The 456,518-nt window shown below is 70.7% G+C and carries 418 protein-coding genes, 9 tRNA genes, 1 other RNA gene, 2 pseudogenes and 1 riboswitch (2 of these 431 running past the window's edge); of the genes and pseudogenes, 225 read left to right on the top strand and 205 right to left on the bottom strand.

Annotated elements, in window-relative coordinates; translation table 11 throughout:
• The 3 genes from GGQ54_RS09715 to GGQ54_RS09705 all read right to left on the bottom strand — a co-directional run.
• Positions 1-557, bottom strand: the 5' portion of a protein-coding gene (locus GGQ54_RS09715) for a zinc metalloprotease (RefSeq protein WP_179445201.1). It extends 256 nt beyond the left edge of the window; only the first 557 of its 813 coding nucleotides appear in the window; it begins with the start codon at positions 555-557; the stop codon falls past the left edge of the window.
• Between the two features lie 213 nt (positions 558-770).
• The gene (locus GGQ54_RS09710; RefSeq protein ID WP_343045920.1) at positions 771-1,454 is read right to left on the bottom strand and encodes a potassium channel family protein; all 684 of its coding nucleotides are present in this window, start codon (positions 1,452-1,454) and stop codon (positions 771-773) included.
• A gap of 8 nt (positions 1,455-1,462) precedes the next feature.
• Positions 1,463-2,785: a TrkH family potassium uptake protein gene (locus GGQ54_RS09705; RefSeq protein WP_179445200.1), complete on the bottom strand. Its 1,323-nt coding sequence runs from the start codon at positions 2,783-2,785 to the stop codon at positions 1,463-1,465.
• Positions 2,786-2,929: 144 nt separating this feature from the next.
• Between GGQ54_RS09705 and acs the strand changes: the two genes are divergently transcribed.
• Positions 2,930-4,897: an acetate--CoA ligase gene (acs, locus tag GGQ54_RS09700; RefSeq protein ID WP_179445199.1), complete on the top strand. Its 1,968-nt coding sequence runs from the start codon at positions 2,930-2,932 to the stop codon at positions 4,895-4,897.
• 79 nt (positions 4,898-4,976) lie between these two features.
• On the opposite strand, the gene GGQ54_RS09695 is transcribed toward acs, so the two are convergent.
• Positions 4,977-5,912 carry a hypothetical protein gene (locus tag GGQ54_RS09695; protein WP_179445198.1) on the bottom strand — a complete coding sequence of 312 codons (936 nt, stop codon included), beginning with the start codon at positions 5,910-5,912 and terminating at the stop codon, positions 4,977-4,979.
• A gap of 319 nt (positions 5,913-6,231) precedes the next feature.
• On the opposite strand from GGQ54_RS09695, the gene nhaA reads away from it, so the two are divergent.
• Both nhaA and GGQ54_RS09685 read left to right on the top strand, forming a co-directional pair.
• Positions 6,232-7,452: a Na+/H+ antiporter NhaA gene (nhaA, locus tag GGQ54_RS09690; RefSeq protein ID WP_179445197.1), complete on the top strand. Its 1,221-nt coding sequence runs from the start codon at positions 6,232-6,234 to the stop codon at positions 7,450-7,452.
• 100 nt (positions 7,453-7,552) lie between these two features.
• Positions 7,553-8,104, top strand: a complete 552-nt coding sequence (locus tag GGQ54_RS09685; RefSeq protein ID WP_179445196.1) for a phage holin family protein — start codon at positions 7,553-7,555, stop codon at positions 8,102-8,104.
• Here the strand turns inward: GGQ54_RS09685 and GGQ54_RS09680 are convergent.
• The 5 genes from GGQ54_RS09680 to nth all read right to left on the bottom strand — a co-directional run bounded on the left by GGQ54_RS09680 (position 8,095) and on the right by nth (position 12,512).
• Entirely contained in the window at positions 8,095-8,706 is a 612-nt protein-coding gene (locus tag GGQ54_RS09680) for an HdeD family acid-resistance protein (RefSeq protein WP_179445195.1), read from the bottom strand. The genes GGQ54_RS09685 and GGQ54_RS09680 overlap by 10 nt on opposite strands.
• A 48-nt stretch (positions 8,707-8,754) precedes the next feature.
• Positions 8,755-10,482, bottom strand: a complete 1,728-nt coding sequence (locus GGQ54_RS09675) for a glycerol-3-phosphate dehydrogenase/oxidase (RefSeq protein ID WP_179445194.1) — start codon at positions 10,480-10,482, stop codon at positions 8,755-8,757.
• A 106-nt stretch (positions 10,483-10,588) separates the two neighbouring features.
• Positions 10,589-11,230 carry an NUDIX hydrolase gene (locus tag GGQ54_RS09670; protein ID WP_179445193.1) on the bottom strand — a complete coding sequence of 214 codons (642 nt, stop codon included), beginning with the start codon at positions 11,228-11,230 and terminating at the stop codon, positions 10,589-10,591.
• Positions 11,230-11,862, bottom strand: coding sequence for a TlpA family protein disulfide reductase (locus tag GGQ54_RS09665; RefSeq protein WP_179445192.1), 633 nt, complete (start codon positions 11,860-11,862; stop codon positions 11,230-11,232). The genes GGQ54_RS09670 and GGQ54_RS09665 overlap by 1 nt, the downstream gene beginning before the upstream one ends.
• Positions 11,859-12,512: an endonuclease III gene (gene nth / locus GGQ54_RS09660; RefSeq protein ID WP_218844106.1), complete on the bottom strand. Its 654-nt coding sequence runs from the start codon at positions 12,510-12,512 to the stop codon at positions 11,859-11,861. Before nth ends, GGQ54_RS09665 begins: the two co-directional genes overlap by 4 nt.
• 190 nt (positions 12,513-12,702) lie before the next feature.
• Between nth and GGQ54_RS09655 the strand changes: the two genes are divergently transcribed.
• Positions 12,703-13,380, top strand: coding sequence for a Crp/Fnr family transcriptional regulator (locus GGQ54_RS09655; protein ID WP_343045919.1), 678 nt, complete (start codon positions 12,703-12,705; stop codon positions 13,378-13,380).
• 91 nt (positions 13,381-13,471) lie between these two features.
• Positions 13,472-14,329 (top strand): endonuclease/exonuclease/phosphatase family protein, encoded by an 858-nt coding sequence (locus GGQ54_RS09650; RefSeq protein WP_179445190.1) that lies wholly within the window; start codon positions 13,472-13,474, stop codon positions 14,327-14,329.
• Here the strand turns inward: GGQ54_RS09650 and GGQ54_RS09645 are convergent.
• From GGQ54_RS09645 to sp36, 4 genes are read right to left on the bottom strand one after another with little or no spacing between them, the layout of a single operon-like run.
• Entirely contained in the window at positions 14,322-15,086 is a 765-nt protein-coding gene (locus GGQ54_RS09645; protein WP_179445189.1) for an MBL fold metallo-hydrolase, read from the bottom strand. The genes GGQ54_RS09650 and GGQ54_RS09645 overlap by 8 nt on opposite strands.
• A complete protein-coding gene (locus GGQ54_RS09640) occupies positions 15,083-15,748 on the bottom strand; it encodes an NUDIX hydrolase (protein WP_179445188.1) in 666 nt (221 codons plus the stop codon). The genes GGQ54_RS09645 and GGQ54_RS09640 overlap by 4 nt, the downstream gene beginning before the upstream one ends.
• A 12-nt stretch (positions 15,749-15,760) precedes the next feature.
• Positions 15,761-16,222, bottom strand: coding sequence for a RidA family protein (locus GGQ54_RS09635; RefSeq protein WP_179445187.1), 462 nt, complete (start codon positions 16,220-16,222; stop codon positions 15,761-15,763).
• A gap of 12 nt (positions 16,223-16,234) precedes the next feature.
• The gene (gene sp36 / locus GGQ54_RS09630) at positions 16,235-16,390 is read right to left on the bottom strand and encodes a Sp36 family protein (protein ID WP_179445186.1); all 156 of its coding nucleotides are present in this window, start codon (positions 16,388-16,390) and stop codon (positions 16,235-16,237) included.
• Positions 16,391-16,434: 44 nt separating this feature from the next.
• Between sp36 and bagA the strand changes: the two genes are divergently transcribed.
• From bagA to GGQ54_RS09610, 4 genes are read left to right on the top strand one after another with little or no spacing between them, the layout of a single operon-like run.
• Positions 16,435-17,403 (top strand): ATPase BagA, encoded by a 969-nt coding sequence (gene bagA, locus GGQ54_RS09625; RefSeq protein ID WP_179445185.1) that lies wholly within the window; start codon positions 16,435-16,437, stop codon positions 17,401-17,403.
• A complete protein-coding gene (locus GGQ54_RS09620) occupies positions 17,400-18,527 on the top strand; it encodes an ArsA family ATPase (protein WP_179445184.1) in 1,128 nt (375 codons plus the stop codon). Before bagA ends, GGQ54_RS09620 begins: the two co-directional genes overlap by 4 nt.
• 34 nt (positions 18,528-18,561) lie before the next feature.
• The gene (locus GGQ54_RS09615) at positions 18,562-19,068 is read left to right on the top strand and encodes a helix-turn-helix domain-containing protein (protein ID WP_179445183.1); all 507 of its coding nucleotides are present in this window, start codon (positions 18,562-18,564) and stop codon (positions 19,066-19,068) included.
• 3 nt (positions 19,069-19,071) lie between these two features.
• Positions 19,072-19,632, top strand: coding sequence for a VapC50 family PIN domain-containing toxin (locus GGQ54_RS09610; protein ID WP_179445182.1), 561 nt, complete (start codon positions 19,072-19,074; stop codon positions 19,630-19,632).
• 25 nt (positions 19,633-19,657) lie between these two features.
• On the opposite strand, the gene GGQ54_RS09605 is transcribed toward GGQ54_RS09610, so the two are convergent.
• Positions 19,658-19,918: a WhiB family transcriptional regulator gene (locus tag GGQ54_RS09605; protein WP_179445181.1), complete on the bottom strand. Its 261-nt coding sequence runs from the start codon at positions 19,916-19,918 to the stop codon at positions 19,658-19,660.
• Positions 19,919-20,110: 192 nt separating this feature from the next.
• Between GGQ54_RS09605 and GGQ54_RS09600 the strand changes: the two genes are divergently transcribed.
• The 6 genes from GGQ54_RS09600 to GGQ54_RS09575 all read left to right on the top strand — a co-directional run bounded on the left by GGQ54_RS09600 (position 20,111) and on the right by GGQ54_RS09575 (position 26,090).
• Positions 20,111-22,558, top strand: coding sequence for a transglycosylase domain-containing protein (locus GGQ54_RS09600; RefSeq protein WP_179445180.1), 2,448 nt, complete (start codon positions 20,111-20,113; stop codon positions 22,556-22,558).
• Positions 22,551-23,477 carry a metallophosphoesterase gene (locus tag GGQ54_RS09595; RefSeq protein WP_343045918.1) on the top strand — a complete coding sequence of 309 codons (927 nt, stop codon included), beginning with the start codon at positions 22,551-22,553 and terminating at the stop codon, positions 23,475-23,477. Before GGQ54_RS09600 ends, GGQ54_RS09595 begins: the two co-directional genes overlap by 8 nt.
• A gap of 75 nt (positions 23,478-23,552) precedes the next feature.
• Positions 23,553-23,626, top strand: a tRNA-Pro gene (locus GGQ54_RS09590).
• Positions 23,627-23,754: 128 nt separating this feature from the next.
• Positions 23,755-24,585: a glycerophosphodiester phosphodiesterase family protein gene (locus GGQ54_RS09585; protein WP_179445179.1), complete on the top strand. Its 831-nt coding sequence runs from the start codon at positions 23,755-23,757 to the stop codon at positions 24,583-24,585.
• Positions 24,586-24,645: 60 nt separating this feature from the next.
• Entirely contained in the window at positions 24,646-25,461 is an 816-nt protein-coding gene (locus GGQ54_RS09580) for a CoA transferase subunit A (RefSeq protein WP_179445178.1), read from the top strand.
• Complete coding sequence (locus GGQ54_RS09575) at positions 25,461-26,090, top strand: CoA transferase subunit B (protein ID WP_179445177.1); 630 nt, start codon at positions 25,461-25,463, stop codon at positions 26,088-26,090. The genes GGQ54_RS09580 and GGQ54_RS09575 overlap by 1 nt, the downstream gene beginning before the upstream one ends.
• Positions 26,091-26,166: 76 nt before the next feature.
• On the opposite strand, the gene GGQ54_RS09570 is transcribed toward GGQ54_RS09575, so the two are convergent.
• Positions 26,167-26,511, bottom strand: coding sequence for a hypothetical protein (locus GGQ54_RS09570; protein ID WP_179445176.1), 345 nt, complete (start codon positions 26,509-26,511; stop codon positions 26,167-26,169).
• A gap of 25 nt (positions 26,512-26,536) precedes the next feature.
• Positions 26,537-27,805 carry an aspartate kinase gene (locus GGQ54_RS09565; RefSeq protein WP_179445175.1) on the bottom strand — a complete coding sequence of 423 codons (1,269 nt, stop codon included), beginning with the start codon at positions 27,803-27,805 and terminating at the stop codon, positions 26,537-26,539.
• An 86-nt stretch (positions 27,806-27,891) separates the two neighbouring features.
• Here GGQ54_RS09565 and GGQ54_RS09560 point away from each other — a divergent pair, with 86 nt between their 5' ends.
• Together GGQ54_RS09560 and GGQ54_RS09555 are read left to right on the top strand one after the other, a co-directional pair.
• Positions 27,892-28,368 carry a DUF1707 SHOCT-like domain-containing protein gene (locus tag GGQ54_RS09560; RefSeq protein ID WP_179445174.1) on the top strand — a complete coding sequence of 159 codons (477 nt, stop codon included), beginning with the start codon at positions 27,892-27,894 and terminating at the stop codon, positions 28,366-28,368.
• Complete coding sequence (locus GGQ54_RS09555; protein WP_179445173.1) at positions 28,346-29,029, top strand: DUF998 domain-containing protein; 684 nt, start codon at positions 28,346-28,348, stop codon at positions 29,027-29,029. Before GGQ54_RS09560 ends, GGQ54_RS09555 begins: the two co-directional genes overlap by 23 nt.
• Here the strand turns inward: GGQ54_RS09555 and GGQ54_RS09550 are convergent.
• On the bottom strand, positions 29,026-29,760 hold the full coding sequence (locus GGQ54_RS09550) for an IclR family transcriptional regulator (RefSeq protein WP_281370104.1): 735 nt from the start codon (positions 29,758-29,760) through the stop codon (positions 29,026-29,028). The genes GGQ54_RS09555 and GGQ54_RS09550 overlap by 4 nt on opposite strands.
• Before the next feature lie 174 nt (positions 29,761-29,934).
• Here GGQ54_RS09550 and GGQ54_RS09545 point away from each other — a divergent pair, with 174 nt between their 5' ends.
• Together GGQ54_RS09545 and GGQ54_RS09540 are read left to right on the top strand one after the other, a co-directional pair.
• The gene (locus tag GGQ54_RS09545) at positions 29,935-30,855 is read left to right on the top strand and encodes an MBL fold metallo-hydrolase (protein ID WP_179445171.1); all 921 of its coding nucleotides are present in this window, start codon (positions 29,935-29,937) and stop codon (positions 30,853-30,855) included.
• Between the two features lie 87 nt (positions 30,856-30,942).
• The gene (locus GGQ54_RS09540; protein WP_179445170.1) at positions 30,943-31,947 is read left to right on the top strand and encodes a Gfo/Idh/MocA family protein; all 1,005 of its coding nucleotides are present in this window, start codon (positions 30,943-30,945) and stop codon (positions 31,945-31,947) included.
• Between the two features lie 780 nt (positions 31,948-32,727).
• On the opposite strand, the gene ileS is transcribed toward GGQ54_RS09540, so the two are convergent.
• Both ileS and GGQ54_RS09530 read right to left on the bottom strand, forming a co-directional pair.
• The gene (ileS, locus tag GGQ54_RS09535; RefSeq protein ID WP_179445169.1) at positions 32,728-35,880 is read right to left on the bottom strand and encodes an isoleucine--tRNA ligase; all 3,153 of its coding nucleotides are present in this window, start codon (positions 35,878-35,880) and stop codon (positions 32,728-32,730) included.
• Between the two features lie 248 nt (positions 35,881-36,128).
• Positions 36,129-37,535, bottom strand: coding sequence for an MFS transporter (locus tag GGQ54_RS09530; protein WP_179445168.1), 1,407 nt, complete (start codon positions 37,533-37,535; stop codon positions 36,129-36,131).
• 143 nt (positions 37,536-37,678) lie between these two features.
• Between GGQ54_RS09530 and GGQ54_RS09525 the strand changes: the two genes are divergently transcribed.
• Positions 37,679-38,578 carry a helix-turn-helix transcriptional regulator gene (locus GGQ54_RS09525; RefSeq protein ID WP_179445167.1) on the top strand — a complete coding sequence of 300 codons (900 nt, stop codon included), beginning with the start codon at positions 37,679-37,681 and terminating at the stop codon, positions 38,576-38,578.
• On the opposite strand, the gene GGQ54_RS09520 is transcribed toward GGQ54_RS09525, so the two are convergent.
• From GGQ54_RS09520 to GGQ54_RS09490, 7 genes are all read right to left on the bottom strand, one after another.
• Positions 38,518-39,498 (bottom strand): bile acid:sodium symporter family protein, encoded by a 981-nt coding sequence (locus GGQ54_RS09520; protein WP_179445166.1) that lies wholly within the window; start codon positions 39,496-39,498, stop codon positions 38,518-38,520. The two genes, GGQ54_RS09525 and GGQ54_RS09520, sit on opposite strands and share 61 nt — an antisense overlap.
• A 64-nt stretch (positions 39,499-39,562) precedes the next feature.
• Positions 39,563-40,162, bottom strand: coding sequence for a recombination mediator RecR (gene recR, locus GGQ54_RS09515; RefSeq protein WP_179445165.1), 600 nt, complete (start codon positions 40,160-40,162; stop codon positions 39,563-39,565).
• Between the two features lie 85 nt (positions 40,163-40,247).
• Positions 40,248-40,625, bottom strand: coding sequence for a YbaB/EbfC family nucleoid-associated protein (locus tag GGQ54_RS09510; protein ID WP_179445164.1), 378 nt, complete (start codon positions 40,623-40,625; stop codon positions 40,248-40,250).
• 107 nt (positions 40,626-40,732) lie between these two features.
• Positions 40,733-42,766 (bottom strand): DNA polymerase III subunit gamma and tau, encoded by a 2,034-nt coding sequence (locus tag GGQ54_RS09505; protein ID WP_425487417.1) that lies wholly within the window; start codon positions 42,764-42,766, stop codon positions 40,733-40,735.
• Positions 42,767-43,085: 319 nt separating this feature from the next.
• Positions 43,086-44,579, bottom strand: coding sequence for a metallophosphoesterase family protein (locus tag GGQ54_RS09500; RefSeq protein ID WP_179445162.1), 1,494 nt, complete (start codon positions 44,577-44,579; stop codon positions 43,086-43,088).
• 123 nt (positions 44,580-44,702) lie between these two features.
• An RNA gene (gene ffs, locus GGQ54_RS09495) (signal recognition particle sRNA small type) lies at positions 44,703-44,798 on the bottom strand.
• Between the two features lie 8 nt (positions 44,799-44,806).
• Positions 44,807-46,057, bottom strand: a complete 1,251-nt coding sequence (locus GGQ54_RS09490) for a DUF418 domain-containing protein (protein WP_179445161.1) — start codon at positions 46,055-46,057, stop codon at positions 44,807-44,809.
• A 141-nt stretch (positions 46,058-46,198) separates the two neighbouring features.
• Between GGQ54_RS09490 and GGQ54_RS09485 the strand changes: the two genes are divergently transcribed.
• Positions 46,199-46,286: transfer RNA gene (locus GGQ54_RS09485), tRNA-Ser, on the top strand.
• A 54-nt stretch (positions 46,287-46,340) separates the two neighbouring features.
• Here GGQ54_RS09485 and metE read toward each other — a convergent pair.
• On the bottom strand, positions 46,341-48,626 hold the full coding sequence (metE, locus tag GGQ54_RS09480) for a 5-methyltetrahydropteroyltriglutamate--homocysteine S-methyltransferase (protein ID WP_179445160.1): 2,286 nt from the start codon (positions 48,624-48,626) through the stop codon (positions 46,341-46,343).
• A 152-nt stretch (positions 48,627-48,778) separates the two neighbouring features.
• Positions 48,779-48,919, bottom strand: a riboswitch (cobalamin riboswitch).
• Positions 48,920-49,263: 344 nt separating this feature from the next.
• On the opposite strand from metE, the gene GGQ54_RS09475 reads away from it, so the two are divergent.
• A complete protein-coding gene (locus GGQ54_RS09475; RefSeq protein WP_179445159.1) occupies positions 49,264-49,416 on the top strand; it encodes a hypothetical protein in 153 nt (50 codons plus the stop codon).
• A gap of 220 nt (positions 49,417-49,636) precedes the next feature.
• Here the strand turns inward: GGQ54_RS09475 and GGQ54_RS09470 are convergent, their stop codons facing one another.
• Both GGQ54_RS09470 and GGQ54_RS09465 read right to left on the bottom strand, forming a co-directional pair.
• Positions 49,637-50,512, bottom strand: coding sequence for a siderophore-interacting protein (locus GGQ54_RS09470; RefSeq protein WP_179445158.1), 876 nt, complete (start codon positions 50,510-50,512; stop codon positions 49,637-49,639).
• Between the two features lie 71 nt (positions 50,513-50,583).
• A complete protein-coding gene (locus GGQ54_RS09465) occupies positions 50,584-52,191 on the bottom strand; it encodes a helicase HerA-like domain-containing protein (protein WP_218843810.1) in 1,608 nt (535 codons plus the stop codon).
• Positions 52,192-52,330: 139 nt separating this feature from the next.
• On the opposite strand from GGQ54_RS09465, the gene GGQ54_RS09460 reads away from it, so the two are divergent.
• Together GGQ54_RS09460 and GGQ54_RS09455 are read left to right on the top strand one after the other, a co-directional pair.
• A complete protein-coding gene (locus GGQ54_RS09460; protein WP_133755753.1) occupies positions 52,331-52,624 on the top strand; it encodes a type II toxin-antitoxin system VapB family antitoxin in 294 nt (97 codons plus the stop codon).
• 2 nt (positions 52,625-52,626) lie between these two features.
• Positions 52,627-53,181, top strand: a complete 555-nt coding sequence (locus GGQ54_RS09455; protein WP_179445156.1) for a LytR C-terminal domain-containing protein — start codon at positions 52,627-52,629, stop codon at positions 53,179-53,181.
• Positions 53,182-53,190: 9 nt separating this feature from the next.
• Here the strand turns inward: GGQ54_RS09455 and GGQ54_RS09450 are convergent, their stop codons facing one another.
• Positions 53,191-54,720, bottom strand: coding sequence for a potassium/proton antiporter (locus GGQ54_RS09450; protein WP_179446532.1), 1,530 nt, complete (start codon positions 54,718-54,720; stop codon positions 53,191-53,193).
• 128 nt (positions 54,721-54,848) lie between these two features.
• Here GGQ54_RS09450 and GGQ54_RS09445 point away from each other — a divergent pair.
• The 3 genes from GGQ54_RS09445 to GGQ54_RS17025 all read left to right on the top strand — a co-directional run bounded on the left by GGQ54_RS09445 (position 54,849) and on the right by GGQ54_RS17025 (position 56,407).
• Positions 54,849-54,936, top strand: a tRNA-Ser gene (locus GGQ54_RS09445).
• A gap of 324 nt (positions 54,937-55,260) precedes the next feature.
• Positions 55,261-55,806, top strand: coding sequence for a CHAP domain-containing protein (locus GGQ54_RS09440; RefSeq protein ID WP_179445155.1), 546 nt, complete (start codon positions 55,261-55,263; stop codon positions 55,804-55,806).
• A gap of 61 nt (positions 55,807-55,867) precedes the next feature.
• Positions 55,868-56,407 carry a hypothetical protein gene (locus GGQ54_RS17025; protein WP_179445154.1) on the top strand — a complete coding sequence of 180 codons (540 nt, stop codon included), beginning with the start codon at positions 55,868-55,870 and terminating at the stop codon, positions 56,405-56,407.
• Positions 56,408-56,461: 54 nt separating this feature from the next.
• On the opposite strand, the gene GGQ54_RS09430 is transcribed toward GGQ54_RS17025, so the two are convergent.
• From GGQ54_RS09430 to GGQ54_RS09405, 6 genes are all read right to left on the bottom strand, one after another.
• The gene (locus GGQ54_RS09430; protein ID WP_343045917.1) at positions 56,462-57,487 is read right to left on the bottom strand and encodes a sulfate/molybdate ABC transporter ATP-binding protein; all 1,026 of its coding nucleotides are present in this window, start codon (positions 57,485-57,487) and stop codon (positions 56,462-56,464) included.
• Between the two features lie 44 nt (positions 57,488-57,531).
• Positions 57,532-58,308: an ABC transporter permease gene (locus tag GGQ54_RS09425; RefSeq protein WP_343045916.1), complete on the bottom strand. Its 777-nt coding sequence runs from the start codon at positions 58,306-58,308 to the stop codon at positions 57,532-57,534.
• A gap of 56 nt (positions 58,309-58,364) precedes the next feature.
• On the bottom strand, positions 58,365-59,147 hold the full coding sequence (gene modA / locus GGQ54_RS09420) for a molybdate ABC transporter substrate-binding protein (RefSeq protein ID WP_179445152.1): 783 nt from the start codon (positions 59,145-59,147) through the stop codon (positions 58,365-58,367).
• Positions 59,144-59,548 (bottom strand): TOBE domain-containing protein, encoded by a 405-nt coding sequence (locus tag GGQ54_RS09415; RefSeq protein ID WP_179445151.1) that lies wholly within the window; start codon positions 59,546-59,548, stop codon positions 59,144-59,146. Before GGQ54_RS09415 ends, modA begins: the two co-directional genes overlap by 4 nt.
• A 62-nt stretch (positions 59,549-59,610) precedes the next feature.
• On the bottom strand, positions 59,611-60,042 hold the full coding sequence (gene tadA, locus GGQ54_RS09410; RefSeq protein WP_179446530.1) for a tRNA adenosine(34) deaminase TadA: 432 nt from the start codon (positions 60,040-60,042) through the stop codon (positions 59,611-59,613).
• Positions 60,043-60,072: 30 nt separating this feature from the next.
• Complete coding sequence (locus tag GGQ54_RS09405; RefSeq protein WP_179445150.1) at positions 60,073-60,708, bottom strand: tRNA adenosine deaminase-associated protein; 636 nt, start codon at positions 60,706-60,708, stop codon at positions 60,073-60,075.
• Positions 60,709-60,817: 109 nt separating this feature from the next.
• On the opposite strand from GGQ54_RS09405, the gene upp reads away from it, so the two are divergent.
• The 8 genes from upp to GGQ54_RS09365 all read left to right on the top strand — a co-directional run bounded on the left by upp (position 60,818) and on the right by GGQ54_RS09365 (position 68,112).
• On the top strand, positions 60,818-61,459 hold the full coding sequence (gene upp, locus GGQ54_RS09400) for a uracil phosphoribosyltransferase (protein ID WP_179445149.1): 642 nt from the start codon (positions 60,818-60,820) through the stop codon (positions 61,457-61,459).
• 81 nt (positions 61,460-61,540) lie between these two features.
• Positions 61,541-62,386: an SIS domain-containing protein gene (locus GGQ54_RS09395; protein ID WP_179445148.1), complete on the top strand. Its 846-nt coding sequence runs from the start codon at positions 61,541-61,543 to the stop codon at positions 62,384-62,386.
• Positions 62,383-63,264, top strand: coding sequence for an ABC transporter permease subunit (locus GGQ54_RS09390; RefSeq protein ID WP_179445147.1), 882 nt, complete (start codon positions 62,383-62,385; stop codon positions 63,262-63,264). Before GGQ54_RS09395 ends, GGQ54_RS09390 begins: the two co-directional genes overlap by 4 nt.
• Positions 63,261-64,073, top strand: coding sequence for a carbohydrate ABC transporter permease (locus tag GGQ54_RS09385; protein WP_179445146.1), 813 nt, complete (start codon positions 63,261-63,263; stop codon positions 64,071-64,073). The genes GGQ54_RS09390 and GGQ54_RS09385 overlap by 4 nt, the downstream gene beginning before the upstream one ends.
• A gap of 92 nt (positions 64,074-64,165) precedes the next feature.
• Complete coding sequence (locus tag GGQ54_RS09380) at positions 64,166-65,443, top strand: extracellular solute-binding protein (RefSeq protein WP_179445145.1); 1,278 nt, start codon at positions 64,166-64,168, stop codon at positions 65,441-65,443.
• Between the two features lie 2 nt (positions 65,444-65,445).
• A complete protein-coding gene (locus GGQ54_RS09375; protein WP_179445144.1) occupies positions 65,446-66,471 on the top strand; it encodes an ABC transporter ATP-binding protein in 1,026 nt (341 codons plus the stop codon).
• Positions 66,461-67,306, top strand: a complete 846-nt coding sequence (locus GGQ54_RS09370) for a Cof-type HAD-IIB family hydrolase (RefSeq protein WP_179445143.1) — start codon at positions 66,461-66,463, stop codon at positions 67,304-67,306. Before GGQ54_RS09375 ends, GGQ54_RS09370 begins: the two co-directional genes overlap by 11 nt.
• Positions 67,303-68,112, top strand: coding sequence for a metallophosphoesterase (locus GGQ54_RS09365; RefSeq protein ID WP_179445142.1), 810 nt, complete (start codon positions 67,303-67,305; stop codon positions 68,110-68,112). The genes GGQ54_RS09370 and GGQ54_RS09365 overlap by 4 nt, the downstream gene beginning before the upstream one ends.
• 57 nt (positions 68,113-68,169) lie before the next feature.
• On the opposite strand, the gene GGQ54_RS09360 is transcribed toward GGQ54_RS09365, so the two are convergent.
• Complete coding sequence (locus GGQ54_RS09360; RefSeq protein ID WP_179445141.1) at positions 68,170-69,081, bottom strand: 1,4-dihydroxy-2-naphthoyl-CoA synthase; 912 nt, start codon at positions 69,079-69,081, stop codon at positions 68,170-68,172.
• Between the two features lie 56 nt (positions 69,082-69,137).
• Between GGQ54_RS09360 and GGQ54_RS09355 the strand changes: the two genes are divergently transcribed.
• Entirely contained in the window at positions 69,138-70,457 is a 1,320-nt protein-coding gene (locus GGQ54_RS09355) for a DNA polymerase IV (protein ID WP_179445140.1), read from the top strand.
• Between the two features lie 76 nt (positions 70,458-70,533).
• The gene (locus GGQ54_RS09350; protein ID WP_179445139.1) at positions 70,534-71,574 is read left to right on the top strand and encodes an ABC transporter substrate-binding protein; all 1,041 of its coding nucleotides are present in this window, start codon (positions 70,534-70,536) and stop codon (positions 71,572-71,574) included.
• 19 nt (positions 71,575-71,593) lie between these two features.
• On the opposite strand, the gene GGQ54_RS09345 is transcribed toward GGQ54_RS09350, so the two are convergent.
• Together GGQ54_RS09345 and GGQ54_RS09340 are read right to left on the bottom strand one after the other, a co-directional pair.
• Complete coding sequence (locus GGQ54_RS09345; RefSeq protein ID WP_179445138.1) at positions 71,594-73,342, bottom strand: BCCT family transporter; 1,749 nt, start codon at positions 73,340-73,342, stop codon at positions 71,594-71,596.
• A 164-nt stretch (positions 73,343-73,506) separates the two neighbouring features.
• Positions 73,507-73,579 (bottom strand) — tRNA-Arg (locus tag GGQ54_RS09340).
• 364 nt (positions 73,580-73,943) lie between these two features.
• Between GGQ54_RS09340 and GGQ54_RS09335 the strand changes: the two genes are divergently transcribed.
• The 4 genes from GGQ54_RS09335 (at position 73,944) to GGQ54_RS09320 (ending at position 79,033) form a co-directional block, all read left to right on the top strand.
• The gene (locus GGQ54_RS09335) at positions 73,944-75,785 is read left to right on the top strand and encodes a phosphoenolpyruvate carboxykinase (GTP) (protein ID WP_179445137.1); all 1,842 of its coding nucleotides are present in this window, start codon (positions 73,944-73,946) and stop codon (positions 75,783-75,785) included.
• A gap of 110 nt (positions 75,786-75,895) precedes the next feature.
• Positions 75,896-75,986: transfer RNA gene (locus GGQ54_RS09330), tRNA-Ser, on the top strand.
• Positions 75,987-76,092: 106 nt separating this feature from the next.
• Complete coding sequence (locus tag GGQ54_RS09325) at positions 76,093-77,274, top strand: cutinase family protein (protein WP_179445136.1); 1,182 nt, start codon at positions 76,093-76,095, stop codon at positions 77,272-77,274.
• Between the two features lie 118 nt (positions 77,275-77,392).
• Complete coding sequence (locus GGQ54_RS09320) at positions 77,393-79,033, top strand: LCP family glycopolymer transferase (RefSeq protein WP_179445135.1); 1,641 nt, start codon at positions 77,393-77,395, stop codon at positions 79,031-79,033.
• Between the two features lie 7 nt (positions 79,034-79,040).
• Here GGQ54_RS09320 and GGQ54_RS09315 read toward each other — a convergent pair whose 3' ends face one another.
• On the bottom strand, positions 79,041-79,535 hold the full coding sequence (locus tag GGQ54_RS09315; RefSeq protein WP_179445134.1) for a hypothetical protein: 495 nt from the start codon (positions 79,533-79,535) through the stop codon (positions 79,041-79,043).
• 24 nt (positions 79,536-79,559) lie between these two features.
• Positions 79,560-79,646 (bottom strand) — tRNA-Ser (locus tag GGQ54_RS09310).
• Between the two features lie 56 nt (positions 79,647-79,702).
• Here GGQ54_RS09310 and GGQ54_RS09305 point away from each other — a divergent pair.
• From GGQ54_RS09305 to GGQ54_RS09295, 3 genes are all read left to right on the top strand, one after another.
• On the top strand, positions 79,703-80,674 hold the full coding sequence (locus tag GGQ54_RS09305) for an NAD(P)H-quinone oxidoreductase (RefSeq protein WP_179445133.1): 972 nt from the start codon (positions 79,703-79,705) through the stop codon (positions 80,672-80,674).
• A gap of 46 nt (positions 80,675-80,720) precedes the next feature.
• Complete coding sequence (locus GGQ54_RS09300; protein WP_179445132.1) at positions 80,721-81,332, top strand: bacterial proteasome activator family protein; 612 nt, start codon at positions 80,721-80,723, stop codon at positions 81,330-81,332.
• Between the two features lie 200 nt (positions 81,333-81,532).
• Positions 81,533-82,117: a WhiB family transcriptional regulator gene (locus GGQ54_RS09295; protein ID WP_179445131.1), complete on the top strand. Its 585-nt coding sequence runs from the start codon at positions 81,533-81,535 to the stop codon at positions 82,115-82,117.
• A 9-nt stretch (positions 82,118-82,126) separates the two neighbouring features.
• Here GGQ54_RS09295 and GGQ54_RS09290 read toward each other — a convergent pair whose 3' ends face one another.
• Complete coding sequence (locus GGQ54_RS09290; protein ID WP_179446529.1) at positions 82,127-82,891, bottom strand: HAD family hydrolase; 765 nt, start codon at positions 82,889-82,891, stop codon at positions 82,127-82,129.
• A gap of 41 nt (positions 82,892-82,932) precedes the next feature.
• Positions 82,933-84,207 (bottom strand): serine--tRNA ligase, encoded by a 1,275-nt coding sequence (gene serS / locus GGQ54_RS09285; protein WP_179445130.1) that lies wholly within the window; start codon positions 84,205-84,207, stop codon positions 82,933-82,935.
• A gap of 45 nt (positions 84,208-84,252) precedes the next feature.
• On the opposite strand from serS, the gene GGQ54_RS09280 reads away from it, so the two are divergent.
• Positions 84,253-85,869, top strand: a complete 1,617-nt coding sequence (locus GGQ54_RS09280) for a bifunctional phosphatase PAP2/diacylglycerol kinase family protein (RefSeq protein WP_179445129.1) — start codon at positions 84,253-84,255, stop codon at positions 85,867-85,869.
• Here GGQ54_RS09280 and pheA read toward each other — a convergent pair whose 3' ends face one another.
• Genes pheA through mptB form a run of 3 tightly spaced genes read right to left on the bottom strand, consistent with a single transcriptional unit; the run spans position 85,870 to position 89,498 of the window.
• Positions 85,870-86,775 (bottom strand): prephenate dehydratase, encoded by a 906-nt coding sequence (pheA, locus tag GGQ54_RS09275; RefSeq protein ID WP_343045915.1) that lies wholly within the window; start codon positions 86,773-86,775, stop codon positions 85,870-85,872.
• A gap of 53 nt (positions 86,776-86,828) precedes the next feature.
• The gene (locus GGQ54_RS16680; RefSeq protein ID WP_218843804.1) at positions 86,829-87,764 is read right to left on the bottom strand and encodes a DUF2510 domain-containing protein; all 936 of its coding nucleotides are present in this window, start codon (positions 87,762-87,764) and stop codon (positions 86,829-86,831) included.
• Positions 87,765-87,767: 3 nt separating this feature from the next.
• Positions 87,768-89,498 carry a polyprenol phosphomannose-dependent alpha 1,6 mannosyltransferase MptB gene (mptB, locus tag GGQ54_RS09265; RefSeq protein ID WP_179445128.1) on the bottom strand — a complete coding sequence of 577 codons (1,731 nt, stop codon included), beginning with the start codon at positions 89,496-89,498 and terminating at the stop codon, positions 87,768-87,770.
• Between the two features lie 177 nt (positions 89,499-89,675).
• Between mptB and GGQ54_RS09260 the strand changes: the two genes are divergently transcribed.
• Positions 89,676-90,953: an arginine deiminase gene (locus GGQ54_RS09260; protein WP_179445127.1), complete on the top strand. Its 1,278-nt coding sequence runs from the start codon at positions 89,676-89,678 to the stop codon at positions 90,951-90,953.
• Between the two features lie 133 nt (positions 90,954-91,086).
• Here GGQ54_RS09260 and GGQ54_RS09255 read toward each other — a convergent pair whose 3' ends face one another.
• Positions 91,087-92,436, bottom strand: coding sequence for a purine-cytosine permease family protein (locus GGQ54_RS09255; protein ID WP_179445126.1), 1,350 nt, complete (start codon positions 92,434-92,436; stop codon positions 91,087-91,089).
• A gap of 220 nt (positions 92,437-92,656) precedes the next feature.
• Between GGQ54_RS09255 and GGQ54_RS09250 the strand changes: the two genes are divergently transcribed.
• Positions 92,657-93,376: a DUF6882 domain-containing protein gene (locus GGQ54_RS09250; RefSeq protein WP_179445125.1), complete on the top strand. Its 720-nt coding sequence runs from the start codon at positions 92,657-92,659 to the stop codon at positions 93,374-93,376.
• A gap of 6 nt (positions 93,377-93,382) precedes the next feature.
• On the opposite strand, the gene GGQ54_RS09245 is transcribed toward GGQ54_RS09250, so the two are convergent.
• From GGQ54_RS09245 to aat, 3 genes are all read right to left on the bottom strand, one after another.
• Positions 93,383-93,700 carry a rhodanese-like domain-containing protein gene (locus GGQ54_RS09245; RefSeq protein ID WP_179445124.1) on the bottom strand — a complete coding sequence of 106 codons (318 nt, stop codon included), beginning with the start codon at positions 93,698-93,700 and terminating at the stop codon, positions 93,383-93,385.
• A 112-nt stretch (positions 93,701-93,812) separates the two neighbouring features.
• Complete coding sequence (locus GGQ54_RS09240; RefSeq protein WP_179445123.1) at positions 93,813-94,676, bottom strand: Fpg/Nei family DNA glycosylase; 864 nt, start codon at positions 94,674-94,676, stop codon at positions 93,813-93,815.
• A 59-nt stretch (positions 94,677-94,735) separates the two neighbouring features.
• Complete coding sequence (gene aat, locus GGQ54_RS09235; RefSeq protein WP_343045914.1) at positions 94,736-95,404, bottom strand: leucyl/phenylalanyl-tRNA--protein transferase; 669 nt, start codon at positions 95,402-95,404, stop codon at positions 94,736-94,738.
• Positions 95,405-95,534: 130 nt separating this feature from the next.
• Here aat and GGQ54_RS09230 point away from each other — a divergent pair, with 130 nt between their 5' ends.
• The 4 genes from GGQ54_RS09230 to efeB all read left to right on the top strand — a co-directional run bounded on the left by GGQ54_RS09230 (position 95,535) and on the right by efeB (position 99,576).
• Positions 95,535-96,206: an EcsC family protein gene (locus tag GGQ54_RS09230; protein ID WP_179445121.1), complete on the top strand. Its 672-nt coding sequence runs from the start codon at positions 95,535-95,537 to the stop codon at positions 96,204-96,206.
• A gap of 71 nt (positions 96,207-96,277) precedes the next feature.
• Positions 96,278-97,120, top strand: coding sequence for an iron uptake transporter permease EfeU (gene efeU, locus GGQ54_RS09225; RefSeq protein WP_179445120.1), 843 nt, complete (start codon positions 96,278-96,280; stop codon positions 97,118-97,120).
• On the top strand, positions 97,117-98,289 hold the full coding sequence (gene efeO / locus GGQ54_RS09220) for an iron uptake system protein EfeO (RefSeq protein ID WP_179445119.1): 1,173 nt from the start codon (positions 97,117-97,119) through the stop codon (positions 98,287-98,289). Before efeU ends, efeO begins: the two co-directional genes overlap by 4 nt.
• Positions 98,290-98,331: 42 nt before the next feature.
• Positions 98,332-99,576, top strand: a complete 1,245-nt coding sequence (efeB, locus tag GGQ54_RS09215; protein WP_179445118.1) for an iron uptake transporter deferrochelatase/peroxidase subunit — start codon at positions 98,332-98,334, stop codon at positions 99,574-99,576.
• 8 nt (positions 99,577-99,584) lie between these two features.
• Here efeB and GGQ54_RS09210 read toward each other — a convergent pair whose 3' ends face one another.
• Positions 99,585-100,256, bottom strand: a complete 672-nt coding sequence (locus GGQ54_RS09210) for a GntR family transcriptional regulator (RefSeq protein ID WP_343045913.1) — start codon at positions 100,254-100,256, stop codon at positions 99,585-99,587.
• 133 nt (positions 100,257-100,389) lie between these two features.
• Here GGQ54_RS09210 and GGQ54_RS09205 point away from each other — a divergent pair, with 133 nt between their 5' ends.
• From GGQ54_RS09205 to GGQ54_RS09180, 6 genes are all read left to right on the top strand, one after another.
• A complete protein-coding gene (locus GGQ54_RS09205) occupies positions 100,390-101,637 on the top strand; it encodes an NRAMP family divalent metal transporter (protein WP_179445116.1) in 1,248 nt (415 codons plus the stop codon).
• On the top strand, positions 101,634-102,452 hold the full coding sequence (locus GGQ54_RS09200) for a putative hydro-lyase (RefSeq protein ID WP_343045912.1): 819 nt from the start codon (positions 101,634-101,636) through the stop codon (positions 102,450-102,452). The genes GGQ54_RS09205 and GGQ54_RS09200 overlap by 4 nt, the downstream gene beginning before the upstream one ends.
• The gene (locus GGQ54_RS09195; RefSeq protein WP_179445115.1) at positions 102,449-103,213 is read left to right on the top strand and encodes a LamB/YcsF family protein; all 765 of its coding nucleotides are present in this window, start codon (positions 102,449-102,451) and stop codon (positions 103,211-103,213) included. Before GGQ54_RS09200 ends, GGQ54_RS09195 begins: the two co-directional genes overlap by 4 nt.
• Complete coding sequence (locus tag GGQ54_RS17020; RefSeq protein ID WP_179445114.1) at positions 103,210-104,781, top strand: 5-oxoprolinase subunit B/C family protein; 1,572 nt, start codon at positions 103,210-103,212, stop codon at positions 104,779-104,781. Before GGQ54_RS09195 ends, GGQ54_RS17020 begins: the two co-directional genes overlap by 4 nt.
• A 4-nt stretch (positions 104,782-104,785) precedes the next feature.
• Entirely contained in the window at positions 104,786-106,018 is a 1,233-nt protein-coding gene (locus tag GGQ54_RS09185) for a biotin carboxylase N-terminal domain-containing protein (protein ID WP_179445113.1), read from the top strand.
• Between the two features lie 214 nt (positions 106,019-106,232).
• Positions 106,233-107,756, top strand: a complete 1,524-nt coding sequence (locus GGQ54_RS09180; RefSeq protein WP_179445112.1) for an Ig-like domain-containing protein — start codon at positions 106,233-106,235, stop codon at positions 107,754-107,756.
• A gap of 217 nt (positions 107,757-107,973) precedes the next feature.
• Here the strand turns inward: GGQ54_RS09180 and GGQ54_RS09175 are convergent, their stop codons facing one another.
• A complete protein-coding gene (locus tag GGQ54_RS09175; RefSeq protein ID WP_179445111.1) occupies positions 107,974-109,092 on the bottom strand; it encodes a GDSL-type esterase/lipase family protein in 1,119 nt (372 codons plus the stop codon).
• A 310-nt stretch (positions 109,093-109,402) separates the two neighbouring features.
• On the opposite strand from GGQ54_RS09175, the gene GGQ54_RS09170 reads away from it, so the two are divergent.
• The 5 genes from GGQ54_RS09170 (at position 109,403) to GGQ54_RS09150 (ending at position 113,679) form a co-directional block, all read left to right on the top strand.
• Positions 109,403-110,209, top strand: a complete 807-nt coding sequence (locus tag GGQ54_RS09170) for a TerC family protein (RefSeq protein ID WP_179445110.1) — start codon at positions 109,403-109,405, stop codon at positions 110,207-110,209.
• A 22-nt stretch (positions 110,210-110,231) separates the two neighbouring features.
• Complete coding sequence (locus GGQ54_RS09165) at positions 110,232-110,753, top strand: YbhB/YbcL family Raf kinase inhibitor-like protein (RefSeq protein ID WP_179445109.1); 522 nt, start codon at positions 110,232-110,234, stop codon at positions 110,751-110,753.
• On the top strand, positions 110,750-111,418 hold the full coding sequence (gene tenA, locus GGQ54_RS09160; RefSeq protein ID WP_179445108.1) for a thiaminase II: 669 nt from the start codon (positions 110,750-110,752) through the stop codon (positions 111,416-111,418). Before GGQ54_RS09165 ends, tenA begins: the two co-directional genes overlap by 4 nt.
• A 54-nt stretch (positions 111,419-111,472) precedes the next feature.
• A complete protein-coding gene (locus GGQ54_RS09155; protein ID WP_246292591.1) occupies positions 111,473-112,879 on the top strand; it encodes an LssY C-terminal domain-containing protein in 1,407 nt (468 codons plus the stop codon).
• Positions 112,880-112,986: 107 nt separating this feature from the next.
• Entirely contained in the window at positions 112,987-113,679 is a 693-nt protein-coding gene (locus GGQ54_RS09150) for an alpha/beta hydrolase (RefSeq protein WP_179445107.1), read from the top strand.
• On the opposite strand, the gene GGQ54_RS09145 is transcribed toward GGQ54_RS09150, so the two are convergent.
• The 10 genes from GGQ54_RS09145 to GGQ54_RS09100 form a co-directional block, all read right to left on the bottom strand.
• Complete coding sequence (locus GGQ54_RS09145) at positions 113,676-114,428, bottom strand: triose-phosphate isomerase (protein ID WP_218843802.1); 753 nt, start codon at positions 114,426-114,428, stop codon at positions 113,676-113,678. The two genes, GGQ54_RS09150 and GGQ54_RS09145, sit on opposite strands and share 4 nt — an antisense overlap.
• Before the next feature lie 7 nt (positions 114,429-114,435).
• Complete coding sequence (locus tag GGQ54_RS09140) at positions 114,436-114,882, bottom strand: ribose-5-phosphate isomerase (protein WP_179445106.1); 447 nt, start codon at positions 114,880-114,882, stop codon at positions 114,436-114,438.
• Entirely contained in the window at positions 114,879-116,612 is a 1,734-nt protein-coding gene (locus GGQ54_RS09135; RefSeq protein ID WP_179445105.1) for a dihydroxyacetone kinase family protein, read from the bottom strand. Before GGQ54_RS09135 ends, GGQ54_RS09140 begins: the two co-directional genes overlap by 4 nt.
• Positions 116,609-118,132, bottom strand: coding sequence for a tripartite tricarboxylate transporter permease (locus GGQ54_RS09130; RefSeq protein WP_179445104.1), 1,524 nt, complete (start codon positions 118,130-118,132; stop codon positions 116,609-116,611). Before GGQ54_RS09130 ends, GGQ54_RS09135 begins: the two co-directional genes overlap by 4 nt.
• Position 118,133: 1 nt before the next feature.
• Positions 118,134-118,628 (bottom strand): tripartite tricarboxylate transporter TctB family protein, encoded by a 495-nt coding sequence (locus GGQ54_RS09125; RefSeq protein ID WP_179445103.1) that lies wholly within the window; start codon positions 118,626-118,628, stop codon positions 118,134-118,136.
• Entirely contained in the window at positions 118,625-119,596 is a 972-nt protein-coding gene (locus GGQ54_RS09120) for a tripartite tricarboxylate transporter substrate binding protein (protein WP_179445102.1), read from the bottom strand. Before GGQ54_RS09120 ends, GGQ54_RS09125 begins: the two co-directional genes overlap by 4 nt.
• Before the next feature lie 34 nt (positions 119,597-119,630).
• Positions 119,631-120,635: a 4-hydroxythreonine-4-phosphate dehydrogenase PdxA gene (locus tag GGQ54_RS09115; RefSeq protein ID WP_179445101.1), complete on the bottom strand. Its 1,005-nt coding sequence runs from the start codon at positions 120,633-120,635 to the stop codon at positions 119,631-119,633.
• Positions 120,632-121,600, bottom strand: a complete 969-nt coding sequence (locus GGQ54_RS09110; RefSeq protein ID WP_218843801.1) for a TIM barrel protein — start codon at positions 121,598-121,600, stop codon at positions 120,632-120,634. Before GGQ54_RS09110 ends, GGQ54_RS09115 begins: the two co-directional genes overlap by 4 nt.
• Before the next feature lie 59 nt (positions 121,601-121,659).
• Positions 121,660-122,328 carry a GntR family transcriptional regulator gene (locus GGQ54_RS09105; protein ID WP_179445100.1) on the bottom strand — a complete coding sequence of 223 codons (669 nt, stop codon included), beginning with the start codon at positions 122,326-122,328 and terminating at the stop codon, positions 121,660-121,662.
• 74 nt (positions 122,329-122,402) lie between these two features.
• Positions 122,403-122,636: an SHOCT domain-containing protein gene (locus GGQ54_RS09100; protein ID WP_218843800.1), complete on the bottom strand. Its 234-nt coding sequence runs from the start codon at positions 122,634-122,636 to the stop codon at positions 122,403-122,405.
• Between the two features lie 211 nt (positions 122,637-122,847).
• Between GGQ54_RS09100 and GGQ54_RS17625 the strand changes: the two genes are divergently transcribed.
• Positions 122,848-124,107, top strand: coding sequence for a histidine kinase (locus GGQ54_RS17625; RefSeq protein ID WP_179445098.1), 1,260 nt, complete (start codon positions 122,848-122,850; stop codon positions 124,105-124,107).
• Complete coding sequence (locus GGQ54_RS09090) at positions 124,104-124,757, top strand: response regulator (RefSeq protein ID WP_179445097.1); 654 nt, start codon at positions 124,104-124,106, stop codon at positions 124,755-124,757. The genes GGQ54_RS17625 and GGQ54_RS09090 overlap by 4 nt, the downstream gene beginning before the upstream one ends.
• A gap of 3 nt (positions 124,758-124,760) precedes the next feature.
• On the opposite strand, the gene lhgO is transcribed toward GGQ54_RS09090, so the two are convergent.
• Genes lhgO through GGQ54_RS09075 form a run of 3 tightly spaced genes read right to left on the bottom strand, consistent with a single transcriptional unit; the run spans position 124,761 to position 128,294 of the window.
• Complete coding sequence (lhgO, locus tag GGQ54_RS09085; protein WP_179445096.1) at positions 124,761-125,951, bottom strand: L-2-hydroxyglutarate oxidase; 1,191 nt, start codon at positions 125,949-125,951, stop codon at positions 124,761-124,763.
• A 23-nt stretch (positions 125,952-125,974) separates the two neighbouring features.
• On the bottom strand, positions 125,975-126,916 hold the full coding sequence (locus GGQ54_RS09080) for an acetamidase/formamidase family protein (protein ID WP_179445095.1): 942 nt from the start codon (positions 126,914-126,916) through the stop codon (positions 125,975-125,977).
• The gene (locus tag GGQ54_RS09075; RefSeq protein WP_179445094.1) at positions 126,909-128,294 is read right to left on the bottom strand and encodes an APC family permease; all 1,386 of its coding nucleotides are present in this window, start codon (positions 128,292-128,294) and stop codon (positions 126,909-126,911) included. Before GGQ54_RS09075 ends, GGQ54_RS09080 begins: the two co-directional genes overlap by 8 nt.
• A gap of 97 nt (positions 128,295-128,391) precedes the next feature.
• Here GGQ54_RS09075 and GGQ54_RS09070 point away from each other — a divergent pair, with 97 nt between their 5' ends.
• Positions 128,392-129,114, top strand: a complete 723-nt coding sequence (locus tag GGQ54_RS09070) for a FadR/GntR family transcriptional regulator (protein WP_246293254.1) — start codon at positions 128,392-128,394, stop codon at positions 129,112-129,114.
• Positions 129,115-129,147: 33 nt separating this feature from the next.
• Complete coding sequence (locus GGQ54_RS09065) at positions 129,148-130,065, top strand: hypothetical protein (protein WP_179445092.1); 918 nt, start codon at positions 129,148-129,150, stop codon at positions 130,063-130,065.
• Positions 130,066-130,149: 84 nt separating this feature from the next.
• On the opposite strand, the gene GGQ54_RS09060 is transcribed toward GGQ54_RS09065, so the two are convergent.
• Complete coding sequence (locus tag GGQ54_RS09060; RefSeq protein WP_179445091.1) at positions 130,150-130,692, bottom strand: hypothetical protein; 543 nt, start codon at positions 130,690-130,692, stop codon at positions 130,150-130,152.
• 532 nt (positions 130,693-131,224) lie between these two features.
• Between GGQ54_RS09060 and GGQ54_RS17750 the strand changes: the two genes are divergently transcribed.
• Positions 131,225-131,875, top strand: a complete 651-nt coding sequence (locus GGQ54_RS17750; RefSeq protein ID WP_179445090.1) for a sce7726 family protein — start codon at positions 131,225-131,227, stop codon at positions 131,873-131,875.
• On the opposite strand, the gene GGQ54_RS09050 is transcribed toward GGQ54_RS17750, so the two are convergent.
• Complete coding sequence (locus GGQ54_RS09050) at positions 131,757-132,791, bottom strand: beta family protein (protein WP_179445089.1); 1,035 nt, start codon at positions 132,789-132,791, stop codon at positions 131,757-131,759. The two genes, GGQ54_RS17750 and GGQ54_RS09050, sit on opposite strands and share 119 nt — an antisense overlap.
• 301 nt (positions 132,792-133,092) lie before the next feature.
• Here GGQ54_RS09050 and GGQ54_RS09045 point away from each other — a divergent pair, with 301 nt between their 5' ends.
• Positions 133,093-133,326, top strand: coding sequence for a hypothetical protein (locus GGQ54_RS09045; RefSeq protein WP_179445088.1), 234 nt, complete (start codon positions 133,093-133,095; stop codon positions 133,324-133,326).
• Between the two features lie 49 nt (positions 133,327-133,375).
• Here GGQ54_RS09045 and GGQ54_RS09040 read toward each other — a convergent pair.
• From GGQ54_RS09040 to GGQ54_RS09020, 5 genes are all read right to left on the bottom strand, one after another.
• Positions 133,376-133,458, bottom strand: a tRNA-Leu gene (locus tag GGQ54_RS09040).
• A gap of 69 nt (positions 133,459-133,527) precedes the next feature.
• Positions 133,528-134,985 (bottom strand): L-fucose/L-arabinose isomerase family protein, encoded by a 1,458-nt coding sequence (locus GGQ54_RS09035; RefSeq protein WP_179445087.1) that lies wholly within the window; start codon positions 134,983-134,985, stop codon positions 133,528-133,530.
• Entirely contained in the window at positions 134,982-136,292 is a 1,311-nt protein-coding gene (locus GGQ54_RS09030; protein ID WP_179445086.1) for an MFS transporter, read from the bottom strand. Before GGQ54_RS09030 ends, GGQ54_RS09035 begins: the two co-directional genes overlap by 4 nt.
• Before the next feature lie 49 nt (positions 136,293-136,341).
• Complete coding sequence (locus tag GGQ54_RS09025; protein ID WP_179445085.1) at positions 136,342-136,704, bottom strand: L-rhamnose mutarotase; 363 nt, start codon at positions 136,702-136,704, stop codon at positions 136,342-136,344.
• A 98-nt stretch (positions 136,705-136,802) separates the two neighbouring features.
• Positions 136,803-137,810: a LacI family DNA-binding transcriptional regulator gene (locus GGQ54_RS09020; RefSeq protein WP_179445084.1), complete on the bottom strand. Its 1,008-nt coding sequence runs from the start codon at positions 137,808-137,810 to the stop codon at positions 136,803-136,805.
• 98 nt (positions 137,811-137,908) lie between these two features.
• On the opposite strand from GGQ54_RS09020, the gene rhaI reads away from it, so the two are divergent.
• The 14 genes from rhaI to GGQ54_RS08950 all read left to right on the top strand — a co-directional run bounded on the left by rhaI (position 137,909) and on the right by GGQ54_RS08950 (position 153,894).
• Positions 137,909-139,099 carry an L-rhamnose isomerase gene (gene rhaI / locus GGQ54_RS09015; RefSeq protein WP_179445083.1) on the top strand — a complete coding sequence of 397 codons (1,191 nt, stop codon included), beginning with the start codon at positions 137,909-137,911 and terminating at the stop codon, positions 139,097-139,099.
• 59 nt (positions 139,100-139,158) lie between these two features.
• Entirely contained in the window at positions 139,159-141,195 is a 2,037-nt protein-coding gene (locus GGQ54_RS09010) for a bifunctional aldolase/short-chain dehydrogenase (protein WP_179445082.1), read from the top strand.
• Between the two features lie 12 nt (positions 141,196-141,207).
• Positions 141,208-142,617, top strand: a complete 1,410-nt coding sequence (locus GGQ54_RS09005; RefSeq protein ID WP_343045911.1) for a rhamnulokinase — start codon at positions 141,208-141,210, stop codon at positions 142,615-142,617.
• Positions 142,618-142,687: 70 nt separating this feature from the next.
• Positions 142,688-143,920 carry a DUF480 domain-containing protein gene (locus GGQ54_RS09000; protein WP_343045910.1) on the top strand — a complete coding sequence of 411 codons (1,233 nt, stop codon included), beginning with the start codon at positions 142,688-142,690 and terminating at the stop codon, positions 143,918-143,920.
• Between the two features lie 158 nt (positions 143,921-144,078).
• Entirely contained in the window at positions 144,079-144,804 is a 726-nt protein-coding gene (locus GGQ54_RS08995; RefSeq protein WP_179445081.1) for an FHA domain-containing protein, read from the top strand.
• Entirely contained in the window at positions 144,805-145,278 is a 474-nt protein-coding gene (locus GGQ54_RS08990; RefSeq protein WP_179445080.1) for an FHA domain-containing protein FhaB/FipA, read from the top strand. It abuts the gene before it with no gap.
• On the top strand, positions 145,278-146,837 hold the full coding sequence (locus GGQ54_RS08985; protein WP_179445079.1) for a PP2C family protein-serine/threonine phosphatase: 1,560 nt from the start codon (positions 145,278-145,280) through the stop codon (positions 146,835-146,837). The genes GGQ54_RS08990 and GGQ54_RS08985 overlap by 1 nt, the downstream gene beginning before the upstream one ends.
• Positions 146,834-148,231, top strand: a complete 1,398-nt coding sequence (locus GGQ54_RS08980) for an FtsW/RodA/SpoVE family cell cycle protein (protein WP_179445078.1) — start codon at positions 146,834-146,836, stop codon at positions 148,229-148,231. The genes GGQ54_RS08985 and GGQ54_RS08980 overlap by 4 nt, the downstream gene beginning before the upstream one ends.
• Positions 148,228-149,670 carry a peptidoglycan D,D-transpeptidase FtsI family protein gene (locus GGQ54_RS08975; protein ID WP_179445077.1) on the top strand — a complete coding sequence of 481 codons (1,443 nt, stop codon included), beginning with the start codon at positions 148,228-148,230 and terminating at the stop codon, positions 149,668-149,670. The genes GGQ54_RS08980 and GGQ54_RS08975 overlap by 4 nt, the downstream gene beginning before the upstream one ends.
• Before the next feature lie 73 nt (positions 149,671-149,743).
• Complete coding sequence (gene pknB, locus GGQ54_RS08970; RefSeq protein WP_179445076.1) at positions 149,744-151,606, top strand: Stk1 family PASTA domain-containing Ser/Thr kinase; 1,863 nt, start codon at positions 149,744-149,746, stop codon at positions 151,604-151,606.
• 322 nt (positions 151,607-151,928) lie between these two features.
• A complete protein-coding gene (locus tag GGQ54_RS08965; RefSeq protein ID WP_179445075.1) occupies positions 151,929-152,699 on the top strand; it encodes a CPBP family glutamic-type intramembrane protease in 771 nt (256 codons plus the stop codon).
• Positions 152,700-152,718: 19 nt separating this feature from the next.
• Positions 152,719-153,084: a hypothetical protein gene (locus GGQ54_RS08960; RefSeq protein ID WP_179445074.1), complete on the top strand. Its 366-nt coding sequence runs from the start codon at positions 152,719-152,721 to the stop codon at positions 153,082-153,084.
• 9 nt (positions 153,085-153,093) lie between these two features.
• On the top strand, positions 153,094-153,297 hold the full coding sequence (locus tag GGQ54_RS08955) for a helix-turn-helix transcriptional regulator (RefSeq protein WP_179445073.1): 204 nt from the start codon (positions 153,094-153,096) through the stop codon (positions 153,295-153,297).
• Between the two features lie 162 nt (positions 153,298-153,459).
• A complete protein-coding gene (locus GGQ54_RS08950) occupies positions 153,460-153,894 on the top strand; it encodes a VOC family protein (protein WP_179445072.1) in 435 nt (144 codons plus the stop codon).
• Positions 153,895-153,911: 17 nt separating this feature from the next.
• Here the strand turns inward: GGQ54_RS08950 and GGQ54_RS08945 are convergent, their stop codons facing one another.
• Entirely contained in the window at positions 153,912-154,544 is a 633-nt protein-coding gene (locus GGQ54_RS08945; RefSeq protein WP_179445071.1) for an aminodeoxychorismate/anthranilate synthase component II, read from the bottom strand.
• 28 nt (positions 154,545-154,572) lie between these two features.
• Positions 154,573-155,325 (bottom strand): DUF881 domain-containing protein, encoded by a 753-nt coding sequence (locus GGQ54_RS08940; RefSeq protein ID WP_343045909.1) that lies wholly within the window; start codon positions 155,323-155,325, stop codon positions 154,573-154,575.
• A gap of 115 nt (positions 155,326-155,440) precedes the next feature.
• Here GGQ54_RS08940 and GGQ54_RS08935 point away from each other — a divergent pair, with 115 nt between their 5' ends.
• Positions 155,441-155,728 carry a cell division protein CrgA gene (locus tag GGQ54_RS08935; protein ID WP_179445070.1) on the top strand — a complete coding sequence of 96 codons (288 nt, stop codon included), beginning with the start codon at positions 155,441-155,443 and terminating at the stop codon, positions 155,726-155,728.
• Between the two features lie 32 nt (positions 155,729-155,760).
• Here the strand turns inward: GGQ54_RS08935 and GGQ54_RS08930 are convergent, their stop codons facing one another.
• Together GGQ54_RS08930 and lysS are read right to left on the bottom strand one after the other, a co-directional pair.
• The gene (locus GGQ54_RS08930; protein ID WP_218843799.1) at positions 155,761-156,606 is read right to left on the bottom strand and encodes an HAD-IIA family hydrolase; all 846 of its coding nucleotides are present in this window, start codon (positions 156,604-156,606) and stop codon (positions 155,761-155,763) included.
• 89 nt (positions 156,607-156,695) lie between these two features.
• The gene (gene lysS / locus GGQ54_RS08925; RefSeq protein ID WP_343046016.1) at positions 156,696-158,192 is read right to left on the bottom strand and encodes a lysine--tRNA ligase; all 1,497 of its coding nucleotides are present in this window, start codon (positions 158,190-158,192) and stop codon (positions 156,696-156,698) included.
• A gap of 102 nt (positions 158,193-158,294) precedes the next feature.
• On the opposite strand from lysS, the gene GGQ54_RS08920 reads away from it, so the two are divergent.
• On the top strand, positions 158,295-159,089 hold the full coding sequence (locus GGQ54_RS08920; RefSeq protein WP_179445068.1) for a YbjQ family protein: 795 nt from the start codon (positions 158,295-158,297) through the stop codon (positions 159,087-159,089).
• On the opposite strand, the gene GGQ54_RS08915 is transcribed toward GGQ54_RS08920, so the two are convergent.
• Positions 159,077-159,754 carry an HAD family hydrolase gene (locus GGQ54_RS08915; protein ID WP_343045908.1) on the bottom strand — a complete coding sequence of 226 codons (678 nt, stop codon included), beginning with the start codon at positions 159,752-159,754 and terminating at the stop codon, positions 159,077-159,079. The two genes, GGQ54_RS08920 and GGQ54_RS08915, sit on opposite strands and share 13 nt — an antisense overlap.
• 267 nt (positions 159,755-160,021) lie before the next feature.
• Between GGQ54_RS08915 and GGQ54_RS08910 the strand changes: the two genes are divergently transcribed.
• Complete coding sequence (locus GGQ54_RS08910) at positions 160,022-162,331, top strand: LuxR C-terminal-related transcriptional regulator (RefSeq protein ID WP_179445067.1); 2,310 nt, start codon at positions 160,022-160,024, stop codon at positions 162,329-162,331.
• Between the two features lie 16 nt (positions 162,332-162,347).
• Here the strand turns inward: GGQ54_RS08910 and GGQ54_RS08905 are convergent, their stop codons facing one another.
• Together GGQ54_RS08905 and GGQ54_RS08900 are read right to left on the bottom strand one after the other, a co-directional pair.
• Positions 162,348-163,064, bottom strand: a complete 717-nt coding sequence (locus GGQ54_RS08905; RefSeq protein ID WP_179445066.1) for a pyrimidine reductase family protein — start codon at positions 163,062-163,064, stop codon at positions 162,348-162,350.
• A 62-nt stretch (positions 163,065-163,126) separates the two neighbouring features.
• Positions 163,127-164,368 (bottom strand): septal ring lytic transglycosylase RlpA family protein, encoded by a 1,242-nt coding sequence (locus tag GGQ54_RS08900; protein ID WP_179445065.1) that lies wholly within the window; start codon positions 164,366-164,368, stop codon positions 163,127-163,129.
• Positions 164,369-165,077: 709 nt separating this feature from the next.
• Here GGQ54_RS08900 and dnaB point away from each other — a divergent pair.
• From dnaB to GGQ54_RS08885, 3 genes are all read left to right on the top strand, one after another.
• Positions 165,078-166,436 (top strand): replicative DNA helicase, encoded by a 1,359-nt coding sequence (gene dnaB / locus GGQ54_RS08895; protein WP_179445064.1) that lies wholly within the window; start codon positions 165,078-165,080, stop codon positions 166,434-166,436.
• A gap of 103 nt (positions 166,437-166,539) precedes the next feature.
• The gene (locus GGQ54_RS08890) at positions 166,540-167,076 is read left to right on the top strand and encodes a GNAT family N-acetyltransferase (protein ID WP_218843798.1); all 537 of its coding nucleotides are present in this window, start codon (positions 166,540-166,542) and stop codon (positions 167,074-167,076) included.
• A 167-nt stretch (positions 167,077-167,243) separates the two neighbouring features.
• Positions 167,244-167,912, top strand: a complete 669-nt coding sequence (locus GGQ54_RS08885; RefSeq protein WP_179445063.1) for a 4a-hydroxytetrahydrobiopterin dehydratase — start codon at positions 167,244-167,246, stop codon at positions 167,910-167,912.
• 7 nt (positions 167,913-167,919) lie between these two features.
• Here GGQ54_RS08885 and GGQ54_RS08880 read toward each other — a convergent pair whose 3' ends face one another.
• On the bottom strand, positions 167,920-168,504 hold the full coding sequence (locus GGQ54_RS08880) for a hypothetical protein (protein WP_179445062.1): 585 nt from the start codon (positions 168,502-168,504) through the stop codon (positions 167,920-167,922).
• Between the two features lie 8 nt (positions 168,505-168,512).
• Positions 168,513-168,842: a nuclear transport factor 2 family protein gene (locus GGQ54_RS08875; protein WP_179445061.1), complete on the bottom strand. Its 330-nt coding sequence runs from the start codon at positions 168,840-168,842 to the stop codon at positions 168,513-168,515.
• Between the two features lie 90 nt (positions 168,843-168,932).
• Between GGQ54_RS08875 and GGQ54_RS08870 the strand changes: the two genes are divergently transcribed.
• Positions 168,933-169,292, top strand: a complete 360-nt coding sequence (locus tag GGQ54_RS08870) for a TraR/DksA family transcriptional regulator (protein WP_179445060.1) — start codon at positions 168,933-168,935, stop codon at positions 169,290-169,292.
• 3 nt (positions 169,293-169,295) lie between these two features.
• On the opposite strand, the gene GGQ54_RS08865 is transcribed toward GGQ54_RS08870, so the two are convergent.
• The 3 genes from GGQ54_RS08865 to GGQ54_RS08855 form a co-directional block, all read right to left on the bottom strand.
• Entirely contained in the window at positions 169,296-169,892 is a 597-nt protein-coding gene (locus GGQ54_RS08865) for an AAA family ATPase (RefSeq protein ID WP_179445059.1), read from the bottom strand.
• Positions 169,893-169,978: 86 nt separating this feature from the next.
• Positions 169,979-171,127: an SPFH domain-containing protein gene (locus GGQ54_RS08860; RefSeq protein ID WP_343045907.1), complete on the bottom strand. Its 1,149-nt coding sequence runs from the start codon at positions 171,125-171,127 to the stop codon at positions 169,979-169,981.
• Positions 171,128-171,188: 61 nt separating this feature from the next.
• Positions 171,189-171,599, bottom strand: a complete 411-nt coding sequence (locus GGQ54_RS08855) for a hypothetical protein (protein ID WP_343045906.1) — start codon at positions 171,597-171,599, stop codon at positions 171,189-171,191.
• 66 nt (positions 171,600-171,665) lie between these two features.
• Between GGQ54_RS08855 and GGQ54_RS08850 the strand changes: the two genes are divergently transcribed.
• Both GGQ54_RS08850 and GGQ54_RS08845 read left to right on the top strand, forming a co-directional pair.
• Complete coding sequence (locus GGQ54_RS08850; RefSeq protein WP_218843796.1) at positions 171,666-172,202, top strand: GNAT family N-acetyltransferase; 537 nt, start codon at positions 171,666-171,668, stop codon at positions 172,200-172,202.
• Between the two features lie 52 nt (positions 172,203-172,254).
• Complete coding sequence (locus GGQ54_RS08845; protein ID WP_179445058.1) at positions 172,255-173,187, top strand: DUF5996 family protein; 933 nt, start codon at positions 172,255-172,257, stop codon at positions 173,185-173,187.
• Position 173,188: 1 nt separating this feature from the next.
• On the opposite strand, the gene GGQ54_RS08840 is transcribed toward GGQ54_RS08845, so the two are convergent.
• Positions 173,189-173,515, bottom strand: a complete 327-nt coding sequence (locus tag GGQ54_RS08840) for a putative quinol monooxygenase (protein WP_179445057.1) — start codon at positions 173,513-173,515, stop codon at positions 173,189-173,191.
• 150 nt (positions 173,516-173,665) lie between these two features.
• On the opposite strand from GGQ54_RS08840, the gene GGQ54_RS08835 reads away from it, so the two are divergent.
• Both GGQ54_RS08835 and GGQ54_RS08830 read left to right on the top strand, forming a co-directional pair.
• Positions 173,666-174,715 carry an alpha/beta hydrolase gene (locus GGQ54_RS08835; RefSeq protein WP_179445056.1) on the top strand — a complete coding sequence of 350 codons (1,050 nt, stop codon included), beginning with the start codon at positions 173,666-173,668 and terminating at the stop codon, positions 174,713-174,715.
• Entirely contained in the window at positions 174,712-175,365 is a 654-nt protein-coding gene (locus GGQ54_RS08830) for an SDR family oxidoreductase (RefSeq protein ID WP_179445055.1), read from the top strand. Before GGQ54_RS08835 ends, GGQ54_RS08830 begins: the two co-directional genes overlap by 4 nt.
• Position 175,366: 1 nt before the next feature.
• On the opposite strand, the gene GGQ54_RS08825 is transcribed toward GGQ54_RS08830, so the two are convergent.
• The 3 genes from GGQ54_RS08825 to GGQ54_RS08815 all read right to left on the bottom strand — a co-directional run bounded on the left by GGQ54_RS08825 (position 175,367) and on the right by GGQ54_RS08815 (position 176,374).
• Positions 175,367-175,675: a metal-sensitive transcriptional regulator gene (locus GGQ54_RS08825; RefSeq protein WP_218843795.1), complete on the bottom strand. Its 309-nt coding sequence runs from the start codon at positions 175,673-175,675 to the stop codon at positions 175,367-175,369.
• Between the two features lie 205 nt (positions 175,676-175,880).
• Positions 175,881-176,084 (bottom strand): heavy-metal-associated domain-containing protein, encoded by a 204-nt coding sequence (locus GGQ54_RS17385; RefSeq protein WP_343045905.1) that lies wholly within the window; start codon positions 176,082-176,084, stop codon positions 175,881-175,883.
• On the bottom strand, positions 176,081-176,374 hold the full coding sequence (locus tag GGQ54_RS08815; RefSeq protein WP_179445054.1) for a metal-sensitive transcriptional regulator: 294 nt from the start codon (positions 176,372-176,374) through the stop codon (positions 176,081-176,083). Before GGQ54_RS08815 ends, GGQ54_RS17385 begins: the two co-directional genes overlap by 4 nt.
• A 111-nt stretch (positions 176,375-176,485) precedes the next feature.
• On the opposite strand from GGQ54_RS08815, the gene GGQ54_RS08810 reads away from it, so the two are divergent.
• A complete protein-coding gene (locus GGQ54_RS08810; RefSeq protein WP_179445053.1) occupies positions 176,486-177,895 on the top strand; it encodes an MFS transporter in 1,410 nt (469 codons plus the stop codon).
• Here the strand turns inward: GGQ54_RS08810 and GGQ54_RS08805 are convergent, their stop codons facing one another.
• Positions 177,896-178,783, bottom strand: a complete 888-nt coding sequence (locus GGQ54_RS08805) for an SCO6745 family protein (protein WP_179445052.1) — start codon at positions 178,781-178,783, stop codon at positions 177,896-177,898.
• A gap of 71 nt (positions 178,784-178,854) precedes the next feature.
• Positions 178,855-179,256, bottom strand: a complete 402-nt coding sequence (locus GGQ54_RS08800; protein ID WP_179445051.1) for a phage holin family protein — start codon at positions 179,254-179,256, stop codon at positions 178,855-178,857.
• A gap of 34 nt (positions 179,257-179,290) precedes the next feature.
• Here GGQ54_RS08800 and GGQ54_RS08795 point away from each other — a divergent pair, with 34 nt between their 5' ends.
• Positions 179,291-180,097 carry a helix-hairpin-helix domain-containing protein gene (locus tag GGQ54_RS08795; protein ID WP_179445050.1) on the top strand — a complete coding sequence of 269 codons (807 nt, stop codon included), beginning with the start codon at positions 179,291-179,293 and terminating at the stop codon, positions 180,095-180,097.
• Between the two features lie 94 nt (positions 180,098-180,191).
• On the opposite strand, the gene GGQ54_RS08790 is transcribed toward GGQ54_RS08795, so the two are convergent.
• Positions 180,192-180,677, bottom strand: a complete 486-nt coding sequence (locus tag GGQ54_RS08790) for a GNAT family N-acetyltransferase (protein ID WP_343045904.1) — start codon at positions 180,675-180,677, stop codon at positions 180,192-180,194.
• 78 nt (positions 180,678-180,755) lie between these two features.
• Here GGQ54_RS08790 and GGQ54_RS08785 point away from each other — a divergent pair, with 78 nt between their 5' ends.
• The 9 genes from GGQ54_RS08785 to GGQ54_RS08745 all read left to right on the top strand — a co-directional run bounded on the left by GGQ54_RS08785 (position 180,756) and on the right by GGQ54_RS08745 (position 189,129).
• Positions 180,756-181,328, top strand: coding sequence for a dienelactone hydrolase family protein (locus tag GGQ54_RS08785; protein WP_179445048.1), 573 nt, complete (start codon positions 180,756-180,758; stop codon positions 181,326-181,328).
• Between the two features lie 3 nt (positions 181,329-181,331).
• Positions 181,332-182,828, top strand: a complete 1,497-nt coding sequence (locus GGQ54_RS08780) for a glutamate-cysteine ligase family protein (RefSeq protein WP_179445047.1) — start codon at positions 181,332-181,334, stop codon at positions 182,826-182,828.
• Positions 182,828-183,187, top strand: coding sequence for a universal stress protein (locus tag GGQ54_RS08775; protein WP_179445046.1), 360 nt, complete (start codon positions 182,828-182,830; stop codon positions 183,185-183,187). The genes GGQ54_RS08780 and GGQ54_RS08775 overlap by 1 nt, the downstream gene beginning before the upstream one ends.
• 184 nt (positions 183,188-183,371) lie before the next feature.
• Positions 183,372-184,889 carry an RNA polymerase sigma factor gene (locus GGQ54_RS08770; protein ID WP_179445045.1) on the top strand — a complete coding sequence of 506 codons (1,518 nt, stop codon included), beginning with the start codon at positions 183,372-183,374 and terminating at the stop codon, positions 184,887-184,889.
• A gap of 97 nt (positions 184,890-184,986) precedes the next feature.
• Complete coding sequence (locus GGQ54_RS08765; RefSeq protein ID WP_179445044.1) at positions 184,987-185,409, top strand: helix-turn-helix domain-containing protein; 423 nt, start codon at positions 184,987-184,989, stop codon at positions 185,407-185,409.
• Positions 185,410-185,445: 36 nt separating this feature from the next.
• Positions 185,446-186,030: a PIN domain-containing protein gene (locus tag GGQ54_RS08760; RefSeq protein WP_179445043.1), complete on the top strand. Its 585-nt coding sequence runs from the start codon at positions 185,446-185,448 to the stop codon at positions 186,028-186,030.
• Between the two features lie 16 nt (positions 186,031-186,046).
• Complete coding sequence (locus GGQ54_RS08755; RefSeq protein WP_218843792.1) at positions 186,047-186,679, top strand: IMPACT family protein; 633 nt, start codon at positions 186,047-186,049, stop codon at positions 186,677-186,679.
• Between the two features lie 25 nt (positions 186,680-186,704).
• A complete protein-coding gene (locus GGQ54_RS08750; RefSeq protein WP_179445042.1) occupies positions 186,705-188,129 on the top strand; it encodes a serine hydrolase domain-containing protein in 1,425 nt (474 codons plus the stop codon).
• Positions 188,130-188,139: 10 nt separating this feature from the next.
• On the top strand, positions 188,140-189,129 hold the full coding sequence (locus GGQ54_RS08745) for a DUF4185 domain-containing protein (protein ID WP_179445041.1): 990 nt from the start codon (positions 188,140-188,142) through the stop codon (positions 189,127-189,129).
• Here GGQ54_RS08745 and GGQ54_RS08740 read toward each other — a convergent pair.
• Both GGQ54_RS08740 and GGQ54_RS08735 read right to left on the bottom strand, forming a co-directional pair.
• On the bottom strand, positions 189,093-189,959 hold the full coding sequence (locus tag GGQ54_RS08740) for an LLM class oxidoreductase (RefSeq protein ID WP_179445040.1): 867 nt from the start codon (positions 189,957-189,959) through the stop codon (positions 189,093-189,095). The two genes, GGQ54_RS08745 and GGQ54_RS08740, sit on opposite strands and share 37 nt — an antisense overlap.
• Positions 189,960-190,012: 53 nt before the next feature.
• On the bottom strand, positions 190,013-191,689 hold the full coding sequence (locus GGQ54_RS08735; protein ID WP_179445039.1) for an ATP-binding cassette domain-containing protein: 1,677 nt from the start codon (positions 191,687-191,689) through the stop codon (positions 190,013-190,015).
• Positions 191,690-191,828: 139 nt separating this feature from the next.
• Here GGQ54_RS08735 and GGQ54_RS08730 point away from each other — a divergent pair, with 139 nt between their 5' ends.
• Positions 191,829-192,416, top strand: a complete 588-nt coding sequence (locus GGQ54_RS08730) for an NADPH-dependent FMN reductase (protein ID WP_179445038.1) — start codon at positions 191,829-191,831, stop codon at positions 192,414-192,416.
• Between the two features lie 92 nt (positions 192,417-192,508).
• On the opposite strand, the gene GGQ54_RS08725 is transcribed toward GGQ54_RS08730, so the two are convergent.
• Positions 192,509-192,706: a DUF7455 domain-containing protein gene (locus tag GGQ54_RS08725; protein WP_179445037.1), complete on the bottom strand. Its 198-nt coding sequence runs from the start codon at positions 192,704-192,706 to the stop codon at positions 192,509-192,511.
• A gap of 223 nt (positions 192,707-192,929) precedes the next feature.
• On the opposite strand from GGQ54_RS08725, the gene GGQ54_RS08720 reads away from it, so the two are divergent.
• Complete coding sequence (locus GGQ54_RS08720) at positions 192,930-195,071, top strand: DNA gyrase/topoisomerase IV subunit B (protein WP_425487399.1); 2,142 nt, start codon at positions 192,930-192,932, stop codon at positions 195,069-195,071.
• 15 nt (positions 195,072-195,086) lie between these two features.
• Here GGQ54_RS08720 and GGQ54_RS08715 read toward each other — a convergent pair whose 3' ends face one another.
• Entirely contained in the window at positions 195,087-195,794 is a 708-nt protein-coding gene (locus tag GGQ54_RS08715) for a VIT1/CCC1 transporter family protein (RefSeq protein ID WP_179445036.1), read from the bottom strand.
• A gap of 131 nt (positions 195,795-195,925) precedes the next feature.
• Between GGQ54_RS08715 and GGQ54_RS08710 the strand changes: the two genes are divergently transcribed.
• The gene (locus GGQ54_RS08710) at positions 195,926-196,648 is read left to right on the top strand and encodes an MIP/aquaporin family protein (RefSeq protein ID WP_179445035.1); all 723 of its coding nucleotides are present in this window, start codon (positions 195,926-195,928) and stop codon (positions 196,646-196,648) included.
• Between the two features lie 39 nt (positions 196,649-196,687).
• Positions 196,688-198,202: a glycerol kinase GlpK gene (gene glpK / locus GGQ54_RS08705; RefSeq protein ID WP_179445034.1), complete on the top strand. Its 1,515-nt coding sequence runs from the start codon at positions 196,688-196,690 to the stop codon at positions 198,200-198,202.
• A gap of 242 nt (positions 198,203-198,444) precedes the next feature.
• Here glpK and GGQ54_RS08700 read toward each other — a convergent pair whose 3' ends face one another.
• Together GGQ54_RS08700 and GGQ54_RS08695 are read right to left on the bottom strand one after the other, a co-directional pair.
• Positions 198,445-199,503, bottom strand: a complete 1,059-nt coding sequence (locus tag GGQ54_RS08700; protein ID WP_218843790.1) for an agmatine deiminase family protein — start codon at positions 199,501-199,503, stop codon at positions 198,445-198,447.
• Positions 199,504-199,516: 13 nt separating this feature from the next.
• Positions 199,517-200,122 (bottom strand): LysE/ArgO family amino acid transporter, encoded by a 606-nt coding sequence (locus GGQ54_RS08695; protein WP_343045902.1) that lies wholly within the window; start codon positions 200,120-200,122, stop codon positions 199,517-199,519.
• A gap of 86 nt (positions 200,123-200,208) precedes the next feature.
• Between GGQ54_RS08695 and GGQ54_RS08690 the strand changes: the two genes are divergently transcribed.
• The 3 genes from GGQ54_RS08690 (at position 200,209) to GGQ54_RS08680 (ending at position 202,488) form a co-directional block, all read left to right on the top strand.
• Positions 200,209-201,105 carry a LysR family transcriptional regulator ArgP gene (locus tag GGQ54_RS08690; protein ID WP_179445033.1) on the top strand — a complete coding sequence of 299 codons (897 nt, stop codon included), beginning with the start codon at positions 200,209-200,211 and terminating at the stop codon, positions 201,103-201,105.
• A gap of 61 nt (positions 201,106-201,166) precedes the next feature.
• Positions 201,167-201,577 (top strand): ArsR/SmtB family transcription factor, encoded by a 411-nt coding sequence (locus GGQ54_RS08685; protein WP_179445032.1) that lies wholly within the window; start codon positions 201,167-201,169, stop codon positions 201,575-201,577.
• On the top strand, positions 201,577-202,488 hold the full coding sequence (locus GGQ54_RS08680) for a cation diffusion facilitator family transporter (RefSeq protein ID WP_179445031.1): 912 nt from the start codon (positions 201,577-201,579) through the stop codon (positions 202,486-202,488). Before GGQ54_RS08685 ends, GGQ54_RS08680 begins: the two co-directional genes overlap by 1 nt.
• A 16-nt stretch (positions 202,489-202,504) precedes the next feature.
• Here the strand turns inward: GGQ54_RS08680 and GGQ54_RS08675 are convergent, their stop codons facing one another.
• Complete coding sequence (locus GGQ54_RS08675) at positions 202,505-203,308, bottom strand: crotonase/enoyl-CoA hydratase family protein (RefSeq protein ID WP_179445030.1); 804 nt, start codon at positions 203,306-203,308, stop codon at positions 202,505-202,507.
• A gap of 44 nt (positions 203,309-203,352) precedes the next feature.
• On the opposite strand from GGQ54_RS08675, the gene GGQ54_RS08670 reads away from it, so the two are divergent.
• Entirely contained in the window at positions 203,353-203,991 is a 639-nt protein-coding gene (locus tag GGQ54_RS08670) for a class I SAM-dependent methyltransferase (protein WP_179445029.1), read from the top strand.
• Positions 203,992-203,997: 6 nt separating this feature from the next.
• On the opposite strand, the gene GGQ54_RS08665 is transcribed toward GGQ54_RS08670, so the two are convergent.
• Entirely contained in the window at positions 203,998-206,226 is a 2,229-nt protein-coding gene (locus GGQ54_RS08665) for an outer membrane protein assembly factor BamB family protein (protein ID WP_179445028.1), read from the bottom strand.
• A 256-nt stretch (positions 206,227-206,482) separates the two neighbouring features.
• Here GGQ54_RS08665 and GGQ54_RS08660 point away from each other — a divergent pair, with 256 nt between their 5' ends.
• The gene (locus GGQ54_RS08660; RefSeq protein WP_179445027.1) at positions 206,483-207,517 is read left to right on the top strand and encodes a Gfo/Idh/MocA family protein; all 1,035 of its coding nucleotides are present in this window, start codon (positions 206,483-206,485) and stop codon (positions 207,515-207,517) included.
• The gene (locus GGQ54_RS08655; protein ID WP_179445026.1) at positions 207,514-208,518 is read left to right on the top strand and encodes a Gfo/Idh/MocA family protein; all 1,005 of its coding nucleotides are present in this window, start codon (positions 207,514-207,516) and stop codon (positions 208,516-208,518) included. Before GGQ54_RS08660 ends, GGQ54_RS08655 begins: the two co-directional genes overlap by 4 nt.
• Positions 208,519-208,574: 56 nt before the next feature.
• On the opposite strand, the gene GGQ54_RS08650 is transcribed toward GGQ54_RS08655, so the two are convergent.
• The 3 genes from GGQ54_RS08650 to GGQ54_RS08640 form a co-directional block, all read right to left on the bottom strand.
• Entirely contained in the window at positions 208,575-209,441 is an 867-nt protein-coding gene (locus GGQ54_RS08650) for an ABC transporter permease subunit (RefSeq protein WP_218843789.1), read from the bottom strand.
• The gene (locus tag GGQ54_RS08645; protein ID WP_218843788.1) at positions 209,438-210,316 is read right to left on the bottom strand and encodes a carbohydrate ABC transporter permease; all 879 of its coding nucleotides are present in this window, start codon (positions 210,314-210,316) and stop codon (positions 209,438-209,440) included. The genes GGQ54_RS08650 and GGQ54_RS08645 overlap by 4 nt, the downstream gene beginning before the upstream one ends.
• A gap of 83 nt (positions 210,317-210,399) precedes the next feature.
• Complete coding sequence (locus GGQ54_RS08640; RefSeq protein ID WP_179445024.1) at positions 210,400-211,770, bottom strand: ABC transporter substrate-binding protein; 1,371 nt, start codon at positions 211,768-211,770, stop codon at positions 210,400-210,402.
• A gap of 164 nt (positions 211,771-211,934) precedes the next feature.
• On the opposite strand from GGQ54_RS08640, the gene GGQ54_RS08635 reads away from it, so the two are divergent.
• Positions 211,935-212,951 (top strand): Lrp/AsnC family transcriptional regulator, encoded by a 1,017-nt coding sequence (locus GGQ54_RS08635; protein ID WP_179445023.1) that lies wholly within the window; start codon positions 211,935-211,937, stop codon positions 212,949-212,951.
• Positions 212,952-213,006: 55 nt separating this feature from the next.
• Here GGQ54_RS08635 and GGQ54_RS08630 read toward each other — a convergent pair whose 3' ends face one another.
• The 5 genes from GGQ54_RS08630 to GGQ54_RS08610 form a co-directional block, all read right to left on the bottom strand.
• The gene (locus tag GGQ54_RS08630) at positions 213,007-214,038 is read right to left on the bottom strand and encodes a glucosidase family protein (RefSeq protein ID WP_179445022.1); all 1,032 of its coding nucleotides are present in this window, start codon (positions 214,036-214,038) and stop codon (positions 213,007-213,009) included.
• Positions 214,035-214,736 (bottom strand): methyltransferase domain-containing protein, encoded by a 702-nt coding sequence (locus GGQ54_RS08625; protein WP_179445021.1) that lies wholly within the window; start codon positions 214,734-214,736, stop codon positions 214,035-214,037. Before GGQ54_RS08625 ends, GGQ54_RS08630 begins: the two co-directional genes overlap by 4 nt.
• Positions 214,737-215,999, bottom strand: coding sequence for a glycosyltransferase family 4 protein (locus tag GGQ54_RS08620; RefSeq protein ID WP_343045901.1), 1,263 nt, complete (start codon positions 215,997-215,999; stop codon positions 214,737-214,739).
• Between the two features lie 61 nt (positions 216,000-216,060).
• Positions 216,061-217,050 (bottom strand): hypothetical protein, encoded by a 990-nt coding sequence (locus GGQ54_RS08615; protein ID WP_179445020.1) that lies wholly within the window; start codon positions 217,048-217,050, stop codon positions 216,061-216,063.
• Between the two features lie 139 nt (positions 217,051-217,189).
• Positions 217,190-217,723: a TetR/AcrR family transcriptional regulator gene (locus tag GGQ54_RS08610; protein ID WP_179445019.1), complete on the bottom strand. Its 534-nt coding sequence runs from the start codon at positions 217,721-217,723 to the stop codon at positions 217,190-217,192.
• Between the two features lie 70 nt (positions 217,724-217,793).
• On the opposite strand from GGQ54_RS08610, the gene GGQ54_RS08605 reads away from it, so the two are divergent.
• On the top strand, positions 217,794-218,792 hold the full coding sequence (locus GGQ54_RS08605; protein WP_179445018.1) for an FAD-dependent monooxygenase: 999 nt from the start codon (positions 217,794-217,796) through the stop codon (positions 218,790-218,792).
• Here the strand turns inward: GGQ54_RS08605 and GGQ54_RS08600 are convergent, their stop codons facing one another.
• The gene (locus tag GGQ54_RS08600) at positions 218,793-220,322 is read right to left on the bottom strand and encodes an ATP-dependent DNA ligase (protein WP_179445017.1); all 1,530 of its coding nucleotides are present in this window, start codon (positions 220,320-220,322) and stop codon (positions 218,793-218,795) included.
• A gap of 125 nt (positions 220,323-220,447) precedes the next feature.
• Between GGQ54_RS08600 and GGQ54_RS08595 the strand changes: the two genes are divergently transcribed.
• From GGQ54_RS08595 to GGQ54_RS08585, 3 genes are read left to right on the top strand one after another with little or no spacing between them, the layout of a single operon-like run.
• Positions 220,448-221,599 (top strand): acyl-CoA dehydrogenase family protein, encoded by a 1,152-nt coding sequence (locus GGQ54_RS08595; RefSeq protein ID WP_179445016.1) that lies wholly within the window; start codon positions 220,448-220,450, stop codon positions 221,597-221,599.
• A gap of 19 nt (positions 221,600-221,618) precedes the next feature.
• A complete protein-coding gene (locus GGQ54_RS08590; protein WP_179445015.1) occupies positions 221,619-222,209 on the top strand; it encodes a flavin reductase family protein in 591 nt (196 codons plus the stop codon).
• Between the two features lie 31 nt (positions 222,210-222,240).
• Complete coding sequence (locus GGQ54_RS08585; protein ID WP_179445014.1) at positions 222,241-224,082, top strand: Na+/H+ antiporter; 1,842 nt, start codon at positions 222,241-222,243, stop codon at positions 224,080-224,082.
• A gap of 21 nt (positions 224,083-224,103) precedes the next feature.
• On the opposite strand, the gene GGQ54_RS08580 is transcribed toward GGQ54_RS08585, so the two are convergent.
• The 4 genes from GGQ54_RS08580 to GGQ54_RS08565 form a co-directional block, all read right to left on the bottom strand.
• Complete coding sequence (locus GGQ54_RS08580) at positions 224,104-225,471, bottom strand: hypothetical protein (protein WP_179445013.1); 1,368 nt, start codon at positions 225,469-225,471, stop codon at positions 224,104-224,106.
• Positions 225,472-225,477: 6 nt separating this feature from the next.
• Entirely contained in the window at positions 225,478-226,203 is a 726-nt protein-coding gene (locus GGQ54_RS08575) for an ATP-binding cassette domain-containing protein (protein WP_179445012.1), read from the bottom strand.
• 467 nt (positions 226,204-226,670) lie between these two features.
• On the bottom strand, positions 226,671-227,351 hold the full coding sequence (locus GGQ54_RS08570) for a 4a-hydroxytetrahydrobiopterin dehydratase (protein WP_179445011.1): 681 nt from the start codon (positions 227,349-227,351) through the stop codon (positions 226,671-226,673).
• Between the two features lie 48 nt (positions 227,352-227,399).
• Complete coding sequence (locus tag GGQ54_RS08565; RefSeq protein ID WP_343045900.1) at positions 227,400-228,155, bottom strand: SIR2 family NAD-dependent protein deacylase; 756 nt, start codon at positions 228,153-228,155, stop codon at positions 227,400-227,402.
• 130 nt (positions 228,156-228,285) lie between these two features.
• Between GGQ54_RS08565 and GGQ54_RS08560 the strand changes: the two genes are divergently transcribed.
• The 4 genes from GGQ54_RS08560 to GGQ54_RS08545 are packed head-to-tail and all read left to right on the top strand — an operon-like array spanning position 228,286 to position 233,361.
• The gene (locus GGQ54_RS08560; RefSeq protein WP_179445010.1) at positions 228,286-229,338 is read left to right on the top strand and encodes an extracellular solute-binding protein; all 1,053 of its coding nucleotides are present in this window, start codon (positions 228,286-228,288) and stop codon (positions 229,336-229,338) included.
• A 10-nt stretch (positions 229,339-229,348) separates the two neighbouring features.
• Positions 229,349-230,869 (top strand): ABC transporter permease, encoded by a 1,521-nt coding sequence (locus GGQ54_RS08555; RefSeq protein WP_179445009.1) that lies wholly within the window; start codon positions 229,349-229,351, stop codon positions 230,867-230,869.
• Positions 230,866-231,897: an ATP-binding cassette domain-containing protein gene (locus GGQ54_RS08550; RefSeq protein ID WP_179445008.1), complete on the top strand. Its 1,032-nt coding sequence runs from the start codon at positions 230,866-230,868 to the stop codon at positions 231,895-231,897. Before GGQ54_RS08555 ends, GGQ54_RS08550 begins: the two co-directional genes overlap by 4 nt.
• Before the next feature lie 45 nt (positions 231,898-231,942).
• On the top strand, positions 231,943-233,361 hold the full coding sequence (locus GGQ54_RS08545) for a protealysin inhibitor emfourin (protein WP_179445007.1): 1,419 nt from the start codon (positions 231,943-231,945) through the stop codon (positions 233,359-233,361).
• Here the strand turns inward: GGQ54_RS08545 and GGQ54_RS08540 are convergent, their stop codons facing one another.
• The gene (locus tag GGQ54_RS08540; protein ID WP_179445006.1) at positions 233,362-234,645 is read right to left on the bottom strand and encodes a cation:proton antiporter; all 1,284 of its coding nucleotides are present in this window, start codon (positions 234,643-234,645) and stop codon (positions 233,362-233,364) included. It abuts the gene before it with no gap.
• A gap of 109 nt (positions 234,646-234,754) precedes the next feature.
• On the opposite strand from GGQ54_RS08540, the gene GGQ54_RS08535 reads away from it, so the two are divergent.
• Complete coding sequence (locus tag GGQ54_RS08535; protein ID WP_179445005.1) at positions 234,755-235,405, top strand: hypothetical protein; 651 nt, start codon at positions 234,755-234,757, stop codon at positions 235,403-235,405.
• Between the two features lie 7 nt (positions 235,406-235,412).
• On the opposite strand, the gene dinB is transcribed toward GGQ54_RS08535, so the two are convergent.
• Complete coding sequence (dinB, locus tag GGQ54_RS08530; RefSeq protein WP_179445004.1) at positions 235,413-236,633, bottom strand: DNA polymerase IV; 1,221 nt, start codon at positions 236,631-236,633, stop codon at positions 235,413-235,415.
• 56 nt (positions 236,634-236,689) lie between these two features.
• Complete coding sequence (locus tag GGQ54_RS08525) at positions 236,690-237,403, bottom strand: transporter substrate-binding domain-containing protein (protein WP_179445003.1); 714 nt, start codon at positions 237,401-237,403, stop codon at positions 236,690-236,692.
• A 98-nt stretch (positions 237,404-237,501) separates the two neighbouring features.
• Here GGQ54_RS08525 and GGQ54_RS08520 point away from each other — a divergent pair, with 98 nt between their 5' ends.
• Positions 237,502-238,263 carry an IclR family transcriptional regulator gene (locus GGQ54_RS08520; RefSeq protein WP_179445002.1) on the top strand — a complete coding sequence of 254 codons (762 nt, stop codon included), beginning with the start codon at positions 237,502-237,504 and terminating at the stop codon, positions 238,261-238,263.
• Between the two features lie 58 nt (positions 238,264-238,321).
• Here GGQ54_RS08520 and GGQ54_RS08515 read toward each other — a convergent pair whose 3' ends face one another.
• A complete protein-coding gene (locus GGQ54_RS08515) occupies positions 238,322-239,128 on the bottom strand; it encodes a hypothetical protein (RefSeq protein WP_179445001.1) in 807 nt (268 codons plus the stop codon).
• A gap of 144 nt (positions 239,129-239,272) precedes the next feature.
• Between GGQ54_RS08515 and hutH the strand changes: the two genes are divergently transcribed.
• The 10 genes from hutH to GGQ54_RS08465 all read left to right on the top strand — a co-directional run bounded on the left by hutH (position 239,273) and on the right by GGQ54_RS08465 (position 252,044).
• On the top strand, positions 239,273-240,814 hold the full coding sequence (hutH, locus tag GGQ54_RS08510) for a histidine ammonia-lyase (RefSeq protein ID WP_179445000.1): 1,542 nt from the start codon (positions 239,273-239,275) through the stop codon (positions 240,812-240,814).
• A 78-nt stretch (positions 240,815-240,892) separates the two neighbouring features.
• Positions 240,893-243,652, top strand: a complete 2,760-nt coding sequence (locus GGQ54_RS08505) for a reprolysin-like metallopeptidase (protein ID WP_179444999.1) — start codon at positions 240,893-240,895, stop codon at positions 243,650-243,652.
• A gap of 65 nt (positions 243,653-243,717) precedes the next feature.
• Complete coding sequence (locus GGQ54_RS08500) at positions 243,718-244,077, top strand: ArsR/SmtB family transcription factor (protein ID WP_343045899.1); 360 nt, start codon at positions 243,718-243,720, stop codon at positions 244,075-244,077.
• A complete protein-coding gene (locus GGQ54_RS08495; protein ID WP_179444998.1) occupies positions 244,077-244,559 on the top strand; it encodes an SRPBCC family protein in 483 nt (160 codons plus the stop codon). Before GGQ54_RS08500 ends, GGQ54_RS08495 begins: the two co-directional genes overlap by 1 nt.
• Positions 244,560-244,655: 96 nt before the next feature.
• Positions 244,656-246,311: a urocanate hydratase gene (gene hutU, locus GGQ54_RS08490; protein WP_179444997.1), complete on the top strand. Its 1,656-nt coding sequence runs from the start codon at positions 244,656-244,658 to the stop codon at positions 246,309-246,311.
• Positions 246,312-246,313: 2 nt separating this feature from the next.
• Positions 246,314-247,738: a cytosine permease gene (locus GGQ54_RS08485; RefSeq protein ID WP_179444996.1), complete on the top strand. Its 1,425-nt coding sequence runs from the start codon at positions 246,314-246,316 to the stop codon at positions 247,736-247,738.
• A complete protein-coding gene (locus GGQ54_RS08480) occupies positions 247,735-248,937 on the top strand; it encodes an allantoate amidohydrolase (protein WP_179444995.1) in 1,203 nt (400 codons plus the stop codon). The genes GGQ54_RS08485 and GGQ54_RS08480 overlap by 4 nt, the downstream gene beginning before the upstream one ends.
• On the top strand, positions 248,934-250,106 hold the full coding sequence (locus GGQ54_RS08475) for a formimidoylglutamate deiminase (protein WP_179444994.1): 1,173 nt from the start codon (positions 248,934-248,936) through the stop codon (positions 250,104-250,106). The genes GGQ54_RS08480 and GGQ54_RS08475 overlap by 4 nt, the downstream gene beginning before the upstream one ends.
• Positions 250,103-251,236, top strand: coding sequence for an imidazolonepropionase (hutI, locus tag GGQ54_RS08470; protein WP_179444993.1), 1,134 nt, complete (start codon positions 250,103-250,105; stop codon positions 251,234-251,236). Before GGQ54_RS08475 ends, hutI begins: the two co-directional genes overlap by 4 nt.
• A 40-nt stretch (positions 251,237-251,276) precedes the next feature.
• Positions 251,277-252,044 carry an SDR family oxidoreductase gene (locus GGQ54_RS08465; RefSeq protein WP_179444992.1) on the top strand — a complete coding sequence of 256 codons (768 nt, stop codon included), beginning with the start codon at positions 251,277-251,279 and terminating at the stop codon, positions 252,042-252,044.
• 22 nt (positions 252,045-252,066) lie between these two features.
• On the opposite strand, the gene GGQ54_RS17620 is transcribed toward GGQ54_RS08465, so the two are convergent.
• From GGQ54_RS17620 to GGQ54_RS08440, 5 genes are all read right to left on the bottom strand, one after another.
• A complete protein-coding gene (locus tag GGQ54_RS17620; RefSeq protein WP_179444991.1) occupies positions 252,067-253,173 on the bottom strand; it encodes an alpha/beta hydrolase fold domain-containing protein in 1,107 nt (368 codons plus the stop codon).
• 10 nt (positions 253,174-253,183) lie between these two features.
• Positions 253,184-253,957 carry a 3-oxoacyl-ACP reductase FabG gene (fabG, locus tag GGQ54_RS08455; protein WP_179444990.1) on the bottom strand — a complete coding sequence of 258 codons (774 nt, stop codon included), beginning with the start codon at positions 253,955-253,957 and terminating at the stop codon, positions 253,184-253,186.
• 122 nt (positions 253,958-254,079) lie between these two features.
• Positions 254,080-255,645, bottom strand: a complete 1,566-nt coding sequence (locus GGQ54_RS08450) for a M20/M25/M40 family metallo-hydrolase (protein ID WP_179444989.1) — start codon at positions 255,643-255,645, stop codon at positions 254,080-254,082.
• Positions 255,646-255,729: 84 nt separating this feature from the next.
• Entirely contained in the window at positions 255,730-256,596 is an 867-nt protein-coding gene (locus tag GGQ54_RS08445) for a M56 family metallopeptidase (RefSeq protein ID WP_179444988.1), read from the bottom strand.
• 7 nt (positions 256,597-256,603) lie between these two features.
• Positions 256,604-257,005, bottom strand: a complete 402-nt coding sequence (locus GGQ54_RS08440; protein WP_343045898.1) for a BlaI/MecI/CopY family transcriptional regulator — start codon at positions 257,003-257,005, stop codon at positions 256,604-256,606.
• Between the two features lie 104 nt (positions 257,006-257,109).
• Between GGQ54_RS08440 and GGQ54_RS08435 the strand changes: the two genes are divergently transcribed.
• The 4 genes from GGQ54_RS08435 to GGQ54_RS08420 are packed head-to-tail and all read left to right on the top strand — an operon-like array spanning position 257,110 to position 263,243.
• Entirely contained in the window at positions 257,110-258,561 is a 1,452-nt protein-coding gene (locus GGQ54_RS08435; RefSeq protein ID WP_179444987.1) for a cytochrome ubiquinol oxidase subunit I, read from the top strand.
• Between the two features lie 12 nt (positions 258,562-258,573).
• Positions 258,574-259,605 carry a cytochrome d ubiquinol oxidase subunit II gene (gene cydB, locus GGQ54_RS08430; protein WP_179444986.1) on the top strand — a complete coding sequence of 344 codons (1,032 nt, stop codon included), beginning with the start codon at positions 258,574-258,576 and terminating at the stop codon, positions 259,603-259,605.
• Between the two features lie 10 nt (positions 259,606-259,615).
• Positions 259,616-262,987: a thiol reductant ABC exporter subunit CydD gene (cydD, locus tag GGQ54_RS08425; protein ID WP_179444985.1), complete on the top strand. Its 3,372-nt coding sequence runs from the start codon at positions 259,616-259,618 to the stop codon at positions 262,985-262,987.
• The gene (locus tag GGQ54_RS08420; protein ID WP_179444984.1) at positions 262,965-263,243 is read left to right on the top strand and encodes an HU family DNA-binding protein; all 279 of its coding nucleotides are present in this window, start codon (positions 262,965-262,967) and stop codon (positions 263,241-263,243) included. The genes cydD and GGQ54_RS08420 overlap by 23 nt, the downstream gene beginning before the upstream one ends.
• 194 nt (positions 263,244-263,437) lie before the next feature.
• Here GGQ54_RS08420 and GGQ54_RS08415 read toward each other — a convergent pair whose 3' ends face one another.
• The 4 genes from GGQ54_RS08415 to GGQ54_RS08400 form a co-directional block, all read right to left on the bottom strand.
• Positions 263,438-265,261, bottom strand: coding sequence for a hypothetical protein (locus tag GGQ54_RS08415; RefSeq protein WP_179444983.1), 1,824 nt, complete (start codon positions 265,259-265,261; stop codon positions 263,438-263,440).
• Positions 265,258-266,994 (bottom strand): outer membrane protein assembly factor BamB family protein, encoded by a 1,737-nt coding sequence (locus GGQ54_RS08410; protein WP_246293224.1) that lies wholly within the window; start codon positions 266,992-266,994, stop codon positions 265,258-265,260. Before GGQ54_RS08410 ends, GGQ54_RS08415 begins: the two co-directional genes overlap by 4 nt.
• Positions 266,995-267,014: 20 nt before the next feature.
• Positions 267,015-268,784, bottom strand: a complete 1,770-nt coding sequence (locus tag GGQ54_RS08405) for a hypothetical protein (RefSeq protein WP_179444981.1) — start codon at positions 268,782-268,784, stop codon at positions 267,015-267,017.
• A gap of 119 nt (positions 268,785-268,903) precedes the next feature.
• Positions 268,904-269,551: a pyridoxamine 5'-phosphate oxidase family protein gene (locus GGQ54_RS08400; protein ID WP_246293222.1), complete on the bottom strand. Its 648-nt coding sequence runs from the start codon at positions 269,549-269,551 to the stop codon at positions 268,904-268,906.
• Between the two features lie 100 nt (positions 269,552-269,651).
• Here GGQ54_RS08400 and GGQ54_RS08395 point away from each other — a divergent pair, with 100 nt between their 5' ends.
• Together GGQ54_RS08395 and GGQ54_RS08390 are read left to right on the top strand one after the other, a co-directional pair.
• Entirely contained in the window at positions 269,652-271,148 is a 1,497-nt protein-coding gene (locus GGQ54_RS08395) for a mannitol dehydrogenase family protein (protein WP_179444980.1), read from the top strand.
• A 353-nt stretch (positions 271,149-271,501) separates the two neighbouring features.
• The gene (locus GGQ54_RS08390) at positions 271,502-273,715 is read left to right on the top strand and encodes a transketolase C-terminal domain-containing protein (RefSeq protein ID WP_179444979.1); all 2,214 of its coding nucleotides are present in this window, start codon (positions 271,502-271,504) and stop codon (positions 273,713-273,715) included.
• On the opposite strand, the gene GGQ54_RS08385 is transcribed toward GGQ54_RS08390, so the two are convergent.
• Both GGQ54_RS08385 and GGQ54_RS08380 read right to left on the bottom strand, forming a co-directional pair.
• Positions 273,636-275,171 (bottom strand): MFS transporter, encoded by a 1,536-nt coding sequence (locus tag GGQ54_RS08385; protein WP_179444978.1) that lies wholly within the window; start codon positions 275,169-275,171, stop codon positions 273,636-273,638. The genes GGQ54_RS08390 and GGQ54_RS08385 overlap by 80 nt on opposite strands.
• Complete coding sequence (locus GGQ54_RS08380; RefSeq protein ID WP_179444977.1) at positions 275,168-275,932, bottom strand: alpha/beta fold hydrolase; 765 nt, start codon at positions 275,930-275,932, stop codon at positions 275,168-275,170. Before GGQ54_RS08380 ends, GGQ54_RS08385 begins: the two co-directional genes overlap by 4 nt.
• An 84-nt stretch (positions 275,933-276,016) precedes the next feature.
• Here GGQ54_RS08380 and GGQ54_RS08375 point away from each other — a divergent pair, with 84 nt between their 5' ends.
• Complete coding sequence (locus tag GGQ54_RS08375) at positions 276,017-276,946, top strand: LysR family transcriptional regulator (protein ID WP_179444976.1); 930 nt, start codon at positions 276,017-276,019, stop codon at positions 276,944-276,946.
• Positions 276,947-276,979: 33 nt separating this feature from the next.
• Positions 276,980-277,369 (top strand): PPOX class F420-dependent oxidoreductase, encoded by a 390-nt coding sequence (locus tag GGQ54_RS08370; protein WP_179444975.1) that lies wholly within the window; start codon positions 276,980-276,982, stop codon positions 277,367-277,369.
• On the opposite strand, the gene GGQ54_RS08365 is transcribed toward GGQ54_RS08370, so the two are convergent.
• A complete protein-coding gene (locus GGQ54_RS08365) occupies positions 277,332-278,135 on the bottom strand; it encodes an alpha/beta fold hydrolase (RefSeq protein ID WP_218843780.1) in 804 nt (267 codons plus the stop codon). The two genes, GGQ54_RS08370 and GGQ54_RS08365, sit on opposite strands and share 38 nt — an antisense overlap.
• Before the next feature lie 114 nt (positions 278,136-278,249).
• Positions 278,250-279,029, bottom strand: coding sequence for an SDR family NAD(P)-dependent oxidoreductase (locus tag GGQ54_RS08360; RefSeq protein WP_179444973.1), 780 nt, complete (start codon positions 279,027-279,029; stop codon positions 278,250-278,252).
• A gap of 95 nt (positions 279,030-279,124) precedes the next feature.
• Between GGQ54_RS08360 and GGQ54_RS08355 the strand changes: the two genes are divergently transcribed.
• Positions 279,125-280,969 (top strand): DEAD/DEAH box helicase, encoded by a 1,845-nt coding sequence (locus GGQ54_RS08355; RefSeq protein ID WP_179444972.1) that lies wholly within the window; start codon positions 279,125-279,127, stop codon positions 280,967-280,969.
• Between the two features lie 441 nt (positions 280,970-281,410).
• Here GGQ54_RS08355 and katG read toward each other — a convergent pair whose 3' ends face one another.
• Together katG and GGQ54_RS08345 are read right to left on the bottom strand one after the other, a co-directional pair.
• Positions 281,411-283,651, bottom strand: coding sequence for a catalase/peroxidase HPI (katG, locus tag GGQ54_RS08350; RefSeq protein ID WP_179444971.1), 2,241 nt, complete (start codon positions 283,649-283,651; stop codon positions 281,411-281,413).
• Positions 283,652-283,722: 71 nt separating this feature from the next.
• Positions 283,723-284,142, bottom strand: coding sequence for a transcriptional repressor (locus tag GGQ54_RS08345; RefSeq protein ID WP_179444970.1), 420 nt, complete (start codon positions 284,140-284,142; stop codon positions 283,723-283,725).
• A gap of 180 nt (positions 284,143-284,322) precedes the next feature.
• Here GGQ54_RS08345 and xylB point away from each other — a divergent pair, with 180 nt between their 5' ends.
• Complete coding sequence (xylB, locus tag GGQ54_RS08340; protein ID WP_179444969.1) at positions 284,323-285,744, top strand: xylulokinase; 1,422 nt, start codon at positions 284,323-284,325, stop codon at positions 285,742-285,744.
• A gap of 13 nt (positions 285,745-285,757) precedes the next feature.
• Here the strand turns inward: xylB and GGQ54_RS08335 are convergent, their stop codons facing one another.
• From GGQ54_RS08335 to GGQ54_RS08300, 8 genes are all read right to left on the bottom strand, one after another.
• Entirely contained in the window at positions 285,758-288,562 is a 2,805-nt protein-coding gene (locus GGQ54_RS08335) for a LysM peptidoglycan-binding domain-containing protein (RefSeq protein WP_179444968.1), read from the bottom strand.
• Positions 288,563-288,599: 37 nt separating this feature from the next.
• Complete coding sequence (locus GGQ54_RS08330; protein ID WP_179444967.1) at positions 288,600-288,788, bottom strand: hypothetical protein; 189 nt, start codon at positions 288,786-288,788, stop codon at positions 288,600-288,602.
• 97 nt (positions 288,789-288,885) lie between these two features.
• Positions 288,886-289,785 carry a hypothetical protein gene (locus tag GGQ54_RS08325; protein ID WP_179444966.1) on the bottom strand — a complete coding sequence of 300 codons (900 nt, stop codon included), beginning with the start codon at positions 289,783-289,785 and terminating at the stop codon, positions 288,886-288,888.
• On the bottom strand, positions 289,782-290,678 hold the full coding sequence (locus tag GGQ54_RS08320) for a type II secretion system F family protein (RefSeq protein ID WP_179444965.1): 897 nt from the start codon (positions 290,676-290,678) through the stop codon (positions 289,782-289,784). The genes GGQ54_RS08325 and GGQ54_RS08320 overlap by 4 nt, the downstream gene beginning before the upstream one ends.
• Positions 290,675-292,087, bottom strand: a complete 1,413-nt coding sequence (locus GGQ54_RS08315) for a TadA family conjugal transfer-associated ATPase (protein WP_179444964.1) — start codon at positions 292,085-292,087, stop codon at positions 290,675-290,677. Before GGQ54_RS08315 ends, GGQ54_RS08320 begins: the two co-directional genes overlap by 4 nt.
• Positions 292,084-292,860: a hypothetical protein gene (locus GGQ54_RS08310; protein WP_179444963.1), complete on the bottom strand. Its 777-nt coding sequence runs from the start codon at positions 292,858-292,860 to the stop codon at positions 292,084-292,086. The genes GGQ54_RS08315 and GGQ54_RS08310 overlap by 4 nt, the downstream gene beginning before the upstream one ends.
• Positions 292,860-293,555, bottom strand: coding sequence for an SAF domain-containing protein (locus GGQ54_RS08305; protein WP_179444962.1), 696 nt, complete (start codon positions 293,553-293,555; stop codon positions 292,860-292,862). Before GGQ54_RS08305 ends, GGQ54_RS08310 begins: the two co-directional genes overlap by 1 nt.
• 191 nt (positions 293,556-293,746) lie before the next feature.
• Positions 293,747-294,583 carry a helix-turn-helix domain-containing protein gene (locus GGQ54_RS08300; protein ID WP_179444961.1) on the bottom strand — a complete coding sequence of 279 codons (837 nt, stop codon included), beginning with the start codon at positions 294,581-294,583 and terminating at the stop codon, positions 293,747-293,749.
• A gap of 143 nt (positions 294,584-294,726) precedes the next feature.
• On the opposite strand from GGQ54_RS08300, the gene GGQ54_RS08295 reads away from it, so the two are divergent.
• The 3 genes from GGQ54_RS08295 (at position 294,727) to GGQ54_RS08285 (ending at position 298,395) form a co-directional block, all read left to right on the top strand.
• Positions 294,727-295,722, top strand: coding sequence for a peptidoglycan-binding protein (locus tag GGQ54_RS08295; protein WP_179444960.1), 996 nt, complete (start codon positions 294,727-294,729; stop codon positions 295,720-295,722).
• 84 nt (positions 295,723-295,806) lie between these two features.
• Complete coding sequence (locus GGQ54_RS17375; protein WP_179444959.1) at positions 295,807-296,766, top strand: peptidoglycan-binding domain-containing protein; 960 nt, start codon at positions 295,807-295,809, stop codon at positions 296,764-296,766.
• 279 nt (positions 296,767-297,045) lie between these two features.
• On the top strand, positions 297,046-298,395 hold the full coding sequence (locus GGQ54_RS08285; protein WP_179444958.1) for an MFS transporter: 1,350 nt from the start codon (positions 297,046-297,048) through the stop codon (positions 298,393-298,395).
• Between the two features lie 21 nt (positions 298,396-298,416).
• Here GGQ54_RS08285 and GGQ54_RS08280 read toward each other — a convergent pair whose 3' ends face one another.
• Positions 298,417-299,259 (bottom strand): alpha/beta hydrolase family protein, encoded by an 843-nt coding sequence (locus tag GGQ54_RS08280; RefSeq protein ID WP_179444957.1) that lies wholly within the window; start codon positions 299,257-299,259, stop codon positions 298,417-298,419.
• Between the two features lie 63 nt (positions 299,260-299,322).
• Between GGQ54_RS08280 and GGQ54_RS08275 the strand changes: the two genes are divergently transcribed.
• Positions 299,323-299,910: a TetR/AcrR family transcriptional regulator gene (locus GGQ54_RS08275; protein WP_179444956.1), complete on the top strand. Its 588-nt coding sequence runs from the start codon at positions 299,323-299,325 to the stop codon at positions 299,908-299,910.
• Between the two features lie 27 nt (positions 299,911-299,937).
• On the opposite strand, the gene GGQ54_RS08270 is transcribed toward GGQ54_RS08275, so the two are convergent.
• The gene (locus GGQ54_RS08270) at positions 299,938-300,483 is read right to left on the bottom strand and encodes a YdeI/OmpD-associated family protein (RefSeq protein WP_179444955.1); all 546 of its coding nucleotides are present in this window, start codon (positions 300,481-300,483) and stop codon (positions 299,938-299,940) included.
• 143 nt (positions 300,484-300,626) lie between these two features.
• On the opposite strand from GGQ54_RS08270, the gene GGQ54_RS08265 reads away from it, so the two are divergent.
• On the top strand, positions 300,627-302,453 hold the full coding sequence (locus tag GGQ54_RS08265; RefSeq protein WP_179444954.1) for a calcineurin-like phosphoesterase C-terminal domain-containing protein: 1,827 nt from the start codon (positions 300,627-300,629) through the stop codon (positions 302,451-302,453).
• Between the two features lie 397 nt (positions 302,454-302,850).
• On the opposite strand, the gene GGQ54_RS08260 is transcribed toward GGQ54_RS08265, so the two are convergent.
• On the bottom strand, positions 302,851-304,155 hold the full coding sequence (locus GGQ54_RS08260; RefSeq protein WP_179444953.1) for an MFS transporter: 1,305 nt from the start codon (positions 304,153-304,155) through the stop codon (positions 302,851-302,853).
• A 323-nt stretch (positions 304,156-304,478) separates the two neighbouring features.
• Between GGQ54_RS08260 and GGQ54_RS08255 the strand changes: the two genes are divergently transcribed.
• Positions 304,479-305,708: a M20 metallopeptidase family protein gene (locus GGQ54_RS08255; protein WP_179444952.1), complete on the top strand. Its 1,230-nt coding sequence runs from the start codon at positions 304,479-304,481 to the stop codon at positions 305,706-305,708.
• A gap of 35 nt (positions 305,709-305,743) precedes the next feature.
• Here GGQ54_RS08255 and GGQ54_RS08250 read toward each other — a convergent pair.
• The 4 genes from GGQ54_RS08250 to gyrA form a co-directional block, all read right to left on the bottom strand.
• Positions 305,744-305,820, bottom strand: a tRNA-Ile gene (locus tag GGQ54_RS08250).
• A gap of 145 nt (positions 305,821-305,965) precedes the next feature.
• Positions 305,966-306,688: a GAF domain-containing protein gene (locus GGQ54_RS08245; RefSeq protein ID WP_179444951.1), complete on the bottom strand. Its 723-nt coding sequence runs from the start codon at positions 306,686-306,688 to the stop codon at positions 305,966-305,968.
• A gap of 34 nt (positions 306,689-306,722) precedes the next feature.
• Positions 306,723-307,691 carry a DUF3566 domain-containing protein gene (locus GGQ54_RS17370; RefSeq protein ID WP_179444950.1) on the bottom strand — a complete coding sequence of 323 codons (969 nt, stop codon included), beginning with the start codon at positions 307,689-307,691 and terminating at the stop codon, positions 306,723-306,725.
• The gene (gene gyrA / locus GGQ54_RS08235; RefSeq protein ID WP_179444949.1) at positions 307,688-310,426 is read right to left on the bottom strand and encodes a DNA gyrase subunit A; all 2,739 of its coding nucleotides are present in this window, start codon (positions 310,424-310,426) and stop codon (positions 307,688-307,690) included. The genes GGQ54_RS17370 and gyrA overlap by 4 nt, the downstream gene beginning before the upstream one ends.
• Positions 310,427-310,671: 245 nt before the next feature.
• Here gyrA and GGQ54_RS08230 point away from each other — a divergent pair, with 245 nt between their 5' ends.
• The 12 genes from GGQ54_RS08230 to GGQ54_RS08175 all read left to right on the top strand — a co-directional run bounded on the left by GGQ54_RS08230 (position 310,672) and on the right by GGQ54_RS08175 (position 323,997).
• On the top strand, positions 310,672-313,317 hold the full coding sequence (locus tag GGQ54_RS08230; RefSeq protein WP_179444948.1) for a glycoside hydrolase domain-containing protein: 2,646 nt from the start codon (positions 310,672-310,674) through the stop codon (positions 313,315-313,317).
• Positions 313,314-314,459, top strand: coding sequence for an enolase C-terminal domain-like protein (locus GGQ54_RS08225; RefSeq protein ID WP_179444947.1), 1,146 nt, complete (start codon positions 313,314-313,316; stop codon positions 314,457-314,459). The genes GGQ54_RS08230 and GGQ54_RS08225 overlap by 4 nt, the downstream gene beginning before the upstream one ends.
• 72 nt (positions 314,460-314,531) lie before the next feature.
• Positions 314,532-315,344 (top strand): IclR family transcriptional regulator, encoded by an 813-nt coding sequence (locus GGQ54_RS08220; RefSeq protein ID WP_179444946.1) that lies wholly within the window; start codon positions 314,532-314,534, stop codon positions 315,342-315,344.
• A gap of 79 nt (positions 315,345-315,423) precedes the next feature.
• Complete coding sequence (locus GGQ54_RS08215; RefSeq protein WP_179444945.1) at positions 315,424-316,449, top strand: Gfo/Idh/MocA family protein; 1,026 nt, start codon at positions 315,424-315,426, stop codon at positions 316,447-316,449.
• Positions 316,446-317,189, top strand: a complete 744-nt coding sequence (locus GGQ54_RS08210) for a creatininase family protein (protein ID WP_179444944.1) — start codon at positions 316,446-316,448, stop codon at positions 317,187-317,189. Before GGQ54_RS08215 ends, GGQ54_RS08210 begins: the two co-directional genes overlap by 4 nt.
• Positions 317,186-317,950, top strand: coding sequence for an amidohydrolase family protein (locus tag GGQ54_RS08205; RefSeq protein ID WP_179444943.1), 765 nt, complete (start codon positions 317,186-317,188; stop codon positions 317,948-317,950). The genes GGQ54_RS08210 and GGQ54_RS08205 overlap by 4 nt, the downstream gene beginning before the upstream one ends.
• Complete coding sequence (locus tag GGQ54_RS08200) at positions 317,947-318,834, top strand: amidohydrolase family protein (protein ID WP_179444942.1); 888 nt, start codon at positions 317,947-317,949, stop codon at positions 318,832-318,834. Before GGQ54_RS08205 ends, GGQ54_RS08200 begins: the two co-directional genes overlap by 4 nt.
• Positions 318,831-319,574, top strand: coding sequence for an amidohydrolase family protein (locus tag GGQ54_RS08195; RefSeq protein ID WP_179444941.1), 744 nt, complete (start codon positions 318,831-318,833; stop codon positions 319,572-319,574). Before GGQ54_RS08200 ends, GGQ54_RS08195 begins: the two co-directional genes overlap by 4 nt.
• Before the next feature lie 79 nt (positions 319,575-319,653).
• Positions 319,654-320,643: a dihydrodipicolinate synthase family protein gene (locus GGQ54_RS08190; RefSeq protein WP_218843779.1), complete on the top strand. Its 990-nt coding sequence runs from the start codon at positions 319,654-319,656 to the stop codon at positions 320,641-320,643.
• Between the two features lie 150 nt (positions 320,644-320,793).
• Entirely contained in the window at positions 320,794-322,143 is a 1,350-nt protein-coding gene (locus tag GGQ54_RS08185; RefSeq protein ID WP_179444940.1) for an ABC transporter substrate-binding protein, read from the top strand.
• A gap of 86 nt (positions 322,144-322,229) precedes the next feature.
• Positions 322,230-323,081, top strand: a complete 852-nt coding sequence (locus GGQ54_RS08180) for an ABC transporter permease subunit (protein WP_179444939.1) — start codon at positions 322,230-322,232, stop codon at positions 323,079-323,081.
• A complete protein-coding gene (locus GGQ54_RS08175; protein WP_179444938.1) occupies positions 323,071-323,997 on the top strand; it encodes a carbohydrate ABC transporter permease in 927 nt (308 codons plus the stop codon). The genes GGQ54_RS08180 and GGQ54_RS08175 overlap by 11 nt, the downstream gene beginning before the upstream one ends.
• Before the next feature lie 24 nt (positions 323,998-324,021).
• Here the strand turns inward: GGQ54_RS08175 and GGQ54_RS08170 are convergent, their stop codons facing one another.
• Genes GGQ54_RS08170 through GGQ54_RS08160 form a run of 3 tightly spaced genes read right to left on the bottom strand, consistent with a single transcriptional unit; the run spans position 324,022 to position 327,705 of the window.
• Positions 324,022-324,963, bottom strand: a complete 942-nt coding sequence (locus tag GGQ54_RS08170; protein WP_179444937.1) for a sugar kinase — start codon at positions 324,961-324,963, stop codon at positions 324,022-324,024.
• The gene (locus GGQ54_RS08165) at positions 324,960-325,808 is read right to left on the bottom strand and encodes a bifunctional 4-hydroxy-2-oxoglutarate aldolase/2-dehydro-3-deoxy-phosphogluconate aldolase (RefSeq protein ID WP_218843777.1); all 849 of its coding nucleotides are present in this window, start codon (positions 325,806-325,808) and stop codon (positions 324,960-324,962) included. The genes GGQ54_RS08170 and GGQ54_RS08165 overlap by 4 nt, the downstream gene beginning before the upstream one ends.
• A gap of 10 nt (positions 325,809-325,818) precedes the next feature.
• On the bottom strand, positions 325,819-327,705 hold the full coding sequence (locus GGQ54_RS08160; RefSeq protein WP_246293197.1) for a DNA topoisomerase subunit B: 1,887 nt from the start codon (positions 327,703-327,705) through the stop codon (positions 325,819-325,821).
• A 531-nt stretch (positions 327,706-328,236) separates the two neighbouring features.
• Here GGQ54_RS08160 and GGQ54_RS08155 point away from each other — a divergent pair.
• Positions 328,237-328,884: a hypothetical protein gene (locus GGQ54_RS08155; RefSeq protein WP_179444936.1), complete on the top strand. Its 648-nt coding sequence runs from the start codon at positions 328,237-328,239 to the stop codon at positions 328,882-328,884.
• 7 nt (positions 328,885-328,891) lie between these two features.
• On the opposite strand, the gene GGQ54_RS08150 is transcribed toward GGQ54_RS08155, so the two are convergent.
• The 8 genes from GGQ54_RS08150 to dnaA form a co-directional block, all read right to left on the bottom strand.
• Positions 328,892-329,422, bottom strand: a complete 531-nt coding sequence (locus tag GGQ54_RS08150) for a hypothetical protein (protein ID WP_179444935.1) — start codon at positions 329,420-329,422, stop codon at positions 328,892-328,894.
• Positions 329,419-330,072, bottom strand: coding sequence for a hypothetical protein (locus GGQ54_RS08145; RefSeq protein ID WP_179444934.1), 654 nt, complete (start codon positions 330,070-330,072; stop codon positions 329,419-329,421). The genes GGQ54_RS08150 and GGQ54_RS08145 overlap by 4 nt, the downstream gene beginning before the upstream one ends.
• Positions 330,069-331,439, bottom strand: a complete 1,371-nt coding sequence (locus GGQ54_RS08140; RefSeq protein ID WP_179444933.1) for a hypothetical protein — start codon at positions 331,437-331,439, stop codon at positions 330,069-330,071. The genes GGQ54_RS08145 and GGQ54_RS08140 overlap by 4 nt, the downstream gene beginning before the upstream one ends.
• Before the next feature lie 40 nt (positions 331,440-331,479).
• Positions 331,480-332,031 (bottom strand): DciA family protein, encoded by a 552-nt coding sequence (locus GGQ54_RS08135; protein ID WP_343045897.1) that lies wholly within the window; start codon positions 332,029-332,031, stop codon positions 331,480-331,482.
• Positions 332,028-333,182 (bottom strand): DNA replication/repair protein RecF, encoded by a 1,155-nt coding sequence (recF, locus tag GGQ54_RS08130; protein WP_179446498.1) that lies wholly within the window; start codon positions 333,180-333,182, stop codon positions 332,028-332,030. Before recF ends, GGQ54_RS08135 begins: the two co-directional genes overlap by 4 nt.
• Positions 333,183-333,195: 13 nt before the next feature.
• Entirely contained in the window at positions 333,196-334,137 is a 942-nt protein-coding gene (gene gnd, locus GGQ54_RS08125) for a phosphogluconate dehydrogenase (NAD(+)-dependent, decarboxylating) (RefSeq protein WP_179444932.1), read from the bottom strand.
• A gap of 70 nt (positions 334,138-334,207) precedes the next feature.
• The gene (gene dnaN, locus GGQ54_RS08120; protein ID WP_179444931.1) at positions 334,208-335,371 is read right to left on the bottom strand and encodes a DNA polymerase III subunit beta; all 1,164 of its coding nucleotides are present in this window, start codon (positions 335,369-335,371) and stop codon (positions 334,208-334,210) included.
• A 686-nt stretch (positions 335,372-336,057) separates the two neighbouring features.
• Positions 336,058-337,506, bottom strand: a complete 1,449-nt coding sequence (gene dnaA / locus GGQ54_RS08115; protein WP_179444930.1) for a chromosomal replication initiator protein DnaA — start codon at positions 337,504-337,506, stop codon at positions 336,058-336,060.
• Between the two features lie 390 nt (positions 337,507-337,896).
• Here dnaA and rpmH point away from each other — a divergent pair, with 390 nt between their 5' ends.
• The 8 genes from rpmH to GGQ54_RS08075 all read left to right on the top strand — a co-directional run bounded on the left by rpmH (position 337,897) and on the right by GGQ54_RS08075 (position 343,165).
• On the top strand, positions 337,897-338,034 hold the full coding sequence (gene rpmH / locus GGQ54_RS08110; protein WP_179444929.1) for a 50S ribosomal protein L34: 138 nt from the start codon (positions 337,897-337,899) through the stop codon (positions 338,032-338,034).
• 17 nt (positions 338,035-338,051) lie between these two features.
• Positions 338,052-338,393, top strand: coding sequence for a ribonuclease P protein component (rnpA, locus tag GGQ54_RS08105; protein ID WP_179444928.1), 342 nt, complete (start codon positions 338,052-338,054; stop codon positions 338,391-338,393).
• Complete coding sequence (yidD, locus tag GGQ54_RS08100; protein ID WP_179444927.1) at positions 338,390-338,695, top strand: membrane protein insertion efficiency factor YidD; 306 nt, start codon at positions 338,390-338,392, stop codon at positions 338,693-338,695. Before rnpA ends, yidD begins: the two co-directional genes overlap by 4 nt.
• A gap of 3 nt (positions 338,696-338,698) precedes the next feature.
• Positions 338,699-339,757: a membrane protein insertase YidC gene (yidC, locus tag GGQ54_RS08095; protein ID WP_179444926.1), complete on the top strand. Its 1,059-nt coding sequence runs from the start codon at positions 338,699-338,701 to the stop codon at positions 339,755-339,757.
• Between the two features lie 77 nt (positions 339,758-339,834).
• Positions 339,835-340,467: a Jag family protein gene (locus tag GGQ54_RS08090; RefSeq protein ID WP_179444925.1), complete on the top strand. Its 633-nt coding sequence runs from the start codon at positions 339,835-339,837 to the stop codon at positions 340,465-340,467.
• A complete protein-coding gene (gene rsmG, locus GGQ54_RS08085; RefSeq protein ID WP_179444924.1) occupies positions 340,464-341,087 on the top strand; it encodes a 16S rRNA (guanine(527)-N(7))-methyltransferase RsmG in 624 nt (207 codons plus the stop codon). Before GGQ54_RS08090 ends, rsmG begins: the two co-directional genes overlap by 4 nt.
• Before the next feature lie 246 nt (positions 341,088-341,333).
• Entirely contained in the window at positions 341,334-342,242 is a 909-nt protein-coding gene (locus GGQ54_RS08080; RefSeq protein WP_179446497.1) for a ParA family protein, read from the top strand.
• The gene (locus GGQ54_RS08075) at positions 342,239-343,165 is read left to right on the top strand and encodes a ParB/RepB/Spo0J family partition protein (RefSeq protein WP_179444923.1); all 927 of its coding nucleotides are present in this window, start codon (positions 342,239-342,241) and stop codon (positions 343,163-343,165) included. The genes GGQ54_RS08080 and GGQ54_RS08075 overlap by 4 nt, the downstream gene beginning before the upstream one ends.
• A gap of 145 nt (positions 343,166-343,310) precedes the next feature.
• Here the strand turns inward: GGQ54_RS08075 and GGQ54_RS08070 are convergent.
• The 4 genes and pseudogenes from GGQ54_RS08070 to GGQ54_RS08055 form a co-directional block, all read right to left on the bottom strand.
• Positions 343,311-343,661: pseudogene (locus GGQ54_RS08070) on the bottom strand (DUF3817 domain-containing protein); the annotation flags it as partial.
• A gap of 47 nt (positions 343,662-343,708) precedes the next feature.
• Positions 343,709-344,452, bottom strand: a complete 744-nt coding sequence (locus GGQ54_RS08065) for an SURF1 family protein (RefSeq protein WP_179444922.1) — start codon at positions 344,450-344,452, stop codon at positions 343,709-343,711.
• A gap of 2 nt (positions 344,453-344,454) precedes the next feature.
• Positions 344,455-345,402: a D-alanine--D-alanine ligase gene (locus GGQ54_RS08060; protein ID WP_179444921.1), complete on the bottom strand. Its 948-nt coding sequence runs from the start codon at positions 345,400-345,402 to the stop codon at positions 344,455-344,457.
• A gap of 8 nt (positions 345,403-345,410) precedes the next feature.
• On the bottom strand, positions 345,411-346,775 hold the full coding sequence (locus GGQ54_RS08055; protein WP_179444920.1) for an aminotransferase-like domain-containing protein: 1,365 nt from the start codon (positions 346,773-346,775) through the stop codon (positions 345,411-345,413).
• 56 nt (positions 346,776-346,831) lie between these two features.
• On the opposite strand from GGQ54_RS08055, the gene GGQ54_RS08050 reads away from it, so the two are divergent.
• The gene (locus GGQ54_RS08050) at positions 346,832-347,389 is read left to right on the top strand and encodes a hypothetical protein (protein ID WP_179444919.1); all 558 of its coding nucleotides are present in this window, start codon (positions 346,832-346,834) and stop codon (positions 347,387-347,389) included.
• Positions 347,390-347,444: 55 nt separating this feature from the next.
• Here GGQ54_RS08050 and GGQ54_RS08045 read toward each other — a convergent pair whose 3' ends face one another.
• From GGQ54_RS08045 to GGQ54_RS08030, 4 genes are all read right to left on the bottom strand, one after another.
• Entirely contained in the window at positions 347,445-349,865 is a 2,421-nt protein-coding gene (locus GGQ54_RS08045) for a PRC-barrel domain-containing protein (RefSeq protein ID WP_179444918.1), read from the bottom strand.
• Between the two features lie 174 nt (positions 349,866-350,039).
• Entirely contained in the window at positions 350,040-350,705 is a 666-nt protein-coding gene (locus GGQ54_RS08040; RefSeq protein ID WP_179444917.1) for a response regulator, read from the bottom strand.
• A 31-nt stretch (positions 350,706-350,736) separates the two neighbouring features.
• Positions 350,737-352,107, bottom strand: a complete 1,371-nt coding sequence (locus GGQ54_RS08035) for a sensor histidine kinase (RefSeq protein ID WP_179444916.1) — start codon at positions 352,105-352,107, stop codon at positions 350,737-350,739.
• A gap of 96 nt (positions 352,108-352,203) precedes the next feature.
• Positions 352,204-352,812 (bottom strand): hypothetical protein, encoded by a 609-nt coding sequence (locus tag GGQ54_RS08030; RefSeq protein WP_179444915.1) that lies wholly within the window; start codon positions 352,810-352,812, stop codon positions 352,204-352,206.
• A 141-nt stretch (positions 352,813-352,953) separates the two neighbouring features.
• On the opposite strand from GGQ54_RS08030, the gene GGQ54_RS08025 reads away from it, so the two are divergent.
• The 6 genes from GGQ54_RS08025 to GGQ54_RS08000 all read left to right on the top strand — a co-directional run bounded on the left by GGQ54_RS08025 (position 352,954) and on the right by GGQ54_RS08000 (position 358,966).
• Complete coding sequence (locus GGQ54_RS08025) at positions 352,954-353,583, top strand: TetR family transcriptional regulator (protein ID WP_179444914.1); 630 nt, start codon at positions 352,954-352,956, stop codon at positions 353,581-353,583.
• Positions 353,580-354,251, top strand: coding sequence for a hypothetical protein (locus tag GGQ54_RS08020; protein WP_179444913.1), 672 nt, complete (start codon positions 353,580-353,582; stop codon positions 354,249-354,251). The genes GGQ54_RS08025 and GGQ54_RS08020 overlap by 4 nt, the downstream gene beginning before the upstream one ends.
• Positions 354,251-356,563 (top strand): YhgE/Pip domain-containing protein, encoded by a 2,313-nt coding sequence (locus GGQ54_RS08015; RefSeq protein ID WP_179444912.1) that lies wholly within the window; start codon positions 354,251-354,253, stop codon positions 356,561-356,563. Before GGQ54_RS08020 ends, GGQ54_RS08015 begins: the two co-directional genes overlap by 1 nt.
• A 199-nt stretch (positions 356,564-356,762) precedes the next feature.
• Positions 356,763-357,812 carry a thioredoxin-disulfide reductase gene (trxB, locus tag GGQ54_RS08010; protein ID WP_179444911.1) on the top strand — a complete coding sequence of 350 codons (1,050 nt, stop codon included), beginning with the start codon at positions 356,763-356,765 and terminating at the stop codon, positions 357,810-357,812.
• Between the two features lie 98 nt (positions 357,813-357,910).
• Positions 357,911-358,237 (top strand): thioredoxin, encoded by a 327-nt coding sequence (trxA, locus tag GGQ54_RS08005; RefSeq protein ID WP_179444910.1) that lies wholly within the window; start codon positions 357,911-357,913, stop codon positions 358,235-358,237.
• 9 nt (positions 358,238-358,246) lie between these two features.
• Positions 358,247-358,966 (top strand): trimeric intracellular cation channel family protein, encoded by a 720-nt coding sequence (locus GGQ54_RS08000; protein ID WP_179444909.1) that lies wholly within the window; start codon positions 358,247-358,249, stop codon positions 358,964-358,966.
• 3 nt (positions 358,967-358,969) lie between these two features.
• Here the strand turns inward: GGQ54_RS08000 and GGQ54_RS07995 are convergent, their stop codons facing one another.
• Positions 358,970-359,548 (bottom strand): DUF4352 domain-containing protein, encoded by a 579-nt coding sequence (locus GGQ54_RS07995; protein WP_179444908.1) that lies wholly within the window; start codon positions 359,546-359,548, stop codon positions 358,970-358,972.
• A gap of 112 nt (positions 359,549-359,660) precedes the next feature.
• Here GGQ54_RS07995 and GGQ54_RS16670 point away from each other — a divergent pair, with 112 nt between their 5' ends.
• On the top strand, positions 359,661-359,789 hold the full coding sequence (locus GGQ54_RS16670) for a DLW-39 family protein (RefSeq protein ID WP_218843775.1): 129 nt from the start codon (positions 359,661-359,663) through the stop codon (positions 359,787-359,789).
• An 11-nt stretch (positions 359,790-359,800) separates the two neighbouring features.
• On the opposite strand, the gene GGQ54_RS07990 is transcribed toward GGQ54_RS16670, so the two are convergent.
• Positions 359,801-360,460 carry an HAD family hydrolase gene (locus GGQ54_RS07990; RefSeq protein ID WP_179444907.1) on the bottom strand — a complete coding sequence of 220 codons (660 nt, stop codon included), beginning with the start codon at positions 360,458-360,460 and terminating at the stop codon, positions 359,801-359,803.
• 67 nt (positions 360,461-360,527) lie between these two features.
• Between GGQ54_RS07990 and GGQ54_RS07985 the strand changes: the two genes are divergently transcribed.
• On the top strand, positions 360,528-361,511 hold the full coding sequence (locus tag GGQ54_RS07985; RefSeq protein WP_179444906.1) for a TIGR03557 family F420-dependent LLM class oxidoreductase: 984 nt from the start codon (positions 360,528-360,530) through the stop codon (positions 361,509-361,511).
• A 48-nt stretch (positions 361,512-361,559) separates the two neighbouring features.
• Complete coding sequence (locus GGQ54_RS07980) at positions 361,560-361,967, top strand: metalloregulator ArsR/SmtB family transcription factor (RefSeq protein WP_179444905.1); 408 nt, start codon at positions 361,560-361,562, stop codon at positions 361,965-361,967.
• 319 nt (positions 361,968-362,286) lie between these two features.
• Here the strand turns inward: GGQ54_RS07980 and GGQ54_RS07975 are convergent, their stop codons facing one another.
• Positions 362,287-363,333, bottom strand: coding sequence for an FAD-dependent oxidoreductase (locus GGQ54_RS07975; protein WP_179444904.1), 1,047 nt, complete (start codon positions 363,331-363,333; stop codon positions 362,287-362,289).
• A 19-nt stretch (positions 363,334-363,352) separates the two neighbouring features.
• Positions 363,353-364,381 (bottom strand): YdcF family protein, encoded by a 1,029-nt coding sequence (locus tag GGQ54_RS07970; RefSeq protein ID WP_179444903.1) that lies wholly within the window; start codon positions 364,379-364,381, stop codon positions 363,353-363,355.
• A 61-nt stretch (positions 364,382-364,442) separates the two neighbouring features.
• Here GGQ54_RS07970 and GGQ54_RS07965 point away from each other — a divergent pair, with 61 nt between their 5' ends.
• The 4 genes from GGQ54_RS07965 to GGQ54_RS07950 all read left to right on the top strand — a co-directional run bounded on the left by GGQ54_RS07965 (position 364,443) and on the right by GGQ54_RS07950 (position 368,344).
• Positions 364,443-364,994 carry a hypothetical protein gene (locus tag GGQ54_RS07965; protein ID WP_179444902.1) on the top strand — a complete coding sequence of 184 codons (552 nt, stop codon included), beginning with the start codon at positions 364,443-364,445 and terminating at the stop codon, positions 364,992-364,994.
• 3 nt (positions 364,995-364,997) lie between these two features.
• Positions 364,998-366,440 carry a dihydrolipoyl dehydrogenase family protein gene (locus GGQ54_RS07960; protein WP_179444901.1) on the top strand — a complete coding sequence of 481 codons (1,443 nt, stop codon included), beginning with the start codon at positions 364,998-365,000 and terminating at the stop codon, positions 366,438-366,440.
• A 120-nt stretch (positions 366,441-366,560) separates the two neighbouring features.
• Positions 366,561-367,172 carry an RNA polymerase sigma factor gene (locus GGQ54_RS07955; protein WP_343045895.1) on the top strand — a complete coding sequence of 204 codons (612 nt, stop codon included), beginning with the start codon at positions 366,561-366,563 and terminating at the stop codon, positions 367,170-367,172.
• Positions 367,169-368,344, top strand: coding sequence for a DUF4352 domain-containing protein (locus GGQ54_RS07950; RefSeq protein WP_179444900.1), 1,176 nt, complete (start codon positions 367,169-367,171; stop codon positions 368,342-368,344). Before GGQ54_RS07955 ends, GGQ54_RS07950 begins: the two co-directional genes overlap by 4 nt.
• Before the next feature lie 182 nt (positions 368,345-368,526).
• Here GGQ54_RS07950 and GGQ54_RS07945 read toward each other — a convergent pair whose 3' ends face one another.
• From GGQ54_RS07945 to GGQ54_RS17365, 5 genes are all read right to left on the bottom strand, one after another.
• Positions 368,527-368,832, bottom strand: coding sequence for a hypothetical protein (locus GGQ54_RS07945; protein ID WP_179444899.1), 306 nt, complete (start codon positions 368,830-368,832; stop codon positions 368,527-368,529).
• 188 nt (positions 368,833-369,020) lie between these two features.
• Entirely contained in the window at positions 369,021-369,518 is a 498-nt protein-coding gene (locus tag GGQ54_RS07940; protein ID WP_179444898.1) for a hypothetical protein, read from the bottom strand.
• On the bottom strand, positions 369,515-370,126 hold the full coding sequence (gene sigM / locus GGQ54_RS07935; protein WP_343045894.1) for an RNA polymerase sigma factor SigM: 612 nt from the start codon (positions 370,124-370,126) through the stop codon (positions 369,515-369,517). Before sigM ends, GGQ54_RS07940 begins: the two co-directional genes overlap by 4 nt.
• Positions 370,123-373,767 carry a murein biosynthesis integral membrane protein MurJ gene (gene murJ / locus GGQ54_RS07930; RefSeq protein WP_179444897.1) on the bottom strand — a complete coding sequence of 1,215 codons (3,645 nt, stop codon included), beginning with the start codon at positions 373,765-373,767 and terminating at the stop codon, positions 370,123-370,125. The genes sigM and murJ overlap by 4 nt, the downstream gene beginning before the upstream one ends.
• Positions 373,764-375,878 carry a DUF6049 family protein gene (locus GGQ54_RS17365; protein ID WP_179444896.1) on the bottom strand — a complete coding sequence of 705 codons (2,115 nt, stop codon included), beginning with the start codon at positions 375,876-375,878 and terminating at the stop codon, positions 373,764-373,766. The genes murJ and GGQ54_RS17365 overlap by 4 nt, the downstream gene beginning before the upstream one ends.
• 281 nt (positions 375,879-376,159) lie before the next feature.
• Between GGQ54_RS17365 and GGQ54_RS07920 the strand changes: the two genes are divergently transcribed.
• Together GGQ54_RS07920 and GGQ54_RS07915 are read left to right on the top strand one after the other, a co-directional pair.
• A complete protein-coding gene (locus tag GGQ54_RS07920; protein ID WP_179444895.1) occupies positions 376,160-377,626 on the top strand; it encodes a CCA tRNA nucleotidyltransferase in 1,467 nt (488 codons plus the stop codon).
• Between the two features lie 66 nt (positions 377,627-377,692).
• Positions 377,693-377,765, top strand: a tRNA-Ala gene (locus tag GGQ54_RS07915).
• Positions 377,766-377,930: 165 nt separating this feature from the next.
• Here the strand turns inward: GGQ54_RS07915 and GGQ54_RS07910 are convergent.
• Positions 377,931-379,490, bottom strand: a complete 1,560-nt coding sequence (locus GGQ54_RS07910) for an MFS transporter (protein WP_343045893.1) — start codon at positions 379,488-379,490, stop codon at positions 377,931-377,933.
• The gene (locus tag GGQ54_RS07905; protein ID WP_179444894.1) at positions 379,487-380,323 is read right to left on the bottom strand and encodes an NAD(P)H-binding protein; all 837 of its coding nucleotides are present in this window, start codon (positions 380,321-380,323) and stop codon (positions 379,487-379,489) included. The genes GGQ54_RS07910 and GGQ54_RS07905 overlap by 4 nt, the downstream gene beginning before the upstream one ends.
• Positions 380,324-380,383: 60 nt before the next feature.
• On the opposite strand from GGQ54_RS07905, the gene GGQ54_RS17615 reads away from it, so the two are divergent.
• Positions 380,384-381,370, top strand: a complete 987-nt coding sequence (locus tag GGQ54_RS17615) for a cupin domain-containing protein (protein WP_218843773.1) — start codon at positions 380,384-380,386, stop codon at positions 381,368-381,370.
• Positions 381,371-381,488: 118 nt separating this feature from the next.
• Here GGQ54_RS17615 and GGQ54_RS07895 read toward each other — a convergent pair whose 3' ends face one another.
• Positions 381,489-382,928, bottom strand: coding sequence for an MFS transporter (locus GGQ54_RS07895; RefSeq protein ID WP_179444893.1), 1,440 nt, complete (start codon positions 382,926-382,928; stop codon positions 381,489-381,491).
• 137 nt (positions 382,929-383,065) lie between these two features.
• Here GGQ54_RS07895 and GGQ54_RS07890 point away from each other — a divergent pair, with 137 nt between their 5' ends.
• Positions 383,066-383,698: a TetR family transcriptional regulator gene (locus GGQ54_RS07890; protein ID WP_179444892.1), complete on the top strand. Its 633-nt coding sequence runs from the start codon at positions 383,066-383,068 to the stop codon at positions 383,696-383,698.
• Positions 383,699-383,808: 110 nt separating this feature from the next.
• Here the strand turns inward: GGQ54_RS07890 and GGQ54_RS07885 are convergent, their stop codons facing one another.
• On the bottom strand, positions 383,809-385,083 hold the full coding sequence (locus GGQ54_RS07885) for an NADH:flavin oxidoreductase/NADH oxidase family protein (RefSeq protein WP_179444891.1): 1,275 nt from the start codon (positions 385,081-385,083) through the stop codon (positions 383,809-383,811).
• A gap of 65 nt (positions 385,084-385,148) precedes the next feature.
• Between GGQ54_RS07885 and GGQ54_RS17610 the strand changes: the two genes are divergently transcribed.
• Both GGQ54_RS17610 and GGQ54_RS07875 read left to right on the top strand, forming a co-directional pair.
• Complete coding sequence (locus GGQ54_RS17610) at positions 385,149-385,727, top strand: WHG domain-containing protein (protein WP_179444890.1); 579 nt, start codon at positions 385,149-385,151, stop codon at positions 385,725-385,727.
• A 106-nt stretch (positions 385,728-385,833) separates the two neighbouring features.
• Entirely contained in the window at positions 385,834-386,796 is a 963-nt protein-coding gene (locus GGQ54_RS07875) for an alpha/beta hydrolase (protein ID WP_179444889.1), read from the top strand.
• A 140-nt stretch (positions 386,797-386,936) separates the two neighbouring features.
• On the opposite strand, the gene GGQ54_RS07870 is transcribed toward GGQ54_RS07875, so the two are convergent.
• Entirely contained in the window at positions 386,937-387,551 is a 615-nt protein-coding gene (locus tag GGQ54_RS07870) for a TetR/AcrR family transcriptional regulator (RefSeq protein ID WP_179444888.1), read from the bottom strand.
• A gap of 81 nt (positions 387,552-387,632) precedes the next feature.
• Here GGQ54_RS07870 and GGQ54_RS07865 point away from each other — a divergent pair, with 81 nt between their 5' ends.
• Positions 387,633-388,403, top strand: a complete 771-nt coding sequence (locus tag GGQ54_RS07865; RefSeq protein WP_179444887.1) for an alpha/beta fold hydrolase — start codon at positions 387,633-387,635, stop codon at positions 388,401-388,403.
• On the opposite strand, the gene arr is transcribed toward GGQ54_RS07865, so the two are convergent.
• Genes arr through GGQ54_RS07850 form a run of 3 tightly spaced genes read right to left on the bottom strand, consistent with a single transcriptional unit; the run spans position 388,394 to position 390,161 of the window.
• Positions 388,394-388,822 (bottom strand): NAD(+)--rifampin ADP-ribosyltransferase, encoded by a 429-nt coding sequence (gene arr / locus GGQ54_RS07860; RefSeq protein WP_179444886.1) that lies wholly within the window; start codon positions 388,820-388,822, stop codon positions 388,394-388,396. The genes GGQ54_RS07865 and arr overlap by 10 nt on opposite strands.
• A gap of 15 nt (positions 388,823-388,837) precedes the next feature.
• Positions 388,838-389,143, bottom strand: a complete 306-nt coding sequence (locus tag GGQ54_RS07855) for a GNAT family N-acetyltransferase (RefSeq protein ID WP_179444885.1) — start codon at positions 389,141-389,143, stop codon at positions 388,838-388,840.
• Positions 389,136-390,161: a pirin family protein gene (locus GGQ54_RS07850; protein WP_179444884.1), complete on the bottom strand. Its 1,026-nt coding sequence runs from the start codon at positions 390,159-390,161 to the stop codon at positions 389,136-389,138. Before GGQ54_RS07850 ends, GGQ54_RS07855 begins: the two co-directional genes overlap by 8 nt.
• Positions 390,162-390,260: 99 nt before the next feature.
• On the opposite strand from GGQ54_RS07850, the gene GGQ54_RS07845 reads away from it, so the two are divergent.
• Both GGQ54_RS07845 and GGQ54_RS07840 read left to right on the top strand, forming a co-directional pair.
• A complete protein-coding gene (locus tag GGQ54_RS07845; protein ID WP_179444883.1) occupies positions 390,261-390,917 on the top strand; it encodes a TetR/AcrR family transcriptional regulator in 657 nt (218 codons plus the stop codon).
• Positions 390,914-392,149 carry a Cmx/CmrA family chloramphenicol efflux MFS transporter gene (locus GGQ54_RS07840; protein WP_179444882.1) on the top strand — a complete coding sequence of 412 codons (1,236 nt, stop codon included), beginning with the start codon at positions 390,914-390,916 and terminating at the stop codon, positions 392,147-392,149. The genes GGQ54_RS07845 and GGQ54_RS07840 overlap by 4 nt, the downstream gene beginning before the upstream one ends.
• Here GGQ54_RS07840 and GGQ54_RS07835 read toward each other — a convergent pair.
• Genes GGQ54_RS07835 through GGQ54_RS07820 form a run of 4 tightly spaced genes read right to left on the bottom strand, consistent with a single transcriptional unit; the run spans position 392,109 to position 396,319 of the window.
• Positions 392,109-392,987 carry a polysaccharide deacetylase family protein gene (locus tag GGQ54_RS07835; RefSeq protein ID WP_179444881.1) on the bottom strand — a complete coding sequence of 293 codons (879 nt, stop codon included), beginning with the start codon at positions 392,985-392,987 and terminating at the stop codon, positions 392,109-392,111. The genes GGQ54_RS07840 and GGQ54_RS07835 overlap by 41 nt on opposite strands.
• Positions 392,984-394,372 (bottom strand): MFS transporter, encoded by a 1,389-nt coding sequence (locus GGQ54_RS07830; RefSeq protein ID WP_218843771.1) that lies wholly within the window; start codon positions 394,370-394,372, stop codon positions 392,984-392,986. Before GGQ54_RS07830 ends, GGQ54_RS07835 begins: the two co-directional genes overlap by 4 nt.
• Entirely contained in the window at positions 394,369-395,673 is a 1,305-nt protein-coding gene (locus GGQ54_RS07825) for an amidase family protein (RefSeq protein ID WP_179444880.1), read from the bottom strand. Before GGQ54_RS07825 ends, GGQ54_RS07830 begins: the two co-directional genes overlap by 4 nt.
• 37 nt (positions 395,674-395,710) lie before the next feature.
• Positions 395,711-396,319, bottom strand: a complete 609-nt coding sequence (locus GGQ54_RS07820; RefSeq protein WP_179444879.1) for a DUF1989 domain-containing protein — start codon at positions 396,317-396,319, stop codon at positions 395,711-395,713.
• A 104-nt stretch (positions 396,320-396,423) separates the two neighbouring features.
• Between GGQ54_RS07820 and GGQ54_RS07815 the strand changes: the two genes are divergently transcribed.
• Both GGQ54_RS07815 and GGQ54_RS07810 read left to right on the top strand, forming a co-directional pair.
• A complete protein-coding gene (locus GGQ54_RS07815; RefSeq protein WP_179444878.1) occupies positions 396,424-397,455 on the top strand; it encodes a substrate-binding domain-containing protein in 1,032 nt (343 codons plus the stop codon).
• Between the two features lie 54 nt (positions 397,456-397,509).
• Positions 397,510-398,523 (top strand): aldo/keto reductase family protein, encoded by a 1,014-nt coding sequence (locus GGQ54_RS07810; RefSeq protein ID WP_179444877.1) that lies wholly within the window; start codon positions 397,510-397,512, stop codon positions 398,521-398,523.
• Here GGQ54_RS07810 and GGQ54_RS07805 read toward each other — a convergent pair.
• Positions 398,520-399,278 (bottom strand): helix-turn-helix domain-containing protein, encoded by a 759-nt coding sequence (locus tag GGQ54_RS07805; protein ID WP_179444876.1) that lies wholly within the window; start codon positions 399,276-399,278, stop codon positions 398,520-398,522. The two genes, GGQ54_RS07810 and GGQ54_RS07805, sit on opposite strands and share 4 nt — an antisense overlap.
• Before the next feature lie 114 nt (positions 399,279-399,392).
• On the opposite strand from GGQ54_RS07805, the gene GGQ54_RS07800 reads away from it, so the two are divergent.
• The 4 genes from GGQ54_RS07800 to GGQ54_RS07785 all read left to right on the top strand — a co-directional run bounded on the left by GGQ54_RS07800 (position 399,393) and on the right by GGQ54_RS07785 (position 405,891).
• Positions 399,393-400,406: an ABC transporter substrate-binding protein gene (locus tag GGQ54_RS07800; RefSeq protein ID WP_218843769.1), complete on the top strand. Its 1,014-nt coding sequence runs from the start codon at positions 399,393-399,395 to the stop codon at positions 400,404-400,406.
• A 79-nt stretch (positions 400,407-400,485) separates the two neighbouring features.
• Positions 400,486-400,905, top strand: coding sequence for a DUF5318 family protein (locus GGQ54_RS07795; RefSeq protein WP_179444875.1), 420 nt, complete (start codon positions 400,486-400,488; stop codon positions 400,903-400,905).
• Positions 400,898-403,345 carry a transglycosylase domain-containing protein gene (locus tag GGQ54_RS07790; protein WP_179444874.1) on the top strand — a complete coding sequence of 816 codons (2,448 nt, stop codon included), beginning with the start codon at positions 400,898-400,900 and terminating at the stop codon, positions 403,343-403,345. Before GGQ54_RS07795 ends, GGQ54_RS07790 begins: the two co-directional genes overlap by 8 nt.
• Complete coding sequence (locus GGQ54_RS07785; RefSeq protein WP_179444873.1) at positions 403,342-405,891, top strand: glycosyltransferase 87 family protein; 2,550 nt, start codon at positions 403,342-403,344, stop codon at positions 405,889-405,891. Before GGQ54_RS07790 ends, GGQ54_RS07785 begins: the two co-directional genes overlap by 4 nt.
• Positions 405,892-406,003: 112 nt before the next feature.
• On the opposite strand, the gene GGQ54_RS07780 is transcribed toward GGQ54_RS07785, so the two are convergent.
• Together GGQ54_RS07780 and GGQ54_RS07775 are read right to left on the bottom strand one after the other, a co-directional pair.
• The gene (locus tag GGQ54_RS07780; protein WP_246292587.1) at positions 406,004-407,248 is read right to left on the bottom strand and encodes an alpha-hydroxy acid oxidase; all 1,245 of its coding nucleotides are present in this window, start codon (positions 407,246-407,248) and stop codon (positions 406,004-406,006) included.
• A 58-nt stretch (positions 407,249-407,306) separates the two neighbouring features.
• A complete protein-coding gene (locus GGQ54_RS07775) occupies positions 407,307-407,933 on the bottom strand; it encodes a TetR/AcrR family transcriptional regulator (RefSeq protein WP_179444872.1) in 627 nt (208 codons plus the stop codon).
• 124 nt (positions 407,934-408,057) lie between these two features.
• On the opposite strand from GGQ54_RS07775, the gene GGQ54_RS07770 reads away from it, so the two are divergent.
• From GGQ54_RS07770 to GGQ54_RS07745, 6 genes are all read left to right on the top strand, one after another.
• Complete coding sequence (locus GGQ54_RS07770) at positions 408,058-410,874, top strand: MMPL family transporter (protein WP_179444871.1); 2,817 nt, start codon at positions 408,058-408,060, stop codon at positions 410,872-410,874.
• Entirely contained in the window at positions 410,871-413,939 is a 3,069-nt protein-coding gene (locus GGQ54_RS07765; protein ID WP_179444870.1) for a YhgE/Pip domain-containing protein, read from the top strand. The genes GGQ54_RS07770 and GGQ54_RS07765 overlap by 4 nt, the downstream gene beginning before the upstream one ends.
• Positions 413,940-414,015: 76 nt before the next feature.
• Positions 414,016-414,492, top strand: a complete 477-nt coding sequence (locus GGQ54_RS07760; protein ID WP_179444869.1) for an anthrone oxygenase family protein — start codon at positions 414,016-414,018, stop codon at positions 414,490-414,492.
• A gap of 10 nt (positions 414,493-414,502) precedes the next feature.
• Positions 414,503-415,315: a tyrosine-protein phosphatase gene (locus GGQ54_RS07755; RefSeq protein ID WP_179444868.1), complete on the top strand. Its 813-nt coding sequence runs from the start codon at positions 414,503-414,505 to the stop codon at positions 415,313-415,315.
• 82 nt (positions 415,316-415,397) lie between these two features.
• Positions 415,398-415,880 carry a MarR family winged helix-turn-helix transcriptional regulator gene (locus tag GGQ54_RS07750; protein ID WP_179444867.1) on the top strand — a complete coding sequence of 161 codons (483 nt, stop codon included), beginning with the start codon at positions 415,398-415,400 and terminating at the stop codon, positions 415,878-415,880.
• Positions 415,877-417,589, top strand: a complete 1,713-nt coding sequence (locus tag GGQ54_RS07745) for an MDR family MFS transporter (protein ID WP_179444866.1) — start codon at positions 415,877-415,879, stop codon at positions 417,587-417,589. Before GGQ54_RS07750 ends, GGQ54_RS07745 begins: the two co-directional genes overlap by 4 nt.
• Here GGQ54_RS07745 and GGQ54_RS07740 read toward each other — a convergent pair.
• The gene (locus GGQ54_RS07740; RefSeq protein ID WP_179444865.1) at positions 417,471-418,190 is read right to left on the bottom strand and encodes an AAA family ATPase; all 720 of its coding nucleotides are present in this window, start codon (positions 418,188-418,190) and stop codon (positions 417,471-417,473) included. The genes GGQ54_RS07745 and GGQ54_RS07740 overlap by 119 nt on opposite strands.
• Before the next feature lie 4 nt (positions 418,191-418,194).
• On the bottom strand, positions 418,195-419,205 hold the full coding sequence (locus GGQ54_RS07735) for an alanine racemase (protein WP_343045892.1): 1,011 nt from the start codon (positions 419,203-419,205) through the stop codon (positions 418,195-418,197).
• Between the two features lie 193 nt (positions 419,206-419,398).
• On the opposite strand from GGQ54_RS07735, the gene GGQ54_RS07730 reads away from it, so the two are divergent.
• Positions 419,399-420,637 carry an MFS transporter gene (locus tag GGQ54_RS07730; protein ID WP_179444864.1) on the top strand — a complete coding sequence of 413 codons (1,239 nt, stop codon included), beginning with the start codon at positions 419,399-419,401 and terminating at the stop codon, positions 420,635-420,637.
• Positions 420,638-420,718: 81 nt separating this feature from the next.
• A complete protein-coding gene (locus GGQ54_RS07725; RefSeq protein ID WP_179444863.1) occupies positions 420,719-421,312 on the top strand; it encodes a TetR/AcrR family transcriptional regulator in 594 nt (197 codons plus the stop codon).
• A gap of 19 nt (positions 421,313-421,331) precedes the next feature.
• Here the strand turns inward: GGQ54_RS07725 and GGQ54_RS07720 are convergent, their stop codons facing one another.
• Together GGQ54_RS07720 and GGQ54_RS07715 are read right to left on the bottom strand one after the other, a co-directional pair.
• Complete coding sequence (locus GGQ54_RS07720) at positions 421,332-421,886, bottom strand: pyridoxamine 5'-phosphate oxidase family protein (protein ID WP_179444862.1); 555 nt, start codon at positions 421,884-421,886, stop codon at positions 421,332-421,334.
• Entirely contained in the window at positions 421,883-423,067 is a 1,185-nt protein-coding gene (locus tag GGQ54_RS07715; protein WP_179444861.1) for an MFS transporter, read from the bottom strand. Before GGQ54_RS07715 ends, GGQ54_RS07720 begins: the two co-directional genes overlap by 4 nt.
• An 80-nt stretch (positions 423,068-423,147) precedes the next feature.
• Here GGQ54_RS07715 and GGQ54_RS07710 point away from each other — a divergent pair, with 80 nt between their 5' ends.
• Complete coding sequence (locus GGQ54_RS07710) at positions 423,148-423,717, top strand: TetR/AcrR family transcriptional regulator (protein ID WP_179444860.1); 570 nt, start codon at positions 423,148-423,150, stop codon at positions 423,715-423,717.
• 39 nt (positions 423,718-423,756) lie between these two features.
• On the opposite strand, the pseudogene GGQ54_RS07705 reads toward GGQ54_RS07710, so the two are convergent.
• Positions 423,757-424,436: pseudogene (locus GGQ54_RS07705) on the bottom strand (lipid II:glycine glycyltransferase FemX).
• A gap of 118 nt (positions 424,437-424,554) precedes the next feature.
• The gene (locus GGQ54_RS07700) at positions 424,555-425,310 is read right to left on the bottom strand and encodes a GntR family transcriptional regulator (protein ID WP_179444859.1); all 756 of its coding nucleotides are present in this window, start codon (positions 425,308-425,310) and stop codon (positions 424,555-424,557) included.
• Positions 425,311-425,478: 168 nt separating this feature from the next.
• Between GGQ54_RS07700 and GGQ54_RS07695 the strand changes: the two genes are divergently transcribed.
• Genes GGQ54_RS07695 through GGQ54_RS07660 form a run of 8 tightly spaced genes read left to right on the top strand, consistent with a single transcriptional unit; the run spans position 425,479 to position 433,939 of the window.
• Complete coding sequence (locus GGQ54_RS07695) at positions 425,479-426,267, top strand: inositol monophosphatase family protein (RefSeq protein ID WP_179444858.1); 789 nt, start codon at positions 425,479-425,481, stop codon at positions 426,265-426,267.
• Between the two features lie 10 nt (positions 426,268-426,277).
• Positions 426,278-426,547 (top strand): hypothetical protein, encoded by a 270-nt coding sequence (locus tag GGQ54_RS07690; RefSeq protein ID WP_179444857.1) that lies wholly within the window; start codon positions 426,278-426,280, stop codon positions 426,545-426,547.
• The gene (locus GGQ54_RS07685) at positions 426,544-428,088 is read left to right on the top strand and encodes a sodium:solute symporter family protein (protein WP_179444856.1); all 1,545 of its coding nucleotides are present in this window, start codon (positions 426,544-426,546) and stop codon (positions 428,086-428,088) included. Before GGQ54_RS07690 ends, GGQ54_RS07685 begins: the two co-directional genes overlap by 4 nt.
• The gene (locus tag GGQ54_RS07680) at positions 428,085-429,335 is read left to right on the top strand and encodes a hydantoinase/carbamoylase family amidase (RefSeq protein WP_179444855.1); all 1,251 of its coding nucleotides are present in this window, start codon (positions 428,085-428,087) and stop codon (positions 429,333-429,335) included. Before GGQ54_RS07685 ends, GGQ54_RS07680 begins: the two co-directional genes overlap by 4 nt.
• Positions 429,332-430,720, top strand: a complete 1,389-nt coding sequence (locus tag GGQ54_RS07675) for an amidase (RefSeq protein WP_179444854.1) — start codon at positions 429,332-429,334, stop codon at positions 430,718-430,720. Before GGQ54_RS07680 ends, GGQ54_RS07675 begins: the two co-directional genes overlap by 4 nt.
• Positions 430,721-430,722: 2 nt before the next feature.
• Positions 430,723-431,676 carry a phosphotransferase family protein gene (locus GGQ54_RS07670; RefSeq protein WP_179444853.1) on the top strand — a complete coding sequence of 318 codons (954 nt, stop codon included), beginning with the start codon at positions 430,723-430,725 and terminating at the stop codon, positions 431,674-431,676.
• Positions 431,677-431,693: 17 nt separating this feature from the next.
• Positions 431,694-432,632 (top strand): choline/ethanolamine kinase family protein, encoded by a 939-nt coding sequence (locus GGQ54_RS07665; protein WP_218843759.1) that lies wholly within the window; start codon positions 431,694-431,696, stop codon positions 432,630-432,632.
• Positions 432,614-433,939, top strand: coding sequence for an aminotransferase class III-fold pyridoxal phosphate-dependent enzyme (locus tag GGQ54_RS07660; protein WP_218843757.1), 1,326 nt, complete (start codon positions 432,614-432,616; stop codon positions 433,937-433,939). The genes GGQ54_RS07665 and GGQ54_RS07660 overlap by 19 nt, the downstream gene beginning before the upstream one ends.
• 12 nt (positions 433,940-433,951) lie before the next feature.
• Here the strand turns inward: GGQ54_RS07660 and GGQ54_RS07655 are convergent, their stop codons facing one another.
• Complete coding sequence (locus tag GGQ54_RS07655; protein WP_179444851.1) at positions 433,952-435,100, bottom strand: lipid II:glycine glycyltransferase FemX; 1,149 nt, start codon at positions 435,098-435,100, stop codon at positions 433,952-433,954.
• 55 nt (positions 435,101-435,155) lie between these two features.
• Here GGQ54_RS07655 and GGQ54_RS07650 point away from each other — a divergent pair, with 55 nt between their 5' ends.
• Positions 435,156-436,379, top strand: coding sequence for a glycosyltransferase (locus tag GGQ54_RS07650; RefSeq protein WP_179444850.1), 1,224 nt, complete (start codon positions 435,156-435,158; stop codon positions 436,377-436,379).
• Positions 436,380-436,397: 18 nt separating this feature from the next.
• Here the strand turns inward: GGQ54_RS07650 and GGQ54_RS07645 are convergent, their stop codons facing one another.
• Complete coding sequence (locus tag GGQ54_RS07645) at positions 436,398-436,718, bottom strand: hypothetical protein (RefSeq protein ID WP_179444849.1); 321 nt, start codon at positions 436,716-436,718, stop codon at positions 436,398-436,400.
• 128 nt (positions 436,719-436,846) lie between these two features.
• Between GGQ54_RS07645 and GGQ54_RS07640 the strand changes: the two genes are divergently transcribed.
• The gene (locus GGQ54_RS07640) at positions 436,847-437,392 is read left to right on the top strand and encodes a mismatch-specific DNA-glycosylase (protein WP_343045891.1); all 546 of its coding nucleotides are present in this window, start codon (positions 436,847-436,849) and stop codon (positions 437,390-437,392) included.
• Here the strand turns inward: GGQ54_RS07640 and GGQ54_RS07635 are convergent.
• Entirely contained in the window at positions 437,376-438,449 is a 1,074-nt protein-coding gene (locus tag GGQ54_RS07635; protein WP_179444848.1) for an SLC13 family permease, read from the bottom strand. The genes GGQ54_RS07640 and GGQ54_RS07635 overlap by 17 nt on opposite strands.
• Positions 438,450-438,458: 9 nt before the next feature.
• The gene (locus tag GGQ54_RS07630) at positions 438,459-439,364 is read right to left on the bottom strand and encodes a LysR substrate-binding domain-containing protein (RefSeq protein WP_179444847.1); all 906 of its coding nucleotides are present in this window, start codon (positions 439,362-439,364) and stop codon (positions 438,459-438,461) included.
• A gap of 85 nt (positions 439,365-439,449) precedes the next feature.
• Between GGQ54_RS07630 and GGQ54_RS07625 the strand changes: the two genes are divergently transcribed.
• Positions 439,450-440,553: a TDT family transporter gene (locus GGQ54_RS07625; protein WP_218843755.1), complete on the top strand. Its 1,104-nt coding sequence runs from the start codon at positions 439,450-439,452 to the stop codon at positions 440,551-440,553.
• 16 nt (positions 440,554-440,569) lie between these two features.
• Here the strand turns inward: GGQ54_RS07625 and GGQ54_RS07620 are convergent, their stop codons facing one another.
• From GGQ54_RS07620 to GGQ54_RS07595, 6 genes are all read right to left on the bottom strand, one after another.
• A complete protein-coding gene (locus tag GGQ54_RS07620) occupies positions 440,570-441,865 on the bottom strand; it encodes an aminotransferase class III-fold pyridoxal phosphate-dependent enzyme (RefSeq protein WP_179444846.1) in 1,296 nt (431 codons plus the stop codon).
• A 94-nt stretch (positions 441,866-441,959) separates the two neighbouring features.
• Positions 441,960-443,441 carry a serine hydrolase domain-containing protein gene (locus tag GGQ54_RS07615; protein ID WP_179444845.1) on the bottom strand — a complete coding sequence of 494 codons (1,482 nt, stop codon included), beginning with the start codon at positions 443,439-443,441 and terminating at the stop codon, positions 441,960-441,962.
• A gap of 11 nt (positions 443,442-443,452) precedes the next feature.
• Positions 443,453-445,075: a thiamine pyrophosphate-dependent enzyme gene (locus GGQ54_RS07610; RefSeq protein ID WP_179444844.1), complete on the bottom strand. Its 1,623-nt coding sequence runs from the start codon at positions 445,073-445,075 to the stop codon at positions 443,453-443,455.
• A complete protein-coding gene (locus GGQ54_RS07605; protein WP_179444843.1) occupies positions 445,072-448,077 on the bottom strand; it encodes a S41 family peptidase in 3,006 nt (1,001 codons plus the stop codon). The genes GGQ54_RS07610 and GGQ54_RS07605 overlap by 4 nt, the downstream gene beginning before the upstream one ends.
• A complete protein-coding gene (locus GGQ54_RS07600; protein ID WP_218843753.1) occupies positions 448,074-448,820 on the bottom strand; it encodes an ATP-binding cassette domain-containing protein in 747 nt (248 codons plus the stop codon). The genes GGQ54_RS07605 and GGQ54_RS07600 overlap by 4 nt, the downstream gene beginning before the upstream one ends.
• 7 nt (positions 448,821-448,827) lie before the next feature.
• Positions 448,828-450,402 (bottom strand): ABC transporter substrate-binding protein, encoded by a 1,575-nt coding sequence (locus GGQ54_RS07595; protein WP_179444842.1) that lies wholly within the window; start codon positions 450,400-450,402, stop codon positions 448,828-448,830.
• Between the two features lie 177 nt (positions 450,403-450,579).
• On the opposite strand from GGQ54_RS07595, the gene GGQ54_RS07590 reads away from it, so the two are divergent.
• The 4 genes in view from GGQ54_RS07590 to GGQ54_RS07575 are tightly spaced (each overlapping or abutting the next) and all read left to right on the top strand, a layout consistent with a single transcriptional unit that may run on beyond the window.
• The gene (locus tag GGQ54_RS07590) at positions 450,580-452,577 is read left to right on the top strand and encodes a S9 family peptidase (protein WP_179444841.1); all 1,998 of its coding nucleotides are present in this window, start codon (positions 450,580-450,582) and stop codon (positions 452,575-452,577) included.
• Positions 452,574-453,980 (top strand): aminotransferase class V-fold PLP-dependent enzyme, encoded by a 1,407-nt coding sequence (locus GGQ54_RS07585; protein ID WP_179444840.1) that lies wholly within the window; start codon positions 452,574-452,576, stop codon positions 453,978-453,980. The genes GGQ54_RS07590 and GGQ54_RS07585 overlap by 4 nt, the downstream gene beginning before the upstream one ends.
• Complete coding sequence (locus tag GGQ54_RS07580) at positions 453,977-454,996, top strand: ABC transporter permease (RefSeq protein WP_179444839.1); 1,020 nt, start codon at positions 453,977-453,979, stop codon at positions 454,994-454,996. Before GGQ54_RS07585 ends, GGQ54_RS07580 begins: the two co-directional genes overlap by 4 nt.
• A protein-coding gene (locus GGQ54_RS07575) for a dipeptide/oligopeptide/nickel ABC transporter permease/ATP-binding protein (RefSeq protein WP_179444838.1) crosses the window boundary here: on the top strand, positions 454,993-456,518 show its 5' portion. Its footprint extends 370 nt past the window's final position; 1,526 of the gene's 1,896 nt are visible here — the first part of the coding sequence; its start codon is at positions 454,993-454,995; the stop codon falls past the right edge of the window. Before GGQ54_RS07580 ends, GGQ54_RS07575 begins: the two co-directional genes overlap by 4 nt.

Below are 456,518 nucleotides of genomic sequence, written 5' to 3'. Positions count from 1 at the left end.
ACCAGCACGTTGCGCTGCGACTTCGGCGAGCTGGGGAAGAACGCCCGGGCCAGGTACTGGTTGGTCTGCACCGGCTCGATCGAGAACACCACGTTGGAGTTCGCGGTGGTGCAGTTGCCGTCCTGGGATGAGACGTAGCGGAAGTCGATCGCGGAGGAGGCGTTCTCCCACATCGCTGCGCCGGCTGCGGCGGCGGCGACTGCCTTCGACTTGTTGGTCCCGAAGCGGTCGCTGACGCAGTAGGTCAGGTTGCCGACCTGCGTGCTGCTCCACTTGTCGTCCACGCCGTTGACGGTGTTGATCACCAGGTCACCCGGCTCGCCACCCTCGCCCTCGGCGACCATCCGGTCGTAGTAGCGCTTCAGCTCGCCGAGGTTGCGGATGGACTCGTCGCCGTTCACGACATAAGCGCCGTCGACGTCCTGGTAGGTGCTCGCCCGGAACTCGCGGAACGTGGGGACATCGGTGTCCTCGGCCTGCGCGATCGGAGCGGCGAGCGCCAGCGAACTGGCGACGGCGGCCGCACCGACGAACACTGCCTTCATCCTGCCCTTCATGTTTCCTCCTGATGGGGGGTTCAGTTGGCTGGGCGTCAGTCAACAACGGATCATCCCCGCGGTCAGAAGATCAACTAGGACGATTCCTGCCAGTCAGGTTCCTGCAACGCCGGTATTGATCGATTTGTACGCCGAGCCGGGCGCGGGCGTACCGATCACTGCGCAGAATGCAGCGATCGGCGCGCACTGATCATCGCCGGCGGGCGGGCGCACTCAGCGCAGCAGGGCGAAGTTCTTCACGTCGGCGGCCATCCCGGCCACCAGGATGTCGTCACCGCGACGGATGATCGTGTCCGGCACGGCGTACTCGATGTCGCCGTGCGCGGGCTTCACCGCGATCACCGTCACGTGATAGCGGGTCCGCGGCGCCGACTCGGCCAGCGGCCGATCCCAGGTGAACTCCGGGGCGGCGGTGCGTGCGATCGCCATCCCGTCGTCGAACTCCATCCAGTCCTTCATCGTGCCGGCGATGGTGAAGGCGACCCGCTGGCCGGTGTCGCGCTCGGGATAGACGACGTGATTGGCACCGACCCGTTCCAGGATCTGGCCGTGCTTGCGGGTCAGCGCCTTGGCCCAGATCTGGGGTACGCCCGCCTCGGACACCGTCAGCGTCGTGATCACGCTCGCCTCGATGTCGGCGCCGATGCCCACGACCACCTGCTCGAAGTCGGCCAGCCCGAGCTGCTTCAGCGCCTGCTCGTCGGTGGCGTCGACCTGCGCGGTGTAGGTGAGTTCGTCGGCCCAGCGCTCGACCAGCTCGGCGTCCTCGTCGACCGCCATCACCTCGACTCCCTGGCGGACCAACTCACCGGCCACCGCGGAGCCGAACCGACCGAGACCGATCACCAGCACCGCACCCGGCGCCACCTTCTTCCTGCCACCCCACACTGCACTCACCTCGCGCCTCAGCCGACGATGGGACGTTCCTCGGGCACACGGTAGTACCGGTGCCGGTCGTTCAGCGCGATCGCCGAACCGACCGTGATGGTGCCGACCCGACCGATGAACATCAGCACCATCAAGGTGATCTTCCCGATCGGATCGAGACTCGGCGTGATACCGGTGGACAGGCCGACCGTGGCGAACGCGGAGATCGACTCGAACGCGACGGCCTGCAACGGATGGTCCCCGTTGTTGAGGATGATCAGGGTGCCGAGCACCACCGCCGCGACGCCGAGCAGGGCCACGGTCAGGGCCTGGCGCTGGGTGGCAGGCCCGATCCGCCGGTGGCCGATCACCGTCTCCTGTTCACCGCGCAGCTCCGACCAGATCACGAAGGCCAGCAGGAAGAAGGTGGTGATCTTGATCCCGCCGGCGGTGCCGGCGCTGCCCCCGCCGATGAACATCAACACGTACTGGATCGCGTAGGTCTCCTGGTCCAGCGCCCCGTAGTCGACGCTGTTGAATCCGGCGGTACGCGGCATCACGCCGCCACTGATCGAGCCGATGATCTTGCCCGCCGTGGACAACGGCCCGAGCGTCCCCGGATTGCTCCACTCGAACCAGGCGAAGCTGGCGATCCCGGCCGCCAGCAGCAGCAGCGTACCGCCGACGGTGATGCGCACATGGATGGACCAGTGGCGGACCGGAATCCGCCGGCCCAGCTCGAACAACACCGGAAAGCCGATCCCACCGAGAATCACCGAGGCGCACAGCGGCAACGTGATCCAACCGTCGTCGACGAAGCCCATCAGATTGTCCGAGTACGGCGCGAAGCCTGCGTTGTTGAACGACGAGATCGCCAGGTAGATCCCCTGCCACAACGCCGATCCCCAGTCGTCGGTGTAGGCGATCCGGAAGCGGAGCGTCAGGATGATCGCCACCACGGCCTCGATGCCGAACATGATCGCCGCGATCCGGATCGGCACCTTGCGCACGTCGGCGATGTCGTTGGTGTGCGACTCGGTGCGCGTGATCAACGTCGTCTGCAGGTTCAGCCGGCCGATCACGAACAGGCTGAGCAGCGTGGCCAGGGTCATGATCCCGAAACCGCCGACCTGGATCAGCGCCAAGATCACGACCTGGCCGAAGGTGCTCCAGTGCAGTTCGTTGTCCAGCACCGTCAGGCCGGTCACGCAGACCGCGGAGACGGCGGTGAATGCCGCATCCAGCAGCGAGGTGTCCCGGCCCCGGGAGGAGACGGGCAGGGCGAGCAGCAGCGTACCGATCGCGATCACCACCGCGAACGCCGCGGGGACCACCCGAGTGGGGTGTACGGCGCGCCGCATGAGGTCTCCTCTCCCGAGCCGTCGGACAGCATAGGACGCAACGAGGGGCAACCCGCGCCGGCGACGCCGCGATGACTAGGCTGGCGAGTAGCCGACGCGGCCGCGCTGGTGCGCGCCGCCCGAGAATCGTCGAAGGAGACTGCGGTGAACGCTGAGGCCGGCAACGACGCACTGGACAACCTGCTCACCGAGGAGCGGACCTTCCCGCCGCCGCCGGAACTGGTCGCGCAGGCCAATGTCACCGAGGACACCTATGCGCAGGCGGCGGCCGACGACGAGGCGTTCTGGGCCGAACAGGCCAAGCGGCTCTCCTGGGCCAAGGAGCCCACCGAGGTGGTCGACTGGTCGAACGCTCCGTTCGCGAAGTGGTACGCCGACGGCGAGCTGAATGCGGCGTACAACTGCGTCGACCGACATGTCGAGGCCGGCAACGGCGACCGGGTGGCGTTCCACTTCGAGGGCGAGCCGGGCGACCAGCGCGACATCACCTACGCGCAGTTGAAGGACGAAGTGTCGCAGGCGGCGAATGCCCTGATCGAGCTCGGGGTGCAGGCCGGGGATCGGGTGGCGATCTACCTGCCGATGATCCCCGAGGCCGTGGTGGCGATGCTGGCCTGTGCCCGGATCGGCGCACCGCACACCGTGGTCTTCGGCGGCTTCTCCGCCGACGCGCTCGCCGCCCGGATCAACGACTGCGGCTGCGAGGTCGTGATCACCGCCGACGGTGGCTACCGGCGCGGCAAGCCGGCCGCGTTGAAGCCCGCGGTGGACAAGGCGCTCGAGTCCACCCCCGGCGTGCGGTCGGTGATCGTGATCAGGCGTACCGGCGAGGAAACGCCGATGACCGAGGGACGCGATGTCTGGTGGGACGACATCGTCGGCAGGCAGTCCACCGAGCACACCCCGCAGGCGTTCCCGGCCGAGCACCCGCTCTATGTGATGTACACGTCGGGCTCGACCGGCAAGCCGAAAGGCATCCTGCACACCACGGGCGGCTACCTGGTCGGGACGGCGTACACGCACTGGGCAACGTTCGATCTCAAGCCGGAATCGGATGTGTTCTGGACCGCGGCCGACATCGGCTGGGTGACCGGGCACAGCTATCTGGTCTACGGCCCGCTCGCCAACGGGGCGACCTCGGTGATGTATGAAGGCACGCCGGACACCCCGCACCAGGGCCGGTGGTGGGAGATCATCGACAAGTACGGCGTGACGATCTTGTACTGCGCGCCGACCGCGATCCGGACGTTCATGAAGTGGGGACACGAGATCCCCGAGAAGTACGACCTGTCCTCGCTGCGGGTGCTCGGCTCGGTCGGCGAGCCGATCAACCCCGAGGCCTATGTCTGGTACCGGCACTACATCGGCGGTGACCGTACGCCCGTCGCCGACACCTGGTGGCAGACCGAGACCGGGATGCACATGATCTCCCCGATGCCCGGGGTGGCCGATGGCAAGCCGGGCGCGGCGATGCGGGCGGTGCCGGGAATCAGCGTCGAGGTGGTGAACGACGAGGGCCAGCCGGTGGGCAACGGCAAGGGCGGCTATCTCGTGGTGACCAAGCCTTGGCCTGCGATGCTGCGGACGCTGTGGAACGAGGACGAGCGCTACGTCGAGACGTATTGGTCGCGGTTCCCCGGGATGTACTTCGCCGGCGACGGCGCCAAGCGTGACGACGACGGCGACATCTGGCTGCTCGGGCGGGTCGACGACGTGATGAACGTGTCCGGGCACCGGATGTCGACCACGGAGATCGAGTCCGCCCTGGTGTCGCACCCGAAGGTGGCCGAGGCGGCCGTGGTGGGCGCGACCGACGAGACCACCGGGCAGGCGATCGTGGCCTTCGTGATCCTGCGGGGCGAGGCCGGCGACGGCGGCCCCGAGATCGTCCAGGAGCTGCGCAACCACGTCGCCCAGGAAATCGGCGCGATCGCCAAGCCACGCTCGATCATGGTCGTCGCCGAGCTGCCGAAGACCCGCTCGGGCAAGATCATGAGGCGCCTTCTCCGCGATGTCGCCGAGAACCGCGAGATGGGCGACGTCACCACCCTGCAGGACTCCTCGGTGATGGACCAGATCAAGGGCGGGATGTCGGCCTCCTCGGAGGACTGACTCGTCTCTGCATGCCGAACTTGCAGTTGCATGTCGGGCCCGACATGCAACTGCAAGTTCGGCATGCATCTGGAGGGGATCACCCTTGCGGGCGGTTGCGCAGCCGGGCCGCCCGGAAGTCATCGAGGTGCACTCCACAGAACTCCAGCTCGGTCAGGTCGGCCCAGATCCAGCGCAGGATCTCCCACCCGGCCCGGATCAGTCTGCGTTCTCGTTCCTTCTCGAGCGCAATCGCGGTGGCCGCATCGGGCCCACCCGGCAGCGAGCCATATTTCGTCATGCCGTCGAACTCCCCCAGGATGCCCAGGTCGGGCCAGGCAAAGTCGGCGCGCCCGAGCAGTGAGCCCCGCACCCACACCTCGTACTGCAGTTGGGGCGGCGGAAAGCCCGCGACCTCCATCAGCCAGCGAACGACTGACTCGCCGGGGCTCTCGGCACCGGCCTGACCGAACTCAACCACCCGTCGCGCCCGGCCGATGCCGGGCCGGGGACCGTCGTCTGCGCAGATCCGCTCGAGCTCGGCGCGCTCCAGGCCAGCGCGCAGCGCCGCATCCACGAGCGCCACGCCCTGCTCCGGGAGGACTTGCCGAGCGAGATCAACCACGGTTCGGGCAAGCGATGTCGTCCGGTGTCCGCCGATCTCCACGATGTCGCGCGGGTCGACATCTGCCATGTGGACCCTCAGGTGACGAGACGATTGACCGCCGCCGCGGGCCCGCGGACGCGACACGGTGACCTTTGTCAGGTCTGTACCGGTACGCCGTTGCCCCGGCAGCACCGTGATCAACGGAAGCCCGTGCAGCACGGCGGCGGACTCGTGACTGACCACGGCCGGCGCACGGAGCTGCGGCAGGGTCCCCTCGATCAGTTGCCTGTGCCGAGACGTCCAGTCGGTCGCCAGTTCTTCGGCATAAGCGCCCCGGCGAACCGATGACAGTGCACCCCCGCGCTTCATCATCGCCAGGTCCCGGTGGGTGACGCCGGCGAGGAGCAGCTTTCGTGTCAACTGGATCACCCACCGATCCCAGCAAGGAACCGGGCGAGGATCACCACCCGAGCCGACATCTGTGGACAACTTCGGGATGCTCCAGACACCTGGCGCGCCGACATCCTCTTCAGCTCGTCACCCGTCTGCATGCCGAACTTGCAGTTGCATGTCGGGCACGACATGCAACTGCAAGTTCGGCACGCATCGGGAGGGGGCTACCGCAAGATGCGAACGGCGATCCCTCGCCCCCTTGATAGGGTCGACGCTGGTGTGCCGGGAAGTCTGGTCGGCGTTGGGTGCGCGATGTCCGCGCGCGCAGCTCCGAAGTTCTTGAGCCGAGGTGAACATGACCGACAAGCCGCGCCGACCGATTGTGCTGTTTCGCTCCAGCGACAATGAGGACACCAGGGCCGTATCCGACATCCTGCGCCACGAGACCACGGGCGGCGCGCTGATGCTCGCTGCCACGGTCGTGGCGCTGATCTGGGCCAACTTCGGCACGGAGATCTACGAGGGCCTGCGCAGCACCTACCTCGGCCCGATGGACATCGCGCACTGGGCCTCCTCGGGCCTGCTGACGATCTTCTTCTTCGTCGCCGGGCTGGAGCTGAAGCGCGAGCTCACCTCCGGGTCGCTGGCCAAACCCGCCCAGGCGCTGGTGCCGATCGTTGCCGCGGTCTGCGGCATGATCGTCCCCGCGCTGATCTACCTGGCGATCAACTCCACGGCCCCCGGGGGCGACCCGCGCGGCTGGGCCATCCCGATGGCGACCGACATCGCCTTCGCGATGGCCATCCTGGCCGCGGTGGGCTCGCGTCTGCCGAACAGCCTGCGCGCCTTCTTGCTGACCCTGGCCATCGTCGACGACCTCGGTGCGATCATCGTGATCGCCGTCGTCTTCACCAGCGACCTGAACCTGCTCTGGCTGGCCGGCGCCGGGGTCTGCCTGCTGCTCTGGTGGCTGCTGCAGCGCAAGCACATCACGGGCTGGTACCTCTACGTGCCGCTCGCGATCATCACCTGGTACTGCATGTACGCCTCGGGCGTGCACGCCACGATCGCCGGGGTCGCGCTCGGCATGCTCTCGCGCTCCACGCCCGACGACCCGCACGATCCGGTCGATCGCTGGCAGCACTTCTGGCACCCGATCAGCGCGGGCTTCGCCGTGCCGATCTTCGCGCTGTTCTCGGCGGGTGTGTTGCTGCCGCCGGAGCTGCTCGCCGACATGGTGACCCGGCCGATGGCACTGGGCATTGCCGCCGGCCTGATCGTCGGCAAGGTGATCGGCGTCTTCGGCGGGGCGTACCTGACCACCCGATTAACCAATGCGTCCCTGGCGCCGGATCTGCGCTGGTCGGAGGTGCTCGCTGCCTCCGTGCTCGCCGGCGTCGGATTCACGGTGGCGATCTTCATCAGTGAGCTGACCTTTGCCGGCGAACCCGTGCTCGTGGACGAGGCGAAGGCATCGGTGCTGTTCGCGTCGGCGACGGCCGCCGTGGTGGCGGCTGTCTTCCTGCGGATCCTCGTCCGGCGCCGCGCCAGGGACGGCGAACTCACCGACGATTGAGGCATTCCGCGTACCCTCCGGGCCGTGCTGGTACGCCATCGCGACGACGGGCACTAGGCTCGGTATGCAACGCACGCCATGCCAACCGGAGGAGCAGTCGATGAGTGATCCCGACACCACGCGCACCGATGCGCCCGGCGCCTGGGCCGATGCGGACGGGCCGGATGCCGCCACCCTCGGCCGCCCGCGCGGGATCGGCGCGCTGGTCACCAATATCGTCACCCTGATCCGGACGCTGCTGAACGATGTCCTCGCGCTCGGCCAGGCGGAGATGAAGCCGGCGGCCAAGCACGCGGGCGTCGCCGCCGGGCTGTTCGGGGCCGCGGCGTTCTTCGCGCTGAATGCGCTCACCCTGCTCTTCGTGGCGGGAGCCTTCGCCATCGCCCGACTGTTCGGCGCGCGGTTCCTGGTGATCGCTGCGGGTTTCGCGATCATGGGCGTCCTGCTGCTGGTGATCGCCGGCATCCTCGGCGCGGCCGGCTACTTCGGTCAGGTGAAGAAGATCAAGGGGCCGGAGAAGACCGTGGCCGCCATGACGCGGGCCACCGAGTCGGTCCAGCAGGCGATCTCGCGCGGCGTGGCGAACGCCAGGACCCACGAGCTCGCCGCAAAGAACTTCAGTGACGACCCGGAGACCTACGGCTACCGCTGATCCGAGGTGACGGGCCGCCCGCCGTCGACCTTGCCGAGCTGGACGGCGCGGATGATCCCGACGATGCCCCCGGCGACCAGGAAGATGCCGCTCACCCAGATCAGCGTGACGGCGCCCTCCAGCGGGAACATCAGCAAGCTGACGCCGCCCGCGATCGAGATGATCCCGTAGAAGATCGACCATCCGGTCGCGGGGGTGCGCCGGGCCTCGACCAGGCTGACGATGCCCTCGATGATCCAGCCGACCGCGACCAGCGTGATCGCGAACAGCGTGTAGACCACCTCGGTGGCCGACAGGTTTCGCAGACCGATCGCACCGCAGATGATCAACAAGATGCCGATCAGGACGAAGAACACACGCATCCAACCGCTGATCGGCCCGCCGATCACCCCGACGGCGAGCCGGGCGATGCCGAGCACGATGAAGAAAATGCTCAGGACCACCGTGAGCACCGTTGCGGCGACCTGCAACGTCTTGTCCGGCCAGATCAACAACACAATGCCCAGCACCAGTCCGATCACGGAACTGATCAGGAAGAAGCTACGCACCCGGCGCGCGACCTCGGCGCCGATGTCTGCGAGTCCGAACGTTTCCTGTGACATCCCGACCTCCATGCTCGATTGATCAACAACCGGCCCCTGGAGGTGATGCTACTCCGGCACGGCGAGCGGCACCAGATCCGGCGCATTCTCCCGGACCCGTGCGGCGTCGGCGTCATCTGTGGTCCGCTGGGCCGCCAGGGTCGCCTGTGCCGATGCCGTGTAGTTGGCGATCTCCGCGGCGACCCGGTCGGCATCCCAGCCCAGTCGCGGCGCGACCAGCCCGGCGATCTCGGGCAGGGCGCCGACGCCCCGGTCGGGGGTTTCGTAGTCCAGGCGTACCCGGTGGGTGAGGATGTCCTCCAGGTGCAGGGCCCCCTCGTGGGTGACCGCGAAGACCACCTCCGCGCCGAGGTAGGCAGGCGCCGACCGCAGCGGTCGGGCCAGTGACGGATCCTCCTTGATCAACTCGATCAGCTCGACCACCTCGTCGCCGTAGCGGTCCAGCAGGTGTTCCTGGCGGCCGGCGCTCCAACCGAACGGGCGGCTCAGATGCGGCATCCGGCGGGTCACCGAGGTGAGGTCGATGGCCCCGAGCAGCGGTGTCTTGTCGGTGACCGACGGCAGCCGCTCGGCCTCCTCCTCGCCCAGCGCGAAGTCGACCACGTCCTGCGCCATCTTGCGGTAGGTCGTCAGCTTCCCACCGGCGATGGCGACCAGGCCCGGCGCGAGCTCGGCGACGGTGTGCTCGCGCGACACCTTCGTCGAGGAACGCTCATGATCAACGGGCTGCAGCAGCGGGCGCAGACCGGCGTAGGTGCCGATGATGTCGTCGCGGGTCAGATCGGAGTCGAGCACCGCATTGGCGTGTTCCAGCACATAGTCGATGTCCTCGCTGGTCGGCACCGGATGCAGTCGCTCCTGCGCCCACGGCGTGTCGGTGGTGCCGATGATCCAGTAACGCTGCCAGGGAATGATGAACAGCACCGACTTCTCGGTACGCAGGAACAGCCCGGTGCTGCCGTTGATCCGCGACCGGTCGAAGATCAGGTGGATTCCCTTGGAGGCAAGGACCTTCAGCGTCTGGGGCACATCCGACATCGCCTCGGAGTCCTCGGTCCACACGCCGGTCGCGTTGATCACCCGCCGGGCGGGGATCCGCAGCGCCTCGCCGGATTCCAGGTCGACCGCATCGACGCCGATCACGCGCCCGTCGGAGTCCTTGATCATGCCCGTCGCCTGCACCCGGCTGGCGGCCAGCGCGCCGTGATGGGCAGCGGTACGGACCAGGTCGATCACCAGCCGCGCATCGTCCACCCGGGCGTCGAAGAACCCGATCGCCCCGACGATCTGATCATCTTTGATGTCGGGGAACACGCGCAGCGCATCGGTCTTCGAGTAGTGCTTCTGCACCGGAACGGTGACGCCCTGGTTGGTCAGGATGGACAACGTGTCGTACAGCCCGACGCCGACCGCGCTGTAGGACCGTTCGATCACCGGCGTCTTCAGCGGCCACAGGAACGGCTGCGCCTTGACCAGGTGCGGCGCGATCGTCTCCAGCAGCAATCCCCGCTCGCGCAGCGCCTCCGCCACGAGCGCGAAGTCGAGGTTGTACAGATAGCGCAGCCCACCGTGCACTAGCTTGCTCGACCGCGAGGAGGTGCCCGATGCCCAGTCCTGCATCTCGATGATGCCGGTCCGCAGCCCGCGCGTCGCCGCATCGAGCGCCGTGCCGGCACCGGTCACCCCGCCGCCGATCACCAGGACATCGAGCGGTTCGGCGGCGCGCAGCTCCTGCAGGGCCGCGGTCCGGCTCCGCCCGTCCAGTCGGGTCGTCATCGTGCTCCTTGTCCAGCGCCGCTCCGGGTCCAGCGCCGCTCCGGCGTACCGCTCCGGCGTACCGCTCCATCCCTATCACCCCGCGGCGACGGCTGGGAAACTCCGGTCAGCCGCGCGCGCCGGGCACCGGCAGCTCGCGCGCCACCTCCCATGGGCGCGCCCAGCCGCCCAGGGCGAGCAGCCCGTCCAGAATCGCGGCGGTCAGGCCCCAGACGAACAGCTCCTGGCCGTCGGAGTCGAAGACGAAGGCGGGCCCGCGGAAACCGCGCGGGTGGACGGCGGTGCAGCGGGTCGCCGGATCGGTGAGCACGGATACCGGTACGCGGTGCACGCTCGCCACCTCGGCCGGATCCGCGGCCCGCAGCGGGTGCGGCGCCGCCCACCGCCCGACGATCGTCGTCACGTCGAAGCCACTGACGGCCACGTGCACCGCGGGCAACTCGCCGATCACCTCGACGGTCTCGGGCCGCAGCGCGACCTCCTCGCGGGACTCGCGCAGCGCGGTGGCGACCGGGCCGGCATCGCCTGCCTCCGCCGCACCGCCGGGGAAGGCGACCTGACCGGCATGGCTGCGCATCGTGGCGGCACGCTCGGCAAGCACGATCAGCGGATCCGGATCGTCGGTGAACAGGGCGAGCACCGCCGCCGCGCGACCGTCCACCGCCGGGTGTCGGCGCAGCCGGGCCAGCGCCTCGCCGGGCGTCGCGGCGCCGAGCCCGGCGGCCAGCCGCCCGAGGGGGTCCGGCATCAGCGCACCCCGAGATACTCGGCGCTCAGGGCCCGCAACTCGTCCAGCGAGGCGAACGCGCCGAGCTTGCGGTGGACCACCCGGCCATCGCCGGTGACGAAGAGCGTCTGTGGGATCGCCTGCCCGAGATCGCCACGCAGCGCGCCACGGCGGTCGGCGAGCTGCGGCCAGGTCCACTGGCTCGCCCGGGCGAAACGGATCGCGCCCGCCGGATCAGGATCGTCGACATCGATACCGATGAGCTGGACCTCGTCCCCGGCCACGGTGGCGAACGCCGCGAGGTGCGGCGCCTCCTCGCGGCACGGGCCGCACCAGGTCGCCCACAGGTTGACGATCATCGGCTTGCCGCGCAGGGCGGACAGGCGCACCTCCCCCGTCCCGTCGATGCACGGCAAGGTGACATCGGGCAGCCCGTCGGGACGGGCGCTGGCCCCGGGATCGGTCGTCGGGCATTCCGCGATCCCGGCGTCGCGGCGCGCCGCGACCAGATCAACGGGTGCGGGGGCCGGTGCGGTCGCCTCGCCGGTCGGGGCGCCCGGCGGCTCGGAGCGCGCGATGGCGATCGCGACGCCGGCGATCACCACCAGCACGAGCACCGGCCCGAGCGCCAGCAGCAGGACCCGGCGGCTCATCCGCGCGGCTCCCGGACCAGCTTCGCCGCGACCGCCGGGTCGGTCGGCCCCTCACCGTAGGAGGGACACAGCCCGGCCAGCGGACAGGCACCGCAGGCCGGGCGGCGGGCGTGGCAGCGGCGCCGACCGTGCCAGATCACGTTGTGGGAGAGCTGGGTCCAGTCCTTGCGCGGGAACAGTGCGCCGACCTCGGCCTCGACCCGATCGGGATCGGTCGCCGAGGTCCAGCCGAACCGCCGGACCAGCCGCGCGAAGTGGGTGTCGACGGTGATCCCGGGCACGCCGAAGGCATTGCCGAGCACCACATTGGCGGTCTTGCGCCCGACGCCGGGCAGGGTGACGAGGGCGTCGAGCGTACCGGGCACCTCGCCGCCGAAGTCGTCGACGAGCGCGCGGCTCATCCGGATCAGCGCCGAGGTCTTGTTGCGGAAGAATCCGGTCGGCTTGACCAGCTCCTCCAGCTCGGCCGGGTCCGCGGTCGCCATCGCCGCGGCATCCGGGAAGCGGGCGAAGACCGTCGGGGTGACCAGGTTGACCCGCTTGTCGGTCGACTGCGCCGACAAGATCGTGGCCACCAGCAACTCGAACGCATTGCCGAAGTCGAGCTCGGCATGCGCGTCGGGATACAGGTCGCCCAGGATCCGGTTCATCTTCCGCGCGCGGCGGACCAGCGCCACGTCGGGCCTCGGCGCGGCGGCACGGTCGATGGTCGGCACGTCGGCCACCCTAGCCCCGCGCACCGACACCCACCTCGCTCTCTCCCGGCGTACCGCCTCCAACGGGTACGCTGGCGCTGCCCGGGCGGCAGGCGTCCCGGGCCAACGATCAAGGAGGACGTCGGTGGAGCCGGAGGTCTTGCGGCAGGCGCCCTTGTTCAAGGGGCTCGATGACGAGGCCGTGGACGCGCTGGCGGCCGCCATGACGACGGTCCGGCTGGCCCGCGGGGAGGTGCTCTTCCACGAGGGCGTGCCGGGCGACCAGCTCTATGTATTGGTCTCGGGCAAGCTCAAGCTCGGCCGGCAGGGCAGCAGCGGCCGGGAGAATCTGCTGGCCGTGCTGGCGCCCGGACAGATGTTCGGCGAGCTGTCGGCATTCGATCCCGGTCCCCGGTCCACCACCGCGAGCGCGGTGGTGGACTCGGAGGTACGCGTCCTCGAGCATGACGAGCTGATCACCTGGCTGACCGGGCGCCCCGAGGTGTCGCGCGCCCTGCTCGGCCAGCTCGCCGCCCGGTTGCGCCGCGCGAACGATGTCGTCTCCGATCTCGTCTTCTCCGATGTTCCCGGCCGCGTCGCCAAGCAGCTACTGGACCTCGCCGACCGGTTCGGCGAGGAGCGCGACACCGAGATCGTCGTGCACCACGGCCTGACCCAGGAGGAGCTGGCCCAGCTCGTCGGCGCCTCCCGCGAGACCGTCAACAAGGCCCTGGCGGACTTCGCCGCGCGGGGCTGGTTGCGGCTCGAGCCCCGCTCGGTGGTCATCCTGGACCGCGAGCGTCTGCACGGCCGCGTCCGCTGAACCGGTCGAACAGGGTTCACCCGCAGGCACCGCGTTCGTAACCTCGGCCCGAAAGGCTGGCGCCCCACCCGCCGTCGCGAGGAGCCCCGTCATGTCAGCAGCCCCGGACCTCCGCGGCATCGGCCGGATCGTCATCGGCCTGATGCTCGCACTGTTCACCACCGCCGGCATCGCCCCCACCTCCGCGATCGCCGCCCCGCCGGCGCGCGAGCTGCGGGTGATGAGCTACAACATGCACGCCGGGATCGGCGACGACGGCCGGCTCGACCTGGAGCGGACGGCGCGGGTGATCGAGACCTCGGGCGCGGACGTGATCGGCCTGCAGGAGGTCGACCGGCACTGGAGCGCCCGCTCCGACTACGTCGACCAGGCGCAATGGCTGGCGCGCCGGCTCGGCCTGCACTACGCCTACGGCGCCAATCTCGATCGGGATCCCGAACCGGGCCGCACCGAGCGTCGCCAGTACGGCACCGCGGTGCTCAGCCGCTACCCGATCCAGTCGGCGACCAATCACGCGCTCACCTCGATCCCGTATCCGGAGCGGCCGACCGAGCAGCGCGGCCTGCTGGCCACGCGGATCAACGTGCGCGGCGTGAAGATCGACTTCTACAACACCCACCTTGATCACCAACGCTCGGAGCAGCGAGCCTCCCAGGTCAGGGAGATCCTCGAGCTGACCGCCGGTACGCAGCGTCCGGCCATCCTGGTCGGCGACCTGAACGCCGTCCCCGAGGCGCCGGAGATCCGGATGCTGACCGACGACGCGTTCCGCGATGTCTTCGCGGGAACCGATGCGTTCACCTACCCCGCCGATGCCCCGAACCGGCGCATCGACTATGTGCTGACCCGCGGCCCGCGCTCCTTCACCGACTCCACGGTGATCGACACCCCGGCGTCGGACCACCTGCCGGTGGTCACCACGATCACCGATCTGCGCAAGATCAACTGATCTCGCGCAGGTACGCCAACTGCGCCCGCACCGACGACAGCGCCGCCTCGCGGACGGCCGGGTCGGTGTCGGCGTAGACGGTGTCGACGACCTGCTCGGCCGTCTCCGCACCGCCGGCGAGCGCGGTGCGTACCTGGTCGAGCCGCTGTTCGCGGTGTCGCCGGTAATGATCAAGCACGCCGGCGGGTTCGTCCACGACCGGCCCGTGCCCGGGCAGCAGCGACCGGATCGCATGATCATCGACGGCGGCGCGCATCCGGGCGAGCGAGGCGAGGTAGGCGCCAAGGTCACCGTCCGGGTGCATGATCACGGTCGTGCCGCGGCCGAGCACCATGTCGCCGGTGAGCAGCACCGGCTCCTCGCCCGCGACCAGGAAGCCGACCGAGTCCGAGGTGTGGCCCGGGATGTGCAGCACGGTGACGGCGAGGCCGCTGGCGGCGAGCCGCTGCCCGTCGGCGAGCCTCTCCCAGCGGTCCAGGACCACCCCCAACCGGTCCGGATCCCACCAGGAGCGGACCAGCGCGCCCGTCAGGTCGGCGAACTCCGGCACCGCATCCAGATGATCATGGTGATGGTGGGTCAGCCAGATCTCGGCGATCCCGCCGGGGGCGGCCGAGGCGATCGCGTCCAGATGCGCGTCGTCGTCGGGGCCCGGATCGACCACCACCCGCGGTCCGGCGGGATCGCCGAGCAGCCAGGTGTTCGTGCCGTCGAGCGTCATCGGCCCCGGATTCGGAGCGAGCACGCGATCGATCATCGCAACTCCTCGTCATGATCATCCGGTGTCGGGTACGCCAACAGCCACCCGTCGCCGTCGCGGACCACCTCCGGGCGTACCGGCTCCACCACGCGCGTGCGGGCGGCCGCCAGCAGGGATGCCAGGTCGTGATGATCGGCCAGCTCCAGCAGCGACGCCCGGGTCGGCGGCATCAGCGCCAGCTCGCCGGCGTCGGCGCGGGCCAGCGCATCGGCGGGTCGGCACCAGAATGCCGCGTCGGCCTCCCCCGACACGTCCTCGGCCCGGGCGCCCGGCGGCAGCACCGCCAGATAGAACCAGGTGTCATAGCGACGCGGCTCGGTACGCGGGGTGATCCAACGCGCCCACGGGAACAGGTCGCCCGGCGCCACCTCCACTGTCGTCTCCTCGGCCAGCTCGCGGACCGCGCAGGCGCGCAGCGGGTCCGGCCCGGCGACATCGGCCGGCTCTTGCCGGCCGCCGGGGAAGACGGCCATGCCGGCCGCGAAGGCCATCCGGGCGTGCCGACGCATCAACCACACCTCCAGCCCGTCAGCCTCCCCGGGCCGCACCAGCAAGACGCTGGCCGACGGGTCGGCGCGCGCGGCGGGATCCGGCAGCACCGGTTCTGCCGGCAGCCGCGTTCGCCGCAGCCGGCTCAACACATCACGCGAGGACGCCATCGCCAGCACCGCTCAGGCGAGCAGTCCGATCATCTCGACCTCGACCGGCGCATCCAGCGGGAGCACGGTGACGCCGACGGCGCTGCGGGCGTGCCGACCCTGCTCGCCGAACACCTCGCCGACCAGTTCGCTCGCACCGTTGCCCACCTTTGCCTGGTCGCCGAAGGACGGGTCGCTGGCCACGAAGACCGTGAGCTTGAAGATCCGGGCGACATTGTCGATCCCGCCGGCGGCCTCGGCGAGAGCCGCCAGGGCGTTGAGCGCGCAGATCCGGGCCAGCCGTTGACCCTGCTCGACGCCGATCCCGGCGCCGAGCTTCCCGGTCGCGGCGAGCGCTCCGTCGACCATCGGCACCTGACCGGAGGTGTAGAGCTGATTGCCCACCACCACGGCGGGCGTGTAGGCGGCAATCGGGGCGACCACCGGCGGCAGCTCGATGCCCAGCTCGGCGAGGCGTTGCGCGGGCGTACCCATGATGTTCCGCCCTCAGCCGAGCGGCCGCTTGAAGTAGGCGACCAGGTTCTCGGGATTGGGGCCGGGCACGACCTGCACCAGTTCCCAGCCGTCGGCACCCCAGTTGTCCAGAATCTGCTTGGTGGCGTGCACCAGGACGGGCACGGTTGCGTACTCCCACTTGGTCATGGCGTCACCCTAGACCCCGCGCGCGCCCGGTAGCGTTGTGGCCCATGAGCCTCCCGCCGCTGCTCGCGCCCGCGTTGCACGTGATCAGCGGCAAGGGCGGGACCGGCAAGACGACCGTCGCGGCGGGGCTGGCCTGCGCGCTGGCGGCGGGCGGTCGGCGGGTGCTGGTGTGTGAGGTGGAGGGCCGCCAGGGGCTGGCCGAGGCGTTCGGCGTACCGCCGTTGAAGGCGAGCGAGGAACCGCGGCTGGCGCTGTTGCCGGACGGCGGCGAGGTGTTCGGGCTGAACGTGGATGCCGAGGACGCGCTGGCGGAGTACCTGGCGACGTTCTACCGGCTCGGGATCGCCGCGCGGGCGATGGATCGGTTCGGGCTGTTCGACTTCGCCACCTCGATCGCGCCGGGACTGCGGGACGTGTTGCTGACCGGCAAGGTCTACGAGGCGGTACGCCGTCGCGCGCGCGGGCGCCCGAACAGCTACGACGCCGTCGTGCTGGACGCACCGCCGACGGGCCGGATCGGGTCCTTCCTCAATGTGCACTCGGCGATCTCCGGGCTGGCCAAGGTCGGCCCGATCCGCAACCAGGCCGACTCGATCGTGTCGTTGATGCGCTCCCCGGCGACGGTGGTGCATCTGGTGACGCTGCTGGAGGACATGCCGGTGACGGAGACGATCGAGGCGGTCGATGATCTTGCCCCGACCGGGATCCGGGTCGGGTCGGTGATCGGCAACCGGATCCGGGCCACTCCGATGAGCGACGATGATCTTGCCGCGGCGGCCGCCGGAACGCTCGATCTGGCCGTGCCCGGGCTGAGCGAAGCGCAGGACACGGCACTGCGGGCCGAGTTCGCCGAGGACGCCGGGTTGATCATTGACGAGCGGGAGCGCTACGAGCGGCTGCTCTCCCTCGGCCTGCCGTTGGTCACCGTGCCGACGATTCCGGGTGGCATCGACCGCGGCGCGGTGATCACCATCGCCGACCGGCTGCGCGAGAAGCTGGGAGCAGCGGCATGAACCCTCCCGATCGGCTCGACCTGGACGCGGTGATCGCCGACCGCGGCATCGAGGTGCTGATCTGTTGCGGCTCCGGCGGCGTCGGCAAGACGACGACCTCGGCTGCGCTCGCATTGCGGGCCGCCGAGCGGGGCCGCCGGGTGGTCTGCCTGACCATCGACCCGGCGCGCCGGCTGGCGCAGTCGTTGGGGCTCGGCGAGCTGGACAACACCCCGCGCCCGGTGACCGGGATCGACACGAGCGCGGGCGGTTCGCTGGACGCGATGATGCTCGACATGAAGCGCACCTTCGACGAGGTGGTGCTCGCCCACTCCACGCCGGAGAAGGCCCAACAGATCCTGGCGAATCCGTTCTACGAGGCGCTGTCGACGAGCTTCTCGGGTACGCAGGAGTACATGGCCATGGAGAAGCTCGGCCAGTTGCATGCCGAGGCCCGCTCCGGCGGTCGCTGGGACCTGATCGTCGTCGACACGCCACCGGCACGTTCCGCCCTGGACTTCCTCGACGCGCCGGAACACCTGAGCCGGCTGCTCGACGGGCGGATCCTGAAGCTGCTGCTGGCGCCGGCCAAGGGCCCGTTCCGGCTGATGGGCGTCGGGATGAGCATGGTCACGAACGCGCTGTCCAAGATCCTCGGCGCGCAGGTGTTGGCCGACGTGCAGACCTTCGTGGCGGCCTTCGAGACGCTGTTCGGCGGGTTCGGCGAGCGCGCCCGGCGTACCCGCGCGGCCCTGGCCGGGCCGCAGACGTCGTTCCTGGTGGTGGCCAGCCCGACCCGCGACGCGCTGCGCGAGGCGACCTATTTCGTCGAACGTCTGCGCGAGGAACGGATGCCACTCGCCGGGGTGGTGATCAATCGAGTGCACTCCTCCGAACTCGATCTGTCGGCCGGGCGGGCCGAGGCGATCGCCGAGGATCTCGATCCGGCGACCCACCAGGCGCAGATCCATGCGCTGCGCCGGCACGCCGCCCGGATGACCGAGATCGACACCGAGCGCCGCCTGCTGGACCGGTTCCGGGCCGTCGCCGCCGGCGTACCGATGGCCTATGTGCCCGACCAGGGCAGCGACGTGACCAGCACCGACGACCTGCGCGCGATCCGCTTCGCCGAATGGGCCGGTTGACCCTGATTTCGATTTTTTCGATTGCACTCGGTGCATGGGCACTCCTACCCCACGACGCTCCACAACCGTCCGCGGCCCCAAGACCTATGTCCCCTCCCCCGAGTCGGAATCCGCCATCGAGAAGTTCGCCGCACAACTCGAGGCGCTGACCGAGGCCAGTGCCGATCGGCCCGCGCTGATCGGCCCCCACAATGAGCTGATTCCGCTGCCCCCGGAAGCCTTCGAGGTGCTGGCGCAGGTCTATGAGGCAATGAAGCGCGGTCTCGCCATCCATGTGGCGCCCCTGAACGCCCAGCTCACCACCCAGGAGGCGGCCAACTACCTCGGCATCTCACGCCCCACCCTGGTGAAGCTCCTCGAGTCGGGAGCCATCCCGTTCATCAAGCCCGGTCGCCATCGATACGTGCGCATCGACGACTTGATCGAGTACGCCGAGCAGTTGCGCACCAGACGATCCGAGAACCTGGACCAGATGGCACGAGACGCAGAGGACGATGACCTCTACGAGCTGCTCGACGGCCCCCCACCCAAGATGCGGTGAGTTGTGCGTTTGCCTGTCTTCCTCGACACGAACGTCATCGACCCGGTCTCGCTTGCCGACACCCTCATGAGGTTGGCGGAAGTCGACGTGATCCGACCACACTGGTCGGCCGATGTCATGGCCGAGTTGGTTCGAAACCTGGGCAAGCGCCTGCCCCGGGAGAATGCAGCCAAGCGCGCACTCGCGATGGAGGCCGCCTTCCCCGAAGCAATGGTCACCGGCTACGAAAGCTTGGTCGATGGGATGACCAACGACCCCAAGGACAGGCATGTTCTGGCCGCTGCAGTCCACTCCGACTGCCAGGTGATCGTCACCTTCAACACCGGCGACTTTCCTGACGACTCCCTCGCGCCCCACGACCTTGTCGCGGTTCACCCAGATGCGTTCCTGCTGGATCAACTGGAGCTCTATCCGCAACTCGTCCGCCGGTCGCTGCAGCGACAGTCCGCGGCTACCGCGCGGCCGCGCCTGACGCTGCTGGAACTGATTGAGCACTTCGAACGGATCGGACTGCGCGGGTTTGCCACCGAGCTGCGCCGCAGCTGGCCCGATCTGACAGGTTGAGAGCAGTCGACCGCTGGCCGGCAGGTCAATCCCCCGCGAGCATCGCCTTCCAGGATTCGACATCGGTACGCGAGCGCAGCAGATGCCGGCGCTCCCGCTCGGTCATCCCGCCCCAGATTCCCCATTCGATCCGGTTGTCCAGGGCCTCGGCGAGGCACTCCCGGCGGACGTCACAACCGGCACAGACCTGGCGCGCGTCGCGTTGCCTGGCGCCCTCGACGAACAGGGCGTCCTTCGACCCGGCACACTTGGCCTGCAGGGTCCACTCGGCGACAAGCTGGGCCATTGGCTCCCCCTTGCGGTTCGGCAGCACACTTCATTGGGTTCCGCCCCCATCGCCGGGCCCTGGGTGAGGGCCAGACTCTAGGACGCTGGCGACCAACTTAGCGGTTCGTTCACGAACCTGTAACCTCCGACTTCTGCGGTACGTGACCCGCGAGAAGTTCGGATTGCCCGGGCCGTCGCGTACCCTGTCGCCATGCCCAACAGCTCCGAGCGCGGCGCGACGCTGCTGTACTCCTTGGCCATGTTCGGTGTCGTCAGCGTGATCTGCGGCATCCTCGTCGCTGGCCTGATGGTGCCCTATGCCGCGCTGGCGACCGCCGGCGCGAAGGCCGGCGCCTCCACCGTGGAGGACCTGCCGGAGGATCTGGTGATCCCGCCGCAGTCCCAGCGGACCTCGGTCTACATGGCCGACGGCAAGCTGTTGACCAACTTCTACGAGGACTACCGGATCTACAAGCCGCTCGACGACATCTCGCCGACGATGGTCTCGGCGCAGCTCGCGATCGAGGATCACCGCTTCTACGAGCACGGACCGCTCGACCTGACCGGTACGCTGCGCGCCCTGGTCACCAATGTCGGCGGCGGCGACACCCAGGGCGGCTCGTCGATCACCCAGCAGTACGTGAAGATGGCGCAGATCGACATCGCCAAGCGCAACAACGACCAGGCCGGGATCGCTCGGGCGCAGGAGAGCACGATCCAGCGCAAGATCCAGGAGTTGCGCTACGCGATCGCGCTGGAGAAGCAGCTCAGCAAGGACGACATCATCGAGCGATACCTGAACATCGCGATGTACGGTCCGTCGGTCTACGGCGTCGAGGCCGCCGCGCAGGTCTACTTCGACAAGTCGGCGAAGGATCTCGATCTGGCCGAGTCGGCCTTCCTGGCCGGCCTGGTGCAGAACCCGACCCGGACCGACCCGGCGGACAACCCCGACGCCGCCCTGGAGCGCCGCAATGTGGTGCTGAACCGGATGGCCGAGCTGCAGCTCGTCACCCGCGACGAGGCGGCGAAGGCCAAGGAAGAGAAGTTCGACCCGAAGAAGATCGAGCGGCCGACCAACAACTGCGCCAACTCGCGCTATCCCTTCCTCTGCGACTACGTCAAGAAGACGATCACCACCAACCCGATGTACGGCGAGACCCCGGAGGATCGGGAGAACCTGCTGCTGCGCGGCGGGCTGGAGATCCAGACCGAGATCGACCCCAAGGCCCAGGACGCCGCGGAGAAGGCCGTCGCCGACATGATCTCCCCGAAGGACCCGGCCCTGGGCGTGATGAGCCAGATCCAGCCCGGCACCGGCCTGATCATCGCGATGGCCCAGAGCCGCCCGGAGATGGGCAACAAACCCGGCCAGACGTTCTACAACTACGCCGTGTCGCGCGAGATGGGCGGCGCCGAGGGCTACCAGATGGGCTCCACCTTCAAGGCCTTCACCGCCGCCGCGGCGATCGAGAAGGGCATCCCGCTCTCGCAGACATACGCGTCACCTTCCGGAATGGAGTTCAAGGGACGCACAATGCAAACCTGCAACGGACCGGTGAAGTCCAATCAGTACGACCCGAAGAACTCGACCCGCAGCGGCACCTTCAACATGCGCCAGGCGACGGCGTACTCGGTGAACACCTACTTCGTCCAGTTGCAGCTCGCCGCAGGCAACTGCCGAGTGGCGCAGATGGCCGACAAGGCGGGCCTGCAGCTCTCCCAGGGCGGCACGCTCGTTGATCCTGGGCCGACCGCCAACGAGAAGGATCCGATGGGCTACGACAACTACACGTCGTTGACCCTGGGTATCGCCGATGTCACACCGCTGTCCGTCGCGGAGGCGTACGCGACCTTCGCCGCGCGCGGCAAGCACTGCAAGCCGATCATCATCAAGGCGATGAAGGACTCCAACGGCAAGGACGTCAAGGTGCCGAGCGCCGACTGCAAGCAGGTCATGGACCAGGGAGTCGCCGACGCCACGACCGAGCTGCTGCGCGGCGTGATGAACGGCACCGGCGCGCCGGCCAGGATCCCCGGGGGCTACCCGCAGGCGGGCAAGACGGGCACCATCGACTCCAACAGCGCGGTGTGGTTCGCGGGCTACACCCCGGAGGTCGCCGGTGCGGCGATGATCGCCGTCGACAAGACGAACGACTACTGGGACAACCGCCGTAAGAGCCTCAAGGGGATGCGCCTGCCGGAGAGCGGCACCTACCTCGCCGGTTCGGGCGGTGGCGACGCCGGCCGCGGCATCTACGCACCGGCGATGGAGAAGGCGCTCGAGGGCAAGCCGCGTACCGGATTCAAGCAGGCGTCGTCGAAGTTCACCCAGGGCAAGAATGTCGACGTCCCGTCCACCAGCGGGATGAGCGCCTCGCAGGCGCGGGAGACCCTGGAGGGCGCAGGCTTCAACGTGGCGCGGCAGAGCGTGTACTCCAGCCAGCCGTCCGGCAGCTACCTCGGGACCTCGGCCAATGGCAGCGCGAAGGCGGGCCAGACGATCTACCTGATGTATTCGAAGGGGCCGCGGCCGAAACCCGCCCCGGCCCCGGCGCCGAAGAAGGAGCCGGAGAAGAAGGACGACAAGAAGCCGGAGAAGAAGGACGAGAAGCCCGCGGACAAGCCGCAGACCCCGAGCGATTCGGGCGGTGGCTGAGCTGCCCCGCGCCCGGAGCAACGTCCTGACCACCGCCGGCCTCGTTCTCGGGGCCGGCGGTGCCTGTCTTGCCTACGGCGCATTCATCGAGTCCCGGGCGTTCCGGCTGCGCGAGGCGACCGCCCGGTGCCTGCCGCCCGGCTCGCCGTCATTGCGGCTGCTGCACGTGTCCGACCTGCACCTTGCGGCGGGCCAGCGGCACAAGATCGACTGGGTCGCCGGGCTCGCCGAGCTGGATCCGGATCTGGTGATCAACACCGGCGACAACCTGTCGGGCCCGTTCCCAGAACGCGTGCTCGAGGCGTACGCCGGGCTGTTGGGCCGGCCGGGCGCGTTCGTGTTCGGTTCCAACGACTACCTCGCCCCGGTCGCCAAGAATCCGCTGCGCTATCTCGGCGGCTCCAGCGCCACCCACCCGCAGAAGCCGGTCTCGCCCGAACGGCACCTCCCCTGGCGCCCGATGCGCGACGCCTTCCGGGACGCGGGCTGGGTCGACCTGACCAATGCCCGCGGTGAGCTGGAGGTGAAGGGGGTACGCCTCGCGCTCCGCGGCGTCGACGATCCGCACATCGAGCTCGATGACTACGCGGCGGTGGCGGGTCCGGCGGACCCCGCCGCCCTGAGCATCGGCCTCGCGCACGCGCCCTATCGCCGGATCCTCGACGAGATGGCGCGCGACCACGTCGACCTGATCCTCAGCGGGCACACGCACGGGGGCCAGGTCTGCGTACCCGGTTTCGGCGCCGTCATCACCAATTGCGACATCGACCGGGCCCGGGTGAAGGGCCTGTCGACCCACTCGGCCGATGGCTGGACCTCGCTCCTGCACGTCTCCGCGGGCCTCGGCATGTCGCCATTCGCGCCCTACCGGTTCGCCTGCCCGCCCGAGGCCACCCTGCTCACCCTGCTGCCCCGCTGACCCTGCTGCCCCACCGAACGATTGGCTGACCGCGCCGCGGGTGGGCTACACTCTCCCGGTGCCCGCTTGGGCACACGGGGTGTGGCGCAGCTTGGTAGCGTGCTTCGTTCGGGACGAAGAGGTCGCAGGTTCAAATCCTGTCACCCCGACTTTTTGATCATGATCGGCACCTGCTCGGCGCCGGACCCTCAGCACCCGTTCGCGTGTTGTTAACCGTTTGTTGACCGCCCATCCCTAGCTTCGGGACTGTCCACCGACCCCGAGAGCTGGGATCACCGTGACCGCAACCGGTTCCACTCCTGCCCACCCCTGGACCTCAACCACCACCCGCGTCATCGCGCACCGCGGCGCCTCCGCCGACGCCCCCGAGAACACCCTTGCCGCGGTCGAGCGCGCCATCGACGACGGCTCCGCCGTGGTCGAATGCGATGTGCAACGCACCGCCGACGGCGAGCTCGTGGTCCTGCACGATGCGACGCTCGCCCGCACCACCGACGCCGGCTCGGTCTTCCCTCGCCGCAAACCGTGGAACGTGGCCGATCTCACGCTTGATCAGGTACGCCGACTCGACGCCGGCGCCTGGTTCGGCGCCGAGTTCGCCGGGCAGCGCGTACCCACCCTGCGGGAGTGGATCGACGCGATCGGCACCCGCGCCGGAATGTTGATCGAGGTCAAGCATCCCGACCGCAAGCCCGGCATCGAGAACGATCTTGCCGAGACCCTGCGGGCCAGCCAGTGGGCCCGCCGCGCGCTGCACGACGGCCGCCTCGTGGTCCAGTCCTTCGATCATGACTGGCTGCGCCACGCCTACGCGCCCCTCGGCGACGGCGTACCGCTCGGCGCGCTCTGCCTCGCCCGCCCCAGCTCACGTCAGGTGCGCGCGATCTCCGAGTGGGCCGACCAGCTCAACCCCCGGCTCGGTGCCACCGACCGGGCGCTGGTCGACGCCGCCCACGAGTGCGGCTTGTCGATCAACGTCTGGACGGTGAACGGCACCACCGACATGCGCCGTCTGATCGACGCCCGCGTCGACGGCATCATCACCAACAAGCCCGCCAAGCTGGCCGCGCTGGCGCGCAAACACGGCGGGCTCACGGTGGGCGCCTGACCCGGCAACCGGACCACCGCGTCCCGGCGGCTAGGATCACCGGGGACGTAGGAGGAGTGCATGGACAAGGTGGTCTCGTCCGCGGCGGAGGCCGTCGCAGACATCGGGGACAAGGCATCGCTGGCGGTCGGTGGGTTCGGACTCAGCGGCGTGCCGGAGGTATTGATCCAGGCGCTGCACGACGCCGGCGTCACCGATCTTGAAGTGATGTCGAACAACTGCGGCGTCGACCAGCTCGGACTCGGCCGGCTGCTGATGGACAAGCGCGTCGCGCGGGTGGTCGCCTCCTATGTCGGCGAGAACAAGGAGTTCGCGCGGCAGTACCTCTCCGGTGAGCTCGAGCTCGAGCTCACCCCGCAGGGCACCCTGGCCGAGCGGCTGCGGGCCGGCGGTTCCGGGATTCCCGCGTTCTACACCGCGACCGGAACGGGTACGCAGGTGGCCGAGGGCGGGCTGCCGTGGCGCTACGACGCCGAGGGGAACGTGATCAAGGCGTCGCCGCCGAAGGAGACGCGTACCTTCACCAATGCCGACGGCAACGAACAGGAGTTCGTGCTCGAAACTGCTCTCACGCCGGACTTCGGCCTGGTCCGGGCATGGAAGGGCGACCGGCACGGGAACCTGATCTATCGGGAGTCCTCGCGCAACTTCAATCCGCTCGCCGCGATGGCCGGGCGGGTCACCATCGCCGAGGTCGAGGAGTTGGTCGAGCCCGGTGATCTTGATCCCGACTCGATCCATACCCCGGGCGTCTTTGTCCAGCGCGTGGTCGCGCTGACCCCGGAACAGGCCGCGGACAAGCCGATCGAGAAGAGGACGGTACGCCCGCGCGGCGGCGACCCCGGCGACAAGATCGAGAAGGAGGGCGACGTCTGATGCCGTGGACACGCGAGGAGATGGCCGCCCGGGCGGCCCGGGAGCTGACCGACGGATCCTATGTGAACCTCGGCATCGGGCTGCCGACGCTGGTGCCGAACTATGTCGATGACGAGACCGAGCTGGTGCTGCAGTCCGAGAACGGGCTGCTCGGCGTCGGGGCGTACCCCTATGAAGGCGAGGAGGACCCCGACCTGATCAACGCCGGCAAGGAGACCGTCACCCTGCGCCGGGGCGCGTCGACCTTCGACTCGGCGACCTCGTTCGGGATGATCCGCGGCGGCAAGATCGATGCGGCGATCCTCGGGGCGATGCAGGTGTCCAAGGATGGCGACATCGCCAACTGGATGATCCCCGGCAAGATGGTCAAGGGGATGGGCGGCGCGATGGATCTCGTGCACGGCGCCAAGCGGGTGATCGTGCTGATGGAACACGTCGCGAAGGACGGATCGTTCAAGATCGTCAACGAGTGCTCGCTGCCCTATACCGGCAGGGGCGTCGTGCAGCGGATCATCACCGACCTCGGGGTGATCGACGTCACGGAGGCCGGGCTGAAGCTGGTCGAGCTGGCCCCAGGTGTGACCGCCGACGAGATTCGCGCCAAGACCGAACCCGAGCTGGCCGACTGACGCGGCGCGGCTCCAACCGACGGCAGCGCGAGGGACCTGTCACCTCCATCCGCGAGCCGAACCGGCAGCCGCGGGATCAGCGCGCGCGGGCGGGCGGCGGGCCCGCCGGGATCTGCTGCGGTGCCCGTACGCAGACGGCGGCGATCAGCAGGGCCACCCCGACCACGCCGGTCACCACCCCGGGCAGCGCCAGCAGCGACACGACCGGGCTCGCCAGGGGCAGATCCAGCGTCGTGACCACATACGGCAGCAGGTACGCATATGCCGTGCCCAGGACAGTGGAAACCAGTAGCGAGGCGCAGCCGATCAGACCAAGGCTGCGGCGCGGGCCCGTCGCCCGGGTACCGATCAGCACCAGCCCCACGACCAGCACGATGACCTCGGGCAGCCGGAACAACACGGCCGACAGAACATTCGTCACCCGCGCAGGCTAGGCCGCGCGCGGGTCACCGCCCGGTGCCGGCGTAGACCGTGGCCTCCTGGTCGCTGTCCAGCCCGAAGGCGGTGTGCGCGGCACGTACCGCCTGATCGACCTCGGCCTCGTCGACCACCACCGAGATCCGGATCTCCGAGGTGGAGATCATTCCGATGTTGACGCCCGCCTCGGCGAGCGCGGTGAAGAACTTCGCGGTCACCCCCGGATGCGAGCGCATCCCGACGCCGACCACGGAAACCTTGCCGATCTGGTCGTCGTAGAGCACGTTCTCGAAGCCCACATCGTCCTTGATCGCGTTCAGGGCATCGACGCCCTTCTTCCCGTCCGCGGTCGGCAGGGTGAAGGAGATGTCGGTCCGGGAGGTGTTCACCTCCGAGACGTTCTGCACGATCATGTCGATATTGATCTCGGCCTCGGCGACCGCCGAGAAGATCTTCGACGCCTCGCCGATCCGGTCGGGTACGCCGACGATGGTGATCTTCGCCTCGTTCCGGTCGTGGGCAATGCCGGAGATGATCGCCTGTTCCACGGGATTGGTCCCTTCGTCGGGTTCGGTCACCCAGGTGCCGTCGAGATTGTTGAAGGAGGAGCGGACGTGCACGGGCACGTTCTCGCGTCGGGCGTACTCCACACAGCGCAGATGCAGGATCTTCGCGCCGCAGGCGGCCATCTCGAGCATTTCCTCGTAGCTGATCCTCGGGATCCGCCGGGCGGCCGGCGCGATGCGCGGATCGGCGGTGAAGACCCCGTCGACATCGGTGTAGATCTCGCAGACGTCCGCACCGAGCGCGGCCGCCAGCGCGACGGCGGTGGTGTCGGAACCGCCGCGGCCGATCGTGGTCACGTCCTTGGTGTCCTGGCTGACCCCCTGGAAGCCGGCGACGATCACGATGTCGCCCTCGCCCACCGCGGACTCGATCCGCCCCGGCGTGATCTTCAGGATCCGCGCGTTGCCGTGCACGCCCGTGGTGATCACCCCGGCCTGGGAGCCGGTGAACGACCGCGCCCGCAGGCCCTGGTCGTGGATCGCCATCGCCAGCAGCGCCGCGCTCATCCGCTCGCCGGCGGTGAGCAACATGTCCAGCTCGCGCTCCGGCGGCTGCGGGGAGACCTCATTGGCCAGGTCGAGCAGTTCGTCGGTGGTGTCGCCCATCGCCGAGATCACCACCACGACGTCGTTGCCCGCCTGTTTGGTGGCAACCACCCGCTTCGCGACGCGCTTGATGCTTGCCGCGTCGGCCACGGATGAGCCGCCGAACTTCTGTACCACGCGGGCCACGGGTGTCCCTTCTCCTCGTCTGGTCCGGGGCTACTGTAGTTGGCGCGCGGACGCGAGAGGGTGCGCGCCCGAGAACGGAGATGGCAATGACGGACCCGGCGCGGCTCCCGGCGAAGCGGATCGGAGACTCCGAGCGCGACGAGGCGGTCCGGTTGCTCACCGAACACATGTCGGCGGGGCGGATCGATTCGGCCGAGTTCGACGATCGGATGTCCCGGGCTCTGTCGGCCAGGACGATGGGCGATCTGGATCCGCTGTTCGCCGATCTGCCCGGTGCCCGCCCCGACCAACAGGTCGTCCCCTCCGCGCCGGCCCAGCCGCCGGTGCCCGCTCCGCGCGACGACACCCTCAAGCGGGTCGGCCAGGTCATCGTCGCGCTGCTCTGGCCAGCCGCGATCATCGCGATGATCGCGTTCGGCGTCTGGTGGCCGATCCTGATCCCGATCTTTGGCAGCGGCGCGATCGCGGCCGCGTTCGGACTGAACCATGGCGACCGCCGGCCCCGAGACCGCGAGCGGGACCGGCGAGGGGAGCTGCCCGGTGGCGACCGCGATCAGCACTGACCGCACCCGGCGCGGCGGCCGACTCCGCGTCGTCGGCCTGACCGCGCTGACGATCACGATCCAGTACTTCGTCATCGAGGCCATCGTCGCCGGAGCATGGATCGATCCGGCGTACAGCTACGTCAACAACTACATCTCCGATCTCGGCGCCCCCCGGTGTGCGACATTCGCCGACCGTGCGGTGTGCTCGCCGTTGCACGCGCTGATGAACGCGTCGTTCCTGTTCCAGGCCGTGCTGGTCGCGGTCGCGGTGGCCACGCTGGGTCCCCGGCTGCGGAGCCGCGGGCGTTGGCTGGTGATCATCCTCGGGTCGATCACGGCAATCGGGATGGCGATGGTCGGGATCTTCCCGGGATCGGTCGTCGAGGACCTCGGAAGCGATCCCCTCCTGCACGGGACCGGGGCGATGCTGGCCATCCTGGGCGGCAATCTGACCGTGCTGTGCGTGGGCATCGTCGCCCGCCGCGGGCCGCTGCTGGCGGCCGGTTCCTTCGTGGCCGCCGCGGTGGGCCTGTTCGCGGTGCTGGCCCAGACCGTCTTCGGCACCGATCTTGGCCTCGGTCGCGGCGGGGTCGAACGGCTGATGGTGAATCCCTGGCTCGTCTGGGCCATCGTCGTCGGCGTACTCGGACTGGTACGCCGTCGCCGGCCTCACGCCTAGCGCGCCCCCCGGGCCCGCGGGTTATGCAGTGCCCGCGCGATGGTGATGGCCGCCGCCCTGGCCGCCATGTCGAATCGGGGCAGGCTGATGCGGCCGGCCACGCCGGAGATGGAAACCGCCGCGATCACGTCGTCGGCATCGAAGATCGGCACGGCGACGGCAGCGACCGTGTTGAACGATTCCCGCCGGTCGAACGCGACACCGCGCTTGCGAATCTCCGCCAGCTCCGTCCGGAGTGCATCCGGCTCGGTGATGGTGGCCGGGGTCAATCGGCGCAACGGCTCACCGAGCGTGCGCTCGACAATCTCGGCGGGCGAGAAGGCCAGGATCGCCTTCCCCGAGCAACTCGAGTGCGCGGGCCAGCGCGTCCCGCTGCGCTGCGGCAGCCGGGGTGCGTCCCGCCCGCAATAGGTGTCCAGATAGACGACCTCCGGACCGTCCAGCACGGCAAGCCCGACGTTGAGGTTGGTGGCCCGGCTCAGGTCGGTCAGGGTCGGCCTCGCCGCGTCACGAAGCGTCCGCGCGCGCGGCGCCGCCTGCCCGAGTTCGAACACGAAGGTGCCCAACTGCAAGCCGTTCGCCGTTCGCTCGACCAGCCCCAGACGCACCAGCTCAGCGACCAACCGGTGCACCGTGGTCTTCGGCAGTTCGGTGCGTCGGGTGAGCTCCTCGACGGTCATCCGTGTTGCCGGCTGGAGGAAGGCTCGCAGGATCTGCACCGAACGACCCATCACCGAGACCTCGCTCGTGTTCCGATGAGTGGGACTCATCCATTGATGATCAAGTCCGTCTCCTGCATTGTCAATGGCACAACGAAGAACTGAAGGAGGAGGATTGCCGGGCTACGTCGGCGGTCAGGAGGACCTGTTGATCGACATCACGCTGGACATCGCGGGGGCCGGGCGATGATGTGGCCGGTCGGGAGTGCCCGAATCCACCGCGTCACCGAGACCGCCCACTGGCCGTTTCCGCCCGAGGAGGCCTTTCCCGACTGGACCGCCGAACACGCAGCACAGGCGGCTCGCCGGTTCCCCGAGGCGTACGACGCGACGACGGGTGAGCTTGTGCTGTCGATCCACACCCATGTGATCGAACTCGGCAATCTCCGAATCGTGGTCGATGCCGGCAATGGGGATCACAAGCCGAGACCGGTGCTGGCGGCCCATCACGGGTTTGCGGCGGGACAGCCCGACCGCCTCCGCGCCAGCGGCTTCCCACCCGACAGCATCGACGTGGTCGCCACGACGCACCTGCATCCCGATCATTGCGGCGGCAACACCGTGCTGCGCGACGGAGGGTGGATTCCGACCTTCGGCAACGCGCAGTACCTGATCGTCCGCGCCGATCAGCACTGGCTGGACCGGCTCGGCGAGCCCGGGGCCGGCACCGTCGAGTCGGACCTGGCGCGGATGCGCGAAGACAGCGTGCGGCCGTTGGCGCGGCAGATCCAGGTGGTCGACGCACCCCACCCGATCGCGGACCACGATGGCACCCGGGTACGCCTGGAACCGGCGCCGGGCCACTCGCCCGGACACTGCGTGGTGACCGTCGAGGCAGCCGACGGGTCGGGTGCGCTGATCGGCGGCGATCTCCTCCATCACCCGTTGCAGCTTGATCATCCGGAGCTGGTACATGTGGGAGACGGCGACCCGGAAGCCGCCGCGGCAAGCCGCCGGGCCTGGCTCGGCCTGGCTGCCGAGCGGCGCTGGCCGGTGCTCACCGCCCACTTCCCCGAGGGAGCTCCGCAATTGATCACCGAGACCGCGGACGGCCTCGCCTGGGTCGAGCGCGCGAGCCAAGACGCGGGGCCGAGCCGGCAGCCATGACCGGGGCCACGCTGATCACCTTGTCGCCGTGGATGCGACAGCGGCGCGGCGAGCGGGTGGGGACTCCATCGGGCTAGGCTCGCCGGCATGAGCACCCCCGACATCGTCCGCTGGGGCATCGCCGGTCCCGGCAACATCGCCAACTCGCTCGCCGCCGACTTCCCGCACACCCCGCATGCCGAGCTGGTCGCGGTCGCATCCCGGTCGGCGGAGCGAGCCCGCAGGTTCGCCGACGAACACGGCACTGCCCGGGCGTACGGCAGCTATCGCGAGCTGATCGACGACCCGGACGTCGACGTGATCTATGTCGCGACCCCGCATCCGCAGCATCTGGCGATCGCCGAGGCGGCGCTGCGGGCCGGCAAGGGCGTACTGGTCGAGAAGTCCTTCACGGCAACCCTGGCCGGTACGCAGCGGCTGGTCGAGGTTGCGCGCGAGACCGGACGGTTCGCGATGGAGGCGATGTGGACCCGGTTCCAGCCGGCCATCGCCAAGGCTCGCGAGCTGGTCGCCGACGGTGCGATCGGGCGACTCGGCGGCGTGCAGGCCGACCTGTGCATCGGCCGGTCGTTCGAGGCGGGCAACCGCCTGTTCGAGCCCGAGACGGGCGGCGGGGCCCTGCTCGACCTCGGCGTCTATCCCGTGTCATTCGCCCAGCACTTTCTCGGCGATCCGGACCGGGTCGAGGCGATGGGAGCCCGCTACGACAACGGCGCGGACAGCTCCGCGACGGTCCAATTGGGGTACGCCGACGGCCGCCTCGCGTCCTTGTACTGCTCCATCGAGAACGCCGGCCCCGGCCGGGCGATGCTGCTCGGCAGCGACGGCTGGATCGAGGTGCCGCCGCGGTTCCATCACCCCGACCGGGTGATCTTGCACCGCAAGGGCGCCGAGCCGGAGGAGTTCGTCGCGCCGCGCACCGGCGCCGGGTATGCCCACGAGCTGATCGAGGTCACCGAGGCGGTGCGCGCCGGGCGTACCGAATCCGAGCTGATGCCGCTGTCCGACACCGTCGCCGTGATGGCGATCCTTCAGCAGGCCGCCGACCAGATCGGTCTCGAGTTCGCCGAGGCCACCGAGATCCCGACCTGATCCGAGGTGGTTCGCCCTGCGCGCCCCCACCCAACACCTACTGGCCAGCCAACCAACACTTGCTCGCCCACCCCACAGCTACTGGCGCACCACCCAACACTTGCTCGCTCACCCCCCACAGCTACTGGCGCACCACCCAACACCTACTCGCTCACCCAACAGCTATAGGTGTTGGGTCACCGCGCAGGTGTTGGGTGAGCGGCGAGGGAGGCACCGCCGCAGAGCCGGCGTGGGGCGTGCACGGCTCCCGGAGACCCTGGCCCGAAGGACCCGGTACGCCGTCGATGCGGCGCCGAGTCGAGGCGCCGCCGCACCTGCGTGACTCTCGGCGACGCCGGTGTCGTACTTCGCCGCGTCACCACGCGATCCGTCGGCGTGGCGGGGACTGCGAGAGTCAGGACGGTGCGCCACCCGGGGCCGACAGCGCCTGCCACGCCAACCCCGCCCAACGGTCGCACCCGCTGCTCGCCGTGGCGCCTCACCCCGTGACCCGTGCCTGGCCCTGCCCGCCCGCGCCCACCCAACACCTACTCGCCAGCCACCCAACACCTACCCACCAGCCACCCAACACCTACCAACCAGCCACCCAACACCTACTCGCTCACCCAACAGCTATAGGTGTTGGGGCACCGAGCAGGTGTTGGGTGAGCGGTGGCCCAGCTATAGGTGTTGGGGCACCGAGCAGGTGTTGGGTGAGCGAGCAGGTGCTGGGTGAGCGGCAAGGGAGGCACGGCAGCAGAGGCCCGGGCCGGGCGCGGTTCCCCGGAGAGCCGGGCCCGATCAGGCCTTGGCGATGCCGACCGCGAGCCCGAGGTCGGCGTCGCGGACCGCGGCGGCGCCCGGATCGGCCTCGGTCATCTCGACCGCCAGCACCTCGTCGGCGATCAAGGCGGCGTGCTCGCGTACCGCCTCGGCCAGCTCGGCGTCCTGCGTCGACCAGGTCAGCGCGATCCGGTCGGAGACATCCAGGCCGGCGTTCTTGCGCGACTCCTGGACGAACCGGACCACATCGCGCGCCCGGCCCGCCCGGATCAGCTCCGGGGTCAGCGCTAGGTCGAGCGCGATCGTCTCGCCCTGCTCGTTGACCACCGACCAGCCCTCGCGCGGCCGCTCGGCGATGATCACCTCGTCCGGCCCGACCTCGACGCTCTCCCCACCGAAGTCGATCACCGCCTTGCCGCCGGCCGCCAGCGCATCGGCCAGCGCCGCCGCGTCGGCGGCCGCGATCGCCGCGGCGACCTGCGGGGTCTGCTTGCCGAACCGCTTGCCCAGCGCCCGGAAATTGCCCTTGGCCTCGTGATCGACAAGATCGCCGGCGCCCGAGAACGGCTCGACGGTGCCGAGATTGAGTTCCGCGGCAATCTCGGCGCGCAGCTCGTCGGTCAGGGTGGCGTACGCCCGGCTGGGCACCAGCGCGCGGCGCAGCGGCTGCCTGATCTTGACCTGCGCATCCGCGCGCGCGGCCCGGCCCAGCTCGACCAGCCGCCGGGTGAGATCCATCGCCGAGTCGAGATCGTCGTCGACCAGCCCGGCATCGAGCAGCGGCCAGTCGGCCAGATGCACCGACTCCGGGCCGTCCGGATCCGAGGCCCGGAAGAGGTCCTGCCACACCCGCTCGGTGATGAACGGCACCAGCGGCGCCATCAACCGGGTCAGCACGTGCAGCGTGTCGTGCAGCGTCTGCAGCGCGGCGGGATTGCCCTCCCAGAACCGACGCCGGGAGCGCCGCACGTACCAGTTCGACAGCTCGTCGACGAACTGCGTCAGCAACTGCCCGATCCGCTGGGTGTCGAAGCTCTCGTACGCCGCGGTCACCTCGCGCACCAACACGTTGGTCGCCGAACGCAGCCAGCGGTCGAGCACGTGATCACTGTCGCCGGAACCCACCTCCGCCGGAGACCAGCCCGCAGCTCGGGCGTACAGGGCCTGGAAGGCGACGGTGTTCCAGTAGGTCAGCAACACCTTGCGGACGGTCTCGGTGATCGTCTTGTCGCCCACCCGCCGCGCCAACCACGGCGACCCGGCGGCCGCCATGAACCAGCGCACCGCGTCTGCACCGTGCCGGTCCATCAGCGGGATCGGCTCCAGGATGTTGCCGAGATGCTTCGACATCTTCCGCCCGTCCTCGGCCAGGATGTGGCCCAGGCACACCACGTTGCGGTAGCTGTTGCGGTCGAAGACCAGCGTGCCGACCGCCATCAGCGTGTAGAACCAGCCGCGGGTCTGGTCGATCGCCTCGGAGATGAAGTCGGCCGGGTAGTGGCCGTCGAACTCCTGCTCCGAACCCTCCGCATGCGGGAATCCCCACTGGGCAAAGGGCATCGAGCCGGAGTCGAACCAGGCATCGATCACTTCCGGTACGCGGCGATAGGTGCCCTCCTCGCCCGGCCGGGTGAAGGTGATGTCGTCCACGAACGGCCGGTGCGGATCCAGCTCGTCAAGATCACGACCGGCCAGCTCGCCCAACTCGGCCAGCGACCCGACGGCGATGATCTTCGTCGGATCGGCGTCATTGCGCCAGATCGGCAGCGGCGTACCCCAGTAACGCCGCCGCGACAGGGCCCAGTCGACATTGCCGCGCAGCCAGTCGCCGTAGCGGCCCCACTTGACGTTCTCCGGGTGCCAGTTGGTCGCCTCGTTCTCCCGGAGCAACTCATCCTTGATCTTGGTCGTCCGGATGTACCACGACGGCAGCGCGTAGTACATCAGCGCGCTGTGGCAGCGCCAGCAGTGCGGGTAGGAGTGCTCGTACTCCAGATGCCGGAACAGCAACCCACGCGAGCCGAGGTCGTCCATCAACGGCTGGTTGGCCTGCCGGAAGTAGGTCCCGCCGACCAGCGGGATACCGTCCAGGAAGCGGCCGCGCTCGTCGATCGGGTTGATCAACTCGACGCCGTTGCGGCGTACCGACTCCATGTCGTCGGCGCCGAAGACGGTGGCCTGGTGCACCAGTCCGGTGCCGTCGTCGGTGGTGACGTAGTCCTCGGTGACGACGAAGTGACCCTTGCCGGTCCACTCGACGATGTCGAACGGGCGCTGGTAGTCCCAACCGACCATCTCCGCCCCCGTGAACGTCGGTCCGGCACTCCACCCCTCCCCCAACGCCTGCCCCAGCAGGGATTCCGCGACCACGACCGGCTTCTCACCGTCCTTGCTCGCGACGGTGTAGGTGACGTCGTCCTTGACCGCGACCAGCGCATTCGACGGCAGCGTCCACGGGGTGGTGGTCCAGATCAGCAGGTCGGCCTCCCCGGCATACGGGCCGGAGGTCAGCGGCAGCCGGACATAGACCGACGGGTCGATGATCGTCTCGTAGCCCTGCGCCAGCTCATGATCACTGAGCCCGGTACCGCAGCGCGGACAGTAGGGCGTCACCCGGAAGTCCTCGGTGAGCAGCCCGGCCTCGAAGATCTGCTTCAGCGCCCACCACACCGACTGCACATAGGACGGGTCCATCGTCCAGTACGCGTCGTCCATGTTGACCCAGTAGCCCATCCGCTCGGTGAGCTCGGCGAAGGCGTCGACGTGGCGCTGGACCGATGCCCGGCAGCGCTCGTTGAACGCCTCGACCCCGAAGGCCTCGATGTCGGGCTTGCCGTTCAGGCCGAGCTCGCGCTCCACGGCCAGCTCGACGGGCAGCCCGTGGCAGTCCCAGCCGGCCTTGCGATCGACCCGGAATCCCTGCATGGTCCGGAATCGCGGGAACACGTCCTTGAAGACCCGCGCCTCGATGTGGTGCGTACCCGGCATCCCGTTCGCCGTCGGCGGCCCCTCGTAGAACGTCCAGTGCTCGCCGTCGCGGGTACGCTCCAGCGACTTCGCGAACGTGTCCTGGGAATCCCACAGCTCCAAGATCTCGTGCTCCATCGCCGGGAGGTCGATCTGGGCGGGCACGGCGGCATAGCTACGGGAGGGCTGCGCGGCGGCGGTCATCGGGTGGTCCTCGGTCGTCAACCTGGTGAAGGGACGACGCCGGGACGTGTGTCCGGGCCGCGGTACCACCCTTCTTGACGGCGTACGCCGCCCTCTTGCTTCGTGCCGCGGCCGGGTCTAGTTGGCTCGCCCCCGGATCGGGGCGGCGGTTCTTCCGGCAGCTCCGGGGTGATGGCCCCATCCGCGCCGTGCGACGCAGGCGAGTCTAGACGATCACGCAAGCCCGGGCGCGCCGGCAGGCGCCGGGCTCAGGCCGGCGCGACCCGACGCAGGGAGCGAACGATCCCGAGCACCACCAGCGCGCTCACCACGTTGACGGCCAGACAGCCGGCCATCGCCTGCGCCGGGGTGAGACCGGCGGTCTGCAATCCGGTCAGGAGGGCACCGTAGACCGCCACCCCGAGGCCCAGGGCAGCCTGCTGCGCGGTCGCGAAGAGCCCGCCGGTCAGGCCCGCCACCGCCAGCGGTACGCCATCCATCACCGTCGCCACCAGCGGGCCGTACTGCCAGGCCTGCGCCAGGCCGAGCAGCACCAGGAGCGGCTGCAGCAGCCACGGGCTCGGCTCGGCCGCGGAGCCACCGATCAGAACGATCAGGGCCAGCAGCGCGACGATCTGGGCGATGGTGCCGACGATCATCACGTTCGGGTTGCTGCCGAGCCAGATCCGGACCCGCCCGACGACCAGCGAGCCCACCACGAAGGCCAGCGCGAACGGCACCAGCGAGAGGCCGGACCGCATCGGGCTGGCATGCCACTGCCCCTGGCTGATCAGCGCGTACTCGTACATGAACGCCGAGAACGCCCCGAAGAACAGCAATGCGATGACCAGTCCGCGGGCGACGGCGGGTTCGGCGAGCACGCTCGGCGGCACCAGCGGTACGCCGCCTCGTCGCTCGAGCCGGCGTTCCAGGCGCCAGAACATCGCTCCGAGGGGAAGCACGGCGATCAGCGCAATGATCATCCAGATCGGCCAGCCGGCGGTCGGGCCGAGGCTCACCGGGACCAGGAAGCAGGCGATCAGCAGACCCAGGGCGATCGTGCCGGGGTGATCATTGGCGGCCGCCTGCGGCGAGCGCGAGCTCGGCAGCGTGATCGCGCCGAACAGCGCGATCGCCCCGAGCAGCCCGAGGACCCAGAGCAGTGGGCGCCAGCTCGTGCCGAACAGGTTCGCCTGCAGCAAGGCCCCGCCGAGCACCTGGCCGGCGGCGGTACCGAGGCCGCCGGCGCCGGCATAGGCCGACACCAGCCGCACCCGCGCGACGCCGTTGGTCGACACCTGGATGATGCTGAGCAGTTGCGGCAGGTACAGGGCGACCGTCGCGCCGAGCAGGATGCGCAGCCCGATCAACGTCCACGGCCCGGGGGCGAGGCCCGCCAGGATCGCCACCAGCAGTGTCGCGGCGTACCCGATGATCACCAGCCGGCGCCGCCCGTAGCGGTCGCCGAGTCGCCCCGCCGGGATCACGAAGACCGCGAGCGCCGTGGCGTACCCGCCCATGATCAGTTTCAGTTGACCGGGATCGGCGCCCAGCTCCGCGGCCAGTTGGGGGAGGGCGACGTTCATCGAGCTGAACACATAGGTCGAGGAGAAGATGCCGATCAGGATCGCCGCGATCCCCCACGGGCGCAGCCCGTCGCCGCTACTGATCCTCACCCGCCGATTGTCCACCCGCTCCGTCACACCCTGTTCGGTCATGTATTCGAGCATCCTCCCGGCGGTATCCAGTTACCAGACGGCGTTCATCCTGGTATTGAGACCACCAGACTCGACCCCGCGCCGGAAGGCAGGATGGGCCCATGCCCACGCTGACGCGCCATCACGAGCTCGGATCGTTCCTGCGCAGCCGCCGCGAACGGCTGCAGCCGACCGATGTGAAGCTACCGGCGGGTGGGCGGCGGCGCACGCCGGGGCTGCGCCGGGAGGAGGTCGCGCAGCTCGCCGGGGTGGGCGTGACCTGGTACACGTGGCTGGAGCAGGGGCGCGACATCAATCCCTCGGCTCAGGTGCTCGGCGCGATCGCGCAGTCGCTGCTGCTGAATCCGGACGAGACCCGGCATCTGTTCACCCTGGCCGGGATTCCGGCCCCGCCGGCCTCGCAGTTGTCCGAGACCATCACCGCCGAGCATCTCGCGCTGCTGGACCAGTTGCTGCCGTTTCCCGCGTGCTTCCAGACCGCGCGCTTCGACGTGCTCGCCTACAACCGCAGCTACCGGTTCCTGATCGGCGACTTCGCCGCGTCGGGCGAGTCGAACTGCCTCGTGCACTGTTTCCTGGATCCCGAATGGGCGGCCGCCTACGGTGCAGAGATTCACCAGGTACGCCGCCGCGTCGCGAGCCGACTGCGCTCCAGCCAGGCCAAGCACCTGGAGGACCCGCTCTGGCAGGAACTGATCGGCCGGCTCGGCCGGGAGTCCGCCGAGTTCCGCGAGCTGTGGTCGTTGCGCGATGTGATGCGCAACGGACCGCACACCAAGACCATCGATCACCCGCGGGCGGGCGTGCTGCGGCTGAAGTTCGGTGGGATGTGGCTCGACGGCGCGCCCGGCGTCCGGTTCACCCCGATGACGCCGGCCGACGGGCCGAGCGCGACGGCGCTGGCCCGCTTCGACGAGTGGTACGCCGAGGAGCCGCGGGTCTACGTGCCCGCCGCGGACTTCGCCGGCTCCGGATCCCCGGTCGGCCGCCGCGACCAGTAGGCGGCGAGCGCCGAGCCGGACAGGTTGTGCCAGACGGAGAAGATCGCGCCGGGCAGGGCCGCGATCGGGTTGAAGTGCTGCGCGGCCAGGGTGACGGCGAGGCCGGAGTTCTGCAGGCCCACCTCGATCGCGACGGTACGCCGGGCCGCCACATCCAGGCCGGTGATCTTGGCCGCGCCGTAGCCCAGCAGGTAGCCGAGCAGGTTGTGCACGATCACCGCGATCAGCACCACGCCGGCCACGGTGAGGATCCGCGACGCCGAGCCGGCGACGATGATCAGCACCGCGGTCGCGATGCCGAGCACCGAGATCAGCGGCAGGATCGGGGCGATCGCGTCGACCACCCCCGGTAGCAGCCGGCGCAGCACCAGGCCGAGCAGCACCGGCACGAGCACGACCTGGACGATCGAGATCAGCAGCGCGGGCGCATTGACCGGGAGATAGCTGCCGCCGAGCAGCAGCACCAGCAGCGGGGTCAGGATCGGGGCGAGCAGCGTGGAGAACGTGGTCATCGCGACCGACAGCGCGACATCGCCCTTGGCGAGGTAGGTGATCACGTTGGACGCCGTTCCGCCCGGGCAGCAGCCGACCAGGATGACGCCGATCGCCAGCATCGGATCGAGCCGCAGCACCACCGTGATCAACCAGGCGACGCCGGGCATGATCACATACTGGGCGACCACCCCGACGGCGAGCGCCCAGGGGCGCTTGGCGACGATGGCGAAATCGGAGCCGCGCAAGGTCATGCCCATGCCGAGCATGATCAGCGCGAGCAGCCACGGGATGGCCGGCGACCAGCCGGAGAAGGTGGCCGGCGAGGCCAGGCCGATGCCGGCGGCGATCAGCACGATCACCGGGGTCAGCGTGGCCGACCAGCGGCCGATCGTCTTCAGGGTCGAGGTCTCACCACGTCGTGCCATCAGTCCTCCCAGGGCGTCCCGGGTGACTCTAGTGGGAATTTCCCGACCGGCGGGCGGCTACCGATCAGACCTCGACGTAGCGGCGGCCCTCGAAGGCCCGCCCGAGGGTGACCTCGTCGGCGTACTCCAGATCGCCGCCCACGGGAAGCCCGCTGGCCAGTCGGGCGACCTGCACGCCCATCGGCAGCAGCAGCCGGCTGAGATAGCTGGCGGTGGCCTCGCCCTCGAGATTCGGGTCGGTGGCGAGGATGACCTCGGTGACGGTGCCGTCGGCGAGGCGCTGGCAGAGCTCGCGGACGTGCAGGTCGCCGGGGCCGATGCCGTCGATCGGCGAGATCGCGCCGCCGAGCACGTGGTAGGTGCCGCGGAACTCCCGGGTCCGCTCGATCGCGACGACGTCCTTGGACTCCTCGACCACGCAGATCACCGTGCGGTCGCGCTTCGGATCACGGCAGACCCGGCAACGCTCGCCCTCGGCGACGTTGAAGCAGACCTCGCAGTAGCGGACGCTGCTGCGCACCTTGTTCAGGGTGTCGGCCAGCCGGGCGATGTCGTCGGGGTCGGCGGCGAGGATATGGAAGGCGATCCGCTGGGCGCTCTTCGGCCCGACGCCGGGCAGCCGCCCGAGCTCGTCGATCAGGTCCTGAACGGGTCCCTCGTACAACGCAGTGCCTCCCTTCGCCGCCGGCTCAGCCTAGCCGCGGCGACCAACACTGCCGGTACGCCGCGCGCGACCCGGACTGGCGGGCTCAGCCGGGCAGGCCGGGCAGGCCGCCACCGAACGGCCCGCCGCCGGCTGGTCCGCCGCCGGCGGGGCCCCCGCCGAGACCGCCGGCCACCGGGCCGAGCTTCTCCTCGGCAAGCTGCTGGGTCTTGGCCTGCGCGTCGCGATAGGCGGCGATGATCAGGTCGCCGAGCGACTCGGTGTCCTCGGGATCGGCGGCCTCGGGCTTGATGTCGATCGCGGTCATCTCTCCGGTGCCGGTCAGGGTGACGGTGACGAGATCGCCACCCGCGGACCCGGTGACCTCGGCGCTCGCCAGCTCCTCCTGCGCCTGCGCGAGCTGTTGTTGCATCGCCTGGGCCTGGGCCAGCAGGCCCTGCATGTCTGCGCCTTCTCCGAACATCTCAGTCCTCTCGGATCGGGAACCTTGTCGGCGTCCCCGGGTGTGCGTACCGGGCCAGCGTAGCCAGCGCCCGGCGCGTTCTCGCGGGAACGCATCGGGTACGCCGGTCAGCGCTCGACGGGCTCCTCCGCGATCAGCTCGGCGCCGAGGTGCTTGGACAACAGCTCGCTGTGCGAGGCGCCCGCGTCCTCGACCGGATCGGATTCGCCCGGCTCGGGCTCCTCCTCGGGCTGGTCGGCCGACGCTACGCCGCCCGCGCGGGTGGGGCGGATCCGCTCCCGGGCCGCGGCGGAGCGATCGCTGGTCGGCGGGGCGGCTCGCCAGGGGTCGTCGTCGGGCGGCGGGGGCTCGCCCTGGGGCGGCGGGCCCTGCCAACCGCCGCCGGGCGGGGCGCTGGACTCGCGGGCGGAGGGTTGCCGCGGGGGCGGGGCCTGGTCGGCCGACGGCGCCGGCCGCTCGGGCGGGGCCGGCCGCGATGCGGGGCGCGACGCGCCGCCCTTGGCCGGGGCCGCGGACGAGTCGACCATGGTGGTGATCCGCAGGTCGACGCCGAGCGCGGCGACCAGCGCCTCCCGGAGCACGTCCTCGCCGCGGCCGCGCCCGAAGCTCTCCCGGGCGCCGGCATTCGGCATCGCCAGGGTCAGGGTGCCGTCCAGCACCTCCGCCACCTGCGCGTTCTGGCTGACCAGGATCCAGGTGAACCGATGCAGGCGCTTGACCTCTTCGAGCACGTCCGGCCACAACCGGCGTACCTCCGCCGTGTTCAGCGCGCCCGGCTGTGCCGGTGGTGTCTCTTCGGCCGGGGGCGGCTCGGGGGTCTTCGCCGCGGGCGGTGCCGGGGTCTCGGCCGGGGGCTCCGCCGCGCGCGGCGCCGGGGCCTCGGCCGGGGGCGGTGACGCCTCGTTGACCCGGCCGGCGTCCTCGGTCGGCGGGGTCTCGACGGAGCCGGGCTCGGGCGCGCCGGCCGGACGGGCATTCTCGGCACCCGACGGCGCCGCGGTCTGCGGCTCGCTCCTGCGTCCCGCGTCCATCCCGATCCGGCGCTCCAGGCGGTCCAGGCGGGCATGCAGGCCGCGGTCGTCGACATCGGCCCCGGGGAGCAGGATCCGCGAGCACATCAGCTCCAGGTGCAGGCGCGGCGCGGTCGTCCCACGCATGTCGGTCAGTCCGCGGGCGATCACCTCGGCACCGCGGGTCAGCTCTCCCGGCCCGAGGGCGGCGGCCTGGGACCGCAGCCGCTCGGCCTGGTCGCCGGCGACATCGATCAGCCCGCTGGCCACCGCGTCGGGCACCTGCGCCACCACCAGCAGGTCGCGCAGCCGGCGGAGCAGGTCCTCGGCGAACCGGCGCGGGTCCTGGCCGACCTCGATGATCTTGTCCACCCCGGCGAAGACCGCCCCGCCGTCGCCGGCGGCGAAGGCGTCGACGATCTCGTCCAGGAGCGAATCCGGCGTGTACCCGAGCAGCGCGGTCGCCTGGGCGTACGAGACTCCGGAATCCTCCGCGCCGCCCAGAAGTTGATCAAGAACCGAGAGCGAGTCGCGCACGGATCCGGCGCCCGCGCGCACCACCAGCGGCAACACGGTGCTGTCGACGGCGATTCCCTCGGCCTCGCACAGCCTCGCCAGATAGGCGCTCAGCGTCTTGGGCGGCACCAGCCGGAACGGATAGTGATGGGTACGCGAACGGATCGTCCCGATCACCTTGTCCGGCTCGGTCGTGGCGAAGATGAACTTGACGTGCGGCGGCGGCTCCTCGACCAGCTTCAGCAAGGCATTGAAACCCGCCGTGGTGACCATGTGGGCCTCGTCGACGATGTAGATCTTGTAGCGGCTCTGCACCGGCGCGAAGAACGCCCGCTCGCGCAGGTCGCGGGCGTCGTCGACGCCGCCGTGGCTCGCCGCGTCGATCTCGATCACATCGATCGAGCCCGGCCCGCCGCGGGCCAGGTCCCGGCACGATCGACACACCCCGCACGGCTCCGGCGCGGGGCCCTTCTCGCAGTTCAGGGCGCGGGCGAGAATCCGGGCCGAGGTGGTCTTGCCGCAGCCGCGCGGCCCGGAGAACAGGTAGGCGTGGTTGACCCGGTTGTTGGCCAGCGCGCGCTGCAGCGGTGCGGTGACATGGTCCTGACCGATCACCTCGGCGAAGGTGTCCGGGCGATACCGCCGGTAGAGCGCGAGCGGCGCATCCGGCGGCGGTTCGCTCGCCTGCTGACCGGCGGCCGCCGGAGCGGGTGCCGCGGGCGCATCGCCCCAGAGCGCCTCCTCCTGCTCGAAGGGCGCCTGCTCGAAGGGCGCCTGTTCGAAGGACGCGGGCGGATCCTCGCCGAAACGGCCCTCGTCGAACTCGTCCTCGCTCACCCGGCAACCCTAGTCGGCGCCACCGACACCGACCACCGATCCGCCCGACCGGCCGGACCGGACGGGGGTACGCCGAGACGCACCCCCACCCGGCGCCTCAGCGCACCCGCAGCCGCGCCGTGCCGGTCGTGGCGGCACTGGCCTTGTCGCCGCCGTAGGCGACCTCGATCCCCAGCTCACCGCTGGCATCGTCGGGCACGGTGATCTCGAGATCCGCGCGGCCCTTGGCCAGGTCGATCCGAGTCTGCGGAACGCCGTCCACGAACACCACGACCCAGCCGGTCGCGTTGTTGCCGGCTCCGGTGATCAGGGAGCGCACGGTCACCTTGTCCCCCGGGCGGGCCTCGGGCCGGGCCAGCCGCACCTGGACGCCGACCTTGCCCGAACCGATCTCCTCGGGCAGCAGGAATGCCGGCATCGGCTGGTCGTTGGCGGTCAGGTCGATGCCGAACTCGCTCGCGAAGCGCACCTCGGACGTCCAGGAGGTGTCCCCGTCGTCCTCGGTGATGTCGAAGACGCGGCCGCCGCGCAGGCGGTTCCGGTCGGAGCCGGACAGGCCGTAGGTGCCGAAGCCGGTGCCCGGCGAGTAGCCGAGGCGTACCCCGTAGTAGTTGCCGAGGTAGCTGTTGACGTGATCATGGCCGACGAAGACGCCGTCCACGTCGCCGCGCTCCAGGATGGCGCTGAACAGGCCGGAGTTGAACGGGCCCGGGCACTCGTCCTCGTTGCGCTCGCCGACGATGCCGTGCCGCGACTTGCCGCGCGCGGCGGCGCCGGATCCGCGGGTGTCCACGCCGCCCCACCACATGAAGCGGTGCTCCCAGAGCGCGATGTGCTGGAAGAGCAGGCCGCGGAGCTTGCGGCCGAGCTCTTGCTCCACCCGCGTGGACTCGTCGCGGTACCAGGCCACCTGATCCATCCGGACCCAGTCCCAGGTCGGGTAGCCGGTGAAGTCCTGCCCGGCGATCCGACCCGGCGCGTAGCGGCCGGAATCGATCAACCAGATGCCGTACGCCGGTGCACCACCCTGACCGGATTCGATGATCAGATGCGTGTTCGAGGTACCGGTGAGGCCGTCGATGTTCGGGCCGTTCAGGTTGTAGTCATAGCTGCGGTAGAAGTCGAGCATCTCCGCCTCGTCGACACCGGATGCGCTGAAGGAGTCCTCGTCGTGGTTACCGAAGGTGACGGCCCAGGGAATCCGCCGGGACTCCATCGGCAGCACGACATTGTTCAAGGCCTGCTTGACCTGGTAGAGCGAGCGCGGGCCGCCGGTGATCACATCACCGTTGATCACCACGAAGTCGGGATGCTCATCGTCGATGATGCGCTCCATCGTCTGCACGGTGCGCTTGTCGGTCAGATGATCATCCTGGGTGTCGTTGAACTGGATGATCTTGAACTTGCCACCGGAGAACTGGAGCTTCTTGCCGGCACGAGTGGTCGAGGGACCGAGATCGACCGGTGCGGCCTCGGCCGGCGTGGCGCCGGCGATGGCGGCCGCGCCGAGGGCGCCGAGACCACCGGCGACGAGCAGGCCGCGGCGGCCGACGGTGAGCGGGGAACCGGGCGGGAGAATGTCATCGGACATGGGGGGCCTCCTTGGCAGGTGGGACGACGGCTGAAGCCATCGAACCTTTGACAGGGAAACTCCCGGCGACGACGGGGTTACATCCGCGCGGCCCCGGTCAGGCCGCGGCGGGAGGTCGGAAAAATAAGGGGCCCCCCGCGCACCCGACAGAGCTCACTGACCCTTGCTGCCTTCCGGCCCTGGGGGATTGGGCGAGGTGACGCCACACGGGGGACCTTCGGAGCAGTCTAGGCGCTCGGTGCGCCGGCTTCCACTCGGCGCCGCGGCCGATAGACGAGCCGCCGGAGCCCGACTTCGGCCGGGCCGCGCAGCCCGGCTCGCTCCGTCAGGTACGCCAGCCCCAGCGTGACCAGCCAGCCGGCGATGGCGACGAACGCCATCGACCAACTGGAGAGGCGCGCGCCGAGGCCGAGACCCCAGGCCGAGAGCAGCGGTGCGAACATGATCGACTGGGCGAGGTAGCCGCTGAGTGAGCGTCGGCCGAGCGCCACCATTGCCACGACGGGAGCGCCTGCGGGCCGGCGGCGCCGGGCGATCGCGTGGGCGGCCAGCCCGAACGCCGCGGCGTACCCGATTCCGGCGAAGACGCCCGTGTAGAACTGCGGCACGAAGTATGCCCAGCCATGCGCCACGCTCGGACCGCCGAGGTGCTCGGCCGCCGTCGCGGCGCCGCCGAGCCAGCCGACGCCGACCCCGATCACGGCGACCCGGCGCAGCAGCGGCAGGTGCCGCCCGGGCTCGTCCAGGATCCGGTGCCGGGAGGCGAGGATCCCGCACAGGAACGCGGTCGGGATCGACAACAACAAGAAGGCCATCATCGGGAGGGTGAACACATAGCCCGTGATCCGAGCGAGCGCCGAGCTGAGATAGTCCGGGTCGCTGATCCCGATCCGCGCCTCGGCCATCGGATTGCCCGGGGGCCCGGCCCCGGCCGGGGCGAATGCCCCACTGAGCAGCGACAGCACACTCATGATCGCGCCGAAGACGAACAAGATGATCAACCAGACCTTGATCGTGGCGTCCTTGCGCCCGAAGAACAGCGGCACCAGGACCAGGCCGACGAGGCCGTAGACGCCGATGATGTCGCCCGCCCAGAGCAGGAAGGCGTGCGCCGCGCCGATGACGATCATCCAGAGGTGGCGGACGCGCAGCAGGCGGCGGGCCTGCTTCGGCGGCGTGCCGGAGGCGGTCTGCCGGGCGTAGAGCTGGCCGATGCCGTAGGCGAACAGGAACGCGAACATCGGGTACGCCCGGCCGTCGGTCGTCGTGATGATCACCGCCTGGACGATCGAGTCCGCGACACTGCCCGGTGTCGGATGCATCTGGACAGCGCCCGGCCGCGTCGCGTACAGGAACCAGGGCGTGTTCGCCAGCGCGATCAGCAGCAGCATGGCCCCGCGCGCCAGGTCCGGCGCGAGCGCGCGCTCGGCGACGGGCGTCGAACGGGCGGGCCCCGCGGCGGTGGGCGGTCGGGACATCGGCTCTCTCCTGGGGCGGCGATCGGCTGGCTCTCTGCGATCCTGCCGTGCCGCGGGCTCATCGGCATCCGGGAAGGCCCGGGCTCGGCCGCCCCGCCTCGGGTTCGCGTCGGCCGGGCCGCCTCGGCTATCCTGCCCGGCGGAGGATTCGCCTAGTGGCCTATGGCGCTCGCTTGGAAAGCGGGTTGGGTTAACGCCCTCAGGGGTTCGAATCCCCTATCCTCCGCCAGACGCGGCCGATCCGCTCCCGCGGGGCCGCGGCCAACGCCTCGCGATGCCCCGGTCACCGCGCCCGGACCTCCCGGGCCGCCGCGACCAGATTCGTCAGCGCGCGGCGTACCTCCGCCTCGCCACGGGTCTTCAGCCCGCAATCCGGGTTCACCCACAACCGCTCGGCGGGCAGGACGTCCAACGCGCGGTGCAGCAGCGTGGTCATCTCGGTCGTCTCCGGTACGCGGGGCGAGTGGATGTCGTAGACGCCCGGCCCGACCGCCCGCCCGAAGCCCGAACCGGCCAGATCCCCGAGCACCTCCATGCCCGAGCGCGCCGCCTCGACGGAGGTCACGTCGGCATCGAGGCCGTCGATCGCCTCGATCACCTCGCCGAACTCCGAGTAACACAGATGGGTGTGGATCTGGGTCGCGTCGGCCACCCCGGAGGTCGCCAGCCGGAACGCCCCGACCGCCCAGTCGAGGTAGGCCGGCTGCTCGGACCGGCGCAGCGGCAACAGCTCGCGCAGTGCCGGCTCGTCGACCTGGATGATCACCGTGCCGGCGGCCTCCAGGTCCGCGCACTCCTCGCGGATCGCCACCGCGACCTGGTCGGCGACCTCGGCGAGGAGTTGATCATCGCGGACGAACGACCAGGCAAGGATCGTCACCGGGCCCGTCAGCATGCCCTTGACGGGCCGGTCGGTGAGCGACTGGGCGTACCCGATCCACTCCACCGTCATCGGTGCCGGCCGCGACACGTCGCCCCACAGGATCGGCGGTCGCACGCAACGGCTGCCGTAGGACTGCACCCAGCCGTTCGCCGTGATGGCGAAGCCGTCGAGCAGCTCGCCGAAGTACTGCACCATGTCGTTGCGCTCCGGTTCGCCGTGCACCAGCACGTCGAGCCCGAGCCCGGACTGCAGCTCGATCACCTCGGCGATGTGCCCGCGCATCACCCGGGCATAGGCGTCGTGATCGAGCCGCCCGGCGCGGTACTCGGCCCGCGCGCGCCGGATCTGCGGCGTCTGCGGGAAGGACCCGATCGTCGTGGTGGGCAGCGCGGGAAGGTCGAGCCGTTCGGCCTGGACGCGCGCGCGTTCGGCGGCATCGCTGCGTCCGGTGCGGCCCGCGCGGGCGGCGGCGACGCGCTCGCGCACCTCCGGGCGCCGGACCCGCGGATCGGCCGACCGGCGCTCCGCAGCGCGCCGGGCTTCGGCCAACCGGGGCGCGACCGCGTGCGGGCCGTCGGCCAGCGCCCGCGCGAGGGTTCCGACCTCGTCGATCTTCTCGGCGCCGAAGGCGAGCCACTCCCGCACGGCGGGGTCGAGCGCGTCCTCACCGTCGAGGCCGTAGGGCACGTGCAGCAGCGAACAGGAGGTGGAGACGGCGAGCGAGCCGGATCGTGCCGCCAGCTCGTGCAGCGTGGCGATGGCGGCATCCAGGTCCGTGCGCCAGACATTGCGGCCGTCGATCACGCCCGCCGCCACGGTCAACCCGGACAGATCGACACCATCGGGTACGCCGCCCGCGACCAGGTCCAGCCCGACCCCGTCGATGCCGCTCGCGGCAAGCGGCCCGAGCGCGGGACCGGGGTCGCCGAAATAGCTCTGGACCATGATCGCGGGACGGTCGGCAACGGCCGCGAGCCGGCGGTACGCGGCCGTGATCTCGTCGATCCTTCCCGCGCTCAGATCGGTCGCGAGGACCGGTTCGTCGAACTGCACCCAGGACGCGCCGGCGGCGGCCAGCTTGGGCAACAGCTCGGCATGGAGGTCGACCAGCTCTGCCAGGCGCGTCCACGGGTCGGCCGATCCCGGGGCGGGCTTGGCCAGCGACAGGAAGGTCGCCGGACCGATGATCACGGGACGCAGCGACACGCCGGACCGGTCCCCGGCGACGGTGCGCGCGAGTGCCAGATCGTCCAGCACCGCCTCGGGATGCAGCGCGAAATCGGTGTCGTCGGCGATCTCGGGCACCAGGTAGTGGTAGTTGGTGTCGAACCACTTGGTCATCTCCAGCGGCGCCAGCCGGTCAGTGCCCCGGGCGGCGGCGAAGTAGCGATCGCGATCATCATCGATCGCGGCGTACCGTCGCGGCAACGCCCCCAGCAGCGCCGCGGTGTCGAGCATCTGGTCGTAGTAGGAGAACGTGTTCGTGGGCAGCGCATCCACTCCGCCGTCCAGCAACCCGCGCCAGGCGGCGCGGCGCAGATCGCGGGAAACTCCGGCGAGCAGGTCGGCGTCGGCCTTGCCCGCCCAGTAGGCCTCCAGCGCCCGCTTCAGTTCGCGGCGCGGCCCGATCCGGGGCAGCCCGGCGACGGTCGCGCGAAAGGCGCCAATCTTGTGGTTGTCGGTCATCGATGTCTCCGGTCGTCGCTGTCATGCCGCCTCGTCGCGGGCGCACGCCAGCGGCGGCCGGCGCACGTCTCGGCAACGGCCGTTCTGGTCGGCGCACGCCCGGTCCACGAGGCGGTCGGCCGCCGGGTCGCTCGGGACCCGGCACGGCTGGCAGGTCTTCGGACTCACGGGCGTCCCTGCCATGGGCAGGATTCCTACTGGCCGTCGCTTCCCGGGCTCGCACCCAGTGCCGATGACGGCGGTCGTTCCCATTCACCGCTGCGGGACAGTCCCGGATTCCCACCGGGTTCCCTCTCGCGCCCGGACGGCTCGCACCGCCCGCGCACTGTCCCCGGCCGGCGCGCCGCCCGGAGAAACCAGTCGCACCTCGATGACAACACACCGATCGTCCGGGGTGCGGCATGATCACTCCGCGGACACCGAATAATCGATTGCCGCACCGGCTCCGACTGCGTAGCGTGATCGTCAGTCACCAACGGAAGGGAGGAAGACGATGATCAACAATACGACCGCCGGCGTCGCCGCCGTCTTCGCCTGTTCCGGGTCCTTGCGCTGACCTTCCCGTCGCGCCGCCCGGAACGATCACCCGGGCCCACGGGCCCAGCCGCCCGAAACGTCAACGCAGCAAGGACCTCTCATGCGACATCTCGATCCCCTGTCCCCCTATGCGGCGCTGAGCATCAGCGCCCAGCACGCCCTGGCCAAGAGCCAGTCCCAGCTCAGCCGCGAGGCGGCCCGTAGCTACGAGCGCCGCTCGGCACTGCGTCAGCGCCGCCGCCGCACCCGCTGAGCCGGTACGCCCGCGCGGCACGTCGGACACGACGCGTCGCGCGGGCGTACCCAGGTGATCATTCCGTCGTCGGCACCGTCCGCGGCTCCATGATCAGCCTGGCAAGCGCCTCACCCTGATCGATGCGAACACCGTCGCGCTGGACCTCAGCCCGAATCAGATCGATCCCGCGCCGATGATCAAGGTCATCATCGACGGTCCGCTGCGCGACTCCTGATCATCAACCGACCGCGACGACGCCGTCCTTCCAGTAGCCCATGAAGGACAACTGCTTGCGCGGCAGACCAAGTTCGTTGACGAGGCTGCGGCGCAGGCCCGTCACCCAGCCGGCCTCGCCGGCCAGCCAGGCGTACCGGTCCTCGTCGGCCGACGCCTCTTCCCAGATCAGCAGCCCGTCGCGCTCGCGGTCGGTCTCCTCGACACCCTCGCCCGGCACGCCGGAGGTACGCTGCCGCGCCCACTCGAGCACATGCGGGGTGGCGTCGTCGCCGACCCGCTCGCCGGTTCGGGCGACCCAGCGCACCTCGACGCCGTCCGGCGCCTCGACCGGCTGCGCGTCGTCGGCATGGGGCACCTCGATCACGGCCAGGCCGGTCGCCTCGGCCGGCAGCACCGACAAGATATTGCAGATCGCCGGCGCGGCGGTCTCGTCGCCGACGAGCAGCAGCTCACGCGCCCGCCCGGGCTGCCAGGCGACGCCCGAAGCGTCGTGGCCGGGCACCCGGGCGTCCGGCCCAACCAGTAACACCTGCTGACCCGGCGCGGCGGTCAGCGCGAAGCGCGACGCCGGCCCCGCGTCGCCGTGACAGGCGAAGTCGATGTCCACCTCGCCCGCCTCCGGGCGGACATCGCGCAGCGTGTAGGTGCGCATCGGTGGCCGACGCTCGTCCGGGAGCTCGCGCCACGCGGCGTACCAGTCGTCGGCGCCGGCCAGCGTCTCCGGATCGGTGCTGAAGATCAACTTCACTCGCTGGTCGAGCAGGGTGGCGCCGCAGAAAGCGAGCTCGGGGCCCGCCAGGGTCACCCGGACGAAGCTCGGGCTGATCCGCTGCGCGCGCAGCACCTCGGTGCGGAAGATCCGGTACGGCTTCGACATGGGCCTGCTTTCTCGCTGCGGGTGGGGCCGCAAGCGAGGTTAGGTGAGCCTAAGCAAAATGTCGAGTCGGGTCAGCGCCTCCGCGCATTACCGAAGATGCTGCGGAAGATCTCCCGCGCGGCGGTACGCCCGATCTGGCGGACCATCGTGTTCTTCGACAGCTGCTCCAACAGCCCCGGCTCCGCCTTCGTGTGGCGCTCGCGCGGCGGCTCCGGCGGCGCGTCCGGGCCGGGCGCCGGTGCCGGAGCAGCGGGCGGGGCCGCGGCCTGCGCGCCCGCGGTCAGCCGCGCGGCCAGCTTCTCCCGGGCGGACTCGCGATCGACGGCCTGGCCGTACTTCGCGAACTGCGGCGAACCCTGCACCGCGGCGCTCACGTCCTGCGCCGGCGCCGGCGCCATCAGCGACCGCGGCGCCAGCATCCGGGTCCACGCCACCGGGGTCGGCGCGCCGTCGGGGTCCATCACGGTGACCACGGCCTCGCCGATGCCGAGCGTCTGCAGCACCTCACCGAGGTCGTAGGAACTGGTCGGGAAGGTCGCGACCGTCTGCTTCAGCGCCTTCGCGTCGTTCGGCGTGTGCGCGCGCAACTGGTGCTGGACGCGCGAGCCGAGCTGGGCCAGCACGTCCTCGGGCACGTCCTTCGGCGTCTGGGTGACGAAGAACACGCCGACCCCCTTGGAGCGGATCAGGCGTACCGTCTGGCCGATCGCCTCCAGGAACGCCTTCGACGCATCCTTGAACAACAGGTGCGCCTCGTCGAAGAAGAACACCAGCTTCGGCTTGTCGGCGTCCCCGACCTCCGGCAGCGTCGCGAACAGGTCGGCCAGCAGCCACATCAGGAAGGTCGAGAACAGCGCGGGCCGGTTCTGCACATTCGGCAGCTCCAGCAGCGAGATCACGCCCAAGCCGTCGGGCCCGACCCGCAGCAGGTCCTCGGTGTCGAACTCCGGCTCGCCGAAGAACTCGTCGCCGCCCTGATCGGCGAGATTGGTCAGGCTGCGCAAGATCACGCCGACCGTGGCCTTGGACAGGCCACCGATGGAGCCGAGCTCGTCCTTGCCCTCGTCGCTGGTCAGGAAGGTCAGCACGGCCTGCAGGTCGGACAGGTCGAGCAGCGCGAGGCCGGCCCGGTCGGCATAGGAGAAGACCAGCCCCAGCGAGGACTCCTGGACCTCGTTCAGATCGAGCACCTTCGACAACAGCACGGGCCCGAAGCTGGAGACGGTGGCGCGCAACGGCGTGCCCGTGCCGTCCGTGCCGAGCGCATAGAACTCGACCGGGAAACCCGTCGGCTGCCAGTCCTGGCCGATCTTCGCGGCGCGCGCGGTCAGCTTGTCCGAGGGCTGACCCGGCGCCGAGATGCCCGACAGGTCGCCCTTGATGTCGGCCGCGAATACCGGTACGCCGGCCTCGGACAACTGCTCGGCGAGCACCTGAAGGGTCTTCGTCTTGCCGGTACCCGTGGCTCCGGCGACCAGCCCGTGCCGGTTCATCATGGCCAGCGGGATGCGTACCCGGGCGGCCGGGACCGGCTCGTCGGCCTCGACGAGCACGCCGAGGTCGATCGCGGGTTCGTCGAAGGTATAGCCCTCGGTGATCTGGGTGATGCGTTCGGCATCACCGGAGCGCTCCGGCGCCTTCTCGGTGGCCTCGGGTTGCTGGGCGGCAGGCTCGGTCATGGCCATAGGTTGGCACACTCCCCCGGCGGCCCAGCAGGCAATCTCCCCAGCAATCTCTTGGCAAAGCATCAGGCAATGGACGCCAAATCGTGACCTGGACCGCGCGGGACCGCTGGAGGCGTTGGCTACAGTGTCGGGCGTGATCTTCAAGCGCGTGGGCGACGGCAGGCCGTATCCGGACCACGGCTATGTCCAGAAGCAGTGGGCAGCGATCCCGCCGCATCAGGTACGCCTTGATCAGTTGGTCACCACCAAGCGCAATCTTGATCTCGAGGCACTGCTCGAGGAGGACTCGACGTTCTACGGCGACCTGTTCGCCCATGTCGTGTTCTGGCAGGGAGACCTCTACCTCGAAGACGGGCTGCACCGGGCGCTGCGGGCGGCCCTGCAGCAGCGCCAGACCATGCATGCGCGCGTCCTGGAGCTCAAGTAGCGGTGGACGAACCGACCTCGGACACCGCAATACGCGTACTGCGGGGCCTGAAGACCCCGCTGACGCTGCTCGCGCTGCTGGCGCTGCTGTTCGTCGGGTTCCGCGTCGGCTATGACTGGCTGACCGCGCCGCCGCCGCCGCCGGAGGTCGAGCCGTGCGAACCGCAGCCGGTGACCGACGGTCAGTTGAAGGCCGAGCAGGTCACGGTGCGGGTGTTCAACGCGGGCGGGCGTCGCGGCCTGGCCGCCGAGGTGACCAAGGCACTGCAGGACAAGGGCTTCGTCGTGGCCAGCACCTCGAACTACGAGGGCGACGACGCCGGCCGGCCGGCCGGGACGATGATCGTCGGCGCCGCGCCCGAGAATCCCGAGGTGCGGCTGGTGGCCGGATTCTTCCGCGATGCCGAGATCGTCGGCGACGGCCGGGCGGATCGCTCGGTCGAGATCCGGGTCGGCGAGAAGTACCCGGGATTCGTCGACGACGCCGCCAATCGGATCGACTACGCCGAGCCGCAGATCTGCCTGCCCCAGCTCATCCAGCCCGGCACCGCCAACTGAGGCGCACCGTCACGGCGTACCGTCTCCGCGGAGGGTACGCCGGGCGGCCCGCCGCCATCCGGCCAGCCGGCCGTGCCGGCTGACCAGCCGGAGCCGATTCTCCACCGCGCCCCGCAGGGCGGCCGGGCTGACGATCAGCAGCGTGTCTCCGGCCCGGATCACCTCGGCGGCGCCGGGAGCGAACATCGCGTCGCCGCGGATCACCAGCGAGATGGCCACATTGCGCGGCAGCCGCAGCTCGCCGACCTCCACTCCCGCGAGGCGCGAGTCGGGCGCGACCCGGAGTTGCAGCAGGTCGGCGGAGATCTCGTCCAGGCTGGAGACCTCGAGGTCCACCTCGTCGGGCTCGGTGTCGGCGAGGCCGAGCCGCCGGGCGAGCCAGGGCAGGGTCGGCGCCTGCAACAGGGTGAAGATGATCACGAAGACGAAGACCACGTCGAACAGCAACAGCGCATTGGGCACGCCCTCGACCAGCGGCACGGTGGCCAGGATGATCGGGACCGCGCCGCGCAGGCCGGCCCAGGACAAGAAGATGTCCTCGCGCCAACCGAGCCGGAACCAGATCGTGCAGACGAGGACGGACAGCGGGCGGGCCAGGAAGGTCAGCGCGGCGCCGGCGACCAGCGCGATCATGATCACGTGCGGGGTGATCCGAGCCGGACTGGCCAACAGCCCGAGCATCACGAACAGGCCGATCTGGGCGATCCAGCCGACCCCTTCCACGAACGAGCGAGTGGCCGTCCGGAAGGGCAGCCGCGCATTGCCGATCAGCACCGCCGCGGCGTACACGGCCGCGAAGCCGGAGGTGTGCAGCACCGAGGCGACGCCGAAGGCGAGGCAGGGCAGAGCGAGGGTGGCGATCGACTGCAGCCCCGAGGAAGGCAGGTTCACCCAGCGCAGCAGGCGTATCCCCAGCCAGCCGACCAGGCCCCCGCAGGCGACGCCGACGACCAGCTCGAAGACGCCGAGCGCGATGGTGCCGAGCACGCCGCCCGAGCTCTCGAGGGTGGCGCTGCCCGCGGCGATCAACGAGACCATGCTGACCACGAGCACGGTCGGCGCGTCGTTCAAGCCCGACTCGGCCTCGAGCACGGATCGCAGGCGTTGGGGCAGCGGGAGCCGACGCAGCACCGAGAAGACCGCCGCCGAGTCGGTCGGCGAACAGACGGCCCCGAGCAGCACCGCGATCCACCAGTCCAGGCCGAGGGCGAAGTGGGTGATCACGGCAACCACGGCGATGGAGACGACGATGCCCACGGTGGCGAGCAGCGCACCAATCCCGATGGCGCCACGGATCTCGGTCCACCGGGTGGTCAGACCGCCCTCGGCCAGGATCAGCACCAACGCGGTGAAGCCGATCACATTGGCGAGCTCGAAGTTGTCGAATCGGACACCGAGTCCGGAGTCGCCGATCGCGGCGCCGATCGCCAGGAAGATCAACAGCGACGGGAGGCCGAACCGCGAGCCGAACCGGGTGGCGAGGATGGCCACCACGACGACCAAGGACCCGGCGAGCACCGCAATCGACAGCTCGACCATCGCGCTCACCTCCCCACCTGGGCCACAGTCTCTCGCATCACCCCTGGGGCCCGCGGCCGATCCGCGCCGCTGCGCGCGGTGTGGTCGCGATTGGAAATCGCGGGTGAACTGCCGGTATCCTGACCGGCGGTGACGTGTCTGAGCGGCCGAAAGAGCTCGCCTCGAAAGCGAGTGTAGGGAGACCTACCGTGGGTTCAAATCCCACCGTCACCGCCAGCCGGGCCCCGCGATCGCGGGGCCCGTTTGCATGTCGGCCGCGCGAGCGCGCCGGGCGCCATGATCAACTGCGGCGGAGATGATCGCTCCATCTCACGATGTGGAACGTTTCGTAATCAGATCGAGATACGCGCTGATGCCGCCGGGACGCCGCCTGCCCATGATCATCATCGGCGATCTCGGCGATGCGACCGGTCGGGCCATTGCACCCGGGCCGCGAACTCCGATTACGTGGTGGGTGGATCGACCGGCAACCGCCGCCGATCCGAAACGGAACAGACAAAGAGCCATATCAGAGTCCGAATTCAAGGAGTGAACCACCCCATGTTCCGGAAACTGACCATCGCGGCGATACCGCTGACCGCGGTCGGGCTGATGGCAGGCGCGCCGGGCGCTGCACCGGCGGATGCCGCACCCACCGATCCCGAGCGGCAAAAGATCGTCGAGACCGCAGAAAGTCAGGTCGGCACCGTCGCCGGCCCCGGTGCGGACAAGTACTTCTACGGCGAGTGGGACTACCTCAACACCAGCGATGACGCGTGGTGCGCGGGCTTCACCTCCTGGGTCACCCAGGACCAGCTCGGTCTCCAGCCGCACAACGAGGTCGGGGTCGAGGCCTATGTCGACCTGGCCGAGGCCAACAACGGCCTGTCCCTGACCACCGAACCGAAGACCGGGGATTTCATCGTCTACGACTGGGACAAGAACGGCGTCTGGGACCACATCGGAATCGTGAAGTCCATCGGCGACGGCACGGTGACGACCATCGAGGGCAACACCTCCGGGCCCAAGGCCGACTCGCAGGTCGCGGAAAAGCAGCGCGACACGTCGGGCACCGACTTCACGCTCCAATACATCACCATCAATTGAGCACGACCCCCTTTCGACAATTTCAACAATCCGGAAACACAGAAACACAAGGAGAACTGAAATGACCACGCGTACCCACACCCCCGCCGTCCGCGGTCTTGCCGGCCTGGCCGTCGCCGCCGGCGCCACCTTCGGCCTGCTCGGTCCGCTCGCGGGCACCGCCGTCGCGGCCCCGAACGAGGGCACCCACGTGTCGGCGACCGACACCGCGTCCTGCGAGGTCCCGGCGAACGCCGATCCCGAGGTCCTGACGATCATCGAGCGCGAGCTCGACGAGCGCGATGCGTCGGCCAAGGTGCGCCTGTCGGCCTACGAGGCCGCCTGGGTCGAGTCCCACGCCAACAACCTCAACTGTGGCGACAGCGACTCGCTCGGCGTCTTCCAGCAGCGCCCGTCCGCCGGCTGGGGTACGCCCGAGCAGGTGACGAATGTCGAGTACGCCACCAATGCCTACCTCGACCAGGCGATCCCGAACGACGCGAACAACCCGGGCTACACCGCGGGCCAGCTTGCCCAGTCGGTCCAGCGCTCGGCGTACCCGGATCGCTATGACGAGGCCGAGGCCAAGGCCAAGGAGCTGCAGGCCCAAGCCCAGGGCTGACCGGCACCGCAACCAGACGCGAGGGCCCCGCGATCGCGCGGGGCCCTCGTCGTGTCATGCCGCGTAGATCTCGACCTCGCTGGCCTTGACCGACAACACGACCGGCCGGCCGGGCGCGAGCCCGAGCTCGGCCACGGCCGCCGCGGTCACGTCGGCGGCGAACCGATCGGTGTGTACGCGGATCCTCTCGCCCAGCGGCTCCAACTCCGTGATCATCGCCTCGAAGGCGTTGCGGGTGCTCACCCCAACGGGCCGATCCGTCGAGACCACCACCGCGCTGGGCGAGAACACCGCCACGGCCGCACCCGTGCCGAGGCGCTCCTCGTCGATCACGTGCCCGATGATCACCGTGTCGTCCGGAGCGCGCAGATGATCACCCGCGCGGACACCGGACAGCAGATTCAGGCCGGCGAACCGCGCCCCGAACCGGCTGCGCGGTCGCGCCAGCACCTCCGCGGTCGGGCCGGACTCCGCGATCCGCCCGCTCTCCAACACCAGCACCCGGTCGGCGAGCAGCAACGCGTCGAGCACGTCGTGGGTGACGATCACGACGGTACGCTCGGCCAGCACTCGCCGCAGCAACTGCCGAATCCCGACGGCGATGTCGACGTCCAGCGCGGACAGCGGCTCGTCCAACAGCAGTACCCGCGGCTCGGCCGCCAGGGCGCGCGCGATCGCCACCCGCTGCGCCTGCCCGCCGGACAGTTCCCCCGGTCGACGACCGGCGAACTCGACCGCGTCGACCTCGGACAGCCAGTGTCGCGCGCGGGCGGCGGCCTCGGTTCGCCCCGCGCCCGCACTGCGCGGCCCGAAGGCGACATTCTCGGCCACCGTGAGATGCGGGAACAGCAGCGCTGCCTGGGCGAGCAGGCCGACCTCGCGGCGATGGGGCGGCAGCCAGAGGCCCGTGTCGAGATCGAAGATCGCCCGGTCGCCGATCATGCCGCGGCCGTGATCGGGCCGCAGCCACCCCGCGATCACCGACAACAGCGTCGACTTGCCCGCCCCGTTCGGACCGAGCACGGCCAGACACTCGCCCGCGGCCACCTCGAGCTCGAGATCGAACCCGCGATCGGCCACTCCCGCGCGAAGCCGAAGGCCGGGCGGCGACGGCGTACCCGCACTCACCGACCCGCACCCCGGTCGTCCTGCCAGCCGCGGACCAGCCAGATCACGGCGACGGCCAGCACCACCAGCAGCAGTGACAGGGCCACCGCCGCGTCGGGGTCGGTCTCGCGTTGCAGGTAGATCTCCAGCGGCAGGGTCCGCGTCACCCCCTGCAGGCTGCCGGCGAAGGTGATCGTGGCCCCGAACTCGCCGAGCGAGCGCGCGAACGCCAGGATCGCCGCCGAGACCAGGCCGGGCAGCACCAGCGGCAGCGTGATCCGCCACAGCGTGGCGCTCGGCCCGGCGCCGAGCGACATCGCGACCCGCTCGTAGCGCTCACCGGAGCTGCGCAGCGTACCCTCCAGACTGACCACCAGATAGGGCATCGAGACGAACGCCTGGGCCAGCACCACGGCGGTGCTGGTGAAGGAGATGTTGATCCCGGCGATCTGCAGGTACGCCCCGAGCAGCCCGAGCCGGCCGTAGGTGTAGAGCAGGGCGATGCCGCCGACGACCGGCGGCAGGACGAGCGGCAGCAGCACCAGCGATCGCAGCAGGGACTGTCCGGGGAAGCTCGTTCGGGCGAGTACCACGGCGAGCGGTACGCCGAGCAGCACGCAGATGATCATGCTCGCCGCCGATGTCTGCACGCTCAGCAGCAGCGCGGCCCGTGATGATTCGCTGGTGATCAGGGCGGGGAACCGCGCCCAGTCGACCTTGATCAGCATCGCCGCCAGCGGCAGCAACACGAAGCCGGCGCCGATCGCGGCCGGAGCCAGCAGCCAGCGCGGCACCCGGACCGCGTCGCCCCGGGACCGCCTCGACGCGCGCCGCCTCGCCACCGCCTCCGTCACGGCCGTGCGAAACCGGCGTCGGCCAGCACCCGCTGGCCGTCGGGGCCGGTGACGTGGGCAATGAACGCGTCGGCCAGGTCCGGCTGGCCGCTCGTGCCGACCCGGGCGATCGGATACACGTTCACGGCGGCGGAGGACTCGGGGAACTCCACACCGGCGACCCGGTCGGACGCCGCGCTGACATCGGTGCGGTAGACCAGCCCGGCGTCGGCCTCGCCGCTGGCGACCTTGTTCAGCACATCGGTGACCGATTGCTCCTCACTGACCGGTGCGATGTCGATGCCGGCGGCCTCCTCGACCGTGACCGACGCAGCGCCACACGGCACCTGCGGCGCGCAGAGCACGGTCACGATCTCCCGATCGGCCAGATCGGCCAATCCCTTGACCTGCAAGGGATTGCCGGGTGCGACCGCGATCTGGAGCGTGTTGCTCGCGAAGTCGACCGGCTCGGCGGCCGTGAGATCGGCGTCGGTCAGCTTGGTCATGTTCGCGGTGTTGGCGGAGGCGAACACATCCGCCGGCGCGCCCTGCTGGATCTGCTGGACCAGGTTGGCCGAACCGTCGAAGTTCAGCGCGACGGTGGTGCCGGGATTGGCCTGCTCGAAGTCGTCGGCGATCGTGGTGAAGGTGGTCTTCAACGAGGCGGCCGCGAACACGGTGAGGGTACGCCCGCCAGCCCCGTCGGTCGTGGGCTGCCCGGTGTTGCCGCCGCAGGCGGCCAGCGATGCGACCACCCCGGCGACCAGCAGCGCCACCCCGCGTCGCGTCGCGATGATCATGACTTCTCCTCCGGCACCTCGATGACGACATTGGTCGACTTGATGCTCGCCGTGGCGACCACACCGGGTTCGAGCCCGAGCTCGTCCGCGGCCTCGCTGCTCATCAGGGAGACCACCCGGTAGGGCCCGCACTGCAGCTCGACCTGGGCCATCACGGTGTCGCGGGTGACCTTGGTGACCAGGCCGACGAAGCGGTTGCGCGCCGAACTGGTCAGCCCGACCGGTTCGGGTACGCCGGGCGCCCGCTCCCCTGCGAACCGGGCCAGCTCGCGACCGTCGATCACCTTGCGGCCGGCGCCGTCGGCGCCGGCCGACAGCGCGCCGGAGGCGACCCAGCGGCGTACCGTGTCGTCGCTGACGGCCAGCAGGCGCGCGACATCGGCGATCCGCAGTTGCGTCATGCCGAGCATGATTGCACACGATATGCGGGCCTGCGCCTCCGCTCGCGCCCGCATCCGCGGCGTCAGCGCCGCCCGGCGAAGAACGCGGTGAGCAGGGCGTCGGATTCTTGGGCCCGTACGCCGCCGATCACCTCGGGCCGGTGATTCAGCCGCGGGTCGCGTACCACGTCGAACAGCGACGCGACCGCACCCGCCTTCGGGTCATAGGCGCCGAAAACCAGCCGCGCCACCCGGGACAGCACGGACGCACCCGCACACATCGTGCACGGCTCCAGCGTGACCACGAGCGTGCAGCCGGACAGCCGCCACTCCCCGAGCCGCGCCGCGGCCCGGCGCAGCGCGAGCACCTCGGCATGCGCGGTCGGGTCACCGGTCAGCTCCCGCTCGTTCCCGGCCTCGGCGATCAGCTCGCCGCCGGCGTCCAGCACGACCGCGCCGACCGGAATGTCACCATGATCGGCCGCGGCCCGCGCCCGGTCCAGCGCCTGCGCCATCGCGGCATCCCAGCGCGACGCCATCGATGATCAGGCGAACTCGGCGTCGACCACCCGGCGCACCTCGCGCCCGACGCCGAGCTTGTCGGCGATGTCGAGAACGACCTCGTCGGAGTCTGCGTCGTCGTCCAGTTCGGCGACGAAGCCCTCGAGATCGAGTTCGCTGATTCCCACATCGGCAAGCAGGCCAAGATCACCGAGCGGCTCGGCCTCGTCCTCGTCGATGTCGGACTCGCCCAGGTAGTCGGCGACGTCGCGCGCGATCGGCCATTCCGTCGCGGACGCGGCGTCGGAGACGAGCGTCTGCACCATGCGACCCCGGACCCGGACGATCACGAAGACCTCGCCCACCAGCGAGACGAATCCGATCGCGCCGGCATCGCCCGGCAGCCGGCGGAGCTGGACGATCAGCTCCTCCAGATCGTTGGCCAGCTCCTTCGGCAGCGCGCGGGCGACCGCGACGCCGTCCTCCCGATAGACCGCGAGGACGAGATCGATCTCGTCGTCCTCGGCATCCTCGGGCTCGTCGTCCAGTTCGTCGTCTTCGTCCTCGTCGAAGTCGGAGTCCTCGGCCGCGGCATCGGCCTCGCGGCGCGACGGCGTACCGGACCCACCGGCACGGCCCAGATCGAACGACTCGTAGTCGTCGACGTCGTAATCGCTCATCTCCGCCTCCCGTTCACCGCCCCATGGTGACAGATCGTGACCGCCAGCGGCACCGGCAAATGCGGCAGGTTCGCTCGGACCTCTCCGGCCGTGTGCCAAAGTGCCACCTGTGGAACTCCGCGTCGTCGACCACCCGCTGGTGGCACACAAGCTGACCCTGCTCCGCGACCGCGACACCGACTCGCCGACCTTTCGCCGGCTGACCGAGGAGCTGGTCACCCTGCTGGCCTACGAGGCCACCCGCGAGGTACGCGTCGAGCCGTCCACCGTGCCGACACCGGTGGCGGCCGCTCCCGGGGTACGCCTGCGCGAGCCCCGGCCGATGGTGGTGCCGATCCTGCGCGCCGGGCTCGGGATGCTGGAGGGCATGTCGCGGCTGATGCCGACCGCCGAGGTCGGCTTCGTCGGGATGGTCCGCAACGAGGAGACGCTGCAGCCGGTGACCTATGCCGAGCGGCTGCCGACCGATCTCTCCGGGCGCCAGTGCTATGTGCTCGACCCGATGCTCGCCACCGGCGGTTCGCTCGCCACCGCGGTGCGGTTCCTGGTTGATCGCGGGGCCGACCACATCACCTGCATCTGCCTGCTTGCCGCCCCCGAGGGGATCGACCGGATGCGCGAACTGCTGGCCGAGCTGGAGGTGCCCACGACGCTCGTGGTGGCGGCGGTGGACGAGCGGCTCAACGAACAGGGCTTCATCGTGCCCGGCCTGGGCGATGCCGGCGACCGTCTCTACGGTGTCGCCGACTAGTTCATGTCATGAGAATACATAACATGAATCGTTCATGTTATGGCCATACATGAGTCGCCCGGGGCCCCTAGCGTTCCTCTCGTGACGAAACAGCCCACCGCCATCGCCCGCATCCAGGCGGCGCTCGGCTCGTTGGTGGCGAGCGAGCGGCGCGTTGCCGAGATCGTCCTGGCCGACCCCCGCGCAGTCATCGGCTCCACGGCGGCACAGCTCGCCGCCCGGGCCGACACCTCCGCGACCACCGTCATCCGCTTCGCCCGCAGTGTCGGCTTCGCCGGCTACCAGCAGCTCGCCATCGCGCTGGCCATCACCGAACCGACCCTGGAATCCGCAACGCCGCTCGAGTCGGCCGACACCCCGATCGAGACCCTGCGCAAGATCGCGACGATCGGCTCCCAGTCGCTGCGGAAGACGGCCGAGTCCGTCGACCCCGCCGCGCTGTCCGCCGCGGTCTCCGCGATCGCCGAGGCGCGCCACGTCCTCGCCATCGGGGCGGCGCTCAGTGCGCCGGTCGCCCTGGACGTCGCCTACCGCCTGAACCACCTCGGCATCTCCGCAGACGCGCCGGCCGACAGCCAGATCCAGCGGATCCGGGCGGCGCGGCTCGGGCCGGCCGATGTCTGCCTGGTCTTCCTGCACGGCGGGACCTACCAGCCGGTCATCGACCTGCTGCACGACGCGGCGGCGACCGGCGCCACCATCGTCGGCGTCACCTCGTTCGTGCGTACGCCGCTCGCCGAGCTCGCCGATCATGCGCTCGTTGTCGGCGCCGGCGTCGTCGGGGCCGGGGTCGAGGCCTGGGCGTCGCGGTTGTCCTTCCTGGCGGTGGCCGACGCGCTGGTGCTCTCGGTGATCAACATGAACCCGGGACAACATCGCGCGTCGCTGGCCCGCATCCAGGAACTCGTCGAAGGCGGTGGGCTGTGAGCGACGCCCGCAATCGAGTGGTGCCGATGCTGCTCATCGGCCCGGCGGCGCTCGGCATCATCGTGTTCGTGATCGCCCCGCTGATCATCGTGTTGGCGCTCAGCCTGTTCCGGGTGAACCTGATCGGCGGCACGATGACCTTCGCCGGGCTGGACAACTTCGTCACGGAGCTCCAGCACCCGGAGTTCGTCACCAGCATCCGCAACACGGTCACCTACGGCCTGCTCACCGTCCTGCCCTCCCTCGCGCTCGGCCTGATCGTCGCGCTGGCGATCAACGGCCTCACCCGCGGGCAGGGCTTCTGGCGCAGCGTCTACTTCCTCCCGGCGGCGACCACGCTCGTCGCGATGAGCGCGGTCTGGCGCTGGATGTTCCGGCCCGACACCGGGGTCGTCGACACCGTCCTCGGCCCGCTGTTCGGCCTTCGCGACTGGCTCGGCGACCCGAATCTGGCGATGGGCGCGATCGCGATCGTCGGCATCTGGCACCAGTTCGGGCTGATCACCGTCCTCTACCTCGCAGCCCTCGGCACGGTCCCGGGCGATCAGTACGACAGCGCCGCCATCGACGGCGCGCGCGACTGGAGCCGGTTCTGGCACGTGACCTGGCCGGCACTCGGCCCGACCACGGTGTTCGCCTTCGCGGTCACGGCCAGCTCGGCGCTGCAGGCCTACGACGTGATCGCGGCGATGACCGCGGGCGGCCCGCTGAACTCCACCACCACCCTGACCTATGCCATCTGGTCACGCGGCGTGCACTTCTTCGACATCGGCCGGGCCGCGGTCCTGTCGCTCGCGCTGCTGGCCCTGTCGATCCTGGTCACCGCCGTCCAACGCACGGGGTACGCCCGCCGCCTGGAAGCCGGGGCCGTCCGATGAAGATCATTCCGCAACTCGCCCGTCATGGCCTGCTCGCCCTCGGCGCGGTCTATGTCCTGGGACCGATCGCGCTGATGCTGCTCAGCGCGTTCACCCCGACCGACGACATCCTGGCCGGCCGCTATCTGGCCAACCTCACCCTCGGCAACTTCGTCGAGGTCGCCGAGCGGGTCCCACTGGCCCTGTACTACCGCAACTCGATCATCGTCTGCCTCGGCACATTCCTGCTGCAGGTGGTGGTCTGTGTCCCGGCGGCCTATGCCCTCGCCCGGCTGCGCTTCGCCGGCCGGACGGTCGGGGTCTGGCTGCTCGGCCTGCTCATCCTGTTGCCTTTCCAGGTGATCGCGATCCCGATCTACCTGGTCTTCCGCAATGTCGGCCTGATCGACACCCTGCCCGCGTTGATCCTGCCCTTCGTCGGCAACGCCTTCGCGATCTTCCTGCTCCGCCAGTACTTCGTCTCGCTGCCGCAGTCGATGTTCGACGCCGCCAGGATCGACGGGGCCGGTACGCTCGCCGTGCTGCTGGAGATCGTCGTGCCATCGAGCCGCCCCGCGATCACCTCGCTCGGGGTGTTCACCATCACCGCCGCCTGGAACGCCTACTTCTGGCCATCCTTCGTTCTCACCGACCAGTCCTCGGCGACCATCCCGTTCGGCGTGATCAGCTTCGTCAACTCCGATGCCGTGACCGACTACGGCCCCCAGATGGCGATGGCCACCCTGTCCGTACTTCCGCTGCTCGCGGCGTTCCTGATCGCCCAGCGTCAGTTCATCCGCGGCCTTGCCCTCAAGGGCCAGACCGGCTGACCAGCCCCGACGACCACTCACCCCACTCGCTCGGCCAGCGCCGTTCGAGCTCCTCGCCCTGCCCCCGAACGCTCAGCACAAGGAAGATCATCATGAATCGTTCCGTCCGTATCCCTGCCCTCGCCCTGCTCGCCTCCTCGACCATCGCGGCTCTGGTGCTGACCAGTTGCGCCTCCCCCGACAGCACGGCCTCGACGACCGACAGCCCGGTGATCATCGTCTCCGGCCAGTCGGCCCAGAACGGTGAGCTGCTGCAGCAGCTCTTCGACGACTACAACGCCGCGAACGCCGCGGCGCCCGTCACCTTGCAGATGTCGGCCGACACCGATGTCGACACCGCACAGAAGGCCCTGGTCAGCCTCGCCTCCGGCAAGGGCCCAGACGCCGTCCGGGTCACCAATGCCACCTACCAGACCATGATCGACGCGGGCGCCGCGCAGCCCGCCGATGCCTGCCTCACCGAGTCCGGCGCCGAGCTCGACCGCCGCGTCCTCGACGGCATCGCGGTCGACGGCACCAGCTACCAGGTGCCGTGGTACGTCACGCCGAATGCCCTGTTCTACAACGACGACCTCTTCGTCAAGGCCGGCCTCGATCCGGACAAGCCGCCGACGACGATGAGCGAGTTCCACGAGGCCGCCAAGGCGATCGCGGCCACCGGCGCCGCCGGCGGCACGGCGTACTTCGGCAACGACTACAACTTCCAGGGCTATGTCGCCTCGCTCGGCGGCCGGGTGTATGACCCGCAGACCAAGGCGCTCGGGATCGACAGCCCCGGCGGCACGGCGGCCTTTGACCTGTTCGCCACCATGGCGGGCGACGGCAGCAGCCCCGTCTACTCCAACTTCTTCGCCGAGGCCAACGAGGCCTTCGCGGCCGGCAAGCTGGGCATGATCATCACCTCGGCCTCGGGCTACCCGGCGCTGAAGGCCAGCGGCAAGGTCTCGATCCGGCTCGCCCCGGTGCCGACGATGGACGGGGGCAAGCAGGTCGCGGTCAGCTCCACCAACGGCTTCGTGATCACCACCAAGGATCCCGCGCGTCAGCGGGCAGTCTGCGACGCGCTGCAGACGCTGCTCAGCCCCGAGGCCGTGACCAGGACGGTAGCTGCCACGGCCACCATCCCGTTGCTGCCGTCGGTCGCCGACGACCCCGCGTACCTCGCGGATGTCTACGAGAAGAACCCCGACTGGGTCGCGGTGCGCGAGCAGCAGACCACCCCCTGGGTGTCGCTGCCGGGCGGCGCGCACGCCGAGTACAGCAAGGCCTACGTGGACAGCCAGCTCCGCGTGCTGCGTCGGGAGACCCCCGCCGCAGAGGCCGTCACTTCGTTGCAGGCGGCCACGGCCGACCTGCTCGCGGCGCAGTGATCATGAGCGCCGCGCTGACCGTGCAATCGGTGACGAAGACCTTTCGTCCCGGCGAGCCCCGCATCCTCGATGACATCACGCTGACCGCCGACGCGGGCCGGATCACCACCATCCTCGGCGAGTCCGGCTGCGGCAAGACCACCTTGCTGCGCATCGTCGCCGGCCTGGAGGAGCCCAGCTCCGGCCGGCTGCTGATCGCCGATCGCGATGTCACCCGGCTGGCCCCGGTCGACCGGGATGTCGCGATGGTCTTCCAGACCTTCGGGCTCTATCCGGCCAAGACCGTGGCGAAGAACATCGAGTTCCCGCTGAAGATGGCCAAGGTGGCCCCCGCGGAGCGGCGTACCCGCGCCGCCGAGGTCGCCGCGATCATGCACATCGAGCACCTGATGAACCGCCTGCCCGCCGAGCTGTCTGGTGGGCAGCGGCAGCGGGTCGGCATCTGTCGGGCGCTGGTACGCCGGCCGCGGCTGCTCCTGATGGACGAGCCGCTGTCCGCGCTGGATCCCAAGCTGCGCAACGAGCTGCGTACCGAGATCGTCGCCCTGCAGCGCGCCATCGGCTCGACCATCCTCTACGTCACCCACGACCAGACCGAGGCGATGACCATGTCCGACACGGTCGTGGTGATGCGGGGCGGGCGGATCGAGCAGGCGGGACCGCCGGACAAGGTGTTCGCACGGCCGGCGAGCACCTATGTGGCCGAGTTCCTCGGCAACATGAACCTCAACCCGGCACCGGATGTCGAGCGTGCTGGCGGGTACGCCGAAACGGTCGGCATCCGACCCGAGCACTTCGGGCTGGCCGGCACCCGCCCGGCCGCCGAGGACGACTTCGTCGTCAGCGGCCGGCTCGAGCGCTGCGAGCTGCTCGGCGCCGATCGGATTCTGCACGTGCGGGCCGGGGAGATCCTCTGGCGCGCACGGGTCGATGCCGACGCGCCGATCGGCGACGAGATCACCCTGGTCGCGTCGCGCGACCAGGTCCACACCTTCGACACCGAAACCGGAGCCCGACGTGCCACCTGAAGCCCTCTCCCCCCGCCGCCCCCGCCTGCTGGTCACCGACCTGGACGGCACGCTGCTCACCTCGCGGCGTACCGTCACCGACACGACCGTGGCCGGCCTGGCCGCGGCCCGGGACGCGGGGCTGACGCTCGCCGTCGCCTCGGCCCGACCCCTCCGCCTGATCGAGGCCGTGCTCGGTCCGGAGGTGATCAAGCTCTTCACCGCGCTGATCGTGTCGAACGGCGCGGCGGTGCTCGACGCCGCCACCGGGACGCTGCTCGCCGAGCAGGCGCTGTCCCCCGAGCACACCAGGACGGCGATCGAACGGCTGCGCGCGCAGTGGCCCGGAGCCGGGTTCGGCTGGGAGTCGGGCACCGAGTTCGGCTGCGACGCGGCCTTCCTCGAGCTGACCCGGACCGAGCCGATCCTGCGCGACGCCCACCCCGACCGCGTCACGCCGGAGCCCGCCGGCACGGCAAACCAGCTCGTGATGTCCGTGGCCGGGATCAAGCCGGCCGAGCTGCTGGCCCCGGCCGCCGCCGTGCTCGGCGGGGCCTACGACGTGACCGACTCCCTCGGTGGCGTCACCGAGGTCGCGCCGGCCGGGGTCAGCAAGGCGACCGCGGCGGCGCTGTGGGCCAAGTCGATCGGCCTGGGGCTCGCCGATGTCGTGGCCTTCGGCGACGAGCACAACGATCTACCGCTGCTCACCGCCGCCGGGCTCGGGGTGGCGATGGGCAATGCGGCCGATCACGTCAAGGCCGCGGCCCGCAGCGTCACCGCCGGCAACGACGAGGACGGAGTGGCCCGGTTCCTGACCGAGCACCTGCTGCCGACCCTTCGAGGGGCACAGTGAGCACGACGATCCTGCAGGTTTCCGATCCCCACCTCGGCGCCTCCGGTGGCCCGGAGCGCGCCGAGCTGGGACGCCGGCACTGGGCCGCCTTCGCCGAGCGGGTCAGCGCCGACCCGCCCGCGCTGGTGGTGGTCAGCGGCGACATCGTCGTCGACGATCCCGACGACGAGGCCGACCAAGCCGAGGCAGCCACGGCGGTGGCGAGCCTGGGCGTACCCACGCTGGTCCTGCCGGGCAACCACGATGTCGGTGATCATCAGCTGCGGCGGGGCCTGCCCGCCGATTGGCACGGCAAGCTCGTGACCGCCGAGCGGGTCGCCGCGTGGGAGGCGCGCTGGGGGCCGTCGTTCCGGAGCCTGCAGCTCGGCTCGTGGACGATCATCGGGATCAACGCCCAGGTGCTGGGCAGCGGCACCCCGCGCGAGGCCGAGCAGTGGGACTGGCTGGAGCGGACGGCGCTGGCCGCGGGCGACCCGCGCCCGAAGCTGGTGTTCCTGCACGAGTCGCTCGGGCCCCGGCCGGAGGACACCGGGAACGACTCCTGGCTGAGCGTGCCGACGGCGCCCGGGCACCGGCTCGCCGCGCTGATCCGGGACGCCAACGTTGCCCTCGTCGCGGCCGGGCACACGCACAAGTATCTGGCGTGGTCCGGCGACGGGATCGCGCAGGTCACGGCGCCGAGCCTCGCCGGGCCGATCCTGGTCCGCCCGGACATGACCGCCGCGTCGGGCGATCCGGACGCGGGGTGGCTGGACCACACGCTCCACGACGACGGCACGGTGCGGTCCGTCCGGCGCCTGGTCTGAACACCCCGGGCCCGGCAGACCGTGGTCCGGCGCGCCGGACGATCTCAACGCGTCGGATCAGTAGTACCAGGGGAATGTCGACCAGTCGGGGTCGCGCTTCTCCAGGAACGCGTCGCGGCCCTCGACGGCCTCGTCGGTCATGTACGCCAACCGCGTCGTCTCCCCGGCGAACACCTGCTGGCCGATCAGCCCGTCATCGATGGCGTTGAACGCGAACTTCAGCATCCGCTGGGCGGTCGGGCTCTTGCCACAGATCTTGCGCGCCCAGTCCAGCCCGGTCGCCTCGAGTTGATCATGGTCCACGACCGCGTTCACCATGCCCATCCGGTGCGCGGCGTCGGCATCGTAGACATCGCCGAGGAAGAAGATCTCCCGGGCGAACTTCTGCCCTACCTGCCGGGCGAGGTACGCCGACCCGAACCCCGCATCGAAGGAGCCGACGTCGGCATCGGTCTGCTTGAAGCGCGCGTGTTCCCGGCTGGCCAGGGTGAGATCGCACACCACGTGCAGGCTGTGCCCGCCGCCGGCGGCCCAACCGTTGACCAGCGCGATCACGGGCTTCGGCATGAACCTGATCAACCGCTGCACCTCCAGGATGTGCAACCGCCCGAGCCGACCGGCGTCGACCGTGTCCGCGGTCTGGCCGTCGGCGTACTGGTATCCCGACCGACCGCGGATCCGTTGATCACCGCCGCTGCAGAACGCCCAGCCCTGGTCCCGCGGCGACGGACCGTTGCCGGTGAGCAGCACGCAGCCGACATCGGAGCTCATCCGAGCATGATCAAGTGCGCGGTAGAGCTCGTCCACGGTGTGCGGGCGGAACGCGTTGCGCACCTCCGGACGATCGAATGCGATCCGCACGACCGGGACGTCGACCGCCCGGTGGTAGGTGATGTCGGTGAAGTCGAATCCCTCGACCTTCCGCCACGCCGCTTCGTCGAGATTCTGCCGTCCCTGCGCATCGTTCACCCGCGCCACGCTACCGCCGCCCGACCGTGGCGGCGGCGAGGGTGCAGGATGGGAACATGCGTTCGGAGGCCTCGATCATGCACCTTGATCTTGATGCCTTCTTCGCCTCGGTCGAGCAGCGCGACAAGCCGTCGCTGCGCGGCAAGCCGGTGATCGTCGGCGGGCTGGGCCGGCGCGGCGTGGTGTCGACGGCGTCGTATGAGGCCCGGGTCTTCGGCGTGCACTCGGCAATGCCGATGCACGAGGCCCGCCGGCTCGCGCCCCATGCGGCATTCCTGTCGGGCCGCTTCGGCAAGTACCGCGCGACCAGCGCGATCGTGATGGGCATCCTGCGCGAGATCTCACCACTGGTCGAGCCGCTGTCGCTGGACGAGGCCTTCGTCGATCTCGCCGCCGGCGCCGACCCGCCGGAGTTCGCCCCGCCGGCGCTGACGAGATTCGGCATCGAGCTCAAACAGCGGGTCCGCGAGGCCACGGGCGGCATCGTCGCCTCGCTCGGGATCGGCAGCTCCAAGTTCATCGCCAAGCTCGCCACCGAGCTCGGCAAGCCCGACGGGTGCCATCTGGTCGAGCCCGGAACCGAGGTCGAGACCATCGCGCCGCTCGCCGTCGGCGTGATTCCCGGCGTCGGCCCGGTGACCCGCGACAAGCTGGCGCGCCTGGGCGTACGCACGGTCGCCGATCTCCAGCAGCGCTCCCTTGCCGAGCTGAACCGTGAGCTCGGCCAGGCCCACGGCACCGGCCTGCACCACCTCGCCTTCGCCCGCGACGATCGCGCGGTCGATCCCGAACGCGAGTCGAAGTCGATCTCGGTCGAGGACACCTTCGAGACCGACATCGCCGACCGGGCCGAGCTGCGCCGGATCGCCGAGCGGCATGCCCGGCTGGTCGCCCGCCGAGTGGGCGAGCAGGGGTTGTTCGCCCGCACGGTGGCGATCAAGGTACGCCGCCCCGACTTCTCCACCGTGACCCGCGCGCGTACCCTCCGGGGCGCGACCGACCGTGCGGAGGTGATCATCGGCCAGGCGCACGCGCTGCTCGACGGGCTCGATCTGGCCGACGGCGTGCGGCTGCTCGGGGTGGGCGTCAGTGGATTCTCCGAGTCCGCGCAGGAGGAGCTTTTCGACCTCGGTACGCCGACCGCGGGCGCCGAGCCGGAGGCGACGCAGCAGACCGACTGGGCCGACCCGGAACCGCGCCGCGCGCCGAGCCTGCGCCCGGGTGCCGACGTCCGGCACCGTGAGCACGGCGACGGCTGGGTCTGGGGAGCGGGGCTGGGGCGGGTCACCGTCCGGTTCGAAACCGCGCTGACCGGCCCCGGCCCGGTGCGTACCTTCGCCGAGGACGACCCCGATCTCGAATTGCTTCCGGATTGATCTAGGTTAGGCTCTCCTTCATCGCTCGCGTCGCCCGTGTTGCGACCCCACCGAACGTTCTCTACGAGGAGCCTGCATGCCGACCACCCGCCGCACCTTCCTGACCGGACTGTCCGTGCTCGCCGCCGCACCGGCGCTCGCGGCCTGCTCGACCGGCGGGGCCCCGGCGGACCAACAGCCCGCGGCCGGTCCCGCGGGCGCGGGCTTCCCGGTCACGATCGAGCACAAGTTCGGCTCGACGACGATCGAGCGGGAGCCGCAGCGGGTGGTGCTGGTCGGGCTGACCGACCAGGACACCATGCTCGCCCTGGGCAAGGCGCCGGTCGCGGTGACCGACTGGTACGCAGACGACACCCCGGGGCGGATCTACCCGTGGGCGCTGGACAAGCTGGGCGACGCGCCCCTGCCGGAGGTGCTGAGCGGCGAGGAGATCGAGTTCGAGCGGATCGCCTCGCTCGCCCCGGATCTGATCCTCGGCCAGTACGCCGGCGTCCAGCAGGCCGACTACGAGAAGCTCTCGGCGCTCGCACCGACGGTGGTGCAGCCCGGAAACGTCCCCGACTACGGCGCCCCCTGGGACGTCGCGGCGATCACCATCGGCCGCGCGATCGGCAAGGAGGCGGCGGCGCGCGAGCTGGTGGACGGCGTCAAGCGGCAGCTCGCCGAGGCGGCCGCGGCGAACGGGTTCGCCGGCAGGTCCGGGGCCGTCTTGTCGGCCTGGGAGGGCATGTATGTCTACGGCCCCGACGACCCCCGCTCCCAGATGTTGCGGGAGCTCGGCTTCGCGTTCCCCGAGAAGCTGCTGCAGGGCAAGTCCGATCGGTTCGGCTGGGCGCTGAGCCCGGAGCGGACCACGGACCTGAACGGCGTGGACCTTGCGATCTGGACCGCGACGCCGGACCAGGTGGCACAGCAGACGGGCGGTGTGTGGGCCAAAACCGACACCGCCAAGCAGGGCCGCGGGATCTTCATCGAGCCGAAGCCGGCCGACTACGACATCGCGTTCAGCTTCGTCACCCCGCTGAGCATCCCGTACGTGCTGCAGCGCCTCACCCCGCAACTGGTCGCGGCGATCGACGGCGACCCGGCGACGAAGATCCCGCCGCCGGGCGCCTGATCTCCCGACCGTCTGCCGGTCAGCCGTTCCGCGGCACGGCGCGCGACCCGGTCCGGGTCGGTGCGGGATCGGCGTCATCCTCGGCGAGCGCCTCGGCAACCTCAAGCGTCACCTCGCGGCGGAAGACGTTCTCCTCGATCCGGCGACGCTGGGCAAGATCACGACTGAGCGCCTTCCACAAGCTGATGCAGATGCCGATCATCACCACCGAGAACGGCGCGGCCGCGATGATCGTCATCGCCTGCAGCGAGGATAGCCCCAGGCCCTCGGTACCGGCGCGGTAGCCGGCCCACAGCAGCACCAGCGCGATCGCGCCCTCCATGGCCGCCCAGAACACCCGCGACCAGACCGGCGGGTTCTCGTCGCCGCCATGGCTGATCATGTCCACCACGAACGATCCGGAGTCGGAGCTGGTGACGAAGAAGATCATCACCAGCAAGATCGCGAGGCCGCTGAGCAGCGCGCCGCCGGGCAGTCGGGACAGCATGTCGAACAGCGCGGTGTTGGTGGAGACCGCGCCGTCGATGATCAGCCCGCCGCCGCCGGCGACCTCCTGCCAGAGCGCGGTGCCGCCGATCACCGAGAACCACAGCGCGGTCATCAGGGTCGGCACGAGCAGCACGCCGACCACGAACTGGCGGACGGTACGCCCCCGCGAGATGCGCGCGATGAACACGCCGACGAACGGCGCCCAGGCCATCCACCAGCCCCAGTAGTAGGTGGTCCAACCGCCGAGCCACTCCTCGCCGTTCGTGCCCTGGTAGGGCAGCGTGGCGAAGGACAGCCCGATGAACTGCTGGATGTAGAGCCCGATCGTCTGCACCATCTCGCGCAGCACGAACAGCGTCGGGCCGACGGCCAGCACGACGAGCACGAGCGCCGCGGCCAGGACCATGTTGATGTTGGACAGCCACTTGATGCCCTTGTCCAGCCCGGACAGCACCGACAGCGTCGCGAGCGCGGTGATCCCGACAACCAGCACGAGCTGCACGATCTCGCTGTCGGGCAGCAGGCCGATGTGGGCGAGGCCAGCGGCGATCTGCGCCACGCCGAGACCCAGCGAGCTGGCGACGCCGAACAGCGTGCCGACGATGGCGGCGACGTCGATCACGTGGCCCCAGAATCCCTTCACCACCCGGGTACCGAGCAGCGGCTCGAGCGCCCAGCGGATCGAGACCGGACGGCCGCGCCGGTGCACGGCGTACGCGACACCGAGGCCGACCACCGCATAGATGGCCCACGCATGCACACCCCAGTGCAGGAAGGTCTGGGTGAGCGCCTGCTGCGCCAGGGCCCCCGGCGCCGCCCCGGCCAGGTCGGGTCGCGGGGAGGCGAGGTGATTCAACGGTTCGGCCGCGCCCCAGAAGACCAGGCCGATGCCCATCCCGGCAGCGAACAGCATGGCGATCCAACTGAGCGTGCCGTACGCCGGCTCCTCGTCGTCCTTGCCGAGCTTGATCCGGCCGAGCGGGGACACCGCCACCACGACGGAGAAGATCACGAAGCAGGTGACGATCAACACGTAGTACCAGCCGATGCCATTGGTGACATAGCTGTTCAGGTTGGTGATCCACTCGCTGAACGGACCGCCGCCGACCGCGGCGATGATCACGAACAGTCCGATGATCACCGCCGCCGGGATGAAGACCGGCCAGTACGGCCGGTTGCCCTTCGGGACGACCTCTTCGCGGATCCGGTCGCCGCTCGGGCCCGCCGGCGTACCGGTCTCGGTCGGTGCTGTTTCTTCGGAGTCTGTTCGGATGCTCATCTCATCGCTCTCTGCTGGTTCGCGCGGCTGTCGCGCTGCGTATCGCTCGGGGTACATACAGACCTTTGCGACTGATCAGTCAGATGGCAACTCGGCGCGCGCGCCCAGGATGCCGCCCCGGAAACGCAACGAACCCCGGGCCGGGTGGGCTCGGGGTTCTGCTGCGCGCTCGGAGGGACTCGAACCCCCAACCTTCTGATCCGTAGTCAGATGCTCTATCCATTAAGCTACGAGCGCAGGATCGGTCGACGACCGGGAAGACACTGTACCGGCGCGCCCGCGGCCCGCCAAATCAGGCGGACGATCCGAGCAGCCCCGATTCCCTCACTGGTTCGTACCAGTTGACGCACGATGCGCCCGCACCCAGGCCCGCGCATCGAAGTGCTCCAGACATCCGATTTTCCGCGTAACTGCGGGAGTGACGTGGGCCACGTGACGATCTTCACAGCAGAAATGTGGTCTGAAATGTGTAATACCAGTGAGTGTGGTGGGCTACCCTCAATGCCACTTGTCCACTGGTACACACACAAGGTTGCCGACGGACCACCCCCGACATCGTTCACCCACCCCAATGACGGGCCGAAGCCCTGGAGGAGCCGATATGACAGCGACCGCCGACCCGCTGACGGAAGCCGCGCCGACCACCCCCGCGCCGACCACTCACAAGGGCCTGCTGGCCTGGGTGCGCGAGGTGGCCGAGCTGACCAAGCCGGACGCCGTGGTGTGGTGCGACGGCAGCGCGGAGGAGTTTGCCCGCCTGACCGCCCAGATGGTCGAGGCCGGCACGCTGGTACGCCTGTCCGAGGAGACCCGCCCGAACTCCTTCTACGCCCGCACCGACCCCGACGATGTCGCCCGGGTCGAGGATCGGACCTTCATCTGCTCGGCCCGCGAGGAGGATGCCGGCCCGACCAACAACTGGCGCGAACCCGCCGAGATGAAGGCCGAGCTGACCGAGTTGTTCGACGGCTCGATGCGCGGACGCACCATGTACGTCGTCCCGTTCTGCATGGGCCCGCTGGACGCCGAGGACCCGAAGTTCGGCGTCGAGATCACCGACTCCCCCTACGTCGTGTTGTCCATGGGCGTGATGACACGGATGGGCGCCGGCCCGCTGGCCGCGCTGACCGAGGGCGGCACCGAGCGCGACTTCGTGCCCTGCCTGCACTCCGTCGGCGCCCCGCTCGAGCCCGGCCAGGAAGACGTCGAGTGGCCGTGCAACACCACCAAGTACATCGTCCACTTCCCCGAGGAGCGCGCGATCTGGAGCTACGGATCGGGCTACGGCGGGAACTCGCTGCTGGGCAAGAAGTGCTACTCGCTGCGGATCGCCTCGGCGATGGCCCGCGACGAGGGCTGGATGGCCGAGCACATGTTGATCATCAAGCTGACCAACCCCGAGGGCAAGGTCTTCCACATCGCCGGCGCCTTCCCGAGCGCCACCGGCAAGACCAATCTCGCGATGCTGGAGCCGAGCCTGCCGGGCTGGAAGGTGGAGACGCTGGGCGATGACATCGCCTGGATGCGCTTCGGTGCCGACGGTCGCCTGTATGCCACCAACCCCGAGTTCGGCTTCTTCGGCGTCGCGCCCGGCACCGGCTGGAAGACCAACCCGAATGCCATGCGCACCCTGGAGAAGGGCAACACGATCTTCACCAATGTCGCGCTGACCGATCACGGCGACATCTGGTGGGAGGGAATGACCGAGCACCGGCCGGACCACCTGACCGACTGGCGGGGCAATTCCTGGACCCCGGAGTCCGAGACGCCGGCCGCCCACCCGAACAGCCGGTTCTGCACTCCGATCGAGCAGACCCCGACGCTGGCGCCGGAGTACAACACCCCCGACGGCGTACCGATCGACGCGATCCTGTTCGGCGGCCGCCGCGCCAGCACCGTGCCGCTGGTCGCCCAGGCCCGCGACTGGACGCACGGCGTGTTCATGGGCGCCACCTGCTCGTCGGAGACGACCGCCGCGGCCACCGGCAAGGTCGGCGTGGTCCGCCGCGACCCGATGGCGATGCTGCCGTTCATGGGCTACCACGCCGCCGACTACCTGAACCACTGGCTGACCATCGGCGAGCAGCACGACGACGCCAAGCTGCCCGCGATCTTCTACGTCAACTGGTTCCGCAAGGACGACAACGGCAAGTTCATCTGGCCGGGCTTCGGCGAGAACTCCCGCGTGCTGAAGTGGATCACCGAGCGCCTGGAGGGCAAGGCCGACGCGATCGACACCCCCGCCGGCGCGGTGCCCACCCCGGACGGCCTCGACGTCGAGGGCCTGTCGGTCGGCGAGGAACAGGTCGCGGCGGCGACCAAGGTCGATGTCGAGGAATGGAAGGCCGAGCTGCCCCTGATCGAGGAGTGGTTCGACTTCCTCGAGCGCGTCCCGGCGCCGATCCGCGGCGAGCTGGACAAGCTGCGCAGCCAGCTCTCCTGAGCACGCATCGCCGACGCGGCCCGGGTCGTTCCCCCACGGAATGACCCGGGCCGCGTTTTGGCGAGCCGCCGCCGGAATCGGTAGGGTTCGCTTGACGCGGTACGCGCGTTGGAGGCGTCGCCTAGTCCGGTCTATGGCGCCCGCCTGCTAAGCGGGTTGAGGGCTTCAACCCTCTCGCGGGTTCAAATCCCGCCGCCTCCGCGCAGACCCGCCCCGGGCCGACCGGGGCGGGTTTTCGTCTTCCGGGCCCCGATGCCCGGGTCCACCGCGGCTCCCGGTGCCCGGCACCGATATATCGTCGGGGCACGTGATCATCCGGCCGGCCCGCCGCCTCCTCGCCTCGCTGGCGCTCGCGCTCTGCACGCTGCCCGTGCTCGCCTCCCCGGCGCGCGCCACGATGACCTGGTCCGGGCCGCCGATCGCCGCCAGCACCGCCACCGCCCAGGCCTGCGCCGACCTGCTCTTCGTCGGGGTACGCGGGTCGGCGGAGCCGGCGCCCTACGGACCGACCGTGACTGCCGTCCGCGACGAGCTGGCCCGGCGTACCTCCGATGCCCCGGGCGATGCCTCGCTGCTGGTCCGCGAGGTCTTCCTCGACTATCCCGCGGTCTCCCCGGAGACCCTCGGCGCGACCGGCGCCGACCGGCTGCTGTTCGATCCCGAGATGCCCCCGACGCAGTTCTTCGACTCGGTGCGCGCGGGCCGCGGCGACCTGATCGACCTGCTCGCCGACTCCGGCCGGCGCTGCCCGGGCGAGCGCTGGGTGATCGCCGGATTCTCCCAGGGCGCGCAGGTGGTGACCGAGGCGCTCGCCGATCGTGCGGTACGCGAGGACGCCGACGACCGCCTGTTGGGCGCCGTCTTGCTCGGCAACCCGGCCAACGGCCCCGCCTCCCAGGGCACGAACCTGGCCGGCGACGCACGCCCGGACGCGATGGGGCTGTCAACGAGCCTGCACTACATCCGGGCACGGATCGCCGGTGCGCGCCAACCCGACGACGCAGGCGGTCTCGGCGGCGCCCTGCGGGCGGTGGTCGAGTTGTCCGAGGGCCCGCTCGACGCGGCCCTGGCCGAGCGAGTGCTGCGCAGCCGAGGGCTGGCGATCGACCCGGTGATCGCCGGGCGGATCACCCAGGTCTGCCGGGCGGGCGACCTGATCTGCGACTCCGGCCCGGGCCTCGGCCGGATCGTCTTCGCCCAGGCGCCGCTGCAGGACGAGGTGGACCGGGCCCAGCCGATCCACCTCGGCTATGCCGAGCTGCTGGAGCCCGCGGTCCGGCCGACGGTCGACGCCGTCCGCGGCTGGGCGCCGAGCGTGCACCGGGCCGTTCCGTTCTGGCAGCGGCCGGAGGCGCCGCTCGCCGGCGCGATCCTGCTCGCCCTGGTCGGGACCGGCGCCGTCGTGCTGGTCCGGCGCCGGACCGACCGGGCCCGGCCGGGGAGCGATCCGCAGGCGGACCCGACCACCGGCTCCGGCGATCGGATGTGACCAGCGCCTCAGCCGGGGTGCTACCACGGGCCGATCTCTGCGCCCCGGCGGCCGCATATCATGACCGAGGCCCTTGGCGAGCCGCCACGCCGACGCACCCGACCACGAACAGGACGAGATGACCAACGCGAGCACCCCGCGACCCCAGCGCGCGCGCCCGGTCGGTCAGCGCGGGCGTCGGTTCGGTTTCGGGCAGAGCACGTTCTGGACCGTTGTCGGCAGCCTGCTGCCCGGTTCGGGACTGATCGCCGGTCGCCGTCACCGCAGGCTGGGCATCGCCCTGCTCGCCCTGTTCGCCATCGGGATCGCCTCGCTGCTGATCTGGGCCGCCGTCGATCGCCGCAGCCTGCTGCAGCTCGCGGTCCGGCCGGCGCCGTTGATCATCGCGGCGATCGGTCTGCCGCTGGTGGCCCTGGTCTGGGTCGCGGTGATCGTGCGTACCCATCTCGACACCCGGCCCGCGGTGTTGACCACGCTCCAGCGGGTGATCAGTTCGGTACTCGTCGGCGGGCTGGCCTTCGCCGTGGCGGCGCCGCTGGCGGTCGCCGGCCGCTATTCCTACGACCAGTTCGGTCTGGTCAGCCAGGTCTTCCGCACGACCGACGATTCCCAGTCCGGGACGCGGCCGGATCTCGGTGGCGACAATCCCTTCCAGGACAAGCCCCGGGTCAATGTGTTGTTGATCGGCGCCGACGATGCCTACGGCGGCGACAAGGGCAACATCCGCACCGACACGATGATGCTCGCCAGCATCGACACCCGCACGGGCGACACGGTCCTGGTCAGCATCCCGCGGCAGACGATGCACATCCCGTTCCCGGCCGATTCCCCACTCGCGCGGTACTACCCCGACGGCTACACCAGCAGCTACGACGAGGCCGAGGGGATGGCCAACGCGATCTACTACAACGTGCCACAGGAGGTGCCGGCCGACATCCTGGGCAAGACCGATGATCTTGGTGCCGATGTCCTCAAGCTCGGCATCGGCGAGGCGACCGGCCTTCCGGTCGACTACTACGTGATGGTCAACTTCCGGGGCTATCGCAAGCTGATCGATTCGCTCGGCGGGATCACGGTCAACATCAACCGGCACGTCCCGATCGGCGGCAACACCGACCGCGGCATCCCGCCGGAGGACCAGCTCAATCCCGGTCCCAACCAGCATCTGGACGGTTTCCAGGCGCTCTGGTTCGCCCGCGGCCGTTACGGTCAGGACGACTACCAGCGCAACATCCGGCAGCGCTGCTCGGTGAATGCGATCATCCAGCAGGCGAATCCGATCAACGTCCTGCAGCGCTACGAGGCGATCGCGAGCGCATCGGCGAGCATGGTCGAGACCGACATCCCCCAGGAGATGCTGCCCGCGATGGTCGACCTGTCGCTGCGGGTGAAGGACGCGAAGGTACGCAGCCTCGCCGCCTTCGACGGCGACGACTCCCTGAGCACCGCCGATCCCGACTTCGATGCGCTGCGCCAGCGCGTCCAGGAGTCGATCAAGGAAACCGAGCAGGCCGCGCCCAAGAAGCAGGAGCCGGCCCCGCCCGGCGGCGAGCCCGCGCCGCCCGGCGGAGGCGGCACCACCGAACCGCAGCCCGAGGAGTCCGAGGAGCCGTCGACCGCGCCGTCCACGGACGGCGGCGACGGAGGCGGGCAGCCCAGCGCGGCGCCCAAGGAGCGCAGCCAGGATCTCGCCTCGAGCTGCGAGTTCGACCCGAAGGCGGCCGCGGAGTCGCAGCCCTACTACACGACCGGCCGCTGAGGCGCGCTCAGGCCAGCGGGCGATAGCCGCGGTCGGCGTCCAGGCGCTCCTTCAGGTCGGCGAGCATCGCGCGGGCCCGGGGGTCGCTGGTCGGCGCCGGTGACAACACATGCCGATCCGGCTCGCCGAGCAGGCCGATCCGGTGCCCGCCCGCGGACATCGTGACCTGCCGCGTCCGGTCCCAGCGGCCCGCCACCGTCCCGCCCGGTCCGGTGATCCGGTAACCGTCGGCATCGAAGGCGAAACTCGCGCGGGACCGGCGTACCAGGATCAGCGCGGCGAGCGCCAGGACGATGCCGAACGCCAGCACGACACCGCCGAGGGCGACCACCCCGATCGGCCATCCCCCCGAACTGCCGGCGACCAGCAGCACGGCGCCGAGCACGGCACAGCCCGCGGCGATGGCATAGGCCCGGGTCGGCGGCGGCGAGGTGAGCACATGCTCGGTCGGCGGACGGCGCTCACCGGAATCGGCGGGCGGGCGCTGCGGCGCATCGGTCACGGGCTGGCTCCTGGTCGGGGGCGGCGGCGAGGGTGGGATTCGAACCCACGGAACGGTCTCCCGCTCGGCCGCTTTCAAGGCGGCTGCACTAGTCCACTATGCGACCTCGCCCGGCCCCGGGATTCCCCGAGGGCGCCATCATCCTAGCGGGGCCTAGGCTGGCGGACATGTACGCGGTGACGCAGTCCGAGCCCGGTCCCCCGTCGGTTCTCACCTGGTCGCAGGTGCCGACACCCGAGCCCACCGGTGACGAGGTGTTGATCAAGATCCGCTCGGCCGGGGTGAACCGCGCCGACCTGCTGCAGCGTCAGGGCGCCTATCCGCCGCCGCCCGGCGCGCCGGACATCCTCGGCCTGGAATGCGCCGGTGAGATCGCCGCGCTCGGCCCGGACGCCGACGAGTGGGAGGTCGGCGACCCGTGTGTCGCGCTGCTCGCCGGCGGCGGGTACGCCGAGTACGTCGCCGTCCCGCAGGGCCAGGTGGTGGCCCCGCCCGAGGGCGTCGACCCGGTCAGCGCCGGTGGTCTGATCGAGGTGGCCGCGACCGTGCTGTCGATGACCGAGCTCGCCGGGCTGGACAGCGGCGACGTCTTCCTCGTGCACGGCGGTGCGGGTGGCATCGGCTCGTTCGCGATCCAGTACGGCCGCGCGGTCGGCACCGAGGTGATCACCACGGCCGGCAATGCCGACAAACTCGCGTACTGCCGCGAGCTCGGCGCCACTCACGCGCTGGACTATCACGACGACTGGGTCGCCGGGGTGGCCGAGGCCACCGGAGGCGACGGCGCCGACGTGATCCTGGACGTGATCGGCGCGAAGTACCTGTCGGCCAATCTCGAGGCGATGGCCCACGACGGGCGGATCGCGATCATCGGGCTGCAGGGCGGGTCGAAGGCCGAGCTGGACCTGAATGCCCTGCTCCGCAAGCGCGGAGCGGTGATCGCGGCCTCGTTGCGTTCGCGGCCGGTGGACCAGAAGTCCGCGATCTGCGCCGCGGTCGCCGACGACGTCTGGCCGCTGTATGCCGACGGCGCCATCCGCGTACCCAACGAGACCCGGATCCCCATGCCGGAGGCCGCCCGCGCGCACGAACTGCTCGAGTCGGGGGCGAATACCGGCAAGATCGTTCTCACCGTGTGAACCGGCGCCCGGCCGGCCCGATCCGACATCGTCGTATGGTGGCGTCATGACCCAGCAGCCGGATCCGCAGCAGCCCCAGGCCGACCAGCAGCCCGCCGGTGGCGCCGCCGGCGAGGGCCAACCGCAGGTCATCGCCGGTGCGACCGGCGACGGTCGCGGCTTCATCGTCGGCCCGCAGGGGATGGCCGTGGAGCGGGCTCCCGGGACCGAGGGCGAGGAGCCGTCGGTGACCGATCAGGTCGAGGAGCCCGCGAAGGTGATGCGGATCGGCAACATGATCCGCGCGCTGCTGGAGGAGGTACGCTCCACGCCGCTCGACGACCCGAGCCGGGAGCGGCTGCGCGAGGTCTACGGCGCCAGCATCGACGAGCTCAAGTCGGGGCTGTCGGAGGATCTGGCCGCCGAGCTGGAGCGGATCACCGAGCCCTTCACCGCCGACGAGACGCCGTCCAACGACGAGCTGCGGATCGCCAAGGCCCAGCTCGTCGGTTGGCTGGAGGGACTGTTCCAGGGCATCCAGACCGCGTTGGTCGCCCAGCAGATGGCGGCCCGGGCGCAATTGGAGCAGATGCGCCGGACCCTGCCGGGCGGACCGCAGCCCGGCCAGCCGCAGGCGCCGCAGCGGCCGGCCGGCGGCACCGACGGCATGTATCTCTGAGGTAGCACGGCCGGGCGCGCTCCGGCTCGGCAAATTCTCAACAAATCTTCTGCCGCTGTGCTGGCGGCTGATCGGTCCGTTCGGCTAGGTTCCCGGCAGGTCGGCGCCCCCCAGGCCGATTCCGGTGGTTCGGGAACCGTTCCCCGTAGCCGTCGCGTCGCATGCCATGACCGCATGGAATCACGTTGGGGGGAAACCTCGTGAACACGTTTCGTACCGCACCGATCGCCGATCCGGACGACCCCGGCCAGGGCCGCCACCCGCAGGGTTGCGCCTCGCGCCCGGAGCTCTTCCAGCACCCGCTCGTGGAGGAGCCGCCGACCAGCAGCGCTCCGCAGTCGGTACGCCGCGAGTACTCGGTGCTGGTGAACGAGGCCCGCGCCGTCTGCGCCGCCTGCCCGCTCCGCCGGGACTGCCTCTATGACGCCGTCGTCAAGCACGATGTGGCGGGCTTCGTCGCCGGCACCACCGAGATGGAGCGACGGATGATCCGCCGCCAGTTGGACGTCACCGTCGAGGCCGAGGATCTGGACACGATGGCGGGCGTCTTCCGCAGCGGCCGCCGGATCGACCACGACGAGGTGGTACGCCTGCGCCAGGCCAATCCGCACGAATCGCTGGAGATGCTGGCGCGTCGACTCGACTGCTCGCTGTCGACCGTGAAGCGCCACCTGCGCCGCCATCGGCGCGGCCAGGACCTGAAGCCGAAGCAGACCGTCCCGACCCGCGGTGAGGTGCTGCAGGCGGCGAGCACGCCGCGGCATGCCGGCATCGGCGCCGCCTGAACCGCCGGATCAGAACCAGCGGCCCAGCGCCGCGGGGGTGCCGCCGTCGGCGAATCCTCCGGTGACGGCGTCGGCAGCGGTCCGGACCTCTTCGGGGGCCTCGGCCATCGCGACCCCTCGGCCGGCCCACTCGAGCATCTCGATGTCGTTGCGGCCGTCGCCGAGGGCGAGCACATCGGCGGGATCGACGCCGAGCCGGTGGCAGACGTCGGTGAGACCGCTGGCCTTGTCCACCCCCTCGGGGGCGATGTCCAGCCACGCGCTGTACCCGATGAAATAGGACACCCCGTGCAGGCCGAGCCGCTCGGCCAGCGCGATGAACTGTTGATCATCGGCGTAGGGGTCGCGGATGATCACCCGGGTCACCGGCTCGCCGCGCAGTTCGGCGATGCTCGCCGGGATCATCTCGCCGTGCAGGTCCCCGTCGGGGAAGTCCGCGCTCACCCGGTAGCCGCGGCCGATCACCTCGGCGGCGATCAGCGCGCCGGGCGCGAGTTCGGAGACCTTGTCGATCACCCGCGCCGGATCGAAGGTGACCTGCCGGATGATCTCGGCCGGCGGATAGGAGACCACGACCGCGCCGTTGGAGCAGACGGCGTACCCGTCCGGCAGACCCAGCGCGTCGAAGATCGGCTGTGTGCTGTGCCAGCTACGCCCGGTGGCCAGCACGACCGGCACGCCCGCGTCGACCACCCGACGGACGGCGGCGTGGACGTCCGGCGGCAGCACACCCTCGTGATCGACGAGTGTTCCGTCGATGTCCAGCGCCACCAGCTTCGGGCGCCACGCCGCATCCTCGGCCCGCGACTGCACCATCACCGGACGGGGGTCAACAGGTCGCGGCCGCCGAGATAGGGGCGCAGTGCCGCGGGCACCCGGACGGAACCATCGGCCTGCTGGTGATTCTCGAGCAGGGCGATGATCACCCGCGGCACGGCGACCAGGGTGCCGTTCAGCGTCGCGACGGGCGCGATGCCGTCGGCGAACCGGCCGCGGATGCCCAGCCGGCGGGCCTGGAAGTCGGTGCAGTTCGAGGTCGAGGTGATCTCCCGGTAGCGGTCCTGGCTGGGCAGCCAGGCGTAGCAGTCGAACTTGCGCGCCGCGCTCAGACCAAGATCACCGCCGGCCAGCTCGAGCGTCTGGTAGGGCAGCTCGAGCAGCTCGATGAACTCCTTCTCATACCCCAGCAGCCGCCGATGCTCGGCATCGGCGTCGGCCGGGTCGGTGTGCACGAACATCTCGACCTTGTCGAACCAGTGCACCCGGAAGATTCCCCTGGTGTCCTTGCCGTAGGAGCCGGCCTCGCGCCGGAAGCTCGGGCTGTAGCCCGCGTAGCGGCGCGGCAGCGTCTCCGGGTCGAGGATCTCCTCGGAGTGATAGGCCGCCAGCGGCACCTCGGCGGTGCCGACCAGATAGAGGTCGTCGCGCTCCAGGTGGTAGACGTCGTCGGCCGCCTGACCGAGGAAGCCCGTGCCCTCCATCGCCGCGGGCTTGACCAGCGCGGGCGGCAGGATCGGCGTGAAGCCCCACTCCAGGGCCTTGTTCATGGCCAGATTGATCAACGCCAGTTCGAGCTGGGCGCCGACGCCGGTGAGGAAGTAGAACCGCGATCCCGAGACCTTCGACCCGCGCTCGATGTCGATCGCACCCAGCAACTCGCCCAGCTCCAGGTGGTCGCGCGGCTCGAAGCCTTCGGCGGCGAAGTCGCGCGGCGTACCCACCGACTCCAGGACGACATAGTCGTCCTCACCGCCCTCGGGCACCCCGTCGGCGACGATATTGCCCACGCCCGCGAGCAGCGCGTCGAAGCGGGCCGAGGCGGCCTCGCTGTCGGCCTGGCGCTGTTTGACCTCGGCGGCAAGTTCCCTGGTCCGGTCGAGCAATTGCTGCTTGCGCTCGCCGTCGGCGCGGGCAACCTCCTTGCCGAGCGACTTCTGCTCGGCCCGCAGCTCCTCGAAGGCCGCGATCGCCGACCGTCGGGCCGCGTCCGCGGCAAGCAGCTCGTCGACCACCTCGACAGAGGAGCCCCGCCGCCGCTGCGACTCGCGGACGGCCTCGGGGTCGGTGCGGAGCAGTCTGGGATCGATCACGGCGAACAGCCTAGCCGCCGGGTCGCGTGCCAGAATCGACTTGTCATGGCTACCCCCGACCGCCCGAGGCGGCGTCCCCTCGGCCGCCCCTCGATGTATGCGATCTGCTTCTCCGGGATCGCCGTGGCGCTGTTGGTCGCCTGGACCGCGCTGGTCGCCCTCGGCGGATTCGTCGCGACGCTCGACCAGGCCACGCTGGCTCCGGTGCCGGACCCGGCCAACCCTGCAGTACAGGTGGCGGCCGCGCTCGGGGTGGTCTTCTGGCCCGGCGGGTTCATCGCGCTGCTGCTCGGGCTGGCGTGGTGGGCACAGCGCAGACGACTGCGCAATGTCGCCATCGCCCTGGCGGTCGCCGCGCTGCCGGGCTCGGCCCTGGCCTGGCTGATGAAGCTGGTCGGCTCGCGCCCGCGGCCGGACGAGCACCTGCCACAGATCACCGAGATCGGACCCGCCTACCCGTCCGAACACATCGCCACCCTGACCACGGTGGCGATCATGGTCGCCGTTACCGCCGTGGTCACCCGGCAGCGCCGGTCGGTGGTCCGCGCCTGGCAGATCGCCGGTGTCGCTGCGGTGCTGATCATGGCCGCCAGCCGCTGGCTGGTCCGGGCCAACTGGGTCTCCGACCTGGTCGGCGGCCTGCTGCTCGGTGCGACCGTCGCGGCCTTCTCGCTGATGATCGCCGGGGTACGCGTGCTGCCCCGCGCCGGGTTGGCCGCGCTCGCCCAACCCCGCCAGCACGTGACCAGCCCAGCGCACCCACACCGGCGCTGCGCGGTGATCGTCAACCCGAGCAAGATCGCCGACGAGGCGACCTTCCGCCGCCATGTCAGCTACGAGTTGCAGCGCCACGACTTCCAGCGCACGCTGTGGCTGGAGACCAGCGTCGATGATCCGGGGCACGGGATGGCCAAGATCGCCGTCGGCAAGGAGGTCGATCTGGTCGTCGTCGCCGGCGGGGACGGCACCGTCCGTTCGGTCTGCCAGGGGCTGGCCGACAGCGGCATCCCGTTGGGAATCGTCCCGGCGGGCACCGGCAATCTGTTGGCGCGCAATCTCGGCATCCCGCTCGACGAGCGCGCCGCCATCGATGTCGCCTTCGACGGGCGCAACCGGGTGATCGATCTGGTGCAGGTCCGCCCGGATGATCAACCCGAGAGCCTGTCGTTCTCGGTGATGGCGGGGATGGGTTTCGACGCGTTGATCTTCGACCAGACGGCCGACGAGCTGAAGCGGGCGGTCGGCTCCGCGGCGTACTTCGTGACGGCCGCCCGCGCCGCCGGCAACGAACCGTTCCAGGCCAAGGTGTCGATCGACGACCACCTGGCGCTGCGCCGCCGGATCAGCCTGGTGGTGATCGGCAATGTCGGTGAGCTGCAGGGCGGCATCCGGCTGTTCCCCGAGGCCGTCCCGGACGACGGGCTGCTGGAGGTGCTGGTCGCCTCACCGCGCAGCCTGGGCGACTGGGCCCGGCTGGCCACGAAGCTGGTCGTGCGCAGCGGAGGCGAGGACGCCCAGTTGACCCGCCTGCGGGGCCGCTCGGTCGAGGTGATCACCGAAGAGCCCGAGCCGTACCAGCTCGACGGCGACACCATCGGGCACTGCCGCCGGCTCTCGGCGCGGACCCGGCCGGGCGCGTTGACGGTTCGCGTACCGGGCTGATCAGTCGAGCGAGTCCAGCCACTCCCGGGCCGCGGCGTAGTCGCCGTCGGCGGAGCCGCGCGGCACGTCGGGGGTACGCCCGTCCGCGCGCGGGTAGGAGCCGAGGAAGACGACCCGCTGGCAGACCCGGTGCAGGCCCATCATCGCCTCGCCCAGGCGGGCGTCGCGGATATGACCCTCGGCGTCGATCGAGAAGCAGTAGTCACCCAGGGTCCGCTTGGTCGGCCTCGACTCCAGCCGGGTCAGGCTGACGCCGCGGGAAGCGAACTGCTCCAAGATGTCCAGCAGCGCGCCCGGATGGTTCTCGAACATGTAGGCGACCAGCGTCGTCTTGTCCGCGCCGGTCGGCTCGGGCAGCGCGCCGGCCGGCGCGACCCGCACGAACCGGGTGACCGCATCGGGGTTGTCGGCGATGTCGCCGGCCAGCGCGACCAGCCCGTGCCGTTCGCCGGCGATCGGCGCACAGATCGCCGCGTCGAAGACCGAGTCGGGGTCGGCGACCTCGGCGGCCGCCGCGGCGGTCGAGCCGCCCTCGGTGACCACCGCCTCCGGCAGGTTGGCCACCAGCCAGTCGCGGCACTGCGCGTAGGCATGGGGATGGGTGAGCACCCGGCGTACCGCCGACAACTCGGTGCCCGGCCGGGCGTAGATACCGAACCGGACCGGCAGGACGACCTCGCCGACGATGACCAGGCCGTTGTCGCGGGCAAGGTTGTCCAGCGTGGCGGTGACGCCGCCCTCGACCGAGTTCTCGATCGGCACCAGCGCGCTGTCGACCCTGTTCTCGCGGACGGCCGCGATGGTTTCGGCGACGGTCGCGAAGGGCTGCGGGTCGCTGATGTCCCGGATGGTCAGCAATGCCTGGTGGGTGAAGGTCCCCTCGGGACCGAGATAGCCGATCGCCACCGCGACAGGCTAGCCGGGCCGCGCGGGCGCGCCCGCCGGGTATCGCGGGCCGATCAGCGGGTGCTGGCCAGCGACTCGTCGAGCGCGGTGCGGATCTCGAGGAATCCCGGGTCCTCGGTCAGGTCGGTACGCACGATGGTGGTGGCCGTCCAGACGATCCGGGTGCCGTCCGGCCACACCTCGGCCTGCACGATCTGGGCCGTCTCGAACTCGCCCTCGATCCCGGCGAACCGCATCACCGCGCGCTGTTCGACCAGGGTGCTGCCCGCCCGCTGGCCCGGCCGGACGACGGGCTCGGCGGTGCTCACCACGCGTTCGGCGGCATCGACGGTCCGCTGGTGCCGGGCGGCAGCGACCGCGCGTCCGAGCTCCTCGCCGTCGTCGCCGGGAACCGACGGATCGACCAGGCCGACCTGGAAGCTGCCGCCGTACTTGTCCGCCGAGTCCGACGAGGTGATCCCGGACGCGCCGGACGCGATCAGCGGCGGGATCGGCCGGGCCTTGGTCGAGTCGCCCTCGCTGTTGAACGGGAATGACGGCAGCGACGCGCCCCAGATCCCGTGGATGGAGATCTCGCTGTAGTCGGCGACGACCTCGGGCGCGTCGATGCGGGGTACGCCGAGATCCGCCGGGGCCACGGCCGCCGGCGGCTGGTTCAGCACCGCCTGCACCCCGCGTACCGTCAGCACGGCGAGGCCGATCACCAGTGCCGCGAGAACCGCCCCGCCGACGATCAGCGCGCGCCGGGCGCGAGGCCCGAGCAGCGGGTCCGGCCGCACGGTCCGCCGGGCGGGCCCCGGTGGCGGGGATTCCGGTTCGGTGGTGAGCCAGTCGGTCCACTCCGCACCGTCCCACCAGCGGTAGGTGCCGGTGAGCCCGCGGGGGTCGTGGTACCAGCCGACATTCCCGCCGTCACGGGCAGGAGACGCGGGAGTTCCGGGACCGGTCGGGTCGGCGGCGCGGGCCGGCTGGCGATACGGCGTCGACATCGATCACTCCCCCGTTCGGGTCTTCGTGGCGACGCTAGCCGCTGCGCCGGGAATCTCGCCAGCAGCTGCCGTGAGCTCGCCCGCGCCTGCCGTGCCGGCCGGCGGCGCAGGATCGGTGCGGGTGCTGATCAGGCTGCCCGCCCGGCGGCAGGCGTAGTACCACCAGATGACGATCGCCGACACCACGCCGAGCATCGCGGTGGTCGTGCCGACCTGCCGGACGCGGGCGACGACCTCCTCCAGCAGCGCGCTCTGCCCGACCACCCGCCCGGGATTGAACGCCAGGTTCAGCACGAGCCCGCGGGCGAGCATGATCACGTCCAGCCGACTGGCGCCGTAGAGCGCGATCGGCACCCACGCCGCGAGGTCGTACCAGGGCAGCGAGTAGGGCGCGGTGCACAGCCAGGCGACGGTGAGCACCACGGCGGTGCGTACCGCATCGCTCAAAGGATCGCGCCGCGGGTCGAGCTCACCGGAGAGCCCGAACAGGCGCCGGCGCGGCAGCACCCGGGACAGCATCCAGGCGAGCGTGATCATCCCCAGCCAGCCGAGCAGCGAGACCAGGTCGTAGCTGGTCTCGCCCGCGACGAAGGTGACCAGCAGCTTCTGCACCGGCGCGAGCCAGCTCACCTCGGACAGATAGCCGCTGTTGCGGGCGGCCTGGCCGAGCGCCTCCGGCTCGAGGACGAAATAGGCGATCGAGGACGGGATGCCGGCGCCGATGATCGCCCGCAGCATCGCGGGCAGATCACGTCGGTACGCCCAGACCATCGCGATCCCGTAGAGGCCCAGCGTCGCCTTGACCGAACAGCCGATGCCGATCAGCACGCCGGCCACGAACGGCCGCCGCCGCAGGAACCAGAACGCGGCGACGCCGAAGGAGATGGCGATCGCCTCGTTGTGCGCGCTCACCACCACCGCCCAGATCATCACCGGGTTGAGGATCGTCAGCCAGATCACCCGGGCCTGCAGGCGCCGGTCGCCGCGGGCCAGCCCGACCGCGAGCGTGCAGGCGATCACCATGAAGATCATGCAGACGAGCTGCAACCAGAACACCACGTCGTGCACCGTCTCGCCGCCCAGCCGGTTGGCGCCGATCTGGATCCAGTTCAGGATCGGGCCGTAGACGCTCGGGGTGTCCTGCCAGGGCCGCTCGGTGTAGACGAGGATCGGGTCGTACTGGGTGCGGAACAGCCCGGCCGGCGTGACGGCGTACGGGCTCATCCCGAGCACCGCGATCCGGCCGTAGGCCGCATACATCAACACATCCGCCGAGGTCAGCGGCGGGACGCCGATCGTGATCAGACACAGGGCGACGCCGAGGCCGAAGCAGCGGCGCAGCCGCGGCAGCCAGCCGCGCGCCAGCGCCCGCAGGCCGATCCACATCCCGGCGCCGCCGATCGCGATGGACGCCCACAGCGCGCCGGTGACGAGCCACTCGTTGCGCCACGGCGCGGGGGCAGCGATGTGCCAGGGCGGCAACAGGCTGCCGTTGCGCGGACCGAGGTCGAGCGTCACCACCGAGGGGCCGAGGAAGCCGACACACAGATAGATCGCCGGTGCGAGCAGCAGCGCGGCCAGCGCGATCCGGGGGCTGGTCGTCCACGATGCGGCGCCGCCGCGATCGGCGCGATCCGGGCTGGTCGGGGCGCTGAACCAGTCCAACAGCGCGAGGGGCCGAGGGACCGGGCGCGGTGCTGCCGGGCTCGGCGCCGGTGGGCGTGGGTGGACCACGGCACCTCCTCTCGGCATCTCTCGGCGGCGGGCATCGCGCGGCACCGACGGGTCGGCAAATCGGGGCAAGATTAGTCGACCCCGGCGCGGGCCGGACGCGATGCGGATCGTTCGAACGGCGCCGGGCTGTCGGTCGCCGTCGGTGCCGGGTCGGGCGCGGCGCACTATGGTCGGCACATGGCTGAAGCTTCCACCTCCGACGGCGTTGCGGCACCCGGCGAAGCGGCGGGCCCGGGCGAACAGGGTCCGGGCCAGCAGGGTCTGGGCCGGCAGGGTTTGGGCGTACGCACCGAGACCGGGAAGCTGCGCACGGTGTTGCTGCACCGACCGGGCGACGAGCTGCGGCGGCTGACCCCGCGCAACAACGACCAACTGCTGTTCGACGCGATCCCGTGGGTGGACCGGGCGCAGGCCGAGCACGACGCCTTCGCGCAGGTGCTGCGGGACCGCGGGGTCGAGGTGTTGTACCTGGCGAACCTGCTGGCCGAAACGCTCGGCGACGAGCTGGCCCGGTCCCGGGCGATCGACCTGACGCTGAACGATCTTCGACTGGGTGATCAACTGCGTACCCTGCTGCGCACTCACCTGGCCGAGCAGCACCCGGACGACCTGACGCATCTGCTGACCACGGGCCTGCGCAATGACGAGTTCCCGACGCGGACGCTGGTCACCTCGCTGATGGCGCCCGATGACTTCCTGATCGACCCGCTGCCGAACCTGTTGTTCACCCGCGACTCGTCGGTGTGGATCGGCGACAACCCCGCGGTCACCTCGCTGGCCATGCCGGCCCGGTCGCGCGAGACCCAGCTCACCGAGTTGATCTATGACCATCATCCGCGGTTCGTGGGCAACGAGACCTTGTACGGCTGGGATCGCGAGCATGTGGAGGGCGGCGATGTGTTGGCGCTGGCCGACGGCGTGCTGGCGATCGGGATCGGCGAGCGGACCACACCGGCGGGTGCGGAGCGGTTGGCCCGGACGGTGCTCGGCGCCGGGCTGGCGCACACCGTGGTCGCCGTGCCGATCGACCAGCAGCGGGCAACCATGCACCTGGACACCGTCTGCACGATGGTCGACGTGGACGCCGTGGTGATGTATCCGAATGTTGCCGACCGGCTGGCGGCGTTCAAGGTCACCCGCGACGGCGACGATCTGGTGATCGGTGAGCGCCGGCCGTTCCTGGAGGTGGCGGCCGATGCGATGGGGATCGATCAGGTGCGGGTGATCGACACCGGCCTGGACCCGGTGACCGCCGAGCGGGAACAGTGGGACGACGGCAACAACACCCTGGCCCTGGAGCCGCGCGTCGCCGTGGCGTACGAGCGCAATACCGAAACCAATGCCCGGCTGGAGAAGTCTGGCATCGAGGTCGTCGCCATTGCCGGCTCCGAGCTCGGTTCCGGTCGCGGCGGACCCCGGTGCATGTCCTGCCCGATCGAGCGCGAACCCGTCTGACGGGGCGGGCTGGGCAAGCGCGGGTCAGGTTCCACTCGGCGCCGTCCCGCACCGCGCGCGCCGCGCCAGCACGGGGCGAGGCCCCGACCCCGCGGGTCGGGTGGAACATCCCACGCCGACCGGAGAAGTGCGGTTACCTGCGCGCCAGCGCCCGGGACAGGGAGCCGAGGATCACCATCGCCCCGATACTGACGACGATGGCGCCCACCGAGGAGCCGAGCCAGCTCGGCGCGGTGAAGCCGATGGCGTCCCGCACGCTCGTCCACAGTGCCGACCAGCCGGGCACGTCGCCCGGGTAGATCAACTGGTACGCCACGAAGCCGCACGCCCAGGCCAGCACCGGCGCCAACCGGAACGGCGCCCGGTCGGAGACGTCCCAGCGCTGCCGACTGATCCAGAAGAAGTCCGCGGCCGCCACCGAGAACAGCGGCACGAAGACCGAGCCGATCAGATAGAGGAACGACTGGTACTGCCCGAAGTCGAGCAGTGCGGCCAGCAGCATCGCCAACAGCCCGACACCGACGGCGACGACGCGCCGGTCCGCCCGGCCGACCAGGTTCTGCACCGACATGGTGGTCGAGTAGATGTTGGCGAAGGCCTCGTCGACCTCGTCGATCATCAAGATTGCCAACGCGATCCCGCCCGCCGGCAGGGCCACCAGCGCGCCGATCAACCGGTCGCCGTCGGCCGCACCCGGCAGGTGCACCACCGCAAACACCCCGAGCGTGTAGTAGCCGATCGCCGCCAGCCCGTAGCCGATGCCCGCCCCACCGGCGGCGGCCAGCCTAGTCCTGGAGTGCCGCGCATAGTCGGCGGCGAGCGGGGCGAACGAGACGACGCCCGCGACGGCAAGATCGACACCGGGCCAGAATCCGGAGGCGGCACTGGCATCGATCGGTGTCGCCGGCTGCATCAGCACCTGCACGAACAGATAGACCGAACAGGCCAGCACCAACCAGATCATGATCTTGCGCAGCAACCGCACGGTGCCGAGCGGGCGGATCGCCATCAGCGTCGCCAGCACACCGCCGATGATCACGAACGGCAACCGCCACTGCGGCCCGAGGATGTAGGCCGCGGTGGTGGCGATCACGATGATCTCCATCGTGGCCCAGCCGATGTTCTGGAAGATGTTCAGGGCCGTGGGCACGGTGGAGGCGCGGCGACCGAGCAGGCCACGCAGCGAGACCATCGACGGGGCGCCCGTGACGGCGCCGAAACAGGCAGATCCCGCGAGCAGCAGTCCCCCGATCAGGCAGCCGACGATGATCGCGCCGACGGCGCCCCACAGCGACCCGACGGTCATCGCGACCAGGGCGCCGGTGAGCGGACCGAAGAGCGACACCCCGAGGTTGCCCCACATCGCGAGCTGGCTCCACAGGCCGAGCGGGCGAGGTGGTTCGGTGGTGAGGACGAGCGGGGCCTCCGCGGCCCGCGTGACGGGAGAACTGGTGGCAGAACCACCTTGGGCAAGCTTCGACATGATGTCCTTCCTGCGCCGGCATTATCCGATCAGGTTCATCCGGTCGGCGGACCGGGCGGTGATCATCTCCCGCCACTCCGCCCTCTCAGCCCGCCACATCGGCGCGAGCTCCCGGGGTTTGGGGTGGACGCTACTACGCGGCGAGCCGCGTTCCAACCTGTCCGCCCGTCGAGCCGCTAGCCTGTTGGGCGAGCGGTGGTTCCGCAGAGAGGGGATCGCGATGGCCGGGCTGACCTTGGATCAGATCGTCAATGACGGCGCGCTGTGGGGGCTGCTGGCCCAACACAGCCTGAGCACCGAGATCGCCGGACGGCTCGGCGACCGTCGGGAGCACGACGTTGATCTTGCCGCCCCGAAGCTGACCATCAGCGGTGACGGCGCCAGCATCGAGGCGGTCCCGCACCTGATCGCCTCCGTCGCGCCCGGGCCGCGCACGGTCCGGTGGGCCTGGGCGCTGCCCGAGCTCGCCGAGCTGCCCGCGGCGGCGCTCGCCCGGCGCCTGCGCGACTTCGGCCAGAGCCAGGGGGTCGAGCCGCTGACCAGGGCCGAGGTGGGCTTCGACGAGTTCTCGCCGAGCCCGGAGGGATCGGACGAGACGGATTCCGTCGCCGGGCAGGTCGCCATGATCGCCAGTCAGGTGATCGGCGAGGTGCCGTGGTTCATCGCCCAGGCGGGCGAGACGAAGGTGGTGACGCTGCTGCAGGGCGGCCCTGCGCTGCCGCGGCCGGAGATCGGCGACCTGATGGCGGCGCTCCCGGAGGGGCTGATGGCCGGTCAGATCACCGACGCGCCGCGCGCGATCCGCAGCCTGTTGAACCGCATCCCCGCCTGGCGGGGCGAGTGGGGTCCGGCGGGGGTACGCATCTCCGACGGCCGCGGCAATGTTGACGTGCACCTCGACGGGGACGGCCAGGTGACCGAGATCGAGGCCAATTCCTGAGCCGGCTCAGCCGGCGCCGACAACGGGCCGGCCCTGCTCGACCCAGCCGGTGATCCCACCCTCGAGATTGATCACGTCGCGGCCCGCGGATCGCAGGTACGCCGTGGCGCGCGCCGACCGGCCGCCGCCCTTGCACATCGCGACCACCCGGTCGCCGACCTCGTCGGCGCGCTCGACCAACTGATCGAGCGGGATGTGCGTGGCGCCGTCGACGTGGGCCTCGTCCCACTCCTCCTGGGTACGCACATCGAGCAACTGGTAGCCCTCGTCGATCAGCCGCTGCGCGCCGGCCGGGTCGGTGCCGGGGATCTCGGTGTGGTTCATCGGGGGTCCTTTCGATTCCATGATCGGTGAGTAAGGGATCGGTGAGTAAGGGATCGGTGAGTAAGGGATCGGTGTGTACGGGATCGGACGATCATGATCGGGTCGACCATGATCACTTCAGCAGACGTGACATCCGCCGATCGGCCAGGGGTTTGCCGCCGGTCTGACAGGTCGGGCAGTACTGCAGCGAGGAGTCGGCGAAGCTCACCTCGGCGATCGTGTCACCGCAGGTCGCACACGCCTGCCCGGTACGCCCGTGCACCCGCATGCCCGACTTCTTCTCGCCCTTCAGGTCCTTGGCGGCGAGGCCGGCCGACCGGCGTACCGCCTCGGCGAGCTCGCCACGCAGGGCGGCGTACAGCCGATCGTGCTCGTCGTCGGTGAGCGCGCTCGCCGCCTTGAACGGCGACAGCCTCGCCGCGTGCAGGATCTCGTCGGAATAGGCATTGCCGACGCCGGCGAGCTGGCGCTGGTCGCGCAGCACGCCCTTGAGCTGGGCGCGGCCGGCCGCGTCGAGAATCTCGCGCAGGCGATCGGGCCCGAAGTCGTCGGCCAGCGGATCGGGGCCGAGCGTGGCGATCCCGGGCACCTGTTGCGGGTCGGTCACCACGTGGATGGCGAGCTTGCGCTGGGTACCGGCCTCGGTCAGGTCGAAGCCGGAGTCGTCGTCGAGCCGGACCCGCGCGGCCAGCGGCCCCTTGCCCGGCTTGGGCGGCGCGGCAGGCAGCTCGTCGGACCAGCGCAGCCAGCCCGCGCGGGCGAGGTGGAAGATCAGGTGTACGCCCTGGGCGTCGAGGTCGAGCCATTTGCCGTGCCGGCTGACCCCGGAGATCGCCAGACCCTGCAGCGCCGCCGGCGGCGGATCGTAGGTCTTCAGCGCCGAGAATGCGGCGAGGTCGAGGCGCGCGATCGAACGGCCGGCGGTCTTCTCGGCCAGGAAGCCGCGCAGCGACTCCACCTCGGGCAGCTCCGGCATGTCACACCTCCCAGTGCGGGCCCCATGCTAGTCGGCGCGATCCCCGGCCGGGGTCGCTGTCAGGGCCAGGCGGGGGCCGGCAGTTCGAGGGCGACGGCCAGCCGCTGCAGATACTCCGCCCGGGGGATCTCGATCACCCCGAGGCTGCCCAGGTGATCGGTACGCCATTGCACGTCGAGCAGCCGGGGCCGGCCGTCGCCGCCGAGGATCCCGACCAGCGCCAGCAGCGCCGCCTTCGATGCGTCCCGGCCGTGCTCGGGGTCGTGGAACATCGACTCGCCGGCGAACAGGCCGCCGAGCCCGACGCCGTACAGCCCCCCGACCAGCCGGCCGCCCGGCCCCCAGGCCTCGACCGAGTGCGCCAGCCCGCGCCGGAACAGGGCGCGGTAGGTCCGCCGGATGTCGTCGTCGATCCAGCCCCCCTCGCGGCGCTCGTCGGCGCAGCCGTCCAGCACCTGCTCGAAGGCGGTGTCGGTGGTGATGGCGTACCGCTTCGCGCTCTTGCGCAAGGAGCGGGTGACCCGCATCCCGTCCAGCGGCAGGATGCCGCGGCGGACGGGCGAGTACCAGGCGATCAACGGCTCGCCGTCGCGCGGACCCACCCCGCCGAGCGGCATCGGAAAGGCGCCCGTGGCATAGCCCTCCACGACCAGCGACTCGTCGAGGCCGGTGGAGAAGGAGACGAGATCCTGGTCGGGCCAGGAGCTCGGGTGCAGAAAGACGCCCACCAGACCATTGTGCGTACCCGCTCCGACACGCCCGGACCTCAGGGTCCGCCCCGGGTCGCGCGCCGGCCGGGTGTGCCGTCGCCGCGCGTAAGCTGACCACCGAACCCCTCGCGCAGAGCCAGGAGGAGACATGGCATCAGTGGGCCGCACGCTCGCGCAGAACCTGACCGCCGAGCGGACCACCGAGGTCGCCGGAGGCGCGCTGCGGCGCGTCCTCGAACTGGCGATCGACGGCATCGGCGTGCTCCCGGGGGCGCGCACCGCCGCCGGCCGCCACCTCGAGCGGGTCGGCCAGGTCGAGGGCGCGATCGACGGGGTGATCTCCCAGCACGTCGCGCTCGCCGGCGCCCAGGGGTTCGCCACCAACGTCGGCGGCATGCTGACCCTGCCGATCTCCATCCCGACCAATCTCACCGGCCTTGCCGTGCTGCAGACGCGAATGGTTGCCGGGGTCGCGCACCTGCGCGGGTACGACTTGGAGAAGGGACAGGTACGCACGGCGCTGCTGATGTGTCTGCTCGGTGCCGACAGCCTGGAGCGGGCCGAGGAGTCGATCCCTCGGCGCCCGATGATCGTTGCGACCGCCCCGGTCTTCGACCCGCGCCTCGATCGCAAGATCGCCACGCTCGTCGTCGGCCACCTGAGCACCCGGGTGACGGGCAAGCAGGCGGCGCTGATGTTCACCAAGCGGGTGCCGGTGCTCGGCGGCGGGGTCGGTGCCGCGGTCGACGGCTGGGAGACGCGCGCCACCGGTCTGTTCGCCAAGCAGGAGCTGGTCGCCCGCCGCGCGATCCCGAGCTGACGCGCTGGCCAACTCGACAGCGGCGCGGATTCCGGTTTAGGTTAGGTTGTCCTTAACCTAGAAAGCGGTTCATGCTCGCCAACTACCTGATCGGTCTGCGCGAGGGCCTGGAGGCCTGCCTGATCGTCAGCATCCTGATCGCCTACCTGGTCAAGACCGGCCGGCGCGAACTGCTGTCCCGGATCTGGCTCGGCGTGGGCATCGCCGTCGTCATCTCGCTCGCCTTCGGCGCCGTACTGACCTTTGGCCCGCGCGGCCTGACCTTCGAGGCCCAGGAGGCCATCGGCGGCGCCCTGTCGATCATCGCGGTCGGCTTCGTCACCTGGATGATCTTGTGGATGGCTACCGCTGCCAAGTCGCTCGGGCGGGTGCTGCGCGAGAAGGTCGACCGGTCCGGCGGCGGCTGGTCGCTCGTGGTGATCGCGATGTTGGCGGTCGGTCGCGAGGGGCTGGAGACCGCGTTGATCCTGTGGGCGGCGACCCAGGGCGCCACCGGCGGCAGCGGCGCGATCCCGCTGCTCGGCGCCGTGCTCGGCATCGCCACCGCAATCGTGCTCGGCTTCTTGTTCTACTCAGGCGCCCTGCGAATCGACCTCGGCAAGTTCTTCGCGATCACCGGGGCGTTCCTGATCATCGTCGCCGCGGGCGTGCTGGCCTACGGGGTGCACGATCTGCAGGAGGCAGGCATCCTGCCCGGCCTGCACTCGCTGGCCTTCGACGTCAGCGCGATCATCCCGCCGGCATCGTGGTACGGCACGCTGCTGAAGGGCATCTTCAACTTCTCTCCCGCCACGACCTGGCTGGAGTTCGCCGCCTGGTGGGCCTATCTGCTCATCGTCGGTTTCCTGTTCCTGCGCGCGCTTCGGCGTACCTCCGCCGCGGCCGCGCCCGTCCCTACCGGAGAACCTGCATGATCAAGTCCCACCGCTGCGCGGGAGCTGCCTGCCTCGTCGCGGCTCTCGCCGTCGCGCTCGCCGGCTGCACCGACAACACCTCCGGCGCCGCGCCGGGCGATCCGCGCGCGCTGACCGTGCAGTCCACCGACGACGCCTGCACGGTCTCCGGCGGCGGCGCACCGGCCGGCACCCTGACCTTCTCGGTGACCAACGGCGGCAGCCAGGTGACCGAGTTCTACCTGCTCGGATCCGACGGGTTGCGGATCCTCGGCGAGGTGGAGAACATCGGGCCCGGCCTGTCCCGTGACCTGGTCGTCAACGCGCCGGCCGGCGACTACTTCACCGCCTGCAAGCCGGGCATGATCGGCGACGGCATCCGCAACCCGTTCTCGGTCGCGCCGTCCGATGATCAACCGGCAGTCTCGGCCGATGATCAGCAGCTCGCCGAGCAGGCCGACCAGCAGTACGGCTCCTACGTCAAGGACCAGACCGAGCAGCTTCTCGCACAGACCCGCGCCTTCGCCGAGGCCTACACCGCGGGCTCCGACGACGAGGCCCGCCGGCTCTACCCCCGCGCCCGGATGCACTGGGAGCGGATCGAGCCGGTCGCGGAGTCCTTCGGCGATCTCGACCCGAAGATGGACGCGCGCGAGGCCGACCTGCAGCCCGGCGAGGAGTGGACCGGCTGGCACGTGATGGAGAAGGATCTGTGGCCGCAGCGGGCCGAGAACTACACCGCGCTGACCACGCAGGAGCGCAAGCGGTACGCCGACGACCTGGTCGCCAACACCGAGGACCTCTACAACCGCACCCGCGACCTGACCTTCAGCACCGACCAGATCGGCAACGGTGCGACCGGGCTGATGGAGGAGGTGGCCTCGGGCAAGGTCACCGGCGAGGAGGAGTACTGGTCGCGCACCGACCTGTGGGACTTCCAGGGCAATCTCGAGGGCGCGCGGGTCGCCTGGCAGGGGCTGCGGCCGATCCTGCAGAAGAAGGATCCCGATCTGGACGCCACCTTGGAAGAAGAGTTCGCCGCCACCCAGGCCGAGCTGGACTCCCACCGCAGCGGGGACGGCTGGAAGAGCTACGACGAGCTCACCGAGGACGACATCAAGGCCCTCTCCGACCGGGTCAATGCGCTCGGCGAGCCGCTCTCCCGGCTGACCGCGGCCGTCTTGTCCTGACCCCGGGGACGACATGACATCGAGCACGACGGGCGCACCGGCATGACCCTGTCGCGGCGCGGCCTGATCGGCGCCGCCGGGGGCGCTGCGGCCGTGGGCGCCGCCGGCCTGGCGGGCGGCCTGGCGCTCGGTCGCACCGCCGAGCCGCCGCCCGACCCGCTTGCCCGGACGTATCCGTTCCACGGCGCGCACCAGGCGGGCATCGCCACGCCCGCCCAGGATCGACTGCACTTCGCCGCCTTCGACGTGCTGACCGACGACCGGGCCAAGCTGGCGCGGCTGCTGCGCGCCTGGACCACCGCGGCCGCCCGGCTCACCCAGGGCCTGGCAGCCGGCGAACAGGGCCCGACCGGTGGTTCCTACCAGGCCCCGCCGGATGACACCGGCGAGGCCATCGGCCTGCCCCCGTCGGGCCTGACGCTGACCTTCGGCGTCGGACCGGCGCTGTTCGACCGGTTCGGCCTGGGACAGCGGCGACCGGAGGCGCTGACGCCGCTGCCCGCGTTTCCCGGCGACGCCCTCGATCCCGATCGCTCCGACGGCGATCTGTGCGTCCAGGCCTGCGCGGACGACCCGCAGGTCGCCGTGCACGCGATCCGCAATCTCGCCCGGATCGGCATGGGCACGGTGTCGGTACGCTGGAGCCAGCTCGGCTTCGGGCGTACCTCCTCCACGTCGACGGCGCAGCCGACCCCGCGGAACATGTTCGGCTTCAAGGACGGCACCGCCAACCTGAAGGCAGAGGAGCCCGACCTGCTCGACCGGCACGTCTGGGTGCCCGCCGGCCGCGATCCCCGGGAGGACTGGCTGGTCGGCGGCAGCTACCTCGTGGCGCGCCGGATCAACATGACGATCGAGACCTGGGACCGGACCTCGCTCGCCGAACAGGAGCGGGTGATCGGCCGCAGCAAGGCCGAAGGGGCACCGCTCAGCGGCGGCGACGAATTCGCGGCGCCGGACTTCGCGGCCGCGGGTCGCGGCGGGCTCCCGCTTATCGATCCGCGAAGCCATGTCGCGCTCGCCCACCCCGATGCCAATGACGGCGTGCAGTTGCTGCGCCGCGGCTACAACTTCGTGGACGGCAGCACGCGGCTCGGCCGACTCGATGCCGGGCTGTTCTTCCTCGCCTTCGTGACCGACCCGCGGACCCACTTCATCCCGATGCAGACCCGGCTGGCGAGCCGGGATGCACTACAGGAGTACCTGCGCCACACCGGCTCGGGCCTGTGGGCCGTGCTGCCCGGGGTCAACGAGGGCGGCTGGCTCGGCGAGACCCTGCTCGCCTGACCGGCCGATCAGCCTCGGGCGTAGGCCGCGACCAATGTCCGCTCGGAGCGGGTGAAGTAGGCATCGAGGGCATCGGCCGCCTCGGCCATCCGCCCCTCGGCGAGCAGCGCGGCAATCGATGCATTGGCGTCCACGAAGGGCGCGTGCAGGTACTCGGCATCGGCAATCGTGCGAAACGCCAGCCGCAGCTCAGCGGCCAGGCGCGCGAACCACTGGTCGAGCCGCTCGCTGTCGGCCAGGGCGACCAGGCCCGCGTGGAAGGCCATGTTCATCGACCCGACCTGGCGCCAGCGGCCCGCGCGGCGATGCTCCTGCGCGGCGGCGACCGCCTCGCGGACGGCGCCGAGCGCGGGGTGCCGGGGCACGGCATGGCGTACCGCCTGTTCCTCGATCATCCGCCGCACTCGGTAGATGTCGAGCAGCGAGGCGAGGCTCGGCACCCGGACGAAGACGCCGCGATGGTTGTGCCGCTCCAGCAGGCCGTCGTGGATTCCGATCCGGTACGCCTCCCGCAGCGAGTTGCGCGAGACCCCCAGGCTCTGGGCGAGCGCCGCCTCGTGCAACTGCTGGCCCGGCGCAAGCGCACCATCGATGATCATCGAACGCAGCTCGGCGGCGGTGCGCTCGGCCAGATCGAGTCGCGCACCGGGCACCCGGCTCGGCGCGTCATTGGTCCGCACCGACTCATCGTAGGGGCGGCCGCGGCCGGATCCGGCCAATTTCCTCAACGATCTGGTCATTTTGTTCAACAACTTCTAGGGTGACGCCCATTCGTCGGCGCGTTGCGCCGCCCAGGCCCGAGGAGCGTGCGCGATGGCAGCCACTGGTGAGGAATCCACCGCCGAACAGGCGAAGTCCTTCGCATCGGCCCGCCGGATCTCGCTGATCGGGGCGATCTTCATGATGGCCACCAGCGCCATCGGGCCCGGCTTCATCACCCAGACGGCCACCTTCACCGCCCAGCTCGGCGCAGCGTTCGCCTTCGGCATCTTGTTGTCGATCCTGATCGACTTCGCGATCCAGTTGAACGTCTGGCGAATGGTCACCGTGTCCGGGATGTTCGCACCGCAACTGGCGAACCGGGCGATCCCCGGGTCGGGGTACCTGCTCGCCGTGTTGATCATCATCGGCGGCCTGGCCTTCAACATCGGCAACATCGCCGGCGCAGGCCTGGGCCTGAAGGTGCTGTTCGGGCTCGACCCCAAGATCGGCGGTGCGATCAGCGCCGCCATCGCGATCGCGATCTTCCTCTCCCGGCGCGCGTTGGCCGCGGTCGATCGGGTGCTGATCGTGCTCGGGCTGGTGATGATCGCGCTGACGGTCTATGTCGCCGTGGTCTCGGGCCCACCCGTCGCCGACGCCCTGCGCCAGACGGTGCTGCCGGACACGCTCAACTTCGCCGCGATCACCACCATCGTCGGCGGCACCGTCGGCGGCTACATCACCTACTCCGGCGCGCACAAGCTGCTCGACTCCGGCACCACCGGCCCCGAGCACGTCAAGGAGGTGAACCGGGCGGCCGTCAACGGCATCCTGGTCACCGGCGTGATGCGCTACGTGCTCTTCCTGGCCATCCTCGGCGTGGTGGCCAGCGGCGTCGTGCTCGACACCTCGGGCAATCCCGGCGCACAGGCCTTCCAGGCCGCCGCCGGCGAGGTCGGTTTCAAGGTCTTCGGCGTGGTGTTCTGGGCGGCGGCAATCTCGTCGGTGATCGGCGCCGCGTACACCTCGAGCTCGTTCTTCTCCGCATTCAGCGACCGGCTCACCCAGCGCACCCGCAGCTTCATCACGATCGGCTTCATCGCGGTCTCGCTGGTGCTGTTCCTGCTCTGGGGCGCGGCCCCCGCGGCGATCCTCGTCTTCGTCGGCGGATTCAACGGCCTGGTGCTGCCGATCGGCCTGACCATCTTCATGATCATCGGCTGGTTCCGGCCCGGCCTGCTCGGCGACTACCGCTATCCCCGGTGGCTGCTGGTCGTCGGCACCGCAGCCACGGCCCTGAGCTACTACATGGGCGCGGTGTCGATCGGCCCGATCTTCGCCATGGTGTCGGGATCGTGATCATTCCCGACGCCGACAGCACTCCGGCCCGCGCCCGGTCGGCGTACCGCGCCGGCCTGGTCGCACCGACCGCCGGCATCGCCCGCGGGTACGCCCAGGCCAACCTGATCGCCCTGCCCGCGGACCAGGCCGATGACTTCCGCGCCTTCGCCCGGGCCAATCCCCGGCCGTGCCCGCTGCTCGACGAGACCGCGCCCGGGGCCGTGACCAGCGCCCTGGCGGGTGATGATCTCGACCTGCGCACCGACCTGCCCGGCTATCGGATCTGGCGTGACGGCGAGCTGGTGGCCGAGGTGGGCGACGCCAGCGCGGCGTGGTCGGAACGCGATGATCTTGTCGCTTTCCTGATCGGCTGCTCGTTCACCTTCGAGTTCGCGCTGCTGGCGGCCGGCGTACCCGTCCGACACATCACCGCGGGCCGGAGCGTGCCGATGTATGCGACGACCGTGCCCTGCACACCGGCCGGCCGGTTCCACGGCCCGCTGGTGGTTTCGCTGCGCGGCATCCCGGCCGATCGGGTCGATGACGCGATCGCGATCAGCGGCCGCTATCCGGCGGTGCACGGCGCCCCGATGCATGTCGGCGACCCGGGGGCGCTCGGCATCGCCGACCTGGATCATCCCGATTTCGGCGATGCCCCGATCCTCGAGCCCGGGGACGTTCCGGTGTTCTGGGGCTGCGGGGTGACGCCGCAGGCGGCGGTGCTGGCCAGCCGCCCGGCGTTCGCGATCACCCACTCCCCCGGTCACATGTTGATCACCGACACCCCCGACTCCGCCTATCTCGAACCGCCCCTGCAGCAGGAGGTCCGATGACCGCGATCGATCTGAACAGCGACATCGGCGAGGGCTTCGGCCGATGGAACCTCGGCGACGACGAGGCCGTCCTCGGCATCGTCTCCAGCGCCAACATCGCCTGCGGCTTCCATGCCGGCGACCCGCGCGTGATGGCGAGGACCTGCCGGATCGCCGTCGACAACGACGTCGCGATCGGCGCACATGTCGCCTATCGCGATCTGGCGGGTTTCGGCCGCCGCGCAATGGATGTGGCGAGCGAGGACCTGGTCCCGGAGATCATCTACCAGATCGGTGCGCTGTCCGCGCTGGCCGGCGCGGCGGGCGGGCGGGTGAGCTATGTGAAACCGCACGGCGCGCTCTACAACACCATCGCGGTCGACGAGCGACAGGCGCGCGACGTGGTCGCGGCGATCCGCGAGGCCGACGACTCGCTGGTGCTGCTCGGGCTGGCCGGCAGCGTCGTGCTGCGGATCGCCGAGGAGGCGGGACTGACGACGGCGAGCGAGGCCTTCGCCGACCGTGCGTACCACGCCGACGGCACGCTGGTCTCGCGCCGCGAGCCCGACGCGGTGTTGCACGATCCGGCGGAGGTGGCCGAGCGGATGGCGCGGCTGGTCGCGGCGGGCGAGTTGATCTCCGTGGAGGGTACGCCGGTGCGGCTGCGCGCCGATTCGATCTGCGTGCACGGCGACAGCGCGGGCGCGGTCGAGATGGCCCGCGCGGTCCGCGATCGACTGCTCACGGACGATATCTCGGTGCGGCCGTTCGTCGGCCGATGAGCGAGCGGCGCCACCTGTCCGCCGGGGACCGGGCCGTACTGGTCGAGCTGGTCGACCTCGAACACACCCTCGGGCTGCTCGCGAGCCTCCGGCAACGCCAGCGCGTCGATCCCATCCCGGGGCTGGGCGAGCCGCTGCCCGCGGCCCGGACCATCATGATCGATTTCTGTCCCGAGGTGATCACTCGCGCCGAGTTGATCACCGAGCTGGCCGCACTGTCGGATGAGCCGCGGCCGGCCGGCGACGGACCGCCGATCGAGATCGATGTCGTCTACGACGGCGAGGATCTCGACGAGGTCGCCGGGCTGCTCGGCCTGACCCGTGACGACTTGATCGCCCGGCACACCGGCGGCGAATGGGTGGCGGCCTTCGCCGGTTTCGCGCCGGGATTCGCCTACCTGGCCGGCGGAGACCCGATCTTCGACGTCCCCCGCCGGTCCTCGCCGCGGACCCGCATCCCCGCCGGCTCGGTCGGACTCGCCGGCCGTTTCTCCGGCGTCTACCCGCGGGAGAGCCCGGGCGGCTGGCAATTGATCGGGCGTACCGCGGCCACCATGTGGGAGGCCGACCGCGACCCGCCGGCGCTGCTCGCACCCGGCACCCGGGTCCGCTTCCGGGCGGTCGCGCAGCTCGCGACGACAGCCCCGGCTCCGGACCCGGCCGCCGAACCCGATCATGACCGGGGCCTCGAGGTGATCATCCCCGGGTTGCAGAGCACGCTGCAGGATGCGGGACGGCCGGGCAACCTGGCGATGGGCGTCGCCGTTTCCGGCGCGTTGGACATCCGGGCGATGCGACTGGCGAACGGACTGGTCGGGAACGTCCCCGACGAGGCGATCCTGGAGATTCCCTACGGCGCGTTGACGTTGCGGGCGCGCGGTCGCTGCGTCGTCGCCGTCACCGGGGCCCGCGTCGGTGTGATCATCACCCGGTCGGGCGGCGAACAGGTCGTCGTCGATGATCAACGCCCATTGGCGCTGGACGACGGCGACGAGCTGGCGCTGGGCGTTCCGGCCGGCGGTGTCCGGGCAATGCTCGCCGCGCGCGGCGGATTCGCCGTCGATGCCGTGCTGGGCAGCCGTTCCACCGACACCCTGGGCGGGATCGGCCCGCCTCCGCTGCGCGCCGGGCAGGTACTGGGGCTGCGAGACATCGTGCCCCCGGCCCGCGCGGTCGGCGACCCGGTGCCGTGGCCGGACGAGCCCTCGGGATCGCTCGAGGTGCCGATCATGCTCGGCCCGCGCGACGACTGGTTCGACGCCGATTCCGTGCAGCGGCTGGTCACCGAGCCGTGGCTGGTGACCGAGCGCTCCGACCGAGTCGGGCTCCGGCTCGGCGGCGGACGCCCGCTCGTGCGTACCGAGCAACGCGAGCTGCCGAGCGAGGGCGTGGCCACCGGATCGCTGCAGGTGCCCCCGTCGGGCGAGCCGATCCTGTTCCTCGCCGACCACCCGATCACCGGCGGATACCCGGTGATCGCGGTCGTCGACTCCACCGCGCTGGGCGCGCTCGGCCAGGCGCCACCGGGGACCGAGCTGCGGTTCCGGCTGACCGACCGGGAAGGATGATCGGGTGCGACGAGTCCTGATCGCCGACCGGGGCCCGATCGCGGCCCGGATCGCTCGCGCCTGCGCCGACTCCGGTCTCACCTCGATCGCGGTGTACGCCGATGCCGACTTCGACGCCCGGCACGTCCGGCTCGCCGACGAGGCGTACGCCGTGCCGGGCGCGACCCCCGCCCGGAGCTACCTGTCCGGGGACGGGATCATCGCCGCGGCACGTGCCGCACGCGCCGACGCCGTGCATCCGGGGTCGGGCGGCCTGGCCGACAGCGCGGACTTCGCCCGCGCCGTGCGGGCCGCGGGGTTCACCTGGCTCGGCCGCCCCCCGGAGTTCGTCGACCGCGCACCGACGCCCGGCCGCGGATCGCCGCGGTCGCGCCGGATCGAGGTGCCCGTGCTCGCCGACCCCTACGGCACGGTCGTCGCGCTCGGCACCCGGGACGCTTCGGTGCAGCGCCGCGGCGGGTCGCTGATCGACGAGGCGCCGGCGCCCGCGCTCGGCGCGGAGCTGGAGCGCGAGCTGCGGGCCGCCGCCGTAGCGGCGTACACCGCCCGCGGCCCGGTCGGCCGGGGCCTGAGCGGCCCGGGTTTGATCAACGGGGCGAGCGTCGCGTTCCGGCTGGACGCGGACGGTACGCCGTCCCTGCTCGACGTCAGCTTCCGGCTGACGCCGGCGCACGCCGCGACCGAGGAAACCACGGGCATCGATCTGGTCGTGGCCGGATTGCGGGTGGGCTCCGGAGCGCGGCTCGACCCCGCACTGGCCGAGCAGCGACCGCGCGGGCACGCCATCACCTTCCGGATCAGCGCCGAGGACCCGGGACGAGGGTTCCTCCCCGCTGCCGGCGTCGTCCGGGGGGTGGCGCCGCCCGGCGGGCCCGGCGTCCGGCTCGACTCCGGGATCGAGGCCGGGTCGGCCGTCCCCGGGTTCGACCCGCTGCTCGCCACGCTGACCGTCTGGGGCCCGGATCGACCGGCCGCACTGGCCCGGGCCCGGCGCGCGCTCGGCGAGTTCGACGTGGCCGGCGTACCCACCGTGTTGTCGTTCCATCGCGCCGTGCTCGACCAGCCCGCCTTCGCCGAATCCGAGCGGTATCGGGTGCACGAGAGCTGGCTGGAGACCGAGTTCGCGGCGCCACTGCCCGACTTCCCGGCCGGGCGCGAGCCCGACGCCGACATCGGGCGTACCCCGATCCTGATCGACGGGCGGCCCGGAACTCTCGGGTTGCCGGGCCCACGGTGAATGCATGCGACGCGGCCGCCGGAGCCGGGCTGCTGCGCCGACGCCGCGGGTGACAGGCGACGCGGGCGGTCACTTTTTCCCCAGATGCGTTCGCGCAGCGCCACTGACTTGTGTATGGTGCCGAGGGTCTGCACGCCCCGCGCTTTGACGCCGGGTGTGGGATCACAATCGAGAAACTCGATATCGGGGGATATTGATGAAGACACGGTCTTCCGTGCGCGCTGTTTTGGCCGCACTCACCACAGCTCTGCTCGCGCTGGGCGCGCTCGTCCTGACGAGCCCCGGCACCGCCAAGGCCGACGAGATCTCCGGCGCCATCACGCAGGTGACGACCGAGCGGACCAGCGGGTTCGACGGGCCACTTCGCCAGTGGGAGAACTTCGACGTTCGAGCCAACTGGGCGGTGGACAGCACGGCCAAGGCCGGGGACACCTTCCGCTTGACGATCCCCGAGGGCGGCCCGGAGATCCAACTCTTCGCCAAGGATTTCCCGCTGAAGACGGCGGACGGGCAAACGGTCGGCAATTGCGCCGCGACCCCGAAGGAGATCGTCTGCACCCTGACCGATTTCGTCGAGAGCCACGACAATGTCGAGGGCACCTTGTGGTTCACCGCGCGGGCGACCAAGGCCTACGACGGTTCGGAGACGGTGTGGACGTCCGGTGATCACGAGGTCACCATCCAACTGCCGGGCAGCGGCGGTGTGATCGGCGAGCCCTGGCCGCGACCGACCGAGCCGCAGAAGGCCGGCTGGCAGGTCCTGGAGAACGGTGACCTCGTCGAGTACCGGATCGCCGTGCCCGCCAGCTACATCCAGGCCGGGACCCGGGTGACCGACCAGTATGACTCGCGGCTCAAGTTCCTGCCCGACGAGTTCAACGTCGCGGAGTTCCCCGAAGGCGCCTGGAACGAGAGCGGTCCCGACTGGGAGGCCGGTGGTCGTAGCCTCGAGCCCAACGTCGACTACGTCCTCACCGAGGGCCCCGACAACAGCTTCACGGTGACCTTCGCCAACGCCGGACTGGCCGGTGCGACCTACCTGATCCAGTACCGGATGGACTCGACCGGCGTCCCGGTCGGCACCGAGTTCAGCAACACCGCCGGCATCGATGACGTCGAGGTCACCACGCGGGTACGCAAGGTCGACGCCGGCGGCGACGGCTCCGGCGACCTCCCGCCGACGCCGACCCCGTCGGAGACCCCGACCCCGACCCCGTCGGAGACCCCCACCCCGACCCCGTCGGAGACCCCCACCCCGACCCCGTCGGAGACCCCCACCCCGACCCCGTCGGAGACGCCGACCCCGACCCCGTCGGAGACGCCTACCCCCACCCCGTCGGAGACCCCCACCCCCACGCCGTCGGAGACCCCCACCCCGACCCCGTCGGAGACGCCGACCCCGACCCCGTCGGAGACCCCCACCCCCACGCCGTCGGAGACCCCCACCCCGACCCCGTCGGAGACCCCCACCCCGACCCCGTCGGAGACCCCGTGCGTCCCGCCGACCGGCCCGAGTGGGTCGCCGAGCCAGGGTCCCGGCCCGTCGGAATCGCCCTGTGTGCCGCAGCCTCCGGCGCCGAGCGACACGCCCGACACGCCGACCGGTCCTGACACGCCGAGCAGCCCGAACACGCCGCTGGCTGACACCGGTGGCCAGGTCGGCCCGCTGGCCGTCGGCGCCGCGGCGCTGGCCGCGCTCGCCGGAGCCGGTCTGCTGACCCGGCGTCGCCGGGGCTGACCCGCAACGACAAAGGCCCCCGCACCCACCTCGGGTGCGGGGGCTTTTGCGCGTCAGGTTCCACTCAGGTCACCGCCTCCGCGGCCGAACCGCGGCGCCGCGGGGTCAGCTGCCCGATGCGCCCGATCGAGTGGCACACCAGTCGCGCGCTGCCCCGGCTTCCTCGCCCGCCCGGCATTCCGTGCCCGAGTTGCGTGCGCCTCACCGAGCCCGGCCGCTAGGTCGCGTGCCGCTCCCGCTCCAGGTTCACCGGCACCGGATCGGGCCGCTTCGGCTCGCGCCCCTGCCGATACTGCGGGCCGCGGATCCCCGAGACCACCCAGGGGCCGAGGTGCCGCATCGTCCAGTGCAGATGATCACCGATCCGGGGCCGGGGATGCGCGGCCAGTCGCAGGTCCAGGTCCGTCGCCCAGTCCCGGTCGCTGCCCGGCAGCCCGACCAGCCAGGCGAGCGCCGCACCGACCAGCGTGTGGCCGAGGGTGTTGATGTGCAACCGGTCCTCGCCCCACAGGCGGGGATCCGATGCCATCGCGACATACTCGAAGTCGATCATGGAGACGTCGTGCAACAAGGCGGCCTCCCGGACGATCCGGTTCAGCGCCAGCAACCGCTCGCGGACCACGGTGGCGAGCGGGTTGGCACGGGCCAGGTCCGGATTGGTGAAGGTCAGCACGCGGATGCCGGCGGCCCGGGAGCGCGCGAACATGTCGTTCAGGTCGTCGGCGATGGCGCCGAAATCGGGTCGCAGGCCGATCACATCGTTGATCCCGCCCACGATCGTCATCACATCGGGGCGCAGCGCAAGTGCCGCGTCGAACTGCCGTGCCCGGATGTCGGCCAGCCGCAGCCCGCTGACGGCGAGATTGGCGTACTCCAGTCCGGGCGAACCGTTGCTCGCCAGGTGGGCGGCGAACCGGTCCGCCCAGCCGCGCCAACCGCCCGTGCCGTCGCCATCGACGAGACCCTCCGTGCTGGAGTCCCCGATCGCGACATAGCGGCGAAACCTCGGGGCATCGGGCCCCGGCAGTTCGACCGTCGGGTCGACCAGGAGCGCGATCTCGTTGCCGTCCGGATCGGCCACCCCCTCGCCGATCAGGTGGCCGCCGAGCCGCAGCACATGATCCGCGCCCCGCTCGACGGACGGTACGCGAAGAGCCAGGCGCGAGGAGGCTCCGGGGCCGGACTCGAAGGCCAGCCGCTGACCGCCGGGTGCCAGCACCATCGCGCGATCGGCAGCGGGCTCGGCGATCCGTCCGCCCAGCAGCCGCGCCCAGAAGAAGGCCAGCGGCAGCGGGCCCGGGCTGCGTACCACCACGTGGTCCAGCACACCCGACATGCGCTCATTCTGCCCGCCCGAGCCGCCGCCCGGCACGCGGGTCAGCGCCGGTCGATGCTCGCGATGCCGGGCACGACGGCCATCAGCGCGATGATCGCGACTCCGAGAATGCTGCCGGCGGTGATCAGTAGGTTCATCATGTGCCAACCGTGCCGCGCAGACCCCGGGCGGACCATCCGCTCGGGGTCTGCGGGCACCCCGACCACGGGCCCGCCGACCGCCGCCGGCAACCCGACCCCGGGCGCAGCGGCGTACCCGCGATATCCCCCTGTCGCTTGGGCCTGGACCCGATTTCGGGCAGGATTCGCCTGTGGAATTCACCCCCGACCTGATCGTCGTGTTCCTGACGCTGTTCGTCCTCGAACTCGTCCTCGGCATCGACAACGTCATCTTCATCTCGATCCTGGCCGGCCGACTTCCGGCCGAGCAGCGCACCCGCGCCCGGATCATCGGGCTCGCGCTGGCGATGGTGCTGCGGATCATCCTGCTGTTCTTCGCGGCCTGGATCGTCAGCCTGACCCAACCGCTGTTCTCGATCGGCACCTGGGAGGCGTTGCAGTTCAGCGGCCGAGACCTGATCCTGATAGCCGGCGGCGCATTCCTGATCTACAAGGCCGTCACCGAGATCCACCACAAGCTCGAGGGCCACGACGGCGAGCGCGATGCCGGCAAGGGCAAGACGTCGTCCTTCGGCGCCGTGCTGGTGCAGATCGTGCTGGTCGACATGGTCTTCTCCCTGGATTCGGTGATCACGGCCGTCGGCATGACCAACAACCTGCCGGTGATGATCGCCGCGGTCGTGTTGTCGATCGGCCTGATGATGATCTTCTCCGGCCCGATCAGCGCCTTCGTCAACAAGCACCCGACGGTGAAGATGCTGGCGCTCACCTTCCTCGTGCTGATCGGCGCCACCCTGCTCGCCGAGGGCTTCAACGTCCATGTCGAGAAGGCAATGATCTACGGCCCGATCGCCTTCGCCATCGCCGTGGAGGTGCTCAACCTGATCTACCGGTCCCGGCAGGAGAAGCGCCGCAACCAGCAGCCCGAGCCGGTCCGCCTGCACACGCAGTACGTCGAGGACACCGGCGTACCCGGAACCGACGTCAAGGAGCGCTGACCCGGTCGTTATCGTCGGGGTCATGAATCTCGAACGACCGACCGCACCGGATCCCTACGAGCTGCTGCCGCAGGTCCCCGCCTTCGAGGTGACCAGCTCGACCTTCGCCGACGGCGACACCCTCGCCGCCGAGCAGACCGCCGCGGGCGGCAGTGTTGCGCCGCAACTGGCCTGGTCCGGCGCGCCCGAGGGAACGGCGTCGTATGTGGTCAGTTGCTTCGACCCCGATGCCCCGACCCCGAGCGGGTTCTGGCACTGGACCGTGGTCGGCGTACCCGCAACCGTCACCGAACTGCCCGAGGGCGGGGCGCTGCCGGACGGGGCCTTCGCGGTACGCAATGACGCCGGCAGCGACAGTTTCGCCGGCGCCGCCCCGCCGCCCGGCGACCGGCCCCACCGCTACATCTTCGCGGTCAACGCGCTGGACACCGACGACCTCGGCGTCGATGCCTCGGCGTCGCCGGCGGTGGTGCACTTCAAGATGCTCGGACACGTCCTCGGCCGGGGTACGCTCACCGGGCGCTACGCCACCCCCGCGCAGTGAGCTCGGCCGAGCCGCTGAGCGCGCGGCTGTGGCGCGCGGGCGAACACGCCTACGCGCGGATCCTGCAGCATCCGTTCCTCATCGGGCTGGCCGACGGCAGCCTGCCCCGCGAACAGTTCGCCCACTACATCGTGCAGGATGCCCACTATCTGCGGGCCTACTCGCGCGCGCTGTCGACGCTGTCCGCCCGGGCTCCCACCGAGGATGCGGTGCGGATGTTCGCGCTGCACTCGGCCGAGGCGATCGACGTCGAGCGGGCCCTGCACGAGAGCCTGCTCGGTGACCTCGGGCTGACCCCCGCCGATCTCGACCGGATCGGCCCCGGCCCGACCACCACGGCGTACATGTCCTACCTACTCGCGACCACCGCGAGCGGATCGTTCGCCGAGGGCGTGGCCGCCGTCCTGCCGTGTTACTGGATCTATCGCGAGGTCGGCCGGGTGCTGGTCCGCGACGGCAGCCCCGACGAGCTGTATGCGCGCTGGATCGCGACCTACGGCGGGGACGAGTTCGACGCCGTCGTGGACCAGGCGCTCGCGCTCACCGACACCCTGCAGGTCAGCCCTGCAGAGTTCGCTGCCTGCGAGCGGCACTTCGCGATGGCCGCGCGCTATGAGTGGATGTTCTGGGACGCCGCGTGGCAACGCCTCCAGTGGCCGTTCTGAGCTGAGCCGGCTCGCGCGGTGGTCGGTCCGGGGCCGATCGGCCATGATGGGACGATGGTGATCGGAGAGCCGGCCCCGCAGCAGGCGCAGCGCCAGCCGCACCCGCCGCTGCCGAAGGCACCTCCGCACAAGGAACTGCCGGTCTACCAGCACCCGCCGACCAAGGTCACCTCCGACCAGGTACGCCCGCGCTACTTCTCCACGATGCTGGACATCGGCTTCTTCGTCCTCGCCGGCATCGCCTCGCTGTATCTGGCCTGGATCCTGGCGGCCGACGGGTTGAATGTCGACCGCCTGTGGTACTGGATCCCGTTCTGGGGCGTGCTCGCCTACCTCGCGCTGCCGCGGCTGCACCGGGTGCTGACCTGGATCTATGTGCCGGACTACTTCATCGGGCGGACCCGGACCAGCGACGGCCTGCTCGGCGACCCGGTCAATCTCGGCTTCCTCGGCCGTGAGAAACAGTTGCACCAGGTGATGGAGGACTCCGGCTGGACGCTGGCGCAGCCGATCACCGCGCGTACCGCATGGAAGATGATCGTCTCGTCGTTGTTCAAGCGGTCCTATCCGCAGGCCCCGGTCAGCCCGCTGTTCCTGTTCGGCCACCAGCAGGATTTCGCCTATCAGCAAGAGGTCGACGGGAATCCGCACAAGCGCCACCATGTGCGGTTCTGGAAGACACCGGAAGGCTGGCTGCTGCCCGGTGGGCATCGGGCCGACTGGTTGGCCGCCGGCACCTATGACCGGTCGGTCGGCCTCTCCCTGTTCACGTTGCAGGTCACCCACAAGATCGACGCGAACATCGACATCGAACGCAACTACATCGTGTCCACGATCGAGCACCATCATCCGGAGGTGCCGGTCGGCATCATCGAGGACTTCTCCACGGGCTATCACAGCCGCAACGGCGGCGGCGACGTGATCCAGACCGACGGCGACCTGCCGATCGTCGACGTGTCCGTCGTGCCGACCTCCGGATCGCAGCCGGTGCCGAAGAAGCCGCGGCGCCCGTCCTCGCTGATCCTCGGCTGCGTCCTGATCCTGCTGATGAGCATCTTCCCGACCGCCACGACGGTGCTCAACCTGCTGCGGCCGGACCTGTTCGCCGACGTCCCCGAACTGGGCGAATCGGAGGCCGGCGTCGCTCGCGCGGTGTCGATCGGCTTCGTCGTCCTGGTCGTGGCCCTGCTCACCGTGCTGGCGATTGCCACCGCGGCCGGGGTGGTGTGGACCCGCACGATCACGCTGTTGCTGCTCAGCGGGTTGATCATCGCGATCGCCTTCGCCGGGCCGGCGATGGGCTTCGGCCAGCCCGGCCGGTCGTTGAGCTTCGGTGACCTCAGCACGCTGTCGTTCGCGATCCTCGCGCTGCTGGCATTGTCGTCGACCTCGGTCCGCAATTTCGTCGAGGCCAAGCGACAGTTGCGTCGCGAGAACCGCAAGCGTCCCGCGCCGGAGTGACCGGCGGCCAGGACTGGGGATCCCCCCAGTGCGGGGCCGGGTTCGGCGCAGTAGCGTGATTGCGCGTCGCGGGTCCGCGGCGCCCGTTCGAGGGAAGGAACCCGACCATGGCGAAACCGACCGTGATCCTGGTACACGGCTTCTGGGGTGGCGCGGCCCACTGGGCCGGCGTGATCACCGAGCTGGACAAGCGTGGCTACGACTCGATCAAGGCGGTGGAGAATCCACTCACGTCGCTGGCCGACGACGCGGAGCGTACCCGCAAGATGATCAAGCAGGTGGACGGCCCGGTGCTGCTCGTCGGACACTCCTACGGCGGCGCAGTGATCACCGAGGCCGGCAATGAGGACAATGTCGTCGGGCTGGTCTATGTGGCGGCCTTCGCGCCGGATGCCGGCGAGAGCCCGGGCGCGATCAGCGAGCAGGCACCGCCGGAGGCCTTCCCCAATCTTGAGCCGGATTCCGACGGCTACCTGTGGGTGAAGGCCGACAAGTTCGGGGAGAGCTTTGCCCAGGACCTGCCCGCCGACCAGCAGCTCGTGATGGCCGTGACGCAGAAGGCGCCGTTGGCCTCGACCTTCGGCGACCCGATCACCGATCCGGCCTGGAAGTACAAGCCGAGCTGGTACCAGGTCTCGACCGCCGACCGCATGATCAACCCGGACAACGAACGCCGGATGGCCGAGCGGATGGGCCCGCGGAAGACGATCGAGCTGGACGCCAGCCACGCCTCCCTCGCCTCCCACCCGAGCGAGATCGCCGACCTGATCGACGAGGCGGTCGCCGACCTCGATCGCTAGGCCCGGCCGGCGATCTCGACAAGCCGTTCGAAGTCCTCGGCACGCGCCGCGCCTCGACCGACGAACAGTCCGTCGCAGCCGGGTACGCCGAGGAGTTCTGCGGCATTGTCGACGTCGACCGAGCCTCCGTAGAGCACGCCGGCGATCGCCTCGCCGACCGGCCACCGGCGTGCCACGGCATCGAACACGTCGACCAGCTCGCCCGGTTCCGGCCTCCGGCCCTCGGCACCGATGGCCCACACCGGCTCATAGGCGATCACCGCCTCGGCCGGTGTGGGCGCATCGGCGAGGGCCGCGGCGATCTGGTCGATGACGAAATCGGTCGACCGGCCCGCCGCGCGCACCTCGGCGGGCTCGCCCACGCAGATCACCGGGATCAGGCCGTGCCGCTGCGCACTCGTCACCTTCAACGCCACCGTGTGATCGGTCTCGCCGAACCATGCCCGGCGCTCGGCGTGGCCGATCTCGACCATCGACACGCCCGCCTCGACAAGCATGGGCATCGCGACCTCACCGGTCCACGGACCGGCATCGGCCCAGTGCCCGTTCTGGGCGCCGAGGCGTACCGCGGTACCGGTCCCCAGGGCGTCGCGAACCAGGTCGAGCATCGTGAAGCCCGGCATCACGAAGGGGACCACCCCGACCGGCGGCTCGACCGGGCCGACCCGGCGGGCCCAAGCCTCGGCCTCCGCGCGGGACTTGGTCATCTTCCACGAGGTGCCGACCCAGCGGCGCGTGGGTCCGGACACGGGCCGCTCAGTCCTCCAGCTTCTTGATCGCCTCGACCTTCGGCGCCGAACGCGACGTCGGGTCGAAGGTGTAGCCGAGCCACTCCTTGGCCAGACGCCGGGCCAGTTCGAGGCCGATCACGCGCTCGCCCATGGCGAGCACCTGCGCGTCATTGGACAGCACTGATCGCTCCACGGAGAAGGAGTCATGTGCGGTCGCTGCCCGGATGCCCTTGATCTTGTTCGCGGCGATGGCCATCCCCAGACCGGTTCCGCAGACCAGGATGGCGCGGTCGGCCTCGCCATCGCTGATCATGGTCGCGGCCTGCGCGGCGACGCCCGGGTAGTCCTCGGCCCGGCCATCCTGCGGCCCGAGCACGACGACCTCGTCCACCCGATCATCCGCGCGCAGGTCCTCGGCCAGCCGGTCGCGGTAGCGTACGCCGGCATCGTCGGCTCCGATGATGATCTTCACTGTTGCTCCTCGCTGTCGTCGCTGCTGGTCGGCTCGCCCGGCAGGTGCGGCGCCAGTGTCGCCACCACCAGGGCGAAGGAGACGGCGCCGGGGTCGGGGGTGCCGACCGAGCGTTCGCCGTGGGTACGCGATCGCCCGCGCCGGGCGACCAGATCGGAGGTGGCGGCTGCCGCGTCCCGGGCCGCGTCCGCGGCGGCGTTCCAGCGCCCGCGTGGCGTACCCGTGGCTGCGGCGAAGGCCTCGGCGAAGGGGACCACGGCGTCGAGCATGGTCTTGTCGCCGGGTCGCGCACCACCGATCCGCCCGAGCGCGTCGGCCGCGGCCGCGACCGCGGCGTCGAGCGCCCCGGGATCCGCGCCGGCCTCGTCGTCGAGCCGCGCCGCGGCGGCGCCGAGCATCGCGCCCCAGAGCGCGCCCGACGTCCCGCCGGCCTCCCTGGCCCAGCCGGCGGCAGCGAGCCGCGCCAGCGTTTGCGCGCCGGCCCCGGCGTCCGCGGCGTCCTCGGCGGCCGTGAGGGCGGCCCGGACGCCGCGCCGCATCCCGATGCCGTGGTCCCCGTCGCCCGCGACGGCGTCGAGCTCGCCCAGCCGGGATTCGGCGTCGGCGAGCGCGCGCTCGGCGTCGCGCAGCGCGTCCAGCAGCCGCGCGGCCAGGGCCCGCGACTCCTGCCCGCCGCGCTCGATGGCGGGGCGGGTCGGGACCGGACGGGCGGAGGGCCCGTGGTCGGGATGGGATTCGCCGGAACGGGTGAACGCGGCACTGGTGCAGGGGGCGAACCAACCGGCCTCGAGCTCGTCGTCCAGCCAGAGCACGGTGATCGAGAACCCGCTCATGTCGAGGGAGGTGCACTGCTCACCCACCACCAGGTCGCGCACGGTGAGGCCGGCCGCGGCCAGCGGCGAGCCGAGCGCGCGCGCCGCGACGAACAGTTCCTCGTGCGTCGTGGCACCGAGCCCGTTGACCATGATCACCACGCGGCCGTCGGCGTCGGCGGGCCGCTCGGCGGCGAGTCGGTCCCACATCAGCGCGACCAGCTCGTCGGCGCTCGGCGTGGGCAGCTCCTCCAACCCGGGTTCGCCGTGGATGCCGAGCCCGAGCGCGACCGTGCCGTCGGCAACGGTGAAGAGCGGTTCGGCGGCGCCCGGCAGGGTGCACCCGGAGAAGGCGGCACCGATCGTGAAGGTACGCGCATTCGCCGCGCGGGCGGCAGCGGCGACGCCATCGAGATCGGCACCGGCTGCCGCCGCCGCAGCGGCGATCTTGATCACGGCCAGGTCGCCCGCGATCCCGCGGCGGCGTGCCTCCTCCGCGGGTGGCGCCGAGGCGATGTCGTCGGTGACGGCGACGATCGCCGTGTCGCTGCCCTCCGCGCGCAGCAGCTCGCCGGCCAGGCCGAAGTTCAACACATCGCCGGCGTAGTTGCCGAAGCAGAGCAGGGCGCCGGCGCCGGAGTCGGCGGCACGGACCACGTCGGCGACCTCTTCGGCAGACGGTGAGGCGAAGATGTTGCCGCAGACCGCACCGTGGGCCAGGCCGGGGCCGACCCACCCGGCGAAGGCCGGATAGTGGCCGCTGCCGCCGCCGGTGATCACGGCGACCTGGCCGGGCGGCGTGGCACCACAGCGGACCACGCCGCCCGGCACCGGGCGCACCAGGTGCGGGTGCGCGTCGGCGAAGCCGGCAACGGCCTGCGCGGCGAAGTCCGCCGGATCGTTCAGCAGTTGACTCACGGTTGTCCCACCTTGTCGCGTTCGGGGTCCTCGGCCGGTGCCCGGGTGCCGCGCCGCGGCAGCAGGTGCCGCAGCGCCGGCAGCAGCGCGAGCAGTGCCGCGACGACGAGGACCCCCGTCGCGATCGGCGAGCCCAGCACGATCCCGAAGTTACCCTGCCCGAGCGCCGAGGTCTGCACCATCGCGCGCTCCAGCAACGGCCCGAGCACCAGGCCCAGCACGAGCGGCGCGATGGGCAGGTCGAGCTCCTTCATCACCAGGCCGATCAGGCCGAAGACCAGCACGATCCAGACGCTGAAGATGTTGTTGCTGATCGAGTAGGCGCCGACGAGCGAGGTGATCAGGATGATGGGATACAGGTAGCGGTAGGGAATCCGCAGCATCTGGGCGAAGACCGGCGCGAGCGGCAGGTTCAGCACCAACAGGACCAGGTTGCCGATGAAGAACGACACCAGCAGGCCCCAAACCAGATCGGGCTGCTGCTCGAAGAGCAGCGGTCCCGGCTGCAGACCGTAGATGGTGAAGGCGCCCAACAGCACCGCGGTCGTGGCGCCGCCGGGGATGCCGAGCGCCAGCGTCGGGATGAAGTTCGCATTCGCGGCGGCATTGTTCGCCGACTCGGGGGCCGCGACGCCCTGGATCGCCCCCTTGCCGAACTGCCGGCGATTCGGGTTGATCTTGGACTCCAACCCGTAGGCCATGAAGGAGGCGAGAGTGGATCCGGCGCCGGGCAGCGTACCGAGCGCGAAGCCGATTCCCGTTCCGCGCGCGATGGCCGGGCCCGAGGAGAGCAGGTCCTTGCGGGAGATCATCATGTCGCGGAAGCGCGCGCGGATCGGTTCGGCCGCGCCGATCCGCAGTTGCCGGAGCACCTCGCCGACGGCGAAGAGGCCGATCATCACCTCCACGAACGGGATGCCGCCGAGCAGATCGACCGAGCCGAAGGTGAAGCGGGCGGTACTGAATCCGGAGGCGACGCCCACCGTGGAGATCAGCACGCCGAGGATCGCCATCGCCGCGCCGCGCAGGAACGCTCCGCCCTGGAAGGTCACGACGATCACCAGACCGAGCAGCATGATCGCGAGATTCTCAACGGGCCCGAAGTTCAGCGCGGCCTTGGCCAGCGCCGGCGCGACGGTGAGCAGGGCGAGCAGCGAGACGATGGCGGCGAAGAAGCTGCCGATCGCGGCGATCGCCAGTGCCGGGCCGGCGCGGCCCTGGCGGGCCATCTGGTACCCGTCGATCGTCGTCACCACACTGGATGCCTCGCCCGGGGTGGAGATCAACACCGAGGTGATCGTGCCGCCGTACTGGGCACCGTAGTAGATGCCGGCGAGCATGATCAGTGCGGTCACCGGGTCGAGCGCGAAGGTGAGCGGCAACAACACGGCGACGCCGGTCGAGGAGCCGAGTCCCGGCAGCAGGCCGATCACGGTGCCCAACAAGACACCGATCACGCACCAGAGCAGATTCTGCGGCGTCAGTGCCGTCGACAGGCCCAACATCAGATTGTCGAGCATCTCAGCTCCCCCACAAGATTCCGGTCGGGAACGGCACCCCGAGGAACTTCTCGAAGACCGCCCAGACGGCGGCCATCACCACGACGGCGACCAGCGCTGCCTGCCACCAGCGACGCCGCTCGACGAGCAGCAGCACCGCGAAGATGAACAGCGTGAAGGCGATCATGAAACCGATGAAGTAGCCGACGATCACCGTGCCGAAGAGCAGTCCGACGACCGCGGCGAGCTGGCGGTTGCGTCGGGCTTGGCTGCGCCCTTCGGAGTCGATGTCGGGTACGCCGTCGCCGGCCGCGGCGCCGGCGCGGCTCGTGACGACGAAGTCGGCGACGGCGAGCACGGCCACCAGGGCGCCGGCGAGCGCTGGCAGCAGGCCGGGACCCACGCGCCCCTCGTCGTCGGTCAGGCCGTAACCGAGCCCGGCGATCACTGCGTACCCGCCGATGATCACCAGCAGTGCGGTCACCGCGCCGCGGGCGCGGTGCTGGATCGCGTTCATCGGGCCAACACCTCGCTCAGCGTGGCGTTGGAATCGTCGAGGAAGGCGCGGAAGTCGTCGCCATAGGAGACATTCGGCTGCATCAGGTTCTCGTCGATGTAGGCCCGGTAGCCCGGGGTCTGTTCGTACTTGCGTGCCGCGTCGATCCAGTAGGTGCGGGCCTCCTCGGAGATGCCGCCCGGCGCGATCACGCTGCGGAACTGGGCGAATGCCACGTCGATGCCCTGCTCCTTCGCGGTCGGCACGTCCTTCAGCCGGTCGTCGGTGTAGCGCTCCTCCGAGGTCGCGCAGAGCGCCTTCAGGTCACCGGACTCGAGTTGTCCGATCACCTCGCTGGGGCTGAGATTGGCGATCTGGATCTGGCCGCCGAGCAGCGCCGCGATCAGCTCGCCGCCGGACTCGAACGGCACCCGGTCGAACGTGACACCCTGGTCCTGTTCGATCAGCCGGAAGATCACCTCGTCGTGGCTGGTCGCGCCCGAGACACCGGCGAACATGTCCCGCTGGCGTACCGCATCGATCACGTCCGGACAGGTCTGGTACGGCGCATCGGCGGGGACGACGAGAAGGGTGTAGTCATCGCCGAGCTTCATGATCGGTGTGAACTTGGTGTAGTCGAACTGCACGTCCTGGGTCAGCGGCAGCGCCAGCAGCGCGGTCTCCGCGGGTAGCAGGACGTTGCCGTTGCCGCGCTTGCCGAGGAAATAGGAGTATCCGACCGCGCCGGAGCCGCCCTCGCGATTCTCGACGGTGATCGTCGAGCCGGTGATCTCCTCCAGTCCGGAGGCGATCGCGCGGCCGGACGCGTCGCTGCCGCCGCCCGCGCCGAAGGGGACGAGCATGGTCACCGGTCCACCGGGTATGAAGCGGCCGGTGGCGCCGCCGGCGCTGCCGCTGCAGGCGGCCAGCGCGATGGTCGTCAGCGCTGCCGCGGCCGCGACCGCCAGACGTCGTGCGATGGTGGACATCGTTGTCTCCCTGAGGCTTCTGCGGAGGTGTGGGTCAGGTGCGGGCGGCGGCGCGGGGGCGGCTGGCAACCGCGCGGGCGACCTCGAGGGCCCGCAGGTAGGCGCCGGGGTTCGCCTCGCCGCGACCAACGATGTTGAACGCCGTGCCGTGCGCGGGGGTGCAGACCGGGACGCTGAGCCCGCCGGCCATGGTCACACCGCGGTCGAAGCCGGTCAGCTTCATCGCGATCTGGCCCTGATCGTGATACATGGTCAGGACCCCGTCGAACTCGCGGTGCTGCAGGGCCCGGATGAAGATGGTGTCGCTCGGGATGGGCCCTTCGACGCGGATTCCGGCCTCTCGCAGCGCGGCGACGGCGGGCGCGATCAGGTCGCCCTCCTCGCTGCCGTAGTTGCCGTTGTCGCCGGCGTGCGGGTTCAGGGCGCACACGCCGATCCGCGGGTCCGCGGTGCCGTCCGCGACCAGGACGTCACGCAGCAGCGTGGCCCGCTCGATGATCAACTGCTCGGTGATCGCGGCGGCCACCTTCGAGAGCGGGATGTGCGAGGTGACCCGGGCGGTGGTCAGCTCGGGCAGGATGTTCAGCTCGGTCGCGCGCGTGCCGTCGTCGAGAACGGTCTCGAACCAGTCCATCTCGTCGCGGCCGGGCATCTCGGCCAGGTGCAGCGAGGTCTTGTTCAGCGGCGCGAAGACCACGGCATCCGCGAGACCCTCCCGGACGAGCTCGAAGGCACGACGGAAGTTGGCGAGCACCCACTCGCCACCCTCCCGGCTCGCCTGCGCCCGGGGAAACCCCTGCTCGGGACGGGACGCGCCGTTGTCGATGAGCAGTGGGACCCCGGGCTGCGGTGAACGCGACCACGGGAACTCGACCCCGGCGTCGGCCTGGGCCTGGGCAAGCTCGGCCTCGTCGGAGACCAGCAGATGGTCGGCGGCGCCCCGGACCCGCTCGTCGGCGAGCGCCTTGGCGACCAGTTCGGGGCCGACGCCGGCGGGGTCGCCGAGGATCAGCGCGATGCGCGGCTTGGTGGTGGTCATGCGTCCTCCCGGGTCGTGGGCAACGTGGCGATCAGGGATGCCAGGTATTCGCGATTGGCGGCCGCGACGCCGAGGCTGTCGCCGCCGTAGTGTTCGCAGGCGATCGGCCCTCGGTAGCCGGCCGCGTCGGCCATCGCGATCACGTCGCGGTAGTTGATCAGGCCGTCGCGCAGGGTGCTGGGCATCGAGGTGGCCCACGAGCCGTCACCGGCCTCGTCGCGCTGGTAGTTCTTGGCGTGCCAGTAGACGGCGTGCGGCAGGGTACGCCGGTAGGCCTCCCGCCAGTCCTCCACCGGCCGGTGCAGCCGGATCAGGTTGCCGACATCGGGATTCAGGCCGATCCCGTCGTGGTCCAGATCCTCGATCAGGCGTACCGCGTCCTCGGCGGTGCCGAGCAGGGTGTCCTCGTACAGCTCGAGCGCGAGTTTCATCCCCAGCTCGACGCAGTGATCGGCCAGCTCGCGCAGCCGCCGCACGGCGAGCGCCCGGGTCTGCGGGTCGGTCGGGTCCACCGGTCCCGGAGCGGTCCAGAACCACAGGGCGCGCTGCTGCGCGGGGGTCAGCGGGCGGTGCAGGCCGGTGGAGTAGATCGGCACCCCGAGCGCGGCCGCCGCGTCGATCGCGCGGTGGTGGTAGGCGAGATTGTCGGCCGAGCTCTCGGGATCGATGACGCTGCGACGCTGGATGTGCACCGCGCAGGCGTCGAGATGAGCCTCCTTGACCGCTTGGCCGAGCGCCGTGACCGCAGCGGGGTCGAGGTCGCCGATCGGCAACCAGATGTCGCCGAGTTCGAGGTGGTCGAAGCCGAGACCGCGGACCTTGGCCAGCTCGGCGAGCCAGAAGTCGGGGCCCGCATCGGCGACCGGGCGGCCGTGCCCGTCGACGGTCGCGAGCCCGAGCGAGCAGGCGGCCAGTGGCCACGGTGGCGTCTTCGGCATCGCGTTGGTCCCTTCGTCGGAATACACCGAGCATATTTCCTATAGGATCTGTGATTGTCAAGAGGCCGTGATCCCGATCCGCCGACTCAGTCGCTCTCCCGCCGCGCCCGCCGGCGTACCCCTTCCATGTGTGCACGCATCGCGTCGGCGGCGCCATCGCCACCGGCCTCGAATGCCGCCAGGATCGCGGCGTGCTCGGCAAGCGCCTCGGCGAGGTCGTAGTGCTCGGTGATGATCGTCTGCCGCATCCGGTGTACGTGGGCACCCAGATCGTCGGCCATCTGGGAGAGGAACCGGTTGGCCGCATGATCGAGAATCACCCGGTGGAATGCCCAATCGGCCTCGAAGATCTTGCGATGACCGGAATGATCATCCGCGACCGGTTCGGCGAGCAGCGCCGCGTGCTGCTCGTGGACCTCGCGCAGGGCTGGGGCGAGATCGACGGCTCCGCGCGCGGCCCGCTCAGCCGCGGCCACCTCCAGCAGCTCGCGCATCTCCAGCAGTTCGTCCATCTGGGCGCGGGTCAGTTGCTCCGCGACGCGATAGCCCTTCAGCGCGACGCGCTCGACGAGCCCCGTCCGCTCCAGCAGCACGAGGGCCTCGCGGACCGGTGTCTGCGAGACGTCGAGGTCTCGCGCCAGGCCGTCGATGCTCAGTCGCATACCGGGCGCCAACCGGGTCTCCAGCAGCATCGTCAGCAGACGCTCGTGCACCGCATCGCGCAATCCGCGCCGCTCGATCCCCGGCTCAGCCATGCCCGGAACGATAGCGAGCCGACCGGGCTGACGCCGGGTCCATGATCGAAACACCGACCCGGCGCCGTGCTCGGTCAGCGATTCGCGCCGCCCCGGCGACGGCCGTCGTCGGCGCCAGGATTCCAGTTGAGCACGCTGGCGCGCTCCAGGAACTCGTCGGACGAGATGTCGCCGCGGGCGAACCGCTCGGCGAGGATGGTGCGGGCATCGGCCTCCGGGCGGGCGGCCCAGGGCGGCGCCCCGAGCTTGCCGTTGCGGGCCAGGAAGAAGATCACCAGCGCGGCGGCGATCAGCAGCAGACAGAACATGAGTCCTCCAACGATGGGAAAGATGGGCGGGCCGGGAAAGTGACCCAGGCCGTCGAAACCGTGCGGTGTGTGTCGCATGCCAGAAGCGTCGCGCGGCGCGGGCGAGGAATCGTCAGCCCGGCGACGACACCTGCGCTACGTCCGGTGACGTAGCCGCGGCTACGCCCCTGCTCCGACGCGCGGCCCGGCGTGGCGAAATAGGCTCGGCGACGTGCAGAGCGACCCAGCGGCCATGCCCGCCCCGGCCGGCCCGCGCGAGAACCGGGCCGTCCTCGTCGATGTCGCGCTCGCGCTGGTCATCGGCTGGATCCTCGGCGCCGCCGCCCAGGTCGCCCACTGGTCCGGACAGCTCGCGCCCGGGCGGCGCCACGGGCCGGGTCCCACAGGCAACGAGGCTGGCCACGACTGGCCGCGCTGGGCCGAGGGCATGGGTCAACCGCCGCCCGGGGTGCCCTGGCCCGCGTTGATCGCTGCGGTGGTGATCCTGCTGGCCGTGGCGCTGCGCCGGGCGTACCCGCGTGCCGCGTTCGCCGGTGCGCTGGTCGGCGCGATCGGCTATGTCGCCGCCGGCGCCCCGTTCCCGGTGACCTTGATCCCGCTGGCGCTGTGCGGGTACGCCGTCGCGGGGCGCGAGCCGTTGCTGCGTTGGCTGCCGATCGGGGTGCTGGTGCTGCCGCTGGCGGTCGCCGGCTGGTGGCAGGAGGCGGCGGTCGGGCTCACCGAGCCCGGTCCGTACGGGGTGTTGTTGATCACCGCCGCCGTGCTCGCCAGCGCGACGATGCTGGCGCTGCTCCGGCGAGCGCGACGCGATGCGCACGACCGCGAGCGCCGCGAGGAGCTTCGCCAGGCGGCCCTCGGCGAGCGGCTGCGAGTCGCCCGCGAGGTGCACGACATCGTCGGGCACAGCCTGTCGGTGATCTCGCTGCAGGCGGGCGTCGCGCTGCGAGTGCTGGAGCGCCGGCCCGACGAGGCGGCCGCGGCGCTGCGCGCCATCCGCGGATCCAGCACCAGCGCGCTGACCGAGCTCCGGCAGACGATCGCCGCCTTCCGCGACGACCCCGGCCGTGGGCCGACCGCGCCGCCGCCCGGCCTGGACCGGGTGGACGAGCTGGCCGCCGCGCTGCGGGCCGCCGGCCGCGAGGTGACCGTCGAGCGGTGGCCGGACCCACTCGGTCCGCTGCCTGCCAGCATCGAACTGGCCGCCTTCCGGATCGTGCAGGAGTCGCTGACCAATGTGGTCCGGCACACCGACCGGGCCGGGGCGGCGGTGCTGCTGCGGCGTACCGGCGACGAACTGCTTGTCGAGGTGGCCGATGACGGGCCGCCGTTGGCCGCCGAACCGACGCCGGGCGGCGGCCTGCACGGGATGCGCGAGCGCGCCGAGGGCGCCGGCGGGACGTTCGCGGCGCGCCGCGGCGAGCGCGGCGGCTGGGTGGTCTCCGCGCGGCTGCCGATCGGGGAGGCCCCATGATCCAGATCGTGGTGGTCGATGATCAGCCGCTGATCCGGATGGGCCTGCGGGTACTGATCGACAGCGAGGACGACCTGGCACTCGCCGGCGAGGCCGGGGACGGCCGCGCGGCACTGGAAGTCGTCCGCCGGGTACGCCCGGATGTGATCTTGATGGACATCCGGATGCCCGGGATGGACGGTCTCGCCGCGCTCCGCGAGATCACGGCCGACCCCGCGCTGGCCACCACCCGGGTGATCATCCTGACCACCTTCGAGCTGGACGAGTACGTCTTCGCCGCCCTGCAGGCCGGGGCCGCGGGATTCTGCATCAAGGACGACGATCCCGAGGAACTGCTGCGCGCGGTACGCACGGTCGCCGCGGGCGAGTCGCTGCTCTCGCCGTCGGTGACCCGCCGGGTGATCGCCACCTTCGCGGGCCGGCCGAGCGCGCCGGTCGCGCGGAGTCCTCAGCTCGCCGAACTGACCGATCGCGAGCGGGAGGTGCTCGGACTGATCGGCGAGGGCTGCAACAACGACGAGATCGCCGAACGGCTCGTGATCAGCAAGGCGACGGCCCGCACGCATGTCAGCCGGGCCATGATCAAGCTCGGCGCGCGCGACCGGGCCCAGATGGTGATCATTGCCTACCAGGCGGGGCTGGTCGGCTAGAGCTCACGCCCGCCCGGCGACCAGTCCAGCGAGGTGCCGGCCGATCTGCACGCTCGCGGTGGCCGCGGGCGAGGGGGCATTGACGACGTGGGTGATCCGGGGGCGGGAGATGATCACGAAGTCATCGCTCGGCGTACCGTCGCGCAGCACGAGCTGTGCCCGGACCCCGGCCGGGCTGCGAACGAGGTCCCCCGGCGCGACCTCGGGCAGCATTCGGCGTACCCCGGCCAGGAACGCGGGCGGGACCAGCGAGCGGGTGGTCTCGGCGATGCCGTAGCGCAGGTGCCGGCGGGCGAGCCGCCAGAACCCGGGGAAGCGCAACGTGTCGGCGAGCTCGCGCGGCGCCAGATCACGCCGGCGATAGCCCTCGCGGGCCAGGGCGAGCACGGCGTTCGGACCGACGTGGACGTGTCCGTCGAAGCCGCGAGTCAGGTGGATGCCGAGGAACGGCAGGTCCGGATCGGGCACCGGATAGACGAGGCCGTTGACGAGTTCTGGCCGGCGCAGCGTCCAGTACTCGCCCCGGAACGGCACGATCCGCAGCCGGCGGCGCTCGTCGTCGGGCAGCAGGCGGTCGCTGTACAGGCCGGAGCAGTTGATCACGTGATCGACGGCGATCTCGCCGCGGGTGGTCTGCAGCATCACGCCGCGGTCGGTCTCCAGCAGGCCGGTGACGGTTTCACCGAGGCGCAGGGTCGCGCCGCGAGCGGTCAGTTCGGCGGCGAAGGCGCGGGCCAGGCCGGCGAAGTCGGCGACGCCGGTGGAGTCGACCAGCAGTGCACCGACGCAGACCAGGTGGGGTTCTCGCTCCCGGGCCTCGCCCGGGGTGATCTCGCGGACGGGTACGCCGTTGGCTCGCCCGCGTTCGGCCAATGCGCGCATCCTGGGCAGCTCGTCCGGGCGGGTGGCGACGACGAGCTTGCCGGTACGCCGGGCGGTCACCCCGAGCTCGGCGCAGAGCTCGGGCAGTGTCTGCGCGGCCTCGGTCGCGAAGCGGGCCTTCAGACTGCCGGGCCGGTAGTACAGGCCGCTGTGGATGACCCCGGAGTTGTGGCCGGTCTGGTGCCGGGCCCAGCCGTCCTCCTTCTCCACGAGCACCACGCGATGGCCGCGGTCGGCGAGGGCCCGGGCGGTGCTCAGGCCGACGATGCCGCCGCCGATGATGCCGATCCTCGACGATTCCGGTTGCGCCACGGGGGCAAGAATAGGGCCCGGAATCAGCGGGGCAGGTGCCGCTTCGCGATGCGGGCCAGGGTGACGGCGCCGACCGCGCGCAACGGGTGCAGCGGATCCGGGTCGGCGGACCCGGTCGGACCCCCGAGCTCGGTGTGGGCGAGCGCGCTCATGATCACGTAGGCGTCGTTCCGGTCGAGCCCGTGCTCGGTGGTCAGCACGTCGAACAGCGACTCATAGGCCATCGTGATCGAGTCCTGGACCGGATCGCCCAGGCCAACGCAGACGATCTCGTCGCCGGTGTCCACCCGGGCCGCGCGGAGCGGAGCAAGACCGGCCCCGTCCTTGATCAGGTCGATCGTCACGCTCGCCCGGCCGGCGGCCTCGATGGCGATGAAGGACGACTCGCCCCTGCTCATCACCGCGTGCAGGTCGCCGATCGACAGCAGCGCGCCCGGCACCTGCACCGGCAGGTAGACCGTCGAGCCCGGGCGGGCGTCGGTGAGGTCCATGTTGCCCCCGGACGGGTAGCTCGGCATCACCGTCGACATCTCGCCATCGGCCGGCGCCACGCCGATGCAGCCGATCATCGGCGCGAACTCACAGGCCACCGCGTCGGTCAGTTGGACCCGGCCGTCGACGAGCGGCACCCGGCGTACCATCCACTCCTCGCCCATCGGGCCGGCCAGGGCGCCCACCCCCGGGATGTAGATCGACCAGCCGTATTCACCGAAGGTGATCTCCTCGATCTTCACGGCCAGCACGTCGCCGGGCTCGGCACCGGTCACGAACACGGGGCCGGTCACCGGATTCAGCGGCGCGTCGACCGCGGCGAGGTCGCGACGCTCCTCCATCTGGGCATATGCCGCATCATCGGTCTCGAAGGTGACGGTCTCGCCGGTCCCGGGCGCCACGGTCAGCACCGGTTCGCGGTCGGCGCGGAAGCCGGGGTAGGAACGGTCGCGGGTGATCAACAGGTCAGGCACTGGAGTCCTCCGTGGTTGCGGCGTGCTCGGGCAGGATCGAGGTTCCGTTGCGACGGTAGTAGAACATCACGACGACGCCGATCGCGAGCCAGACCAGGCCGCCGATCTTGGCCATCGGATCGGCGTTGATCAACACGAACCCGATGATGCAGAAGCCGACGATCGGCACCAACCAGTGCAACACGACGTTGCGCGAGTGCTTCCGCACGCCGTAGTAGGCGATCACCGAGACGTGCAGCAGCAAGAAGGCGGTCAGCGCGCCGAAGTTGACCAGCGCGGAGATCAGGTCGATCTGGCCGACGAAGAACAACCCGGCCACCAGGGTGATCCCGGCGATCAGGAAAATCGCTCGTTGGGGCACCTTGGTACGCGGGTTCACCTTGGCCAGGCCGGAGGGGAGCTGGCCGTCGCGGGCCATCGAGAACAGCAGTCGCGAGGTCGCGCTCTGGGCGGCGATGCAGTTGGCGATGCCGACCGCGAGCGCGTTCATGGCCAGGAAGGCGATCTCCCAGCCGGGGCTGGAGATGGACCCGACGATGCCGAAGAACGCGTTGTTGGTCTCGTCCTCGCTGAACTGGGTACGCCCGGGCACCAGGAGCGCCGCCAGCCAGGTCTGGGTGACGAAGAAGGTCGCGACGAGGATCAGGCCGCTGATCATGGCGATGCCGGCGGAGCGGCGCCCGCCCTTGGCCTCCTCGGAGAGGGTGGCGATCCCGTCGAAGCCGAGGAAACTGAGGACGGCGATGGACAGTGCGGCGGCGGCGAGCGCCGGGCTGAACTCGGCCGGGTTGAACAGCGGGGTGGTGGTGAAGCTGGCCCCGTTGACGCCGCGAGAGATGGCGGCGACGGCCATCACGACGAAGATCACCACGAAGATCAGTTCGGCGGCGAGGAAGATCCGGTTCACCACGGCGGTGAACGAGATGCCGAGATAGTTGATCACGGTGTTGATGCCCAGGAAGACGACGATCCACAGCGGCTTGGGCACTGCCGGGAAGATGCCCGACATCGACTCGGCGGCGAAGACGTAGAGCAGGGTCGGCACCAGCAGGTAGTCGAGCAGGATCGTCCAGCCGGCCAGGAATCCCAGCCGTGGGTCGAGGCCGCGACCGACATAGGAGTAGACGGAGCCGGCGATCGGGAAGGCCCGAGACATCTGGGCGTACGAGATCGCGGTGAAGATCATCGCCGCCAGGCCGATCAGATAGACCAGCGGGACCATGCCCCTGGACTCGTTGAAGACGACACCGAAGATGGCCCACGGCGCGATCGGCACCATGAAGACGAGGCCGTAGACGATCAGGTCCGTGGTCGACAGCGTGCGGTTCAGTTCCTGTCGATAGCCGAACTCGGCCAGTTCGGAGCCGTTCCTGCTCATCCCGCCTCCATCGCAAATGGTCTGCCAGGTAGTCCTATTCCGCGTAAAGGTAGGCCATCTGGGCCATTTTGAGAAGGGAGACTAGAGTCACCGCGTGATGGAGCTCGGGAAGCCGGCCGTGTCGGGCGAGATCGCGCGCCGGTTGATCACGGCGATCAGCGTGGGCGCCTACTCGCCGGGCGAGCGGTTGCCGGCCGAGCGGGAGTTCGCCCAGCGGCTGGGGATCGCCCGGGACACCCTGCGCCAGGCGTTGCACGAGGTGGCGGCGCTCGGGCTGGTCGAGGTACGCCGGGGGCGCGCTGGCGGCACCTATGTGACGATGCTCGACTGGGCCACGATCGCACCCGAGGTCGCCAAGCACACCCTGGAGAACGAGTTGCCGGCGATGCGGCAACTGTTCGACTTCCGTTGCCTGATCGAGGGCACCATCGCCCGGGCCGCGGCGCAGCGGCGCACGGCCCGCGACCTGACCAAGATCAATCGGCTGTTGGCGGAGTTCCGCGCGTCGGATTCGATGATCACCGCGCGCACCCTGGACCGCCGACTGCACGGCGCGATCGCCGCCGCGGCGCGCAATGAGCACCTGACCGACCTGAGCGCCCGACTGACGGCGCGCGTGACCCTGGGGTTCGGCGCGGAACCCTACGAGCAGGGGTTCTTCGACCGGGCGCTGGGCGATCACGTGCGGCTGGTGGAACTGATCAGCGCCGGCGACGCCGATGCTGCCGATCGCTGCGCGACCGAGCACTTCCGGATCACGCTGGAGACCATGCAGGCCGCGTTGCGCCGGGCGGTTCGCGCGTCGAGCACCGGCTCGTGAGGTGGCCGTCGCCGGCCGTGGGAGTCTGGGCGGGTGGCGTACCGGTATCAGAACCTGACGTCGGCGATCGCCGACCGGTCCTCGCCCCTGCGCCAGTATCTGGACGCGGAGTTCCCGCATGTGGCGCCGGTGCAACGGGCGTACCGGGAATCCTCGGGTCCGCTGCTGGTGGACGGTACGCCGGGCGTCGACCCCGCAACGCTCGGCGCGGCGTTCGACCTGCGGCTGCGCTTCGTGCTGGCGCCCGAGCAGGTGCCGGTCCAGGCGATGCAGGCCTTCCAGCGCAGCGCCGCGGCCATCGAGGTGATCGGCGAGGTGGCCGACGCGGCCGCTGCCGCCGCGCGCTCGGGCGATGAGGAGCTGCTGAGCCGCGCGACCTGGGCGCTGGCGCTGTGCGTGGAGGTCTACCGTTCGGGGCTGCGGCGCGGGTCGGTGCTGGAGCGGGTGATCGCGGGCGGCCGGTTCACCCCGGAGGTCCTGCTGGGGCTGGCGCCGCCGGGAGCGCTGCGGCAGCAGGCGAGGCTGGGCGAGATCGCCGCACGGGAGCTGCTGCCCCGGCTGTCCGGGCGGGTGACGGTTGGCCCGACGTTCGACGGGTCGGCGTACTGCCCCGCCGATGCCGACCTGATCAGCGGCGACCTGCTGCTCGAGATCAAGACGCGGCTCGGCGTACCGGACCGCAGGAGCGGGCAGCGCCACGACCGGCTGAGCGCGGCGGACCTGTACCAACTGCTGGGCTACGCGCTGTTCGATCACTCCGATGCCTACGCGATCCGGCGGCTCGGGCTCTACTCCGCGCGCTACGGGCACCTGGCCGAGTGGGGGCTCGGCGCGCTGGCGAACGAGTTGGCCGGGCGACCGGTGGACCTCGCCGCCGAGCGGGCCCGGGTCTGGGAAATGCTGGGGTCCCCGCAGGGCGGCGCATCGGAGCCTCGCGGCCGTGGCGCCTGATGTTCCACTCGGGAGGGCCCGTTCCGCGGCCGACGGCGCAATCGCGCGGCGGCGGACCGGCCGGTCCGCGCCGAGTGGAACATCTCAGGCGCCGCCGGGATGCCCGGGGAGCCCCGCCCCGGCCCGCAGCAGGACGCCCCGCCCGTCGCGACGCCACTGCCGCTCGCTCGCGTCGGTGTAGGTCATCTCGGACACCTGCCAGGTGGGCTTCTTCATGATCGGGCGGATGAGCCAGTCCTGTCGCAACTGCTCGATGTCATCGGGAAATCCCCAGTGATAGCGGTCGGCTTCGCGGCGCTCCACGTAGAAGGTGCCCGGAGGCAGGATCGTCAGGCGCAACCGCGGTTCGGGCTGTCCGTCCTGACGCGTGGCGAAAATCTCCACCGAGTAGACCGGGGCATCGGACAGGTTGACGATGACCATCCCGCGGCCGACCACCTCCCCGGAGGCGGGATCCACCGCAACGGCCACCCAGCCGAAGACACGGGTGGCCTGCGCGCGCTCGGCCTGCTCCCTGGCCTTGTCATCCCGGGCCTGCTCGATCCGGTAGACACCGCGCGCCGTCAACGCCGCCCAGAAGGCCGCGCCGAGCGCGAACACGGACGTCACCGCGGTCAGCCACTCCATCAATCGCCCCAATCGATTCCGATTCGAGCCCCTGCGTCAGGATGCCAGAGCGGCCGGAGACAGAACGCAAAAACTCCCGACCGGATCGTTCCCGGTCGGGTGTGACCACCTCATTGAGCCCCCGTTGCTGCTGACCATTGTTGGCAAACTTGTCGGTGCAGGTGACCCTGTATGCGCACCATTACGCAAGCGCACTTCGAGTGACACCCAGCGGATCAGCCGCAAGACAAGGCGAGCGACTGACGCTCAAGATGTACCGCCTCACAAGCACCTCCTGATCAAGCAGTACCTCGTGAGCGTGCTAGCGTCGCGACGCTAACGCGGCAGGTTGGGATCAGTGACCCTGACCGCGTGGTCCACGCCCGGGCTAGAGTTCCGGTCGACCCAAACGGCTTTTGACAGCATCAGCTCTCGCCCGTGTTGCGCCTTCCGCGGCCAAAGGATGTCCACCCGAGCCGCCAGTGAGACAGCCAACATCCCTAGATCAACGCTCCGACTCCTGGCGGCGAGCAAGATGTCCTAGAGTCCCCCCATGCACGATCAGGACTTGCGCGTCGCGATGCACGCCCATCTACGGGCCCTCCATGCGGGCGAGAAGGACACTCTGATCCTTAACGAGTTTTCCGTCGATGGGCTAGATCGGATAGATTTAGCAGCCATAAATGACCACCTAACCGGTTACGAACTCAAGAGCGCACGCGACTCACTAGTGCGACTAGAGCGCCAAGTGTGGTCCTACGGTCGCGTCATGGATTACATCACTATTGTGACCACTAGCGGCCACATGCGCCGGGCCCTTGAGATCGTTCCGAGCTGGTGGGGAATAATATCAGCCGCGCCGAGTCGCGACGAGATCTGTTTGAACCGGGCCAGGAAGGCTCGCAGGAACCCACATGTCAATACCACCTCACTCGCAGGACTTTTGTGGCGAGACGAGGCGCTTCAGGTGCTAACTCGCCACGGCATTGACTCGGGAGTTCGCACGAAATCCCGCGCAGAAATCTGTCAACGCCTGGCTACCGAAATGACCCTCGCACAACTGCGTCAAGAGGTGACAACGAAAATCAGGGCGCGCCGCGGGTGGCGAGAGAGTCCAGAACCACTGCAAAGTGGTGCGACATTGCCATCCTCAGGTACGACGCCGCGTTTCCTGGCCCGGCGGCTCGTGAAGCAACATCACTAAGATACCGGTCGCCACTGCTAAACGAAGCACCGCGATAGTAGGTGGCCGCGACTACATCCGTAGCGAGCTGCACGTACTGAGGACTAGGGTCGCGACGTGTGGCCGCTCGATGGATGGCCCACTCCGTGTCCAGCGTGTAGCGAATATTAGGCACGGGCGACCATGAGACGTCTGAGTACTGCGGCACACCTACCCCATAATCCGCGAAGGCGAGCTCCCTAGCCATCCATCGCGCTCGCAGGTGACCAAACGCCGCCGCATCAGTTCTCGGAATCAAGCCAACCGTACTGGTGTGGATGATATCTCCGACCACCGCGGGGAACCCCGAAAATGCTACCACCACAGAGCGCCAGTCCCCGATCTCTGGGACCGCCGACAACGCCGTATAAACGGCAGTTGAGCACACTGCCACGCCACCCTCCACGAGCCCCGCGTCCACGACCAAATCACAGTCCTGCACCGATTGCCCACACAGTGAGAGCACTTCACCAATTCTACTGGTTAACGCGAATGAGTCTTCTTCGAGGATTTCCTCACAATCAAGCCGGAGAACGATCCCGCGACGATCCTGAGCGACAACTGAATGTATCGCAGAATACGTTTCGATGTTCTCTTCCACGGTGACAACTGGAACAGCGCTTACAGCGCGAGCTCGAAGGTTCCCGAATAGGGCCTCCACGTCACTCGCCCATTCGATGGGTGCACGCTCTCCGCGGGCCAGCGGGTGCACCCACACCACGCCGTTCTGGTGACTCCATGCACGCGCAAGCTGATTCCACTTGCTCGTATCGATCACCTCAACGAGAGGTACGAAATGGGTCGGCGAGGTCTCTCTGATGGCTTGCATCTCTCCTTGCTTGCACTTCAACACTGCCACATAGTCGTTGTGCTGGAGCGGTGTGTTCTCAGCGACCATGTGTGCATGCTACGTCTTGCACAGGTCTTTAACTAGTAGGCTTCAACACCACAACTTCGAGACTTCAAGCGATCCGCTCCAAGCTCCTCATCTGGGGCTTTACTCTCCACGGGCATCAGTGCGCCCATGTGGGTCGGAATGCACTCCGTCCGGGTCCGCGAAGTCCTCCCGGGACAGGCCCTTGGCAAGCTCTCGACCGGACCTACCACCGAGACGGAGAGGTGCGCTGCTTGGGGCACTTCCATCGGAAAGCGGGCAAGACTGCCCCGCGATCCGATCCAAGGGCCCATAGAACGTCCTCATGATGAAGACCGCGTGGAACTGCCTGAAGTCCCATCACGCGGAGTTGAAGAGAAGCAGCACCCGAGTCCTCGGCACCACCCGGACCGGCATCCTGCTCGCGTTCATCGTCGCCGCCGCCGGCAGGGGCTTTCTCGTGCCCGAAAACGGTCACACGGAGAGCCTGAAGACCCGTTCCGCGCCACTGCTGCTAGACCGAGCAACAACGCGAAACTCCCGGCCAGAGCGAACCTGACCGGGAGTTTCGTGAACCTGACGGGCGTCCAATCGTGAACTACCCTTTGTGCGCGAGAGAGGATTTGAACCTCCACGCCCTTTCGGACACTGCCACCTGAAGACAGCGCGTCTGCCGTTCCGCCACTCGCGCGTGCTCATCCCTGAGCGAGGACACACGTTAGCAGACCGCGCGCGCCTCCCCAATTCTCGCCGGGGATCCTCACACGCCGCGGTAGGCGCAGCCAAGCAGTTCGGCGGCCGCGCGCAGCGTTGCCGCGTGGTGCCCGGTGGTCAGCACCCAGTGGTGTCCGGTGCCCGTGGCCGACCAGTCGTCGACCCACTCACCCGGGTCGCGGCCGAAGTGGACCCGCGAGGTGGTGTTGCCGATCCGCATCAGCGGCCCGGGAACCACCTCGCCCTGCGCCGCGATGAAGGTCAGCGAGCCGTCGCGCTCCTGGCCGAGGGAGAAGGTGGTCACGGGCCCCGCCGTCACGTCGAACTCGACCGAGACCCCGTAGCCGCGTTTGCCGTGGTAGACGCCGAGCCCGCGCAGCAGCGGCTGCCGCGAGGCGACCCGCAGGTGGGCGGGACCGTCGTGGCCCATCTCGACGACATCGTCGTCGAAGTTCAGCGCCTGCAGCTCGGTGAAGGAGCCACCGGCGCCGAGAGCCTCCGCGATCAGCATGGCGACGCTGGTCCGCAGTTCGTACTCCCCCGCTGCCGGTACGCCACGCGCGGTGAGCAGCGATGCACCAAGAATCATCCCCGCCCCGAGCCGCTCGTGCAGCTCGCCGGCCAGGCCGCGGTGGTAGTAGGCCAGCGAGTCCAGCGAGAAGTCGTCGACCAGCCGGTCGAGCCCCAGCGAGACACGCGCCGCCCAGTCCAGATCGCCCGGGTCGACCGAGCCGTCCAGCTCGAAGATCGACGAGGCCGCGGCAACCCGCTCGGCGGCGGCCGCGTCGTCGACCTCCGCGACCCGTTCGCGCAGGTCGTCGAACTCCAGCACCTCGACATGGCTGCCGAAGGTCGCCGGCAGCCGGGTCAGATCGGTCGACACGTCGAGCATCCCCGGATACAGGTGCCCCATCAGTCCGTGCCGGGCCCGGCGCAGCGCGGCACGCGCCTTCGCTGCCCGCAGCCAGGCGTCGATCCGGGCCCACGCCCGATCCGACCCGAGGTGGCCGGTGACCGAGCGGAAGTCGATGCCGGCCCGCCGGAAGACGCTCGCCACCTCGGGCACCGAGCACTGACCGCAGTAGGCCAGCCACTCCCCCGTGCCGAACCGCGCATGATCCATCCGCGGCCCGGGCTGCAGGTCGATGATCAACACCGGCGCGCCCGCCTGCTGCGCGATCGGCAGGACCATGTCGCTGGTCAGGTAGGTGGCGAGGTTGATCACCACCAGGTCGCAGTCCGCGGCCCGCAGGCGCGCGGCGGCCGCCCGGCCCTCGGTCGCGTCGGAGATGAATCCCGCGTCCACGACGCGGGCATCGGCCTCGGTGAACCGGCGGACGATCTCGGTCTGGGCACGCTGCAGCTCGGGCAGCAACTCCGGGAACTGCGGCCAGTAGGCCCCGAGCCCGCCGCCGACGATGCCGATCACCGGCTGCGGGAAGTCGCGGCGGCGTACCAGCGGATCGCCCGATTCCGGCACGTCGAGCCGCTCGGTGGCCGTCATCGGGCCGCACCCGCGGTGTTGCCCCGAGCCTCGAGATTCTCCCCGTACCGTTCGAGCTCGATCTGCTCCAGGCTCTTGCCTCGCGTGTCCGGCGCGAACAGCACACCGATCAGCAGCGCCACGACGAGTAGCGCGATCATGATCACGCCGACGAACGGTACGCCGCGGGTGGCGAGCAGCGTCGGGAACCAGTAGCTCAACAGGCCGACCACGATGCGGGCCAGGCAGAACAGCACGCCCTGCGCGCTGGCCCGGTAGCGGGTGGCGAACAGCTCGGCCGTCCACAGGCCGTAGAACGCCTGCGCGCCGATACCCGCGGAGACGCCCCAGAGCACGGCGAAGGCGATCAGCATCGGGCCGGTGACGTGGGCGAAGACGAGGATCAACCAGGCCGCAACACCGAGTGCCGCGCCGATGCCGTAGAGCAGGCGGCGGCTCATCCGGTCGGCGAGCAGCATGAAGCCGAAGTAGGTCGCGGCGACGGTGCAGCCCCACAGCAGCACCTGCAACAGATTCTGGGTGGTGGGGCTCTCCACTCCCGCGGTCTCGTAGACCCGAGGCATGAAGATTCCCATCTGGCCCGCCACCGCGCCCCAGATGGCGTACACGCCGAACAGGAAGATCAACGCGGTGATGTTCTGTTTGCGGCTGAGCAGCGCCTTCAGGCCGGCGAGCGGCGACATGGACACGCCGGGCCGGCGGCTCTCGGACCAGATCCGCGATTCCGCAAGCCCGCGGCGCACCCACCAGGTGATGAACGCGACCACGAACAGGTGCGCGAAGATCAACCGGCTGCCGAACAGGCCCAGCGGAACCAGCACGGTCGCGATGGCGAAGACCAGGAACGGTCCGAGCGACCAGGCGAGCTGGGCCATCCCGACATGACGAGCGCGCTGCTCGGCCGGCGCTTCCTCGGCGATGTAGGTCCACGCGACCGGTACGCCGGCGCCGACCGCGATGCCGGTCAGCAGCACGCCGACGATCAGCATCCATGGCGCAACCGCGAAGATCACGAAGGCCGTGCCGATCATGTAGAGCACAAGATCGTAGGTGTAGATGAACTTGCGTCCGAACCGATCGCCGAGCGGCCCGCCGATCAGCGCGCCGATCGCCGAACCGAACGCGTTCGCGCTGATCGCCGCGATGAATCCCACCGCGAGGTTGTCGAAGCCGAAGTACTCCTGCCAGAAGGTCAGGCTGGTCGCCAACGCGATGATCGAACCGGCCTCGATGTAGTTCGACATCGCGACCGCGATCGTCGCGCGCCAGCCGCGCAGCCTGGCCTTCGCAGGTTGGTTTGTGCTCATCTCGACACGTCCTTGTGTTTCGACCAGAGGTTCTGGTGTTGGGGCTGATTCAGGCGAGGTGGAAGTAGATCGGCAAGAACTCGGGACCGGTGCCCGGCACGAAGTACCTACCCATCGACTCCTGCCATCGGGCATTGATCTGCGAGCCGGCCATCGCCGCGACCGCGGCCTCGGCGTCGTCGGCCTCGAAGTAGCCGACGACGAGACCGTCGGCCTCGCGGATGAACAACGAGTAGTTGCGCCAGCCGGCCGCGCTGAGCGCCGCGAGCATCTCCGGCCAGACCCGTTGGTGCTCGGCGACGTAGTCCTCGATGGCCTCCGGGCGGATCCGCAACAGCAGGCAGGCCCGCCCCCGAGCGGTCTCCGACGAGACGGCTGTCCGCGCGTTCGCCACGGTCCAGGACCGCGTCATCGCAGCCTCCCTCCCTCGGATGCGCCGACGCTAACGGAAATATTGAGTCGTTTCAATAGGTGGTCCGGAGGCGCCGTCCGCGGCGATGGTGAGACCCCTCAGCCGGGCGGTGCGGCCGAGGCGCGCACCACGAGCTCGGGGGTGAACAGGATCTGCCGGGGACGCCCGCGCTCCAGCAACAGGCCGGCCGCCTCGGCTCCCATCCGGTAGGTCGGCTGGCGTACCGAGGTGAGCGGCACGGCGAGCTCGCCGGCGAAGGCGACGTCGTCGTAGCCGACCACCGAGAGGTCCGCGGGAACGGACACCGCCCGCTCGCGGGCGGCTCGCATCACGCCCAACGCGAGCAGGTCGTTGACACAGAACACGGCGGTCAGCTCGGGATGATCATCGAACAACTGGAGCATCGCGCCGTAGCCGTTGGCGGCATCCATCGCGGCCACCTCGATCTCGACCAGGTCGGCATCCGGGTCGCCGCCGGCCGCCGCGATCGCCTCCCGCGCGCCGTCGTGGCGATCGCGGCACTGCTTGATGTCGAGCGAGCCGTTGAGGAAGCCGATCCGTCGATGCCCGAGACCCAGCAGGTGATCCAGCGCAATACGCCCGCCCGCGACGTCGTCGGAGGCGACCGCGTCCAGGCCCAGACCGGACGGTCGATGATCAAGGAGGACAACCCGCGTCCCCTGGTCGAGCAGGATGCCCAGATTGTCGCCCGTGCCGCGCGACGGCGTGACCAGTACGCCCCGCAGGCGCTGCTGCGCGAACTGCTCCAGGACCCGGCGCTCGCGATCGGGATCGGCATCGGAGGAGCTCAGCGCCATCGTCAGTCCGGCCTCGATCAACCGGTCCTCCACGCCCCGAGCCATCTCGGTGAAGAAGGGGTTCGCGATGTCCAGCACGAGCATGCCGGCCGTCCTCGACGCTCCCTCGCGCAGTTGTCGGGCCGACGCATTCGGCACGAAACCGAGCTCGACGATCGCCTCGTGCACCCGCTCCCGCGTTCCGGCGGAGACGATCTCGGGCCGGTTGAGCACATTGGAGACCGTGCCGACCGAGACGCCGGCAACGCGCGCCACGTCACCGATACGTGCCTTCGTCGCGTCGCCCATCACCCTCCGCTCCGGATCTTGCGGGGCCCAATCAAATCTGATTGAATCGTTTCATACCAAGTGGGTCACGCCCCACCGAGGACGACGAAGGAGCCGTCATGGCATACGCCGCCCCGGAGCTCGCCGACCTGGACCGCGCCGCGCGGGCCGCGCTGGACGCCCAGACCATCGAGCTGCCCTCGTGGGCGTTCGGCAATTCCGGTACGCGGTTCAAGGTCTTCACCAGCCCCGGCACGCCGCGCGACCCGTTCGAGAAGATCGCCGACGCCGGCCAGGTGCACGCCCACACCGGGATCGCGCCGCGGGTCTCCCTGCACATCCCGTGGGACCTGGTCGACGACTTCGGCGCGCTCGCCGCGCACGCGACCGAGCACGGCGTCGCGATCGGTGCGATCAACTCCAATGTCTTCCAGGACGATGACTACAAGCTGGGTTCGCTGTGCAATCCGTCGGCCCGGGTACGCCGCAAGGCCGTCGATCACCACCTGCGCTGCATCGAGGTGATGCGGGCCACCGGCTCGACCGACCTGAAGATCTGGCTCGCCGACGGGCTCAACTACCCGGGCCAGGATGATCTTCGTCAGCGCCAGGACCGGCTCGCCGAGGGCCTCGCCGAGATCTATGCCGGGCTGGACGACGGGATGCGGCTGATCCTTGAGTACAAATTCTTCGAGCCGGCCTTCTATGCCACCGACATTCCGGACTGGGGCACCGCCCTGCTGCACTGCAGTGCGCTCGGCGAGCGCGCGAAGGTCGTGCTCGACACCGGCCACCACGCCCCCGGCACCAATATCGAGTTCATCGTCGCCCAGTTGCTGCGGGTCGACCGCCTCGGCGCCTTCGACTTCAACTCCCGCTTCTACGCCGACGACGACCTGATGGCCGGAGCCGCCGACCCGTTCCAGTTGTTCCGGATCATGCACGAGCTCGCCCGCGCCGGGGCCCTGGCGCCGGGCTCGATGATCAACTTCATGCTCGACGAGTGCCACAACATCGAGGACAAGATCCCCGGGCAGATCCGGTCCGTGCTGAACGTGCAGGAAGCCACGGCGAAGGCGCTGCTGGTCGACGCCGCCGCGCTCGCCGCCGCACAGCGCGACGGCGACGTGCTGGGCGCCAATGCCGTGCTGATGGACGCCTACAACGCCGACGTGCGGGGACTGCTCGCCGACTGGCGCACCGACCGCGGGCTGCCCGCCGACCCGATGCGGGCCTTCGCCGAGTCCGGCCACCTCGCCAAGATCGCGGCCGAACGCACCGGCGGCACCCAGGCCGGCTGGGGCGCCTGAGCGCCCGGCGTACCGACCGATTCCTCCCACCGAACCGATCCGGAAGGACCCACCCGACCATGACCAACCAGGCCGTCACCGACCTGCTCGCGCGCTCCAACCGGCTCGGCTCCGACCCGCGCAACACCAACTATGCCGGCGGGAACGCGTCGGCCAAGGGCACCGAGACCGATCCCGCCACCGGCGCCGATGTCGAACTGATGTGGGTGAAGGGCTCCGGCGGCGACCTGGGTACGCTCACCGAGCCCGGCCTGGCGGTGCTGCGCCTGGACCGGCTCCGGGCCCTGACCGGCGTCTACCCCGGCGTCGAGCGCGAGGACGAGATGGTCGCCGCCTTCGACTACTGCCTGCACGGCAGGGGCGGCGCGGCGCCGTCGATCGACACGGCCATGCACGGGCTGGTGGACGCGGCCCATGTCGATCACCTGCACCCCGATGCCGGCATCGCGATCGCCACGGCCGCCGACGGTGAGCGGCTGACCGCCGAGATCTTCGGCGACAAGGTGGCGTGGGTGCCGTGGCGGCGGCCGGGATTCCAACTGGGGCTGGACATCGCCAAGATCAAGTCCGAGAATCCCCAGGCGGTCGGCGTGATCCTCGGCGGCCACGGGATCACCGCCTGGGGAGACACCTCCGCCGAGGCCGAGGCGAACTCCCTGTGGATCATCCGCACCGCCCAGGCCTATCTCGACGAGAACGGCTCCGATCAGCCCTTCGGCGCCCCCCGCGACGGGTTCGGCGCCCTGCCCGAGGATCGCCGCCGGGCCAAGGCCGCGGCCCTGGCTCCCCACCTGCGCGCGGTCGCGTCCGCCGATCGGCGGATGGTTGGCCACTTCACCGACAGCCCCGAGGTGTTGGACTTCCTCGCCGGGGAGAAGCTCGGGGCGCTGGCCGAGCTCGGCACCTCCTGCCCCGACCATTTCCTGCGGACCAAGATCAAACCGCTCGTCCTCGACCTGCCCGCCGATGCGCCGATCGAGGAATGCGTGGCGCGCCTGGCCGAGCTGCACGAGGCGTACCGGGCCGACTATCGCGCCTACTACGAGCGGCACGCGACGGCGGACTCCCCGGCCATGCGCGGCGCCGATCCGGCGATCATCCTCGTCCCCGGCGTCGGCATGTTCTCCTACGGCAAGGACAAGCAGACCGCGCGGGTGGCCGGCGAGTTCTATGTCAACGCGATCAACGTGATGCGCGGCGCCGAGTCGGTCTCGACCTACGCGCCGATCGACGAGGCGGAGAAGTTCCGGATCGAGTACTGGGCACTGGAGGAGGCCAAGCTCGCGCGGATGCCGAAGCCGCGCAGCCATGCCGGCCGGATCGCCCTGGTGACCGGAGCCGCGTCCGGGATCGGCAAGGCGATCGCCGCCCGGCTCGCCGCCGAGGGCGCATGTGTCGTGATCGCCGACCTCGATCCCGCGCAGGCGCGCGAGGCCGCTGCCGAGCTGGGCGGCCCCGACACCGCCGTCGGCGTGGCCGCCGACGTGGCCGACGCCGAGGCCGTCCGCGCCGCGGTCAACACCGCACTGCTCGCTTTCGGTGGGCTCGACCTGGTGATCAACAACGCCGGCCTGTCGATCTCCAAGCCGCTGCTGGAGACCACCGAGTCCGACTGGGACATCCAGCACGAGGTGATGGCCAAGGGCGCCTTCCTGGTCTCCCAGGCCGCGGCCCGGGCCATGATCGAACAGCGCCTCGGCGGCGACCTCGTCTACATCTCGTCGAAGAACTCGGTCTTCGCCGGCCCGAACAACATCGCCTACAGCGCCGTCAAGGCCGACCAGGCCCATCAGGTACGCCTGCTCGCCGCCGAACTCGGCGAGCACGGCATCCGCGTCAACGGGATCAACCCCGACGGCGTCGTCCGCGGTTCGGGCATCTTCGCCGGGGGGTGGGGCGCCCAGCGCGCGGCCGTCTACGGCGTACCCGAGGACGAGCTCGGCGCGTTCTATGCCCAGCGCACGTTGCTCAAGCGAGAGGTGTTGCCCGAGCACGTGGCCAATGCCGCGGCCGCGCTCACCTCCGACGAGTTCAGCCACACCACGGGCCTGCACGTGCCGGTCGACGCCGGCGTCGCCGCGGCCTTCCTGCGCTGATCGGAGCCTGTGGTGATCAATCCCCGGGTCTTCGGCGCGATCGACATCGGGGCCTCCGGCGGCCGCGTGATGGCGGGGATCGTCGACGCCCGGCGGGTCGAGCTCGTCGCGGTGCACCGCTTCGCCAACGGGGCGGTACGCCGCGACGGCCACCTGCGCTGGGAGCTCGGCCGCCTGCTCACCGAGGTCGAGCGCGGACTGGCCGCGCTGGCCCGCGACTTCCCGCAGACCGAGTCGATCGGGATCGACACCTGGGCCGTCGACTACGGGCTGCTGGACGCGGCGGGCCGGCCGCTGGCCGATCCGATCGCCTATCGCGACGAGCGCACGGCGACCGCCGTGCCGCGCGTCGACGCCGCCGTGGACCGGGCCCGCCAGTACGCGATCAACGGGCTGCAGCACCTGCCGTTCACCACCCTCTACCAGCTCGACGCCGAACGCGACGGGCCGCTGTGGGACCGCGCCGCACACATCGTCCTGCTGCCCGATCTGATCGCCCACCACCTGACCGGGGCGCTGTCCACGGAGGCCACGAACGCCTCCACCACCGGCCTGGTCGACGTGCGCACCGGCGACTGGTCGGGCGAACTGCTCGCCGCGCTCGGGATCGATCCGGGATTGCTGCCGGCGATCGAGCAGCCCGGCACGGTGCGCGGGCGGTTGCGCCCGGAGCTGGCCCGCCGACTGGGTCTGGACGCCGCGGTGACCACCGTCGGCTCCCACGACACGGCCTCGGCCGTCGTGGGCGTACCCGCCGCGGATCGCGACATCGCCTTCGTGTCGTCCGGTACCTGGTCGCTGGTGGGTGTCGAGTTGGACGCGCCGGTGCTGGACGAGGCCAGCCGCGCTGCCAACTTCACCAACGAGCGCGGCGTGGACGATCGGATCCGCTACCTGCGCAATGTCGGCGGGCTGTGGCTGCTGCAGGAATGCCTGCGCGCCTGGGGCGTGTCGGGTACGCCGGCCGCGCTGCTCGCCGAGGCCGGGGCGCTGCCCACGGGCGGCGGGGTGATCGACGTCGACGACGCGGAGTTCATCGCGCCGGGCGAGATGCCCGAGCGGATCGCCGCGGCGCTGCGACGCGACGGTTGGCCCGAGCCCCGCACGCGGGCCGAGACGGTGCGGGTGATCCTCGACTCCCTCGCCGGGGCCTATGCCCGGACCATCGAGCAGGCCTCGGCGCTGTCCGGGCGTCGCGTCGCGACCGTGCACGTGGTCGGCGGGGGCGCCCAGAACGAGGCGCTGTGCCGGCTCACCGCCGCGGCGACCGGCCGGGAGGTGGTGGCGGGCCCGACCGAGGCGACCGCGCTCGGCAATGTGCTCGTCCAGGCCCGCGCCCACGGCGCCGCGCCGGCGACCCTGGAGGAGATGCGCGCGGGCCTGGCGGCCGGCCAGCAGCTGCGCCGCTACGCGCCCGCCTGAGCCATCATCCCAATCCCGACTGGGCCACTATCCCGACTGGCCCACGATGATGGTGGGCCACAATGATCCGGTGACCGAACTGCCCCAGCTCGACGCGGCGGAGCAGCGCATCCTCGGCAGTCTGTTGGAGAAGGAGCTCACGGTCCCGGGCTCCTACCCGCTGACGCTGAACGCCGTGCGTACCGCCGCCAACCAGACCTCCAGCCGCGAACCCGTCACCGATTACGACGAGCGCACCGTCAACGAGACCCTGAAGCGGCTGCGCGATGCCGACCTCGTCACCACCACCTGGGCCGGCGCCGGCCAGCGGGCGGTGAAGTTCGCCCAGACCATCGCCCACCGTGCGGGCTGGACTCCGGCCCAGCGGGCGCTGCTGACCGTGCTGTTGCTCCGCGGCCCGCAGCCGGCCGGCGCGCTGAAGACCCGCACCGAGCGCCTGTACGCCTTCGACGACCGCGCCGCCGTCGAGACCGAGCTCGCCGCGATGGCCGCCGCCGAGCAGCCGCTGGTACGCCAACTGCCACGCCAGGCCGGGCAGCACGACCCCCGCTGGATCCACCTGCTCGGGCCGGTCGAGCACGCCGACGGCGCCGCCCCGGCCGAGCCCGCGGCCGACCTGGACAGCGTGCTCGCCGCCGGCGGGCCGGCCCGCGACGACCGGGTCCGGGCCGCCTACGGCACGGTCGCCCGTTCCTATGCCGACAACTTCGACGACGAGCTCGCCGACGGCGAGCAGAGCCTGCCGTTCGAGCGTTGGCTGCTGGACCGGATCGCGGCCCTGGCCGGCGACGCGCCGATCGCCGACGCCGGCTGCGGGCCGGGCCACGTCACGGCGTACCTGAATCGCCGCGGCGCGCACGCGACCGGCATCGACCTGACCGAGGAGATGGTCGAACAGGCCCGGGAGCGCCACCCCGAGGGCGACTATGCCGTCGGTGACCTGCGCCAACTGCTCCGCCCAACCGGCGCGGACGGCTGGGGCGCGGTGCTCGCCTGGTACTCCCTGATCCACCTCGCCGGCTCCGAGCTCGCGCCCGCGATCGCCGCGCTGGCCCGCCCGCTGCGGCCGGGCGGCTGGCTGCTGATCGCCCTGCACGCGGGCGCGGAGGTGATCGGCCTCGACCGCTGGTTCGGCCACGCCATCGACCTGGACTTCGTCCTGCACCCGCCCGATTCCGTCCGCGCCGCGGCCGAGGCGGCCGGCCTGACCGACATCGAGTGGTACCTGCGCGGCCCGCAGGCCGGCGAGACGACCACGCGCTACTACCTGCTCGGCCGCCGGGCGCCCGAACCCGGCGCCTGATCCGCCGCGCGGGTAGCGGCAACTGTGCCGTTCACTGCGGCCCCATTAGTATCGACGCCGGTGGGTACGCTCGTCGGGTGTCCGCGCGTCGCGCCGGTCGGCCCTAACGCGGCCGACCCGGGGGTTTTCCGCAGCCATCGAGAAGGAGAGGAGGAGAGATGAGCGTGTTCGACCGCTTCGAGAAGCGGATCGAGGGAGCGGTCAACGGCGTCTTCGCGCGCGCCTTCAAGGGCGACGTGCAGCCCGTCGAGATCGCCGCCCGCCTGCAGAAGGAACTCGACTCGAAGGCCCAGATCCTCTCCCGCCACCGCCGGCTCGTGCCCAACGAGTTCGTCATCGAACTGTCCCAGCACGACTACGACCGGCTCACCCCCTACGGCAAGAAGCTGACCGCGGAGATCATCCCGGAGTTGCGCGGCCACGCCGGCAACATGGGCTATGAGTTCAACGGCCCGATCATGTTGCACTTCGATCTCGACGAGGACCTGCCGACGGGCCGGTTCAACGTCTCCTCCGAGGCGGTGGCCGAGGTGGACGGCAGTGCCGGTGTCGCGGCCGAGCCGGTGACCACCGGCAGTCTGCGCCGCACCCGGCTGGTGCTCGAGGTGAACGGCATGCGGCACCCGCTGAACCCGCCCGGCTTCACGATCGGCCGCGGCTCGGATGCCGACCTGCGGATCAACGACCCGGGCATCTCGCGCCGCCATGCGCGGGTCCAGGTCGGCGGCTCCGGGCTGGACCTGACCTACACGATCACCGACCTCGGTTCGACCAACGGCATCAGCGTGAACGGCGAACGGGTGCGCTCCGCGGAGCTACGCGACGGCACCCGGATCGAGATCGGCAACACCCGGATGCTCGTTCACGCGCCCTCGGGGCAGTAGATGGGTTCGGCGATCGCCGTCACCGTGATCAAGGTGGCCTTCCTCGCGCTGCTGTGGATCTTCATCCTGATCTGCGCATCGATCATCCGGACCGACATCTTCGGCCGCAAGGTCGCCACGGCTGACCTGCCGCACGCCGACCTCGACGAGCCCCGCCGCGGCCGGCGCCGCCAGCGCGGTGCACCGCGCCGGGTGGTGATCAGCAACGGCCCGCAGGCGGGCATCGAGGCCGACCTCGCGGGCGGCGTGGTGCGCATCGGCCGCAGCTCGGACTGCCAACTGATCCTCGACGACGACTACGTCTCGACCCGGCACGGCCAGGTGACGGTACGCCCGGACGGCATCATCGTCGCCGAGGACCTCGGCTCCACCAATGGCACCTATGTCAACGGGCAGCGGATCACCCAGCCGACGCAGCTCACCCCCGCCGACACCTTGCGGATCGGGCGTACCCAACTGAAGCTGGACAGCTGATGAAGCTCAGTTTCATCGCGCACTCCGAGACGGGCCCGGTCCGCAAGAACAACCAGGACTCGGGGTACGCCTCACCGCGGCTGCTGGTGGTGGCCGACGGGATGGGCGGCGCGGCGGCGGGTGATCTTGCCTCCGCGGTCGCCATCGACCAGTTCCGCCGGGTGGACGAGCGTGCCGCCGCCGATCGTGATCACACCCTGCGCGGCGAGGACATGTTGGCGCTGCTGGCGGGCGCGATCACCCGCGCCAACGACAAGATCGCCGATCTGGTCGCCGACGACCCCGAGCTCGAAGGGATGGGCACGACCGTCTCGGCGTACCTCTTCGACGGCGACCGGCTGGCGCTCGCCCACATCGGCGACTCCCGCGCCTATCTGATGCGCGACGGCGAGCTGCGGCGTACCACTCATGATCATTCCTGGGTGCAGTCGCTGATCGACGAGGGCAAGATCACCGAGGAGGAGGCGGCCACCCATCCGCACCGGAATCTGTTACTGAAGGTGCTGAACGGCCAGGCCGCGACCGAGCCCGACCTGGAGTTGGTCGACATCGAGCCCGGGGACCGGTTGCTGATCTGCTCCGACGGACTGTCCGGGCTGACCGATGACGAGTCGATCACCCGCGCGATGCGCCGGCCGGAGCTGACCGACGCGCTGGACGAGCTGATCGACCTCGCCCACGCCGGCGGCGGCATCGACAACATCACCATCGTGCTCGCCGACGTCCAGGGCGATGATGAGCGGCCAGCGGCGACCGGCACCGGCGAGGCCGCGGTAGCGCCGCTGGGCGAGCCCGTGACCAATGACGACGGCACCGAGGACACCCTGGTCCGCACGCCCCCCGCCGCGGGCGCCGGCTCCGACGCGCCCGCCGAGGCGCTCGAACCGATCGTGCTCGGCGCGGCGACCGAGCGCGCGATCCCGGCCGTCCGGCACCGCACGGCGGCCGAGCGCGCGGCTGCCGAGTCCGACGAACAGTTGCTGGTCGAGTCCGAGCGCGACGACGAACACGAGCGCTATGCACCGACCAGCCCCCCGCGGCGGCGCTGGCTGCGGATCGCCCTCGGCGTGCTCGCCGCGGTCGTCCTGCTCGGCATCGGCGCGCTGGCCGGCAACGCCTGGATCGGTACGCAGTACTACGTCGGGGTGGCCGGCGAGAACGTCGCCATCTACCGCGGCCTGCCCGATGACGTGGCCGGCGTACCGCTGTCCCAGGTCTCGGAGGTGACCGAGACCCGGGTCAGTGACCTGCCCCGCTACTTCCGCGACCGGGTCGCGGAGAACATCCGCGCGAGCGACCTGCCCGGTGCCCGGAACACGGTCGCGGAGCTGCGCGCGGCCGCCGAACTGTGCATCGCCCAGCGCAACACCGAACCACCGCTCGATCCGCAACCGACCCCGACCGCGCCGCCCGGCCCGACGCCCGGGACCGGCGAGTCGGTGGCGCCGGGCGCATCGCCGAGCGCCGGCACGACGCCGGCCCCCCGGGACACGGGCAGCGCCAACCCGAGTCCGACCACCACCAGCCCGACCCCGGGCGTCACGCAGGAATGCGGATGAGCGCCGCGACCGCCGAGGCGGGCACCACCGTCGTCTACCACAAGCGCCGCAATGTCGAACTCGCGATGCTGCTGCTGGCCTGCGGGATCGGCATCGCCGGCTACTGGATCACCTCGGTGAACCTGCTCGAGGAGGCACCGCCGAACCTGCCGGTGGTCGCCGGCATCTGGGTCGGGCTGGCGCTCGCCGCCCATGCCGTGATCCGCTGGCGGCTGCCCTATGCCGACCCGCTGATCCTGCCCTGTGTCGTCGCGCTGAACGGGCTCGGACTGGTGATGATCCACCGCCTGGACCTCGCCACCCGGTTCAGCGACCGGCCGACCGATGACGCCACCACCCAACTGATGTGGAGCGTGCTCGCCGTCGCGGTGTTGATCTTCGGCGTGATCGTGGTTCGCGACTATCGGCCGCTGCAGCGGTTCACCTATACCCTCGGCCTGGCCAGCATCGTGTTGTTGCTGTTGCCGATGCTTCCCGGCATCGGCCGGGAGATCAACGGGGCCCGGATCTGGATCGGGGTCGGGCCGTTCTCCTTCCAGCCCTCGGAGATCGCCAAGATCGCGCTGTCGATCGCCTTCGCCGGCTATCTGGTCGAGAAGCGCGATGTGCTCGCCCTGGCCGGCGCCCGGGTGCTCGGCATCGACCTGCCCCGGCCGCGCGACCTCGGCCCGATCATGATCGTCTGGGGCGTCGCGATGGCGATCTTGGTCTTCCAGCGCGATCTCGGCACCTCGCTGCTGTTCTTCGGGCTGTTCGTGATGATGCTCTACGTCGCCACCGAACGGCCGGGCTGGCCGATCCTCGGCACCTTGCTGTTCGTGGGCGGCGCGATCGGCGGCTACTTCGCGTTCAGCCACGTGCGGGTGCGGGTGCAGGCCTGGCTCGACCCGTTCGCCAACTTCGATCGCAACTTCCAGATCATCCAGGGCCAGTTCGGGATGGCGTGGGGCGGGCTGTCGGGCACCGGTCTCGGCGAGGGGCAGCCCTGGCGTACCCCGCTGGCGAAGTCGGACTTCATCTCCGCCAGCATCGGCGAGGAGCTGGGTACCGCCGGCCTGATGGCCGTGATCATGATCTACGCGCTGCTGGTGGCGCGCGGTTTGCGTACCGCCCTCGCCTCCCGGGATCCGTTCGGCAAGCTGTTGGCCGCCGGCCTTTCCTTCGTGCTGGCGCTGCAGGTGTTCGCGATCATCGGCGGGGTGACGCGGCTGTTGCCGCTGACCGGTCTGACCACGCCGTTCATGTCGCAGGGCGGCTCCTCGCTGCTCGCCAACTGGACCGTCGCCGGCCTGCTGCTGATCATCTCCAACCAGGTACGCCGTCCCGTCGTGGCCCGTCCGGCGATCCCCGACGAGGAGCGCACCCAGGTCGTGTCCGGTGGTGGTGAGCGATGAACCGCCCGATCCGCCGCGTCTCCGTCGTCGCGATGATCATGTTCGCGCTGCTGCTGGCCAATGCCACCTACACCGTGCTGGTCCGCGAGGGCACGCTGAATGCCGACCCGGCGAATCGGCGGGCCCGCGACTCCGAGTTCGGCCAGGACCGCGGACCGATCCTCGCCGTCGGCCCGACCGAGCTGGCGATCACCGAGCCGGTCGACGACCAGTACGGCTACCAGCGGGTCTATCCCGACGATCCCGAGATCTACGCGCCGGTCACCGGCTACTACTCCTACGACCATGCCCGCACCGCCCTGGAGAACTCCTACAACACCGAGCTGGCCGGCACCGACGACTCGCTGTTCATCCGTCGGCTGATGGACACCATCACCGGGCAGAAGCCGACCGGCGCCACCGTGGAGACCACGATCAACCCGGCCGCCCAGCGGGCCGCGTGGGAGGGCTTGGACGGCCGCAAGGGCGCCGTCGTGGCGATGAATCCGCAGACCGGGGAGGTGCTGGCGATGGTTTCCTCGCCGAGTTATGACCCGAACGAGATCGCCAGTCATGACATCGCCGACGCCAACGCGGCCTGGACCCGGCTGAACGACGATCCCGACCGTCCGCTGGCCAATCGCGGGGCCCGGGAGATCTACCCGCCCGGCTCGACATTCAAGCTGGTCACCGCGGCCGCCGCCCTGGAGGACGGGATGAACCCCGACACGCAGGTCGACTCCCCCGACAAGCTGACGCTGCCGCAGACCAACACCCAGCTCGGCAACGACACCAACTGCGGCGGCACCAGGATCACCATCGACCAGGCGCTGCGGGTCTCGTGCAATACCGCGTTCGCCAATCTCGGGCTGCAGCTCGGCGACGACAAGCTGCGCGACCAGGCCAGCCGGTTCGGCTTCGGCTCCCGGCCGCTGCCCGAGCTGGCGGCGGCGGCGAGCCGCTACCCCGACGACCCGAATGCGCCGCAGACCGCGCTCAGCGCGATCGGGCAGGGCGATGTGGCGGCCAGCCCGCTGCAGATGACGATGGTCACCGCCGGCATCGCGAACGGCGGCAAGGTGATGGACCCCTATCTGGTCAGCACCGTCCGCGGTGAGGACCTGTCGGTGATCAGTCAGAAGCGGCCGAGCGTGCGGTCCACCGCGATGAGCGAGGACAATGCCCGGGCCCTGCGCGAGATGATGGTCAATGTCGTGGAGGACGGCACGGGCTCCAATGCGCAGATCAGCGGGATCGGCGTGGGCGGCAAGACCGGTACGGCGCAGACCACGCCGGAGCGGCCGCCGTATGCCTGGTTCACCGCCTTCGCACCCGCCGACAACCCGACCGTTGCCGTGACGGTCTTCATCGAGGAGGCCGACATCCCGCGCAATGACATCGCCGGCGGACGCCTGGCGGCGCCGATCGCGAAGGACGTGATGGAGGCGGTACTGCGATGACCTCGAAGCTTTCCCGGGCGATGGGCCCATCCCCGGCGATGTCCCCCGGCTGTGCGGACTCAGTGGAGTGAACATGGACGAGACGAACAATTTCGACGAGCAACCGACCCGCCCGATCGGCGGCACGGGCCCGGACGATGCGACGACCCCGCGCCGGGCCGCCGCCTCCGGCCCGCTGCTCGGGGGTCGCTACGAGGTCGGCGGGTTGCTCGGTCGCGGAGGCATGGCGGAGGTACGCCAGGCCTACGACACCCGCCTCGGCCGGCCGGTGGCGGTGAAGCAGTTGCGCAGCGATCTCGCCACGGACCCGACCTTCCAGGCGCGGTTCCGGCGCGAGGCGCAGTCGGCGGCCGGGCTCAACCACCCCAACATCGTGTCGGTCTACGACACCGGGGAGGAGCTGAACGCCGACGGCGTCGCCGTGCCCTACATCGTGATGGAGCTGGTCGAGGGACAGACCCTGCGCGACATCCTGCGCGACGACCGCAAGATCTTGCCCGAGCGCGCGCTGGAGATCACCCAGGGCGTGCTGGATGCCTTGGCGTACTCCCACAAGAACGGGATCGTGCACCGCGACATCAAGCCGGCCAATGTGATGCTGACGCCGACCGGCCAGGTCAAGGTGATGGACTTCGGCATCGCGCGGGCGGTCGCCGACACCTCGGCGACGATGACGCAGACCGCGGCGGTGATCGGCACGGCGCAGTACCTGTCGCCGGAGCAGGCGCGCGGCGAGACCGTCGACAACCGCTCCGACATCTACTCGGCCGGCTGCGTGCTGTACGAGTTGTTGACCGGGCGGCCGCCGTTCATCGGTGACTCGCCGGTCTCCGTGGCGTACCAGCACGTGCGGGAGCAGCCGGTGCCGCCGAGCCAGTTCGATCCGCTGGTGACCCCCGATGTGGACACGATCACGCTGAAGGCGCTGTCGAAGGACCCGGCGGACCGCTACCAGGACGCGCGGGAGATGCGCGACGACATCAGCCGGGTGCTGGCCGGGGAGGGTGCGACGGCGGTGCTGCCGGCGCCGAGCCCGGCCCCCGACGCCGACGCGACCCGACTGAACCCGGCGGTTGTCGAGACCGAGACCGTGGAGGACGAGGAGGAGCCGAAGAAGTCGCGCCGGGTGCCGATCATCATCGGCATCCTCGCCGCCCTGGTCCTGGCCGGGCTGGTCGCTGGCTATTTCCTGCTGCGGCCGGCGCCGGCTCCGGCCCAGGTCGCAGTGCCCGCGCTGAACGACTTCACCCCGCAGGCCGCGGAGGCCCAACTGCGCAATGTCGGCCTGAACTCGCGGATCGAGACCGAACGCGGCGCCGATGACAACACCGTCGGCCGGGTGATCGGCCAGGATCCGCCCGAGGGCACGATGGTGAACCCGGGCAGCACCGTCACGCTGACCGTGAACGAGGGCCCGGAGAAGGCCGAGATCCCTGCCGGCCTGGTCGGCTCCAGCCGCGACGAGGCCCGCAAGGCGCTGGAGGACGCCGGTTTCAGCAACATCAGCGAGGAGGCCGACGACTCCAGCGATGCCCCGGAGAACGAGGTGCTCAGCGTCTCCCCGGCCTCCGGCCAGTCGGTACCGGTCTCGGACTCGGTCACGCTGCGCTACTCCAGCGGCTCGGTCGAGATCCCGAACTGGGTGGGCAGCACGCGCGAGCGGGTCGAGGCCGATGCCCGCGATCTCGACCTGCGGATCGACTGGCAGACGGAGACGACGAGTGATCAGCCCCCGGGCCTGGTCACCCGCAGCGACCCCGGGGCGGGCAAGTCCGCCAAGCGCGGGGACACCGTCACCGTCTGGCGGGCCGAGGCGCCGCAGCCGACCCAGCCGACCGACCAGGCCCCGGACCCCTCGCCCAGCGAGTCCGACGAACCGAGCGAGCCGGAACCGACCGGTTCCGCCGGCCCGCCCACCTCCGAGCCGACCGAGTAGTCGGAGCGAATAGCCGGCAGGGGATAGGCCGGGGAAAGGTGCGTCGGGAGGGGTACGCCGGAAGCGGATTCCCGTCCGGTGCCCTGACCTACCCCCAATCGCCCTGACCCACCCCCAACCGCGAACCCAACCGGCACCCGCGAGCGGAGCAACGCCCGCGGCTGCCGGTTCACCTCGCGGCTGCCTCGAGGAACCCTGATCCGCGAACCCAATCGGCACCCGCGAACCGAGTAACCTTCGCGGCTGCCGGTTCACCTCGCGGCTGTGCGTCCGGTTGTCAAAGTTGCTTGACACTAGGACAAGGACGCTTTACGTTAGCCGTATGTCAAGCAGCCTTTCCATCGGTCCTCGCACCACCGCCCGGCACGCCGGCCCCCTCTCGGCGCTGGACCACTTGCCCCTGTGGCCGCTCGGTCTGATTGCCGCGCTGCTGTTCATGCGTACGGCACTCTTCCTGCTCCTCGACGTCGGCCTGTTCGCGGCACTGCCGCAGGCCTGGCCGGGCAGCCAGATCTACCTGAACGCGCTGTTGATCATTCCGGACCTGGTGACCATCGGCGCGGTGGCGTACCTGCTGCACCGGCGCGGCGGGTCGATCCGCGAGGTACTCGGCCGGTTCCGGCCAGCCGATCTGGGTTGGGGCCTGCTGCTCGGGCTGATCATGTTGGCGGGCTTCCTCGCGGCAACCTTCGCCGGCAACCTGATCGTCTACGGCGGAGCACCGCCCGCACCGACCGGCGGGCTGCCCCAGGTCCCGCTGTGGGTCGGAATCGGCGCCATGATCGCGCCGCTGACCATCGCCACCGCCGAGCGCCTGACCTATGGAATCGGCCAGGACCAGCTCACGCGTCGATTCGGTACGCCGGCCGCGCTGATCGTCGTGGCGGCCTTCTTCGCCCTGCAGCATGCTCCGCTCGTGCTGGGCGGCGGCGCGGACGCGGTCGCGTCGAAGTTGATCGCCACCTTCGGCGCCGGCCTGCTGTTCGGGGGACTGCTGTTGTGGCGGCGCCGGTTGTGGCCGTTGATCATCGCGCACTGGTTGCTGGACATCCTCGGCCTGGGTCTGCCGACGCTGGCGTTGGCGCTGTCCTGAGCCGGTAGCCTCGGCGATCATGACACGGCGCTACGTTCGGCATCTGATCCTGGGCCTGCTGGCCTATGCCGTCCTGTTGGCAACGGCGATGGCGCTGCTCGGCCAGACCTCCGGCGTCCTGCGCTGGGTCGTGATGCTGCTCCCGCTGCCGGCGCTGGTCGCCGTCGCCTGGGCCGTCATCCGTTGGATCCGCGAGGCCGACGAACTCCAGGGCCGGATCGCGGTGGAGGGGATGGCGATCGGGTTCGCGATCGGATCGCTGGCCACCTTCGGCTACGGGTTGTTGCAGATCGCCGGAGCCCCGCAGGTCTCGTGGCTTCTCGTCTGGCCGGTCTATGCCGCTGGCTGGCTGATCGGTCGGTTCGTCGCTGGCCGGCGCTACTAGGCCGCCACGATGGAGAATGCGATCAAGGACCTGCGGGCCGAACGCGGCTGGACCCAGGCCGATCTGGCCGCCGCGCTCGGCGTCTCGCGGCAGACGGTCAACTCCCTGGAGAAGGGCCGCTATGACCCCAGCCTGCCGCTCGCTTTCGCCATCAGCCGCGTCTTCGCCCGACCCATCGAGCAGATATTCACCGATCCCGGCGCCGCCGGTTGAGCCGACCCGGCTCCCGGCGCCGCCCAATCCGCGAACCCAACCGGCACCCGCGAACCAAGTAACGCCCGCGGCTGCCGATTCAGCTCGCGGGTGCCGGTTCGGCTCGCGGCTGGAGGGGGACGCGGCACCCGCATGTCGGCACCGGGTGCGAAGCTGACGGGCATGGAGCAATACATCACCGTGATCACCCTCGCGGTCGAGGATCGCGCGGCGATGCGCCGATTCTTCGTCGACGGGCTCGGCTGGGCGGCGGCCCTGGACGTGGAGGATGTCCTCTTCCTGCGCGTCGGGCCGTCGCTCGTGCTGTCGCTGTGGGACCGGGAGTCCTTCGTCGCCGAGGTCGGCGAACCCGCCCGCGGCCTCGCGCCGATCACGCTCGCCCACAATGTCGGCAGCGACGCCGAGGTGGATACCGTGCTCGACCGCGCCCGGGCCGCCGGTGCCCTGACGGTGCAGCCCGGACAGCGCCGGGACTGGGGCGGCTACTCGGGCTATTTCGTCGATCCGGCGGGCTATCACTGGGAGGTCGCCCATGCCCCGGGCGGCGGCGTGCTCGGCGAGGCGCTGGCCGCCGGCCAGGCCTTCGCGCAGGGCTGATCGCCGTCGGCCGCGGTTCAGCCGGCTGCGATCAGCGGCCGCAGATCGCGGGCCCGCTCGGGCGCGCCGGGGTCGCCGCAGGCCGCCAGCCAGTTGGCGAGCACCTGGTAGCCGCCCTCGGTGAGCACCGACTCGGGGTGGTACTGCACGGCCTCGACGGGCAACTCGCGGTGGCGGATCGCCATGATCACGCCGGAGTCGGTACGCGCGCTGACCTCCAGCACCGGCGGCAGGGTCGGCGGCAGCAGCGCCAACGAGTGATAACGCGTCACCGTCAGACCCTGCGGCAGCCCGGCGAACACCCCGCGTCCGTCGTGATTGATCACCGACGTCTTGCCGTGCAGCAGCTCGGGCGCCCGGTCGACGGTGCCGCCGTGGGCCACCGCGATCGCCTGCAGGCCGAGGCAGACCCCGAAGATCGGCAGCCGGTCACCCCAGCCCTTGATCAACTCGATGGACGCGCCGGCCCGCTCGGGCGTACCGGGCCCGGGCGAGAGCAGGATCCCGTCGAACTCCGCCGCGAGGTCACCGGCCAACCGCTCGTCGTCATTGCGCCAGACCGTGGCCCGGGCGCCGAGCTGGCCGAGGTACTGGACGAGGTTGTAGACGAACGAGTCGTAGTTGTCCACGACGAGGATGCGGGCGGGCATGGGCCAATCCTGCCACTGCGTCCGTCGGTCAGCGCGGCTGGCGGGCATAGGCGAGGTCGGCCGAGCCCTCGTGGCCGGGCATCCGGACCTGGCCGTCGGTGCGCTCGGCGTAGCCCAGTTGGTACGCATCCACGTACTGCCGATAGATCCGGATCGCGTCGCTGTCGGCCAGCGCCGCCCGCAGGCGCTCGGGATCGCCGATGGCGGTGATCACATACGGCGGCGCATAGGGCCGTCCGTGCAGGACCACGGTATTGCCGACGCATTTGATCCCGGTGGTGGAGATGACGCGTACTCCCTGGATGGTCATCGCCTCAGCGCCGCCGGACCACAGCGCGTTCGCGACCGCCTGGATGTCTTGTTGGTGGACGACCAGCGCGTCGTCGGAGACCCCGGGCGGCTTGAGCTCGCGCGGAGCATCGGTCAGCGTGACCGTCACCGCGGGGCCCTCGACCGGCGTCATCGCCGCCGCCAACTCCAGCGCGGCCAGCCGCTCGCCGCGCGCGGGATCCTCCCCGCTGCGGGCGGCGAGCTGGTCGACCTCCGCGCGGGTGGCGGCGACCCGGCTGCGCAGCTCGTCGTTGCGCGCCGACTGCTCGGTGATCAGGCCGATCAGGTCGGTCTGCCGGTCGGGCCGCAGATCCGTGCCCCGGGCATTCACCGCCGATACCGAGATCATCAGCCCGCAGACCGCGAAGACCACCGCCGTGACGGCCACCGCGCGCCGGGAGCGCGGAACGGCCGGGTCCGGGCCCGGGCCGCTCCAGTCCTGCGCTGCCACGGCGGCCTCCTGTTTCCTCGGCGTGGGCTCCCCGCGTGCGGGCCGGCGTCGATCGCTCGCGGTGTGACCGCGAAGCAGTGTTCAACTACGCTACAGCGCAGCACAAGGAGGAGCGTTGCCCGAACCCAAGGTACGCAAGGCCGCGGCGGAGAAGAAGAAGGTCGCGGAGAACAAGAAGACGGTCGCCGCGCGCAAGGACCGGCAGGCCAAGGCGCCCGGCGCCGGCCGACGGTGGGTGCCGCCCACCTTCATCGCCACCGGCCTGCTCGGTGTGGCGTGGATCGTGGTGTTCAACCTGGCGCGGGACTACATCCCGTTCATGCGGGACCTGGGCAACTGGAACTACCTGATCGGGATCGGCCTGATGGCGGTCTCCTTGGGCATCGCCACGCAGTGGAAGTGAATCGCCGCGCAGCGGAAGTGAGCTGACCCCGCTCAGTTCGCGTCCAGCTCGCCCGGATCGGGCGCCATCAACTGCTCGATCAGCGGCACCACCTCGGCGATCGAGTCGACCACCCGGGTGGGCTGGTAGGGGTAGCGCTCGATCTGGTCCCGGCGGGTGGATCCGGTGAGCACCAGGATGCTGCGCAGCCCCGCCTCGATTCCGGACAGGATGTCGGTGTCCATCCGGTCCCCGATCATCACCGTGCTCTCCGAATGGGCATCGATCGTGTTCATTGCCGAACGCATCATCAGCGGATTGGGTTTGCCGACGTAATAGGGTTCCACACCCGTCGCGCGGGTGATCAGCGCCGCGACCGACCCCGTCGCGGGCAGCGGTCCGTCCTTGCTCGGCCCGGTCGCGTCGGGATTGGTGGCGATGAACCGGGCGCCCGCGTCGACCAGCCGGATCGCGTGGGTGATGGTGTTGAACGAATAGGTACGCGTCTCGCCCAGCACCACATAGTCGGGGTCACGCTCGGCGAGGACGAAGCCCGCCTCGTGCAGCGCGGAGGTGAGGCCGAACTCGCCGATCACATAGACCGAGCCGCGGGTCGCGCTGCCCCGATCGGCCGCGGACCGCGACTGCTCGGCCAGGAACTGGGCGGTGGCCAGCGCCGAGGTCCAGATCCGGTCCTCGGGCAGGTCGATCCCGGAGGCGTGCAACCGTGCGCGCAGGTCGCGCGGGGAATAGATCGAGTTGTTGGTCAGCACCATGTACTCGCGCTCGCAGCGCTGCAGCTCGCCGATGAACTCGGCCGCGCCGGGGATGGCGTGCTGCTCGTGCACCAGCACCCCGTCCATGTCGGTCAGCCAGCATCGCACCCATCGGTCGTCCATCGGCCCTCCCGGGTTCACGGATCTGGCGGGCGCGCGGCCCGCGGCACCACGCTACCCCCGGGACCGTGGCCGGAACCACGCCCGGCTGCCTACTGCTGGGGCTTGAGCAGCGGGAAGAGGATCGTCTCGCGGATCCCGACGCCGGTGAACAGCATCACCAGCCGGTCGATGCCGACGCCCACCCCGCCCATCGGCGGGGCGCCGAACTCCAGCGCGGCGAGGAAGTCCTCGTCGAGCTGCATGGCTTCGGGGTCGCCGGCGGCCGCGGCCAGCGACTGCTCGGTCAGCCGCTGGCGCTGGATCACCGGGTCGATCAGCTCGGAGAAGCCGCCCGCGCGTTCGGTGCCGCCGATGATCAGGTCCCACGCCTCGATCAGGCGGTCGTCGGTGCGGTGCGGCCGGGCCAGCGGCTGCGCGGACGGCGGATAGTCGTGCACGAAGGTCGGCTGCACCAGATCGGGCTCGACCAGCTCGCCGAACAGTTCCACCACCAGCTTCTCCGCGCCCCATGCCGGATCCACCTCGACGTCATGATCATCGGCGATCCGGCGCAGCTCCTCGGCCGTGGTGTCGGGGGTGATCTCCACCCCGACCCGCTCCGACAGCCCGGGGTAGACGCCCAGCCAGCGCCACTCCCCGTCAAGATCGATCACGCCGTCGGCGGTCTCGATCTGTCGCCGGCCGACCACATCGGCGGCGTCGAGAATGATCTTCTTCGTGAGTTCGGCGATGCTCGTCTGATCACCCCAGGCCTGATAGGCCTCGAGCATCGTGAACTCCGGCGCGTGAGTGGAATCGACGCCCTCGTTGCGGAAGATCCGGCCGATCTCATAGACCCGGTCCGCCCCGCCGACCATCGCCCGCTTGAGATAGAGCTCCAGCGCGATCCGCAAGGTCATCGGCACGTCGAAGGCGTTCAGATGGGTACGGAAGGGCCGGGCGGCCGCGCCGCCGTGGATCGCCTGCAATACGGGCGTTTCGATCTCCAGGAAGCGCTCGGCATGCAGCGTCTCCCGGACGCTGCGGGTGATCGCCGCCCGGGTCTGCAACAGCTCGCGCGCGGTATCGCGTACCGCAAGATCAACATAACGCTGCCGGACCCGCGTCTCCTCGGAGAGCTCCTTGTGCAGCACCGGCATCGGTCGCAGCGCCTTCGACGCCATCTGCCAACTGCGCGCCATCACCGACAACTCGCCGCGCCGGGAACTGATCACCCGGCCCGTCACCGCGACATGATCACCGAGATCGACCAGGCTCTTCCAGGCGTCGAGGCTCTCCTGCCCGACCTCGGCCAGCGACAACATCACCTGCAGCCGCTCGGCCGGATGCTCGGCGTCGAAACCGTCCTGCAGCGTGCCGAAGCACAGCTTGCCGGTATTGCGGATGAACACCACCCGTCCGGCGACGGTCACCTCGTCGTCGGTCTCCTCCCCGGCGGCCAGGTGGCCCCACTTCTGGCGTACCTCTCGCAGGGCGTGGGTACGCGAGATGTCGACCGGATAGGCCTCGGCACCGTCGGCCAGCAGCCGCTCGCGCTTGTCCGCCCGGACCCGGAGCTGCTCGGGGAGATCGGTCTCGGCCGCCACGGGTTCTGCCGCGGACGGGGGACGGGCATCACTCACCCGACCAACCCTAGCGGCCGGGCCGCCCGCCGCCCGCCGCAGCGGGCCGCGCCCTACGCTGAGCCCATGAGCTACGGCCAGAACCCCTACGGGCACAACCCCCCGGGCCAGCAGCCCGGCCCCAACCAGCCGGGCCCCCATCCGTATGGGCAGCCGCCCTACGGGCAGCAGCCCTACGGCCAGCCGCCGGCCCAGGACCCCTATGGACGACCCGGCGGCTTCGGCCCCGGCCCGAACCAGGGCGGCCCGAACCAGGGCGGCCCGGGTCAGGGCGGCCCGGGTCAGGGCGGGTTCGGTCCTGGCCCGGGGGGCCCGCCGCCGGGTTACGGCCAGCCGCCGGCCGCTCCGCGCGGACCGCACCAGCCGCCTGCCGAGCAGCGCGGGACCTCGGAACTGCCGATCGCCAGCCATGCCGTACCCGTGCACACCCTCGACGACGAGCCGTTGCTCTTCGTCACCGAGGCCCTCGGCGAGGTGATCGGCGTCGCGCTACGCCCGACCGGCGGCGACCCGACCGCCCATGCGCGGGCCCGCCAGCAGGCTGTCTCGGCGATGGCCACGATGGCGCAGGCCGCGGGCGCCGACGGCGTGATCGGGCTCCGCTTCGACACCGGGCCGGACGAGGTCGTGGCGTACGGCACCGCGGTACGCACCGAGGTCGACGAGGCCGAGGACGACGGCAGCGCGGCGCCCTCGGTGGTTGCCCGCGAGCCGGAGCCGAACCCGGCGAACTCCGATGACGACACCTCGCCGAGCGCGGCGGACTCGCTCGGCGCCGGCTCGGGCAGCCCGACCTCCTTCGGCGGCGGGTACGCCCGCCCGGACCGGCCCGGCGACCAGGGCTCGCCCTACTCGGGCTGATCCACGGCCGCCAGCGCGACCCGGCCCCCGTCGCGGGGCTGCCAGCGCACCGCGCCGAGATCCGGCACGATCGCATCGGCGGAGAGCTCGTCGCGCGCGGTGGTGGTGATCACGGCAAGGGTGGTGCAGCCGGCGGCGCGGGCGGCGACCAGGCCCTGCGGGGCGTCCTCGACGACGAGGCAGTCGCCGGGATCGACGCCGAGGCGCCGCGCGGCCAGCAGGAAGGGGTCGGGCGCGGGCTTGCCGCGCTCGACATCGTCGGCGGTGACCAGCACGTCGGGCGGGGCGAGCTCACTGGCCGCCAGCCGGGCGGCCGCCAGGGGCGCGGTGCTGGAGGTGGCGATCGCATGCGGTACGCCCGCCAGCTCCGCCATCGCCCGCACGGCGCCCGGCAGCGGGACCACGCCTTCCACATCGGCCAGTTCCAGGGCCGCGATGCGCGCGACGGCCTCGGCCACCCGGTCGGCCGGAAGCACCTTCGCGGCGATCGCGGCCGCCGGTACGCCGTGATTGCCGTCGAGCTGTTCGCGGGTGACCCCGAACTCGGTGGCCCACGTCGTCCACGAGCGGTTCACCGCGGGAGTCGAGTCGATCAGCGTACCGTCCATGTCGAAGATCACGGCGGCAAAGTCGCGGCCGCCGAACAACGCATCCCCACTGCTCACGGGGCAAGCGTGCCAGACCGGTGGGGGGACGCGCGCGGCCCGGTGAACCGCCGCAATGACTGCGGCGGAGGACCGGGCCGCGATGCGATCGCTCCCCCCCGTAATTCACGGAGCAATCAGACCTCAGACTCGCAGAAACGTCGCGGGGAAGGCAGCGTCGCGGGGTGACAAAATCCACGCCGTTGGGTGATTCTCACCGGTAGCTGGCCCGACTCCGGCCTAAGGTGCTGGGAAGCCGGCACAGCACGGTCCAGCAGAGGAGCCGCATTGACGCAGACTTCGGCACGTACCCGCCTGAACGAGACACTCGACGCGGCCGGTTCGCGACAGTTGATCATGGTCATTGCTCCGGCCGCCTTCGGCAAGACCGCCATGATCGAGGGATGGTTGGCAGCCCGTCCCGAGGTCGCGGAGCGGGTCGTGCGGTGGGAGCGCGGCGCCGAACTGCGGGCCGGCGCAGCGGCAGTCGGCAACGGCGACCGCCCGCCGCCGCTGGTCGTCGCCGATGGCACGATCGGCCCGGACCCCGACGAGATCGCCGGCCTGATCGCGGCGGTCGCGGACGGCGGCGGGCAGCTGCTGATTGCCTTGCGCGGGCGCCCGCAGCTCGATCTCGGCACGCTGGTGGTGCGCAACGACGCGATCGAGATCGGCGCCGGGGAGCTGGCGCTGACCCTGGCCGAGGCGGGCGAGCTGCTGCGCGGACCGAACCCGGAGATCGCCGACGAGGCGGTTGCGGGGCTGTGGGCGCACACCTTCGGCTGGCCGGGGCTGCTCGGCATCGTCCGCGGCCACCGGCACTGGGACTCCCGCAGCCAGTTGCACGCGCTGTTCGACGACTTCGTGCACAGCGAGGTGCTGGCCGGACTGCCCGCCGACGTGGACCGGACGCTGACCGCGGTGTGCACGCTGGACGAGGTGTCGCCGGATGTGGCCCGTGCCTTCACCGAGGATCCGGCGGCGTTCGCGATCTTGTCGACGCTGCCGCGGCACGGCGTACCGATCACCATCGAGGCCTCCGGCGCCCTGCGCGTCGCGCCGGTCGTGCTGGCCGCACTGCGGCGACGCCTGGCGGCCGAGGAACCGGAGCGGCTGGCCGAGCTGCAGCGGCGCTCCGCGCGCCGGCTGGCCAAGTTGCGCCGCCCGGAGGCGGCAGTCGGGATGGCGATCGACGCCGGCGAGCACGAGTTGGCGGCCGATCTGATGCGCTCGGCATCGGTCCGCCAGTTGTACCGGCTGGGCGCGGAGCACTCGCCGATGCTGGAACGCCTCGAGGGCTCCGGGGTGATGTCGGCCGGTGAGGCCACGCTGCTCCGCTCGCTGGTGCTCGCGCGGCGGCGGCCGGTCGACCCGGACGCGCTGCGCCGCACCATCGAGCGGCACGGCGTCGATGCCGCGTGGGAGCCGCTGCTCGTGGCGCTGCGCTGGCTGCTGCTGCGCCGCACCGGCTACGGCGACGACGGGTCGACGGTCGAGTTGGAGGACCAGACGACGCGGCTGTTGCGCGAGGAGGGGATACGCCCGGAGCACCTGGCCTTCCTGCAACTGGAGTACGGCGCGTTCCTGACCGCGGTCGGCCGGCTGCGGGCGGCGCGCGGCATGCTGCGGCTGGCGGTGACCACGGCGCGGCTGGAGTCGCTGCCGTGGGCGGTGGTGCGGGCGACGGCGTCGCTGGCCTGGGTGGACGCGGTGCGGTTCGGCAGCAATGCCGCCCGGGTGACGGCCGAGCGGGCCGAACAGGCGGCCGGCGCGGATCCGGTGTTGCGCGAGCTGCTGGCACCGGCCCACGGGGCGCGCGCGCTGCTGGCGATCGACCGCCTGGACGCCACGGAGGCGCGGCACTGGCTGGCTCGGGCCGAGCGCCTCGAGCTGCGCGAGGATCCCGCCAACCGTGCACACATCGCGGGCTGGGTCGAGATGATCGACGGACGACTGGATACGGCGCTGACGCTGATCGACGAGGCCCGCACTGCCGGGCTGGGGCGCGCGACCGCCTATCAGCGCGCCCGGCTGGCGATGACCGCGTTGCTGGCCGCGGCCGGTGCGGGCGATCTGGACCGCGCCGATCGCGAGCTGGAGACGCTGCGCGAGCTCGACCCGGAGCCGGAGGCCATGTCGGTGGACGGACTGGCGGCCGGGCTGTTGATGTTGCGGGGCGAGGTCGAGCAGGCGCACGCGATCTTCCTGCGGGCCGCGGAGATCGCTGCGCCGGCGAAGGACAAGCTGGCGCTGTGGCTGCTCTCGGCGCTGGTGCAGTCGGCCGACGCGATGCAGGACTACCGATTGGCGGTGGACACCTTCGACCGGGCCCAACAGCTCGCCGAGCAGCTCGGGCTGGAGGCCGCGCCCGGCCGGCATCGCGCGGTCACCAGCTTCACCCACCGGATCCGGCTGACGCCCGCCGAGACCCACGTACTGGCCAATCTGGCCGACGGCGAGACGCTGACCCGCGCCGCGGAGCGGTTGTTCATCTCCCCGAACACCCTGAAGACGCATCTGAAGCGGATCTATCGCAAGCTGGACGTCACCGGTCGCGATGAGGCGGTACGCCGGGCCCGGCTGATGCGGTTGATCTGAGTCCGGGCGTACCGGCTCAGCGGGCGCGCTGCCAGCGGGCGAAGAGCTGATCGTCGGCGAGCAGCAGCCTGGCCAACTCGAAGCGCCGGTCCGAGACGGGTACGCCGGACGTCAGGCGGGCCCCGTCGCCGGCCACGATCTGTGGTGTGGTGGTGACGCAGACCTCGTCGACCAGATCGGCGGCGAGCAGCCGGCCGAGCGTGCTGGGGCCGCCCTCGCTGAGGATCTGCCGCAGGCCCAGCTCCCGCAGGCCGCGGACGGCGTCGGCGAGATCGAGCTCGCCGTCGCCGGCGACCAGGATGTCGGCGCTGTCCCGGATGGCCGTCGGCACGGCCGCGCCACCGGGGATGATCAGGATCGGCCTGGTGGCGGCGTCGGTGAAGATCGGCGAGCCGGGATCCAGGCGCGCGGTCCGGGTGATGATCGCCAGCGGCGGCTCGGCCGGCCGGCCCGCCGCGGTTCGCAACTCGGCGAGCCGGGGTGGCAGGGTCAGCGGCCCGTAGCCCTCCACGCGTACCGTCTGCGCCCCGACCAGGACGACATCGGCGAGCGCCCGCAGGGCGGTCAGCACGGCCTGGTCGGCGTCGCCGGTCAGGCCGCCGACCCGGCCGTCAATCTGGGCGGCGCCGTCGATGCTGGTCACCATGTTGGACCGCAGCCAGTCCCGCCCGGCGGGCAGGGCGTAGGCATCGAGGGGGCCGAGATCGGCCGGTTCGGGGTACAACTGGCGCATGGTCCGGACCCTAGAGGGACCGGTCCGAGCGCCCGCGCCGGGGTCGGGCCGCGCCGGTCAGCTCAGAGCTTGTCCCACTTGACCGTGATCACGCCCGCGCTGGTGCCGCCGATCGCCTCCATGGCGGCCTTCGACAGGTCGAGGCAGCGGCCCGAGACGTAGGGGCCACGGTCGTTGATCCGGACCACGACCGTCTTGCCGTTGCTCGGATTGGTGACCTTGATCCGGGTGCCGAGCGGCAGGGTCTTGTGCGCGGCCGTCATCGCGTTCGGGTTGAACCGCTCGCCGGACGCGGTCGGCTGGGGCTCCCAGTAGTAGGAGGCCTTGCAGGAGTTGCCGCTGGCCGGGCTCTGGGAGGTATCGGCCTCTTCCGAGTCACCCGAGCCGCCCGAACCCGAGCCACCCGAACCCGAGCCGCCGGAGCCGCCGGAGCCCGAACCGCCCGAACCGGAGCCGCCCGAACTCGAGGAGTCGGAATCGGAGTCGCCGGTGCCGACGAGAACGATCTTGTTCACCGGCTCCTTCTCCGTCTTCGCCTTGCCCTTCGGCTTCTTCTCCACGCTCTTGCCGTTGACGAACTTCTCGCGGATCGTCTCGACCCGGACGCCCTTCTTGCCCTCGGTCTTGACCTTCGTCTCGCCCTCGTCCAGCTCGCTGGTCCGGCGACGCTCGGTCTCGAAGTCGATGTCGGACTTCTTCTCCGACTCCTTGTACTCGACGACGTTGACGGTGATGCCCTTGGCGTCGAGATCGTCCAGCTTGGCGTCCTTGGCGGGCAGGATCTCGTCGTCGCCGTCGAACTTGATCTTGGCCTCGGTGAGCGCGTCGGAGACGGTGAGGCCGGTGGTGACGACCGTGGTGGCGGGCTTGCCGCCGACCGAGACCGGGACGTCGCGGGCCGGGGCGATGTCCAGGCTCAGGCCCTGGCGGCCGATCGGGGTGGAGCGCGACGCGCTGACCCGCGACTCCTCGCGGTAGCGCAGGGCGTCGAGCAGGTCACCGACGGTGAGCGCGGTGGTCGGCACGACCTTCTGGTCGCCGCCGGCGATGTTCAGCGTGACATTGCGGGAGTAGCGGACGACGATCTGGGTGCCGCTGGTGACGGGCGTCTGGGGCGCCGGCGCGACCTCGTCGCGGGCGCCGTAGCTGATGCCGCGCTCGGCCAGGACATCGGCGACGGTCGCGTCGTGGGTGGTCAGCGTCGTCGGTACGCCGTCGACGGTCAGGTCGACGGTCTTGGCCGTCGCCGTCCACGCGCCGAAGACGCCGCCGCTCGCCGCGAGCACGCCTGCCGCGATGGACATCGGAACGATCTTGCGCATCTTTCTCCACCAGAGGTCTTGCCGAGCCGGAATGTTGCCGTGGGTGCCGGTCCGCGTGCGGCGGGCCGGGCGGCCGCCCGACCATGGGCGACCTCAGCATCGTAACGGCCGCCCCGGACGATTCCAAACGAAACCTGAGAATCCTGAGGGCCGCCCCGCGGCAGGTAGGCAGGTGCCCACTCGGGACAAGTCGGTACGCCGACCGATCGACCGGCCCAGGGGCCGGCGACGGCCGCTCCCCGCGCGGCTTCGTCGACATCCACAAGCGTTGGGGAAAACCTTGCGCAACGCCCCACATCCCACGTCGACGGCGCGCCTGTCAAGCCGGCGACCGCGGGCCTCGCCCAGCCTCAGAAAAACTTCTTCCCACACCTCGGGGAGGAGCGTTTGCGCAGGTCAGGGGGCATTTCGGGTCGTCGTGGCGAGGGTTGTCCCCAGGTTCATGAACAGGCGGTGCACAGCGCGCCGGAGTGTCTCCACACCAAATCCGGCGTTGTCCACAGGGGCTGTGGACAACGCGCTTTGCCGGGGAGCCCCGCGGCCCTACCGTTGGCCGGGCGTCGCCTCGCGTGCCGGCGGCCGCCGCGCCTCGCGGCGAGTTGCGCCGGCCCCTGTCGGAGGCGGCGTTTAGCGTACGAACCAGGCGGACGGGAAGGCGTCGGCGGGAGCCGACGGGAGGGGAGGTCGTGGCGTGAGCGTTGCCGAGGTCCGATCGATCGATGCACCGCCACCGCCACCCGACCGCACCCCGCCGCAGGATCTGGCCGCCGAGCAGAGCGTTCTCGGCGCGATGATGCTGTCCAAGGATGCGATCGCCGACGTGGTCGAGATCGTCAGGGGCACGGACTTCTACCGGCCGGCGCACGAGTTCGTCTACGAGGCGATCCTCGACCTGTACGGGCGGGGTGAGCCGGCGGATGCGATCACCGTCGCCGCCGAGCTGACCAAGCGCGGCACGCTCGGCAAGATCGGCGGCCACCCCTACCTGCACGACCTGGTCGCCGCCGTCTCGATCGCGGCGAATGCCGGCTACTACGCCCAGATCGTGCGGGACAAGGCGATCCTGCGCCGGCTGATCGAGGCGTCGATGAAGATCGCCCAGATGGGGTACGCCGGTGCGGGCGACGTCGCCGACCTGGTCGACGAGGCCCAGGCGACCGTCTACGCGGTGGCCGACGGGAAGACGAGTGAGGACTACGAGCCGCTCAGCGCGCTGATGGAGTCCACCCTCGACGAGATCGAGTCGATCGCCAACCGAACCGGCGAGATGGCCGGCGTACCCACCGGTTTCATCGAGCTCGACGAGCTGACCAACGGGCTGCACCCAGGGCAGATGGTGATCCTGGCCGCCAGGCCCGCCGTCGGGAAGTCGACCCTGGGGCTTGACTTCGCCCGCGCGTGCTCGATCAAGAACGGGCTGACGTCGGCGATCTTCAGCCTGGAGATGAGCAAGACCGAGATCACGATGCGCCTGCTCAGCGCCGAGGCCCAGATCCCGCTCAATCACATCCGCAAGGGCACGATGAGCAATGACGACTGGGACCGGATGGCGGCCAAGATGAGCGAGGTGTCGGGGGCGCCGCTGTTCATCGACGACTCGCCGAATCTGACCATGATGGAGATCCGGGCCAAGGCGCGCCGGCTGAAGCAGCGCCACGACCTGAAGTTGATCATCATCGACTACATGCAGTTGATGACCTCGGGCAAGAAGGTCGAGTCCCGCCAGTTGGAGGTCTCGGAGTTCTCCCGCCAGATCAAGCTGCTGGCCAAGGAGCTCGAGGTCCCCGTGGTCGCGATGTCCCAGCTCAACCGTGGCCCGGAGCAGCGTACCGACAAGAAGCCGATGCTTTCCGATCTTCGCGAATCCGGTTCGCTCGAGCAGGATGCCGACATGGTGATCCTGCTCCATCGCGACGACATCTACGACAAGGAGTCCCCCCGCCTCGGCGAGGCGGACTTCATCGTCGCCAAGCACCGCAACGGCCCGACCAAGACCGTCGTCACCGCCTTCCAGGGGCATTACTCCCGGTTCGTGGACATGCAGCACTGAGCCGGGCGAGCTGCCCGGTCGCGTCGGCCCGAGCGGCGGACTCGTGGAATGTGGAATACTGTGAGCAGAGTCTCGGCCCGCGACAGCGGCCGAGACTCTTGTCATGACACACCAATGGCAAGGACAGCATCCCCTGATCGTCCGTCCGGCCCGCGAGGGCGATCGAGTCCCGCTGGAGCGACTGTGGCTGATCTTTCGGCACGAGATGTCCCGGTGGACCGGAGCGCTGCCCGATCCTGACGGCTCCTACCGTTCCGAACGACTTCTGCTGTCCCTGAGCTCTCCGTCATGGGCGGCGTGGCTGCTCACGGCCGGCGATCACCCGATCGGGTTCTGCCTGACCCGCGCCATGGACACGCCGGTACGTATCGTGACCAGCTTCTTCGTCGTCATCCCGGCGCGCCGAGCCGGTGCCGGAACCGCCCTCCTGCGCGGCGTGGTCACCGCGGATCCGGGAACCTGGTCGGTTGCCTACCAGGATGCCAACGCGGCCGCGGCGAGATTCTGGACCAAGGTTGCGTCGGCCTACGATCCACACCACTCGCTGGAGCGCAGGCGAGTGCCCGGAAAACCTGACCTGCCGCCCGACTGCTGGGTGACCTTCCGCGTACCGCCGGATCAGCGCGGCGCCGATCAGTGATCGCGACCCCTGGATCCGCACTTTCCCGGCCGGGAGCACTCGGTCCCGATTCCAGAACCGCTTGGCGGCGGGATTCTGCGGTAAGGACGCAGAGCTCCCAGCCAGAAAGGTGCGGGAGATCGACCGGACACCCGGGCACGGTCGGTGCCGGGTGACACAGTGGGACCATGACCGACCCGAAGCAGCGACTCTCCCACGACGACGTGCTGGCTGCGGACCTGCCGGACTGGCGCCAGGTGCTCAACGTGTTGCGCGCCCGGTTCCGGACCGGCGATTTCGCGACCGGCCTGGCGCTGGTGGACCGGATCGGCGCGGCGGCCGAGGCGGCCGATCATCACCCGGACATCTCGCTGACCTATCCCGAGGTGATCGTCACGCTGGTCAGCCACGATGTCGGCGCGATCACCTCCCGCGACATCGACCTGGCTCGCACGATCAGCGGCTTTGCCGCCGAGGCGGGGATCGAGGCAGACACCAGCGGCCTGAGCCAGTTCGAGCCCGGCCTGGACACCGCCGACGGCGAGCGGTTGGCGCCGTTCTACGCAGCGCTGTTGCGGGGCGAGGTACGCGACGGCGAGCCGTTCGACCCGAGCGGGCAGTCGCCGGCGATCTGGTTCCAGCCGGCCGACGCCGGCGGGCCCGAGCTGCCCGACCACGATCACGAACAGCGCTGGCATCTCGACGTCTGGGTCCCGCACGACGACGGCGAGCGGCGCCTGCAGGCGGTGCTGGACGCGGGCGGGACGCTGGTCAGCGACGCGGCCGCCCCCGCGTACTGGGTGGTCGCCGACGCCGACGGCAACCGCTCCTGCATCTGTACGCCGCTGCAGCGCTGAGCCGCAGTCACCCGAAGAAGGCGAGCGAACGCAGCACAGCAGGGTCGCCACGGGCCACCACGGAGTCGATGACATCGTGGCGCCGCCCGAACAGCGCGCGAAACAGTTCGTAGTCGCTCACCGCGGCCAACTCGGCGCCGTCACCGAACGACCCCGACTCACCGACCACCGTGCACTGAAGTCGCCCCGCCCGCTCGAGAAAGGTCAGCGCCGAGATCAACGTCGGCGCCCACAGGGCGGCACCGAGGGCCGGCCGGCCCCATACCTCGAAGACATCCGCAAGGTGCACGGCCACATCCCATTCCGGGGACGGTCCGGCCGGCGCCGAGGGCACCGCGTGGGTGACGTCTCGCCACCGCTGGACGAGCTGAGCCACGGAGGCATCCTGCAAGGCCTCGACGGCTTCATTGGCCTCATCCGCACTCGGCGGTCCCGTCACGCCTGAGATCGCGCGCTCCGCGTTGTCGACCAGGTGCGAGAGCACGTCGCGGGTGGTCCACAACGGAGTCCACGGCACCACCAGGCCCAGCTCCTGGGCACCTGTGGCCGCGAAAGCGCGTTGCCCGGCCGTCGCGAGTTCAACGTAGGACAATTCGCGTCCTAGCCTTCGCGGATCGTCATCGAGACGATCTTGTCGCCGTCGGTCACGAACGCGAAGCTCGACAGGCCGTTGGCGTGGCTGCTGCGCCAGTCGGCGATCACGGTGACGGTGTCACCGTCGACATCGACGCGCTGCGGGGTCATCGTGCCGCGGGCGCCGATGAACTCCACATCACTCCAGCCCCGGATCGCCTCGCGCCCGGCGAATGTCCGCCCCCAGTCGTCGACGTAGCCGGTCTCGGTGAACGCGTCGAGGAACGCATCCGGGTCGTGGCGGTTGACCACCTCGACGAACGAGGCGACGGGCTCCGGAATCCTGATCTCGGTCATGGGCGTCCTCCCGGCCGATCGGCGCTGTGACCACCATCCTGACAGTGTCGACGCTCACCGGTCGGACGCGGCCCGGACTAGGCTGAACAGATGCCGGCGACGACCTTCGACGACGAGATCCGCGCCGCGCTGGCCGAGCGGCGAGCCGCGCTACGGGCACTGCTGGAATCGCACGCCGACGAGACCGAGCGGATCCGCTCCGACCGCGACGCCGAGTATGACGACGAGCACGATCTCGAGGGCTCCACCCTGTCCGCCGGCTGGCAGCTTCTGGACGGCCTGCAGCGCAAGGAACTCCGCGAGATCGCGGAGGTCGATGCCGCGCTGGCCCGGCTCGCCGACGGCAGCTACGGGATCTGCGCCGGTTGCGGCGAGCCCATCCCCCGCGACCGGCTGCGCGCCCGCCCGGCGGCGACCCGCTGTGTCGCCTGCGCCTCGCGTACCCGCTGAGAATCAGGCTGCGAGCGCCGGGACGACCGGCCCCGCACCGGCACCGGTCAACCCGAACTCGCCCAGCAGCGCGCGCACCGCCCCGCGACGATCCGCCACGCGCACCGCCCGCCACGGCTCATCGGCCAGGACCCCCGCGACCGCGCCGACCCGCAGCCCGGACCAGGTCGCCCAGTGTCGATCGAATGCGCCCGCCCGGACCATCCGCTGCCGCGCCACCTGGCCCGCCAGCGCGTCGGAGCGCGCCACGTCGATGAACACCACCGACGGTGTCCAGCCCCGCCACCGGGCGATCCGCAGCAGCAACCGCCGGGTCCATCCGCGCGTACCCGGATCGTGCACGACGAGCCGCGCGCGGGGTCCGATCAGCACCCGGGCCAGCACCGCCAGGTGGTGCAACAGATGCACCAGCGGCCGGTAGTAGCGGTACGCCAGGCCGTGCCGGAGCCCGGCCGCCAACCGGGCGCGGGTCTGCTCGCTGTCGAGGATCCGCAGATCACCGCGCCGCGCGGCGAGCGCCCGCAACGCGGTCGACTTCCCGGCACCGGGTACGCCGCCGAGGAGCACCAGGTCGGCCGGAGCCCGGCTGGAAGGGATCATCCTCCAAGAATGCGCGTGCGCCGGTGAGGACCCAAGGCCGAGCCCGCGCCAACCGCCCCGACAGGTCAGTTGCGCACGCACCCGGGTCAGGACTCGTCGTCGCGCCCGCGGCGGCCGGTGAACCGCTCGGCGAGGCCGCGGGCCCGGTCGAAGAGCTGCTGTTGCTCCTCGCTCAGCGCCGGCTGGGCGTGCCGCGGGGCGTCCGGGAGCTGGGGGCGCGGGGCGGGCCGCGGTGGCGGCGGGGGCGCGGGCCGCCCGACGGCGGTACTACCACCCTCGGGCCCCTCGTCCGGGCGGCGTCCCTCGCGTACCGCATCCTCGAAGGCCGGCTCCGCGCCCTTGGACTGCAGCAGCGCGTTGCGGATCTCCTCGAACATGCCGCCGACCGCACCCGGATTGGACGGAAGGTAGAGCACATTCGACCGGCCGTTGCGGGCGACGTCCTGCATGGTGTCGAAGTACTGCGTCATCAACAACAACTGCTCCGCGGTCGCCTCGATGCCGACGCGGCGCAGCATCTCGTACTGCTCGGCGATGCCCTCGGCGATCGCCTTGCGCTGCGCGGCGACACCGACGCCCTGCAGCCGCTTGGCCTCCGCCTCGGCCTCGGCCTGGGTGACCCGCTTGATCTTGTCCGCCTCCGCCAGCGACTGCGCCGCGACCCGGTCGCGCTGCGCCGCGTTGATCGAGTTCATCGAGTCGCGCACCCGCTGATCGGGCGAGATGTCGGTGACCAGGGTGTTGGCGATCTCGAAGCCGTACTCGCGCATCTGCGCCGACAGGGTCCGCTCGACCGATGTCGCGATGTCGTCCTTGGACTCGAAGGCCTGATCGAGATTCAGCCCGGACAGCGCCGAGCGGACGACATCGAAGACATAGGACCGGATCTGCGCGGTCGGATCGGACAGCCGGTAGTACGCATCGCGCACGTTCGACTCGGGGATGACGTACTGCACCGCGACCGGCACCGTGACGAACACATTGTCCTTGGTCTTGGACTCGATGTTGACCTCGAGCTGTTGCACCCGCAGCGAGATCGGCTTGGTGGTCGACTCGATGAAGGGGACCTTGAAGTTCAGGCCCGGCCGGGCGACCCGGACGAACTTGCCGAACCGTTCGACGATCACGTTCTCCTGGGTGCGCACGGTGAAGAATGCCGTTGCCCGGAGCAAGATCAACGCCACCAGCACGATGATGATGATCAGCCCGACACCGGACAGTGCAAATGGATCCACGGCCACCTCCTCGCGCCTGCGGACCGGCCCGGCCCGCACGCCCCAGTCTGCCCGATGGCGCTCAGCGGTCGCGGGCGGGCGGTGGTTCGGCGTACCGGTCCAGCGCCCGCTGCAGGAATCCCGTCAGATCGCCGGTCTGGCCGTCGCGGGCACCGGCCGAGACGACCAGCGGCGGGTCGGTCGGCAGCAGGCGTACCCCGCGCAGCCGCTCGCGCCACCCGCCCGGCACGGTCAGCACGTAGAACTGTCCGCCGGCGCCGATGGCCAGCGATTTGTCGGTCTTCAGGTACCAGCCACGCGCGTCGGTACGCACCCGCGTACCGTCCAGCAGCCGGGCCCGCAGGGGCTCCGGCGCAATCGTGGCGGCGCGCAGTCGCGCCACGAAGGTGTCGATCAACTGCTGCGCGCGCTCGGCCTCCCGCGCCCGCGCGGCCGCGGCCAGCCGGGCACGGGACTCTGCGTCGCTGCTCACCCGGCCGACGATAGGGCGGCCGAGAGTCCGCGGGCGAGTGTCGGCCCGGCATGCGAGGCTGGGCCGGTGGCGACCGAACTGCACACGGCCCGGCTGCGGCTGCGGCTGCACCGGCTGAGCGACACCGACGCGCTGCTCGCCTACTACGGCGAGCCGGGGGTCGCTCGCTACCTGCTCGAGGGCCCCTGGACCGTGCGCACCGCGCCGAAGAAGGTGGCCCAGCGGGTCGAACGCACCGGGTTCGCCGACGACGGGACGGCACTGGCGCTGGTCGCCGAGGCCGACGGCACGGTGGTCGGCGACATCGCGCTCTGGCTGACCGACGACACCCGGCGCAAGGCGGAGATCGGCTGGGCGTTCAACCCACGATTCGCCGGCCGCGGGTACGCCACGGAGGCGGCCCGGGCCGTGCTCGACCACGCCTTCGACGACCTCGGCCTGCTCCGGGTGGTGGCCCAGATGGACGCGCGCAACGCCGCGTCGGCGCGGCTGTGCGAGCGGCTCGGGATGACCCGCGAGGCGCATCTGCGCCACGACTGGTTCGCCAAGGGCGAGTGGACCGACACGTTCGTCTACGGGCTGCTCGCCACCGACCGGGGCTAGTCGGACCGCCGGGCGCGTGCAAGGCTGGGCCACGGCACGCGAGGAGGCACCGATGAGCCCGACATCCTGGCCCGCACTGCGGGTGGACGACTGGACCGACACCCGCGAGACGCTGCACATGTGGCTACAGATCATCGGCAAGGTGCAGATGGTCTCCACCCCGTTGATCAACCACTGGTGGAATGTCACCTTCGAGGTGTCGGCGCGCGGGCTGCGGACCCGGATCGCGCGCGGGCCCGGCCAGGACTTCGACACCGAGTTCGACTTCGTGGACCACCAGTTGATCATCCGGGACACCAGCGGTGGGCAGCGTTCGATCAAGCTCGAGCCGAAGTCGGTGGCACAGTTCTTCGCCGAGGTGCAGCAGGCGATGGGCGACCTCGGCATCGGCTGCGACATCGACCCGCGCCCGAACGAAGTGAGCCCGGCGATCCCGTTCGCCCAGGACACCGAGCACCACAGCTACGACGCACAGGCGGTCAACCTGTGGTGGCGGCAACTGCTCGCCGCGGACCGGGTGTTCAGCCTGTGGCGGGCCGGGTTCGCCGGCAAGGACAGCCCGGTGCAGGTGTTCTGGGGCTCGATGGATCTGTCCTGCACGCGCTACTCCGGGCGTACCGCACCGCCGCACACCTCGCCCGGCCCGCCGAACTGCCCGCCGTGGGTGATGGCGGAGGCCGAGTCGCGGGAGAATGCGGCCGCCGGTTTCTGGCCGGGCGGGTCGGCGGAGGGCTCCTTCTATGCCTACTCCTATCCGACGCCGGACGGGTACGCCGAGGCCGCGGTGGCGCCCGGCTACTTCGATGATCAACTCGGGGAGTGGATCCTGCCCTATGACGAGGTACGCCGCAGCGCCGACCCCGACGCCGCGCTGCTCGCCTTCCTGAACACCAGCTATCAGGCCGAAGCGACGCTGGCCAAGTGGGATCGCAAGCTGCTCGACGTCAACCCGTTCCGGCTGGACAACAAGATCCTCGGCAGCTGAGTCAGTCGCGGACGGCCAGCTCGCCGAGCTCGGACCAGTCCGTGCCGTCGACCTCGGCGTTGATGATCTTGGGCGTCGCGGCGAGGTAGCGCGGCAGGTCCTCGGTGGCCCGCCTGAAGTGTTCGGAATTGACGTGCGCGGCGCCGGCTTCGCCGTCCCGGAACGCCTCGACCAGCACATAGGAGTGCGGATCGTCGACCTCGCGCGACCAGAAGAACCACAGACAGCCATCCTCGGCGCGGGTGGCCTCGGTGAAGGCGCGCGACAGGTCGGGCCAGTCGTCGGCGTACTTGGGCTGCACGGGGAATCGTGCGGTGATGAAGATCATCTCGGGAACTCCTTCGGTCGACTCGGGTCAGGACGCCAGGCTCGGTGATCAAGTGTTCGCAGTGTAGGCGCTGACCGCCCGATCCGGGCGCGCGTCGGGGCGGATACCGTGGGAACGCACCGACCGCACACCCGTCCCGGAGGTCATCGGATGAAGCCCACCGCCCTGCTCGCGCTCGGCCTCGCGGCCGGGGCGATCGGCCGTTACGCCAGCCGCCGTCGCCGCGAGATCGACGCCGTCGACCCCGAGCTGCGCGGGCCCGGCCTGTGGCCGCCGCTCGCCGTCGGCGACCGCGCCACTTTGACCCTGCTGCGGAACCTGCCGCTGCCCCGCCCGGCCGGACCGGACCTCGGCGTTCGCCGCGACCGTCGGACGGCCCCGCGATCCGACGGCGGGTCGCCGATCGAGCTGGTGGCCTTCGAGCCGGCCGAACGGGACCGCCGGTCCCCCGCGGTGCTGTGGCTGCACGGCGGCGGCACGATCATGGGTACGCCGGAGCAGTCGGCGCCGATCTGTGAGCGGATCGCCGCCGAGGTCGGGGCGCTGGTCGTCGCGCCCGACTATCGGCTCGCACCGGACCACCCGTTCCCCGCTGGGCTCGACGACTGCTTCGCGACGCTGCAGTGGCTGCACACCAATGCCGACTCCCTTGGCATCGATCCGGACCGGATCGCGGTCGGCGGACAAAGCGCCGGGGGTGGGTTGGCGGCCGCGCTGGCCCAGCGCGCCCACGATGCCGGCGGGCCCCCGATCGCCTACCAGGCCCTGATCTACCCGATGATCGACGATCGCACCGTGCTGGTCGATGATCACTCCGGGCGCGGCAATTTCGTCTGGACCCCGACCTCGAACGCCTACGCCTGGACCAGCTATCTGGGCCGGCCACCGCGAGCCGACGAGGCCCCGGAGTATGCCGCGGCGGCCCGGCGTACCGATCTGACGGGGCTGCCGCCAGCCTGGATCGGCGTCGGGGACCTGGACCTGTTCTTCGACGAGGACGTCGACTATGCCCGCCGCCTCCAGGACGCCGGCGTGCCGGTGGAGTTGATCATCGAGGCCGGGATGTACCACGGCGCCGATGACTTCGTGCCCAACGCGCCCACCATGATCGACTTCCGGCAGAGCATGATCGCCGGGCTGCGCACCGCACTGACCGGACGGATCGAGACCGACCCAGGATCGACAGGAGATGCGCGATGACGAATGTGATGATCATCGGCGGCCACGGCAAGGTCGCCCTACTGGCGGCGCCGCTGCTGGTCGAGGCCGGCTACCGGGTCACCGCGGTGATTCGCAATCCCGACCAGGCCGAGGCGGTGGCGGCGACCGGCGCGGCGCCCGAGGTCGCCGACATCGAGACGCTGGACACCGCAGGACTGACCACGCTGCTGGACGGCCAGGATGCGGTCGTCTGGTCCGCGGGCGCGGGTGGCGGTGACCCGAAGCGCACCATCGCGATCGACCAGGATGCCGCGGAGCGGTCGATGGACGCGGCGGAGGCGGCGGGCGCGCTGCGTTATGTGATGGTGTCCTATTTCGGCTCGGGAATCGACGACATTCCGGCCGACAATCCGTTCAGCTTCTATGCCGAGGCCAAGGCCCGCGCCGACGATCACCTGCGGGCCAGCGGGCTGGACTGGACGGTGCTCGGGCCGAGCCGGCTGACCACCCAGGAGCCGACCGGCCGGATCGAGCTCGGGGACGCGGCGGGCGAGGTCTCGCGCGGCAATGTGGCCCGGGTGATCGTCGCCGCGCTGGGCGATCGGGGGACCATCCGGCGTACCATCCGGTTCAACGACGGCGACGTCCCGATCGCCGAGGCGCTGGCGGGGCTGCCCGAGGAGTCCTGAGTCAGGAGCGGACCAGCCGGGCGATGGCGTCGGAGGCCTCGCGCACCTTGGCCTCGGCCGCCTCGTCACCCTCCTTGGCTGCGTCTACCACGCAGTGCCGAAGATGGTCGTCGAGCAGTCCGAGGGAGACCGCCTGCAGCGCCTTCGTCATGGCGCTGACCTGGGTCAGGATGTCGATGCAGTACTCGTCGTTCTCCACCATCCGCTGCAGGCCACGCGCCTGCCCCTCGATCCGGCGCAGCCGCTTCAGGTAGGCATCCTTGTCGCCGATGTAGCCGTGGCCCTGCTCGCTCATGCCCTGCTCGTTCATGACCGTCATGATACCCCCGCGGGGTAATCGGCCCCCGCCAGCTGTTCGCCGCCCCGACCCCCTCCGCCGACGCTGACCCAACACCTGTTCGCTCACCCAACGCCTATAGCTGTTGGGTGAGCGAACAGGTGTTGGGTCAGCATCCCGGGGAGGTGGCGAGAAGGGCGCCCGCTGCCCCGCAGGATCTCAGCGGGTACGCCGCGGCTCAGGCGAGGCGATATCCGCCCGCCTCGTCGACGGCCTCGCGTACCGCATCGACGTCCAGCTCGGCATCGGAGGTGACGAGCAGTCGCCCGGTCTCCAGCTCGACGTCGACGCCGGTCACACCCGGCAGCTCGGTGACCTCGTCGGTGACGGCGCGCACGCAGTGCTCGCAGGTCATCCCGCTCACGGTGTACTCGGTGATCACGAGCGCACCAACCTGGCGATGGCGTCGGCGGCCTCGCGTACCTTCGCGTCCGCCGCCTCGTCGCTCTCGCGGGCGGCATTCACCACGCAGTGACCCATGTGCTCCTCCAACAGGCCCAACGAGACCGCCTGCAGGGCCTTCGTCACGGCGCTGACCTGGGTCAGGATGTCGATGCAGTACTGCTCCTCGTCGACCATCCGATGCAGGCCGCGGACCTGCCCCTCGATCCGGCGCAACCGCTTGAGGTAGTCGTCCTTGTCGCCGATGTAGCCGTGCTGATGCGTGCCCATGCGTCCTCCGTACTGTCTGGGACAAGCATGCAGCACGGGGCAAGCTGCTCGCGAACCGTCGCGGCCGGGCGAGCCGGTGACGGACCACGCCACCCGTGCGATGCTGTGGCGATGAGCCAGCTGTCGGCGAGCGTCTCCCTCAAGTCCTCGACCGGGCGCTGGGTGCTCGCCGCCGCCACGCTGGGCTCGGGGATGGCGTTGCTGGACAGCACGGTCGTCAATGTCGCCCTGCGCCGGATCGGTGAGGACCTCGGCGCCAGTCTGTCGGACCTGCAGTGGATCTCGAACGGCTACCTGCTCAGCCTCGCCTCCCTGATCCTGCTCGGCGGATCCCTCGGCGACCACTTCGGTCGGCGGCGGATCTTCGTGATCGGGGTCGCGGGCTTCGCCATCGCCTCGCTGGCCTGTGGGCTCGCCCCGACCCCTGCTGTGTTGATCATCGCCCGGATCGCCCAGGGCGTCGCCGCGGCGCTGCTCACCCCGGGCAGCCTGGCCATGATCCAGGGCGCCTTCGCGCAGCGCGACCGCGCCCGGGCGATCGGCACCTGGTCGGGCCTGGGCAGCGTCGCCACCGCGATCGGCCCGTTTCTCGGCGGTTGGCTGGTGCAGTACGCGAGCTGGCGCTGGGTGTTCCTGATCAATCTGCCGATCGCGGCGATCACGCTGTACGCCGCCCGGCACGTGCCGGAGACCCGGGACCCCGAGGCGGTCAAGGGCTTCGACATCCCGGGCGCGATCCTCGGCAGCCTGGGGCTGGCGGGCATCACCTACGCGCTGATCGAGTGGACCGCACTGCCCTCGATCGCGGTGCCCGCGCTGATCATCGGTCTACTCGCCGGGCTCGCGTTCGTGATCAACGAGCGCCGCTCGCGAAACCCGATGATGCCCACCGGCTTGTTCGCCTCGCGCCAGTTCTCCGCCGCCAACGCGATGACGCTGCTCACCTATGCCGCGCTCGGCGCGGTGATGTTCTTCCTGGTCCTGCAACTCCAGGTGGTGTCGGGATTCGACGCGCTGGCGGCCGGACTGTCCACCCTGCCGGTGACGATCATGATGATCCTGCTGGCCGGCCGGGGCGGGGCGCTGGCCGCGAAGATCGGCCCGCGGCTGCCGATGACGATCGGACCCCTGCTCTGCGCGGTGGGTACGCTGCTGCTGGCCCGGGTCGGCCCGCAGGTCAACTACTGGCTCGACGTCGCGGCGCCGCTGACCATCTTCGGCCTCGGGCTGGCCACCCTGGTCGCCCCGCTGACGGCCACCGTCCTGGCCGCCGCGCCGGATCACCATGCCGGCATCGCCTCGGGGATCAACAATGCCGTCGCGCGCGCCGGCTCGCTGCTGGCGGTAGCCGCGCTGCCGCTGATGGTCGGTCTGTCCGGCGGCGACTACGCCGACCCGGTGGTCTTCGACCGCGGCTACCGCGCGGCGATGCTGTGGAGCGCCGCCCTGCTGGCCGCCGGCGGGGTGGTGTCGTGGTTCACCATCCGCAACCCGGAGCAGCCGACTGCGCGGACCGACTGATCAGGATCCGCCGCGCGCCGCCACCCAGGGCAGGAAGCCCGAGGCAAGCACGGCCTTGGTGAAGGGCCGGAGCCGCTCCAGCAACTCGCGGGCCTCCGCCTCGCGCCACGGGTACGCCGCGGCGTCGTCGGTGGCCGCCTCCAGCTCGTCGATCAGCTCCACCCCGGCCTCGCTGAGCCGGCCGCCCGCGGGTTCGATCAGGCCACGCTCGACCAGCGCCGCGACGGCATCTTGCCAATCGCTCTCCGACCAGTCGCGCAGCTTCAGCGCCTGCTCGCGCGGCGGGCCGCCGACATGGCCCTTCGGCGGGTCGGGATGCTCCGCGAGATGCAGGGCGATCGCCTCGACGCGCCCCAGCCCGGCATGGTTCAGCACCGCGATGTGTCCGTCGCCTCGCCACTCCCGCAGGATCGTCAGCTCCTGCCACAGGTCGACATGATCGATCCCGGTCGCCGGCGCCTCCGCCCAGGCCGCACCGAGCGGCCGGCCGCCGAGCGGCAGCGTGGCGTTCAGGTCGCTGATCGCGTCGACCAGCGCGGGCAGGTCCGGGGAGTCGACGAGCTCGCCGAATGCCGTGCGCAGCGCGCGATCCAGCATCTCGGTGCGGGCCCCGGCCAGAGTCTCCAGACCCACCTTGAGCACCCGCGGCCAGACCCGGTCCACCATCACCGGGTTGAAGCTGTGGAAGGCGGCCGCGACCACGGCCGGCGCCGCCTCGCCCATCGGCTGGGCGCGAACCCCGAAGTACCACGCACGCGGATCGGCCTGGACGCCCTCCGAGGCGGCCTGGGCCTCGGGATTGAAATAGGCGACCACGTGCAGCGGTTCGATCCGGGTGTACGCCGTGCGCGCCGCCGCTCGCGCCTCGTCCGGGTACCGTCGCGCCATGATGCCTCCCTGCGTCTGGTCCGATCAGGCTAGCGGGGGCCGCGGCTTGCGGCGTACCCGGCTTCGTGCGATCAGCGCGCGGTCTCGCGCTTGCGCAACGGACCCGTGATCAGCCCGATCAGCGCCGCCGCGATACCCATCACGATCGCCCCGCCGACGCCCCACCAGAACCCGTCGACGCGCAGCCCGAAGCCGAGCTGGTCGGAGATCACCGACACCAGCCAGAACAGGAATCCGTTCACCAGCAGGCCGAACAGGCCGAGCGTGATCACATAGAACAGGAACGTCACGAACTTGATCACCGGCGCGATGATCCCGTTGACCAGCCCGAAGATCAACGCGACGGCGAGATAGGTCAGGACGGCCGGGAGGGTCCCGGAGGCGTAGGGAATCAGCGCGACCCCCGGCAGCAGTGCCACCGTGACCCACAGCGCGAGGGCACTGGTGACGGTGCCGATTACGAAGTTCCGCATCCACCCATGATGCCCGCCGCGCTAACTTGCGACCATGATGATCCGGCCGGACACGCTCGCCGCCATCCGCGACGGCCGCGTGGATCTTGCCTTCCGGCGCTGGGACCGACCGCGGGTGAAGGCCGGGACGCGGCTGCGGACCGCCGTCGGCCTGGTCGAGGTGGTGGCGGTGGACCGCGTTCCCGCCTCCCGGATCACCGCCGCGGAGGCTCGCCGCGCGGGAGCGGGCTCCCTGGTCGAGCTGCGCGCGCAGCTCGACCACCATCCCGAGCGCCCGGTCTGGCGGATCGAGCTGCGCCACGCCGGGCCGGACCCGCGCGAGGCCCTGCGCTCCACCGTGCCCGACGCGGCCGAGATCGCGACGATCATCGCCCGGCTGGACCGGCTGGATGCCGCCTCCCCGATCGGGCCCTGGACCCGGGCGACGCTGGCGATCATCGATGCCCGGCCGACCGTCCGCGCGCCCGACCTGGCCGCCGACCTCGGCCGGGAGACCGCCGATTTCAAGATCGATGTCCGCAAGCTGAAGGAGCTCGGGCTGACCGAGTCGCTCGACATCGGCTATCGACTGTCACCGCGCGGGATCGCGGTCGTCGACCACGAGGCCGGCGGACCGCGGGCAGATCGGGCGGCGCCGCCGGAGGGTACGCCGATGCCGCGGATCGGCGCCCCGGCCACCCGCGCGCTGCGCCAGCAGGGCATCTGGACCCTCGATGCCGTCCGCGGCTGGACCGAACGCGACCTGCTCGCCCTGCACGGCGTCGGCCCGAAGGCCATCCGGATCCTCGCCGCCGCCCTCGCCGAGCGCGACTGGGCCTTCGGCGACCGCCCCCGCTCCTGACCCGCTCCCGAAACGTGTCGTCAGTTATCGCCGCCCGCCGGGGCCGGCGGGCGGCGATAACTGACGACACGCTTGGGGAGCGGCGGGTGCATGATCACAGCGCCCGCTGGCACCAGTACACGTCGTGCCAGGCGTCGAACTTCCACCCGATCCGGCGAAACACCCCGACGGGCTCGAACCCGAGGGCGGCGTGCAGGCCCTCGCTGGCGGGGTTCGGCAGGGTGATCCCGGCGACGGTCATCGCGTACCCGCGCTCGCGGAGCACCGCGAACAGCGCCTCGTACAGCGCCCGGCCCGCGCCGGTGCGCCGCAGCCCGGGCGCGAGGTAGACGCTCACCTCGCACGACCAGTCATAGGCCGCGCGGGCCTTGTGCGGGCCGGCGTAGGCGTACCCGACGACGCGATCGTCGCGTTCGGCCACCAGCCAGGCGTGCGCCGCCTCGATCCGGGCCGCCATCTGGTCGCTGGTCGGCACCTCGTACTCGAACGTGATCACCGTGTCGGTGACGTAATGCGCATAGATCTCGCGGCAGGCCGCCGCATCGGCCGCGGTCGCCTCGCGGATGGACACAGGACTCACGGCGATCACGCTAGTCCTCGGGTGATCGACGGCGCGTACCGCGCACGTAACGACATGTCGGCGTGCCAAGCTGAGCGCATGAGCACCGTGCTGCTGTTGCACTCTGCGCTGGGGCTGCGTCCCGCCGTCGGCGACTTCGCGGACGCGCTCCGCGGAGCCGGTCACGAGGTGATCACCCCCGATTTCTACGACGGCCAGGTCTTCGACGACACCGCGGGCGGGATCGGCTACCGCGACCAGGTGGGCGGGCGCGAGCTCTTCGAGCGGGTACGCCCGACGCTGGCAGATCTGCCGCCCGACACCGTCCTCGCCGGTTTCTCCCTGGGCGCCGCCTTCGCCCAGCGGCTGGCCGCCGAGCGGCCCGGGGCCGCGGCGGTGATCTTGTTGCACTACGCCGCCGCGCCGCGCGGGCGATGGCCCGGACAGCCCGTCCAGGTGCACCGGTACGCCGATGACAGTTGGATCGCACCAGCGGACGTGGCAGCCCTCGGTCGAGCGGTCACCGACTCCGGCGCCTCGTTCGCCGATCATGTGCTGCCGGGCTCCGGCCACCTGTTCACCGACCCGGCCACGCCGGACGGCGACGCCGCGGCCACCGCGCGCACGATCGAGAGAATCACCACCCTGCTGGCCAGTGATGGGGGAGGATGAGACATGGGTTCGGAGGTCGAAGGGGCCGACTACACCGACGAGGACCGCGCCCGGTTCACCGAACGGGTCGAGGACTGTCTCGGGGTGCTGGACGAGATGCTCGCCACCGACACCTTCGAGCACGCCCATCCGCGCGCCGGGATGGAGGTCGAGATCTATCTCGTCGGCGCCGACGGCCGGCCGTCGATGTCGAATGTCGACGTGCTCGCGGCGATCGACGACAAGGCCTTCGTCTCCGAGCTGTGCCGGTTCAACATCGAACTCAATCTGACCCCGCGCCACCTCGGGCCGGGCGGCATCCTGACCTTCGAGCATGTCGTCCGGTCGTCGCTGAACGATGCGGCGGCGCGGGCCGAGCCGCTCGATGTCGGGCTGGCCGCGATCGGCGTACTGCCCACGGCGACCCCCGCCGACGTGACCAGCGAGACGCTGACGCCCAATCCGCGCTACGCCATGCTCGACACCTACATGCGGTGGCTGCGCGGCGCGCCGTTCGAGATCGTGATCGACGGGCCGGAGCCGCTGCGGGTGAGCAGCGACTCGATCGCCCCGGAGGCGCTGTGCACGTCGATGCAGATCCATCTGCAGGTCTCCCCGGCCGACTTTCCCGGCTACTGGAACGCCAGCCAGGCGATCGCCGGCGTGCAACTCGCGCTGGGTGCGAACTCGCCCTACGTCTTCGGACATCGCTGGTACGCCGAGTCGCGGATCCCGCTGTTCGGGCAGGCGACCGACACCCGGACGCCGGACGAGCGCGCCGCCGACGTCACCCCGCGGGTGTTCTTCGGCGACGACTGGATCGGGTCGCCGATGGACCTGTTCCGGGCGAACATGCGCTACTCGCCGCTGCTGCCGGAGGTCTCCGCGCAGGATCCGCGGGCCGCCCGCGCCGCCGGCGAGGTGCCGGATCTGGCGGAACTGACGCTGCACAACGGCACCATCTACCGCTGGAACCGGCCCGTCTACGACCACACCCCGCCCGGCCCGCATCTGCGGATCGAGAACCGGGTCCTGCCGGCCGGCCCGACCGCGGTCGACATGATGGCCAATGTCGCGCTCTATGCCGGGCTGACCCGCGAGCTGGCCGAGCGGGCCGCGGAACTGTGGCCGGACGAGCCGTTCGACTGGGCGCGCCGCAACTTCGAGGCGGGGGTACGCGACGGCATTGACGCCACCCTGAGCTGGCCGGGGGTGGGCGAACGGCCGGCGCGCGAGCTGGTTCCGGAGGTGCTGTTGCCGCGCGCGGCCGCGGGGCTGGCGGCCTATGGCGTGGATGCGGAGAACATCGCGCACTACCTCGGGGTGATCGAGGGCAGGTGCGCGACCGGGCAGAACGGCGCGGCATGGCAGACTGCCGAGGTAGCTGCCCGCGAGGACGCTGGCATGAGTCGCGACGAGGCGCTGGCAGGCATGGTCCGTGCGTACCTCCTGCGGATGCATCGCAACCAGCCCGTGCACACCTGGCCGGTATTCCCGGCGAGTGAGGAGGAACCGGTCTGATGTCGGTGGTAGTGGGATATTCGACGAAACCCGAGGGACAGGCCGCGCTGACGGCCGCCATCGCGGAGGCACGGCTGCGCTCCACATCGGTGCTCGTCGTCCCGAACACCGACGCCGACGACCCGGGCGCGCATGCCGCCGAGTTCGAGGTGGCCGGAGTGGCGTGGGAGACCCGGCCGTCCTCGCCCGAGGGCGCCATCGCGGAGAACCTGATGGAGATCGCCGATGCCGAGGGCGCCGAGCTGATCGTGATCGGCCTGCGCCGCCGCTCCCCCACGGGCAAGCTGTTGCTGGGCATGCACGCCCAGCGGGTGCTGCTCGATGCCGGCGTACCCGTGCTCGCGGTGAAGGGCGACTGACCTCCGGGCGCCCGGGGACCTGATTGTCGACATGGAGGAGCCAGACCTCCGACCCCTGGCTTCTCGTTTGGGTAGTCGCTCCGCGCGTGCCAGAATGGCGCAGCGGAGCACCATTGACTTCCGGCTGGTGGTGTGCGCCCGAAAATCGAACAGCACGAGTCGAGCATTTTTCGAGAGGTTCTCTGTGACACCCGCCCCCAGCGAACAGCCCACCAGCGACGCGACCCCGGTCGCGGCCGCGGCGGCCCGGTCAGCCAAGGTCTCGGCTCCCGCGTCGGGATCGCGTACCGCCAAGAAGACAGGCACCGCGGCGAAGTCCGGGACCACGCGCAAGACCGCGGCGGCGAAGTCGGGCGAGTCCGGGTCGGCGTCGAAGAAGACGACCGCGGCGAAGCCTGCCGCCAAGTCGGCCCAGGCCAAGGGCGCCCCGGCGAAGAAGGCGCCGGCGAAGAAGGCGGCCGCCAAGAAGGCCCCGGCCAAGAAGGCGAGCACCAAGAAGGCCCCGGCGAAGAAGGCCGCCGGCGAGGCGGAATCCAACGGGACGAGCCCCGCGACGACCAAGGGCGATCTGGTGAACAAGATCGGTACGCCGGACGTGCAGGTCGAGATCGACGGCGACGAGGTGGTGCTGCGGGTCGGCAAGAAGGCCGGCCTGGACGATGTCGACGATGCGAGCTTCGACCAGGCCAAGGAGGCCAAGGACGAGAAGGAGCTCACCGAGGACCAGGGCTTCAGCCTCTCCGATGCCGACGATGCCGACGAGCCCGAGCAGCAGGTGATGGTCGCGGGCGCCACCGCCGACCCGGTCAAGGACTACCTGAAGCAGATCGGCAAGGTCGCGCTGCTGAACGCCGAGCAGGAGGTCGAGCTCGCCAAGCGGATCGAGGCCGGCCTGTTCGCCGACGAGCGGCTCGCCGACGACTCCAAGAAGGTCAAGGCGAACGACGTCGAGGAGTACTCCTGGATCGCCGACGACGGCCGCCGCGCGAAGAACCACCTGCTGGAGGCCAACCTGCGCCTGGTGGTCTCGCTGGCCAAGCGCTACACCGGCCGCGGGATGTTGTTCCTGGACCTGATCCAGGAGGGGAATCTGGGTCTGATCCGGGCCGTGGAGAAGTTCGACTACACCAAGGGCTACAAGTTCTCCACGTATGCGACCTGGTGGATCAAGCAGGCGATCACCCGCGCGATGGCCGACCAGGCGCGCACCATCCGCATCCCGGTGCACATGGTCGAGGTGATCAACAAGCTGGCCCGCGTGCAGCGGCAGATGCTGCAGGACCTCGGCCGCGAGCCCACCCCGGACGAGCTGGCCGAGCAGTTGGACATGACGGCGGAGAAGGTCGTCGAGGTGCAGAAGTACGGCCGCGAGCCGATCTCGCTGCACACCCCGCTGGGCGAGGACGGCGACTCGGAGTTCGGCGACCTGATCGAGGACTCCGAGGCGGTCGTGCCGGCCGACGCCGTCAGCTTCACGCTGCTGCAGGAGCAGTTGCACGATGTCTTGGACACGCTGAGCGAGCGCGAGGCGGGCGTGGTCTCGATGCGCTTCGGCCTGACCGACGGCCAGCCGAAGACGCTCGACGAGATCGGCAAGGTCTACGGCGTGACCCGCGAGCGGATCCGCCAGATCGAGTCCAAGACCATGAGCAAGCTGCGGCACCCGTCGCGCTCGCAGGTGCTCCGGGACTACCTCGACTGAGCCGTCTGGTCACTTGTGGTCACTTGTAGGTGACAGGGCGAGCAGTTACAGTTGATCATCGCGAGATCCTGGAAGCGAGCCTGACAAGGACCCGGACATGACCACCACCAGCCGTCAATCGCTGCTCGCGACCTTCGAAGATCGGGCACAGGCAGACCAGTTCGCTGCCTGGATTGAGCAGCACCGGCAGCCGAACAGGTCGGTCTCGGGCGACCTGGACCTCGGGCCCGAGCTCGCCAATCTGCTCCTGCGCGCGCTGCGCACCGTCGCCGACGGTGGGAGCGTCGTGTTGAGTTCGTTCCCGGAACTCCTGTCGACCACGGTGGCCGCCGACGTCATTGGCGTGTCCCGGAGCACCGTCATGCGGATGGTTCGCGATGGCGAGCTGCCGCACGTGAAGGTCGGCTCGCACACCCGGTTGCGCACCGATGACGTCTTCGCCGCTCGCGATCGCCGCCTGCAGCGCAAGCGCGAAGCGCTGCAGGAACTGATCGAGCTGGAGGACTCACTCGGGCTGTGACCGCGGGCGGAAGGCAACGCTCGATAAGGTCGTGACATGGCTGTCACGCGGACCCTGCCGGACGCCAACGTGCTCCACGGCAGAGTCCTCCGTGACTGGCTGTTCCTGCTGAATGACGAGACGGGCGGGCGAGCGTTTCGCCTGTGCTACACCGTGGACATCCTCGCCGAGACGATCAAGGGCATCCGCAGGGCGCGCCCTGACCTCACCGGCGACCAGATCACCGGCATCCACGACAAGATCGTTACCTTGATGGACGAGCGCATTGATCAGTACCCAGCCGGGACAGACGCTCCCGTGAAGGATCCATTCGACCGGCACGTCCACGCGGCCGCCGTCGCCGGTGCCATCGACGCCGTCATCACCAGCGACACAGGATTCCTGGGCCTGCCCGAAAGCGAGAAGGACGCACTGCGGTATGAGATCTATTCTCCGGACGAGTTCTTCCTGCTTGTCGATGACTCCATGCCAGCGCATGTGATGGCGGTGACCGGCCGTCAGCTCGCGCACTTCAGGTCGTCGGGCGACTCTTCAACGCTCTCGGCAAAGCTGCGGGCTGCGGGATGCCCTGGCTTTGCACAACGCGTTCAGCGCCATTGCATCGACCTCGCCTCGCACTGACAGACACACCTCGCCCATGATGCCCACCAGCTATTCGATCATCGGCGCCGACGCCTCGGCGGAGCTGATCGAACGGAAGTCCCGTTTCCTGGCGACGGTACGCCGGGTCGGGGAGGAGGATGCGGCCCGCCGGGTGATCGAGGAGTGCCGGCGTACCCACCGCGATGCCGGGCACCACTGCTCGGCGTTCGCGCTCGGGGTGCAGGCAGAGATCACGCGCAGCTCCGACGACGGCGAACCCGCGGGCACCGCCGGAATGCCCATCCTGGAGGCGATCCGGGCCCGCGGGCTGAGCGACGTCGTGGTCGTGGTGAGCCGCTGGTTCGGCGGGATCAAGCTCGGCACGGGCGGCCTGGCGCGGGCCTACGGCGAGGCGGCCGCCGCCGGCCTGGCCGCGGCGGGTGGTCGCGAACGCGAACTCGTCCGGCACGCCGAGGCGAGCGTCGCCCTCGACCGGATCGGCCGGCTGGACAACGACCTGCGGACCCGCGCCCCCACGCTCGGGCTGACCGTGGACGGGGTCGACTACGGCGAGCGGGCGCGAATCGCGCTCAGCGTGCCCGCCGCCCACTGGTCACGCGCGCAGGCGCTGTTCGCCGAGCTGGGACTCGACCCCGCGATCACCGGGGAGGGCTGGCGCGACCGCTGAGGCGCGCGATGGCAATCTGGGCGCCATGTCCGATCCTGCTCGGCCCGATGCCGACCTGCTCGCCACCGTCTCCGATCATGCTGACCGATGGTTCGCCGGCGGCTCCGCCCCGGGTTTTGCCTGGGGGTTGTTCCGCGACGGCAAGCTGATCGGCACCGGGATGCTCGGGCACGCGGGCGCCGACGGCGCTCCGCCGACCGAGCACACCGCGTTCCGGATCGCCTCGATCACCAAGTCCTTCACCGCCGCCACCGCGCTCGCCCTGCGCGATCGCGGCCAGCTCGACCTCGACGCCCCGGTCACCGACCTGCTCGACTGGCTGGTCGGCCTCGACGTGCCCGACGGCGCCGCACCACCGACCGTCCGGATGCTGCTGTCGATGTCGGGCGGCCTGACCAAGGACGATCCGTGGGCCGACCGGTTGGAGGCGCTCGGCGACGACGAGTTCCGGGCCATGATCAACAGCGGCGTCCGGTTCGGCGCCTGGCCGGGGACGCGCTATGCGTACTCCAATCTCGGCTACGCCCTGGTCGGGCAGGCCATCGAGGCCGCGGCCGGCCGGCCGTTCCCTGCCGTGGCGCGCGAACTGATCATCGACCCGCTGGGGCTGGACCGAACCGGTTTCGACGTGCGGATGGGCGATCCGATCGCGACCGGGTACGCCCGGACCGGGCGGCAGTGGGAGCCGCAGCCGCACACCGCGCCCGGCGCGTTCTCCCCGATCGGCGGCCTGTTCTCCACCGTTGTCGATCTTGCCGCCTGGGCGGGCTGGCTGACCGCCGCCTGGCGCCCGGACCGGTTCGACGACGACGCGCCGCTGTCGGCCGCCACCCGCCGGGAGATGCAACAGATCGTCCGGGCGTACCCGCCGGAGCCCTACGAGGAACACCTGTGGGGAAAGGGATACGGCTACGGGCTGGTGATCGAGGAGTCCGGGCGCGGGCGGACGGTGTCCCACTCGGGCGGCTACCCCGGCTTCGGTTCGCACCTGCGCTGGGACCCGGCCTCGGGGCTCGGCATCGTCGGCTTCGGCAATGCCAGGTACGCCAGCCCGGCGCGGTTCTGCGCCGAGGCCCTGGCGGCCGTGGTTCCGGACGCGCCGGAGGTCGTCCCCTGGCCGGAGACGCTGGCGGCGGCCGACCGCGTGATCGCGGCGATCGGGGCGGGCGATCTCGGCGCGCTGGCCGTCGAACGCGACGCGCTGTCGCCGAATCTGGTCCAGGACGGCACCCTCGCCGAGCGGCAGGCCGAGCTCGTCTCGGCGATCGACTTCCTCGGAGGCCTGCTCGGCGGCGAACCGGTCGGCGCGGCCTCCGACGACCCGTCGAAGCGGTCCTGGGACCTGCCCGCCGGACGCGGAGTGCTGCGCTGCTCCGTGAGCATGAACCCACGGTCGCCGGCCCAGTTGCAGCAGTTGGTGATCAAGCCTGTGCTGCGCGCCGACCTATAGGCTGCGGCGCGTGCAGATCGTCGAGACGACCCGGCTGTCGCGCGTGACCGGGGTGGGCGAGCCCAACGACACCGCCACCCGATTCGGGATCCACGGCACCGACCTGGGCTTCATCTGGGATGCCGGGCCCGGCGCCGGCGGCGACCCGCGGGTGTTCGTGATGTTCGGCGACACCTACGGTGAGGGCTGGGCCGGGCCGGGCGCGGGACCGGCAACAGCGCAGTGGCGCAAGAACACGCTCGCCGTCTCGACCGATCGTGATCTTGGTTCGGGGCTGCGGTTGGACGCCGCCGTGAGCTGGCCCGAACGCGGGATCGCCGCCCAGGTGATCAGATCCCTGCCCCGCTGGGTCGAGCACACCGTCATTCCGTGCTCGGGGATCACGGTGGGCGGGGTGCACTACGTGCACTGGATGTCGATCCTCAGGTGGCTCGGGCCCGGTCGTTGGCGTACCAGCCATGCGGGGATCGCCGTCTCGGTCGACGACGGGCTGAGCTGGCGCAAGCTCGCGCGCTGGTGGAACCCGACCGGTCGCGAGCGCTTCCAGGTCGGCTGCTTCGCCCGCGACGACGAGTGGATCTACCTCTACGGCACGACCAACGGACGGTTCGGCCCGGCCTTCGTGGCCCGGACCCGGCCGGCTGACATCGGCCAGCGGCGGGCGTACCGCTATTTCGACGGGCGGACCTGGGTACGCGGTGCGCACCGCGCGGCGCCGGTACTGCCGGGTAATGTCGGCGAGCTGTCGGTGGCCCGGCATGATCAACACGGCTGGCTCGCGATGCACCTGGACGAGCGACGGGCGGCGATCCTGGTGCGCCGCGCGCCGGAACCGACCGGGCCCTGGACCGACGGCGAGCCGGTCGCGGACGCCGCGGCGTACCCGGGGCTGTACGGGGGTTTCATCCATCCGTGGTGCCTGGCCGGCGGACCGCTGTACTGGACGATGTCGCAGTGGGACGACTACGACGTGTTCTGGATGCGGACCGAGCTGGGCTGATCGGTGTCGTCCAGTGCCTCGGCGATCGCGGCGAGGGCGTCGCGGCCGAGGGAGGCGTCCAACACGATCTGATCGGCGCCGGCGGCCCTGAGCTCGGTGACGCGGGCCGCAATGTCGTCCGCGCCGCCCCAGGCGATCACCGCGTCGATCAGCTCGTCGCCGAGCCCGTCGATCGCGGCCTGCGACAGGCCCGCCCGACGCAGGCTGGCGGCGTACCCGGGCAGGCGCGCGAGGAAGCCGACCGTCGCGTCGATCTGCTCGCGGGTCCGCGCGCGATCGGGCGCGAGTGCCGCGACCTGGTGGACGATCAGCAACGCGTCCGACCCGAGCACGGTGCGCGTCGCGGCGACCTGGCCGGGCGTGACCAGGAGCTGGAGCGCGCCGGCCGTCGCGCGGGCGGCGAGCGCGAGCTTGCGCGGGCCGAGGGCGGCGAGCATCGTCCGCTCCCGCGGTACGCCCGGAATCAGCTCGCCGAGGTAGCGCTCGGTGGCGGCGAGCCCGAAGCCGGCGTCGCCCGTGCCGATGATCAACCGGTCGGGGTATGCCTCGTCCAGCACCCGGAATCGGCGTACCAGCTCATCGGCGGGGTGCACGCTCATGGGCGCGACCGCCGTGCCGACGCCGATCTCGTGGGTGGCGGCGAGCACCCGCTGGACGGGATCGAGCGTCGCCAGGGCCCCGCCGGCGAGCCAGATGGTGGAGTAGCCGAGCCCGGGGAGCTCGGCCAGCCAGGCGGGAGGGTCGGCCGCATCTGGCCCGGACAGGCTGACGCCGAGGCAGCCACTGGGCCACAGTTCTGTCGAGGAGTGGCCGATCACCTGTGCGTGCATGTCGTCGACGCTAGGCGCTCAACCGCGCTTGAGCTCAAGGCCCAACACGGGCCTCATCGAGCGCGACGCACGCGCTCGGAGGTCCAGACCGGTTCCGCCGACTCGCGGACCTCCCCGTCGCCACCGAAGACCAGGAAGCGGTCGAAATCGCGGGCGAACCAGCGGTCGTGGGTGACCGCCAGCACCGTCCCGTCGAAGCCGGCCAGCCCCTCCTCCAGCGCCTCTGCCGATTCCACGTCGAGATTGTCGGTCGGCTCGTCGAGCAACAGCAGCGTGGCGCCGGACAGCTCAAGCAACAAGATCTGGAACCGCGCCTGCTGCCCGCCGGACAGTGACTCGAACGGCTGCTCCGCACTGCCGGCGAGCTCGTAGCGATCGAGTTTGCGGGAGGCCTCCTCCCGCGGCAGGCCCGTGCGGTGATCATCACCGCGGTGCAAGATCTCCAGCAGGGTACGCCCGATCAGCTCCGGATGATCATGGGTCTGGACGAACCAGCCGGGCCGGACGCGGGCGCCGAGCCGGGCGCGGCCGGTGTGGCCTACCGGTTCGATGATCAACTCGCCGACCGGCCGGTGTTCGGTGTCCGGATCGGAGCCGCCGGCCGCCAGCAGCCGCAGGAAGTGCGACTTGCCCGAGCCGTTGGATCCCAACACGGCCACGCGTTCGCCGTACCAGACCTCGAGGTCGAACGGGCGCATCAGGCCGGTCAGTTCGAGATCTTCGATGATCACCGCCCGCTTGGCGGTACGCCCGCCGCGCAGCCGCATCCGGACCTGCTGCTCGCGCGGGATGGCCTGCGGCGGCCCGGCGTCGACGAATCGCTTCAGCCGGGTCTGCGCCGCGCGGTAGCGCGAGGCCATGTCGGCGTTGTAGGCGGCCTTGTTCTTGTACATCAACATCAGCTCGCGCAGCTTGTGATGTTCCTCGTCCCAGCGCCGGCGCAGCTCCTCCAGCCGCGCGAACCGCTCGCGGCGCGCCGCGTGATAGGTGCCGAAGCCGGCCGGATGGACCCAGGCCGTGTTGCCCGCGGCACCGAGCTCCAGGGTGACCACCCGGGTGGCGGTCCGCGCCATCAGCTCGCGGTCGTGGCTGACGAAGAGCACCGTCTTCGGCGACTCGGTCAGCCGACCCTCCAGCCATTCCTTGGCCGGCACGTCGAGGTAGTTGTCGGGCTCGTCCAGGATCAGCACCTCGTCGGGTCCACGCAGCAGTGCCTCCAGGACCAGCCGCTTCTGCTCCCCGCCCGACAGCGTGGTCAGCTCGCGCCAGCGGACCCGGTCGAAACCGACCCCGAGCGCGGCGGTGCAGCAGGCGTCCCAGACGACCTCCAGCTCGTAGCCGCCCGCGTCGGCGTACTCCGCCAGTGCCGCGGCGTACCGCAACTGGGTGGGTTCGTCGTCGGCCTCCATCAGCGCGAGTTCGAGCCGGTCCACGTCGGCGGCGGCCGCGCGTACCCGCGGCGGTGCGACCGACAACAGCAGTTCGCGCACGTCGTCGGAGCCCTTGCCCACGGCCTGGCGCATGATGCCGAGCCCGCCCGAACGCGAGATCGTGCCCCGGTGCGGGTCCAGCTCGCCGGCGATCATTCGCAGCAGGGTGGACTTGCCGGCGCCGTTCGCACCCACGAGCGCGACCTTGGCTCCCTCGCCGACACGGAAGCTCACGTCGTCCAGCAGCCGCCGGCCGTCCGGCAGGTCATGGCCGATCCCGGACAGGTCCACGTGTCCCACGTCGGCCGATCCTGCCAAGCCCCGCGCGTTCTCGCGAACCGTTATCGGGGCCGGCCGGGCCGGCGTACGCCATCGGCCAAACTCGGGAAATACCTCCGGGGGGTTATGCGTTGCAGAGGGCGATCGCGAAGGAGATCCCATGACACAGAACACGGAGAACCGGCCGCACATCGTGTTGGTGGTCGGCAGCACCCGCCCGGTCCGGGTCGGCGACCAGCTCGCCGCGCAGATCGCGCCCGTGCTGGCCGAGACGACCGGCCTGGAGGTACGCACGGTCGACCTGACCGACCTGGCACTGCCGCTGCTCGACGAGCCGGTGATGGCCGCCGCTACCGACGACTACGCCAACGCCCACACCCGCGAGTGGAGCCGGATCGTGCGCGACGCCGCGGCGATCGTCTTCCTGACCCCGCAGTACAACTTCGGCTACCCCGGCGGGCTGAAGAACGCCATCGACTACCTGTACGCCGAATGGCAGGGCAAGCCCGCACTGATCATCAGCTACGGCGGCCGCGGCGGCGGTGCCGGGGCTGCGCAACTGCGCGCGGTGCTCGAGTTCATCGGCCTGCGGCTGACCGACGACGATGTGGCGATCACGCTCGCCCGCGACGCCTACGGCCCGGACGGGCGGCTGGTCGACCCGGCCACCGCCCTCGGCGACACCGCCGAGATCGCCGACGCCGGACGTGCGCTCGGGGCCCTGGTCTCGGCGCCCGCCGTCGGCTGACCCCGCCGTCGGTTGACCAGGCGTACCGACATGACGAGGGCCGGCACCCCGATCGGGGTGCCGGCCCTCGCCGTAGGTCTGTGAGACTGCTCTCAGGCGTGCAGCCGCGCGGTCTCGTCCTGGATCTTGAGCGCTACCTGCTTGAGCTTGGCCTCGTGGGCCTTGTTGTGGTGTGCGCAGAACAGCAGCTCGGCGCCACCCTCCAGGGTGACGCGGACATATGCCTGAGCGCCGCAACGGTCGCAGCGGTCAGCAGCGGTCAGGGCGTCGTCGACGATCGTGTTGCTCACTTGTGGCCCTCCTTCACTCTCGCCAGTCCAACGCCCTCGCGACCGGCGCTATTCCGGTCGGCGCCCATGCCTGGCTGTCGTGATTCGAGGGTACTCGGCGTTGCGGGCAATTCCACCGACATCCACGAGCCGGTGTGTGGCGTATCTCACGTCCGACGTCGGGCGCGGTGCGCCCACCGCGTGGGTACGCCGTCGCGGCGGCCCCCGCGGGTAGCCTCGGCGGGTGCCCAGCAAGCCCGCATCGAAGAAGCCCTCCGCCCGCACCTCCGCGGCGGCGCGCCCGCGCAGCGCCGCGACCAAGCAGGTCGACGGCGGCCGCGACTACGAGGCCCGTCACCTGCTGGTGCTGGAGGGTCTGGAGGCGGTGCGCAAGCGCCCGGCGATGTACATCGGTTCGACCGACACGCGCGGCCTGATGCACTGCCTGTGGGAGATCATCGACAACGCCGTGGACGAGGCGCTGATGGGCTTCGGCGACAAGATCACGGTTTCGCTGAACGCGAACGGCTCCCTCACGGTCGCCGACACCGCGCGCGGCATGCCGGTCGACATCGAGCCGCGCACCGGCCTGTCCGGCGTCGAGGTGATCTTCACCAAGCTGCATGCCGGCGGCAAGTTCGGCAGCGGCTCCTACAACGCCGCGGGCGGCCTGCACGGCGTCGGCGCCTCGGTGGTGAATGCGCTGTCGGTGCGCCTCGACGTCGAGGTGGACCGCAATTCCGCGACCTGGGGGATGTCGTTCTCCCGGGGTACGCCGGGCACCTTCGCCGGCGACGGGCCGGACGCGAAGTTCACCCCCGGCGGGGGGCTGAGCAAGCTCCGGCGCGCCAAGAAGGGGCTCACCGGGTCCCGGATCACCTGGTGGCCGGACCCGCTGATCTTCGGCGCGGAGATGAAGTTGGCGCCGGAGGAGTTGGTCAACCGCGCGCGGCAGACCAGTTTCCTGGTGCCGGGCCTGCAGCTCGACATCACCGACGCGCGGGGGCACGAGCCGGTTGCCGAGTCCTTCCGGCACGACGGCGGGATCTCGGAGTTCTGCGAGTTCCTGGCCCCGGACCAGGGCGTGACCGAGGTGCTGCGGCTGCGCGGGGAGGACACCTTCACCGAGACGGTGCCGATGCTGGACGACGCCACCGGCGCCATGGTCCCGACCGACGTCGAGCGCGACGTGGAGATCGACATCGCGCTGCGCTGGGGGACCGGCTACGACACGGTCACCCGTTCGTTCGTCAACATCATCGCCACCCCCAAGGGCGGCACCCACGTCGCCGGCTACGAGCGCGCACTGACCAAGATCATCGCCAAGACGCTGGACGGCACCCGCCTGCTGAAGAACGGCGAGGAGATCACCAAGGACGACGCGCTGGAGGGGTTGACCTCGGTGGTCACCGTGCGGCTCGCGGAGCCGCAGTTCGAGGGGCAGACCAAGGAGGTGCTCGGTACGCCGGCCGTCTCGCGGCTGGTGGCCAAGGTGGTCGAGGCCGAGCTCGGATCCTTCCTGACCTCGACCAGGGCCGCGGACAAGCAGCAGTCGCGGACGGTGCTCGAGAAGGTCACCGCCGCCATGCGGACCCGGGTGGCCGCCCGCGCGCAGAAGGAGGCGCAGCGCCGCAAGACCGCGCTCGAGTCGTCGTCCCTGCCGTCCAAGCTGCGCGACTGCCGCTCCTCCGACGTGGACCGGACCGAGCTGTTCATCGTCGAGGGCGAGTCCGCGATGGGCACCGCCCAGGCCGCGCGGCGCAGCGAGTTCCAGGCGCTGTTCCCGATCAAGGGCAAGATCCTGAACACCCAGCGCGCCTCGATCGGCGAGATGCTCAAGAACGCCGAGTGCGCGCAACTGATCCAGGTGGTGGGGGCCGGCTCCGGGCGTACCTTCGATCTTGACGCCGCCCGCTACGGCAAGATCATCTTCATGGCCGACGCCGACGCCGACGGCGCGCACATCCGGTGCCTGCTGGCCACGCTGTTCTTCCGCTACATGCGACCGCTGCTGGACGCCGGGCGGGTCTACACCGCCGTGCCTCCGCTGCACCGCTTCGAGCTGAAGAACCCGCGCAAGGGCCAGGAGAAGTACCTCTACACGTTCACCGAGCACGAGTACCAGCGCAAGCTCGCCGAGCTGACCAAGAAGGGGGTCCGGTTCGACGATCCGCAGCGCTACAAGGGCCTCGGCGAGATGAATGCCGACCAGCTCGCCGAGACCACGATGGATCCGCGGCAGCGGACGCTGCGCCGGATCACCGTCGACGACGGCGCCGCGGCCGAGACCACCTTCGAGATGCTGATGGGCAACGAGGTCGGGCCGCGCAAGGAGTTCCTGGTCGACGGGGCATACCAATTGGATGCGGAGCGGATCGACGCCTGATCATTCCCGGCCGTCTCAGATCGCGTGGCCGATCAGCGTGCCGACGCCGTAGCTGATCGCCATCGCCAGGCAGCCACCGCCGATATTGCGCGCGATCGCGCGGGCCCGCGGCGCCCGGCCGAGCCGGGCGCTGATCCAGCCGGTGAGCAGCAGCGCCAGCACGACCGAACCGACCGTGACCGCGATCCGCCAGCTCGGCGGCGGCAGCAAGATCGCCAGCAGCGGCAGCAGCGCGCCGACGGTGAAGCTGATCAAGGACGCGAAGGCCGCCTGCCAGGGGCGCGCCAGCTCGTCGGGATCGATCCCGAGCTCGGCCTCGGCGTGCGCGCCGAGCGCATCGTGTGCGGTGAGTTGCACCGCGACCTCCCGCGCCAGCTTCTCGCTCAGCCCCTTGTCCCGGTAGATCGCGGCCAGCTCGTCGAGCTCCGCCTCCGGCAGCTCGGCCAGCTCGCGGCGCTCCTTGCGCAACAGGGCCCGTTCGCTGTCGCGCTGCGTGCTGACCGACACGTACTCGCCGACCGCCATGCTCAACGCGCCGGCCACCAACCCCGCCCCGCCCGCGATGGCGATCGGCGCGGTATCGGTCGTCGCGCCCGCGGCGGCCATCACGATGCCCGCCACCGACACGATCCCGTCGTTGGCGCCGAGCACCCCGGCCCGTAGCCAGTTCAGCCGCGACGACCAGCCCGAGACGTGCGGCTCGCCCGGATGGGTGGTACTCATCCCACCAGCCTGCCCACACTGGCGTGTCGTTCGCCACGGCGGGCAGGCTTGCCTATGCGATCGCCCCGATCGCCTGCCGTGGCGGCCGAGCCGCGCTAACGTCGGGGCGTCCCCATCGATGAGGAGCAACGATGACCCCCCAGATATTCGTCGCCGAGACCTTCGGCACGGCGATCTTGTTGATCTTCGGCTGCGGCGTGGTCGCCAATGCCATCCTCGCGAAGTCCAAGGGCAACGGCGGCGGCTGGCTGATGATCTCGTGGGGCTGGGCGCTCGGCGTCTTCTGCGGTGTCTTCGTCGCCGCGAAGTCCGGTGCCCACCTGAACCCGGCCGTCACCCTCGGCCTGCTGCTCAAGGGTGACGACTTCGCCGACGGCGTACCGGCCTCGGTCGGCACGGCATTCGCCTACTTCGCCGCCCAGATGCTCGGTGCGATCATCGGGGCCGTCGTCGTCTGGTTGGCGTACCGGATGCATTTCGACGCCGAGGAGGACCCGGCCAATGTGCTCGGCGTCTTCTCCACCGGGCCACAGTTGCGCAGTCCGCTGTGGAACCTGATCACCGAGATCATCGCGACCTTCGTGCTGGTCTTCGTGATCATGAGTTTGGCCGGTACGCCGAACGAGCTCGGCCCGCTGCCGGTCGCGTTGCTGGTGCTCGGCATCGGCATCGCCATCGGCGGACCGACCGGGTACGCCATCAATCCCGCCCGCGACCTCGGGCCGCGGATCGCCCACGCGCTGCTCCCGATCAAGCACAAGGGCTCCAGCGACTGGGGGTACGCCTGGATCCCGGTCGTCGGACCGCTGATCGGCGGTGCGCTCGCCGGGGTGGCCGCCGCGGCGCTCTTCTGACAGCCTGAACCCGAACCCACCGCACAAGGAGGTGCCACCATGGCCGACTACGTGATTGCCATCGATCAGGGCACGACCAGCAGCCGCGCCATCGTCTTCGACTCCGCGGGCTCGATCGTCTCGTCCGGCCAGAAGGAGCACGAGCAGATCCTGCCCCGCGCCGGCTGGGTGGAACACGACCCGAACGAGATCTGGGCCAATACCCGTGAGGTGATCGGGCAGGCATTGTCCCGGGCCAATCTGACCCGGCACGACATCGCCGCCGTCGGGATCACCAACCAGCGCGAGACCGCGGTGGTCTGGGACAAGAACACCGGTGAGCCGGTCTACAACGCGATCGTCTGGCAGGACACCCGGACCCAGAAGATCGTCGACGAGCTGGCCGCCGACGGCGGCGTCGAACGGTTCAAGGACACCGTCGGCCTACCGCTGGCCACCTATTTCTCCGGGACCAAGATCAAGTGGATCCTGGACAATGTCGACGGCGCGCGGGAGAAGGCCGAGGCCGGCGATCTGCTCTTCGGCACCACCGACTCCTGGTTGGTCTGGAATCTCACCGGCGGCACCGACGGCGGCGTGCACATCACCGACGTCACCAACGCGTCGCGGACGATGTTCATGGACCTGAAGACGCTCGCCTGGGATGACGACATCCTGGCCGCCTTCGGCGTACCGAAATCCATGCTGCCGGAGATCAAGTCCTCCTCCGAGGTCTACGGAACCGTCGCCGCGTCCCAACTGCTCCGCGAGACGCCGGTTGCCGGCATTCTCGGCGATCAACAGGCGGCGACCTTCGGCCAGGTCGCGTTCGAGCGCGGCGATGCGAAGAACACCTACGGCACCGGCAACTTCCTGATCGTCAACACCGGCACCGAGATCGTCCGCTCCGAGAACGGCCTGCTGACCACGGTCTGCTACCGGATCGGCGATGCCGACCCGGTCTATGCGCTGGAGGGATCGATCGCCGTCACCGGTTCGGCGATCCAGTGGCTGCGTGATCAACTCGGGATCATCTCCGCCGCACCCGAGGTCGAGCAGCTCGCCGAGTCGGTCGAGGACAACGGCGGGGTCTACTTCGTGCCGGCGTTCTCGGGCCTGTTCGCGCCGTACTGGCGTGGCGATGCCCGGGGTGCGATCGTCGGCCTGACCCGGTTCGCCAACAAGGGCCACATCGCCCGTGCGGCGCTGGAGGCAACGGCGTTCCAGACCGCCGAGGTGCTGGACGCCGCCGACAGCGATGCCGGGGTCCGGATGACCGAACTGAAGGTCGACGGCGGGATGACCGCGAACGACGCGCTGATGCAGTTCCAGGCCGACATCCTCGGCATCCCGGTGATCCGGCCGAAGGTGATCGAGACCACCGCACTCGGTGCCGCGTACGCCGCCGGGCTGGCGGTGGGCTTCTGGTCCTCCACCGAGGAGCTGGTGAAGAACTGGCAGGAGGACAAGCGCTGGGAGCCGCAGCTCGACCCGGCCGAGCGCGACCGGCTGCTGCGACAGTGGAAGAAGGCCGTCACCAAGACCTTCGACTGGGTGGACGACGACGTGCGCTGAGCCCGCGCCCCCCTGGCCACACGCAGCCCGCCTCTCCATCCATTCCTCTCCCCGGCAGCTCCATCCACCCCCGCTCCACTCACCCCTCTCCTCATTCACCACCCCGACTCCACCCACCCCTCTCCCCGAATTGTTTCCGTAGTTATGCCCGCCATTCGAGCCGAATGGCGGGCATAACTACGGAAACAATTCGGGGGTGGGGCGGGGGCGGGGGCGGGGGCGAGGATCTTCGGCGGCGCGGCTCACGGCGCCGGCTGTTGCTGGGTGGCGCAGTGGATGCCCCCGCCACCGGCGGCGATGCCGTCGATCGCCACCGGCACGATCTCGCGCTCGGGGAAGAGCTGGCGCAGCTTCGTCGCCGCCGCCGTGTCTGCGCGGCGATCGCCGAACTCGGGCATGATCACCGCCCCGTTGCAGACGTAGTAGTTCACATAGCCCGCGGCGAAATCGTCGGTCAGGAAGTCCTCGCGAATCGCCCACGGCGCCGTCAGCGTCACGACCTCCAGCGGGCCGCCGTCGGCATCGGTCGCCTCGTTCAGCAGCGCCAGGTGCTCGCGGGTGACTTCATGATCGAACGACTGCGGATCCTCGTCCAACGCCGCCACCACCACGCCGGGTCGGACGAAGCGGGCATAGAAGTCGGTGTGCCCGTCGGTGATGTCGCGGCCGGCGACACCGGGCAGCCAGATCACCTTGCGGATGCCGAGCAGCCGGGCCAACTCGGCCTCGACGTCTTGTTGGGACCAGCCGGGGTTGCGGTTGTCGTTGAGCACGCAACTGCGCGTGATGATTGCCGTCCCCTTGCCATCGACCTCCAGCGCGCCGCCCTCCAGGACCAGCTCGGTGCCCAGCGCGGTGGCGCCGGCCTGCGCGATCACGGCCGCGGCAACCGTGGCATCGGCCGCGTGATCCTGCTTGCCACCCCAGCCGTTGAAGTTGAAGTCGACACCGGCGAGGCCGTCGCCACGCACGAAGACGGGGCCGGTGTCGCGTACCCAGAGATCGTCGATCTCATGTTCGACGATCCGCACCGTCGGGGCCAGCAGCTCGCGTGCCTCCGCGACGTCGCTCGGCCGGACCAGGACGCTGACCTCCTCGAACTCGGCGATGGTTCCGGCGAGATCGGCGAGGTTCTCCCAAACCTCATCGATCAGGTCGTCGCCCCAGATCGTCTCGGTCGCGCCGAGCGCCAGCCAGGTACGCGTGTGCGGCTCGCCCTCGTCGGGCATGGTCCACGCCATCTCGCCCCCCATCGCCCGCATGCGCCGCGGGTCGGCGTCGGCGTACCCATCGTCAGCCACGTACCGGTGAACGTCAACCGCCCAGCAGGAGCTTGATCGCGATGCCGATCATGATCGCGCCGATGACCACGTCCAGCACCCGCCAGGCGGCCGGGGTCGCCAGCAGCGGTCGCAGCGCTCGGGCACCGAAGCCGAGGGCGGTGAACCACCCGATGCTCGCGACGACGGCACCGCCGGCGAACCACCAGCGACCGGGATCGCCCTGCTGGCTGGCGATCGAACCGAGCAGCAGCACGGTGTCCAGATAGACGTGCGGGTTCAGCCAGGTCAGGGCCATCACCTTGGCCGCCGCCGACCAGGCGCTGCCCGCGGTCTCCTCGGCGGCCACCAGCCTCCCCGGGCGCAACGCACGGCGTATCGCCAACGCGCCGTAGCCGATCAGGAACGCCGCCCCGGCCCAGCGGATCACCGTCAGCAGCGCCGGCTGCGCGGTGACCAACGCGCCGAGGCCGGCGACGCCCGCGGTGATCAACACCGCATCGGAGGCGGCACAGATCGCCACCACCAACCCGACGTGGGAACGGGCGAGTCCTTGCCGCAGCACGAAAGCGTTCTGCGCGCCGATCGCGATGATCAGCGTCAGCCCGGTCAACAGGCCCGTCAGCATGGGGATGATCACGGGCCGACCCTAGGCGCCCCACCCGCTGAAGGCCATCGCGTAATTCTGCATTACCTGTAGCAAAGCTTCATCTAGGCTGGACACCCATGAGCGACACCCGAGGCTGGGATCGCGCCCAACTGGAGGCGCTGGCGGCCGCGGTCGACCACGAGACCTTCGACGCGGCGGCCCGCGCCCTGCACATCACCCCGTCGGCCTTCAGCCAGCGCATCCGGGCGCTGGAGCGCAGCGTCGGACAGCTCGTGCTGCGGCGTACCAAGCCGTGCCGAACCACCCCCGCCGGTGCGGAACTGCTCCGCCTGGCGCGCCAGCTCGCGCTGCTGGAGGACGAGACGGCGGCGCGGCTCGACGGGCCGGGCACCGTCACCACCCAGCTCCCGCTCGCGATCAATGCCGACTCCGTCGGCTCGTGGTTCGCCCCGGTACTGGCCGAGATCGGCACCTGGCCGGGCGTCGCACTGCGCCTCCGGATCGAGGACCAGGATCATTCCGCGGACCTGCTGCGCTCCGGCGAGACACTGGCCGCCGTCACCTCCGATCCGCAACCGGTCCAGGGCTGTTCGATCGAACCGCTCGGCGCGATGCGATATCTGCCCGTGGCGACCCCGGAGCTGATCGAACGCACCGGAGCGGTGACCTCGCGCGGAACGATCTGGTCGCGGCTACCGCTGATCCGGTTCAACGCCAAGGACGACCTCCAACACGGGCTGCTGCGCCGGCTCGGTGCCGAACCGGGTACGCCGGTCCACCTCGTCCCCAGCTCCGCCGACTTCGCCGTCGCGGTCCGCGCGGGACTGGGCTGGGGTCTGGTACCCGAGCACCAGTTGGGCGGCGACCTGAAATCCGGGCGCCTGTTGCGGCTCGGCCGCCGCCACGTCGACATCGCCCTGCACTGGCAGCGCTGGCGGCTGGCCTCGGACCTGCTGGACCGGCTCACCACGGCGGTACGCTCCGCCGCCCGCGCGCATCTGCGTACCCCCTGAATCGCGGCCGTGGGGGACGGCGGGATTGCCACCGGACGCCGGACCGTGTAAACATCTGCACATGCGATCAGATGTCGAGATTACGACGGTCGGCGGCTGTGCGACCGATCATGTCGACCCCGAGAAGGTCGCGATGGTGCGATCCGCTGCGCTGGGCGAGCCGGAGCTGGCCGCCACGGCGACGCTGTTCAAGCTGCTCGGCGACCCCACCCGGACCCGACTGCTCTACGCGCTGCTCGAGGCCGGCGAGCTCTGCGTCTGCGATCTCGCCGCGGCGACGGGCGTCCAGGAGGCGACCGCCTCCCACGCGCTGCGGTTGCTCCGCATGTCGGGGGTTGTCACCGCCCGACGCGAGGGCCGGCTCGTCTTCTACCGGCTGGCCGACGCCCACGTGCGAATGCTGCTCGATCTGACCCGCGAACACGTCTCCCACGCGGGCTCCGCGACCGATTCCAAGAAGGAGACCGCCTGATGGGTTCCGGACACTCCCACGCCCCCGCCGGGCACGCCGGCGGCCGCAATCGCTGGCGGCTCCAGCTCTCGTTCGGCCTGGTCCTGACGTTCTTCGTGGTGGAGCTGGTCTTCGGCATCATCTCCAACTCGCTGGCCCTGATCTCCGATGCCGGACACATGGCCGCGGATGTGGTGGCGCTGGGTGCCGCGCTCGTCGCCACGAAGCTCGCGAGCACCCGCGACGAGACGGGCAAGCGGACCTACGGGTGGTACCGCGCCGAGATCTTCGCCTCCGGCCTCGCCGTGTTGTTGATGTTGATCGTCTCCATCTCCATCGGCTACGGGGCCGTCGACCGGATCGGCAAGCCCGAGGTCGAGGTCAACACGATGATCATGTTCGTCGTGGGTGGCATCGGTCTGCTGATCAACATCATCGCCCTGTTGTTGCTGCGCGGTGGATCGAAGGAATCCCTGAACGTCAAGGGCGCCTACCTCGAGGTGATGGCCGACACGCTCGGCTCGGTCGGCGTGATCGTCGCCGGTGTGTTGGTCCAGGCGACGGGTCAGGCGCTGTGGGACACCTTGATCGGTCTCGCCATCGCGATCTTCGTCGCCGTGCGGGCGATCATGCTCGGCCGTGAGGTGCTGCACGTCCTCTCGCAGGGTACGCCGGACGGCATCGATGTCGGCGAGGTGACGACGGCTCTGGAATCCTGCCCCGGCGTGCAGAGCGTGCACGACCTGCACCTGTGGACCCTGACCTCGGGAATGAACGTCGCCACCGCCCACCTGGTCACCGACGACGGTGCCGACGCGCACAGCGTGCTCGATGCGGCACGCGAGGTGATGCGGACCAGGTTCGCGATCGAGCACGCAACTCTGCAGGTCGAGCCCGCCAACCACCAGGGGTGCGACGAGCTGGCCTGGTAGGCCGTCTGTTCGGTCCTCAGCGGCGGGGACGAAACACCGGACGCTCGCCGGCCAGCCCGGCCTTGCGGGCAATGGCGAAGTTGGCACCGAACAGCAGCGGGAGCTGGGCGGCGCGTTCGAGTGCGAAGGTACGCCGGTCGCTGCCCGGCCAGGCCCGGTCGAACAACCGCTTGATCGTCGCGATGGCATCCGGGGAACGTCCGGCGATCGAGGCCAGCAACTCCGTCGCAATCCCCTCGGGATCGTCGGCCAGCTCGGTGACCAGCCCGAGCTCGCGGGCCGCGGCGCCGTCGATCACCTCCGCGGTCATCGCCAGCCGCTTGGCGACGTCGATCCCGACGAGCTGGGCGAGGGTACGCACGCCGGTCATGTCCGGCACCAGCCCCCACTTCGCCTCCATCACCGACCAGCGCGCATCCGGCGTACCGATCCGGATGTCGGCCGCGAGCGCAAGCTGCAGCCCGCCGCCCAGGCAGTTGCCGTGAACCGCGGCGACGACCGGCACCGGGATCCGCCGCCACGCCCAGCAGGCCTCCTGGAACGTGTTCGTGCCGCGCCACGGGTTCGGCACGAACCTCGGCAGGAAATCGCGAGACGCGAACGAGACCCCCTTGAAGTCCAGCCCCGCGCAGAAGCTCGGGCCGGCCCCGGACAGGAGCACGCCGCGCAGCTCGCGATCGCGGCGCAGCCGGTGCGCGGTGGCGATCAGGCCGGCGAGCATCGCGTCGTTCAGCCCGTTGTGCTTGTCCGGGCGGTTCAGGCGTACCCGCGCGATCGCGTCGTCGCCGAGCTCGCAGATCACGGCCGCTTCGTCGCTCATGGACCCGAAGTCAATCACGGGCCGGGGAGCGGGAGAATGCCGCCATGACCCTGCCCGACCCGCTGCGCGCCGTGATCGACCGCACCGACGGCTTCATGCCGACCGACGAGGGCGAGGCGCTGCACGCGGCGGCGCTCGCCGGGCTGGGTGACGGCGTGTTGATCGAGATCGGCAGCTACTGCGGCCGCTCGACGCTGTTCCTGGCCGCGGCGGCGATGATCACCGGCGGCCGGGTGGTGACGATTGATCATCATCGCGGCTCCGAGGAGCACCAGCCGGGCTGGGCGTACCACGACCCCGGCCTGGTCGACCCGGCCACCGGAAGCATCGACACCCTCCCCCGGCTGCGGGACACCCTGAACCGGGCAGCCGTGGCCGTGCCCGGGATCGATGAGCACGTGACGATCATGGTCGGTCGTTCGGAGGAGATCGCGCGCTGGTGGCGTACGCCCGTGCGCGCCGTGTTCATCGACGGCAGTCATACGTTGGAGGCGGCCCGGCGCGATCTCGACGGCTGGGCGCCGTGGATCGAGGCCGGCGGGTTGTTGATCATCCACGACGTGTTCCCGGACCCGGCCGACGGCGGCCGGCCGCCGTACGAGATCTATCGTCAGGCGCTGGAGTCGGGCGCCTTCACCGAGATCGGCGCCCGGGGCTCGTTGCGCGTGCTCCGCCGGGGATGAATGCCGCTAATCGAGCCGAGTCAGGAGTACCCGTCCGTCGAGATGGGCGCTGATCAGCATCGAGTCGATCAGCGTCGGTGAGGAGATCACCGGCGAGGCGGAAAGCTGGCGCACCTTCCGGTACTCCCCGGTGGCCAGATCGAGCACGGCGAGATCACCCATGGTGCCGATCACATAGGCCGTCTCGCCGTCGATCACCGGCGCCGCATCCAGCGAGCGGGAGACCATCCGGTCGGTGGTCCACCGCAGATTGCCGGTAGCCGCCTCGACCCGGCTGGCCGCACCCCACTCGTCAATCAGCAACAGGTCCCCGCCGGCCAGCGGCCTGACCGCCGAATACAGGTAGGACTGCTCGATCGCCCAGACCTGTTCGCCACTCGCCCGGTCCAGCGCGTACCCGCCGGAGACCGTCGCCACGAAGACCGCGCGATCGTCGATCACCGTCGCCTGGGTCGTCCATGGACCGTAGATCAGCCTCCGGTAGGCGTCCGGACGATCGGCCAGCAGCACCTCCCAGACCGGCGAGCCGTCCTCGATCCTGACCGCCCGCGCCTTGCCGTCGCCGGTGCCGAGGAAGATCAGTTCGTCATCGGCGGCGACCCGGCCGGCGCTGATGCCGGGCTGCGGACGGGACCAGATCACCTCGCCGGAGGCGTCCAGCAACACCAGCTCGGCGCCGACCATCACCGCGACCCGTTCCCGCCCGGACGCTTTGAAGATCGCCGGGTCGGCCATCACCGGCCCTCCCAGGCCCGTGCGCCAGAGCTGCTTCCCGCTGTCTGCTTCCAGACCGATCAGATAGCCGTCAGCCGATCCCGCCACCAGCAGAGATTCATCCTCGCTGACCGCCAGGTTCGTCAGCACCGGCCCGGTATCGGCCTCCCAGGCGCGCGTCAGCCGCCGGCCGACCTGCAGCGCGGTCACGCCGTTGACCGCGCCCGGAACCACCACTCGGTTTCCGACCCGAACCGTGCCACCGGTGATGATCGCGCCGAGCGCGACATCGTCGACGGGTCGGTACGCGTCGGAATCGATGCGGAACGTCTCGATCACCCGCCAGCGCGAGTCGCCGTCGACGAACTCGACATTCACCCGGTGCTCACCCGGCGGCAGGCCGGAGATGTCCAGGCTCCCCTCGATGCTGCGGCCGCGGCGGGTGAGCTGGGTCCACTTCTCCGCGATCGATCCGGCGTAGAGCTGTTGCTGGTAGATCCCGCACCGGGCCGTCAGACCTTCGGACGGCTGGCTCGTCACGGCGGTGATCAGCAGCTCGTCCCCGCGTACCCGCACCCGCAGACGATCGGGTTGCCGACGGCGTTGCCGTTCGCGATGGCCGCGATGATCATCGAGCTGCAGGGCGACCACCTCGGTGATACGGCGGTCCTCGGGGCGTTCCGGGTTGTCGATGCCGACGTGTTCCACCAGCAACCGCGACGGTCGCCGGGCCTCGCCGACGACTGTCAGCCGGTAGTACTGGGCGGCGTTCTTGACGGCCGCTCCCTCCAACTGGGTGAGGCCGTTGAACAGGTCGATCAGTTGTCGGTGGGTGTGCCCGGCGAGCACGAGTTGCACATTGCGGCCCTCGATCGTTCGCAGCAGGTCATCGGTATTGACAACGTAGTAGTGGCCCTCGGCCATCGGATAGTGCGTGACCAACACCGTGGGGGTCTTCGCCGACTTGTTCTGCAGCTTGCGCCGCAGCCAGGCGAGGTCCTGTTCGGTGTAGTAGCCAACCTCTTGTTGCCAGATTGTCGGATCCAGCAACAAGAACTGGATTCCCGCCAGGTGCACCTCCACATTGCGTTGATCAAGGTATCGCTCGTACAGCTCCGCGGCCGTCACGTCCCAGCGGATCTCGTGGTTGCCCGGCACATGCCAGACGATGTCTCGCAGCGATCCCGGCACCAGGTCGAGATAGGCCTGGTACTCCGCCGCGCTCCCGTACTCCGTCACGTCACCCCCGTGCAGCACCAGGTCCGGCCGATCGGCCTCGATCGCAGCGAACACGGCCCGCAGGTTGGTCAGATGCCGGGCATTCTCCGGATCGACGTGGGTATCGGTCAGGAACGCGACGGTACGCCGAGACTCCGGCGTGCCTGGCTGAGCCGCGGCGCGCGGGGACCGCGTCGACGCGGCGGCCGCGCCCACCAGCACCGCCGCGCCGCCACGCAGCGCGGCGCGGCGGGAGAGGGCGCTCCGGTCGGAAAGATCGATGCCGGGTTCGGTGTCGCTCACGGCCCTGATTCTTCAGCGGCCACGCAGCGCGCGGCAACCCTTCGTGCACGAGTGCCCGATACGTTCGCCGCTTCCGATCAACGAATCTCCGCATCATGCTTGTACTTCTCATCAGGTGCAGTTCTGAAACAACTTTCATTCAGTCGCGCCCGACTTCGGACCTGCCTCCTGCAGGCCGCTCGAAGTCCGATCTCGGCAGGCATCGCGGCTGCTAGCGTCCGGCGCGAGCACAGCACGCAGCCAGGGAAGGGCGGCAATGGGAGAACGGGCCGACAGCGCATTGATCACCGTCGGCATCATCGGCGCCGGCGGGATCGCCAATGCGCATCTACCGGCATGGCGCGACCTCGGTGTCCGCGTACTGGTGTACTCCGTCGACGAGGGCGCCGCCGGGCTGATCGAGCGGCATGGCGCCGGTGAGGCCGTGACCAGCCTGGCGGAGCTGTTGGAGCGCGCCGACATCGTCGACATCTGCAGCCCGACCTACACCCATCGCGATCTGGTGTTGCAGGCCGTCGCGGCCCGCCGCCCGGTGATCTGTGAGAAGCCGCTCGGATTGGATCCGGAACAGGCGCGAGAGATCATGTCCGCCTGCGCCGCAGCCGGTGTCTCGCTGTTCCCGGCCCAGGTCGTCCGCTTCTTCCCCGAATACCGGGCGCTGCAGCAGCAGGTGGCCGCCGGCATCGTCGGTACGCCGGCCGTGCTGCGGTTCACCCGGATCGCCGAGCGCCCGAAGCGCGAGTGGTTCCATCAACCGGCGCTCGCCGGCGGCATCATCCTCGACCAGATGATCCATGACCTGGACATGGCCCGCTGGCTGGCCGGTGAGGTGACCGAGGTCTTCGCCCGTTCCGTCACCCGCGCGGCCGACACGGGCGAGGTGACCGCCGCCCAGGTGGTGATGCAACACGCATCAGGGGCGATCAGCAGCGCCTTCGGCGCCTGGGCGAGCGCCGGCACCAGCTTTCGAACCGCCTTCTCCCTGGCCGGCACCGCGGGCTATCTGCGCCACGATTCTGCCGACAACCGACCGGTACGCGTGGACGCCCCGGCGCCGGGTCAACCCCGCGGCGGCCTGCTCCCGCGCAACCTCGGCCGGAGCCCGTTCCATGATCAGCTCGGCGAGTTCTTGTCCGCGATCCGCGACGGCGCCCCCACCCGGGTATCGGCGTTCGACGGGGTGCAAGCGGTCGCGATCGCCACCGCCGCGTCGGAATCGGCACGGGCCGGGCGTCCGGTCCGGCTCGGCGACGCATGGACCAGCACGCAGCCCGAGGAGCGCAGCGCATGAGGATCGGCATCCACTCCCTCGCCCACACCCACGGGTACAGCTATCTGCGGGTCCTGGCCGAGCGTCCCGGGGTGGAGGTCGGGCTGGTGGACACGCCGCCCCTCGAGGGGTCACCACGCGGCCCGGAGGCTGCCGCCGCCTACGGCGCCCGGTACTTCGACGATCTCGATCAACTGCTGTCCTGGCATCCCGACGGAGTGATCGTCTGCACCGAGACGAGCCGGCACCGCGAGGCGACCGAGAAGATCGCCGGCGCCGGTATCCACGTGCTCTGCGAGAAACCGCTGGCGACCTCGCTGACGGATGCCGATGCCATGATCGAGGCCTGCGCCGCGGCCGGGGTGCACCTGATGACGGCCTATCCGGTGCGCTTCTCCCGACCGCTCGCCGCCCTGCAGGCCACGCTGGAGTCCGGGCAGCTCGGGGAACTGGTCAGTTATGCCGGCACGAACAACGGCAAGCTCCCCTCCGAACGGGCCTGGTTCTCCGAGCCGGCCGAATCCGGCGGCGGCGCGATCATGGACCATACGGTGCACATCGCCGACCTGCTGACGGTCCTGCTGCCTGATACCGAGGCGACCTCGGTGCTGGCGGCGGCCAATACCATGATCAACTCCGATCGCGCGCGAGCCGAGACCGGCGGCCTGGTCTCGATCGCGTATGCCAACGGCGTGATCGGCACGATCGATTGCAGTTGGTCGCGCCCGGACAGCGACCTGGTCTGGGGCGGCCTCACCCTGCAGGTGCTCGGCACCGGCGGTCTGGCCGACATGGACGCCTTCGACTCCCAACAGATCTCCGGATTCTCCGGTGAACAGGGAAGGCCGCTGCGGCGCGACTACGGCGAGGATGCGAACGCCGCGATGCTCACGGCCTTCCTCGACGGCATCCGCACCGGGGTCGCGCCGCAGCCCGACGGGCGTAGCGGTCGGCGCAGCATGGCGATCGCCCTGGCCGCCTACGAGTCGCTGGCCACCGGCAGCCCGGTCCGGCCCGGTTGAGCCCCGCAGCACGCCTCGGCCGCGCCCACCGGTCGCCCCGTCCCGCGAGTCCGCGGTCACTTCTCGGCCCCGGAGGTGAGCCCGTCGATCAGGAATCGCTGGACGACCGAGAACAGGATGATCACCGGCACCGTCACGGTGATCGATCCGGCCAGCAGGACGGTCACGGGCACGTCGAAATCGCTCAACTGCGCGATACCGAGCGGTGCGGTCCACTGCTCCCGGCGCTGGACCAGGAAGAGCAGGGCGTAGAAGTACTCGTTCCAGGCGATCATGAACGTATAGATTGCCGTCGAGACGACACCGGGGATCGCCACCGGCAAGATGATGTTCCACAGCATCCTGGGCAGCGAGGCGCCGTCGACCGTGGCCGCCTCCTCGATGCTGATCGGCAAGGCGATGAAGTAGTTGCGCATCATGTAGAGCGCGACCGGCACGGTGCTTGCCACATAGACCAGGAACAACCCGGCCAGCGAACCGGTGAGCCCGACCCGGGCGAGCAGCACGAACAGCGGTACGGACAAGACGATCCCGGGAAACAGATAGACCGCGAGGATGATCGCGTTCACCACGCCTCGACCGGCATAGCGCAGGCGGGCGGCAGCATAGGCGCCGAGCACCGATACCAGGATCGACAATACGACCGTGCACAGCGCCACCACCAGGGAGTTCAGGACGAAGCGCCCCAGCCCGAATCCGCCGGCCGACTCGTTCAGCATCGCGGTGGCATAGGCGGACAGATCGATCTCGTCCGGGCCGGGGATCAGCCGCAGCGGCTCCCGGATCACCGACGACGCCGGTCGCAGGGTGAGCAGTACGCCGTAGAGCACGGGGCCCAGCGAGGCGACCAGCGCGGCGGCGATGATCACGCCCCGGAGGACCCGCAGCGGGAGCGGGCTACGCAACGAGGAGCGAGAGCTCACATGGCCTCCTTGCGGCGTCCGATGATCACGTACGCGGCCAGCAGCACGGTCAGCACGGCCGACATCAGCAGGCCGTAGGCGGCGGCACTGCCGATATCGGCGCGAGTGATCAGCTCGGTGTAGACCTTCAGCGCCATCACCTGGGTGCCCCCCGCCCCCTCGGTCAGCAGATAGACCTCGTTGAAGCTCTGGAAGGTCCAGATGAATCGCAGCAGGCAGAGCAGCAGGATGACCCCCCGTAGCTGCGGCAGGACGATCTGCGTCAATGTCTGCCAGCGGGAGGCGCCGTCGAGCGCCGCCGCCTCCTCCAGCTCGGCGGGCACGCTCTGCAGCCGGGCGGTGATGAACAGGAAGGACAGCGGCGCGGAGCTCCAGATCTCGAAAACCACCACGACCAGCAGCGACAGCGGGATCGGAATCCCCCACGCCTCCACCGTGGTGGTGTTCAGGAAGGCCACCGGGGCCGACCAGCCGAGGAACTCCCGGCCGATCGCGTTGACGATGCCGTACTGGGGATTCAGCATCGTCTGCCAGATCGTCACCGCCGCGATGATCGGCAGGACATAGGGCACCAGCAGCAGCGCCCGCACGACACCCCGTCCGGGGAACGGCCTGCGCAGGCACAGCGCCAGCACCAGCCCGCAGCCAACCGATCCGATCATGGTCAATGTGGCATAGAGCAGGGTGGTGCCGAGCGCATTCCAGAAGGTCGGGTTGCCGAAAGCGCGCTCGAAGTTCGCCAGCGACCACTCGATCGGCTCGGTGCCGATCCGGGGGATGTCGACCAGCCGGATCTCGGAGAAGGCGAAGACGAAGACCAGCACCAGGGGCAGGATCGAGGCGAAGGTGATCACCAGCAGGGTCGGGAGGGTCAACAGTTGCCCCTGTCGGCTCTCCCGCCGCGCCAACTGTCCCCGCCGCGGCCGGGTCAGGACACGTTCCGTCACAGCCCTGCCCGTCACAACCCTGCCTGGACTCCCTCGACGGCGCTCTTCATGGCTGCGGTGACCTCGGCCGCCGGCCGGCCGCTGTACAACTGCTCGATCTCCGCGGCCAGTACCCCTTGGTTGAATACCACTCCGGCGAGCTCGGCATCGGGCGTACCCATGCCCCACTGGTAGACCGAGTTGATGCCGGTGGACATGCTGTCGACGAACTCCTCGCCGTACAGGTCGCCCGCGCTCGCCTTGGCGCCGGCACCGATCCCGAGTCTGCCCCAGGCGTCGAGATACTCGGTCGGGTTTTCCTGAGTGCCATTGCGCAGCGGGATCCGCCCCTCGGTGGCGACTGCGAGCGTGTCCACATAGCCGGTGCTCATGACGTACTCGACATAGCGCTGGGCGGCCTCGGCGTTGGCACCCTGCGGAATGTTGTACCCAAGCACGGTGCCGTACTGCCGCGGGTTGTCCGGGTTGAGTACGGTCAGGAACTCGCTCTGCTTGGCCAGGAAGGCCGGGTCGTCGGCGCACTGCTCACAGGTCGGCGGGTTGGCATCATCCAGCCCGGCGAGCTCGTCCAACAGGTGGGTGGAGAACAAGAGCATGCCCGCATCGCCGTTCAGGTACGCCGCCCGGGCGCTGCTGACATCGAAGTCACCGGAGGTCGAGGAGTTCCGCAGGGTCATGAACTGCTCGGCTGCGGCGGTGCACTCCGGGGAGTCGATGGTCACCGTGCCGTCGGTCACCAGCTCACAGCCGGCGGTCTGGAAGAGCGACTGGATTCCTTCGGTGGCCGAAGCGGTGCCGGCCTGAGTGCCGAAGGCCAGCCCGGTGATGCCCAGCTTCTCCTTGATCGTCGTCGCGGCGGCGGCCAGTTCCGCCAGGCTGGTGGGTGGCTCGACCCCTGCCTTCTCCAGCAGATCCTTCCGGTACGCGATGACATGGGTCCACCCGTCGCTCGGCACTGCGGCGGCCTGGCTCTCCGGGGTGAGCGCCTGCAGCGCGCGCTCGTTGAAGGTGCCCGGCCCGAGCGCCTCCACCGTGGCCGCTGCCGCATCTGTGTCGAGCAGGCCCTGGGCGTTCCAGGCGCTGGTCTGGGTCGCCGATGCGAGGATCACATCGGGCACGTCGCCGGAGGCGGCACCCGTGACCAGAGCCTGGTCCTGGTCGGCAGCGGCCATCGGCACCACGTCGACCTTGATGCCGGACTCCTGCTCGAAGGCGGCGGCGATCGCCTGCTGGGCAGCCAGCCGCTCGGGTGATGTCTGGGGCGTCCAGAAGGTGACGGAGTCAGACTCCCCGGCGTCACCGCCGGCGCCGGAGCAGGCGGCAAGGACCAGCACGGACGCGGCCGCGACGGCCACCGCCGAGCGATGCAGGAAACGGGACATGTGCAGCCTCCTCGGATCGCGGGGAGCGTGCAACACGGGTGCGTCGGCGCACGCTCGGTTCCTGTCCGCAACGTATCCCAGCTGTACCATTCGGTCGCAACACCCGCTCCTTTTGCAATGAACGATGATCCAAGACTGAGGAAGTGAATCAAATGACGCCTCAGATGGATGCGGTTGACCGGAGAGTCATCGGCGGGCTGCTTGCCCATCCGCGGGCGACCAATGCGCAGCTCGCCGACGCGGCCCATACCTCTCCGGCGACCGTCTCCCGCCGGGTCAGCCGGCTCGTCGCCGACGGCACCGTGTGGGTCACCGGCGTCGTCGACAGCCGCGCCACGAACCGGTCGCGGTCGCTGTTCGTGCGGCTGCGCTGTACGCCCGGCAATGTCTTGTCCACGGTCGAGCGGTTGGCATCGTGGCCCGAGTGCGGTTCGGTCAAGCTGGTGACCGGCAGCGTCGACGCGGTCGCCGAGATCAGCTACACCAGCCAGGACCATCTGCTCGACCTCACCCTCGAGCAACTGCCCGCCCTGAACGGAGTGCAGGCGATCTGGAGCAATCAGGTGATCCGTCGCTACTCCACCCCGCATCGGTGGATGCCGCCGCTGCTCCCCGACGCCGCCGTGGCAGCGCTGCGCGCACTGCGTATCGACCGCTGGCTGGAGTCCTCCCCGCCCGATCGCGCGGATCTGCCCCCGGTCGCGGCCCTGGTCGCCGGTGCCATGCAGGACGACGCCCGGCAGTCCTGGCGCATGATCGCCCGGCGCTGCGGCATCAGCGCCGTGACCGCTCGGCATCACGTGGAGCAGATGATGGCGAGCGGCACCCTGCGTACCCGAACCGTCGTCGAACCGGAGGCCATCGGCCTGGCCGTGAACGCCTTCGTCTGGCTGAACGTGAACCCGACCCAGCTCGGCAAGGCCGGGGCGCTCCTCGCCGAGCATCCCGCGGTCTTGATGATCGCGGCGACCACCGGCGACCGGAACCTGTGCGGCGAGATCGCGGTGGCCTCGGAGTCCGAGCTCTACACCTTCATCTCCCGGACGATCGGCGGCCTTCCGGGACTGCAACATGCCGATGTCGCGATCGCCCTGCGATCGCTGAAGCGGGCGGGCCGTGCCGTCCCGCCCGGACCGCGCGCGCCACAGCCGAACGGACAACCGGCGCGGACAAGCACCTGAACCCGGGGCAGGGTCGGCGACGGCTGCCTGGCCGACTACGGCGACAACACGATCGTCAGCGAGCCGGGCGGTGCACCCGATGCCCCGCGGTCGCCACGGTGATCGCGTCCGCGGCGAGCAGCATCGCGGCGGCCGTCCAGGATGACAACTCCTCCGGCCAGCGCAGCCCGTCGCTGAAGACCAGCCCGGTCCAGTAATTGCCGTCCGCCTCGCGCAGGTGCTGCATGTCCGCCAGCAGCCGTTCCGCGCCGTCGCGATCCCCCAGCCCCGCCAGACAGATCGCCAGCTCACAGGTCTCCGCGCCGGTCACCCAGGGCCGGTCGGCAACACATCGGATGCCGAGCCCCGGCACCACGAACTCCTCCCAGCGGCCCGACAGCCGGGCCCGGGCCGCCTCGCCCGTGATCGCGCCGCCGAGCACCGGGTAGTACCAGTCCATCGACCACCGACGGCGGTCGGCGAACCGCTCGGGGTGCCGGCCGAGATCATCGGCGATCCGGGCCCGCAGCTCTACCCAGTCCGGACGCCGCTCCCCGACGGCCTCGGCCAGCGCCAGCGCCGCGGTCAGCGAGTGGTGCACGCTGGCGCTGCCGGAGACCAGCGCCTCGTCGAACCGATTCCCGCGTGCGTCCTCGGCCCAGGCGATCATGCCGTCGGTGGTACGCATCCCGCACACCTTGTCCACGGCGGCCCGCACGATCGGCCACAGCTCGGCCAGAAAACGATCATCGCCGGTGACCAGCCACTGGTGCCAGACCCCGACGGCCAGGTAGCTGATGAAGTTGGCATCGGTGCCGTCGTCGGCGACCGTCTCGTCGGCGTTGATCTTGATCGGCCAGCTCCCGTCCGGGCGCTGGGTCGCGGCACTCCACCGGTACGCCCGTTCGGCCTCGTCGACGAATCCCGCGACGGCCAGCCCCATCGCGGCCTCGACATGGTCCCAGGGGTCGATGTGCCCGCCGGTGAACCACGGGATGGCTCCGCTCGGGTGCTGCATCGCCGCGATCCCCGCGCCGGTGGCGCGTACCTCCGCGGCCGACAGCACTCCGGGCAGCACCGGCACCGCGCGGGAGGTGATCGCGGTCATGGTCGGGTCAGGTAGAGGTTGATCGACTTGCCGAGCACCGGGTCGAGCAGCCGCTCGGCGGCCCGCGTCGGCCAGGGGGCCTTCATCAGGTCCCAGACCAGCATCGCGTGCCAGGCCCGGGCCAGCGGATGATCTTCGCCGAGCCCGGCGCGCAACCACCAGTACGGCGCATGCAGGGCATGCGCCCCGCCGTGGCCGTCCAGCCGCAGCCCGGCGGCGGTCAACTTCGTGATCAGCTCGGTCTCGGTGTAGATCCGCACGTGTCCGCCCGGCACGGTGTGGTACTCGGTCGACAGGGCCCAGCAGATCCGCTCCGGCCAGGCCCGCGGCACCGACACGGCGACCCGCCCGCCCGGACGGGTGACCCGCACCGCCTCCCGGATCACCGCAAGATCACCGGGCACGTGCTCAAGGATCTCGGACAAGATCACCAGGTCGAAGTGGCCGTCCGGCCACGGCAGGTGCGCGGCATCGCCGGTGACCACCTCCGCGGTCGCACCGGCGGGCACCTGCCCTTCGAGTTCCATCGCCACGAACAGCTCCTTGACCTGGGCAAGATCATCGACGGCCTGGTCGAAGGCGATCACCTCGGCACCGCGCCGGTAGAGCTCGAAGGAGTGCCGGCCGAGGCCGGCGCCGATGTCGATCGCCCGGGTGCCGGGGCCCACGCCGAGCCGGTCGAAGTCGAATGTGAGCACCTATGCTCCCTTCCGGTATGCGGCCCCGGACTCCTCGATGGCCCGGGTGTAGACCTGCGCGGTGGCGCGCGCGGCGGCGACCCAGCCGTAGCGCTGCAGCACCCGCTCGCGCCCGCGGCGCGCCAGCGCCTCGCGCAGTTGCGCGTCGTCGAGCACCTTGGCGAGCGCCAGCCGCAACTCACCCGCGTCGCCGGGCGGCACCAGCATCGCCGCCTGGCCGACCACCTCGGGGATGGCGCCGGCGCGGGTCGCCACCAGCGGCGTACCGCTGGCCATCGCCTCCACCGCCGGTAGCGAGAATCCCTCGTAGAGCGACGGCACGCACGCCACCTGCGCGGTCCCGATCGCCTCGGCCAGCTCCTCCTCCGACAGCCCCGAACGGATCCGCACCGCCCCGGCGAGCCCGAGCCGGCGCACCTGCCGCTCGGCGCTGCCGCCCGGCGGGGTGATCAACTCCAGCTCAACCTCGCGATCGGCGCGCAGCGCGGCCAACGCCTCCAGCAGAACCGGTACGCCCTTGAGCGGCATGTCGGCGCTCGCGATGCAGACGATCCGACCGGGCACGCGCTCGCGGCCGGGCGCGAACAGCGCGGTGTCCACGCCGAGCGGCACCGTGGTGATCTGCTTGGGCGAGACGCCGAAGTCGGCAACGATGTCGGCGGCAGAGCTCGCGGACACGGTGATCAGGTGCGGGAGCCGCCGGGCGACCCGGCGCTGCATCCGCAGGAAGCCGTACCAGCGGCGCACCGTGATCCGCCGCCAGCCCCGCGCCCGCGCGAGATCGAGTCGGCGGTCGCGGCTGATCGGGTGGTGGATGGTGGCGACCAGCGGCCAGCCCTGTCGACGCAGCGCGAGCAGGCCGCTGCCGAGCGACTGGTTGTCGTGGATCACGTCGAAGTCGCCGTGCCGCTCGGCGAGCAGCCGCGCCACGCGTACCGAGAAGGTCCACGGCTCGGGGAACCCGGCGCTGCACATCAGCGCGAACTCCGCCACATCGACCGCGTCCCGGAACTCCGCGAGCCTGGGCACCCGGAACGGATCCGGCTCGCGGTAGAGGTCGAGGCTCGGCACCCGCGTCAGGCGGACGCGCGGATCAAGCTCGGGATAGGGCGGCCCGGAGAAGACCTCGACGCGGTGCCCGATGTCGACCAGGCCACGGCTGAGCTGGCGTACGTAGGTGCCCTGCCCGCCGGAATGCGGCTTCGAGCGGTACGACAGCAACGCCACCCGCATCCGCACCACCTCGCCTTCGCCCGCCAGCACCCCCGTCGAACACCTTTGAGTCAATCATGATGGCTGGCCTATGTGACCGGCGGGTAACGAGTCACGAGCCGGTTGACCCCGGCTCGGGTTCGGCGCCGCTGCGGGCGCCCGAGCCGGTGCCCGCATTCGACCCCGAATCCGTGCCCCCGTCGCCCGATCCCGAACCGTTGCCCGAGCCCGAGTTCGACCCGGAGTCCGCGTCGGAGTTCGAGCCGGAGTTCGAGCCGGACCCGCCGGATCCACCGGACCCGCCCGGCTCGCTCGTCGGCCGGCTCCCGGGATCGGCACTCGGGGTGGAGCCGTCGGCGTCCGGGGTGGGCCGCACGCTGGGTTCGGCGCTGGCGCGCGGTTCGGGGGTACGCCCGGTCGGCTCGCGCTCGGAGCCGGACCCGGGGCGTTCGGTGGGCCCGTCGGCCGGTTCGGTGCCGCCGCCGTTCGGCCGGTCGCCGCGTTGCAGCGCGGTGACGGTGGTGCCGCTGCCCCGCGGGTCGGACAGCGGGTGTCCGAGGACCGCCTCGACGCCGGTAATCACGGCCATCGCCACGACCGCGATCAGCCCGGCGGCGCCGACGACGATGCCCCACCGGATCCGGCGCCGGCGACCCGGTGGCTCGGTTGGTTCCCTTGGGCCGGTTGGGCCGGTTGGCTCGGTTGCGTAGGGCGCGGCTTCCGCATCCGCCCCGACCGCCGCAACCGGCTCGGTGGGCGGGTCCTCGGTCCGGGCGGCGGCCTCGGTCCGGGGGGCGGTACGCGGAAGCACCCGCGTCGCCTCCGGATCCGCCACCTGGGGCGTACCCCCGCGTCCGCGGCCGCGCAGCGCGGCGAGCTTCTCGGCGTTCAACCTCAACGAATTGCTGTAGAGGGTCCCGCCCACGGTGGCAATGACGCTGCCGAGCGCGGCGCCGACGACCGTGCCGGCCACGCCGAGCCGGGAGGCCGCGACTGCGGAGGTGATCGCCGCGAGCGCGCTGCCGATGACCTGGAGGAAGGACAGGTCGCCGACGAGCCTGCGGGAGGTGGAGCGGGGTGCTTCGGATTCTTCGGTGGACATGCGCCTGCCAGGGTCGAGTTGGGTGACGGAGTCTTCGACGGTAGGTCGCCGGGCGCCCCGACCAAACCCCGCTGGCGCGATCAGGACCACGGTCCGACCCACGCGCCCCGGCGCACGACCGTGGGCGGGAACTGCCCGATCAGCCCGGCACGATGCGCTCGATGCTCGGCCGCGGATCGAAGCCGGCACGGGGGAAGCACAGTTGGTGCAGGAGCAGGCCGTCGAGCTGATCGAGGATCGTGGCCAGCGCGTCGGCGGCCAGCCCGGCCGCGGCGAGCTCGCTGCCCGCCCAGGCCTCGATCCCGCTCCGCGACTGCTCCAGCGCGCCCCGCAGCGTCGGGTTGTCGGCCGCCGCGAGGAACAGGGCATAGCGCGCGGCCGTGAGGTTCCGCTCGGCGGTCAGCGCGCGATCCAGCCAGGCGGCCAGCGCGTCGATCAGGTCGGCGCGTCCGGTGAGCCGGCCGGGCACGACGGCGCGCCACAGCTCGCGGTCGCGCTCGGCGACCCGGCTCGCCACGGCCCCCAGCAGCGCATCCCGGGTGCGGAAGAGGTTCGACGTCGAGCCCTCCGGCAGGCCGGCCGTGCGATCCACCACCCGGTGGGTCAGCCCGCGCATGCCGGACCGGCCGAGCACATCGATCGCGGTGTCGACGACCAGCTCTCGTCGCGCCATGGCACGAAGCTACCGACCGCCTCCGACACGGCGATTGCGCGACCCGGCACTACATTTGTAGTATTGCCTCATGCGGACGGCGGCGATCATCGGCGGCGGGATCGGCGGCCTCGTGCTGGCGGGGCTGTTGCGGCGTGCGGGCGGGTGGGACGTGACGGTGCACGAGCGTGCCTCCGCACTGCCGGCCAGCGGCACCACCCTCGGCATCTGGCCGGACGCGATGGCGGTGCTCGACCGACTCGGGATCGGCGAGCGGCTGCGCGCGGCGGCGACGCTGCAGTCCCGCGGTCGCCTCTGCCGACCGGACGGGTCGACCATCGCGCGAGTCGACCGCGAACCCGGGGCCTGGTTGATCAACCGGCCCGAGCTGCTGGCGGCCGTCGCCGACGCGAGCGGCAAGATCAACTTCGGCTCACCGATCGACGACCCGGGATCGGCGGCCGGCGCCGATCTGGTGGTCGGCGCCGACGGCGTACACAGCCCGACCCGGGCGGCCCTGACCGACGCCGGCGTACGACGCCCGGGGATCACCATCTGGCGCGGGGTGGCGCGCACGCCGTGCACCGAGCTGATCGAGACCTGGGCGCCCGGCGCGCTGTTCGGGATGACGCCGCGACCCGGCGGGTCGACCAACTGGTACGCCACGATCGCCACGCCGCCGGCCGACGCGCCCGCCGAGCTGCCACGCCTCTTCCGCGACTGGCACCCGCCGGTGCGCGCGGTGATCGACGCGATCGCCGACGACACCGTCCTGCGGCACGAGGCCCTGCTGGCGCCGCCGCTGCGCCGGTACGCATCCGGGCGGATCGCCCTGATCGGCGATGCCGCACACGCGATGGCCCCCAATCTCGGCCGGGGCGCGTGCGAGACGATCCTCGACGCGGGCGCGCTCGCCGACCACCTGGCCGGCCTGCCCGTCCCCGAGGCCCTCGCCGCCTACGACCGCGACCGCCGCCGCGCCGCGACCGGGGTCCAGCGCGCGTCGTCGGTGATGGCCCGGCTGGCCATGGCTCGGCGCGCGCTGCCCGCGCGCGACCTGCTGGCCCGCGCCGCGGTGCGGGTCGGCTGATCAGCCCGCGCCGAGCGCGCGTACCTGCTCGATGGTGTCCGCCTCGTCGGCGCGCTTGTCGTCGCGGTAGCGCAGCACGCGGGCGAAGCGCAGCGCAACGCCGCCGGGATAGCGGGTCGAGCGCTGCACCCCGTCGAAGGCGATCTCGACGACCTGCTCGGGGCGGAGCTTGATCACCCAGTCGTCGTCGCCGACCGGCCCGTCGGCCAGCTCGGTGAACCGCCGGGTCTGCCAGGCGAGCATCTCGTCGGTCATTCCCTTGAAGGTCTTGCCCAACATCACGAACTCGCCGGTCCCGGGGTCACGCGCGCCGAGATGGATGTTCGACAGCATCCCGCGCCGACGACCGCTCCCCCGCTCGACGGCCAGCACGACAAGATCGAGAGTGTGTCGCGGCTTGACCTTGATCCAGCCGGATCCGCGGCGCCCGGCGCTGTAGGGGGCCGCCAGGTCCTTGATCACCACGCCTTCGTGCCCGTCGGCGATCACGGCATCGAAGAAGGCCCGGGCGGCGTCGGCATCGGGGCGATCGAGGCGCCGGATCCGGTACTCCTGCGGCACCAGTTGGTCGAGCCGGCGCTGGCGTACCTCCAGCGGCTGGTCGATCAGCGCCTCGCCGTCGATCGCCAGCACGTCGAAGATCGCCGGCACCAGCCGGTGCCCCGCTCCGGCCGGCACCTCTTGGGTGGCGGTCCTGGCGGCGGTCTCCTGGAACGGCCGCGGGCGCCCTCGATCGTCGCTGGCCAGCACCTCGGCATCGATGATCAACTCCTCGGCCGGCAGCGCGGCGATCACCTCCGCCACATCGCCCAGCCGCTCGGTCACCTCGTCCAGGCTGCGGGTGAACAGCCGCACCCGGTCACCGGACTTGTGCGCCTGGATGCGGATCCCGTCGAGCTTGGTGTCCACCGCGACCGGGCCGGAGAGCTTGGCGAAGGCGGCGGCGACATCGGGTGCGGAGCCGGCGAGCATCGGGCGTACCGGCCGACCGACCTCGAGCGTGAACGCGCGCACCGCCTCGGCGCCCCCGGCCATCGCCGCCTCGGCGACCGGTGCGGTCGCGCCGCTCAGCATCACGGCCCGCCGCAGGTCGGCCAACGGTACGCCGGACGCGGCGGCGACGGCATCGACGATGGCGGCATCCAGCGCGCCCTGGCGCAGCTCGCCCGAGACCAGCCCGCGGAGCAGCCGCTGCTCGGGCGCGGTCGCCGCGCCGAACAGCTCCGCCAACGCGAACGCCCGCGCCCCCTGGGAGCCCGGGCCGGACAGCGCGGCGATCCGCTCGAACGCCGCATCGACCCCCGCCAGCGTCAATGTCGGTCGCTCGGCAGGCCCGGGCAGTTTGCCGAGCGAGGCCCACCCGACGCCCGTCCGCCGCTGCCGCAGCTCGCCGGCCAGGTAGCTGGTCAGCACGGGCAGGTCCGCGGGCTCGGCACGCCGGAGCAGGTCGGCGAGCAGATCGCGCTTGGCATTGCGTGAGCGGGTGGCGGCGAGCGCCGCCGAGGTCTCGGCGACCTCGTTCAGCAGCATGGCGGCATTCTGCCGCGCGCCGCCGACATCCGCCGCGTGCCGAGCCGCCCGCGCCGACCCCACCCGCTCCCCACCCGGCCGCCTTGGCAGGATGGGCCGTCCGAGCACCGGCAAGGAGGCTGGCGATGGGGCGTCCCAGGGCGATCTTCGACACCGAGCACGAGGACTTCCGCAAGATCGTGGCCGAGTTCGTCGCGCGCGAGATCGCGCCGCACGCCGAGCAGTGGGATGCCGACGGCATCGTCTCCCGCGAGGTCTGGCGCGCCGCCGGGCAACAGGGACTGCTGGGCTGGTTCGTCGCCGAGGAGTACGGCGGCGGCGGGGTGGGGGACGATTTTCGCTACAACGCCGTGCTGACCGAGGAACTCACCCGCCTTGGCGGCTCCGGCGTCGCGCTGTCCCTGCACAACGACGTGATCGGGCCCTACCTGGTGCGACTGGCCGACGACGAGCAGAAGCAACGCTGGCTGCCCGGCTTCTGCAGCGGCGAGTTGATCACCGCGATCGCGATGACCGAGCCGGGCGCCGGCTCGGACCTGAACGGCATCGCCACCCGCGCCGAGGACCGGGGCGATCACTGGCTGCTGAACGGGCAGAAGACCTTCATCAGCAACGGCATCCTGTCCGATCTGATCATCGTCGTCGCCCGTACCGATCCCGATGCCGGGCACAAGGGCATCTCGCTGCTGGTCGTCGAGCGCGGCATGTCGGGCTTCGAGCGCGGACGCAATCTGGCCAAGATGGGCCAGCACGCCCAGGACACCGCCGAGCTGTTCTTCACCGACGTCGTGGTGCCGAAAGAGAATCTGCTGGGTACGCCGAACCGCGGCTTCGCGCACCTGATGGAAAACCTGCCGTCGGAGCGCCTCGCGATCGCCGTGGCGGCGGCATCCGCCGCCGAGAAGGCGTTCGCGCTGGCGCTGGAACACGCACGGACCCGGCAGGCCTTCGGCCGGCCGATCGGCGCGTTCCAGCACAACCGGTTCGTGCTGGCGGAGCTGGCGACCGAGGTCGACGTGATGCGTACCTATGTCGATCACTGCATCGCCCGGATGGTCGAGGGAACGCTCGACGCGGTCGGGGCAGCGAAGGCGAAGTGGTGGACGACCGAGCTGACCCAGAAGATCATCAACGCGGCGGTGCAGTTGCACGGCGGCTACGGCTACATGAGCGAGTACGAGATCTCCCGGATGTACACCGACACCCGCGTGCACACGATCTACGGCGGAACCACCGAGATCATGAAGGAGATCATCGGCCGCTCGCTCGGCATCTGAGGGCCTACGATTGGCGACCATGACGACTCTCGACCCGGCCGACCTGGGCCCGTCGCGGACGTACAAGCTGCTCAGCGCGCTCGTCGTGCCACGGCCGATCGCCTGGCTGGGCACGATGTCTGCGGACGGCGTACCGAATCTTGCGCCGTTCAGCTTCTTCAATGTCGTCTCCAACGATCCGCCGACGGTGATGGTCAGCATCACCAACCGGCCGGACGGCCGCGACAAGGACTCCCTGACCAATCTCGATCATGATCCGGGGGCGACGATCAGTCTCGTCTCCTATCCGCAGTTCGAGCAGATGTGGCATTCCAGCCTGACGCACGAGCCGGAGGTCGACGAGTACGCCGCGGCCGGCCTGCCGACCGAGCCCGGCGATCGGGTGGCGGCGCTGCGGGTGGCCGATGCGCCGGCGGCGCTGGAGGTCACGCGTACCCGTCGGATCGAGGTCGGTGCCTACACGCTGAACCTGCTCCGGGTGCTCGCGCTGCACGTTCGCGACGACCTGATCGACGAGCGCCTGCACGTCGACCTGGCGGGGCTGGACGCGGTCGGCCGCCTGTCGACCCGGTTCATCCGCGTCGACGACATCTTCGAACCGCCGAACTGAGACCAGCCGATACCTGAGCGATCATTGCCGGGTGGAGAACCTGCCCTACCTGATCGCCGTGGTGGTCGCGGTGCTCGTCACGGCCCGGCTGGCGCGGGCGATCGCGCTGCCCGCGCCGCTGCTGCTGGTGGCGGTCGGCGTGATCGCCTCCTACGTCCCGTTCGTCCCGCAGGAGCCGCTGGACGCCGAGCTCGTCCTGGTCGGGCTCCTGCCGCCGCTGTTGTATGCCGCCGCCCGGCAGTCCTCGCTGATCGAGCTGAAGAACGAGCGCTGGAAGATCGCCTTCCTCTCGGTCGGGATGACCCTGTTCACCACCATCGGCATCGGCCTGCTCGCCTGGTGGTTGCTGCCGATCCCGCTGCCGGCGGGGCTGGCCCTCGGCGCGATCGTCGCACCGCCCGATGCCGTCGCCGCCTCGGCGATCGGCCGCCGGATCGGCCTGCCGCGCCGCGTCGTCACCTGGTTGGAGGGCGAGTCGCTGTTCAACGATGCGACCGCGCTGGTCGCCCTGCGGACCGCCATCGTCGCCCTCAGCGCCACCGTCAGCCCGGGCGAGGTCGCCCTCGACTTCGTGATCGCCGCGGGCGGCGGGATCGCGATCGGCGTGATCTTGGCGATCGTGATCAACCGGGTGCTGCGTGTGGTCCGCGACCCGGTCTCGACCACGGCGATCACGCTGATCACCCCCTATCTGGCCTATCTGCCCGCGGAGGCGGTCGAGGCCTCGGGTGTGGTCGCGGTCGTGGTCACCGGTGTGATCGTCGCGCACCAGGCGCCCCGGGTGCAGAGCGCCGCCGCGCGGACCAGCACGCGGGTGAACTGGGCCACGATCCAGTTCCTGCTGGAGAATGCGGTCTTCCTGCTGATCGGCCTGCAGGCGCGTTGGATCATCGACGCTGTGATCGTGTCGCCGACCTCGACGGTCGGCGCCATCGAGTTCGCGCTGATCGCATTGGTCGCGGTGTTCGTGCTCCGGCCGATCTGGAACCTGATCGGCTGGCCGTTGCTCACCCGCGGCGAACGCATCCCGATGTCCTATCTGGTGATCACTTCGTGGGCGGGGATGCGGGGCGTGGTCACCCTGGCCGCCGCGCTCACGCTGCCCGCCGACACCCCGCTGCGCGAGGTGTTGATCTTGACTGCGATGGTCGTCACCGCGGGCACGCTCGGCCTGCAGAGCCTGACCCTGCCCGCGCTCGCCCGCCGGCTGGGGGTACGCGGTCCCGACCCGCGGGAGGATGCCCTGCAGGAGGCGATCCTCACCCAGCACGCCACCGACCGGGGCATCGCCGCCCTCGATGCCACCGATGACATCGACGACGAGATCCGCCAGAACCTGCGCAACCTGGCCGAGCGCCGCTCGCACATCGCCTGGGAGCAGTTGGCCGATCCGGACGGCGAGTACGAGACGCCGAGTGAGGCGTACCGCCGCGTCCGGATGAAGATGCTCGACGCCGAACGCGAGGAACTGCTCCGGCTGCGGACGACCGACGGCACCGACCAGGAGGCCGTGAAGAATGTGCTCGCCGGGCTCGACCTCGAAGAGACCGCCCTCGAGGTGGCGCAGGTACGCCATGCCCGCCGCTCGCGCGAGCTGGAGACCGAGCCGCCGGGCGGGGACTGCGCCGAGTTGCGCGCCGCTCCGCACACCGTCGCGCCCGATCATCCCGAGACCTGCCCGGACTGCGAACGCGACGGCACCAATCCCGTCCAGCTCCGGATCTGCCTGGCCTGCGGTCACGTCGGCTGCTGCGATTCCTCCGTCGGGCGGCACGCGACCCGGCACTTCGAGGAGACCGGGCACCCCGTGATGCGCAGCTTCGAGCCGGGAGAGTCCTGGCGCTGGTGCTACCGACACCGGATCACCGGGTGAGGCGCCCGGGTCGCCGTCCGGTCACGGCAACAGGTCGCCCGCGGCCGCGCCCAGGATGAGGCCCGCGAGGATGCTGCAGACACCGCAGACGATGACCCCGAACAACGACGCCGTCGGTGCCGACGGGCCGATGCGCCGAGCGACCATGGACAGTGCCGCAAACAGTGCCTGGATCACGAGGCTGCCGACGATCAGCGCCACGACGGCGGCGCCCGTGCCACCCGTCATGAGCAGCACCGCGAGTCCCACGACAGTCACGGGCAAGCACCAGACCAGCCGAGCCCCGGCCAGTAGGAGAACCCACTCCCGGTAGGAGAGCCCGAGCCGCCGATACTCCTCGAACGGGCTCAAGAACGCGGACAACCGATGCCCCGGGCCGGACGTCAGGATGCCGGCGACGACGATGCCGGTGGTGCCCTGCCAGACATATCTCGCCTGCAACACGACACCGCCGAGCCAGGCGGCCAGACCCACGGGAAGCATCCACGGCATCACTTCGGTCAGCATCCCGACCCTCCGCCGGAGGCCGCGGGCAACACTGCCGGTGATCGCCAGCGCGGGACGATCCGAGAACGCCACCAGGTTGCGGCGAGGCCCCGACCGCAGGGAATCCGCCCGTCGCGGAAGCTGCGAGCGTTCGACCGCACCTGCGCCGGCGATGATGGCCGCCGACACCACCAACCAGCCAATGGTCACCCACCAGTCCGGTGAACTGCCGGCCTCGGCCGTGTAGAACCAGCCGATGGGCGGGATCGACAGGTGATCCACCAGCGCCTCGATGCCAGCGAAGTACAAACCGAGCGCAACGGCCGATACCAACCCGACCACCGCCAGATGCACCGTCAAGCCGGGCATTCCTGGTGTGCGCCGCGCATGCGCCACGACCCGCTCGGCACCCGTCAGCAGTACCGACACCATCGGCAGCACGGCTGACGCAAACGCCAGGATTGCGAGCACCGGAAAGCCCACGGTCCGAGTGCCCAGATAGTAGGCGACGAGAAGGGCGAGGGCCGCCGCACCCGCAACCGTCGGGGGGACCAGAATCATGCCGATCCCGATCCTGCGCGCGGCCCGTCTCCCGATGGGCACCGATGCAAGATCACCGATCACACCGCGGGCGAACCCGGCGCCGAGCACGACGGACACCAGATACGAATACGACACGCCGATCCCGACCACCGTAGCGAGCAGGTAGCCGATCCCGGGCTCGAAGGCGCGCGCCACAGCTCCCGCTTCCGCGATGCGAAGCACAGCAATCCCGGCGAACAAGCCGGAGGCACACAAGGCCGCCCCGAGAAGGACGGCGAACAGCCCGGTGCCCACGCCAAGTTTGTCGCGCAGCCGTCGACCGGCCACGAGCAGGAGGCTTCGGATGACCAACGTGTACACGAGCGCCTAACCGCTTGGGTCGGCGAGGAAGACGCGTTCGAGTGCGGCTCGGACCTCCTCCGGTGGTCCGCCGTCCAGCCGCCGCACGACCTGCCCGTTCCGGAGCGCAACGACCGCATCAGCCATCGCCGCGACCGATCCCAGATCATGACTGGCCAGCACCGTCACCGTGCCTGGCCGGCGCGCGTGATCGCGTAGCACGGCAGCCAGCGTGGTCGACGCAACGAAGTCGAGGCCGTTTTGCGGTTCATCGATGAACAGCAGGCTCGGCTCGCACATCAGCGCCCCGATGAGTTGCACCTTGCGTCGCGAGCCAAAGCTCAGATACTGACACGGCCTGTTGATTTCCACCGCCCCGAAGCTGTCCAACAAAGCGTAGGCACGCGCCATCCATTCGCCGAGCCTGCCGCGGGTGCCGCGATGCAGGCGTACCGCGGCGACAAGATGCCAATAGTCGGCTGCCGTGAGGCCGTCAAATACCTTGGGCCAGGTGTCGCTGACGTATGCCACACCGTCCCAGTCCCGGACCGCTCCCCTACCGATTTCGCGCCCGTCCCAGAAGACGCGTCCGGTATGGGGAACCGCGCCGGTACAACATCCGATCAGGGTCGACTTCCCGGCGCCATTCGGGCCGACAATACACGTGATCGGCCGATCAAGATTGAGGTCGACCGGCCCGAGAGAGAAGTCGCCCCGCACCGAATTGACCTCGTGAAGCGCGAGCCCGTTCACTCAATGTCCATCGACGGGAAAGTGGGACAATACACCAATATGCGCTCCAGCCGCGCTCGCGAACAATGCTCACGGAAAAGTGGCCGTTGGCCGACAACGTTGCCGTCCGCATGGGTGCATGTCAACAGGTCGTCACCCTTTGTCGTCGTGGGGGGCCGACCGTCCGGTTTCGCTTTTCGTCGACCGACCACTTCGGGGAGGCCGGGCCCTCGTGACGCACGGCCTCGCGCCGGAAGAGCCCGGCGCTGGCGTCACCGACACCGGATCACAGGGTGAGACAGCTTGGCGTCCATCCGGCGAAACACTTGCTAGCGACCCCATTCGGGGCAACACTTGGTGCCGGGAGTAGGAACCAGCCTTGCTGGGGGGCGGGCTGGCGCAAATCCCGGAGCAGGCGGGAGACGTGTCAGACGTCTCCCGCCTTCTCTTTCCCCACCCGCGATCCCCTTGCCTGACAGTGATTGCGCTCAGCGCGCGAGCGGGCCGTCCTGCGCCAGCGGCGGCAATCCCTCGGTCTGGCCGCAGATCCGGGCCTGATTGCCGACCGGATCGGCCACCAGCCACCAATTCGGCGCGTACTCGTCGCTGACCAGAGATCCGCGCGCCTCCAGTGTGGCCCGGACAAGATCACCCGGTGCGTCACCTGCATCGACGGTGACATTCACCCGGAAGCGGCCCTGGCCATCGTCCCCCGTGATCTTGACGACCTCGTGATCATCGCCGATCACCAGTTCCTCCCCGGCCGGCGGGTTCGGACCGCGCAGCACGGCGAGCCAGAACGGCACGGCCGCCGGCGGCACCGCCTCCCCCGCCCGGAAGCTCAGCGATCCGCCCTCGCGGCTGACGCCCTGCTCGGCCGCGAGCCCGGAGATCGTTGCGGCCAGGGCGGTATCGCGCTCGGTCACCGCGCCCTGATCATGGCTGTGCAGGGCGAAGTCGATCCGGCCGTAGCCGAGGGTCACATCGGGATGGTGGTCGGCGGCATCCGCCGCGTCGGCGACGGCGTCGAGCAGGCGTACCGCCGTGCGGAAGTCCCCCGTGTCGTAGCGCGCCTTCAGCACACCCCCGGCATAGGTCCAATCGGCAAGGCCGAGCCGCTCCAGCTCGCTCGGGTCGAAGGCGGCGGCATCCGCGGAGTTCGAGGTCATGGACCCGACGCTAGGACCGCCCCGCCGCGACGCGCCAGTGCCCGGGGATCAGTCGAGCGCGGCGACGAGAGCGGGCAGCCCCGTACCCGCGGTGGTACGCCAGGCGAAGTCGGCGTAGGGGCTGAAGGCCGACTCCGCGGGGTTCACCTCGATGGTGGGTACGCCGGCCGCGAGCGCCTGCAGCGGCAGCCCGGCCGCCGGGTGGACGAGTCCCGAGCTGCCCACCACGAGCACCAGGTCGGCCTCGGTCGCCGCCTGCTCCGCGCGGGCGAGGTCGCGCTGCGGCAACAGCTCGCCGAACCAGACGATGCCCGGGCGTACCGGCCCGGCGCACGCTCCGCAGACCGGCGGCTCCAACCGCTCGACCTGTTCGTCGGGGATCTCGACCGCCCCGGTGTAGCGGCGGTCGCAGTCGAAGCAGCGCAGCTCGAACAGGCTGCCGTGCAGATGGGCGAGCACCTCGCTACCCGCCCGCTCGTGCAGGTCGTCGACGTTCTGGGTGGCGATCCGCACCTGCACGCCGTCGCGGCGGCCCCACTCGGCCAGCGCGCGGTGCCCGGCATTCGGCTGCACCTGCTGCATCAGCCGGCGGCGCCAGGCGTACCAGGCCCAGACCAGCTCCGGATCGGTCTCGAAGGCCTCCGGCGTGGCCAGCGTCATCGGGTCGTACCGGGCCCACAGCCCGGTCTGCGCGTCGCGGAAGGTGGGCACGCCGCTCTCCGCGCTCATCCCCGCACCGGTCAGCACCGTGACGCGACGCGCCTCGCGGGCCAGCCGGACGATCTCGGAGGGTGGCTCGCTCACGCGAGCACGGTATGTCGATCCCACCCAGCGCCGCCAACCGCACCGGTCGCGCGGCCCGGTTCGGCAACGACGAGCACCAGCAGCTAAGGTTCGCCTAATCTTACTTTCTGACCAAGAACGGGAGAACAACATGCGTCGATCCATGGGCGCGCTCGCCACACTCGCCCTTCCGCTGGCCCTGCTGCTCGGTGCCTGCGGACAGGGCCAGGCCGGCTCCGCGCCGGATACGGCCGGGACGAGCACCACTGAGCCGGGCACGGTGACGCTGTACAGCGGCCGCGACGAGAAGCTCGTCGGCCCGATCATCGACCGCTTCCGTGCCGAGACCGGCGTGAACGTCGAGGTCCGCTACGGCAACTCGGCCGAGATGGCGGCCCAGCTCGCCGAGGAGGGCGAGGCGACCCCGGCGGACGTCTTCTACTCCCAAGAGGTCGGGGCCGTCGGTGCTCTCGCCCGCCGCGACCTGATGGGCCAACTGCCGCAGGCGACCATCGACCGGGTCGCGCCGCAGTTCCGCCCGGCCGCCGACCGCGCCTGGGTCGGCGTGACGGCCCGCTCGCGGGTGCTCGTCTACAACGAGGGCGCACTGGGCGACGCCCCGGCCCCGACCGGGATGGAGGGGCTGACCGATCCCGCGTACCGCGATCTCGTCGGGCTCGTGCCCGGCAATGCCGGATTCCAGGCCGCGATGACCGGCTTTCGGGTCTCTCGCGGCGAGCCCGCCGCGGAGCAATGGCTGCGCGACATGAAGACGAACGGGGTCAACACCGGCTATGAGTCCAACGGCGACCTGTTGGAGGCCGTCGGTCGCGGCGACCAGGCGATCGGGCTGATCAATCATTACTACTGGGCGCGGCAGGAGCCGGCCGAGCGCGACCGGACGAAGATCGTCTTCCCGACCAGCGACGACCCGGGTGGCCTCGTCAACGCGACCGCGGCCGGGGTGACCAAGAAGGGCGAGACCAACCCCGCAGCCGTGCAACTGATCGACTACCTGCTCTCGGAGACCGGCCAGCAGGCATTCGTGGACGAGACCTGGGAGTACCCGGTGGTGCCCGGCATCGAGGGTCCCGCCGACATCCCGCCGCTCGCCGAGCTCGGCGGCCCGAAGATCGACCTGACCGACCTGGACTCCCTGGAGCAGACGCAGGCGATGCTGACCCGCGAGGGCTACCTCTCGTGACCGGCGCCCCATGAGCCGCGTCGGGCGGCCGCCGCTCGGCCTGGCCGCGGCGGCCGTCCTCGCCATCGCACTGGCGGTGCTGCCCCTGGCCTATCTGGTGCTCCGGGCGCTCGACGGCGGGGCTGCCGGGGCTGCCTCGCTGATCCTGCGATGGCGGACCGTTGAGCTGTTGGCCGTCTCGATCGGTCTTGCCGTCGCCGTGACCGCGAGCTGTCTCGTGATCGGGACCGGACTCGCGTGGCTGGTCACCCGCACCGACCTTCCGGGCCGCAGGTTCTGGCAGGTTGCGTGCGGACTGCCGCTGGCGTTGCCATCCTATGTGGCCGCGTGGAGCTGGATCGCCGTGAATCCGGCGCTGGCCGGGTTCGCCGGCTCATGGCTGGTGTTGACCTCCATCTCCTATCCGTATGTCTATCTGCCCGCGATGGCGGCGCTGCGGCGTACCGATCCGGACGCCGAGGCCGTCGCCCGAACTCTCGGCCTCGGTCAGGCGGCGACCTGGGCGCGGATCGTGATGCCGCAGCTACGGCCCGCGCTGGCGGGCGGGGCCCTGCTGGTCGGGCTGTACGCACTGAGCGACTTCGGTGCGGTCGCGACGATGCGGCTGGAGGTGCTGACGACGAGCATCTTCCGCTCCTACCGATCGCTGTTCGACATCACCCCCGCGGCCGTGCTGGGTTGCCTGCTGGCCGGATTGGCGTTGCTGGTGGTGGTGATCGAGCAGCTCACCCGACGCGGCCGCGCGCGCCTGGCGGCGCGGGTGCCGCGGCGGCAACCGATCGTGCCGCTCGGTCCCTGGCGGTGGGTCGCGCCGCTCGCCCCCGCGGGGGTGCTGGCGGTGGCGCTGATCGTGCCGGGGATCGGCATGGCGGAGTGGCTGGGCCGCGGGGCCGTGGCATTCGAGATCCAGCGGACCGCGGTGGCGCTCGGTTCGACCGTGGTGGTCGCCGCGCTCGGCGCAGCCTGTGTGGTGGCGATCGCGTTCCCGCTCGCGGTGCTGGCCGTACGCTGGCCCGGTCGGCTCGCCCGGGCCGCCGAGCTGGCGGCCTACGCCGGCCACGCGCTGCCCGGCGTGGTCGTCGGGTTGGCCGTCGTGTTCTTCGGGATCAGGTTCGCGCGTCCCGTCTACCAGGAGCTGCCCCTGTTGATCATGGCGTACGTGATCTTGTTCTTGTCGCTGGCGCTGGGCGTGACACAGGCGGCGGTCGCGCAGGCGCCGCCGGCGCTCGAGGATGTCGCGCGCACCCTCGGCCACAGCCCCCGGCGGGCTCGGTTGTCGATCACCGGCCGCCTCGCGGCACCCGGGCTGGCGATGGCCGGCGCGCTGGTCTTCCTGACGGTGATGAAGGAACTGCCCGCGACGCTGTTCCTGCGCCCGACCGGCATGGAGACGCTGGCCACCGAGCTCTGGGGCAGGATCAGCGCTGCCTCGTACGCGGCTGCCGCCCCCTATGCGATCGCCGTGGTGCTGGTCGCGGCGGTGCCGACGGCGGTGCTGGCGTTGTTCGGCGAACGGCGGGAGCGGGCGTGAGCGACTTGGAGGTGCGCGGCGCCGCGCGCCGATTCGGCGATGTGCCGGCACTGGACGGTGTCGATCTTGAGGTGCCGTCGGGTCGGCTGCTGGCGGTCCTCGGCCCGTCCGGCTGCGGGAAGACCACGCTGCTGCGGGCGATCGCCGGGATCGCGCGGCCCGACGCGGGCACGATCGTCCTCGGCGGGCAGACCTTGGACGGACCGCGGGTGCACCTGCCGCCCGAGCGACGCGGGGTCGGCCTGGTGCCGCAGGAGGGCGCACTGTTCCCGCACCTGACCGTGGCGGGCAATGTGGGCTTCGGCCTGCGGCGCCTGGCCCGGCCCGAGCGCGCCGAGCGGGTCTCCGCGATGCTGGAGCTGGTCGGCCTCGGGGGCCTCGACGCGCGCGGTGTGGACGAGCTGTCCGGCGGCCAGCAACAGCGGGTGGCGCTGGCCCGGGCGCTCGCGCCGCAGCCGGGCGTCGTCTTGCTGGACGAACCGTTCAGCGCGCTGGATGCCGCGCTGCGCGCGGAGCTGCGGGCCGAGGTGGCCGCCCTGCTGCGGCGAATCGGCGCGACCGCGCTCCTGGTCACCCACGATCAGACCGAGGCGCTGATGATGGCCGACGCGGTTGCGGTGATGCGCGACGGGCGGATCGTCCAGCACGGGCCCCCGCGGGAGGTCTATGCGCGCCCGGTCGACCCCTGGGTCGCGCGCTTCGTCGGCGAGGCGGTGCTGCTCGACGGGGAGCTCGACGGGTCGCTGGTGCGCACCGCGGCCGGGCCCGTGCCGGTCGCCGCGCCGGCCCGGCCAGCGGGCCCGCGGGTGCTCGCGTTCGTGCGGCCGGAGCAGGTGGTGCCCGATCCCGAGGGGGCGGCCGCCCGTGTGCTCGGGCTGCGCTACGCCGGCCCGGACGGCCTGGTGCGGCTCGAGCTCGGCGACGGCACCGCCATCAGCGCGCGCTGGCCCGCGCATGCGTTGCCGACGCCCGGGGAATCGGTCCGGATTCGGCTCGTCGGGGAGGCCATGGCGTACCCGGCGGATTGATCGCCCGGACGTCTGCTTGTCGGCACCCAGGAGCACACTGGAGCCATGAGCATCCCGATGCTGTTGCCGCCCTATCTCCTCGAGGCGATCGCCGAGCGCGGGCCCGAGCCCGCCGCCGAGCGCGCCCGCGCCACGCTGCGCCGCGACGCCGAGATCCGTAGCGCCCGCTCGACGACGTCCCCGGCGCCGCCGACACCCGCTCCGGGCGCCACCCCCGGCCAACCCAACCGGACGATCTTCTCGGCCAACAACACCGAGCAGTTGCCGGGCGACGAGGCCCGCGCCGAGGGCGCGCCGGCCACCGGCGATCCCGCGGTCGATGAGGCCTACGACGGCCTCGGCGCCACCTGGCAACTGTTCTTCGACGCCTACTCCCGCGACTCCCTCGACGGGCGCGGGATGCCGATGCTCGGCACCGTGCACTACGGCACCGACTACGCCAACGCCTTCTGGGACGGCAAACAGATGGTCTTCGGCGACGGGGACGGCGAGCTGTTCAACCGGTTCACCGCGAGCCTGGACGTGATCGGTCACGAGCTCAGCCACGGGGTCATCGAGTTCACCGCCGGCCTGCGCTATGCCGACCAGTCCGGCGCGCTCAACGAATCCGTCGCCGATGTCTTCGGCGCCCTGGTCAAGCAGCACCAACTCGGCCAGACCGCGGACCAGGCGGACTGGCTGATCGGTGCCGAGCTGTTCACCGACAAGGTGCGCGGGGTCGCGCTGCGTTCCATGATCGAACCCGGCAGCGCCTACGACGACCCGGTGCTCGGCAAGGATCCCCAGCCCGGCCACATGGACGGTTTCGTCACCACCACCGACGACAACGGCGGCGTACACATCAATTCCGGCATCCCGAACAAGGCCTTCCAGCTCGCCGCGACCGCCCTCGGCGGCAATGCGTGGGAGCGCGCCGGCGCGATCTGGTACGCCGCCCTGACCGGCGACCAGATCAGCGCCGACTGCGACTTCGCGACCTTCGCCCGACTCACCAGCCAGGCCGCGGCGGCGATCGGCGAGACCGAGGCCGAGGCGGTACGCCGGGCCTGGGCCGAGGTCGGCCTACCGGTCGACGAGGCGCCGGACGCCGAGCAGCGGCCCGCCCCCGCACCGGCGAGTGAACCAGCACCGTCGAGTGAACCAGCACCGTCGAGTGAACCTGGGGCGCCGGACGACCGAATCGGCGATGACGCCGAGCTCTACCTCGGCCGCTCGGGCGGCTTCACCGGGATGAGCCGGTCGCGGGAGTTCCGGCTGGGCGAGCTGTCGCCGCCCGATGCCGACTCCTGGCGACAGTTGCTCGGCGGCCCCGAGCTGACCACGTGGAGCCGCTCCGACGCGCCGGAGCCGGATCGCTACACCTACCGGGTCGCGTGTCGCACGGTGCCGCTCGATGTCCAGCTCCCCGAGCCCGAGCTGCCCGATCAGGTTCGCGAGCTGTTCCACCGCACCCTCGACGGCTGATCAGGCCGCCGCGGCCCGGATCCGTTCCAGGCGGCGCATCACCGGGGTCGCGAAGATCCCGTGCACCAGCACCGACACGATGATGGTGAAGGCCATGGTCGACCAGAGCTCGCGGAGCTCGGGGAAGACCGCCTGACCCTCGGCATAGGCCAGGTAGTAGACCGAGCCGACCCCGCGTACCCCGAACAGGGCGATCGCCCACCGCTCGGCCACACCGATCGGCTCCGACCGGTGCCCCACCCGCAGCGCGACCCAGCCGGCCAGCGGCCGGACGACGAAGACCAGCGCGAGCCCGACCAGCACACCCGGCCAGGTCAGCGCCGCCAGCAGCCCGTTGGTCAGTGCGATCCCGAGCAGCAACAGCACCATCAGCGTGAGGATCTGTTCCAGGCGTTCGATCATCGAATGCATCGTCTCGTGGTACTCGTGGCCGCGTTCCTGGGAGCGCAGGGTCATCGCCGCCGCGAACACGGCCAGGAATCCGTAGCCCTGGGCGACCTCCGCGAGGCCGTAGACCGCCAGCAGCGCGCCCAGTGCCAGCAACGGTTCACCCCGGCGGGCCACGGCCAGCGACTCGCGAGCGGACCGGAACGCGATCTTGCCCAGCAACCAGCCGCCGACCACACCGATGATCACGCCGATGGCGATCTTCGCGATCACATACCAACCGACCCACTTCAGACCCCACTCCGCGACCGGACCCGCCGTGGCCAGCAGGATCGCCGCATAGACGAAGGGAAAGGCCAGCCCGTCGTTCAGGCCCGCCTCCGAGGTCAGCGCGAACCGCACCTGATCGGATTCCTCGATCTCGTCATGATCATCGGTGACCGATGGTCCCTCGACCTGGACATCGGAGGCCAGCACCGGATCGGTCGGGGCCAGGGCCGCCCCGAGCAGCAGCGCGGCCGCCGGGGCCAGGCCCATCACCCACCAACCGAGCAGGGCGACGCCGGCGATGCTCAGCGGCATCGCGATCAGCAGCAACCGCCAGGTCAGCGACCAGCCCCGCCAGCTCCGCGGGCGGAGCAGGCTGAGCGGGCGATCCAGCGCCAACCCGACGCCCATCAGGGCGACGATCACGGTCAGCTCGGCCAGGTGCTCGGTGAAGGCCTGCTGGCTGACCGGGTCCAGGCCGTACTTGTCGAACGGCAACAGCCCGATCACCGCGCCCACACCGACGAGGACGATGGGCGCCGAGACGGCACAACGCGACAGCGCGATCGGCAGGACGACCGCGAGCAGCAGGGCGAGACCCAACACCAGATAGATGAGATCGGCCGACATAGTCGATCTATCTACCCGAGCCGGGGCCGGTCAGACAAACCGGCCGGTGGTGCCGTCAGCCCCGTCGTGCGGCCCCACCCCTGACCGGCGCCCGTGCGATCATCGGCGGATGGACCTGCCGACGGCGTTGATCATCGGCGGCGCGCTCCTGCTCTCGGCCGCGCTGTTGATCGGGATCGGCCTGCTGCACCGAAGAATCATCCGGCAGCGGGAGCGGGACGGGCACTCCGGGCCCGAATCCGCCGCCCTGCTGAGGCGGCTCGGGCTGGCCGGCCTGGTGCGGAACGCCTCGGGGATCACCACCTGGTCCCAAGCCGGGCGAAATCTGACCGCGGCCCGCACCGACGGTCGCGGCTGGGCGACCAGCCGGGGCGGTGGGAACATCCGCATCGAGACCCGGCTCACCATCAGCGGGCTCTCCTACAGCCTGGTCGCCGTCCAACTGCCCGCCGCCCTGCCGACGATCAACATCGTCAAGGGCGGCCGGATCGAGCGTTCCGATCTCGATGTCGAGTCGGCGCGGTTCAACTCGGCCCGCGACGTGATGGCCGACGACGACCAGCTCGCGCATGCCGTGCTCTCACCCAACGTGATCGCCCTCCTGCAGGACCTGCCGAAGGACCTGACCGTCCAGGTCATCGGTGATCACCTGATCAGCTTCCGTCGTGGACGTCCCGATCCCGCGGAGGTACGCGATCGCGCCGCCACGCTGATCGCCATCGCCGAGGCCATCCCGGACTTCGTCTTCCGGCGCGGCTGAGGGTCGATCAGTCCGGCAGCAGCGGCACCTCGGCGCCCGCATCGCGGCCGACCAGCACACCGCGCGTCACCGCGCCCCGGCCCCAGCGCCGCCGGACCTCGTCCAGCGCCGCATCCAGCTCCGTGTCGTGCAGCGGATCCAGCGGCAGGGTCGGCTGCAGGCTGCCGGGCTGATCGAGATTGGCCAGCGTGATCCCGATCAGTGTGCAGCCGCGCTCGATGATCAACGGCAAGGCGTCGCGCAGCAGCCGTCGCGCCGCGGTCATGATCAGCTCGGTCTGCGACGTGGCACCGGGCAGGGTGTGCGAACGGGTGACCCGGGAGTAGTCGTCGAAGCGCAGCCGCAGCACCACCGTCCGGGCCTGCCGGCCGGCGCCACGCAACCGCTTGCCGAGCCCGTCGACGATCCCGAGCACCGCGGCGTCCAGCTCGGCGGCGCTGTGCGCGCCGCGGCCGATGGCGCGCTGGGAGCCCATCGAGCGGCGGCGTACCCCGGTGCGGACGCGCCGCGGATCGCGCGCGTGCGCCAGCGCGTGCAGATGCCGCGCCGCGCCCGGCCCGACGATCCCGGCCAGTCGGCGCTCGGACTCGGCTGCGAGCTGGCCGACGGTGACGATCTGCTCCCGAGCCAGCTTCTCCGCGGTGGCCTCGCCGACACCCCACAGCCGCCGCACCGGCAGCGGATGCAGGAACGCCAGCTCCTCGCCCGCGGGCACCTCCAGCAGGCCGTCGGGCTTGCCGACCGCGCTCGCCACCTTCGCCAGGAACTTCGTCGTCGCGATGCCGACGGTGATCGGCAGCCCGACGCGCTCGCGCACCTGCGCGCGCAGCCGCGCCGCGATCGAGGCCGGCGAGCCGCGGATCCGGCGCAGGCCCGCCACGTCGAGGAATGCCTCGTCGATCGAGATCGGCTCCACCAGCGGCGTGGTGTCGTCGAACACCGCGAACACCGCCCGGCTCGCCTCGGTGTAGGCCGCGAACCGGGGCGGCACGACGATCGCCTCCGGGCACAGCCGACGCGCCCTGGCGCCGCCCATCGCCGTGCGCACGCCGCGGGCCTTCGCCTGATAGCTCGCCGCGAGCACCACCCCGCCGCCGACGATCACCGGCCGGCCGCGCAGCCGCGGGTCGTCGCGCTGCTCGACCGAGGCGTAGAACGCGTCGAGGTCGGCGTGCAGGATGCTCGCCGCCGCCCGCCCGGCGCCGCCCGGCGCCCCCGCCTCGCTCACGCCACCAGCATCACAGCGCACACCGACAGTTCGGCCGCCTGCCGGTGCGTGCGGCCTCAGTCGGCGGGCGGCGCGACGGTCGCGACCTGCCCGGCGCGGGCGAGCGCATCGGCGACCAGCCCGGACGCCTTGGCCCGCTCGACGAATCCGCGAAGGTACGCCGCGGCTGCCGGCGCGAGCCCTCGCGGGCCCGCGACCGCCTGCCGGATCTGCATGAACGCCGGCTCCACCACCCGCAGCCCGTGCGCGCGGGCGTACTCGGTCACCGGCTGCCGGATGCCGGCGAGCACGTCCGCGCGCCCGTCGGCCAGCACCTGCGGGCCGTCGGCGCCGCGGACCACCTCGGCGGCCGCCAGCGTTCGCGTCAGGTAGAGGTCGTAGGCCGAGCCCTCCTTCACCGCGATCCGTACGCCGGCGCGGTCGACCTCGTCGGCGGCCGCGAGCTCACTGCCCTCGGGCACCGCGTACACGCCCTCGATCAACAGGTAGGGGGCGGTGAAGATCACCTGTTCGGCGCGGGCGGGCTCGTCGGCGAGGAAGGCGATGTCCACCTCGCCCGCGACCAGCGCGTCGAATGCCTTGCGCGCCCCGTCGACCGTGCTCAGCCGCAGGTCGACACCAAGATCATCGGCCAACGCTCGCGCAAGCTCCGTCGTCACCCCGCTCGGCGCATCGGGCGTACCACCGGCGAGCACCGGATTGCCCAGGTTGATCACGGCGCGCAGGGAACCGGTCGGTGCCAGCGCAGCGCCGGGCGAGGTCTCGTCCATGCCCGTGATCATCCCAGAGGAGTCACCTGGACCAACGGGGTCTCGACAAGCGCGACCAAGCTCGACCGACGGATGGCGCGGCCTGACACACTGGGCGGATGCAACAGCGGGCACCTGCGGCCGGGCACGCGCTCGGGGTGTTGAGCCTGCTGGCGCGTCAGCCCGAACCGCTGCCCGCCACCAGGATCGCGGCCGAGCTGGGCCTGCCGCGGTCCAGCACCTACCACCTGCTCGGCGTACTGGTCGATCACGGCTACGTCGTGCACCTGCCCGAGGAGCGCCGCTACGGCCTCGGGGTGGCTGCGCACGAGCTGGGTTCGGCGTACGCCCGGCAGGCGCCGCTGCAGCGGCTCGCCCGCCCGCTGCTGAACCGGCTGGTTGACCGGAGCGGGCACAACGGGCACTTCGCGGCGCTGCACGGCGGCGACGTCGTCTATCTGATCGAGGAGCGGGCGCCGGGGCGCCCGTCGCTGGTCACCGATGTGGGCGTACGCCTGCCCGCGCACCTGACGGCCAGCGGGATGGCGCTGCTCGCCGCGCTCGGGCCGCGCCAGATCCGCGCGCTCTACCCCTCTGCGGCCGCGTTCACCCACCGGCTCGAGGCCGGCCCGCGGACGCCGACGCAGCTTCGGCACGCGCTGATCGACGTGCGCGGCGCCGGGTACGCCTGCGAGCGCGGCTCGGTCACCGCCGGCCTGTCGTCGGTCGCGGTCGCGGCGCTCGACCACACCGGCCACCCGGTCGGAGCGTTCGCGCTGACCTATCCCGATCCGGGTACGCCCTCCGACGAGGTCGCGGAGTTGATCATCGGGGTACGCGATGCCGCCGCCCGGTTGGGTCGCCGGCTGCACCGCGGGTGAGCTTTCGAGACGTGGTCTCGACCGCGCTCGGCCTGGCGCCTCGCCGGCTCGACCGGCGCTACTTGCAGGCGGGCGCCTTCTCGTAGCCCGCGATCGCGTCGTCGAAGGCGTTGATGTTCGGCGGGGCCGCGCCCCACGCCTTGCGCCAGATCTCCGCGGCATCGGGATTGTGTTCGTGCCGCGAGCGGGCCATGTCGGCCTGGTGGCGGCGCCAGTCCTTCATCGCCGCCTCGGCGCGCTGCATCGGCCGCGCCTGGGCGTCGAGGCGCTGTTGGCACTGGTCCATCCGCTTGGTCTCCGCGGCCGACGCGTCGGCGGACCCGCCGCAGTCGCCGTCGGTGCCGGAGAGCTCCTTCTTCGCATCGTCGTAGCGCCGCAGGTCGTCCGGACCGGCCTCACGGGTGCGCTTGAAGATCGCGTCCATCTGATCGGTGTCGATCTTGTCCGAGTTGACGTCGGTCTGCGCCTGCACGTGCTCCGACCAGTGGCCCACACCGGTGCGCGCCTCGCTGATCACCCGATCGCCCGCCGCCACCCGCGCGACACACGCGCTCAACTGGTCGGCGCTGGGGGCGGAGACCGACGGAGACGACGCGCTGGTCGGCTCCGGGCTGGCCGGCCCCAAGCTGGGTGGCTCCTGGCCGGGAGGCGCGGGCTCGTGCGACGCCGGGTCGTGCTGTTCCGGCGTGCTGGCCGCGACGGGCGCGCCGGGCGCGGCGCCGATCCCCATTTGCCGGGCCGCCAGGCCGACCCCGAAGCCGGCGAGGATCGCCAGCGCGACGGCGCCGACGATCAGGACGGCACGGCGGCCTCCGCTTCTGGGCGGTACCGGCGGTCCGGGCATGGCCCGGCGCGCTTCACTCATGTTCTGTCTCCCCCGAGCAGCAACGGCACTGTGCCTTCGGCGCAGCTTATCCGGACTCGGCGTCAGGGCAACTGTCTCGAATCCGAGACGGCAACGCTGCCGGCCGCGCAGGGACGGCGTTTCGGGTCGACTGCAATGGCAGGCATGAGCGAGATCATGATCGGCATCGGCCCGCTGAGCGCCGCCGAGGTGGTCGCGGTTGCCCGCGACGGGGCGCGCGTACGGCTGACCGAGGAGGCAGTGGACGCGATCGCCGAGACGCGGAGCGTGATCGCCGGGCTCGCCGAGGACCCGGTGCCCCACTACGGGGTGTCCACCGGGTTCGGGGCGCTGGCGACCCGGCACATCCCGGTCGAATCGCGAGCCCAGTTGCAACGCTCGCTGATCCGTTCCCACGCCGCCGGCACCGGCCCCGAGGTCGAGGCCGAGGTGGTCCGCGCGCTGATGCTGCTGCGGTTGTCGACGCTGGCCACGGGCCGGACCGGGGTACGCCCGGCCACCGCGCAGGCCTATGCGGCGCTCCTGAACGCACAGATCACCCCGGTGGTCCGCGAGTACGGCTCGCTGGGCTGTTCGGGTGATCTTGCCCCGCTCGCCCACTGCGCGCTGGCGATCATGGGCGAGGGTGAGGTACGCGTGGCCGGTGGCGAGATCGTCGACGCGGCGACGACCTTGTCCGAACACGGCATCGTGCCGGTGGAGCTGGTCGAGAAGGAGGGGCTGGCGCTGATCAACGGCACCGACGGGATGCTGGGCATGTTGATCATGGGGCTGGCCGACCTGCGGCGGTTGTCGATCACCGCCGACATCACTGCGGCGATGAGCGTGGAGGGGCTGCTCGGCAGCGACGCCGTGTTCGCGGCAGACCTGCAGGCGCTGCGCCCGCAGCCCGGCCAGGCAGCGTCGGCAGCCAACCTGCGTGCACTGCTGGCCGGCTCGCCGATCCGGGAATCGCATCGCGATCCGGCCGCCTGCACCCGCGTACAGGATGCCTATTCATTGCGCTGCTCGCCCCAGGTGGCGGGCGCGGTCCGCGACACCATCGAACATGCGGCCGCCGTCGCCGGCCGGGAACTGGCCGCGGCGGTGGACAATCCCGTGGTCACCCCGGACGGCCGGGTGGAGTCCAACGGCAATTTCCACGGCGCGCCGATCGCCTATGTCCTCGACTTCCTGGCCATCGCCGTCGCCGACCTGGCGAGCATCAGCGAGCGGCGTACCGACCGCTTCCTCGATCGGGCGCGCAACAACGGGCTGCCGCCGTTCCTGGCCGACGATCCGGGCGTGGACTCGGGCCTGATGATCGCCCAGTACGGGCAGGCGGGCATCGTGGCGGAGCTGAAACGGCTGGCGGTGCCGGCGTCGGTCGACTCGATCCCGAGCAGCGCGATGCAGGAGGATCACGTGTCGATGGGCTGGTCGGCGGCCCGCAAGCTGCGCCGGGCGATCGACGGGCTCACCCGGGTGCTGGCGATCGAGCTGCTGACCGCGGCGCGGGGCATCGAGCTGCGCGCGCCGTTGCGACCGGGGCCGGCGACCGCCGCGGTGATCGCCGCGCTGCGCGAGGGCGTACCGGGCCCCGGGCCCGACCGCTTCCTCTCCCCCGAGATCGAGCGGGCCGTCGCGTTCGTCGGTTCCGGCGACGCGGTCCGCGCCGCCGAGGCGGTGACCGGGCCGCTCGCCTGAGACCGACCGCTCGGCGCGGAACCCGGGAGGCGGGTGCCGGACTCGTCGGGACCGATCGGCCCGAGGAGATGAGACGCGATGACGCACGTGCCTGCCCGTTCCCACCTGTCGGCCCTGCGCCGCGGCGCGCTGTGCGCGGCCCTGTTCTTCGGGGCGCTGGCGCTGCTGCTCGCCGGGCTACCCGTGCGATCGAGTGCCGCGCCCGCCGACGCCGATCGGCTCTGGCAGCCGGCGCCCGCCACACAGCGGCGGGCCGACCCGGCATGGCGCCTGGACCTGCCGGCGATGCGGGCCGACCTGGCCGCCGGCGAGGTGACCGTGCCGCGTCCCGACGGGACGCTCGTGGCGTTCCGGGTGGCCCCCAGCCAGGTCCTGGAGCGGCCCGATCCGCGCATCGCGACCTATGCCGGGCGTGCCGTCGACGATCCGCGCGTGCGGATCAGGATCTCCGAGACGGTGCTCGGGTTCAGCGCGTATGTGAACTCGGGGGGACAGTTCTGGTACGTCAACCCGGCGCCCGGCTCTGCCGGCGAGCCCGCGGCGGCGTACCGCAGCGCGACGGGTGCGGCACCCGAGATTCCCGAGGCCGGCCGGGCGGTCACCGCGGAGCGGATGCTGCGGGACCCGGCGCCGGCCGACCCCACCCGATACAACGGCAAGCCGGTCGGCCTGCGCGTGTTCCGGCTCGCGCTGCTGTCCGACCCGCTCTACGCGCGCTCTGTCGGCGACGACGGCGACGGCAGCCGCGTCCTCGCGGCCAAGGCGAAGCTGATCAACCAGGCCAACGATGTCTTCGAGACCGAGCGGGCCACCACCTTCCGGTTGATCGCGGAAACCGACAAGCTGAATCTGGCGACGGATGCCGAGGCCACCGGCCCGGACTCCTGCGGGCCGCGTAATCCGTGCTTCGACGCAGCAGAGCTGGAAACCTGCACCGAGGACACGATCGACCGGGTGAAGATCGCCGCGGCGTACCGGCTGCGCGATCCGGCGAGCTTCGACCTCGGCCACCTGCTGCTCGGCGGCGCCGGCAACGGGATGGCATCGGTCGGCGGGGCCGGCTCGGCGACCGATCGGACCGCGGGGTGCACCGGTGCGGACCCGGCGGACGACAGCCCCGCGACCGAGGTGTTCGAACACGAGGTCGGTCATCAGCTCGGAGCCAATCACAGCTTTGCCAGCACGGACGAGGCCTGCGTGGGCGAGGGAGTCTGGTCGAGCGCCCTCGAACCCGGCGGCGGGATGTCGCTGATGAGCTATCCCAATGTCTGCAATGCCGACGCCGTGCAGTCGACGCGCGACCCCTACTACGGCCACGGCAGCCGGGACGAGATGAATGCGGTGATCGACCCGCCGTTCTCCCGAGAGCCTGCGTCGGAGACCCAGTTCGTGTACCTGCCGGCCGGGACGACCGATCGGCCACTGCGGATCCGGATCGGCGATGCGGTCACCGAGCCGATCAGCGACTACGGCGCCGACGCCATCGCGGAGGCGATCGCCGCCGTGGTCGGCGAGTCGGTCGGCATCGGTGGGCTCGACGGCGCGGAGGCGCCGGACCAGCGCGGTTTCGCGCTCTACGGCCCCGGTGGGACCGACCTGCCCGAACTGATCATCGAGGACGCGCCGGATGCGCTCACCCTGACGATCAACGATGGCGGTGACTGGTCACCGGGATCGGTGACAGACACCGACAACACCGCGCCCGAGGTCAGCGGGCAGCAGACCGTGACCATTCCGGTGCGTACCCCCTTCCGGCTGACGGCCACCGGCAGCGATGCCGATGGCGATGCGCTCAGCTACCTGTGGGAGCAGAGCAACCCGGGCCAGGGCACGCTGGTCGCCAACGAACGGACCGACGGCCCGCTGTTCTCGATCTTCGGCACGGAGGAGGATGCGCTCACCTGGCCGTACTATTCCGGGCGCAATCGGCCGGCCGATCAGCCGACCAGGACCGTTCCCGATCTTGCCCAGGTGCTCGCCCAGAACACCAACGCCGAGACCGGCCGGTGCCCCGAGCCGGCCGCTGGTGAGCTGCCGACGGTCGAGCAGGTCGCCTGCTTCGCCGAGTTCCTCCCGACGGCGGACTACGCCGAGGACCTGCGCTTCCGGGTCACCGCGCGTGACGATGTGATGCCGGCCGGCGGGGTCGCGATGGCCGAGTCGACCGTGCGGCTGGCGCGCGACGCCGGACCCTTCCTGGTCACCTCGCAACAAGGCGGCACGGTCGGCGCGGGCGAGGCCGGAACGATCACCTGGCAGGTCAACGGCACCGACCGGCCCGAGCTTGCCGAGCGCGTCCGGATCAGCCTGTCCACCGACGGCGGCGCCACCTTCGACCGCGTACTGGCCGACTCGGTGCCGAACTCCGGCCGGGCGGAGATCGTCTGGCCCGCGGTCGACACGGATCGGGCCCGGATCATGATCAGCGCCGTCGACAACATCTTCTTCGACGTCAACGACGCCGCGTTCACGATCAATCCCGGGCCCGGGACGCCGACGCCTACCGTCACGGACTCGGCTACGCCGACCGTCACGGACTCGCCGACGCCGCCCCCGGGCACGTCGTCCCCGACCGCGACGCCGGTCCCCACGGGTACGCCGACCTCCGGCAGCACCCCCTCCGAGACCACCACCGGGTCTCCGACGCCCGGCGACTCCGGCCCGGGGACACCCGGCCCGGGCTCTCCGCGGCCGGGGACCCCGTCGGCCGCGGTGCCTCCGCCGCCGGCTCGCCCGGGCTCGCCACTTGCCGACACCGGTGCGCCGGGGATGGTTCCGGGCGCCGCGGCGGCGGCCGCGCTGCTGCTGGCGTATCTCCTGCTCCGGCGTCGCCCCTGAGGGCGCCCGTCGGGCTCGCCAGTGCCTCTTGACAACATACAACTGATCAGTTGTATATTCGTTCTGTGACCGAGGATGAGGACCGGGCGGATGCCTGGTTCCATGCGCTCGCCGACCGGACCCGACGCGACATCCTGCGCCGGGTGCTGGCCGGGGAGCACTCCGTCTCGGCGCTCGCGGCGCGCTACGACATGAGCTTCGCCGCGGTACAGAAGCACGTCGCCGTGCTGGAACGCGCCGGGTTGATCACCAAGCGCCGCCAGGGCCGAGAGGCCCTGGCCAGCGGCGATGTCGCGGCGGTGCGGTCCGTCGGCGCGATGCTCAGCGACCTGGAATCGCTGTGGCGCGGCCGGATCTCCCGGATCGATGAACTGATCACCACCGATACCGAACCAACCGAGAAGCCCGAACCGAAGGAACGATGATGCCTGTCACCAATGTCACCCCCGATCTTGATCAACTCACGCTGACGATCGACGCGGAGTTCGCCGCGCCGGTCGAGCGGATCTGGCAGGTGTACGCCGATCCGCGCCAGCTCGAGAAGGTGTGGGGCCCGCCGGGCTACCCCGCCACCGTGGTCGATCACGACTTCACCGCGGGCGGCCGGGTCACCTACTTCATGACCGGCCCCGAGGGCGAGAAGTTCGCCGGCTACTGGGACATCACCGGTGTCGACGAGCCGAACGGCTTCACCTTCGACGACGGTTTCGCCGATGCCGACTTCAACCCCAATCCCGACCTGCCCGTCTCGAAGAACGGGTTCACCTTCACCGCGGGCGGGGCGGGCACGAAGGCGCGCTATGTCAGCACCTACGCCAGCGCCGAGGCGCTGCAGCAGGTGCTCGACATGGGCGTGGTCGAGGGTTCGACTGCCGCGATCAACCAGATCGACGACCTGGTCGCCTGAGGCGGTCTCGGATACGAGACATCGGTCGCGGCGAGCAGGCTGCGCAGACGGCCGGGCGGGGCGTGAAATGGGGGCACCCGACGAAAGGATGCCGCCATGGAGGGGGCCCGCCCGGTCCGCGCAGCCCGCGGTACGACGCTGACCGCCCGCACCTGGGCCACCGAGGCCCCACTGCGGATGCTGCAGAACAATCTCGACCCCGAGGTCGCCGAGCGGCCCGATGATCTTGTGGTCTACGGCGGCACCGGCCGCGCGGCGCGCGACTGGCGCTCCTTCGACGCGATGGTCCGCACGCTGACCACGCTCGCTCCCGACGAGACGATGCTGGTCCAGTCGGGGCGGCCGGTCGGCGTGATGCGTACCCATGAATGGGCTCCGCGGGTGCTGATCGCCAACTCCAACCTCGTTCCCGACTGGGCCAACTGGCCGGAGTTCCGCCGGCTGGAACAGCTCGGCCTGACCATGTACGGCCAGATGACGGCCGGCTCGTGGATCTACATCGGCACCCAGGGCATCGTCCAGGGCACCTACGAGACCTTCGCGGCGGTCGCCGAGAAGCGGTTCGGGGGTACGCTCGCCGGCACCCTCACCCTGACCGGTGGCTGCGGCGGGATGGGCGGGGCCCAGCCGTTGGCGGTGACCCTGAACGAGGGCGCCTGCCTGATCGTCGATGTCGACCGCTCCCGGCTGCAGCGGCGGGTCGATCACCGCTATCTGGACGAGATCGCCGATGATCTCGACTCCGCGATCGACAAGGCGCTGGCCGCGAAGACCGAGCGGCGCGGCTGGTCCGTCGGCGTGGTCGGCAATGCCGCGGAGGTCTTCCCGGAGTTGTTGCGGCGCGGGGTGGAGATCGACATCGTCACCGACCAGACCTCCGCACACGACCCGCTGTCCTATCTGCCGGAGGGGATCGAGCTCGACGACTGGGCCGACTACGCCGACAAGAAGCCCGAGGAGTTCACCGACCGGGCGCGGGAATCGATGGCCCGCCACGTCGAGGCGATGGTCGGCTTCGCCGACCGCGGGGCCGAGGTCTTCGACTACGGCAACTCGATCCGCGACGAGGCGCGCCAGGGCGGCTACGGGCGTGCGTTCGAGTTCCCCGGGTTCGTGCCGGCCTACATCCGGCCGCTGTTCTGCGAGGGCAAGGGCCCCTTCCGCTGGGCGGCGCTGTCCGGCGACCCGGCCGACATCGCCGCGACCGACCGCGCAGTGTTGGAGCTGTTTCCCGACAACGACCGGCTGCACAAATGGATCCGTGGCGCGCAGGAGCGGATCGCCTTCCAGGGATTGCCGGCCCGGATCTGCTGGCTGGGCTACGGCGAGCGCGACCGGGCGGGGCTGCGCTTCAACGAGTTGGTCGCCTCGGGCGAGATCAGCGCGCCGGTCGTGATCGGGCGTGATCATCTCGACTGCGGATCGGTCGCCAGCCCCTACCGCGAGACCGAGTCGATGGCCGACGGGTCCGACGCCATCGCCGACTGGCCGCTGCTCAATGCCATGATCAATACCGCCTCCGGCGCGTCCTGGGTGTCGCTGCACCACGGCGGCGGGGTCGGCATCGGCCGGTCCATCCACGCCGGCCAGGTATCGCTCGCGGACGGCACCGAGCTGGCCGCGGAGAAGCTCGCCCGGGTGCTCAGCAACGATCCCGGGATGGGAGTGATCCGACACGTGGACGCCGGCTACCCGGCCGCCCGCGAAGTTGCCCACCAGCGCGGCGTCCGTGTCCCCATGAACGAGGAGTAGCAGTGAGCGATCAGGCAAGCACGGCGATCGTCGAGCGGCGCAGCATCGACGTCGTGCCGGATTCGGAGCGGCACGGCCACCCGTTCAGCCAGTTCACGCTGTGGTGCGGGGCGAACCTGCAGATCACCGCGATCGTCGACGGCGCGCTCGCGGTGGTGTTCGGCGCCGACCCCGCCTGGGCGATCGCCGGCCTGCTGGTCGGCAACCTGCTCGGCGGCGCGGTGATGGCCCTGCACTCAGCGCAGGGGCCGCGGCTCGGGCTGCCGCAGATGATCAGCTCCCGCGCGCAGTTCGGGGTGATCGGGGCGATCGTGCCGCTGGTCCTGGTGGTGATCATGTACCTGGGCTTTGCCGCCACCGGCACGGTGCTCACCGGCCAGGCGATCAACCTGATCATCGGGGTGTCGCAGCCCTGGATCGGCATCGTGATCTTCGGCGCGCTGACCGCGGTCGCGGCCATCGTCGGCTACCGCTGGATCCACCGCCTGGGTCGTGTCGCCACCGTGCTCGGCCTGCTCGGGCTGGCCTGGCTGGCGTACCAACTGCTCGGCACCCACAACGCAGCGGCCTACCTCGGCACCAAGCCGTTCGAGTGGTCGACGTTCCTGCTCGCCGTCGCGCTCGGCGCGGGCTGGCAGCTCACCTTCGGGCCCTATGTGGCCGACTACTCGCGCTACCTGCCCCGCGACACCTCGCCGCGGTCCACCTTCTGGTTCACCCTGGGCGGTTCGGTGATCGGCTCGATGATCTCGATGACCCTCGGCGCGTTGATCGCCGCGATCCCGGCCGCGGCCGGCGGCTCGGCGTTCACCAAGAACCAGGTCGGCTTCGTCGGCGAGATCGCCGGCGGCGGGCTGATCGCGCTGGCCATCTACCTGGTGATCGTCGTCGGCAAGCTGACCGTGAACACGCTGAACGCCTACGGCGGCGCGATGACGATGCTGACGACGGTCTCCGCGGTACGCCGTGAGGCCCGCATCTCGCCGGTGGCGCGCGCGGGCTACATCGTCGGCTTCATCGCCGTCTCGGTGATCATCGCGATCGGCGCGAGCAGCGACTTCATCAACCTGTTCAAGAACTTCGTGCTGGTGTTGTTGATGGTGTTCACGCCGTGGAGCGCGATCAACCTCGTCGACTACTACCTGGTCTCGCGCGAGCGGGTCGACATCCCGGCGCTGTACGACCCCGCCGGGCGGTACGGCGCGGTGAACTGGCCTGCGCTCGGTTGCTATCTGCTCGGCATCGTCGTGCAGATCCCGTTCCTGTCCCAGGCGCTCTACACCGGGCCGGTGGCCACGGCCCTCGGCGGCGCGGACATCTCCTGGATCGTCGGCCTGGTGATCACCGGCCTCGTCTACTGGCCGATCGCGCGCGCACAGCGCCGCTGGCCGGATGAGCTGATCCGGCCGGCCGAGGCGGAGCGATGAGCGATCCGGTCGCGGCATTCGATGCCGCCTGGGCCGACCTCGCGCCGATCGGGCGGGCCGGCACCGGCGGCTACCGGCGCTATGCGTGGACGCGGGAGGACCACACCCTGCGTGAATGGTTCGCCGGCGAGGCCGCGCGCCACGGGCTCGACCTCACCGAGGACCGCGCCGGGAACCAGTGGGCGTGGTGGGGCGACGCGACCCGCGGCGGCGCGCTGGCGATCGGCTCGCACCTGGACTCGGTGCCGGACGGTGGTGCGTTCGACGGCCCGCTCGGCGTGGTCAGCTCGCTCGCCGCCGTCGATGCGCTGCGCGCGGCCGGTCACACCCCGGACCGGCCCATCGCGGTGATCAACTTCGCCGACGAGGAGGGCGCCCGGTTCGGCATCGCCTGCGCGGGCTCGCGGATCCTCACCGGCCAGCTCGACGCCGACCGCGCACGGGGTCTGCGCGATGGCGACGGGATCACCCTTGCCGAGGCCTGGCGCACCGCGGGGCGCAACCCGGACGCGCTCGGCGCCGATCCCGACCTGCTCGGCCTGGTCGACCGGTTCGTCGAGTTGCACGTCGAACAGGGCAAGGGCCTGGTCGAGCACGGCGTACCGATCGGGATCGGCAGCGACATCTGGCCACACGGCCGATGGCGGCTCGAGTTCGTGGGCGAGGCGAATCACGCCGGCACCACCGCCCTCGCCGACCGGCACGACGCGATGCTCGGGTACGCCGAGACCGTGCTCGACGCCCGGCGAGTGGCGGCCGGGCACGGCGTGGTCGCGACCATGGGCAAGGTCCGGGTCGAGCCCAACGGCGTGAACGCCATCCCGTCCCGGGTCACCGGCTGGCTCGATGTCCGCGGCGCCGACGAGGCGGCGGTGACCGCCTGCGTCGCCGCGATCGCGGAGGCTGCCGCGCGCCGGGAGGCCACGCTCACCCGCGAGTCGTGGACGCCGACCACCCGGTTCGACACCGCGCTGACCGGCAAACTGGCCGACCTGCTCGACGCGCCGGTGCTCGGCACGGGCGCGGGGCACGACGCCGGGATCCTCGCCGCGCACGGGATCCCGACGTCGATGATCTTCGTTCGCAACCCGACCGGCGTCTCCCACTCGCCGGCCGAGCACGCCGAACGCGACGACTGCCTGGCCGGCGTCGAGGCGCTCGCCCGGGCCGTCGGCGCCCTGACCGGCGGCCCGCGATGATCACGTTCCCCGGTTTCGCCAATGCCCACAGCCACGCCTTCCACCGAGCCCTGCGGGGGCGTACCCATGACGCCGGCGGGACCTTCTGGAGCTGGCGGAAGCTGATGTACGCCGTCGCGGACCGGCTCGACCCGGACCGCTACTTCGCCCTGGCGCGCGCGACCTTCGCCGAGCTGGTGCTGGCCGGCTGGACGGGCGTCGGCGAGTTCCACTACCTCCATCACCGCCCGGGCGGGCGTCGCTATGCCGATCCGAATGCCATGGGTGCGGCGCTCGCGGCGGCGGCCGGCGAGGCGGGAATCCGGCTCACGCTGCTCGACACCTGCTATCTGGCCGGCGGCCTGGACTCGCACGGACACCTCGCGCTCGATGATCATCAGATGCGCTTCTCCGACGGCTCGGTCGATGCCTGGCTGGAGCGCGCGCTGGATCGGCCGGACTGGGGTGATCATGTCCGGCTGGGGGTGGCGATCCATTCGGTACGCGCGGTGCCCGAGGCCGCGCTGATCCGGATCGCCGAGACCCTGGCCGGCCGCGAGCTGCCAATCCATCTGCATCTGTCCGAACAGCCCGCGGAGAATGCCGCCTGCGTGGCGCGCTACGGGCGTACCCCCACCCGATTGCTCGCCGACTGCGGGCTGCTCGACTCGCGGCTGACCGCGGTACACGCCACCCACCTGACCGATGACGACATCGCGCTGCTCGGGCGGGCCGGCGCGACCGCCGCATTCTGCCCGACCACCGAACGCGATCTCGCCGACGGCATCGGGCCGGCCCGGCGGCTGGCCGACGCCGGCGCGGCGCTGGCGGTCGGTTCCGACCAGCACGCGATCGTCGACCCGTTCGAGGAGGTACGCGCGGTCGAGCTCGACGAGCGGCTGGCGTCGGGCCGGCGCGGCAACTTCTCCCCCGAAGCGCTGATCACCATCGGCACCACGAACGGCTGGCGCGCCCTGGGCTGGGATCCGGGAACAGTCGACGACCGGGTGATCATCGACGATGCCAGCCCGCGCACCGCCGGATCGGAGCCCGAACAGATGATCATGTCGGCGTCGGCGGCGGACGTGCGCGAGGTGGTCTGCCTCGGCGAGACGATCGTCGGGAACGGCGAGCACCGGCTCGGCGATATCGGCAAGCTGCTGCACGACGCGATCGGAGACCTACGATGAGCGCAACCCTGATCACGGGCATCACCGAGTTGATCACCAATGACCAGCCCGCGCCGGCCGACCCGGCGCTGATCGTCTCCGAGGGGATCGTGGCCTGGATCGGCCCGGCGGCCGACGCCCCGCCCGCCGATTCCAGGATCGACGCCGACGGGACGGTGCTTCCGGCCTTCGTGGATTCGCACAGCCATCTGGTCTTCGACGGCGACCGCTCCGCGGAGTTCGCCGCGCGGATGACGGGGAGACGCTATGACGGCGGCGGTATCGCGACGACGGTCGAGGCGACCCGCTCGGCCGATGACGACCGCCTGCGCGAGCTCGTCGCCGCCCGTGTCGCCGAGCTGCGGGCGCAGGGCACCGGGGTGATCGAGATCAAGTCCGGCTATGGCCTGAACACTCCCGACGAGGTCCGCGCGCTACGGATCGCCGCGGAGTTCACCACCGAGACGACGTTCCTCGGCGCGCACGTCGTCCCCGCGGAGTACGCCGGTGACCGCGCGGGCTATCTGGATCTGGTGCGCGGGCCGATGCTCGAGCGCGCCGCTCCCCATGCCCGCTGGATCGACGTGTTCTGCGAGCCGAACAGCCCGCACGCCTTCGACGGCGAGGAGTCCCGCGCGATCCTGACGGCCGGCCGGGACGCGGGGCTGGAGCTGCGCGTGCACGGCAACCAGCTCGGCCCGGGGCCCGGTGTCCGCCTCGCCGTCGAGCTGGGCGCCGCCAGCGTCGATCACTGCACCTTCCTCGACGACGCCGATGTCGATGCCCTGGCGGGATCGAGCACGGTCGCGACGCTGCTGCCGGGGGTGGAGTTCTCCACCCGCTCGCCCTATCCGGACGCGCGGCGCCTGCTGGATGCCGGGGTCACGATCGCCCTGGCGACCGACTGCAATCCGGGCACCTGCTATTCGACCTCGATGCCGTTCATGATCGCGATGGCGGTACGCGAGATGGGCCTCACGCCGACCGAGGCCCTGTGGGCCGCGACCCGCGGCGGCGCGCTCGCCCTGCGTCGTGACGACCTCGGCCGGATCCGGGTCGGCGACCCCGCGTACCTGACCGTGCTGGACGCGCCGAACCACCTGCACCTGGCCTATCGGCCCGGGGTGCCCCTGGCTCGACCTCTGCTCTGAGTTCCGACAGCCGGGCGACACCGCCTGCCACACTTTGTTCGTGGAACTGAACCAACGCGTGATCGTGGTGACGGGCGGCAATGCCGGGATCGGGGCCGGCATCGTCCGGGCCTGCGCGCGGCAGGGCGCGCGGATCGTGATCGGGGACAACCTGCTCGACGACACCACCGAGGGGCTGCTGGCCGAGGTCGACGAGCTCGGTGGCGAGGCCGTCGCCGTGCGCTGCGATGTCAGCCGTCGCGACGACCAGGAGAACCTGCTGGCCACCGCGATCGAGACCTGGCACCGACTCGACGGGTGGGTCTCCAATGCGGGCATCGCCGGACCCGGCACGTTGCTCGAGATGACCGACGATGATCTTGATCGCGTTCTTGCGGTGAATCTGCGCGGACCGGTGATCGGTGCCCAGCTCGCGGCTCGCCGATTCATCGAGCAGGGCGGCGGAGGCGTGATCATCACCACCTCGTCGGTGCACGAGGACTGGCCGATGCCGGACAACACCCCCTATTGCATCGCCAAGGGTGGCGTGCGCATGCTGACGCGCAATGCCGCACTCGAACTCGGTCCGCACGGCATCCGGATGATCAACGTCGCACCCGGCGCGATCCGGACTCGGCTGAACGAGCCGTGGCTGGCCGATCCCGGCAATGTCGAGCGTGCGAACGCGACCATTCCGCTCGGTCGCGTCGGCGAGCCCGACGAGATCGGCGAGCTGGTCGCGTTCCTGCTCAGCGATCGCGCGAGCTATCTGACCGCGACCACGGTCACCGCCGACGCCGGGCTGTCCCAGTACAACCACGAGGCGTGACGCTGTCGCCGCCGACGCGGCCTCACAAGGTGTTGAGCCAGCGCGCCAGGTCGGTGTGCAGGCGGCGGGACTCTGCGGGAGTGGACAGGGTGTGACTGCGGACATAGCTGCCCGCCAGCACCGGCACGCCCGCGCCGGCCAGCTCGGCGGCATAGGCCTCGCCGCCGACGACGGCCTCGTCGTACTCGCCGGTCGCGATCATGGTCGGCGGCGCGACCCGCGCCAGTCGCGGATCGATCAGGACCGGCGAGGCCAGCGGGGAGATGCCGACGAGTTCGCGCGCCTGCTCGGGGGTCGGCAACCCGAAGACTCCCTGCAACTGGTCCCATCGGGCCTCCCGCGCGGCGTCGTCGGCATTGTTGGCAGGGCCGAGGGTGGCGAGGTCCAGCGATGGCACGATCAGTGCCTGGCCGTCCACCCGACGCCCCTGATGGGCGGCCATCAGGGTGGCGACGGCGACCGTGTGGGCGCCGGAGGAGATGCCCAGCAGCGCGACGCGCGGGCCGAGATCGTCGCGCCCGGCCACCCGGTCGAGGGCCGCCAACACGTCGAACACCGGCAGCGGATAGGGATGTTCCGGCGCCAGTCGGACGTCGATGTCGAGGACCGCCCAGCCCGCGCCGGCGGCGATCGCCCGCGCCTGCTCCGCGCCGAGTCGTTCGCGCGCCCGGCCGTCGCCCATCCACCAGCCCCCGCCGTGCACCATGATCAGCGCGCCGTGCGGCTCCGCGGGCCGGAACAGCGTGGCGGCGATCGTGTCGCGTACCGCATCGGGATGGGGCACCACCGGATCGATGGGTGCCGCGACCGCGGCGGCCAACCCGTCGTCGGGCCAGCGAGCGTCGGTGGGTACGCCGAACTCCTCGCTCTCGACGATCACCTCGCCGCCGCCACCCGGATACAGCGGTCCACCGTGATCACCGGGCAGCCCGGCCAGCCGCGGGCCTAGTTGCTCCGCGGCACGCACGGCCGCGGCATTGGCCATCGCCCGCGCCCGGCGTACCTCTGCCAGCCAACGGGTACGCGGCCCCGGTGCCGCGGGCGCGGCAAGACGGGGCCGCTCCACCGTGGGCAGCCCGGCGTCGCCGGCGATGCCGACCGCCGCCAGGAATGCGGCCTGATCATCCACCGGGGTCGGTTCAGGCCTTCGGGCCGCCCGCGACGTAGACGACCTGGCCGCTGACGAAGCCGGCCTCGTCGCTGGCGAAGAAGGAGGCGAGGGCGGCGATGTCCTCGGGCTTGCCCGTGCGCTGCACCGGGATGCCCTTGGCCGCGGCGGCGACGTACTCGTCGTACGGTACGCCGACGCGCTCCGCCGTCTGCCTGGTCATATCGGTCTCGATCAGGCCCGGGGCAATGGCATTCGCGGTCACCCCGAACTTGCCCAGCTCGAAGGCCAGAGTCTTGGTGAAGCCCTGCATACCCGCCTTGGCGGCCGCATAGTTGACCTGACCGCGGTTGCCCAGCGCCGAGGTCGACGACAGGTTGATCACCCGGCCGAACTTGTTGTCCACCATGTACTTCTGCGCCGCCCGCGTGGTCAGGAACGCTCCGCGCAGGTGCACATTCATCACCGTGTCCCAGTCGTCGACGGACATCTTGAAGATCAGATTGTCGCGAAGCAGACCAGCGTTGTTGACCACGATCACGGGCGGCCCGAGCTCTTCTGCGACCTTGGTCACCGCGTCGCCGACCTGCTGCTCGTCGGACACGTCGACGCCCAGAGCGAGCGCCTTCCCGCCGGCGGCCTCGATCTCGGCGACGGTCTGCGCTGCGGCCTCGGTCTCCAGATCGAAGATCGCTACGGCGTTTCCGTCGGCGGCCAGGCGCTTGGCCACGCCTGCGCCGATGCCACGGGCGCCGCCGGTGACGATGGCGACCTTGGGATGTTGTGCTGATGCGTCATTGCTCATGTCCCCGGAGCATATAGCGAACGCTCAGTCTTCGGCGGCGAGCGTTCCATGGTCCGAAATGATCACGGAACCAGCGCCTGCTCGGGCTCGATGCGGCGCGGACGCGACGACCTTCGGGCTGATCAGGTACGCCGGCGCAGCAGCATCGCCCCGGCCAGCAGCGCGGCCACGCCGAGCGCGGCGGCGCCCAGGGCGGGGCCGCCGGTGGAGGCGAGGGGTACGCCGGGCGGGCGCGGGCGCGGCGCCGGAGCGGCCGTGGTTTGGCTCGGCACGGCGGTCGGGCTGGCGGTCGCGGTCGGCTCCGCCGAGGCCGTCGGAGCGGTCGTGTCGTCGCCGCCCGGCGGGGAACTCGGGCTGGTCGGGCTGCTCGGCGCGGTGCTCGACGGCGAACCGGTCGGCGACGGCGCCGGCACCGACTCTACCTCGAGGTCCAGCTCGATCGGGGCAAGCGGGTCCTGGGCGATGGTGACCGTGGTGGCTCCGGCCGGGGCGTCGTCGGGGACCGTCGCCCGCGCATCGAGGGCCCCATCCTCGCCGGCACGGACCGTGGCCACCTGCTGATCGCCGATCGTGATCTCGATCGGCTCGCCCGGCACGAAGCCGCTGCCGCTGATGGTGATCTCGGCGCCGGGCCGGGCCGCGCTCGGGTCGAGCTTCGCCGCCGGTGGCGCGACCCCGTTGATCGGCTCGCTGGACAGCCCGAGCGATGCGGCGGCGTAGGCCATCACGCCGGCATTGATTCCCACGCCTTCCAGGCTGACGTTGGCGAGGTCGTCACCGGCGCTGTGATAGTTCGGGTCGGGGAACTCGCCGGCGGTCCCGCCGAACTTCGCCGCCTCCTCCTCCGTCTTCGGGGCCTCCCTGCCGCCGGTGTAGAGGCCGCCGATGGGCACGCCCGCGTCGTGGAAGGCGTTGTAGTCGGTGCAGCACATCTCGCTCGGCTGCCACGGCTGGCCGATGGCGTCGAAATAGCCCGACTGGACGTCCATCGCCTGTGCCGATCCGTCGGCCAGGGGCTTGTCGTTGTAGGTCTCGGCCTTGCCGTTCTCGACGCCGATCAGGTAGTTCGGCGAGCCGATCATGTCGTAGTTGTAGTAGACGACGAGTTGATCGACCTCGTCCTCGGAAAGCTCGCCGACATAGTGGCGCGAGCCCTCCAGGCCGGTTTCCTCGGCGCCCCAGAAGGCGAATCGGACCTGGTTGTTCAGCGCGCCGAAGTCGGCCAGCTCGGTCGCCACCTGCAGCAGGGCCGCCGTGCCCGAGGCGTTGTCGTTCATCCCGGCGCCTGCCTCGACGCCGTCCCAGTGGGCGCCGAGCATGATCACATTGTCGGTACGCCCGGTCGGCGTCTCGGCGATCAGGTTCACCGACTCGTGTCCGGCGCGGGTGGTAAAGGTCTGGCGTTGCACGTCGTAGCCGGCCTCGGCCAGCCTGGTCGCGAGGTACTCCACGGTGGCGTCGCCGCCCGGCGTACCGTCCGCGCGATTGCCGCCGTTCTCGTCGGCGATCCTCTGCAGTGCGGCGAGATCGGCCGCGATCGCGTCGCGGTCGAGGTTCTCGGCGAAGGCCATCGGGTCCGGCGGCGCGGCGGCGGCACGGGGGGTCGCGGTGAGCGCCCCGGCCAGGCCGAGCAGCAGGATGGCGAGGGCTGCGGCCAGCCGGTGCCGCCCGGGTGTCGTTGCGTGCATCACGGATACTCCTGAGGACCGTTCGCGGTGCCCGCAGCCTAGAGCCTGGCACGCGCCCTGTCTGCCCTTTCTCCGCCGCCCGGTTCAGGATCCGATCGCGAGGATCACCGCGGGCAGCGCGACCAGCCCGGCGGCCAGGGCGTAGACGCCGGCCGCGAGCACCGGGTGGGCGTGATCGTGTCGGAGCCGGCGTACCCGCCGCAGCACCTGGCCACCGGCGCCGAGCGCGTGCCGGGGCACCGGCGAGCCCGCCATGCTGACCAGGGCCCGCGCCAGGCTCTCCGGGCCGACCCGGCGGCGGGCGGCGTCGTCGGCGAGCATCTCGACGAGCTCGCGGCACTCGGTGAGCGCGATGTCGCTGCGTACCGCATGCGGGAACGCCCGGTGCAGCGCGGTGAAGAAGTCCAGCACCACATCGTGCCGCGCGCGCAGGTGGGCCCGCTCGTGGGCGAGCACCGCGGCCACCTCGTCCGGCGCCAGGGTGTCCAGGGTGCCCTGGCTGAGCACGACGCGGGCATCGCGCAGGCCGGGCAGGCAGTACGCCATCGGCGCGGCCTCGGCGAGCACCCGCAGGCCGCGCTCGCGCGATGCCCGGGCCACGATGTCGACCGCGGCGCGGTGGCGGGCCCGCCGGTGACCGGTCTCCCGGGCCACCGCGACCACCGACCACACCAACCGCACCACCACGCTGCCGGCGAACAGTGCCGCCAGCGCCATCGCCGCGACCCAGACCCGCTCGGCCGGCCGGTGCTGCCACAGGTCCAGCCCGACCCGCACGCCGGCGCCGACGGCGGCGACCAGCGCCGCGACGGTGCCCGCCTGCCACAACACGATCGCCGCGCGGGGTACGCGATCCAGAAAGGCCCAGTGGCGGACCCAGGCGGGCCCCGGCAGGACCAGGATCAGCGCCAACACCGCGAGCAACGGCCCGACCAGGATCTCGGGTCGCATGCCGGGCTCAGCGCTTGGTTCGTGGTTTGTCGCCGGCGGCCTCGACCGCGGCCAGCGCCTCGCGCAGCAGCGCGGCCTCCTCGGGCGTGACCCGGTCGGCGAAGGCGACCAGTGCGGCGCTGCGCTCGCCCGCGTCCACCCCGAGCGCGGTGTCCATGATCTCGGCGGCCAGGGCGTCGCGGCCCTGGGCCGGCTGGTAGCGCCAGGCGCGGCCGTCGCGCTCGCGTACCACCAGTTCCTTCTTGGCCAGCCGATCCAGCACGGTCATCACGGTCGTGTAGGCGATCTCGCGGCGCTCGGCGAGGGCGGTGTAGACATCGCGGACGGTCTGCGAGCCGCCGGCGCCCCACAGGTGATCCATGATCACGCGCTCGAGATCGCCGAGTCGCGCCTGCCGCCGCTTGCTCACCTGTCCGCCTGCCTGCTCATCACCGTGCAGCCTAACCGAATTCCTACTATCGGCCCTAGTACTACCACCTGGACTAGTACGACGCTCCGTAGTATGTTGCCGGCATGGACGCCGTATCCCTGGCGAGGTGGCAGTTTGCGATCACGACCGTCTACCACTTCTTCTTCGTTCCGCTGACGATCGGACTGAGCGGCCTGGTGGCCGTCATGCAGACGATCTGGCTGCGCACCGACAACGACCGGTGGCTGCAGTTGACCAAGTTCTTCGGCCGGCTGATGTTGATCAACTTCGCGATGGGCGTGGTCACCGGCATCGTCCAGGAGTTCCAGTTCGGGATGAACTGGAGCGAGTACTCCCGCTTCGTCGGCGACATCTTCGGCGCGCCGCTCGCGCTCGAGGGTCTGGTCGCCTTCTTCATGGAGTCGACCTTCCTCGGCCTGTGGATCTTCGGCTGGGACCGGCTGCCGCGCAAGGTGCACCTGGCCTGCATCTGGCTGGTGGCGATCGGCACCATCGCCTCGGCGTACTTCATCCTCGCCGCGAACTCGTTCATGCAGAACCCGGTCGGCTTCACCTACAACGCCGAACGCGGCCGCGCCGAACTGACCGACATCGGCGCCGTGCTGACCAATGAGGTCACCCTGGTCACCTTCCCGCACCAGATCTTCGCCTGCTACATGGTGGCCGGCGCCTTCGTCGCGGCGGTGGCCGGCTACTGGGTTCTGCGCCGCTCCCGCGAGCTGCGGGCCTCCGGGAATGATCAGGAACCGCCCGACCGCACCCTGCGTACCTTCGTCAACGCGTTGCGGCTCGGCGCGGCCACCTTGTTGATCTCCGGCATCGGCGTGCTGATCAGCGGCGACTTCCAGGCCAAGGTGATGACCCACGTCCAGCCGATGAAGATGGCGGCGGCCGAGGCGCTCTACAACACCGCGCAGCCGGCATCGTTCTCGATCTTCACGATCGGCTCGCTCGACGGCAGCCAGGAGCTGTGGTCGCTGCGCGTGCCCTACCTGCTGAGCTTCCTGTCCACCGGCTCGTTCACCGCGCCGGTGGAGGGGATCAACCAGTTGCAGGCCGCCTACGAGGCCACCTGGGGCCCGGGCACCTACTCGCCGAACATCCCGCTCGCCTACTGGAGCTTCCGGCTGATGATCGGCCTCGGGCTGGCGGCCATGGTGATCGGCGCGGCGATGTTGTGGTTCACCCGCAAGGGCGATGTGCCGCGCTGGCTGCTGCGGCTGCCCCGGTTCGGCACGCTGGTGCTGGTCGTCCTGCCGCTGCTGCCACTGTTCGCCAACTCGTTCGGCTGGATCTTCACCGAGACCGGCCGACAACCGTGGCTGGTCTTCGGGCTGATGCCGACCGCGACCGGGGTCTCGCCGTCGACCACGGTGATCGACGTTGCCATCTCGTTGACCGCGTTCACGTTGATCTACGGGATTCTCGCGGTGATCGAGGTACGCCTGATGCTGCGCTACATCGGCAAGGGACTGCAGGAGGAGCAGCAGCCCGAGATCGCCGACGACGACCAGCCGCTCTCCTTCGCCTACTGACCGGGGATCGCCATGGAACTCAATGTCATCTGGTTCGGCATCATCGCCACCTTGTGGATCGGCTATCTCGTCCTGGAGGGCTTCGACTTCGGGGTCGGGATGCTGCTCGCCAAACTGGCCCGCAACCGGACCGAGCGGCGGGTGATGATCAACACCATCGGACCGGTCTGGGACGGTAACGAGGTCTGGCTGCTGGTTGCCGGAGGGGCGACCTTCGCGGCCTTCCCCGACTGGTACGCCACGATGTTCAGCGGCTTCTACCTGCCGCTGCTGGTGATCCTGCTCGCGCTGATCATCCGCGGCGTCGCCTTCGAGTACCGGCACAAGCGCGATGACCCGCGCTGGCAGGCGAACTGGGAACGCTGCATCATCATCGGCTCCTTCGTGCCCAGCGTGTTGTGGGGCGTGGCCTTCGCCAACCTGCTGCAGGGCGTACCGATCGATGCGGAGAAGAACTTCGTCGGCTCGCTGGCCTCGCTCATCTCGCCCTACACCCTGCTCGGCGGGCTGTTGACCTGCGGGGTGTTCCTCACCCACGGAGCGATCTTCACCGCACTGAAGACGCTGGGTGATCTTCGCCTGCGGGCTCGCCGGTACGCCGTGCGGATCGGGCTGGCGACGGCGGTCGTCGCCGTTGCCTTCATCGCCTGGACCGCGCTGGCGTACTCCCACACCATGCTGACCTGGGTCTTCGGCGGCGTGACGGCGATCGCCTTCCTGGCAGGGCTGGCCGCGATCGCGGCGGGCCGCGAGGGCTGGGCTTTCCTCGGCACCGCGGTCGCGATCCTCGCCTTCACCTGCATGGTCTTCGCGACGCTCTTCCCGAATGTGATGGTCTCCTCGCTGAACCCCGCCTGGAACCTCACCATCGCGAACTCGTCGTCGACGCCGTACACGCTGCAGATCATGACCATCGCCGCGGTGATCTTCACCCCGATCGTGATCGGCTACCAGGCCTGGACCTATTGGGTCTTCCGGCGGCGCCTCGGCACCCAGCACATGCCCGAGGCGGCGGTAGGCTCCGACGAGCCCGCTGCCAACTGAGGAGGGCCCGATGGCCAAAGGCCCGGTTGACCCGCGCCTGCTCCGGCGCAGCCGACCCACTCGCCGGTTCGTCGGTGCGCTGATCGTCCTCGGGTTGGCCCAGGCCGTGGTCCTGATCGGTCAGGCCTGGCTGCTGGCGGTCTCTGTCTCCGGGATGGTCGCCGGCCGGCCGTGGCCCGAGTTCGTCCCCCAGCTCGCCGGCGTCGCCGCGGGCTTCGCGGTGCGGGCCGCCCTGTCGGCCGGGCAGCAGTGGGCGGGTCAGCGGGCCGCGGCCGCGGTGAAGTCGCGGCTGCGGGCCGATCTGCTCCGGGCCCGGCTGGACCGGCCGTTCGCCGCCGACACCTCCGGCGGCCGGCTGGTCACCCTGGTCACCGAAGGGGTCGAGGCGCTCGACGGGTGGTACTCGGGATATCTGCCGCAGCTCGTCCTGGCCGCGATCGTGCCCCTCACCCTGCTGGTGGCGATCGCCACCGCCGACCCGACCTCGGCGGTGATCATCGCCGTCACACTGCCGCTGATCCCGATCTTCATGGTGCTGATCGGGCTCGCGACCAGGGACCGGATGGATGCGCGCTGGCGCTCGAATGCCCGGCTCGGCCATCACTTCGCCGACCTGCTCGCCGGGCTGCCGACCCTGCAGGTCTTCGGCCGCGCGCGCAGCCAGTTGGCCGGGCTGCGCCGGGTCGAGGAGCGCCACCGCGGCGCCACCCTGCAGGTGCTGCGGGTCGCGTTCTTGTCGGCGCTGGTGCTGGAGGTGCTGGCGACGTTGTCCGTGGCGTTGGTGGCGGTCAGCATCGGGCTGCGGGTGGTGACCGGGGAGTTCACCTTGTTGCTCGGCCTGTTCGCGCTGGTGCTGGCACCGGAGGTGTATCTGCCGCTGCGCCAGGTCGGCGCCCGCTACCACGATGCGGCCGACGGGATGGCCGCCGCGGAGGATGCCTTCGCGCTGATCGACGCTGAGTCGCGTGCGCCCGGCGGCACCCGGGTCGATCTGCGCGAGGCGGCGATCGAGTTCGACGAGGCGGCGCTCGCCCCGGCCGCCGGGGCGCCGGCGGCCCAGCGCGAGCTGTCCTTCGTGATCGGCCCGGGCGAGGTGGTGGCGGTGGCCGGTCCGAGCGGGGCGGGCAAGACCACGCTGCTGCGGGCCCTGCTCGGCCACGGGAATGTGGTCGCCGGCCGGGTCCTGATCGGCGGCGTACCCATTGCCGATCTTGATCGCGAACACCTGCTCGGCCAGGTCGCCTGGGTGGAACAAGATCCTCGACTGCTGCCCGGGACGATCGCCGAGAATGTGGCGCTCGGGGCGCCGGGCGCGCCACCCGGGCGGGTGATCGCGGCGCTGCGGCGCGCGGGCGCAGACGCTCTGGCGCCCGAACGAGAGCTCGGGGTCGACGGCGGGGGCCTGTCCGCCGGGGAGGTACGCCGGATCGCGCTCGCCCGGGCCCTGCTCCGGATCGAGTGCGGCGGCGCCCAGGTCCTGCTGCTCGACGAGCCCACCGCCGGGCTGGACCGGGCAACCGAGGCCCGGGTGGTCCGCGGCCTGGCCGATCTTGGTGTCACGGTGATCGTGATCAGCCACCGCACCGCCGCCCTGGACCTCGCCGGGCAGGTGATCTCGCTCCCGCCGAGCCCGGTCGCCACGACGCCACCGGTCGAGGACCCGGCCGGCGAGGCGAGCCCGCGGGACGATGATGCGCGGGCGGGCGAGCCGAGGACCGCTCCCGTCACATCCGGTGGCGACGGGCTGGTCTCCCGGCTCTGGATCCGAGGCGGCTGGCGCCGGCGGGCGCTGTGGTCCGGGACGCTGCTGCTCGGGGCCGCGGCGGCCGGCTGCGCCGTCGCGCTGCTCGGCACCTCCGGTTGGCTGCTGGCCAAGGCCTCCGAACAGCCGCCCGTCCTGCACCTGATGGTGGCCGTGGTGGCGGTGCGCTTCTTCGGCCTCGGCCGCGGGGTGTTTCGCTATGCGGAACGCTTGGCCGGTCACGATCTCGGATTGCGAGACCAGTCGGCGTTGCGCCTGCGTACCTTCGCCGCCCTCGCCGACTCCCCCGCGGCCGCCCGCCGACACGGCGAGCTCGTCGACCGCCTGGTCGGCGACGTCGCGGCCGCCCAGGACCTCGTGCTGCGCGCCCGGCTGCCCCTGCTCGCCCACGCGGTGGTGAGCGTCGCCGTGGTCGCCTTCCTGGCCCGCTGGTCGCTGCCTGTTGCCGCGCTGTTCGCGGGGTACGCCGTCCTCGCCGGCTGGATCTGGCCCCGGGTCGGCGCCCTGATCTCCACCCGCGCCGACCGCCGGCTCGGGACGCTGCGCGGCGCGCTGGCCGAACAGGCCTTCCTGATCCATCGGCACGCTCCGCTGCTGCACACGCACGGGGCCGGTGCCCGTCAGCTCGCCCGGCTGGCCGATGCCGACGCGGCCCTGGTCGCCGGCGAGCGGCGGGCGGCCACCGCACGCGCGCTCGCCGCGGCGGGACAGTTGCTCGTCCTCGCGGCGGCCTGGCCGTTGATGATCATCGCCGCGCAACAGGCCGCTGCCAGCGGCGCCTGGACAACGATCATGATCGCCACGGTCGCGCTCCTCCCGCTGGCGCTGCACGAGTTGTACGCCCAGCACACGGCCGCCATGCAGGCCGGAATCCGTTCCACAGCGGCGATCGCGCGGGTTGAGCAGACGATCGAGCAGGCCGCCGAGCTGCCCTACCCGCCGCCACCGGAGCCGCTGGGAGAGCCGGGAATCGCCGCCGATCAGCTCGTCCTGCAGCGCGGATCGCTGCCGCCGGTCGATCTTCGCGTGCGGCCCGGGGACCGGATGGTGATCGCCGGTCCCTCCGGCGTCGGCAAGTCCACCCTGTTGGCCACGCTGCTGGGCCAGTTGCCCGTCGGGTCGGGCCGGATCGCCACCGGCGGGCTGGTCGGCTGCCTGGGCCAGGATGCGCACATCTTCGACACCACCGTCGCCGAGAACGTCCGGCTGGGCGACCCCGGAGCCGACGAGGTCGCCGTGCACGCCGCTCTGGTCGCCGCCGGGCTGCCCGGACTGCCTCCGGACCGCCGGGTGGGCGAGCACGGGAGTTCGGTGTCCGGCGGCGAGGGGCGACGGCTGGCGCTCGCCCGGGTGCTCGCGCAGCGCCCGGACGTGTTGCTGCTGGACGAGCCCACCGAGCACCTGGACAGCCCGACCGCGCGTGCCCTGCTCGCCGACATCGACGCCGCCCTGCCGGACGCCGCGATTCTCGTCGTCAGTCATCAGCCCGACCTGATCCGCGACACGTGGGGGCCCCGTACGCGCGTCGCCGACGTGACAGGCGGCCCGGTGGGGATAAAGTGTCAGCCGACCGACTTCCAATCAGCAAAGGAATCTCATGACCAAGAAGGAACTCGTTGACGCGATCGCCAAGGAAGCGGACCTGACCCAGGCCGACGCCGACAAAGCCCTGGGGGCCGTCGTGTCCGCCATCTCGGGCGCGCTGGCCAAGGGTGACAAGGTTGCCGTGCCGGGCTTCGGTACCTTCGAGGTCCGCGAGCGCTCCGCGCGCTCCGGTCGCAACCCGCAGACCGGCGAGACCATCCAGATCGCCGCCTCCAAGGCTCCGGCGTTCAAGCCGGCCACCCAGCTTAAGAGCGCCGTCTCCGGCAAGTGATCTTGCGCTGATCAAGTATCCGGCGCGCCCGTCACCGATCCGGTGGCGGGCGCGTCTGTGCTCCCGGGCGCCCCTCATCCACCCGCGGCCCGTCCCGCACTCGCGATGATCAACGCCGCGCCCGCCGACTCAGCCCGCGGATGAGAACCCCACCCACCAAACGCGAACCCAACCGGCACCCGCGAACGTGACAGTCAGCGATTGATCACCGAGACGTCGGTCATGCGTTCGGCCTCCGGGTCGACCTCGCGGCCGCCGGCAAGGGTGATCAACAACCCGGCCACCACGGCGACGGCCGCCACACTGCCGACGAGCTGGCTGCCGGCGCCGGTGAACACCTCCAGGTCGATCGCCGATTCGGAGTACCGGCTGATCGCGATCATCAGCAGCGCGAGGCTCGCGAACAGCGCGTTCGCGGCGAACAACAGCACCCGTGCGGCGCGAGGGAAACCGGGTGAGTCGACGTGGGTGAAGTCAGCATCGGTCAGCACGCGCCACAACAGACCGAACAGCACCGCGGCGATGCCGCTGGCCCCGAGCAGCCAGGCCACCGGATCGGCGATCTGGTCGCGATAGGGCAGCACCAGACAGAACGCAAGACCCGCCAGCAGCCCGAACCGCCGGGTCGGCCCGAGCTGCCGGCGGACCGCCCAGCTCAGCGCGGCGAGCACCAGGATCAGCACACAGCCGGCCAGCAACACCGGCTCCAGCAGGGGCAGATCCAGCCACGCGCCGAGCATCAGCAACGACCAGCCGACCAGCCCCACCCAGACGAGCGCCGAAACCAGGTTGCCCCGCCGGGCGTACCAGATCGCCAGCACCGCTGCCGGCAGCGCGAGGAACGCCCGGATCGGCTCCATCTCCAGACCCGAGATCCGGTCGCCCAGCGCGTTCAGCGGATCGCCCAGGCCGGTGCCCGACACACCGTTCAACGAGATACCCAGCGCCAGCAGTACGGTCTTGACCAGGACGGGCAGGGTGACCACCGTCCCGACCGGGAGGGCCAGCACCGCGGCGCTCCCGAGGATCCGCAGCGGAGTGGGGTCGAGACCGCGACCGGGTGCCCGCCGGACGAAAAGCACCACCAGCGCGGTCAGGGCGATCAGCGCGGCGAGCACCGCGAGATTGCCGGGCAGCACACCCGGCAACGCGGCCGGCGGGTACCGATTGACGAACGACGCCACACACGCCGCGACCAAGGCCGCGAAGATCAGCCACCACAGCACGGGAACCCGTCGACGCTGCGAACCGAACCGCGCGCGGGCCAGGTGGCCGGCACCGATCCGACCGGTCTCCCCGCGCAACTCCGAGACCGACCAGATTGCGGCACTGCCGACCAGCTCGACGAAGGCGCTGCCGGCCGCGAAGGCCGCCGGGATGGCCAGCGGGATCAACCCCAGCAACACCACGGTGGTCACCGAACCCGTGACATCGGAGCCGAGCGCGCTGCCAGCGATGGAGATCAGCGCCACCGGCAGGGTGAAGACCAACACCACGATCGCCAGGATCAGCACGAACTCCAACCAGTGGAAGCTCTCTCGCCAGCGGACCAGGATGATCAACAACAAGAAGAGCAACGGGACCAGGATGACCAGCCGCAGCGAACCGAGCACCGCCATGAACCCGCCCGCGGGGAGCAGGGCAATCGCGGTGGCCACGAACAGCCCGGGGATCCGGACGGCGGGATGGACGTGCAAAAGCCCGGTCAGCAGCAGGGCGAGACACAGCGTCAGGATCATGATCACTACGGGTCCGGCGACCCGCGGATAGGTCATCAGGTCACCGGCCAGCACCAGCTCGGTCGACGAACGCATCGGCCCCGAGACCAAGATCATCGCAATGGCGATCAGATAGCAGACAGCCGTACCGATCATGATCGCGCGAAGGCCGGGCGGCCAGCCGCTGGGCCTGGGGCTGCCCCGGCGTACCGGAACCACGAAGACCTCACGGACGAAGCCGCGCACCCCGCCGGCCAGCCGACCGGTGCGGGTGTCGGGATTGATCAGCCGGCCGCTCACGGCGCCAGTTCCTTGGCAGCGCGCTGGATGATCAGATACGGGCTGGGCCCCGCGATCAGGGTCGGCGCCGCCAGCTCGGGCCAGGCGACCAGCTCGCTGCCGTCGGCGATCAGCCTGGTTCCCCCTGGCGCACCGACGAGGACCCGGCCGTCGGCATCCATTGCCAGCGCGGACGCGGCGGACACCGGCGCCCGCCAGCGCTCGGCGCCGTCGGACGCCGCGACCGCGGTCACCAGCTCGTCCCCGGCGACCACCACGATGCCGGCTGCCGCCGCACCGGCTCGCGGGTAGCCCGGCAGCGACCAGACCTCGTTGCCGGTGATCGGATCCAATGCCGAGACGCCGGCCCGGTTGGCGACCAGCACCCGATCGCCCGCCCCGATCAGCCAGAACGGGTTGTCATCGCCGAGTTCGATGCGCCAGCGCGGCGTACCGTCGGCCAGCGCGAAACCCTCCATCCGATCCTCGGCGGCGACCGCGACCACGCCGTCGGCGACCGCCATCCGCACCGCGTCCGGGGTCTCGGTGCGCCACAGCTCCCGGCCGGTGGCCCGGTCGAGCGCGCTGGTCGACCCGTCGAGCGTGGTCACGACGATCGCGCTGCCGACTTGCTGCGGCGCGTCCGCGGGCAGATCCGGGAGCTCGGCCACCCACAACGGGCGGCCGAAGCCGTCGACCGCCCACAGCCGGCGCTGCAGGGTGGCCGCAACCGCGAACCCGCCCGCCGGCACCAGAGACACCACCTGCCCGATGCCCAGCCAGCCCGCCGTGGACCAGCCCTCGCCGCTGCGGCGGCGGACCGTCAGGCCCGGCGTGTCGACGGTGGCCACGGCCACGGCTTCGGGACCGATCGGGGCCAGCTCGTCCACGGTGCCCTCGATCACGTCGCGCGGGCGGTTCAGCCGGGGCCAGACCTCCGGACCGGGCAGCGAAGGCATCGACAGGTCGGGACGCGGCGCGGCGCGCAGCGGGCCGCCGCCGGCATCGAGTTCCACCCGGCCGCGGCCGGCGCACCAGCCCTCGGTCACGATCGGCCATGGCATCGCGCCGGTCAGCAGGTCGCCGGTCGTGCGTACCCGCAGGCAGCCCTGCCCGAGTTCGGGCGCCGGTTCGGCGATGCGTTCCAGGCGGTACGCCCCGATCGGGCGCTCGCCGCTGTAGACATCGCCGGCCGTCACCCAGGCCGAACCCGCGACCACATCCGCGGGCAGTTCGAGCACCCCGGGTTCGAACCGGAAGCTACCGTCGCCGGCGACGTCGGGGCCGCGCGATCGGCGCAGCGCGCCGAGGCGCAGACCGTCGTCGGTGGTCCGTGCCATCAGCCGCAGGCCGAGCGTCCGGTCCGGCTCGCCCGGCACCTGCTCGTCGATGCTCGTGGTGACCGTCCAGGAGACCATCGACTCGAAACCCGTCGTGTCCTTGAACTCCGGCGGCCCCAGGGCGCCCGGCGCCGAGCTGGTGCGTACCTGCGTCTGCACGCTCACCGGATGCGGGCCGCCGGCGAGCCAGGTCAGCGACTCCCCCTCGGGCAGGTACGCCTCGGCGTCGCCGCCCGTGTTGAGCACCGGGAGGCGGATGATCGACGTCGCCGAGATGGCGGCCGCGACCACCAGCGACAACACCACCAGCACCGCCCCGGCGCGCGAGCGGCGCCGCGCCGGCGGGCCGACCGGCGGCGCGAACGGCGGTGGAGGTGGCAGCGCCGGCCCGGGTCGCGCACCCCCACTCGTCATCACGCGGACACCCTAAGAGGTCAGGGGCCGCAGAATGCGGCGCGCGCGGTCGCGGGATCGCCCGGGATGGACAGGGTGGTCAGCGCGGGCGCGAGCGCGACATTGCGCCAGAAGCGCGGCCACGTCAGGGATTCGGTGACCGCATCGGAGAGTTCTCCCAGCTCGCCACACCCCAGGGCGGCCGAGGCCTCGGCCGCGGCCGCGGCGAGCCCGGGATCGGCGACGGCGACGGTGTCCAGATCTGCGTAGCGGGCCAGCCGCCAGACCTCCGGCGCCTCCTGGGTGTGGCCCGGCCGGGCCATCCCGCCCTCGCGGCCGACGTCCACCCGGGCCGTGATCGGGTCGGCCAGCGAGAGCCGGTCGACCACCAGCGCGCCGGGCGCGGTGCCGGCCTCGTAGCCGATGATCCCGATCGCTGCGTGAGCGATCACGGTGTCGCCGGGCCGGGCGGCGGGCCACGTCGGTGCGTCCGGATCTGTGGGGTCCGGCTTGTAGTAGGAGATCCCCGCGGCATGATCACGGCGTACCGCCGCCCCGGGCAGCCCGGCATAGGTCCAGTCGGCGGACGTGACGGGGCCGGGTACGCCGTTGATCATGGACCAGAAGGAACGCTCGTCGGCCAGCCCCTGGCGATCGAATGCGCCCCCGTAGTCGACCCGGAGCGCGGGCACCGCGACCAGCGCCCAGCCGGTGATCACCGCAACCGCGGCAGCGGCGGGGGTACGCAGCGACGCCACCCGCAGCACCGCCAGCGGTGCCAGCATCGCGAACAACCCGGGCAGCAGCATCCGGCCGTGCATGAAGTCGCCGCCCACCCGGACCACGTAGAGCGTGTGCAGCGCCCCGGCCAGGAACGGCGCCGCGGCGACCGCGCGCGCGCCCCGCCCGCGCGGGAGCAGCCGGCCGGCCAGCAGCGCCGCGGCCAGCGCCAGCAGCGGCACGGGCAGCCAGTAGGTGGCGTACAGATCGGACAGGTAGTGGAATCCGGCGGACCAGTCGCTGCCGCTAGCATCCTTGGCGATCGCGGTGTTCGGGACCAGCGCGGCGAAATAGCCGGCGCGGAACACCTCATAGACCAGCGGGAGCGCCAGGGCGGCGACGGCGGCGGCGAGGACCCCGCGCACGTTGCGGCGGCTGGTCAGCACCAGCGCGATCGCGAAGGCGAGCGAGAAGAGCGCGAAGTCCGGGCGGACCAATGGCCCGAGACCGATCACGACCGGTACGCCGAGCGGGCGCCAGGCGGGCAGGTCCGACACTGTCGCCGGGTCCGTCGGGAGTCGGCGGGCCAGCAGCCAGCAACAGGCACCGATCCAGCAGAAGCCGAGCCCGGTCTCCAGGCCCGAGCTGGCGAAGTCCCACATCGGCGGCAATGCCGCAAGCACCAGGGTGCCCGCGGGGAGCGCGATGCCGCCGACGGGCCGGGTCAGCCGGAGCCCGGCGAGGGTGACCAGCACGAACCCGGCCACGGTCAGCGCGACCCCGAGCCAGACGGCGCTGATCCCCACCTCGAGTCCGCCGGTGAGCGCACGACCGGCGACCATCAACCACAGCCACAGCGTGGAGGTGGTGACCTCGACCCGCTCGCCGGCGTTGTAGACCGGACCGTTGCCCGCGAGGATCTGCTCGACCACCCGGGCGTTGATGTAGCCGTCGTCGGACATCCAGCGCCGGTGGGCGCCGGCGATGGCGATCAGGACGATGGGTACGCCGAGCGCGACGAGAGACAGCCGGGGCGCCAGCGACCCGGCGGTGCCCGCCGGTTCGGGCGCCGTTGCCGTCTGCGTCACCACGGCTGGTGAGCGTACTCCCGCGAGGCTCCCCGTGGGTCCCAATCGTGTCGTCGGTTATCGCCCCGTGGGAGGGCTCCCACGGGGCGATAACCGACGACACGATTGGGAGGGCGAGGGTCTCAGGAGCGGGCGCCGCGCAGGCCCTGGACCGAGGCGGGCGCCTCGACACCGGGGGCCAGATCGGTCTCCGGAACGGGATCGCCCCAGACCTCCGCCAGCGGGACGACGCCGCGCCAGGCGCTCGGATCGCGCCCGGCGGGGCCCGCACCGGCATCGCGTACCTTGACGATCCACCGACCATCGCGGATCGGCAGCCGCAGGGTGAGGGTCGCCGCGCGGTCCTTGCGGGTCATGTCGACCACCTCGGCGGGCCGGCCCGGCACCAGCCGCTCGGACAGGGCGATCAGCGCGTCCCACTCCTCGTCCTCGCCGACCACCTCGAGATTTCCGCGGACCACCGCCGAGCGGTAGTTGGCCGAGTGGTCGAAGAGGTGATCGGCGAGCACCACCCCGTCGATCCGGGCGACGGTGAACGCCGCGGGCGCACCGGCGCCGACGTGGCGCAGCGCGCCGGCGCCGGTCGAACCGTGCAGCAGGATGTGGTCGCCGTGCCGGGCGTACAGCATCGGCACCGCCCAGGGCTCCCCGTCGACGACCGTGGCCAGCGTGCCGACCAGCATCGCGTCGAGCACGGCATCCAGCTCGGCGCGGTCGGTGCGGCCCCGGTCGGGCTTGCGGTGCAGGGTGGTCAGGTGGTCGGTGGTCATCGTCACCCGGCCAGCGAACGCCATTGCGGCCTCTCGCACAAGGCCAGAATGTTCCGTAGCCACTGACCAGTTTCGGAGCGCACGGGCGTACCGTGTGCTGGTGGCATCTGACAACGGCGGCGCGGCCGCCCTATCGTTGACCGACGACGCGCTCGACCGGCTGCCGGCCGAGGTCGGGCGCCCCCGCTACGACCGCTCGGAGGTGCGCGCCGGGATCGCGCACTTCGGGGTGGGGAACTTCCACCGCTCGCACCAGGCGATGTATCTGGACCGGCTGCTGAACGACGGCGAGGCGGCGGACTGGGGCATCTGTGGGGTCGGGCTGATGCCGCGCGACGCCCAGATGCGCGACGCGCTGCGCGCGACGGACGGACTGTTCACGCTGGTGCTCAAGCATCCGGACGGTACGCGGGAGGCGCGGGTGATCGGATCGGTCATCGACTATCTCTATGCCCCCGACGATCCCGAGGCGGTGCTGGAGAAGCTCGCCTCGCCGCAGATCAGGATCGTCTCGCTGACGGTGACCGAGGGCGGCTACAACTTCGACCCGGTGACCGGAGAGTTCGATCTTGACAATCCGGCGGTCGCGGCCGATCTGCGCGGGGACGCGCCGCCCGCGACCACCTTCGGCTTGATCATCGAGGGATTGCGGCGACGGCGCGAACGCGGGATCGAGCCATTCACGATCATGAGCTGCGACAACATCCAGGGCAACGGGGACATGGCGCGGCGTTCGTTCGCGGCCTATGCCCGGGCAGCCGATTCCGAGCTGGCCGACTGGCTGGAGGCAAATGTCGCCTTCCCGAACTCGATGGTCGACCGGATCACGCCGGTGACCACCGACGACGACCGCGCCGAGGTGCGCGAGCGGTGGGGGATCGAGGATCCGTGGCCGGTGGTGGCCGAACCGTTCACCCAGTGGGTGCTGGAAGATCATTTCCCGGCCGGCCGGCCGCCGCTGCAGGACGCTGGCGTACAGGTCGTCGACGAGGTCGAGCCGTATGAGCTGATGAAGCTGCGGCTGTTGAACGCCAGCCACCAGGGGATCGCGTACTTCGGCTGGCTGCTCGGGTATCGGCTCGTGCACGATGCTGCGCGCGATCCGTTGCTGGCCCGGTTCCTGCGGCGCTACATGGACGACGAGGCGACGCCGACGCTGCGTCCGGTGCCGGGTGTTGATCTTGGCGAGTACAAGGACACGCTGCTGGAGCGGTTCGGCAATCCGGAGGTACGCGACACTGTCGCCCGGCTGGCCGCCGACTCGTCCAACCGGATCCCGAAGTGGCTGGTGCCGGTGATCAACGAGCAGCTCGCCGCCGGCCGCCCGGTGGCGCTGTCCGCGGCGATCGTGGCGTCCTGGGCGCGCTATGCCGAGGGCGTCGATGAGTCCGGTGAGCCGATCGAGGTCGTCGACCAGTTCGCCGAGGAGCTGGTGCCGCTGGCCCGCTCCCAGGCAGACGACCCGCTCGCCTTCGTGAAGAACCGGTCGCTGTTCGGCGATCTCGCCGAGCGGCCCGAGTTCACCGAGCCCTATCTGTGGGCACTGCGGTCCCTGCACGAGCGAGGCGCGCGGGCCACCCTGGAGGACCTGGTCTGAGGCTCTCCCTCGCGGGCGCCGACCGACCCCGCGCCTGCCGCCCGACCTCGCGCCAGCCGCCCGACCCCGCGCCACGGCGTACGCCCCCGCGAGCCCGGGCGCATGCCGAACTTGCAGTTGCCTGCGGTGCCCGCCACGCATGCGCAAGTTGGGCATGCCCCGGGAGCGGGAGCGGGGCCGCGGCTCGGCGTACGCCTCGCCCGCGCGAACCCAACCGGCAGCCGCGAGCCCGGGCGCATGCCGAACTTGCAGTTGCCTGCGGTGCCCGCCACGCATGCGCAAGTTCGGCATGCCGGGAGCGGGAGCGGGGCCGCGGCTCGACCGGCGGCGGGCTCCCGGGCATGATCGGGGCCATGGCGATCAACGACGATGCCGCGCCGCACGAGATCCTTGACCGGCACGTGCGGGACGCGCTGCGCCGGCTCGACGACGCCGCGCCTCGCCCGGCCGACGGTGCCCCCGCGCTGACACCCGACGCGCTCAAACCCGACGCGCTCAAACCGGACGCGATCTTCGACGCGATGGCGGGCAGCCGCCTGCTGGACATCTGGGCCCGCCGGCTGCGGGCGCGCGGGCAGGGCTACTACACGATCGGCTCCGCCGGGCACGAGTCGAATACCGCGGTCGCGGCGGCGCTGCGTACCGACGATCCGGCGCTGCTGCACTACCGCTCCGGCGGATTCTTCCTGGCCCGACAGCTCCAGGCCGGGCGCAGCATCGACGACGGCCTGCTGGCCGTCCTGCGGAGCATGTTCGGCGCCACGACCGACCCGGCGTCCGGCGGGCGGCACAAGGTGTTCGGCGACCCGGAGCTGGCGATCATCCCGCAGACCTCCACCATCGCCTCGCACCTGCCGCGCGCGGTCGGCGTCGGCTTCGCCATCGCCCGCGGGCACCGGATCGGCGCGGACGTGCGCTGGCCCGCGGACGCCATCGCGGTCGCCAGTTTCGGCGACGCCAGCCTGAACCATTCCACCGCCGCGGGCGCGCTGAACGCCGCCGCGCACACCGCCTGGCAGGGCGTCGCGCTGCCGCTGCTGTTCGTCTGCGAGGACAACGGGCTCGGCATCTCCGTGCCGACCCCGGCCGGGTGGGTCGCCGCGGCGCTGCCCCGCCCCGGCCTCGCCCACTTCAGCGCCGACGGCGACGACCCGGACGCGCTCGCCCGCACCGCCGCGGAGGCCGTCGCGCACGTACGCGCCACCCGCCGGCCCGCCACACTGCACCTGCGCTGCGTACGGTTCCTCGGGCACGCGGGCACCGATCTGGAGTCCGGCTACCGCGCGGCGGCCGAGATCGCGGCCGAACTGGTACGCGACCCGCTGCTCGCGCACGCGGCCGCCCACGGCATCGACGGAGCCGCCGACCGCTACGCCGAGCTGTCCGATCGGATCGCCGAGCTCGCCGGGCAGGTCGCCACCGAGCCGACGCTGCGCAGCGCCGCCCAGGTGATGGCGCCGCTCGGCGCCGCCTCCCCCGCCCGCCGCGCGGCCCCCGCCCCCACGCCCCCGGCGACCGGGCGCACGCTCGCCCAGGCGATCAACGCCGCGCTCGACTCCGAGCTCGCCGCCCGCCCGGAGATGTTGATCTTCGGCGAGGACGTCGGACGCAAGGGCGGCGTGTACGGGGTGACCAAGGGCCTGCAGGAGCGGCACGGGCGGCGCCGCGTCTTCGACACGCTGCTCGACGAACAGTCGATCCTCGGCCTCGGGCTCGGCCTCGGGGTCAGCGGGCTGCTCGGCGTGCCGGAGATCCAGTACCTCGCGTACCTGCACAATGCCGAAGATCAACTCCGCGGCGAGGCCGCCAGCCTGCGCTTCTTCTCCAACGACGGCTACCGCAATCCGATGGTGGTGCGGATCGCCGGACTGGCCTACCAGAAGGGATTCGGCGGGCACTTCCACAACGACAACGCGCTCGCCGTCCTGCGCGACATCCCAGGTCTGCTCGTCGGCGTACCCGCCCGGCCGGAGGACGCGGCGCCGATGCTCGCCGCCCTGCTCGACGCCGCGGCCCGCGACGGCCGGGTCGGCGTCCTCGTGGAGCCGATCGCGCTCTACCACGAGAAGGACCTCCACCAGCCCGGCGATCGGGGTTGGCTCGGCACCGACCATGATCAACCGGCGCCGATCGGTGCCGCGCGCCGGCACGGCGACGGCACCGACCTGACCATCGTCACGTTCGGCAACGGGCTGCGGATGAGCCTGCGCGCCGCGCACACCCTCGCCGCCGAGGGGATCGGCGCGCAGGTGCTCGACCTGCGCTGGCTGAGCCCGCTGCCGACCGCCGACCTGCTCGCGGCGGCGCGCGCGACCGGCCGGGTGCTGATCGCCGACGAGACCCGCGCGTCCGGCGGCGTCGGCGAGGGGGTGGCAGAGGCGCTGCGCGCCGGGGGGTACGCCGGGGCGCTGGCCCGGGTGGCCAGCCGGGACAGCTATGTGCCGCTCGGCGCCGCCGCCAACCTGGTGCTGCTCGGCGAGGACGACATCACGACCGCGGCGCGTACGCTGCTGGCTCCGCGCTCGCCCGGCGGCGGCTGCCTCGCCCCGCCCCCGGCGACCGCCTGAGACCGCCGGCGTCACGCTCGGGGCGCAGCTGGCGCCGGATCACGAACGCGCCGGCCGCGCAGAGCGCCGCGATCGCCACCAGAGCGACCTGCCAACCCGCCGAGTACGCCGCGATCCCGGCCGCACCGGCAGCGGGCCGGCCCGACAACAGCGCGGCGGCCGCGGGGGCGCCCACGCGGGTCGAGGTCACCGTGTGCACGACGGCGGTGACGACCACCACCGCGATCGCCTCCGTGCCCACCCGGACGGTGTTGAACATGCCCGCCGCCATCCCCTCCCGCCCGGCGGGCGCGACCGCCAGCGCGGCGCCGTCCAGCACGGCCAGCGAGAGCCCGAACCCGGCGCCGATGATCACCATCGGGGGGCCGGCGATCAGCATCGGCCCGTCGGGGCCGACCGCCGCGAGAAGTACGCAGCCGAGCGCGATCACCAGCATCGACCCGGGCAGCAGCCAACGCAGCGAGAGCCGGTGCGCCACCCGACCGATCAGCATCGGCACCACCAGCGTGGGCGCGGTGAGCGCGAGCAGCATCAGCCCGGTCCCCAGCGCGGACGCGCCGTGCGCGACGCTGAGGAAGACGCCGAGGGTGAACACCAGCGAGACGAACCCGAAGGCCGCCAGCGTCACCGCCAGGCAGACCGCGCCGAACTGGCGTACCCGCAACAGCGCGAGCTCGATCAACGGCTGGTCGGCCCGGCGCTCCGCGGCGAGGAAGGCGATCGCGGCAAGCACGCTGACCCCGAACGCCGCGGCCGTCGGCCAGCTCACCCAGCCGGCCTCCGGGCCGAGCGAGACCGCGATCATGAACGCCGCCAGCGCAACGGTCCAGGTCAGCGCGCCGGCAAGATCGAACCGCTCGGGGCGCGACACGGCGAGATCGCGGGGCAACACGCGCCGAGCGAGCAGCAGGGAGGGCACGGCGACCGCGGCGTACACCAGGTACAGCCCGCGCCAACTGCCGACCGCGGTGATCGCCAGCCCGGACAGCGTCGGGCCGAACGCCAGGCCGAGGCCCAGGCTCGTGCCGAGGATCGCGAACACGGTCGCGCGCTGGGCGCCGCGGTAGCTGCTCGACAACAGGGCCGAGCCGCCGGTGGTGATCGCCGCGGCCCCGATCCCGGACACGGCGCGGCCGAGGACGACCGCCCAGATCGCCGGCGCCGCGGCGATCAGCAGGTTGCCCGCGACGAAGATCAACAGGCCGATCGCCAGCATCCGGCGTCGACCCCAGCGGTCGGCCAGCGCGCCCGCGACGGCGAGCGCGCTGGCGAAGGCCAGCATGAAGGCGTTGATCACCCAGTTGGTGACGGCGGCCGGCGCGTCCAGGTCGGTGGCCAGGGCCGGGATGGACACCGTGGCCCCGGGCGCGCCGACGGGCACCAGGAGGACGGTCGCGCAGAGCAGCACCGCGGGCCCCCACGGCCGGCGCTCGGACTCCGCGCCCGGCGTACTCACCGGGCCTCTTCGAGGAACGCGGTGACGGCCGCCGCGAACTCGGCGGGATCCTCCGCGGGCGCCCCGTGGCCGGCGTCCAGCCCGGCCTGCGTCGCGCCGGTGATCCCGGAGACGAGGGCGCGCTGGCTGGCGCAGTCGATCAGCCGATCGTGCCGCGAGGTCAGGACCAGCGTCGGCGCGCTGATCTCGGCCAGCCGGTCGGTCAGGTCGACGCGCTGGTCGAGCTCTATCTGGCGGATCGTCGGCGCGACCCGGAAGCCGGGCCGGAGCAGCTCGAGCAGCTCCTTGGTGGTCGACTCGTTCGCCGCGGCCCAGAACCGCGGCCCGAATGCCATCAGCGGCAGGTAGCCGAGAAACAGATCCACCTCGGTACGCAGCAGCCGGATCCAGTGATCGAACTCGGCGAACTGGCGGGCATCGGTACGCACCCAGCCCGCGTGCAGCACCAGGCGCCGGACGCGTCCCGGCGCGGCCGCGGCCAGTTCGGCGGCGACCACCGCGCCGAGGGAGTGCCCGACGACGTCGAACTCGGTCAGCCCGGCGGCGTCGGCGGCGGCCAGGGCCTGCGCGGCGATCCCGGCGACGCTCAGCTCGCCGGGGTCCTCGTCGGAGCCGGCGCCGGCCAGATCGGGCGCGACGACGGTCCGGGTGTCGGACCACTGCGGCAGCATCGGTTCCCAGATCGCGGAGTCTCCGGCCGTGCCGTGCACCAGGAGCAGGCCGGGGCCCGCCGGGGGAGGAGTGGGGAGTGCGTCGTTCATGGCTCGATCGTGGCCGCGCACCGCCCGCGCGATCGAGTGTCATATCGTGCACGCTGCGTTCGCGATCGCCGAACGCCGGGCGCCGTGGGGCCCGCAGCAACCGGCGAGACGGGGGTAGCGGTGGAGCTGCGCCAGTTGCGCTATTTCCTCGAGGTCGCGCGTGAGCTGCACTTCGGGCGGGCGGCCGAAGCGCTGCGCGTTGCGCCCTCGGCCGTCAGCCAGCAGGTGGCGCGGTTGGAACGCGAGCTGGGTACGCCGCTGCTCGACCGCTCGCATCGCGCGGTGCGGCTGACCGAGGCGGGGCAGCGGTTCGCCCCGCGGGCCCGGGCCGTCCTCGACGCGGCGAACGCCGCCGCGGACAGCGTGCGTGTGCCGTCGCGTGTGGTGCGGCTCGGCACCAGCGCCGGCCTCGGCACGCGCATCGCCGCCCTGGCAGAGCGCGCCCAGCTGGCCGAGCCGCCGATTCGGCTGGAGCTGAGCTACGCCCCGGCGGACGACCGGCTGGCCGCGGTCGGTGCGGGCCGGCTCGACGCCGCGGTGGTACGCGGGGACAGCCGGGCGAGCGCCGAGCTCGACTTCACCGAGGTGTGGACCGACGAGCTGGTGATCGCGCTGCCCTCGGCGCACCCGCTGGCCGCGGAGGCGGCGATCCCGCTCGGTGCGCTGGCGGGCGTACCGCTGCGAATCGTGCCCCGCGATCGCAATCCCGACCTGCACGACACCGTGTACGCCGCCGCCGCGGAGTCGGGTTTCGTCCCGACGATCGCCGGCGAGTTCGGCGACGCGCTGCACGAGGGATTCGCCGCGCTCGCCATCGGGCCGCCGAGCTGGACCGTGTTCTACGCCGGGCACGCGCAGACCCTGGCGATCCCCGGAGTCAGCTTCGTGCCGGCCACGGTGGGGCCCGACGGCCGCGGCCTGTTCCTGCGGGCGTTCGTGGTCACCGATGCCCGGCGACCGCTGTCGCCGGTGCTCGCCGAGTTCCTCGACCTGTGCCGGCGTGCCGGGGCTTGACCTCAACCCCGGATGAGCGGCCACGCTGGCCGCATGACGGCATTCACCGAGCCCGAGCGCGGCTATCTCGCGCGCCAACCGATCGGCCGGTTGGCGACCCTGCAACCGTCGGGCACCCTGCAGAACAGCCCGGTCGGCTACCGGCTGAACGACGACGACTCGATCGACATCTTCGGCCGCGACATGGCCAACAGCCGCAAGTACAAGAACATCGTGAGCCACGACCGGGTCGCGTTCGTGGTCGACGACCTCGCGTCGACGGACCCGTGGCGACCGCGCAGCGTGGAGATCCGCGGCCGGGCCGAGCAGATCACCGGGAAGGCCGGCGCCTACTTCGACGGCGCCGGCATCCGGATCCGGCCGGAGTGGGTGTTCTCGATCGGGCTCAATCCGCGCCAGGGCGGCCCGCGACGAGTCGGGTGATCAACTCGGCGGTACGCTCCGGCGCCTCCGCGGGCGGCAGGTGCCCAACGCCGGGCAGCGTGACGAGCGTGCCGCGGCGTACCCGCTCGGCGATCAGTGTCAGCTGCTCCGCGCCGACCGCGGCATCCGCCTCACCCGCCACGGCGAGCACCGGCACGTCGATCTCGCTCAGCCGATCCCGAACGTCGAACCCGCCCAGCGCCTCGCAGACGGCCGCATAGGACTCGTCGTCGACGTCGCGCAGCGCGGTCAGCAGCGCGTCCGCCACACCCGGTTCACGATCCGCGAAGCCGGGCCCGAACCAGCGCTGGGCCGATCCCTCGACCATCGACGCCGTACCCGACGCGCGCACCTGGGCCGCCCGGTCCGCCCAGCCCGCCGGGTCGCCGACCCTGGCCCCGGTGGCGATCGCGGCAAGCCCGGCCAGCCGGCCGGTGATCGCGAGCTGCAGGCCGACGCAGCCGCCGACGGAGTCGCCGGCGTACCAGTACGGCGCGCCCGGATCGCCGCGGACCTCGCGCGCCCGAGCGGCGAGCGCCTCGACCCCGTCGGCGAGATCTGCCATCGAGAACCCGGTCGCCGGCCTCGACGTGCCGTGGCCCGGCAGGTCCCAGGCCACCACGTCGAACCGCTCGGCGAGCACCCGCGCGGCGGGCTCCCACAAGGTGGCCGCGCTCGTGCCGAGGGACGGCCCGAGGACGAGCAGCGGCCGGCCGCGCGCGCCGGTCACGGCGTACTCCACGCCGGACAGTTCCGGAATCGCCACGGCTCGGTCTCCCTTCGCTGGATGCATCCGAACCCTAGGCCGGACCGCCGCCGCCGACCACCCGGCGGGCGATTGATTCGGGATTCATCCGAAGCGGCCACCGGCTCGTCCGGCTCAGTAGACCGTGTACCCGCCGTCGACCACGATGATCGAACCGGTCATGAACGACGACGCGTCGCTGGCCATCCAGACGACGGTCGGGCCCAGCTCGGCGGGCTCGGCGGCACGCTGCATCGGGGCGTCATCGATCCAGCGCGGCTTGAACCTGGGGTCGTCCACCGGGGCCATCTCGGTACGCACATAGCCCGGCGCGAGCGCGTTCACCCGGATGCCGAGCGGCGCCCACTCGGCGGCGAGCGAGCGGGTGAGCTGGTGCACGGCCGCCTTGGAGGCGTTGTAGCCCGCCTGCCACTGCGGCCGGTTGACGATGATCGAGGAGATCGAGCCGATGTTGACCATCACCCCGCCGGTGCGGCCGTCGCTTCGCTGCGCCATCGCCCGGCCGAAGACCTGACTTGCCTTCCACAGGCCCGACAGGTTGATGTCGATCACCTGGTCCCATTCGGCGTCGGTGACCTCGAATGCTTCCTTGTGGATGCAGGTGCCGGCATTGTTGACCAGGACGTCGGGTACGCCGAGCTCCTCGGTGATCGACTCGGCCGCGGCCACCAGCGCGTCGCGGTCGGTGACATCGGCGGCCGCCACGCTCGTGCGCACCCCGAGGTCGGCGAGCTCGGCAACCACCGGCTCGGCGGCCGCCGGATCGCGTACCAGGAGGCCGACATCCGCCCCGGCCTCGGCGAGCGAACGCGCCAGCGCCCGCCCGATCCCCTTGTTGGCGCCGGTCACCACGGCGACCCTGCCCTGCAACGAGAACGCGTCCAGCACGCCCATCTCGGCCCTCCTTCGTCCACGGCGATGATCTTGCCCGGTCGTCACGCTACTCGAAGCGGCAAGGCATCCGCGCCATCGTGCACTACCGTGGGGCGGTGAACACCGAGCAACAACCCGCCACGTTCGCCGATCTCGGGCTCGGCACGGGCGTGCTCAAGTCGCTCTCCGACGTCGGCTACGAGACCCCGTCGGCCATCCAGGAGCGGACCATCCCCGAGCTGCTGGCCGGCCACGACGTGGTCGGGCTGGCCCAGACCGGCACCGGCAAGACCGCCGCATTCGCGCTGCCGATCCTCGACCGGATCGACCCCAAGGACAAATCGGTGCAGGCCCTGGTGCTCGCGCCGACCCGCGAGCTGGCGCTGCAGGTCTGCGAGGCGTTCGAACGGTACGCCGCGCACACCCGCGGGGTGCACGTGCTCCCGGTCTACGGCGGGCAGGGCTACGGGGTGCAGCTCTCCGCGCTGCGCCGCGGCGTACACGTCGTGGTGGGCACGCCGGGCCGCATCATGGATCACCTGGAGCGCGGCACTCTTGATCTTGGTCAGTTGAAGTACCTGGTGCTCGACGAGGCCGACGAGATGTTGAACATGGGCTTCGCCGAGGACGTCGAGACGATCCTCGCCGACACCCCCGACGACAAGCAGGTTGCGCTGTTCTCCGCGACCATGCCGCGCTCGATCCGCCGGCTGGCGGACAAGTATCTGAGCGATCCCGTCGAGATCGCGATCGAGGCGAAGACGCGTACCGCCGACAACATCGAGCAGCGCTACCTGATCCTGAGCTATCCGCAGAAGCTGGAGGCGATCACCCGGCTGCTCGAGGTGGAGAACTTCGACGGCATGATCATCTTCGTCCGGACGAAGAATGCGACCGAGGAGCTGGCCGAGCGGCTGCGCGCGCGGGGATTCTCCGCGGAGGCGATCAACGGCGATGTCGCCCAGGCGCAGCGCGAGCGAACCGTCAACCGCTTCAAGCGCGGCGATCTGGACATCCTGGTGGCGACCGATGTCGCCGCGCGCGGGCTCGACGTGGAGCGCGTCAGCCACGTGATCAACTTCGACATCCCGACCGACACCGAGTCCTATGTGCACCGGATCGGGCGGACCGGGCGCGCGGGCCGCAGCGGGGTGGCGATCTCATTCGTCACGCCGCGAGAGCGCTACCTGCTGCGCCAGATCGAGAAGGCCACCCGGCAGCCGCTGGCCGAGATGAAGCTGCCCAGCGTGGACGAGGTGAACACGACCCGGCTGGCCCGGTTCGACGATCGGATCACCGCTGCGCTGGAGGCGCCACAGGTGGAGCAGTTCCGCGACATCGTCTCGCACTATGTGCGCCATCACGACGTGCCGGAGGTCGATGTGGCCGCCGCGCTCGCCGTGGCGATGCAGGGCGACACCCCGCTGCTGCTGGAACCGGGTGATGAGATCAAGCCGGCGCCGGAGCGCGGGGCGAAGGCGGGCAAGCGCGGTGGGCGTACCGATCGCGAACCGCAGGGCGGGCCGCGCGCGACTTACCGGATCGCGGTCGGCAAGCGGCACAAGGTGGAGCCGCGCCAGATCGTCGGCGCGATCGCCAACGAGGGCGGGCTGAGCCATCGCGACTTCGGCAAGATCATCATCCGACCCGACCACTCGCTGGTCGAGCTGCCCGCCGAGCTGCCCCGCGAGGCCTGGGACAAGCTCGCGCGTACCCGGATCTCGGGGAGACTGATCGACATGGAGCTCGACCGGGGGCGCCCCGACGGCGGCGGGCGGCCGGACGGTGGCGAGCGCCGCGGCGGGCGCCCGGACGGTGGCGAGCGCCGCGGCGGGCGCCCGGACGGTGGCGAGCGCCGCGGCGGGCGCCCGGCCGGGCGGGAGCGTACCGATCGGCGCCCGGATCGCGCCGGCGCCAAGTCCGGCCCGAAGAAGCCCCGGCACAAGAAGGACCGGGGCTGACGGCGACGCCCGCTCTCGCCGCGTACCGGCTCCGCCGATAGCGACCACTCGCCCGGCTTCTGGCGGGCAATGGCGCCGAACCCCGACCGATACCCGAGCGAGTGGTCGCTTTCGGCGGGAGGGCTAGCCGGAGCACCGAACCCCGACCAAAACCCGGGCGAGCGGTCGATATCGGCGCAAGTCCCGGGCAGAGGCCGACCACAACCCGGGCAAGTGGTCGCTTTCGGCGGGAGGGCTAGCCGGAGCACCGAACCTCGACCACAACCCGGGCGAACGGTCGATATCGGCACAAGGCCCGGGCAGAGGCCGACCACAACCCGGGCGAGTGGTCGCTTTCGGCGCAAGGCCCGGGCAGAGGCCAATCACCCATACGCGAGCCGAACCGGCAGCCGCGAACGGAGTAACGCTCGCGGCTGCCGATTCGCCTCGCGTACCCCCCGATCAGCGCTTCACGTCGTAGCGATCGAGCTCCATCACCTTCACCCAGGCGGCGACGAAGTCGTTGGCGAACTTCTCCGCGGCGTCGTCACTGGCATAGACCTCGGCCACGGCGCGCAGCTCGGCGTTCGCGCTGAACACCAGGTCGGCCCGGCTGCCGACCCACTCCTGACCGGCCGCGCCGCGAGCCACGTAGTTGTCCGTGCCGTCCTGGCGCTGCCAGGTGGTCGCGATGTCGAGCAGGTTGACGAAGAAGTCGTTCGTCAGTTGCCCGGGGCGATCGGTCAGCACGCCGACGGTCGAGTCCCCGGCATTGGCGCCCAACACCCGTAGCCCGCCGACCAACACGGTCATCTCGGGCGCGCTCAGCGTCAACAGGTTGGCCCGGTCGATCAGCAGGTGTTCGGCCGGCAGCCGGTTCTCGGCCCGCTCGTAGTTGCGGAAACCGTCCGCCTTCGGCTCCAGCGGCTCGAACGACTCGGCGTCGGTCTGCTCCTCCGTCGCATCGGTACGCCCGGGCGTGAACGGCACCTCGACGCTCACCCCGGCGGCCTTGGCCGCCTCCTCGACGCCGACGCCGCCCGCGAAGACGATCAGGTCGGCGAGCGAGATCGCCTTGCCGTCGGTGCGCGAGGCGTTGAACTCCTCGCGTACCCTCTCCAGCCCCGCGAACGTGCCCGCCAGCTCGGCCGGGTCGTTGACCTCCCAGTCCTTCTGAGGCGCGAGGCGCACCCGGGCCCCGTTGGCGCCGCCGCGCTTGTCGCCGCCGCGGAAGGTCGACGCCGAGGCCCATGCTGCCTTGATCAACTGCTGCCCGGTCAGGCCCGCGTCGAGCACCCGCTGGCGCAGGTCGGCAAGATCAACCCGATCGACGAGGGCATGATCGACTTCGGGTACGCGGTCCTGCCAGATCAGCGCCTCGCCCGGCACCTCCGAGCCCAGGTAGCGCTGGATCGGTCCCATGTCACGGTGCGTCAGCTTGAACCAGGCACGCGCGAACGCGTCGGCGAACTCGGCCGGGTTCTCGTGGAACCGGCGCGAGATCTTCTCGTAACTCGGGTCGAACCGCAGCGCGAGGTCGGTGGTCAGCATCGTCGGCGTGCGGACCAGCTCGCCGCTCTCGGGATCGGGCACGGTGTTCGCGCCGGCGCCCCCCTTGGGCTGCCACTGGTGCGCGCCCGCGGGGCTGGCGGTCAGCTCCCACTCGAAGCCGAACAGGTTGTCGAAGAACAGGTTCGTCCACTTCGTCGGCTGCTGGGTCCAGGTCACCTCCAGGCCGCTGGTGATCGCGTCGCGGCCCTTGCCGGTGCCGTAGCTGTTGATCCAGCCGAGCCCGTTGGCCTCCATCGGCGCGGCCTCTGGCTCCGGGCCGACGTGGCCATCGGGCGCGGCCGCGCCGTGGGTCTTGCCGAAGGTGTGCCCGCCGGCGATCAACGCGACGGTCTCCTCGTCGTTCATCGCCATCCGGCCGAAGGTCTCGCGGATGTCGACGGCCGCCGCGACCGGATCGGGGTTGCCGTTCGGGCCCTCGGGGTTCACATAGATCAGGCCCATCTGCACCGCGGCCAGCGGATTGTCAAGATCACGTTCGCCGGTGTAGCGCTCGTCGCCCAGCCAGGTCGTCTCCGGGCCCCAGTAGACATCGTCGTCGGGCTCCCAGGCGTCGACGCGGCCCCCGGCGTACCCGAACGTCTCGAAGCCCATCGACTCCAGCGCAACGTTGCCGGCCAAGATCAACAGATCGGCCCAGGACAGCGCCTTGCCGTACTTCTTCTTCACCGGCCACAGCAGCCGGCGCGCCTTGTCCAGGTTGCCGTTGTCGGGCCAACTGTTCAGCGGCGCGAACCGCTGCTGGCCGGTGCCCGCCCCGCCGCGGCCGTCCGCGATCCGGTAGGTCCCGGCGCTGTGCCACGCCATCCTGATCATCAGCGGCCCGTAGTGACCGAAGTCGGCCGGCCACCAGTCCTGCGAGGTGGTCAGCACCTGCTCGATCTCGCGCTTCACCTCACCAAGATCAAGAGCCTCGAACGCCGTCGCATAGTCGAAGTCGTCAGCCAGCGGATTCGCCACGTCGGGGTTCTTGGCGAGGATCTTCAGGTTCAGCCGGTTGGGCCACCATTGCTGGTTGGCATCTCCGCTGGTCGGGTTGATCAGGTCATGCATCACCGGGCAGCCGCCGTTGCCGGCGTCTGCGTCGTTCATCTCCTCGATGGTGGTCGTCTCGTCGGTCTCGTCAACGGTCATCGTCGGTCCTTTCCTGCGACCGACGGGAGTCGTCGGCCAAACCTTGGGTGGGGGTTCGCCGATGCGGCGGCTCAGGCCTCACCGGCGCAATCGGCGCAGCGGCCCCAGTAGACGACCTCGGCCTCGTCGATCTCGAACCCGTGGGCGTCGGAGGCGGTCAGGCACGGCGCCTCGCCGACGGCGCAGTCCACATCGGCGATCGCGCCGCAGATCCGGCAGATCAGGTGGTGATGGTTGTCGCCGACGCGCAGCTCGTAGCGGGCGGCCGAGCCGGCGGGCTCGATCCGGCGCACGATCCCGGTCATGGCAAAGGTGTTCAGGCAGTCGAAGACCGCTTGGCGGGAGACCGCGGGAAGCTCCTCGCGTACCGCTCCGACGATCACGCCGCTGTCGGCATGCGGTCGGCGGCTGACGGCCTCCAGCACGGCCATCCGCGGCTTGGTCACGCGCAACCCGGCCGAGCGCAGCGTCGCTTCGAACTCGGATGGCACGTCCCAACCCTGCCGGGTTTTCTGGACGCGGTCAAGAAACTGCGGCGGCGGGCTCGATCTCCCACTCCGGCCCCGTCGCGGCGGGTCATCGATGACACCGTGGCGGCGCTGGCACCCCCGGCGCGTCCTCCAGTACTGTCTCGTCACGTTGACTGCGGCAGCGACGAAGGAGCGGTGGCCATGGCGGACCGGGTGCTCGGGGTGGACTCATCGACGCAGTCGACCAAGGCCCTGCTCTTCGATGCCGCCGACGGCACCCTGCTGGAGCAGCGGCAGGCGCCGCATCCGGACGGCACGGAGGTCGATCCCCGCGCCTGGGACGAGGCATTCGCCACCGCGGCCGCCCCGCTGCTGGCCGGGGCGCGGGCGGCGGCCGTCGGTGGTCAACAGCACGGGATGATCTGCCTTGATCAACGCGGCGAGGTGGTGCGCCCGGCGCTGCTCTGGAACGACGTCCGTTCCGCACCCCAGGCCGTTGAATTGATCAAGGAGCTGGGCGGGCCGGCGGAGTGCGCCCGGCGTACCGGCAGCGTGCTGGTGCAGAGCATCACCTCCACCAAGCTGCGCTGGTTGCGGGACAACGAGCCGGAGGCGGCCGAGCAAACGGCGGCCGTGCTGCTGCCGCACGACTACCTGACCTGGCGGCTGCAGTCCGATCCGGAGAAGTTGATCACGGATCGTTCGGACGCCTCGGGCACCGGGTACTTCTCGCCCGCCCTGAACGGCTGGGATCCCGAGCTCGCGACCATGGCGCTCGGGCACGAGCCGCGGTTGCCGGAGATCCTGGCGCCGAATGCGGTCGCCGGACAGACCCGCGACGGGATCCTGCTGGGCGCCGGGGCGGGCGACAACGCCGCGGCCGCGCTGGGGCTGGGGCTGCGGCCGGGCCAGGTGCTGATCTCGCTCGGCACCTCGGGCGTGGCGACGACGGTGGCCGAGCGGCCGGTGGCCGACGAGTCGGGCATGGTCGCCGGGTTCGCCGACGCGACCGGCCGCTGGTTGCCGATCGCGGTCACGCTGAACTGTGCCCGGATCCTGCAGCTCGCGGCCCGGCTGCTCGATGTTGATCATGCGGGACTGTCGAGCCTCGCGCTCGCCGCACCGCCCGGCGCCAACGGGCTGACGCTGCTGCCCTATCTGGACGGCGAGCGCACACCGAACCGCCCCGACGCGCACGGCACCCTGCAGGGGCTGACCTCGGCCTCGTCGCGTGAGGACCTGGCGCGCGCCGCGATCGAGGCGATGCTCTGCTCGGTCGCCGATGCGGTGGCCGCGCTGGACGCGGCGACGGGATCGAGCACCCGGGAGGTGCTGATGGTCGGCGGGGCGACCCGCTCCCCGGCGGTGCGCGAGCTGGCTCCGGCGATCCTGCAACTCGCGGTGTCACTGCCCGAGGACGGCGAGTACGTCGCGCGCGGCGCGGCCCGCCAGGCCGCCTGGGCGCTCGCCGGCACCGACGCGCCGCCGGATTGGCCGCAACCGTCCGTGCAGACCTTCACCGCCGAGCCGACGCCCGAGGTGCTGGCGGCGTACCGCACCCTGCGCGACCGCACCGAGGACTGGGGTACGCGCGGGACGGACCGGCAGGCGCGGGCCGAGTAGCCGCGACCGCCGGTCAGGCGCGCCGGCGCGGCCGCCCCTCGAGCACCCGCTGGATCACGGCGACCGTGTCGTCGGACAGGTCGACGCCCAGCGCGCGGGCGTGCCGGGTCATCCGCAGCGCCAGCCGCTCGGCGTCCAGCGCGTTGCCGGTGTCGTGCTCGATCTGCAGCCGCAGGCAGAGCAGCCGCTCGTCCTCCTCGGCGGCCAGCAGTCCACGCTCGCACGCCCAGCGCGCGGTGGCATGGTCGCCGCCGGCCAGCGCGCGTTCGGCCAGCACGTGGGCCGCGTCCCTGATCATGGAACACATGTCGGTACGCAGCTCCTCGGCCCAGGTCCACTGACCGGGGGCCGCATCGGCCAGCGGCGCACCGCGGACCAGCTCCAGCGCCGCGCGCAGGGCGCCGTCGGCGGCCCGGTTGACGCCGATCACCAGCAACGCCTGCAGGCGCAGCCAGTCCGAGGTGACATCCGGATGCAGCTCGATGCGCCCGGAATACGCCTCCGGCAGGTACGCCAGCCCGTCCGCGTCGTGCCCGAGCCACAGCCGCAGCCGGCTCATGTTGGAGCGCCGCGTCCCCTCGGCGACCAGCAGGCCCGCGGCCATCTCCTGCCCGGTCGCGCCCGGATGCTCCAGCAACCAGGCCGCGTACTCGACGCACTGGCGGCCCGCCCGGCTCGGCGGTACGCCGGTCGTCCCCGTGAGTCGCACCGGCCCGAGCAGGCCGACCACCGGGGCGGCGGGAGACGAGGAATGCGCGGGCGGGTCGTTCACGGCAGACGCCTCCTGGCTCGGCGTGGAGCTGGCGGAATGATCTTGAGCCCGATCGCCCGGCGGACGAAGCCAGGTGATCCGGGCGCCCGCCGACTCGGTGTCGTGGCGGTCGGGTGCTGTGGTGTGGCGGTCGGGTGCTGCGGTGTCGTCGGCCCACCACCAGGCACGGTCGGCGGCGGGATCCCGACTCGCCGCCAGCAGCGCGGTGACGCCGGCGCGGACCGAGCGGTCGATGAGCTGCGGTGCGAAGTCGGTGCCGAACCAGTCCGCCGGTCGACCGCCGACATCGACCAGCGGTTCGTCGGGCTCGCCCAGGCAGACGGCACTGACGCCCAGCCCTCGCGCGTCGGCGAGCAGCTCTCGCAACTCACCGAGGCCGCGGGCTCCCAGCGGCCGGGCGAAGAGCAGCACGACCGGCTGCCAGGCATCGGCCCGGTCGGGGTCGGCGCGCTGGGCGATCCCGCCGCCGGCCGCCCGGCGTTCCATGATCAACCGGCGCAGCCAGGGCGTGACCTCGGCCAGGTCGGACGCGGCCGCCGCATGCGGCTCCCCCAGCGCGGTGACGAAATCGGTGTCGCCGCCGATCATGATCACTCGCGCCTGCTCCGACCAGGGCGCGCAGGTCAGTTCGAGCATCAGGGCCGCGCGGAAGTCCTCGGCCACCTCGGCGCCCGAGGCGTCACGGCGGGCCGCGCCCAGGTTCAGCAGCGGCCGGGACTCCAGGTCGACCATGAGCATCGATCCATCGGAAACCCAGCCGATGCAGGCCAGCGCCGGCCACCGGGTGGGCTGCCGGGGGGCGGGGCTGGGCTCGTGCCCGGCGGGGCACTGCCAAGCCGACCCGTCGGCCAGCCAGCCCGGCGGCGGGGGGCCCGGCGGCGCGTCGAAGATCATCGTGATCGCACCCGCCCGATCCTCCGCGGCGGCGGGGCCGGCCACCAGCACGCGGTCCAGGCGCACTCGGGAGCCGGTCCCGAGGGTGGCGGTGGCCTCCCGCACCGCGGCGTCGACCCGGCGCAGCAGGTTCGGCCGCTGCCGCTGACCGAGGGCCGCCTCCACCCGCCGCGCGGCTGCGCCGGGGTCGGGCAGCCGACGACCCGGTGCCCGCTCGGCGAGCTGGCGGGCCCGGCGCAGCGCCACCGTGCCCACCACGCCCGCCGCCAACAGCGCGGAGGCACCCACCGCGACGCCTGCCGCCGGAGCGCCGGCCCGGGCCAGCTCCGGCGCCGGAACCCCGGCCAGGGCCGCCTCCGCCGCCGGCTCGCCGACCGGGGTCGGCCGCCCGGCGGGCTCCGCCGCTCGCCGGGACGCGGGCCCGGCACCGGGATCGCTGATCGGCCGGCGCGGTTGGGCCGCGGGTTCGCTCCGCTCCCCCGACGCCCCGCGGCGATCGGCGTCTTCCTGTTGGCCGCGATCCGCGGGTCGGCCGTCGTTCCCGTCCGCCTCGGCGGTCACGCCCGGCAGCACCAGCCGCCAGCCGATCTCCAGCTCGTCGGGGTCGTCGATCAGGTCGGCATTGGCGTCGCGGATCCGCTGCCACGCCATCCCGTCGCGGTAGTAGCGCTCCGCGAGATCCCACAAGGTGTCTCCGCGCTGCACGCGATGGGTCGCCCAGCGCGACGTCTGCGGGGCCGCGCGCTCGTCGCGGTCGGCGGCCTGTCCGGCCTCGCCGGCGGGTGCCGCGGGAGCGGCCGGCGCCGCCGGCGGGGGTGCGGCCTGGGCGGGATGATTGGACCCGATCAGGGCCGCGACGCTGAGCACCAGGCCCGCGACCCACCGCTGCGGCCCCGCCACCCCCGGCAGCCGGATGCGCAATCCGGCCACGGCATTGACGATCTCGACGAGCACCAGCGCGGCGATCACCAGCCAGGCCGCCCACGCACCCGCGGTCAGGGCGCCCAACAGCAGGCTGCCGTCGTCGGGACGGAGCAGGTCTCGCCAACCGAGCTGGGGCCAGCGCCCGATCCGGACCAACAGGGCCGGTACGCCGGCCAGCAGCGCGCCCAGCAGCAGCGCCGAGCCCAGGCCGCGCAGCGCCCGCATCATGGTCGATCCTCCGGTGCGGAGGTCCGAGACCCCTGCGCTACTTGGGCATCCGGCCGTTCACGTAGGCATAGACCGCGGTGATCACCAGGGTGGCGATGGTGACGGCGCCGGCCAGCAGGATGGCATTCTCCGTGGACTGGGAGAGCCCGCGCTCGTCTCGCCGGGGCGCCGGGGTGGTGCAGAGCACCAGCATCAGCGTCAGCAACTGCCTGGTCTTGTCGATCATGTCGGTTCCCTTCGTCGTTCGTGCGGTGGATGGTCCGGTGATGGGCGTTGCGGCGATCGGCCGGTCGGTGCAGGAGTCGGGCGGGAGCAGGCATCGTTCACGCCAACCCGACGAGCCGCATCAGCGGCGGGGTGAGGAAGATCAGGCCGAAGATCATCGCGGGCAGCACCATGTAGACCGTCATCCGCTCCGACACCTCGTGTGCCGCGATCCGGGACACGGTGAGATGGGCATCGCGCAGCTCGCGTACCCGCGCACGCAGCGTCTCGGTCAAGGCCGCACCGGACTCGTCGAGCTGCATGACGTCGGCGATGTCGCCCAGCTCGGGCAGGTTCAGCCGGTTCGCGAGGCGGCGCAACTCGTCCCACGGTGCCTGCTGCTGCAACCGTGCCCGGCTCAGCGCCGTCCGGACGCGGTCGAACAACGGTGCGTCGGACACCGCCGCCGCCGTCGTCACCGCCTGGGTCGCCGACAGATTGGCCATCCGCTCCAGGACGACCAGATCGAAGAAGGTGAACAGGGCCTCACCGGCACCCGCCCGGGCGACCGCCGCCCCACGCCGCAGCAGCAGATCCGGTACGAACCAGCCGACCACCGCGCCGACGATGCCGGCGGCCACCGGCACCGGAGCGGCCCAGCCCAGCATCGAGCCCAGCAACGCGCCGACGATCACCGGCGTGACCAGACCCAGGCCCGCCATGATCAGCTTGTCTGCCCCGTACTCGGCGATCGTCTTGCCCTGCAGCTCCAGCATCCTGCGCTGGCCCTCGCCGAGCGGCAGCCAGCCACGGCGGTGCAACCAGCCACCCAGCCGCGCGGAGCGGCTCTCCGCCTCGGCCGAGGCCGGTGCCTCCGCGCGGGCGAGCGGGGCATCGTCCAGCCGGGCGAGGACATCACCGAGCCTCGGCTGGGCCGGGACCAGGCCGCGCAGCAACAGCCAGCCACCCGCTGCGACCACGGCGCCGCAGAGCACGATCAGGCCCAGGGTCGTCGTCACGGTGCGCTCACCGCCTCGCGGTCGGACCCGCGCCGGACCAGGATCCGGTCGCGCCGCGGCGGATTGGTCAGCCGGCGCAACATCACCATCGAGCCGAGATAGGCGGCCACCAGTCCGGCGAAGATCAACTGGCCGATCTGGGTGGCATAGGGGGCGAGGAAGTCGCGCCCGAACAACAGCGACGCGCCCAACACGATCAGCGTGATCATGGTCACCTGGCGCACCACCACGCGGGGCTTCGCGCGCTCGGCCTCGATCTCGCGGCGGGCCCGCAGCCGGTCCTGGATGCTGTCCGAGAGCGCCTTCAGGGTGGCGGTCGCGCCCGTCCCGCCCCGCCGGGTCGCCAGCATCAGGGCGGCGACGACGGAATCGGCGTCCGGACTGTCCAGATCGTCGGCCATCGCCCGCAGCGCGGCCTCCGGCGCCCAACGGTCGTCGAGCCGGCCGATCAGCCGCTCCACCTCCGGCGCGATCGCCTCGGGCACCTGACGGCGACCGGCGCGGACAGCATCGACCACCGATTTGCCCGTCGGGATCAGCGTGGCCAAGGTCCGGACCCAGCGATCGAGGGCCTCCATCATGATGATGTCGCGCTGCGCCGGCGTACCCAACAGGTACGGCACCACCAACACCACCAGCGGGACCAGCGGCACCGCGAGCACCCAGCCCGTGATCGCGAAGACCACCAGCCCGAGCAGCAGGCCCGCGCCCAGCAGCCGATCGCGGCGCCGGCCCGCGGCCCCGGGCGGTCGTCGGGTGGCCCGGGCCCAGCGCTGCTCGAGGCTCAGCCGCTGGGCCGGGGGTGCGATGTGGGTACGCCGCAGACCGGCGATCACCGCCACCAGTCCGGCGGCCACCAACGCGCCGCAGACGCCGACCAGCACCGCGCTCATGCCGGGCCTCCGCCCCGGTAGGGCGCCAGCTCGGCGAGCAGTGACGGGTCCGGGCTGAAGCCGGCCCCGTCGGCACCGGTCCCGCGGGCCAGCCAGGTCAGGTGGGTCGCGGGCCGGTCGCCGTCGATGGCGCCGGTGACCTGTCGGATCTCGGAGATGAACCGGTGCCGGGCGCCGCCGCGCCAGGTGTCGTCGATCAACTGGACGTGGATCAGCAAGGACACGTTGTGGGCGATCTGGCGGTACGCCTCGTCGATCCCGACGACGCCGCCCTGGGCGACCCGCGAGGCGAGCCGGTCCATGGTCGAGGCCGCCGAGTGGGAGTGGGTCGTGCTCAATGTCCCGGCGCCCGCCGTCATCGCCTCGAACATCGCGCCGGCCTCGGCCCCGCGTACCTCGCCCACGACGATCCGCGACAGGTTCTGCCGCAGCGCCTCCGGCATCAGGTCCGCGACCGTGACCTCGCCCAGCCGGCGACCGTCGAGCTGTTCGCCGATCCCCACCCGGGCCTGCAGGGCGACGACATTGTGCCGCTCCGGCCGCAGATGGGTGAGCAACTCGTAGTCCGTCTCCAGCGTGCCGAAGCGTTCGGTCGGCGGGATCGCGTTGATCAACGCCCGCAGCAGGGTCGTCTTGCCGGCGCCCTGATCACCGCTGATCACCATCGACTTGCGGGCCAGCACCGCCAGCCGCAGGAACTCCGCGACCTGTGGCGTCATCATCCCGCCGGCCGCCAGCTCCTCCAGCGTGACCTCGGTCAGCGTGTGCTGGCGGATCGTGATCGACGGCCGGTACGCCAGGCCGAAGCCGATGGCGTGCAACCGGAAGCGATCACCCAGGGCCAGGGTCATCGTCGGGTGGGCGTCGTCGAAGGGCCGGCTCGGGGTGGCCTGTTCGCCGAGGAAGCGGATCGCCTCGACCAGCTCGGCATCGCTGTCGGCCACGGGCGGCAGCGCCTCGCGCCGCCCGTCGCCGTACTGCACCATCACCGAATCGGCGCCGTTCAGCTCGATGTTCTCCGCGCCCGGGATCTCGAACAGCGGCTGCAGCCGGCCGTAGCCGAAGATCGCATCGCTCAGCGCCGCGACATAGGCATCCTCCTCGGCCGCGCTCCACAGCTCCTCGCCGAGATAACTGCGCTGCTCGGCATGATCGCGGACCACCGCGCGGATCACCGACGCGCCGAGCTGGCGCCGATCGTCCTCGGTCAACGCCCGGTCGGCGCCGGCGTCGGCGACCCTGGTCCGGTCGGTGATCTCCTGTGCGGCACGCCGACGCAGCTCGACGACCAGCGCCCAGTCGATCCGGCCGGGCGGGCGCGGAACCCGATCCCGCGCGAACACCGTCTCCACCCCGGGCACCGTGGTCGGCGTGCGGAAGAGGGCGACGGAATCCAGCGGGCGGTTCATCTGGCCACCGCCGAGGGGTAGGCCCGCGCGCCGCCCGGATCGCGGTCGGCGAGCTGCTCGGCCAGCACCCGCAGCGATCGGGCGTACCGGCCGTGGGCGAAGCGGCGCGGCACCGGACCGCCCTCGGACAGCACGGCCGCGCCCGCCGCGTCATCGACGACGCTGCCGAGCACGGGCACCGCGAACTGTGCCGCGATCTCGCCCGAGGTGTAGGGCTGTCCCTCGCCGATCAGCACCAGCCCGACCCGGGCATGGGCGGCGAGCTGGTTGATCATGCTCAGGTGCAACCGCAGCGCGGCCAGCGCGCGCAGGGTGGTCCGGGTCAGGACCAGCACGGTCGCCGCGAGGCCTAGCAGGTCACGCGGCGGCCCCTCGTGGCCGAACCGGCCGGCATCCATGATCACCTGACTGCCGCCGGCGTCGATGTCGCGCAGCGCCTGGCCGACCCCCGGCAGCGCCCCCGCCAGGGCATGCTGCGAACCGGGCCGGCTGAAGCCCGGCAGGAAGACGCGCTGCGGACTGGTCTCGGTGGTCAGCGGGAGACAGTGCGCCAGCAGGTCCGCCGGTTGCGGCTGCCGCTGGGCGCCGGCGAGCGCGGCGATCCCGCGACCGGCGCCGTCGGATCCCTGCAGATAGCCCGCGAGCACCGCCTGACTCGGATGCGGATCGACATCGACGAGAACCGTGTCGCCGGGCCACAGCAGCGCGAGGCCGAGCGCGCTGGTCGTCACACCGGGCGAGCCGGCGGCCGCGGTCAGCAACACGATGCCCATCAGCCGGCCTCGTGGACCAACGCGATCCGGTCGGCGGCGGCCAGTTCGGTGACCAGCCGCGCGTCACCGGTCGGTACGCTCACATCGACCAGCCAGGCCGACTGGTCCGGCGCCAGCTCGGGCGAGGCGGCGATGGTCGCCGCCACGGGCCCGATCCCGGCGAGCTTGTCGTCGTTCTCGCCGCTGGTCGGCTGCACCGGGACCAGGGAGACGGGCTCGCCCGGGGGCAGCGGGCTGGTCGGCAGGCGCCCGGCCGGTAGCCGCAACCCGACCCGGGAGAAGCCCTCCGGCAGCGGGTCCGCGCCGACGGCGCCGGCCGGCAGGACCGAGCCCGCGGCCAGGTCGATCCGTGCGGTCTGGCCGATCAGGGATTCCAGCTCTGCCGCGGGCACGGTGGCCAGCCCCGGCGCCGCGCCGATGCCGACGGTGCCGAGATCGGCCGCCTCGATCACCTCGCCCCGCGCCACCGCCCGGGTGACCATGATCACCGGCGTCTGGTCGATCGACTGCAGGTGGATCGCGGCGCCGGCGAGGCCGCCGAGACAGACGGCCAGCACGCCAGCCGCGATCAGCTTGGGCCGGCGCCGGGGCCGCAGCGGGGGTTGCGCCGGGCGTACCTGGAACGGATCCGCGAACGATTGCTCGGCAGGCGCGCTGGCCCGCGCCGGCGTCCGGCTGCGTTCGTCGACCGTCATGGCTCCCTCTCGGCTGTGCACCACGAGAGCCAGTCAACAGATCGGCGCATGCCGATTGGAAGCGATTCCCCCGGTTGTCCACAGCCTTCTTCCGAAGGTCGTGAGTCACGGACGCTAGCCGAGCCGCCGACGCCGTCGGGACCACGGAACTGGCAGGTTGCGGTCATGGCCGCATCTGCTTGCCGGGGCGCTCAGCGGCAGAAGCGCAGCGGGGGCGGCGGGGCGCCCGGCGGGCCCCAGCTCCGGTCCAGATCGAGATAGAGGTCGTTGATCCACACGCCGTTGCTGAGCAGGGCCCAGACGGTGCGCGTCTGACCCATCTTGTCGTCGGTGATCGGCTCGCCGTTCGGCAGCAGGCAGACCACGAACACGGTTTCGTCGTTGAAGAACGACGCCAGATGGTCGGACTCTCGGGTGGGCAGCGCGCGCCCGACCACGCCGCGGTCCTGGGTGTTCGCGATCCGGGCCGGCACCAGCTCCGGGCTGGCCGCATCGACGCCGCCGCGCCCGAAGCGCTGGCCCAGCCAGAACGCCGCGCCGGCGATCAGCAGCGCCCCGAGCAGGGCGACCGCCACCAGCAGCATCGGCCGGCCCCTCGGCCCGGCCGATCGCGCGGGCGCCGGCGGCTCGGGCGAGCCGGGCGTCGCCGGCGACGCGCCCGGGGCGACTGCGAGCCCGGCTGCGGGTTCGTCGTCCGGCGCCGCCGCCTCGGGCGCCGGCATCTCAACATGTGAGAGGACCGGGCCTCCGTTCGCGGCGGCCGTGGCCGGTGCCGCGGCCGCGCTGCCGGGCGAGCCCGCCTGACTGCTCGCCTCGTCGCGCAACCGGTGCACCTCCGACCTGGCCTGCGGCGGCACCTCGGCCGCCTCCAGCAGGTCGTCGACCTGTTCCGCGCTCGGGACCCGCGTACCCGAGAGCCAGTCGTGCACGGTCGAGCGGCCCCACCCGGATTCCTTCGCCAGGCGACGCACGCTGTGCCCGCGCACAGCGCCCTTCAACCGCTTCGCAAACACCTCGGCCGGTTGCACGCGGACACCCTAGCCGGACGCGTCCGGTCCGCGCCGGACGGGTGTCCGGACGTTCCGGCAGTTCCCGGACGCGGCCCGCCGCCGCTGGAGTGGAGCCATCGGCCGGTACGCAACACCCCGGCACCACCCACCAGGAGAACCCGATGAACGCCTTCCGCAAGGCCGCCGCGGCAGCCGTCCCACTGCTCGCCGCTCCCCTGCTCGCCCTGGGCGCCCAGGCCGCCCACGCCGCGCCCGTCGACGACTCGACCAGCGACAGCGGCCAGACCCAGCGGGCCAGCGCGCCGACCCCGTCGGTCAGCGCCCGGTCCGACGCATCCAACATCACCGCCCTGCAGTACCTGCTCAGCGCGTGGGGCGTACCCACCGACGCCGACGGCTCCTACGGCCCGAAGACCACCGAGTCCGTGACGACCTACCAGAAGAAGAAGGGCCTGCAGGTCGACGGCTCCGCCGGGCCGGAGACGATGAAGTCGCTGACCTCGACCACCGGCTTCCCCAACTCGCCCAACAAGAACACCACCAAGGCCGTGCAGACGCTGCTGTCCAAGGTCGGCTACTCCCTCGACATCGACGGATCGTTCGGCCCGACCACCGAGAAGTACGTCAAGGCCTTCCAGTCCAAGGTCGGCGTCAGCCAGACCGGCAAGGTCGACGCCACCACCTGGGCGTACCTGTTCGGCGCGAAGGCCGCCGTCGGCGACTGGAAGAAGTGCTCGGACTCGATCAGCGGCGGCATCGGCAAGGAGCGGACCGGCGTCGCCAAGGGCAACTTCCGCGTCGCCTCCTGCCTGGTGCCGAGCGTCAACGCGATGGTCGACGCCGCGGCCCGCGACGGCGTGACGCTGTCCAGCAACAGCTCCTGGCGCAGCCGCGACGAGCAGATCGCACTGCGCAAGAAGCACTGCGGAACGAGCGAGTACGCCATCTACCAGATGCCGGCGTCGAGCTGCTCGCCGAACACCGCCAAGCCGGGCACCTCGATCCACGAGTACGGCCTCGCGATCGATGTGAAGAACAGCGGCTGGGGCAGCGCCGCGCACAAGTGGCTGCGCGCCAACGGCCAGAAGTACGGGTTCAAGTGGACCGTCTCCTCCGAGCCGTGGCACTTCGACACCAAGCAGCCCGCCGTCGGCTGATCCCGGCGTACCCGACTCCCCACCGAAGAACCGACCCGACCCCCGAAGAACCGACCCAAGAGAACCGACCGAAGGAGAACGATCATGAAGAACACGAGCATCCGTCCGGTACGCGGACTCGCGGGCCTCGCCCTGGCCGCGGGCGCCACCGCGGGGCTGCTGGCGCCGCTGACCGGCACCGCGTACGCCGCACCGGCCCCCGCGGCCCCGCTGCCCGCCGAGGTGAGCTGCGCGGTGCCCGCCAAGGCCGACGACAATGTGTTGATCAAGGTGGAGCAGGCACTGAACGCCAAGAAGGCCTCCGCCAAGGTGCGGCTGGCCACCTACGAGACGGCGTGGGTCGAGTCGCACGCCAACAACCTGAACTGCGGCGACCGGGACTCCCTCGGCGTCTTCCAGCAGCGCCCGTCGCAGGGCTGGGGCACCGCCGAGCAGATCCGCGACGTCACCTATGCGACAAACAAGTTCCTCGAGCAGGCGATTCCGAAGGCGGCCAGCAACCCGAGCTGGTCCGCGGGCCGGATCGCCCAGGCCGTGCAGCGCTCGGCCTTCCCGGATCGCTACGACGAGGCGGAGTCGAAGGCGCGCGAGCTCGAGCAGCGGGCCAAGAGCCTGGTCGACGGCGACACGCCCGTCAGCTATGACTGGAAGCAGATCGCCTACGGTGAGAAGTCCACCCGGGTCAAGGTTGCGCAGTACTCGCTGCAGCAGGCCGGGATCAAGGTCGATGTCGACGGCTCCTACGGTCCCGCCACCAAGGCCGCGGTGAAGACCTTTCAGTCCCGCAACGGCCTGACCGACGACGGGATCGTCGGGCCGGCGACCTGGGCCAAGTTGGTCCCGACGCTGAAGCCGGGCGCCAAGGGCGCCGCCGTGAAGGCGCTGCAGACCGAGCTGAACGCGCACGGTTACTCCGTCGATGTGGACGGCAGCTTCGGCCCGGCCACGCAGAAGGCCGTCGAGACCTTCCGGGCCAACTACAAGCTGTCGGCCGGCTCCACCGTCGACGCCAGCGTGTGGAAGATCCTGATCCACTTCCACTGATTCCCTGCCCGAACCGAAACCGGCCCCGTCGCATCGTGCGACGGGGCCGGTTCATGTCTGTGGGGGCCCGGAAATCGAGCCCGCGTCAAGGTGAGGGTTCCCGGATGGACCTCGGGGGGGAGCCCATCCGGGAACGCGGGAACACTATCGCGATCTGCCCCACGTGCAACAGCGGTCCGTGTCGTGTCGTTTCGAATAGTGTCCAATTCGTTGCGCCGGACCGGGCCCCCGAACCGGCGGTGTGGTCGGCCCCCGCGGCGGCGCCCGTACGCTTGCCCGGTGGACTTCCCCCGCGCGCTGCGCCGGCTGTGGCGGCACCCGCTGTTCCGGCGGCTGCTGGCGCTGCGGATCGCCACCCAGGCCAGCGACGCCGCGCTCCAGGTGGGCCTCGCGACCTATGTGCTGTTCTCGCCGAACAATCAGCCCGATGCCGGCTCGATCGCGGCGGTGCTGGCGGTCACCTTGTTGCCCTTCTCGCTGGTGGGTCCGTTCGTCTCGGGTGCGCTCGACACCTGGAACCGGCGGCAGGTCTTCGTGATCACCGATCTCATCCGCGTCCTGCTCGCGGCCGGCCTGTGCGCGCTGGTGCTGCTCGGCGGGCGCACGCCGGCCGCGCTGACCGGGTTCTTCGTGCTGGCGCTGCTGGCGCTCAGCATCAACCGGTTCATGATGGCCGGGATGTCGGCGGCACTGACCCACACGGTCGATCGGGACGAGTACCTACTGGCGAGCTCGGTGATGCCGGTCGTCGGCCCGGTGGGCGCGGCGATCGGCGCGGGCACCGCGGGCGCCATCCGGCTGGTCGGTGGGGCGTCGATGCCAGCCTGGCAGGCCGACGCGCTGATCTTCGCCGCGGGCACCGGAGGTTTCGTGATCAGCGTGGTGCTGGCGCTGCGGATTCCCCGCGACGCGCTGGGGCCCGATCATCGGACGGTACGCCGGGGCAGCGGCTCGTGGGCCGGACGCGCCCGGCTGGTGCTGGTCGGCCTCGGCGATGCCGTGCGGCACCTGCGGGAGCGCTCGCCGGCCGGGCTTGGCCTGGTGATGATCTTCGCCCAGCGGTTGGCGTACGGCATGATCACCGTGAGCGTGATCTTGCTCTACCGCAACTGGTTCCACCGCGTCGACGAGGTCGGTCCGGCACTGGCCGGGCTCGGCGTCTGGGTCGGAGCGACCGGTGCCGGATTCCTGCTGGCTGCGGCGGTCACGCCGGTGCTGGCGCGCCGGATCGGGCTGCGGAACACCATCTCGTTCATGTTGATCAGCTCCGCCGTGCTGCAGCTCGCGCCGGGTTCGATCATCACCGAGCCGACGCTGGTGGTGGCGGCGTTCGGGCTGGGGCTGGCCGCGCAGGCGCTGAAGATCGGTGTGGACACCTTGGTCCAGGCCCATGTCGAGGACGAGTACAAGGGGCGCGTCTTCGTGCTCTACGACATGGTCTTCAATGTGGCCTTCGTCGGATCGGCGGTGCTGACGATGCTGCTGTTCCCGGCGGATGGGCACACGATCGCGGGGTTCGTCGCACTGGCGGGGATCTTTGTGGTGATCGCGGTGGCGTTCGCCCTGGCGGCGAACCGGATCGGGCGGGCCCGGTTCGAGGAGGGTACGCCCAGCGACGCACCCGCCTGACCGGGCCCGCGGGTCCAAGGATCAGCGAAGGCGCGCCGCCAGCCAGGGCTCGACCTCGGTCTCGACCGCCCGCGCCGCGTCGGTCTGCGGCGCGGCCTCCAGCCCCGGCTCATCGGCCAGCGCGTGCGCGACGCCGGGGAGCTCGACCACCTGCGCGTCGGCACCCGCGGCTGTCAGCGCCTCTCCGAGCGCATGGGCCGGGGCGACGAAGCCGTCGGGCTGGTCGGCGCCGCCCACCGCGATCATTACAGCCGGCACCGCGGCCGCCAGTTCTCCCGCCCGGGCGACGAAGTCCAGGCGGTCCGCCACGGCCTCCGAGGCCGGCGACCAGGCGTACTCCACCCCGAACTCCGCGCTCATCGCCGCAACGACCGGGCGCAACTGTGCCGCGGGCGAGACCAGGACCAGCGCTCGCAGGTCGATGTCCAGCCCGGGCGCCGTCTCGGCGGTCGCGAGCTGCGCCACGGTCGAACCCATCGACCCGCCGAGCAGCGCGACCGGCGGCGCGCCCAGGCGGAGCTGGTCGACCAGCTCCGGCCAGGCGGCTGCCAGGTCGGCGCTGCCCTGCTGGGCGATCGGCCCCTGCAGGTTGAGCACCGCGTCCTCGAAGCCCTTCGCCATCAGCGCCTCCGGTCCGCCCTCGGGCATCCGCGCACCGGTCATCGGAAGCTCCAGGTGGATCCGCCAGGCGTCGAGCCCGGCCAGCGGCAGCGCTGCGGCCATCGCGGCCGGCGAGCGCGGCGGATCCATCAGGTGCCAGGTGATCACCACCGGCGCATCCGCCCGGCGCGTTGCCGGCGGGAGCGCCAGGTACGGTACGCCCCCCGCCACGCCCTCGATGATCTGTGGTCCCGTTGCGGCCATGGATTCGCCCCTCTCGATGAGCTGTACGTTGTCCAGTATAACTGGATGGCGTACAATAAGTCCATGATCACCGAGACGAGTTCTCGCGGACCCGGCGAACGTGCCGGGCTGACCCGCGCCGCCGTGATCGGCACGGCCTCGCGATTGCTCACCGAGCGCGGCGGGCCGGGCGTGTCGATGCGGGCGGTGGCCCGCGAGCTCGGCGTCGCGCCCAATGCGCTCTACAGCCACGTGCGGGACAAGGACGATCTGCTCGACGCCGTGCTGGACGCGTCGCTGGCGGGCATCCGGCCGCCGCGGAAGTTGGCCGACCCGCGTGCCGGGCTGACGACGATCATGAAGCAGAGTTTCGGCACGCTCCTGCGGCACCCCGAGCTGGTGCCGATCTTCCTTGCCCGGCAGGGATCGCGGGGACCGAACGCCGTGCGCCTGGGTGTCGCCATGGACGCCCTGCTGGCACGGGCGGGCGTCGCCGATCCCGATCAGGCCCGGCTCGCGCTGATCACCCACGCGATCGGCACCGCGGCCCTGGTCCGGACCGATGCCGATGCGCCACTGTCGATCGCACGGGTACGCCGCCTCTTCGAGACGAGCCTCGGCTGGTTGCTGGACGGCATCCTGGGCCATGGGTCGGGAACCGTGCGCGACTGACCCGGGCCACGAACGCGCGCCGCCCGGTCAGGGGCCGATCAGCCGCCCGCTCCGCGAAACCTCGGGATCGGTGCACGCCGCGAGGTTGAAGCAGCACGGCCGCCGGTGCTCGCCGTCGAGTTTGGCGACGGTCTTCTCGATCCTGCTCGCTCGGGTCTTCGCGCTGGCGGTGGCGTTGACCCAGCGCACCCACTCCCAGCGCGCCATCGAGGTGATGTCGCGCCACTTCTCCGCGACCTTGGGCGATGCCGCCGACAGCGCCTCGGCGAGATCGCCGGGCACGTCCGGTTCCGGCCAGTCGCGGGTCGGGACGAGCTCGAACGTTGCCCGGTCCCCCGGGCCCACCCCGGCGCGCCGCTGCAACTCGGCCGGGATCCGCAGCCAGTGCCCGCGCTCGCCATCGGGCTCGACGACCGTGCGGAACTCCTGGTCGCCGAGCGTGCCGGCCACACTCACCTGTCCTCGCGAGGGCAGCTCGGCGCTCGCGTCGGCCGGTAGCCGCGCGAGGGTCTGCGTACCCACGCTCTCCAGCGGCGCGTCGAAGCGCACCACCGTTTGCTGTGCCGACGTCATGGCTCGGTTATACCGCGTTCTCCCCCGGGTGACCATGGCCGACGGTTGCCCTCCGGACTTCGTCTCGCTGTCACCTCGACTTCACGCACCGGTCCTAGTGTCGAAAACGGTAATCACCCGCAGTAACAACTACGAGGAGAACCATGCCCCCCAACCCGAACCCGTCGCCGCTGCGCGCCCGAACAGCGCTTGCCGGCACCGCGCTCGCGGCGCTGGCGCTGTCCCCCGCGCTCGGCGTACCCTCCGCTGCCGACGCGGCACCCGCACCCACCGCACCCGCCGATCCGGCCGTGGTCGAGCCGGACACCTACGTCGGCGAGGTCGAGGTGGTACGCGGCGGCGCGGCGAACCCGCGCACGATCAAGGGCACCGTCTTCGACGACACCAACCTCGACTCCCGGCACAACGCGAACGAGCCCGGAATCGCCGGAGTGACCGTCTCCAACGGCCGCGAGGTCGTCACCACCGATCGCAACGGCCGCTACTCGCTGCCGGTGTTCGACAACATGACCGTCTTCGTCACCCAGCCCGCCGGCTGGCAGGTGCCGGTGGACGAGTTCCAGTTCGCGCAGTTCTCCTACAACCACCTGCCCGAGGGCTCGCCCCCGCTGAAGTACGGCGGCATCGCCCCCACCGGCCCGGTCCCGAAGGCGCTGAACTTCCCGCTGGCCAAGTCCGACGCGACCGCGCTGTCGGAGCAGAGCTGCCCGATCGCGTCCGACACGCAGGTCTACAACATGCTCCAGGTGGGTTACGCCCGCGACGGCGCTGTCGCCGATCTGGCGCAGCGCCGCGACTACGGCGGCTGCGGGATCTTGATGCTGGGCGACAATGTCGGTGACGACCTGTCGCTGTATCCGGCGCTGAAGGACATCTACCGCGAGTCCAACGGCCCGATCCGCGCCGCGATGGGCAATCACGACATGGACTACGACGCCCCCGACCCGTCGCATCGCGTGGACACGTTCCGCGAGAAGATCGGCCCGGCGTACTTCTCCTACGACGTCGGGCAGACCCACTTCGTCGTGCTGGACAGCATCGAGTTCCCGCTGACCCCCGGCAGCCGCAAGTACGCCGAGAAGGTCGACCAGCGCCAGCTCGACTGGCTCGCCAAGGATCTGGCCAAGGTGCCCGCCGATCGCAAGGTGGTGCTGGCCACGCACGCGCCGCTGGTCGATCACCGGCAGGTCGTGCTGGACAACGCCAAGGAGGTCTATGACGTCCTCGGCGACCGCGAGGTCACCGTGATCGGCGGCCACACCCACACGCTGGAGAGCCTGCTGCCGGGCGATCGCCGCGCCGAGTGGGCAGAGGCCGGGATCGAGGAATTGCCGCAGCACCAGTTGATCGCCGGCGCGGTGTCGGGCGATTGGTACTCGGGCGGCCTCGACGAACAGGGCCTGCCCTATGCGTTCATGGTCGACGGCGCGCGCCCCGGGGTGATGACGCTCGACATCGACGGCACCGAGCTGCGGGAGCGCTACACCGTGCGCGGTGAGGCAGACGACCTGCAGCTCGCGCTCGGCGTGAACTCGCCGCGCTGGCGGGAGTGGGCCGAGCAGACCAAGGCGTGGCGCGACGGCGGCAAGAAGGGCGACGCGCCCAACCTCGGCGACCCGCGAGCGGTGCCGGCCGATCAGCTCGACGAGACCTGGCTGACCGCCGACTTCTACGCCGGATCGACCGCGGCGAAGGTCGAGGTGTCGGTCGACGGTGGCGACGCCGTGGCGGCGAAGCACACCCAGCCGGGGAAGGGCGAGGCGCTGAACCAGGGCTGGGAGTACTCCGATCCGTTCGCCGCGACCCGCAACCTCCTCACCTCGGGCAGCATCACCCAGGCCAGCGGCCATCTGTGGCGGCTGCCGCTGAGCAGCGACCTCGAGCCGGGTACGCACAGCGCGAAGGTGGTTGCCACCGACGCCTACGGTCGCCAGTTCACCGACACCATCCGGTTCACCGTGCAGGACTGATCAACGGTTGCCGATCATCCTGCGAGTGGCAATCCGGTTGATGATCATCGGTGCGTGAATCATCCGAGCAGGGGCCCGGTCCGACGTCGTTCGGGCCGGGCCCTTCCGCATCGGCGTACCCGCCACCGGCGCCGCGTACCCCCGCATCCGCGAACCCAACCGGCACCCGCGAGCCCAACCGGCATCCGCGAACCCAACCGGCACCGGCGAGCCCAACCGGCACCCACGAGCGATACTCAGCCCGCACCTGCCGATTCAGCCCGCGGATCCAGGTACGCCCGCCCATCCGCGAACCCAACCGGCACCCGCGAGCCCAACCGGCACCCGCGAACCCAACCGGCACCCGCGAGCGATACTCGGCCCGCACCTGCCGGTTCGGTTCGCGGCTGCGGGTTGCTCAGGCGTCGATCCGGGCCCGGCGTACCTGCTTGGCGGTGATCAACAGGCCGATCGCCGAGAGCACGCCGCCGAGGGCGATGTAGACCGAGATCCCCGCGCTGGCCCCGTCGAACGCGGCCAGCAGTGCGGTCGCGAGCGACGGCGACAGGCCACCGCCGAGCACGGCGCCGAGGTTGTAGGAGAGGGCGACCCCGGAGTAGCGGTACTCCGGCCGGAACAGGCTGACGTAGTAGGCCGCCATCGGCCCGAAGACGAAGCTCAGGCCGACGTAGCCGATGATCACCGCCAGATAGAGCAGTCCCAGATTGCGGGTGTCGATCAACCAGAAGTACGGGAATGCCCACGCAACCTGGAAGATCGCGCCGATCAGCATCACCCGGACCAGCCCGAAACGATCGGCGAGCGCGCCGGCCACGAACACGGTGATCATCATCCCGACCGAGCCCCACAGACCGCTCATCAAGATGTCGGTACGCCCCATGCCGAGCTGCTGCGTGCCATAGGCGACGGTGAAGGAGTTGATGATGAAGATGAACAGGTTGAAGCCGAGGTTGACCAGGATGCCGCCGAGCACCAGCGGCAGGGCGGTGGCGAAGACGCCGGCGATCGGCACCCGGCGCACCCGCGATTCGGCCGCCAGCTTGCGGAACACCGGGCTTTCGGCGACCCCGAGCCGCACGTAGATGCCCACCGCGATCAGCACCGCCGAGGCCAGGAACGGGACCCGCCAGCCCCAGTCCAGGAAGGCCGGCCCGGTGGCTGCGGAGACGATCTGGAATGCGCCGATCCCGAGGATGGACCCGATGGGCGAGCCGGCGGTGACGAACGCTCCGTAGAAGGCCCGGCGGCCGCCCGGGGCGTGCTCGGTGACCATCAGGAATGCCCCGCCCTGTTCGCCGCCCATGAAGAATCCCTGCAGGATCCGCAGCGCGACGAGCAGGATCGGGGCGAGTACGCCGACGCTGGCATAGGTCGGCAGCAGCCCCATCGCCACCGTGCAGGCGCCGGTGGCGACGAGCGAGACCACCAGCATCGTCCGGCGGGAGAAGCGGTCGCCGAAGTGGCCGAAGGCCAGGGCACCGAGCGGGCGGGAGGCGAATCCGGCGCCGAAGACCAGGAAGGACTGCAGCGTACCGATCAGTGGTTCGGACTCGGGGAAGAACAGCCGCGGGAAGACCAGCCCGGCGGCCAGGCCGAAGATCAGGAAGTCATACAGCTCGATGCTGGTGCCGAAGGCGCTGGCGGCCGCCACCCGCCGCATCTGCCGCGGCGGCGTCGGCGCAGCGGTGGTGTCGTGGGTCATGATCTCTCCTGGCGGTGGGCCTGCGCGGCCATCGCGCGGGCGCCGGGTCATTGTCGCGCCTGCGCCGCTCTCGGGGCGCCGAATATCGCATCGCGGCGCGTCGACCCAGCCCGAGCCGCACCAATCTGGCGCTCGACAACGGTCGGCCGATCGCTGGTCGCGCCACCACGGCCTGCGCCTGCCGTGCCATGCGCGCGCGAGTCAGATCGGTGCGGTTCGCCAGCGGGCCCGGCAGGCACACGCAGCCTCGGCAGGTACCTGAGCGAGCGTCCGAACGGCGGGCCTGCGCAGCGGCGGGAGCTCGGCACGGCAGGATCGGGGGCATGACCCTGGGTGAGGACTGGCGGCAGCGGATCCGCGAGGAGCTGCCGGCGGCGATCGAGCTGCGCCATCGGGTGCACGCCGATCCGCGGCTCAGCGGCGACGAGGCGGATACGACCGAGCTGGTGACCGAGGCGCTGCTGGCGCCTGCGGGCGACGACGCGGGCCCCGGCGATCCGGGGGTCGTGACCGCGACCACCGGCCGGCTGCTGCGGATCCCGACGGCGGGTACGCCGAGAGGTGCCCCGGTCGTGTTGCGCAGCGAGCTCGACGCGCTGCCGATCGACGAGCGCACGGGCGCGCCCTATGCGGCGACCAACGGCGCGATGCACGCGTGCGGCCACGATGTGCACCTGGCGGCGACGGTCGCGGTGGCGCGAGCCGCGCGGACCCTGCCCCTCCCGCTGCCCCTGCAGGTGCTGCTGCAGCCGCGGGAGGAGTCGCTGCGCTCCGGCGCACGCGATGTGTTGGATGAGGGGTTCGGGTCGGACTTCGGCGCGATCATCGGCGCGCACGTGCAACCGCGACTGCCGGCCGGCCGGTACGGGGTAGCACCGGGCGCGGTGAACGCCGGTGTCGGCGACTTCGAGGTGCTGATCGAGGGCCGCGGCGGGCACAGCGCGTACCCGCACACCGTGGCCGATCCGGTCCTGGCCCTGGCCGCGGTGATCACCGCCAGCCAGCAGATCAGCGCCCGCCGGATCGACCCGACCTCCGGCAGCGTGTTGATGATCACGATGGTGGAGGCGGGCAGCGCGCCGAATGTGGTGCCGGAGACCGCGCGCGCGATGGGTACCTATCGGTTCATGAGCGAGGAGGACCGGCTGCAGATCGAGAAGGCGCTGACCGAGATCGTCGGCGCATCGGCGGCAGCCCACGGTACGCGGGGCACCGTGCGCTATCTGGATGCCGAGCCGACCTTGATCAACGACCCGCGGCTGGCATCGGGCGCGGCGGCCCTGCTGGCCTCGGCAGGCCGCGATGTCGATCGCCGCTGGCGGTCCTTCGGCTCGGACGACTTCGCCTATTTCGGCCGGGAGGTCCCGTCGTTGATGATCTTCGTCGGCACCGGCGAGGCCGGCGGCGGCCTGCACGATGCGAGGTTCCTGCCGCCAGACTCCGTGATCATCGATGTCGCCGACGCTCTGGTGGCAGGCTATCTGGCGGCCGTGAACAACGGAGCGGGCCCGGGTGATCCCCCGGGTCGAGACCTGATGGGCGGCCCGAGTTGATCGCCCCCGCCGGGTGAGTCCTTCCTGGGGCGTCGTGGTGGGCCTAACTGGACTTGAACCAGTGACCTCTGCCTTATCAGGGCAGCGCTCTAACCGTCTGAGCTATAGGCCCGCGCGCCGCAAAAGGCTAGCCCATCGCGCCGGGCCGGCCAAATCGTCGCGCAGTCGCCCGGGGGCAGCAGAGTCGGTCCGGCTGCACTGTTGAACCGGACCGACCTGGTCTCACGATAGCTGCCGCGAGGGCAACTCGCTGCCGGTCAGGCGCCGGGCAGGCCCCGGCGCTCGATCACATAGCTCGCGACGGCGGCGAGCTTGATGTTCGCCCGTTGCGAGTACGCCCGGATCAGCTCGAACGCCCGGCCCGGATCGACATCGAACTGCGCCATCACGATCCCCTGCGCCACCCCGACGCGGTGCTGGGCCGCGATGGCACGGTTGAGATTCTCCTCGCGGCGGGCATTCAGGACCGCAACCGACGCATGCAGGGCGAAGACCGCGGCCAGGTCGGCCAGGTCATCGGAGAACACGCTCGGCAACGGCGAGAAGAGGTTGAGCGACCCGATCGGTTCGCCGCCGGGCGCCAGCAGCGGCGCCGAGAGTGCCGAGCGCCAACCCAGCTCGACCATCCGCCGCGACCAGCTCGCCCAGCGAGGCTCGTCGCAGAGATCCGCGCTGATCCGGAACTCCGGTTCGAGCGCGGAGTCGATGCAGGGCCCCTCGTTCAGCTCGTTCTGCAGATGCTCGGCGCGCTCCGCGGACTCGTCGGTCGCCCAGGCCGTGACCAGCCGCCCGCGCTCGTGCAGGAAGATCCCGCCACCGTCGCCGCCCAGGGTGCGCTGCGCGGCCGCCGTCACGGCCTCCAGCGTGGTGCCCAGATCGGGCTGTTGGCTGAGGTCGACCGCCAGCTCGGCGAACTCTTCCGCACGGCCGCCCTCGTCGTCGAGGAGCTCCCTGGCGCGGGTAGTGATGTCATCACTCACCGGTTGAGCGTACCCCCGAACTGATCGCGCGTCCTCAGTCCTCGGCGAGAGTGACCTCCAGACCGCCGAGGACGGTCGCGGAGATGTTGTAGAGGAAGGAGAACAGCGTCGCCAGGGCGGTGAAGATCACCACATTCAGCGCCGAGATCACGGCGGCCGCGCCGAGCACCCGCCGGAAGTCGAGAACCTGCTTGATGTCGAACTGGTTCGGATCGTTCGGCGACGACACGACCTGGCTCACCGAGGTGTTGATCGCATCGAACAGGCCCGACGTCTCCAATACGCCGTAGACCGCCGCGGTCGCCACGACCAGCATGATGCCGGCGGCGATCGAGAACAGGAACGCGGTCTTCATCACCGACCACGGGTCGAGCCGGGCGAGCCGCAGGCGTGCCTTGCGGGTACGCCGCGCCGCGCCGAACTGCGACGCGCTCGTCACGCTGCTCGCGGTGCCGGCGCTGCCCGAGCGCGGACGGGCCGGGGCCGAGGAGGCCGAAGCCGCCGTGCGCTGGCTCGGCAGCCGGGTGGTCTGGTCGGTGGCGGGCTGTCGGGTCGCCGGAGCGAGCGCCCCGTTGCCGCGCGCCTGCTGCGGCGAGGCGGTCCCGTTGCGTCCCGCGGTGCCGCTCGGCGGCACCGCCGCGGCGGCGCGACCAGTGGCGACGGGGCCGCCGTTGCCGCCGGCCGGACGAGCCGATCCGGACGTATCGTTGCCGGCCTTGTCGTTCCCGGCGTTCTTGGCCGCGTTGCCAGCCGCGCCCTGGGTGGGCTTGCTCGGCGGCCGCCAACTCTGCGTCGTCCGACCCTGCGGCTTGCGCTCGGCGGTGGTCGTCGTGCCGGTGCCCGCCCGGCCGTTCTGACCCGGCGCCGTCCCGTCATTGCGCGGAGGCTGTCCGTCGGCGCGCGTGGGCGAGTCCGAGCGTCCCATGATCCGGTCGGCGCGGCTGACCGCCTCCGCCGAGCCGGAACCGGCGCGCCCGCCGCTCGTCTGATTGCCGTTGGTCACTGCTCAGTCTCCTCCGCTGCTGCGGTGTCATCGGGCGAATCGCTAGCGACACTACCCGTCCCCGAACCACCATCATGCGTCACGGCGCCGGATTCCGTCGATTCGCCCGCGGTCTGACCAGCATTGTCCCCCGCGACACCCTCGTCGGACCCGTCGGCGGCAGGCGTGTCGGCCACCCCGGCCTCCTGGGCCTCCGCGGTCTGCTCGGGGTTGACGGCGATCCGGGCGACGCGGTCGTCGCCGCGTACCCCAACGAACTTCACGCCCATCGTGTCGCGGCCCTTGACCGGCACCTCGGCCACCGCCGAGCGGGTGATCTGTCCGCTGTTCTTGATCGCCATCACCTCGTCCGCATCGCGGACCACGAGACCGCCGACGAGCTCGCCGCGGTTCTCGTTCAGCTTCATCGCCTTGATCCCCAAGCCGCCGCGACCTTGCTGGCGGTACGCCGAGACGGGCGTGCGCTTGGCGTACCCGGAATCGGTGACGGTGAACACGAAGCGATCATCCTCGGGGGTGTCGGCATCGATCACCGACATCGACAACAGCTCGTCGCCGTCGCGGAACTTCATCCCGGTGACACCGGACGTCACCCGTCCCATCGGCCGGAGCTGATCGGCCGCGGCGGCGAAGCGGATCGCCTGGCCCTTCTTCGAGATCAGCAACACGTCGTCGTCGTCGCTGACCAGCCCGGCGCCGATCAGCTCGTCGCCCTCGTCGCGGAAGTTGAGCGCGATCAGGCCGGCCTGGCGCGGCGAGTCGTACGCCTCCAGCGGGGTCTTCTTGACCAGGCCGTTGCGGGTGGCGAGCAGCAGGTACTGCGCGTCGTCGTAGCCGCGCAGCGTCAGCACCTGCGTGATGTGCTCGTTCGGCAGGAAGGACAACAGGCCGGCGACATGGCCGCCGCGCGCGTCGCGGGAGGCCTCGGGCAGTTGCCACACCTTCGCCCGGTAAACCCGGCCCAGGTTGGTGAAGAACAGCACCCACTGGTGATTCGACGTGGCGAACAGATGCGCCACCTCGTCGTCGGCCTTCAGCGTGGCCCCGCGCACGCCCTTGCCGCCGCGCTTCTGCACGCGGTACGCATCGGTCGCGGTGCGCTTGGCGTACCCGCCGTGCGTGATCGTGACGATCACGTCGGAGTCGGGGATGAAGTCCTCCTCCGACATGTCTCCGCTGGCGGCGATGATCTTGGTACGCCGCTCGTCGCCGTACTTGTCGACGATCTCGCGCAGCTCGTTGCCGACGATCTCGCGCTGCCGCTCCTCCGAGGCGAGGATGGCCCGGAAGTCGGCGATCCGCTCCTCGATCTCGGCGAGCGTGTCGACGATCTTCTGTCGCTCCAGCGCGGCCAGGCGGCGCAACTGCATGTCGAGGATGGCGGTGGCCTGGATCTCGTCGATCTCCAGCAGCGCCATCAGCCCGGTGCGTGCCTCATCGGTGTTCGGGCTGCGTCGGATCAGCGCGATCACCTCGTCGAGCGCGTCGAGCGCCTTGACCAGACCGCGGTAGACGTGCGCCTGCTCCTCGGCCTTGCGCAGCCGGTAGCGGGTGCGGCGCTGGATGACGTCGATCTGGTGGGCGACCCACAGGCTGATGAACTGGTCGAGCCGCAGCACCCGGGGCACGTCGTCGACGAGCGCCAACATGTTGCAGCCGAAGGTGTCCTGCAGCGCGGTGTGCTTGTAGAGGTTGTTCATCACCACCCGCGGCTGCGCGTCCCGCTTGAGCACGAAGACGAGGCGGGTGCCGGTACGCGCGGAGGTGTCGTCGCGGATGTCGGCCAGGCCGGTGAGCTTGCCCGAGTTGACCAGCTCGGCGATCTTGAGCATCAGATTGTCGGGATTGGTCATGTAGGGCAGTTCGGTGGCGACGATCTGCTGGCGCCCCTTGCTGTCCTCCTCGATGTCCATCACCGCGCGCATGATCACCGAACCGCGGCCGGTGCGGTACGCCTGCTCGATGCCCGAGCGCCCGACGATGGTGGCGCCGCCGGGGAAGTCCGGGCCCTTGACCCGCTCCATCGCCGCCTCGAGCAGCTCCTCGGGCTCGGCGTCGGGGTGATCCAGGCTCCACTGCACCGCCTCGGCGACCTCGCGCAGGTTGTGCGTCGGGATGTTCGTCGCCATGCCGACCGCGATGCCGGTCGAGCCGTTGACCAGCAGGTTCGGGAAGCGGGCCGGCAGGACGACCGGCTCGGTGTCCTTGTTGTCGTAGTTCGGCTTGAAGTCGACGGTGTCCTCGTCGATGTCGCGGACCATCTCCATCGCCAGCGGCGCCATCTTGCACTCGGTGTAGCGCATCGCGGCGGCCTTGTCGTTGCCGGGCGAGCCGAAGTTGCCCTGACCACTGACCAGCGGGGCGCGCATGGCCCAGTGCTGCGCGAGGCGTACCAACGTGTCGTAGATCGCCGAGTCACCGTGCGGGTGGTACAGACCCATCACCTCGCCGACGACGCGGGAGCACTTGTTCCAGCCGCGGTCCGGCCGGTAGCCGCCGTCGTACATCGCATAGATCACCCGGCGGTGCACCGGCTTGAGGCCGTCCTTCACGTCGGGCAGCGCGCGGCTGACGATGACGCTCATCGCGTAGTCGAGGTAGGAGCGCTGCACCTCGACCTGGAGGTCGATCTGATCGGTCCGCTGGGTCAGATTGCCCGTCGAGATCTCGTCGTTCGTCGCCTCGTCGGGGGTCTCGTTGCCGGGGTCGTCCGGGCCCATCGGGGTGTCCGTCATGCTCGATGATCCTCGTTTCTCCCGGGCGCCTCAGCGGCGCTCCGGGGGCGGGTACGCAATCCGGTCCATGATATCGCCTGAGCCCGCCAAACCGCGGATCTGCGAGGTCGGACACCCGCCGTGATCTGGCTCGCGCCGCCAGGGGCCCGTCCGGGGTCAGCAGGTCTTGATCGATCGAACTCGCTACCGCTATGGTCAGTCCATTCGATAATACAAAGGTATTTTCGATATTTCAAAGGATCATCATGCGCATACGCCGCCTTGCCGCAGCAACAATCCTCGCCACGATCCTGATCACCGGCACCGCGCCGCACGCGAACGCGGCGGGATCGCTCAGCTGGTGGATCGCAGACTCATCGGTGAACGTCTTCTACAGCGAGCCGGCGCGCTCGCAGAAGGCGTCGCTCGTCATGGCGCGCAACGAATACGAGTCGTTCCAGGTCGTCCTCAAGTCCGACGCGGCCAATACGATCACCTCGGTGACCAGTTCCGCGCTGACCGCGGGCACCAACCAGATCGCGGCAAGCAACGTCCGGACGAACTACGTCGAATACGTTCAACTGGAGAGCAACAGCAACACCGCGGTCGGGGATGGTTCGGAATGGCGCTATCCGACGATGGCGTCCAACGCGCCGGGATGGTTCCCCGAAACGCTGTCCAACGACGCCTCGATCGGCCTCCAGGCGAACACCCCGCGGCCGATCTGGGTCACCGTCTATGCGCCGGCAGCCGCCGAACCCGGCCAGTACCGCGGCAAGTTGACCGTCAACACGACCGCGGGGGCGCTCACGATCCCCTACTCGGTCGAGGTCGGCGCAGCTACGCTGCCGAACCCGGGGAAGAGTGCCTACACCACCCTGATCCATCAACAGATCGTCGGTGCCTGGTACAACACGACGACCGCCACCAACCACGCCAGCGATCCGATCACCGCGTTCTATGGCTACGAGCGCTGGACACCGCAATGGTGGACGATCGTGGGGAAGATGGCCGACGCGATGAAGGAGACGCGGGTCAACGGCATCTTCATCAACAGTCCCGCGCTGCTGCTCGACGGCGGTACCACGCTCGACCCGGCGACCGGCAAGTACACCTTCAACTGGAGCAGGTTCGACCAGTACGTGCAGTACTACCTGGACCGCGACATGGTGAAGGTGCTCGAGGGTGTTGCCATCGGCCATCCCGACCCGACCCAGAACGCCGGCGTCAACTACCTCACCTATGTGCTGCAGCGCGACGGTGCCGGACGTTTGACCACCGGGCTGTCCCCCGTCGACTCCGCGACTAGTCGCAATTGGATCGACCAGTACCTGCCCGCCCTGTTCGACCACCTGCGACAGAAGGGGTGGTACAAGCTGTGGTACCAGCAGGTCGCGGACGAGCCGGACACCGCCAACAGCCAGCAGCAGTACGCGTACTTCATGAGCAAGCTTCGCGCCGTCGCGCCCGACGTCCCGGCCGGTGACGCGAGCTGGAGTCTCGGTGCGCACAGCTATGCCGTCTCCCAGGGTGCGAACGTCGTGGTTCCGACGGTCGACAACTACGAGGCCAACCGGTCGTCCTACGACGCGATGCGGTCCAAGGGGGTCAGGACCTGGGTGTACAACATGTGCTGCTCGGGCACCCACGGCTATTACGCGATGAACCGGTTCGTGGACAGCAAGGTCTACGAGGGTCGCGTCCTGCCGTGGGCAAGCTTCAAGTACGGCGTGACCGGATATCTGCACTGGGCGTGGAACTTCTGGACCCCCGGCATCGGCAGCACCAAGTCCTTCGACACCATGACCGACCCGCAGTACGGCGTGGGTGGGACGGCGAACGCCTTCAAGGGAGACCAATACATCGTCCATCCGGACACGAAGAACACTTCGATCAAAGCGACAATCCGCTCCCAGTCGCAACGCGACGGCGCCGAGGACTACGAACTGCTGGCACTCGCCGCCAAGGTCGATCCGGCTGCGGTGAAGGCACTGATCGACCGCGTCGCGCCGTCCTACAACCCCGCCGACCGGCCCTACGACATCGGCAACCTCCGTGCCGCCCGCGACGAGCTGGTCCGGCTGGCATCCGGCACCGCGCTGCCCGGGACGGCATCCCTGAACGGCGACACGATGGCAGAACTGGTGCAGGTCGCGGCCGACGGGACGACGCGCGCCTGGCTGAACGGGTCACCGACCGTCGAGAGCTCCTACACGGGAAGTCCGCTGCAGATCGCTACGGGGGTCACCGACCCGCGTCGACTGCGCTTCGCCGATCTCGACGGCGACGGTCGAACCGAGCGGATCATGATCAACTCCGACGGTACGATCGACGCCTGGTGGAACGCCTCGGCGACCGTGACCAAATCATTCGTCGGTACGCCGACACGCATCGCCAGCGGCTTTGCCGACCCGGCACGGGTTCGGTTCGCCGATCTCGACGGCGACGGCCGAGCGGAGTTGATCAACGTCGAAACCTCGGGAACCATCCGGGCGTGGTGGAATGCCACGGACACGGTCGCCGGCTCCTTCGTGCACGGCCCGCTGGAGGTCGGCTGGGGTTTCAACGACCCGGGCCGCGTGCAGTTCGCCGACCTGAACGGTGACAAACTCGCCGACCTGATCAACGTGAACAGCAACGGCACGATCAGCGGCTGGCGCAATCAGACCGCGACGGTGGCCAACTCCTTCAAGGATCCGAGCACCGTGATCGCGTCCGGCTTCACTGACCCGACCAGGGTTCGGTTCGCCCAGCTCGACCATGATCAGCGCGCGGAGCTGATCAACATCGATTCATCGGGAAACATCCGTGCCTGGTGGAACGCCTCGTCGACGTTTGCCTACATCTATCCCTATGATCCTCAGGTGATCGCCTCCGGCTTCTCTGATCCCGGTCGGGTCCTGTTCGGGTGAGCAGGACCCTGCGTACCGATCGGATCCGGGCGATCCACACAGCCCGGGTCAGCCCCACGGTGCGCCCGGAGTTGCTCGTCTCGGGAGCTCGCGGTAGCCACGACCGCTCGGACTTCCTGCTGGTACGCATCGTCACCACCGCGGGGATCGAAGGCATCGGCGAGGTGAGCGGCACGCTGTTGTGGAGCGGAGAGGATTCGGCCACCGCTGAGCACGTCATCGGCCGCGCCTTGGTTCCGGCACTGATCGGACAACCGCTGGTGCCGGTGGCCGCGCTCGAGGCGCGGATGGATCGCGCCCTGGCCGGCAATCCGTTCACCAAGGCGGGTGTGTCCATTGCACTCTGGGACGCCTACGCCAAGGCGCTCGACGTGCCGCTTGCGGTGGCACTCGGCGGGCCGATGCGTACCGAGGTGGCGATCAAGTGTTCACTGAGCGGCAATGGTGGACGGCTGCGTGCCGGACTCGCCCGAGCGCAGGAGTCCGGTTTTCGCGCGTTCAAGATCAAGATCGGACTCGATGTCGATTCCGACGTCGAGCGGATGGCCGAGCTGCGGGCCCTGGTCGGCCCCGACACAATGATCGGCCTGGATGCCAACGGGGGTTACAGTCGGGCCGACGCCCGCCGGGCCGGAGAGCGCCTGCTCGAGTTCGGTCCCGCATTCTTTGAGCAACCGGTGGCTCCGGCCGACCTGGTCGGCATGCGGGACCTGCGCGGGCTCGGCATCCCCGTCGTTGGTGACGAGACCGTGTTCGGCTCCGAAGACCTGATGGCCGCCATCCGCGCGGACGCGCTCGACGTGGTCAGCCTCTACGTCGGTAAGAGCGGCGGGCCGGGCCGGGCCGTCACCATGGGTCGCATCGCGCACGCCGCGGGTGTCGACATCGTGATCGGGTCCAATGGCGAACTCGGGGTCGGTGCGGCCGCGCAGCTCCACGTGGCCTGTGCCCTGGAGGCGCTCGGCGCCATCCCTTCGGACATCATTGGCGCGGCCTACTACGACAGCGACGTCGTGCGGATCGGGATCGACACGGACGGCGTCCGGGCCAGGCTCGGCGACGCCCCCGGGCTGGGAGTCGTACTCGATGATCACCTGTCTGCGCGGCTGCGAGACGGGTCCAGCGAACAGGGAGTCCGGTAGATGGCCTCACCGGCGGGGGGTCCCGCAGAACTGGGCCGGTTCCCGACGGGTCCTACGAACTATTCTTTCGCCATGTCGGTTGCCGATTCCCCCTCCCCTTCAGCGGCTCGTACCCTCAATATCCTCGAGGCGCTCGTGCACGCTGGCGACGGCCTGACACTGACCGCGCTGGCCAAGGCGGCCGATGTCCCGATCGCGACCTGTGCCTCAATCGCGTACACGCTGGAGATGCGCGGATACGCCGCGCGCAAGGTCGTCGGACGCAGTCACTTCTGGCGGGCGACCCTCGGGCTGTACGGACTCGCCACCCGCCTCGTTCGCGATGTCGACCTGGCATCGGTTGCGCAGGCCGAGTTGCAGCAGCTGGCCGACGAACTCGAGATGCCCGTGCACATCGGAGTGCTCAGTGGCGCCTCCGTGGTCTACATCGCCAAGGCGGCGCCGAAGGGCTTCATCCAGTTCGACACCTACCCGGGAAAGATGGCGCCATACAACCTGACGGCGCTCGGCAAGGCGATCGCCGCGCACCTGGACACCGAACGCCTTGAGCCGCTGTTGGCACAGCTGCGCCAGGGCGACGGGCCCGGCGCGCTGCCGCCGAAGCGGGAAGCCTTCCTCCGCCAGTTGAGCGAGGTACGCGACCTCGGGTACGCCGTGGAGCGTGAGGAGGAGCAGGCGGGCATTTCCTGCGTTGCCGTTCCGTTCTTCGACGCCGAGGGCTCGGCGGCGGGATCTGTGGGCGTCACCGGCTTCGAGAGCTCCCTCACCGGCGATCCCTTCGAGCGCGCAGTGGCGGGCCTGCGCGTGATCGCCCGCATCGTCTCCGACCAGCTCGGGCACCACTCGTCGCATCCCGGGCAGCCGGGCAAGGTCTCGGTCGGATGACCTTGCGCGGCCTTTCGCGCCGACGCTAACATCACCTTCAATACTGAGGAAACCAATTCGAAATAGCGAAAGTTAATCCATGGTTGGGATCGCCCTCGTCGGGCTGGGCCAGATCGCGCGGGCGGCACACCTGCCCGCCGTCGCACGCAATCCCGCCGTCGAGTTGGTCGCCGTGGTGGAGCCCGAGCCGACGGTGAGCGCCGCCGTTGCCGCGGAGCAATCCGCTGCACGTCCCGATGGTCGGCCGGTCGAGGCGTACCGGAGCCTCGACGAAGCGCTCGCCCGCGACGATGTGGCCGGCGTGGTCCTCGCGACGCCTCCGTGGGTTACGCCGGCACTGGTGGTGGCGGCCGCTCGGTCGGGCCGTTTCGTACTTGCCGAGAAGCCGGTTGCCACATCCGTGGCCGAAGCGGCCGCGTACGACGAGCTGACGCCGTCCGAGGTTCGGCGCGTCCAGATCGGACTGACCTATCGGCATGATCCGGCCATGCAGCGGTTGCGCGAGGTGATCACGAGCGGACTCCTCGGTGACCGGCTGCTGGTCCGCGCACACATCTACGACGAGGAGCGGACGCGAGACCGAGCGCACACGGCCCTCATCGAGCGCACCCTCCGGCACGGCAGCCCCGCGGTGCACGAGGGGTCCCACGTCTTCGACTGGCTGAGTTATCTCCTTGACGCCGACCCGATCCTCCACGATGCCTGGTCACATCCCACCCGTGACGGTCTGGGCGCACCCAATCTCATCGGCGGTCGACTCGACTACGGCGGCGTCCCCGCACTGGTCGAATTCGGATGGCTGACCGATGCGCTGCCGGCCACCTCCCTGACAGTGATCGGGGATCACGGGCTGGCCAGCCTGGACGGTGCCACCTTCGCCCTGACCGTCACCACCGCCGCCGGCTCCGAGCAGTACGCCCCGACAGGAGATCGCGTCGCCCGCTGCTTCGACCGTCAGCTCGCGCGGTTCGTCGAACTCGCCACCGGCGTCACCGACCAGCCGCAGCCGGGGCTGGCCGAGGGCCGCCGCGCGCTGACGATCAGCCATCAACTGGCGTTGCTCGCCGAGCGATCCGTGCTCACACCCGCGGTGGAACAGCCGTGAGCGTCGTGGAGTGGGCCGCCTGCGACCGCGCGACCCTGGCGGACCTGCTGCCCAACGCGCTTGTGATCGTCCCGCTGGGAGCTGTGGAACAGCACGGCATTCACCTGCCCACCGGAACCGACTTCATGATCACCCGCGCGCTCGCCCGGGCCGCCGCGGATCACGCCGCCGAGTCCGGTGGGAGCTTCGTGATCGCTCCTCCGCTCTGCATCGGCGCATCCGATCATCACCTCCCGTTCGGCGGAACCCTCTCGGTGCGCGCGGAAACCCTGTTGACGGTGATCACCGATCTGCTTGCCTCGATCGCCGGGGCAGGCGCCACACGGGTGCTTCTGCTCAACGGGCACGGGGGGAACTCAGGGATCTGCCAGGCCGCGGCCGGCGCGGCGGCCGCCCGCAGCGAGCTGAGTGTCACTCACATCGATTACTGGCGCGCCCTCGACCGGTCCGGCGAACCGGGCGATCCCCCGGTGCCCGGTCACGCCGGCGCGTTCGAAACCTCGATCATGCTTGAGCTGCGACCGGACCTGGTACGCCGGGCGCCGCATCGCCCGGACCCGCCCGCAGCCACCACCCCGATCGTCGCCGGCCCGGGGATGGAGACTCACAGCCGCGCGGCCTGGGCCGAGATCGACGGATACAGCGACCATCCCGACCGCGCCAGTCGGGCGGCCGGCGCGACCTACTGGCGGGAGCTGATCACCGCATTGTCGACCCGGTTCGGTGTCCTGGCGCCATGATCGACTTCCACACGCACACCCCGATCTGGCGTGGCACGTCCTGGCTCGGCGGAACGACCTTCAGCGCCGATGACTTCATCGATTTCATGGATACCTGCGGCATCGATCGTGCAGTCGTGCTCAGCCATGACGGCCTGTTCGACTCAACCCCCGAGGCCAACGACGATCTGGCCCGATTCGTTGCTCAGTATCCTGACCGGCTGATCGGCTTCGGCACCTACAGCCCACGCAAGCCGTCCGCGGCCGCGGAGATCGAGCGGACGTTTACCGAGTTGGGCCTTCGCGGGGTGAAGCTACACCCGTGGCTACAGGGATTCAGCGTCCACGAAGTCGCGCTGGACCCGATCCTGGAGGTTGTCGCCACGCACAACGGTCTGGTGCTCTGCCACGACGGGACGCCGCCCTACGCGACGCCGACCCAGATCGCCACCTTGGCGAGGCGGCACCCGAACGTGCCGATCATCCTGGGTCACGGCGGCCTCCACGACCTCTGGCGCGAGGCATTGGTCTGCACCCAGGACACCGAGAACCTCTACCTGTGCATCTGCGGCACACCGCCCTACGCAGCCAAGACGATCTTGGATCGGGCGCCGGCGCACAAGGTGCTGTTCGGCACGGATGCCGGCCTGTCGGACAAGGCAAGCCAGGACTTCGCCGTGGCACGGATCCGAGAGATCGATGAGTGGGGTGTCACACCCGAGCAACGGCAGGCAATGCTCGTGGACAATCCGCGCCGTCTGCTGGAGAAGAGCACCCGATGATCGTCGACGTCCACACCCACACCCCGACCCACGAGCGCGAGGTCCCGAACGCGGAGCTCCGAAGCTACGACGCCTGGCGTACCGATCGCGCGGTGATCACCTCCAACAGCTGGGCCGACTTCGATGCCGCCGCCGATGCCGCCGATGTCGCGATCGTGTTCAACATCGCGGTCGACGATCCGGTGTCCTCGACCGGCCTGGACTACCCGCCGGAGAGGACGAACGTCGCGACGGCCGAGTACGTCGCAGCGCGACCCGACAAGCGGATCGGCTTCATGTCGGTGAATCCCATGGCGCCCGACGTCTGGGAACAGGTGGAGGAGGCGCGCTCGCTCGGTTTGCTCGGAGTCAAGCTCGGCGCCAACTACCAGGAGTTCGACCCGCTCGGGGACGCGGCGATGCAGTTCTACCGGTACTGCGAACGGGAGGGGCTGCCGATCCTGTTCCACCAGGGCGCGTCCCCGATCCGGCACGCTCCGCTGCGCTACACGTTCCCACTGGTGACCGACGAGATCGCGATCGCCTGCCCGGAGCTGCGCATCGTGATGGCGCACATGGGACACCCCTGGGCGCGCGAGACAGTCGTGACGATCCGCAAGCACCCGCACGTGTACGCCGACGTCTCCTCGATCTACCTGCGCCCGTGGGTGTGTTATGAGTCGTTGCTGTATGCCGTCGAGTGGGGCGCGGCGGGAAAGCTGCTGCTCGGCTCGGACTTCCCCATCGCCACCACGGCCGAAGCCATCGCCGGACTGCGCGCGGTGAACGACATCGTCGAGGGGTCACGATTGCCGCGGATCCCGGCCGAGGTGATCGAGAAGATCATCCACGCCGAAGCCCTCGAAGCGCTCGCGCTGCCCGATCCACGGGCGGCGCGGTCATGATCATCGACGCGCACGTCCGCATCGGAGCGCAGCGCGACTGCGCGCTGGCAGTCGATGATCTGCTGGCGACGATGGATCGAAACGGCATCGACCGAGCCTTGATTGCGCCGAGCGAGGGTGACATCGCCTACCACAACCGCGCCGGCAACGCTGCCACAACCACCGCCGCGGAGCGCTCGGGCGGGCGGCTGCTGGCGTACGCCGTGGCGAATCCTTGGCGCCGCGCGGACGCCCTGACCGAGTTGGGTTGGGCACGTGATCATGGCGCCCGCGCGCTCGCCATCGATTCCAGCTTGCAGGGCTTCGACCTGCTGGACGGGTTGGTCGATCCCCTCATCGACTTCGCCGACGCACACGACTGGCCGGTCTACGTTCGCACCGGTACGCCGCCCGGACATCTGCCGCTGCCCGCGGCTGCCCTGGCGCGTCGACACCCGGGAGTTGCGTTCGTGATGGGCCGCAGCGGCGCGACCGACTTCTGGATCGACGCAGCCCCGGCGCTGCGCCTCGCGCCGAACCTCTACGGTGACACCTGTTACGCACCTTGGGACACCGTCCTCAGCGAATTCGAGCGTGACCCGCAGATCGGCTCATCGCGCCTTGTGTTCTCCTCCGACCTGCCGTACGCCACCACCGTCGGCGAACTACGGCGCGTCGTCGACTGGCCGCTTGCCAAACCCGCGCGAGCTCGCGTACTCGGCGGGACCATCGCAGCACTGCTCGGTCTCGGATCCGGATGAGGAGCAGCCGGTCGCGGATCTCGGTCCGACCTCGCGCGACACCGAAACCAGCCTCCACGTGGCCAAAAGGGGATCAACCATGACGATGACGAGACTTCGACCGGGGGCCAACGACCCACTCGAGGGACTCGCCGCCGCCCGGGCCATTCGCGGGGTGTCGCCCGTGCTCGAGGTGCCGTTCACCGAGTCCGGCGATGTCGATCTGGCCGGTTTTCGCCGCGTGGTGCGCTACGTCCTCGGCACCGGCGTCGCCAGCGTGATGTTCCCGGGCTTCGCCGGCGAGTTCTACAAGCTTTCCGAGACCGAGCGCGCATGCCTGATGGAGGTGCTCGTGTCCGAGGCCCGCGCCTTCCCGGACACGGTGGTGATCGCGGCTGTGCAGGATCACGCGACACGACTGGCCGCCGAGCGGGCGGCGTGGTCGGTGTCGGTCGGCGCGAAGGCAATCAATCTGCTCCCGCCGCACTTGCTCAAACCGCCCGCGCCCATGATCGAGGCGCACATCCGGGCGGTGCTGGCCGAGGTGCCGACCACGCCCGTGGTGCTCCAGTACGCCCCGAACGAGACCGGCACCGCGCTCGACGTGTCCCGGCTTGCTGCCATCGCTCGCGATCACCCGAATCTCACGCTGGTCAAGGTCGAGTCGAGCCCGCCAGGGCCGTTCATCACCGAGCTCTCCAGGCTCGACCCTCCGATCCCCGCCGTCGAGGGCTATGCGGGCGTGCAACTGCCCGACGCCATTCGCCGGGGTGCGGTGGGCACCCAGCCCGGCTGCTCGTTCACCGAGATCTACCAGGAGATCTGGCGCTTGTACGAGGCCGGTCGTTTCGATGACGCCGATCGGCTGCACGCCCGCCTGTTGCCGTTCACCTCCTACTGGATGCTCGACACCGAGCTGATCATCGCCGCGGAGAAGTTGATCTCGGTCCGTCGCGGGCTCTTCCGCAGCGACCACTGCCGCGCCCCGCGCCGCGACCTCGACGACCACGAGCGCGACGCAGTGGACCGGTTCCTGATCGAGTTCGCCGAGTTCCTGCCGTACCTGGGACCGATCGAGGACGAGGAGTGAGGACCCGCGTAGACCCCTTGTCAGCGGCTGACCTGTCCCTTACGATTTACGAAATCGTAGTTATATTTTCGATATATTGAATCGCGTCGAATCTTCTCGGGTGAATAGGGCGTCGTCCAGCGGGGTACGCGGGCTACCGAAGGGGCACACATGAAACTCAAGCGCATCAGGTTCAGCCTGCCGCTGGCCATGGCCGGCGTCTTGCTCGCGGCTTGTTCGAGTGGGCCTGTCGGCGGTCCCCCGGCGTCAGAAGGCCCGGATCCCAACACGTGGCGCGACAACATCTCCGGCTCGATCGAGGTCGGCGTGATCCCTGCCGAGGGAACCCCGGGACTGGCCTACCTCGAGAAGCTTGCGCGTGAGATCGAAGCCGACTATCCGGGCACCAAGATCACGCTGACCTTTGCCAACTCCGAGGCCCGCCCGGCGCTGGAACAACGCTGGCGTTCCGGCGACGGTCCCGATGTCGATTACGGCATGTTCGACGGCACCGTCCCGAGCCAGCGAGTGTGGGCCAATGACGGCTTCCTGCTCGACCTCAAGCCCTACCTGGACGCGCCGGACCCGACAACCGGCAAGACCTGGGGTGAGTCATTCACCCCGGCGGCCTCGGGGTTCATGGTCAATCCCGACAACGGCGGCGTGTACGGCGTACCCAGTGAGTTGTCGACCCAGGTGCTGTTCTACAACAAGAAGATCTTCGCAGAGAGCGGGATCAAGCCGCCCACCACGTGGGACGAGCTGATGAAGGCATCGGCCGACCTCAAGGCGGCCGGTGTGGACCCGATCGCCATTACGGGTCTCTATCAGCCCTACATGGGGATGTGGTCCGACAACCTGTGGTTGCGCGAGGTCGGATGGACCACCGCCAACGATGTGCTGGTGAACGGCAAGGGCAGGATCACCGATGACCCCGGATTCCTCCGCGGGCTGCAGAAGGTTCAGGACCTTCGCGATGGCGGGTACCTGATGTCGGGCTTCCAGGGAACCGACTTCACCGCCGCACAGGCGCAGTTCTTCCAGGGCAAGACCGGGATGATCCTGATGGGTAGCTGGCTGGTCAGTGAGATGAAGGACGTGATCCCCGATGACTTCGAGATCGGCGTACTCCCCTTCCCTGAGGTTGCCGGCGGAGCCGGCGACCAGAAGGCGATCATGGCGGCACCGCAACAGATGTCGATCAATGCCAAGAGCGAGAACATCCCGCTCGCCCTGGAGTGGGTGCGCCGGGTGACCAGCCCGGAAGTGCAGGCAGAGCGGGCCGAGAAGTTCGGTGAGCTCTCCGGTGTTGTCGGAGTCCCCAGCCCTTCCGGCGTGACCGGCATCGATACGGTGATGGCCGATGCATCGGCCCTGGTGCCACGAGAGTTCGCGATGAAGGACACCGAGGCCTATGACGTGGTCTACGCGGAGGTGACACGGCTGATGTTCGGCGAGCAGGATGCCACGCAGACGCTCGCTCGTCTGGACGAGCAGCTACGGAAGATACACAAGAACTGATCGACAGTCGGCGCTCCCGCGCCATGCCGAGGTCGCCAACGTCAGGAGGGCGGAGAGCGATGTTTGCGAGATCGCAACGACGAATCGTGATCCCTTTCCTGCTGCCGGCGTCGCTGCTGCTGACGGTCTTCTTCCTGTATCCCTTGGCGCGCACCGTCGAGCTCTCGACTCAGGAGTTCTCCCGCACCGGACGTGCTTCCTTTGTCGGCATGGCCCAGTACGCCGACGTGATCGGCGATGAACGCTTCCTGCAATCGCTCGGCCACGCCGTGCTGTTGGCGATGGTCGGCGGTCTCATGCTCTTCCCGCCGGCCATCGCCATCGCCTGGGCGTTCAATCAGCGCCTGCACGGCGAGCGCGTCTTTCGCTTCCTGATCTTCGCGCCCGTGGTGCTCTCTGTCGCCGTGGTCGCGCTCATGTGGAAGTTCATCTTTCATCCGACGCTCGGACTGATCAATCCGGCGTTCGCCTCCATCGGCTTCGGTGACCTGATTCCGATCCTGTTGGGCGATCCCCGCACCGCTCTTCCCGCGATCGCCCTGGTTGCAGTTTGGCACGGGATCGGCATCTGGATCCTACTGATCTCCGCCGGGTTCTCGCGGATGCCCGCCGATGTCCTCGAGGCCGGGCGTCTGGACGGCGCCGGCGAGTGGAAGCTCTTCACCCGGATCATGCTGCCGATGATGAGCGACTTGTTCCGGACCTTGATCATCTTGTGGGTGGTGCAATCCCTGCAGGCATTTGCGTTCGTCTACATCATGACCGACGGAGGGCCATACTTCTCCTCCGACATTCCTGCGACTGTGATGTACCGGACCGCCTTCGACACCGGGGACTTCGGCTCCGCTGCGGCGATGGGGGTGATTGTCGTGGTGTTGCTGATGGCTGCGGCACTGGTTCTCAACAAGCTCTTGAAGCGAGACAGCATTGAGTACTGAGACGATCGCCAGGCCCACCGACTCGGGCCCCAAACGTCCACCGATCCGTCGGCGACACCGGCGTCCGGCGGTCTCGGACCGCGCCAGGTTTCGCCCCTTCCATCTGTTCTTCTACCTGCTGATGGGGGCGGGTGCATTCTCGGCGGTTGCGGCCTTCGCCTGGGTAATCAACGTTTCGTTGAAGACGAACGTCGAGTTCATCACGAGCCCTCCGTTCTCGCTCACCCGATCGTGGGAGTTCGAGAACTACCGCCAAGCCTGGAACGCCGGGGGCGTGGCCATGTTCTTCGGAAACAGCGTCCTCGTCGCGGTGACAGCCACCGTGCTCGGGGTGTTTTTCTCCGTCCTTGCGGCCTATCCGCTGGCGCGGGTTCGGTTCCCCGGCAGTGGCATCGTGTTGAGCGTGTTCATCCTGGGCCTGATGGTCCCTTGGATGGTGACCTTCATCCCGCTGTACCTGACGCTTCGCGACATCGGATTGCTGGACACCCAGCTCGGTCTGATCTTGGTGTACGCGACTTACAACCTGCCGTTCAACATCTTCGTCATGGTGGGCTTCATGCGTACCTTGCCGGTCCAGCTCGAGGAGGCCGCAGCGATCGACGGAGCCGGCCCGGCGCGCACCTTCTTCGGGATCATCCTCCCGCTACTCGGCCCCGGCGTGGCGTCGATCACGATCATCAGCTTCCTGAACAACTGGAACGAATTCTTCTATGCACTCGTGCTGATCCGGACGAAGGAGAACATGACGCTGCCGGTAGGCCTGTGGCAGCTCAGCCAGGCCGCGACCTACAGCAGCAACTGGGTCACGTTGTTCGCCGCGATAATGATCACGGTCGTCCCCGTGCTGGTGGTGTTCGCGCTCCTGCAGCGGCGGATCGCCGAGGGTCTGACGGCCGGGGCCATCAAGGGTTGAGCGTCGGGTCGGGACGGTCCGACCTCAACGTATGACACCCTCCTCGTCGAGCCGGCCCAGATCGGTACGCAACGGCAGGCCTTCCCAATCGCCGATGCTGGCAACCGCGAACGCGCCCAACAGCGCACCGCGCTGCATGCATTCGACCAGCGGCAAGCCATCCAGTGTTCCCGACAGAAACCCGGCCACGAAGGCGTCGCCGGCACCGACCGGATCGATCGCGGACACGGCCACGGCGTCGACCTGGACCTCACCGGCGCGGGTGTAGGCCGCTGCGCCGTGCGACCCGCGCTTGACGATGACCGCGGTCGCGTGCCCAAGCAGGGTGTCGATCCCGGTACGCGGGTCGGTGCTCGGCACGTCGACTGCGAGCCCGAGTTCATCATCGGAGGCGATGATCAGATCGGCCCGCGCCGCGAGGGGCGCGATGGTTGCGCGGGCCTCAGCGCGAGACCACAGCCGGGATCGGTAGTTGACGTCCAGGCAAACCTGGACACCCTGCTCGCTCGCACGATCGATCGCGGCCCGCACGGCAGCCAGCGCGCTCGGCGACAGCGCCGGCGTGATCCCGGTCAGATGCAGGATGCGGGGCGGATCGGCCATCGCTGCCTCGACGTCGGCGAGGTCGAGCGCCGAGCCGGCAGAAGCCCGGCGGTGATAGTCGACGGTGATCGCCGTCGGCGGCCGAGCGGTGAAGACGATCATTCCGGTCGGCGACGCGATCGTGCGGCTCGAGGTCTGCACGCCCTCCCCGCGCAAGGTTCGGGTGATCAGTCGGCCAAACGCGTCGTCGCCGACGACTCCGGCCCACCGAACCGCGTGGCCAAGGCGGGCAAGGCCGATCGCGACGTTCGACTCGGCGCCCGCGATGGACAGCGAGACCGGCGTAGCGACGCGCAGATCGCCACTTGCCCGGAGGCTGGCGAGCGTCTCGCCAATGGTCACCACTTCGGGCGCGCCAGTCATCGCCGCTCCGACCCACGCGCCCACGCATCGGTGATCTCGCGCGCCCTGGACCGGATGTCGTGCCACTCGCCGGCGTGGACGGACCGCTCGTCAACCAGCCAGGAGCCCACCCCGACCCCCGCGCAGCCGAGCTCTGCGTATCGCTCCGCCAGTCGCGCATCGACACCACCGGTCGGCACCAGCGCGATGTCGTCGAGTGGCGCGACGACCGCCGACACATAGGCGGGGCCGCCAACCGTCTCGACCGGGAACACCTTGATCCAGTCCGCACCGAGGCTCGCAGCCGCGTCGATCTCGGTCGGGGTCAGTGCCCCGCAGGTCACCGGAAGGCCGCGCTCGCGAGCCGCGGCGATCACAGCCGGGACCGTCGTCGGCGTGACGATGAAGCGCGCTCCGGCATCGGCTGCCGAGTGGACATCCCCCGGCGTCCGAACCGTGCCGGCGCCGACCAGCACGTCGTCGCGAGCGCTCCAGCGGCGGATGGTGGAGAGACTCTCGGGAGTCGGCAAGGTCACCTCGACGATTCGGACGCCTCCCGCGACGAGGCCTTCGATCAGTTCCTCGGGCGGGGCGATGTGCCGTAGTCGGATGATCGCGATCACCCCCGGGCTCACAGGCACTACCGGTCTGCGGCCTGCGGTCATGGACCAACCTTTCGCCCGAGTGTCTGAATCCCATATATCGGAAATGGTTTCATCATCTAGGCAGATTCTGTCACGGCCGTTGCGGGCGCCGCCATAGTTCGGAGCCGCCAGGTGCGGGGAGACCGCTCGACAACGTTGATCATGTCCGAGCATCGCCGACGTCGCCGAGCGGTCAGGGCCGCCGGCACGATCGTGCGACAATCGCAAACCCTCAGATGTCGAGGAAGCGAACATCCTTCGCGTTGCGCTGGATGAACATCCGCCGCGGCTCGACCTCTTCGCCCATCAGGATCGAGAAGATCTCGTCGGCCCGGGCGGCGTCGTCGAGGGTGACCTGGAGCAGCATCCGCTTCTCGGGATCCATCGTGGTCTCCCACAGGTCGTCGGCGTCCATCTCGCCGAGGCCCTTGTAGCGCTGGATCGGGTTCACATTCGGCAGCTTCTTGCCCGCCGCGAGGCCGGCATCGCGCAGGGCGTCCCGCTCGGCGTCGGTGTAGGCCAGCTCGTGCGGGGCGTTCGTCCACCGCAGCCGGAACAGCGGCGGCTGCGCGACGTAGACGAACCCGCCGTCCAGCAGCGGCTTCAGGAAGCGGAACAGCAGCGTCAGCAGCAGCGTACGGATGTGCGAGCCGTCGACATCGGCGTCGGCCATGATCACGATCTTGTGATAGCGCAGCTTCTCAAGATCGAAATCCTCGGCGATGCCGGTGCCGAGCGCGTTGATGATCGCCTGGACCTCCTTGTTGGCAAGGATCTTGTCCAGCCGGGCCTTCTCCACGTTGAGGATCTTGCCGCGGATCGGCAGGATCGCCTGGGTACGCGGATCGCGCCCCGACGATGCCGAACCGCCAGCTGAGTCGCCCTCGACGATGAACACCTCGCACTCGGCGGGATTGGTCGACTGGCAGTCCTTCAGCTTGCCCGGCAGGCCGGCCCCGGACAGGAAGCCCTTGCGGCTGCGCGCCATCTCGCGGGCCTTGCGCGCCGCGATCCGCGCGGCCGCGGCGGCCTGGCCCTTGCGGATGATGTCCTTGCCCTCGCCCGGGTTCTGCTCCATCCAGTCGCTCAGCCGGTCGTTCACCACGCGCTGCACGAACGACCGCGCCTCGGTGTTGCCGAGCTTGGTCTTGGTCTGGCCCTCGAACTGCGGGTTGGTCAGCTTCACCGAGATGATCGCGGTCAGGCCCTCACGCACGTCGTCGCCGGAGATCCGGTCCTCGGGCTTCTTGATCAGGCCCCACGAGGTGCCCCACTTGTTCACCGTGTTGGTCAGGGCGGCGCGGAAGCCCTCCTCGTGCGTACCGCCCTCGTGGGTGTTGATCGTGTTCGCGAAGGTGTGCACCCGCGCGGTGTAGGACACGTTCCACTGCAACGCGATCTCCGCGCTCAGCCCGTTGGCGTTGTCGGCGGCCTCCATGTCGATCACCGAGGTGATCGGGCTGTCGTTCTTGGCGAGGAACTTCACGTAGTCGACCAGGCCCTCGTCGTAGCGGAAGCTGTCGCGCAGTTGCGTACCCTCCTCGTCGACGTGCTCGGCCCGCTCGTCGGTGATCGTGATCCGCAGACCCTTGTTCAGGAAGGCCATCTCGCGGAACCGGCCGGCCAGCGTCTCGTAGCTGTACTCGGTCGTCTCGAAGATGTCCGGGCTGGCCCAGAAGGTGACGGTCGTCCCGGTCTCGTCGGTCGGCTCGCCGCGCTTCAGCTCCTCGACCGGTACGCCGAGACGGAACTCCTGGTGCCACCAGTAGCCGTCGACCTGGATGTCGACCCGCAGCCGCTCGCTCAGCGCGTTGACCACGGAGACGCCGACGCCGTGCAGGCCACCCGAGACCTTGTAGCCGCCGTCGCCGAACTTGCCGCCCGCGTGCAGCTTGGTCAACACGACCGTCGCAGCGGAGATGCCCTCGGTCGGGTGGATGCCGACCGGCAGGCCGCGCGCCTCGTCCTGCACCCGCACACCGCCGTCGGCCAGCAAGGTGACGTTGATCTCCTCGCCGTAGCCGGCCATCGCCTCGTCGACGGCGTTGTCCACAACCTCCTGCACCATGTGGTGCAGGCCGCGCTCGCCGGTGGAGCCGATGTACATGCCCGGCCGCATCCGGACCGCCTCCAGGCCCTCCAGCACCGAGATCGACGACGCGTCGTAACTGCCCGCCTCGACCTTGATGCTCGTCGCCGCGTCGTCGAGCCGGGACTCGGCCACCTGCTCGGCCAACTTCTCCAGCACCTCGTCGGGCTGGTCGTTCTCGTCGGGCTCGAACGCGGGGCTCGCGGCACTCACGTGACAATCTCCTACGCTTCGGGTACGCCCGCGCGCCTGCCCGGGCGGTCGCCGTCGGCAGCCGTTTCCGGCTTCCGGCGCAACGCTCCGATGTTACCCGACCAGCACGCGAAACCCCGGCTCAGCGCGCGCGGTCCGCGGGCACTTTCGCGCTCAACGGCGCTCACGCCCCGACAGGAGCGGATCGACCCCCGCCTGCGACCCCGGGGTCGCGCCGCCGGGCGACGACCGAGCAGCCGCCGTCAGCGATCGTCGCGGTCCGCGCGCGAGTTCCTCCCGTAGCTGATGCCGCCATCCGGTGCTCATAGCGGGCATAACTACGGAAACAATCGAGGCTATCGTGAGGCCGTGAGCACCCAGGTCTGGCGGGATCCGGCAGCGCTGGATCCGCGCTGGCGCGAGCCGCGGCGGGCCCGGCGTAACCGGGCGTTGCTGGTCGGCATCCTCGCCGGCGTGCTGATCCTGGCGTCGGCGGCGGTGCTGATCGGCGGCGGCTTCTCCACCCGCCAGCGGCAGACCTGGCCGATCGTGCCGCCCGGTACGCTGCTGCGGATCGGCCCCTACGAGCTGGCCTTCACCCACATCACCGTCTCCCGCAGCACCCTGTTGGATGAGCCCGAGTGGAATGTCACCGCCTACGGCACCGGCCGGCTGGTCGACGCCGATCAGGCCCAGGCACCCATCGTCTTCAACACGTTCGCGCTGGGCGACCCGACGAACGGGATGGCGGTCGAGGGCGAGAGCCAGGAGGTCGGGCCGCCCCGGGAGAACGGGGTGGGCGGCATCAGCACCTTCACCCCGGGCCTGCCGGCCACCGACTACCGGGTGGAATTCACCCTCCCGTACCAGTACCGGCCGGTGGGCTACCTCCGGCTGGGCGTGTCCCAGCTCACCTACGAGGACCACTCCTATCTGGGCAACTACGTGGACAGTTGGGGCACCAACGGCGAGGGCTACCAGCTCTATCTGCCCGTCACCGTGGTCGCCGACAACTGATCGCCGGTCAGGGCCGGATCACCATGTCCCGCGAGCCGTCGAAATTCTCGAAACCCAGCCCGTAGATCGAGCCCAGCTCGGCGGCCGGCACCGTGTAGACGACCGCGGCCGCGCCGGTCTCACCCGGCAGCAGGTCCGAACACCCCGACGGGATGTCGGGGAGGCTCTGGAACGACGACTCCCACGTCCGGCCGCCGCGGCCGACCAGCTCCATGCTGCAGCCGCCCTCGGCGGGCAGCGGATCGGGCGCCGTCACCTCCAGGTCGGCAACCACGAAAACGGCCCCGGGCGGGGCCGGGTCCGGCTCGATGGTGCCCGGAATCGACGGCCGGGCGGTCAGCCTCAGCACCCGGATCGAGAAGCCGTTGTTGTTGCGGAATGCCGCGCCCGGCGGCAACTGCCCGAACCGGTCGGAGGTGAACGTACCGACATAGAAGACCCAGCCCGCGATCAGGCTCCCGGTGATGCTCGCGATGATGATCACCAGCAGCCATACCCGGGTACGTCCGGATCGGCGCGGCGCCACCGGCGTACTCATCGGATGCCCTCCGGTGTGGAGGTCTCGATCTCGACCGCACGATTGGCCGACGCCCGCAGCCGCTCGGCGTCGGCGGCGTCGATGCCGAGATCGACCGTCTCCCGCGGCTCGCTCACGGTGTAGGTCGGGGTGTCGAAGAGCCGCAGCCGCAGGCCCTCCAGCCGCGCGGGGTCGACGACGACCGGGAGCCGGAAGCTCTCCCGGAAGCCCGGCTGCACCCGGGGCGCCGACACCGTCGACGCCGAGTAGGTGACCCCGTCCGGCGTGACCAACTCGTAGTGGCCGATGCTGACACCATCGGTGCCCCGGGTGTTGGCGAGCGTCAGCCCGACGATCAGGAAGAGCCCGTCGGTCGGCTGCTCGTTGACCGTCGTCGCCGCATCGATGCTGTCCACCCGGAGGTCGGCCTCCTTGTGCTGCACGGTCGCGCCGACCGGGTACGCCCGGTCGACATAGGTGATCTCGTTGCTGGCGCCGAGCTGCGACAGCCAGCCCGAGAACGTCGCGACCACCAGCAGGATGATCAACCCCATTGCCGGGACCCGGCGCCGGCGGGGCTCGCGCGGCGCGACATCACCGGCACCGAAGCGGATCGCGCTCAGGTGCCCCGATTCGCCCGGCGCCGAGCCTTGCGTCACGGGCGAGCTCACGGCGTACCCTCCGCGGACCGTGCCGGCTGCGCGGGCGCCAGCACCACGCGGCTCGGCCGCTGCGCCGGACCGGTGCTGGCCCGACCGCGCAGGGTCAGCAGGCAACGATGGAATGTCACGCCGAGCAGGCAGATGAACAGCGGCTGGTAGAGCAGGTCGCTGACCAGTTCCATCGCCGGCAGCCACTGCAACCAGAACGGGATGTCGGCGCCGCCGACGGCGGTGACCATCCGGTCGAAGAAGGCCGTGCGGGCGCCGTCCAGCAGCGCGTACCAGAGCAGGTACGCCGCGAGGAAGGTCAGGCCGGGTCGCAGCACGATCCGGATGGACTGCAGGGTCGGCAGGTAGCGGTCGTCGATGTCGCCGAAGAACAGCTCCTGGATCTCCAGCCAGATCCGCCGGCCGGTGGTCCCGCTGCCCTTCTTGGCGGCGGGGGCCCGAGCCAGCCGGGTCCGCGGGAGGACGTGGCTGGTCAGCGGCTGGCCCTTGCGCCACATCTCCGCCAGCGACAGCACATGGGATCCGAAGACCAACGCGGCGACCGCCAGCCAGGCCAGCGGCTCGGCCATCCCGGTGACGAACCAGCCCCAGAGCGTGTCCAGGCCGCGGGCCAGCGCGGTGAGCACCGCGGGCAGGTTGATCCGCAGCGGTTCCACGGCGACGGCGAGCCCGGCGGTCAGGGTCTCCAGCCACTCGTGCAGTTGCCGGTCCTCCCACCACAGCCGCAACGACTCCAGCAGCCGTCCACCGCTGAAGATCACCAGGACCAGGAAGAAGGCCTCCAGCAGTGCTGCCACGATCCCAAAGGCCCGCCACCCGGTGCGCTCGTGCAGCAGGTCGAAGCCCCGGCGTACCACATAGATGCCGACCAGTACGCCGACCACCAGCGCCAGGGTGCGCGGCCCGGCGTTCGGGTTGATCTCCTGCAGGATGCCGCGACCGAACGCCCCGCCGTACATGATCTCGGCCAGCACGATCATGTCCGCGGACTCGTCGCGGATGTAGTCGAACGCGGCGTAGATACCGAGGAACGGCAGCAGCGTCGCCGCGAGCATCCGGGTCAGGGAGTCGTCGCGATCATCCTCCACCTCGCGGGGCACCACATCGCGGATGCCGAGCTCCCGCCCGACCAGCCGCAGCGAGGTGACGTAGGCGATCAGCAGGCAGAGCAGGCCGGCGGCGAAGATCGCGATCGCCGGCCAGGTCGACTGGGCGGCGCTGATCGCGCCGAGCCGCTGCAGCGCGTTGTAGACCGTCCAGCCGATCAGCTGGATCAGCAGCAATTTCGGCAGCAGCCGCCACCAGACGGTCACCGTGGTGACCGCCAGGTCGTAGAACTGGTGCCAGAACAGGCGCAGTGCTGCCATCGAGCGGGAGTCTAGAGCGGCCCGCGCCCGCGGGTGCCACTTACCCGTAGGTGTCGCGCGGGCCCCGGCCGCGGACCGAGCGTGGGCCGTGCTTCCAGCTCGGCGCATCCGGGCCCCGGACCAGGATCCGGCGCACGGTTCCGTCGCCGAGCTCGGCGTTCAGCTTCGCCACCACCTGCGGCGCCATCGCCCGCAGCGAGCTCGCCCAGGCCGTCGAGTCGGCCCGCACGGTGAGGTCGCCGTCCTCGAACGACTCGGGTGCGCTGTGGTCGGCGTTAACCGGGCCGACCAGCGCGGGCCACCGGGCCAGCAGCAGCGCGACGCTCACCCGCACGCGCCAGCCGCGGTCGGACAACAACCGGTCCATCGTCGTGCCGAGTGGTTGCGGGTCGCGGTCGTCGGGCCGCGATCCGGACAACTGCGGGCCGGCCGGGCGGCCGGTGGCCTCGGAGCTCTTCCGGCGGCGCCGGCGGCCGCCGGCGCCCACTCCCCCGGCGATCTGGCGCGCGAGGTCCAGCCCGGTGGCGTCGTGCTCGGGCAGCTCGGGTCGCCGCTGCCCGGCGGGTTGCCCGGGCCCGGGCGGCTCGCTCACGGTCGGTCCTCGGCTGGCGTCACCGTTCCATCGTCCACAACGAACCGGTTCCCCGCCAGCCTCGCCGGCACATCGCCGCCGACGGCCGCCGTGACGAGCACCTGCTCGGCCTCGGCGACCCGGCCGGCCAGCCGCTCACGGCGGGTGGAGTCGAGCTCGGCGAACACATCGTCCAGGATCAGCACCGGCTGCAGGTCGTCGGCTCGCAGCAGATCGAATCCGCCGAGCCGCAGCGCCAGCGCGAACGACCAGGACTCGCCGTGACTGGCGTACCCGCGGGCGGGCAGCTCGCCCAGCGCCAGCGCGATCTCGTCGCGATGCGGGCCGACCAGGGTGACCCCGCGCCGCAGTTCCTCGTCGCGACGCTGCGCCATCTGGTCGGTGAGCGCGGCCGCCAGCGCGGTGCGATCGATCTCGGCCGGCAGCGGCATGGCCGGCTGATAGGTCGCCGTCGCGACATTGTTGCGCGGGGCGATCGCGGCGTACGCGGCGGCGACATGCGGGACCAGGTCGGCGAGGGTACGCAACCTCGCCTCGAGCAACTCGCCGCCGTGCCGGGCGAGCTGGTCGTTCCAGACGCCAAGGGTGTGTTCGGCATCGCCGTGCCCTCCCCCGCCGCGAACCGGCCCTCGGCCGGCGAGGGTCTTCAGCAGCGTGGAGCGGTGCCGCAACACCTTGTCGTAGTCGGCCCGGACACCGGCCAGCCTCGGCCAGCGGGTGATCACCAGCTCGTCGATGAACCGCCGCCGCTCGCTCGGGTCGCCCTTCACGACCGCCAGGTCCTCCGGGGAGAAGACGACGGTACGCAAGATGCCGAGCAGCTCGCGCGGCCTGGACACCGGCGACCGGTTCAACCGCGCCCGGTTGGCCCGCCCCGGATTGATCTCCACCTCCAGCAGCACGGCCCGGTCATCCTCGACACCGGCGCGCACCCGGCCCCGGACCAGCGCCCGCTCCGCACCGTGCCGCACCAGCGGCACGTCCGAGGCGACCCGGTGCGAGCCGAGCGTGGCGAGGTAGTCGATCGCCTCCACCAGATTGGTCTTGCCCTGCCCGTTGGATCCGACGAAGGTCGTCGGACCCGGGCCGAGCGCAAGATCAACCGCCGGATAGGACCGGAAGTCGGCGAGAGTCAGGTGATCGACGAACAGGGGATGCCCCGGATCAGGCCTTGGCCCGGCCCGCGGCGCCCTCGCCGAGACGATCGCTGGCGTCGTCGCGGGAGTTCTCGTCCTCGGCCAGCACCTTGTGCCCGCCGAACTGATTGCGCATCGCCGCGACCAGCTTCATCGCCGGCGAATCCTCCTGGCGGGACACGAACCTGGCATACAGCGATGCGGTGATCGCCGGCGTCGGGACGGCAAGATCGATCCCGGCCTCGACGGTCCACCGGCCCTCGCCGGAATCCTCGGCGTACCCCCGGATGTGATCGAGGTTCGGGTCCTCCTGCATGGCCCGGACGCAGAGCTCGAGCAACCACGACTTGATCACGGTGCCCTCCTGCCAGGACTCGAACACCGCCGGCACGTCGTCCACCGCGCTGGCCGCGGTCAGCAGCTCCCAGCCCTCGGCGTAGGACTGCATGATTCCGTACTCGATGCCGTTGTGCACCATCTTCGCGAAGTGGCCGGCCCCGACGCCGCCCGCATGCACGTAGCCGTAGGGGCCCTCGGGCTTCAGCGCCTCGAAGATCGGCAGGGCCTTCGCGACATTCTCCTTGGAGCCGCCGACCATCAGGGCGTACCCGTTCTCCAGGCCCCAGACCCCACCGGACACGCCGACATCCAGATAGCCGATGCCCTTCTCGGCGAGCAGCTCGGCATTCGGCACATCGTGTGTCCACTTGGAATTGCCGCCGTCGATGACCACATCGCCCTCGCCCAGGAGCTCCTTGAGGGTCGCCAGCGTCTCCGGCACCGCCTGGATCGGCAGCATCACCCAGACGATCCGCGGCGAGTCGCCGAGCTGGCCGACGAGATCGGCAAGATCGGCGGCATCGGTGAGTGCGGGGTCACGGTCGTATCCGACGACCTCGATGCCGGCGTTGCGCAGCCGCTGCCGCATGTTGCCGCCCATCTTGCCCAGTCCGATGAGTCCCATTTTCATGATCGACATCCTCCAATTTGGCTGGATCGAACGGTGCTGGCCCGGGCGTCCTCGGCGAGCCGGCGATGGCTCAGCCCGGCAGCCGCATCAGCATGATCACGTGCCGGTAGTCGGTCTGCGGGTCGCCGGCGAGATCCTCCAGGCCGGTCAACAGGCAGGGCTTGCCGGGTGCGGTGAACGCGAAGTTCACATAGGGCACGTCGAGCGCGCCGAGGGCGTCCAGCAGGTAGTTGGGATTGAAGCCGGCGGCGGTGATCGCCGGCTCGCCAGAGCCGTGCAGGTCGACCACCGCGTCGATGGCCTCCGAAGCCTGGGCCTGGTCGCCCGTTGCCGCCTCCAAGGTGACCGTGTCCTCGCCGATCAACATCCGCAGCGGTGTGTTCCGCTCGGCCACCAGCGCGACGCGGCGGGCGGCCGCGGTGAGGTCGGCGACCGAGGCCCGCACGCTGAGCGCCGGCTGGATGTTCATCAGGTGGCGGACCTTGGGGAAGTCGCCGTCCAGCAGCCGGGTGGTGGTCTGGCGTACACCGCCGGAGCCGAGATCGCCCTCGAAACCGATCAGGCCGTCGCCGCTGCTGCCCGCGGACAGGCTGAGCGCGATCTCCTCGCCGGCGGTCATCGACTTGGCGGTCTCCGACAGCACCCGCGCCGGCACCAGCGCCGCGCCCGAGGCCTGGCTCGTGGCGGGATGCCAGGTGAACTCCTTCAGGGCCATCCGATAGCGGTCGGTGGCCAGCAGAGAAACCGTGTAGCCGTCGATCTCCATCCGCACGGCGGTGAACACCGGCAGCAGCTCGTCGCGGCCGGCCGCGACCACCACCTGGGCCACGGACTGGGCGAAGTCACCGCTGGGCGCGGTACCGACCGTCTCCGGCAGCGACGGCAGGGCCGGGTACTCCATCACCGGGAGCCCCTGCAGGGTGAATCGGGAGGAACCGCAGACCAACTCCATCTTCGAGTCGTCCGCGGTCAGCTCGACCGGCTTGTTCGGCAACGACCGGGCGATCTCGGCCAGCAATCGGCCCGACACCAGCGCCTCGCCCTCATCGCTCACCTCGGCGGCGATGGAAATGCGTGCCGAGGTGTCGTTGTCATAGCTGGACAGGACCAGGCCCGTGTCGTCGGCCTTCAACAACAGCCCGGCGAGGACCGGCGCACTCGGGCGATTCGGGAGGCTCCGGGCCGCCCACGCGACCGCCTCGGCCAGCACGTCGCGCTCGACTCGGACCTTCACCGCACCTCCTGATGTCGTCGGCGGGACCGCCGCATCCGGGCGATCCTGGGGAACGCCTGCGTGCCGCGGCGGGCGGGCAGACGAAGCGTTGCGATCATAGCCACGGCGAGGCGCCGCTGCACAGCGGGCGCGGGTGGGCTTGGGTACCCGGGGTGTGACGGGTCACTGCACTCCACCACACCCCGGGATTGGAGCCGCTCCCGACGTCACGTGTGCGCGGGTGCGACTGGGTGACATCAGAACACAGATTGTCCGTTCAACCATGCTCCGCGGTGTCACGGTTTCATAAACCGTTCAGGAAGTGTGACGGGCACCACTCGACTCGGCGGGACGGACGATTGTCCCCAGTTCGGTGGTCGGCAGACTTCAACCAGGTGGGAGATGGTTGTCTTCTGGTCGTCGTCGTAGGCGTTGTGCATGCTGTGGAGAATCCGGTGTTTTGCCTGGTCAGCGCCATGTCAAGGGTGTTGACCGGGGTGTGCGAAGGTCGGAATTACACGGGGAGGAGATGCGGATGGGCAATCGACGAGAACTCTCGGCCGATCGCGGTCCACGGCCCTGTCCACAGTTCTCCACAGGGTTCTCCCCAACGGTTGACTGAGACGAATGTAAGGAAGATCACGCCCGATTCGGGGTGATGGAGGGGTGATGGGGGGCGGCCCGGGTCCGCGGAGGCGACCGGGCTCTCAGGAGCGGCGCGAGGCCTGGCTCTTGATCCGGTTGGTCAGCTCGGTGACCTGGTTGAAGACGCTTCGGCGCTCGGCCATCTGGGTGCGGATCTTCCGCTCCGAGTGCATCACCGTGGTGTGGTCGCGGCCACCGAACTGCTGGCCGATCTTGGGCAGCGACAGCTCGGTGAGCTCCCGGCACAGGTACATCGCGATCTGCCGGGCGCTGACCAGGGCATGGGTGCGCGACTGTCCGGTGAGATCGTCGATGGAGATGCCGAAATAGCCGGCGGTCTGGGCGATGATCGTCGAGGCGGTGATCTCGGCCTCGTCGCCCTCGGGGATGAGGTCCTTCAGCACCTGTTCGGCCAGCGTCAGGTCCACATCCTCGCGCTGCAGGCTGGCGTACGCCGTGACGCGGACCAGCGCCCCCTCGAGCTCGCGGATGTTGGTCTGGATCCGGGTGGCGATGAACTCCAGCACGTCCGGGCCGGCGGTCAGCCGCTCCTGGGCGGCCTTCTTCCGCAGGATCGCGATCCGGGTCTCCAGGTCGGGAGCCTGGACATCGGTGATCAGTCCCCACTCGAAGCGGCTGCGCAGGCGGGGTTCGAGTGCCTCCAGCAGCTTGGGCGGCCGGTCGGAGGTCATCACGATCTGCTTCTGTGCGTTGTGCAGCGTGTTGAACGTGTGGAAGAACTCTTCCTGGGTCTGGATCTTCGACTCCAGGAACTGGATGTCGTCGATCAGCAGCACGTCCACGTCGCGGTAGCGCCGGCGGAACTCGGCCTGCCGGTTGTTCTGGATCGCGTTGATGAAGTCGTTGGTGAGTTCCTCGGTCGACACGTAGCGCACCCGCGCCCGGTCGTAGTAGTTGCGCACATAGTGGCCGAGCGCGTGCAGCAGATGGGTCTTGCCCAGGCCGGAGTCCCCGTAGATCATCAGCGGGTTGTACGCCTTGCCCGGGGTCTCGGCCACGGCGACCGCGGCCGCGTGCGCGAACCGGTTGGAGGCCCCGATGACGAAGTTCTCGAAGGAGTACTTGGGGTTCAGTCGGCTGTCGATACCCGCGCCGTTGCTGGTGGCCGGGGGCGGCAGCGGTGCGATCGGCTCGGGATCGTGCTCGGTCGCCTCGGCCGGGTCGTCGGCGGGCAGATCCGCCAGGGTCGGGTCGACCGTCAGCGCAAGCCGGATCGGCTGGCCGAAATGTTGCCCGAGGGCTTGCTCGAGGGTCTGCCGCATCCGGGTCTCGATGCGGTCGCGGGTGAAGTCATTCGCGACCGCGACGACGGCGGTTGACTCGTGCAGGGTCAGCGGTTGGCTGCGGCGCAACCAGATCCCCTGCTCCCGCGGCGCGTCGGAGACGATGCGCTCCCAGACGGTCGGCAGCGGATTGGAGTCCGGACCGTGGCCCGATCCGTCACGGGCGTGGCCGTCGAACGGAGACTGGCCGTCGGAGGACTCGGACAAAGCTCCACACCCTCCGCTCCGGCAATCGTGCGTGACAGACCAATCGGCGAGCGGTCCGGCCGCATCCGGGCAAGGAGATACCCACAGGAGTTATCCACAAGGTGTGGGAACCGTCTCCGGATACCTGCCGCCGGGACCAGGCGGCCTCGTCCGCTCGGAGTGACGAAGCTACCAACGTGGAGGGGCAGCAGCAAGTGGCGCAAGGACCAATCATCGCCGGTGCGGCGTGTCGCGTGGACAGATGCGCGCCGCTGTGGTCGCGTCGGCGTTTGACCGTGGCGGCGGGGCCGCGTACCGTTGACTGGTCGCTGGCCGTCAGCGACCTTTTCCTTGATCCCAGCAGGCGAAGCGTACGTCGGTGTGCCTGCGGCCGTCCCCGAGGAGTGACTCGTGAGCAAGCGCACGTTCCAGCCGAGCAACCGTCGGCGTAGCCGTACGCACGGCTTCCGCCTGCGGATGCGCACCCGCGCGGGCCGCGCCATCCTGGCCGCGCGCCGGCGCAAGGGCCGTACCCGCCTGGCCGGCTGACCGACCGACCCTCGCGCGTGCTGCCCGCCCCCGCCCGGATGACCGCTGGCGACGACTTTCGCCGCACGGTCCGCGGCGGGGTGCGATCGGCCCGTCCCACCGTCGTCGTGCACGGCCGACACACCGACGCGCCCACGCGCGTCGGTTTTGTCGTGTCCAGGGCCGTCGGTAACGCGGTCACCCGCAATCGTGTGAAGCGCCGGCTGCGGCACCTCGGTCGGGACCTGCTCGCCGATACCCCCGCCGGCACCCACCTGGTCGTGCGGGCACTGCCCGCGGCGGGCCGGTCGGCCGAGTTGTCCGAGGACCTCGGCTCGGCCTGGCGCGGCTGCCTGCGCAAGCTGGAGGCCGGCGCATGAAGACGCTGCTGATCGCGTTCCTCAAGGCGTACCGGCTGATCGTCAGCCCGCTCTACGGGCAGGTGTGCAAGTTCCACCCGTCCTGCTCCGCCTACGGGTTGGAGGCCGTCGAAACCCACGGCGCCTGGCGCGGCGGCGGGCTCGCGATCCGTCGGATCGGCCGCTGCCATCCGTGGTCGCGGGGCGGCTACGACCCGGTTCCGGGTACGCCGGCCGCGACCGCCTGGGCCGATGAGCTCGCGGAGCTTCGGCGTACCCCCTCCCCCACGTTTTCGTCCCCTGCGTCGCGAGGAATCGACTGACCGATGAACGACCTGTTTGCCAGTATCGGAGGCTTCTTCTCCACGATCCTGTGGCCCCTGGAATGGGTGGTCTCGGGTCTGCTCGTGCTCTTCCACTCGCTGTGGGGCCAGTTGCTCGGCGTCGACAGCGGTTGGGGCTGGGTGCTGTCGATCGTCTGCCTGACCGCGGTGATCCGGATCGCGATCTTCCCGCTGTTCGTCCGGCAGATCCGATCCATGCGGAACATGCAGCTCGTCCAGCCACGGATGGCGGAGATCCGCAAGAAGTACGCCGGTGATCGCGAGCGGATGGCGATCGAGACGCAGAAGCTGATGCGTGAAGAGGGCGTCAACCCGATGGCGTCCTGTCTTCCGCTGATCTTGCAGATGCCGATCTTCTTCGCGCTGTTCAACGTGCTGAACGGGGCCTCGCGGGGCATCCCCACGGGCTATTGGATCGTGCAGAACCCCGAACTGGTCCCGTCGCTGCAGAACGCGACGATCTTCGGGGCGCCGATCTCGGCGACATTCCTGCCCAGCTTCGGCAATCCGGACCTGATCGCGGTGCAGATCGTCACCGTCGTGTTGATCTTGGCGATGTGCGGCACGATGTTCTACACCCAGCTCCAGATCACCCGGAAGAACATGCCGCCGGAGGCCCTGGAGGGCCCGATGGCGCAGCAGCAGAAGATGATGTTGTACCTGTTCCCGATCATCTTCGCCGTCGGCGGCGTGAACTTCCCGATCGGTGTGCTGATCTACTGGCTCACCACCAACCTGTGGACCATGGGCCAGCAGGCCTGGATCATCCGCAACAACCCGACACCGGGTACGCCGGCCTATGCCGCCTGGGAGGCCCGGATCATCGCCAAGGGCGGGGATCCGAAGGAGAAGGACCCCACCTACCTGCGGCGCAAGAAGATGGAAGAGGAGCGGGCCAAGGCCAACGGCAAGCCCGCCTCCCCGGCGAAGGGCGCCGCGGCGACTGCCACCGAGGCCGAGCCGGAGGACGAGGCCCCCAAGGTCCAGCGCCAGCAACCACGCAAGAAGTCGCGATCGACCCGCAAGGGCGGTCGCCGGTAGGACCCCACCGCGCGGCGGCGTGCCGCGTGCGTTCTCGTCCCGGGCTTCCCGGGACCCCTGGAATCAGAGGAGAGTAGATGAGCCAGAGCGAGCAGGAGACGGCGACGCAGGGCGAGGGCGTACCCGCCGCGACGACGGAGGCGCCCGAGGTGGGCGCGACGCCCGAGGAGAGCGCGACGAGCGAGGCGAACGCGACGCCCGAGGCGAACGGGGCTGCGGCCCAGGCGCCGGAGGCCGAGGCGGAGGAGCCAGAACTGTCCCCGCTGGACGAGGAGTGCGAGGTCGCGGCGGACTACCTGGAGGAGCTGCTGGACATCGCCGATCTGGACGGCGACATCGACAGCTATACCGAGGGTGGCCGGGCGCAGGTGTCGATCATCACCGACGCCGAGGTGCTGATCGGCAAGGACGCGGAGGTGCTGGACGCGCTGCAGGAGCTGGCGCGACTGGCGGTGATGACGGAGACCGGGCGCCGGAGCCGCCTGATGCTGGACATCGGTGGGCACCGCGACCGACGTCGGGCGGAGCTGCGGGAGCTGGCGGCGGACGCGATCCTCGAGGTACGCAACAGCGGGGACTCGGTTGCGCTGGGGTCGATGAACCCGTTCGAGCGCAAGATCGTGCACGACGCGGTGGCCGAGGCCGGCCTGCGGAGCGAGTCCGAGGGTGAGGAGCCGCGGCGCCACGTCGTGGTGCTGCCGTCGGCGTGACCGAGAGTTCCGGGCAGCTCGACATCGCGCGGGCCGTCTTCGGCGACGGGTTCGGGCTCGCTCAGAGATATGTCGACATTCTGGCGAGCGCCGGCGTGGAGCAGGGGCTGCTCGGACCGCGCGAGGTACCGCGGCTGTGGCCCCGCCATCTGCTGAACTCGTACGCGTTGGCCGGACTGGTGCCGGCCGGGGCGAGCGTGGTCGACGTCGGGAGCGGTGCGGGCCTGCCGGGGATCCCGCTGGCGATCGGCCGACCGGACCTCCGGGTGACGCTGTTGGAGCCGCTGCTGCGGCGGGCGAACTTCCTGGAGAGCACGGTGGACGACCTCGCTCTCGGCGATCGGGCGTCGGTGTCGCGGGCGCGGGCAGAGGAAGTGACGGGCGGCTGGGACGCGGTGGTGTCTCGTGCCGTCGCTCCCCTGGGCCGATTGGCGGAATGGTCGGTGCCGTTGATGGCCGACGGTGGGTCCGTGCTCGCCCTGAAGGGCTGTTCGGCCTCCGACGAGGTGCGTGCTGCGCGGCGTACCCTCGAACGGCTGGGCGTGCGGGCCGAGGTGCTGGAGGTCCGGGCCCATGCAGACGCGGAGCCGACGACCGCCGTGCGGCTCCGGCGCGACTGAGAGGTGGTCATGGTCGAGCGATCGGCGCGAGCGGGTGATGAGGTCGAGTCGGCACTGGGCTGGCCGGGCCGTCCGCCCGAAGCGATAGCGTTGGGTTGGCCGGGCGTTTCACGTGAAACGGACCCGGAGTCGGACGAGACGAGGAGCCCCGCCGTGGCCGGATCGACACGCATCGAGCGAGCCGAGGACCGAGAGCGTTCGGCGCCGGTGGCGGGCGAGCGCGACGGCGAATCGGCGGTGGCCCGGATGGCCGGCGCGGCGAAGAGCGCCAAGCGAGCGCGCTTCGACGCCGACGAGACGCCGCCCGTGGAGCGCCCCGACGACCTGGACACCCCCGTTTCACGTGAAACGGCACTCCCCCGCCCGAGCGAGCCGCGGATCATCGTCGTCGCCAACCAGAAGGGCGGTGTCGGCAAGACCACCAGCACGGTCAACATCGCGACCGGCCTTGCGCTCGGCGGTCTGCGCGTGCTGGTCATCGACCTGGACCCGCAGGGAAACGCCTCCACCGCGCTCGGCGTCGAGCACCACGAGGACGTTCCCGGCACCTACGAGGTGCTGCTGGAGGGCGCGAGCATCGCGGACCACGCGGTCGCGTCGCCCGAGGCGGAAACGCTGTCGGTACTCCCGGCGACCATCAACCTGGCCGGAGCCGAGGTCCAGCTCGTGTCATCGGTGGCGCGCGAGACGCGGCTGCGCAAGGCCGTGGCCAAGCATCTGGAAACGGCCGAGGTCGACTACGTCCTGCTCGACTGTCCCCCGTCGCTCGGCCTGCTCACGCTGAATGCCCTCGTCGCCGCGCGCGAGATCCTGATCCCGATCCAGTGCGAGTATTACGCGCTCGAAGGCGTGTCCCAACTCATGAACACGATCAATCTGGTGAAGGGCGAGCTCAACGACGACCTCCGGCTGTCCACCGTGGTGCTGACCATGTTCGACGCCCGGACCCGGCTGTCCTCCCAGGTCGCCGACGAGGTACGCCAGCACTTCCCTGAGCAAACCCTCGACACCGCAATCCCCCGCTCGGTACGCATCTCGGAGGCGCCCAGCTACGGCCAGTCCGTGATCACCTACCACCTTGCCTCGGCCGGTGCCGAGGCGTACCTGAAGGTCTCGGAAGAGATCGCCAGGCGCGGCGCGAAGGAGAACGCATGAGCACCCCGAAGTCCGGCAAGAACCGCGGCCTCGGCCGCGGGCTCGGCGAGCTGTTCCAGCGGACCGACCACGAGGGCCCCGCGGACTCGGTGGTGATCAACGGCACGCCACCGCCGCAGATGCCGGAGGGCTCGCGCTACGCCGAGCTGCCGGTGGCCGCGATCAGCCCCAACCCCCGGCAGCCGCGCACCACCTTCGACGAGGACGATCTGTCCGAGCTCACGGACTCGGTGCGCGAGATCGGGGTGCTGCAGCCGGTGGTGGTACGCCCGCTCGGCCGCGATCGATACGAGCTGGTCATGGGGGAGCGGCGGCTCCGCGCGTCGAAGGCGGCGGGCCGCGAGACCGTCCCGGCCATCGTGCGCGAGACCGACGAGCATGACCTGCTCCGCGACGCCCTCCTGGAGAACCTGCATCGGGCCCAGCTCAATCCGCTGGAGGAGGCCGCGGCGTACCAGCAGATGCTTGACGACTTCGACTGCAGCCAGGAGGAGCTGTCGGTACGCATCAAGCGTTCGCGCCCGCAGATCTCCAACACGCTCCGCCTGCTTCGCCTCCCACCGACGGTCCAGCGACGGGTCGCCGCGGGTGTGCTGTCCGCAGGCCACGCTCGCGCGTTGCTCGGACTCGCCGACGGCGCGGCCCAGGAACGGCTCGCGCAACGCATCGTCGCCGAGGGCCTGAGCGTGCGCACGACGGAAGAGGTCGTCGCGCTCGGGGAGTCCGAGACCGCGGCGCCACGCGAACGGCGTAGCGCCGCCCCGTCGCCGCGAGCGAAGGAGCTGGGGGAGCGGCTGTCGGATCGTTTCGAGACGCGCGTCGAGGTGAAGATCGGGGCGCGGCACCGCGGCCGGATCGCCATCGAGTTCGCCGGCGAGGACGACCTGCAGCGGATCCTCGACCTGCTGGGCGAGCGCGCCTGAATCGATACAGAGCGGTCGACCCGACCCGCACCCGGTTGTGTCGTCAGTTATCGCCCCCTGCGGGCACCTCCAGGCGGCGATAGCTGACGAGGAGATGGTCGACCAGGAGCCTGCCGCGACAAACGGCGGGGCACTGCGGGAGGGGTCAGTCGGTGGCGGGGACCGGGCGGCCGATCTCGCCGCTGGCGAGCTTGGCGCGGACGTCCTTGGTGGCGTACCGCTCGGCGACGAAGGACAGGAACGGCACCGTGCCGGCTGCGGCGATCACCAGCAGCCGCCACAGCGGCCACTTGACCCGCCGGCCGAGGTCGAAGGCGGTGATCAGCAAGATCATGTAGAGCCAGCCGTGCGGGATGCCGGTCCAGGTCACCACGGTGTCGTTGCCGGCCAGATACTTCAGCGGTACGCCGACGCAGACCAGCACGACCAGCAGGATCCCGACGATCCACGCCATCACCCGATAGCGGGTCAGCGCGCCTCGTATGCCCTTCTCGTCCACACTACGGACTGTAGTTGACCGGATCGTCGAAACCGAATCGCGGGTCAGCCCAGCCGCCGCGACAACACCCCGCGGCCGCGGCCGGCGTCGTGGGCGATCTTGATCGAGATGCCGAGCGCGAACGCGCCGAAGATCCACCACTGCACGGAATAGCCGCGATTGCGGGCCGATCCGCCGGCATCGGGAAGCCGAAGCCGATCGGGCGCCAGGCCCTCAGCGGCGGCCTGCTCCGCCGGCAGCGTGACGAAGCCCGAGACCAGCGGCCGCGGCCACGTCTGGGCAAGCCGGGCCAGGCGTACCGAACCGATCTGGCCGGGCGGCAGCTCCGCCTCGGTACCCAGCTCCGGCGCCAGCAGCACCCCCGAGCGTTCCACCCGCCCCGCCGGCGGCGGGGGAGCGGACGGACGCTCGACCACGCCCCGCACCACCGGAAGCACGTTCCCGCGATCGGTGCGCAGCGCCGTCAACACCCGGAAGCGCTGCCCGTCGGGGATCAGCACCTGCGTCTCGGGCAGGTACTCCCCGGCGACCGTCAGCGTCCGGCCGTACCAGTCGACGGGCGATGTTCCGGCCGGCGCGACCTCGTCGAGCGGCGCCGGCGGCAGGTCGGCGCGGGCGGCCGCATTGCGTACCCCGTCGTCCACGAAGACCTGCGCCTGCCACAACCCGAGCCCCGCCATCACCGCCGCGGCCAGCACCCCGGCGGCGATGATCAACGCTCGCTGCCACAGCGGCGCCACTCGCCCGGCCGGTCGCGCCGACACCTGGCGGGGCTCGTCCTCGGTCATGATCATCGGGTACGCCGGCGCGCGGCGGCGACGACCGAGGAACAGACGCCCACCAGGTCCCGTCCGGCAGCCTCGATCGCGAGCGGGACGCTGGAGGTCTCGGTCATCCCGGGCGCCACATTCGCCTCCAGGAAGACGGGTCCGTCCGCGCCGATGATCATGTCCGTCCGGGACAGATCACGCAGGCCGAGCACGTCGTGCACCCGCAGCGCCAGCTCCGCGCAGGCCCGTGCGTCGGCATCGGTGATGTCCGCCGGCGCCAGGAACCGCGTCGCCCCGGCGGTGTAGCGAGCCGCATAGTCATAGACCCCCGAATCGGGCCGGATCTCCACCGCGGGCAGGGATTCCGGACCGTCCCCGACGTCCAGCACGGTGACGGCGACCTCGGTCCCGGCGACGAACGTCTCGATCACCGCCAGATTGCCGTAGGCATACGCCGCGATCATCGCCTGCGCGACCTGGGCCGGCTCGTCGACCCGGGTGCAGCCCAAGGCCGAACCCGATCGGGCCGGCTTGATCATCATCGGAAACCCGAGTTGATCACCGAGCGCGCCGACCAGCGACGCGGCGCCGAGCTCGCGGAAGACCTCGTGGGGGAGCGCGACCTGGCGCGGCGTGCGGACCCCGGCGTCGGCCACCACGGTCGTCGCGATCGACTTGTCGAAGGCGATTCGGGATGCGGCCGGGCCGGCGCCGACATAGGGCACACGGAGCAGGTCCAACACCTCGCGCAACGAGCCGTCCTCGCCGGTCTCACCGTGCAACACCGGAAAGACGACGGGATCGGCAAGATCGACCAGGGTCGGGATCAGGGCCGAGTCGAGATCGGCCTCGGTGACCCGGTGGCCCGCGTCCGCCAGCGCCCGGGCAACCCGCCGTCCGGACCGCAACGAGACCTCGCGCTCGTGCGAGAGCCCACCGGCGAGCACCACGACGGTGGGTTCGCCCACGGCCGCGTTCACCGCTGGTCCGGGCGCGGCGCCTGGCTGCGCTCCACGGCCCGCGGTTGATCATGCAGCCCGAAGGTCTCGTGCAGCTCCAGCTCGCGGCCGAGCACCTCGCCCAGCCGCTTGGTGCCCTCGATGATCCGCTCGGGCGTGGGATAGCAGTAGGACAGCCGCATGTTCCGGCTGCCCAGACCGTCGGCGTAGAAGGCCGTTCCGGGCACATAGGCCACCCGGTTGGACACCGCGCGGGGCAGCATGGCCTGGGAGTCGAGGCCCTCGGGCAGGGTGAGCCAGACGAAGAAGCCGCCGTCCGGGCGCGTCCAGGTGGTGCCGGCCGGCATGTGCTCGGAGAGGCCGGCCAGCATGGCGTCGCGGCGGGCGGCGTACATCGACTTGAACGACTCGATCTGCCCGCGCCAGTCATGGCTGGACAGGTACTTCGACACGGCGAACTGGGAGAACACCGGCGGGCACAGCGTCGCCGCCTCCTGGGCCAGCACCAGCTTCTCGCGTACCGCATGTGGCGCGAGCACCCAGCCGGCCCGGAAACCGGGCGCGAACGTCTTCGAGAACGAGCCGAGATAGATCACGCGCTCGGCGTCCATGGATCGCATGGCCGGCAGCGGATCACCCGCGAGGTTCAACAACCCGTAGGGATTGTCCTCGATGATCAACAGGTCGAACTCGCGCGCCACCTCGATCAGCTCCCGGCGCCGCTGCACCGGCTGGCTCAGCCCGGCCGGGTTCTGGAAGTTCGGGATCGTGTAGAGGAACTTCGCGCGCGCCCCGTGCCGCTGCAGCGACGCGCAGGCCTCGCGCAGCGCGGCCGGATCCAGACCATGATCATCCATGCCGACATGAACCACCCGGGACTGGTAGGCGCCGAAGGTGTTCAGGGCCCCGACATAGCTCGGCGCCTCGGCGAGCACCACATCGCCGGGGTCGCAGAAGATCCGGGTCAGCAGGTCGAGCGCCTGCTGCGAGCCGACGGTGACCGTCACATCGTCCGGATGCGCGGCGATCCCCTCCAGCGACATCACCTCACAAATCTGTTCGCGCAGCTCCGGCTCGCCCTGGCCGGAGCCGTACTGCATGGCCTGCGGCCCGACGTCGAGGATCATCTCGCGCATCGCGTCGCCGACGACGTTCAGGGGGAGGTCGGCGATATTGGGCATCCCGCCCGCCAGCGACACCACCTCGGGGCGATTCGCGACGGCGAACAGCGCGCGCACCGCCGATGCCTTCATGCCGTGGGTACGCGCGGCGTACCGGTCGACATAGGAATCGAGCCGGGTGTCCTGACGCCGGGCCGAGCCGGCCACGGCGCCACCGTCGCCCGGGTCGGCGACGGATTCCGGCCTGGCGGGCGTGCTCATTCTCCAAGGGTGCCTCATGATGCGCCTCAGTGTACGGACCGGCCTACGATGGGCCCATGATCGTCAGCCGGCTGCAACGCGTGGGCGCGGCGTCAGTGGGCGCCCTGCCCCCGCTGGGTGGGGGAGCGGTCGGGGAAGCGGACCTGCTGCGCGCCCGGCTCGCGGATTCGGTCTGGGGCTTTGCCGGGGTGGCGTACTTCGCCGGAGGGCGGTGTGCCGGCTGGCTGCTGCTCTCCCCACCGCCGGCCGCACCGGCGGAGCTGGCGTTCGAGCCCGACGCGGCGGTGCTGACCGCGCTGCGGGTGGCGCCCAGCGAGTCGCTGCGCCGGGTGTCGAAGGAGTTGGTACGCGGGGCGTGTGCGCGGCTGCTCCGCGCGCCGCGGCCGGTGGCGGCGGTGGAGGCCGCGCCCGCCGCGGGTTGCCCGGACGTCTCGGGCGGGCTGCTCGCCGAGCTCGGCTTCGTGGCCACCGATCGGCCCGGCATCGTCCGGCTGGAGCTGTCGGCCACCGTGCGCTGGTGGCGCGGGCTGAGCGAGCTGCCCGGCCGGCTGGGGGAGCTGGTCCAGCCGGCCCCGCCCGTCGAGCCGGCCCGGCGCAGCGAGCTGCGGGTCTGACACCGCGCCCGGTCAGGCGCCCGCGGGCGAGCGTGCCTGACCGGGCGGGCAGAGCTCAGCGGCCGGTGCCGCCCCGGGGATCGCCGGACCGCGGATCGCGCCGCTGGCCCGGCAGTCGGCCCTCGCGCTCCATCTCGTCGAGGCGGGTGTTGGCGCGCCCGGCGAGCCGCTCGGCCTCGGTGAGCACATAGCGCAGGAACTTCGTCAGCCCGACCTGCGCCTTCGCCAGGCCGTCCTCGAAGCGGACCATCCCGTCGCCGCGGCCGCCAGTCTGTCCGGTACGCGGGGGCTGCCCGGTGCGCGGGGGCTGCTCGGTTCGCGGGGTGCTGGTCGGGCCCGCCGTGGGGTTGGTCGGGCCCGGGTCGCTGGTGCCCGGGTTGGTCGGGCCCGGGTCGCTGGTGCCCGGGTTGGTGGTGCCCGGGTCGGTCGACCGGCCGGCTGCGGCGAATCCGGCCGCACCGGCGGCCCCCGCCGCCGCACCGAACCCGGGCGACCCGTCGGCGGGCGCTCCCGCGGCCGGTCCGAACCGGTCGGCGGCGTCGGGGTCCTCCGGGGTGGTGCCCAACAGGTCGTCATCGGAGCCGTCGATGCCGTCGACCGGCGTACCCGTCGAAACGTCGCCGGTGCTGCCCGAGACGTCGCCGATGCTGTCGGTGCGCTCGGTGACGATCAGTTCCTCGTCGCTGCGGACGTCCTCCACGACGTAGCCCTCGGGGGTCTGCGCCCCGCCGTCGCCGAGGAAGGCGTCCCCGGCGGCGGGCCGGGCGTCGGGAGCGTCGGACGTACCGGCGAAGTCCTCGTCCTCGGCTGCCGTGATGTCCGCCGCATCCGCGGCCGCGAGGCTCGTCTCGTCGGTCTTGTCGGTCTCGTCGGCGGCGGCCGGGGTCTCGTCAATGGCGGCCGGGGTGTCGGCCTCGTCGGTGGAGGCTCCGGCGAAGGCATCGGCGGGAATGGGGTGGGGCTGGTACGGGTCCTCGGGGTCCACCATGCTGCCCATGCCCGGCTGCAGGTCGCCGGAGTCGGCGCCGGCGGCGAGGTCGTCCGTGTCGATCGATCGGGTGTCCTCGGCGCTTTCGTCCACCTCGGTGGCGGTCTCGTCCCGGTCCGGGTCGGCGGTGCGCTCGTCGTCTCGTTCGCCCGCGTCCCGTTCGGCCGCGTCCCGTTCGGCCGCGTCTCGATCGGCGGCGACCGCGCCGGCCAGGCCGATGGCGCCGGCGGCGCCGGTCGCGCCCGCGAACGCCGCGCCCGGCACCGGATCGTCCTCTGCATCGGCGCCCCGGTTCTCAAAGTTCCCGGTCTCGGAGTCCTGGGTCTCGGAGTCCTGCGTCTCGGACTCCTGGAACTCGGAGTCCCGGGTCTCGGTGGCGGGGGAGTCCTCGAGCGTCGTCTCGTCCGTGACCTCACCGCCGGGGGAGGTGGCGTAGGGATCGTCGGCGCCGACCGCCGGATCCGGCTCGACGGCCACCTGCTCGACGGTGACGCCCTCGACGGTCTCCTCGGACGCCGCGAACTCGCCTGCGGCGGCATCGCGCCGGTCGGCCGGTACGCCGTAATCGCCCTCGTCGTTGCTCGTCAGCGGTCCCGGGACGCTGCGCTCGGTCGCCGCCGGCGCATCCACGGTCGGCTCGTCACCCACCGACGCGCCTCCGACCGTGGCGCCGAGTCCCGCATCGCCCGATGCCGTGTCGCCCGGTTCCGCATCGGCCGGGGTCGCGCTCCGGTCCTGCTCCTGTTCGGCGGCGGTCCGCGGGTCGGCCCATGCCGACTCAGCGCCCGGTGCCCCGGCGTCCCGGCCGGGCGTCGCGGTCTCGTCACCGGCACGGTCGTCGGCGATGCCGCGCCGGCCCTGGCCCGTGAACTCCTCGCCGGCTTCGCCGGTTCGGGGCTGGTCGTCGGCTCCGCCGGCGGCAGCCGCCGCGCCCAGACCTGCGCCGGCCACGCCCGCCGCCCCGAGACCCGGGCCGGCCGTCGACTCACCGCGCGTCGCGTCCGCGTTGCCGGGCTCCCGAAGCACGGTCTGCTGCTCGGCCTGCTCGGCCTGCTCGGCCTGCTCGGCCTGCTCGGTCGCGTCCCGGTCGGCCGCCTCCCGCTCGGCGACGCCCGCCGTACCAGCCTGGCCCACCGCACCCGCCTGCGCGCGGTCGTCGGCGGGCGGCATGCCACCTTGCCCGCGTACCTCGTAATAGGCGTACAGCAGATCCTCCTCCTCGCGGGAGAGGTGCTGGTCGACGTCCTGGGCGGGTGCGCCCTTGATCTTGTCCTTGGTGTAGGGCACGCGGATCCGGCCCTCGACGAACTGGGCGTCGGCGAGCGGGACGAAGATCTCGTTGCCGCCGAAGAGCCCGACGCCGACCGTCACCCAACTCGGATTCTGGGTCTGGTCATCGAGGAAGAGCTGGCCGACGCTGCCGACCTTGTCCTCGTTGGCGTCGTAGACGTCGGCGTTGAGCAGCGCTTCGTAGTCATGGGTGGGCACGGCGGTCTCCTCGACGTTGCGGCGGCGGAGGCCCACCCGCAGTGCGCTCGGGTGGTGGCTCCACCAGTGAGCACTGGTGCGGCCCCGGAGGTCGGGGCACGTATCGAACCCTACCGCCCCGGCTCGGAGCGCCGACACCCCTCCTCGACGGGTACGCGGCGGCCGCCGGCGGTCTCAGTTGACCTTGGCGATCCCGGTCTCGTAGGCGAACAGCACCAGCGACACCCGATCCCGGCACTCGAGCTTGGCGAGCAGCCGGCCGATGTGGGTCTTCACGGTGCCCTCGGCCATGTAGAGGGTCCGGCAGATCTCGCCATTGGTCGCGCCCTTGGCCACCTCGCCGAGCACCTCGCGCTCGCGCTCGGTGAGCAGGCCGAGCCGCGGGTCGTCGGTCCGTTCGCCGGTGCCGGTCGGCAGGTGCTGCACGACATGATCAAGCAGCCGGCGGGTGGCGCTCGGCGCGACGACGGCCTCGCCGCTCGCCACGTCGCGGATCGCCGACAACAGGTCGTCCGGCCGGGCATCCTTCAGCAGGAAGCCGCTGGCACCGGCGCGCAGCGCGGCGAAGACGTACTCGTCGAGATCAAAGGTGGTCAGCACCAGGACCTTCGTCGGGTTGTCGGCCTCGACCAGGGCCCGCGTCGCCTCGACGCCGTCCATCACGGGCATCCGGATGTCCATCAGCACCACATCGGCCGGCCGACGGGTCAGATCGCGCACGGCCTGCTGACCGTTGCTCGCCTCGCCGACCACCTCAAGATCATCTTCGGCCTCGATCAGCATCCGGAAGCCGCCGCGCACCAGCGCCTGGTCGTCGCACAGATAGATCTTCAGACTCATCGCTCGCCCTTGTTGTTCGTGGTGAATGTGTTCATCGTGAGTTTCCCGGGTACGCCGGGGGCCGCGGATCGGCCATCGTCGCCCGCAGCGCATCGAGGCCGGCGGGCCCCGGCTCGACGGCCTCCGCTGCGGCGACCGGGCGCCGGTACGGCTGCGGCGGCTGCGCGGCCAGCGGCAGGACGGCGTGCACGGCGAATCCGGCGCCCGCCCGCGGGCGGGCGACCAGCCGGCCGCCCATCGCATGCACCCGTTCGTGCATGCCCTGCAAGCCATGTCCCTGAAGATCATTTCCGGCGGCCGCGCCGTGTCCGTCGTCGATCACGCTCAGCTCGACGGCGTCGCTGTGATAGGTGACGATCACCTCCGCACGCGCCGCCGGTCCGCCGTGCTTCAACACATTGGTCACGGCCTCCTGGACCACGCGGTACGCCGTGAGCTGCAGCGCCCGGGAGGCGTAGCGCGGGGGCGTACCCTGCTCGTCGTAGCGGAACCGGTCGCCGGCCCGGGCGACCATCTCGCCGATCTCGGCCAGCGTCGGCGCCGGCAGATAGTCGGGCTGGTTGGCGGCCTCCGGCCCGTCCCGCAGCACGCCGACGATCCGGCGCATCTCGTCCAGGGCCTCCCGGGAGGTGTCGGCGATGGTGTTCAGCACGTCGGCGGCCTTGTCCGGCTTGCGTTCGGCCAGGGCGCGGCCGCCCTCGGCCTGGACCACGATCACCGACAGCGAGTGCGCGACGATGTCGTGCAGTTCGCGAGCGATCTGGTTGCGGGCATTCGCCTCGGCGGTCCGCGCGCGGTGCTCGCGCTCGGCCAGCGCGTGCCGCATCCGCTCCGCCTCGCTCGCCTGTCGCTCCTCGACCCGGGCGTCGCTGGCCCGCAGGAAGCGCGCGATCACATAGGGCGCGACGACCATCCCGGCACAGCCGAAGACGAGCACCAGGAAGATCGACAGCGACCAATCGGTGGCACCGCCCTGGACATACTCCGGCGACAGCATCCAGGCCATCGGCCCGAGCACCGCCCCGACCAGACCGGCCCCCACCGCGAGCCGGCTGTAGCGCGTGCTCCAGCGTCCGTAGTCGAAGATGATCAAGGGCACCATGGCGATCGCCGGCACCGGGGTGCGCAGGATCACCAGCAGCAGGCAGCCCGCGATGCCGATCGCCAGCATCAGGCCCGGATAGTGACGCCGCAGACCCCAGCCGCCGGTGACCAGCAACGACGCGAGGAACAAAGCGGCGTACCGCAACGAGTCCGGGCTGCGGGGCTGGTCGATGGCCAGCAGCGCCCACGGCACCGCCGTCACCAGCACGGCCATTCCGCTCAGGACGAGGCTCGGCCACCAGGCGGCCTGCTCGGAGCGATAGCCGGGCTCGACGATCCAGCGGACGGGATTCTTCATGACCGGACCAGCCTAGGAGAGCGGTCGGCGGTGTTCAGTAGGCCCGCGGTCTCGGCGGCGCCCGGCGCGGGCCAGACCGGGGTCCGGCGGGCCGGATCAGCCGAGCGCTGTGGCGAACTGTTGGGCATTGCCGACCAGCTCGTCCAGGGTCTGCCCGCGCCAGCCGAGCACGACCACGGTGGTCGAGCGGCGGGTGGCCGCGCAGACGTCGAGATTGCGCGACGGCTCGCGCGCGCACAGCCCGCCGCCGACCTCGCGGATCGCGGTGGCACCGAGCGAGTCGAGCACCGCTCGCGAATCGGTGGCCGGGCGGACCGCGCTGACCACGATGGACAGCTCGCCGTTGCGCAGGTAGCGGCCCGTGGTGACCTGCTGAGCGCCCTCGTCGGCGGTCGGGTCGGTGCTCGCGACATCGGACGGGTCGCGGACGAACTCGCCGAGCTCCTGTGGCAGCACGGGTGCGCCGACGGGCTCGGGCGACGCGGTCGGGACCGGCGTACCGGCCGGGCGAAGGCTGAGGAATCCGACGGTGGCAACCGCAAGCAGCAGCGCGAGCACCGCGGCGCCGGCGACGATGAAGGGCCAGCGCGCGTCGGGTGCGGGCTTGGGCAGCGCGCGCGGGCGGGCGGGGCGGTTCGTGGTGCTGCGGGTTGCGGTGTCACGGCGGGGTACGCCCGCTGCCCGCTTGCCCGGATCCTGCGACATTCCACTCCTGCCCTGCTGACCGACGGCGGCCCGCTGGCTCCGGGCCGACGGCAACTGTACGCGACGGGCTTGACCGGCGCCCCTCCTGTGCATACCGTGAGTATCGAATACCGGCGGTATCGAGTGTGAAGGCGGGACGAGATGGGCAACTCGGTCATGGGGGACACCGGCCGGCGGGCCGACCCGGTCGGCGCGCGGCCCCGCCGGGCGGACGTCCGGCAGCGGATCGTCGAGACGGCGGCGGCGCGCTTCGAAGAAGGCGGGTACGCCGCGACGACGCTGAACGACATCGCCGCCACGGCCGGCTTCACCAAGGGGGCCGTCTACTCCAACTTCGGCTCCAAGCCCGAGTTGCTGCTCGCCGTGTGGCGCGAGATCTTCGATGCCAGCGCCGGCTCGGCGCTCGGCACCGCCCGCCAGATCCTCGCCGACGGGGGCGGCGACGATCCGGCCCGGCTGGCCGCGGCGCTGGCCGCGCCGGTGCGCAACACCTCGGGCTGGCAGGCGATCCTGGCCGAGTTCCGCGCGCTGGCCCGGCGCGATCCCGCGATCGCGGAGCGGTACGCCGAGATCCGCCGCCAGCACGTCGACGACCTGACGGGCCTGCTCGGATCGCTGGGCCTGTTCGCCGGCGAGGCCGAGTGCCGGCATGCGGCGGTGGTGTTGATGGGACAGGTCTCGGCCTGCGCCCAGGAGTACGCCGCCGGCGCGATCACCGCCGACGAGGTCACCGCGACGCTGGAATGGCTGATCGGCAAGGTGCTGCGATGACCCGCCCGCCCGTGCTGACGGCGACCGCGCTGGTGGTCGCCGTCAACGACGCCGAATCCGAGCCCTTGGATCTGGCACTGGTTCGCCACACGCTGCTGCAGGCCCCGCCCGGTCCGGTGCGCTCGGCGCTGCTGCTTGCCTGCGCCGGCCGCTGGGCGGGGCCGCAGCGCGGTCAGGTGGAGCTGGCCGGGACCGAGGGCGAGCGGGCGCGGGTCCGGGCCCGTCGGCTCCGTGAGGAGACCGCGGTGGCACGGATCCCCGGCCTGGTGGAGACCGAGCCGCGGTTGACCATCGCCGACGCCGTCGACGAGCGGGCCCTGTTCGAGGGGCTGTCGGTGCGCGCGGGCCGCCGGGCCTTCACCGAGCTGACCGAGCGGGCCGGGGTGGGCCTCGATGCCGGCACCCACATCGGCGCGCTGGCGCCCGCGGAGCGTACCTTCGTCGATCTTGCGCTCGGGCTGCTCCGGCCCGCCCGGGCGTTGATCACCGATGGACTCGGCGACGGCCTGGACGACCGGGGCCGGGCGTGGCTGCGCGACTGCGTACCGCCGATGCTCGGGCCGACGCTGTTGCTTGCCGGGGTGACCGACGCGAGCGTCGCGCCCGAGCAGGCGCACGTGATCCACAACGGGGTAGCACCGATCCGGCAGACCGGGAAGGAACGATGATGGCGAACGATGCTCGGCACAAGGCCGACCGTGATCGTCAACGCGGCGGCGCGCTGCGGCTCGGCAGCTTCGAGCTGCGCCGCTTCCGCGGGCCGCTGCCGGTGATCGCGTTGATCTTCGTCGCGCTGGTTCCGCTGCTCTACGGCGCGATCTATCTGTCGGCGAACTGGGATCCCTACGGCAATCTCGATCGGCTGCCGGTCGCCGTGGTCAACGAGGACCGGCCCGTCGACTACAACGGCGAGACGATCGCCGCCGGCCGCGACTTCACCGACGGGCTGGTGGAGGACAACAACTTCGGCTGGCACGTGGTGGACCGCGCGGAGGCCCAGCGTGGCCTGCGCGAGGGCGACTACTACCTGACCGTGTTCGTTCCGGCCGACTTCTCCGAGTCCCTGATCAGCGGCGCGGGCGACGATCCGAGACGGGCGAACATCTTCCTCGAGCGCAATGACGCCAACGGATTCGTGATCGGGTCGATCACGGGCAAGGCGGAGGATTCGATCACCCAGGCCGTCGACCAGGCCGCCATCGAGAACTACTTCAAGGCCGTCTTCGCCAATCTGACCAAGATCAGATCCGGCATGTCCGATGCGAACGACGGCGCCGGCCAGCTCGCCGACGGGCTGGGTACCGCGGCCGACGGCTCGCGGCAGCTCGCGGACGGCGCGGGACAGGCCGCCGACGCTGGCGGCAAGCTCGCCGACGGCGCCGCCGCGCTGCACACCGGGACCGGCGAACTGGCCGACGGGTCGGCCCGGCTGGCCGAGGGCAGCGGCAAACTGCGCGCCGGCAGCGGTCGCCTCGCCAGCGGGACCCGAGAGCTGGCCGGCGGGCTCGGCAAGGCCGCCGACGGCGCGGACCAGCTCGCCGACGGCTCCCGGCAGGTCGCGGACGGCACCCAGCAGTTGAACGACCGGGTGCTGCCGCCGCTGGACGCGTTGCGCACGGCCCTGCCCGAACTGCGCTCGGATGCGCAGACGATCAGCGGCGACGCCGTCGAGGTCAGCGGCCGGCTGGCCGGGCGTACCGATTCGCTGGCAACCGACCTGGCGGGCATGGACGCCGACCTGAAGGCGCTGGCGAAGAAGAACCCCGAGCTGGGCGAGGACCCGGCCTACCGCCGGCTGTCCGATCGGGTCGATTCCGCCAGCGAGCGAGCCTCGGGCATCGCCGAGCGGGCCGACCGGATCGCCACGGGCGCCAAGTCCGTCGACGGCCGGATCCGCGCCAGCGACGGGCTGGAGGACAACCTCGGCGCCGCCCGCAACAACCTGGTCCGGCTGAACGACGGCGCGCAACAGGTCGCCGCCGGCAATGCGCGGCTCGCCGGATCGTTGCGCGACGCCGGCTCCGGCGCGGACCGGCTGGCCGCCGGCGCGGGCGAGCTGAACGATGGTGTGATCGCGCTGGACGACGGGGCGTCGAGCCTCGCTGCCGGCGCGCGGCGGCTCGACGACGGGGCCGCCCAGCTCGACTCCGGGGCGGGCGAGCTGGCCGGCGGTCTGCGTACCCTCCGGGACAGCAGCGGCCGGCTCTCCGCCGGGATCGCCCAGCTCGACGACGGCGCGCAGCGGCTGCACGACGGGCTGTCCCGGGGACTGGAGCGGCTGCCGGTGATCAGTGAGGCCCAGGCCGAGGAGGCGGCGCAGGTGCTGTCGGCGCCCGCCGATGTGCAGATGACCGTGGACAACCCCGCGGACTACTACGGCCGCGGGCTGGCGCCGATGTTCTTCTCGATCGCGTTGTGGGTGTTCGGGATCTCGGCGTTCCTGGTGATGCGGCCGATCGCGACCCGGACCCTGGCCGGCCGGGCGAACCCGGTCCGGCTGGCGCTCGGCGGATGGCTGCCCGTGGGCGCGGTCGCGGTCGTCGGCGGGCTTGCGATGATCGGGATCGTCTGGGCGACCATGGGCCTGGCCCCGGCGCATCCACTGGCGTTCGTGGGACTGACGCTGCTCGGTGCGGTCACGTTCAGCCTGCTGGCGAGCGCGCTCCGCCTGGCCTTGGGTACGCCGGGATCGGCCTTGTTGTTGATCACCCTGATCGTGCAACTGGCCGCGGCCGGCGGTACCTATCCGCCGGAGATCCTGCCCGCGTTCTTCCGGGCGTTGCACCCGCTGCTGCCGATGACCTACCTGATCGATGCGTACCGGATCGCGATCTCCGGCGGGCAACTCGACCGGCTGTGGCTCTGCGTGGGGGTGCTGGCGGGCTGGGCGCTGGCGGCCGGCGCGCTGGCGATCTGGACGGTCGCCCGGCGGCGCCGGTTCGGCCCGCGGGACCTCGCCCCGCCGATCCCGGCGCCCTGAGCGATCTCGCGGGGGGACGTGCCGCGCCGGGGCGGCCGCACCCGGGGGACCGACCGCCCGGCCGAGGGAACAATGCCGGCCGGGCGGCGGTTGTCACCGGCATAGAATCGACCGGTGCGACCCCGTCGCCGCGAGCGGCCGGGGGATTGCGAGGGCCGGGCAGGGCACGGATCGGCAGGGGACTGCCGGAGAGGACGACATGATCGAGATTCCCAGCGCCGAGGGTGCACCGGGCGCGGCCGACGAGCCGGACCGCGTGCGCGACCTCATCATCATCGGCAGCGGGCCGGCGGGCTACACCGCCGCGATCTATGCCGCGCGCGCCGAGTTGCGGCCGCTGGTGCTGGAGGGGGCGCTGGCCGCCGGAGGCGCCTTGATGACGACCACCGAGGTCGAGAACTATCCGGGCTTCGCCGAGGGCATCCAGGGCCCCGAGCTGATGGACCAGATGCGGGCGCAGGCCGAGCGGTTCGGCGCGGAGTTGATCACCGACGACGCCGTGTCGGTCGACCTGACCGGCGAGATCAAGAAGGTGACCGACGCGGCGGGGAACTCCTATGCCGCGCGCACGGTGATCCTGGCGATGGGCTCGGCGTACCGCAAGCTCGGCATCGAGCGCGAGGACGAGCTGTCCGGCAAGGGCGTCTCGTGGTGTGCCACCTGTGACGGATTCTTCTTCAAGGACAAGGATCTGGTGGTCGTCGGCGGCGGCGACTCGGCGATGGAGGAGGCGACGTTCCTGACCCGGTTCGCGAAGTCGCTGACCCTGGTCCACCGCCGCGACGAGCTGCGCGCGTCCAAGATCATGGCCAATCGCGCCAAGAACGATCCCAAGATCAGCTTCGCCCTGAACTCCGCCGTCAAGGATCTGCACGGCGACGCGTCGCTGGACAAGGTGACGCTGGTGGACACGGTGACCGGCGAGGAGCGCGATCTCGACGCGCAGGGGCTGTTCATCGCCATCGGCCACGACCCGCGCTCGGAGCTGGTCAAGGGGCAGGTGCACCTGGACGAGAACGGCTATGTCCTGGTCGAGGGCCGGACCACCCGGACCAACCTGCCCGGTGTGTTCGCCGCCGGGGACCTGGTCGACCACTCCTACCAGCAGGCGGTCACCGCGGCCGGCTCCGGCTGCGCCGCGGCCCTCGACGCCGAGCGCTACCTCGCCGACCTGGACGACATCGCGGCCGGGCAGGACGCCCCCGCCGCCGCCGACCGCGGCGTCCTGTCCGACAGCATCACCGCCTGAGCAGCCGCCGCGGCACGCCGGCCGGGGTCAGCTCATGAGAAATCCGGCGGTGTCGGCGGGGGCGCCTAGGCTGGTCGTCGAGACGGGGAGGACATCCGATGGGACTGCGTGAGGTCACCGACGCCACGTTCGAGGCGGAGGTGCTGGGTTCGGACCGGCCGGTGCTGGTCGACTACTGGGCCGACTGGTGTACGCCGTGCCGCCAGCTCGAGCCGATCATCGAGGAGCTCGAGGCGCGCTACGGCGACCGGATGGAGTTCGTCAAGATCGACACCGGGGAGAATCCGATCAGCGCCGCCGAGCAGCAGGTCCGCGGCCTGCCCACCGTGCAGATCTTCGCCGGCGGCGAGGCGGTCCGCACCTTCCAGGGCTCCAAGCCCAAGACCGTCCTTCGCGAGGCGATCGAGGCGCAGCTCTGCCCCTAGGCTTCGGGCATGGAGCTGGTCAGCGTCTTCCGGGTCATCGACCTGTTGGGCGTGCTCTGCAATGCCATCATCGGTGGCAGCATCGCCCGTACGCTGAAGTTCGATCCCGTCGGGTTCGCCGTCCTGGCGATCATGTCGGCACTGGCCGGCGGCATGCTCCGCGACATCCTGCTCGCCGCCGGGCCGCCCGTCGCGCTGATCGATCCGGCGTACCTGATCACCGCCCTCGCCGGCGCCGCGTTCGTCTTCGTCCTGCACGTCGAGGGTCGACCGTGGCGCTGGGCGCTGGCCGCGATGGATGCCGTCTGCCTCGGCGCGTGGGCCGCCACCGGCACCGTCAAGGCGCTCGGCCTGGGCCACGGCCCGCTGACCGCGATCATGCTCGGGTTGATCACCGCGGTGGGCGGCGGGATGCTCCGCGACATCGCGATCGGCCGGGTCCCCGCGATCTTCGGCGGCAATACCCTGTACGCCACCGCGGCCCTGCTGGCCTCCCTCGCCGTGCTCGCCACCCCCGCCGAGCTCCGCCCGACAGTGGGAATGATCATCGCCACGGTGGTCGGCGCCGCGATCACGCTGCTCGCCCGCTGGCGTCGCTGGCAGTTGCCGCAACCACCGGGGCTGACGGTCGAGCTGACCACCGACCAGGTCAGATCACTGGTACGCCGGGCGCAGCGCGACGAGCGGCGCCGCCTGCTCCGCCGCCGGCGGCCCGACGCCCGGTCGTGAGGCTCAGCCCACGGCGCCGGTGAACTGCACGGGATCGTTCACGTCGTCGCGGCGGTCGACGGCGACGGTGACATTGCCCAGCTCGCTCGCCGGAACGGCGAACGCGAAGGCTCCGGTCACGGTCTGCCCGGGCCCGACCGCACCCTCGAAGGAGTCGCCGACGGCGCCCTCGGAGTCGCCGACGAGCTGCGCGCCGACGTCGGCCTCGCCGTAATAGCCCTGGACGACCCAGTTGCTCAGGTTCACCGACCGGTTGCCGTCGTTGACCACCTCGATCACCGCGGTGACGATCTCGCCGTCGGTGCCCTCGGCCCCGGTCATCGACTCCGAGGCGGTGCCCGCGGTGATCGACGCCAACTGCAACTGGACCCCGTCCTCGTAGCGGGCCGCGTCCTCCAGCCCGAACTCGTCGCCGGCGGGGGGCTCGGTCGGTGGGGCGTAGCGGTCGGCGGGGTCGATGGTGGAGGTCGGCTCGGCCGATGTCGGCGCGGGGGTGGGGCGCTGCGGACCCGGCGGCGTACACGCGGTCACCGCGAGGACGCCGGCCGCCGCGACGGCCAGCCCGATGCGGACGCGAATCATCTGGTTCCTCCGGGCGATTCGGGTGCGGGGCGCGCGCAGTCTATCGGCCGGTACGCGAGGTCTCGGCCATCTGCCGCGTCGGCGCGGCAGCCGGCGAACTAGGCTGGGCGAGATGAAGAAGATCCTGATCCTGCTCACCGTTGTCGGCGCGGTACTCGCCGCCGTACTGCGCTGCCGTCAGATCCAGGAACAGCGCGAGGTCGAGGCCGAGATCTGGGCCGAGGCCACCGACCCGCTCTGACCGACGGGCGCTCAGGGGCGCCACTCGCCGTCCACGAGGGCGGCCACGTCATCGACCACGAGCGCGGCGCCGGCCTGGTTGAGTTCGGCGGCGGAGAATCCGCCGGTACGCACGGCCACGGCGTCGGCGCCGAGCCGGCCCGCCGACTCGATGTCCCAGACACTGTCGCCCACCACCACGGCCCGCCGGCCGCCCGCCCGCTCCAGCGCGACGCCCAGGATGTCGGGCTGCGGCTTGGACTCCTCGGCGTCCTCGGAGCTGGTGACGGCGGCGAAATCGTCGGCGTCGAGGCCGAGGGAGTCGATCGCGGCATCGGTGAAGCGCTTCTTTCCCGACGAGGCCAGCGCCACCCGCAGCCCCAGGCCGGCAAGGTGGCGGACCAGGTCCGCCGCGCGCGGTAGTGGGCGTACCTGCGGCAACAGCGCGGCGTACTCGTCCTCCCACTCCGCGCGCAGCTCGTCGCCGAGACGCCGCTCGACCTCGGCCCCGCACAGCTCCTCGACCAACCGGTCGCCGCCCATCCCGATCGCCCGGTGTACCCGCCACGACTCGGGCGCCAGCTCGTGTCGCGCGAAGGCGCGCTGCCAGGCCAGGGCGTGCAGGTAGGTGGAGTCGACCAGCGTGCCGTCGACATCCAGCAGGACCGTGTCGACCGATTCGGCAGGGGGCATGGCGCGTCCTCGCTCCCGGAGCGTAGTGTCGAGATATCGACTTCAACTTCTGCGTGGAGGATACTGAATGTCTGCACGTTTCGGCTACACGTTGATGACCGAGCAGGCCGGGCCGAAGCAGTTGATCACCGATGCAGTGGCTGCCGAGCGGGCGGGCTTCGACTTCGAGGTCTGCAGTGACCACTACTCGCCGTGGCTCGCCGAACAGGGGCACGCGCCGTTCGCCTGGAGCGTGCTCGGAGCGGTCGCCGACCGGACCGAGCGGGTGGAGTTGATCAGCTTCGTCACCTGCCCGACCATGCGTTATCACCCCGCGGTCGTCGCGCAACAGGCTGCCACGACCCAGTTGCTGGCCGACGGCCGATTCGTCCTCGGGCTCGGCAGCGGCGAGAACCTCAACGAGCATGTGATCGGACAGGGCTGGCCCGGCGTACCCGCCCGGCAGGAGATGCTGGTGGAGGCGCTGCACATCATCCGCGCGCTGCTCGACGGTGGCCTGGTCGACTTCGTCGGCGAGCACTTCCGGGTGGACGCCGCCCGGCTGTGGGACCGGCCGGCGGACGGCGTACCCATCGGCGTCGCGATCTCCGGGGAACTGGGCATCTCCGCGTTCGCGCCGCTGGCCGAGCACCTGATCGCCGTCGAGCCGAATTCCGAGTTGATCAAGCAGTGGAACGGTGTCGACGGCGCGCCGAAGATCGGGCAGCAGGCGCGGGCGATCGGCCAGTTGCCGGTCTGTTGGGACCCGGACGCCGACGCGGCGATCGCGCGCGCCCATGATCAGTTCCGCTGGTTCGCGGGCGGCTGGCCGGTGAACGCCGACCTGCGTACCCCGGCCGGCTTCGCGGCGGCGACCCGGCTCGTGACGCCGGAGGATGTGGCGGCGGCCATCCCGTGCGGCCCCGATCTGGACGCGATCGCCGAAGCCGTGCAGGGCTATCTCGATGCCGGATTCACCGATGTCGCGCTGATCCAGATCGGCGGCGACACGCAGGAACGCTTCCTGACCGAGGCCGCGGGACCGCTGCTGGAGCGGTTGCGCAGGCTCTGATCGGGGTGCCCGGCGTCGGTGCCTGCGCGATGGCGGGACAATGCCCGGGTGAGGTATCCGGGCACTGACGACGACTCCGGGGTCCGGCTGCGCCCGCTGGACCCGACCAAACCCCAGTTGGAGGTGGCCGCGCGGACGTTCTCGCTGCTCGCGGCGCCCGTGCGGCTGCACCTGGTCGCGCTGGCCGCCGAGGGTCGCTACGACGTCGGTACGCTCGCCGAGCGGGTCGGGGTCAGCATCGCCACCGCGAGCCAGCACCTCAGCAAGCTGCGGCTGGCCGGCATCGTCAGCGCCAGCCGGGACGGCCGGCACCTGTTCTACGCCGTCGACGACCCGCACGTGCTGACGCTGGTCGCGCAGATCTTCGAACACATTGCCCCCGACGGCACCCTCGCGCCAGACCCGCCCCTCGCCGACAGCCCCGCCGGCAGCCTGCGCATCGCCGACGACGAGTAGCCCTGTTGGGCTCGCGGGTGCCGGTCGGGCCCCAAGCTGCCGATTGGGTTCGTGGATGGGCGGGCGTACCTCGATCCGCGGGCCGAATCGGCAGGTGCGGGCCGAGTATCGCTCGCGGGTGCCGTTTGGGCCTGTGGATGCCGGTTGAATTCGCGGATCCGGGTGGGTTCGCGGATCGACCGGCGTGCCTGGATCCGCGGGCTGAGTCGGCAGGCGCGGGCCGAGTATCGTTCGCGGGTGCCGGTTGGGCTCGCGGGTGCCGGGTGAGTTCGCGGGTGCCGGTTGAGCTCGCGGATGGCTGGGCAGGCGGGGGACGACCTCAGCCGAGAAGTTCTCCGATCTCGCGGGCCGCGGCACGGCCGGCGCGATTGGCGCCGATGGTCGAGGCGCCGGTGCCGTAGCCGACCAGATGGACCCGGTGGTCGCGGGCCACCCGGGTGAGTCCCCGCCCGTCCATCGTGATGCCGCCGCCGGTCTCGCGCAGGTGCAGCGGGGCCAGATGATCCAGGCTTGCCCGGAAGCCGGTCGCCCAGATGATCGCATCCGCGCGGCAGGTACGCCCGTCCGCCCAGCGCACCCCCTCCGGCACCACACGCTCGAACATCGCCAGCCGCTCCAGCACACCCGACGCGATCCCCGCCCGCACGGCCGGCGTCAGCGGCAAACCGGTCACGCTGACCACCGAGCGCGGCGGCAGCCCGGCCCGGACCCGGTCGGCCACCATCGCCACCGCCGCCCGGCCCCGCTCCTCGCCGAACTCGCCCTCGGTGAAGATCGGCGGCCGCCGGGTCACCCAGCGCGTCGCTGCGGCCAACGGTGCGAGCTCCAGCAGATGCTGGACCGCGGAGATCCCGCCGCCGACCACGATCACCCGCAGCCCGGCGAATGCCTGTGGTCCCGGATAGTCGTGCGTGTGCAACTGCCACCCCGCGAACGACTCCCGGCCCGGCACGGCCGGCCAGAACGGCTTCCCCCAGGTGCCGGTGGCATTGGCCAGCGCCCGCGCCGACCACACCCGCCCGTCGTCCGCGACGGCGGCCAGCCGCCCATGATCATCGGCCACCCGGCGGATCGTCACCGGACGTTCGACCTTGATCGAGAACTCCTGCTCGTACGCCCCGAACCATGCCGGCACCGCCTCGCTCGCCGGCGCCACCGGATCGGCCGCCGGTGGCGTGGTGCCCGGCAACTCCCGGATCCCGTTCACGGTGGCCATGGTCAGCGTCGGCCAACGGTGCCGCCACGCCCCGCCCGGGCCCTCCTCCGCATCGACCACCGCGTGGCCGATGCCGCTTCGCTCCAGGTGGTACGCCACCGACAGCCCGGCCTGACCGGCACCGATCACCAGCACGTCGACCGACGCCATGATCAGCTCTTCTCCATGATCAATTGGGCTGGAAGCCGAGCGGCGACAGGCTGATGATCAACAGCCCGAAGACCCCCAGCGCCAGCGCGGCGATCACCACGGCGTGCAACAACCAGTTCTGCCGCAGCACCGCGACGAACTCGCGAAGATACGCCGACGGCAGGAAATAGCGGGCGGTGGGCGCACCGACCGCGTGGGTGTCGATCCGCAGCCGCCGGGCCTGCAGCGCGGTGCGGAAGGCGTGGTAGTCATTGGTCACGACCACCATCGTCCCGCCGGGCCGCAGCTCATCGACCAGTCGCCGCGAGAAGATCAGATTCTGCTCCGTCGTCGCGGCCGCCGTCTCCGGCACCACATCGGTCGACGGTACGCCGTGCGCGACCAGGTAGTTGCCCATCGCCGCGCCCTCCGGCTCGGACTCGTCCGAGCCCTGCCCGCCCGACGGCACCAGCAACGGCGCCGGATGCCCGGCCCCGAGCTGGGCGCGATAGATCTGTTCCGCGCGCGCCAGCCGGGCCGCCAGCAGCGGCGGCACCCGGCCGTTCACCACCCGCGAACCCAGCACCGCTATCGCGTCGATCTGCTTGCTGCGCAGGCTTCGCCGCGAATAGATGAACGAATAGGCCGCGAAGCAGACGAAGACGAAGGCCAGATAGCCGACCACGAGGATGATCAGGATTGCCAGGGCGGCCGTGATCGAACCCAGGGAGATCATGGCCAGGGTCACGCCGATCAGGACGAGCATCCCGACGCCGGTGACGAGCGACACCAGATTGCCCAGGGTCAGCCGCTCCTTGCGTACCATGATCAACCCGTTCACGATCAGGAACAGCGCGGCCGCGACCACCGCCACCGGTAGCACCAGGACGGCGGCCAGCACCAGCGCCGCGGCGACCTCGCTGGCGATCCCGACATCGCTGGAGGCGAGGGCGAGTACGCCGAACCCGGCCGCGAACACCGCGAACACCCCGATCCGGAGCTGCCGGGGGTCGACTCGCCACGACCAGATTGCGGCGATGGCGAAGGCCGCTGCGGGCACCCAGAACATGACACCCATCCTTGCAGGCGCCCGCCGAAGAACCGTCGGCCCGACGAACTAGGCTCCGCCCATGCGGATACCGACACCGTCCGATGTGGTCGGACTGGCGGCCCGGAGCGCGGAGAGCATCGGCGACGCCGCGACCGCCCTGCCGCGGCTGCTGGCGCTGCTGGACTCCGCCGAGGCGCTGATCCGGCGTACCGATGCGGTGATCGACCGGATCGAGCAGACCCAGGCCGGCGCCGATGCCCTGGTGGCCCGGACCGGCGCCGTGGTCGACCGCGCCGATGCGCTGACGGCGGCGATCGAGCCCAGCATCACACGCCTGCTCCCGGTGCTCGATCGGCTGGCCGAGACGACCGACGTTCGCGAGGTCGATGCGCTGGTCGGGCTCGTCGACCAGCTTCCCGAGCTCACCGACAGCCTGCGCACCGACGTCTTGCCGATCATGAAGACGCTCGGGTCCGTGGGCGACGATGTGCACGACCTGCTGCTGATCTCCGCGCGGTTGAGCGACATGCTGTCCCGGTTGCCCGGCATGGGACGGGTGCGCCGCAAGGTCGACGAGGAGTCCGACGACGAGGTGGTCGACCAGTTCCGGCAGCGGCGCGAGGAGGGCTGAGCCATGTCGGACGCCACCGACGAGTTCGACGTGATCGTGATCGGCGCCGGACCGACCGGTGAGAATGCGGCGCAGTACGCCATCGCGGGCTCCGACCGCACCGCCGCGCTGATCGAGTCCGAACTGGTCGGGGGAGAGTGCTCCTACTGGGCGTGCATGCCGAGCAAGGCCCTGCTGCTGCCGGGGGCGCTGGCCGACCGTGCCGGCGCGATGGGCGGGCTGGACGGCACCGAGCTCGACCCGGCCGGCGTGCTGGAGCGCCGCGATGCCTTCACCCGGCACTGGGACGATGCCTCCCAGGTCGCCTGGGCGACCGATGCGGGCATCGAGGTGATCCGCGGCGCCGGCCGGCTCACCGGCGAGCGCGAGGTCACCGTGGGCGAGCGCACGCTGCGGGCCCGGCACGCGGTCGTCCTGGCCACCGGGTCCGAGGCCGTCATCCCCGACATCCCCGGTCTGCGGGCGGCCAGGCCCTGGACCAACCGCGACGCCACCGCGCTGCGCGCCGTCCCCGGGACCGTGCTCGTCCTCGGCGGCGGCGTCGTCGCCTGCGAGGCCGCGACCTGGCTCGCCACCCTCGGCGCCGGCGTGATCATGGTCGTCCGCGGCCGCTCGCTGCTGCCCGCCGCCGAGCCGTTCGCCGGCGAGCGGGTCGCCGAGGCGCTGCGCCGCCGCGGCGTACAGATCCGGTTCGGCACCGAACTGACCGAGGTCACCCGCGACCTGCCGGCCGGCGCCGACCCCGCCCCCGGAGCACCGCGCGAGGCGCCCGCCACCTGCACCCTCAGCGACGGGACCGAGCTGATCGTCGACGAGATCGTCGTCGCCGCCGGCCGGCGGCCGCGTACCGATGACCTCGGCCTCGACGCCGCCGGCCTCCCGCCCGGCACGGGGATCGAGGTCGACGACCAGCTCCGGGTGCGCGGCGCGGAGGACTGGCTGTATGCCTGCGGCGACGTCAACGGTCGCGCCGCGCTCACCCATATGGGCAAGTACCAGGCCCGGGTCGCCGGCGACGTGATCGCCGCCCGCGCCGAGGGCCGCCCGCTCGAGGGCAGCCGGTACGCCGCGAGCGCCGACCACGGCCAGATCCCGCAGGTCGTCTTCACCGAGCCCGAGGTGGCGAGCGTCGGGCCGACCGCGGCGGCCGCCCGCGAGGCCGGTCACGACATCGCCGAGATCGAGCTCGACATCGCGGTCGCCGGTTCCTCGCTGGCCCGCGACGACTACGCCGGCCGCGCGAAGCTGGTCATCGACCGGGCGACCGACACGATCCTCGGCGCCACCTTCGTCGGGCCGGACATCGCCGAGCTGCTGCACGCGGCCACCATCGCCGTCGTCGGCAAGGTGCCGCTGGAGACCCTGTGGCACGCGGTCCCGGCGTACCCGACCGTGAGCGAGATCTGGCTGCGGCTGCTGGAGCGGGCCCGCGTCGATCGTGGTTGAGGGCTGAACGTGGTTGAGGGCCGAACGTGGTTGAGGACGGGGCGCCCCGGCGGAACTCCTGGCCCGTGCCCGGACTCCTCACCGACAGAGCCCGCCGCCGCGGGCAGGAGGGGTTGATCGGTGAGGGGTGAGGAGACCGCCGGGTCCAACGCGCCGGCCGGCGCCGAACCGACCGACGCCGACCTGTGGGTACGCCTGCGCGCGGGTGACGAGTACGCCTTCCGGACGCTGTTCGGTCGGCACAACAAGGCCGTCTACAACTTCGCGTTCCGGCACTCGGCGTCCTGGTCGATGGCCGAGGACGTGACCCAGGCGACGTTCACCACCTTGTGGCGGCGCGCGTGCGAGGGCACGGTCGACGACCTGCACCTGGAGTCGGCGCGGCCGGTGTTGTTGTCGATGGCCCGCAACGAGGCGAGCAACGCGCTCCGTTCGGCCAAACGCCATCTGCGGCTGGTCGACAGGGTCGAGTCCGTCACGCCGAAGGGCACCGACAACACCGAGCGCTGGCTGGCCGAGGAGAAGGAGATGGGCCACATCAACGACGTGCTGGGCCGCATCCCCGACAACCAGCGCGCCGTGATCGAGCTGGTCGCCTGGGCCGGGCTGGAGATGAGCGAGGTGGCGCAGGTGCTCGGCGTACCGGTCGGCACCGTCAAATCGCGCCTGAACAGGGCGCGCAGCAAGCTCGCAACCACCGAGATCGCACAGCTCCTGGGAGGTGTCGGATGAGGCCGCAGTTGCCCCCCGAGCGCGACCTGCCCGGCGCCGACCGGATGCTGACGGCGATCCTCGCCGGCGATGCCGAGGCCGAGGCGGCCGACGAGCTGGCGCGCCGCAGGCGCCGACGGATCACCGTCGCGGCGGCGATCGCCGCCTGCCTGGCGCTGATCGGCGTGGCCGTCGGCGTGCTCGCCTTTCCCCGGCAGCCACCGGTCGCCGACCCGCTGCCGGCGCCCACGACGGCCCAGTTGCCCGCGCCGACCGAGGGCCAGCTTCCCTCCGGTACCCCCACCCCGAGCGCCTCGCCCTCCCCGGTCGAGCCCGCGCCGACCGCCAGCCGTAGCAGGGTCCCGGCGCCGTCGCCGGGCGCCACCGACGACGCCGGGTCCACCGAAACGCCGCCGCCCCCGCCCGCCAATGCCGGGGTGACCCGCTACAACGCGCCGTTCGGGCAGCCGGTACGCGGCGATCAGATCGCGGTCACCATGGAACAGATGGGCCAGGACGAGCAGGCCGGCGAGACCTCGTTCACGATCATCGTCCGGATCGAGGCGATCGGCGACCAGGATGTCACGCTCAGCGCCGACTCCTGGAGCGTCAACACCACCGATCGCCTCGGGGTCGGGACCGTGTCCGGATTCGGCATCGTGGAACGCACCCTGCGACCCGGCGAGGTGACCACCGGTTCGGTGTCCTTCGACGCCCAGGTCGACCAGGTGCATGCGGTGCACTTCGACGACTCCCGCGGCAACAAGTTCTCCTGGGCCTACGGGCCCCAGGCCCTGACCGATCTCGACGACCTCGACTTCTCGACGGTCGACGGCGCGGCCCGGATCGCGTTCGTCAACGGCCAGCGCGAGACCGCCGGCGAGTCCGACGTGGCCGACGCGGTCGTGACTGTCTGCGCGACCGACGAGCGATCGCTGAGCTATGGCTACTCCGACTTCTCCTTCGGCACCGCCTCCGGCGAGCGCCTGCCCGCAGGCAGCGGCCTGCCCGACCGGGGCGCGTCGATCGCGAATCAGCCGGGCAACGACATCCCACTGATGCCGGACTCGATGGAGCTCGGACCGGGCGACTGCTACCTGGGCTGGGTCTTCGTGAAGAGCCGCGACGAGGTCACCGAGCTGGTCTACCGCTCGCGCAACGGCGGTTCGATCCGGTTCCCGATCGAGGGCTGAGCGACCCCCGGGGAACCCGCCGGGCCCTGCTGGAATCTCTCAGCAAGGAACCGGCCCCGGGGAGGTGATGCAGATGGCGCGGCCACAACTGCCACCCGCCCGGGACCTGCCGGATCCCGTCGCCATGCTGGCCCGCATCCTGCGCGCCGGCGTACCCCCACCGGCGCCGCCGGCCGCGTGAGTCAGTCGCTGTGGCGGGCGCGGTTCTGCGCGGCGACGCGGTGTCGCGCCTCCGCGGAGAAGTCCTTGCGCTCGCTCGCGGGATTCTGGCCGAAGGTCCCGAGGTCGGTACGCTTCGCCGCCGCCCGCAGCGCCGCCGCCCGGGCCGCGGCGCTCTCGCCGGCCTCCGCGGCTGCCGCCTCGGCGGCCAGGACCGCCTCCAGCCGGTCTGCCACCTCCCGCGGCATCGGCAGCTCCGCCTCGGCCGCGAGCAGCTCGGCGACCGCGTCGAGCTCGTCCGAGGACGGCTGCGGGCGGGGCTCAGGCACGACTGCTCCTCACGAAACGGGCTGACCAACGGCTGGCTGCTGGCGACGGACTGGTGGGCGGGTGGGAAACACCGGACCGGGCAGACCCCGGCCACCGGCCCTGCGACGCACGGCGACGGTCCAACGGTTCCCCCCGATCCTCCATGCTTCCCCGAACTCCCATCCTGACACGCGACCCAAGCCGGCCCTCACCCGTCCTCGGGGCCGCCCGGACCGGCCGGGTCGAGCTGGCCGCGGTCGGCGAGCAGCCGACGGGTCCGCGTCGAGCGCTTGTCGAGCTCGGCGGCCGGGGCGTACTCGTCGAGCCAGCGAAACAGCGCGGAGTGCCCCCGGCGTACCTCCGACGACGGCACCAGCAGCCGGCGCCCGTCGACGGTCCGCAGCAGATGATTCGGGCTGCGTCCGTTCGGCAGCTCGCGGACCGCGACGATCTCGGCACCTGCGACCTCCTTGCCGCCGACGGGGGAATGTACGCGGATCGTCGCACCGTCAAGGGTCACCGTCGTCCGGGCCTGGACCCACTTGAAGGCCGCATAGAGCGCGGCCAGCACGACCACCACGATCGCCGCCTGCCACCAACCGGGCAGCCGACCGTAGGCCAGTACGCCGATCGTCACGGCCGCCAGGATGACGATCCCCGCGATCGGCGGGCGATGGTCCTTGCGGGCCTCCAACACCTGCTTCACGGCTCGGCCCGCAGGTGGGCCAGCAGCGGCACGAGCCGCGCCCGGCCGCGGGCGCACCGGCTCTTCACCGTGCCCGGGGCGCAGCCCAGGATGGTCGCGGCCTCGCCCACGGTGTAGCCCTCCATGTCGACCAGGATCAGCGCGGCCCGCTGGTCCGGATTCAGTCGGCTCAGGGCGTCCACGACGACGGTACGCAGTTCGGTACCCCCGGCCGGGTCGTCGGACTCCGGGCCGGCGAGCCGGACATTCTTGTCGAGATCGTCGGGCAGCGGGTCGGCGCGGCGTACCTTGTTGCGGCGGATCCGGTCCAGGCAGGCGTTCACCACGATCCGGTGCAGCCAGGTGGTGACGCGCGCCTCGCCGCGGTAGCCGTCCGCGCGGCGGAATGCCGAGATCAGTGCCTCCTGCAGCGCGTCGGCGGCCTCATCCGGGTCGCGCATGGTCCGCAGCGCGATCGCCCACAGCCGGTCGCGGTGGCGGGCGAAGAGCACCCCGAACGCGGCGTGCTCGCCGGCCACATGGGCGGCCAGCAGCTCGGCATCGGAGCGCGGATCGGTGGCGGCCGGGGGCGCGGCCGGGCGCAGCCTCGCGATCGGCGTACCGCTCACCCAGTGACCTCCACCTCGTAGATGCTCCCGCGGAAGTTCTCGCCGTCGGGTGGCAACTTCGTCAGATAGACGAGCAGGTACCGGCTCGTCACGGCGGGTTCGACGCGCAGCGTTGCCGCGGCCGGCGCGTCGTCCTGGGAGGCCACGGTACGCCAGTCGCCGTCGCTGCGCATCGGTGGTTCTTCGGGGTTCTCGGCCTTGGGCACCCGCAGCTCGACGTCGGTGCCGCCGTCGGAGAGCCGCAGCGCCACCTCCGCGACGCTGCGCGGTTCGCCCAGATCGAGCACCAGGCCCACGCCGCGCTTGGCGCCGCCGAGGCGGGGGTTGTTGTAGTAGTTCAGCGTCCGCCAGGCCGTCTCCGGGTCGCCGTCGATGGCATTGGGCACCTGATCGGGATTCTCGGTGCCGTCATCGCCCTGGGGATCGAAGTCGCGGGCGGCGACGATCTCGACGGCCTGCGGGGTGCTCGGGGCGGCGCTGGGGGTTGCCGAGGGGCCGCCGTCGGCCGACTGGGGCGCGGTGCCGCCGCCGAAAATCCGGGCCAGCGCGATGATCAGCACGAAGAGCAGCGCGAGCAGCGCCGGGACCACGATCCGGGCCCACCGGCCGCGACCCGTCCCGGCCGGTGTCGCGGGCGCGTCGACGCTGGACCGCGCGCGGTCGGCGGGGACGGCCGGCTGGGTGATCGTCGGGGTGTCGTCCTCGGCCAGGCTGGTCCGGTGGGCTTGGTTCGGGTGGGCTGGGTTCGGGTGAGCCGGGCTCGGATGGGCCGGGCTCGGGTGAGCTGGGCTGGTTGCCGGCGCCGGCCCGAACTCCGGGCCGGGAGGTGCGAGGGGTCCGTAACCCTCGTCGGCCTCCGGCGCGAGACCGGGCTGCCAGGCGCCGCGGCGTACCCGCCGTTCAAGGTCCGGCGCGCCGTCGGCGCCGGCAAGAACCTTGGTCAGCTCGGCGGCGACGGTGGCGGCATCGCCGATCGGCATCATCCGCTGGCGCGGCGTCGGGTTCAGCATCCGGTCGGTGAGCTGGTCCAGCACCGGAGAGACGCCGGCGCGGACCTGACGCGGGGTCAACCAGTGCCCGCCGGCCGACGGCGCCTGGCCGAGGCCGTAGGCCGGCCCGCCCGGCCAACGGCACAGCAACATCGCATAGAGCATCCGGCCCAGATCGTGCACGTCGCGCCGCTGCGGATCCAGATCGGCGGTGTCGGGCTCGGTGTGCGGATCCTCTGGCTGCAGCCCCGCCTCCAGCAACAGCCCGGCGATCTTGATGTTGCCGGTCGGGGTGATGATCACGGTGTCGGGGTTGATCCGCTCGTGGCCGATGCCGTGCGCGTGCACGCCGGCCAGCGCATCGGCCAACTCCCGCAACAACCAGGCCGCCTCGACGGCGGTCAGCGGCCCGTCGACGAGCAGTTCCTGCAGCGTCGTGCCGTCGACATGCTCGGTGACCACATAGGCGATCGCGGCGTCACCGAGCGGGGCCGACTCGACGATGTCCAGGACCCGCAGGAACCGGGAGTCGGTCGCGATCGCGCCGCTCCGGGCCGCGTGCAGCGCCTGCGCGGTCGCCGTCTCGCCGGCCGGCAGCAGATGCACCACGACCCGGCGGCCGAGGATGGCGTCCCAGGCCTCCCAGGTCTGCGAGCGCTCCCGGCGTACCACCGGGCGCTCCAGCCGGTAGCGTCCGCCCAGCTCGTCGCCCGCATGGGCGGTGATCGGATGCTCGTCCTCGGCGGTGTCGTCCAGCGGGCCGGCGGCGTACTGCGGGGCATCGGGTACGCCGAAGCTGCCCGGCTGCAGGGGCCGCTCCGGGCGCAGCACCGTGCCGGCGCGCTGGTCGACCGGCGGCACGTCGGCGGTGATCCGCGGCATCAGCACCGTCTTCGGGTCGTCCATCACCGGCTCCGGCGCGAAGATCTCGGTGATCGCCTCGTCCTGGGCGTCGAGCTCGGCCGCCCCGGTGGCCTCGGCCTTCTCCGCGGTCGCGGTGGCCGGGGTCGGGCGGCCGCGGCGGCGTACCGTCGCAATGATGTCGGTCACCTCGCGCACGTGTAGCAGGCGGGCCAGCCCGACGAAGACCGCCAGGCCGGCCAGCCCGCCGCCGACGACGGTCGCGGCGACGATCAGGAACGAGTCGTAGTGATCACGCGCCAGCCAACTGATCCCGAACGCGACCGCGCCCGCGGGCAGCGCGCACACGGTGACCCGGACCAGGTGGCGGATCAGGTCGGTCGCCGACAAGCCGGGCAGCCGCTTGTGCAGGTTGTGCCAGGAGATGATCATGCCGAAGACGTAGGACAGGGAGTACGCCAGGGTCACCCCGGGCGCCAGCCAGGCCGGGCCCGCCCACGGGGTGAAGGTGAAGCCGACCGCGAGGACCACGTTGACGGCGATGATCGCGATCTGCTGCAGGGCGGGGGTGCGGGTGTCCTCCAGCGCGTAGTATAGGCGCAGGCAGAGGTACTGGATGGTGAACGGAATGATCCCGACGCAGGCGGCGAGCAGCGTCCAGGCGGTGAACTGGAAGTCGCGGATGCCGGCGCCGTTGCCGAACAGCACCCGGGCGATCGGGAAGGCCAGGGCGGCGAAGGCGATCGTCGCCGGCAGCAGCACGGTGGTGGCCAGCTTCTGGGTCCGCATGCCCTCCGCGGCGACGCCGGCCAGGTCGTGTTCGGCGGCCAGCCGGGAGACCATCGGCAGCATCGCCGTCGCCAGCGACACCGTGATCATCGAGTGCGGCACCTGCCAGATCAACCGGGCGTTCTGGAACACCGTGTTTCCGGCGCCCTCGCCGCCGAGGGTCGTCGCGCCCGAGGTGATGTTGGTCGAGACCATCAGCCCGATCTGGCTGACGGTCATGTAGAGCAGCGTCCACACCGCGAGCCGGAACACGTGGCCGAGGCCCGCGCCGCGCCAGTCGAAGCGCGGCCGCAGCCGCAGCCCGGTGCCGCGCACGTAGGGGATCATCGCTGCGGCCTGCAGCACCACCCCGGCCAGGCCACCCAGCCCCAGCGTGATCGCCTGCGCGGTGCTGAACGTCTCGGTCGGCGACGCCGGGTGCCCCCAGACAACGAGATAGACCGCCAGCACGCCGATCGAGACGACGTTGTTGACGATCGGCGCCCACATCATCGGGCCGAACTTGCCCCGCGCGTTCAACACCTGGCCGAGCACCACATAGATCCCGTAGAAGAAGATCTGCGGCATGATCAGGTAGGCGATGATCAGCATCGAACGCCAGTCTGCGGCGAGTTCTGGGGTACGCCACTCCGGCGCCGTGTAGGGGATCATCACCAGCGGGGTGGCCAGGGTGATGATCAGCGTCGCCCCGCCCAGCACGGTCAGGATCGCGGTGATCATCCGGCTGACGAAGGCCGAGCCGCCGTCGGCATCGTTCTTGATCGCTCGCACGATCTGCGGCACCAGCACGGTGTTCAGCACGCCGCCGGCGATCAGGAAGTAGATCGCATTGGAGACCGAGAAGCCGAGGTTGTAGATCTCCGCCTGCCGGGTGCCGTTGCCGAAGATGAACGCCAGCAGCGCCACCCGGATGAAGCCGAGGATCCGGGAGATCAGGGTGCCGGCCGCCATCACCGCCGTGGCGGAGACGAGCGACCGATTGCGCGCGGTGTCCGGACTCACGGGCCGACCCTCGCATCGGCCGGGTGGCGGCCGGTGCCGGTGGCCCGGTCGCCGCGCCTGCTGCCGCGGCCCTCCCGGCGTACCTGTCGGATGCGGAGCAGCGTCGAGACGGCGAGCACCACCCCCGAGATCGCCACAATGACCCAGCCGACCGCGCCGAGCTGGGTGGCCTCGACATCGATCTTGACGCCGTTGCCGATCCGCCGGCCGTCGGGGGTGACCAGGTGGCCGGTGACGCCGACGGTGCCGTTGCCGGCCGCCTCGGGCGAGAGGGTGACGGTGGTCGACTCCCCGCCGCCGACCACGACATCGCGGACCGGCGGCACCTTGAGGCGGGCGGCGTTCTCGGAGTCGAAGACCACCGAGACCCGCAGCGACTCGGGCAGCGCGTTGGCGATCGTGACCGGGAACTGGCCCTGCTGGTTGCTCATCGTCACCCGGGACTGGGCGCGCAGGCTGAGCGAGCGGCCGGCGAAGAAGTCGGCCAGTTCGCGGCGAATCGGGTCGAGATAGCCGTCGCGGGCCTCGGCGGCGCCGCGCCAGGTCGCGCTCGCGCCGCGGACCAGGACGGCGTCGAACTGCGGGCGGGCGCGGTCGGGGTCGAGCCAGGCCCCGAGATAGGAGCCGACGTCGCCGCGCAGTTCGGCCAGGGCGCCGAGCTGCTCGTCGGACAGGGTCGGGGCGTCGGGCTCGCGGAAGGTTCCGTTCCACTCCTGGGGATCGGAGTCGAGCAGGCCGGTCAGGGTGAGCCGCTCGACCCACGGCGCGTCGGATGCCGCGTCGGCGGCGGCCTCGTCGGGCTGGGTGATCAGGCGGACCGTGCCGCCGCCGCCGACCTGGGAGATCGCATCGACCAGCGATTCGCCGAGCAGGCGCTGGCGCTGGTGCAGCGGCCGGACGCCGTCGGCCGGCAGCGGTCCGCCGGTGTAGGCGAGCGGGTCGTAGCGCACCAGCGGCGCCGGCGAGGCCGGCTGGGCGGCGAGCAGCCGGTGGGCGCTGTCGGCATTCGAGGTGAGAACGGCCGTCGGCCCGAACGGGCGTACCGCCTCCAGCGTGCGCTGGTCGAGCTCGCCGTCGCCGCCCCAGGCGAGCAGCGGCAGGTCGCCGAGCTCGGAGGCCTCGCCGAGGCGCGCGGACTGGTCGATCAGCCAGGGATCGTCGGTACGCGTGGCGGCCCGCAGGTCGAGGGTCGCATAGGGCAGCCGGAATCCGGCGGAGCGGTCGAGCCGTTCGAACTGGGTCAGCCAGCGGCGGGCGAGCTCGGCGCCGCCGCCGTCGGTCAGCGTGCCGTCGGCCTCGCGTACCCGGTAGCCGGCCGCCATCGCCGACAGCTCCTCGTGCAGCGACGGGTCGATCGCCCAGCTCATCCCGGGGCGTCCGGCGGCGGCGAGCAGGGCGGTGAGCCGGCCGCCCCGGGCCAGTTCGGTGGCGAGATGGTCGTCGGCGAAGACACCGGGGGTGAGCATCGACGGCTGGCTGGTCAGCGCGACGACGGAGGTGATCTTGGTCCGGGTCGGTGGTGCGTCGGAGGCGGCCGGCAGCGGGAGGAACAGGCGGGTCCGGCCGGGCACCGAGGTGGGGCCGTTGTCCACCTGGCCGAGCACGTCGACGCCGGTGAGATAGACCCCGCCCCGGCGCGGGAAGTCGAGATCGGCGATCTTGGCGGTGACCGTGAAGTCGAGCTTCTCGCCGGGCTGCATCGGCCCGCGGTCGAGGGTCACGTTCTGGAAGGCGCCGTCGATGGGTACGCGATCGCCGGTCGGGGTCGCCTCGCCGGCGAGCACCTCGTCGAGCGATGTGCGGTTGGTCAGCGGTGCCTGGTTGCGCCACAGGTAGGCCCGGACGTTGGCGATCGGGTCGTCGGAGGTATTGGTCAGCGTGCCCTTGATCGTCAGCTCCCCGTCCCGGCTCGGCACCGCCGGCTCGAAGGAGGTGAGGTCGACCCGGATCGGGCGGGGCGGCTCCTGGGCCCCGGCCGGGGGAGGGGGGCCGGCGAGTGTGGCGAGGATCCCGAGGACGAGGGCGGCGAGAAGCGCGGTGGTGGCTCGGGGGGCGGGGGTCGTTCGACCGCGTGCGGGCGGGCAGGCCGCTGGCGACGTCGGTCCGATCACCCCGCCATCCTAGGAGCCGGTACGCCGTCCGCCGGCCAGCCGAGCCGGGCGTACCCCCGATCCGCGAGCCGAACCGGCAGCCGGTGGCCGAACCGGCTCCCGGTGGCCGAACCGGCTCCCGAGGGCGTACCCGATCTGGGAGGGCGTACTCAATCCGCGAGCCGAACCGGCATGCGCGAGTGTTGCAACGTCCGCGGCTGCCGATTGGGTTCGCGTATTGGCTTGGGGTGCGGGATTCGGCCCAGCGCGGGGGCAGGCATGAGCGGCTAGAGTGGCCCGTCGTGCCAGACCTGTCCGAGGCCCAGGCGAATGCCGTGGTCGAGCTGCTCCGGATCGCGCCCGTGGTGGGCCGGCTGGGCGAGGCGTTCGCGGCGGCGGGGCACGAGCTCTATCTGGTCGGCGGCAGCGTCCGCGACGCGCTGCTGGGCCGGCTCGGCAACGACCTGGATTTCACCACCGACGCCCGGCCGGACGACATCGAGGCCCTCCTCTCCGACTTCACCGCCGGGGTACGCGGGGCGGCGGTCTGGGCGATCGGCAAGGAGTTCGGCACGATCGGCGCCCGCGTACCCGCCGGCAAGAACCAGCCGGACTGGGTGATCGAGATCACCACGTTCCGCTCCGACGTCTATCGGCCCGAGTCGCGCAAGCCCGAGGTGGCATTCGGCGACACCCTCGATGGCGATCTCGTCCGGCGCGACTTCACGGTCAATGCGATGGCGATCAAGATCGGCGAGGACAGCTTCGTGGACCCCTACGGCGGTCTCGGTGATCTTGCCCAGGGGGTATTGCGCACGCCCGGTACGCCCGAGCAGTCCTTCTCCGACGATCCGCTGCGGATGATGCGGGCGGCGCGGTTTGCCTCGCAGCTTCGGATGCGGCCGGCACCGGAGGTGCTCGCGGCGATGGCGGCGATGGCCGACCGGATCGAGATCATTTCGGCAGAGCGGGTACGCGATGAGCTGTCCAAGCTGTTGCTGACCGATGCCCCGCGCGCGGGCCTGGCGATGCTGGTGGCGAGCGGGCTCGCTGATCACGTGTTGCCGGAGCTGCCGGCGATGCGACTCGAGCTGGACGAGCACCATCGGCACAAGGACGTCTTCGAGCACTCGCTGGTGGTCCTGGAGCAGGCGATTGATCTTGAACGCCGGCGCGGTCACGAGCCCGAGCTGGTGAACCGGCTCGCCGCGCTGCTGCACGACATCGGCAAGCCGGCGACCCGGCGGTTCGTCGGCGAGAACAAGGTCACCTTCCATCATCACGATGTGGTCGGGGCGAAGCTGGTACGCAAGCGGCTGAAGGCGTTGCGGTTTCCCGGCGATGTGACCGACGCCGTGAGCAAGTTGGTCGAGCTGCACCTGCGTTTCCATGGTTATGGTGACGGACAGTGGACGGACTCGGCGGTACGCCGCTACGTCCGCGACGCCGGTGATCAACTCGAACGGCTGCACATCCTCACCCGCGCCGACTCGACCACGCGGAACCGGCGCAAGGCCGAGCGGTTGCGCCGCTCCTACGATGATCTTGAGGATCGGATCGACCGGCTGGCCGAGGAGGAGGAGCTCGACGCGCTTCGGCCCGAGCTGAACGGTGATCAGATCATGGAGATCCTTGGTCTGTCGCCGGGGCGCGAGGTCGGTGAGGCGTACCGGTATCTGCTGGAGCTGCGGATCGAGGGCGGTCCCATCGGCGAGGACGCCGCCCGTGAGGAGCTGCTGCGCTGGTGGGCCGGCCGGGCCGGGGCGTGACGCTCGCGGCTTTGCCGCCGGTTCGCGTGCTCGCATAGACTGTGCCGTCGGCCTGATCGGCCGCCCGGGGCCATGGCGCAATTGGTAGCGCACCTGCTTTGCAAGCAGGGGGTTAGGGGTTCGAGTCCCCTTGGCTCCACAATTTCAGACGTAGTGGAACTCCGGTAGTTGCACGCTGCTGTGGTGCCCTGGCCTGTACGAGGTCTTCTCGGGAACTTTGTCATTCATGGTGTTGGTGCCTTCTGTTGGAAGGTTGTGCATCTGCGCCACGGGCATGACGACCTGACCTTCGCGAATGCCGGGGTTAGTCACTGCGGGTCGGGTGCCTTGGGTTGGATCGAGTGAATTTGGGCGGATATTTCCGCTGTCGAGTCAGGATCGGCATCGCCACGGTCAGTAGTGCGATCGTGATCGCGGCGATGATTGCAGTCGTGTTGAGTCCGGCCGTGAATGCGTTGTGGGCTGATTCGATGAGTGCTGTCGCGGTTGTTTCTGAAACCTGTTGCGCTGTATCGGTAGCGCCGGAGAGGCTTTCCCGGCTGGTTTGCTGTGCTGGAGTGGAAAGGTGATCTGGTAGGACGATCTGGCGGCGGTAGATGATGCTGCTCAGACTTCCGAGGATCGCGACGCCAAAGGAGATTCCGAGTTCGGTGCTGGTTTCGGACATAGATGCTGCTGATCCGGCCTTCTCTGGTGGAACCGTGTTGACCACGATGTCTGCGCCGAGTGCGGATATGGGTCCACTTCCGAAGAAGACCAGTGCGATGCCGGTAGCGACGAGCGCGATGCCGGTATCTGCCCGTGCGAGGGCAAGGAGAATGTAGCCAGCGACGGCGACGAGGAGTCCACCTGCAACAACAGTGCCGGCACCAAACCGGGTTGCCAGGCGGGGTGCGGCGAGGGCTCCGATGATGCTGGCGATACCGGTCGGGATAAGCCAGAGACCGGCGTGCAGCGGGGAGAGCCCCTGGACGAGTTGGAGGTACTGGCTGGCGAGGAGATACAGGCCGCCGCCCGCGGCGGTGCTGATCAGTATCGCGAGCAGCGTGGTGGTGAATGCCCGGTTCTGGAAGAGCCTGATGTTGATCAGAGGCTCATCGACCGTGAGCTGCCGTCGCACGAAAACGACTCCGACCGCGGCTCCGGCAGCCAAAGCGATGATGGATTCGGGAGCGTATCCGTGACTGGCTACCTGCTTGAACCCGTAAACGAGGGGAAGGATCGTGGCCAGGCAGAGTCCGACGCTAAGCAGATCCAGGCGCCCGGCTCGCTCATCGCGGTACTCGGGGAGTACGAACGGGGCGGCAGCGAGCATGAGAGTCATCACCGGAACGGCGAGGAGAAACACTGAGCCCCACCAGAAGGATTCCAGGAGCAGCCCGCCGATGACCGGGCCGAGCGCCATTCCAGACATGAAGCAGGAGATCCAGATGGATATTGCTGCGGTTCGTTGGCGTGGGACGGTGAACATGTTGGTGATCAGTGCCAACGTGGAGGGCATCAGGGTCGCCCCGGCGACCCCCAGCAGGGCGCGTGCGGCAATGAGGATGGGTGCGCTGGGTGCAAAGGCGGCCGCAAGAGAGGCGAGGGCGAAGACGATCCCGCCGATCATGAGGAGTTTGCGGCGGCCGATACGGTCGCCGAGCGTTCCCATGGTGATGAGGAATCCGGCGATCATGAAGCCGTAGATATCGATGATCCAGAGTTGCTCGGTGCTACTCGCCCTGAGATCGACCGTCATCGCGGGTGCGGCCAGGTAGAGCACGCTCATGTCGAGCGCGAGAACCAGAGTCGGTAGTGCGAGGACGGTCAGCCCCATCCACTGGCGGATTCCGGCTCCCGGTGGGGTGGTTTGCGTGGTCACTGGGCCGCCCACGCTCCGGATGCGGCCGCGGCGCGGACGTACTCGGTGAAGTCGCGGGGCTCCCGTCCGAGGGCGCGTTGCACTCCGTCGGAGACTCGTGCATCGTTGCCGCTACGGATGAAGTCGCTCATCGCGACACTGCCCTCGGCGCCTTCCGGTGAGTAGTACCGTTCGGTGAGGAAAGCCCGGTACTCCTCGGCTGTCGCGGCATACGCACGGATCGGACGCCCCAACTCGATCGCGATGATCTCGACAGCTTCGGCGATTGTGATCGCTCGGGGCCCGGTCAGCTCATACTCCTTGCCGTGATGATGGTCCTGCGTCAACGCTGCGGCGGCGACAGCGGCGATGTCTTCCGCGTCGATGAAGGGATGCGCGCCGTCACCGGTGCCGAAGACGAGTTCCCCCTCCTTGACGCCATCGGCCAGAAACGGTTCCTCACTGAAGTTCTGCGCGAACCAGACCGGGCGCAGGATTGTCCATTCGGCCCCTGAGCCGCGCACGACCTCCTCGCGTGCGAGCCCTTCGGCATAACCGGTGTCCGCCCACTCGCGTGCCGACAGCAACACGAGTCGCCGCACCCCCGACCCGACAGCACGTAGCGCAAATGACGCGAGCCGATCAGTGCCGCCGGGCGACTCGTCAGGGACGATATAGACCGCAGAGGCGTCGGACAATGCTTCACCCCAAGACGCCTCGTCGGCCCAGTCGAACCGCGTAGGCCCACGCCGCGAGGCTGCCTTCACCCGGTAATCACTAGCCTCAAGCTGATGGGCGAGGCGGCGCCCGGTCTTACCAGTGCCCCCGAGTACGGTGATCGATTCTGCGTTCATACCTCCCATTACAGAGCGAATCGACGAGACGATGAATATCTCTAGCACTCTCTTCGATGCGTGATCGTCTACGATGTGAGGGTGGACGCGTTAACCTCGATGCTCGATCACCTGCGTTCTTCCGGCGCGCTGGTCGGAACGAACATCCTCACACCACCGTGGGCGATCCGGTTCGAAGACACTGCACCACTCACGATCATCTCGATGATTCGAGGTGAATCCTGGCTCATCCCCGCCACCGTCGGCCCCGGAGACGACGGATCGCCTGTGCGCTTGCTCCGTGGTGACCTCGCCGTGATCAGCGGTCACGCACCCTTCACCGTCACGAGCGATCCTGAGGCTGGGATCGAACCGCTCTATGTCCTGAACGATCCCACCACCTGCACTGACGGCTCCGGCCGAGTACTCGACCCTGGTGAACTCATGCTGGGCGTACGCAGTTGCGGCGCACGCCTGGATGGCGAACACGCGATGCTGGCCGCGACCTACCGCACCACCGGAGCAGCCGCCGAACGGGTTCTGTCCGCGTTGCCGCGCCTTGTCCTGGTTCCGCAAAGTGGCCAATCCACGCCGCTGAGGCTGATCGAAGATGAGATCGCCCGAGACCAGCCAGGACAACAAGCAGTTCTCGACCGCCTCCTTGACCTGCTCCTCGTCGCGACCCTGCGTGATTGGTTCGCGCTCCCCGAAACCGACACCCCCGCTTGGTATCGAGCGATGAGCGATCCAGTCGTCGGGCCAACTCTGCGCGCCATTCACGACCGTCCGTCCGCGCCGTGGACGGTCGAAACCCTCGCCCGAGAAGCCAACGTCTCTCGGGCGGCATACGCGCGCCGATTCGCCGGCCTGCTCAATGAAGCGCCCATCGCGTACCTCACCGGATGGCGTCTCTGCCTCGCAGCCGATCTACTCCGCGATACCGACGACACCGTCGAGAGTGTCGCTCGTCAGGTGGGCTACGCCAACGCCTTCGCTCTCAGCGCCGCTTTCGCACGCCAGTTCGGTCACCGGCCAACTGAACACAGACGCCTCGCCAACGGGGCCTGACGCGCGCCCGGGGTCGCAGCATCGAAGGATCGGTTGTTCTCGACGTGGAGTTCGTCGTCTTCGTCGATGTCGACCTTGCCGAAGAAGACCTGGTTGCACAGGCGCTGGTTGCCGCGCGTCAGGCCGGTGCCTTCTCACGGTGGGGCGGGATCAAGGTGAGCGTGGCGAGGAGGGCAACTGCGGCGATCGCGCTGCTGGTCCAGAACGCGGCGCTCATCCCGGAGGCGATCAGTTCGGCGCTGGCCGGTTCGCCGGTTCCCACGGTGCCTGCGTAGACGGCGGTCAGGATGGCGACACCGAGGGAGGCGCCGATCATCATGGTGGCTTGCAGGAGGCCGGACGCGGCTCCGGAGATCTCCGGGTCGACGGTGGACATGATGGTGACGTTGAAGGGTACGACGACCAGGCCGAGGCCGGCACCGGCCAGCAGCAGCGGGCCGAAGACTCCTGCCCAGAAGGTGGTCGTCGCCGAAAGCTGGGTCAGCCACAAGGTGCTGGCCAGGAGCAAGGCGATCCCGATCGCCGCGGTGGTTCGCGGCCCGAATCTCCGGAGTGGCCTGGCCGCGTTCTGCGCGGTGATCAGCATGCCCGCAGCCATCGGCAGGAACGCCAGTCCCGCGAACAGCGGGTTGAATCCGATGACCTCCTGGAGGAACTGCACGACCAGGAACTGCATGCTCAGCGTCACCATCGGCACCAACAGGATGCCGAGGTAGCCTCCGGCTCGGGAGCGGTCGGCGAACAGTGTCAGCGGCATGATCGGGTGGGCCGCGTGGCGTTCGACCAGCACGAAGGCGATCACCGCCGCGACGCCGGCGGCCAGCGAAACGAGGGTGAACGGGTCGGTCCAACCGTGCTCGGCGGCGCGGGCGAGCCCGAACACGATGCCGGTGGCAGCCAGGGCTGACGTGAGCGCGCCCATCAGGTCGAACTTGCCGGGGTGGCGGGGCGATTCCACGACGTGTCGGGGCGCGAGCAGGACCACGAGCACGCCGATCGGCACGTTGATCAGGAGCGTCCATCGCCAGGACAGCGTCGTGGTGATGAGCCCGCCGAGCAGCAGACCGAGCGTCATCGCCGCGGCCGTCACCGAGGAGTAGATCGCCAGTGCCCGGGTCTGCGCGGCTCCCTGGAACGTGGTGATGATCAGGGCGAGCGTGCTCGGGCCGGCGAGCGCGGCCCCCAAGCCCTGCGCGACACGCGCGACGATCAGCCATTCCTGGCTCTGCGCCAGGCCACCCAACAAGGACGCGGCCGTGAACACGACCGTTCCCACCACGAACACGCGGCGTCGGCCGAGGATGTCTCCGGCACGCCCGCCGAGCAGGAGCAGCCCGCCGAACGCGAGCAGGAAAGCGTTGGGAACCCAGGACAGGCCCGCGGGAGAGAAGCCCAAGCCCTCCCGGATGGCGGGGAGGGCGATGTTCAGCACGGTGCCGTCGAGCATCAGCACCAGCTCGCAGCCGACCAGTACCGCCAGCGTCACCGTTCCCGCCCACCCCAATCGCGTGCCGTGTGCCTCGGACTCCGTGTCGCTGGGGGCTGGCGTGTTCGACATGGTTCCTCCTGCAGGGCTACCGTCAAATGCGAACGTTCCCAGATAAGGAACGGTGCCGTTCACTATAATGAGCGTGCCAGCGGTGTGCAACCAAGAACCTGCCCGGCGGCAGGCGTGTGAAGGACGGAGGAGCCACGATGTCCGCACCGGTTCAGAGCCGCCGTCGCGGAGAGCGCCTACGTCGCGCGATCTTCGAGGCTGTCTTCGACCAGCTCGGCAAGGTCGGGTACGCGCGGCTGAGCATGGAGGGTGTCGCTGCCGCCGCCGAGACCGGCAAGGCGGCGCTCTATCGGCGCTGGGACAGCAAGGATGAGCTGGTACGCGACGCGCTGCAAGAACTGTTGCCGGAGCCTCCGCAGATCGCCGAGAGCACCGGGCTCCGTGCCGGCCTGATCGAGCTGCTGTCCTATTTCAACTCGACGCTGTTCGACTCCAAAGGCACAGCGTTCCAGGCGGTCGCGGCCGAGAGTGGCACGGACGTGGCAATCCTCCGCGAGGTCTTCCGCTCCCGGGTCACGCTGCCCTGTCAGGAGCGCATCACCGAACTCCTGCACCGCCACCTCGCGGCATCCGGCAGCACCATGAGCCCCCAGTTCGACGCAGAGACGTTCGCCGCCGTCGGCCCAGCCATGCTGACCTACCACTGCATCAACGGCCACGACAAGAGCACCCTCGGCGAGATCGAATCCATCATCGACAAGACGCTCCTGCCCCTCATCCGCGACGGCGCGACGCAGCCCAACAACGACGAAGGGTCCATTGAGGACTGAGCCCTGGCTCGGATCATCCGGGCGGGTTCGCGTGGTACTCGAGAACGTGTTGGAGAGCGGAGACGATTGCGGCGCGCTGGGCCGATCACGCCGCACAGATCATCAACTGATCAAGATCGGCCGACGACCTCGGCGGGCCCGCCCCACCCGGTACGCGCGCGCAGCCACCTCGCGTACCGCCGGCCGGCCCGCGCCTGGCGGACCAGCTCGATCCCGAGAGCGCGCCGGGGGCAGACGCCCGGTCGGGTGCCGCGTCCGGCACCGACCCGCCGCAACTGATAGCGGATCCGGGCCATCCCGGCCGCGGAGGCGAGCGGCTTGTCCTTGATCCTCACCGGCGCCAGCTCCACCGCGGCCTGTCGCTCGGCGCGCGCCCACCTGCGCGGCAGGTCGGGGTCCACTGCGAGCGCGGACCCGATCCCGACGACGGCGATCCCGTCCGCAAGCACCTGCTCGGCGACCGGCAGCCGGACGATCCCGCCGGTCAGCATCAGCGGCAGCGGGGAGGTCGCGGCGAGGCGGGCCGCGAGTTCGAGGAAGTACGCCTCGCGCGCGATCGTGCGCTGATCGGCGGAGTTGCCCGTCATCGCCGGGCTCTCATAACTGCCGCCGGAAAGCTCGACCAGGTCCACGCCCAACGGCGCGAGCAGATCGATCACGGCGCGGGCGTCGTCGGCATCGAAGCCGCCGCGCTGGAAGTCGGCGGAGTTGAGCTTGACCGCGACGGCGAAGTCCGGGCGTACCGCGGCGCGGATCTCGCGCGCGATGTCGGTGAGCAGCCGGGCCCGGTTGATCAAGGTCCCGCCCCACTCGTCGGTACGCCGGTTCGTCAACGGGGACAGGAATTGCGACAGCAGGTAGCCATGCGCGGCATGGATCTCCACGCCGTCGAAGCCGGCCTCCTGCGCGCGTACCGCCGAGATCACGAATCGCTCGACGGTCTCCGCGATCTGGGCCGCCGTCATCGCGACCGGTTCGGCGAACAGCCGGCTGTTGCGCCCCACGTCGACGCGCACGGCCGAGGGCGCCCAGGCGACGCCGGGCAGGTTCGCGCGCACCTGGCGCCCGGGATGGTTGAGCTGCATCCAGACGCGCGAGCCGCCGCTCTTCGCCGCCCGCGCCCACTGCGCGAAGGGTTCCAGCGGCGAGCGCGCGTCGAGCACGACGCCGGCCGGGCCGGTCATCGCGGCGTCGTGCACCATCACGTTCCCGGTGATCAACAGCCCGGCGCCGCCGGCGCTCCACCGGCGATAGAGCTCGATCAGCTCGCGCCCCGGGAGCTGCCCGGGCGCGGCCATGTTCTCCTCCATCGCCGCCTTCGCGATGCGATTCGGCAGCGTGGCGCCGCCGGCCAGATCGAGCGGCGAGAACAGCGGGGATGTCATGGCGTACCTCCGGGAACTGCGGTATGTTTACGTTGCTCACATCAGCATAGGAGGCGAAGTTAGCAGTGTCAACATCGGCGCGTGGCGCCTACCACCACGGCGATCTCCGCGCCGCGCTCGTCCAGGCCGCACGCGAGCTCCTGGAGGCCGGCGAACCCTTCTCGCTGCGCGCCGTGGCTCGCCGGGCCGGGGTCTCGCCGACCGCGCCGTACCGGCATTTCGCCGATCGCGACGCGCTCGAATCGGCGGTGGCCGGGGAGGGTTTCACCGATCTCTACGGCGAGCTCGCGGGGCTGTCGACCGGCGCGGGGGCCGACGATGTCGCACGCTTCGCGGTGGCGTATGTGAACTTTGCCCTGGCCCGGCCGGCCGTGTTCCGGTTGATGTTCGGCAACGAGTGCGACGACGAGAACGACGAGCGGGTGCGCGCGTCTGGCGCGTTGAACGAACTCCTCATCGAGGGGGTACGCCAACGCTTCCCGAAGGCCGATGCGCCCGCGCTCGCCACGGCGCTCTGGTCGCTCGCCCACGGGCTGGCCTTCCTGCACCTGGACGGCAAGTTCGCTCCGAGGCCGGCGTCGGCCGTGGAGGAACGGGTACGCGCGGCGGTCGCCGCGGTGCTCTCCCCAGCCGCTTCCCGCTAGCGGTTGACACTGCTCACATCGCTTCCTACGCTGATGTGAACAGCGCAAACATCGCCGGCGCCGAGACGCCAACCCGGCCGGAATCGTCACCAGGAAAGGAAGAATCATGACCGCCAATCCGCATGACATCGCCCTGCAGCCGGAGGCGCAGGCCTTCGTCGAGGCTACCTCGGAGCCCCCGTTCCTCTATCAGCTCCCGCCGGAGGAGGGCCGCAAGGCCGTCGACGAGGTGCAGGACGAGGAGATCTTCAAGCCCGAGGTCGACGAGGAGTGGATCGATGTCGAGGGCGGCCCGACCGGCAAGGTGCCGACGCGGATCCTCCGGCCGAAGGGCGCGACGGGCAAGCTTCCCGTGATCCTCTACACCCACGGCGCCGGCTGGGTCTTCGGCGACGCGCACACCCACGACCGGCTGGTTCGTGATCTTGCCGTCGGCACCGGCGCGGCCGTGGTGTTTCCCGAGTACGTCCGCGCACCCGACGCCAAGTATCCGTCCCAGAACGAGCAGTCCTACGCGGTCGCCCAGTGGATCGTCGCCAACGGGGCGGATCATGATCTTGATCCCGAGCGCGTGGCGATCTCCGGGGATTCCGTCGGCGGCAACATGGCCATCGCGCTGAACCTGATGGGCAACGAGCGCGGCGACGTCTCCTTCCGCGGCGCGGCGTTGTTCTACCCGGTGACGAATGCCGCCTTCGACACCGAGTCCTACGAGAAGTTCGCCGAGGGCTACTTCCTCGCCCGCGACGGGATGAAGTGGTTCTGGGACCAGTACACGACCGATGAGGACCAGCGCGCGGAGATCACCGCATCCCCGCTGCGGGCCACGGAGGAGCAGGTCGCGTTCTTCCCGCCCACCTTGATCATCACCGCCGAGGCCGACGTGCTCCGCGACGAGGGCGAGGCCTTCGCCGCGAAGCTTCGCCGGGCCGGGGTTGAGGTCACCCAGGTTCGCTACGGCGGGATCATCCACGATTTCGTGATGGTGAACTCGATGCACGACACCCCGCAGTCCAAGGCCGCCGTCGCCCAGGCCGTCGCGCACCTGAAGGCGGTTCTGGCGGACTGATCCCGCCGGTCGGGCCGAGCGCGCGGCGCGGTGCGCCTGTTCACGGCCGATCGGGCGCACTTTCCTAACTCTCGGCGGGACGGCTGGCGCCGCCGACCCCGCCGTTGCGCGATGCGCGCCGGGCCCGCACGTCGCGGGAGTCAGGAAAGTGCGGAACTGCCGCCCTGATCCGGCCAGGCCCGCATGGCGAGGTTGATGATCTTGTGCAGATCCGCGCGCGGCGTACCGGCATTGGACTGATTCGACAGGCCCTCCCAGACGGTACGCACCCACTCGGCGAGCAGCGCCGCATCGATACCGGGATCGAGCCGACCGGCCGCCTGGTCCTGGGCGATCCGCTCGGTGAGGATGCCGGCCAGTGCGCGCTGGTGATCATCGAGGGTCTTGCGGACGTCAATGGTGTCGGTGCCACCGTGGATCGCGGCACTGACCACCAGGCACGTCATCGGCCGGTCCGGGTCGGTGAACTCGTCGGCCGAATCACGCAGGATCCGCTCGGCGGCCTCGCGAGCCGTTTCGCTCCTGACGGCCTCGATGTAGATCGCGGTGTAGCGCTGCATGTACGCCTGCACGGCCTCGGCGAACAGCGACAACTTGTCGCCGAAGGCCGCATAGAGGCTGGACATCGAGATCCCCATCGCCGCCGTGAGATCGGCGAGCGATGTCCCGTCGTAGCCGCGCGCCCAGAACAGCCGCGTCGCGGCCAGCAGTGCGGCCTCTCGGTCGAAGCCGCGCGGCCGTCCTCGCGTACCCATGCCCGGATTCTAGTTGCCTTGCTCCAGAATTCGCTCTAGCCTCGATATCAGGAGCAGGCGCTCCAGAAAGGTCGAGCAGCGATGGATTCACGGGAGATCGAGCGGGACGGCGTGCGGCTGCACGGACTGTGGCGGCCGGGCGAGGGCGTACCGATCGTCATCGTGCCCGGCGTGATGGCCGACGCGCGGGCCTTCGTCCCGGTCGCCGACGCGATGGGCCGGACCGCGCCCGTGCTGATCCTCGACCGGCGCGGGCGTGCCCCGAGCGGCCCGTTGGGGGAGGGGTACGCCGTGAGCACCGAGGTGGCCGACCTCCGGGCATGGCTGGACGAACTCGGCACGCCGGCCGACCTGGTCGGCTGGAGCTACGGCGCGACGATCGCCATCGAAGTCGCCGCGCTCGATGATCGCGTCCGTCGGGTGATCGGCTACGAGCCGGTGCTCGGCCCGTTCGGGGCGGACGCGCTACCGGCCCTGCGCGCCGCGGACCCCGACGCCCGGGTGGAGATCATCAATCGCGACGTGTCGGGCTTCTCCGCCGAGCATGTCGCCGCACTGCGCGCCGGGCCGGCCTGGGCGCAGCTGCGACGGCTGGCCGAGCCGCTGGCCGCCGAACTCGTTGCGCTGAACGCCTTCGAGCCCGATCCGGCGTGGCAGCGGGTGCCCGTCGCACTGATCCTCGGGGAGCAGAACCGAGGCCATCACCCGTACGGCCCGGCCTTCGATCGCGTCGCCGCCCGCCTGCCGCGCTCGACCACCACGCTGCTTCCGGACCAGGGCCACCTCGCCCATGTCGACGACCCGGTCGCACTCGGCACCATGATCGGGACGCTGCTCGATGATCAGTCGTAGATCACGTCCTCGCCGCGTTTCCGCAGCTCGGCCAGCCCGTCGCGCATGGCCTGCACCTGCTCGGGGGAGTGCCCGACCCAGTCGGTGAGCTCGCCGACGACGCGCACCGGCTGGCGCGTGCGGTAGGACCGCGTCGGGTTGCCCGGGAACTTCTTGTCGGTGACGTTCGGATCGTCCTCCAGGTCGCCGTCCGCCTCGACCAGGTAGATCCGACCGCGACCCGCGCCGCGCGCCAGCTCCGCGCCCCAGGTCGCCGCATCCAGGGTCGCGGTGACATAGACATGGTTCATCACCCGGCCGCTCTCGAAATTGGACTCGCGCCCGGGCACCAGCGCGTCACCGACCGCCAGATTGGCCTTCGTGCCGTGCAGGAGCACGCCCTCGCGATAGACCTCGAACGGTCGCGGCGCCTCAGCCATGATCAGCAGCCCCGCTCACGGCCAGTCGACCAGGTCGGCCCAGTCGTCGTGCTTGCGGACATAGCTCGCCACATAGGGGCAGTGCGGGATGATCCGCTTGCCCTGCGCGCGCACGTCGTCGAGGGCCTCCCGGACCAGCCGCGCGGCGAGACCCTGGCCGGCGTACCTGTCGCCGACCTCGGTGTGGATGAAGTCCACATGATCATCATCGGGCAGCGTGTAGCGGGTGAAGCCGGCCAGGTCGTCGCCCACCCAGACCTCGTAGCGGTGCTTGCGCTCGGCGTGCTCGATCCGGACATTGTCGGGTTGTTGATCACTCATCGGCGCTCTCCTTTCGATCATCAATGGTCGTCGGCGCGGGATTGCGTCGCGGCTTGATCGGTGCGTTCGGCAGCTCCGGCGCCGGCAGCGGTACGCCCGGATCGCCGGCGGGCAGCCCGTAGCTCGCCCCCGGCGCGTCCACCGCGGGCCCGGCGCCGATCTCGGCCTGCCATGCCGCGCGGTACGCCACGATCTCGTCGTGGCTGCGCCCGACGAAGTTCCACCACATCACCACGTCCTCGCCGAACGGCTCGCCGCCGAGCAGCAGCAGCCGCGCGCGTTCGGGCCCGTTGGCGATCCGCAGCCTGGCCTCGCCAGGCGGCAGGTACGCCAGTGCCCCCGTCGGCACCTCGAGGTCGCCGACGCGGACCTCACCCGCGTCAACCAGCACGCCGTGCTCGTACCCGCTCCGGACCACGAACTCGACCTCGATGCCGGGCTCCATGATCAACTCGGCGCCGACCAGCGGCGTGTGCGTGGCGACGGGCGAGGCATGCCCGGCCAGCTCGCCCAGGAACACCCGCGCCTGCCAGCCGGGGCCGGTGATCGCCGGCGGGACGTAGTGCTCGAACGCCGGCTCGCCCGAACGGGCCGCCTCCGGCAGCGCGAGCCACAACTGCGCGCCGTGCAGCGTGTCGGTCTGCTCGGTGGAGCGCTCCGAGTGGCTGATCCCGCGGCCCGCGGTCATCAGATTGAGCTCACCGGGCCGGACGAGCGCGTCGTTACCCAGGCTGTCGCGGTGCCGGATCTCGCCGGTGAACAGCCAGCTCACGGTCGCCAGGCCGGTGTGCGGGTGCGGCGGCACCTGCATGCCGCCGGTCGCGGCCACGTCGTCCGGCCCGTAATGATCAAGGAAGCACCACGCGCCGATCAGGGATCGCTCGCGCTGCGGCAGCGTGCGGCGTACCGTCATGGCCCGTGGGCCGCCGAGCGGGACCTCGCGCGGCTCCAGCAGCGCCGGGCCGCATGCCTGCCCGCTGAGCCTGACCTCGTCCGGCGCTCGCTCCGGGTTCGTCATTGCCCCAGCCTAATCCGCACCCCATCCGGTGCCGTGCCCGCGCCGTCTCGGCTCACGAGACTTCTGGACATCAATGTCCAAAACTGTTTCCATGGGCCCATGGGACGACCACCTCGGCACAGCCGCGACGAGCTCGTCGGCGCGGCGATCGGTGCGTTCACCGACCACGGGTACGCCGGTCTCGACGTCGTCGCCCTGTGCGACGCCCTCGGCATAGGCCGATCGAGCTTCTACCACGGCTTCGGCGACAAGGATGCGCTGTTCGACGAGGCCCTGCGCGCCTACACGGCCGCCGGCGCCGCCGCGCGCGAGCGCTACCGCGACAGCGCCGCGCCCGCGCCCCGCCTGCTGCATCACCGCCTGACCTCCCAGCTCCTCGCGCAGTACGCCGACGAGAACCGTCGCGGCTGCCTGGTCGTCAACACCGCCCTGGAGCTCGGTCGCAGCATCGAGCGCTATGCCAGGATCATCGACGCCGACCGGGAGGGCTGGGTCGAGCTGTACGCCGAGCTGATCGCGCGCGGCCAGCGCCAGCGCCACCTGCGGGCCGAGCTCGATCCGCGGGTGAGTGCCGGCCTGCTGCACACCGCGATGGCCGGCCTGCGGGTGACCGCGCGGATCGCCCCGGAGGCCCAGATCGTCGAGCAGATCGATGCCTTGATCACCGGCTGGTGCACGCCGTCCGGAAGCACAACACTGACCGTGGGCAATGACGGCCACCTCCTTCTCGAAGACCCCGAGAGGACCGTCCGATGAGCCCGTCCACACCCGCCGCCCGCGTACCGGGCGTCGTCTTCCTGCTCGCCGCCGTGATCTTCTGCCTCGGCACCAGCGAGTTCATGATCGCCGGCATCCTGGAGCTGATCGCGGCCGACCTCGGCGTCTCCATCCCCGAGGCCGGCCTGTTGATCACCGCGTTCGCCGTCGGGATGATCGTCGGCGCGCCGGGGATGGCGTTGCTCACCCTCGGCCTCCCACGCAAACCGACCTTGATCATCACCGCGGTGATCTTCGCCGCGGCGCACGTGCTGGGCGCGCTCGCCCAGGGGTACGCGCTGCTGGCGCTCTCGCGGGTCGTCGCGGCGGTCGCCTGCGGCGGGTTCTGGGCGGTCGCCGCGGTGGTCGCCGTCCGGGTCACCCCGCCGCAGGCAACCGGGCGGGCGCTGGCCGCGCTGGTTGGCGGGCTGACCGTGGCCAATCTGATCGGCGTACCGCTCGGCGCCTGGGTGGGTACGCAGTACGGCTGGCGGGCGACGTTCTGGGGGGTAGCGGCGGTCACCGCGCTCGCCGCCGTGCTGATCGCGCTCACCGTGCCGGCCGAGCCGCGCCCGGCCGACGCCCCGCGGGTCGGGCAGGTGCTCGCCGCGGAGACGCGCGCCTTCAGACACGGCCGGATCTGGGTCGCCCTGGCGACCACGGCGCTGTTCCAGGCCGCGGTGTTCGCGTCCTTCTCCTACTTCGCGCCCCTGCTGATCCGGGTGTCCGGGCTGGCGCCGGACCGCGTACCCCTCGTCCTCGTCGGATTCGGCGTCGGCGCCCTGATCGGCGTGACCGTCGGCGGCCGACTCGCCGACCGCAACCTGTTCGGCAACCTGATCGGCAGCCTGGTGTCACTGGCCGCAGCCCTCGCGCTGCTCTGGCTGGTCGCGCCCTTCTGGCCCGCCGCGGTCGCCGCGGTGGCGCTGGTCGGAGCCACCGGATTCTCGATCGCCGGCGCGCTGAACGCCCGCGTCTTCCAGATCGCGACCTCGGCGCCCACCCTGGCGGCCAGCATGAACACCGCCGCGTTCAACGTCGGCAACGCGCTCGGTCCGGCGCTCGGCGGCGCCGTGATCGCGCTCGGCCTCGGCTTCCGCGCGCCGCTACTCGTCGGCATCGCGCTGGCGCTCGGCGCGCTTGCCCTGGTCCGGTACGCGATGGCGCGCGACGGCGTGTCCTTGCGCCGAGCTACCGCCCGGGCGTCTGGGGGTAATCCCCGGTCCCGGTGATGAGGTGTCGCTGATGAACCTCTCGGACCTGGGAGTCCGCGAGCACGTCGGCGGCGACATCTCGACAGGTGGCGAAACGCATGCCTTGCTCGAGGCCGTACTCGATCAGGCTGCGGAGCGCCACGGCACGGCTCGGTCGGCCGCTGAGAAACGGGTGGCAGGTGAGATTGAACAGCGAACCGAACTCGAGCATGGCGTCGATCTCGAGTTTCCACATCTCGAGCACCTTTGCGGGCGACTCGATCACATTGCCCACCGCGGGTGAGGGAAGGAAAGCGTACTGCTCCCAGTCATCGAGCGACCAGTGCACGGGCAGTTCAGCGAGAGGGCGTACGCCGTCGGCCGAGATCCGATACGGCTTGTCATCGCCCATCAGTGAGGAGTCGTAGGACAGCCCGAACTCGCGCACCAGGTCGAGGGTCGACGACGTCGCCTCCCACATCGCTGCCCGATGACCGAAGATTTCGACTCCCTGCGATGCGAACACCTCGCAGGCTCGCTCGAAGTCTGCATGCTGGGCGGCGTCGGTGAGATCGGTCGGGGATTGGTGGCTGTACGAATGATGGGCGACCTCATGGCCGCGATCGACGATTGTCGACGCAAGACGCGGGCGTACCTTCGCCACCCAGCCCGGCATGAAGAAGGTCGCCTGGATCCCGACCTGATCCAAGACGTCAAGCAGCCGCGGTACGCCAACATCTGGCCCGTATGCCTGGTGCGACATGATCATGGCGTGGTCGGCGTACTTCAAGTCGTGGGCGAGGATCGCACTCTCCGCATCGACGTCGAACGTGATCGTCCCCGTGGCGGCGCAATCGCCGAGCCAGCGCGCGGTCATGAGATCGTTCCGCGGTGGACCGAACCCGGCGCGTCCACGGCTTCCCGCCAGTCGTCGCCACTCGGCCGGACGGGTCGTGCGCCGAGGATGAACAGTCCGGACAGCGCCAGCCCGAGTGCGCCGACCAACGCGGCGGCGATCGAGAACGGCAGCATGGACGCGGTCAGCGCGGCGAGCAGCAGGCCGCCGATGACTGCGCCAGGTTGGCTCATCGCATACGCGAATGCGCTTCCGGTTCCTCGACACGCGGCATCGAAACACTCTGTCTGGAAGAACATCAGTGCCGAGTACGGGCCAAGCATCAAGAACAAGCCCGCCATATAGGTGGCGAGAACGAACACCGGGTCGCTCGGGCCGAGCAACAGTGCGGCGAACACGGCCCCGGACGCGATCCAGCCGGTTGAGATGACGCGGCGCCGGCCCCAGCGGTCGCCCGCCCAGCCGAAGAACACATAACCCATGGCGCCGACCACGTTCGACGCAACGACGAGCGCCAAGGTTGTGCCGGCGCTCAGCCCCTTACCGGTCTCGAGGACGGTTGTACCGAGAACGGAGAAGACCTGCAGGCCGAAGTAGTTGAAGATCCACGCCAGTGACAAGAACACCGTGTTTCGCAGGAGCGGCCCACGAAAGATCTCAACCAGCGGCGTCCGGGTCGTGGGCGCCAGCCCGGCCGATGTCAGCAGATCTCGTGACCGCGTGGTCTCACCCGCCGCACGCAACCGGCGCGCCGTGGACATGACCTGGTATTGCGGGCTTTCGCGTAACCTCCGGCACAAGATGGCTGTCAGCACGGCCGGTATCGTCGCGAGCAGGAACGCAGTGCGCCAGCTCCCCGGGCCCCAGATCGCTGTCACGCCAGCGACGAACGCCGCGGCAACCAGCGCCCCCACCGGCCATCCAGCCTGTACGAAGGAGTACACGAACCCCTTGTTCCGGCGCACCTTCTCGTCCTCGGACTGTGAGTACAACTCGTTCAGATAGGTGGCGTTGATCGAGGACTCGGCCAGACCGACTCCACTGATCGACCGGACCGCGACCAGCGAGCCGACGCCCTGAACGGCGGCCGTGGCCGCTGACGACATCGCAGTTCCGGCGATCGAGACGATCATGCCCCTGCGACGCCCGAAACGGTCGATCAACGGCCCGACGACAAGGACCATCAGACCCGTTCCGAGGCTCACCAGAGTCGAGACGAGCAGAGCGAAGCTTGTGTCCCACCCGAACGACTCCTGGATCCGCGGCAGAAGTGTGCCGAACAGGATGAAGTCGTAAACGGCGATCGTCCAGGCGACGAACGCGATGGTGGTTGCACCCCGAACCTCGCGCCCCGATACCTTGCGCAGGTTCGGGTTGAGGGGTGGGGCCATTCGTGACGCGGTCATCTCGATTCTCCTTTGAACGATGGTGACGGGTGACTGGGGACTGCGGATTGGAGGTGCAAAGCGGCGTGGAGCACGCGCCGGTCATGTCCGGATGCTCCCGTCACCTGGAGGCACCGGGGGGATCCTGGACCCTGCTGGCCGACGGGGAGGACGAGGCTCGGAGCGTCCAGATAGCTGAAGATCATCGGCAGTCGTAGCGCGCGATGGTTGAGGGTGGTCTGCGCCTCGATGGTCTGCGCCTCCGCGAGCTGCGGTGGGTCAATCTCCACGGGAGGGATGAGTAGGAGGCAGCGCCCGAGCTCACGCCGGAACTGGGCACGTAGCGACGGCATGGCGGCAACAAGGGGCCGAGCCGAGCGATGGTGGGAGTTGCGCCCGGCCGACTCGAGTCGGCTCCGCACCGCCGGGCCGAGCCGGTCGGGGTGCAGGGCCAGATACGTCCCGAACGCTCTCAGCGCCTCGGCCTCGACTATCGGCAGATGTCGCTGGTGCATCGATCGGACGGCGTCAAGGGATGCGAGCGGCCGCTGGTGGATCCGCAGACCGAGCTGCCGCAGGTGCTCGATCGTCTCGAGGAATCTCCCGGTCACCCGAGGGTCGCACGACAACAACTGGTCGTGGGCCGGAACGACAAACGGAGGCGGCGATCGGGGCGGGTCGAGTGCGGTGTGATCATCAGCGAGAACCTCGTCGGCAGTGTTGATCAGGGCGAGGCTGGCAGCGACGACGCCCACGGCGTCCAGAGATCGTGCGAGAGCCATCATCCCAAGGCGGGGATATCGATCGAGGGTCGGTCGGAATCCGAACACGCCGGTCCATGCTGCGGGGATCCGGGTGGATCCCGACGTGTCGCTGGCCAACGCGAGGGAAACGATCCCCGCGCGTACCGCGGCGGCCGAGCCGGAGGAAGATCCTCCGACGAGGTGATCCTTTCCGGCGATCCGCATCGTCGGCGTGCCGAATCGCTCGTTGACCCCCAGGCCGGAGTACGCCAACTCACTCAGCGTCGTCTTGCCGACCAACACCCCGCCGGCTGCCGAAAGGCGAGCGACCGCCGCGGCGTCTGCCATCGCCGGCGGGCGATGGTCGAAGAGCTGCGAGCCCCCCGATGTGCGAGTACCGCGAACATCGAAGACGTCCTTCACCGCGAACGCAACCCCCGCCAGCTTGCCGGCAGACTGCAGCGAGTGGGCAGCCTCGGACTCGGCGCGAGAAGCGGTGATCTGTAGAAAGACATCGCGCGCGGAACCGGCGGCCTGCAGGACGTCCTGGAGGCGTGTGTGGCACCTGCCCGCACTCATGTGATCATCCTGGGGGCGTCGTCGGTGTCGATGATGATCATGGACGTGACTCGGTGTCGACGACCGCAACGTCCACCCCGGTCGGGGCTCGCCCGATGCCGTTGGTCGGGGCCAGATCCTGAGGGCAGGCGGAGAGAACAACGACCACATCGTCCAGCGCGCGTAGCCGCACGCGGTCGCCGGGCGCGGCCCGCGGTGGGTGAATCGACAGCGATCCGTCGCGGCCGATCGGGACCCTCATGAACAGATTGATCGGTTGGGGCAGGAATGGGAGGGCATCGATGGCGGCCGCGGCGAGGGCTTCGAAGTAGTTGTCGCGGCAATTGTCGTGGTAGCCCTCAACGCCCAGTTGCCGATACCGGGCCAGATCGCAACTCGGGATCAGCAGATCGTGATCGCCAGGGCTGGTGTCCTCGACCAGGCGCAACATCGGGCGCCGCGTGTTGTCGAGCAGGTCGTCGCCGAGCCGGAGCCCCAGGCGACCCGTCGACATCCAGGTGTGTGGCGCCGACGTGAACCGTCGGGAATCGCTGGCGGCGAGCGCCCAGGCGTCGACAACCTGCTCACCACTGGTGTTCGTGATCACCAACTCCTGGCCGGCCGCGAGTGGAATTGCCGTCCCCGAGCGGGCCGCAAGTCGAGTCATGATGCTCGCCTCCCCAATCGTTTGGGTAAGAACGTACCCAAACGGTTGGGTAGAGTCAATGGCATGCGATCATTCGGCTCGGACGTCATTGTGGGCGGAGCTCCGTGACGAAGCAGAAGGCTCCGACGCTGCAGACGGTCGCGGCGGCCGTCGGGGTCGATGTGTCCACGGTTTCGCGAGTGCTGAACAGCGCTCCTGAGCATCGGGAGAGGTGGGCGAGTCCGGCGACGGTCAAGCGAATCCTGGACCGTGCCGCTGCCCTGGGCTATCGACGCAATCCTCACGCAGCGAGCCTGCGTACTTCGCGGTCTCAGCACGTCGGTGTCCTCGTTCCACGGCTACAGGACTTCGTGCTGGCAACGATCTTCGAAGGGATCGACGCGGCCGCGTTCGAACACGGCTATGCCGCGTTCGTGACGAACTCCCTCGACGACCCCGGTCAGCGAGAGTCAAGGGTGCGAAAGTTCCTGGACCGACGGGTGGACGGAATCATCTTCGCCGACGCTCGCGCCGACGACCCATTGCTGGAGAAGCTGGCGGCAGAGGGTGTCTCGTTCGTGCTCACGTCGCGCACGTCGGGGAACTTTGTCGGAGCGTTCGCAGACGACCGGCACGGGGGTCGACTGGTGGCGCGCCACCTGGCCGAGTCCGGATTCCGCGACATCGCTGTGATCGCGGGCCCCGACTACGCCTCGACGGCCAACCTGAGGATTGCGGGACTGCGTGGCGGGCTCGAGGAGGCCGGGTTGGACCTGGATCCGAGTCGAGTTGTCCGCACCGGATTCGACGCCGCGGCCGGACGGCAAGGCGTCGAGCAACTGCTCGACACTGGCTCGACACCGGACGCCATATTCGCGACCAACGACTTCGCGGCGATAGGAGCGATCGGCGGATTGCGAGAGCGCGGTCTCCGCGTACCCGATGATGTCGCCGTCGTCGGCTACAACGACACGCCACTGGCCGCGAGTCTGTCGGTGCCCCTGACGACTATCCGCTCGCCGATGGTCGAGATCGGCAAGTCGGCATTCGCGCTTCTGGAGGACGTGCTCGGCGGTGCGAAGCCGGAATCGGTGGCGCTGGAGCCGAGTCTCATCGTGCGGCAGTCGACCTCGACTGCCCGCACAAGGCGTCAGTGACAGATCTGCTCGCCCCGTAATTCGGGCATCTCGCCGCGGAGTAACGTCGCGGGCATGGACTTCCGCTACCTCGGCAACAGTGGCCTGAAGATCAGCGAGATCACGTTCGGCAACTGGCTCACCCACGGCTCCCAGGTGGAGAAGGACGCGGCGATCGCCTCCGTGCGCGCGGCGCTCGACGCCGGGATCACCAGCTTCGACACCGCCGACACCTACGCCAACACCGCGGCCGAGGCGGTCCTCGGCGATGCGCTGAAGGACGAGCGGCGCGAGTCGCTGGAGATCTTCACCAAGGTGTACTTCCCGACCGGCCCGATGGGTCCCAACGACACCGGCCTGTCCCGCAAGCACATCATGGAGTCCCTGCACGCATCGCTGAAGCGGCTGCAGACCGACTACGTCGACCTCTACCAGGCACACCGGTTCGATCATGAGACGCCGCTGGAGGAGACGATGGTCGCCTTCGCCGACCTCGTGCACTCGGGCAAGGTGCTCTACATCGGCGTCTCCGAGTGGACCGCCGACCAGCTCCGCCGCGGGCACGCGCTCGCCAAGGAGCTGAAGATCCAGTTGATCTCCAACCAGCCGCAGTACTCCGCGCTGTGGCGGGTGATCGAGGACGAGGTGGTGCCGACCAGCGAGGAGCTCGGCATCTCCCAGATCGTCTGGTCGCCGGTCGCCCAGGGCGTACTCACCGGCAAGTACGCGCCGGGCGAGCAGCCGCCGGAGGGCTCCCGCGCGACCGACACCAAGGGCGGCGCGGACATGATCAAGTCCTGGTTGTCCAAGGACGAGGTGCTGCGCCGGGTCCAGGACCTGCGCCCGATCGCCGACGAACTCGGCCTCACCATGGCCCAGCTCGCCATCGCCTGGGTACTGCAGAACAAGAACGTGGCCGCCGCCATCGTCGGCGCGTCGCGGCCCGAGCAGGTCACCGACAATGTCAAGGCCGCCGGCGTCGAGATCCCTGCGGAGCTGATGGGCCGGATCGACGACGCCCTGGGCGATGTCGTGGAGCGCGACCCCGCGAACACCGCCAAGTCCTCCTCGAAGACCCGGCTGACCTAGCACCCCACGGCCGGCTCACCCGAGGTCCCCAACGGGTCGCGGGCGATGTCTGCGTACGGCCGGCCGGTTTCGCGCGCGAGCGCCCGGAGCAGCCCGTCCCGGGTCGCATAGCCGGCCGCCCGTGCGGCGCGGGCCGGGGGCGCGCCGCCGGCGAGCTCGGCCAGGGCGAGATTCAACCGGGCGCGGGTACGCCAGCGCGCGAACGCCTGCCCGGTCTCGTCCCCGAACCATCGCTGGATCTGCCGCACGCTGCTCAGATGCCGCTCGGCGAGCTCCGGAAGAGTCGCGCCCAGCGTCCAGCGACCGCCGGCCAGCAGCCGGTCCGCGATCTCCCGGGCGACCGGGTGGCTCGGTCGCTCGAGTGAGAACCGGGGCCGGTCGATCCCGGCCAGGAGCCTGTCGATGGCCTCGCGGAAGGGAACGATCTCCGTGGCCCGCGGGCTTGCCGCCACCGCCGTCAGCATCAGTTCCGCGAGCTCGGGCCGGTGCCCCAGCGCGCGGACCCGCCGGGGCGGCTCGCGGGTGATCATCGGCCCGAAGACGATCGCTCCCGGCGTCGTCTGCACCGAGTGCGGTACGCCGGTCGCCAGCCACAGCGTCTCCCCGGCCGCCAGCGCGTGGCGCTGCCCGTCGGCGACCACCTCCGCGGCGCCACGGACCAGGTGCACCAGATGGGGGCTGTCGTGGTGGTGCGTGGCATGCCCGAGAAAACGAACGGCCGTGCGCGGCACCGCGGCCGCGAGCGGCGTGGTCATCTGCTCCCCTTTCACCGGTGATGGCAGCTCCGTCGCCGGAGACGGCAGCTTCGGCGGCGTACCGGTCACGAAACGAGGTTAGGTTAACCTAACCGTCCGATCGAAGAGGTGTCGATGTCCAGCATGACCAGCGCCGCCCGGCGCTCCTTCTCCGCCCGCGGTGCGGCGACCGCATTCGCTGCCGCCCTGCTGGCCCTGGCGACCGCCTGTGGCGTCGCGCCGGCCGCGCCGCTCGCGCCCGGGACGGACGCGACCCGCACCGTCGCGACGATCAAGGGCGAGGTGCAGGTTCCGGTGCGGCCGCAGCGCATCGTCGTGCTGAACCATGCGCTGGCCGGCTACCTCTTCCACCTCGATCAGCCGGTCGCCGCGGTCGTCCCCGAGTTCACCGACACCGAGGGCGTCGCGGCGCCGGCCTGGGCCGACCAAGCCGCGGCCGCCGGAACGGTCTTCCTGCCCTGGCCGGCCGATGGCTTCAACCTGGAGGCGATCGCCGCCCAACGGCCCGACCTGATCATCGCCGGCGGCCTCGGCTTCCCGTTCGCGCAGGCCGAGCAGGTCTATGACCAACTCTCCGCGATCGCGCCCACCGTCCTGGTACCGAAGACCCTGCAGACCTGGCAGCAGCAGCTGAGCTTCCTGGCCGGCGACGTCTTCGCCGCCCCGCAGCGCTACGACGAACTGCGGGCCGCCTATGACGCGCGCGTCGCCGAGGTCGCCGCCGCGATCACGCCGCCGTCGAAGCCGTCGACCGTGATCAGCCGCGCCAGCAGCGGCAAGGTCTATGTGCTGATGGACGATGCCGGCCTGATCACCCTGCTGACCGAGCTCGGGTTCGAGCCGGCCCCGCTGGCGCAGCGCAACGGCGCCGTGCCGTACACGCCCGGTGGAGACATGTTCGAGGTCTCGCCGGAGAATGCCGGCGTCGTGCTCGACCCGGCCACGATCTTCGTGGTCCCCTTCGACGACCCGAAGCAGACCGTCGCGGCCCTCGCCAAGGATCCGGTGCTCGGCCGGCTGCCCGCGTTCCGCAACGGCTCCGCCTTCGACCTGCCGCAGAGCGCGCTGCGCGCCGACTACGACGACACGATGGAGTTGATCGACACCATCGAACAGCGGTTCGGCTGACGCGGTCCGGCCGACCCGGCGGGCCGAAACCCGCCCACGGGCGCTGCACAGCGCTTGATCGGCTCGTAGTCTGGCTGGCATGTGGTCGCAGCGCGAGGTGTTAGACTTCTCGCTGCAGCGCCGCCGGATTCTGGCCGCGCTGCGGCAGTCCCGGGGTACGCACAGCCGGGCGGAGGCCTGCGATGCCGACCCCATGCTGATCCGGGCTGCGCTGCACCACGGCGAGCCGGCCGGGCAGGCCTGCCCCGTGTGCGCGGCTGGCACCATGGCGGTGCTGCACTACGTGTTCGGGTCGCAGCTCGGGCAGTACTCCGGCCGCATCAAGGCACGCGCCGAGCTGGAGCCGATGGCTCACGAGTTCGGCGAGTTCAAGGTGTGCGCGGTGGAGGTCTGCACGGACTGCGGGTGGAACTTCATGACGAGTTCGTGGCTGATGGGCGACGGCGTGAAACGCCGCCCGCCACGACGACAACCGACAGTTGAGGACATCTATGGCTGAGTCCGGCAAGCGCGCCAATCCCGCGCCCCGTGCGAACGGCTCGCGGACCCCGGCGAAGTCTCCGAAGGGTACGCCGAGCCGCGGCCGACGGCTGCGCCGGGTGCTGGCGGGCGTGACGATCGGCGGGCTGGCGCTGGTGCTGCTCGGCATGGGCGGCATCGCGGCGGCGTACCTGAATACCGAGATCCCCGACCCGAATGCCGACTTCCAGACCAACAACTCCAATGTCTACTTCGCCGACGGCAAGAGCGAGCTCGGCTACTTCCAGGTCCAGAACCGGCAGTCGATCCCGTTCGAGGAGATCCCGCAGTCGATGAAGGACGCCGCGGTCGCGGCGGAGAACTCGACGTTCTGGACCGACCCGGGGATCTCGATCACCGGCATGATCCGCTCGGCCTTCGTGATCGCCACCGGCGGCGACATCCAGGGCGGCTCGACGATCACTCAGCAGTACATCAAGATCCTCTACCTCTCCCCGGAGCGGACCCTGGAACGCAAGTTCACCGAGCTGTTGCTGGCCGCCAAGATCGGCCGCGAGGTGCCCAAGGAGGTCATCCTCGGCAGCTACCTGAACACCATCTACTTCGGCCGGGGCGCCTACGGCGTCCAGGCAGCCGCGAAGGCGTACTTCGATGTCGACGCGAAGGATCTCAGCGTCGAGCAGTCCGCCGTGCTGGCGGCGGTGCTGAACAGCCCCGGTCGCTTCGATCCGGCCGAGGGCGAGAACAACGAGGCGCGGCTGCTGGAGCGGTATCGGTATGTCCTGGGCCAGATGGCCGACAACGGCATGATCACGCCGCAGGACGCCCAGGCGATGGGGCAGCAGCTCCCCGAGTTCCCGAAGATCAAGCAGAGCTCCCGGCTGGCCGGTCCGAACGGGTTCCTGCTCAAGATGGTCGAGGACGAGCTGGCGGCCAAGGGCTTCGACGAGTCGCAGATCCAGGGCGGCGGCCTGCAGATCACCACCACCATCGACAAGGACAGCCAGGCCGCGATGGTCCGGGCCGCGACCGACATCCGGCGCAAGGCGGCCGCGAACAACCCCAAGGATTCCAAGGGCAAGAACCTGCACCCGGCCATGGCGTCGGTGGACACCCGGACCGGCGGTCTGCGGGCCGTCTACGGCGGGCCGGACTATGTCGAGAGTCAGCGCAACTGGGCGACCACCCGCCGCCCGACCGGGTCGACCTTCAAGGCCTTCGCCGTCGCGGCGGCGCTGAAGGACGGTCTGCGGTTGCGCGACTTCTTCGAGGGCAACGCCTACACCCCCGAGGGTGCCGAGAAGCCGGTACGCAACGAGAACGGCTACACCTACGGCTCGGTCAGCATGCTGGAGGCGACGGCGAAGTCGATCAACACCGCCTTCGTCGACATGACCATGCAGATGAACCCGAATGGCCCGCAGAAGGTGATCGATGCCGCCGAGGCGGCCGGCGTACCCAAGGGCGACGGGCCGGACTGGGCGCCGGTGCCGGTGATCTCCCTGGGCATCGCCGAGGTCAGCCCGGTCAACATGGCAGGTGCGTATGCGACTTTCGCCAACGACGGGGTACGCAATGCCCCGCACATCGTGGCCAAGGTGACCGACGCCGACGGCAAGGTGCTGTACGAGAACGCCGACGAGGGCAAGCGGGCCTTCGACGCCGACCTGAACTCCGACGTGACCTACGCGCTGTCCCGCGTCGTCGACGACGGCACCGGCAGCGCCGTGTCCACGATCGACCGACCGGTCGCCGGAAAGACCGGCACCAACGGCGTGCGACGGATGGTCGATGGCCGCGAGAGCAATGATGTGACATCGTCGTGGTTCGTGGGCTACACCAAGCAGATCTCGACCGCGGTGATGTTCGTCGCGGGCGACGACGGCAATGGTGACCTCGACCCGTACGCCAAGCCCGGCAACTCGACCTTCTTCGGTGGCAGCTATCCCGCCGAGGCCTGGGGTGACTACATGGCGGTGGCCAGCGAGGGGATGCCCGTCGAGGACTTCCCGGAGCCGGCCTTCGTCGACAAGGAGAAGACCGACGGTACGCCGCCACCGCAGCGGCGTACCCGCGACGACAACGACAACAGCGACCAGCGGTCCCGGCCGCGCGACGACAACTCGGGCGGGGAGTCCTCGACCCCGCAGCCCCGAGACGACGAGTCCGCCCGGCCGCGCGAGGAGCAGACCCCCGACCAGGGCGATGACGGTGGCTCCGATCGCCCGAGCACCCGCCCGACGTCGCGACCGACCGGCGACAGCGGCGGATCGGGCAACGGTGGTGGGTCCGGCAGCGGATCGGGCAGCGGCAGCGGGTCCGGCAACGGCAACGGCGGTGGGTCCGGCAGCGGCAGCGGGTCGGGCAACGGCTCCGACTCCGGTGACGACGACTCGGGCTCCGGCTCGTCGGGCCAGCGCGAACGCAGCGGCCCCAGACCCACGGGGGAGCCTGGGTGAGCCTGCTGCCCCGCCTGCAGGAGCGCGCGACACGACCCGCCGGATTCGTCCGGCGGGTCGTCCGCGGCACGGGCGGGGACACGGGGCGGCACGCCGTCGGCGAGCGGTCCTGGCTGGACCTGCCGGTACTGGCGCTGTTGCTGGCGACCCTGACCTGGCTGGTCACGGTGATCCGGCAGGGCGCGTGCCTGCCCGGCAGCGCCGAGGTGTTCGCGAATCTCTGCTACACCGACATCACCAATATCTACGCCACCAGCGGTCTCGCCGAGGGGCGGGTGCCCTATCTCGGCGCGACCCTCGACCAGCCGGTGCTGACCGGCGCGCTGATCGAGTTCGTGCGCGAGTTGGCGGTGCTGTTGGGGGCGCCCGTCGGTGCCGCCGAGCCCGAGCTCAGCCAGGGCAGCGCGGTCTTCTTCGGGGTGAGCGCCGTAGTGCTGTTCCTGTGCTTCCTGCTGGTCGTGTTCGCGACCCTGCGGGCGCAGCGCCGCGGCTGGGATGCGGTGATGGTCGCGGTCTCGCCCGTTGTGGTGATGACCGGCTTGATCAACTGGGACCTCTTCGCCGTCGCCCTGGCCGTCGCGGGGCTCTGGGCGTGGGCGGCCAAGCGCCCGATCGCCGCCGGTGTCTTGCTGGGCCTGGCCACCGGTGCGCGGATCTATCCCGGCTTCTTGTTGATCGCCTTGCTGATCGTCTGCATCCGCGGCCGTCGGGTCTCGGAGTGGCTGAACGCCGCCGGCGGTTTCCTGCTCGCCTGGGCCGCGGTCAATCTGCCGCTGATCATCGCCGCACCGGATGCGTGGCTGGCGTCATGGACCCAGAACACCACGCTCGGTTCGGTGTGGGCCGCGCTGGAACAGTCGGGCCGGACGCTGCCCGAGGTGGACGTCTTGTCGACGGTTCTGTTCGCCGGCGCCGTCGTGCTGATCGCCCTGATCGCATGGACGACGTGGCGGCGCCCGCGGGTGGCGCAGGTGGCGTACCTGATCATGTGGGCGCTGTTCGTCACCAATCAGGACTACCGGCCGCAGTACGGCCTGATCCTTGCCGTGCTGATGGTCTGGGCCCGCCCGAACTGGCGCGACTGGGCGATCTTCGGCGTCGGGCAGGTCTACTACGTGATCGCGGTGTGGATCTACCTCGACGGGTCGCTGTACGCCGCGGACGGGCAGTCCTCACCGGCGTACCAGTTGGCGATCTTGTTCCGGATCACCACGGAAGTCTGGGTCGCGGCGATGATCATCCGCGACATGTACCGGCCGGGCCACGACCCGGTGCGGGTCGGCGGCGTCGACGATCCCGGCGCCGGGGTGCTGGCGGGGACGCGCGATGCCGCCTGGGTGCAACGGTTGCGCGCCCGGACGGTCCCGCTGCCGGTGTTGTGGGGGCGCCTGTGGGACGGCGATGCGAAGCCGGGTACGCCGCCCCTGGCCCCGCTGGGCGTGCCCGGCCGCGGCGTACACGCGATGCGAGTCGTGCTCCCGGCGTGGTTGCTCGGCCGCGGCTCGTTGATCATCGCGCTCGTGGTGACGATGGCGATCACCGGGCAGAGCCTGTGGACCAGCGTCTGGCACTGGGACACCGAGCGGTTCTTCACGATCGCGCAGTACGGCTACGAGCCGCTGAACATGACCTATCGCGCGTTCTATCCGGGGTGGCCGATCGTGCTGGCGATCGGCAACACCGTGGGCATTCCGCTCGACATCTGGGGCGTGCTGATCGCCACCTTGTGCTCGCTGATCGCGGCGCTCGCGCTGACCCGGATGGGCGGGCGCTGGGCGGCGGTCGGCTGGATCTTTGCGCCGACCGCGGTGTTCACGATGATGCCGTACTCGGAATCGCTGTTCTGCGCGTTCGCGTTCTGGGCCTGGCAGCGCGCGCGGGCCGACAAGTGGTGGCAGGCGGCGGTGCTGGCCGGGCTCGCCTGCACGGTGCGGGTCAGTGGCCTGTTCTTGCTGTTCGGTCTGGTGATCATGGTGCTCACCTGGTCCGGCATCGACTGGCGCGGCCGGTTGCGGCGCGGCCTGTGGCTGGGCGTGACGGCGATCATGCTCGGGGCGTACACGGTCTATCTGTATCTGCTGACCGGGAGCTGGTCCGCCTGGTCGGAGGCCCAGCAGAAGGGCTGGCCGCGCGAGTTCACCATGCCCTGGACATCGATCCTGAACACCTTGCGGGTGGTCGATCCCGGCGGTTCCTATGTCGATCAGCCGTATCTGATGGTGGTCTTCGCCTTCGAGTTCTTGTCCTTCGTCGCCGGCGTCGTGGTGGTCGGCTGGTGCCTGCGGCGCCGGCTGTGGGCCGAGGCGGGCTATATGGCGATCCAGTTGGTCGCATTCTCCACCTCGTACTGGCTGCAGTCGGTGAACCGGGCCATCCTGGTCTGGTTCCCGTTGTGGATCATGCTCGCCCACCTGGCGCTGGACCGGCCGGCCACCGCGCGCGGGGTGGTGCTGCAGCGGGTGTTCCGGATCAGCTGGGCCGTCGTCTCCCCGGCCCTGATGATCTTGTGGGCCTGGATGTACTACTCCGGCCAGTGGGCAAGCTGACGGCCATCGTGTCGTCAGTTGTCGCCGCCTGAGGCGGACCTCAGGGGGCGATAGCTCACGAAGGGATTGGGTACGCCTGCCCGATCGGCGCGTGCCCGATCGGCGCGGGGGCTCAGCGGGCGCGGGGCGCCATCCGGACGAGCTGGGTGACGTGCCCCGGCTCCAGTTCCTCCAGCGACGCGACCCCGAGCAACTGCATGGTCCGCTTCACCTGGGAGGACAAGATCGCGATCATCCGGTCGACGCCCTCGCGACCGCCGGCCATCAGGCCATAGAGGTACGCCCGCCCGACCAGCGTGAACCGCGCGCCGTGCGCGATCGCCGCGACGATGTCGGCGCCGTCGGTGATGCCGGTGTCGATGTGGACCTCGGCGTCCGAGCCGACCTCGCGCACCACATCCGGCAACAGGTGGAACGGCACCGGCGCCCGGTCCAACTGCCGACCGCCGTGATTGGACAACAGCACGGCGTCGGCGCCCATCCCGACCGCATCCCGCGCGTCCTCCACGGACTGGATGCCCTTGATCACGAGCTTGCCCGGCCACAGCGCGCGTACCTCCCGCACCACCTCCGGTGAGATCGTCGGATCGAACATGGTGTTGATCTGCTTGATCACGCCCTCCGGGCCGCCGCTGATCGAGGCGAAGCTCAACGGCTCGGTGGTCAGGAAGTTGATCCACCACTCCGGCCGCCACGCCGCGTCCAGCACGGTTGCCGGCGTCAGGCTCGGCGGCACCGTGAACCCGTTGCGGACATCGCGCATCCGGTTCCCGGCGACCGGCGTGTCCACCGTCACCAGCAAGGTGTCATAGCCCGACGACCAGGCCCGCCGCACCAGCTCCAGCGATGCCTCGCGATCGTTCCACAGATAGAGCTGGAACCAGCGCCGCGCGCCCGGGGCCGCCTGCGCCACATCCTCGATCGATGTCGTGCCCATCGTCGACAGCGCGAACGGGATGCCCGCCGCCTCGGCCGCGGTCGCGCCCGCGCGTTCTCCCTCGGACTGCATCATCCGGGTGAATCCGGTCGGTGCGATGCCGAACGGCTGGGCGACCCGGGCGCCGAGAACGTCCCAGCCGGTGTCGACCCGGGACACATCGCGCAGCACCCGAGGATGGAACTCCACATCCTTGAACGCCTGCCGCGCGCGCCGCAGCGACAACTCGCCCTCGGCCGCGCCGTCGGTGTAGTCGAACGCCCCGCGCGGGGTGCGTCGCTTCGCGATCCGCCGCAGGTCCGCGATGGTCAGCGCCTTCGCCAGCCGGCGCCTGCGGGGGTTCAACTCCGGGGCGCGGAAGCCCATCAGCGGCCGCAGGTCGGCCAGGCTGGGCAGCCGGCGCTGCATCCGAATCGGCATGAGCGGTCCTCCATTGGTCCGATGTCCTGGCCAGAGTCTAGGCCCGAAGCAGCCCCCGTCAGCGACTGACCAGCAGCGCCCGCAGCAGCGGGCGGAGCAACCGCTCCAGCGCCTGCTTGTCGAACTCGCCGGTCAACAGCCACGTGTCCACGAACTGGTGGTGCACCGTGCCCAGCAGCTCGGCCGCCTCCGCCTCCGGAACCGCCCAGGCCAGCCCCACCCGGTCGACCGCGGCGCGCATCACATCGGCGAAGGCGCCCTTGAGCTCGCGCTCGTGTTCGCGGTAGCGCTGGGTGAACTCGGGGGTACGCGCGGCGTACAGCTCGATCTCGGCCAGGAACAGCGCGCGCGTCCGATCCTGTGGTTGGAGCAGCGCGAACACGTCGGCGGCCTGCTCGGCGACACTGTCCAGGCTGACCGCGGACGCGCCGATCCGGGCGATGGCATCCAAGCTCGTGCCGACCTGGGTCTGCACCAGCCCCCGGAGCAGTTCCAGGCACAGGTCGTCCTTGGAGCCGTAGTTGGAGTAGAACGCCCCGCGCGTGAAGCCCGCTCGCTCCGAGATCTCCTCGACGCTGCCGGCGAGGATGCCGCGCTCGGCGAAGACCTCCAGCGCAGCCTCGCGCAGCCGCTCGCGGGTCTGCTCGCGGCGCACGCTGATCTGCGACTCGCCGGCCTGCGGCATGGAACTCCTCCGGGCTGTGGGGCAGGGGTTGGGTCGGGCAGACTCGTCCGATACAGTTCCGTATCGGATACAGCTTCGTATCCGGAACTCTATCCCGACTTCCTACCCACCGCCAAGGATTGCGATGTCGAGCTATCTGTACGCCCTCGGGCGTTTCTGCTTCCACCGCCGCGGTCGCGTGCTGCTCGGCTGGCTGCTCGCCCTGGTCGTCCTCGGCGGTGTCGGCGCGGCCGTGATGCGGCCGTTCGACAACGAGTTCCGGATCCCCGGCGCCGAGTCGATGGCGGCCCTCGATCAGCTCAAGATGACCTTTCCCGAGGTCTCCGGCACCTCGGCCACCTTGGTCGTGGTCGCCGCGCCCGGCGCCGACATCCGCGACCGGGTCTACCGCGACGCGATCGGCGACTACCGCGAGTCGGTCGAGGACCTCGACTTCGTCGACAGCGTCACCGACCCCTATGACGACGACATCGAGGGTCTGATCAGCTCCGACGGCCGGGCCGCGATCGTTCGCGCGCAGATGCCGATCGAGGCCGAGGAGTTCACCGACGAGCAGGACACCGCGCTGCAGAGCGCGCTGGGCACGGTCCGCGCCGACCTGCCCGACGGTGCCCGGGCCGAGCTCGGCGGCGAGGTCTATTCGACCGAGCTGCCCCGCCTCAGCGTGGTCGAGCTGATCGGCCTCGCTGTGGCACTCGTCGTCCTCGCGCTCACCCTGGGCTCGCTGATCGCGGCCGGCGTACCCCTGATCACCGCGGTGCTCGGCGTGGCGATCTCGATGACGCTGTTGCTGGTGCTGACCGCGTTGACCCAGGTCAATTCCTCCACCCCGATGCTCGCGGTGATGCTCGGGCTCGCCGTCGGCATCGACTATGCGCTGTTCATCCTGTCCCGGCACCGTGATCAACTTGCCCGCGGGATGGACCTGGAGGAATCGGTCTCCCGCGCCGTCGCGACCGCCGGCTCGGCGGTGGTCTTCGCCGGGCTGACCGTCGTCATCGCGCTCTGCGGGCTGGCCGTGGCCAACCTGCCCTTCCTCACCGTGATGGGTGGCTTCGCCGCCGCCGCGGTGGTCGTCGCCGTGCTGATCGCGCTCACCCTGCTGCCCGCCCTGATGGGCTTCCTCGGCGAGCGGATGCGGCCGCGCTCCGGGCGCAGCCGGCGCGCCGCCGGCGAGCCCGCGACCAACGGCGTACCCGCCACCAACGGCGCGCCCGCGACCACGGACGCGGCCGCCGACCATGGCGACGAGGCGCCGCGCGGATTCTTCCGGGGCTGGGTACGCCTGGTCACCAAGGTCCCCGTGCTGACCATCGCGCTGGTGGTGCTCGTTCTCGGCGCGTTGTCCCTGCCGGCCGGCAACCTGCAGCTCGCCCTGCCCGACTCCGGGCAGAAGAACTCCGACGCGCCCGACAAGATCACCTATGACTTGATCACCGAACACTTCGGCGTCGGCTACAACGGCCCGCTGATCGTCACCGCGGAGATCATCGGCAGCAATGACCCGGTCGCGCTGATGGACGACCTGAAGGCCGACATCGAGAAGGTGCCCGGGGTCGCCAGCGTGCCGCTGTCCACGCCGAACCGCAATGCCGACACCGGCTTCATCCAGATCATCCCGACGACCGCGCCGTCCGATCCGGCGACCGCGGACCTGGTCCAGCGGCTGCGTGGCCAGGAGGGACGCTGGCTCGCCGAGTACGACGTGCAGACCGCCGTCACCGGCACCACCGCCGCCCAGATCGACGTCACCGAGCGCCTCGGCGCCGCCATGGTGCCGTTCGGGATCTTCGTCGTCGGGCTCTCGCTGATCTTGCTGACCATGGTCTTCCGGTCGATCGTGGTGCCGATCAAGGCAGCCGCCGGATTCCTGCTCAGCGTCGGCGCGGCGCTGGGCGCGACCACCCTGGTCTTCAACGAGGGTCACCTGCGCCAGCTCGCCAATCTCGAACAACCCGGCCCGGTGATCTCGTTCTTCCCGATCATGTTGATGGGCATCCTGTTCGGCCTGGCGATGGACTATGAGGTCTTCCTGGTCTCGCGGATGCGGGAGGAGTACGCCCACGGCCGCAGTGCTCGCGGAGCGATCGAACGCGGCTTCGTCGGCTCCGCCCGGGTGGTGGTCGCCGCGGCGTTGATCATGTTCTTCGTCTTCGCCTTCTTCGTCCCCGAGGGCGACGGGGCGATCAAGGCGATCGCCTTCGGCCTGGCGGTCGGCATCTTCGCCGATGCCTTCCTGGTCCGGATGGTGCTGGTTCCCGCGGTGATGGCGCTGCTCGGCGACCGCGCCTGGTGGCTGCCCCGCTGGCTGGACAAGCTGCTGCCCTCCCTCGACGTCGAGGGCGAACGGGTCGGCGAGGTGCTGCGGCATGCGGACTGGCCGGCCAACCCGAATCCGTGGGCCGCCTACGCCGAGAACTTCACCGTCGGAGCGCGCGGCGAGTTGCTGGCGCCGCCCGTCGATCTGCGGATCCGGCCCGGCGAGGTGCTCGTGGTGGAGGGCGAACCGTCCGCGCGTACCCCGCTGTTGCTTGCGCTGTCCGGGCGGATGGAGCCGGTGGACGGCCGCGCCCGGGTGGCCGGCGGTCTGCTGCCCGGCGAGGCGGGGAAGGTGCGCCGGCGTACCGAACTGATCGACGCCGTGCACGACGACTCGGTGGCGCGCGCCCTGGACCGGGCGGCGCGCGGCGACGCCGGCGTGATCATCGTCGACGGTGCCGATGCGTTGCACAGCCACGACGAGCGGACTCGGCTCGCCGGGCTGGTACGCCGGATGGGCGCGGGGCCGGAACCGGCCGGCGCGCTGATCCTCGGCGCGGCGGACGCGGGGCTGCTCGACGACCTGCTGCCCGGCGGCTACCACCTACTGACACTCGGCCCGGTCCGGCCGGACCGACTCGACCGCGAACCGGTGTTGGCCGGGGAAGGAGCACTGCGATGAGCCTCGACCTGGAGCGTCCCCGCACCCGGCCGGCCGGCTGGTTCACCCTGCTCGGGGTGCTGCTGATCCCGGTGATCGTCGCGGGCGGCTTCCTCGCCGCGACCTGGCAGGCGACCGATCGCCTGAGCCGGGTCCAGGCCGCGGTGGTCAACCTCGACGACGGCACCCGGATCAACGGCCAGTTCGTCCCGCTCGGGCGCCAGCTCGCGGCCGGGCTGGTCACCGAACAGGACGAGAACTTCACCTGGGTGCTCGCCGATCAGGAGAATGCCGACGCGGGCCTCGCCACCGGCCGCTTCGTCGCGGTGGTCACCATCCCGAAGAACTTCTCCGAGAACGCGACGAGCTTCTCCGACGCCGACAAGGCGCGCAAGGCCGTGATCGACGTGCAGACCTCCCGGACCACCGGGGTCGCGGATTCGGCCATCGGTCAACAGATCGCCGACGTTGCCGCCAACCGGGCCGGCCGCGAGCTGACCGAGAACTACCTTGATCAGATCTATCTGGGGTTCAACGAGTCGGGCAAGCAGTTCCGCCGGGTGGCCGACGGGGCGAGCGACTTGTCCGACGGTGCGGGCGAGCTGAACACCGGCGTGGGCCGGGCCCGCGACGGTATCGACGAGCTCGCCGACGGCATGGGTCAACTGTCGACCGGCGGTGATCAACTGGTCGCCGGCAGTGATCAACTCGCGGCGGGTACGCGGCAGCTCGCCGGCGGCCTCGACCGGGCCGCTGACGGGACCGCCGAGCTGCCCGGCCAGACCGGCCAGCTCGCCGACGGCGCCGGTCAGCTCGCCGGCGGCCTGCGCCAGGTCGCCCCCGGCGCCCGGCAGCTCGCCGATGGCAGCAGCCAGCTCGCCGACGGGCTCGGCCGGCTGGCTCCCGGGGCCCGACAGGTGGCCGACGGTGCCGCCCCGGTGGCCGACGGCCTCGAATCCTCCGCCGCCGGTGCTCGCCGGCTGGCCGAGGGGACCGGACCGCTGGCCGACGGGCTGACCCGGTCCGCCGACGGGTCCCGGCAGTTGGCGAACGGCACCACCGAGCTCGCCGGCGGCCTGGATCGGCTCACCGCCGCGACCGCCGAGCTGCCGGCCGGGGCCGACCGGCTGGTCGCCGGCGCCGGCGAGTTGAGCGAATCGGCGCCACGGCTGCGCGAGGGCGCCGACGCGCTCGCCCCGGGCGCCCGGCGCGTCGCCGACGGGGTTGCGGAGTACACGTCCGGGGCCGACCGGCTGAACCGCGAAGGGATCGCGCCGCTGACCGAGGCGATCGGTGGCATCGAGGCCCCCGATGCGGATCGGATCGCCGCGCTGCGCGACGGGTCCGGCCAGGTCGCCGAGGGCGCGGCGGGCCTCGACGCGGGGCTCACGGCGTACCGGCAGTACCTGTCGCGGCTGGCCCAGGACCCGCCCGGGTCCTGCCCGTACGCCGACGAGGAGGGCGGCGACCGGCTCTGCGAGGCGTGGGCGGCCGGCGCCGCCAGCACGGCCGAGGCCGCCGAACAGCGGCTGACCAGCGGAGCGCAGGGGCGACCCGCGCTGACCGCCGCGGCGGGCGAGCTGGCCGAGGGCGCGTCGCGCCTGGACACCGGGGTCGGCGCGACCGCGGACCAGCTCGACGACTTCGCCGGCCGGCTGCCCGAGCTGCGCTCGGCGGCCGCGCGGGTGGGTGAGAGCGCCGACGCGCTGACTGCCGGCTCGGCCGACCTGCGCTCCGGCGCCTCGCAACTCGCCGACGGCGCCGAGCGACTCGGCCCGGGCGTGCAGGCCTTCGCCGACGGGGCGGTCGGCTTCGCCGATGGTGCGCGGGCGACGGCGGACGGACTGCGCCAGCTCAACCCGGCGCTCGCCGAGGCGGCGTCCGGGGCCCGCGAGCTCGGCACCCGCGGCGGCCAGCTCGCCGATGGGCTGGGCGCGCTGGCGGCCGGCGGACGGCAACTGGACACCGGCGCCGGGCAACTCGCCGACGGCCTGGGCCGGCTCGCGCCCGGCGCCCGGCAGCTCGCCGGTGGGGCCGATCAGGTGGCCGGCGGCGTGGAGCAGTCGGCCGCCGGCGCCGCGCAGCTCGCCCCCGGTGCGCGCCAGCTCGCGGACGGGATGGGCCCGCTGACGCAGGGCGCCGACCAGATCGCCGCCGGCACCAGGCAGCTCGCGGACGGCCTGGCCGCGCTGCCGCCCCAGTTGCGCCAGGCCGCCGACGGGGCGGACCAGCTCGCCGACGGCGCCGAGCAGGCGGCGGCAGGCACGCGTACCTATGTCGACGGGGTACGCCAGGCCGCCGACGGGTCGCGGCAGGCCGCCGACGGCATGGCGCGGTTGCAGGACGGATCGGGCCAGCTCGCGGGCGGCGCGAAGGAGTTGTCCGACGGCCTGGCCGACGGCGTCGACGAGCTGCCCAACTACAGCTCGCAGGACCGGATCGCGCTGAAGACCGCTGCGGCGCAGCCGGTGATCGTCGACGGCACCGATGCGAACCTGCTGCCCGAGTCGACCGCGACCAGCCTGCTGATGGTGCTGGCGCTGTGGCTCGGCGGCCTCGCGACGTTCCTCGCGCTCGCCGCGGTGCCGGCCCGGGCGCTCACCTCGCGCGCGTCGTCGGCCCGGCTCGCCGCCCGGATGCTCGCGCCCGGGGCGGCCGTCATCGCCCTCCAGGCGCTCGCGCTGACCATCGTCGGCCAGGTCGTGCTGAACCTGGCGCTGCCCACCCTGCTCGGGGTGTTCGGCTTCCTCCTGCTCGCCGGGGCATCCTTCCTCGCGGTGAACCAGGCGCTGGTCGCCTGGTTCGGCGGTGCCGGTCGGGTGATCTCGGTGATCATGGTGGTGCTGACGGCTGCCGGCGGCATCCTCTCGGCGGTGCCGGGCTGGTTCGCCGCGCTGCTGCCGCTGTCGCCACTGACCCCCGCGTTGAACGGGGTGCGCGCGGTGATCACCGGTGGGCCCGGGGTCAGCGACGGGGTCATCGGTTGCCTGCTCTGGCTGGTGCTGGCGCTCGCGGCCGGGGTGCTGGCGATCGCCCGTCGCCGGATGGCCGATCCCCGGGCGTACCTGCGTCCGCGGACCGCCTGACGGGTCAGACGATCAGACATGGAATCGAGCGGATCGATGCTGGAGAGTTCTGCCGGCGCTGCGCTGTACTCGTGCCATGACCGTGCGGATCGCGATTCTCACCATCGGCCTCACGTTGACCGGCCTGTTCGCGGGCGGGATGGCCGTGTTCTCCTATGCGGTGATGCCGGCGCTCGCGCGAACCGATGACGAGACCCTTGTCACCACCATGCGACGGGTCAACGAGGCGATCCTGAATCCGCTGTTCCTGGTGATCTTCCTCGGCGGCCTGATCCTCACCGCGATCGCCGCATGGCAGTACTGGGGCAGCGGCGCGGCGGGCTGGCTGATCACCGCGTCGGCGGCGCTCAGCCTGATCGGCATCGCGATCACCGTGGCCGGGCATGTGCCCCTGAACAGCGCGCTCGCCAACACCGAGCAGACGTTCGCCGCCGCGCGGCAGGCGTTCGAATCGCGCTGGCTGGCCCTGAACGCGATCCGCTCGATCGCGCTGACCGCCTCGCTCGCCACCGGCGTGCTCGGTGCGGCGCTGGCCGCAGGCGGTGCCCGCTAGGCTCCAGAACATGCCTTGGCTGCGCTTCGATTCCCTCGTCAATGCCCGTGATCTTGGTGGTACGCCGACCGCCGACGGCGGCCGGATCCGGGACGGCGTACTGCTCCGCTCGGACAACCTGCAGGAGCTGACCGAGGCCGATCTCGCCCAGTTGCGCGAGCTGGGCCTGACCGATGTGCTCGACCTGCGCAGCAACTACGAGGTGGCCCAGGAGGGGCCCGGGCCGATCACCCGCGAGCCGGGCGTGACGGTACGCCGGTTCACCTACCTGCCCGAGTCCGACACCACGCCGCTGCCCGACGACGACCCGGCCGACGTCTCCGGCGCGTCCGCCGGGTCGGGGGTCGCCGAGCAGGCGCTGCCGTGGGTCGGACTGACCCCGAGCGTGGGGCACGACAATGTCTTCGCCTCCCACTACCTGTCCTACCTGGCCGACCGGCCCGACCAGGTGATCGGCGCGCTGCGCGCGATCGCCGAGGCCGAGGGCACCGTGCTCGTGCACTGCGCCGCGGGCAAGGACCGGACCGGCACCACCGTGGCCCTGGCGCTGATGCTGGTCGGCGCGGACGAGGATGCGGTGGTCGCCGACTATGCGGCCTCCAGCGAGCGGATGCAGCAGATCGTCGACCGGCTGGCCAGCTCGGAGACCTACCGGGCGAATCTCGAGGGGCGGCCGCTGTCCAGCCACCTGACCAATCCCGAGTCGATGCGCGCCTTCCTTGATCACCTGATCGGCGAGTACGGCAGCATCGAGGCCGCCCTGGGCCGGCTCGGCTGGACGGCGGCGGACACCGAGCGGCTGCGCGCAAAGCTGCTGGACTGATCGGCGACGGATTTGGCCGGCCCCCGGAGACAGATCTATAGTTGACGAAAGCAACTAATAATCGTTCCCGTGGAGTGCGCCCATGCCCCTCACCGATGCCCGTGCCCGAGAGCTGCTCGGCGTACTGTCCGGGTTCAGCCGCAGCCTGCAGGCGCTGGCTCGCAATCGCGAGCACACGGTGTCCAACACCCGGATCGGCATCCTGAAGGCGGTCCGCGACGCCGGGCCGCTGCGGCTCGGCGACCTGGCCGCGCGGATCGGCATCGCGGCGTCGGTCGCCACCCGAACGGTCCAGGCACTGGAGGCCGAGGGCCTGGTCGAGCGAGCTGCCGATCCCGATGACGCGCGGGCGTACCGGATCGCGCTGAACGACGCCGGCCGGGATGCGCTGCGGGCGCGGGAGGAGTGGACGGCCGCCCTCCTGCGCGAACACCTCGACGACTGGGACGACGCGGACGCGGCGACGGCGGTCGAGATCCTCGGGCGGTTGGAGCACGCGGTACGCGAGTTCGGCCGCACGGGCCAGGCCGGACCCATCGCGACCGCACAGGTGGCGGCCCGATGACCGCGGCCGACAGCCGGACCGACCCGGCGCCGGCGCCCGGCCGCCTGAGCCACCGCGAGGTGCTCGAGGTGATGGCCGGCCTGTTGTCGGTGCTCGGCACCGCCCTGGTCTCCACGACCATCGTCTCGACCGCGCTGCCCACGATCATGGCGGACCTGGACGGTACGCAGCGGCAATACACCTGGGTGATCACCGCCTCGCTGCTCGCGATGACCATCTCCACGCCGATCTGGGGCAAGCTCTCCGATCTGTTCGACAAGAAGCTGTTGGTTCAGCTCGCGATCATCATGTTCGTGGTCGGCTCGATCGGCGCCGGGCTGTCGGTCGCCGTCGCGCCGATGATGGCCTTCCGGGCCGTGCAGGGGTTGGCGATGGGCGGCTTGACCGCGCTCACCCAGTCGATCATGGCGACGATCATCTCGCCTCGCGAGCGTGGCCGGTACAGCGGCTACATGGGCGCGGTGATGGCCGTCAGCACGGTCTCCGGGCCGGTGCTCGGCGGAATCATCACCGACCATCTCGGCTGGCGCTGGTGCTTCTTCGTGGTGATCCCGCTGGCGTTGGTCTCCTCGGTCGTGCTGCAGCGCACGCTGCGGCTGCCGCACGTCCGCCGGCCGGTGCGCTTCGACTATGTCGGCGCCGTGCTGTTCGCCGTCGCCGCGGCGTTGCCGATGCTGTGGGTCACCTTCGCCGGGCAGGACTATGCCTGGCTCTCCTGGGAGACGGCGGCCTTCCTCGGCGGCACCGTGGCGGCCGCCGCGCTCGCCGTGTTCGTCGAGCTCCGGGTGCCCGATCCGATGGTCCCCCTGCGCGTGCTGGGCAACCGGACGACCGCGCTGATGATCATCACCGCGATCGGCGCCGGGGTGGCGATGTTCACCGGTGGCACGTTCATGACCCAGTACTTCCAACTCGCCGGCGGCTTCGCACCGACCACCGCCGGACTGATGACCATTCCGTTGATCATCGCGCAGATGCTGTCCACGACGATCAGCGGGCAGCTCGTCAGCCGAACCGGTCGCTGGAAGCCGATCATGGTGATCAGTGCGGTGATGCTGGTGATCGGCCTGTTCGCGCTCAGCACCATCGATCATGCGACTGCGTACCCGCTGGTTGCGGTGTACATGTTCGTGATGGGCATCGGGGTCGGCGGCCTGCTGCAGAACACGGTGCTGGCGGTGCAGAACACGGTCGCCCTGAAGGACATGGGTGCGGCCTCGGCGACGGTCGCGTTCTTCCGTTCGCTCGGCGGCGCCGTGGGGGTCTCGATGCTCGGGGCGCTGCTGGCCAATCACGTGCAGCAACGCGTGGTCGACGGCCTGCGGTCGATCGGCATCGATCCTTCGCTGGCGGGGGGCGGTGGCGGGAGCCTTGACCTGTCCGCGCTGCCGCCGGCCGTGCGGCAGGTGATCCACTTCGCCTACGGCGATTCGTTCGGCCAGTTGTTCCTGGTCGCCGGGATCGTCGCGGCCGCCTCGCTGGTGGCGGTGATCATCGTCGTGGAGCAGCCGCTGCGCGACACGATCGACCTGAAGCCAGCGCCCGACCGATCGGTGCCGAACCCGAACAGGACCCCGGCGACCGCGGGCGTCAGTCCAGCAGGTGGCGCAGATAGCGGCCGGGCGCATCGAGATAGCGACGCCAGTGCTGGACCAGTTCAAGGTCATCCCAGCTCGTCTGGGCGTACCCCCGCTCGTCGAGCTCGATGATCGTCGCGCCGGGTAGCGAGGCCAGGATCGGCGAGTGGGTCGCGCAGAGCACCTGGATCCCGATCCTGGTCGCCTGATCGAGCGCTCCGATCAGGCGCAGGGTGGAGGAGAAGGACAAGGCGGCCTCGGGCTCGTCGAGCACCAGCAGACCGGGGAAGCGCGGGTTGATCGCCCAGTCGATCACCGCGCTGAAGGATTCGCCGTGGCTCATCGCGTGATAGTCGGGATGGCGGCCGTACTGCTCGATGAAGCTGAACCAGCCGTGCATGGTCTCCGCGCGCAGGAAGAAGCCGTTGCGCGGGCCGAGCCCGCGGTGCAGTTGCAGCGCGCCGGACAGCGGCGACTCCGTCGGCCGCGTCGAGTGCAGCCCGTGGGCGGTGCCGCCCTCGGGGGACAGGCCGTACGCGGTCGCGATCGCCTCGATCAGCGTGGACTTGCCGGAGCCGTTCTCCCCGACCAGGAAGGTCGCGGTGGGGGACAGGTCGAGACCCTCGGCGAGCAGTTGGGCCACAGCGGGGATCCTCGCGGGATGGCTCGACGGGTCGAGGTCGTGATCGGCGCGGCCGCTCACGCGTACCAGCGCGTGCTGCTCGAACGCCATCGGCTCAGGCCGCGGTCGCGTCCGGCAGGTAGGTCGTCATCCGCACGGTGACGGGCACCTCGTCGCCGATCGCCGGGGGAGCGGAGCCCGCCGGCAGGAAGATCAGCGAGGACTGCATGTGCGGCGGCTCCAGGAACCAGCGCTTGCGGCCGTCGAGCTCGAACGGCGACAGCGCGCGGCCGGTCGCCGCCAGGCCGCCCCCGGCCACCGCGGTGAGACGCTGCCGGAGCGTGGTCGCGGCGGTCGGGGCCTCCAGACCGATGCCGTTCGCCGTGCCGCCCGAGACCACGACGACCCAGCCGTCGCCCGGCACCTTGCGCTGCCGATAGCCCGCGCGCTCGCCCCGGCGTACCCGATGGACATCGAGCACGGTCGAGGTGGCGCGGTAGGCGGACGGGTCCGCCAGCCACAACCCGGTGCCCAGCCGCAGGCGGGTCTCCACCCCGAGCTCGGCGCCGATCCGGGCAACCCGGTCGGCACCGACATGGGAGAACCAGAGCGGTGCCGGGCGGGCCGCGGTGGCGGTGCGCGCAAGATCGACGGCCTCGGCGGAGGTATCGCCGATCGGCAGGTGGATCGTCCAGCCGGCGAAGTCGAGGCGGTCGATCAGTGGGGCGGCGTCGGCGAGCTCGGCCGGCGCGAGACCGTGCCGCCGCATCGAGGTCGCGACCTCGACCAGGGCGCGGGGCCGGTTGTCGGAGGCGGCGAGGCGGCGCAACTCGTCGAGGCGGCTGATCGTCGGCACGATCCGCGGGTCGTCGGCCGGCGCACCGGGCCAGGGAGTGAGCACGACGATCGTGCCGGGGAACCGGTCGGCGACCGCGTCGAGCTCGCCCGGCGTACCCACCGCGATGGTGTCGGCGCCGAGCCGGGTCGCCTCCGCGGCCAGCCGCGGAAGCCCGAAGCCGTAGCCGTTGCCCTTCGCCACCGGCACCAGGCCGGGCGTTGCGTCGCGTACCCGATCCAGGGAGGTACGCCAGGCCGCCTCGTCGATGCGCAGTGTCGTTCCCGTCACGCGGCCCCACGCTACCGAAGCCGCCCGGCGACGAGGTGAGGCGCGGAAGCGATCGACCGAGTACTCGACGGGGGCCGACCCAGTGCGGCTCGAATCGTTGATCTAGATGATAACGAGCGTTACTGTGCGTAATAGGGATCGCGCAGGTGTGCTTGCGGCGCGCGGATCAGCAACCAGCGACGGGGACCTCGAAATGTCCGATGAACCGAAGACTCATCTCAGCCAGGACTGGAGGCCGCGAACGGCGATCTTGGCTCTTGGTGCGTTCGCGGTCGGCACCGACGGCTACGTCATCGTCGGACTGCTGCCGGAAATCGGCTCGACCTTGCATGTCAGCAGCGCCGCGACGGGCCAGTTGGTCAGCGTGTTCGCGCTGGTTTACGCGTTGCTGTCCCCGGTACTCGCCACCGTCACGGGCAGATGGTCGAGACGGCGGACGTTGGTCACCGGCCTGGTCCTGCTCGGCGTGGGCAATGCCGTGACCGCGCTGGCTGGGAGCTACGCACTCGTTCTCGCATCGCGTGTACTTGCCGGCGCGGGCGCGGCCCTGTTCGCCGCGAATGCGGTCGCCACCGCCTCCCTTCTTGCCGGCGAGGAGCGTCGGGGCAGTGCGATCTCCATGGTGACAGCCGGATCGACCCTCTCGCTCGTGCTCGGTGCACCACTGGGGACGTTGATCGGGAAGCAGTGGGGGTGGCAAGCCGCGATCTGGTTCATCACGGTGATTGCCGCGGTCATCGCTGTCGCCATCGCCGCGTTGCTGCCGCCGATCAAGGTCGACCAGACAGCCAGCCTCCGCGAGCGCATGGCTCCCCTCGGCGACCCTCGGGTGCTGAAGGTCCTTGCGGTCACGCTCCTTGCCTTCGTCGGCGTCTTCTTGCCGTTCACCTATATGAGCAAGGTCTTCGAACTTGCCACCGGAGGTGATCAGAGCAAGTTGGCAGCACTTCTGATGATCTTCGGAATCTTCGCCACCGCAGGCAATCTCATATCCGGTCGGCTCGCCGACCGCTTCGGTCCGCGGGTCGTGGTCATCGCGGCGACGTCGGGGATTGCCATCGTGTTTCTTGTGATGCTCACTGCCCGTGCCGACTTCGCCTTGGCCGCAGTGCTGCATGCGCTGAGCGGTTTCGTGTGCTTCTCCGTGATCGGCCCCCAGCAGCACCGCATCACCGCCTACGCACCTGCCGGTGGTGCTCCTTTGGTGTCGGCGCTCAACCTCTCCACGGCCTACCTGGGGAACTTCTCATCGAGCGTCATCGGCGCGATCATCCTGTCCACCACGACATCTCCCGCTTACATCCTTCCGGTCGCCGCCGGCTTCGCGATCGCAGCAAGTCTGGTGGCATGGGGTTCAGGACGATCGGAGCGCTCGCCCGCAGATGACCACAGCGCCCGCGCCGCCGAAACTTCGACAGCGCCAGACGCCTAGCACACCGCGCCGGGCTAGGCTTGGGTGGGACCTACCCGGGTGATTGAGAGTGGTCTCGATCGAACTGAGGCGAGGTATGTAATGCCGGTGCAGGCAGGGGCGACGATCGACCCCCGCGCGACGCGTGCGCGGGTGCTTGATGCCGCCGCGCGGTTGTTCTACGACCGCAGCCTGGCCGCGGTAGGAATGCGGGAGATCGCAACGGCGTCGAACGCATCGCAGCTGACGATCTACCGGTACTTCGAGTCCAAGGAGGGCCTCGCTGCGGCTGTTGCCCGCGAGCGCAGCGACCGGATCCATGCCTGGTTGCTGCAGTCGCTTGCGCCCCTTGATCCAGGGCCGACGCGCGTACTGGCACTTTTCGATCTTCTCACCCGCTGGTTCGCCGAACAGGGTTTCCGCGGGTGCGCGGTGATCAATTATGCCGCTGACAGCCGTGGCGGCCTGTCAGCGCACGAGGTCACCCGGGGACACCTTGCGCGGTATCGAGATTTGCTCGAGCGCCTGTTGATCGAGGCGGGAGTGCCCGAACCGGTACCACTGGCCCGCCAGCTTCTGCTGCTGATTGAAGGCGCCACGGTCGTCACCCAGATCGATGGCGACGGCGCAGCAGGCGCTGACGCCCGTCGTGCCGCCGAGACCCTCCTTGCCTCATCGTTGGCCAAGGGGCAGTAGAAGCCGCGCCAGGCCGGTATCAGCGCCCGGGTGCTGCGGGGGCTCGGACGCCGAGCTCGACAAGCTCATCCACGGAGAACCTCGGGATGATCGACTTCGGGCAGTTCCAGGTCGACGCTTCGACGCGGATCCTGATCACCGTCGAGATCCGGCCGTTCGCCCCGGCAGGGTGCTGCTCGAGCGAGCCCAGGCCGAAGATCTTGAGCCTCATTCGCCGAACGTAGTCGATGAAGAACAGGGAGAGCTTGGGATTGTCCTCAAGGTTGCCGAACGACACGTACTGTCGGTTGCCCGCCACCTCAAGGTAGCGGAGCGTGTCCACGGCGCCGCTGGGGCCGGCGGAGCATTCGACGAACCCTTTTGGCCCGGACTTGTATTGGATGTACGGCCAGCCGTCGGCGTTGATCGTGCCGAGGTAGAACTCGTCGCGAGCGCCGATGAAAGCCTGCTCCTGAGCGGTCAGCCCGGCGAAGACGTCGTCGGTCTCCGTTCTGGCAATCGCGTTCCGGCTGCCGTGGTCGTGCTGCTGCCGCCTGACCGAGGAGGTGTAGGCGATCTTCGAGAATCCCGTCATTGTCGACCCCCCGATTCGTGAGTAGCCGGCTGGTGCACTTCGTGTTTGGCAGTGCTCCTGACAGCGGCGGAGGCCAGCAGTGCGGCGAACGATACTGCCGCAGCGAGAGCGAAGGCCGATGGGTAGTCGAAGCGGCTCGCGACCGCTCCGCTGAGCGGGCCCGCCACCATCAGACCGAGATCCCAGAAGGACGCCATGACCGCCACCGAGGTGCCCGGCGCCTTGGGGCCGGCTCGGTCGAGCGTCACGGCGACGGTCGCCGGGAACATCAGTGACACTCCGACTGCGGCCAACGCCGTCCCCGCCACAATCCCGACGACTCCGGCTGAGGGAATCGCGATGATCGCCAACCCGACGGTCTCGACCGCGAGCATCGCGCCCCACACACGCTTCCCGCCCCAGCGAGTCACCAGGGGGCTTCCGAAGAAGCGCGTGATCAGGAAGGCGGCGGCGAAGACACCCAGGACGTAGTGTGAGGCGCCGGAGCGCAGGTTCGCGAGGTAGAGCACGATTATCGCGTTGATCGCGCCGTAACCGTAGGCGGACAGACCGAACACGGCCCCTGGGGCGCTCGCGCCCCAGGGCAACAGCCCGCGCAGTGTGAACGAAGGACGCGCAGGAGACGGTGTTTGGCCAGCCCGCACGCTCACGGCGAAGATCAGAGAAACAATCCCGAGCGCGGTGACCGTCCACCAGACCGATCTCGCCGATCCGGTCGCATCGCTGATTGCGCTGCCGACCACGGGACCCACAGCGAGGCCGCCCCACATCGACAGGCCGAACCAGCCCGCCATCGCTCCCTTCCTGTCCGCCGGGATGGAGGACAGGACCCACGGCAGTGCAGCGGAGAACAGGGCTGCCTCGCCGGCGCCCATCACCACGCGCGCGAGCAGGATCTCGGGGATCGTCGTCGCTAGAAGATGCCCAGCGCCGCCAAGGGCGGTCAGGACGCCGCCCGTCGCAACGACCGGGCGTGAGTGGGCGCCGTCGGCGAGCCAGCCTGCCACCGGTCTCGTCAGCGCTGTCGCTGCGAAGGCGATTCCCACCGCGAGCCCTGCAGCCGTCAGCGTTCCGCCGAGCGCGCCGGTGACGTAGCCGGGGAGTACTTGAATGGTGGCACCGAGCGCGACGTAGCCGCAGAAGACGGCGACCCAGAGTGCGGCTACCGATGTCCTTCCCATACACAAACAGTACGATGGAGTATCGTTTGGCACAACCGGCAGCGCAGGTTCCACACTGGACGAAACCTAGGGAGGCCCGGATGACTGAATCGAGGTTCCGCAACCCACGACCGCGGATCATGCAGGCGGCGACCCGGCTGTTCGCGTCGAACGTCATCCCGTCGATCGGAATGACCGAGATCGCATCGGCTGCACGCGTGTCGAAGACGAGCATGTACCGCGAGTTCCCCACCAAGTCAGACCTCATCGAAGCGGTCGCGACCCACCGCAGCGACGCCGTCCACGACGAAGTGATCCGCAGCGCCGGCAACAGGCCGCCCGGTATCGATCGCATCAGAGGGCTGTGCAGCGACCTCGAGGACTGGTACCGCTCCCCCGACTTCCACGGCTGCCTGGTGATGCGGTCGGCGTCGCACGCCGGCGAAGGCCGTGTCAACGCGGTGGCCCACGCACACGTGCTGCGGTACGAGCAGTTCATCAACGACGCGCTCGTGGACGCGGGCTACCCCGACGCGTCCGCCGTTGCGGGCGAGATCGTCGCACTCATCGAGGGAGTAACCCTCCTGCACACCATTGGTTCTCGATCGGTCGCGCTCACCGACGCGGTGGACAGGGTGCTCTCCACGCTGGACTCACCGCCGTCTCGATGACTCGACCTCGTCGTGCATCGGTCGCGTCAGTACCGAAGCCTATTTCCCGCGGTTCATGTACCAGTCGAAGGCCTTGTGCAGGATCGGGTTGATCGGGAGGTCCCACTCGCCCGGGTACTCCACGGCTTCGCCGCCGGTGCCGACCTTGAACTGGATCAGGCCGAGATGGGGGTCGTCTCCGGCGACGGACACATGTTCTGGAAATAGCTCAGTGCCCGCGGGGTGAACCCGTCGCGCTCGGCGGTCTCGACATAGATCCGGTGGAACTCGCCCAGATCGTCCGGGCCGCCCTCGCTGACCTCGACACCGAGTTTGGCGGCCTTCTTGATGTTGCGCCGCCAGAGCTGGTTCATGCCCTTCAGCACGTCGTCGGCGCTGCGACCCTTCAGCGGCAGCCAGAAGTTGAACTTCGGCTGGCCCGCCGCGAAACCCGCGGCATCCTTCGGCGGCTTCCAGCCGAGGTGGCGCAGCGTGTGGTGCAGCCGCGCGGCGGCCGGGTCGTGCTCGTCGGGCGGCACGGCCGTCAGGGACCGTACGCCGTCGTCGGCGATCGCACCGGGCCAGGGAGTGAGCACGACGATCGTGCCGGGGAACCGGTCGGCGACCGCGTCGAGCTCGCCCGGCGTACCCACCGCGATGGTGTCGGCGCCGAGCCGGGTCGCCTCCGCGGCCAGCCGCGGGAGCCCGAAGCCGTAGCCGTTGCCCTTCGCCACCGGCACCAGGCCGGGCGTTGCGTCGCGGACCCGATCCAGGGAGGTACGCCAGGCCGCCTCGTCGATGCGCAGTGTCGTTCCCGTCACGCGGCCCCACGCTACCGAAGCCGCCCCGCGCCCGAGGTCAGGCGCCGGCGTGGACCCGCAGCTCCGTCCGGTCCGCGCGGAAGAGATCGACCGAGTACTCGACGGGGCGTCGGGCCTGGTCGTAGGCGACCCGTTCCAGCCGAAGGGCCGTCGAGCCGGGGGTGCGCTGGAGCAACGAGCCGGCGCTGGCATTGATCACCGCGAGCGTGATGGTCTCGCGGGCGGCGGTGATCACCAGACCGAAGTCGGTGCGCAGTCCGGCGTAGAGGGAATCCAGGCGGGTGGACAGGTAACGCTCGCAGTGCGGTCCCCCGAGGTAGAGCTGTTCGAGCGACAGCGGTTCGCCGTCGGCATAGCGCACCCGGCGCAGTGACGTGACCGACGACCCCGGCGGCAGACCCAGGGCCCGGGCCGCGGATCGCGGCGCGGGTTCGATCCGTGCGGACAAGACGGTGGTCGAATCGGCATAGCCTTGTTCGTTGAGCATCTCCGGTACGCCCTTGACCGTGTTCAGGTCGCGGCAGACCGTGTGCTGCCCACATGCGGATCCGACGATCGCGTCCTCGGGGCGGTCGATCACCCCAGTGACGAACATGCCCTCCTTGCGTCCGGCTCCGCGTCGCAGGTCACCCTCGCGCACGAGTCGGTCCAGGGCCGAACGCAGGGTCGTTCGCGACACCCCGAGGCCGGCGGCGAGCTCTCGTTCGGTCGGCAACCGGGATGCGCCGCGCTCACGATGCTCGGCCGTCAGTCGACGCAGCACCGCGGCGGTTCGGTCAGCAAGCGTGGACATGGTCGGTCTCCTCTGCCCCATCTTTCGAGGAGTATCGCCCGAAGGACCGAGGTCCAGCGGACACCCGAGGATCCGTAACCTTCTCGTTACATCGCGCGTCTGGGTACCAATATTGGTCTCTGCCATCCTGCTGCAAATCCGAGCGATCCCAGCGGTAGGAGGGGCTCGATGACTGACCGCGGCGCCACGCTGACCGGCCCGGACTCGTTGAGCGGCCCGGCACAGCACGCCCTGGCGCTGCTGGCACAGGCCGGCGAGCTGACCCGGGATTGGTTCGCCCGGCGCGGTCGCGTCCGGGTCGAGGACAAGGCGGACGGTACGCCGGTGACGCAGGCGGATCGGGAGATCGAACTGCTGCTGCGCGAAGGCCTGGCCGAGGTCTTTCCCGACGACGGCATCTACGGCGAGGAGTTCGGCGAGACGCACGGTGGTAGTGGCTGCCGGTGGATCATCGATCCCATCGACGGCACCAAGTCGTTCGTCCACGGCGTACCCCTGTTCGCGAATCTGATCGCGCGCGAATGCGACGGTGAGATCACGTTCGGTGCGATCGGGCTGCCGGCGCTGGGCTGCACGGTGTACGCCGAGCGCGGTGCGGGCTGCTGGCGGGACCGGGAACGGCTGCACGTGTCGGCGCACCACGAGCTTGCCGATGCCTATCTGATGGCGACCTGGCTCGAGGACTGGCCGGGCGCGGTGCTCGACGAGGCACGCCGTCGGCGGGTGGTGGTCCGCACCTGGGGCGACGCGTTCGGCTACGCGATGGTCGCCGCTGGCGAGGCCGACGCCGTCGTCGATCATCGCGCAGAGATCTACGATCTCGCGCCGATGCCGGTGATCATCGCGGAGGCCGGTGGTCGGTTCACCTGCAAGGCGGGCAGCGACAGCCACGCCCGGGGAAGCGGTGTCGCCTCCAATGGGCTCATTCACGATGCCGTGATGGCATTGATCAACTAGGAGGACCGTCATGCGGAAGTTCATCCGGGGCCTGCCTCGCCGCACGATCAATCTGTTCTTCGGTGCCGTCGTGTGCGTGACACTGCTGATGGCGCTGTTTCCACCGTTCTACTTCTCGGTGAGCGGCTCGACCGTGCTGGTGGCCGGCATCCCGATAGCGATCTGGTACTGGATTGTCGATGCGGCGCTGTTGGGTCTGGCCCTGTGGGGCCTCTATCACGTGGAGAACATCCGCGGCGAGCTCGATGAGGCGCTGCCGGAAGAGGGAGCGCAGACATGATCATCATGATGTCGATGCTGGTGGTCTTCTATGCGATCGTGATCTTCATCCTCTACCGGACGAAGCAGACCGACAACCCGACCTTCAGCGAGTACTCGGTCGGCGGGCGCCGCTACGGCCCGTGGTTCGTCGCGATGTGCTACGTCAACTCCTGGTGGCCGGGGGCGACCTACATCGCCTTCTTCGGGCTCGCCGCCGGAGCCGGAGTCTTCGGCTTCTATGGGTTGGCGTACTCCACGCTCGGGGTCGCGATGATGTACTTCCTGGCCACCCGGGCCTGGCGCTGGGGCGCCCACTACAACCTGCGGTCCCAGCCGGAACTGATGGGGCTGCGCTACAACTCCTCCGCCGTCCGGATCGTCGCAAGCCTGATCGGGGTGATCTCGGTGTTCCCGTGGGTGGTGCTCGGCATGCAGGCGCTGGGCGAGGTCTTCGTCTGGGCCAGCGCCGGAACGATTCCGCTGACGGCATGCCTGATCATCGGCCTCGTCGCGATCCTGATCCGTCAGTACTGGACGGTGCGGATGGGCATGCGCGGCCTGATCATGACCGACGCCTTCCAGGGGTGCGTCGCCTATGTCGGCGCGGCCGTGGTCTGCCTGGTCCTGCTGAGCGGCCTGGCCGGGCCACCCGTCGGATTCGCCGAGCTGGGGCGCCTGCCGGTCGAGTTCCTGCGGGTCCCGGGCGACGGCGACGGCTACGGACCGCTGTACCTGGCCAGCCTGATCTTCACCGGTGTCGTCGGCAGCCTGTGCTGGCCGATGAGCTTCCAACGGATCTACACCGCCTCCGGTGTCAGGTCGGTCAAGGCCGGCACGATCCGCACGGTGCTGATCTCCGCGACTTTCTACACCTTGTTGATGGTGTTCGGCATCGCGGTCTCACAGATGCCCGTGGTTGCGGAGAATCCGCAGGCCGGATGGTTCACGGCGCTGCAGAGCTACGGCGGGACCTGGTTGCTCGGCTTGGGCGTGACGATCGTGTTCGCGGCGTCCATGGGCCACATCGACGGCAGCGTGCAGGTCTGCGGACTGCAGATCGCCAACGATCTGGTCAACTCCGAGCGCCGGCAACTGACCGATGTCCAGCTCACCCGGGTCGCCAAGATCAGCATGGTGATCTTCATGCTGTTGGCGGGCGTCCTGGCGTACCTGACGTTCAACTTCTCCCGACTACAACTGCTGGCACAGATCTCCTACCAGGGGATCATCCAGCTCGCGGTGCCGTTGTTCATCGGCGTGTTCTGGCAGCGTGGCAGCAAACAGGGGGCCATCGCGGGAATGGTCACGGGGTTCTCGGTCGCCGCGGTGCTGACTGCCATCTATCCCGACGACATGCCTGCCCTGGCCAGCATCACCGGAGGTATCGTCGGTCTCGGCGTCAACCTGTTGGTGTTCGCGGTGGTTTCCGCGCTCACACCGCCGTCGGCCGCCGAACGGCAGCGGGTGGCCGAGATGTTCGACGTCGCTCGCAACCCGGTGCGGGTCGCGCCCGTGCCGGTGGAGGTCTCGGAGCTGACCGAACCGGAGGGCAGTCGATGACGCCGGACGCGTTTCTGGCCGATCTTGATCAACTGAGCGAGTTCGGGGCCACCGCGCCCGCGGGCGCCGCGGTGCGCGGAGTCGACCGGCAGGCCGCAACTCCCGAGCACGCTGCGGCCCGCCGGTGGGTTGCCGATGGGTTGGCGGGCAACGGTTTCGGCGTCGAGCCCGATCGGATCGGCAATCTCTTCGCCAGCATCGAATGGCTGCCCGGCGCGCCCGCGCTGGTGCTGGGGTCGCACCTGGACAGTCAACCGGCGGCCGGGCGGCTGGACGGCGCCTACGGTGTGCTGGCCGCTGCCCACGCCGCCACCCGGCTCGCCGCGGAGGTGGCGGCCGGTGAGTTGACCCCCGTCCGCAACCTCGCAGTCGTCGACTGGTTCAACGAGGAGGGTGCCCGGTTCACGCCGAGCCTGCTGGGCAGTTCCACCTACACTGGAGCCCTCGCGTTGACCGATGCGCTCGCCATCGAGGATCTGGCCGGGGTGAGCGTCGCCGACGCGCTGCGGGGCATCGGCTGTCTCGGCAGCGGCGGCGGCCCGGTCGCCGATCGTTACCTCGAACTGCATATCGAACAGGGCCGCGAACTGGAGAACGCCGGCGTGGAGATCGGCGTCGTCACCCGCAACTGGGCCGTGGCCAAGTTCACCGTCGTGGTGCACGGCGACCAGGCCCACACCGGCGCGACCGCGCTCGCCGACCGCCACGATGCGTTGGTCGGGGCGGCACGATTGGTGCTGACCCTGCGTGAGCTCGCCGCCGAGGCGCCGCCGGGTCAGTTGCTGGCGTCGGTCGGCCGGTTGCGGGTCTTTCCCAATTCTCCGGTGGTGGTGCCGGCGCGGGTCGAGTTCGAAGCCGATATCCGCGGCCCGGAGACCGAACAGGTGAGCCGGGCGCTGCGGGAGTTCGATACCGCCATGGCCGACCTGACCGAGGTCACTGCCGAACGGGCCAGGGTGAAGGTCCGGCCCCCGCGCGAGCTCTGGCCGGACGGGGTGGCGCTCGCCGAGAAGGCCGCGGCCGAGGTGGGCGCGCGTTCCCTGCGGCTGGCCACCCGTGCCGGGCACGACGCGATCGCCCTGAGCGCTCGGGTGCCGACCGTCCTGATCTTCGTGCCGAGTCGCGACGGGATCAGCCACAACGTCGCCGAGGACACCGACCCCGATCATCTCCTCGCCGGCGTGGAGGTGCTGACCGCGACCGCTCGTCGCCTGTTGCGCGGTGAGCCCGGAGGAGACGACGAATGAGCGAAGGGATGTCGATCGCGACCCTCGGTGAGTCCTGGAGCGCGGGGCGAGGCGCGCCGAGTGAGCGGCTGGATGCGGTGCTCGGACGCATCGAGCGGATCAACCCGACGATCAACGCGATGGCCGATCTCGATCTCGACGGGGCAACGATCGCCGCCCGCGAGGCCGACCGCCGCTGGGCGAGCGGCTCGCCGCTCGGCCCGCTGGACGGCGTGCCGGTCACCGTGAAGGACAGCATTCCCATGCGGGGACTGCCGTGGCGGCACGGTCTGCGGGCACACCGGGGCGCGGCGGGAGGGCAGGCGGACGGCCCGATCGTGGCGCGCCTGCGGGCCGCGGGCGCCATCATCGTCGGCAAGACGACGATGCCGGACCTCGGGATGTCGGCCTCCGGGGTCAGTTCGGCGTACGGAATCGTCCGGAATCCGTGGGACACCTCACTGAGCCCCGGGGGGTCGAGCGCCGGCGCGGGAGCGGCGCTCGCCGCCGGGCTCTGCGATGCCGCGGTGGGCACGGATATTGCGGGTTCGGTGCGATTGCCCGCCGCCCACTGCGGGGTGGTCGCCCTGAAGCCGACCCAGGGCAGGATCGCCCACCCGCCGGCCTCCACCATGCGCTCCGCGGGCCCGATGGGCCGCTGGGTCGCCGACGTGGCCGCCCTCTACTCGGTCCTCGCGGGGCCCGACCTCGCCGACCCGCTCAGTCTCCCGGCCGAAGTGCCCGGAGACGGCGACGCGTTCGACCCGCGCGGGATGCGGGTCGGCGTGCTCACCGACCTCGGCTACGGCTTCTCCGCCGATCCGGCCGTGCTGGCGGCGGTCCGTCGAGCTGCCGACGCGCTTGCGGCGGCGGGCGCCGTCGTGGAGACGATCACCCCGCCGTTCGCCGATGATCCCTTTCCCGCGCTCGACCGCATCTTCGGCACCCGCGCCCTCGCCGAGATCCACGGCTTGGGAGAGCGCGGCGCCGGCGGCGGTGTCGACCCACGGCTGGTCCGGTGGGCGCAGCGGGTGGCCGGGCAGAGCAATCTCGACCATTACGCCGACCTCGCGACCGTCGCCCACAGTGCCGCCCGGTTCAGCACAGCCCTCGCCGGCCACGATGTGGTGGTCTCGCCCGTGCTGCCGGTTACCGCGTTCCCCGCCGAGGAGCTCGGGCTCGACCCCGAGCACCCGCTCGCGCACTGCGGCTTCACGAGCTGGTTCAACCAGACCGGCCAGCCCGCGGTGAGCCTGCCGATGTGTTGGCCGGGCGGCTTGCCGGCGGCGATCCAGGTGGCCGGACCGCGATTCGACGATCGCCGCGTGCTGGCCGCGGCGCAGTGGCTGGAGGCTCGCGCCGAGGAGCGTCCGGCCTGGCCGGACCCGACCGGGGGAGGGAGTTGATCATGGACACCGATGCACGGGGCGGCGATCAGCCCGATGACTGGCGGGTGCGGGCGCTGGCCGAGCTCGGGCTCGGCACGCCGGCCGCGGGGACGCTCGGCGCGGCGGAGCCGACGGTGGCGAGCCCGAGCTGGTGGGGCGCGGACTCGCGTCGATTCCGTGTCGTGGACGGCGATCGGCGGATCTATGTGAAGGTCTGGGAACCCCACGCCGCGCACTACACCGACACCGCCTCGTCGACGGCGGCCGCCCTGGCCGCCGGCAGGGCGGGCATTGGGCCGGAGGTGGTCGCCGCCGACCCGGGTGGTCCCTCCCTGGCGATGACCGATATCGGCGAGACGACCGCAACCCTGGATCGCTTCGGCGACACCGACAGCCGGCTCGAGCTGGCCCGGTTGCGTGCCGCCGTCGCAGACATCGGCACACTGCCCCGGCAACGGCAGCCCCTGGACGAGCCGTCCGAACTGGCGCGTCTCGCCTCCGACATCGGCGCCTGGCTGCCCGCCGATCTCTCATGGCTGCTGCGTCGGCTGGAGCCAGTCGCCGAACGCGTGCGGGCCGAGGGGTGGGACGAGGTCGCGGCACACGGTGACGGCAACCTCAGCAATGTGATGGTCACTGCCGACGGCACGCTGGCGCTGGTGGACTGGGACAGCGCGGCCATGATGGATCCGCTGGCCGATCTGGGTGTGCTGTTGATCGAGGTGTGCCCGGACCGGCGGTCGGCCGCAGAGCTCTTCGAGGCCGCGCGCGGCCGCTTCGACGTGGCCGAGTTCGACCGCGCGAATGCCTACGGCGCGGCCGAGCTTCTGCGTTGGGCCCTGATCGGATCGATCGCCGATGCCGTGCAGCCGGGCACCCAGGAGTACTCCAAGTTTGCTGACTGGCAGTTCCTTCGGGCGCGATGGGCGCTCAGCGAGCCCGCCTTCGACGTGCAACTGGGAGGTCGTCGATGAGACCCGATGCCAAGCCGATGGGAACCGCACGCACCAGCGCGGAACGGGCCGCGGAGAAGGTGCTGGCCGGTGTCGAGCAGTGGCGTGGCCGAGAGCTCAGCTATGCGCCGGTGAGCGGCGGCCTGCAGAACAGCAACTGGCGCGTCGACATCGCGGGCGACGACCGCGCGTACTTCGTCAAGATCCCCGGGGCCGGCAGTGATGCCTTCATCGACCGCGGGGCGGCGAACGAGGCCTCGCGTCGGGCCGGCGAGATCGGCATCGGCCCGGAGCTGGTCCTGTTCGATGCGGAACAGGGCGTCGAGGTGATCGAGTTCCTGGAAGGCTACCGGGCGTGCACCAACGGCGATCTGAAGCGGCCCGAAATCTCGCACGAGATCGTCGCCCTCTACCGCCGGCTGAATGCGGCCGAGCCCCTGACGCTGACCAAGACCGTGCTCGACATGATCGACGAGCACCGTGATCAGGCCGCAGAGCTCGGTGTCACGCTGCCGCCGAGCTGGGCCGCCATCGCCCAGGGGTACACCGCTGCGCGGGCAGCCCTGACCGCCTCCGGGCTGGACCTGGTGCCGTGCCACAACGATCCGATGCCAGGCAATTTCCTGATCTCGCCGGGCGGCCCGATGCGGATGGTGGACTTCGAGTTCGCATCCAACAACGAGCGCGCGTACGAACTGGCCGTGATGACCACGGAGATGTTCTACGACGAGGACCTGGTCGCGGAGTTGGTCGAGGACTTCTACGGGGCAGCGAGCTATTCCCTGCTGTCACGTGTGCACGTGTGCGGTGCTCTTGCCGACGTCAAATGGGGACTGTGGGGGGTGGTGAACAGCAGGCTCAACGCGGGGGCCGGGGGCTGGAGCTTCGACTACCACAAGTACGGACTGTGGAAGCTCGCGCGGGCGCGGATGCGGATGGCCGACCCACGGTGGGGCCTGTGGCTGGCGCGGCTGTGACCGGCTATCGGTCTGCCGGCGCGGTTAACCCGGTCACGGTCAACTCGTTCGCGGGCGAGATTGGCGCGCTGCGCCCGGCGGTGCGCGACCTGGTCCGGCGCCGGATGGACGTGCTGGCGCCCGCCTATCGCCTGATGTATGCCGAGCCGCTCGACGTGAGTCGCGCGGCCGGGGCGTACCTGTTCGACCGGGACGGCCGCCGCTACCTCGACCTCTACAACAATGTGCCGGGCATCGGGCACAGCCACCCGAAGGTCGCGGAGGCGGTGGCCACTGCGCTGACCGAGGCCAATCCCCACACCAGGTATCTCAGCGAGGCCGTGGTCGACTACGCAGAACGGTTGCTCGAGACCTTCGCCGTGGAGGCCCGGCCGCCGGACCGGGTGCAGTTCTGCTGCACCGGCACCGAGGCCAACGACCTGGCCGTACGGATTGCCCGGGCGGCGGCCGGCCGTGTCGGCGTGATCGTCACCCAGCACGCCTACCACGGCAGCGGCGGGCTGGCGGTTGAGGCCTCGCCTTCGGTGGCGCCGGGTGAGGATTGGGTGTTTGCCGTGCCGGCGCCGCTCGACGGTGACCCGGCGGCATTCGCCGCCTCGGTGTCCGCGGCGGCGGCCGAACTCGATGCCCGGGGCTTCGGATGTGCCGCGCTGTTGCTGGACAGCGCCTTCACCTCCGACGGGGTCGTGACCGACCCGATCGGCCTCCTCGGCCCCGCCTACGCGGCGGCGCGCGCGGCCGGAGGGTTGGTGATCGCCGACGAGGTCCAGCCGGGGTTCGGCCGGCTGGGTGACGGATGGTGGGGTCATGCCCGGCACGGCGTGGTCCCCGACCTGATCACCCTCGGCAAGCCGATGGGCAACGGGCTGCCGATCGCCGCCGTGGTCTCGCGGTCGGAGATCTTCGCGGCCTACGAACCCGCGTACTTCAACACGTTCGCGGGTACGCCGGTCACCGTGGCCGCCGCCCGCACGGTGCTGGACGTGATCATCGCCGATGGGCTGATCGAGCATGCCCGATCCGTCGGCGCTCGGTTGCTCGGCGGACTGCAGGGACTGTTCGGTCCGGCGGCCGTGCGCGGGGCCGGGTTGTACGCCGCCGTCGACATTCACGATCCGGCCGGGCGGCCGGATCCGGCGGCGACGGCCGGGCTGATCGCCGCGCTGCGACGACGACAGATACTCGTCTCGGCCACCGGTCCCGGAGGAAGCACCCTGAAGATCAGGCCGCCACTCGTGGTCACGGAGGCAGACATCGATCACTTCCTCGAGGTCCTGGACGACGAACTGCCCCGCCTCGTCGGCTAGCCGGACCGGGGCCTATTTCCCGCGGTTCATGTACCAGTCGAAGGCCTTGTGCAGGATCGGGTTGATCGGGAGGTCCCACTCGCCCGGGTACTCCACGGCCTCGCCGCCGGTGCCGACCTTGAACTGGATCAGGCCGAGGTGGGGGTCGTCGCCGGCGACGGAGTCGGTGATGCCGCGCAGATCGTAGATCTCACAACCCGCGTCGATGGCGTCGGTGATCATCCGCCACTGGATCGCATTGGAGCCGCGTACCTCGCGCTTGTCCGACGTCGACGCGCCGTAGGAGTACCAGGCATGCCGGCCGACCCGCACCCACAGCGTCGCCGCGACCAGATCGCCCTCGTGCCGGGCGAGATAGAGCCGGACCCGGCCGGGATCTTCCTCCCGCATCGCGGCGAACATGTTCTGGAAGTAGCTCAGTGCCCGCGGGGTGAACCCGTCGCGCTCGGCGGTCTCGACATAGATCCGGTGGAACTCGCCCAGATCGTCCGGGCCGCCCTCGCTGACCTCGACACCGAGTTTCGCGGCCTTCTTGATGTTGCGCCGCCAGAGCTGGTTCATGCCCTTCAGCACGTCGTCGGCGCTGCGACCCTTCAGCGGCAGCCAGAAGTTGAACTTCGGCTGGCCCGCCGCGAAACCCGCGGCATCCTTCGGCGGCTTCCAGCCGAGGTGGCGCAGCGTGTGGTGCAGCCGCGCGGCGGCCGGGTCGTGCTCGTCGGGCGGCACGGCCGTCAGGGACCGTACGCCGTCATCGGCGATCGCCGCCTTGACCGTGTCGGTGCCCCAGCGCCGCGCCACCACCGTCGGGCCGATCCGGATCGCGAACGCGCCGCGCCGGCGCAGGAACTTCGTCAGCGCCTTCAGCGCGTCGGTCACATCATCGCCCGCCCAGTCCAGGACCGGGCCCTCCGGGAGGTACGCGAACCACCGCTTGAGCCGCGGCACCTTGCGCAACAGCACGAGCCCGACGCCGATCAGCTCGCCGTCGGGCGTACCCGAATCACCGGACTCGCGGAAGAAGCCGATCGATTCGCTGCGCCAGTCCGACTTCACCCGGCCCCAGGCCGGGGTCTGCAGGAAGCTGGCGTCGGCCCGACCGCCGTCGGCGTCCAGGAACGCCAGATGGCGCGACGGATCGATGGGCCTCACGACGATGGTCACACCGCGAGGGTAGTTGGCTCGCTACGCTGGGGCGAGTACGGCAGGATGTGACGCGATGAGGATCGTTGTTCTGACCATCGGGACCGACGGGGACGTCGTTCCGTACGCCGGGCTGGGCGCTCGTCTCGCCCAGCACGGGCACCAGGTGGCGATCGCCACCCACGTGTCGTCCGAGCATGTGGTGCGCGACGCGGGGCTGGAGTTCCGGCGGCTCCCGATGGACATGCGCACCGAGCTGGCCCCCCGCAACGGCCGCTCGGGGATGAACGCATCCCGTTTGCTCTCGGTCTATCGCGAACACTGGGACGAACTGTGCGAGGCGTGCCTGGATGCCTGTGAGGATGCGGACCTGATCGCGGTCTCCGCGCTCGGCGTGCCCGGCGTCCACATCGCCGAGGCCAAGAACATTCCCAGCGTCGGTCTCTACCTGCAGCCGCTGGATCCGACGGCGGAGTTCGCGCCGGCGATGGTGACCACGGCCTCGCTCGGCCGACACGGAAATCGGTACGCCGCCCGCGCATTCTCCAGCCTGGGCCAGGCGCCGGTCTACCGCAAGATCAACAAGCTGCGGACCCGGCTGGGGCTGCCGCGGACCAATCCGGACAGTTGGTTCCGCGGGCTGACCAAGCGGGAGTGGCCGATTCTCTATGGGTTCAGCCCGACGGTGGTGCCGAAGCCGGCGGACTGGCCGGAGTTCCGGCGGCCGGTGGGCTACTGGTGGGCGCCCCCGCGCGATCCGGGCTGGCAGCCGCCGGGCGAGGTGATCGAGTTCCTGCGGGCCGGGGAGCGACCCGTATTCGTCGGGTTCGGGTCGATGCCGGCGGTCGACGGCCAGCGGCTCGCCGAGATCGTCGCCACCGCGCTGCGCTCGATCGGGATGCGCGGGGTGATCCAGGGCGGCTGGTCGAATCTGCGGGTACGCGGTGACGACATGATCACCGTGAGCCGGATGCCGCACGACTGGCTGTTCGCGCAGATGGCCGCGGTCGTGCACCACGGCGGCGCGGGGACCACGGCGGCGGGGCTGCGGGCCGGCGTACCGACCGTGACGGTGCCGTTCGCTGCGGATCAGCCGTTCTGGGCGGATCGGTTGATCAAGCTGGGGGTGTCGCCGGGCTCGGTCGGGGTACGCAAACTCGACGCCCGGATCCTGGCCGAGCTGATCGCCGATGCCGTCGACGATCCTTCCTATGCGGTGCGCGCCCGGAGCGTGTCCGATTCCATCGCCGCCGAGGATGGCGCCGGGGCCGTGGTCGACGAGCTGGAGAAGATCGCCTGAGTGGGTGGCCGTTCGGCGTCACGCCAGGCGGGTGATGTCCAGCTCGGTCGCGCCGCATTCTCGCAAGGCCTCCTCGACGGGAGCGGAGACGGCGAACCAGCAGTTCTGCCCGGACGTGTGGTTCCAGACATCGGAGTCCGGCCCCGTGCCGTGCACGGCGAACCCACGGTAGCCCTCGCGCGCAATGCCCTTCCGGGCCACGACCTCGACCTCGAAGTCGTGCCAGCCGGAGAAGCCCGCCAGCGCATCGAGGAAGCGCCGCGAGGCGATCTTGGTCCGCTCGCCTGTCCAGAGCAGGTCGCCCCAGCGGTCCCCGTGGGTCTGCACGAAGCGGGGCACGAACCCGAGGCCGTCGGTCTGGCCGTTCGCGATCAGGTCATACGCATCCTCGTGTGGTGATCATGCCGCCCGCTCGGGGTCGGTGGGAAGAGCTGGGTTCGTCGGCGGAATGGTCCAGACTGACCTCCGTGCACGAATCCTCGGTCGACGACCTGATCGGCCCGGGCTGCCGGCTGCTGTTCGTCGGGATCAACCCGGGGCTCTGGTCCGAACGCGTGGGCGCCCATTTCGCGCGCCCGGGCAACCGGTTCTGGCCGGCGTTGTACCGCGCCGGGATCACCGACCGCCTGCTGGACATGTCGGAGGGGGAGAGCGCGGCCGATCGGGCGTACCTGATCAAGCGGGGCATCGGGATCACCAACTTCGTCGCGCGACCGAGCGCCCGTGCGGACGAACTGTCCCGCGACGAGCTGCGCGAGGGCGCCGAACGCCTCACGCGCTTCGTCGCCGAGCATCGCCCGGCGGTGGTCGCCTGCGCGGGCATCACGGCCTATCGGGCGGCCTTCGGGCGACCGAGGGCGAAGCCCGGGGAGCAGCCGGAACGGCTGGGCGAGGCGCGGCTGTGGGTGGTGCCGAACCCGAGCGGGCTGAACGCGCACGAGACGCCGGACTCGCTCGCGGCGGCGTACCGCGCGGCGGCGCTCGCCGCCGGCGTGATCACGAACCGAGGATGAGCGCCGCGACACCGAACGCCACGGTGGGAATCGCGATGATCGCACCGCGCGCGACGAACTCGGCCCATCGGACCGGTACGCCGGCCGCGCGGCACCGCCCGGCCCACAAGATCGTGGCCAGGCTGGCCCACGGCGTGATCAACGGGCCGGCATTGACGCCGATCAGCAGCGCGGCAGTCAGCCCGGGCGCGGAATGGGTCAACCCCTCCAGGGCGAGGTACGCCGGGAGGTTGTTGATCAGGTTGGCGGTCAGCGCGCCGAGGCCGGCCAGGCCGAGCAACCCGGGCAGGTCGGAGGCCGGGGACCACGTCGCGAGCAGGCCGTCGAGGAAGGCGTCCCGGGCGAGCTGCACCACGACGAACAGCGCCGCGACGCCGATGATCATCTGCCACGGCACGGGCAATCGCCGCAACAGCACCGGGTCGAGGACGGCGGTCGCGAGCAGCAGCGCCGCAGCGGCGAGCAGCGCGGCGAGCGTGACGTCGGCCCCGGCCAGGATGGCCGCCGCCAGCCCGGCCACGATCAGCGTGGCGATGATCAACAGCGGCCCGCCGCGAGGCTCGTCGGCGTCGACATCAGGATCGGCCGCCGTCCGCAGCGTGTGCCGGAACATGATCGCCAGCAGCATCGCGGGCAGCACCACGCCGACGACGCCGGGCGCCCACATCAACGCCAAGAAGTCCTGTGTGGACAGAGAATGCGCGGACATGGCCAACAGATTGGTCAGGTTGGAGACGGGCAGGAAGAGCGAGCCGGTGTTGGCGAGCACGACGCAGGTGTAGGCGAACAATCGCGGATCGATCCGCAGCCGACGGGCCAGCGCCAGGACGACGGGGGTGAGCAGCACCGCCGTGGTGTCCAGGGAGAGGAACGCGGTGCATGCCGCGGCCACGACGACCAGGCCGAGCCACAGCATCGGTACCGAGCCGCGGGCGATCCGGGCCAGCCGGTGCGCGAGCGCCAGGAACAGCCCGGCCCGGTCGGCCAGCTCCGCCACCAGGGTCATCCCCAGCAGGAAACCCAGGACGGGCAGCGTGCGCTGGGCCAGTTCGAGCACCGGGGAAGCCTAGTCCTGCGCGCGGACGTCGGTCGTCGCGAGAAGCGCTTCCGCATCCGGGTGCAGCCGGCCGACCCAGACGGCGGTCAGCGGGCGGGTCAGGTCCAGGCCGGTGGCCGGTACGCGCAACAGCGAACCTTCGGCGAGATCGTCGGCGACGGCGAGCTCGCTGAGCACCGACGGCGCCAACCCCGACCGGACCGCCGCGCGGATCGCGCTCCCCGTCGCCAGCTCCGCCGCGGGCGGCGCGGGCCGCAACCCCTGCTCGGCCAGCGACCTGGTCAACGTGTCGCGGGTGCCCGACCCGGCCTCCCGCAGGATCATCGGGGTCGCCGCCAGCTCGGCCGCGGTGACCGGATCCCGCCGGTCGGCCCACGGGTGCTCCGACCCGACGACCACGACCAGCCGGTCCTCGCCGAGTGCCCGGCGCGCCAACCCGTCGGGCAGGTCGGGTGTCTCCACCAGGCCCAGGTCTGCTTCCCCGGCGCGCAACCGCGCGAGCACCTGCTCGCTGTTGCCCGAGCCGAGCGCCACCGGCCCGCCACCCGTCCGGGCGTACCGATGCAACCAGCCGGGCAGCAGATACTCCGAGATGGTCTGGCTGGCCGCGACCCGCAGCGGCCCGGCGCCGGAATCGGCCAGCGTGGCGAGGCTGGCCCGCAGCCGGCGCGCGCCGTCGAGGATCGGCCGCGACCACTCGAGCAGCAACTCGCCCTGCGCGGTCAGCCGGGAGCCGGTACGCCCGCGCGACACCAGCTCGGCACCGACCAGGCGCTCGGCGGCCCGCAACCGCTGCGAGACCGCCTGTTGGGACACGCCGACGGCGGACGCGGCGCCGCCGATGCTGCCGCGCTCGGCGATCGCCTCCAGCAGCTCCAGCGTGGTCAGGTCAGGCACCCGGTCGGTCAGCGACACCGCCCGAGCATCTCACAAGCATCGCTTGTGGCGAGCCAAGCAGCTGCCGCTTCCACGGGTACGCCGCCGCGACGAGGCTGGTGCCATGCACCGCCGACTGGACGCCCGCCCCGAGCCGTTGCCCCTGGTCGGCCTCGCGCCCCGCCTGGCCAATATCGGCCCGAACTGGTTCGCCGCGGTGATGGGCACGGCCATCGTCGGCAGCGCGGCCGCTGGCCTCCCGGTGCAACTGCCCGGGCAGCGGGCCGTGGCGACGGGCTTCTGGCTGCTGGCGGCGGCCGTGCTGGTGTTGTTGATCATGGCGACGGCGGGGCATTGGGCGTACCACCCCGAACGCGCGCGCGGCCACCACCGGCATCCGGTACTCGCGCACTTCTACGGTGCGCCGCCGATGGCGTTGCTCGCGGTCGGCATCGGCACGCTGCTGCTCGGTCCCGCGCTGATCGGGATCGGTCCGGCGGTGGCGATCTCGGCGGTGCTGTGGATGCTCGGCACCATCGCCGGGTTGATCAGCGCGGTCGCCGTGCCGTGCCTGGCATTCACCGCACCGAACGCCGAGCGGGTGCCGTTCGCCGGCTGGCTGATGCCGGTCGTGCCGCCGATGGTCTCCGCGACCGGAGCCGGCCTGTTGCTGCCGCACCTGCCGGCCGGCGACGCTCGGGCGACGCTCTTCTACGCCGCGTGGGCGATGTTCGGTCTCAGCCTGATCGCGTCGATCGTGATCATCACCCAGGTCTGGGGATCCCTGCTGCGCAACGGAGTCGGGCCCACCGCGATGGTCCCGACGCTGTGGATCGTGCTCGGCCCGCTCGGCCAGTCGATCACCGCCGCCGGCACCCTCGGCCGGGCGGCCGGCGGAGCCGTGCCCGCACCCCTCGCCGAGGTGTTCGCCGGGGTGGGCGTCGCCTACGGCGGGATCACCCTCGGTTTCGCGCTGCTCTGGACCGCGGTCGCGCTGATGATCACGTTCCGCACGGCGCGCGCCGGATTGCCGTTCACGCTGACCTGGTGGTCCTTCACCTTCCCGGTCGGCACCTGCGTCACCGGCCTCAGCGTGCTGTACGCCGAGACCGGGCTGGTCGTCTTCGCCGCGCTCGCCGTGGCGTACTTCGTCGGGCTGATCATCGGCTGGGCCCAGGCCGCGATCCGCACCGCACACGGTGTGGCCACCGGCGCCCTGTTGCGCTGAACGTGCGACCGCCCTGCTACGCCACGTCGGCCAGGATTGCCAGGCCCTCGTGGATCACCGACGGCGGCGAGACCAGCGGTGGCAGCATCCGCACCACGTTTCCGTCCAGGCCACCGACCAGCACCAGCACGCCGGCCGCCAGGCAGTCCCGCCCGACCCGCACCGCCCGGGCCCGGTCCGGCTCGCCGGAGACCGGATCGTGGAAGACCAACCCCCACAACGCACCGCGGCCGCGCAGCGCGACCTCCTTCGGCCGCCGCGCGGCCACCGGACCGAGGCGGCTCCGGAACACGTCGCCGATCGCGCGCGCCCGCGCCGGCAGGTCCAGCTCGCGCATCAGCCGAAGGCTGGCCAGCGCGGCCGCGCAGGACAACGGATTCCCGGCGAAGGTGCCGCCGAAGCCGCCGACCGGCACCCGGTCCATCAACTCGGTACGCCCGACCACCGCCGACAGGGGCAGCCCGGCGCCGAGCGCCTTGCCGACGGTGATCAGGTCCGGTTCGAACCCGTCCTGCTCGTGGGCGAACACCGTCCCGGTCCGGCCGAGGCCGGTCTGGATCTCGTCGGCGATCACCACGATCCCGTGCCGGGCCGCCTGCTCTGCCAGCGCCCGCAGGAATCCGCGCGGCGGCACGACCACGCCGCCCTCGCCCTGGATCGGCTCGACGACCAAGCAGCCGATCGACTCCGGTTCGCGCAGGTGCCGGTCCAGGTAGCCGCCGAAGTCCGCGGCGACGGTTGGCATCGGTAGCCGTTGAACGTCGGGAAGGAACGGCCCGAAACCGTCCTTGTACGGGACCTGTTTGGCGGTCATCGACAGGGTCAGCAACGTCCGGCCGTGGTAGGAGGCGCCCAGCACCGCGATGCCCGGTCGTCCCGTGGCCGCGCGGGCGATCTTGACCGCGTTCTCCACCGCCTCGGCGCCGGTCGTGAACAGCACCGAGCGGTACGCTCCGGCACCCGCGGGCAGCGCGTTCAGCTCCCGGCAGACATCGACGTAGCCGCGGTGGGCGACATGGGAGAAGGCCGTGTGCAGCAGCTTGTCGGCCTGTCGTTGCACGGCGCGGGCGATCACCGGATGCGTACCCCCGAATGCCGAGACGCCGATCCCGGAGGTCAGGTCGACGAGCCGGTTCCCGTCGATGTCGACCAGGTAGCCGTCGCGCCAGGTCCGCGCGAGCACCGACGTCGCCGTCGGGTATCCCGGCGGGACGACCTCTCCTCGTTCCTGCATCACCGCGACGCTGGCGGGGCCGGGCACGTCGGTCAGCAGGCGGATGCCCGGGGTTGCGATCTCGGGGCGAATGCTCACCTGCCAAGCACACTGCACCGAGATCGTGGCCGGCACCGTCGCGCGATGACAAACGTCGCGCCCCGTCGCTGTCGGGGGATGCCAGTCGCGGTGATCACGCGGGGACCAGCGTTGTGCCCGGGCCGGGGTCGACCGACAGCCGGAGCGCACTGCCGTCGGCACTGATCCGCAGGCCGTCGGCGACCCACGAGCCGGGTGCGCGCTGCGCGAATCGGTGGGTACGCCGGCCCACGGTGGCGACCAGGTCGGTCCCCTCGGCTGTCAGGACGATGTCGACCCCCCAGCCGGGCGCTCGCCACTGTCGATGCCGTGGCGGGTTCAGCCGACGGTCACCGGCCGGCGCGAGCGGGATCCGCGCGCCGAGGTGGTTGCGCAGCGACACCTCGCCCCGTTCGGCGAACACCCCGAGCAGGGCGCCGTCCGCCGCGGCCACCCCCTGGGTCACCGGCCGCGCCGCCCGCGCGCGGCCGTCAACCTCCAGACCGGACTGGCCAACGGTGACGACGGCGCCGTCGGCGGACTGCCAGGTCCCCGACACCGCTCGGGCGGCCGGGTCCCTCGGGGTCGGCCGGGCAGGGGGTCGGCCACCGGTCAGCCCGAGCAGCAGCCGGCCGGCGATGGCGTCCGCGGCGATGTCCGCGCGATTGGCCAGCACGGCCACCCCGACCCCGCTGCGCCGATCGAGCACCAGGAACGACCGGAACCCGTACGCGCTGCCGCTGTGCCCGATCACCTCGTCGCCCAGGTGGTCCAGATGCCAGATCCCGGCCCCGGTGCTGAGCGCCCGGCCGTCGGCGCGGTCACGCCGGACCAACACGTCGCGCAATCCGTCACCGAGACCGATCCCGCCGTCCAGGAAGGACAACCAGCGCCCGAGGTCGGCGAGTGTGGTGGTGATTGCGCCGTCGCCGACAACGGCCTGGTCCTGATCACGGCGGACCAGCTCGCCGCCACCGGTCCCGGCGTAGGAGCTGACGAGGTTCGTGATCACCGCCCCGGGCCGGTCCCGCAACACCGAGTGCGACATGCCCAGCGGGTCGAAGATCAACTCCTGCAGCAGCGCGGCCAATCGATCACCGCCGAGCCGCTCGGCCGCGGCGGCGAGGAGCAGATAGCCGCTGTTGCTGTAGTGCGGTTGACCGCCGGGCACGGCGACGCCGGCCAGCGCCAGCGCCAGCTCCACGGCCGCATCCATCTCGGCGGTCTCGGCCCGTCCTCGTCCGGCGGCGGTCAGCACGTCGAGATAGTCCGCGATGCCGGCGCGGTGCGTCGCGCAGCGCCCCAGGGTGAGTCCGGGGTCCAGACCGGTCGCGCCGAGGGCAGCGGCAACCGGGGTGCGCAGGTCGGCGCCGAGCCGGAGGAGAGTGGCGACGGTGAACTGCTTGGACACCGACGCGATGTCGAAGACCGAGTTCTCGTCGAGGGGCACACCGAGCTCGACGCTCGCCAATCCGCGCGCCGCGACGCCGATCAGTTCGCCGTGGACATAGCCGCCCACGACCGCGCCCGGACCGTGCTCGTCGACGCCGTGCTCGTCCAGAACCTGTTCGGCGAGCGCGGTCGCCGACCCCGCCATCGGGCCGCCGCTCACGAGGTGGTGCGCAGCTCGATCAGGCACAGTCCGTCGCGGGTCATCGCCTCGCGCAGCGCGCCCCGGAACTCGTCGGGAGAGCCGACGGTCGCGCCCCAGCCGCCGTGCGCGAGGGCGAGGCTGACGAAGTCGGGATTCTCCAACGAGGTCGCGATCACCCGGCCGGGGAAATGGTCGTCCTGGTGTCGGCGGATCGTGCCGAACCGCTCGTTGTTGATCACCACCACGATGATCGACAGGCGGTGCTGCGCCGCGGTGGCGAGCTCCTGGGCGGTCATCTGGAAGCAACCGTCGCCGGCGATCGCGACCGCGAGCCGGCCCGGCGCGGCGAGCTGGGCGGCGATGGCGGCCGGCAGTCCGAATCCCATCGACCCGGACTGGGTCGCGAGCAGCGAGGGGTAGCTGCGAAAGCTGTAGTAGCGGTGCAGCGCCTGGGTGTAGTCGCCCGCCCCGCAACTGATGATCGCATCGTCGGGTAACTCGTCGCTGAGTGTTCGGATCAGGTCCCGGGCACTCACCCGGTCCCACCACAGATGCTCGTCCAGCCCGGCCAGATAGCCCGCACGCAGATGCGCACCCCACGCCCGGTGATCGGTGGCCAGCTCGCGGCCGGCGAGGGCCGCCGCGAATCGGTCGCCGGCACACTGCACGGTGACGTCGGCGCGGTGGTGCCGGGCCAGCACACCGGCCGACGGGTGGACATGGACGGTGCGCTGACCGGGGTCCGGGCGCAGCAGAGTCTCACCGCCGGTGCTGCCGGCGTCGGGTCGGGTACCGATGAAGCACACCAGGTCGGCGCTGCGGACGGCATCGCCCAGCCCCGGCCAGGCGCCCGAGCCGAGTGTGCCCGCGAACGCCGGTGAGGTGTGATCGATGAGGTCCTGGTGCCGGAAGGAGGTGACCAGCGGGACCCCGGTCCGCTCGGCCCAGCCGACCACGCCGCGCCGGGCATCGTCGTCCCAGGCGCTACCTCCGACGATGATCACCGGTCGCCGGCTCCGCGCCAGCAGGTCCGTCACCCGCTCGAGTGCCCCGCCCGCCACGTCCGGCGCCCAGCGCTCGGTCGTCGCCCGCGGCGCCGGCGCCTCCACCGAGGCGAACAACACGTCCTGCGGCAACGCCAGACAAACCGGCCCGGGTTCGTCGCCGCACGCCACGGTCAGTGCCCGGCACAGGTACTCGTCCAGCCGGGCCGGATCCTCGACCTGCCACGCGGCCCTGCCGAGCGAGCCGAAGACCGCGCGGTGATCAACTTCCTGGAAGGCCTCCCGGTCGAGCTCGCGCGTACCCACCTGACCGATCAACAGGACCAGTGGAACCGCGTCCTGGGCGGCGATGTGTACGCCGATGCTGGCATTGGTGGCACCCGGGCCCCGGGTGACCAGGCACACCCCGGGCGTGCCGGTGAGCTTGGCGTGCGCGACGGCCATCATCGCCGCCCCGCCCTCGTGCCGGGCCGAGACCACCTCGATGCCGGGCTCGTCGTGCAGGCCGTCCAGCACCGGCAGGTAGCTCTCCCCGGGTACGCAGAAGACGCGGGTCACCCCTTCGGCGGCGAGCCGCCGGGCGGCGACCCGACCGGCGTGGCCCGCGATGGTGGGTGCGGTGGCAGCGATCATGGTCGGCGCTCCTGGCTGTCGAGTCGGTCGGTGACCACCCGGATCGCCTCGGCGAGTTGCCGGTCCGCGCCGGGTTCGTCTCCGGGCGCGGCGGTATCGACATCGAGGTCGGGCAACACCCCGCGACCCTCGATCCCGGTGGATTCGGTGAGCGAGACCAGCGCCTCCTCCGGCACCCAGACCAGGCTGCCGTCGTGCAGCGGCTCGCGTGCCCGGATGCCGACGACCCCGCCCCAGGTACGCGCCCCGACGACCGTGCCGAGGCGTCGCGACATGAACAGGTGGGTGGTGATCTCGGCGTTGGACTTGGTCAACTCGTTGACCAGCAGCACGATCGGCCCGTTCGTGCCGTCGAAGGGGAAATCGACCTCGCGTCCCCAGCGGTAGCGGAAATGCCCCAGCGGTTCGCGGGCCAACAGGTCGAGCAGCAGGTGCCCGATGCCGCCGCCGCCGTTGAAGCGCAGGTCGACGATCAGCCCGTCCCGGGTCCGCTCCGTCGGCCAGTACCGCTGGAACTCGGCGTACCCGCGGGCACTGGTGTCCGGCAGCTTGATGTAGCCCACCCGGCCGCCGGTGATCTCGTGGACGTAGGCCCGGTTCTCCTCGACCCACTGCCGCTCCCGCAGCCACTGCTCCGAGCGCAGCGGCGTCACCTCCAGGTCGCGGCGCACACCGTGCCGAGACAGCACCAGTTGGGCCCGGTCCGGGTCGGTCGCCAGTAGCTGACCGAGGCTGACGTCGGGATGGGTGCGCACGCCGTTGACGGCGATGATCAGATCGCCTTCGCGGACGTCGAGCTCCCGCGCGGCCAGCGGGGAGGTCAGCGTCGGGGACCACTCGTCACCGGTCAGGATCCGGGTGATCTCCAGGGCGCCGTCGGCGCGGGGGACCACGTCGATCCCGAGCGAGGCGACCTCGGCGGTGCCCGGCGGGACGGGCACCGGGCGGATGTCGGCATGAGAGGTCGAGGTACAGGCCAGCAGTTCGCGCAGCACCAGCCGCGACTCGCTGTCGGTCACCGCGTGCTCCATCAGCTCGGCGTGCCGGCGTACCTGTTCCGACCACGCGGGTTCGGCCGGCGCACCGCGCCAGAAGAACCGCCGCACGTCGTTGGCGACCCGGTCGATCTCGGCCAGCCGCTCCTGGCGCAGATCCACCTCCCCACGGACCACGTCCAGGTCCAGGATCGTCTCGAACTCGGCCGCGGTGCCGAGCTCGAAGGCCACGATGGCGGAGCCGCGGCGCAGGATTCCGCGGTCGCCGTCGCCCAGCGGCCGGATGTGCGCGGCCGCCTTGGGCAGCGACCAGGGGGTGTGCGGGGCGTGATCGATCGCGATCAGGTCGCGCGGCGGCGGTTCGCTGCGCGAGCCGAGCACGCCGGCCGACTGTGCCGAGATCGCGAGCACCTGCCGCCCGATCCGGCGCAGGCCGGTGTAGGGCCCGCTCGGCGCGGTCGTCTGCCGGACCGCGCGGGTCGCCAGATTGCAGCACAGCGCGATGCTCGAGTGCAGCACCGCGAGGCCGCTGTGCAGCACCTCGTCGCGTCGCGGGTCGAAGCTGCGCCGGGACAGGAAGAACAGGGATTCGCCGTCGCGGGAGAACTGCGGCGCGAAGTCGTGGAACTCGCCGGGGGTGAGGTCCTCGTGCTGGCCGGAGTCCAGGGCGTACAGCACGATCTTGCGGTTGGTCACCGAGGTCGGACGGCTGTACGCCAGATGGGTGCCGTCCGGGTGCCAACTGAGGTCCCGGTGCCCGTCGTCGGGATTCAGCTCGCTGACATCGACCTCGGTCACCCGGCCGGAGTCCAGATCGATGATCAACAACTCCAGGCGGTGGTTGGCGATGGCCACTCGGCGTTGGTCCGGACTGACCTCCAGCCGCTCGATCTGTCCGAGATCGGCGTCGACATCGACGAGCCCACCGCTGCCGTCGTTGCTGTCGACCCGCCGCAGCAGGTCGGGGCCGGCGCCGCGGGCAGAGATCTGCAGCAGCAGGAACCTGTCGTCGATCCAGTGCGCTGCTCGAACCTGTTCACCCGCCTCGACGGGCAACTCGCTGGCCTCCGAGGTCGGGAGATGAACCGTGAAGACGTGCCCGCGCGCGGTCAGCGCGAGCGTGTCGCCGGCCGGGTTGGCAGTGAAGGTGCGGATGTCGCTCGCGCGGATCGGGCTGCGCCGGCGGACGGGCGCGGTCGTGTCGATGGGCAGCTCGGCGGGTTCGCCGGCGGTCAGGTCGAAGCACCACAAGGCGGCGCCGGCGGCGGCCACCGCCCGGTCGCCGTCGCAGGTCACCGAGCGCACCGGGTGCGGCCCGTCGAAGTGCCGGCGCAGGTCGGTCCCGTCCCGGGCGACCGAGTGGACGGCGGCGTTGCCGTCGGCGTCGCTGACGAACGCGATCCGCGATCCGGCCCAGACCGGCGACCACATGCGCGCGCCGAGCGGGTCGAGCTCGCGGAACGGCCCGCCCGCCTCGCCCGACCAGACCCGACCTCGCAGGCCGCCGCGGTAGCCCAGCCAGTCGGTCGCGGTGTAGAAGGTGTTGCGGCCGAGGAGCACGCCCGCATCGGACTCGCAGTAGTCGTAGGCGCGCTGCTCGGTGAGCCTGACCGGTTCACCACCGGCCGGCCCGACTTCGGCGATCTGGGTCCACCAGGGCCGGGCCAGGCCGTCCGGGCGGGGCAGGCCCCAGTGATCGGTGGCAAACCGGATCCGGCCCTGTGGGCTCCATCCGCGCACATGTGCCAGCCGTCCGAGGAAGGTCAGCCGACGCGCGCGTCCGCCGTCGACGGGGGAGACCCATACCTCGCTGGAACCGTGTTGGCTGACCGAGTACGCCACCTTCGTGCCGTCGGGGGAGAGCTGGGGCAGATCCGCCTCGCCGTCGACCCCGTCGCTGACCCGGTGGGTGGCACCGCCGAGCTCGTGGCACCAGATGTGCCCGCCGGCGGCGAAGACGACGCGCGACCCGAGCAGGTGCGGGTTGCGGGGGATCCCGGCGCTCATGCTCCGGCCCGCCCGATCCGCAGCTCGGGGATCGCGGAGATCAACTCCCGGGTGTAGGAGTCCTCGGCCCGGGAGAAGATCGTCGTCGCGGCCAGGGATTCCACCACTCGGCCCCGGTTCATCACCATCACCTCATCGCACATGTAGCGCACCACGGCGAGGTCGTGGGTGATGAACAGATAGGTCAGCTGCTGCTCGGCCTGGAGGCGTTTGAGCAGATTCAACACCTGGGCCTGCACGGACACATCGAGCGCCGAGACCACCTCGTCCAGCACCAGCACCTTCGGTTGCGCGGCCAGCGCGCGGGTGATCGCCACCCGCTGCCGCTGCCCGCCGGACAACTGCCGCGGGAACCGGTTCGCATGCGCTGGGTCGAGCCCGACCATGATCAGTTGGTCAGTGATCCGGGATACCAGGTCGCGACGGCCGTGCGGCGTCGTGCGCAACACCTCGGCAATGGATTCCCCGACCGTCAGCCGCGGATTGAGCGAGCTGCCGGGGTCCTGGAAGACCATCTGCACCGGTCGGCGGCCGCGTTCTGCTCCCGGGAACCGGATCTGTCCCGAGGTCGGCCGCAGCAACCCGACGACCGCTCGCGCGAGGGTGGTCTTGCCGGATCCGGACTCGCCGACCAGCCCGAAGCTCGCCCCCCGCGGCGTGCTGAACGAGATGTCCTGCACGACCGGGGCGGTGGTGCGCGGGTAGGTGATCGTCACCGAGTCGACGATCAGTGCGGCGTCCACGTGCGGGTCACTGATCGCCGAGCCGCAGCGACAGCGGATCGATCGTGCCGCCGGAGCCCTGGTAGTTGAAGGTCGCGCCCCTGCCGAACCAGTAGGTCAACGGCGTCTCCAACGGCAGCACATCGACCTCCTTCAGCAGCTCTGCCTCGGCGGCCACCCAGGCTGCGCAACTGTCCTCGGTCGAGGCATTGAACGCCGCGGTGCGCTTGGCCTCGAACTCGGCATTCTCGATCGAACCGACATTGCCGTCCTCATGCGAGCCGCTGAAGTACTTGCCGATCTGCGAGGCCGGCGTACCCATCAGGGTGGAGAATCCCATGATCGCCACGTCCCAGCTACCGAGTTGGTTGTAGAGCTGATCCTGCCATGCGGCCGATGCCTGCGCGCTGATCGTGCTGGCAATCCCGATCTTGGCAAACTGTGCCTGCAGGTACTCCGCGGCGGTCTTGTCGGATTCGGTGGACAGGATCCGCACCGTCAGCGCCTTGCCGCCCTTGGCGAACGTGCCGTCGGGATTCTGCGTGTAGCCGGCGTCCTGCAGGACCTGCCGGGCCGCCGCCTCGTCGTAGGCGGGCAGCAGACCGCCGTTGCTGCTCTGACAACCCATGTTCGCCGTGATCAGCGTGGTGGCCTCCTCCGCCTGCCCGGAATAGAGCGCCTGGATGTAGTCGGCCCGGTTGATCACCATCGCGATGGCACGCCGCACCGCCGGATCGGCCGTCGGCAGATCCTTCAGATGGTTGAACATCAGACCCTCCGACCCCTGCGCCAGGGCCTGTTTGGCGGTGAGGTTCGGATCCGCCTGCAGCCGGGTCACGCTCGGCCCGTCGGACATGATCACGTTGGTCTCGCCGGCGACGATCCGGTTCGCGCGGGTGGCGCCGTCCGACACCACCTGGTAGTTGATCGCCTGCGGTGATCTGGTCCGGTCCGCAAGGGCATCGGGCGCCCATGAATACTCGGGCCGCGCGGTGACGTTGTAGTGGCTGCCCTTGACCGCGTTGGCCAGCACGAACGGGCCGCTGCCGACCGGCTGCGTGGCCAACTGGTCCGGGTTGGCCAGACCGGCCGGGCAGACCAGCGACGCGCTCGGGATGGCCAGCGCCTTCAGCAGGTCGGGATTGGCCTCGGTGACCTCGATCGTGATCGTCCGGGCCGCGGGGTCGGCGGTGATCTTCGCCTTGGACCGGCCGAACATGGTCGGGCGTTCTTCGTTGGACCGCTGCAGGGATTTCGCCATGCCCTCGACGGTCAGGGGCTGACCGTCGTCACAGATCGGCTCCTTGGCGACCGTCACGGTCGCCTTGGTCGGCGTCGCCTCCCACTCCGAGGCGAGGTAGCCCTGGATCGTGCCGGCCTCATCGGCGGTCAGCAGCCGGTCGTAGAACGCCTGGATCAGTTGGAACTCGTTGGTGTAGAGAGCTTTGGCAGGGTCGAGCGTGGCCGGATCCGAGATCAGGTCGACGACCATCGGACCAGCGGCCGAGTCGGGACCGGCCGGCGTGTCACCGCCGGACCCGCCGCACGCGGACAGGCCCAGGCACAGCGCAACGGCGCCCGCCGCCAGATGGCTACGCTTCATGATCGTCTCCAGTCACTCGCCGATGGGGAGCTTTGGACGCCGACCCTAGAGCGCGGCCGCTCGGTGACCGATGTGTCGTCCGACCAACAACAACCACCCCAAGTTTGTCGGGCGGCAACATCAGCCGGGCACCGCGGCCGGACTAGCGTCTGGTCTTCCACGCCGAGAGGACGTCTCTTGCCGAACCATCCCGACAGCACGCCGGTGGGACTCGACCCCGAGGACGTACGCCTGCTCGCGATCGTGCCCCACCTGGCCGCCCGCGCCGGCAGCTACGGCGTCGCCCACGTCGCCCGCCGCGCGGACGAGGATCGCTATCGCTTCGTGCTGCACACCGTCGACGACGACGGCCCGCACAGCGTCGAGCTCGGGGAGGCCGAGGTCAGCGGTCTGCACTGGCCGGCCGGTTCGGCGGGCCCGGTGCTGGTGCTGCGCGATGGGACCGGGACCGCGCTCGTCCGGTTCGGCCCGACGCTCGTCGAGACCGGCCGGGTCGGGCTGCCGTACGAGGTGCGCCAGGCGGCCTGGTCGCCGGACGGGAGCGCCGTCGCGCTCGTTGCCCGGTACGCCGGTGTCGCGGAGGACCCGGTGATCGCGCGCCGGCTGGACGACCGCGCGGAGGGGATCGGTTGGCGCCAGAACAACCCGCACCGCCTGGTCGTCGTCGACCTGGTGACCGGCGCGCTGACCGAGCGCCCGCTGCCGGTGGCCGACGTGCTGGCCTGCTGCTGGGCGCCCGACGCGCGGGGCCTGGCGGCCGTCGTGACACCTGTCGGCGACACCGATCTGACCGGGCGGACGGCGATCTGGCTGCTACCGGACGACGCGCCGCCGCACGAGCTGACCACCGATGACGGGGAGTACGCCGCCGTCGGCTGGACCGCACGGACCCTGTTCGCGGCCCGGACGCGCCCGGTCGCCGACGGGCCCGGGCCGCACGAGCTGGTGGAGGTCGACACCGGCACGGGTGTCGTAGCGCCGGTGTCGCTCGGGGTCGACGGCACCATCGTCCGGGCGCCGCTGACGGTGCATGGTGATGCCATCGGGTTCGTGATCGAACTCGCCGGGTGCTGGGTGCCGCTGCGGGTCCACGACGAAACCGGCGCGGGTCGACGCCGCGTCGAGCCGCTGCGCCGGGAGCCGGAGGAGGTCACCGCCCTCGACTGGTCGGACTGGGGCGAGACGATCGTCTCGTCCACGCCGACCGCACCGGCCGAGGTGCTGGCGCGCCGGGCCGGTGAGGAGTGGGACCGGGTCAGTGACCTGCATGCCGAACTGCACCGCAGCCGTCGACTGGCCGCGCCCGTCCCGCTTCCGGTCACGGTCGAGGACGGCGTCGACGTGCCGGCGTGGATCATCCGGCCCGACGGCGCCTCGCGGCAGCGGCCGGTGCCGTTGCTGCTGTGCGTCCACGGTGGCCCGCACGACCAGTACGGTCACCGCTTCTTCGACGAGTTCCAGGTACTCGCCCGCGCCGGCTACGGCGTCGCCTTCGGCAACCCGCGCGGCTCGTCGGGCTACGGCGCAGCCTGGGCCCGCGCGATCGCCCACCCACGGGTCGACCCGGCCGGACGGGGCTGGGGCGATGCCGATCTGGCCGACCTGCTGGCGATCGTCGAGTCGGCCACCGCCCGGCACGATTGGATCGACCCGGATCGGGTCGCGATCCTCGGCGGCTCCTACGGCGGCTACCTCACCGCCTGGGCGATCGGTCGTACCCGGCGCTTCGCGGCCGCGGTGATGGAGCGCGGGGTCAGCAACCTGGTGTCGATGAGCGGGACCACCGACATCCCGTTGCACCGGGTCCGCTACTTCGGCGCGACGCATCTGCAGGACCACGACTCCTACTGGGACCGGTCACCGCTGCGCAATGCCGATCAGGTCGCGACCCCGACGCTGATCGTGCATTCGGGCGGCGACCTGCGCTGCCCCGTCGGGCAGGCCCAGGAGTTCTTCACCGCGCTTCGGATGCGCGGCGTACCGAGCGAGCTGGTGATCTTCCGCGACGGCAATCACGCGCTCTCGCGTGCCGGCCGCCCCGACCTGCGGACGCGGCGGTTCGAGATCATCCTGGACTGGCTGCAGCGCCACCTGCGCCCGCGCGGCGCGGGGCCTGCCCGGGTGCGCCTCTCCGCGGCGCCCGACGTGGCCGCGACCGGGGTCGTGCCGGGATGAGCGAGCGGCACGTGGCGGGTGGTGGCGTCGATCGGCCGGGTTCGGATGTCCGCCCCGATCGGGCCGCGCGGCTGGCCCACGAACGGTTCGTTGCCGACATCGACGCGGGCCACGCCGGGCGCGACGGGCGGGAGATCGCCGCGGGCGTCGCGGCGCTGCTGACCTCGACCGCGGGCGAGCGGCGGGCGAACACGCTCAGCCTGTTGGCCTCCGACAACACCTCCAGCGCGATGTCGCGCAGCCTGCTCGGGTCCGATCTGTCGACCCGGGTCGCGGAGGGGCTGCCGGGTGCGCGGTTCTTCCCACCCGGCCCGATCAATGCCGGCGTGGACGAACTGGAGGCCACCCTCGCGCATCTGGCCAAGCGGCTGTTCCGGGCCGGATTCGCCGAGGTACGCCCGCTGACCACCAGCATGGCCAACGAGTCGGTGCTGGTCGCGCTGACCCGGCCCGGCGACGCGATCATGGTGCATGCCATGTCCTCGGGCGGCAACATGAGCTACCAGGCCTTCGGCATCGCCGGCCGGCTCGGGCTCGTCGTGCACGATCTTCCGGCCGACGAGTGGTTCGGCATCGACACCGAACGCGCGGTTGCGGCGATCGAGCGTACCCGGCCCAGGTTGATCATCGTCGGCGGCGGGAAGTCGCTGTTCCCGGTCGATCTGACCCCGCTGGCCGAGGCCGCGCACCGCGTCGGCGCCCTCGTCCAGCTCGACGCCGCCCATGTCGGGCCGCTGATCGCCTTCGGCGAGCACCCCGACCCGTTCGCCCAGGGTGCGGACCTGATCACCACGGGCACCCACAAGATGATGGGCGGCCCGGTCGGCGGGTTGGTGCTGACCGAGCAGCCCGGACTGCACGCCGAGCTCAGCGCCGTCGTGCACCCCTCCCTGCTGCAGACCCGCGACCCCGCCCGATTCGCCGCCGCCGCGGTCAGCCTGGCCGAGATGGTCGAGTTCGGCGCCGGCTATGCCGCGCAGTGCGTGGCCAATGCCCGGCGGCTCGCGGCCGGGCTGGGCGAGCGCGGCATCGGGGTCTTCGGCGCCGAACGCCGCTTCACGCAGACACATCAGTTGTTCCCGCACCTGCCGAGCACCGATCAGACCGGGGCTGCGGCCGAGCGGGCGCGACGTTCCGGCCTGCTGGTGCACCGCTCCGGACTGCCCGGCCAGACACCGCAGTCCGCGACCGGGATGCGGCTGTCGGTGCAGGAGGCGACGCGGCGCGGCATGGCGGAGGCCGAGATGGACCGCATCGCCGACCTGCTCCTGGGCGCCTTCGGTGCCGCCGCGATCACCGCGGTACGCGACGGTGTCCGCGAACTGTTGGCAGAGTTCGCCGGGGTCGCCTACAGCTTCGACGACGAGACCTCACCCGACGGCGAAGGAGGCGACGGTCGATGACCCAGCTACTCCCGGCGGCCGGGCCCGAGGACCCGGTCACCCCCGGTCGGTCGCGGCGCGGCACCGGCGCGGCATGGGCGATGTTCGTCCTGCGCCGGCTGGTGTCGATGGCGGTGACCCTGGTGATCCTCGTGATCGCCACCTTCGCGATGGTGCAACTCATCCCCGGCGATCCCGCGCGACGGATCGCTGGTCAGGAGGCCTCGGCGGAGACGGTACGCGAGATCCGGACCCGCCTCGGCCTCGACCGGCCGGTGCCCGAGCAGTTCCAGGCCTACGTCGCCAATCTCCTGCAGGGCGATCTCGGCCGATCCTTCGTGTCCAACCAGCCGGTGGGGGAGTTGATCGGCCAACGGGTCGGCGCGTCGGCCTCGCTCGCCGGGGTCTGTGTGATCATCGTCCTGGTGATCAGCCTGGGCGCCGGGATCGGGCTCGCCAGCCTGACCTACGGCCACCGGCGCCCGTGGCTGGAGAGTGCGTTCCAGTGGACCTCCAGCCTGATGGGCAGCGTCCCGTCCTTCCTCAGCGCGACCCTGTTGATCTTCGTCTTCGCGGTCACCCTGCGCGCCCTGCCGGTGTCCGGCGACAATCAGGGCCTGGTCTCCTATGTGTTGCCGTGTGCGGCGCTGTCGATCGCGCCGATCGCCTTCCTCACCAGGGTTGTCCGGTTGGAGGCCCTCGATGTGTTGGCGCAGGACTACATGCGTACCGCCCGCGGCAAGCGGCTGGTGCCGCGTACCTTCTACCTGCGCCATCTGCTGCCGAACGTGCTGACCACCTCGCTGACCGTCAGCGGGATGATGCTGGCCGGCCTGATCGGCGGAGCGGTGGTGGTCGAGAACGTCTTCGCCTGGCCCGGCCTCGGCAGCGCCCTGGTCAAGGGCGTGATCGTCAAGGACTACCCCGTCGTGCAGGGCATCACCATCGTGCTCGGCGTTGCGGTGGTGACGATCAACGCGATCGTCGACGTGGTGCTGGGGCTGGTCGACCGCCGATCGGTGGTGACCGACTCATGATCTCCAGGCTGGGACGGTCCCGCGCCGGCTGGCCGGCGTTCATCGGCGTCTGCTTGTTGATCATGCTCGCCGTGACGGGGCCGATCATCTGGGGCGAACGGGCGCTTGCCCAGGACCCGAGCAGCGCCCTGCTGCCACCGAGCCCCGATCACTGGTTCGGCACCGACTCGCTCGGCCGCGACCTGTTCGCGCGGGTGATGACCGCAAGCCGGCTGTCGCTGCTGATGGCGCTGGCCGCCAATGCCATCGGTGCCGCCGTCGGCCTCGGCCTCGGCATCGTCGCCGCCTTCTCCCGCGGCTGGCTGCGCCGCCTGCTCGGCCGGGCGATCGATGTGGCCCTGAGCTTTCCCGACATCCTCCTCGCGGTCATCGTGATCACGATCGTCGGGATGGGAGTCACCGGCCCGGTGGTCGCCGTCGGCGTGGCGATGATTCCCGGCTATGCCCGGCTGGCGCTGACCCTGGGTGCGTCGGTCGCGGGCCGCGACTATGTGGATTCGGCTCGGCTGCTGGGGCTGAGCGGGCCGCGGATCCTGGTGCACTATGTGCTCCGCAATGTGGCCGAACCGCTGCTGACCTCGGTCTGCACGAGTGTCGGCGTGGCGCTGTTGTCGGTCTCCTCGCTCAGCTTCCTCGGCCTCGGCGTGCAGCCGCCCGACTTCGACTGGGGCGCGATGCTGACCGAGGGCGTGCGGTACTTCTACCTGTCGCCGGCCTGGGCGCTGTCCTCGGCTGCGCTGATCGCCCTCTCCGGCCTCACCTTCGGTCTGCTCGGTGAGGCGCTCGCCCACGGCGCCAGCGCCCGGAACGGCCGACGCCGGCGCCGGGCCACCGCCCCGCAGGCCGCCGGGGCCGGTGCCGCGCCCCGGCCCGGCGCGCTGGTCGATGCCGCAGACCTGACGGTGACCGTGCACGAGGCCGCCGAACCGTTCGACGCGGTGAAATCGGTCTCTCTGCAGGTGGCACCCGGTGAAGCGGTCGGCATCGTCGGCGAGTCCAGCAGCGGCAAGTCGTTGACGGCAGCCGCGATCGCCGATCTGCTGCCTCCCGGCATCGGGGTGCGCGCCGAGCGGCTGGCCCTCGACGGCCAGCCGCTGGCCGGCCTGCCCGCAGCGGGCCGCGGCCGGTTCCTGTTCGAGAAGGTCGCCATGATCTATCAGGACCCGATGGCCGCGTTGAATCCCGCGCTGCGGATCGGTACGCAACTGACCGAGGGCGCGATCCAGCACCGGCGGATCTCTCGCGCCCGGGCCGAGCAGCGGGCGAGGGAACTGCTGGCGGAGGCGCGGCTGCCCGATCCCGAGCGGGTCATGCAGAGCTATCCGCACGAACTGAGCGGCGGAATGCGCCAGCGCGTGATGATCGCGATGGCGCTGATGTCCGAGCCGAAGGTGATCATCGCCGACGAGCCCACGACGGCCCTGGACGTGACGACCCAGGCCGCCGTGCTGCAGGTGCTCGACGACGCCCGGGCACGGCGCGACTCCTCCCTCGTGCTGATCTCGCACAATCTGGCGGTGGT

It is taken from the genome of Naumannella cuiyingiana, from assembly GCF_013408305.1.
GTDB classification, from domain to species: domain Bacteria; phylum Actinomycetota; class Actinomycetes; order Propionibacteriales; family Propionibacteriaceae; genus Naumannella; species Naumannella cuiyingiana.
Note: the sequence above shows the minus strand (reverse complement) of the source record. Positions and strands in the feature narration are given on the sequence as shown.

Excerpts from the sequence above, each read along its gene's own strand:
- GGQ54_RS09705 (WP_179445200.1), bottom strand. The coding sequence starts at position 2,785 with ATGCGGCGCGCCGTACACCCCACTCGGGTGGTCCCCGCGGCGTTCGCG.
- nhaA (WP_179445197.1), top strand. The coding sequence starts at position 6,232 with ATGACCGACAAGCCGCGCCGACCGATTGTGCTGTTTCGCTCCAGCGAC.
- GGQ54_RS09685 (WP_179445196.1), top strand. The coding sequence starts at position 7,553 with ATGAGTGATCCCGACACCACGCGCACCGATGCGCCCGGCGCCTGGGCC.
- GGQ54_RS09680 (WP_179445195.1), bottom strand. The coding sequence starts at position 8,706 with ATGTCACAGGAAACGTTCGGACTCGCAGACATCGGCGCCGAGGTCGCG.
- GGQ54_RS09675 (WP_179445194.1), bottom strand. The coding sequence starts at position 10,482 with ATGACGACCCGACTGGACGGGCGGAGCCGGACCGCGGCCCTGCAGGAG.
- GGQ54_RS09670 (WP_179445193.1), bottom strand. The coding sequence starts at position 11,230 with ATGCCGGACCCCCTCGGGCGGCTGGCCGCCGGGCTCGGCGCCGCGACG.
- GGQ54_RS09665 (WP_179445192.1), bottom strand. The coding sequence starts at position 11,862 with ATGAGCCGCCGGGTCCTGCTGCTGGCGCTCGGGCCGGTGCTCGTGCTG.
- nth (WP_218844106.1), bottom strand. The coding sequence starts at position 12,512 with ATGAACCGGATCCTGGGCGACCTGTATCCCGACGCGCATGCCGAGCTC.
- GGQ54_RS09650 (WP_179445190.1), top strand. The coding sequence starts at position 13,472 with ATGTCAGCAGCCCCGGACCTCCGCGGCATCGGCCGGATCGTCATCGGC.
- GGQ54_RS09645 (WP_179445189.1), bottom strand. The coding sequence starts at position 15,086 with ATGATCGATCGCGTGCTCGCTCCGAATCCGGGGCCGATGACGCTCGAC.
- GGQ54_RS09640 (WP_179445188.1), bottom strand. The coding sequence starts at position 15,748 with ATGGCGTCCTCGCGTGATGTGTTGAGCCGGCTGCGGCGAACGCGGCTG.
- GGQ54_RS09635 (WP_179445187.1), bottom strand. The coding sequence starts at position 16,222 with ATGGGTACGCCCGCGCAACGCCTCGCCGAGCTGGGCATCGAGCTGCCG.
- sp36 (WP_179445186.1), bottom strand. The coding sequence starts at position 16,390 with ATGACCAAGTGGGAGTACGCAACCGTGCCCGTCCTGGTGCACGCCACC.
- bagA (WP_179445185.1), top strand. The coding sequence starts at position 16,435 with ATGAGCCTCCCGCCGCTGCTCGCGCCCGCGTTGCACGTGATCAGCGGC.
- GGQ54_RS09620 (WP_179445184.1), top strand. The coding sequence starts at position 17,400 with ATGAACCCTCCCGATCGGCTCGACCTGGACGCGGTGATCGCCGACCGC.
- GGQ54_RS09615 (WP_179445183.1), top strand. The coding sequence starts at position 18,562 with ATGGGCACTCCTACCCCACGACGCTCCACAACCGTCCGCGGCCCCAAG.
- GGQ54_RS09605 (WP_179445181.1), bottom strand. The coding sequence starts at position 19,918 with ATGGCCCAGCTTGTCGCCGAGTGGACCCTGCAGGCCAAGTGTGCCGGG.
- GGQ54_RS09600 (WP_179445180.1), top strand. The coding sequence starts at position 20,111 with ATGCCCAACAGCTCCGAGCGCGGCGCGACGCTGCTGTACTCCTTGGCC.
- GGQ54_RS09580 (WP_179445178.1), top strand. The coding sequence starts at position 24,646 with ATGGACAAGGTGGTCTCGTCCGCGGCGGAGGCCGTCGCAGACATCGGG.
- GGQ54_RS09575 (WP_179445177.1), top strand. The coding sequence starts at position 25,461 with ATGCCGTGGACACGCGAGGAGATGGCCGCCCGGGCGGCCCGGGAGCTG.
- GGQ54_RS09560 (WP_179445174.1), top strand. The coding sequence starts at position 27,892 with ATGACGGACCCGGCGCGGCTCCCGGCGAAGCGGATCGGAGACTCCGAG.
- GGQ54_RS09550 (WP_281370104.1), bottom strand. The coding sequence starts at position 29,760 with ATGGGTCGTTCGGTGCAGATCCTGCGAGCCTTCCTCCAGCCGGCAACA.
- GGQ54_RS09545 (WP_179445171.1), top strand. The coding sequence starts at position 29,935 with ATGATGTGGCCGGTCGGGAGTGCCCGAATCCACCGCGTCACCGAGACC.
- GGQ54_RS09540 (WP_179445170.1), top strand. The coding sequence starts at position 30,943 with ATGAGCACCCCCGACATCGTCCGCTGGGGCATCGCCGGTCCCGGCAAC.
- ileS (WP_179445169.1), bottom strand. The coding sequence starts at position 35,880 with ATGACCGCCGCCGCGCAGCCCTCCCGTAGCTATGCCGCCGTGCCCGCC.
- GGQ54_RS09525 (WP_179445167.1), top strand. The coding sequence starts at position 37,679 with ATGCCCACGCTGACGCGCCATCACGAGCTCGGATCGTTCCTGCGCAGC.
- GGQ54_RS09520 (WP_179445166.1), bottom strand. The coding sequence starts at position 39,498 with ATGGCACGACGTGGTGAGACCTCGACCCTGAAGACGATCGGCCGCTGG.
- GGQ54_RS09510 (WP_179445164.1), bottom strand. The coding sequence starts at position 40,625 with ATGTTCGGAGAAGGCGCAGACATGCAGGGCCTGCTGGCCCAGGCCCAG.
- GGQ54_RS09500 (WP_179445162.1), bottom strand. The coding sequence starts at position 44,579 with ATGTCCGATGACATTCTCCCGCCCGGTTCCCCGCTCACCGTCGGCCGC.
- GGQ54_RS09490 (WP_179445161.1), bottom strand. The coding sequence starts at position 46,057 with ATGTCCCGACCGCCCACCGCCGCGGGGCCCGCCCGTTCGACGCCCGTC.
- metE (WP_179445160.1), bottom strand. The coding sequence starts at position 48,626 with ATGACCGACAACCACAAGATTGGCGCCTTTCGCGCGACCGTCGCCGGG.
- GGQ54_RS09475 (WP_179445159.1), top strand. The coding sequence starts at position 49,264 with ATGCGACATCTCGATCCCCTGTCCCCCTATGCGGCGCTGAGCATCAGC.
- GGQ54_RS09470 (WP_179445158.1), bottom strand. The coding sequence starts at position 50,512 with ATGTCGAAGCCGTACCGGATCTTCCGCACCGAGGTGCTGCGCGCGCAG.
- GGQ54_RS09465 (WP_218843810.1), bottom strand. The coding sequence starts at position 52,191 with ATGACCGAGCCTGCCGCCCAGCAACCCGAGGCCACCGAGAAGGCGCCG.
- GGQ54_RS09450 (WP_179446532.1), bottom strand. The coding sequence starts at position 54,720 with ATGGTCGAGCTGTCGATTGCGGTGCTCGCCGGGTCCTTGGTCGTCGTG.
- GGQ54_RS09440 (WP_179445155.1), top strand. The coding sequence starts at position 55,261 with ATGTTCCGGAAACTGACCATCGCGGCGATACCGCTGACCGCGGTCGGG.
- GGQ54_RS17025 (WP_179445154.1), top strand. The coding sequence starts at position 55,868 with ATGACCACGCGTACCCACACCCCCGCCGTCCGCGGTCTTGCCGGCCTG.
- modA (WP_179445152.1), bottom strand. The coding sequence starts at position 59,147 with ATGATCATCGCGACGCGACGCGGGGTGGCGCTGCTGGTCGCCGGGGTG.
- GGQ54_RS09415 (WP_179445151.1), bottom strand. The coding sequence starts at position 59,548 with ATGACGCAACTGCGGATCGCCGATGTCGCGCGCCTGCTGGCCGTCAGC.
- tadA (WP_179446530.1), bottom strand. The coding sequence starts at position 60,042 with ATGGCGCAGGCGCTGGACCGGGCGCGGGCCGCGGCCGATCATGGTGAC.
- GGQ54_RS09405 (WP_179445150.1), bottom strand. The coding sequence starts at position 60,708 with ATGAGCGATTACGACGTCGACGACTACGAGTCGTTCGATCTGGGCCGT.
- GGQ54_RS09385 (WP_179445146.1), top strand. The coding sequence starts at position 63,261 with ATGAAGATCATTCCGCAACTCGCCCGTCATGGCCTGCTCGCCCTCGGC.
- GGQ54_RS09380 (WP_179445145.1), top strand. The coding sequence starts at position 64,166 with ATGAATCGTTCCGTCCGTATCCCTGCCCTCGCCCTGCTCGCCTCCTCG.
- GGQ54_RS09375 (WP_179445144.1), top strand. The coding sequence starts at position 65,446 with ATGAGCGCCGCGCTGACCGTGCAATCGGTGACGAAGACCTTTCGTCCC.
- GGQ54_RS09355 (WP_179445140.1), top strand. The coding sequence starts at position 69,138 with ATGCGTTCGGAGGCCTCGATCATGCACCTTGATCTTGATGCCTTCTTC.
- GGQ54_RS09350 (WP_179445139.1), top strand. The coding sequence starts at position 70,534 with ATGCCGACCACCCGCCGCACCTTCCTGACCGGACTGTCCGTGCTCGCC.
- GGQ54_RS09345 (WP_179445138.1), bottom strand. The coding sequence starts at position 73,342 with ATGAGCATCCGAACAGACTCCGAAGAAACAGCACCGACCGAGACCGGT.
- GGQ54_RS09335 (WP_179445137.1), top strand. The coding sequence starts at position 73,944 with ATGACAGCGACCGCCGACCCGCTGACGGAAGCCGCGCCGACCACCCCC.
- GGQ54_RS09320 (WP_179445135.1), top strand. The coding sequence starts at position 77,393 with ATGACCAACGCGAGCACCCCGCGACCCCAGCGCGCGCGCCCGGTCGGT.
- GGQ54_RS09305 (WP_179445133.1), top strand. The coding sequence starts at position 79,703 with ATGTACGCGGTGACGCAGTCCGAGCCCGGTCCCCCGTCGGTTCTCACC.
- GGQ54_RS09300 (WP_179445132.1), top strand. The coding sequence starts at position 80,721 with ATGACCCAGCAGCCGGATCCGCAGCAGCCCCAGGCCGACCAGCAGCCC.
- GGQ54_RS09280 (WP_179445129.1), top strand. The coding sequence starts at position 84,253 with ATGGCTACCCCCGACCGCCCGAGGCGGCGTCCCCTCGGCCGCCCCTCG.
- GGQ54_RS16680 (WP_218843804.1), bottom strand. The coding sequence starts at position 87,764 with ATGTCGACGCCGTATCGCCAGCCGGCCCGCGCCGCCGACCCGACCGGT.
- GGQ54_RS09260 (WP_179445127.1), top strand. The coding sequence starts at position 89,676 with ATGGCTGAAGCTTCCACCTCCGACGGCGTTGCGGCACCCGGCGAAGCG.
- GGQ54_RS09255 (WP_179445126.1), bottom strand. The coding sequence starts at position 92,436 with ATGTCGAAGCTTGCCCAAGGTGGTTCTGCCACCAGTTCTCCCGTCACG.
- GGQ54_RS09250 (WP_179445125.1), top strand. The coding sequence starts at position 92,657 with ATGGCCGGGCTGACCTTGGATCAGATCGTCAATGACGGCGCGCTGTGG.
- GGQ54_RS09245 (WP_179445124.1), bottom strand. The coding sequence starts at position 93,700 with ATGAACCACACCGAGATCCCCGGCACCGACCCGGCCGGCGCGCAGCGG.
- GGQ54_RS09240 (WP_179445123.1), bottom strand. The coding sequence starts at position 94,676 with ATGCCGGAGCTGCCCGAGGTGGAGTCGCTGCGCGGCTTCCTGGCCGAG.
- GGQ54_RS09230 (WP_179445121.1), top strand. The coding sequence starts at position 95,535 with ATGGCATCAGTGGGCCGCACGCTCGCGCAGAACCTGACCGCCGAGCGG.
- efeU (WP_179445120.1), top strand. The coding sequence starts at position 96,278 with ATGCTCGCCAACTACCTGATCGGTCTGCGCGAGGGCCTGGAGGCCTGC.
- efeO (WP_179445119.1), top strand. The coding sequence starts at position 97,117 with ATGATCAAGTCCCACCGCTGCGCGGGAGCTGCCTGCCTCGTCGCGGCT.
- efeB (WP_179445118.1), top strand. The coding sequence starts at position 98,332 with ATGACCCTGTCGCGGCGCGGCCTGATCGGCGCCGCCGGGGGCGCTGCG.
- GGQ54_RS09205 (WP_179445116.1), top strand. The coding sequence starts at position 100,390 with ATGGCAGCCACTGGTGAGGAATCCACCGCCGAACAGGCGAAGTCCTTC.
- GGQ54_RS09195 (WP_179445115.1), top strand. The coding sequence starts at position 102,449 with ATGACCGCGATCGATCTGAACAGCGACATCGGCGAGGGCTTCGGCCGA.
- GGQ54_RS17020 (WP_179445114.1), top strand. The coding sequence starts at position 103,210 with ATGAGCGAGCGGCGCCACCTGTCCGCCGGGGACCGGGCCGTACTGGTC.
- GGQ54_RS09175 (WP_179445111.1), bottom strand. The coding sequence starts at position 109,092 with ATGTCGGGTGTGCTGGACCACGTGGTGGTACGCAGCCCGGGCCCGCTG.
- GGQ54_RS09165 (WP_179445109.1), top strand. The coding sequence starts at position 110,232 with ATGAATCTCGAACGACCGACCGCACCGGATCCCTACGAGCTGCTGCCG.
- GGQ54_RS09155 (WP_246292591.1), top strand. The coding sequence starts at position 111,473 with ATGGTGATCGGAGAGCCGGCCCCGCAGCAGGCGCAGCGCCAGCCGCAC.
- GGQ54_RS09150 (WP_179445107.1), top strand. The coding sequence starts at position 112,987 with ATGGCGAAACCGACCGTGATCCTGGTACACGGCTTCTGGGGTGGCGCG.
- GGQ54_RS09130 (WP_179445104.1), bottom strand. The coding sequence starts at position 118,132 with ATGCTCGACAATCTGATGTTGGGCCTGTCGACGGCACTGACGCCGCAG.
- GGQ54_RS09125 (WP_179445103.1), bottom strand. The coding sequence starts at position 118,628 with ATGAACGCGATCCAGCACCGCGCCCGCGGCGCGGTGACCGCACTGCTG.
- GGQ54_RS09120 (WP_179445102.1), bottom strand. The coding sequence starts at position 119,596 with ATGTCCACCATCGCACGACGTCTGGCGGTCGCGGCCGCGGCAGCGCTG.
- GGQ54_RS09115 (WP_179445101.1), bottom strand. The coding sequence starts at position 120,635 with ATGACCACCACCAAGCCGCGCATCGCGCTGATCCTCGGCGACCCCGCC.
- GGQ54_RS09105 (WP_179445100.1), bottom strand. The coding sequence starts at position 122,328 with ATGGCTGAGCCGGGGATCGAGCGGCGCGGATTGCGCGATGCGGTGCAC.
- GGQ54_RS09100 (WP_218843800.1), bottom strand. The coding sequence starts at position 122,636 with ATGTTCTGTCTGCTGCTGATCGCCGCCGCGCTGGTGATCTTCTTCCTG.
- GGQ54_RS09090 (WP_179445097.1), top strand. The coding sequence starts at position 124,104 with ATGATCCAGATCGTGGTGGTCGATGATCAGCCGCTGATCCGGATGGGC.
- GGQ54_RS09075 (WP_179445094.1), bottom strand. The coding sequence starts at position 128,294 with ATGAGCAGGAACGGCTCCGAACTGGCCGAGTTCGGCTATCGACAGGAA.
- GGQ54_RS09070 (WP_246293254.1), top strand. The coding sequence starts at position 128,392 with ATGGAGCTCGGGAAGCCGGCCGTGTCGGGCGAGATCGCGCGCCGGTTG.
- GGQ54_RS09060 (WP_179445091.1), bottom strand. The coding sequence starts at position 130,692 with ATGGAGTGGCTGACCGCGGTGACGTCCGTGTTCGCGCTCGGCGCGGCC.
- GGQ54_RS17750 (WP_179445090.1), top strand. The coding sequence starts at position 131,225 with ATGCACGATCAGGACTTGCGCGTCGCGATGCACGCCCATCTACGGGCC.
- GGQ54_RS09050 (WP_179445089.1), bottom strand. The coding sequence starts at position 132,791 with ATGGTCGCTGAGAACACACCGCTCCAGCACAACGACTATGTGGCAGTG.
- GGQ54_RS09045 (WP_179445088.1), top strand. The coding sequence starts at position 133,093 with ATGATGAAGACCGCGTGGAACTGCCTGAAGTCCCATCACGCGGAGTTG.
- GGQ54_RS09035 (WP_179445087.1), bottom strand. The coding sequence starts at position 134,985 with ATGACGGCCACCGAGCGGCTCGACGTGCCGGAATCGGGCGATCCGCTG.
- GGQ54_RS09030 (WP_179445086.1), bottom strand. The coding sequence starts at position 136,292 with ATGAGCACAAACCAACCTGCGAAGGCCAGGCTGCGCGGCTGGCGCGCG.
- GGQ54_RS09025 (WP_179445085.1), bottom strand. The coding sequence starts at position 136,704 with ATGACGCGGTCCTGGACCGTGGCGAACGCGCGGACAGCCGTCTCGTCG.
- GGQ54_RS09020 (WP_179445084.1), bottom strand. The coding sequence starts at position 137,810 with ATGGGCGACGCGACGAAGGCACGTATCGGTGACGTGGCGCGCGTTGCC.
- rhaI (WP_179445083.1), top strand. The coding sequence starts at position 137,909 with ATGGCATACGCCGCCCCGGAGCTCGCCGACCTGGACCGCGCCGCGCGG.
- GGQ54_RS09010 (WP_179445082.1), top strand. The coding sequence starts at position 139,159 with ATGACCAACCAGGCCGTCACCGACCTGCTCGCGCGCTCCAACCGGCTC.
- GGQ54_RS08995 (WP_179445081.1), top strand. The coding sequence starts at position 144,079 with ATGAGCGTGTTCGACCGCTTCGAGAAGCGGATCGAGGGAGCGGTCAAC.
- GGQ54_RS08990 (WP_179445080.1), top strand. The coding sequence starts at position 144,805 with ATGGGTTCGGCGATCGCCGTCACCGTGATCAAGGTGGCCTTCCTCGCG.
- GGQ54_RS08985 (WP_179445079.1), top strand. The coding sequence starts at position 145,278 with ATGAAGCTCAGTTTCATCGCGCACTCCGAGACGGGCCCGGTCCGCAAG.
- GGQ54_RS08980 (WP_179445078.1), top strand. The coding sequence starts at position 146,834 with ATGAGCGCCGCGACCGCCGAGGCGGGCACCACCGTCGTCTACCACAAG.
- GGQ54_RS08975 (WP_179445077.1), top strand. The coding sequence starts at position 148,228 with ATGAACCGCCCGATCCGCCGCGTCTCCGTCGTCGCGATGATCATGTTC.
- pknB (WP_179445076.1), top strand. The coding sequence starts at position 149,744 with ATGGACGAGACGAACAATTTCGACGAGCAACCGACCCGCCCGATCGGC.
- GGQ54_RS08965 (WP_179445075.1), top strand. The coding sequence starts at position 151,929 with ATGTCAAGCAGCCTTTCCATCGGTCCTCGCACCACCGCCCGGCACGCC.
- GGQ54_RS08960 (WP_179445074.1), top strand. The coding sequence starts at position 152,719 with ATGACACGGCGCTACGTTCGGCATCTGATCCTGGGCCTGCTGGCCTAT.
- GGQ54_RS08955 (WP_179445073.1), top strand. The coding sequence starts at position 153,094 with ATGGAGAATGCGATCAAGGACCTGCGGGCCGAACGCGGCTGGACCCAG.
- GGQ54_RS08950 (WP_179445072.1), top strand. The coding sequence starts at position 153,460 with ATGGAGCAATACATCACCGTGATCACCCTCGCGGTCGAGGATCGCGCG.
- GGQ54_RS08945 (WP_179445071.1), bottom strand. The coding sequence starts at position 154,544 with ATGCCCGCCCGCATCCTCGTCGTGGACAACTACGACTCGTTCGTCTAC.
- GGQ54_RS08930 (WP_218843799.1), bottom strand. The coding sequence starts at position 156,606 with ATGGACGACCGATGGGTGCGATGCTGGCTGACCGACATGGACGGGGTG.
- GGQ54_RS08920 (WP_179445068.1), top strand. The coding sequence starts at position 158,295 with ATGAGCTACGGCCAGAACCCCTACGGGCACAACCCCCCGGGCCAGCAG.
- GGQ54_RS08905 (WP_179445066.1), bottom strand. The coding sequence starts at position 163,064 with ATGCGCCAGTTGTACCCCGAACCGGCCGATCTCGGCCCCCTCGATGCC.
- GGQ54_RS08900 (WP_179445065.1), bottom strand. The coding sequence starts at position 164,368 with ATGTCCATCGCGGCAGGCGTGCTCGCGGCGAGCGGCGGCGTCTTCGGC.
- GGQ54_RS08890 (WP_218843798.1), top strand. The coding sequence starts at position 166,540 with ATGACACACCAATGGCAAGGACAGCATCCCCTGATCGTCCGTCCGGCC.
- GGQ54_RS08885 (WP_179445063.1), top strand. The coding sequence starts at position 167,244 with ATGACCGACCCGAAGCAGCGACTCTCCCACGACGACGTGCTGGCTGCG.
- GGQ54_RS08875 (WP_179445061.1), bottom strand. The coding sequence starts at position 168,842 with ATGACCGAGATCAGGATTCCGGAGCCCGTCGCCTCGTTCGTCGAGGTG.
- GGQ54_RS08870 (WP_179445060.1), top strand. The coding sequence starts at position 168,933 with ATGCCGGCGACGACCTTCGACGACGAGATCCGCGCCGCGCTGGCCGAG.
- GGQ54_RS08865 (WP_179445059.1), bottom strand. The coding sequence starts at position 169,892 with ATGATCCCTTCCAGCCGGGCTCCGGCCGACCTGGTGCTCCTCGGCGGC.
- GGQ54_RS08845 (WP_179445058.1), top strand. The coding sequence starts at position 172,255 with ATGAGCCCGACATCCTGGCCCGCACTGCGGGTGGACGACTGGACCGAC.
- GGQ54_RS08840 (WP_179445057.1), bottom strand. The coding sequence starts at position 173,515 with ATGATCTTCATCACCGCACGATTCCCCGTGCAGCCCAAGTACGCCGAC.
- GGQ54_RS08835 (WP_179445056.1), top strand. The coding sequence starts at position 173,666 with ATGAAGCCCACCGCCCTGCTCGCGCTCGGCCTCGCGGCCGGGGCGATC.
- GGQ54_RS08830 (WP_179445055.1), top strand. The coding sequence starts at position 174,712 with ATGACGAATGTGATGATCATCGGCGGCCACGGCAAGGTCGCCCTACTG.
- GGQ54_RS08825 (WP_218843795.1), bottom strand. The coding sequence starts at position 175,675 with ATGAACGAGCAGGGCATGAGCGAGCAGGGCCACGGCTACATCGGCGAC.
- GGQ54_RS08815 (WP_179445054.1), bottom strand. The coding sequence starts at position 176,374 with ATGGGCACGCATCAGCACGGCTACATCGGCGACAAGGACGACTACCTC.
- GGQ54_RS08810 (WP_179445053.1), top strand. The coding sequence starts at position 176,486 with ATGAGCCAGCTGTCGGCGAGCGTCTCCCTCAAGTCCTCGACCGGGCGC.
- GGQ54_RS08805 (WP_179445052.1), bottom strand. The coding sequence starts at position 178,783 with ATGGCGCGACGGTACCCGGACGAGGCGCGAGCGGCGGCGCGCACGGCG.
- GGQ54_RS08800 (WP_179445051.1), bottom strand. The coding sequence starts at position 179,256 with ATGCGGAACTTCGTAATCGGCACCGTCACCAGTGCCCTCGCGCTGTGG.
- GGQ54_RS08795 (WP_179445050.1), top strand. The coding sequence starts at position 179,291 with ATGATGATCCGGCCGGACACGCTCGCCGCCATCCGCGACGGCCGCGTG.
- GGQ54_RS08785 (WP_179445048.1), top strand. The coding sequence starts at position 180,756 with ATGAGCACCGTGCTGCTGTTGCACTCTGCGCTGGGGCTGCGTCCCGCC.
- GGQ54_RS08780 (WP_179445047.1), top strand. The coding sequence starts at position 181,332 with ATGGGTTCGGAGGTCGAAGGGGCCGACTACACCGACGAGGACCGCGCC.
- GGQ54_RS08775 (WP_179445046.1), top strand. The coding sequence starts at position 182,828 with ATGTCGGTGGTAGTGGGATATTCGACGAAACCCGAGGGACAGGCCGCG.
- GGQ54_RS08765 (WP_179445044.1), top strand. The coding sequence starts at position 184,987 with ATGACCACCACCAGCCGTCAATCGCTGCTCGCGACCTTCGAAGATCGG.
- GGQ54_RS08760 (WP_179445043.1), top strand. The coding sequence starts at position 185,446 with ATGGCTGTCACGCGGACCCTGCCGGACGCCAACGTGCTCCACGGCAGA.
- GGQ54_RS08755 (WP_218843792.1), top strand. The coding sequence starts at position 186,047 with ATGATGCCCACCAGCTATTCGATCATCGGCGCCGACGCCTCGGCGGAG.
- GGQ54_RS08750 (WP_179445042.1), top strand. The coding sequence starts at position 186,705 with ATGTCCGATCCTGCTCGGCCCGATGCCGACCTGCTCGCCACCGTCTCC.
- GGQ54_RS08740 (WP_179445040.1), bottom strand. The coding sequence starts at position 189,959 with ATGCACGCACAGGTGATCGGCCACTCCTCGACAGAACTGTGGCCCAGT.
- GGQ54_RS08730 (WP_179445038.1), top strand. The coding sequence starts at position 191,829 with ATGACACAGAACACGGAGAACCGGCCGCACATCGTGTTGGTGGTCGGC.
- GGQ54_RS08715 (WP_179445036.1), bottom strand. The coding sequence starts at position 195,794 with ATGAGTACCACCCATCCGGGCGAGCCGCACGTCTCGGGCTGGTCGTCG.
- GGQ54_RS08710 (WP_179445035.1), top strand. The coding sequence starts at position 195,926 with ATGACCCCCCAGATATTCGTCGCCGAGACCTTCGGCACGGCGATCTTG.
- glpK (WP_179445034.1), top strand. The coding sequence starts at position 196,688 with ATGGCCGACTACGTGATTGCCATCGATCAGGGCACGACCAGCAGCCGC.
- GGQ54_RS08690 (WP_179445033.1), top strand. The coding sequence starts at position 200,209 with ATGAGCGACACCCGAGGCTGGGATCGCGCCCAACTGGAGGCGCTGGCG.
- GGQ54_RS08685 (WP_179445032.1), top strand. The coding sequence starts at position 201,167 with ATGCGATCAGATGTCGAGATTACGACGGTCGGCGGCTGTGCGACCGAT.
- GGQ54_RS08680 (WP_179445031.1), top strand. The coding sequence starts at position 201,577 with ATGGGTTCCGGACACTCCCACGCCCCCGCCGGGCACGCCGGCGGCCGC.
- GGQ54_RS08675 (WP_179445030.1), bottom strand. The coding sequence starts at position 203,308 with ATGAGCGACGAAGCGGCCGTGATCTGCGAGCTCGGCGACGACGCGATC.
- GGQ54_RS08670 (WP_179445029.1), top strand. The coding sequence starts at position 203,353 with ATGACCCTGCCCGACCCGCTGCGCGCCGTGATCGACCGCACCGACGGC.
- GGQ54_RS08660 (WP_179445027.1), top strand. The coding sequence starts at position 206,483 with ATGGGAGAACGGGCCGACAGCGCATTGATCACCGTCGGCATCATCGGC.
- GGQ54_RS08655 (WP_179445026.1), top strand. The coding sequence starts at position 207,514 with ATGAGGATCGGCATCCACTCCCTCGCCCACACCCACGGGTACAGCTAT.
- GGQ54_RS08640 (WP_179445024.1), bottom strand. The coding sequence starts at position 211,770 with ATGTCCCGTTTCCTGCATCGCTCGGCGGTGGCCGTCGCGGCCGCGTCC.
- GGQ54_RS08635 (WP_179445023.1), top strand. The coding sequence starts at position 211,935 with ATGGATGCGGTTGACCGGAGAGTCATCGGCGGGCTGCTTGCCCATCCG.
- GGQ54_RS08630 (WP_179445022.1), bottom strand. The coding sequence starts at position 214,038 with ATGACCGCGATCACCTCCCGCGCGGTGCCGGTGCTGCCCGGAGTGCTG.
- GGQ54_RS08615 (WP_179445020.1), bottom strand. The coding sequence starts at position 217,050 with ATGTCCACCGAAGAATCCGAAGCACCCCGCTCCACCTCCCGCAGGCTC.
- GGQ54_RS08610 (WP_179445019.1), bottom strand. The coding sequence starts at position 217,723 with ATGGCGCGACGAGAGCTGGTCGTCGACACCGCGATCGATGTGCTCGGC.
- GGQ54_RS08605 (WP_179445018.1), top strand. The coding sequence starts at position 217,794 with ATGCGGACGGCGGCGATCATCGGCGGCGGGATCGGCGGCCTCGTGCTG.
- GGQ54_RS08600 (WP_179445017.1), bottom strand. The coding sequence starts at position 220,322 with ATGCTGCTGAACGAGGTCGCCGAGACCTCGGCGGCGCTCGCCGCCACC.
- GGQ54_RS08595 (WP_179445016.1), top strand. The coding sequence starts at position 220,448 with ATGGGGCGTCCCAGGGCGATCTTCGACACCGAGCACGAGGACTTCCGC.
- GGQ54_RS08590 (WP_179445015.1), top strand. The coding sequence starts at position 221,619 with ATGACGACTCTCGACCCGGCCGACCTGGGCCCGTCGCGGACGTACAAG.
- GGQ54_RS08570 (WP_179445011.1), bottom strand. The coding sequence starts at position 227,351 with ATGACCTCGAACTCCGCGGATGCCGCCGCCTTCGACCCGAGCGAGCTG.
- GGQ54_RS08560 (WP_179445010.1), top strand. The coding sequence starts at position 228,286 with ATGCGTCGATCCATGGGCGCGCTCGCCACACTCGCCCTTCCGCTGGCC.
- GGQ54_RS08555 (WP_179445009.1), top strand. The coding sequence starts at position 229,349 with ATGAGCCGCGTCGGGCGGCCGCCGCTCGGCCTGGCCGCGGCGGCCGTC.
- GGQ54_RS08545 (WP_179445007.1), top strand. The coding sequence starts at position 231,943 with ATGAGCATCCCGATGCTGTTGCCGCCCTATCTCCTCGAGGCGATCGCC.
- GGQ54_RS08540 (WP_179445006.1), bottom strand. The coding sequence starts at position 234,645 with ATGTCGGCCGATCTCATCTATCTGGTGTTGGGTCTCGCCCTGCTGCTC.
- GGQ54_RS08535 (WP_179445005.1), top strand. The coding sequence starts at position 234,755 with ATGGACCTGCCGACGGCGTTGATCATCGGCGGCGCGCTCCTGCTCTCG.
- GGQ54_RS08525 (WP_179445003.1), bottom strand. The coding sequence starts at position 237,403 with ATGGACGAGACCTCGCCCGGCGCTGCGCTGGCACCGACCGGTTCCCTG.
- GGQ54_RS08520 (WP_179445002.1), top strand. The coding sequence starts at position 237,502 with ATGCAACAGCGGGCACCTGCGGCCGGGCACGCGCTCGGGGTGTTGAGC.
- GGQ54_RS08515 (WP_179445001.1), bottom strand. The coding sequence starts at position 239,128 with ATGAGTGAAGCGCGCCGGGCCATGCCCGGACCGCCGGTACCGCCCAGA.
- hutH (WP_179445000.1), top strand. The coding sequence starts at position 239,273 with ATGAGCGAGATCATGATCGGCATCGGCCCGCTGAGCGCCGCCGAGGTG.
- GGQ54_RS08505 (WP_179444999.1), top strand. The coding sequence starts at position 240,893 with ATGACGCACGTGCCTGCCCGTTCCCACCTGTCGGCCCTGCGCCGCGGC.
- GGQ54_RS08495 (WP_179444998.1), top strand. The coding sequence starts at position 244,077 with ATGCCTGTCACCAATGTCACCCCCGATCTTGATCAACTCACGCTGACG.
- hutU (WP_179444997.1), top strand. The coding sequence starts at position 244,656 with ATGGAGGGGGCCCGCCCGGTCCGCGCAGCCCGCGGTACGACGCTGACC.
- GGQ54_RS08480 (WP_179444995.1), top strand. The coding sequence starts at position 247,735 with ATGAGCGATCCGGTCGCGGCATTCGATGCCGCCTGGGCCGACCTCGCG.
- GGQ54_RS08475 (WP_179444994.1), top strand. The coding sequence starts at position 248,934 with ATGATCACGTTCCCCGGTTTCGCCAATGCCCACAGCCACGCCTTCCAC.
- hutI (WP_179444993.1), top strand. The coding sequence starts at position 250,103 with ATGAGCGCAACCCTGATCACGGGCATCACCGAGTTGATCACCAATGAC.
- fabG (WP_179444990.1), bottom strand. The coding sequence starts at position 253,957 with ATGAGCAATGACGCATCAGCACAACATCCCAAGGTCGCCATCGTCACC.
- GGQ54_RS08450 (WP_179444989.1), bottom strand. The coding sequence starts at position 255,645 with ATGCACGCAACGACACCCGGGCGGCACCGGCTGGCCGCAGCCCTCGCC.
- GGQ54_RS08445 (WP_179444988.1), bottom strand. The coding sequence starts at position 256,596 with ATGCGACCCGAGATCCTGGTCGGGCCGTTGCTCGCGGTGTTGGCGCTG.
- GGQ54_RS08435 (WP_179444987.1), top strand. The coding sequence starts at position 257,110 with ATGGACGCCGTATCCCTGGCGAGGTGGCAGTTTGCGATCACGACCGTC.
- cydB (WP_179444986.1), top strand. The coding sequence starts at position 258,574 with ATGGAACTCAATGTCATCTGGTTCGGCATCATCGCCACCTTGTGGATC.
- cydD (WP_179444985.1), top strand. The coding sequence starts at position 259,616 with ATGGCCAAAGGCCCGGTTGACCCGCGCCTGCTCCGGCGCAGCCGACCC.
- GGQ54_RS08420 (WP_179444984.1), top strand. The coding sequence starts at position 262,965 with ATGACCAAGAAGGAACTCGTTGACGCGATCGCCAAGGAAGCGGACCTG.
- GGQ54_RS08410 (WP_246293224.1), bottom strand. The coding sequence starts at position 266,994 with ATGACGAGTGGGGGTGCGCGACCCGGGCCGGCGCTGCCACCTCCACCG.
- GGQ54_RS08400 (WP_246293222.1), bottom strand. The coding sequence starts at position 269,551 with ATGACCACCGACCACCTGACCACCCTGCACCGCAAGCCCGACCGGGGC.
- GGQ54_RS08390 (WP_179444979.1), top strand. The coding sequence starts at position 271,502 with ATGGCGATCAACGACGATGCCGCGCCGCACGAGATCCTTGACCGGCAC.
- GGQ54_RS08380 (WP_179444977.1), bottom strand. The coding sequence starts at position 275,932 with ATGAACGACGCACTCCCCACTCCTCCCCCGGCGGGCCCCGGCCTGCTC.
- GGQ54_RS08370 (WP_179444975.1), top strand. The coding sequence starts at position 276,980 with ATGACGGCATTCACCGAGCCCGAGCGCGGCTATCTCGCGCGCCAACCG.
- GGQ54_RS08360 (WP_179444973.1), bottom strand. The coding sequence starts at position 279,029 with ATGGGCGTGCTGGACGCGTTCTCGTTGCAGGGCAGGGTCGCCGTGGTG.
- katG (WP_179444971.1), bottom strand. The coding sequence starts at position 283,651 with ATGACCGTTGACGAGACCGACGAGACGACCACCATCGAGGAGATGAAC.
- xylB (WP_179444969.1), top strand. The coding sequence starts at position 284,323 with ATGGCGGACCGGGTGCTCGGGGTGGACTCATCGACGCAGTCGACCAAG.
- GGQ54_RS08335 (WP_179444968.1), bottom strand. The coding sequence starts at position 288,562 with ATGATGCGGGCGCTGCGCGGCCTGGGCTCGGCGCTGCTGCTGGGCGCG.
- GGQ54_RS08330 (WP_179444967.1), bottom strand. The coding sequence starts at position 288,788 with ATGATCGACAAGACCAGGCAGTTGCTGACGCTGATGCTGGTGCTCTGC.
- GGQ54_RS08320 (WP_179444965.1), bottom strand. The coding sequence starts at position 290,678 with ATGAGCGCGGTGCTGGTCGGCGTCTGCGGCGCGTTGGTGGCCGCCGGA.
- GGQ54_RS08315 (WP_179444964.1), bottom strand. The coding sequence starts at position 292,087 with ATGAACCGCCCGCTGGATTCCGTCGCCCTCTTCCGCACGCCGACCACG.
- GGQ54_RS08310 (WP_179444963.1), bottom strand. The coding sequence starts at position 292,860 with ATGGGCATCGTGTTGCTGACCGCGGCCGCCGGCTCGCCCGGTGTGACG.
- GGQ54_RS08305 (WP_179444962.1), bottom strand. The coding sequence starts at position 293,555 with ATGACGGTCGACGAACGCAGCCGGACGCCGGCGCGGGCCAGCGCGCCT.
- GGQ54_RS08295 (WP_179444960.1), top strand. The coding sequence starts at position 294,727 with ATGAACGCCTTCCGCAAGGCCGCCGCGGCAGCCGTCCCACTGCTCGCC.
- GGQ54_RS17375 (WP_179444959.1), top strand. The coding sequence starts at position 295,807 with ATGAAGAACACGAGCATCCGTCCGGTACGCGGACTCGCGGGCCTCGCC.
- GGQ54_RS08280 (WP_179444957.1), bottom strand. The coding sequence starts at position 299,259 with ATGGCCGCAACGGGACCACAGATCATCGAGGGCGTGGCGGGGGGCGTA.
- GGQ54_RS08275 (WP_179444956.1), top strand. The coding sequence starts at position 299,323 with ATGATCACCGAGACGAGTTCTCGCGGACCCGGCGAACGTGCCGGGCTG.
- GGQ54_RS08270 (WP_179444955.1), bottom strand. The coding sequence starts at position 300,483 with ATGACGTCGGCACAGCAAACGGTGGTGCGCTTCGACGCGCCGCTGGAG.
- GGQ54_RS08265 (WP_179444954.1), top strand. The coding sequence starts at position 300,627 with ATGCCCCCCAACCCGAACCCGTCGCCGCTGCGCGCCCGAACAGCGCTT.
- GGQ54_RS08260 (WP_179444953.1), bottom strand. The coding sequence starts at position 304,155 with ATGACCCACGACACCACCGCTGCGCCGACGCCGCCGCGGCAGATGCGG.
- GGQ54_RS08255 (WP_179444952.1), top strand. The coding sequence starts at position 304,479 with ATGACCCTGGGTGAGGACTGGCGGCAGCGGATCCGCGAGGAGCTGCCG.
- gyrA (WP_179444949.1), bottom strand. The coding sequence starts at position 310,426 with ATGACGGACACCCCGATGGGCCCGGACGACCCCGGCAACGAGACCCCC.
- GGQ54_RS08230 (WP_179444948.1), top strand. The coding sequence starts at position 310,672 with ATGCGCATACGCCGCCTTGCCGCAGCAACAATCCTCGCCACGATCCTG.
- GGQ54_RS08220 (WP_179444946.1), top strand. The coding sequence starts at position 314,532 with ATGTCGGTTGCCGATTCCCCCTCCCCTTCAGCGGCTCGTACCCTCAAT.
- GGQ54_RS08215 (WP_179444945.1), top strand. The coding sequence starts at position 315,424 with ATGGTTGGGATCGCCCTCGTCGGGCTGGGCCAGATCGCGCGGGCGGCA.
- GGQ54_RS08205 (WP_179444943.1), top strand. The coding sequence starts at position 317,186 with ATGATCGACTTCCACACGCACACCCCGATCTGGCGTGGCACGTCCTGG.
- GGQ54_RS08200 (WP_179444942.1), top strand. The coding sequence starts at position 317,947 with ATGATCGTCGACGTCCACACCCACACCCCGACCCACGAGCGCGAGGTC.
- GGQ54_RS08195 (WP_179444941.1), top strand. The coding sequence starts at position 318,831 with ATGATCATCGACGCGCACGTCCGCATCGGAGCGCAGCGCGACTGCGCG.
- GGQ54_RS08190 (WP_218843779.1), top strand. The coding sequence starts at position 319,654 with ATGACGATGACGAGACTTCGACCGGGGGCCAACGACCCACTCGAGGGA.
- GGQ54_RS08185 (WP_179444940.1), top strand. The coding sequence starts at position 320,794 with ATGAAACTCAAGCGCATCAGGTTCAGCCTGCCGCTGGCCATGGCCGGC.
- GGQ54_RS08170 (WP_179444937.1), bottom strand. The coding sequence starts at position 324,963 with ATGACTGGCGCGCCCGAAGTGGTGACCATTGGCGAGACGCTCGCCAGC.
- GGQ54_RS08160 (WP_246293197.1), bottom strand. The coding sequence starts at position 327,705 with ATGCGGCCGGGCATGTACATCGGCTCCACCGGCGAGCGCGGCCTGCAC.
- GGQ54_RS08150 (WP_179444935.1), bottom strand. The coding sequence starts at position 329,422 with ATGAGTACGCCGGTGGCGCCGCGCCGATCCGGACGTACCCGGGTATGG.
- GGQ54_RS08140 (WP_179444933.1), bottom strand. The coding sequence starts at position 331,439 with ATGGCAGCACTGCGCCTGTTCTGGCACCAGTTCTACGACCTGGCGGTC.
- gnd (WP_179444932.1), bottom strand. The coding sequence starts at position 334,137 with ATGAAAATGGGACTCATCGGACTGGGCAAGATGGGCGGCAACATGCGG.
- yidD (WP_179444927.1), top strand. The coding sequence starts at position 338,390 with ATGAAGACGCTGCTGATCGCGTTCCTCAAGGCGTACCGGCTGATCGTC.
- yidC (WP_179444926.1), top strand. The coding sequence starts at position 338,699 with ATGAACGACCTGTTTGCCAGTATCGGAGGCTTCTTCTCCACGATCCTG.
- GGQ54_RS08090 (WP_179444925.1), top strand. The coding sequence starts at position 339,835 with ATGAGCCAGAGCGAGCAGGAGACGGCGACGCAGGGCGAGGGCGTACCC.
- GGQ54_RS08080 (WP_179446497.1), top strand. The coding sequence starts at position 341,334 with ATGGCCGGCGCGGCGAAGAGCGCCAAGCGAGCGCGCTTCGACGCCGAC.
- GGQ54_RS08075 (WP_179444923.1), top strand. The coding sequence starts at position 342,239 with ATGAGCACCCCGAAGTCCGGCAAGAACCGCGGCCTCGGCCGCGGGCTC.
- GGQ54_RS08065 (WP_179444922.1), bottom strand. The coding sequence starts at position 344,452 with ATGACCGAGGACGAGCCCCGCCAGGTGTCGGCGCGACCGGCCGGGCGA.
- GGQ54_RS08055 (WP_179444920.1), bottom strand. The coding sequence starts at position 346,775 with ATGAGCACGCCCGCCAGGCCGGAATCCGTCGCCGACCCGGGCGACGGT.
- GGQ54_RS08050 (WP_179444919.1), top strand. The coding sequence starts at position 346,832 with ATGATCGTCAGCCGGCTGCAACGCGTGGGCGCGGCGTCAGTGGGCGCC.
- GGQ54_RS08040 (WP_179444917.1), bottom strand. The coding sequence starts at position 350,705 with ATGAGTCTGAAGATCTATCTGTGCGACGACCAGGCGCTGGTGCGCGGC.
- GGQ54_RS08035 (WP_179444916.1), bottom strand. The coding sequence starts at position 352,107 with ATGAAGAATCCCGTCCGCTGGATCGTCGAGCCCGGCTATCGCTCCGAG.
- GGQ54_RS08030 (WP_179444915.1), bottom strand. The coding sequence starts at position 352,812 with ATGTCGCAGGATCCGGGCAAGCGGGCAGCGGGCGTACCCCGCCGTGAC.
- GGQ54_RS08025 (WP_179444914.1), top strand. The coding sequence starts at position 352,954 with ATGGGCAACTCGGTCATGGGGGACACCGGCCGGCGGGCCGACCCGGTC.
- GGQ54_RS08020 (WP_179444913.1), top strand. The coding sequence starts at position 353,580 with ATGACCCGCCCGCCCGTGCTGACGGCGACCGCGCTGGTGGTCGCCGTC.
- GGQ54_RS08015 (WP_179444912.1), top strand. The coding sequence starts at position 354,251 with ATGGCGAACGATGCTCGGCACAAGGCCGACCGTGATCGTCAACGCGGC.
- trxB (WP_179444911.1), top strand. The coding sequence starts at position 356,763 with ATGATCGAGATTCCCAGCGCCGAGGGTGCACCGGGCGCGGCCGACGAG.
- trxA (WP_179444910.1), top strand. The coding sequence starts at position 357,911 with ATGGGACTGCGTGAGGTCACCGACGCCACGTTCGAGGCGGAGGTGCTG.
- GGQ54_RS08000 (WP_179444909.1), top strand. The coding sequence starts at position 358,247 with ATGGAGCTGGTCAGCGTCTTCCGGGTCATCGACCTGTTGGGCGTGCTC.
- GGQ54_RS07995 (WP_179444908.1), bottom strand. The coding sequence starts at position 359,548 with ATGATTCGCGTCCGCATCGGGCTGGCCGTCGCGGCGGCCGGCGTCCTC.
- GGQ54_RS16670 (WP_218843775.1), top strand. The coding sequence starts at position 359,661 with ATGAAGAAGATCCTGATCCTGCTCACCGTTGTCGGCGCGGTACTCGCC.
- GGQ54_RS07990 (WP_179444907.1), bottom strand. The coding sequence starts at position 360,460 with ATGCCCCCTGCCGAATCGGTCGACACGGTCCTGCTGGATGTCGACGGC.
- GGQ54_RS07985 (WP_179444906.1), top strand. The coding sequence starts at position 360,528 with ATGTCTGCACGTTTCGGCTACACGTTGATGACCGAGCAGGCCGGGCCG.
- GGQ54_RS07975 (WP_179444904.1), bottom strand. The coding sequence starts at position 363,333 with ATGGCGTCGGTCGACGTGCTGGTGATCGGTGCCGGTCAGGCCGGGCTG.
- GGQ54_RS07970 (WP_179444903.1), bottom strand. The coding sequence starts at position 364,381 with ATGTTCTGGGTGCCCGCAGCGGCCTTCGCCATCGCCGCAATCTGGTCG.
- GGQ54_RS07965 (WP_179444902.1), top strand. The coding sequence starts at position 364,443 with ATGCGGATACCGACACCGTCCGATGTGGTCGGACTGGCGGCCCGGAGC.
- GGQ54_RS07960 (WP_179444901.1), top strand. The coding sequence starts at position 364,998 with ATGTCGGACGCCACCGACGAGTTCGACGTGATCGTGATCGGCGCCGGA.
- GGQ54_RS07950 (WP_179444900.1), top strand. The coding sequence starts at position 367,169 with ATGAGGCCGCAGTTGCCCCCCGAGCGCGACCTGCCCGGCGCCGACCGG.
- GGQ54_RS07905 (WP_179444894.1), bottom strand. The coding sequence starts at position 380,323 with ATGAACGCAGAATCGATCACCGTACTCGGGGGCACTGGTAAGACCGGG.
- GGQ54_RS07895 (WP_179444893.1), bottom strand. The coding sequence starts at position 382,928 with ATGTCGAACACGCCAGCCCCCAGCGACACGGAGTCCGAGGCACACGGC.
- GGQ54_RS07890 (WP_179444892.1), top strand. The coding sequence starts at position 383,066 with ATGTCCGCACCGGTTCAGAGCCGCCGTCGCGGAGAGCGCCTACGTCGC.
- GGQ54_RS07885 (WP_179444891.1), bottom strand. The coding sequence starts at position 385,083 with ATGACATCCCCGCTGTTCTCGCCGCTCGATCTGGCCGGCGGCGCCACG.
- GGQ54_RS07875 (WP_179444889.1), top strand. The coding sequence starts at position 385,834 with ATGACCGCCAATCCGCATGACATCGCCCTGCAGCCGGAGGCGCAGGCC.
- GGQ54_RS07870 (WP_179444888.1), bottom strand. The coding sequence starts at position 387,551 with ATGGGTACGCGAGGACGGCCGCGCGGCTTCGACCGAGAGGCCGCACTG.
- GGQ54_RS07865 (WP_179444887.1), top strand. The coding sequence starts at position 387,633 with ATGGATTCACGGGAGATCGAGCGGGACGGCGTGCGGCTGCACGGACTG.
- arr (WP_179444886.1), bottom strand. The coding sequence starts at position 388,822 with ATGGCTGAGGCGCCGCGACCGTTCGAGGTCTATCGCGAGGGCGTGCTC.
- GGQ54_RS07855 (WP_179444885.1), bottom strand. The coding sequence starts at position 389,143 with ATGAGTGATCAACAACCCGACAATGTCCGGATCGAGCACGCCGAGCGC.
- GGQ54_RS07850 (WP_179444884.1), bottom strand. The coding sequence starts at position 390,161 with ATGACGAACCCGGAGCGAGCGCCGGACGAGGTCAGGCTCAGCGGGCAG.
- GGQ54_RS07845 (WP_179444883.1), top strand. The coding sequence starts at position 390,261 with ATGGGACGACCACCTCGGCACAGCCGCGACGAGCTCGTCGGCGCGGCG.
- GGQ54_RS07840 (WP_179444882.1), top strand. The coding sequence starts at position 390,914 with ATGAGCCCGTCCACACCCGCCGCCCGCGTACCGGGCGTCGTCTTCCTG.
- GGQ54_RS07835 (WP_179444881.1), bottom strand. The coding sequence starts at position 392,987 with ATGACCGCGCGCTGGCTCGGCGATTGCGCCGCCACGGGGACGATCACG.
- GGQ54_RS07830 (WP_218843771.1), bottom strand. The coding sequence starts at position 394,372 with ATGACCGCGTCACGAATGGCCCCACCCCTCAACCCGAACCTGCGCAAG.
- GGQ54_RS07825 (WP_179444880.1), bottom strand. The coding sequence starts at position 395,673 with ATGAGTGCGGGCAGGTGCCACACACGCCTCCAGGACGTCCTGCAGGCC.
- GGQ54_RS07820 (WP_179444879.1), bottom strand. The coding sequence starts at position 396,319 with ATGACTCGACTTGCGGCCCGCTCGGGGACGGCAATTCCACTCGCGGCC.
- GGQ54_RS07810 (WP_179444877.1), top strand. The coding sequence starts at position 397,510 with ATGGACTTCCGCTACCTCGGCAACAGTGGCCTGAAGATCAGCGAGATC.
- GGQ54_RS07805 (WP_179444876.1), bottom strand. The coding sequence starts at position 399,278 with ATGACCACGCCGCTCGCGGCCGCGGTGCCGCGCACGGCCGTTCGTTTT.
- GGQ54_RS07800 (WP_218843769.1), top strand. The coding sequence starts at position 399,393 with ATGTCCAGCATGACCAGCGCCGCCCGGCGCTCCTTCTCCGCCCGCGGT.
- GGQ54_RS07795 (WP_179444875.1), top strand. The coding sequence starts at position 400,486 with ATGTGGTCGCAGCGCGAGGTGTTAGACTTCTCGCTGCAGCGCCGCCGG.
- GGQ54_RS07790 (WP_179444874.1), top strand. The coding sequence starts at position 400,898 with ATGGCTGAGTCCGGCAAGCGCGCCAATCCCGCGCCCCGTGCGAACGGC.
- GGQ54_RS07780 (WP_246292587.1), bottom strand. The coding sequence starts at position 407,248 with ATGCCGATTCGGATGCAGCGCCGGCTGCCCAGCCTGGCCGACCTGCGG.
- GGQ54_RS07775 (WP_179444872.1), bottom strand. The coding sequence starts at position 407,933 with ATGCCGCAGGCCGGCGAGTCGCAGATCAGCGTGCGCCGCGAGCAGACC.
- GGQ54_RS07770 (WP_179444871.1), top strand. The coding sequence starts at position 408,058 with ATGTCGAGCTATCTGTACGCCCTCGGGCGTTTCTGCTTCCACCGCCGC.
- GGQ54_RS07765 (WP_179444870.1), top strand. The coding sequence starts at position 410,871 with ATGAGCCTCGACCTGGAGCGTCCCCGCACCCGGCCGGCCGGCTGGTTC.
- GGQ54_RS07760 (WP_179444869.1), top strand. The coding sequence starts at position 414,016 with ATGACCGTGCGGATCGCGATTCTCACCATCGGCCTCACGTTGACCGGC.
- GGQ54_RS07755 (WP_179444868.1), top strand. The coding sequence starts at position 414,503 with ATGCCTTGGCTGCGCTTCGATTCCCTCGTCAATGCCCGTGATCTTGGT.
- GGQ54_RS07750 (WP_179444867.1), top strand. The coding sequence starts at position 415,398 with ATGCCCCTCACCGATGCCCGTGCCCGAGAGCTGCTCGGCGTACTGTCC.
- GGQ54_RS07745 (WP_179444866.1), top strand. The coding sequence starts at position 415,877 with ATGACCGCGGCCGACAGCCGGACCGACCCGGCGCCGGCGCCCGGCCGC.
- GGQ54_RS07740 (WP_179444865.1), bottom strand. The coding sequence starts at position 418,190 with ATGGCGTTCGAGCAGCACGCGCTGGTACGCGTGAGCGGCCGCGCCGAT.
- GGQ54_RS07730 (WP_179444864.1), top strand. The coding sequence starts at position 419,399 with ATGTCCGATGAACCGAAGACTCATCTCAGCCAGGACTGGAGGCCGCGA.
- GGQ54_RS07725 (WP_179444863.1), top strand. The coding sequence starts at position 420,719 with ATGCCGGTGCAGGCAGGGGCGACGATCGACCCCCGCGCGACGCGTGCG.
- GGQ54_RS07720 (WP_179444862.1), bottom strand. The coding sequence starts at position 421,886 with ATGACGGGATTCTCGAAGATCGCCTACACCTCCTCGGTCAGGCGGCAG.
- GGQ54_RS07715 (WP_179444861.1), bottom strand. The coding sequence starts at position 423,067 with ATGGGAAGGACATCGGTAGCCGCACTCTGGGTCGCCGTCTTCTGCGGC.
- GGQ54_RS07710 (WP_179444860.1), top strand. The coding sequence starts at position 423,148 with ATGACTGAATCGAGGTTCCGCAACCCACGACCGCGGATCATGCAGGCG.
- GGQ54_RS07700 (WP_179444859.1), bottom strand. The coding sequence starts at position 425,310 with ATGTCCACGCTTGCTGACCGAACCGCCGCGGTGCTGCGTCGACTGACG.
- GGQ54_RS07695 (WP_179444858.1), top strand. The coding sequence starts at position 425,479 with ATGACTGACCGCGGCGCCACGCTGACCGGCCCGGACTCGTTGAGCGGC.
- GGQ54_RS07690 (WP_179444857.1), top strand. The coding sequence starts at position 426,278 with ATGCGGAAGTTCATCCGGGGCCTGCCTCGCCGCACGATCAATCTGTTC.
- GGQ54_RS07685 (WP_179444856.1), top strand. The coding sequence starts at position 426,544 with ATGATCATCATGATGTCGATGCTGGTGGTCTTCTATGCGATCGTGATC.
- GGQ54_RS07680 (WP_179444855.1), top strand. The coding sequence starts at position 428,085 with ATGACGCCGGACGCGTTTCTGGCCGATCTTGATCAACTGAGCGAGTTC.
- GGQ54_RS07675 (WP_179444854.1), top strand. The coding sequence starts at position 429,332 with ATGAGCGAAGGGATGTCGATCGCGACCCTCGGTGAGTCCTGGAGCGCG.
- GGQ54_RS07670 (WP_179444853.1), top strand. The coding sequence starts at position 430,723 with ATGGACACCGATGCACGGGGCGGCGATCAGCCCGATGACTGGCGGGTG.
- GGQ54_RS07665 (WP_218843759.1), top strand. The coding sequence starts at position 431,694 with ATGGGAACCGCACGCACCAGCGCGGAACGGGCCGCGGAGAAGGTGCTG.
- GGQ54_RS07650 (WP_179444850.1), top strand. The coding sequence starts at position 435,156 with ATGAGGATCGTTGTTCTGACCATCGGGACCGACGGGGACGTCGTTCCG.
- GGQ54_RS07625 (WP_218843755.1), top strand. The coding sequence starts at position 439,450 with ATGCACCGCCGACTGGACGCCCGCCCCGAGCCGTTGCCCCTGGTCGGC.
- GGQ54_RS07615 (WP_179444845.1), bottom strand. The coding sequence starts at position 443,441 with ATGGCGGGGTCGGCGACCGCGCTCGCCGAACAGGTTCTGGACGAGCAC.
- GGQ54_RS07610 (WP_179444844.1), bottom strand. The coding sequence starts at position 445,075 with ATGATCGCTGCCACCGCACCCACCATCGCGGGCCACGCCGGTCGGGTC.
- GGQ54_RS07605 (WP_179444843.1), bottom strand. The coding sequence starts at position 448,077 with ATGAGCGCCGGGATCCCCCGCAACCCGCACCTGCTCGGGTCGCGCGTC.
- GGQ54_RS07595 (WP_179444842.1), bottom strand. The coding sequence starts at position 450,402 with ATGAAGCGTAGCCATCTGGCGGCGGGCGCCGTTGCGCTGTGCCTGGGC.
- GGQ54_RS07585 (WP_179444840.1), top strand. The coding sequence starts at position 452,574 with ATGAGCGAGCGGCACGTGGCGGGTGGTGGCGTCGATCGGCCGGGTTCG.
- GGQ54_RS07580 (WP_179444839.1), top strand. The coding sequence starts at position 453,977 with ATGACCCAGCTACTCCCGGCGGCCGGGCCCGAGGACCCGGTCACCCCC.